The sequence below is a fragment of the Dechloromonas aromatica RCB genome (assembly GCF_000012425.1).
In genome coordinates this window covers 2,724,584-3,182,473 of record NC_007298.1, presented here as the reverse complement: position 1 = coordinate 3,182,473, position 457,890 = coordinate 2,724,584, and the positions used below count along the sequence as shown (strand labels likewise).

Genomic DNA, 457,890 nt, shown 5'->3' with positions numbered 1-457,890 from the left:
AAGCAAAGGTCAATCTGGGTAGTCGACCAGCGGGGCGAACTGCTGGCCGATACACAGGCCTTCATGCGTCCCGGCGAACTCAATATTTACAACTCGCCCGTGCTCAATGCCGTGCTGAAGGACGAGCCCTTGCCAAGCCGCTTCAGCTTCAATGGGCACGACTACTACGTTGGAGGAGCGCGTTCCGAAGCGCTTGGCTGGTCGTTCATCTCGCGCCTGCCGGCGGGATTTGATCACCCGGAAATCCGCATGACGACCCTGATCGTCTGCGGTGGCTTCCTGGCTTCCCTGGTTATCGGTGCCTTGCTCGCAATGTATGGCGCATCCCGTCTCCTCAGGCCGCTTGCCCGGGTCGTCAAGCAAGCGCACGAGGTTGCCAGCGGCCGGCCCGTCCGGCTCTGGCCGCAAGGCCGAATCAAGGAATTCAACGACCTTTCCACCGACATCGGTCAGATGGCATCAGCCATTCTCGAACGCGAACACGAACTGCGTGAACTTAATTCGAAACTCGAAGCGCGCGTCGTGAAACGCACCGAGGAGTTGTCGCGCGCCAAGGAAGTGGCAGAGGAAGCGAACCGGGCAAAATCGACCTTCCTGGCGAACATGAGCCACGAAATACGTACGCCTCTTAACGCCATCGCCGGCATGGCCGCACTGATGCGGCGTGCCGGCCTAGAGCAGGAACAGGAGACTCGCCTGGACAAGCTGGAAGCCGCCGGCGGGCATCTGCTCGAAATCATCAACATGGTGCTAGACCTCTCGAAGATCGAAGCAGGCAAGCTCACCCTGCAAGAGGACGTTTTCCCACTCGGCAGTCTGTTCGAAAACGTTATTTCCATGCTTCACGAACGGGCATTGGAAAAGCACCTGTCTCTAAGCTTCGAACTGCCCGATCTCCCGCCTTTACTGTGCGGTGATCGCATCAGACTGCAGCAGAGCCTGCTCAACTATGCGACCAACGCGGTGAAATTCACCGAACAGGGCAGCGTCTTCATGACGGCGGCCTTGTTGGAAGAAACCGAGGAAGACGTATTGATCCGTTTCGAGGTGCGCGACACCGGTATCGGAATCGCACCCGAGGTACAGAAACGCCTATTCAAGGCTTTCGAACAAGCCGATGGCTCGACAACCCGCCAATATGGCGGAACCGGTCTGGGGCTTGCGATTACCGCCAAGATTGCAGCAGCCATGGGAGGTGAAACTGGCTTGGAGAGCGAAATCGGGAATGGGAGTACTTTCTGGTTCACTGCCCGCTTGCGCAAGGCAATACTGGGCAGCCAGGAGGCGCATCAAGAACCGACCTGCGGTGCTGAGCAAGGTTTGCTCAAGGATTTTGCCGGGATTCGTGTTCTATTGGTCGACGATGAGCCCATTAATCGTGAAATCACGCAAATTCTGCTTGAAGATCTGCATTTTCGGATCGATTCAGCCGAAAACGGCGAAGAAGCGCTTGCCCTCGCTTGTATTTATCCCTATGACCTGATTCTGATGGACATGCAGATGCCGGTGATGGACGGCCTGGAAGCGACCCGGCGCATTCGTGCGCTACCCGATGGTCACCGCTTCCTGATCATTGCCATGACAGCCAATGCTTTTTCCGAAGACCGTGAGCGCTGTCTGGCAGCCGGAATGGACGATTTCACGACCAAGCCTATCGATCCCGAAGCTTTCTTCAGCCTGATTCACCGTCAGCTTAGTGTCCGAAATGATCCGGGGCGGAGGCCAACCGGGCCAGGCCGTGAAAGCGCTTGATGACCCGGCCAGATTGCCAATGGCCGAGCGGTATTCAGAACCGGGCTTTTTTATGGTTTGGCCGAACGGCTGTCCTTGTCTTCTCGCACTGAGCGTGAAGCGGCAACCTTTTCTTTACGTCCGTTGCTCAGGTTCGACGCCAGATTCCAGAGACCCAATAAAAACGCCTCCGTAATGGAGGCGTTTTTATTGGGTTGGGCAGCGACGCTTAGAGGATCATGCCGGCGCCGACCGTGTTGTTGTTGCTTTCGTCGATGATGATGAAAGCGCCGGTGCCGCGATTTTCCAGGTAGGGATCGGCGAACAGCGGCTGGGCCAGCTTGAAGGTGACTTGGGCGATGTCGTTCATGGCCAACTTTTCGGCCGGGACTTTTTCCAGCGTATTCACATCGAGGCGATGGTCGATGGCGGCCAGCTTGGCCTTCGAGTCGCGCGTCGTGTGGCGGATCAGGTAGGTGCGGGCGCGGTCCATCGGTTGTTCGGCCATCCAGCAGACGGTGGCTTCGATCTGCTTGACGGCAGCCGGCACTTCGCTCGACTTGACGATCATGTCGCCACGCGAGGTGTCAATTTCATCGGCCAGCAGCAGGGTGATCGACTGTTCGCAGAAGGCTTCGCCGATATCGACGCCGCCCAGTTGCACGGCTTTGACAGTCGACTCGCGGCCGGAAGGCAAAACGGTGACGGCATCGCCGACCTTGATCGAACCGGCTTCGACGCGACCCATGAAGCCGCGGTAGTCGTGCAGCTCTGGGTTGGCAGAATCCTGCGGGCGGCAGACGTACTGGACCGGGAAACGGAACTTCTCGGTGTGCTCGGTATGGGCGGCCGGGGCGGTTTCGAGCATTTCGAGCAGGGTCGGACCTTCGTACCAGTTCAGCTTGTCGCCACGGTCGACGATCATGTCGCCATTGAGCGCCGAGAGCGGGATGAAGCGGATGTCTTCGATGCCGACCTTGGCGGCGAATTCAAGGTATTCGCCCTTGATGCGCTCGTAGGTTTCCTGCGAATAATCGGCGAGGTCCATCTTGTTGATGGCGACGATCAGGTGCGGGATGCCGACCAGCGAGGCGAGCTTGGAGTGGCGGCGGGTCTGGGTCAGCACACCTTTGCGCGCATCGATCAGGATGATGGCCAGGTTGGCGGTCGAGGCGGCGGTGACCATGTTGCGGGTGTACTGCTCGTGGCCCGGCGCGTCGGCGATGATGTACTTGCGCGTGCCGGTCGAGAAGTAGCGGTAGGCCACGTCGATGGTGATGCCTTGCTCGCGCTCGGCCTGCAGGCCGTCAGTCAGCAGCGAGAGGTCGACCGCGCCCATGCCGCGCTTTTCGGAAGTCTTGGCGATGGCGCTCAGTGTATCGGCGAGGATGGTCTTGGTGTCGAACAGCAGGCGGCCGATCAGGGTGCTCTTGCCGTCATCGACGCTGCCGCAGGTCAGAAAGCGCAGCAGGCCGGCATCTTCGTAAACTCGTTCAACTTGGGCGGTCATCAGAAGTAACCCTCTTTCTTGCGTTGTTCCATGGAGGCGTCGCTGGTCTGGTCGTCCAGGCGGGTAGCGCCGCGCTCGGTGATGGTGGTGGTGGCGGTTTCGAAAACGATCTTGCTGACGTCGTCGGCATCCGATTCGACCGGGGCTGTGCAGGAAATGTCGCCGACGGTGCGGAAACGCACCTGCAGGTCGATGATTTCTTCACCGTCTTTGGCCGGGTTGGCAATGCCGCCGCCGACCAGCGGCACGTTGACCGGCACGATGGAACCCTGGCGCATGACGACCGGACGCTTGTGAGCAAAATAGATGCTTGGCAGTTCGAGTCCTTCGCGCTCGATGTATTGCCAGACGTCCATTTCGGTCCAGTTCGAAATCGGGAAGGCGCGGATGTTTTCGCCCTTGTGGCTGCGGGCGTTGTACAGGCTCCACAGTTCCGGGCGCTGGTTCTTCGGGTCCCACTGGCCGAATTCGTCGCGGAAGCTGAAGATGCGTTCCTTGGCGCGGGCCTTTTCCTCATCGCGACGGGCGCCGCCGATGCAGGCGTCGAAGCCGAATTCCTCGATGGCTTCGAGCAGGGTCACCGACTGGTGCTTGTTGCGCGATTCGCCCTCGTGCTTGAGAACGACCGTGCCGCGCGCCATCGAATCCTCGACCGAGCGCACGATCAGGCGCTCGCCCAGTTCGGCGGCACGCTTGTCGCGGAAGGCGACGACTTCCTTGTAGTTGTGGCCGGTGTCGATGTGCATCAGCGGGAAGGGGAACTTGCCCGGGCGGAAGGCCTTTTCGGCCAGGCGCAGCATGCAGATCGAGTCCTTGCCGCCGGAGAAGAGCAGCACCGGATTGGAACACTGGCCGGCCACTTCGCGCATGATGTGGATGGCTTCGGCTTCGAGCCAGTCGAGATGAGAGAGTGTGTTGCGTTGGGTCATTGCAGGGAAATCCGCGGGGATTGTCGAATGAGCGTCATTGTAGCAAAGGGCTTAATATTGTTTTAAGAACAAGTGCGCATCTTGTTATTTCTGATTGTTATAAAGGGGCGCGCTGTTTTCAGGAACGTTCCCTACCGGTTTGGGTCCATTCAGCAGCCCTTTGGCATTTTTCAAACCGCCTGATCCTTTGAGGAGAACAACATGCTGCGACGTATCGGTTTTGCTTTGAGTGCCTTTTCTGCCATTTTTCTGGGTGCTTGCGCGACCCCGGTCATGGGGCCGTCGGCCGGTGCCGATCTGCAGGCGCGTTCCGGGAGCATGGTGAGCGGGAAAGTCAGCTTTTCCGAAACGGGTGGTCGCCTGCGGGTCGAGGCGATGGTTTCCGGGCTGACGCCGGGTGAACATGGCTTCCATGTCCATGAGGCGGGCGATTGCAGCGCGCCGGATGCGAGCAGCGCCAAGGGGCATTTCAATCCGGTCAGCAAGTCGCATGGCCATTACGCCAGTGAGGAACACCACGGCGGCGACATGCCCAATCTGGTCGCCAATGCTCAGGGCGAAGCAAAGTACAGTGCCGAACTCAAGGGGCTGACCCTGAATGGGCCGAACGGTGTCGTTGGCCGCAGCGTCGTGATCCATGCCGATCCGGACGACTACAAGTCGCAGCCGGCCGGCAATTCCGGCAAGCGCGTTGCCTGCGGCGTGATTGCGGCGCGCTGAGCGCCTGACTCGGCCGAAATTTCATTTTCGGCGGTTTACGTTCCGCAGCAAACGGCAGGCCTTCGGATACATCCAGGCCTGCCGAAATTTTTAGGTGAGCACTGATTAAAACCGGTTGCTCATTCCGTACCCTAAGGCTCCTTAGCCAGTGAGGCATCGGGATGACTGATTGAACAGTGTGCCCTAGCAGCCGATGACCTTGAACTCGACCCGGCGATCGAGTGCATCGCTGGCGTCGTCGCGCCCGGTACCGACCAGTGTTTGCCTTGACCCGACGCCGTTGGCGATCATCCGTTTGGCGAGCGAGGGCGACATCCCCGCCAGGCGTTCCTTGACGTATTCCGCCCGCAGCAGTGACAGGCGTTCGTTCAGGGGTTCCGGGCCGGTCGGGCTGGTGTGGCCGGTCACTTCCAGACAATTGGCGCTTCCGCCGGAGCGCTGCGCGATTGTTTTCAGCCAGAGCGGATACGGGCCGCTCAGCTTGGCGTCCTGCACGAAAGCGGTCGAGCCGGGCCGGAACAGGAACTTGACGGCCAGGCGACGGTGCTCGAGGCCATAGTCGACGATTTTCCCGAATGCCGCGGCCGCCTGTTGCCGGTGTCCCAGTTTCCAGTGGGCGAGGTAGATGCCGTTATGGACACGAAACTGATTGCCCGCCGGCGTGGCCAGCGCGCTGCCGTACAGTTCGAGCGCGTTCTGGTAGTGGCCGGCATCGTAGGCGTCGATGGCTTCGGCGACCAGGGAGGCGGCGAGGATGCGGTCCAGGTAGAGCGGATTGATCGGATCGCCGGCCTTGGTGCCCTGGCAGGTCTTGATGTAGCCCTCGGTTGCCGGGTCTTCCGACCAGGCCGGGGCGTCCCGGAAGAAAGCCAGCGGCGTCGGATCGACGCCATCGGGCAGGGCGAAGGCCAGCCCCTTGCTGACCAGCTTGCCGCTGCGCAGGTCGGCGAGGGCCAGGCAAATCCGGTAAGCCTCGCGCGTTCCGGTCGTCTTGCGTTCGGCGTTGACGCCGGTGAAGGTGCCGATCAGCACCAGCGGGCTCTTGGCCACATTCGCTGCGGAAAAGGCTTTCACGTCGAATTGCGGATAGTGTTCGCGCATCAGGTTGGCCAGGCGGACGCCCATCGCCTGGGTGGCGACCGATTGTGTCCCGGTCATGCCATCGATCAGCGGGTCGATGACCACTGCGTATTTGGCCTGTGCCAGCATGCCCTCGGCAGGCAGTTTGGCATTTTTGAACAAGGCGGTGGCCGCAGTGAGTACGGCCTTGTCGTAGGCTTGCGTCGGCGGTAGCGTGGTAGGGGCCGGTGCAGCGGGGGGCTGGGTGCCGGAGCTGGCGGCGGGGGCGGCCGGTATTGCCATTTTCTCGCGCAGGCTGTCGCAGCCCGAGGCGAGCACGGCAATACAGAGCGAAGTGATCCACAACCGGATACCCCACTTCTGGCGGAGGACGATGGTCATTGCTGGCACTCCTTCTGGAAGACGGCTTGCGCTTCGTAGGAAAGCGATTCACCCAACTGAATCCGGGCGAGAAGATCGGTGCAGCGCGCACTGGCCGTTCGCGTCGTTTCGCTGCGCTTGGCCGGTGTTCGTGCCTGGGGCGTGACTTTCGCAACCGGGGCGCTTTCTGTTTCGTGAGTGGTTGGCGCCAACATCGCTGCTCCGGGCAACGTGCCAGGGTGAGTTTCATGGCGTTCCGGGTTGCGCACCGGAGGGGCAACAAGCGTCGGCTCTCGCGCTGGCCAGGCGAGGTAGATAGCCCCCGCCACCAGCAGCGTGCCTGCTGCCGCCATGGCCGCCAGGCGGTGTTTTTGCCACCAGGGCCTCACGATCACGCCGCCCGCCAGATCGGCCGGGTCGTAAGGCAGGTCCGAACTGCCTCCCCCGCCATCGATGGCGGGCTGCCGATTGCCTGGTGCTGCTGAGGGCTTGCCGAGCAGGTTTTCAAGGTCGGCGAGCAGCATGCGCAGGCCTTCGAATTCGCGCGTGCCGTCCCAGTCGCTCAGGTCGGCGGCCTGTATTTCGCGAAAACCGGCCGGTGGGCGCACGGCCTCGATCAGTACCGGGACCAGTTTGCCCAGCCGGCGCCCCTCGGTGGCTTCCTCGTACACCCACTCGCTTTCGATCGAGCGGGCCGACCACAGCACAATCATGCAGCGCATGTCTTCCAGTGCCTTCTCCAGCACGGTGCGCCAGGTTTCGCCGGCCGGAATCCGGCGGTCCCACCAGACCGTCCAGCCGCCCGACTCCAGCATCGCCGCAACCCGGCGCGCCTGCTCCCTGTCCTTTTCGGTGTAGCTCAGGAAGATATCGGTCATGCCTTCCTCCAGACGGCGTGAAAATCGAACCTACAAGGTCTTCAGGTACTCGACCAGAGCCTCTTTCTCTGGTGTCGACAAGGTCGTTCCGAATTCGTGCCCCTGGTTGCCGCCGCCTTTGCTCGCGGTGTCCAATCGGGTACCGACGCGTTTGGCTTCGGGGGAGTCGCTGACGAAACCCAGCTTCTTCTGGTCATAGACGTCATAGCCGCGCCAGAAAACCTTGGGCCGCTTGGCGGCTGGTTCGAGCAGGTCGCGCAGGGTGGGGACCGAGCCGTTGTGCAGGTAAGGACCGCGCAGCCAGATGCCGTCGAGGAAGGGCGCGATATAGCCGATCAGGTCTTCTTCGACCAGGCCTTTGCGTTCCAGCCCCATGTCCTTGACGACCTGGTTGGCTTTGATCGCGGCCCCCTTGTTCCATGAGTCGAGCCGGCCGCGGTCGGTGCCGACGGCGGCCAGCGGCAGCGGGGTTCCGGTCTTGGCGCTGGCATGGCAGCTGGCGCAGTGGGCGTCGAACAGCGGCAGGCCGGCGGCTGCCTTGGCGGCGTTGATCGGGAACGGGTATTTGGGCGCTGGCAATGCCGACAGGTAGTCGTGCAGCCACTTCACCTGGCCCAGGAAATCCGCCTTGTTGGCCGGCGGGGCGCCGAGCACGCCGAGGGCGGAATCCATGATCACCGAGTAGGGGTCGTTGCTGTCGCCGGCGTAGTTCATCCGATGGCCCTTGTCCCAGACGTATTTTTTCAGGTTCCACACCGAAGGCATATCGGTCGGGCCGAAGGTGTCGTCCATCGGCGCCTTGATCATGAAGTACTTGGTCAGGTTCATCGCGTCGTCGCGGCCGCGGCCCCAGTCCGGGAAGTCCTTGCGGTACACCCAGGCGAACTGGGCTTCGCGTTCGAGCAGGCGTTTCTTGGTGATCGGGATGATCAGGAAGCGGTAGAGCAGCCGGTCGATCCAGTCGAGGTGGGTCACCCGGTCGATTTCGGCCATCAGGATGTCGGCGTTGAAGCGCGGGTCCTTGGCGCAGTCGATCAGGTAGCGGAAAAAGCCCTCGACATTGGTGGTGTGGGCCGGGCCGCCGACCACGAAAACCGGGTTGGAATCGATGCGCTCGCGATAGCTGGTGGTGTGGCAGACGGCGCAATTGTTGGCGACGCGGGGGAAACCGATGGTCTTCTTGGTGAAGCCGATGGGCAGCTCCTGTCCCAGTTCCCAGGACACGCCGAGGGAGGCGTAGCCGCCGGGAGTGACTAGGCCGTCCTGGGTCAGTTTCTCCGGGAAGATGCGTGGCAGCACGTAGAAGATCCAGTACGGCACGCCGGCGTCGTTCTCGGCACCGATGGAACCGTACTTGAAGCGCATTTCCGGCGTCGCGGTCACCCAGTCGGGTTGCGGATACTGGCGGAAGCCGCGGTCGTAGCCGATCATGGCGCCGATGACGGCGACGGTGGCGAGGCCGAGTGCGGCGTATTTCAGCCAGGTCTTGCACGAGCAGGAGGTCGTCATGATGTCATCCCCTCTCAGAATGTCTTCAGGAACTCGAGCAGCGCCGATTTTTCAGCGCTGCTCAGTTCGGTGCCGTAGGCCTTGCCTTCGTGGCCGCCGTTGCCATTGCCGGGCACAGTGGTGTCGAGGCGGAAGAATTTCTTGCCGCCGGCTTCGGTCACGTTCGAGACGAAGCCGACCTTGATCGGGTCATAGACGTCGTTGCCGCGATAGAAGGCCTTCGGGCGTTTGGCCGCCGGTTCGAGCAGGTCGCGCAGGCTGGGCACCGAACCGTTGTGCAGGTAGGGGGCGCGCAGCCACAGGCCGTCGAGCGGCATGTTGGCGTAGCCGTGGGTCTTCTGGAAATGCGTGAAGCGCCACGGGTAGCCGGAGTACAGCGTCGCCTGGTTGACGGCCAGCGTGTAGGTGTAGGAGTCCAGCCGGCGGCGGTCGGTGCCTATCCTGGCCAGCGGCTCGACGGTGCCGACGTACTCGCCGCTGAAGTCGCTGCCCGAGGCACCGTGGCAGGCCGCGCAGTAGTGCTGGTAGATCGGGGCGCCCTGGGCGGCCAGCTGGCGGTCTATCGGGAAAAAGTCGGCAAAGGCAGGGGGGGCGGCATCCATGATCCACGCCTCGACGCGCTTGATGCGCTGAATGTCGATAGTTGGCGGGGTGGTACCGGTACCGAAGGCGGCGCTCTTGTTGCGCTCCTCGACGGTGGTGTTGTTGCCGTCCCAGTGCAGTTGCATCTCCTTCGGCTCCTTGCGCTGGCGCTGCCGCCAGATCGACGGGAAATCGGCCGGGGCATCGAATTCCTTCGGGTCGAGATGGCTCATCGGGAAATTGAAGATGACCTTGGCCGAGTTGAAGGTGTCCACCCGGCCCGGCCCCCATTCGTGCTGCTTGAAGACCCAGTCGAAACGCCCGGCCAGGGCCAGCACCCGGTCGCGCATGATGGCGATGGCGACGGGGTAGACGAGGTAGCGGTCGAGCAGGTCGAGGTTGGCGCCCTGGCGTTCGATCTCGGGCAGGATGTATTCCTTCGAGAATTTCGGGTCAGCGGCACAGCGGAAGAAGAACTCCTCGAAGCCCTTCATGTTGAACGTGGCGGCCGGCATGCCGAGGACGATGCTGGCGGGCTTGTCGGCGGCGGTGCGCACGGTGCTGACGTGGCAGACGGCGCAATTGACGAAGACCCGGTCGATACCCTGGAAGCGGCGCTGCGAGGTGCCGACCGGCAGGTCGCGGTCGCTGCCGTCGGGCTTCTTTTCGTAAACCATGCCGAGCGACTGGTAGCCCTTGCCCGGCAGGTATTGCGGGCAGACTTCGGGCAGTGCCTTCCAGATCCAGTAGGGGAAGCCCATCTCGTGCTCGCCGCCGGTCGAGCCGTATTTGAAATGCTCGGTCGGACTGGCGTAATCGACCGGGGTGTCCTCGCCGAAGCGCTTGAGGAGCAGCAGGCCGATGAAGCCGGGAATGACGATGGTGAGCGTGAAGAGAATCAGGAAGCGGCGCTTCCAGGGGCTGGGGCTCAATTTGAATTCTTCGTTCATGGTGCTCCCCTTGGTGGGTTGGTGCTACGGCGTCGGCAGGCAGGAGCGCAGGGCTTCATAGCCGCCGGCCAGCAGTTCTGTGAGGTTGGGCGGGCGGCCGCTTTCGGCGCGTAGCCAGTCGCCGACCTGGGTCAGGAGGGCGGCACGGGCCGGGCTATTTTTCCAGCCGGCGGCATCGCTGGCAAAGGCCGGCAGCATGCTTTCCGGCGGCATCGGCGTCTTGTCGCGCTGCTCCGGCGCCAGGTCGGCCATGGCCAGCCGCACGTAGAGGCGCGGGGCGCACTGGCGAAGGCGGGCGGCGACCTGGGCATCGTTTCCGGTCAGGAAATTGGGCGGGAAGGTCTCGGCCGACTGGTGGCAGGTGGCGCAGTAGGGAAAGAAGCGTTGAACGGCGGGCTCCATCGGTGCGCTGGCGCTGCCGCCGGGAATGGCTGCGACGACTTCCAGCCGGGGCAGCGGCAGCGCATCGGCGGCCTGGCAGCAGGGCGCTGAGGGCGCCCCGCCGAGACGGGACAGCAGTGCCGCGAACAAGGCTGTGCGGGGAATGGCTGTCGCTCCGAATAGCGCCTCGCCCGGCGGCGATTCGAGCAGGCTCGAAACGGCCTGTTCGAGCGCGGCGAAGTCGTCGCGGATATTCAGAGTTACCACGCCGGCGTCGGGATCGCCCGCAGCTGGCCGCAAGCTCAAGCGCGTCAACGCCTGGCCGTCGGCGGTGCGCGGCACTCTCCCTTCCCAGCGCAGCGTAAATCCTGAATCGGCGGGGCGGGCGACCAGCTCGATATTGCTCAAGGCCGTGCCGCCGGGCAGTGTCAGCCGGTCGATGCGACCGCCGGTCGGGCGTCCGTTCTTGAGCGACAGGGTGGCGTCGATGCGTGGGCCGGACTGCCCGGCAGCCGGTGCGCAGCGGACCGCCCAGCGCGAGGCTGCCCGTTCCATCCGGCAGGGCGACGTTGTCTGCGTATCGCGCCCGCTGGTCTGTCGCGCCAATGCCTGCTCCAGGGCCTGGCGGTCGGCCGCGGAAACGAATTCGGCCAGGCCGGCAATCGCGGTGCCCATGGCGTCCGGCGTTTGCGGGCGCCAGATGTCGCGGGCCGGGCGAGGCAGCAGGGGATCGAAACGCGCCGCAACGTGGGAGCGGGCGATGCGTGCTGCCGGGTCTTGCGGCCAGTTGCCCATGCCTTCCAGCGGATTGCGGTTGGGCAGGTCCGGGTTGCCAATGGCCAGCCCGCCGGGCCAGCGGCGGCTGGCTTCCTTCTGCAGCGGCTCGGCCACGGTTTGCCGGAAATTTTCATCGGGAATCCAGCGCTGGCCGCCGGATAGCGCATGGCTCAGGGCGGCGACGAACAGGCCGGCCCGACAGCGGCGGGCCGCCAGGTCGGCCTCGCCGCAGCCTTCGCGCCACAGGCGCTGGGTCAGTGCGAAGCCGTTGGCGCGTTCGGTGGCGTTGTCGATGGCGTAGGGGATATCGACACCGCGTCCGGGCGGGATGCCGTAGAAATCGCGGCGGCTGGCCGCGAGCAGGCCAGCGACCTGCGGATTGGCGTTGGTTTCGTCCCACAGGGCGCGGGAGAAGATGGGCGCGCCGTTCTGGTGGCAGGCGAAACACAGGTTGCGGTTGGCGTAATAGACCTGCGGCCTGCCCCCGGCCCGGTAGTCCTTGACCAGCTGGAATTCGAAGCGGCCGGCGCTTTCGTTGTAGCTGATCACTTCCAGCACCGACGACTTTTCCTGGTAGCCGATGTACAGCCGGTCCTTCAGGAAGAATTTCGAAATGGGGCCGGTTTCCGAATCCACCGCCACCACCACCCGCGGGAAGGCGAAATAGTCCGGCGCGGCGGCCGTGCGCTGCAGCGAACGGCCGAGCGGGATCAGGACGCGCTTGGCCGGCGGCAGCGGGCTGGTGGGGTCGCGGGCCAGTTCGCTGTCGAGACGCTGGAGCAGGGCGGCGAACGGGAAGGGAATCTCGATGTGGCTCTGCCCGTTACGTGATACGGCGAACAGCTGGTCGAACAGCGAACGTCCGCTCGGTGGCAGGTTGTCCCCGGCCAGGCTCGGCGTGACGACCCAGGCCGGCTCCGGCGAGCGGATTTCAGCGGCCGCATGCATGCTGGCGCCTAGCCCGCAGGCCAGGGCAAGCAGGCCGGCGTGCAGGGAATTGCGCAATGTCATGACGGGTGTCCATGACCCGGCCATCGTTCACGGTTTGGCGGAAACGGGAATGGCGCGGGCCTGGGTGCCGGGCCAGCAGTCCTGCTGTACCGTGCCGGTCTTGACGAAGTCGTCGCGCGCCTTGTCGTCGCTGGCCTTGTCGTAGAGCGTGAAATTGAGCGCGAAGGCGCGGTCGAGGTAGGCGCGGCCGAGGTAGAGGCCGGGACGGATCATGCGGATTTCGTCGCGCACCTTGAGGCCGCGGCGACCGGCCAGGAAGTCCGGGCTCTCCTGGTAGCCGGGGATTTCGTCGGTGAAGAAATAGTCGATGATGATCGATTCGCGGCGGGCGTCGAGCAGACTTTGCCCGCAGTAGAGCTTGGCCGGGAAGAGCAGCCAGGTTTCCTTGCCGCCATAGCTCATCTTCTTCGGCTCGCCTTCGACCAGCCCGATCTTTTTCAGCACCGACAGGTCTTCGATGCGGTTGCGGAGTACCCGTTCGTCGCGGAAGAAGACCTTGCCGCGCCAAAGCGCCTCGCCGACATCCTCGATCAACAGGCCCTTGAGGTGCAGGCCCATGCCGGTGAAACCGCCGACGATTTCGGATAGCCGGAACTTGCCGCTCTCGCCGCGCGGCAGCAGGATGCGGCCGTCGAAAGCGCCATCCGGGATGGGGCCGGCTGGCAGGCGGGCGTAGATCTGGTCGAGTTGCTCCTGGTCCAGCTTGGCCAGGTAGTCCGGCGTGATCTTCGCCAGTTCGGCCGCCGGGATCGGGTACTTGTACTCGACCTGGGCCAGGCTCATCTTGGTCGAGTAGTCCTTGCCGTAGGGGGCGAAGCCGATGTTCGGCGGCTCCGGCTTGCTGCAGGCGGCCAGCGTCAGGATGGCGAGGGCGCCGAGGGTGGTGAGGGCGATCCGGCCGGTGCGCGGGGTGAAGGTGTGCAGTCCCATGATCTGATCTCCCGTGCCTTAGAGGGTGGCGAGGAAGGCGGTCAGCGCCTTCTTGTCGGCTTCGGAAAGGTCCTCGCCAAAGCGGTGGCCCTCGTTTTCGATCTCCTGGGTGCAGGTCTCGTAGTTCGCGCTGAGAAAATCGCGCTTCTCACGCAGGATCTCGACGAAGCGCGACGGATTTTTCAGAACCTCGTCGGCGATCTCCAGCAGGGTTGGCTGCAGGGCCTTGCGGCCGGCCTTTTCCAGCAGCTCGGGGTGGCGCTTGGCGAGGAAGAGGTCGCCGACCAGTTGCTTGTACTCCAGCCCATTCAGGAAACCGGCGCTGGCGCCGGCCGCAATTTTCACCTGGCCGAATCCGCCGAGCGGCTTTTCGGTCTTGCCGTCGAGCGGGCGGATGCCGACGTCGAGCAGCAGGTCGGCGTTGGTCAGCGTGCGCTTGGCGCCGCGTTCCCTGGGGTGCAGCAGTTCAAACATCGAGCGCTTGTAGAGGTCGAAGCGGCCGTCCACCGTCGGGTCGTAGCGCACGCAGTCGGGCTGTTCGGGCAGCAGTTTCCCATCGGCGCCGACGTAGCGGGCACGGTGGAAATCGTTGTCCTTGTTGGCCGGCTTGCCGCAGATTTCCGGGCCGACGGCGTTGTTGTGCATGAACGGTGCGGTGGCCCAGACATTGACCAGCGAAACGTTGCGCATGTAGCCGCGGCCGCCGTCCTTCAGTTCGGGGCGTTCCGGAATGTCGGCGACCGGCGGCTGCTTGTGCAGCGTGTTGGAGGCGTATTCCATGTAGAGATGGCCCGGCTTGTGGTTGGAGTGCAGCGCCCGGCAGCGGAAGGTGCCGACTTCGGTGACGGCGGTCGGCTGGTCGTTGCCCAGGAAATCGGCGCGCACCTTGCGCGGATGGGCATCGTTGGGCGCCGTGAAGTCGCGGTTCTTGAAGGCGCCGCCGGCGCTTTCCGGGATGCTCGAATGGCAGCGCGCGCAGTTGTCGGCGAAGACCGTCTGGCCGCGTCCGACGGCGCCCTTGCCGAATTCCTTCTCGAGGTCGGCGGCAAGCTCGGCCCGCGTGTAGGTGGCGGCCGGATTTTTCGCCTTGCGCTGGTTGGCGCGGGCTGCGTACAGGTCGCTTTCATCCGATTCGGCCGAGGCGAAGAAATCGAGGATGTTCTGCAGGCGGTCCTCGACGGCACGGAAGTTCGGGCAGTCGCGCCGGCACTGGCCGATGTTGAATGCCGTCTGGCCGTAGCCGCGCTGTTCCGGGTCCAGTTGCCGCATGTCGGTGAAGTTGTTGACCCAGCACTGTTCGGAGCACGAGCCGATATTGAAATAGACGCGCTGGATGGCCTCCAGGGCACCGATCGAATCCTCGCCGCCCTTCAGGATGTGATGCACGCCGGGCAGCACGACCTTCTGGCCGCCGAGGAAGATGGTGGTGGTGTCGTCGTCGCGCGTGCTCTTCTGCCAGCACTTGCCGTTGCGGCCCGGTTCGCACCAGCACTTGTCCTCATCCTTCTCGGTACCGCAGGTGTTGGCCTTGCGCCATTTGGTGACCATTTCGCCCTTGAACACCGGGCGCTGGGCGACGTTGATCAGCGCGTTGATGGTGCCGGGGTTGTTGACCTGATCGTGCGAAATGGCCGAGGTGTCGGTGACGCCCGGGCGGGCGTGGGCGAACATCTGGTATTCCAGGCTGCTCTTCGGCATGCCGGAGGTGAGCAGTTCGGACATCCGGGTGTACTGGTTGCCGATCAGCCCCTTGATGTTGTCCCACTTCGGATGCGCCGGGTCGGCCGGCGGGTTGAGCGGGTCGAAGGCGATGTGGCAGGAGCCGCAGGCGGTACCGATCAGGAAGGGCGGTTCGACCGAGGCATCGGCTAGTTTGCTGACGCGGGCGTCCGACTCGACGCCGGTGGCAGCCGCCTTGGTGGCGTTGAAGCCGGCCCAGCTGGCATTGCCGCCGTTCAGCACTTGCCACCTGGCGGCGTCGAAGCGCGGGTTGGGGAATTTGCGGATACCGAGCGCCCCGGTCGAGGTGCCGAACTTGAGGTCGCAGGCCGAATGGCGCTGATCTACCTTGCCGCCCTGGCTGTGCGGATCGTCCGGGTCGAGCGCGGCGTCCTTGAGGCCGCAGGCCGGGTCGACGTAGCCGGGCTTGCCGACGTACTTGAGCAGCACGTCGTCGCCCGGGCACCAGTCGAAGCCATAGGTCTCCTCGGCCGATTTGGCCGGGCAGTCCGGGTCGCCCGGCTTGCAGCAGGCCGGGTCGTTGATGATGCCCCAAGCCCAGAAACGGTCGTCGCGTTGGTCGGCGCGCAGGATGCGGAACCAGTCGATCAGCACGCCAATGCGCTGCTGGAAGGTGTAGGTGTGGAAACGGTCGTTGCCGGCGGTGGCCTTGAACCAGATCAGGCGGCCGACGCATTCGGACTCGTTCAGCCCCTCGCGGGCGCAGGCCTCGTGATAGGGCACGTCCTGATCAACCGCAGAGATTTCGGGGATGGGTTTTCCGGCGGGCGGCGCCGCAACGCTGACTGGCGCATTCGCGGCCAAGGCGTCGCCGATGCTGTGGTGTTGGTTCTGGAATATTCCGATGCCAGCGGCAAGGGTGACGAATGCCGCGATAGCGGCCAGCAGAGTACGTTTCATACGTGTTCTCCCCATCAACGCCTACGAGTCTCAGGCTGCTGTGATTCCACTCACAGACTTAATGACATTTGAGATGCCAGGAAGTTCAAACAGGGGCTAGCTTGTTTGTACAGATTTCGAAAATGACGGTATTGGTGTTCCGTAGCCAGCCCGGTTGATCGTTGCCATCGCCCTTTCTGGGACGCCGCTGATCAATTTGTCGCTCCCGCGCCAACAGGAATCCATGGCTTCAAGACACTGAATCCCGCCGGCGGAGCCTCTGGGATGAAGAATTGACTGCTAAGGCTTTAGGGCCTTCCCGGATGAATCATGTCGGCCGGCACGACCCAGCGGTCGTAGTCCGTTGCCGAGACATGACCGAGGGCCAGTGCTGCCTGCTTCAGTGTCATTCCCTGACGGTGTGCCAGTTTGGCGATTTCAGCCGCATTGTCGTAGCCGATGTGCGGGGTCAGCGCGGTGACCAGCATCAGTGAGCCTTCCATCAGATCGGCAATGCGTTCCTTGTTGGCTGTGATGCCGCGCAGGCAGTGGCGTTCGAAACTGAGCATGCCGTCAGCCAGCAGGCGTACGCTCTGCAGGAAATTGTGGGCAATCACCGGTTTGTAGACGTTCAGTTCGAAATTGCCGGAGGCGCCGGCGATGCCGATCGTCACATCGTTGCCCATCACCTGGCAGCAGAGCATGGTCAGCGCCTCGCACTGGGTCGGGTTGACCTTGCCTGGCATGATGGAGCTACCCGGTTCGTTTTCCGGCAGCCTGATTTCGCCCAAGCCCGAGCGGGGGCCTGAACCTAGCCAGCGAATGTCATTGGCCATTTTGATCAGGGCCACGGCCAGGGTTTTCAGGGCACCGTGGGCGGCCACCAGGGCATCATGCGCGGCCAGCGCGGCGAACTTGTTGGCGGCGCTGGTGAAAGGCTGGCCGGTGCGGATGGCAAGCTCGGCGGCGACTCGACTGCCGAATTCACGATGCGTGTTCAAGCCGGTGCCGACGGCCGTTCCTCCCACGGCCAGCGGAAAGAGCGAACACAGGCTGGCGCTGATCAAGGTTTCGGCATGCTGCAGTTGGGCTACATACGCCGAAAATTCCTGGCCCAGCGATAGCGGAGTGGCGTCTTGCAGATGGGTGCGACCGATCTTGATGATGTCAGCGAATTCGGCTGTTTTTTCTTCCAGCGTTGCAGTCAGTTGCTGGATGGCCGGCAACAGTTGTCTGGTGATGGCGGTAGCCGCTGCGACATGCATGGCCGTCGGAAAAATGTCGTTGGATGACTGGCCGAGATTGACCTCGTCGTTGGGGTGAACGAGGCGGGCGTTGCCGCGCGGGCCATTGAGCAGTTCTGATGCGCGGTTGGCCAGCACCTCGTTCATGTTCATGTTGGTTTGCGTGCCGGAACCGGTCTGCCAAACCGGCAGCACGAATTCGTCGTCATGGCGGCCGCTGGCGACTTCGTTGGCCGCAATGACAATGGCTGCCGCTAGGGCTGGCTTCATCAGGCCGAGTTCCCGATTGACGCTGGCGCAGGCGGCCTTGATCGTGGCTAGGGCATGGATCAGTTCGCTCGGCATGCGCTCTGACGAAATCGCAAAATTTTCCAGCGCCCGTTGCGTTTGCGCACCCCAGAGCCGTTCGGCGGCGACCTTGATGCTGCCGAATGAGTCGTTTTCCAAGCGGGTCCGAGCACCAGCTTCCATTACGTGCTCCTCGTCGGTTTGCCGACATGTTTGATTGAGCTTACTGATTTGAACTCAGGCGAAGCAGTTAGTTCGCTGACATGGCGGATACGCTTGCCTTGCTCATGCTTTTGACTACCGGAGCGGAGCATCATTAACGATAGTTTTTGCTTCCGGCCTTGCTGCATCGCTAGAATCACCAAAAAAAGAGCTATTTCCTTATTCCTACCGGAGCTGCGGATAGATGTCGATGCTTGTCGAGTGCTGCGGTTGGCTGCCATTCCGGCCCCAGGAAGGCGTTGTGGCCACACTTTGGATTGGCGAGCGATGAGGCGCGGCGTCTTTAATACGGTCATGGCCTTGCTGGTCTGCGGAATGGCTTTGGCGGCCTATGTCGGCGAGCGAATCAACGATGAGCGTTATATCGGCGCTGTCCGCGGCGAAGTTCAGCAGAATCTGATCCGGACCCGGGACCGATTGGACAGCAATCTCAACAGCGATATCCAGCTGGTTCGAGGTCTGGTCGGGGTCATCGCTCTGGAGCCGGATCTGGTTCAGGCTCGTTTTGAACGGGCAGTCCAGCCGTTGTTTGCCGGCCGCACGCAGTTGCGCAGTATTGCCGTCGCCCCCGACATGATGATTCGCCTGATTTACCCCACGCAGGGCAACCAGAAGGCCATTGGTTTCGACTACCGGAAAAGCCCTGGACAGTTCGAGGCAGCGGATCGGGCAAGGCTGACTCGTCAGATCGTCCTGGCTGGCCCGTTGAGTCTGGTTCAGGGCGGCGTCGGCATCGTGGCACGCTTGCCGGTTTTTCTGCCGGATGGTGAGGGGCAGGAGCGTTTCTGGGGGATTGTCAGCGCGGTTGTCGATGCAGAATTGCTGTACCGGAATAGCGGTTTGCGGGATGATAACTCGCCGATCGAGATCGCAATCCGCGGCACCGATGGGAAAGGGAGCGAAGGGGGCGTCTTCTTCGGTCGCCCTGCATTGTTTGCCGAGTCGCCGGTGCTGGCCGAAATCAATCTACCCAGCGGTACATGGCAACTGGCCGCGCTGCCGCGAGGCGGCTGGCCGACCAGGGCGGACAATGTCTGGCTGTTACGTCTGGGCATGGCTGTCGTAGCGTTGCTGGTGCTGGGGGCTTTTCTGGTGCTCTGGCGGGCCTTGAACCAGGCCTCGCAGGCTTGGGCACGCGCCGAATCTTCCGGGCGGCAACTTTCGGCGACGTTGGAGAATACGCCGGATGTGGCTGTCCAGTGGTACGACTTGCAGGGCCGGGTGATCTATTGGAATCATGCCTCGGAGCAACTTTATGGCTGGTCTGCCGAGGAGGCGATTGGCCAGCGACTGGATCGGCTGATTTTTGACCGGGAGCAGACTGACAATTTCACGCGCCTGCTGGACGAGGTGGCTGCGAGCGGAAAGCCCATCGGTCCGGCAGAATATTCAATCCGGACCCGTGATGACGAACTGCGCTGGGTCGAGGCGACGATGTTTTCCATCCCCGGGGAAAGCCCTGAAAAACCGATCCTCGTCTGCATGGATGTCGACATTACCGACCGCAAGCAGGCTGAGAAGGAGCTGGCGGATTTCAACCGGGACTTCGAGGCATTCCTGAATCAGACCACAGATTTTGTGTATTTCAAGGATGCCAAGGGCTGTTTCCGTTTTTGCAGCCAGGCCATGGCCGAGATTTCCGGACATGCCAGCTGGCGCGAAATGATCGGCAAGCACGACCGGGAAATTTTTCCGCCGGATACGGCACGGGTCTATCAGGAGGAGGAATACCGGGTCCTCACTGAAGGCCGCCCCTTGCTGAACAAGATCGAGCCGTACTACGACGCCGACGGTCAGCGCGGCTATGTGCAGACTTACAAGTGGCCATTATTTGACGAGCAAAAACGGGTCGTCGGACTTTTCGGCGTCAGCCGGGATATTTCCGAGCAGGTTCGCAACGAAGAAGAACTGGCGCAGCACCGCCTGCATCTGGAAGAACTCGTTGCCGAGCGCACCGAGGAGCTGGCTGTCGCGAAAGAGTCTGCCGAGGCTGCCAACGTGGCGAAGAGTGAATTTCTGGCCAACATGTCACACGAGATACGTACCCCGCTCAATGCGATTTCTGGCATGGCGCATCTGATCAGGCGTGGTGGCCTGGCGCCCGAACAGATGGAACGGCTCGACCGGTTGGAACTGGCCAGCGAGCATCTGCTGGAAACCATCAACGCCATTCTCGACCTGTCCAAGATCGAGGCCGGAAAGTTCTCGCTTGAGGAGGCGCCACTGCGGGTGGCGGGCATTCTTGATAACGTCACAGCCATTCTCCAGGATCGCGCCCAGGCAAAGCATCTGCAACTTTCGGTCGAGAGCGACCCAACGCTACCCCCTTTGCTCGGAGACCCGGTTCATTTGCAGCAAGCCTTGCTGAACTACATGTCCAATGCCATCAAGTTCACCGAATCCGGCCGTATTACCTTGCGGGCCAGGCGAGTCGATGAGGATGCCGACAGCCTGCTCCTGCGCTTCGAGGTTGAGGATACGGGAATCGGCATTGCTCCCGAGCACTTGCCCAGGCTTTTCTCTGCCTTCGAGCAGGCCGACAACTCGATCACCCGCCGCTATGGCGGCACAGGCCTGGGGCTGGCGATTACCCGGAAGATCGCCCGTTTGGTTGGGGGGGATGCCGGTGCCAGCAGCGTGCTGGGGCAGGGGAGTACTTTCTGGCTGACCGCCCGCTTGAAGAAAGGGGCAGCGGGCGATGCGGCGGCAGGCATTGAATTGCTCGATGGTGCCGGTGAAGTTCTGAGAGGAGATTATCGGGGCTGCCGCATCCTGCTGGTCGAGGATGAGCCGATTAATCAGGAGATCGCGCTGGCCATGCTGGACGATGTCGGCCTGATCGCCGATGTGGCGGAAGATGGTGTCGTGGCCATCGCAATGCTTGACCGGAATGACTATGACCTGATCCTGATGGATATGCAGATGCCGAGAATGGATGGCCTGACGGCAACCCGGAAGATTCGCGAGCAGGCTGGCAAGGCCGGGATTGTCATTCTGGCCATGACGGCAAATGCCTTTGCCGAGGATAAAGTGCGCTGCCTTGAGGTAGGCATGAACGATTTCATCGCCAAGCCGGTCGATCCCGGCCATCTGTACGCGATGCTGGTCAAGTGGCTGAGCAAGTCGCCCGCCTGAAATAGTGTCGCGGCCCGGACACCGGTACCCAAGTTCGAATTCTTGAGCGGAAACATTCTGGCAGCGGCCGGTGAGTGGTTTTTGTCGTGCCTTGCGCCCGCCTGCGGAGGGCTTTGCGACCACGATCTGCCAGTTTCAGCGATTTATTTTTCGAAAGTGACAAAAGTAAATTGATACCTCTTTTTTGATTGTGTATAAGAAAAACACAATGTTGTTGAATTCTGTTTTTCTTTTTCTAGGGGGGGTCGATGTTCAGTCGCCTAACAATAAAAGTCCGCTTGATATTTGCATTCACCGCTTTGATCATCCTGCTGTTGGTCAGCAACATCCTGGCATTGCAGCGCTTGGCCGAATCGATGCAGGACATGGATACCTTGGTTAAAGACCGGGTGTTCAAGCTCAATACATCCTACAAACTTGTCGAGAGCGTGCTCAAAAACGGAGGCATGTTGCGCGCCATCCTGCTGGTTGATAGCAATGAAGAACGGGCTGCATTGGAAGCCAAAATCAGTGCCAACCGGAAGCTGAACAGCGAACTGATCGAAAAACTGGATCCGCTGGTGCGCACGGAGCGGGGAAGGAAAATCCTCGATCACATCAAGGAAACGCGTGCGGCGCAAAGCAGCTTGTACGGCAAGTATTTTGAAGCACTTGATCGGAGTCCTGCCGAAGCCAGATTGCTTCTGAGCAAGGAGTTCGCCCCGAAGAACGATGCGCTGATCAGCGCCGTGAAGGAAATGGCCAGCCTGCAGGATGAGAACATGCAGAGTGATGTCGCCCGCAATCGTGCAGAGTACGAAAGCGCAAGAAACCGTGCCATTGGCGGTTTGATTGTCGGTGTCTTGCTCGCGTTCGGTGCAGCTGTCTGGATCATCCGCTCGATTACCGGTCCGCTGAGTTCGGTGCGCGACGTCATCACGCTGGTGTGTGACAAAAATGACTTCACGGCTACTGTGCGTGTCGATTCCGAAGATGAAGTCGGGCAGGCGGCGAAAGCTTTCAACGAACTGCTGGCGACCTTGCGCAAGACGCTGGACGAACTGAAACGCTCAATCGGAGAGGTGGACGTTTCGGCTCACTCCCTGTCCTCTGCCGCCAGCCAGTCGGCCCAGGCCTCGGCGATGTCCAGCGAGTCGGCTGCGGCAATGGCGGCTTCCGTCGAACAGGTTTCAGTCAGCATCAACCAGGTTTCCGACAATGCGCATACGGCCTCGGATTTGGCTCGCCAAGCCGGGAGTTTGTCCGACGAGGGCGGTCGTGTCATCGGCGATGCGGTGACCAAGATCAGGCACATTGCCGACGCGATCGATCGTGTGGCCAGCATGATCGGGGCCTTGGGCGAGCAGTCGAAGGAAATTTCCAGCATCGTCCAGGTCATCAAGGACGTGGCTGATCAGACCAATCTGCTGGCGCTCAATGCCGCGATCGAGGCAGCGCGGGCCGGTGAGGCCGGGCGTGGTTTTGCCGTGGTTGCTGACGAAGTGCGCAAGCTGGCCGAGCGGACGACCAAGGCCACCGGCGAAATCTCGACGATGATCGAGACGATCCAGTCCAGTTCGCTCTCGGCTGTTGATGCAATGCATGAGACGGTGCAGGAGGTGCGTACCGGCACCGAACTGGCCGAGCAGGCCGGACAATCCATCGTCGATATCCGCCGGGCAGCGGGTGAGGTCGTTTCCGTGGTGGCGGATATTGCCGGGTCGATTGCCGAGCAATCTTCGGCCACTCAATCGCTGGCGCAGCAACTGGAGATGGTCGCGCAGTCAGCGGAAGAAAACAACGCGGCGGCGGATGAAACCGCCTCGTCGGCCCATCGACTGGGCGAACTGGCGCACACGATGCGCTTGAATACCGACCGCTTCAAAATCTAGGCGGAAAGCTCACGCCGAGGGCATCGCGTGGCGACGCCCTTTTTTTCGCTTATTTTCAGCCGTGTACCGCAGCCGGGTGGGCTTTGGCGTATTCAGCCAGCAGCCGCTGGTGTAATTCACAACCGGTCAGCTCGAGTCCCGGTGAAACCAGTCCGAAGAAACGGATTTCGCCATCGATCAGGTCGGTCGCCATGTCCAGTGTGTCCTCACCGTAGAGGCTGACCAGCGCGTCCTCGAAGATGTTCGGGTCTTCCATTTCGAGCAGTGTCGCGATGCACTGATAAACGCGGCGGCGGCCGGCGTCGAGTTGTTCGAACTGGCGCACCCATTCGCAACCTTCGAGCGTTGCATCGGTATCGCCGACGGCCAGCGCCAGCATGGTCTTCAGTTCGCCGATGCGCAGATCGGCCCACAGCGAACCGGCATCCGGAGCAAGGCCGATCAACGCGGCAACCGGGCGTTCGTCGGCGATGTTCAGTTCGTTCAGCAGGTCGAGCAGCTGTCCGCACTGATCGTCGTCCAGTTCGGCCAGATTGAGGATGGCCGGGCGGACGGCGGCGCCGTTGCTGTTGTTTTCCCACTCCAGGTCGTCGATCGGGTAGATCTCGGACATGCCGGGGACCAGGATGCGGCAGGCGTAGACCCCGAGATGGTCAAAGTCGGCGACGTAGATGTCGTGGCCATCATCGTGAATGCGCTCGGCCAGCCAGGTGTAGTCGTCGGCAGTCTTGCCGTTTTCCAGATCGTTGAAGTTCCAGTCGGCGAAGTCGAAGTCCGGGGTATCGCCAAAGAAATTCCAATGCACGATGCCGCTGGAGTCGACGAAATGGATTTCGATGTTCGGTGCGCTGGCCACTTCGTCGAGGTCGAAGCCGGGGGGCGGGAAGCCGTCCAGCGCTTCGAGGGCACGGCCCTGCAGCAATTCGGTCAGGGCGCGTTCGAGGGCGATTTCAAAGCGCGGGTGGGCGCCGAAGCTGGCGAAGACGCCCTGGTCCTTCGGGTTGAGCATGGTCACGCACATGACCGGGTACTTGCCACCGAGCGAGGCGTCCTTGACCAGAATGCCGAAGCCGGCGTCGCGCAGGCCCTGGATGCCGGCGGCGATGGTCGGGTAGCGGGCAATGACGGCTTCCGGCACGTCGGGCAGGCAAATTCCTTCGGCGATGACCTTGAACTTGACATGGCGCTCGAGGATTTCCGACAGCGCCTGGGCGCGCGCCTCGGCCTGCGTGTTGCCGGCCGACATGCCGTTGCTGACATAAAGGTTGCTGATGATGTTGACCGGCACGAAGACCTCGGCGCCGTCACGCTGGCGCACGTAGGGAATGGCGCAGATGCCGCGCTCGAAGTTGCCGGTATTGACGTCGATCAGCGCTTCGGCCGGGATGTTGCCTTCCGGGTTGTAGAAGGCCTGCAGTTCCGGCGTCAGCAGTTCGCTCGGCCAGTCGGAGCCGGTGACCGGGAACCAGCGTTCGCGCGGGTAATGGGCGAATTCGCCGTTGGCCACGGCGTCGCCAAGGTAATAATGATTCCAGAAGTAGTTGCACGACAGGCGCTCGAAATATTCGCCCAGCGCGCTGGCCTGGGCGGCCAGCCTGGTGGCGCCCTTGCCGTTGGTGAACATCAGGTGGCAGGCGCGATTGCGCACATGCACGGACCAGACGTTATCGACCGGGTTCAGCCAGGAACATTCCTCGATATCGAAGCCGCGGGCCAGCAGCTTGGCCTGCATCGTGGCGATGGAGTGTTCGAGCGAGGCATCTTTGCCCGGAATGAAGTGTTCTTGTTGCATCGGGCGTCCTGTCGAAAGAGTAAGGGGCGCAGTCTAAGCGATGGTGCGGAAAAGCTTCGGAGGAATCGTCGCACTGCCGCAAAAAAATGGACGGCCTGGCGTTGCTTTCGTAAGCTGAACGGATATTTCAAATAGACCTAACGTCCAGCTTTCCGGAGAAACCACATGAATCGCGACGAACAGTTCAAACAAGGCTTGCAGATGCGCCAACAAGTGATGGGCGAGGCTTTCGTCGACAAGGCCTTCGCCAATGTCGATGCCTTTACCGCGCCGTTGCAGGAGTTCGTGACCCGCAACGCCTGGGGAACGACCTGGTGTCGTGAAGGACTCGACCTGAAAACCCGTAGCCTGCTCACCCTCTCGATGCTCACTGCCCTCGGTCGTGCTACCGAAATCAAGGGCCACGTGCGCGGGGCCATCAACAATGGGGCGACGATGCGGGAAATTCAGGAAACCCTGCTCCACGCTGCCGTTTACTGCGGTTTTCCACTGGCTATCGATGCCTTTCGTTCAGCGCAGGAGGTGCTGAAGGAGATGGGGGTCATTGAGGGGTGATTATTCAGGGGGAAGGGCGAATTGATGCGGGTTTGGGCAGCCTTGGCGATAGAGATGGTCACGCAATTACAATCTGTGACTGAAAAAATTGAGCGGTGGCGTTAGTATTTCCCGTTTTTCGTGACCGGCGCGCTGTTTTGCCCCCGTTTTGGCTTGGCGCGCAAACTCCACATAATCGGAATTTGTCGATGAAATCCCTGTCCCTGCTTCTCGCTGCACTGCTGGCCGCTCCCCTTCACGCCTTTGCCGTAGATGCCGTCAAAATCGATGTCTACCTGGCTGGCACCCTGGAGCAGTCTGTCTCGCTGGTTGGGCCAAACTCCACCGTGAAATTTTCGCCAAGAGACACGCCAAGCACGACGTGCGAACTGCGCTTGATTGCCCCGGAGCCGGTCATCGTTGAAATGAAAGAAACATCAACCGATGGCAGTAAAGAGGTTGCCGGGCGGGCGAAACTGTTATCGTCAGGAAGTTCGTTCGCTGTCTCAGAGATCAAAGGGGCAAAGTTTCGCAGTCCCTATGTCCTGGTCAGGCGCGACTGAAACAGGCCAACCTGGCCGCCAGGGCCGCAGGCCCGATTTCTACTACTCAGGAATGGCTCATGATCCGTTCTGCTAGACGACTGCTTGGCTCAAGGCCTGTCTGGGTTAAGCAGTTGTTTCTCGGAATGATGATTGTTCTGGGTATTGGTGCCATTGGCACGCTGGTCATCAAGCAGGGTTTGGTCCGCTGGCCGCTGAAAGTGGCGACTGGACCCGCCATGATTGGCGGTGCGGACTTCCTGAATACGATCACAAAGGTATTCGCTGAAGAACGTCCGATCATTCATCTGAAGCGCATCAAGAAAGAGAGTTTCGCTGCCAGCGCCAAGGCCCTGGAAAACGGGGAAGCCGATCTTGCTATCGTCCGCAGCGATATCGCGATGCCGAGCAACGGACTGACGATTGCAGTTCTCCGTCGTGACAATCTGGTGCTGATCGTGCCGGGAAACGCTAGCCTGAGCAGTTTTCAGGGGCTGTCAGGCCAGAAAATCGGCTTGCTCAAGTCGGATTCAGCGGAGCGCAATGAAAGTCTGGTGCGGCTGCTGAATGGCGTTCTGAATTTTTATAATATCAACCCCGAAACGGTTCATCAGGAATTACTGACGCTGGATGAAATTGGTCCGGCCATCGCAAAAAAACAAGTGGCCGGCATTCTTGCGCTTGGTCCATCGGGCACCGGCCCGGTTAGCAAGGCCATCGCCGCAATCGGCAGTGCATCCAAAACCTCACCAAAGTTGATTGGCGAAAAACAGGCGGCTGCCATTGCCAAAACAATCCAGGGTACAGAGGCCAACGAAATCGAAGAGGGCGATTTTGGCGGAGCGAAACCGAAGCCGGAGGAGGCGCTGGAGACCTTGGCCGTCACCTTTCGCCTGGTTGGACGGCACTCGCTGCCCGACTTTGCCACGGGTGAAATTGCACGCCTGCTCACCCTGACCAAGGCACGCCTGATCTCAACCTCTCCTCTGGCCCGGAACATCGAGGCTCCGGATAGCGACGATGGCTCCGGCTTGCCTATCCATCCCGGGGCTGCCGCGTATTTCGAGGGGGAGCAAAACTCACTGGTCGACAGCGCCGTGAGCATCTTCTATTTGATATCGATTATTCTGGGTATTCTTGGCTCGTGCATCGTCTGGTTGTTCAGTGCAAGAAAGTCCGACTCAGCGACAGGCGGTGGCATTGATATCGAGCGACTGGTGAGCATCATGCGCAACGCTCGAAATGCCAATTTGACACTTCTTGATCGGCTGGACGATGAGCTATCCGACCTTGTTATCCGATCGTTTGATCAAGGCAAGGTACCCGATGCGGAGCAGATCGGCATCATCGCAATCGTCACCCGACAACTCGACCTGAGACGCCAAAGACTTCAGGCTCATCCACCCGTTTGAAGCTTCCCGCTGGATCAGTTCCTGGTCTTTGGGAGGCGGAGTGGTTCACGCCCTGAGCTTCACCTTGTCGCCAATGGTTGTTTGGTGCGGCACATTGAACTCAGTTCGTTGAATTCGTGGATCGCGGTTTCCACCCTTTCCGGTGAAGGAGTTTCAAAAATCGTTAACTTTCCATGTGAACCCGGTGTTCTAAGCGAGTAACCGAGCCCCTTGGCATATTCGAATATTTCGAAGTCTGTATTCGATAAGTCGATATTGGCCTGACTGAACCGACTTCCATTCAGCAATTTGGTGATGAGGAGCTGGCATCCGCCAATCAACTCATAGCGATAGGTTGTATTGCGATGATCGCTTGCAGTCAGTCTGCTGATGTTTTCTACAATCTGCATTCTCTCTGGAAAATCAGAATGCTTCGATGTGCCTTGTTTTTCCGAATCACATCCGAACGCGACCAGCGCTGCACAGGTCAGCAGAACCCAGGTGACGTTGCCGGAATTCATTGTTCGGTGACCGTTTCCTGAGGTGCCATGCTCTGATCGGCATGCTTTGGCTCAAGCGTCGCTACGGCTTCCCCGGATTTTGAGCGAGCTTTCCAGGTGGCAAGCGCTTTCATCTTGTCCTGGACCGGTTTTGTTTTGAATGCTTTGTAGTTGCTTCTGGCGATATTTTTCTGGACGCTGGTGACTTCGCTCCATCTCACTAAACGCCGATGGAATCTATCTTTTTGTCTTTGAGAAAGGTGACTGAATTTTCTGGCGGTCGAGCGCCATTTGTCCCGTTGCAAGCTATTCAAAGATGCCCATTTCTCTGCCAGTGGGGCGAGCGCCAACTGCTCCTCCGGGCTTAATCTCTGCCAATCCGAACCTTGGGTAATCAATTCGCTGGCAGCTTCGGGAGGGATTAGTGCAAACGCAATACTGCCAATGCCTCCGCCGATCAGGAACAGCAAAATGAGCTTGATTGCCCAGGATGTCGCTCTCTGAATGACTTGAAAGGATTGGTTTTGAAACACGCTCAGTCTTTCCAGTCGATCTCTACTATCTGGTAACCATTGCTGCATTCTTGCGTCGGGCAAAACTTTTTCTGGAAGCGCTGCCCCATTAGCACTTGTCGAATTCTGGTTTTCTGAATTCCGGATTCCTGCAGTGCGCCAGAGACTGCGCGCAGCTGATTTTCCAGGGCGGCCAATGTGTAGGCGCGACTGCCGGCACCATAGGAAAAAGCCTTGATGACAACCACGGTTTTGGGCCGATTTTTTAGTTCTTGGGCATAGCCGTGAAGTTTCTTGCGGTTCGCTTCGTCCAGGCTCAGTTCGTTCGGAGCAAACGAGATATATCTTTTGGATAATTTCTTTTCACTACGAATGTGGTCTTGCCTGGAAGTGGCAATGAGTGGAGGGGCTTCCTCTCGGGCAGCATCCGGGGGATTGGGCGGTGCGACTTCGCTTGTCGCGAGATTTTGCGAAGGTGCATTTGTTGCTGCCGGCGGCGTTGTGCCGCAAGCACTCAGAAGCAGAAGGATGGCGATGGGCGTTGACCTGCTATCCAATCTGCTTTTGACCTTGCAAAGACGGTCCTTCAAGGTGATGAGAACCGTCTTCGCTACTGAATGCCTTGCCAAATCATTCCCCAGGATAGGCAATGTCCGCGTGGCGATTTTTTGCCCAGGCTGCTTCGTTATGGCCTTCAGCAGCCGGTTTTTCGCTGCCGTAGCTGACGGTTTCAATCTGGTCGCTGACAACACCGTAGGCGCTCAGTGCCTGTTTGGTGGCATCGGCACGACGTTGTCCCAGCGCCAGGTTGTATTCACGGCTGCCTCGCTCATCGGTGTTGCCGCGCACGGTGACCTTTACCCCGGGTCTATTCGCGAGGAATTTTCCGTGAGCTTCGGCGACAGAACGGTATTCCTGCTTAATGGCACTGCTGTCGAGATCGAAGTAGATGCTGCGTTTTGAAAGCGGGTTGGAAGGATCGCGCAAGGCGGCCAGATCGGCTGCGGAAAGGCCACTCGGCGCTGCGGCGACCGGACGAACGGAATCCGGCGCTTTCTGTGGTGTGGTCGTTTCAGTGGGGGCGGTAGCGGTTGTTGAGCAGGCGGCCAACAGGCAGACCGCAGAGGAAAGGAGGGCTAGTGCAATTTTCTTTGACATGATGAATTCAATCTGGAATGAGGTTTGTGCAGAGAGTCGGAGGTTTGAACAGGATTTGATCCATCGACCGTGGGCATGGACCATTCATTGCTAGCACATGGTGTGCCATCGTGTTCTTTTGTAAGTTGTTGATTCCTAAAGGCGATTGATTCGCGCGGGGGATGGGTTTAAGGTGTAGTTGTTGCAATTTGCAACCATGTCCCGATTGGAAATGCCCAGAATGCGCATAAGTAGATGAATAACAATGAAAAGTATGCATCTGCATACCGTTTCATATTGCAACCGTCGATATTTCAGAATGCAACAAATGAAATTGTTTCGCTCCCTGCACTCTAAAATCCTTTTCGGCTATGCCGTGGTGGGACTCTTGTTCGTTGTTTTCGTCGGAACTTCGATCATCCAGTTTCGCGTCCTGAAAGACGAGTTGAACAGGCGTCAGGGGATCGTGTCGTTTTTTGATTTGCTGAGAGATGCGCGGCGCCTTGAAAAGAACTTCCTGCTTTACAAGAAGGAGGCCGATCTTCATGAGGCCGTCGAGCAGGCCAACAAGGCAACACAACTTCTCGAGGCGCTTTTACGTAAGCAGCCTGAGTTGTCGGCTGAAGAGGTCGGTTCGGTCGCGACATATCGCGACAGATTGCTCGATTTTCAAAGTGCGCTTTCTGCACCAGGGCTGTCCGCCGAAATATTGAAAGAAACCTTCGTCGCAGGAAGCAGCGCTCTGCGCTTGGGCGAACGCCTGGATGACGATGCGCAGAGACGCGTCGATGAAGCCATTCGACATCACGAAATCAACCTTCAGCGCATTATCTGGGTGATGCTGGCCCTGGGGCTGCTGGTCGGAATACTGGTGACGCGCAGCGTGGTTCGGCCACTCCGTGAGTTGGAGCGGAGCCTGCAAAAAATCGCCAAGGGCGAGGCAGGGAGAATCGAAGGCGAAGATTCTGGCGATGAGATGGCCTCACTGACGAGATCCATCAACGATACCTTGCATGAGCTGGAGGCGCGACAAAGCACGATGGCCAGGTCTTCTCGCCTGATGGCGCTGGGAACCATGTTGTCAGGTGTTGCGCATGAGTTGAACAACCCGCTTTCCAATATTTCCTCATCCTGCCAAATTCTTCAGGAGGAGATGAACGAGCTGCCCGATGAGCAGATTCGTACCTTGCTTGGTCAAATTGACGATCAGGTCATGCGCTCACAACGCATTGTTTCGGCATTGCTCAATAATTCGGGGAGTGGAAGCCTGGAGCGGAGGAGCCAGAACGTTCTCCTGCTGCTCGATGAAACCTTGACCTTGCTACGCAACCAGATTCCGGCTTCGATTGTGGTGAAGCTTGAGGTGGCGAAAGATGTCGTGGTCGTGATTGATCGTACCCGTTTCCAGCAGGTCTTGATCAATGTGATCAAGAACGCTGCCGAAGCGATCCATAGCGAGGGAAATATTGTGTTGCGAGCCTGGCGAGAGGAGTTTCCAGAAGGGAGAGGAACAACCTTCGAGATTGAGGATGATGGCGAAGGCATAGCCGGCGAGCCGGCACTACGCATCTTCGATCCTTTCTATACAACCAAGCCAACAGGCAAGGGGATAGGGCTCGGTCTTTTTGTGGCAAGTGAGATTGTTACTCAGCATGGCGGGACGATCGCTGCCGAATCGGTCGTCAGCGGCGGTACACGAATCTGGATTCACGTACCGGATGAAGGTAAAACAAGTGGGGAAAGCGATGTCTGAGACAGGAATCCTGGTTGTCGATGACGAAGAAATTGCCCGCCAGAATCTTGTGCATGTTTTGAAGCGCGAGGGCTGGCACGTAGATGCCGCTGCCGATGGCGAGCAGGCAACGGCCTGTCTGGGCAAGCAAACTTATCAACTGGTGCTGACGGATATTCGCATGCCGGGTATGGATGGTCTGGCGTTGCTCAGGCAGATCAAGGCGCAGGCAGCTGATACCGAGGTGATCGTGATCACCGCGCATGCTAGCGCGGGGTCTGCCGTCGAGGCGATGCGAGCCGGCGCATTCTTCTATGTGGAAAAGCCTTTTCGCATTGCCGAGGTACGAAAGATTGTCCACGAAGCCCTGGAGAAGGTCCGTCTAAAAAGCGAAGTTCTGGCGCTCAAGCAGGAGCTGGCCAAAACCAACATGTCTCGCCGGATCATCGCGAGTTCCGAGGCGATGAAGCGCCTGCTCGATACAGCAAGGCGTGTCGCACCAACTGACTGCACGGTGCTGATCCACGGCGAGACGGGGACCGGGAAAGAGTTGATCGCCCGTTATTTGCACGATTGCAGCGATCGATCCGCATCCCCTTTTGTCGCAATCAACTGCGGTGTGTTGTCCGAGGAATTGTTGGCCAATGAACTGTTCGGCCATGAGCGGGGTGCCTTTACCGGAGCCGCTGGTGTGAAAACCGGACTACTGGAGGCGGCTGAGGGCGGGACCTTGTTTCTCGATGAAGTCACGGAAATGCCGCCTGCCATTCAGGTCAAGCTTTTGCGAGTCTTGCAGGAGCGAGAATTCTTCCGCTTGGGCAGTACGCAAGCAATAAAAATAAATCTCCGGATCTTGGCGGCAACCAATCGTAATCCGGAAGAGTCGGTCGCTGCGGGCATCCTGCGTTCGGACCTTTACTTTCGCCTGAATGTGGTGGCATTGAGTATTCCACCCCTTCGCGAACGAAAGGAAGACATCCCTGTGCTTGCCTCTCACCTGATCGCAACTCACGCCCAGAGAATGGGCAAGGCTTTGCCCAGCCTTTCGCCGCAGGCGCTGTCCGTGCTAATGGCTTATGACTATCCCGGCAATATTCGCGAACTGGAAAATATCATTGAGCGGGCGATCGCTTTATGTTCCACGCAGCTCATTGAGCAGGATCTTTTGCCGGCAAACCTGCTCGAGCAAGCGTCTCCGAGTCCGATCGATTCGGCGAGTGGCGGTTTTCAGACTTTGGAGCAGCTTGAAAAAGAGCACATCCAGAAAGCGCTATTGCACTGCAACGGCAACAAGTTTCAGGCAGCAAAGATGCTGGGTATCGACAGGGTGTCGCTCTGGAGAAAACTCAAGTCGTTTGGCGAGTAGGCTGATCTTTTGATATCAACCCATTGTCGTTGAGTGTGAAGGAAATACTGATGCCATCCTGGCTCATATTCATTTTCATTGGTCTGATCGGCGGTCTGGCGGCAGGTGTTTTTGGTATCGGCGGCGGAGTCATCATCGTGCCCGCACTGGTTTATTGGGCCGGCTTCTCGCAACACATGGCAACCGGTACCACTCTGGCCGTACTGCTTCCACCCATTGGTCTTGCTGCCGCCTATGAGTATTACCGACATGGACATGTCGATATCCGGGCGGCCATCATTCTGGCGGCAACGATGTTTCTCGGGGCGTGGCTGGGGGCATTTCTCGCCAATCGGATGAATGCTGAGTATCTTCATCTGATCTTTGGCCTGTTTGTGTGTGGCCTTGGGCTTTTTCTCGTCCGTGCAGCCTGTAAGCAGCTTGGCTGGCTCTAAACGAACAAGGGGATGACCTGGCGGTCATCCCCTTGTTTTTATCCAGTGACTGGTTGCTTAGTGCCGGTTCTGGATCTCTTCGATATAACCCAGCATGCCGGTCTGGATGTTGCCGGCATTGCCCTCGTCGGTGTCGATGTGCATGGCCAGGCGGAAACCAGGGTTAACGCGGACGACGACGTCGCCGAAAATCAACTGGCGCTCGCCTTCAATGCGGACGCGAACGACGTAGTTGTCACGAACGTGGAAGCGCATGGCGTCTTCCGGCGTCATGTGGATGTGGCGCTGGGCGCAGATCACGCCGCGTTCGATGGTCGTGCTGCCGTACGGGCCTTCCAGCGTCACGCCAGGCGTACCGGTCAGGTCGCCGGACTGGCGGATCGGCGGCTGGACGCCGAGCTTGAACTGCTCGGTCATCGCGATTTCGACCTGGGTTTCCTTGCGTGTCGGGCCGAGGACGCGAACCTTGGCGATCCGGCCCTTGGGGCCGACCAGATGCACTTGTTCCTCGCAGGCGAACTGGCCGGGCTGCGACAGTTCGTGCATCGGCGTCAGCTGGTGGCCGGGGCCAAACAGCTTTTCGACATCGCCTTGCGACAGATGCACGTGGTGGGCGGAGATTTCCACGGGGATTGGCGCATCTTCGGCATTGGCCGCGAGCAGCAGGGCATTACGTTCGATGGCGCGCAGCGTTTCCCAGGCGACCAGGCGCTCGTCGTCATTGGCGACGACCAGAATGGTGACCGGTGAATCGTCGGCGGAAATGACGGCATAGCCATCGATGCGGCCCAGGTTGCGATTCTTTTCCTCGTCGAGCTTGATGCCCATGTAGCCAAGGCCCTGGCAGGCCAGGCTGCGCACGGCGGCACTGGTTTCACCGACATCGCCGGTGAAGGCCAGGACATCGATACCGCCCATGGCCGCAACGTAGGCGCCAATGTTCTTGCGGACCTGATAGCAGTAGGCCTTGTGGGCGAGCAGGGCGCGATGGTGGCCTTCGCTGGCGGCTGTCTCAATGTCGTGGATGTCGCTGGAAATGCCGGAGATGCCCTTCAGGCCGCTTTCACTGTTGATCAGCGTGGACAGCTGATCCGGCGTCATCTTGTGCTGTTCCATCAGGTGGATCATCACTGCCGGGTCAATGCTGCCCGAGCGGCTGGGCATGATCAGGCCATCGCTGGGGGTCATGCCCATGCTGGTGTCGACCGAACGGCCATGGTCGATAGCACACAGCGAGGCGCCAATGCCGAGGTGGCAGGAGACGATTTCCAGCTCACCGAGCGGGCGCTTCAGGACTTCGGCGGCTTTCAGCGATACATAGCGGTGCGAGGTGCCGTGGAAACCGTAGCGGCGAATGCCGTGCTGCTTGTAAAGGTCGTAGGGCAGGCCGTAGAGGTAGGCGTAGGGCGGCAGCGTCTGATGGAAGGCAGTGTCAAACACGGCGACCTGCGGCACGTTCGGGAACTGCTTGATGGCGACACGGATGCCGGCGACGTTGGCCGGGTTGTGCAGCGGTGCGAAGAGCGCCAGTTCCTCGATCTCGGCAATGACGGATGGCGTGATGACGACCGAACTGGAGAACTTGTTGCCACCGTGAACGACCCGGTGGCCGATAGCGGTGACGTCTTCCGGGTGGAAGGTGAAGGCCTCGCCGAGCAGGGCGGTGGCTTCCTGCATCACCTTGAAGAGGTCGGAAAGCTTGAACGGTGCATGCTCAATGGTTTTTTGCTGCGGTCCAACCATGACGCTGATCAGGGTCACCTGCTGGTCGGCGTGGTCGATGATGCCGTGCACGTCGGCACCGCTTTCCTCGGTGTCGTAGATGCCGAAATGAATCTGGCTGATGCCGACATTGATGACGACGACCTTGCCCGGCTGGTTGGTGGTCAGCGACAACGCATAGGGATCCGTCGAGCGGGTGATGGCGTTGGCCTGGGCGGTGACCAGATCGACCGACATGGCGCGGGTGCGCTCGGCGAGCAGGCGGGACAGGTAGCCGACGGCCTTCGGGTTGGTCAGGATGTGGGTGTTGAAGACGTCCTGCGGAATCATCAGCACGAAGCAGCGATTGCCGGCAATGACATCGGCCACGATGCGGTCGCCGGTCAGCAGGGACATCACACCGAAGACATCGCCGGTGCCCAGCTGGGTGATCACGGCTCGGGTGCCGGTGTTGTCGGTCATCGAAATCTCGGCATGGCCGCTGATCATGACGCCGATAAAACGGCCTTCATCGCCGGTTTCGAGGATGGCCTCGTTGCCCTCGTAGGTCGCCAGTCGGGACTTGATGACGATTTCCTCGACCTTGTCGGCCGGGAAGTTCTCGAACAGGCGAACCTGTTCAAGGAAGAAACGTTTCAGATCGATTTCACTCATGCTGTTGCTCGCTTTGATCGCTTTATTTTATGCGTCAAAGACTACCATTTTGTTGCGCCGCAGCAAAGTGTGGTTTTTACGGATTATTGGTGATTTTGGATGTTTCCACGAAAGCGGGAGTCCAGTCGATCGGTCGTCTGGATTCCCGCTTTTCGGGATGGATGGAAGGCGTGGCGGTGTTTTAGCCTTTGCACTTGCCTTCCGCCGCGGGGCGATCGGCAACCAGCGGTCGCAAGACCGGTTCCATTTCCTTGAGAATCTGGACCGGCAACGCCGAGGTGAAGTCGTAGGCGGCCGCTTTGGAGCCGGGCACGAAGGCGGTCACGACACCGTAGAAGCGGTCGCCGATGTAGAAGGCAAAGGTCGCGGCACGATTCATGACCTTGGCGCTACGCACGCCACCGTCGGCACCGATGACCTTGGAGCGGTGGTCGCCGGTGCCGGTCTTGCCACCGACCAGCAACGGTTTTTCCTCGTTGTCGCGGTAGGCGTCCTTGATACGTCGGGCGGTGCCGCTATTGACGACGCGGAGCAAGGCGCGCCGGGTAACCTGGGCAACTTCGACCGGCATGACCCGTTCGCCGGCTTCGGGCTGGCGCTTGAGCCGCGTTTCGAACGGGGTGTTGGCCGCAAACAGCAATTCGTCGATGCGCACCGTCGGGCGCCGGATACCGTCATTGACCACGATGCCCATCAATTCTGCGAGGGCCGCTGGCCGGTCGGCGGAGCTGCCGATCGAGGTGGCCAGCGAGGGCACCAGATGTTCGAAGGGGTAGCCCAGGCGCCGCCACTCGTCGGCGATGCGCTCGAAGGCAGCGACTTCGACAACGATGTCGATACGGACCTGCTGGGCATGCTTGAATCGCGTCGAGAACAGCCACTTCGACGCATCGCGGCGAGCCTCGACGCTGGCCGGCACGATGTCCTTGAGCGTGGCTTTCGGTTGGTCCTGCAGATGGCGGACCAGCCACAGTTCCAGCGGATGCACCCGGGCCAGGTAGCCCTGGTCGGCCAGGTTGTACTGGCGCGTGGCGTGGGTGTCGAACAGGCGGCGCAGGCCGGCGTCGGTACCGGCCTTTTCCCCGAGTTGCTTGCGCATGAAGGCGAGGAAGCTGTTGAAATCGCTCTTCGGCAGGACGCTCAGGTAGGCGGCAGCCTGCGGCACGGGCCGGGCGGGAACCGAGTCGCTGAGGACTTCAAGCCGGTCTTCCGGTGCCACGTCACGGTACTTGTGCCAGTAAGTACGCAGGAAGCCGAGGCCTTCCCGTTCGGCAAAGCGGTTGAGGAAGGCCTGTCGGGTCTCCTCGTCGTCCTTGTCGCGCAGGCCGCGGGCCGGCGCGTCGACCGCCTCGTAGGCGTGGTAGTGCACGACATCGTGCATGATCCGGACGAAAACGAGATTGACCGACTGTTCCAGCGCTTCGGCGACGCTCGGTACCTTGCCATCGTCTTCGTGCTTGAAATTGTTGAAGTGGTGAATGCCGCCGCCGGTGAAGAAGGTTTCACCGGGGCTGGCCGAATAGCGGCGCTCCATGGCCGCTTCGAGCAAAGCCTCCAGCGTCATCTCCGGCTTGGCGCGCAAGGTGTCGATCGCCCAGTTGCTCAGACGGTCGGCCGGGTGGCGGGGCAGCTTGGCCAGTTCTGCCGGAGGCATCTGGCTGTAGCGCTGGTGCAGGTCGGTGACGACCAGCAGGTAGGAAACCAGGGTCCGGAACTTGGCGCTGGAGCCGAGATCAAGCTTGGTGCCGGCGTTGATGTCCAGCGGCTGATCGAGATTGTCGGCCTGGATGCGCAGCACGTTGGCGGTCGGTGTGCGCTCGTACAGGGTCAGGCTGTAGTTGACCTGTTTCGGGTCGCCTCGGTCCAGCAACCGGCCTTCCTTGAGACCGGCGCAGGCCAGGAAAGCCGGGTCGGCGAGACGGTTCAGGATACGCGTCACTGCCTGCTGGCTGGGACCGTCGAGGGTGCTATGGACAGTCAGGTCGTAGCGGTCGAGGGAATAGAGGTTCTCGATGTTGAGGAGATCGCCCAGCGTGCCGCGGATTTCGTTGACCGCCTTGCGTTCGACGAAAGAGACTTCTTCGCCGGGGCGGGCCTGACGTGCCGGGTTGATCTGTGCCTGGAGGGCGGCTTCGCGCAGGTCGGCGGGGATCAGCTGGTCTTCAGCCAGCAGGCGGATATAGCTGTCGGTCAGCGCATTGAGGCGCCCCGTCGTGTCGCCGAGCAGGCCCGATGGCCGGCGCTGGGCAACGAACAGGGAGAGTGCCTGTTTGAAGGCTTTGGCCCGCTCGGTGAGGTCGGCCTTGGGGTCGGTCAGCAGTTGATTGGTGCGGGCGAATTCCTGCCCGTACCAGGCCCACAGGCCATCGCCCAGGCCATTGACCTCGCCGTAGCCCGGAATGCCGCCGAGCGGTACGGAATTGATGAAATCGAGCACGATGCGGCGGCGGGCCGGCAGGTTTTCCTCACCATCCTGATAGGCGCGCAGGGCAGCCGACATCATCTGGTGATATTTGTCGTCGGTATCGCGCGTGCGCCCACCGGGGGAGTGGCGGAATTTCTCGATCTGCGTCGCCAGCGTGCTGCCGCCGGCACGGCCGCCACCCATATTGACGTGGCGCAGTGCCTGACCTGCCGCGACCCGGGCCAACCGGCCCCAATCGACGGCCGGATTGCGCTTCGGGTAAGTGGTGTCAAGCAGGTCGCGGTTTTCGATGAACAGCAGCGCTTCGACCAGGACCGGTGGAATAGCCTCGAAGTCAGCGTACTGGACACGCGGATACTGGCTGTCATAGAGCGGTTGATCGTGACGATCGAGAATGCTCAGGCCCGCTCGGGATTTTTCCCGGTAAATGGGGAAATGGCCAAGACCGACAATGTGGCGGAAACCAGCGGATTGCCGGGCCTGGGTGTCGATGATGAACCCCGAACTGGCCAGGCGCGGCAGGAAATTGCTTAGCTGTGCGTAGCCCAGGCGTTGCTCGTACGGGCCGGCGGCTGGAAACCAGATGTCCTTGTCAGCGCCGGATTCCATGGTCCAGGTGGAGGTTTTCGCTTGTTCGGTGAAATAGCGGGCCTGGAAACTGGATTCCTGCAGTTCGATCCAGCCGGCGGTGGCAACGGCGGTACCCAATACGAGGATGCCGAGGGTGAGGTAAAGCTTCCAGCGGCGTGGCCGGGGGCTGTCTTGAGGGGTGAGGCTGGCCATGAGTTGGGGTCAGGACTTCTGTGAAATGGGTCGGAAAGATTCCGCGGTGCAGGCGCCTGGGGCTTTTTTAGGAATATGAAGCAGCGCGGAATGGGAAAATGCATAAGCATTTTGCATGGTAAATCAGTTTTTGAAAGCAGCCGTTACCGCCAGCTTGTAAAGCCGGTATTCTAATTTGAATAAGCCGATCGTCCATCAAGATCGTTCGGCCGGCCGTCAAACCAGTTTGCTGGTCAGGGCATCCAGAACTTCGAGCTTTCGGTGACCGAGACTTTTTCGTCGGCCACGTCGGTCACGCTGAAAGTGATCGGCGTTGCACCGGATCGGGTGGCACCCGGTTCAGCGCTGACAATGGCGCTCTGACTGCCAATCTCACCGCCGGGTACGGTAATTTCGCTGTCACCCTTCAGGCGGGCGCCTTCGACACCGCCAATGCTGATCCGGAACTTCCGCGTCTGGTCGCCGGTATTCATGATCTGCAGGCGATAGGTGTTCTCGATCGAGCCATCGTCCGCTTCCCGGGACAGCACGTTGCGATCCTTCAGGACATTGACCTTCAGCGGCACGCGGGTGGCCAGCGACCAGGCGGTGGCGCCCGTCAGGGCCAGCAGGATTGCCGTGTAGATGATGACCCGCGGCCGGGCTGCACGTTTGATGATTTCCAGCGTCGTAAAGCGCATTGAAACAGCGTTTTCAGTCGAATAGCGGATCAGGCCGCGCGGGTAATCCATCTTGTCCATGACCTGATCGCAGGCGTCAATGCATGCGGCGCAGCCAATACACTCGTTCTGCAAGCCGTTACGAATGTCGATGCCGGTCGGGCAGACCTGAACGCAGATGCCGCAATCGACGCAATCACCCAGGCCCAGGGCCTTGGGGTCGGCCCCCTTGGCGCGCGGGCCGCGGGCATCGCCACGCGCCGTGTCATAGGCGATGATCAGCGTGTCGGGGTCGAACATCACGAACTGGAAGCGGGCGTAGGGGCAGATCTGGCGGCACATCTGGTCGCGCAGGAAGCCGGCGTTGCCATAGGTGGCGAAGGCATAAAAGACCACCCAGAAGGACGACCAGGCACCGGGCGACAGGGTAATCAGATCATTGACCAGATCGTGGATCGGCATGAAATAACCGACAAAGGTGATCCCGGTCCACAGCGAGAAGAGGATCCACGTCGCGTGCTTGGCGCTCTTGATCGCCAGTTTGCGCGGCGACCACGGGGCGGCATCAAGCTTGATGCGCTGCGGCCGTTCGCCTTCGATGACCTTTTCAAACCACAGGAAGATTTCCGTATAAACGGTTTGCGGGCAGGTATAGCCGCACCACAATCGTCCCGCGACGGCGGTAAATAGGAAGAGGGTGAAGGCCCCGAGAATCATCAGCAGCACGAGATAAATCGTGTCCTGCGGCCAGAGCACCAGGTCGAAGAAATAGAACTTGCGGGTGTCGATGTCGAACAGGATGGCCTGACGACCATGCCAGGGTAGCCAGCACAGGCCATAGAAAACGATCTGGGTCAGCCAGACAAAGACCCAGCGCCAGCGGGTGTAAGGTCCGCTGATTGACCGCGGATAGACCTTAGCATCCGGATCGACGACCTGTTTGATTTCAAAGATCTTTTTTGCGGGCTGCTTGGCCATGACTATTCCGGCGATGACCAGCCGGGCGAATTGCGCCACTGGCTGGCATAAGATATAAATAAAATGAATCTTGATGCTATCAACCAAGATCGCTATAAGCAATATTTTAAATGTATCTTTTGAGCGACCATGCGACTGAGTGCCTTTTCCGACTACAGCCTGCGCGTTCTGATGTACCTCGGCGCGCAAACAGACCGGCTGGCGACGATCGCCGAAATTGCCGCCGCCCACGATATTTCAAAGAGTCACCTGATGAAGGTGGCCTATCAGCTCGGGCGAGGCGGATATATCGAGACCGTACGCGGCAAGGGCGGCGGCCTGCGCTTGGCGCATGAACCGCAGGAAATTGTCGTCGGCGAGGTGATTCGCCAGACCGAAAGCGATTTCACGCTGGCCGAATGTTTTGCTGATAAAAGCACCTGCCGGATTCAGGGCGCCTGCTGCCTGCCTGCGATTCTCAATGAAGCCTTGAAGGCCATGTTCCTCGTCCTGGACGGCTACACCCTGGCCGACCTGCTACGGACGCCAGGTAAGCTGATGCCGCTAGCAGGCTGTGATCTGACTATTGGTCAGGGGAAAAAGGCTGCTCCTACATGTATGCGAAGCTAATCTTGCTTGCTTTCGATAGAGGTCACGTTACGGCCCAATGAGACCGACGTTTGAACGTATCTCCGCAACCTTCCCGTCACGAGGTAGCAGTGCCACTTGCCAGCGCCTGAACACGGGCCGGTCATCAGAGTTTCGAGAGCAGAAAATGAACTCCGTCCTGTCGTGAACGTTGTTTGTCCATCCCCTTGCGACCGACTTGCACTCGAGTCCGACGGCCTTCAGTCGATCCTTTGCGGACTCTATAGATGACCCTATAACGATCTCTCGCTCGACCAGCGCCTGGAACTGACTCCGGTCGGAGGGCAAATCAGCGGCAGACCCAGCGGTGGCTTGACATGCGACGAGAAGGACTCCGAGGTAACTGACCTGCACGGCTTTTTGCGCAGCTCCAGTTGGTCGCCGGGTTGGGCCTACCGTGGATAGCGCCCATATCAGCTACGGAGAAATTCTTTCCGCAATTGCCAGGGCGCGTTTGGCACCACTTTCGGAAAACATTCCTTTGGCAACCCTGTTGCGGATTTCCGTTGCCATTGCTTTATAGGCAACAGTACTCAAGTCGCGGGTCATTTTTGCAAGTGACTGAATACTATCTGTTAGCGCCTTCTGCTTTTCAGCATCCGCCCCAGAGGTTTTGTTGGTTGTGGAAGGCGGCATAGATACATTAGTCATCGCCGAAGCAATAGAGATCACCTCGACCGAGGCTTCAAGGCTGTCCAAAAACTCCTTTTCGTAAGCTCGTGGTTCCTTCTTGAATGCTCCGTCATACCGAGCAGCTAAAGGCTGCAAGAGCTTGGGAACCTCAGGAATCTTCTCGCTGCGCTTCATGGACTCCAAATAGGAGTTCAGTACCGCCTTGACCCGCGTCGGCTCAAGGACTGATTGAAGAAGCGCGCCATTCTCTCCATCGGTATATCGAATTACCTGGTCCGGGTTGCGAGCCTGATGACTTTCGTGAAGATAGAAATCTGATACGTAGTCGTAATAGGCATCGGCCGCGTAGGACTGATGGCAGAGAACTAATAATGAGGTGAATATGAGGATGCGCGTCAGACGCCAAGTCATTGTTCGATAGCTCCTGAGAGAATGGAACGGAAGGCACACTGTTTGAATTCACCAGTCAGCGAGGTATTCCCACAGGTAGGGTGGAATGAGTGGTTAGCGCTCATTGCACAATGAGCTCATATGCGATGTCTTGACGAGTGGGAATGTAGCGGTTGCCAAAAGCAAGACTAATGCGTTGCGAAGCATGAAAACTCCTTGATAAGCGCTAATGTTTGAATTGAGTGGCCTGCGCGGCTTTTTGCGCAGGTTCGCTCGAATGATGGGTTGGGGCGCGGAGGGGATTCAAGTACGGTTTTCTTTTTTGCCTTCGACGTTCGGAGGGATGTACACGTATTGCTCTCCCTCTTGACTCTTCCGATTTCGGCTAGGCCAGTCGCAGCTTCCACAATCGCAACAACTAGCGAAATCGCCCAGCGAAATGCACCCATCAATACTTGGAACATCACAGGGGAAATCACAGCCAACGTCGCAGAATCCTTGCTGTGAGTGAAGGATGCGGTTACGCGGTTTTGTGTAACGCCGATGAACCACTCCGCACAAATAGGTGCGGTGCCTAAGAACCGTGAGGCCAGCGAGAACGCCGTACCTACGCACGGCTCTGAAACCGAGAACCGAGCAACTCTTGTGCCCTGTGTGTGTGCGATACGCGCAGCAGAAACCCTTGTGCGGGGATACGTAGCGTTGGTATACGGTGATTGCTGCAAGGACAAGTTTGCGCATACGAGCTAAGCGCCCCAACGTTATAGGTAAGGGGCACGCGGCTTGCAGCGTTTCCCAGCGACCGAAGGAAGCGCCTTGAGCGTAGGGTTAGGGTTCAATATGGCTGCCATTGCTCCTGTCCTGTAAAGACATACTGCTTGCCAACTGACAACTGACCTTCCCCTCGAATGGAAGGCCAGTCAATTGAAAACTGGTAGATGTATTCGGGTAGCACGAAGTAATACTTCGCTTGCATATCTACTACAACGGTATGTCGCTCGAAGAATTTCGACATCCAGCTAAAGATCGCAAAGCGCGAGCACGCAGAGAACCCGAACAGACAACCCCATGCATGACCGGGAAAAGCAGCGCAGTCAATCTTTACCAAATGATAGGAATCTCCGTGAGGAGGCTCGCCATCATATGTAATCTCGATGGAGTGCCGACCGTCAGGAGATATAAGTTCGTAGTCTCCCATCCCGGCCCATTGAAGGCGATTGTCTTCCGTGAATTGAACGTGCTTAGTCACCAAGCCGCTGACTCCTAACGTGCAAGCTCAGCCGACGGCAGACAGCGTAGCTGGCTGACGGTCGGCTGGAGCGGGATGTTAGAGATGGGTTGGTTCATGGCTGCCAAATTATGCCAATGCAATTGTGATTGCGGTGAAAGGAATTACTGCACCAACCGTTGCAACGAAATATTTGTTGTGTGGAGTTGAAGCTTGAGGAGGGTAGCGCCCAAGCGAAATTGCACGCAGGACAAGCCAACCTGGCCAATAGAAAACACCAACAAGTAGGGTTTCTACGATGATGAAGAAAATGGCGTCCAGCATTCGTTCTCTAACGTGCAAGCTCAGCCGACGGCAGACAGCGTAGCTGGCTGACGGTCGGCTGGAGCGGGATGTTATGCGTTGCCTGCATTTTTGAACGGTTGCATTACTTCTAGCCAGTATGCGTCGAGTGCCCACCAGAGGGTTTCTTCGTATTGCCCATCTTCCCCTTCTGGTGTGCGAGGAAACCAATCGATGAACGAACCCATACCTGCCCGCCTTAGCAAGGCATACTTTTCACAGACGACTGCATCCTTTTTTGCTTCGAGGGCGCCGACGCATTCTTTCAATTGCTCGATCCAAAATGGGGCATGGCCATGTTCTTGGCAGAACCTGAGCAAAGCTTTTGTGGCGCGTACTTGTCCAGGCGTGAACTTGGATTTGGTATGACTCATCAGCGAGTGATCCTAAGACGCATAACGTTCAGTAGACACCTTTGCAGGTGTCTACTTCCTGAAGGGGATGGATGAAAAAACAAAATTTAACTGACAACATATTGATTCCTATTGATTGTCTGGAATTTGTTAAGTTTTTCGATCAGCCTTTTACACCGTGGTGGCCAAACTGTTTCATTAACGGTGGATTGCCATCCCGCCAAGCATTGCAGCATGCCAGCTGAAATGCAATATTCGTTATGGGTAATTTGTTATTGATTTTTCATGCAATTTATTTGGGCCGAGGGCCGCTAGTGATTTTCTGTTGTTAAAGAAAGGCATTGGGTTGGTGCCCATTCCGGCATTTGCCAATAAAAAAACCGGCTTGAGGCCGGTTTTTTTTAAACCTCAGGGCTGGGGTCAGCCCTTGACGTGCAGTCCGCACTCCTTGGACTCAGGATTCTCCCACCACCAGCGGCCAGCCCGGATGTCTTCGCCGGGCGAAATGGCGCGGGTGCAGGGGGCGCAGCCGATGCTGGGGTAGAACTTGTCGTGCAGGGCGTTGTAGGGCACGGCGTTCTGCTTGATGTAGGTCCAGACTTCCTTCTCGGTCCAGTCCGACAGCGGATTGAATTTTTCCAGACCATTGCCTTCATCGTACTCGCGGATGGCGAGGTTCCCGCGAGTCGCCGCCTGCTCGGCGCGCATGCCGGTGATCCAGGCTCGCTTGCCAGCCAGGGCGCGTTTCAGCGGCTCGACCTTGCGGGCGTAACAGCAGGCCTTGCGCAGCGTGACCGATTCGTAGAAGGCGTTGATGCCGTGGTTGCGGACGTAGCTTTCGACTTCTTCGGCCTGCGGGAAATAGAGCTTCAGTTTCAGGCCGTAATGCTTGTCGACCGCGGCGATCAGGTCGTAGGTTTCGAGCGGCAGGCGGCCGGTGTCGAGGCTGAAGATTTCGATCGGCAGCTTGGCCTTGACGATCAGGTCAGTCAGTACCATGTCCTCGGCGCCCAGGCTGTTGGCGAAGGCGGCGCTCGACCAGTTGGTCGCGATGTCGGCGAGCAGTGCTTTGACCGTTTTGGTCTTGACGGCAACGCTGGCGGTCAGTTCTGGCGTGATGTTGAGCAGGCTGGGGGTCATCGCTTCTCTCAGGCGCGGCGGCGGAAGTAGGGTTGCGGTTGGCTGGTTGAAGCCTGGTAGGCATCGCTAAACGGTTTGAAGCCGGCTTCAATGGCGTGGACGAGATTCTTGCCGTCCTTCAGCGCGTAGCTGTCGAAACCGACGCGCTGCATGAAGAACAGCTGGTCGTGCAGCACGTCGCCGACGGCACGCAGTTCGCCCCGATAAGCGTAGCGCTGGCGCAGCAGGCTGGCCGTCGAGTAGCCGCGACCATCGACGAATTTCGGGAAATTGACGGCGATCACGATGAAGTACTCAAGATCGGCGGCGATATCTTCGACGCGCTCATCCGGCTGAATCAGCAGGCCGATACGCTTGTGACAGGAGATGATCTCGGCCTTGCGGGCTTGCCAGACGGCGAGCGGGAAAATGACGTCACCGGCCGGCAGGGCAACGGTTTCCGGCGTTTCACCTTCGCCCAGTACAAGTGTTTGCCAGGTGTCGACCGTGGCGCTGTTGTTCTTGATCAGTTGAGCCATTATGCAGCCTCCTGCTGTGCAGCCTTGGCCTTGCCATGGGCACGGCCTTCGTAAACGCGGTTCTTGAACGGGTCGATGCCGATACGGTCGAGCGTGTCGAGGAAGCGCTCGTCGGCATGACGGTTTTCAATATAGACCTTGATGATCTTGTCGACGACATCCGGCATTTCTTCGGCCGCGAAGGAGGGGCCGATGACCTTGCCGAGCTTGGCATCATTGCCCTGGCGACCGCCCAGCGTGACCTGGTAGAACTCGGAATCGTTCTTGTCGACACCCAGCACGCCGATGTGGCCGACGTGGTGGTGGCCGCAGGCGTTCATGCAGCCGGAAATGTTGAGGTCGATCTCGCCAATGTCGAACAGGTAGTCGAGATCGTCGAAGCGGGCCTGGATGGCGTTGGCGATGGGGATGGACTTGGCGTTGGCTAGGTCGCAGAAATCGCCGCCCGGGCAGCAGATGATGCCGGTCAGCAGGCCGATGTTCGGCGTTGCCAGGCCGGCTGCCTTGGCCTTCTGCCAGACTTCATGCAGGTCGCTCTTCTTGACGTCGGCCAGGATGATGTTCTGCTCATGGCTGATGCGCAGTTCGCCGAAGCTGTACTGGTCGGCGAGATCGGCCACCGCTGCCATCTGTTCGGAAGTGATGTCGCCCGGCGCGATGCCGTGCTTCTTCAGCGACAGCGTGACGGCGGCGTAGCCCGGAACCTTGTGCGGATGCGTATTGCGCTCGACCCACTTGACAAAGGCCTGGTCGGCCGGGAGTGTTACCTCGTCCTGCTTGGCATAGTCCGGTGCGCCGAAGTGGGCGGCGACGCGGTCGAATTCGGCCTGAGTCAGCGTGGCCGGGCCATCCTTCATGTAGGCCCACTCTGCTTCGACTTGCTGGCTGAAGGCTTCAATGCCGGTGGCCTGGACGAGAATCTTGATGCGTGCCTTGTAGGCGTTGTCGCGCCGGCCGGCACGGTTATAGACGCGCAGGATGGCTTCGCAATAGGTCAGGATGTGCTGCCAGGGCAGGAACTCACTGACGACCTGGCCGCGGATCGGCGTCCGGCCAAGGCCGCCACCGACGATGACGCGGAAACCGACTTCGCCGTTCTGCTCCTGCAGATGCAGGCCGATGTCGTGGAACCAGGTGACGGCGCGGTCTTCACGGGTGCCGGAAATGGCGATCTTGAACTTGCGCGGCAGGAAGGCGAATTCGGGGTGAAAGGTCGTCCATTCGCGGAGGATCTCGGCCAGCGGGCGTGGGTCGATCACCTCGTCAGCGGCAACGCCGGCGAACGGGTCGGTGGTGATGTTGCGCAGGCAGTTGCCGGAGGTCTGGATGGCGTGCATTTCGACCTTGGCCAGCTCGGCCATCATGTCAGGCACATCCTCGATCTTCGGCCAGTTCAGTTGCAGATTGTGGCGTGTCGTGAAGTGGCCATAGCCACGGTCATACTTGATGGCAATCTGGCCGAGGGTGCGCAACTGGTCCGAACTCAGCATGCCGTAAGGCACCGCGATACGGAACATCGGCGCATGGCGCTGGATGTAGAGGCCGTTTTGCAGGCGCAGCGGGCGGAATTCGTCGTCGCTCAGTTCGCCGGCTTTCCAGCGGCGGACCTGGTCGCGGAACTGGTCGACACGCTGGTTGATCAGCTGGCGGTCGATGGCATCGTATTTGTACATGAAACGTCCTTGGGGTAAACGTCAGGCAAAGACCAGCTTGGTGCCGATCAGCACCAGCATGGTGGCCAGAAGGCGGCGCAGGATATGCTCCGGCACCTTGGCGGAAATCTGAGTGCCCAGCCAGATACCGGGCAGCGAACCGAGCAGCAAACTGCCGAGCAGCGCCCAGTCTACACCGCCCAACATCCAGTGGCCGAGGCCGGCAACCAGCGTCAGCGGCACGGCATGGGCAACGTCTGATCCGACAATCTTTACTGGCGAAAGTTTTGGGTAGAGGAAAAACAGGGCGGCAACGCCAAGTGCGCCTGCGCCGACGGAAGAAATGGTCACCAGCACGCCAAGGATGGCGCCGACAGCGACCGTGATCTTGCCCAGGCAGCACTGGCGGAGCGGTGAATCGTCATGCTGGGCGGCGTATTCGCGTAGCTTGCGGCCAAAAAGGATCGCAATGGCCGTGAGCAGCAGCGCGAAACCAAGCCCGTTGGAGATCAGTTGGCCGATGACGTTATTGCCTTTCGGCAGCTGTGATAGCACCCAAACCGTGATGGCAGCGGCAGGAATACTGCCCAGCGCCAGCCGGCCGGTGATGCTCCAGTCGATATGCCCTTTCCGGCCATGGGCGACAGTGCCGCCAGCCTTCGTCATCGCGGCATAGAGCAGATCGGTACCGACCGCTGTCGCCGGGTGAACGCCGAAGAGCAGCACGAGCAGCGGTGTCATCAGCGAGCCGCCACCCACACCAGTCAGGCCAACGATGGCGCCGACGGCAAAGCCGGAAAGAGTGTAGAGATAATCCATGGCGTGCATGTTAACAGTGGCCATTTGAAACAAAAAGAATATTGAGTTAGATTGTTATATCGTTCGGTTATTAACTGATGGATGTATGTTGCTGGCTAAGCGCAGAATCCAATTACTCGATCCCAGACCATGAAACTCCAACAACTGCGTTACATCGTCGAAATTCAGCGTCAGGGCTTGAATGTCTCGGAGGCAGCTGAATCGCTTTACACATCCCAGCCGGGGATCTCCAAACAGGTCAAGTTGCTGGAGGATGAGCTCGGTGTTTCGATTTTCGAGCGTAGCGGCAAGCGTTTTACCGGGGTCACCGAACCGGGCAAGGTCGTGCTGGGCATCGCCGAACGCATCCTGCGCGAAGCGGAAAATCTGAAGCGGGCGAGCGGTGAGTTCGCCTCCGGTAACACCGGCCGGCTGGTGTTGGCGGCAACGCATACCCAGGCCCGTTACGCGCTGCCCATCGTGGTCCGCGATTTCATGGCGCAACACCCGGACGTCAAGCTGGAAATGCACCAGGGTAGCCCGACGCAGATTGCCGAGTGGGTTGTCGCTGGCGAGGCAGACATTGGCATTGCCACCGAAGCGCTCGATCAGTATCCACAGTTGATTACCTTGCCGGTTCGCCAGTGGACGCACTGTGTCATTGCTCCCGAGGGGCATCCCATCCTGCAATCAGTGCCGCTGTCGCTGAACGAACTGGCGCGCTGGCCGTTGATCACCTATGACACGGCATTTACCGGTCGCTCGCGGATCAATCGGGCTTTCGAACGCATCAACGTCCAGCCCAATGTTGCATTGACTGCCCTTGATGCCGACGTGATCAAGACCTATGTCAGCCTCGGTCTTGGTCTTGGCATCATTTCAGCCCTGGCGTTCGATGCGCAGCGCGACGCGGGGCTGGTCGCCATAGACGCCGCTCACCTGTTCGAGTCCAACACCACGCGCCTCGCCTTGCGTCGTGGCACCTATCTCAGGCGTTACGACTACGACCTGATCACCCTGTTTGCGCCACAGTTGTCAAAGCATGTGGTCGAAATGGCCATGCAGGGCGGCGGTGACGAATACCAGCTATGACTTTCGTTATATTTTCAGCCGTGGTTTTAGCAGGTAGTCTGCCGCCTTCTGGAGGCTTTTCATGAACGCAGTCGCTGAAGAAGTACAGTTGCAGAGCATGTTGAACGGGGTGGATATCCCCCCTTGTCCCGCAGTGCTGATCGAACTTGATGCAGAACTGAAAAAGGACATGCCTGATCAGCGGGAGATCGCCCGTCTGATCAGCCAGGATGTGGCGCTGGCCGGCCATGTCATGCTGATCGCCAATTCCCCGGCTTTCTCGACTGGTCATAAACTGGCCTCCATTACGCAGGCGATCAATGTGTTGGGGATGCAGCGCATCTTCAGTCTGGTGGTCTCGCAGTTGCTGAAACTGGCGCTGGCCGGCGACCAGGACGCCTCGATGGATCGTTTCTGGGAAACCTCGGCGCAGACGGCGCACGTCTCGGCCGAGCTGGCCAAACGCCTGCGCTGCGTCCGTCCGGATGTGGCTTATACCTTCGGTTTATTCCACGATTGCGGCATTCCACTGCTGATGAAGCGCTTTCCGCAGACCAAGGAAGTGCTGGCAGCGGCCAATGCCGCCGAGGAGCGGGGGTTCACGGACGTCGAAGATGCCATGATGGGAACCAATCATGCGGTGGTCGGCTACTTTCTGGCCAAGCGCTGGCATCTTCCGGGCTTCATCTCCGAAGGGGTGCTCTATCACCATGATTACAGCGTGCTGGCGAAGCCGGGCAGTGTCTCGGAGACTGCCGGTGCCTTGATTGCCATCTGCGTGCTGGCCGAACACATTATCCGTCTGCACGGTAGTGGCAATGGCGAACAGGAATGGGCCAAGGCGGCGCAATATGCCTGCAATTACTTCAATCTGTCGCTGGGCGCCGTTGACGATCTGATTGAGGATATTCTCGACTGGCTGGGCTGAGGGATTGCCAGCCGTCAGGCAGCCCCCGTCTGACGCATTTTTACTGCTGCACTTTCCTCATGCGTGGCGCCGTGTCGCGCAGAATCAGCGATGGTGTCGAGAAGGGGGCCAGGCGTTCAAGAAAATCGAGCAGTTCCAGAACCGGCGAGTTGCGAAAGAAGGTGGCGCTGGGCGTTTCTATCCAGATGCGGTCGGCGTAGGCGTGTAGTTCGTGTGGCTTGTCGCCAAAGCCGTCGCCATCGAGGTCAAAGCCTTCATAGGTATCCCAGTTGTTGCCCCACCACGTGTCGTTCATCGGGTCGCCATCGCCAATGATCGTCACCGGCCACAGGTTGCTCTTGAAGGTGTTGTTGATCGCGATGTGGCCGCCCTTGGCGCCGTAGAAGTAGATGCCGGTAATGTTGTGGGCGATCACATTGTTGATGAAGACGATCCGGTTGATCGCGTCCATTGGCGAATCGGCCATGATGCCGTGAGCGCAGTGGACGATTTCGTTGTCCACAATCAATGCAGCCGACGTTTCCTTCAGTGCGATGCCGGCGCCGGAGGCATCCATGGCATGCAGGATGCGATTTTTTCGAATGAGCAGGCCATCCGAGTTAAGCGCAATGATCCCGGTCGAATTCTTTTCCAGCAGGTTGCGCTCGATCAGGCTGCGATGCGAAAAAAGCAGATTGAACGCGCGGCGGCTGTTTCGGATGGTGTTGCCGGTATAGCGATTGTGCGGTGAATTGCTGATAGTGACGTCGCGAATCTGCGCGATATCGTTGTTTTCTATACGGTTTCCGGTGCTGTACCAGAGGCGCAGACCATCGCCGCGCTCGGCTGAATCGATCGCTCGACTACGGATACGGTTGTTGCGCACGATGCTGTCGGTCGTCCGGTGCAACGAAATGCCGAACAGCACGTCCTCGATGACGTTGTTTTCGATCAGCAGCCCGTTGCCTGCCTCGACCATGATGCCGCCGTCGATCGCGTCGTGAGAATCGCCGCTGCTGCGCAGGGTCAGGCCACGCACCGTTACCCGGTCTGCCTTGATGGTCAGCACGGTCCCCTTGCCGCCGGCGTCGATGATGACCTTGCCGTTGCCTTCCACAGTCAACGGTTTGTTGATCGTCGCCGGGCCGCTGTAATTGCCGGGGGGCAGGCGCAGAACCGTGCCCGGTAGCGCGGTGTCGAGCCAGGCTTGCAGGGATTGGTTGGCGAAGGCCGGGGGCGAAAGGCTCAGGCCGAGCAAGGCGAGGATGAAACGAAAGTTCATTGGGTCGAGATTAAGCCACCAAGGCAGGATTGCTGCCTCGACCTGCATCAAGTTTTTGCTGATGCCCGATCTGGCTACTCCCAATATTCGGTCACTTCGCTTGCCCAGGCGGTGGCAGCCAGCAGGGCCCGGTTAACGCTGTCGGGGTCAATGCCGGCGGAACGGGCCGTGCTTTCCATGCGTGGCGGGTCGAAATCCTCACTCGCTTCGGCGATGGCGAGCAGCGGGGCATAGGGGCCGCTACGCTCAAGCAGCGCCTGCCTGATATCCGTGGAAATGGGGATGTCGTTCAGCGTTTCAGCCAGCGGACGGCGCAACAGACGATCAAGGCAGGAGAAGATGCCGGTCAGGAAGAGCGGGTCATGCGGCTGCCCGGGCATCACCTGTTCGCCAAGAACTTCCATCAGGCGGCCGCGGGTCAGGGCATTTTCGATCATTAGCCAGTCGCCCAGATGGGGATCGCGGACAGAGAAGAGTAGTACCGCTACCCAGCGACTCAGGCGCTGGCGGCCGAGAATAACCAGGGCCTGTTCTAGCGAATCGATCTGGCGGGTCAGGCCCAGCGCCGGGGAATTCAGGTAGCGCAGAATGCGGAAGCTGAGCATCGGGTCCTGTTTCATCGCCGCGGCAATTTCGGCCGTTTCGGCATCGCCCTGGACAAGGCGCAGCAGGTTGAGCAATTGCGCCTTGTGCGGATCGCCACTGCTAACGTTGTCGAGCCTGGGCGCTGATTCGGCAAACTTGCCGTGGAAATTTTCGAAATGCCACTGATGGCAGAAAAGGTGGTCGTCGAAGGTATCGATATTGCAGGCGAAAAGCCGGATTGGGTGTTCGCGCTCGCCGGAACGGATGGCGGCGGAAAAGTCTCGAACCGCATTGGCCTCGTTGCCACCAATATCGATGGCGGCGTAATCCACTCGCTGGATGACCTTGGCAAAAGCGCGGTGTTTCGGCTGGCGGAAAACCCCGACCTGCAAGCCGCGAACATGCAGTTGGTCGATGGCCTCGCAGACCATGTCCGCTTCGGCTTCAGGCGCCAGCTGGATGAGGAGGACGATGTTGGCCTTCTTCAGGCGCTCGACAGCGGGGAGATCAAGACTGGATGAGCTGAGCGGGATGAAGGCGAGGGTGGTGTTCCAGGCATCGCGGCTGGCGTTCAGCGTGTCGAGCAGGGCCTGGTCGAGCTCGCGTTGTTCGGCATCGTCAGCATTCGCAAGTACGGTCGATTGTTGCAGCCGAAAGAGGTGCCCGGAAAGGCGGTTGCTGCGGTCGAAGACAGCCTCGCGGCGAAGGAACGGGGTGTCCCTGGCCAGCCGGCCTGGTTGGCCAGTCGATTCAGGCGGGGCCGGGGTGTCGGGCTTCTTGCCGAACAGTGTTTTCAGGCCGTTGAACACGAATGTCTCCCCCAAAAGAAAAATACCCACCGAAGGGTGGGCATTTTCGCATGCTCGGAGAAGGTTTAGTCGACCTTGGCCTTGCCGCGCAGTTCCTTGACCAGATTCTCGACCTGCTGCTGGCCAGCACGCTGCTGTAGTTGCGGCTTGACCTGGTCGAACGGCGGCGGGGTCATCGGACGGGAGTCGTCGAGCTGGATCACGTGATAGCCGAAGTCGGACTTGACCGGCGTCTTGGTGTATTCGCCCTTCTTCAGCTTGCCCAGCGCTTCGCCGAACGGCTTGACGTAGGCGTTCGGGGAGCTCCAGCCCAGTTCGCCACCTTTGTCCTTGGAGCCCGGATCCTTGGATTGCTTGGCCAGTTCGGAGAACTTTTCGCCTTTGTCCAGCTTGGCAATGATTGCCTTGGCGTCATCTTCCTTTTCGACCAGCACGTGGCGAGCCTTGTATTCGGTGCTGCCCAGGTTGTTCTTGATCAACTCGTATTCGGCCTTGAGTTGGGCGTCGCTGATCGGGTGTGCCTTGACGTAGTCGGACAGGTAGGCGCGGATAAGCACGGCCTGCTTGGCGAGTTCGATCTGACCCTGGACGTTGGGGGCCTTGTCCAGGCCCTTTTTCTTGGCTTCCTGGGCGAGGATTTCGCGGCGGACCAACTCTTCCTTGACGGCACCTTGCAGTTCCGGTGAGTCAGGTGCGCCCTGCGCCTGCTGTTCGGCGATGAAGGCGTTGTAGACGGTTTGCGAAATCGGCTGGCCATTGACGGTGGCGAAAGCCTTGGCCTTGTCGGCAGCGAGGGCCGGAGCGGAAACGATGGCGCCGGCGACAAGCAGGGCGGCCAGGCGGGAGAGTTTGAACATGTATCTATCCTTGGGTGGAGGGAATAACAGGAAAATTATACTTCGCCAGGCACTTCGGCGCGGATGCTGAGCGCATGAATCCGGCCACGCATCAGGTCTCCCGCAGCATCATAAATCATGCGGTGACGGGCTATGGTACTTTTACCGGCAAATGCCTGTGCAACAATTTGTAACTGGTAATGGCCGCCGTCACGGGCGCCGGCGTGGCCGGCGTGGCGGTGCGAGTCGTCAATGATGGTGATCGATTCAGCTTGCAGCACGACCAGACGCTGGCGCAGCAACTCGATGGTTTCTGCACTCACGCCGGCAGTGCCTTCTTGAATGGCTTGATGGTGACTTTCTCGTAAACACCGGCCGCGATATAGGGATCGGCATCGGCCCAGGTTTGGGCCGCAGTCAGCGAGCCGAATTCGGCGATGATGATGCTGCCTGAAAAGCCGGCTGGGCCCGGGTCGGGCGAATCGATGGCCGGACAGGGGCCGGCCAGGATCAGGCGAGCTTCGGATTGCAAGGCCAGCAGGCGCTCCAGGTGGGCAGGACGGGCGGCGAGGCGCTTGTCCAGCGTGCCGGCCTTGTCTTCAGCAATGATCGCATAGAGCATTATTTTTCTTCCTCAACGTATTTGGACAGCAGCATGCCCTGGCCGAGCACGAAGACGAGCATCAAGCCCATGCCGCCGAATAGTTTGAAATTGACCCAGGTATCGGTCGGGAAATTGAAAGCGACGAACAGGTTCAAGGCGCCCATGAACAGGAAGAAACCGATCCACGACAGATTGACCTTGCCCCAGACCGGCTCGGGTAGCGTCAGCTGCTCGCCAAGCATGGCCTTGATCGGGTTTTTTTTCAGGATGAAGGCGCTGAAGATCATGCTGCCGGCGAACACCCAGTAAAGAATGGTCGGTTTCCACTTGATGAAGGCTTCGTTCTGGAAAGCCAGCGTCAGGCCGCCGAAGACGACGACGAGTACCAGGCTGACCCAAAGCATCTTGTCGACCTTGCCGTGACGGAAGTGCACCCAGATGATCTGGGCGACAGTAGCGGCGATGACGACGACGGTGGCGAGCAGGATTGGAGCGAGCTTGATGTCGTCCGGTACGAAACCGAGCAGTGAGCCCATCCAGCTGGCAGCAAGTTCCGGGCTCTTTTCCGCATACTTGAAAGTGGCGAAAAAGAGGATGACAGGGAATAGGTCGAAGAGAAGTTTCATGGCGGAGCATTATATACTGCCGAAAACTACTGAAAAGCAAGCAAGAGAGCTCATGCATTCCGTCCTGATTGTCGATGACAGCGACATTAACTTGACTTTGATCAAGGCGCTGGTTCTAAAGCTGGGCGACTGCAGCCCGATCCTGTTCGATAATCCGCTCTCGGCGCTTGAGTGGTGCCGTGAGAATGTGCCTGATCTGGTCATCGTCGATTACATGATGCCGGATATGGACGGTCTGCGTTTCATCAGCGCCTTCCGTGCCTTGCACGGGCGGGATGAGATTCCGGTGTTGATGATCACGGCAAACGATCAGAAGGATGTTCGTTACGATGCCTTGCTTGGCGGAGCCAATGATTTTCTGACCAAGCCGATCGACCGTATCGAATTCTCGGCTCGTGCCCGCAATATGCTGTCGCTGCGTACCGGGCAAAAATTCTTAGCGGATCGCGCCGAGCATCTCTCGGCACTGGTTGAGGCGAGAACTGCGGAAATCCGCGAGCGCGAAAAAGAGCTGATTTTCCGAATTTCGCGTGCGGCCGAATTTCGCGATCCGGAAACCGGCGCCCACATCCAGCGCATGGCGCACTACTCCCAGATCATTGCCCAAGGTTTGGACCTAAGCCCGAGCACCCAGAAATTGATCCTTGAGGCAGCGCCGATGCATGATGTAGGCAAGATCGGCATTCCGGATTACATCCTGCTCAAGCCCGGCAAGCTGACGCCGGAAGAATTCGAGGTGATGAAAGGACATGCGCGGATTGGCCATGAACTGCTCAAGAACAGTCGATCCGAAATCATGCAGGCCGGCGCCGAAGTCGCTATTTCTCATCACGAAAAATACGATGGGAGCGGTTACCCATTCGGCCTGAAGGGCAACCATATTCCCCTGTTCGGGCGGATTGTCGCCGTGGCTGACGTGTTCGATGCGCTGACTTCCGAGCGCCCGTATAAACGAGCCTGGCCACTGGACGATGCCTGCAAGTTTCTTGAGGACGGGCGTGGCAAGCATTTTGACCCGCTATGCATCGAAGCTTTTCTGGCCGGCTGGGAGCAAGTTCTGGAAATTCGTCAGCGCTTCCGTGACGAAGAAATTCCGCAAATCTGAAGGTGATACCGAGGCGCATTGCCGACGGCTTTGGGCGTTGAATGGAGAAGAGGATGGCAAAAACTTTTATTCTGGATCGCGGATCGATTCTTGAACGCCTGGGGGGCGACGAAGAGATTTATTCGATGATGGTCGATATGTTTCTTCAGGATGTTAATAACAATTGCGCTGCTATTGCCTCGGCATTAGCAGCCGGCGACAGCCAGACCCTGCAGCGCGAGGCCCATACCATCAAGGGATTGCTGGCCACCTTTTCGGATGACGTCGGCGCGGCTGACGCGATGCTGGTCGAGCGGCAGGCAAAGAATGGGGAAATTGATGGTCTTGCCGATGCCGTGGCAGGCTTGCAGCTGCGCTTGCGTGAAGTGGCGGCAGTGCTAAGCGCCGGGTAATTGCAGGAAACCGGCTGCGCCAATGGCGCCGCCCTGTGGCCCGTGCGGCACGACACCGAGCAGCGGTGCGCTGATCAGCCTTTCCAGGGTGACCAGATTTTCATCGAAGCAGGACATTGCCGGATCGATGCGGTTGGCCACCCAGCCGACGAGTTTCAGACCTCGGCTGGCAATGGCTTCTACCGTCAGCAAGGCGTGATTGATGCAGCCCAGCCGCATGCCGATGACCAGGATGACCGGCAGGTCGAGTTCAAGCGCCAGATCGGCCGCGCTGTAGTCCGTGCCCAGCGGTACGCAAAATCCCCCGACGCCTTCGATAATGACCAGATTGGCTTGTTGCCGCGCCTGTTCGCAGGCGGCCTTGATCGGCCCGAACTCAATGCGCACGCCCTCTTTTTCGGCGGCGATGTGTGGGGCAATGGCCGGCTTGAAGCAGTAGGGATTGATGATTTCCCTCGGTAGTTCGACGTTGCTGGCGGCACGGATGGCTTCGACGTCGTCGTTCAGGCCGGCCGCATCGGTGCCGGCCGCAATCGGTTTCAGTCCGACCGCTTTCAGGCCGTCCAGTCCGGCCCGCTGGAGCAGGGCGCAGGTGATGAAGGTCTTGCCGATCTCGGTATCGGTGCCGGTCAGGAAGTAGGCTTGGTTCATTTTCGGGCGTACAGGTAAATCACATCGTAGGTCAGCGGCAAACCGGCCGGGGTGCGGAGTTGTTCGCACGCCGATTCGGCAAGTTGGAAGCTGCTGCGGCTCATCAGGCTGGTCCGTCGCCCATCGCCGAGCTGATTGGCACCGATTGCCTTGACGGCGCGAAGCAGCGTCTTGAAATCGGGGTAATGGGCGATCTCGGTACTTTTTTTGATGTCGATAGCGGCCAGTCCGGCAAGACTGGCCAATTGCCGAATTTCGCCCGGGCTGTGGAAGGCCAATGTGTGGCGGTGGTCGTCGACGTCGGCAAAAGCGTGGCGCAATTCATGAAAGGTGGCCGGGCCGAGGCTGGCCAGGGCAATGACGCCACCCGGCCGCAGGGTACGGTGCGCTTCCCGCAGCGCGACAGCCAGGTCGCACCATTGCACGGCGAGGCTGGACCAGTACAGATCCAGACTACTGTCAGCCAGCGGCAGGTGTTCAAGATCACCGGCCACCCGGCAACAGGGGGTAGCGACACGCTGCAGCATGCCCGGCGAGAGATCGAGGGCGACCCGGTGAGCATCTGGAAAGCGGGTTTGCAGGTTGGCCTGCGCGTAGCCGGTGCCGCAGCCGGCGTCGAGAAGATGGGTCGGGGCAATGTCCGGCAGGCCTTCGGCGAGTCGAATGCAGATACGGCGCTGAATGGCAGCGGCGTCATCGTAGGTTGGGGCAGCGCGTTCGAAGGATTGCCGGATGCGCGCCTTGGAAGGTCTGGTACCAGCCTTTGGTTTTATGGCACTAGTCATTGAGGAAGCGACGTACTGTGGCGAGAAATTCGTCTGGCCGGGAAATGAACGGGGCGTGGGCGCAGTCGGCAAATGCTTCCAGACTGGCGCCAGGAATCAGGGCAGTCAGGGCTTTGGCGGCGCCGAGCGGCATCAGCGGGTCGGCGCCGCCGTGGATGAGCAGGGTCGGTGCCTTGACCTGCGGGGCAATGTCGCGCAGATCGATGTCGCGCAGCCAGTTGAGGCCGGTGGCCAGCACTGCGTCGGAGGGGCGAGGGTCGGCCAGCTTGAGCAATTCGAGCGTCACGGTCTTGGCGCGGGCATCGCCACGATTGAAACCGCCAACAAAGCGCGGCAGCATGGCTTCGACATCCGCGGCAATGCCAGCGGCGAACTCGGTCAGCATGTCGGGGGGCATGGCATTTGGCCAGCCGTCGCGCTGGACGAAGGAAGTGGTGCCAGCGACGAGAATCAGCTTGCCAACCTTGTCCGGGTGACGGGCGGCGACGGCCAGTGCCAGTTGGGCGCCGAGCGACCAGCCGGCCAACGTGGTGCCTGGTTGCAGGCGAGCAGCGATGTCGTCGGCGGCCGCATAAAAATCGGTAATCAGCGGCGCATTGCCATAGCCGGGCAGATCGATGATTTGCCCGTTCAGCGCTTCAACGACCGCCTGCAGCGGGCTGCGGCCGAGGCACCAGCCGGGCAGGAAAACAAGGGGAGCACTCATGCGAGTTCTTTCAAGGCGGCGATCAATTGGGCGATGTCAGCTTCGGTATGGGCTGCAGAGACCGAAATGCGCAGCCGGGCCGTACCTTTGGGGACAGTCGGCGGACGGATCGCCGGCACCCACAGGCCGCGTTCCCACAGCGCTTTTGACAGGGCAACGGCAGCATCGTTGTCGCCAACGATCAGCGGCTGGATGGCGGTCGGTGATGGCAACAGTTTCATTGGCAGACCGGCCAGCCCATCACGCAATTGGCCGATACGGTCCATCAGGTTGGCGCGCAGGGCATCGCCGTCCCTGATCAGTTGCAGACTTTTGGCGAGTGCGCAGGCGATGGCTGGTGGTTGGGCCGTGGTGAAAATGTAGCTGCGGCCCTTCTGCAGCAGGTATTCGATGGCTGTTTCGGACCCGGCGACAAAAGCGCCACCGACACCGGCGGCCTTGCCTAGCGTGCCCATCAGCAGGATGCGCGGCGAGGCGGGCAGGTTGAAATGGCCGAGGCTGCCTTCGCCGTGTGGGCCGAGGACACCGAAACCGTGGGCGTCGTCGATGACCAGCCAGGCGTCGTAGCGCTCGGCCAGCGCGAAGATCAGTGGCAGCGGCGCGAGGTCGCCATCCATGCTGAACACTGCATCGGTGACGATGATCTTGTGCGCTGCGGTGCTGGCAGCCAGCATTTTTTCCAGCGCAGCGACGTCGTTGTGCGGGTAGCGCTGCACCTCGGCGCCATTGGCCTTGGCCAGTTGCATGGCATCGATCAGCGAGGCGTGGTTCAGCTTGTCGGCGAATACCGCATCGCCGCGGCCGGCCAGGGTTGGCGTCACGGCGAGGTTGGCCAGGTAGCCAGTGGAAAAGGTCAGGGTGCGCGGAAAGCCGGTGAATTCGGCGATTTCCTTTTCCAGAAGTTCGTGTGGTCCGAGATGGCCGCTGACCAGATGCGAAGCGCCGCTGCCAGCCCCCCATTGCAGCGCGCCGTCGGCCAGCACCCGGGCGATGTCGGCATTGCCGGCCAGCCCGAGGTAATCGTTGCTGGCGAAATTCAGCAAGTTTGTACCGTCGACCGTGGCCATCCGGCCGCAGGGAGTTTCCAGCACGCGGCGACGGCGAGTCAGTCCGGCGCTGGCGATTTCGGCGAGTTCGGTGTTTAGGTGGTCTTCAATCATGGTTTGTCTGAGAGGGGTGATCAATCAAGTCTTCGCCAAGGAAGCTCGTCAGGCTGGACAGTACTTCATCATCCCAGGACCACATGAATGAGTGGCCCATTGGCAGGATATGCAGGCGCGCGCCAGGGATATTCCGGGCCAGGTATTCGCCATGGGCAAGCGGCAGACAGGTATCGTGCGAGCCATGGATGACCAGCGTCGGTGCGCGGATGGTTTTGACGCTCTCCAGCCGATCCGGCGAGGCGGCGACCGCCAGGGCATGATTAAAGGCGGCCAGTGGATTGTCCGTGCGCCCGGCGGCTTGCCGCAGGGCGACGGTCATCTGGGCGCGCGGAAATTCGCGCTGGCCGGCGTAGGTGATCGCCCAGCCAGTCAGCAGATTTTGTTCGACCTCAGGCAGCGACTGGGGAGGGCGGGCGATCGTCGCCTGGATGTAATCGAGCAGGGCTGGCCCTGGCCCCGGCAGCGTAAGGCCGACGGCCGGCTGCCCCATGGTGGCAGCCATATAGGGGCGCTGGTCGGCCGAGCTGGAAATCAGTACCAGGCGCTCAACGGCCTCGGGATGGTCGATGGCCAGCAACTGGGCGATATAGCCACCCATCGACAGGCCGACCACGGTTGCTTTGGATAAATTGTGACCATGCAGTGCGGCGAGCGCATCCTGCGTCAATTCAGCCAGCCGGTAGGGCTGCGCCTGATAATCGATTTTCGATGACAGGCCGGTATCACGATGATCGTAGCGGACAACGTAGTAGCCCAAACCGGCCAGGCGGGCGCAAAAAGCATCCGGCCAGAAAATACCCTGATTCATCGCGCCCATGATCAGCAGAATCGGGCGATCTCCGGGTTTGCCGAAAGCCTCGGACCACAGGCTCAATCCATCCGTCGTGCGGATCATCTTTTCCATGCGATACCAGCCAGGCAGGGACTGATGCCTATCAATAAGCTGCCGGCCTGCAGCAGGCAATGTAGCCAGCCGATTTTTGTCCGGTTGTCCGTAGACATCGTGGCGTTCACTTTGCCAGAGCCTCTTGCAGCGATCCGGCAATGGACTGCCCAAGATGCGCGATTTCGTCGTCGCTGATGATATACGGCGGCATCAGGTAGACGGTGTTGCCGATCGGACGGATCAGCGCTTCGCGGCCAAGGGTGGCGCGGTAGAAGCGGCGGGAGAAATACGGATCGTCGGTTTCGACGTCAAAGGCGGTGATCATGCCGCGCTGGCGCAGGTGGCGGACTTGCGGATGGTCGGCCAGCGGGGCGAGGGCGGTGCTGATTTTGGCTGATTTCAGGCGGTTGGCGGCCAGAATGTCGTCGGACTCGAAGATGTTGAGCGTCGCTAGCGCGGCGCGGCAGGCCAGCGGGTTGCCGGTGTAGCTGTGCGAGTGCAGGAAGGCGCGGGCGACCGAATCGTCGAGGAAGGCTTCGTAGATCGTGTCGCTGCACAGCACGATGGAGAGCGGCAGGTAGCCGCCGGAGATGCCTTTGGACAGGCACATCAGGTCGGGGCGAATGGGGTTGCCATCATTCGCGGCTTGTTCGTGGGCGAAGAAGGTGCCGGTGCGGCCACAGCCGACGGCGATTTCGTCGCAGATCAGGTGCACTTCGTAGCGGTCGCACAACTGGCGGGCGAGGCGGAGGTATTCCGGGTCGTACATGACCATGCCGGCGGCGCCTTGCACCAGCGGCTCGACGATCAGCGCAGCGATGTTTTCGCCATGCTTTTCGAGGTGGGCTTCGAGTGCTGCGGCAGCGCGGCGGGCGACATCGGCCGGGCTTTCGCCGGCTTCGGCCAGCCGGGAATCGGGCGAGGGAATGACCGTCGCAGCGCGGACCAGCGGCGCGTAGGCGTCCTTGAAGATGGCGACGTCGGTGACAGCCAGCGCACCTACCGTTTCGCCGTGGTAGCTGCCGGCCAGGCAGAGGAATTCGGCTTTCTCCGGTCGGCCAGTGTTGCGCCAGTAGTGAAAGCTCATCTTCAGCGCGATTTCGGTGGCCGAGGCGCCGTCCGAGGCGTAGAAGGCATGGCCGAGGCTGCCGCCAGTCAGGGCCGACAGGCGCTCGGAAAGCTCGACAACCGGCTGGTGCGTGAAGCCGGCCAGCATGACGTGCTCGAGGTTTTCGAGCTGGTCTTTCAGTGCCGCGTTGATGCGCGGGTTGGCGTGGCCGAACAGGTTGGTCCACCACGAGCTGATGCCGTCGAGATAGCGCTTGCCATCAAAGTCGTAGAGCCAGGCGCCGCTGCCACGGGCGATGGGCACCAGCGGCAGGTGGGCGGCAGACGCCGTCTGGGCATGGTGCTGCATTTGCGTGCAGGGGTGCCAGACGGCGGCCTGACTGCGGGCCAGCCAGTCCTGATTCGACGACAGGCTCATCAGTGCAGCACTTGCGAGTTGGCCGCGGGCTGTTCCGGCATTTCGGCGTGCACCAGTTCGGCTTCGCGGTTGGGGAAAAGCGGGGCGCCGCAGTCGTCGCAGAATTCCATCGGGAAGTGGTGGTCGAGGAAGAGCACGTCCTTGACGCCGGCTTCGCGCAGCACAGCCTCGATCTCGCCGGCCGCATCGGTCGCTTCGTCTTCGGCGCCAAGTAGCGGCCAGACGATGCCGTGGTAGATCTCGTCACCAGTGGTTGGGCCGAGGCCAATCCGGTATTCCTCCATGCGGCGGTCGTAGCTGGGGCCGACGACGGCGCGGATGTCAGCCGGCATCAGGCCGAGCATGGTCTGCAGGAAGGCGACAGAGGCCTTCAGCGAATAGGGGCGCGACAGACGGTCGGCATTCCGGCAGGCGGCATGGTAGGAGTCAGCCAGCAGCGGTTGCCAGGCGCAGCCGGTAAGCAGGGGCTCGAGATTCGGGCTGCCCTGCTTGATCCATTCCTTGAGCGAGGCTTCCCGGTTGCCATCCGCCTCGTTCCAGCGGAACAGCGGCTTGCCGCGCGGCACGGCGATGGCGCCGACGATATAGCGGACATCGGACAGGAAACGGTTGGTTTCGGCCATGCCGGCCGTGTCGACGGCCAGATGCTTGCCGGCCAGCGCGGCTTCGCCCAGTTCGCGGGTCAGTTGCCAGGTGTCGCAGAAGCTGCGCGGCAACTGGTCGGGGCTGAACAGGAAATCGGCGATGGCGAGGCGGGCATCACCGCCGAAAACATGGGCGCCGAGTTGCACGGCCAGCGCTTGCAGCGTGGACTTGGGCAGCGGGCAGGCGGGGATGGAAAAGCGTGACCAGGCAAGGACCGGCGCGGCGAACAGCTGGATGTCGAAGGCTTGGCCAAGGGCTTCCAGGCGATTGGTTTCGGCCCGCGATTCCACCATGTCGGCCAGTTCGTCGTGGCCGCGCGGGTTGGCCTCGAACAGGCGATCGAGCGCGGTATTGATGTCATCTTCGGCACCATTTTTCAACAGGCCATCTACGGTCTCGGCCAGTTGCGCTTCCCAGTAGGCGTCTTCCAGCTTGCCGCCGGATTCGGAAAGGCCGGCGGCCAGACGTTGCAGTTCGGCTGCGTCGCGGGAAAGACGGTCGCGTGAGCCAAAGCGGGTGCGTTTCATCGGTGTTCCAGAAAAATCAAAGAGGAGATTTTACCAGCCGGTAAAATGGCGCACAGCACAAACCTTAGTTTCCCAAGAGTGACGATCATGCTTATTTTCCTTTCGCCGGCCAAATCGCTGGATTACAAGACACCGCCGCATGTCGCCACGTTTACGCAGCCGGCTTATCTGAAGCAGTCGGAAACGCTGATCAAGCAATTGCGCAAGCTGTCACCGGCTGATATTGCCAACCTGATGCACCTGTCCGATCCGTTGGCCCTGCTCAATTTCAATCGCTATGCAGAGTGGTCACTACCGTTTACGCCGGAAAATGCCAAACAGGCGGTGCTCGCCTTTGATGGCGACGTTTACGACGGACTGGCTGCGAAAAATCTGACCGCAGATGACCTCGACTTTGCCCAGCAGCAGGTGCGTATCCTGTCCGGGCTGTACGGCATCCTCAAGCCGCTTGACCTTGTGCAGCCTTACCGCCTTGAAATGGGCACCCGATTTGCCAACAAGGCAGGCAAGGATCTCTACGCTTTCTGGGGGGAGCGCCTGCTTGAGGCAATCAACGCCGAACTGGCCGGGATGTCGCGACCCGTCGTGCTTAATCTTGCTTCTGAGGAGTATTTCAAGGCAGCCGTCGGGCGCAAGATCAATGGCGAGGTGATTCAGCCGGTGTTCGAGGATTGGAAGAACGGCAAGTACAAGATCATCAGCTTCTACGCCAAGCGGGCGCGCGGGTTGATGACCCGCTATGCGGTGGTGAATCGCCTGAGCGAGCCGGAAGGATTGAAGGCTTTCGACTACGACGGCTACGCCTTTGTGCCGGAAGTTTCCGACGACAAGAGCTGGGTCTTCCGGCGTCGGGAAAGCTGAGTCACGGGGCACGGCTTTATTCGTATGGCCCTTGATCTGGGTCAGTTGAGCCGAAAGCTCTCCGTATTCAGATGGTCTAGTATTTAGAGATGGTTTTTCCATGTCAGCGGGGGGAACATGAAACTTCGTCTAAATCTGATGTGTTTGGGCCTGATTGCCGTGCTGGTGGCTGTGCCCGGCGAAATCATCTTTGGCGCGGCCTGTGCTGCGGAAGCCCCTGCACTCGACGTCAAGGATGGCTGGTTCGAGTCGGTCGTTGATATTGACTTCGTTGCCCAATATGCCGTTCTGCCCAAGCCGGATGGTGTCCAGATCATTGATGCCCGTGCGACGGAGCGCCGGTTCGACCCGGGTCATATCCCGACCGCAATGAATTTGCCGGAAAGAGATTTCGATAGGCTCGCCAATCAGTTGCCCAGTGACAAAGGGACGTTGCTGATCTTTTATTGCGACGGCTTTGACTGCATGCTTAGTCACAACGCTGCCTTCAAGGCCGAAGCCAGGGGGTACACCAACGTCAAGGTCTATGCCGCCGGCTATCCGGGTTGGATCAAGAGTGGCCACATTGGCGCCGTATCGATCTCGTTCCTGAAGAAAACGCTCGATGAAGGTGCGCCGCTGACGCTGATCGATTCGCGCCCGAAAGAGCACAAATACGACAAGGGTCATATTCCCGGCGCCATCAGCCTGCCGGATTCCGATTTCGAGAAAATGCTCGACCGCCTGCCGAGCGACAAGAACAGCCCTTTGTACTTTTATTGCGACGGTTTTAGCTGCAAGCTGAGTTCCGATTCGGCTGAGAAGGCTGTCAAGCTGGGTTACAAGCAGGTCAAGGTGGTGCCTGAGGGCTATCCTGGTTGGGTCAAGCGCTATGGTCCGGGGTCGATGCTGGCTGCGGCTGCAAAGCCTGCAATCCAGACCACGGCCGACAAGGATGCAATCAGCATCGCTTCGTTCGAGAGGATTCTCAAGGAAGCTCCTGATTCCGTCTTTCTGGTGGACGTACGTGAGCCGGCAGAGTTTGCCAGGGGTAGTTTCAAGGGGGCGGTGAATATCCCGGTCGCCACTGTTGAAAAACGGGTGAGCGAACTGCCGACTGACAAGCCGGTCATCTTCTTCTGCTCGGCCGGTGGGCGCAGCGGTGACGCGTTGGACAGGGCACGCCTGGCGAAACCAAGTATTACCGCGTATTTTCTGGATGCTAATGTCAAGTGGATGCCGGATGGCGCTTACGCAATCACCCCAAACTGAGTATTCGGCCTGGAGTTAGCCTCGCTTCATCCTGCTGTTACGACGGATTTTTCTGATTTGGCAGGGCCTTGGTTCAGGCTTTTATGGATGTCAGCCATTTGAGCAACATCGAAAAGAATACCTCCGGCTCCACGGGCTTGCAGATAAAGTCGTTCATGCCGGCAAGCAGGCATTTGGTGCGGTCTTCGGTGAAGGCGTTGGCGGTCATGGCGATAATCGGGACCTCCGAATAACCGGGAAGCGCACGAATCTGGCGAGTGGCCTGCAGGCCGTCCATGACCGGCATTTGCATATCCATCAGGATGAGGTCAAATGCTCTGCTTTCCGCCAGTTCGAGCGCCTTCCTGCCGTTATTGGCTAGCGTGACATTCAGTCCTGCTCCCTGGAGAAATTCCTTGGCAATGGCCTGATTGACCGGTTCGTCCTCGACGAGCAGGATTTTTGCGCCGGCGTATTCCCGGGACAATATCTGCTCGGGAAGCACTTCTTTTTGGCTGACCGGCAGGGGCGACATTGAGAAATGGGGGGCTAGCGCGGCTTTCAAAATGCTCTGATTGATCGGCTTGACCAGGACGTCGGCAAATCCGGCGGCACGCGCCGAAATGGCGATGCTGCTGTCCCCCGAAGCAGTCACCAGCATGCAGATGGGGGGGCGATTCAGCGATAGCTTCTGAATTTTGGCGAGCGTATCCATGCCACCCTGGCCGGGCATCAGCAGGTCAAGCAGCAGGATGGAAAACGGATCGTTCTCGGCATCGGCCTTCTGGATGGCGGCAATTGCCGCTGGCCCGGAAACGACCGCCTCCGGCGACAATCCCAGTTGGCGGAGCAGGTGGCAGTGGACCATCTGGGTGATTTGCAGATCGTCTGCAACCAGGGCTCGTCGTCCAGCCAATTCGGTGGATAGCGGAATAGCCTCTTGATGGGCTTTGCCCAGCCGGGCAGTGAGCCAGAAGATGCTGCCTTTGCCAGGGGTGCTGCTGGCCCCGGCTTCACCGCCCATCAGCATGGCAATGTGCCTGGAAATGGCCAGGCCGAGGCCAGTGCCACCATAGTGTCGCGAAATTGAAGCGCTTGCCTGTTCAAAAGCGGTAAACAGGTGGGCAAGTTTCTCAGGGCTGATGCCGATGCCCGAGTCTTCTACCTCGAAGCGGACAAGAACATCCTTTTCGGTTTCCTTGAGGACGTTGCCACGCAAGATGATGCTGCCCTTCTCGGTGAATTTCACTGCGTTGCTCAGATAATTCAACAAGGCCTGTCCCAATCGGGTGACATCGCCATTCAGCAGCGCCGGTAATTCCCCCGCGTCGACGACTAGTTCGATGCCTTTGGCCTGCGCCCGGAGCAGCACGATGCTGCAGATTCGTTGCAGCATTTCTTCCGGCGAAAAGTTTTCTGCCTCAAGTTCAACCTTGCCCGCTTCGATCTTGGACAGGTCGAGAATGTCGTTGATTACCGATAGCAGATGATCGGCCGCTCCGGCAATGCGGATCAGTTTCTCGCCCTGGGCCGGTGTCACTTTGTCGCGCCTGAGCATGTGGGTCAGACCGATGATGGCATTCATCGGAGTCCGGATTTCGTGGCTCATGTTAGCCAGGAAATTGCTTTTTGCCTGACTGGCCGCCTTGGCCTGACTGACTTGTTCTGCGAGTTGGTCATTCAGCTTGTCGATCACCCTGGATCGCCGCTGAGCCAGACGAATCAGTATGCTCAGGGCGGCACCGAAAGCCAGCCAACTGATGAAGTAGATCCACGCCTTCCGTTTCCAGCCCTTGAGAAAATCTTCCGGCGCCATGCCGAGGGCAATAATCAAGGGCAAAGTTTCAAGCTGACGATAGTTGTAAAGGCGAGTCACACCATCCGTACGGGAAACCGCTTGATAGGAACCGATACGCTGCCCTTTGTCGAGCCCCGTCTGGATTTCCGTCAGTTCGAAAGGCTTTCCCAGAAGTTCATCGAGGATCGGATAACGGGCGACCAGCCGGAAATCCGAGGAGAACATGGCGATCGAACCGTGTTCCCCGGTGTCAATCGATTTGAACGCGTTCTGAAAATAATCCGCACGCATTGCGGTTTGGACGATGCCGGCAAATCGTCCATCCGGGTGATCAATCCGGCGACTTAAGGTGAACAGCCATTTTCCTGTGAATCTGGAGAGTATCGGTTCGGAAATGACCAAGCCGGCAGCAGGATCGTTCTTCTGTTTCAAAAAATAGGCGCGGTCACCAACGTTGATCTCGGGCAGGTCTGCCGAATCAGACGCGCTGAAGATCACGCGCCCCTTCGCGTCAATCACCCGCAGGCTCTTGTCCTGGGTTTCGGGAACGACTTCCTCGCGTCGCAGCAGATCCTGATTGGCGTTTAGAACACTACGCGAGGCCGCGCCGGTAACGATGGGCGTGTATTCATGGACCGCTTCACGCAGGACGATGTCGATTTTTTCACCGCTTGCCGTGAACTGCCTTTCCAGCACGCCGCTCAGGTTGCCGGAGTCACGCCGGACACTTGCGAATTCACGCTGGTACGACTGGTACAGGTCGTATGCCAACAATACGGTCAGGCTGAAAAAAACCAGTGTTGCAGCAAGCCAGACCGCAGGGATCGCAAGCTGTTTTTTGCTGCTTCGGAGCAATACTGGTTTCTCGGCCATGAAGTATCTGCTGTGTCGAAATCCGGTCGGTGTCTGTTGGCAAAAAGCGACAAATCTGAGCTATTTGTCATGATTTGTCGCCTGCAGGAGACAATAGCATACCTATGGAATTATGCTAGGCGCGTCTTTCAGGGGGGCTGAATGCTTGCCAGTCCCGTCCGCGCGGGCTTGCTCTGTTGACTATCCCGGTGCTGGCAGGAGGGCTGCTAGCCGAGGGCCTGCAAGACTTGGCGGATCTGCGCCAGTTCGGTCAGGAGCAGCTCAACCTCTGGCGCAACATCGCTTGCCGTCGGATCTTTGAGTTTCATTTCCAGATTCAGGGCTCGCTCACCCAGCATGTCAATGCCGAGGCTCAGGGCGATACCCTTTACCGAGTGGGCCAGGCGAATGGCTTCCGGGCGGTTCCCCTCGTCCAGTGCTGCACGAAGGTCAGCCGCCAGGGCGGCGCAATGGGTATCGCGGAACTTCACCAGCATGCGGCAGTAAAAGTCGGCCTTGTTGCGAACTCGCATCAGTCCGGCGGTGACATCGATGCCAGGTAGCTCTGGCAGCTTGGTGGTTTCGGCGTGCGGCGTCGTGGTTACTGAATTCGGGGGCGGCGGAGGCAGCGCTGTTCGCCGCTCAGGCATGGACCCTGCGGTGCCTGGTGAAAGCTGCTCGGCGATGACGCGGAGCAGTTTTTCGAGATTGACCGGCTTGGTGACGTAGGCGTTCATGCCGGCCGCAAGACATTGTTCGCGATCGTGATCCAGGGCCCCGGCGGTCAGGGCAATGATCGGCAGCTCGGCGTATTCCGGTCGAGCCCGGAGTTCGCGGGTTGCGGAGAAGCCGTCCATGACCGGCATCTGGCAGTCCATCAGCACGAGATCAGGTTTCTTTGAGTGGATCGCGGTGATGGCTTCCCTGCCGTTGCAGGCGAGGCGGATATTGAGGCCGGCGGTGGCAAACAGCTCGCGCATCAGGTCACGATTGAGCTCGATATCATCGACGACCAGAATGTCGGTGTTGCTGAGCAGGGCGATGCCGGAGAGATCAAGAGCCGGGACGGCCGGTGCCCGCATGGTGATTTCCGGCAGGTGCAGCGGGCGGGCAAGGGCCGCATATAGGTGGCGCACACTGCATGGCTTGATCAGCAACGCATCGGCCGGCAGGTCGTCGAGAGCGCTTGCCCCGGATGCTTTCTGGGAGCTCAGCAAAATCAGCGGTGGCGCCTGAACACCAAGATTGCTCCTGATTCGTTTCATGGTCTCGACGCCATCCAGGCCGGCTGGCAAATGCCAGTCGATCAGTGCCGCGAGATAGTTGGCACCCGGGTGGTTCAGTGCGGCCAGTGCCGATTCGCCGGATGGGCAGGTTTCGGTTAGCAGCCCGAGTTGCTGGCACTGGGCGGCCAAGGCCTGGGCTGCGAACGGGTTGTCGTCGGTGATCAGGACGGTACGCCCGGCATGTTTGGCCAGATGCTTGCGCAGTTCATCGATGAGCAATGGCACATCGGGGGCATTGTCGAGACGGATGGTGAAGTGGAAGGTGCTGCCGTTTCCCGGCGTGCTTTCCAGCCAGATACGACCGCCCATCAGTTCGACGAGGCGCTTGGATATCACCAGCCCCAGGCCGGATCCGCCGAAGCGTCGGGTGGTCGAGGTATCGGCCTGGCTGAAGGCGGAGAACAGGGCATTCTGCTGTTCCTCTGAAATGCCGATGCCTTCGTCGCTGACAGAGAAGTGCAGCGAGGTGCTGTTGTGGTCGGTGCTGTCGATCCGGCAGCCAAGACGGACGCTGCCCTGGTCGGAAAACTTGATGGCGTTGCCGAGCAGGTTGATGATCACCTGCTTGAGGCGTAGCGGATCGCCGACGAAACTGCGGCTGGCCTCGGCGGCGATGTCGACACAGAGTTCCAGGTTTTTTTCTTCGATACGGCCGATCAGCAGGTCGCTGATCTCTTCCAGCAGCGATGGCAGTTCAAAGATCAGTTTTTCAATACTGAGCTTGCCAGCCTCGATGCGCGAGAAGTCGAGAATGTCGTTGATGATGCCAAGCAGGTGGTCGGCAGCCAGTCGAATTTTGCTCAAATGCTGGTTCTGTTGGGGGTTGAGCGGGGTCTGCAGGCAGAGGTCGGAAAGCCCGAGAATCGCATTGAGCGGAGTGCGGACTTCGTGCGACATGTTGGACAGGAACTCGCTCTTGGCGCGGCTGGCCTCTTCCGCCTGTTCCTTGGCCTGGCGCAGGTCGCGCGTCTGTTCTTCGACCATGGCGGCGAGGTTGTCGCGGTGGTTGCGCAGTTCCTCGGCGGTTTCGTGCAACTGGCGCTCATTGTTGCGCAGGGCTTTTTCGCGGGCCTTGAGCACCGAAATGTTGGTCGAAATGACAATGGCGCCTTCCAGTTTGCCGGCCTGGCTGTGAATCAGGCTGGCGTGTACCAGATAGGGTACGGTGCCTTCGAGATCATGCTCCGATGCTGCATCGGCACGTCGGAAATTGAGCTCGGCGACGAAGTGTCCGCCCGCTGCACGGATGGCATTGAGCAGCAGCGGAGGTTTTGCGCCGGCCGGTAGCAAGGCACGCAGGGCGTTCTGGCCGGCCAGCGGAAGGCAATCTTCAAAATATCCCCCGACCAGGGATTCCGCGGTGTAGCCGAGTTCGATTTCCAGCAGCCGGTTAGTCCGGGTAACTCGTCCGTCCGGCCCTAGCATGACGATGATTTCGGCCATCGTGTCGATGGCGCGATCGACGGTACCTTGCAGCATGGCAAGTTGCCGGGAGCGGTGGCGCAACTCGTCGTTCTGGTTCTCCTGCTCGCTGATCAGCTGGTCGAGTGCCTCGGTGCACTTGGTCAGTTCGGCTTCCAGCGCCCGGTTGGCCTGGCGCAACGTTTCCAGTTCGTTGGCCAGTTCGTCTGGATCATGTCCGGCCATCGCGGCACAGCAGTCTTGTATGAGCTCAATGGCCTCGCTCACAGCGGCAGCGACTTCCAGCGAGAGGCCCGGGGAAAAGCTTTTCACCGCGCCGATTTCGACCGCGATGATCTTGATGACCGGCGGCCTGGCGATCATCTCGCGCACGGCTGCCAGCAGATAGCCCACCCCGGCGCCATGTCCGCCGCTAGCGGTATTTTCAACCGGCACCTGGTGCGGGCTGAGTTCATGCAGCGTGCCTGGCCGCTCTCCGGCCATCGCATCGATGACGATGACGCTGGTGCAGTCTTCGAACAGATGCAAGACATCGAGCCCGCGGGTGCCGCAGTCGACGACCTCGACGCCAGCTGGCAGCACCTTCCGCCGCAATGCCAGGCTGACGGTCGGGCCGAAGCCGTCGTCGCCATGCAATGGATTGCCAAAACAGAGGATGCGCAGCTGCTTTCGTTCAGACATTGAAATGCGTTTTTTTGTGGCTGCCGATGAAATGGACGGTACAGACCAGGCACGGGTCATGGGAACGAACGATATGGCCGATCTCGACCGGGTTTTCCGGGTCGGGTACCGTCAGGCCGATGATGCTGCGCTCCCAATGGCCGTGCTGGCCGCTACTGTCGCGCGGCGAAGCATTCCAGGCCGTGGGGGTGACGATCTGATACTTTTCGATGACGCCGTTCTTGATGCTCAGCCAGTGGCCCAACGCGCCGCGTGCCGCCTCGACCATGCCGTAGCTTTCGCCATTCGGCCAGACATCGATGCCGGGGTCGATGAAGTGCGGTTCGTTGACCAGGGCTTTCAGCGATTTGATTGTCCCGGCCATCGAGTTCAGCAGCCAGCCGGCCCGGCGCAGGCGAGCGAACTGGCGCAGCCAGGTATTGTCCCCCTCGCTGGTCAGCAGATCGGTAATCAATGGGTCGCCGGCAATGCGCAGCTCGGCCAGTGGGCCGGTTTGCACGACCCTGTTGCCGTAGCGTGGGGCCTTGGCCCAGGTATAGCGGTCGGTGCCCGGCTGGTGGTTGGGAATGGTCTCACCTTGCCACGGATGCTTGCCGCCGGGATAGTCGAGGAACCAGCTATGGCGAACATGTTCGTTGATCTGCAGGTGGTCGAGAGGCTCGACTTGCTGGGTGTCGGCATTGAAGAAGCCGGCTGGTAGTTCGCTGCCGCTGCCATCGGGCCGGTGATTGACGCCATAGCTGAGCAGGTGGCCGGTGCCGCTGCCAAGCTGGTGCAGCCCGATGTCGCGGGCAAAGCGGGTGAACAGGCCAGACGCACTGCGGTTGCGGGTCGGGCTGGCGGCGAGCCAGCGGAACAGGGCTGCGCCGCTGTCGAGCGCCAGCCATTCGTCAAGATCGCCACCGATCACGGTTTGTTCGAACCATTCGCGCACGCTGGCCAGCGTATCGCGGGAATCGAGCAATCGACGGTTGTTGGCCGGCTGGGAAATGCCACCTGGCAGCATGTAGGTCGAATGGGGCCATTGCCCGCCGAAAATGGCAACGATGCCGACCAGTTCGCGCGTGCTTTTCAGGCAGCCGCGAACAACACTGCCCTTGAGCGGCGCGAAGGCCTCGCTCAGTTCGGTAGCCAGCGGGTGGCTGCCATAGATGGGATTGCAGAAGTCGGGCGTAAAAAACAGGAAGGTCTGACGCAGATCGCTTTGCAGCGTCTCGGCCATCAGGCACAGGTTGCGGACATGCACGGCATGGGCCGGCGGGGTGATGCCGGCGATCTGTTCCAGTGCCAGGGTCGCCGCGTAGAGATGGGCGGTGCCGCAGATGCCGCAGATCCGTGGCGTGATGACCAGCGAATCGCGCGGCGCGCGGCCGATCATGATCTGCTCGAAGCCGCGATAAAGCGTGCCGATGCAGCGGGCATCGACAACGACGCCGTCTTCGAGGTCGAGCTGAAATTCGAGATCGCCCTCGACGCGGTTGAGATCAATGTCGACGGTAACGCGGCTCATGGTTCCATCTCACGCTTGAGGACCCGCTCCGGCGCGGCGGCGCGGGCCAGATTCTTGTAGGCCATGTATTTGGCGCGGGCAACGCCGAGGGGCAGGAATTTGGGAACGGCGCCAATTTTCGGGGTGACGAACAGATCGCGATCGGACGGAAAATCGGGCGAGGTACAACCGAAGCAGGGGACGCCGGCGCGGGTCTTGCTGCTATGGCCGTTCCACAGTTCCGTGTTGCAGGGTGCTTCGGTCTGCGGGCCGCGGCATCCGAGGCTGAAGAACATGCAGGCGCGGCCGCCGAGCACGTCATCCTCGATGTCGTATTCGTGGTACTCGTTGCGGGTACAGCCCTGATGGACGAGGCTGGCAAAGAAGGCGGATGGGCGATTCAGCGCATCGAGTGGCAAGGGCTCGTTGTCGGCCAGCATGGCCAGCACCTTGGTGATGGTGTTCGGGTGGGCCGGGCAGCCTGCCACGTTGATGACCGGTAGGCCGCTGCGCGAGCGCCAGTCAGGCCCAAGCAGCCCGCCGGGTTCGTTTTTCATGAATTGCAGGCCGGTGCAATCGGTCGGATTCGGGCCGGCGGCATGAACGCCACCGAAGGCCGCGCAGGTACCCATGGCCACCACATGCCGGGCCAGCGGGGCAAGTTGCCGAACGATGTCGATCTTGGCCCGGCCTTTCCAGGTGTCGTAGAGGCCGCTACCGTCCGGGCCGATCATCAGACTGCCTTCGATGCACAGGATGTCGATGGTTTCCCTGCCGCTGAGGACTGTCTCCAGAACGTCGCCGAACCGTCTTTCCGCCGTCAGCGAAGGGTGCCAAAGGAAGTTGACGCTGTACTGCTGGGCGAGGTTCTCGATGCTGGGCCGGTCGGCGCACAGCAAGGCCATCGTATCGCCGCTACAGGCGCCGGTTTGCATCCAGACGATGTTGGGCATCAACTCTCCTAATACCGCTAAGTAGCTAGGGGGTAGCGTAAAAATACGCGTCGACACATAACGGTGTATTTTTCATTGTTGTTAATTTTAGCAAATAACAATTGAGGCCAATAGTGTTTTTTCTTTGGCCTAGAGGTTTTTCTCCCGAATCAACTTTGATGCGACAGCCGGCAGAACAATCTGAAACTCGAGTGTAGTCCTGCCCTTCAACTTTAGTAGCGCTTTGTCCTTGCTGACAAGGACATGCGCCTTGCTGCGGGCGGAAAGCTCGAGAAATTTCTGGTCGTCGCGATCCTTGCAGCGGGGCAGGGGCGGGGCTTCTCCCTCGGGAACGACTTGAATCAGGCTGCTGTAGCGCGCATAGCGTTCGGAGATCATTTCGGGCGTCAGCTTGAGTTGCGGGTAGGTCAGTACCCGCTGTAACTCATCGAGGGTGCGTAGATCGGCAAAGCACTGGATTTGTCCTGCTTCCAGTGCGGCCATGATCGGCACGGCATCGATATTGCCCCAGTGGAAGAGATCGAGGACGACGTTGGTATCAAGAACTAAGCGCAGCATGGGGCAGATTATAATGCGCGCCTCTTCAGCGCACCCTCGAAAGCAACACAATGTCCCGCATTCTTCTCGCCCCGATGGAAGGGCTCGCCGACGATTTGTTGCGCGGCGTGCTGACCGATATCGGCGGTTACGACTGGGGCATTTGCGAATTTGTTCGTGTTTCGAACAGCGTTTTGCCAGCGAAAACCTACGAGCGGATTTGTCCGGAACTGCTGAATGGCAGCAAGACTCGGACGGGTACGCCGATGCGTGTGCAACTGCTCGGCTCCGACCCGCATTTCATGGCGGAAAATGCTCGCCGTCTGGTGGCCCTGAACCCGGCTGGCGTTGATCTTAATTTTGGTTGCCCGGCGCCGACGGTGTTTCGTCATCGCGGTGGTTCGGCGCTGCTCGGTGAGCCGGAACTATTGAACGAAATCACCAGCGCCGTGCGCTCCGTCGTCCCCGCCCACATTCCATTTACCGCCAAGATGCGTCTCGGCATTGACGATACCAGTCGGGCGATTGATTGCGCCCAGGCACTGGAAGCCGCCGGCATCAACGAACTGATCGTCCATGGCCGCACCCGATCCGATGGCTATCGCCCACCGGCGCGCTGGGAGTGGATCGACAAGGTGCGGGACGCCATCCATATTCCACTGATCGCCAATGGCGAGGTCTGGACCGTCGAAGATTTCCGTAACTGCCAGCTGGCGACGGGTTGCGCCGACATCATGGTGGGTCGCGGCGCGGTGGCTGACCCGCTGCTGGCGCGACGGGTGCGCGGCGAGGAAACCGGCGGCTGGGATGAGATCAGGCCCACCGTGGCCACCTACTGGCTGGGCGTGCGCAAGAAAGTGGTGCCGGTGCATGCCGGTGGCCGGGTCAAGCAGTGGCTGGCCATGATGCGGCGAAATTATCCGGAGGCCGAGGTGCTTTACGAACGTTTGCGGCCGATCAAGGGCGCTGCCGACATCGATGCTGCGCTGATTGCCGAAGGCCTCCTGACTCCTGAACAGTTGGCGGCATGATGAGCGACGTGACACCCGGGAACTCCCGCTTTATTTCGAGTGCTCAGGACAGCCCGCACCGTGACCTGGAGGCGCTGGTTCGTCGCCACATGGCGCACCCGTTTCAGAAGCCAATTGCCGATTACAACCGCGAGGCCTTGGCCGTGGCGCTGGCCGCCCGTGATGCCTGGAACCCACAGGCGCCGCTGATTCTCGATGCCGGCTGCGGCGTCGGCTGGAGCACGCAGCGCATCGCGGAAACCTATCCTGATCATTTCGTCTTTGGTGTCGATCAGTCGCTCGATCGCATCAGCCGCGGCAAACCGCTGCCCATGCCGGCCAACGCGCTGCTGGTTCGCGCCGATCTGGTCGATTTCTGGCGCCTGCTGGCTGAAAACCGCATCCGTCTCGCCCGGCATTACAACCTTTACCCGAACCCGTGGCCGAAGATCGGCCATCTCGCCCGGCGCTGGCAGGGCCATGCCGTATTCCCCGTCTGGCAAGCACTGGGCGGCGAACTGGAATGCCGCAGCAACTGGCGCATCTACATCGAGGAAATGGCCTTGGCGCTGAGTCTGCTTACTGGCCAGGTAGTGCTTGCCGAGCCTTACGTCACGGACGACCCGATCACGCCCTTCGAGAAGAAATACCTCGCCTCCGGCCATCAGCTATGGCGCTGCCGAATCGATCTACGATGAGCGTCTGCCAGTCTTGTGGTGCCTGTTGCGCCAGTTTTCGCGTCGATTTTCACCCGGCCGAACTGGCTGGAGGGGCATTTCCTTGGGGGCAGGGCGTTCCTGTTGAAATGACGGTGCCGGTCACGCCGGCCATCGTTCGCCTGCGTGGCACCGATGCCACGTCGCCACGTTGCGTTGCGCTGCGTGGCGAGGTCGGCTGTCAGGTCGAATGCGCGATCTACGACAGCCGCCCATCGCCGTGTCGGGAATTCGATACCGAACATGCTGCCTGCGCCAGGGCGCGTCAGCGGGCGGGGCTTCCGCCCTTGTCGGCCAATGTGGTCTGACTGCCAACGAGCCACGCATTGCGAACGATGAACGGTGCTGGCTGCCAGATCGGCTAGCGGCGGCTGTCCGCCGCCTGCAAACCTTAAACGCGGAAACGGCGCACGCTTTCCTTCAGTCCGTGCGACAGGCTGACCAACAGGTTTGAGCGCCGGCTCGATTCGGTCGATGCTGCATGCGTCTGGTCAATACCCTGGGCAATCAACTCGATGCGTTGTGCAATGTCGGTACTCGCCGCCGTCTGCTCGCGCAGCGCCTCGGTGATTGAATCGATGGCCTTGCCGACACGTACCGAGGCGCCGTCCATCGCCGTTACCGAGTCGTGTAGTTCCGTGGTTCGGCTGGCGCTTTCCTGAGCCCGCTCCTTGGCCCGGCTCATTGTCGTCAGCGCGCTGTCGGTGGTCTGCCGCACGCCGTTGACAATGTTGGAAATCTGCTCAGTTGACTTGGTGGTCAGTTCGGCCAGTTTGCGTACTTCGTCAGCGACGACGGCGAAGCCGCGGCCCGCCTCACCAGCGCGTGCCGCCTCGATCGCGGCGTTGAGCGCCAGCAGATTGGTCTGGTCGGCGATCTCGCGGATGGTCTGGACGATGCCGGTGATGTTGCCGACCTTGGTTGACAGCTCTTCCATCGTTGTCCCGGCATCCGACATGCCGGATGCCACCTGCTGGATCAGCGAAGTGGCTTGAGTGACGAGCATCAGGCTTTCGTGAGCCTGCTTTTCCGATTCCTCGGAGAGGCCGCCGGCCTCGTTGGCGTTCTGCGACATGGCGCTGATGCTGACGGTCAGTTGCTCTACGGCGGCGGCGATGGCGGAGGTCGCAGCACTTTGCTCCTGAGCCGTATGGGCCAGGCGCGTAGCATCGGTGCTCATGGCTTCGCTCTCGGTGACGACCGTATTGGCATTCGATACCGTTTGGGAGATCAATTGGTGGATTTGTGACTGCATGCTGTGCATGGCCGCCAGAATGCTGCTCCGGTCGCCCGGCTGCACTTTTGGCTCTTCGGTCAGGTCGCCCTCGGCAATGCGATGCAGCATGGCAGCCGCATAACTCGGTTCGCCACCAACCTGGTGAAAGATGCCGCGGCCGACCAGCACGGTAATGAAGGCGACCAGCAGCAGGCCAACGATCCCCAGCACAACGGCGGCGGTGCGGCTCTGGTTCAGGCTGAGCAGCAGATCGACACGGTCGCGGCTTGCCGCTTCTTCGGAACTCTTGACCAGTTCAAGCAGGTCGTCGCGCACGGCACGCCAGGCGGGCGTTTCCTTGGCGACCAACAGGGCCTGGGCCTCGTCGCGGTTGCCCGCCTTGATCAACTCGATGACCTGATTTTGCAGCGGCAGCCAGGTTTCGATATTGCCCTTCATCTTGCCGGAACCGCCGGTCGCCAAGAGCAGCTTGGTCAGCTTTTCCGATTCCAGCCTGAAAATCTCATCGGCTTTGGAGAAATTGTCGTAGCCCTTCTTGTTTGCAGGATCGAGCAGGATGTTGCGCAGCGCCTGACCCTTTTGCAGGCCGTTGGCGTAACTCGTCATGGCCGAGTGGCGGATGGAGATCCGCTCGTCGATAAAGTTATGCAACAAATTCTCGCTGCTGAAGGCGAACCAGATCGACGACAGGGCCAGAATGCCAACGGCCAGTGCGCTGACGATGCCAAGCAGCCATAGCCGCCCCTTGAGTGAAACTTGATTGAGCACAGAGATCTCCGCTGAGTTAGGGGGATTTTATGTTTTTGCCAAATGCATATTATAACAAAAGGCATAACCCTATTAGCAATATTGTTATGTTTTTGAACGAAATACGACTGATTTGCGATTAGTGACAATCGTCCTGTTGGTGCCTGCCCGGAAGTGTGCAGTTGTCCCCGTTTTGGTCGGGTAAGTCTGTGGATATGTCCTGAGTAACTTGCGCAATTCATTGAGCCACAATGGTTTTATGGCGGGTGCTTAAATAATGGGCAAGTGCTCGTTCGGCCCCGTTTTGCGCGTTCCAGGTCTAGCCTTTCAGGTGATATAACATATAAAATATATAAGACTCGCAAGTCGCGGCTGGAGGCTATTGTTTTCCGAACCAACAAGCCGCCGCCGTTGTCGTAAAATATTCGTTTCCCAGAGCAACCCTTTACGAAAGGAAGTCGCCGTGCTTGAAGCCTATCGCGCCCACGTTGCAGAGCGTGCAGCCCTCGGTATCCCCCCGCTGCCCCTGTCCAAGCAACAGACCACTGAACTGGTCGCCCTGCTGAAGAACCCGCCGAAGGGCGAAGAAGCCGCTTTGGTCGAGCTGATCACCTACCGCGTTCCGGCCGGTGTCGATGATGCAGCCAAGGTCAAGGCTGAGTTCCTGGCCAAGGTCGCCAAGGGCGAAGAAATCTGCGCGCTGATTTCCAAGGAAAAAGCCACTGAACTGCTGGGCACCATGCTCGGCGGTTACAACGTCAAGCCGCTGATCGATCTGCTTGGCTGCTCCACCTGTGGTGCGGTGGCTGCTGAAGGTCTGAAAAAAACCTTGCTCGTTTTCGACTTCTTCCATGATGTGGCCGAGCTGGCCAAAGGCGGCAACGCCAACGCCAAGGCGGTCATGCAATCCTGGGCTGATGCCGAGTGGTTCACCTCCCGCCCGGCCGTCCCGGCTTCGCAAAAGCTGACCGTCTTCAAGGTCACCGGCGAAACCAATACCGATGATCTGTCGCCGGCACCGGATGCCTGGTCGCGTCCTGACATCCCGCTGCACGCCTTGGCGATGCTGAAGAATGCCCGTCCGGGGATCAACCCTGACGAACCCGGTGCCCGTGGCCCAATCAAGCAACTCGAAGCGCTGGGCGCCAAGGGCAACCTGATCGCCTACGTCGGTGACGTGGTCGGTACCGGTTCTTCCCGCAAGTCCGCCACCAACTCCGTGCTGTGGTTCACCGGCGAAGACATCCCATTCGTCCCGAACAAGCGTTTCGGTGGTGTCTGCCTCGGCTCCAAGATCGCTCCGATCTTCTTCAACACGATGGAAGACGCCGGCGCGCTGCCGATCGAAATCGATGCCGGCCAGATGGACATGGGCGACGAGATCGAACTGAAGGTTGATGCAGCCTCTGGCAAGGTCACCGCCACCAAGAACGGTGCCGTGATCGCCGAGTCGCAACTGAAGACCATGGTCATTCTCGACGAAGTCCGCGCTGGCGGCCGTATTCCGCTGATCATCGGTCGCGGTCTGACCACCAAGGCCCGTGAATTCCTCGGCCTGCCGCAATCGACCCTGTTCCGCCTGCCGCAGAACCCGGCCGACGACGGCAAGGGCTACTCGCTGGCCCAGAAGATGGTCGGCAAGGCCTGTGGCGTGACCGGCATCCTGCCGGGTACCTACTGCGAGCCGAAGATGACCACCGTCGGTTCGCAAGACACCACCGGCCCGATGACCCGCGACGAACTGAAAGACCTGGCCTGCCTCGGCTTCTCCGCCGATCTGGTCATGCAGTCCTTCTGCCACACCGCCGCTTATCCGAAGCTGGTCGACGTCAAGATGCACCGCGAACTGCCGTCCTTCATCTCGACCCGTGGCGGCGTTGCGCTGCGTCCGGGCGACGGCGTCATCCACTCCTGGCTGAACCGCCTGCTGCTGCCGGATACCGTCGGTACCGGTGGTGACTCGCACACCCGTTTCCCGATCGGCATCTCCTTCCCGGCCGGTTCCGGTCTGGTCGCCTTTGCCGCCGCCACCGGCGTCATGCCGCTGGACATGCCGGAATCCGTGCTGGTTCGCTTCAAGGGCAAGATGCAGGAAGGCATCACCCTGCGTGACCTGGTTAACGCCATTCCGCTGTACGCCATCAAGGCTGGCCTGCTGACCGTCGAGAAGAAGGGCAAGAAGAACGTCTTCTCCGGCCGCATCCTGGAAATTGAAGGTCTGCCGGATCTCAAGGTCGAACAGGCTTTCGAGCTGTCCGACGCTGCCGCCGAGCGTTCTGCTGCTGCTTGCGCCATCGCCCTGAACAAGGAACCGATCGTCGAGTACATGCGTTCGAACATCACCCTGATGAAGTGGATGATCGCCGAAGGCTACGCCGATGCTCGCACGCTGAAGCGCCGCATCAAGTCGATGGAAGAGTGGATCGCCAATGGCGAATTGCTCAAGGCTGATGCCAACGCCCAGTACGCTGCGGTTATCGAAATCGATCTGGCCGAAGTCACCGAGCCGATCCTGGCCTGCCCGAACGACCCGGATGATGTGAAGATTCTGTCCGAAGTCGCCGGTGCCAAGATCGACGAAGTCTTCATCGGCTCCTGCATGACCAACATCGGCCACTTCCGTGCCGCCGGCAAGGTCCTCGAAGGCAAGTCCGACATCCCGACCCGTCTGTGGATCGCTCCGCCGACCAAGATGGATGCGCTGATCCTGACCGAAGAAGGCTACTACGGCGTGCTCGGCAAGTCCGGCGCCCGTATGGAAATGCCGGGCTGCTCGCTGTGTATGGGTAACCAGGCCCAGATCCGCAAGGGCTCCACCGCGATCTCCACCTCCACCCGTAACTTCCCGAACCGCCTCGGTATCGACACCCAGGTGTACCTCGGTTCCGCCGAACTGGCCGCCATGTGCGCGCTGGCCGGCCGCATCGTGACCGTTCCGGAATACATGGAGCAGATCAAGCTGGTGAACGCCAAGGCCGGTGAAGTCTATCGCTACATGAACTTCGATCAGATTCCGGAGTTTGTGGAACAGGCTGCGACCGTCGAGATGTAAGTTGCGAAAATCCGCGTTTTTGAAGCGCGGTACGCAATAAAAAGCCCCCGCCGGGAAACCGGCAGGGGCTTTTGTTTTGGCAAGAGCCAAGCTCTGTATTGACTGGTCTCGTGTTGCAGGTAGGGGGTATTTTCTGTTGCTGCGCGACCTATCTGCGCTAGACTTCCCGTCCCGCCGTCCATGAGCGTCCAATGAAGCGTCTTGCTGGTCTCCTTGCGCTGCTGTTATTTGTTTTCCCAAGTCTGGTCTGGGCCATGTCAGTCGCCTTCATCAATCCGGGAAAGTCGGATGAGGCTTACTGGCTCACTGCGACCAAGGCAATGGAAGCGGCAGCGAAAGACCTGGATATACGCTTCGAAGTCTTTTATGCCGAGCGGCAGCATCCCCGGGTGTTCGAGCTCGCCCGTCAGATTGTTGCCCGTCCTGTTGCCGATCGACCGGATTACGTGGTGATCACCAATGATTATGCGACCGGACCGGAGCTGTTACGGCTGTTCGACGCTGCCGGAATCAAGACTTTTCTGGCCTATAGCGGTATTTCAGAGCCGGTAGAGCGGGCTGTGACCGGCCAGCCGCGTGAGCATTTCAAAGGGTGGTTGGGTTCTCTCGAACCGCGGGCCCAGGAGGCAGGTTATCTCACCGCCAAGGCGCTGATCCAGCAGGGGCGTCGGGCTCAAGCTCAGGCAGCCGATGGCCGTTTGCACTTTTTGGCGATCAGTGGCGATCGGTCGACGCCGGCCTCGAATCGGCGGGGCGAGGGAATGCGCCGGGCGGTGGCCGAGGCGGGCGATGTGGTGCTCGAGCAGGAGATTTTCTCCGGCTGGAACAGGGCCAAGGCGGCCGAACAGAGTGAATGGTTGTTTCAGCGCTATCCGCTGGCCAGACTGGTCTGGGCGGGAAATGATCAGATGGCCTTTGGCGCAATGCAGGTCTGGGAGAAACGCGGCGGCAAGCCGGGTAAGGATGCCTGGTTCAGTGCAGTGAATGCTTCCCCCGAGGCGATGGCTGCCCTCAAATCCGGCCGCCTGGCGGCACTGGCTGGCGGCCACTTCATTTGCGGCGCCTGGGCGTTGGTCATGCTCTACGACTACGACCATGGCCGGGATTTTGCAGAGGGAGAGGGCGTAGAGGTGAATCAGTCGATGTTCACGCTGTTTTCGCAGAAAGATGCGGATCGTTTCATGGTGCGCTTTGGTCAACTGCACTTCGATCAGGTGAATTTTCGCCGTTTCAGCAAGGCGCTGAATCCGAAGTTGAAACGCTACGATTTCAATTTCCGGCAGCTACTGGACTAAGGATTGGGATTCGATTGAGCGCCCCTCTGTTTCGACCGATCGCCACGACCCTGATCCGCAGTGTGTTTTTGTGGGCAACGTTATGTGCCTTGGCCATTGGGTCTATCCAGGCGGCTTATTCCTACATTCATGTCCAGGATCGTTTCGAGCTGGCAGTTCGGGAGATCGGCCAGACCAATGTGCCGCTGTTGTCGGTCAGCATCTGGGACATTGAGCCTGAAGCGATTCGAAGACAGCTCGAAGTGATCGCTGCCCGACCGGAGATCGGCTACGTAAGTCTGACGGTAACCACCGGGCAGACTTTTTCGGCGGGAGACAAAGGACTGACTAACGATCGGCCCCGGCGCTTTGATATTCCGCCGCCCGGCCGGCCGGTTGGCGTAATCGGCAATCTGGAGATATTCGAGAACCCCGCTGCGTTTTACCGAGAGCTTATTTACACGCTCGGTATCGCATCGCTAGGGTATGGGGTGCTGACGCTACTTATCTGCATACTGATTGCCTACCTGCTGAAGCGTGATCTGGAACGCCCGCTGCGCCGAGTGGCGCAATTCGCCAGCGAACTGACCCCAAATCGTCTGACGATTCCACTGGAATTGGCGCGTTCGCCTGGACACGGTCGGGACGAAATCGACTTGGTTGTCGAAGGTTTTTCCGTACTGCAGTCCGGGATCAACAGCCACATCGCGAATCTGGACGAGCAGGTCGCACAGCGAACGGCTGAACTGGAGTCAGCGCTGGCGGCTATCCATCGCCTGTCGACTATTGATCCCTTGACCGGTTGCTTCAACCGTCGCCTCTTCAACGAGAGAATCCAGGAGGAGCTTGATCGGGCGATCCGCTATCAGCGCGCTCTGGCAGTGATTTTCTGCGATATCGATCACTTCAAACGGATCAATGACACTTGCGGGCATCTGCTTGGCGATCAGGTCCTTCAGGAGGCCGCCGAGTGCTTCCGTCGGGAATTGCGAGGGCATATCGATTGGGTCGCCCGCTACGGTGGCGAGGAGTTCGTCATCGTTCTGCCCGAGACCTCGCTGCCGGCAGCGATAGCGACTGCCGAGCGCCTGCGTCTGGCGCTGACTGAAAGCATGGTGGCCTTGCTTCCCGGCTTGACGGTGACGGCGAGCTTCGGCGTGACGCAGCATGTGCCTGGTGAAACCGTTCAGGAGCTGCTTCAGCGGGCCGATAACCAGCTCTATGCAGCCAAGGCGGCCGGGCGAAATCAGACCTTGCCGAGGCTATGAGTCGGTGTTTTCGCGTTACCAGGCCAGTGCTTCGTCAATCTCAATTGGCATTATGACCGCCGGGCGGCCGGAAAACTCTCCAGGGATTCAGGCAACCGGTATTTTGGCCAGAAAGCGATCCAGCTGGTTGGCGAAGGCCTGTCGATCGGCCTGGCTGAAGGCATTGGGGCCGCCGGTCTGAACGCCAGCACTGCGCAGGTCTTCCATGAAGTTGCGCATGGTCAGGCGTTCCCGAATGTTGGCGGTGGTGTACATCTCGCCGCGCGGATTCAGTGCATGGGCACCGCGCTCGATGACCAGCGAGGCGAGCGGAATGTCGGCAGTGACGACGAGGTCGCCCGCCACCACTTGATCGACGATGTGTGCGTCGGCCACGTCAAAGCCATGCGCGACCTGGATGGCGCGGATGTATTTCGACGGCGGCGTGCGCAGCATCTGGTTGGCGACCAGCGTGGTCTGGATCTGCCGACGCTCGGCGGCGCGGTAGATGATTTCCTTGATGACGCCGGGGCAGGCGTCGGCATCGACCCAGATCTGCATGTTATTTGGCCAGCGGTGCAAATTCGGCTGGCACCCAGGCGTAGCCCTTTTGCTCCTTGCGGACGTGACCGATGCCTGGGAAGGGCAGATGCATGCCGGCCACCATCAGTCTTTCCTTGGCTGCCAGGCGGAAGATGCGCTTGCGGGCGATGACCGCTTGCTTCGGATCATTGTCGAATTCGATGGCGACATCCGGGTGGGCAAACTGGACGGCATGGTTATGTACCAGATCGCCGAGAATCATCAGGCGCTGGTCGCCACTCTGCACGAGGTAGCTGGCATGACCCGGCGTATGGCCGTGCGTGTCCACGCTGGTGACGCCGGGCAGCAGTTCGCGGTCGCTGTCGAAGGTTTTCCACTTGCCGGCCGCAAGGTAAGGGGCGGCGGCATCACGTGACATCTTGAAGAAGGGCTGGAAATCCTTGGGCGCCTTGGCGGCGATTTCCTCGCTCAGCCAGAAATCGTTGTCGGCCTTGGCGGACCAGATTTCTGCATTGGCGAAAACACGTTGGCCTTCCGACGTAACGAGGCCGTTGACGTGGTCTCCGTGCAGATGGGTCACCAGCACGACATCCACCTGCTCAGGTGCATAGCCGGCCGCTTTCAGGTTATCGACGATATTGCCAAGGCCCGGCCCGAACAGCTTGGCAGCACCGGCGTCGACCAAGATCAATTTGCTGCCGGTGTTGATCAGATAGGCATTCACCGCTGTCTGTACCTTCGGTCCCTTCAGGAACTCGCGAGCCAGCAGGCGCTGGATATCGCGCTGCTGGATATTCTTCAGCAGCTTTTCGTCGAGATCGATGGCACCGTCGTATAACGCGGTGACTTCGAAGTTGCCAAGCATTAGCCGGTAATAGCCCGGGACTTGGGTCTTTTGCTGTGGCGCTTCGGCGTTGGCAAAACTTGAGGCAAATAGAAACAGTGCGGCGAGACAGAGGTGGCGGAGCGAACCGCCGATGAATGAAGAAACGGCACTGGGCATGGTGATCTCCTGGCAGGGAAGAGTGAAAACGAATGCAGATCCGGAGCGGCTTGTCGGGCGCCGCTTTTACCGGAAAGCGAATATTGCCATGGAGTGGCCTGTTGACAAATGCATCCCGGCTGCCGTTTCATGAGGCGAAACCGGTTGCCGCCAATTTTCCATCCGGCGAACGGGCGCCGTGTTTTCCCCATCCGCCAGGAGATGCCCATGATCCAAGAAACTCTCCGTCGCAGCATCCTGCGCGCTGGTATCGTGACTTTCCTTGTCTTTCCGGCCGGATGGGCGGGGGCGCAAATGCCTGACAAGCTACCGCCGGCTCCCGATTATCGTGGCGAAATTCGTCGGACGCCGGACGGGCGCTTGATGGTTATTTCCGAAGAGGCAAAACTGTTACGCGCCGCCGATTTGCCAGCCACCATGAGTGTTGGCCCAGGCGAAAAGATTACGACGCTGACCGAGGCTGCCCGACTGGCCAAGGATGGCGAGGTTATCGAGATTCGGCCCGGTGATTACCGTGGCCAACCGGCGGTCTGGACGCAGAACAACCTGCTTATCCGGGGTGTTGGCCAGCGGCCGGTCATGCTGGCCGAGGGGCAAAGTGCCGAAGGCAAGGCGATCTGGGTGGTGCGTGGTGGCAAGGTGACGATCGAGAACATCGAGTTTCGCGGTGCACGCGTGGCCAGTCTGAACGGGGCTGGCATCCGCTTCGAGAAAGGGAGCCTGACGGTCCGCTCCTGCGCCTTTTTCGACAATGAAATGGGCATCCTGACCGCTAATTTTCCTGAACTCAGTCTTGAGGTCATCGATAGTGAATTCGGCGATGCGCCACGCCACAAAGGCGATCTACATCATTTGCTATATGTCGGCGCTATCGGCAAGTTCGTGTTGCGCGGCAGCCGTTTCTACAACGGTTACCTTGGACATCTGGTCAAGTCGCGGGCACGCGAGAATCACATCCTCTATAACATGCTGGTCGATGGTGCCGGTGGCAGAGCATCCTACGAGCTGGAGTTTCCGAATGGTGGCGTTGCCTACGTGATCGGCAACGCCATCGGCCAGAGTGCCAGTACCGACAATCCGACCCTTGTCTCCTACGGAGCCGAGGGGCCGCGCTGGCCGGACAATGCGCTGTACATGGCCCACAACACGCTGATCAACGATGCGCCGGCCGGCAATTTCGTCAATGTGCGTATCGACAAAATTGCGTCTGACGTCGAGGTCTGGCTGCTCAACAATCTGTTGGTCGGTAGTGGCGATCTGTTCAAGCCGGCTCAGGGGCGTTTCGACGGAAATCGCCTGGTGGCGAGAGGGGAACTGATTGAGTCCGGTGGAATTCCGTTGCGCCTGACCAATCTGTCGCCGCTACGAGGCGCGATCCGGCCACCGGGGCAGGCCAGAGGGGTTGAGTTGTTGCCCAGTGCCGAATTCCATTTTCCGGTTGGTAGCCGGCCGATGCGTCCGGGCAGTGCGCTGGCGCCCGGTGCTTTTCAGTAGCGAGGGTGCGGCAGCTTCAGTTTGCGTTGCTGCCCATCTGTTCGCCCATGCGGATGGCCCGGCTTGGTGACCAATCCGGGTTGAAGGCGAGGGTGTTCTTCGGAAAGAGCATGACGACCGTCGATCCGAGCAGGAAGCGGCCCATTTCCTGGCCTTTTTTCAGCCTGATGTTCTGTTCGTCATAGCGCCATTCGCGGATAACGCCGGGGCGCGGCGGATTGATCGTGCCATGCCAGACGGTAGCCATGCTGCCGACGATGGTGGCGCCGACCAGGGTCAATACGAAACTACCGAATTCGGATTCGAATACGCAGATGACGCGTTCGTTGCGGGCGAACAGACCGGGGACGCCGCGGGCCGTGGTCGGATTAACCGAGAACAGTGCACCGGGTACGTAGATCATCCGGGTCAGCTTGCCGTCGCAGGGCATGTGGATGCGGTGATAGTCGCGCGGGCTGAGATAAAGCGTGGCGAAACTGCCGTTCTCGAATTGCTCGGCCAGTTTGCGATCGCCGCCGACTAGCGCGGTGGTTGAATAGCTGTGACCTTTGGCCTGGAAAATCTGGTCACGATCGATCGTGCCATACTGGCTGATCGCACCATCGACCGGGCACAGAAAGTCGGCGTCGGCGGCCGGGCGGGCGCCATCTTTCAGGGGGCGAGTGAAGAACTCGTTGAAGCTCTTGTAGCTGGCGATGTCCGGATTGGCCGCTTCCGTCATGTTGACGTTGTAGCGACGGACGAACCAGCGGATGACGCTGGTGGTCAGGCCACCGGCTTTGGCCGAGGCCAGCTTGCCGGCCAGTACGGTCAGTGCCTGTTTTGGAATCAGGTATTGGGGCAGGACGGCGAGGCGGTCGGACACAGGCAAATTTCCAGACAGAAAACCGTCAATTATACGGGGTCGGCCGCTGGCGGAGTCGCTTCGGCTGTCAAGGGCGCAGTCTGCTCGGCGAAGGCTGGAACGGCATAGGAGGGCGCGGCAGTCCACCGTTCGCGGCGCCACTTTTCGCGCTCGCCGTTGCCGCAGAAGGTCCAGGCGACCAGGCGGCTTTGCTTTTGGCCTTGCGCCATCGGAATGATGCGCGACTCGACGACCTTGGCCTTCTTCAGTGCAGCTTCAATATGCGGCAGGTTGTCGCCTTGCGAGAGCAGGCTGGTGAACCACATCACCCGCTTCGGGATGTTGCAGCTTTGCTCGATCATCCGTTTGACGAAGGCACGTTCGCCGCCGTTACACCACAGTTCACTACCGCCGCCGCCGAAATTCAGGCGCGGTTCAGCTGCGCCACGTTTGGCACCTGGCTTGTTCAGGTTGTTCCACTTGCGCTGGCTGACCGCGTGGACATCATCCGGGGAATTGTGGAAAGGCGGGTTGCAGATCGACAGGTCGAAGACTTCGCCGGAGCGTAGTAGACCGGTGAAGATGTTGTCCCACACTGGCTGGTGGCGCAGTTCGATGTCGCTGGCCAATTCCGGGTTTTTGCCGATGATGCTCTGGGCGTTGGCCAGTGCCGCTTCGTCGATATCGACACCGAGGAAGGACCAGCCGTATTCGGCATGACCGATCAGCGGATAGACCATGTTGGCACCGACGCCGATGTCGAGCACGCGTACGCCGGGGCCGCTCGGAATGTTCTTCTTGTTGCAGGTCGCCAGCAGGTCGGCGACGCTGTGAATGTAATCAGCACGGCCCGGAATCGGCGGACACAGGTAGCCGGCCGGAATATCCCAGCCCTTGACCCCATAGTGATGCATCAGGATTGCCCGGTTGAGCATCTTGACGGCAGCAGGGTTGGCGAAGTCAATGCTGGCCGTGCCAGCCTGCGTCGTCTTGATGTGCTTGGCCAAGGCGGCCGAGGTGGCGGCTAGCGCGGCAAAATCGTAGCCTTCGGCATTCTTGTTGCGGGGGTGCATGGCTTACTCGGACGGACGGCGGGGGGCGAAGTATCCCACGAATCAATGTTCCCTGCCGTCGATGCGCGGCTGCAGCAGCATCGGGATGGTGCGCCAGGCCAGGATGCCGAAGGCTGCCAGCCAGCAGGTGGCCGACAGATGTATCCAGCCGATATAGGCGGCCGGTGCCAGCTGTGGCAGCAGGACGCGGATGAAAAGGGCAGCAAGCATGATGTAGAGCACCAGCCGGTCGATGCCGTCGAATACCACCTTGCGGCCGGTGTGGCCTTTGGAGATACGGATGATCATGGCCGGGATGACCGTGCCCATGGCGCCGAAGGTGAACAGGTGCACCGACACTGAGCCGACCCAAACGAAATTGACGACGTGGCCGAAGGCCTCGATCAACAGCTGGCCAACGATACACAGGTAACCGACGTACATGATGCCGATGTCGATGCGCGTGAAGGCAAGTCGTGGCTTCCAGTAGAAAAAGCGGATGGTGAGCAACGTGGCCAGCAACAAAGAGATCACTGCGGTCATCGGGCGGGGCAGGACAAATTCGATGACCAGCAGCAGGCCGAGCAGTTTGATTGCCATGTCCAGCTTGGTGTGGCGCAGGATTTGGGCCTGAAAGGCGGCCTTCATGAAGCCGGTGAGCGTGCGCTCCAGCATGACCAGGAAAGCCAGCCGGAAGAGTGCGATGGCCATGCTGTAGCCGGCTGTGAAGTCGCCGCCCGCCAGCATCAGGTACTTGGCAAAGATGAAGGCTGGCAGCATCACCAGGAAAAAGGCATTGTCGCGATAGCTGTCCTTGTCACGGTGACGGATCAGCGTCCACATCAGCATGGCAATGATGCTGCCCAGAAAAAGGTTGTTTACCAGCAGGAAAAGGGGCATTGGCCAGGTGCCACCAAAGCTCATGCCTATCCGTTCGGCAAGCCAGGCGCCAGAAAGCCACATGAGCGCCAGGCCGTGATAGCCGCGAATACTGACCCAGTTCTTGGTTGAGGTGAGCAGGAAGCCACCGAGTACCGCCCAGCCAAAACCGAAGAACATTTCGTGGGCGTGCCATTGCACCGAGGTGAATGGGTTTGAAGGCGCTGCGAGGTGGCCGCTGAAGATCTGCGCCCAGAGCATTGGCAACAACATGCCGGCCAGGCAAGCCAGGGTGAAGAATGGACGGAAGCCGACCAGCCAGAGAGGGTGATTTGAAACGCGCATGGCGAACCTGTTGCCCGATGAAGTATCTAAATCATAAGTTTAGCGACACTTGACGCGGACAAAATTGATTTATCCCTGCCTCGTCAAGCATCGGTCTTAACATTGGCGTAAAATTCCAATCTTGGCCGGGGAAGAGGGGTTGCTGGCCGGTTTCCATAAGGATAATGATGAAGCGTGTGGATGATTTCCGCTTGCGGCTTGGCAAGCATGAACTGGTTCCGATCATGGTCGGTGGCATGGGCGTCGATATTTCGAGCGCCGATCTGGCTGTCGAGGTGGCCCGTTTAGGCGGTGTTGGCCATATTTCCGACGCAATGATCAAGACGGTTTCGGATCGCCGCTACAAGACCAAGTTCGTCAAGGACAAGCTCGCGCTTTACAAGTACAACGTCGAAAACGAAGACAAGTCACCGGTCCAGTTCGACCTCGGCAAGTTGGCAGAAGCCACCCGCCTGCACGTTGAAGAATCCATGTCGCGCAAGAAGGGCGACGGCATGATCTTCATCAACTGCATGGAAAAGCTGACCATGAATGCGCCGAAAGAGACGCTGAAGGTTCGCATGACCGCCGCGATGGATTCCGGTATCGAAGGCATTACGCTGGCTGCCGGCCTGCATCTGGGGTCTTTCGCCCTGATTGAGGACCATCCGCGTTTCCGCGACGTCCAGCTGGGCATCATCGTTTCCTCGGTGCGTGCCCTGCAACTCTTCCTGAAAAAGAATTTCCGTACCGGGCGCCTGCCTGATTACATTGTGGTCGAAGGTCCGCTGGCTGGCGGCCACCTCGGTTTCGGCATGGACTGGGCGCAGTATGATCTGGCCACCATCGTCGCTGAAGTGATGCAGTATCTGAAGAACGAAAAACTGGATATCCCGGTTATTCCGGCCGGTGGCATCTTTACCGGTTCCGATGCGACTGCTTTCCTTGAAGCAGGCGCTGCTGCAGTCCAGGTGGCGACCCGCTTTACCGTCGCTGAAGAATGCGGCTTGCCGGCCAACGTCAAGCAGGAGTACTTCAAGGCCAGCGAAGAGGATATCGAGGTCAACCAGATTTCACCGACCGGTTACCCGATGCGAATGATCAAGGGCAGCCCGGGCATCGGTGCCGGCATTCGCCCGAACTGCGAAGCCTATGGTTACCTGCTTGATGCCAACGGCAAGTGTTCCTATGTGACTGCCTACAATCGAGAAGTGGCGGCTCACCCGGGAGCGCGCAAGGTTTCGGTCATGGACAAGACCTGTCTGTGCACGCATATGCGTAATTTCGATATCTGGACTTGCGGCCATCTGACCTATCGCCTGAAGGACACCACCCGCCGCCTTGAGGATGGCAGCTATCAGATTCTGTCAGCCGAGCATGTCTTCAAGGATTATCAGTTCAGCGTCGAACAGAAGATAGCCTTGCCTGAGCTGTAATCTGACTGATTCAAGGGCACACGATACATTTCGTGTGCCTTTTTTATTTGCGGTTTCTTCGCCGATATCTCGTTCACAACAACCATGCTCGTTGCCAAGATGTTGCGCCTGACAGACGCTCTACGTTTGCTCAAACTATTGGCGGTCAGTTGCGCCTTCGCGCAACTCATCGGCACGCCGGTTTTGGCAGACCAGGAGCAGACGTTTAGCTTGCAGGGTTTTGGCACCTTGGGGATGGCAAGGACAACTTCCAATGATTTGGAGTTTGTTCGCGACTTGTCACAGCCTGGCGGCATCAAGAAAAACTGGGATGGGCGGGGCGACAGTGTGCTGGGCCTGCAGGGTGGCTGGCATATCAACAAGGAGTTTGAGGCGGTTGTTCAGGCAACAACCCGCTACCGCTACGACCGGACATACCACCCGGAAATCAGCTGGGCTTTCGTCAAGTATGATCCAACACCCAATCTGACTTTACGTGCAGGGCGTCTCGGTACGGAATTCTTCATGATGGCCGATTCCCGATGGGTTGGCTATTCCTTCCTAACCGTACGGCCACCCGGTGATTACTTCTGGTATCTGCCGTTTTATAGCATTCATGGGCTGGATGCAGCGTACACCGTACCTCTCGGTGAGCATCTTCTTCGCATCAAGGCTTTCTATGGCCATTCCGACGGCAAGATTCCTCTGGCCGACAGGCAATGGGAAATCAAGGATTCACCGATGCTTGGCGGATTTCTTGAGTACCAAATTGCTTCATGGTTGATCCGGGCGAGTTACGCCAATATCACCTTCAAGAATAATTTGCCGCTCGGCACTTTGTTGCCAGCATCCTCGCTTGAATACCTGGCAACGAAGGACAGGCGCACCGACTATTATTCCCTGGGTGTAGTCTATGATCAGGGGCCGTGGCAGGTGCAATTGATGCTGAATCATATCGAGCAGGGTAATAATGCGCTTGAGGATTCCAATGGGGGGTACTTGCTTGCCGGTTACAGGATTGCTCAGGTTACGCCCTATCTCGGCTATTCGTGGGTGCGATCGGAACGGCATGCTAGTCCTGATCTTTATGCGAGTCGTGTGATCGCTGATTCGCATTCGGATCAAAAAACGAGCATTGTTGGCATGCGCTGGGATGTGGCGCGTAATGTTGCAGTGAAGGCTCAGTGGGATGGCGTTCGTGGTGACCCGACATCAATCTTTCCGTATCGCAATGATCCAGTTAATGGTCGTTGGTCCGGAAAGATGGACATTTACTCCCTGACGGTCGACTTTGTCTTCTAAGCAGATGCCTGTTCGTCGCCTCCTTCTTCTCTGCCTGATCTCCTGGTTGCTGGTGCAGCCGGCGGCAGAGGTTCGCGCCGAGCTTGTCGTTGTCGTCAATGCTCGCTGCGGCGTGGCGGCAATGACGCGCAACGAGGTGGTCAATCTCTTTTTCGGGCGCACCAGGCAGTTCTTCAATGGCGTCGAGGCGCAGCCGGTCGATATGTTGGACTCCCATCCGGATCGGGCGCGTTTCTACAACGCGTTGCTCGGCAAGGATCTCTCGGAAATCAATGCCTACTGGTCAAGGCAGGTGTTTTCCGGGCGCATGCAGCCACCAACCAAGCTTGGCTCACCGGAAGAGGTTCTCAAGTGGGTGGTTTCTCATCCGGGCGGCATCGGCTTTGTCGAACTCTCCAAGGCAGATGCTCGAGTTCGAGTCGTTTACGAACTGGCCCCCTGAAAATATTTGAGTTTCCATTGAACGTTGAGTTGATAGGTGTTGTCATTATTTTCATCGCCATTGCGATTGTCGTCATAAAGGCGGGGTAATCTCTATCGTTGTGACGGTTTCCAATCGCTTGGGAGGCGCGTTACATTTTCATACAACGAAGGAGACAAACATGCCCAGAAGAATGATCAGAAACCTGCTCGATGGTCGGACGCTGGTAACTGCCAGCAAGACAATGAGTGTCCGTTCGGCCTGCCGGCTGATGACCGATAAGAAAATCGGTGCCTTGCTGGTTGTTGAGAATGGCCGGATTGCCGGCATCTTTACGGAACGTGATGCACTGAACAAGATTCTTTCAGCCGCCCTTGATCCAGACGCGACGACACTGGATCAGGTGATGGTCCGGGATCCGCAGACGATAGGTGCTGACAAACCCCTGTCCTACGCGCTCTACATGATGGCCGAGGGCGGCTTCCGCCATGTGCCGGTGGTCGATCCGAGCGGCGCGCCGCTCGGAATGGTTTCCGCCAGGGATGCGCTGGGTCAGGATATGGTTGACCTCGAGCGCGAAATGAAACATCTCGAAGAGCTTGAGGCGTCGATCGGCTACTAGCTGCCAGGCCAGCCAAAACGCGCCAGTGTGGCGGCGAACTCGCCGGACACTGGCGTTTTTATGTCCAGTCGCAGCCCGGTGACAGGGTGGTTGAACGAGAGTCTGATGCAGGCGAGCAGCAAGCGGTGGCAGCCGAGTTGCTCGGCAAAGTAGCGGTTGTGACGCCCTTTGCCATAGGTGGCATCGCCAATGATCGGGTGGGCAAGATGCTTCAAATGGCGCCTGATCTGGTGCCGACGTCCGGTAATCGGCTCCAGTTCCAGAAGTGCATAGCGGCTGCTTGGATAACGGTCGACTTCGACCGGCAGCTCGATCTCGGCCAGCTTCCGGAAGTGCGTCAGTGCTGGCTGAGCCTCGGTGCTGCACTGCTCCCCTTTGAATTCATAAGGGTCGCGCTGGCGGGTCAGCGGATGGTCAATGCTGCCTGACGCTGGCGGATAGCCCCGAACGACAGCCCAGTAGGCTTTTTCGACGGTGCCCTGCTCGAACTGCTTCCCAAGCTGGCTAGCCATGGCGGGATTCAGTCCGAAAAGCAATACGCCAGAGGTGCCACGGTCAAGTCGGTGTGCCGGCCAGACCCGCTGGCCGATCTGATCACGAAGGATCTGAATGGCGAAGCGCGTCTCGTGACGGTCGATTTCTGAGCGATGAACAAGCAAGCCCGACGGCTTGTCGATGACGACGACATGCTCGTCGCGATAGAGAATCGGCAGTTCTTCAGGCAAAGAAACGCTGCTTGGCTATGGCCGGGATGTCCATGCCGGTGACGTGGGCGCGGTCGAGCAATTCCCAGTAATAGCGGTAGGAGGCGCGGTCGTGCAGTTTGCCTTCATGCTGGATCGGGCTCCAGTCCTTATCCTGGGCGGCGATCAGAATCTCGGCTGCTGCCTGAACCTCCGAAAAATCCGGGCGCATCGCTTCGACGATGGGCAGGATCTGGTTCGGGTGGATGCTCCACATGCGCAGGAAGCCGAATTCGCTTCGGGCCCGTAGCGCATCATTGCGGATGTACGCGATGTCTTTCAGTTCGGTCGTCACGTTGTGTGACGGAACAATGCCGTTGGCCAAAGCGGCAGCGCTGATTTCACACTTGGCGCGCGCGACCAGCGGGTGATCGAACTGACCCGGGCTTTTCATCGCGCTGCCGGGGATGGCGCCGTGATGCCCTGAGACAAAGTCCATCAGGCCAAAATCCAGGCTTTCGACTCCGAGCAAGGCCGCGATTTCCCAAACTTCGCGCAGTGCGCCATGGGTTTCGATCAGCACGTGGACGGGAATCCGATGGTCGATGCCAAATTTTTGCTCTATCTCGCGCAGCGCTTCGATCTGTACCTGAACATCACCGGCGCTGCAGGGTTTGGGGAGCGTGATGAAAGGGAGTCGTTTGCCAGCTTGGCTGACCAGGATTTCCATATCCTGTTGCCAGTGGGGATGGGTGACGTCATGAACACGAGCGCCAACGCGATTGAACAGATTGTCCTCACTCATGATTACGCTGGCAGCCATTTCTGCATGCTCTCGTTCGGCCCCTGCGTGGGCGCCATCTTCGCAGTCACAGGTGATGTCGAAGATCGGGCCTAGCTCCTTTTGCAACTGGAGTGCCTTGCGCATCAGTTTTTCCGAGCCGGCGTAATGGTCGACCGCCGGAAGGATGGGGAAGGGCTTTTCGCCGGCAAAAAGAACTGCTTTCGGATGGCGCATGTTTTCTGACCCGTAAATGAAAAAGGCCGCGGCATTTTACCGCGGCCCTTCAATGAAGCTAAGAACTAATGCTGGATTACAGCATGTCCTTGACGGCTTCGGCTTCGTCGGTCAGTTCCTTGAGCGTGAAGTTGATCTTCTCGCGGCTGTACTCGTCGATTTCCAGACCCTGGATGATGCTGAACTTGCCACCCTTGCATTCGCACGGGAAGCCGAACACGATACCAGCCGGGATGCCGTAGGAGCCGTCGGAAGGAACACCCATGGTGACCCATTCGTCGGAGCCGAGAACCCAGTCGCGGACGTGGTCGATGGCGGCGTTGGCGGCAGAAGCAGCCGAGGACAGGCCGCGCGCTTCGATGATGGCGGCGCCGCGCTTGCCAACGGTCGGCAGGAAGACGTCGTTGTTCCAGGCGTGATCGTTCACCAGAGCCTTGACGCTGTCGCCGTTGGAGGTGCAGAAACGGTAGTCGGCGTACATCGTCGGCGAGTGGTTACCCCAGACGACCAGCTTCTTCAGGGAAGAAACGGCACGACCGGTCTTGCCGGCTAGTTGCGACAGGGCGCGGTTGTGGTCCAGACGCAGCATGCCGTGGTAGTTGTTCGGGTTGGTGCGGCCAACCTTCTTGGCGGCAGCAGCAGCGATGAAGGCGTTGGTGTTGCACGGGTTGCCGACGACCAGGACCTTGACGTCTTCCTTGGCGTTTTCGGCGATGGCCTTGCCTTGCACCGTGAAGATGGCGCCGTTGGCGGTCAGCAGGTCGGCACGCTCCATGCCCTTGGTGCGCGGACGGGCACCAACCAGCAGGCAGACGTCGGCGTCCTTGAAGGCAACGTTCGGGTCATCGGTGGCAACCATGCCGGCGAGCAGCGGGAAAGCGCAGTCTTCCAGCTCCATCATGACGCCCTTCACAGCTTGCTGCGCTTGCGGCAGGTCGAGCAACTGAAGGATGACCGGCTGGTCTTTGCCGAGCATTTCGCCGGAGGCGATGCGGAACAGCAGGCTATAACCGATCTGGCCGGCGGCGCCGGTAATAGCTACGCGCATGGGGGCTTTGGACATGTATCGCTCCTGTAATGAAACTGCGTGATTGAATTGTTTGAATTTGCTCGAGTGCCGGCCTTGAATTTATCCCTTGCGTCGGCCGGCGCGAGAGACTCGTGATGTTAGAAGTTCAGCGTTTAAGTGTCAATTCATCATATGTCTTATATAAGACAACTTTTCGTGGACGGTCCGCCTGAAATGTGCTGAAATTTGGTCCTATGACCCGTGACGTCTCCCGTCCTGCCCCCCGTTTGTCCTCGCCGACCTTCAGTCCGCTCTATCGCCAGATAAAGGATTTTCTGATCCGTAGTCTGGAGCAGGGGGAGTGGGGGCCGGGTGATGCCATTCCTAGCGAAGGGGAGTTGGCTGCGCGTTTTAATGTCAGCCAGGGAACTGTGCGCAAGGCGATTGATGAGATGGCCGCCGAGAATCTTCTGGTCAGGCGTCAAGGGAAGGGAACCTTTGTCGCCACGCATAGTGATCCGCGCTCCTTCTATCGCTTTCTGCGCCTTGTGCCCGATGATGGCAAGGCAACGCATGCGGTCAGTGACCCATTTTTTTGCGAAACCATCGCTGCGACGCCTGAGGTGGCCGTGGCGCTGGGTTTGCAGCCGGGTGATAGTGTGCTTCACGTCAAACGCCTGCTGCGTTTCAACGGTGAGCCGGTGGTTTTTGATCAGATTTATCTGGTTGCCGACCTGTTCAACGGCTTGGCGCTGGAGGGCTTGCGCGCTGGTGAGCGTTCCTTGTACAGCCTTTTTGAGGGCGATTTTGGTGTCCGCATGATTCATGCCGAGGAGCATTTGCGGGCGGTTGCTGCTGATCTGCAAAGCGCCGAATTGCTTGGGGTGCAAAAGGGTGAGCCGCTCCTTCTTGTTGAAAGAACGGCCTATACCTATGGAAACAAGCCGGTCGAGTGGCGTCGTGGTCTGTACTGTACGCGGCGGCATTACTATCGGAACGATTTGGGGTGAATGCCCCATGCTTTCGGATTAGGTCGGAAAGCGCCCGGAGTGGCGTGTTCTAGCCGGTTTTGAATGTATAATTACCGTTCTTTTCAAACCACGTACAAGCGGATAACCGCATCTTCACGCGAGGGATGACGTTCATGGCAGAAATGACCATCAAGAAACGTCCAAAAAATTTGGACTTGACTACAATTAGGTTGCCGTTGCCTGGCAAAGTTTCAATTCTGCATCGCGTTAGCGGTGTAGGACTGTTTCTCTGTCTTCCGCTTCTGCTTTGGCTTTTTGGTGCAAGCTTGGCCTCTCCCGAAAGCTTTTCGGGCATCAAGGCAATTGCCGGGATGTTTCTGGTTAAGGTGATTCTGGCGGGCCTGATCTGGGCGTTCATGCATCACTTCTGTGCAGGTATCCGCTTCCTGCTTCTCGATCTGCATGTTGGTATCGAAAAAGAGGCTGCTCGCAAGTCTGCCGGTGTTGTGTTGGCCGTTAGCCTCCCGCTGAGCGCGATCCTGATTTGGGGGGTTCTGCTGTGATCAACCGTATTGTTGTTGGTGCCCATTACGGCCTGAAGGACTGGATTGCCCAGCGTGCTACCGCAGTCATCATGGCCGTCTATTCCGTACTGATTGCCGCTGTGTTGCTGGTGGTTCGGCCGAATACCTTCGAAGCCTGGCAGGGTGTGTTCGCCAATGGCGTCATCAAGTTTTTGACCTTCCTTTTCTTCGTTAGCTTGTTCTATCACGCCTGGATTGGTGTGCGTGATATCTGGATGGATTACGTGAAGCCGACGGGTGTCCGTCTGACGCTGCACGTTGTGACCATTGCCGCGCTGGTGGGTTACACCGCGTGGGCTGCTGCGATTCTCTGGAGGCTGTAAGCGTGAGTATTCCTGTTCTCAAGTTTGATGCGGTGATCGTTGGTGCCGGTGGTGCCGGTCTGCGTTCCGCAATCCAATTGTCCGAAGCTGGCCTGAAAACGGCCGTCTTGTCCAAAGTTTTCCCGACCCGTTCGCACACTGTTGCGGCGCAGGGCGGGGTTGCTGCCTCCCTTGGTAATTCCGAGGAAGATCACTGGACGTGGCACATGTACGATACCGTCAAGGGTTCCGACTGGCTCGGCGACCAGGATGCGATCGAATTTATGTGCAAGAAGGCCAACGAAGTGGTCGTTGAGCTCGAGCACTACGGCATGCCTTTTGACCGTACCGACGACGGCAAGATCTACCAGCGTCCGTTCGGTGGTCACATGTCGAACTTTGGCGAAAAGCCGGTGCGTCGTTCCTGTGCTGCCGCTGACCGTACCGGTCATGCCATGTTGCACGCCATGTACCAGCGCAACGTCAAGGCCAACACCCAGTTCTTCGTTGAATGGATGGCCCTTGACCTGATCCGTGACGAAGAAGGTCACGTCCTCGGCGTTACCGCCATGGAAATGGAAACCGGCCAGATCGTTATCTTCCACGCTCGTGCCACGATTTTCGCCACCGGCGGTGCCGGCCGTATCTTCTACTCGTCGACCAATGCTTTCATCAATACCGGTGACGGCCTTGGTATGGCGGCGCGTGCTGGCATCCCGCTCGAAGACATGGAATTCTGGCAGTTCCACCCGACCGGCGTGGCCGGTGCTGGTGTGCTGATTACCGAAGGTGTGCGCGGCGAAGGCGGCATTCTGCGTAATTCCAGCAAGGAACGCTTCATGGAGCGCTACGCTCCGAACGCCAAGGATCTGGCGTCGCGTGATGTGGTTTCGCGCGCCATGGCGACCGAAATCAAGGAAGGCCGCGGTTGTGGCGTCAACAAGGACTACGTCCTGCTCGACATCACCCATCTCGATCCAGCCACTATCATGAAGCGCCTGCCGGGCATCCACGAAATCGGCCTGCAATTCGCCGGTGTCGATTGCCTGAAGGAACCGCTGCCGGTCGTGCCGACCTGTCACTACCAGATGGGTGGTATCCCAACCCATTACTCTGGCCGTGTCGTCATGCCGAAGAATGGCGACATGAACAGCGTCGTTCCTGGTTTCTATGCCGGTGGCGAGTGTGCCTGTGCTTCGGTGCACGGTGCCAACCGTCTCGGTACCAATTCGCTGCTCGATCTGCTGGTCTTCGGCAAGTCGGCCGGCGACTCCGCGGTCGAAGATCTCAAGGCTGGCCGCGCCCATCGCGAACTGCCGAAGGACGTCGCCGACAAGACTCTGGCTCGCATCAGCGCACTGGACAACCGCAAGGGCGGTGCCAACGTGCACGAAACCCGTCTGGCCATGCAGCGCACCATGCAGGACCACGCCGGTGTGTTCCGTTTTGGCGACATGCTGAAGCAGGGCGTCGAGAAGATCCTCGAAGTCGAAAAGGCAGCTCGCCAGCTCGAGATCAAGGACAAGTCGATGGCCTGGAATACGGCTCGTACCGAAGCGCTCGAAATGGAAAACCTGATCGAAGTCGCCAAGGCCACGATGATTTCCGCCGAAGCCCGCAAGGAATCCCGTGGTGCTCATGTTCGTGACGACGCGCCGGATACCGCCGAGTTCCCGAATGGCCGTAACGACAAGGAATGGCTGAAGCACACGCTGTTCTCGCCGGTTGATAACTCGATCAGCTACAAGCCGGTCAACATGCAACCCCTGACCGTCGAGGCCGTAGCCCTCAAGACGCGCTCGTACTAATCGGAGTCCAGAATGAGCAAACGCATGGTTCAATTCAGTATCTATCGCTACGATCCGGACAAGGACGACGCGCCGTACATGCAGGACATCTCGGTCGAACTCGAACCGACTGATCGTAAGCTGCTGGACGCGCTGACCAAGCTGAAGGCTAAGGACGACGCGATTTCCTATCGACGCTCCTGTCGCGAAGGCGTTTGTGGCTCCGATGCCATGAACATCAACGGCAAGAATGGCCTGGCCTGCCTGACCGATATCGACAGCCTGAAGCAGCCGATCGTGCTGCGTCCGCTGCCCGGTCTGCCTGTCATCCGCGATCTGATCGTCGACATGACCCAGTTCTTCAAGCAGTACCACTCGATCAAGCCATACCTGATCAACAACGATCCGCCGCCGGAACGCGAACGTCTGCAGTCGCCGGAAGATCGCGAAGAGTTGAATGGTCTTTATGAGTGCATCCTGTGTGCCTGCTGCTCGACGTCCTGCCCATCGTTCTGGTGGAACCCGGACAAGTTTGTCGGCCCGGCAGGCCTGCTGGCAGCATACCGTTTCATCGCCGATACGCGCGACCAGGCGACCAATGAGCGTCTCGACAACCTCGAAGACCCGTACCGCTTGTTCCGTTGCCATACCATCATGAATTGTGTTGACGTGTGCCCGAAGGGTTTGAACCCGACTAAGGCCATTGGCAAGATCAAGGACATGATGGTTCGTCGCGCTGTCTGATGGAGCGTAAGGACTACGAACGCCTGCGTTGGCGCTGCATTCGTCGTGCGCTCCTGGAAGTCGATATTACGCTGACGCGTTTTCTCGATGATGGCTTTGACAAGTTGAATGATGACGAGCAGCAGGCGTTTGTAGAACTGGCCGACATGGAGGATTACGATCTCTGGGATCTGCTTACGGGCAAGGCGGAGATCGATGATTCCCGGTTGATGTCAGTTGTGGAAAAGATTCGTAAGAGTTGAGTAAGGTTGACGTTCTAACTTAGGAACGTTAACCACTTTTTTTGGCAGTGCAGTGACAACCAACACCTGTAAAGGGAAGACACTATGACGACCGAACGCAAGGCAACTTTATCAATCGATGGACAGGCTCCCGTCGATTTTTCGATCATGTCACCGACGCATGGCAACGATTGCATCGATATTCGCACACTGGGTGGCAAGACCGGTCTGTTTACCTACGACTCCGGTTTTCTTTCCACCGCCAGTTGCAAGTCCAAGATTACTTTTATTGATGGCGACGTGGGCCAACTGCTGTATCGCGGTTACCCGATCGAGCAACTGGCTGAAAACTGTAACTTCCTCGAAGTTACCTACTTGCTGAAGAACGGCGAGTTGCCGAATGCCAAGCAGAAGGCTGATTTCGAAAGCACCATCAAGAATCACACCATGGTGCATGAGCAGTTGTCCAAGTTCTTCTCTGGTTTCCGCCGTGATGCCCACCCGATGGCTGTGATGACCGGTGTGGTTGGCGCGCTGTCCGCTTTCTACCACGATGCGATGGACTTCTCGGATGCAGAGCATCGTAATGTCAGCTTCAATCGTCTGGTCGCCAAAATGCCGACCATTGTCGCGATGGCCTATAAGTACAACACTGGTGCGCCGTTCATGTATCCGGATAACAGCCTGGATTACACCGCCAACTTCATGCGCATGATGTTCGGCAACCCGTGTGAAAAATATGTGCCGAATCCGGTTCTGGTCCGCGCACTCGACACCATCTTCACACTGCATGCCGACCACGAGCAAAACGCTTCTACGTCGACCGTGCGCCTGGCTGGCTCTTCGGGTGCCAACCCGTTCGCCTGTATCGCTGCCGGTATCGCCTGTCTGTGGGGTCCGGCACACGGTGGTGCCAACGAAGCTTGCTTGCAGATGCTGGAAGAAATCGGTGATGTTTCCCGCGTGCCGGAATACATTGCTCGCGCCAAGGACAAGAACGATTCGTTCAAGTTGATGGGCTTTGGTCACCGCGTTTACAAGAACTTCGACCCGCGCGCCAAGCTGATGCGCCAGGTTTGCAATGAAGTGTTGGCTGAGCTCGGTCTGGAAAATGACCGCCTGTTCAAGCTGGCCATGGAACTTGAGCGCATTGCGCTGGAAGATCCGTACTTCGTCGAGAAGAAGCTTTACCCGAACGTCGACTTCTATTCTGGCATTGTTCAGAAAGCCATCGGCATTCCGACTGAAATGTTCACCTGTATCTTCGCATTGGCCCGTACCGTCGGCTGGATGACCCAGTGGGAAGAAATGATTTCCGATCCGGAATACAAGATCGGTCGTCCGCGTCAACTGTACATGGGTGCAGCAAAGCGCGACGTAGTGCCGCTGGCCCAACGCGGCTAAGAAAAAATTGGGCGGCCGTGTGGCCGCCCTTTTTTTACCCGTGGAGATTTGTGGCTTTGCAAAATGCAGCTGCAGAGGAAAATAACACCCAAGAGGGGATGCCTATGACTACGATGAATCAATTGTTCGACAGCACGATGTTCTTTGGCGGTAATGCGCCGTTCGTGGAAGAGCTGTACGAAAATTACCTGAATGATCCAACCTGCGTGCCGGCTGAATGGCGCGATTATTTTGACCGCTTGGCCCAGATGCCGGGTGCGGTTGCACGTGATGTCGCACATGCGCCGGTTGTTGCCGCTTTTGCCGAACTCGGCAAGGACGGTGGTTTCCGCCCGGCTGCTGTAGCCGCTGGTGGCGACAACAAGAAACAATCCGCAGTCGGCCAACTGGTCACTGCCTATCGTTCGATGGGCACGCGCTGGGCCGAGCTCGATCCGCTCAAGCGTTTGCCGCGTCCGAAAATTGATGAACTGGAGCCGTCCTTTTACGGTTTTACCGATGGCGACCTGAACCAGACTTTTAGCGTTGGTTCCTTGAAAGGCTTGCCGGAATCGGCAACCCTTGGCGATATCCTGCAAACCCTGAAGCAGACTTATTGCGGCACCGTTGGCGTCGAGTACATGTACATGTCCGACTACAACGAAAAGCGTTGGCTGCAGGAGCGCCTGGAAACCATCCGTTCACGTCCGACCTACAGTGCAGAGCAGAAAAAGCGTCTGCTTGAGCGACTGACCGCCGCTGAAACCCTTGAGCGCTACCTGCATACCAAGTACGTTGGCCAGAAGCGTTTCTCTCTGGAAGGTGGCGAATCGCTGATTGTCTCGATGGACGAAGCCATTCGTGCCGGCGGCAAACTCGGGATCGACGAAGTGGTTATCGGTATGGCCCACCGTGGTCGTCTGAACGTGCTGGTCAATACGCTGGGCAAGGCACCGTCCATGCTGTTTGCCGAATTCGAAGGCAAGAAGAAGAGCGATCTTTCCGCCGGCGACGTCAAGTACCACATGGGCTTCTCGTCCGACGTTTCTACTCCTGGAGGTCCATGCCACCTGACGCTGGCATTCAACCCGTCGCACCTCGAAATCGTCAACCCGGTTGTCGAAGGCTCGGTTTACGCCCGTCAGGTGCGTCGTGGAGAAGATGGCAAGTCCAAGGTTCTGCCCGTCGTTGTCCATGGTGACTCGGCCGTGGCTGGCCAGGGCGTCAACCAGGAAATGCTCAACTTCGCTCAGACCCGCGGCTATGGCACGGGTGGCACGCTGCATATCGTGGTGAACAACCAGATTGGCTTCACCACCAGCGATCCGCGCGATTACCGCTCCGGTCATTACTGTACCGACATCTTCAAGATGGCCGACGCACCGATCTTCCACGTCAATGGCGACGATCCGGAAGCAGTGGCGCTGGTCACCCAGCTGGCTATCGAATTCCGTCAGCAGTTCAAGAAGGATGTCGTCATCGACATCATCTGTTTCCGCAAGCTCGGTCACAACGAGCAGGATGAACCGATGGTCACCCAGCCGTTGATGTACAAGATCATCAGCAAGCATCCGGGTACCCGCAAGGTTTATGGCGACAAGCTGATTGCCGAAGGCGTCCTGCCGGCTGACGGTCCGGATCAGATGATCAAGGAATATCGCGAGCATCTGGACAAGGGCGAGTTGCTGTACAACCCGGTTCTGGCCGGCTACAAGCATCCGAATACCATCGACTGGACCCCGTTCCTGACCAAGAACTACATCGAAACCTGCGATACCACGGTGCCGATGAAGGAACTGAAGCGTCTGTCCAAGCGCCTGACCACCTTCCCCGAAGGCTATGTGCTGCATTCTCGCGTCAAGAAAATCGCCGAAGATCGCGCTGCGATGGGTGAAGGCAAGCTGCCGGTCGACTGGGGTATGGCCGAGAATCTGGCCTATGCCTCGCTGCTGGTTTCCGGCTACGGTGTTCGTATTTCCGGTGAGGACGTTGGCCGCGGTACTTTCTTCCACCGCCATGCTGCCTTCCACGATCAGAATCGCACTAGCTGGGATGAGGGTACGTACTACCCGCTGAAGAATCTTCAGGAAAAGCAGGCTGGCTTCCAATGTTTCGATTCCGTGCTGTCCGAAGAGGCTGTGCTGGCCTTCGACTACGGCTATGCATCGGCCAATCCGTACGAGCTGGTTCTCTGGGAAGGTCAGTTTGGCGACTTCGCCAACGGCGCCCAGGTCGTCATCGACCAGTTCATTGCATCCGGTGAAGCCAAGTGGGGCCGTGCCTGCGGCCTGGTCATGCTGTTGCCGCATGGCTACGAAGGTCAGGGTCCGGAACACTCTTCCGCCCGTCTTGAGCGCTACATGCAGGCTTGTGCCGAGATGAACATGGAAGTCTGCGTGCCTACCACGGCAGCCCAGGTTTTCCACATGCTGCGCCGTCAAGGTGTTCGCATGCAGCGCAAGCCGCTGATCGTCATGACACCGAAGTCGCTGCTGCGCCACAAGGATGCAGCTTCATCCATGGAAGAACTGGCCAACGGTGAGTTCAAGCGTGTGATCGGCGAAATCGACGATATCGATGCCAAGAAGGTCAAGCGCGTGGTGCTTTGCTCCGGCAAGGTCTATTACGACCTGCTGGCAGCTCGTCGCGAAAAGAAAATCACCGATATCGCCCTTGTTCGTATCGAGCAGTTGTATCCCTTCCCGAAGGAATCGCTGCACGCCGAGCTGTCCAAGTATCCGAAGGCGACCGAAATTGTCTGGTGTCAGGAAGAGCCACGCAACCAAGGCGCCTGGTACTGGTTTGCTTCCCGTCATCATCTGGACAGCGAGCTGGGTGTCAAGCAGAAGCTGCTGCTGGTTTCCCGTCCGGCATCTTCGTCGCCGGCCGTCGGTTATCTGGCCAAGCACAACGAGCAACAAAAGGCACTGGTCGAGTCCGCACTGGGCAAGATCGAGTACTAATAACTAAAGCAGAGTGGAGTCATTATGAGCATTATTGAAGTCCAAGTTCCCCAGCTTTCCGAGTCCGTTGCCGAAGGCACGCTGGCTTCCTGGAAAAAGAAAATTGGTGAAGCCGTTGCTCGCGACGAGATCCTGATCGACATCGAAACCGACAAGGTCGTTCTTGAAGTTCCGTCGCCGGCTGCTGGCGTTCTGGTTGAAATCATCAAGGCTGATGGCGAAACCGTTGTCTCCGGTGAGCTGATCGCCCGTATCGATACCGAAGCCAAGGCTGGTGTCGCTGCTCCGGCCGCTGAAGCACCGAAGGCTGCCGCCGCTGCTGCTCCGGCCCCGGCTGCCGCCGCACCGGCTGGTACGGCTAGCCCGTCCGCTCGCAAGATTCTTGACGAGAAGGGTGTTGCTGCTGCTGATGTCGCCGGTTCCGGCCGTGGTGGTCGTGTGACCAAGGAAGATGCAGTCGCTGCTGCACCGAAGTCTGGCCCGGTCGCTGCGCCGGCTGCAGCCAAGGTTTCTCTGCCAACCCCGCCGGTCACGGTCGCTCTGGGCGATCGTACCGAACAGCGTGTGCCGATGACCCGTCTGCGCGCTCGTATCGCCGAGCGTCTGTTGCAATCGCAGCAGACCAACGCCATTCTGACCACGTTCAATGAAGTGAACATGGGCCCGATGATGGCGCTGCGCAAGCAGTACGGTGAGAAGTTCGAGAAGACCCACGGCGTTCGCCTGGGCTTCATGGGCTTCTTCGTCAAGGCTGCTTGTGCTGCCCTGCAGAAGTTCCCAGTCCTGAATGCTTCAGTTGATGGCAACGACATCGTCTATCACGGTTATATCGATATCGGTATCGCTGTCGGTTCGCCGCGCGGCCTGGTTGTGCCGATCATCCGCAATGCTGATCAGATGAGCATCGCCGAAATCGAGAAGAAGATTGCCGAATTTGGCGCCAAGGCCAAGGATGGCAAGCTGACCATCGAAGAACTGACCGGTGGTACCTTCTCCATTTCCAACGGCGGCATCTTCGGTTCCATGATGTCCACCCCGATCATCAACCCGCCGCAGTCGGCCATTCTGGGCATTCACGCCACGAAGGACCGTGCCATGGTTGAGAACGGTCAAGTCGTTGTGCGTCCGATGAACTATCTGGCCATGTCCTACGACCACCGCATCATCGATGGCCGCGAAGCCGTCCTTGGTCTGGTGACCATGAAGGAAGCGCTGGAAGATCCGTCGCGCCTGCTGCTCGGCGTCTAATCGACGTTTGCCGGCGCCAGCGTCCCGTTTTGGGCGCTGGCGCTTTTGCACATCTGAATTCTGAAAGGTTGTCACATGTCCAAGCAATTTGACGTGCTCGTTATCGGCGGCGGCCCCGGCGGCTACATCGCTGCCATCCGTGCTTCGCAGCTCGGTTTTTTGGCCGCTTGCGCGGAATCCAATCCTTATGCTGATCCGAAGGGTGAGCCGCGTCTTGGCGGTACCTGCCTGAACGTTGGCTGTATCCCGTCCAAGGCCCTGCTGCATACCTCGCATCTGTTCGAGGAAGCCAATCACAGCTTCGAGGCCCAGGGCATCAAGGTTGGCAAGGCCACCATTGACGTGCCGGTCATGAAGGCACGCAAGGATGGCGTGGTCAATCAGCTGACTTCCGGCATCAAGATGTTGCTGAAGAAGAACAAGGTTAGCTTCCTGGCAGGCCATGGTTCCTTCGTCGGCAAAGAAGGCGATTACTGGAAGGTCAAGGTTGGTGCCGAGGAAGTGCTGACCAAGCAGGTCATCGTCGCCACCGGCTCCAAGGCCCGTCACCTGCCGAACCTGCCGGTCGATCAGAAGATCGTCATGGACAACGAAGGCGCGCTCAACCAGGAGTCCGTGCCGAAGAAGCTGGCCATCATCGGTGCCGGTGTCATCGGTCTGGAAATGGGTTCGGTCTGGCGTCGCGTCGGTTCCGAAGTCACCGTGCTTGAAGCCATGCCGGATTTCCTGGCCGCTGCCGATGTGGACGTGGCCAAGGAAGCGCTCAAGCTGTTCAGCAAGCAGGGCCTGAACATCCAGATGGGTGTCAAGATCGGTGACATCAAGGCGACCAAGAAATCGGTTTCCATTGCTTATACCGACAAGGATGGCAAGGAACAGAAGCTGGATGCCGACCGCCTGATCGTTTCCATCGGCCGTGTCCCGAATACCGATGGTCTGAACGGTGAAGCCGTTGGCCTGAAGCTGGATGCCCGTGGCTTCGTTGAAGTCGATGGCCACTGCAAGACCAATCTGCCGGGTATCTGGGCGATCGGTGACGTGGTTCGTGGTCCGATGCTGGCGCACAAGGCGCATGAAGAAGGTGTCATGGTTGCCGAGTTGATGGCTGGCCAGGCCGGTCATTGCAACTTCGACACCATTCCCTGGGTCATCTACACCTCGCCGGAAATTGCCTGGGTCGGCAAGACCGAACAGCAACTCAAGGCTGAAGGCGTCGAGTACAAGGCAGGCAAGGTGCCGTTCCTGGCCAATGGCCGCGCGCTGGGCATGGGCGATCCGTCCGGCTTCGTCAAGATGCTGGCCTGCAAGAAGACCGATCGCATTCTCGGCGTGCACATCATTGGTGCCAATGCGTCCGAAATCATTGCCGAAGCCGTTGTCGCCATGGAGTTTGGTGGCGCTTCCGAAGATCTGGCCCGCATCTGCCACGCTCACCCGACCCTGTCGGAGACCGTGCATGAAGCGGCGCTGGCCTGCGACAAGCGTACGCTGAACTTCTAAGCGGCAAGTTTGCTGCTCAAAAGGCGGGTTGCGGAAACGCACCCGCCTTTGTTTTTTGGCAAAATATCTTTCTCCCCAAACTAGATTCACCAAGATGCCGCATAAAAAACTGAATGTCGCCGCGCAGGGCATGCTCGACGCCTATAAAGCCTTGCTTGATGCCCGCGGCTATATGGCCGATGCCGCGCAGATGACGGCAGCAAATGCCTTGCAACACCTCTACGGGAATCTGCTCGCGTTCAAGGTTAACCGCAGCAGTACGTTCAAGCGCCTGCTCTCGCCGCCGACGCCACCGAAAGGCGTGTATTTCTGGGGTGGGGTGGGGCGAGGCAAGAGCTTTTTGATGGACTGCTTTTACGAATCTGTCCCTTATCGGCGCAAGCGGCGCATCCACTTCCATGCCTTCATGCAGCAGATTCACCACGATCTGGAAAAGTACAAGGGCGAACCTGATCCCATGCTGAGGCTGGCCGAGGCCATCGCCAAGGAAGTTCGGCTATTGTGTTTCGACGAATTCCACGTTTCTGATATTGCCGATGCGATGATTCTTGGTCGCTTGATGGATGGCTTGCTTGCCCAGGGCGTCATTCTGGTCATGACCTCCAACTATCCGCCGGACATGCTTTATCCGAACGGCCTGCATCGGGAAAGCTTCCTGCCGACCATTGCCCTGTTGAAGAAGCATCTGGATGTTTTCGAGGTTGATGCGGGTGTCGACTATCGCTTGCGGGCACTGGAGCAGGTCGAGATATATCACTATCCGTCTGATGCCGCCGCCGAAAAGAAGATGTTCGATTATTTCAAGATGGTCGCCGGCGAAGAGGGTAAAAAGGGCGGCCATATCGAGGTGCTTGGGCGCAACATTGATACGGTCCGGCGCGGCCACGGCGTGATCTGGTTCGACTTCCGGACGCTGTGCGGTGGCCCGCGGTCGCAGAATGATTATCTGGAGATCGCTCGTGCCTATCACACGGTGCTGCTCTCCCATATTCCCAAAATGACCATGCATCAGGCTTCCGAGGCACGGCGGTTTACCTGGCTGGTGGACGTGTTCTACGATCACCGGGTCAAGTTGATTGCGACTGCTGATTGTGCGGCGGAAGCGCTCTATACTGAGGGCACCCAGGCGAGTGAATTTGCCCGCACCGTCAGCCGTCTGACGGAAATGAATTCCAAGGAATATCTCGCTTTGCCGCATAACGTGGCCTGATAAAAATGACAGAAACGCTCCATCCTGCAGACCTCGCTATCGACCTGAGACAATTGGTGATGACGATCGCCAATACGGTCGATCTGGTCGGCGTCGATGATGTGCTGCATGGCCGCCGGGTGGGTATGCTGGCTCGTGAGATGGCAATCCGCCTGGGGTGGCCCGAGGCCGATCAGCTTGTTCTCTACGATGCCGGCTTGCTGCATGATTGCGGTGTTTCGTCGACCCGGGTTCATCGACGCCTGGTGGTCGATCTTGAATGGGATGGTGCAGAAGAGCATTGCATTCGTGGTTACGAATTGCTGGCTGATTTTCAGCCGCTGGCCCATCTCGCCGCCATCATCCGCTATCACCACAGCCGCTGGGACTGGCTGGCGCAGCAGTCGCTACCGGGCGATACGGCGCGCTTTGCCAATCTGATCTATCTGGCAGACCGTATCGATGTACTGGCTGCCCCGTTTCATGCGGATCAGACGCTCTTGTCGAACACCGACCAGATTCGTGCCCGTTTGGCCGACGAGCGTGGGCACCTGTTTTCTCCAGAACTGCTGGATGCCTTTCTGGCCATCTCCGAAGGCGAGGCTTTCTGGCTGGCGTTGCAGCCGGAGTGGGTACAACAGTATCAGCTCGATATGGAGTCCCATGGCGACTTGCGGATGATCGGCTGGTCGGAGCTCAAGCAGTGTGCCGCCATTTTTTCTCGGATTATCGACGCCAAGTCGCCTTATACCGAGCAGCATTCCCAAGGCGTTTCGCGCCTGTCTCGCCATCTTGCCGAGCGATGCGGGCTGGATCCGATTACTTGCGAGAAAATCGAGGTGGCCGGCTTGCTCCACGATATCGGCAAGTTGCAGATTCCGGATGAAATCATCGAAGGTCATGGTGCCTTGAGCCAGCACGAGTTCGACATCATGAAGAGCCATAGCTACGGCACGCTGCAGGTGTTGAAGCGGCTCCATGCGATCACCGAGATTGCCCGCTGGGCGTCGTTACATCACGAAACACCGGATGGGCATGGCTATCCTTTCCGGCTTGGTGGCTCCGCTTTGCCCATCGAGGCGAGGATCATCAATGTCGCCGATATCTTTCAGGCGCTGGCCCAAGAGCGTCCTTACCGCAAGCCGATGGCGCCCGAGCAGATCATGGCGATTCTTCAGGAGCGCGCCGATTCGGGACGGGCTGATCCAGGCATAGTACGGCTGGTCGCCGATGATCTGTCGGCTTGCCACCGCCTTGCCTTGTGTCAGGAATGAGTCTTAACGCTGCCAAGGGAGGCTATTTGATGGCGCGGATACTGTTGTTGCTTACCTTTTTATTCAGCACTTCGCTCTGGGCTCAGCAGATGGAAATCATCGAGCTGCGCAGCAAGAACGTCGAGGAGGTTTTGCCGGCCCTGCTGCCTCTGGTGGAGCCGGGAGGCACGCTGACCGGCATGAACAACCAGCTATTTCTGAAGGCCTCGCCGCGTAACCGGGCTGACATCAAGCGGGCCTTGGCCAGCATTGATACACCGACGCGCCGGTTGATTATCCGTATTTCCCAGAATCGTCAGGCAGAGGATTCCGCGCGGGGTGGCGAGGCAAGCGGGCAGGTCGTGCTTGGCGGGACGCGTCGCGGCAACGTCGAGGCCAGGGTCTGGGATACAAAAAGCGTGCGTGGCGAAAGTGCCTCGCAGATGGTGCAGACCGTCGAAGGCGGTCGCGCCTTCATACAGGTTGGCCGTTCATTGGCTATCCCGATGCGTCAGATGATTGTCGGACCGGGAGGGGCCTTGGTCAATGAAGGCGTGGTCTATCGGGATATTGGCAGTGGTTTCTACGCCACCCCACGCGTCAATGGCCAGCGTGTCACGCTGGAGATTTCCCAACAGGCTGAAAGTTTTGACCCGGCTTATGGACGTGGCGCGGTCAGTTCGCAGCGACTGGCGACGACCGTCTCTGGCACACTAGGCGAGTGGATCGAACTGGGCGGTAGTGGCAAACAGGCTGCGGGCCAGCAAGGCGGTGCCTTTAGCATTGGTACCAGCGATGCCCGCGACAACCGTTCAATCTGGCTAAAAGTTGAGGAAGCAGAATGATTAGAAAACCGCGTCATATCGGGCACAAGATTGCCCTTGTTTGTTCGGGCCTGTGCACACTGATGATGTTGCCGGCAGCTGGCTTTTTTATCTGGTTCTGGCAAACGCGTGGCCTGGGTGATAGCTGGACGCCCAGCCTCGCCGCTGTTGTTGCCTTTTTTGGTTGTTGCGCCGGGGTGTTGTATGCGACCAGCGTTCCCCAGCCCCTTCTGCCGTCCGAGAACGAGCCACTAAAGTCCTGAATGGCTTAATCGACGAGTTCGCTGAGCTGTTGCGGCGTGGCGATGCCATTGGCGGGCAGGCCCTGGCTGGCCTGAAAACGTTTCAGTAAATTGACGCTGGTCTGGCCGAAGATGCCATCTGCCTTGATGGCGACGCCACGACCGGACATTCCGAGTTGTAGAAGCCGGACATCGAGGCCCCGGGCCAGTGGTGTCTGCAAGGCGATACTGCGCGTCCCCGGTTGGGGTCCGTCGTAGCAGCCGGGAGGCATGGCACGCAGCGTGGCCAGTGAAATTTCCTCTCCGTGGACCACCAGCGGCAACGCCAGACCCCAATAGCCTTGCTCGATCAGCCGCAGGAAAGCATCCATGCGGTAGGTGGTGCCGCGTAAATCGCTACGTGAATGATTGGCCAGCCATGAACGTCTGGTTTCAACATAGGCCTTGATCCAGGCACGTTCACCCAGCGTGGCGATGGGGCCTGACTTCTGATTGGTCATGTCCCGCAAGGTTTTCCATGAGCCATGCACCCAGCTGTCGTAAACCACGGCGACACCAAGCGCCGACTTGATGCCGAAGTTGTCGGCCGCTTTGGCCGCTGGTTGCCAATAGACCTCATCAAAGAAAAGGTCCTGTGTTTCCCGCATGACCGGGTCGTCGGCGGTAGCGCGCAGGAGGTTATGCAGGTGAAGGTCGTCGTCGAGCGAAAGGTCGACCGCTTCGAAGCGCGCTAGCCAGGCGGAAAGCTTGTCGCCAAAGCGGGCACCGTCGTTGCCGCAATAGCGCTGCAGCAGGTCAAGCAGATTCCCTGAGCAGAGCGTGGTTTGCGAGCGGCCGAAGGTGAGGTGGCCGGTGTCTCCGGGAATCACCGTGACGTTGCCGTAATGCCCCAGAACGGCCCCGGTTTCGAACAGGTTGACGATGGATTGGGCGGTTTGTTTCTGGGTTGGAGTCAGCATTTTCCAGCTCCTTCGGGTGGATGGTAGCGAGGGGAAAAACTGCAAGATGTGTGGCTCAGCATAGCACGCTGACATGGCGAGCTTTCGGTTAAAGACGAGCAATAAAAAACCCGGCACGCGGCCGGGTTTAAATTGGGGGCGAAGATGATCAGGCGGCGTTCAGGGCCTGATCGAGGTCGGCGATCAGGTCGTCGACGTGCTCGATACCAACCGACAGGCGGATCATGTCTTCGGAAACGCCGGCCTTGGCCAGTTCTTCCGGCGACAGCTGGCGGTGCGTGGTCGAGGCCGGGTGGCAGGCCAGGGTCTTGCAGTCGCCGATGTTGACCAGACGAGTCACCAGCTTCAGTGCGTCCTGGAACTTGCCACCACCTTCGCGGCCGCCCTTGACACCGAAGTTCAGGATGCCGGAGGCGCGGCCGCCCATGTATTTCTGGACCAGGGCGTGGTCTTTGTGGTCGGGCAGGCCGGCGTAGTTGACCCAGCTGCATTTCGGATGCGACTTAAGGAAGTTGGCGATCTTCAGCGAGTTTTCGCAGATGCGGTCCATGCGCAGGGCCAGGGTTTCGATGCCTTGCAGAATCAGGAAGGCGTTGAACGGGCTGATCGCGGCGCCCATGTTGCGCAGCGGCACGACGCGGGCGCGGCCGATGTAGGCGGCAGGGCCGAGGGCTTCGGTGTAGACGACGCCGTGGTAGGAAACGTCCGGCTCGTTGAGGCGCTTGAACTTGGCCTTGTGCTCGGCCCAAGGGAACTTGCCGCTATCGACGATGATGCCGCCGATGCTATTGCCGTGGCCGCCGAGGTACTTGGTCAGGGCATGGACGACGATGTCGGCACCGTGCTCGAACGGGCGGCACAGGTAGGGCGAGGGCACCGTGTTGTCGACGATGACCGGCACGCCATGCTTGTGGGCGACTTCGGCCAGTTTTTCGAAATCGACGACATTGCCCAGCGGGTTGCCGACGGATTCGCAGAAGACGGCCTTGGTCTTGCCGTCGATCAGCTTCTCGAAGGCCTGCGGATCGCGGTAGTCGGCGAAGCGGACTTCGATACCGTATTGCGGCAGGGTGTGGGCGAACAGGTTGTAGGTGCCGCCGTACAGGGTGCTGGAGGTGACGATGTTGTCACCGGCTTCGGCGATGGTCTGGATTGCGGCGGTGATGGCAGCCATGCCGGAGGCCAGGCACAGTGCGGCGATGCCGCCTTCCATCTCGGCGACGCGCTTTTCCAGCACGTCCTGCGTTGGATTCATGATGCGGGTGTAGATGTTGCCGGCGACCTTCAGGTCGAACAGATCGGCACCATGCTGGGTGCTGTCGAAGGCGTAGGAGGTCGTCTGGTAGATAGGAACAGCGACGGCCTTGGTGGTCGGGTCGGGCGAGTAGCCGCCATGGACGGCAATGGTTTCGATCTTCATGCGTGCGTCTCTCTTGATGTTGTTGTCAAAAAGGAAAGTCGGAAAATAACCTGTCTAGCTTAGCGCGCCCGGCGACGTGCGCCAATAAGCATGTTTTCTAAGCTTATGCATGATTATGCAGCTGGTTCGCTCGTCTCTTCGTCAGAGGGCAATTCTCCGCCAGAGTTGCGCGCCGCTTTGATCAGGAAGCGACCGGGGTCGAGCGCATCGACGAGGTCTCTTTCCAGAGGGAGCGGTTCGCCTTCCAGCTGGCTGACCAGCAGATCGGCCATCAGTGCCGACCAGACGATGCCACGAGCACCAAAACCCTGGACACACCACAGGCCGGGCTGACGGGGAATGTTGTGGAGGCGGGTGTTGGGCGTTGCGGTCATGGTATCCGGCACGGCGCCAACGATCGGCATCCGGTCCGGCGACATCGGGCGGAAGCCGACACGGCCATGCAGGGTGGCCGGGTCGAGGTCGCTCGCAAAATCCGGCAGGGTCAGGCGCAGGCGGGCCAGATTGTCGCGGTGATCTGCCTCGCGTTCGGCGGACTCATCATCTTCGTAAGACAGCGAGGCACCGATTAGTTGTGTGTCGTCAATGGCGGGTATGGTGTAGCCGATCTGGAAGAGCACGGTATTCAGCGGCTTGCCGACACTCGCTGGCAGGTGGCTGACCTGGCCGCGGCCGGAACGCTGGGGTAGCCAGGCAAACTGTTCGAAACGCGGGGCGGCAGCCCCGCTGGCCATGACCAGTACGGGCGCTTCCGCCAGCAAGTTGCCATTGGCGTCGAGGGCCTGCCATTGATCGTTTTGGCGAACGATCCGGGCGACTGCGGCATTGAAGTGCGTCGTGATGCGCTCGGGAAAGGCGGCCAGTGCGGCCCGGCAGACCGAGGGCGGCTGTACCCAGCCACCGTTCGGGAACCACCAGCCGCCGATGGTGACCGGCTGTCCGAGCAGGCGGCTTGCTTCGTCGGACTCGACGAATTGCAGCACTTCGGGCGGGAAGCCAAGCTGCTCGACGGCCCGTCTTTGCTGGCCTTCGTGTTCCGGTTCGCGTGCCAGATGCAGCACGCCGCAGGGCGACCAGCGGGCTTCGGGTAGCGCGGCAAGCAGGGCGCGGGTGGCCAGAAACCCGGCGCGGGTGATGCGGGAAAGGCGGTTGTCGTCGGCGCTGGGCAAGGGGCGCAGCATGCCGGCCAGGTTGCTCGAGGCGCCAGTGGCCGGTGCGGTGGCCTGCTCTAGCACCGTCACCTGCCAGCCAGCGGCAGCCAGTGCATGGGCCGTGCTGCTTCCGGCAATGCCGGCACCGATGACGATGGCCCGGCGATCGGTCGGAGCGACATGGCGATCCGGGCGACGCGAGCGGAAGCGGCCGACCAGCATCTGCCGCTTGCCGATATAGCCGGGACGTTTGGCCACATCGAATTCAGCGTCCTTGAGCGCCTGACGGACGTGGCCAGCGACCGACCAGGTGGCCAGCGTGGCACCCGGTGCTGTCAGGCGGGCGAGGCCTTTGCAGAAATGCGGTGACCACAGTTCGGGGTTCTTGGGCGGAGAGAAGCCATCGAGGAAAAACGCATCGACCGAGGCATCGATTGAGCGCAGTTGCGTTGCCGCATCCCCGAAGGTCAGGGTCAGGATCACCTGTCCGTCGTTGAGATGGAGCCGGTGCATGCCCGGCACCAACGGCGGCCATTTTTGCTGCAGTTCGGCCGCCAGTTCGGCGAATTCCGGCCAGGCTTGCTGGCAGGTGGCGAGGTCCGCCAGCGTGAATGGGTGCTTCTCGAAGGAGATGAAGTGCAGGCGTCGGCAGCGCTGCGGATCATCCCGCCAGGCCTGCCAGGTGGCCAGGAAATTTAGCCCGGTGCCGAAGCCGGTTTCGAGGATGACGAAACGGTACTTATCCTGCCAACGCGCCGGTAGTTCGTTGCCAGCCAGGAAGACATGCCGGGCCTGGGCTGGTCCGCCGAGGGCCGAGTGATAAACGTCGTCAAAGGCCGCCGAGTAGGGTGTGTCGTAGGCGACGAATTCGAGCCTCGCAGGCTGCAGTTTTTCCACTAGTGCAGGCGGGATGGGCGGCTGGTGTTCGGGACGGAAACTGGCTCGGGTGCGGCCGCGTAATCCAGCGCCAGATTCCACTGCGCCTGTTCGGCGCCGGCCCGCAGCATGGCGCACAGCGCCTGCAGCAGATCGGGGGTCAGGCCCAACTGGAAGCTGCGCTCCCGACCTTCACGGAAAGTCAGGCTGAAATTGCCGTCGCTCAGGGTATCGAACTTGATCTCGCTGGTCAGCAAGGGCGACGAGCCCAGCGGGTAGGTGGCGTTGTCGTCGCTGAACGGCTGTTCGAAGCTGGCTTGCTCGGCAACCTCCATCTCGGCCATGGCCGGGGCTGGTGTGGTCAGTTTGCCAAGAAGGGCGGCCAGGTGTGGCCACAGCTCACGCAGGAAACGCCGGGTCAGCCAGATGCGGTATTCCTCGTCAGCCTGCGTGGCAACGCGCAGGACCAGGCGGTCCTGCAGGTGGTCGTTGGCAATCTGCAACTGACGGATTTGCATCTTCAGCAATCTTCAACCGATGCGTGAGCGAGCGCCGCCAAATCAAGGCGCCGGTGGCCGCCGCATAGCAGCGCTATGCAAGGTCTCCGGCAACGCCGAGTTGGCAAGCGCAGCCACGCATCAATCATTCGGGGCGCATGGAGGGGAATAGGATGACATCCCGAATCGCGGCGGCGTCGGTCAGCAGCATGATCAGGCGATCAATGCCGATGCCACAGCCACCGGTCGGCGGCAGGCCATATTCCAGCGCGCGAATGAAATCGGCGTCGTAATACATCGCTTCCTCGTCGCCGGCATCCTTCGCTTTCATCTGTTCCTGGAAGCGCGCTGCCTGATCTTCGGCATCATTCAACTCCGAGAACCCGTTGGCGATTTCACGCCCAACGATGAACAGCTCAAAACGCTCGGTGATTTCCGGGTTGGTGTCCGAGGCACGGGCCAGCGGGGACACTTCGACCGGGTAGTCGATGATGAAAGTCGGCTCCCAGCAGTGGGCTTCGGCGCAGGCTTCGAACAGTTGCAGTTGCAGGCTGCCCAGACCGCCCGGCTTGAGCGGCTCACCGAAGTGTTTGATCTTGGCTTTCAGGAATTCCGGATCGGCCAGCTCGGCATCACTAAATTCCGGATGCTGGCGCTGGATGGCCTGGTTGATGGTAAGGCGATGGAAAGGCTTGGAGAGGTCCAGTTCGCGGCCCTGATAGACGAAGACTTCCTTGCCCAGTGCCTCGCGGGCGGCGTGGCGGAGCAGGCCTTCGGTGAAGTCCATCAGCGTGTGGTAGTTCGCGTAGGCCTCGTAGAACTCCATCATCGTGAATTCGGGGTTGTGGCGCGGCGAGAGACCTTCATTGCGGAAATTGCGGTTGATTTCGAAAACCTTCTCGAAACCGCCGACGACCAGGCGCTTCAGGTACAGCTCCGGCGCGATGCGCAGGAACTGCTGCATGTCGAGCGCGTTGTGGTGCGTGACAAACGGCTTGGCCGAGGCACCGCCCGGGATCGGGTGCATCATCGGCGTTTCGACTTCCATGAAGCCATGGCCGGTCATGTAGTTGCGGATAGAGGCAACGATGGCCGAACGGGCGCGGAAGGTGAAGCGCGTTTCCTCGTTCATGATCAGGTCGACATAGCGCTGGCGATACTTCATTTCCTGATCGGCCAGGCCGTGGAACTTGTCCGGCAGCGGGCGCAGCGACTTGGTCAGCAGGCGGATTTCGGCGGCCTGAATCGACAGCTCGCCGGTCTTGGTCTTCATCAGGCTACCGGTGACGCCAATGATGTCGCCCAAGTCCCAGGTCTTGAAGTCGGCATAGACCTCTTCACCAACGCGGTCCCGGGTGATGTAGATCTGGATACGGCCCGACAGATCCTGAATGGTGGCAAAGGAAGCCTTGCCCATGACGCGCTTGAGCATCAGGCGGCCGGCAACCTTGACTTCAATCGGCAGGCCTTCAAGCTCTTCCGCCGTTTTCTCGCCATAGCCTTCGAGGACCTTGGCAGCGGTGTTCTCACGCTGGAAATCATTCGGGAAAGCCTTCCCGGTCTTGCGCCACTCGGCCAGTTTGGCACGGCGCTCTGCGATGAGTTGGTTTTCGTCTTGCTGGACCGGGGCTTGCTGTTCGGCGTTGGACATGGAGAATCCTTGGATGCGATGAGTAAGCCGACTATGGCTTAGAATTCGTGATTTTCGCCGATTACACCCGGTTGGAACAAGGGCAAAGCGTCCAAAATCCGTCTGGCGTGTGTGCTCGGCGTATCAGGCAACGTCGCCGGTGCATGAATAGAGTTGTGAGGGGCCTATGAACATCCTCGTTGTCGATGCCACGCATCTTTACCGGGACATCCTGCAGCGGGCATTGGGCCATTATGCGGATGTCCGGGTCGAACTCGCCTTGTCGCAACAGGAAGCGCGCGAGATTGTCGCCCGCGAGACCTTTCATTTCTTCATTATTTCCGGGCAACTGCCGGATGGTGATGGCATCGAGCTGGCCAAAGCCTTGCGTGCCGATGGCAGGGCCAAGGCTGAACCGATCGTCTTGCTGACGTCGAGCGCCAGCTCCGGCCTGGCAACACAGGCTGAACAAGCTGGTGTGAGCGAGCTTTTCCGCAAGCAGGATATCGACGAACTGCTTCGTTTCATGCGGCATTACGTTGAGTTGCTGCAGCCGATGCGTTGCCGGATTCTTTATGTTGAGGACAGCAGGGATCAGCGCGCCCTGCTTGAAGCCCAGTTGCGCGACTGGGGCATGACGGTCGATGCGTTTGCCTCGGCTGACGAGGCGTGGCTGGCTTTTGAAGCCAATGATTACGATCTGGTGTTGTGCGATGTCGTCCTGGGTGGGCACATGACCGGCACGCGCTTGATCAACCGGATTCGTCGCTTGCCTTTACCCAAGGGTGAAACGCCGGTTCTGGCGGTGACAGCTTTTGACAATCCGTTGCGGCGAATCGAGTTGTTCCAGCTCGGGGTCGACGATTATGTGCAGAAGCCGATCCTGGCCGAGGAAATCCGTGCCCGGCTTCACAATTTGCTGACCCGCAAGCGTGCCGTCGAGCGCAGCCAGATGTTGCTGGCGGCCACGGCGCTTGGCGTCGTTGTTGTCGGTCAGGACGCAGTGATCGAGTCGATGGACGATAACTCGCTCGACATGTTCCGGCCTGCAACGCAACCGGTGCTCGGTCAGCCCCTGTCGATATTGCTGCCGGAAGAAAAAAATCCGGGCTTGCTCGGTCAGATGATGCAACGCGTCATGGCCGAAGAACGTATTTCCGGCCTCAAGGCGGTGGGGCAACGGGGCGACGGGGAAGATTTTCCGGTTGAATTGACGATCATCGAGATTAATTCCGGTGATGGCGTACGTCATTTTGCCCTGCTGGCGCGTGACATCAGTGAAGAGCAGGCGCTGGCGACTTATCTGACCCGGGCTTCGGAGGCGGCTGAGCGCGCCGAGCAGATGAAGACGGCTTTCCTGGCCAACATGAGCCACGAGATTCGCACACCGCTCAATGCCATTATCGGCATGGCCCATATTCTCTCGCGCACCGAACTGGATACTGCCCAGAAAAAGTATGTTGGTCACATCGATGCGGCAGGCGAGCACCTGCTCGGCTTGATCACCAACGTACTTGATATGTCCAAGATAGAGGCCGGCCGGCTGGAGCTGGAAAATATTCCGCTGGCCGTTGAGAACATCGTTTTCGAAGTTCTTTCGATGGTTGCCGATCAGGCTGCGGAGAAGGGGTTGGACGTGCGGATTGGTGAGTTGGACGCTCCGTCCGGGCTGGTTGGTGATCCGGTCAGGCTCAGGCAGGCCTTGCTCAACTATGTTTCAAATGCCATCAAGTTCACTGCAGATGGCAGCATTGATGTTCGGGTTATTACGCAGGCGGTCAGCGAGGATTCGGTCCTGCTTCGCTTCGAGGTAGCCGATACAGGGATTGGCATCAGTGCGGAAGCCAGGGATGAGATATTTTCGGCCTTTCGCCAGGCCGATAATTCGACCACCCGCCGTTATGGCGGGACCGGCCTCGGCTTGGCAATCACACGCCAGTTGGCTGAGCTGATGGGCGGCGAGGTTGGCGTTTCAAGTACGCCCGGGCAGGGTAGCCTGTTCTGGTTCACTGCTTCTCTGAAACGCGCTTCTGCGCCGCTTGCTCGGCCGGCGATCCCCTTGCTATCAGCGGAGAGCGCGGAAGTTGTCTTGGCCAGGGATTTTGCGGGGTGTCGTTTTTTGCTCGTCGAGGATGAGGTTATCAATCGACATGTGGCCGAGGCCATCCTTTCGCGCCTGAACTGCGAGATCGATACCGCGAAGGATGGCCGTGAGGCCGTCGATCTGGCCAGTCGCAACGACTATGCACTGATCCTGATGGACATGCTGATGCCCAACATGGGGGGGCTGGAGGCCACGCAGTGCATTCGACAACTGCCGGGGGGCGAGAAGGTGCCGATTGTCGCCCTGACGGCCAACGCGTTCGCCTACGAAAAGCAGCGCTGCCTGGATATCGGGATGAATGGTTTTGTGACCAAGCCGATCCGGCCCGAGGTGCTATTCGAGACCATGCTGCGCTGTCTGAACGGCGAAGGGGTTTAACGTCCAGCGCGGTGAATCGCTAGCCAGATGGTGGGCGTATCCGGCGCCGTCCATTCGACACGGTGTCGGCGACCGGCAGCGATGTCGACGAAAGCGCCCGGTTGCAGGCGTCTGGCTTCTGTTTCATCCTCAAAGCGTAAGCGTGCCTCGCCGCTGATCAGCAATACCCATTCGGCGTCGGGCTGGTCATACCAGAATCCATCAGGGCTGGACTGACCGGTCGAGACGATGCGTTGAACGGTCAGTCCCGGTTCGGCCAGCAGGGTGGCAAATGCTTCTTCTTCGGTGCCGAGCGGGGGAAGATTGGCGAACAGGTTGTCGAGCATGGCGGTCGATCAGCGATAGAGCGGAAGGGTGTCGAGGCGGCGTTCGATCTCATGGGCCATTGCCTTGAACTGCGGGCTTTCATGGCTTTCGAAGCGGCGCTTGAATTCGGGTTCGTGCAGGTCTTCCGGAAGATCATTGACGACCGGCAGCAGTTGTTCGTCGGACAACGCCTTCTTTATTGTTTCCAGCAGTCCTTCGGGCTTCCTGAGCAGTGCTTCGCCAAAGCGGGTGCCGGCCCGGTCAGCGGTCAGGTCGATGAAGGAAAAACCGCTGCCGTGGTGGGCGTCTTCCAGTTCCTTGTAGAGGCCGATGGCGTCGGCCACCGGTTCGCCAGCCCAGGCGGCGAGGGCGGCTGAGATGACGAAATGCTGGGCAAGATCGTGGCGGCCGGCCAGGGTGATGTTGACCCAGTGGACGCGTGGCCAGTTTCTGGCCGCGGGAACCAGCGCCGCCAGGTCTTTGTCGGCCAGATAGCTGCTCAGAACCAGCAGACTGGCTCGGCCTTGTTTAATTGGGGCGCCAGAAACGGGAAGTATTGCCATCAGGACTTCCGAAAGTCTGATTCGAGAGCCGGGGGCGCGATGGGCAAAGAGTGCCGCCAGCGCCAGGCGGGCTTCACGAAGGCGGGCGATTTCTTCGGGGGACAAGGCGACCGCACGCGCCCGATCGAGGATGCCCGGTTCCCAGGTGTAGGTGACTGATACCGTCGCCTGATCCTGATTGAAGGAAATGTGCTGAATGGCGTTTTCAGCCAGTCGCCATTCCCGGTCGAAACCCAGCGCGCTCACTGTTCTGGCGATGGCAAATTCGACGAAGGTGGTCGGTACGGGGATGCTGCCGAGCCTGGCGTCGACGATGCGCAGCTTGCCTTCGATGCCATGGGCCAGCGCGCGCAGATTCAGGAAACGCCTTCCTGGCAGCGCAAAGGTGATACGGACTTCGCCGGCATCGTCGGTCAGGGCGAAGGCGCCGCGGGCATGCAAATATCGCCCGGCGACGTAGTTGATGCCTTCGTCAATCAGCGCCGCAGGGACCGCCACGGTGCGAATCTCGCCGGCTTGCTGGCGTCGTGGATCGTTGGCGGCGACAAGGTGCTTGGCCTGGTCGACCGAGGCCGGGGAGATGGCGTCGCCGCGGTCGACCAGTGCTTGCGGGTCGGTGGCAAAAAGGATCAGTGCTGCCGCGATGGTGAGCGGCAGCAGCAGGATGATCGCCAGCCATTTGAGGAAGCGCCTCATCGGCAGGCGATCACTGCCTTAGACGCCTTGCTTCAGGCTGGCTTCGATGAAGGGATCGAGGTCGCCATCAAGCACGGCCTGGGTATTGCCGGTTTCGTGGTTGGTACGCAGATCCTTGATGCGCGACTGGTCGAGCACGTAGGAACGGATCTGATGGCCCCAGCCGATGTCGGACTTGGCGTCTTCCAGCTTCTGCTGTTCGGCCTGCTGCTTGCGCAATTCGAACTCGTAGATGCGGGCACGCAGCATCTGCCAGGCTTCGTCGCGGTTGCGGTGCTGCGAACGGTCGTTCTGGCACTGGACGACGATGCCGGTCGGGACGTGGGTCAGACGGACGGCCGAGTCGGTCTTGTTGATGTGCTGACCGCCGGCGCCGGAGGCGCGGTAGGTGTCGGTGCGCACGTCGGCCGGATTGATGTTGATCTCGATCGAGTCATCGACTTCCGGGAACACGAATACCGAGGTGAAGCTGGTGTGGCGGCGGGCGTTGGAGTCGAACGGCGACTTGCGGACCAGGCGGTGAATGCCGGTTTCGGTGCGCAGCGTGCCGTAGGCGTAGTCGCCGGTGAACTTGACGGTAGCGCTCTTCAGACCGGCGACATCGCCTTCCGATTCTTCCATCACCTCAACGGTGAAACCCTTCTTCTCGCCATACTTCAGGTACATGCGCAGCAGCATCGAGGCCCAGTCCTGGGCTTCGGTGCCGCCGGCGCCAGCCTGGATTTCCAGGAAGCAGGGCATCGGGTCGGACGGGTTGTTGAACATGCGGCGGAATTCGAGGGCCGCAACCTTCTTCTCGAGTTCGGCATTGTCGGCCTCGACGGAGAGCAGGGTGTCTTCGTCGCCGTCTTCCTTGCCCATGTCGAACAGTTCGCGGCCATCGTTGAGCCCGGACTGGACTTCTTCCAGCACCAGCACGATGTTTTCCAGCGATTTCTTCTCGCGACCGAGTTCCTGGGCGCGTTTGGCGTCATCCCAGATCTTCGGGTCTTCCATCTCCTGGTTGAGGAGGGTCAGGCGTTCGCGTTTCTGATCGTAGTCAAAGATACCTCCGCAGCTCGGCGGCGCGCTGCGCCAGATCGTCGAGCTTGTTGGAGATGCTGTTGATGTGTTCGGCTTCCATGGCGTTCGTCTCGTTGCTTGGCAAAACCATAATTATAGCCGCTGTGCCAAGCGGCATCTCGCTGCACTGTCTGGGGGCATTGTTATGCCGGGCGCGGGAAAGGTTGCGCACTTGAATGGTGCGCTGGCCTTTGAACGACTGCTTTAGATCGTCAGGCTGGATTCGTTTTTATTAAATATTTTCGTGAGATTTGTTGTATCAAACTGATTATTAAGAATAAAAATAAATAGGTATCACTTGGCAAGGGATTTGCTTCTTGTTGTGACAATTTTGTAATTATGTGTGTGATATTTATGAAAAGAAATGAATCGGCCCCGGCTTTGCGCGCCAGCCTGCATTCTTTGCGCTGGCAGCAATTCACCGTCTGGGGACTGGCTGCCTGTGGCGCTTGGGCGATGGCATCGGCAGTCTCGAGCACCGGTTCAGTGCTGCTGGCCTGGCTGGGGGCTGGGTTTCTGCTGCTGTCGATCATGTTGGCCTGGCATATCCAGCGTGCTTTGGAAGCGGCCCTCGGCTTGATCGATACCTTTGCTCAGAATCTGGCTGGCGGTTCTCTGATCAGCCGCCTGGATGCCCCGCGTTGCGGCCTCTTGGCTCCTCTGGCCGAACGGCTGAACGGCATGGCGCGTTCCCTGTCCGGCCTGTTTCTGACTTTTGCCCGCATGTCGCAGGAGATTTCCAGCGTGGCCGGCGAGAGCAGCGTCAACGCCAGTGGCGGTAACGATGGCGTGCGCCGCCAGCGCGACATCACCTTGTCGTCCGCGGCGACGCTGGAGCAGTTGACGGTCAGTCTCGGCATGACCAGCGACAGCGCCGGTGGGGCCGCCGAGGTGGCCGAGGCTTCCGGCCAGATGGCGGAGGCCGGGGCGGGGCGGGTGAGCGGGCTGGCGAATAGTCTTGAAAGCTTGGCGGCGACGGTCCGTCATACGTCGGACGGGGCGTGTCGCCTCGGGGTGCGGTCGCAGGAAATCGATGTCATCGTCGAGTTGATTGCCGAGATCGCCGCCCAGACCAATTTACTGGCCTTGAATGCCGCCATTGAGGCGGCGCGGGCCGGTGAACAGGGGCGCGGCTTTGCCGTCGTTGCCGACGAAGTGCGCAAGCTGGCCGAGCGGACGCGCAATGCGACCAGCGACATCGGCGAGCGGATCGGCGGCATGCGCCAGGAGGTCGGCAGCATGATCGACGCCATGGCAGAAACCTCGGTTCGTGCCGCAGCCAGTCTGGCCGATGCGGAACTTGCGGTCGACGACCTGCGGCAGGTCGAAAGCAACGCCAGTCAGACGCTGGCGTTGATTCGCGATATTGCTGCAGCCAGTCGTGAGCAGAGCGAGGCGGGGCAGAGCATTGCCTGCGATATCGAGCAGGTTGCCCAGTTGGCCGACGCCAACGAGCATCTGGTGCGGGAGAACAGCGAGTTGTCACGTTACCTGAGCGATTTGTCCGTTCAGCTCAACGCGACCCTGAAAAAATACCAATATGAGTGAGTTAGCCATGGACTGGATCTTTTTTTTGACAGGCCTGCTGGCCCTGCTGGTCGGTGCCAGTTCTTTCTGGCTCTATCGTCGGCGCAACTGGCAGGATGCCGGTCATTCGCTGCATGAGACCCTGCTTGCCTGCCGCGCCTTGCTGGCGCTGATCAGCAATTTCCAGCAGCACCGCGGTATGAGTTCGGCCTGGCTGGCTGGCGATCAGAATTTCAAGTTGCGCCTGGAAGGCAAGGGGCGGGAAATCGAGGCGGGTATTCCAGCCTTGCGCGATATTGCCAAAAAGGAAGGGGCTAGGGTGCACCCCTGCCTGACCCTGAATGAGCTGGAATTGTTCCATTTCAACTGGGCGAATCTCCACGAGAAATTACCCGGTTTGTCGGTCGAACAGAGTATCGCCCAGCACAGCGTGCTGATTGAGCAGTTGTTGCACTGGCTGGCGGCGCTTGGCGAGTCGCGGGTCGAGTTGTTGCTCGACGGGCCGGGAGCGCGCGGTCTGGTCCGCAATTACGTCAGCCGCCTGCCGGCCCTGACCGAGTGCCTCGGCCAGGCGCGCGCCCTCGGCATGAGCGTCGCGGCAAGGCATGCCTGTTCGGCCGTGGTCCGGGTTCGCCTGATGTTTCTGGTCGCTCGTGCCGAAGTGCTGCTCAAGCAGGCCAGCGAAGCCAGCGGTCAGGGGGCTGTGGCCGAGAAGGCGGCGCGTGGCGTGCAGCAGATGGCACGCGTCATTCGGACCCAGATGTTGCTCAGTTCCGGGGTGACGGTGGATGCCCAAGCGTATTTTGAACTGGCCTCCGGCGCGATCGATCAGGTTTTTGCCTGGATAGGCGACAGCGGCATTCAGGTAAAGCAGACAGGAAACGGCTCCTCACATGTTTCGCAAACACTTCATACCACGCGTGTCTGATGGGTGGAATTTTGTTCAGTCGGGTAGCAGCCACGGCTCCGCCTTGCTGCAGGCGCCAGCCATGGCGACCTTGTTTTCCAAGCTCGATGGCATGCTGTTCCGCTGCCTGCTTGATGAGTACTGGACACTGTTGTCGGTCAGTCCCGGCTGTCATGAACTGACCGGATTTCGGGCCGATGATCTGGTTGGCAAGCAGCAGAATTCGCTTGAGTCACTGGCCCATCCGGAGGACCGGGCGGCGGTTCGCGGCACAATCCTGGCGGCGCTGGAGACTGGCTCGCGCTATAGCATTGAGTACCGCATCGTCTGCCGGGATGGTGAGGAGAAATGGGTACAGGAGCGCGGCGTTGGTTTGCGCGACGAGGCTGGTCGCCAGGTACTGGAAGGCTATCTGGAAGACATTACGGATCGCGTCCAGGCCCAGATCCAGTTAACAGAAACGGAGCTGCGCTATCGCAGCATTTTTGAAAATTCGGTGGTCGGCATGTTTCAGAGCACCGAGAGCGGTCGTTATTTGGCGGCCAATCCGGCCCTGGCCAGGCTTTATGGGTATTCGACGCCGGAGGCGCTGATCAGCAGTCTGGCCGATATTGCCAGTGGGCTGTATGTCGATCCGCAGCGGCGCGAGGATTTCAAGCAGTTGATCCAGCGCGATGGCCGGGTCACCAATTTCGAGTCGGAGATCACCTGTCGCGATGGCAGCCGGATCTGGATCGCCGAGCATGCCCATGCCGTTCGATCGGCCGACGGGTCTTTTCTCTATTACGAGGGAACGGTCGAGGATATTACCGAGCGCCATCGTTACCAGTCGGTGCTGCAGCACCAGGCAACGCATGATCCACTGACCGGGTTGCCCAACCGCAACCTGCTGGAGGACCGCCTGGCCCAGGCAGTGCAACTGGCACGGCGCAAGAGCAGCAAGGTGGCACTGGCCTTTGTCGATCTCGATAACTTCAAGGTGATCAACGACAGCCTCGGTCATGCCGCCGGCGATCAGTTGCTGATTGAAATCTCCAGTCGTTTGCGCGCCGCCTTGCGCGGCCTTGATACCGTGGCCCGCTACGGTGGCGACGAGTTCGTGCTGATCCTCGGCGAACAGACCTCCATGGCCGACACCATGCACCTGCTTGAGCGCGTGCTGGTCAGCATTCAGGCACCGCTGGCGCTGGAAGGGCACGGCCTGCGCATCAACTGCAGCATCGGCGTCAGCGTCTTTCCCGACGATGCGCAGGATCTCGACGGCCTGTTGCGGGTGGCCGATGTCGCGATGTATCACGCCAAGGAAAGTGGCAAGGGGCAGTACTGTTTCTATACCCGCGATCTGAACCAGGCCGCTCAGGATCGGTTTTCGCTGGAAACAGCGCTCGGCAGCGCCATCGAAAACAATGAACTGACTGTCGTCTACCAGCCGAAGGTGGATGGCGAGGGCATGGTCCGCGGTTTTGAGGCGCTGGTCCGCTGGAATAGCGCCGGCCGGGGGCTGGTCACACCCGACCGCTTCATTCCGCTGGCTGAGGAAACCGGGCAGATTCTGGCGATCGGTGAGCAGGTGCTGTATGCCGCCTGCCGGACGGCCGCCAACTGGCCGCTAATCGATGGCCAGGCCTTGAGTGTGGCCGTTAACCTCTCGGCACGACAGTTGCGCGAACCCGGTTTGCCGGGGTTGGTGGCCGATGCACTGGCGGTTTCCGGCCTGCCGCCGGAATGCCTGGAACTTGAAGTCACCGAGAGCATGATCATGGGCGACATGGAGCACAACATCCGGGTGCTCAAGTCGATCAAGGCGCTCGGCGTGCGCATCGCGGTCGATGACTTCGGCACCGGCTATTCGTCGCTGGCCTATCTGCAGCGGCTGCCGATCGATACGCTGAAGATCGACCGTTCCTTCGTTTCCGGCTGCAACCGTGGTGGCAAGGCGATGGCAATCCCGCATGCCATCATTTTCCTCGGCAAGACGCTGGATCTGCATATTGTCGCCGAAGGGGTCGAAACCGACGAGGAACGGGCGATTCTGGCAGTTTGCGGCTGCAACGAGTTCCAGGGCTACCTGTTTTCCCGGCCGCTGCAGAGTGCGGCAGTCGATACCTATTTGCAGGCAAAAATCGGCTGACTTCCCGGTAGCGATTTTCGCCTGTTTTTAGATGGCATATTTTTGCCGAAAACGGGCGTAGAATGAACTTGTTGCGTTGCAGCAAGTCGGCGGCGCCGGCCAGCCCGGCTCGCTTTCACCCTGCGAGCCATCGAGTTCGCAGCGGGTATCGCCAGGAACTGTCATGAACAATAAGATGCTGACCATCGACGGTAACGAAGCCGTCGCCAACGTGGCCTACCGCGTTTCTGAAGTGATCGCCATTTACCCGATCACCCCATCGTCCGGCATGGGCGAGCTGTCCGATGAATGGGCCGCCCAGGGCAAGACCAACGTCTGGGGTTGCGTGCCCCGCGTTGTCGAGCTGCAGTCCGAAGGCGGTGCTGCCGGCACTGTCCATGGCGCGCTGCAGGCCGGGTCACTGGCAACGACCTTCACGGCCTCGCAGGGCCTGTTGCTGATGATTCCCAACATGTACAAGATCGCCGGCGAACTGACACCGGCCGTCTTTCATGTGGCCGCCCGCACCATCGCGACCCATGCGCTGTCTATTTTCGGCGACCATTCCGATGTGATGGCGACGCGCGGTACCGGCTTCGCGCTGCTCGCCTCCAATTCGGTGCAGGAAGCGCAGGACATGGCGGCCATCGCCTCGGCGGCAACGCTGGCCGGACGCATCCCGGTGCTGCATTTTTTCGACGGGTTCCGCACTTCGCACGAAGTGGCGAAGATTGCCCCGGTCAGTGATGCCGTGCTGCAAAAAATGTTGCCGCAGGCATTGATCGCAGCCCAGCGCCACCGCGCCTTGTCGCCGGAACACCCGGTGCTGCGCGGCAGTTCGCAGAATCCCGATGTCTTCTTCCAGGCTCGCGAAGCCCAGAATCCCTGGTTTGATGCCTTCCCGGGCATCGTCCAGCAGGCCATGGACCAGTTCGGCGCGGCGACTGGCCGCCAATACAGGCTGTTCGATTACGTTGGTGCGCCGGATGCCGAGCGCGTCATCATCCTGATGGGTTCCGGCGCCGAAACCGGGCAGGAAACCGTCGAGCATATGAACCGCCAAGGCGAGAAAGTCGGCCTGCTCAAGGTACGCTTGTACCGGCCGTGGGCGCCGGAGGCGCTGCTGGCAGTGCTGCCGACGACGACCAGGGCGATTGCCGTGCTCGACCGTTGCAAGGAACCCGGCGCCGATGGCGAGCCGCTGTTCAAGGATGTGCTGGTCTCTCTGGCCGAGAATGCGGCGAGTGAAACGCCGCGCTTTGCCACGCTGCCGAAGGTGATCGGCGGGCGTTATGGGCTGGCTTCAAAAGAATTCAATCCGGCCATGGTTTGTGCCGTTTTTGAGGCACTGTCAGCCGCATTGCCCAGACGTCGTTTCACGGTAGGTATCAACGACGACGTGACCCATCTGTCGCTGCCTTATGACGCAGCTTTCCGCACCGATGCCGTGCGTGAAACCTTTGGTGCCGTGTTCTATGGCCTGGGTTCGGATGGCACGGTGTCGGCCAACAAGAATTCGATCAAGATCATCGGCGACGAAACCGAGCTTTTCGCCCAGGGGTATTTCGTCTACGACTCGAAGAAGTCGGGAGCGATGACCGTGTCGCACCTGCGTTTCGGGCCGCAGCCGATTCGTTCGACGTACCTGACCGGCGAGGGCGATGCGAAATTCATCGCCTGCCACCAGCCGCTGTTCCTCGAAACGCATGATTTGCTGGGGCACGCGGCGCCGGGCGCGGTTTTCCTGCTCAATACGCCGGTGCCGGCCAGTACCGTGTGGGCCAGCTTGCCGGCAGCGATGCAGCGGCAGATGGTCGCCAAGCGCATCCGTTTTCACGTGATCGATGCCTATCAGGTGGCGCTCGAAGCCGACATGGGGCGGCGTATCAATACGGTGATGCAGACCTGCTTCTTCGCCATCTCCGGCATCCTGCCGCAGGACGAGGCCATTGCGGCGATCAAGCATGCGGTGGAAAAGACCTATGGCCGCAAGGGGAGGCGGATTGCCGAACTGAATTACCGGGCCATCGACAAGACGCTGGCCTGCCTGCACGAAGTGGCGGTACCGGCCGAGTATGCCGCGTCTGAAATCCGGGTGTCTGAACGTACTGCTCAGGAAGCCTCCGATTTCGTCCGCAAGCTGACGCTGCCGCTGATTGCCGGCAAGGGGGATAGTCTGCCGGTATCGCTTTTCCCAGCCGACGGCACCTTCCCGACCGGCACGGCCAAGTATGAAAAGCGCAATCTGGCCCTGCAGATCCCGGTCCTCGAAACTGATTTGTGTACCCAGTGCGGCAAGTGCGTGTTTGTTTGCCCACACGCCGCCATTCGCGTCAAAGCCTACCCGGCCGAATTGGCTGCCGAGGCGCCGGCTAGCTTCAAGCAGATGGCCATCCGCAGCAAGGATTACCCGGCTGGTTTGAAGATGACTTATCAGGTCGCGCCGGAGGATTGCACGGGTTGTACTTTGTGCGTCGATGTTTGCCCGATTCGCGACAAGTCGAATGTCTCGCGCAAGGCCATCAACATGGCCGACCAGCCACCGCTGCGTGTGCAGGAGGCTGCCAATTGGTCCTTCTTCCAGAAACTCCCTGATTACGACCGGCGCAGCACCAAGCGTAATACCGTGCCCGGCTCGATGCTGTTGCCGCCACTGTTCGAGTTCTCCGGTGCCTGTGTCGGCTGTGGCGAAACGCCGTATATCCGGCTGGCGACGCAACTGTTCGGCGACCGCATGCTGGTCGCCAACGCCACCGGTTGCTCGTCGATTTACGGCGGAAACCTGCCGACGACGCCTTACACCACCGACGCCAACGGCCGCGGCCCGGCCTGGAGCAATTCGCTGTTCGAGGACAACGCCGAGTTCGGTCTCGGCATGCGCCTGGCGACTGACAAGCTGGCCGACGCCGCCCGCGTTCAACTGCGTGCCATGGCGCTGGAAATTGGCGATGCCCAGGTTCAGGCCTTGCTCAATGCCGACCAGAGCAGCGAAGCCGGCATTCACGATCAACGCGAGCGGGTGGCCGAACTGCAGGTGAAACTCGCGCATCTCGCGACGCCGGCGGCCGACCAGCTTGCCGCGGTAGCCGAATACCTGATCCGCCGTAGTGTCTGGATCATTGGTGGCGACGGCTGGGCTTACGACATCGGTTTTGGCGGTCTGGACCACGTGCTGTCGTCCGGTGAGGACGTCAATATCCTTGTGCTGGATACCGAGGTCTATTCCAACACCGGCGGCCAGAACTCGAAGGCCACGCCGCGCGGTGCGGTGGCCAAGTTTGCGGCCGGCGGCAAGCCGAATCGCAAGAAGGATCTGGCCCGCATCGCGATGGATTACGAGAATGTCTATGTCGCGCAGGTGGCTTATGGCGCCAAGGATGTCCATACGCTGAAGGCCTTCCTCGATGCCGAAAGCTATCCCGGTGTCTCGATCATCATCGCCTACAGTCCGTGTATTGCCCACGGTGTCGACATGTCGAACAACCATCGCCAGCAGGATCTGGCCGTGAAGTCCGGTCATTGGCCGCTGTTGCGTTACGACCCGCGTTTGCGTGAGCTGGGCAAGAACCCGCTGTCGGTCGATAGTGCGGCACCGAGCATCCCGTTCAGCGACTTTGCCCGCAACGAAGCGCGTTTCACCGTCCTTGAACGCTTGCGCCCCGATGCCTCTGCCCATTTCATGGCGCAGGCCGGCAAGGATGCACGCCTGCGCCATCAGGAATATGTCGAGCTTTCCGAGCTCTCGCTGCCCGAAGCAGCCATCGACGAAAAGGCTGATACGGCCAACGCGGCCGCCGAAAAGAAGGAGACACCCGATGCCTGATCTGTCCACAACCTATCTCGGCCTGTCGCTGAAAAATCCGCTGGTACCTTCATCGACACCGCTCAGTCATGATCTGGATGCCGTGCTGCATCTCGAAGATGCCGGTGCGGCAGCCATCGTCATGCATTCGCTGTTCGAAGAGGATGTTCGTCACGACGAGCAGATGATCGACCGCTTTCTGGTGCACCCCGACACCTTTGGCGAAGCGACGGGACATCTGCCATTTGGGCATGACTACCAGAGCCGGCTCGACAGCTATCTCGAACAGATTCAACGCCTCAAGTCGCGCCTCGCCATTCCCGTGGTGGCCAGCCTGAATGGTTCATCGCTGAGCGGCTGGGTCGAACTCGGCAAGGAAATGCAGGGGGCGGGGGCCGATGCCCTCGAACTGAACGCTTGGTACATGCCAAGTGACCCAAAAATTTCCTGCGAGGCGATCGAGGATCACCATGTTTCCTTGCTGCAGGAATTGAAGACGGTGGTCAGTATCCCCGTCAGCATGAAACTCTCGCCTTTCTTTTCATCGCTGCCCCATTTTGTGCATCAAATCGAAATGGCCGGCGCGGCGGGTATCTCGCTGTTCAACCGTTTTTTCCAGCCGGACATCGATCTGGAGACATTGAGCGTGGTCGATCGCGTGCAGTTGTCATCCTCGGCCGATACCCTGCTGGCCATGCGCTGGATCGCCATCCTGCGCGGCAGCACCAAGCTGTCGCTGGCGGCGACCGGCGGTGTCCATACGGCGGAAGATGCCCTGAAAATGCTGCTCGCCGGTGCCGACGTCGCGCATATGGCCAGTGCCCTGCTCAAGCGTGGCCCACAGGCGCTGGGCGAGGTGCTTGCCGCGATGACGCACTGGCTGGATGAGCATGAGTACAGCTCGGTGGCCCAGATGAAAGGCTCGATGAGCCAGCAAAACTCGCCCAACCCCAGCGACTTTGCCCGGGCCGCCTATCTACATGCGCTGAGTTCCTTCTCGCCGCCAGCAGGCGTGCGTTACTGATCAGCTAAGGCAGTGATCCGCTACCAGGGGGCGTGCAGCCCCCTTTTTTATTCCAGATGTTCAACCATCAACTGCGGGCTTTCGACGCCCATGTATTCGTTGATGGCCAGCCGATAGGCGACGCGGGTGCGGCTACCCGGCTGGTTGCTGAAGTTGAACTGGATGGCGTCGATACGGGTGTCGCCTTTGCGCAGGCGTAGTTTCAGGTGCTTTTCCTTGAGTACGCGCTGTTGCTCGACGTCGAAATCATCCATGAACAACGGCGCCGGGAAGCCCTGGCCCCAGATTTCGTTTTCCAGCATGCGGGCGGTTTCCAGCGAGATGTAGCCGCCTTCGAGATTGCCGTCGGTTTCCAGCGTACGGGTCAGGTCGGCCGGGGCGAGCAGTTCAGCGGCGACTTCGGCAAAAAGTTGACTGAAGCGCTCGAAGTCTTCTTCCTTGAGCGTTGCACCGGCAGCCATAGCGTGGCCGCCGAAGCGGACGAGCAGGCCAGGGGCACGCTTGGCGACGAGGTCGAGCGCATCGCGCAGATGCAGGCCGGGAATCGAGCGACCGGAGCCCTTGACGATGCCGCCTTCGCCGCGGGCAAAGGCGAAGACCGGGCGATGCAGCTTGTCCTTGATGCGCGAAGCGAGGATGCCGACAACGCCTTCATGCCAGCCGGCATCGAACAGGGCGATACCGGGGGCGGCGTTGGCCACGTCCAGCGATTCGAGCAGGATCAGCGCCTGTTCCTGCATGCCGGCTTCGATTTCACGGCGTTCGCGGTTCAGGCTGTCGAGTTCCTGGGCGATTTGCAGGGCGCGACTGGGGTCATCGGTGAGCAGGCATTCAACACCAAGCCGCATGTCGGCCAACCGGCCGGCCGCATTGAGGCGAGGGCCGAGCAGGAAGCCGAGATCGAAGGCCGTGGCGCGTTTCGGATCGCGGGCGGCGGCCTTGAACAGGGCAGCGATGCCGGGCTGCATCTGGCCAGCGCGCATGCGCTTGAGACCCTGGCTGACCAGAATGCGGTTGTTGCGGTCGAGCTTGACGACGTCGGCCACGGTGCCCAGCGCGACGAGGTCGAGCAGGTTGGCGAAATTGGGTTCCGGGCGATCGCCGCCGTTGGGTGTAAACCAGCCGCGTTCGCGCAATTCGGCGCGCAGGGCAAGCATGACGTAGAACATGACGCCAACGCCGGCAATGCATTTGGACGGGAAATCGCAGCCGGGCTGGTTCGGGTTGACGATACAATCCGCAGCCGGCAGCGTTGCCGCTGGCAGGTGGTGGTCGGTGATCAGCGTTGCGATACCGTGTTGCTGGGCGCGGGCGACACCTTCGAGGCTGGCGATGCCGTTGTCGACGGTGATGATCAGGTCGGGCGACTGCTCGGCGGCGACATCGACGATCTCCGGCGAGAGGCCATAACCGAGCTTGAAGCGATCAGGGAGCAGGAAGTCGACGTCGGCACCAAGCGACTTCAGGGCGCGCATGCCGACGGCTGTGGCGGTGGCGCCGTCGCAGTCGTAGTCGCCGATGATCAGCATCTTCGCTTCGGCTTCGATGGCATCGGCAAGTAATTGCGCGGCGTCAGTGGCGTGGGTCAGGGCGGTGGGCGGAATCAGCGACTTCAGTTCGTAATCGAGTTCGGATTTGTCCTTGATGCCACGGGCGGCGTAAAGACGGGCGAGCAGCGGGTGCAGGCCCTGCTGTTCGAGTTGCCAGACGACGCGGGGCGAGCTGCTGCGGGTAGTGATGTTGGTCACGGCGTTGTTCCTTCGGCCAGATCCTTGGCAAGCGCGGCGAGCGGACGCGGTTTGCGCCAGAATTTCCAGCGGTCCTTGCCGTGCAGCGTCCAGGTCAACTGGCCGTAGATGGTCGGGGCGACGATGGTCAGCGTTTCGACCTGACGGCCGAGTGCGGCACGCAGCGGTACGAACCAGTTGTTGTCCAGCTTTTGCCAGGCATCCCGCCAGCCCGGGCCATCTTCGTAGAGCACGGGGGGTAACAGGCTGTCGAGGACCACAAGCTGGTTTTGCTCGGCGGCGGCTTGTGTCAGGAGGGCGGCGAGTCCGTTCGGGCACGGCTGCGTCGGTGTGCCACTGGCGCTGGCCAGGCCGGTGGCCAGCGGGTTGCTGCTCCAGATGGCGGAGAAATCAGGTTTTGCCAGCGTCGGCAAGCTGCCGCCGCCCCACAGCCACAGACTGTTGACGGCCGGTTTCCCTTCGACTTGCCGGCGTTCGTTGACCGGGTGGCCGTGCAGGTACATCTGGACTTCGTTGAGCCAGCGGGTCAGTACGCCATTCTTGTCGGTCAGTTCGTTGTCCAGACGACGACCGGCAATGGTGGAAATCGGCTCGGCATGGTGATCGACCGGCGTATTCAGACGCAGATACCAGCGCCGGGCCGTGCGGACATGAAACTGACCGATATCGGCAAACTCGGCATTCAGCGAGGCAACGATGGCGTGCGCTTCGTCCTCTTCCAGATCGAAGGCGCCAGCATCGGCCAGAATGATCCGTTCATGATGGAAGCGCAGATGGACCGGGTCGGCGCATAACCAGTGGCCGTCGCTCTTGTCCTGGCCAGCGGCCTCGCCGAGCAGGCGGAGGGCGCCGAAGGGGGCGTTGTCCAGGCCGAACTGGCGGGCGAGGGCGGTTTCAAAAGCGACCCTGGCCTGGCGCTCAAAAGCGGCGCGGGTGGCCAGCCATTCGAATCCCGGGGCCACGAGTTTCCCGAGTGTCAGTTGGTCATTCGGTTCGGGCCAGATCAGTTCTGGGACAAGCAGGGTGAGGCGCACGGGCAGCAGGCAATAGGTTGGCAACCAAAAAGTGTACCATAGCGACTTTAGACGCCCGGTGTTATCCGAATGGCATTGCCTTACGAACTGTTGATCGGCCTGCGCTATACGCGCGCCAAGCGACGCAACCACTTCATTTCATTCATCTCGCTGATCTCGATGCTCGGCATCGGCCTCGGCGTCGCCGCGCTGATCGTCGTGCTGTCGGTGATGAACGGTTTCCAGAAGGAATTGCGGACACGCATTCTTGGGGTGGCTTCGCACATCCAGATTACCGGCATCAGCGGCGAATTGCCCAACTGGCAGGCCGTCGCCGAGCAGGCGATGAAGCATCCGGAAGTCAGGGCGAGCGCGCCTTTCGTGCAGTCGCAGGGGATGTTTACCGTCGATGGCACCGTCAAGGGGACGATTGTCCGCGGCATCCTGCCTGATCAGGAAGATCGGGTCGCTGATTTCCGCAAGACCATCCAGAGTGGCAGCCTCGATGATCTGCGGCCGGGCGAGTTCGGGGTCGTACTTGGGGCCGATCTGGCCCGTTCGCTGCGCGTCTTTACTGGCGACAAGGTGACGCTGATTGCGCCGCAGGGCACAGTGACGCCGGCTGGCGTGGTGCCGCGCCTGAAGTCGTTCAAGGTAGTCGGCATCTTCGAGGTCGGGATGTACGAATACGACTCGGGGCTGGCGCTAATCAATCTTGAAGATGCGCAGAAGCTCTACCAGATGGAAGACCGGGTCAGTGGTGTACGCCTGAAGGTCGACGATCTCTTCCAGGCGCCGCGTATTGCCCGCGAACTGGTTCGTTATATCGATGCCGATGCCTATTTGAATGACTGGACCAAGAGCCATGCCAATTTCTTCCGTGCCGTGCAGATTGAAAAGAACATGATGTTCATCATCCTGTCACTGATCGTCGCCGTTGCTGCCTTCAACCTGGTGTCGACGCTGGTCATGGCGGTCACCGACAAGCAGGCCGACATCGCCATCCTGCGCACGCTGGGGGCGCGGCCACTGTCGATCATGGGAATTTTTGTGATCCAGGGCGCGCTGGTCGGGTTCATCGGGCTGGGCCTGGGGATCGTTGGCGGCGTGCTGCTGGCGCTCAATATCGATGTCGTGGTGCCGTTCATTGAAAAAGTGCTCGGTGTGCATTTCCTGTCGAAAGAGGTCTATTACATCTCCGACCTGCCCTCCGAACTGCAATGGAGCGATGTCTGGGGTGTAACCCTGATTGCCTTTGTGCTGGCCTTGCTGGCCACGCTGTACCCGAGCTGGAAGGCATCACGGGTCAATCCCGCGGAGGCGCTGCGCTATGAGTGAGTCCATTCTGATCGCCCGCGGGGTGTCCAAGGTATTTCGCGGTGGTGGGCTGGAAGTGCCCGTCCTGTCTGGCATCGATCTGGCCGTTCAACCCGGCGAAACGGTGGCCATCATCGGCGCTTCCGGTTCCGGGAAAAGTACGCTGCTACACCTACTGGGCGGCTTGGACACACCATCAGCCGGCAGCGTAACGCTGATGGGGCGCGATTTCTCAGCACTCGGCGAGGTCGATCGCGGTGACTGGCGTAACCGGCACCTCGGCTTCGTCTATCAGTTCCACCATCTGCTGGCCGAATTTTCGGCCCTTGAAAATGTGGCCATGCCCTTGCTGATCAGGCGTACGGAACGTCACGCCGCGCTGGCCAAGGCGGCCGAAATACTGACGGCGGTTGGCTTGGGTCACCGCCTGGAACATCGGCCGGGTGAATTGTCCGGTGGCGAGCGCCAGCGCGCTGCCATCGCTCGCGCCCTGGTCAGCGATCCTTCGTGTCTGCTGGCCGATGAACCTACCGGTAATCTCGATAGTCATACGGCATCAGTCGTCTTCGGATTGCTGATTGAACGTGTTCGTCAGCAGCAGGTCAGCCTCATAGTGGTGACGCACGATCAGCAGTTGGCGGCCAAGGCTGACCGGGTTCTCAATTTGAATGACGGCATTCTTTGCGAATAATTTGATAAGTATTAGATTGAACAAAAGTGTTTTAATTTAATATCTCACATCCCAACTCGCACCTCTCGGTGAGGAGACAATAATATGCAAGCCCTCTTTTCCCCAGCCGTCGTCCTGATGAATCGCCTGCGCTACAACAGCAAGTTCCTGCTGCTTGGCGCGGCGGTCTCGGTGGTCATGTCCGTGTTGCTGTTTTCTGTCTATTCCCATCTGAATCTCGATATCGAGACGGCGCGCCAGGAGTTGGTGGGGCTGCAGATGCTCAAGCCGATGAACCGCATGGCGCAGGTCATGCAGCAACACCGGGGGCTTTCTTCCGGTGTCTTGAATGGCAACGAGGCCATGAAGGAAAAGCGGGCAGCCAAGGAAAAGGACGTAGTGGATGCTGTCGCCGCGACAGAGGCCGCACTTTCGCCGAAACTGCGTGATAGCGCCAGCTGGAAAGCAGTTCGTCAGGATTGGGAGGTCATTCGCAGCGAGGGGCTGACTTGGGCGCCGCCAGAAAACATCAAGCGGCACTCGGTCATGATCGCCAATGTGTTGCAGTTTATGGTCGAGGTCGCCGATGAGACCCAGTTGACGCTTGATCCGGTGATGGATACCTATTACTTCATGGACACCATCGTTACCAAGATGCCGGCCATGCTGGAGCCCCTGGGCATTACCCGGGCGAGGGGAACCGGGGTTTTGACCAAGAAGGAATTGTCGCCGCAAATGCGGATCGATATTGCCTCGCAGATTGCCCAAATGGCGGGCACGCTGCGTGCCCAAAATACCAATCTGGAGAAAGTGATTCGTTTCGTACCGGCCCTCCAGGGATCGCTTGTCGGGCCGACGAAGGAGTTTTCCGACGGCGCTGAAAAAGTCTTCTCCCTGGTGCGTGACGACATTCTTGGTGAAAAGTTTGTGACTGCGCCGCAGGATTATTTCGCCATGACCACCCAGGTCATCGATCTAGGCTACAAGGTCATGTTCGATACCCTGATGCCGCAATTTGAACTGCAGTTGCAGGGGCGTATGAATCAGGCGCGCAAGGTATTGCTGTTCGAAACGGGCTTGTCGATATTCGTCGCTTTGCTGGTCGGGTATCTTGGCCTGGGCACCTATTATTCGGTACTTAACAGCGTCGGGGATTTTTCCCGGGGCGCCCGTCGCCTGGCTGATGGCGATCTGACGGCCGAGTTCGATACGCGGGGTGCCGATGAACTCCATGCTGCAGGCAAGGATTTCAACGGGATGGCCGCTTCATTCCGCAAATTGCTCGGTGGCGTTCAGAACGACGTCCGGCAACTCAATCAGGCCGCCGAACAACTGGCCTCGTCCAGCCAGCAGATTTCCGCCGGCACATCGGCGCAAAGCGATTCGGCTTCGAGTATGGCGGCAGCCGTTGAGCAGATGACCGTCGGCGTCGATCACATTGCCAAGAATGCGCAGGATGCACAGAACTATTCCCGGGAGTCCGACCAGCTGGCAGCGCGTGGCGGTCGTATCGTCGAGGGCGTGGTCAACGAAATTCAGGGCATTGCCCAGACCGTCAATCAGTCGGCGGCAGCGGTAGAGGCGCTAGGCCAGCAATCCGAACAGATTTCGGCGATTGTGGGCACCATCAAGGATATTGCCGACCAGACCAATCTGCTGGCGCTCAACGCGGCCATCGAAGCGGCGCGGGCCGGTGAGTCGGGGCGCGGCTTTGCCGTTGTCGCCGACGAGGTCAGAAAGCTGGCAGAGCGGACTGCGAAGTCGACGCAGGAAATTTCCGCCATGATCCTTGCCGTCCAGACCGGTACGGCGACTGCCGTGTCGAGCATGAAGGAAGGGGTCCAGCGGGTATCTTCCGGCGTCGAACAGGCGCAATTGGCCGGTGAGGCGATCAGTCAGGTGCAGACGCAGTCGCGTCAGGTGCTGGATGCGGTGTCCGAAATCTCCGTCGCCTTGCGCGAACAGGCGGCGGCCAGCACGGAAATCGCACAGAACGTCGAGCGCATTGCGCAGATGGCGGAAGAGAACAGCGCGGCGGCCAGCGGTAACGCAGCCACGGCAGATTCCCTGCGCACGCTGTCCCACGACTTGAGCTCGGCTATTGCCCGCTTCCGGACCTGAGCGTCTTGCGCCGCCGCCAGGCGGTGATCAGGTAGAGTCGCCAAGCCGCCCGGGTCGCTCCGTAGCCCGCTACTGCCAGTCCGCTAGCGAGCAGTAGCAGGCCGATGCCGAGGGGCTTGGCGACGGCCAGCATCCATGTCTGCATGGCGGTCGTCCAGGCCAGCATATCGGTGGGATTGAACGCCGGTGGCGTGATGAAACCGCTGCCATCTCCCAGAAACAGTCGTCCGATCTCGTAGGCCAGCAAATATAGCGGCACGATGGTGAAGGGGTTGGTGTACAGCGTCACCAACATCGATAACGGCAGGTTAACGCGGAAGATCAGGGCGCAGATCGCGGCACCGAGCATTTGCAGCGGACCGGGAATCAGGCCGCAGAACAGTCCTGCAGCGACCGCACCGGCGGCCGAATGACGATTCAAATGCCATAAACGTGGATGCAGTAGCGACGACTCGAACGGCTTCAGCCAAGGGTTTTGGCGTATCGTTTCGTGATCGGGCAGGTATTTTTTCAGGGTCCGGCGCATGCCCTTATTATTGCAGCATGCGCCTGAATATTCTCGCCTTCGCCATCGGTGTGCTCTGCCTGCAGATGCAGCCGGAACTGCCCACTTGGGCAGCCTGGGCCGTGGGCGGGCTTGCTCTAGTGCTGCCAACTTTGCGCTGGCATCACTGGCCGGTACGCCTGCTGGCGCTGGTCGGATGTTTGGCGCTAGGCTTTGCCTGGGCTGGCTGGCGGGCCGATATCCGGTTGGCCGACCAGCTTGGCGCGGCCTGGGAGGGGTGCGATGTCGAGGTGGTCGGCGTTATTGCCGGGCTGCCGCAGGATTTCAGTAACGGTACCCGTTTCGAATTCGACGTATCCAGCGTCTCGACGACCGGTGCCGTCGTGCCGCAAAGGATCATGCTGTCCTGGTATCAGGGCCGGCGCGATGAAGAGCAGTTCGAGCGCCTGCCGGTGCGGCCCGGCGAACAGTGGCGCTTTACGGTGCGTCTGAAGCGGCCGCACGGCAATGCCAACCCCGGTGGCTTCGATTACGAGGCCTGGTTGCTCGAACGTACCATTCGGGCCACTGGCTATATTCGTCCGAACCCGCCGCAGCGCATCAAAGAGATGGTCTGGCAGCCGGATTACGCCGTCGAGCGTTTGCGCTACTCCGTTCGGGCTTCATTTGCCCGAATGCTGCCGGAGGTGAGCTACCCGTGGGCCGGTGTGTTGGTGGCACTGACCATTGGTGACCAGAAGGCGATCAACGGTGAGTTGTGGGCCACCTTCAACCGGACTGGAACGACCCATCTGATGAGCATTTCAGGATTGCACGTGACGATGGTCGCTGCCTTGTTTGGCTGGCTGGTGTCGTTTGGCTGGCGGCGGGTTCCCGCTTTGGCACTGCGCCTGCCGGCCCAAAAGGCGGGTTTGCTCGCAGCCTGCCTTGCCGCGCTAGGATACGCCTTGCTCGCCGGATTTGCCGTGCCGGCCCAGCGGACGCTCTACATGCTGCTGGTCGCTGCCGCGGCCATGTTGTCCGGGCGCATTGTGGCGCCGAGCCGGACGCTGGCGCTGGCCCTGCTGGTGGTGCTGCTGGTCGACCCGTGGGCAGTATTAGCAGCCGGGTTCTGGCTGTCGTTCGGTGCTGTCGGCGCCTTGCTCTATGTAGGATCGGCGCAGGTTGGCGAAGGGCAGGGCTGGCGTGCCCATGTGCGTTCCTGGGGTATTGCCCAGTGGGTGGCGACGCTCGCTTCACTGCCGATATTGCTGCTGGTTTTTCAGCAATTTTCGCTGGTTTCCCCACTGGCCAATGCACTTGCCATTCCGGTCATCAGCTTTGTCGTCACACCACTCGCCCTGCTCGGTGCCGTGGTGCCCTGGTGGCCAATTTTCGGATTGGCGCATCAGGTCATGGCCTGGTTGATGGATTTTCTCGAATGGTGTGCGACCTGGCCGGTCTGGCAAGTGCCGGCCCCGCCCTTGTGGCTCGCTGTGTCGGCCGGGGCTGGCGTGGCGTTCTGTCTATTGCCGCGCGGATTGCCTGGGCGTTGGCTGGGAGCCTTCCTGGTGGTGCCTGTGCTGTTCTGGGCGACGGAAAAACCGGCCGACGGCGAGGTGTGGATCAGCGTCCTCGACGTTGGTCAGGGGTTGGCGAGCGTGCTGCGGACTCGCGAGCATACCCTGATCTACGATCCAGGTCCGCTCTACAGCGCCGAATCGGATGCCGGGCAACGCGTTGTCGTGCCCTATCTGCGCTTTCTGGGTATCGACAAGGTCGACATGTTGATGGTGACGCACCGGGATACCGACCACTCCGGCGGAACAGCCTCGGTCCGGGCGGCGCTGGCGGTTGGCGAGGTACGTTCCTCGGTGGCCGGGCTGGACGGGCAGCGCTGCGTGGCAGGCCAGCGCTGGGTTTGGGATGGTGTTGTGTTCGAGGTGCTGCATCCGACGGCCGATGCATACTCGGGAGATACGAAGTCCAATCATCTGTCCTGCGTGCTGCGCGTCGAAGCCGGTGGCCGGCGGATGTTGCTGACCTCGGATATCGAGGCACCGGACGAGGTGGAACTGCTCAAGCGCTATCCGGGTATGTTGCAGGCCGATGTTCTGCTGATGCCACACCACGGCTCGAAAACCTCGTCGACGCCCGCTTTTCTGCAGGCCGTCGGGGCCAGTGAGTCGATCATTCCGGTCGGCTATCGCAGCCGCTTCGGGCATCCCAAGGCGGAAGTGGTGGCGCGTCACGAGGCGATGGGGAGCCATATCTGGCGTACTGATCGGGATGGCGCCGTGCAGGTGTTTTTAGGCGGGCAGGGCGTGGCCTTGTCGGCTTGGCGGCAAGAGCATCGTCGCTATTGGTACGGCCGGTGATACATTGGCGAAGAGGAGGCACTATGCAATTTAAACAAAATACCGTGCAGTGCATTGGACCATCCGGTTTGCACCGGATGGCCTACACCGAGTGGGGAGCCCGCGATAATCCGCGCGTGCTGGTCTGCGTTCATGGCCTGACTCGCAACGGCCGGGATTTCGATGCACTGGCCGAAGCGATGTCGGCGCATTACCGGGTGATCTGCCCGGATGTGGTGGGGCGCGGCAAGAGCGCCCATCTGCGCGATCCTGCCGCCTATGCCATCCCGCAATACGTGGCCGACATGGTGACCCTGATTGCCCGGCTCAATGTCGACACCGTGCATTGGGTGGGTACTTCGATGGGCGGGCTGATCGGCATGGCGCTGGCGGCGCAGGAGGGAACGCCGATCCGCAAACTGGTGCTCAATGATGTCGGGCCTTTGATTACCGTCGAATCGCTGCACCGCATCGCGACTTATGTCGGTGTCGATCCGGTCTGGCCGACTTTTGACGAGGCTTTGGCTTTCGTCAAACTGGTCAGTGAGCCGTTCGGTCCGCTGACTGAGGCGCAATGGCACCATCTGACCGAGACCAGTGTCACCCAGCGCGCCGATGGCCGCTGGGCCTTTCGTTACGACCCTCGCATCGCCGAGCCGTTCAAGGCGGCGTTCGCCGATCAGGACATTGACCTTTGGCCTCTCTATGGGCAAATTAGCTGCCCGACACTGGTTATTCGCGGCGCCGAGTCCGATCTGCTGACCCGCGACACCTGGCAAAAAATGTCTTCCTGTGGCCCGCGCGCAAAACTGGCGGAAATCGCCGGCGTTGGCCATGCCCCCATGTTCCAGTCGGATGACCAGATTGCCGTCGTCCGCGAATTTCTTTTGAGCGCATGAAACACGTTACTGTCAAAGGCCTGAAACTCGAATATCGCGATTACCCCGCCACTACTGAAGGACGGCCGACCTTGCTGTTGCTGCATGAAGGCCTGGGCAGCGTCACCATGTGGCGCCACTTTCCGGAAAAGCTGGCAGCGGCGACTGGTTGCCGACTGATCGTCTGGTCACGCGCAGGTTATGGTGGTTCGGAACCCTATCCGGAGCCTCGTACGGTACGCTACATGCACCGCGAGGGTGAGGAAATGCTGCCGGCGTTGCTGGAGGCACTGAAGATCGAGCGGCCAATCCTGATCGGGCATAGCGACGGCGGCAGCATTGCACTGATTTTCGCCGGTGCTTTTCCCGAGGAGCCGCTCGGAGTGGCGGTGATGGCGCCGCATGAATTTGTCGAGGCCGAAACGCTGGCCGGAATTCGGGCTGCCCGCCAGCTATGGGACGACACCGACTGGCCACAAAAGCTGGCCCGCTACCATCGCGATGCGCCACGGGTGTTCAGTGACTGGAATGACTGCTGGCTGTCGCCACCGTTCTGCGACTGGAATATCGAGGAATATTTGCCGAAAATCCGCTGCCCGGTGCTGGCCATCCAGGGCGAGGACGACGAGTATGCGACGATGCGCCAGATCGAGGTGATCGCCGAGCAGGTACCGGGAACATCGTTGCTGAAGCTGCCGAAATGCGGCCATTCGCCGCAGCGCGATCAGGAGGCGCTGGTGCTCGACGCGCTGGCAGCTTTTGTCAGCCGGGCCAGCGGGTCCTGCCGGTAGTAGCGGCTGAGCAGTTCGTACAGGGCCGGGTATTCCTCGGCAACGAGGTCCGGGATTTCAAAGAAGCTCTCGGTCAGCACCGCAAAAAATTCGGCCGGGGCTTCGCTGGCATAAGGGTCGATAGCGGTTTCCTCGCCGCTGTCGACGCGCTGGCAAAAATTCTCATAAGCAGCGAAAAAGATTTCCTCCCACTCGGCTTCGGTCATGCCGCTGTGCAGGGCCGGCATGCCGTCGGCGTCGCCGTTCAGCATGTCCAGCTTGTGGGCGAATTCATGGATGACCACGTTGTAACCGTCGCCAGCCATCTGCACGTCGTGCCACGAAACGATCAGCGGACCACCTTCCCAGGCCTCGCCGGAAAGCACGTCGTCGTATTCGTGAACGATGCCGGATTCATCCTCGATGCGGCGCGGCACGACGAACTCGTCGGGATAGACGACGATGCCGATCCAGTCGCGATAGGCGTTGAGGCCGAGCTTGAGGATGGGCAGGCAGCCCTGGGCCGCGATGGAGACGCAGATTTCGTCAGTTAGTTCCAGCCCGCCGGCCGTGCTGAATTCCTTTTCGGCGAGAAAGGCCTCGGCCAGCGTTTTCAGCTGTTTCTGCTCGTCGCTTGCCAGAATGTCGAGAAAAGGCAGGGCAGTGACGGTGACCGCCCACAAGGTGTCGGGGATCAGCGTTGGTTTCTTGCCGCGCAGGCGGTCGAGCAGTTCTCTCATCTCTTTGTGGTCAGCCAGATGCCGGTAAAAATCAGCCCGATGCCCAGGTAGTGGTACCAGAACGGTATTTCGCCGAGGAACAGGAAGGAGAGCAGGGTGCCAAAGACCGGCATCAGATGGATGAACAGGCTGGCCTTGTTCGGGCCGACTTCGGCCACGCCCTTGTTGTAGAAAATGTAGCCGAGGAAACTGGGGAAGATGCCAACGTAGGCCAGTGCCGAGAGCGATCCAAAATGGATGTTCATGACCCGCCCCTGGGCCATTTCCCAGGCATAGGCCGGGGCCAGCGCGCTGAGGCCGATGATGGTCGTGGCGCCGAGCATCAGCATCGGGTGCACCCCCGCCGGGCGCCAGGCGAGGGCGACCGTATAGATCGCCCAGTCGAGCACGGCGACCAGCATCCAGACGTCGCCGACGTTGAGGTTGAGGTGAGCCAATACGGCAATATCGCCACGCGAGATGATGGTCATCGCACCACACAGCGAGACGACGACCCCGATACCCTCGATCCGGCGCAGGTGCTTGCCGAGAAAGGCCCAGGAGATGGCGATGGTGGCGATCGGGATGAAGGAGTTGAGCAGCGCGGCATTGGTCGCCGTGGTGTCCTGCAGGGCCAGATAGGCAAAGGTGTTGTAGCCGCCGACACCGAGCAGGCCGAGCACCAGCAAGGGTTTCCAGCCTTTCTTCAGGAGCGGCCACTGCGTTTTCAGGTGCGGCAGGGCCAGTGGCAGAATCAGGGCGAAGGCAATCACCCAGCGCCAGAAGGCAAAGGTCAGCGGTGGAATGTCGCCGCGCACACCGCGGCCGATGACCATGTTGCCGGACCAGGAAAGGACGGTCAGGGTCAGCAACAGATAGGGGTTGGCGAACAGATTTTTCATGGTCGGGGATTATGCCTGAAGCCGCTCATGGCGCTGTTGGGGTAGACCCGGGGGCCTGAAATTGATGTCGTCGGGATCGGGCAGAGAACGATCAGACTTATAATTGCGACTATGGTTTCCGTTGTCCATTCCGTCGCCGCCACGAGCGACTTCGAACAGTTCCTCGTCACCTTGACTGACGGGGTTCCTCCTGCTGATGCCGAGCGCCTGAAAAAGGCCGTTGAATACGCCTGGGAAGTCTATGGCGACCGGACGCTGGGTAGCGGTGAACGCATCTGGTCGCACGCGCTGGGCATGGCGGTCATCATTGCCGGACTCAAGCTTGATGTCGAGTCGCGCATTGCCGCCGTGCTCTTCGCCATCCCGTCCCATGACGAGCATGGCATTACCAGTATCGAATCGCGTTTCGGCAAGCCGGCTGCCCATCTGGTGCATGGCATTTCCCGACTCAACAGGTTGCGGCCAATTACCAAGGGTTTCGTTGCCATCAACATCGAGGCTGGCGAGATCAATCCGGCGGAGATGAAGGCGCAGGTCGAAGTGTTGCGCAAGATGCTGCTCGCCATGGTCGAGGACATCCGTGTCGTGCTGCTGCGTTTGGCCAGCCGGACGCAGACCTTGCGCTTCTATGCGGCACATCCGGATGAACTGCGGGTGCAGGTGGCACGCGAAACGCTGGAACTGTATTCGCCGCTGGCCAACCGGCTCGGGGTCTGGGAACTTAAGTGGGAACTGGAGGACTTGTCCTTCCGCTTCATCCATCCGGATACCTACAAGAAAATTGCCAAGATGCTGGACGAGAAGCGCAGCGAGCGCGAGAAGTTCATCGTCGATGCGGTGGCGCGAGTCCGTGGCGAACTCGAAGCTGCCGGCGTCAAGGGGGCTGAAGTCTATGGCCGTCCGAAGCATATCTACAGCATCTGGAACAAGATGCGGAAGAAGGACGTCGAGTTTTCCGAGGTCTATGACGTTCGCGCTCTGCGCATCATCGTCGATGACCTGAAGGACTGCTACACCGCGTTGGGTATCGTGCACAACCTGTGGCTGCCGATTCCCAGGGAGTTCGATGATTACATCTCGAACCCCAAGGGCAACTACTACCGTTCGCTGCATACGGCAGTGCGCTGCCCGGATGGCCGCAGTCTGGAAATCCAGATTCGTACCGCCGAGATGCACAAGCATGCCGAACTCGGCGTTGCCGCGCACTGGCGCTACAAGGAAGGCAGCAAACGGACGACCGAGGATGACTACGACGAGAAGATCGCCTGGTTGCGCCAACTGCTGACCTGGAAGGACGAAGTCGCCGACAGCTCGGACTGGGTCAAGCATTACAAGCAGGCGGCGCTCGACGAAACGATTTACGTCATCACGCCGCAGGGCAAGGTCGTCGATTTGCCGGCCGGTTCGACACCGATCGATTTCGCCTATCGCGTCCATACCGATCTTGGCCATCGTTGCCGGGGCGCCAAGGTCGGCGGCCAACTGGTGCCACTCAATACCTCGCTGGAAACCGGGCAGGAAGTCGAGATCGTCACCGCCAAGGTGGGCGGGCCGTCACGCGACTGGCTGAATCCCGGCCTCGGTTATATCCACACCAAGAGCGCCCGGGTCAAGGTGCGGGGCTGGTTCTCCAACCTGGCACTGGAAGAAACCTTGTCCGAGGGGCGCGGCCTGATCGGCAAGGAATTGCAGCGGGCCGGGCAGACCGGGGCGAACATCGAGGAATTGTCCCACAAGCTGGGCTTTGCCAAGGCCGATGACCTGTATATTGCCGCCGCACGCGGCGACCTGAACCAGCGGCAATTCCAGGCCGTGGCCAAGGGCGGCGACCTGCTGGCCGAAACGCAGTTGCCCGATGAGGTGATCGCCAAACCGAGCAAGCCGGTCGCCGGCAATCAGGGCATCCTGATCGTCGGTGTCGACAAGTTGCTGACCCAGTTGGCCCGTTGCTGCAAGCCGGCGCCGCCGGACGAGATCCAGGGGTTCATTACCCGTGGCAAGGGGATTTCGATCCACCGCATGGATTGCCCCAATTTTGCCAATCTGGCCGCCCTGCATCCCGAGCGGGTCATCGAGACGGACTGGGGGCTGCAGACCACCGGTGTTTTTGCCTGCGACATCATTGTCGATGCACATGACCGCCAGGGTTTGCTGCGCGATATTTCCGAGATATTCACCCGGGAGAGGCTCAATGTCGTCGGCGTCAACACCCAGTCCAAGCAGGGCAAGGCGCACATGAGCTTTACCGTCGAAATTACCAATCTGCAGCAATTGCAGCGCACGCTGACGCTGGTCCACGACGTCGAAGGTGTCGTCGGCGTGCGGCGTGCCTGAACATCGGTCCGCTTAGGGAGATGAAATGAAAGGCAATTTCGTATCGATAGCGCTGATCGTGATTGGCGCCCTGGCGCTGGGCGTCAATCTCGACTTGTTCGAACTCGATCTGGTGGCGCTGATCCGGAAGTGGTGGCCGCTGGTGCTGATTGTGCTGGGGGTCGGGCTGTTCTTTACGCCGGACGATTCCGGTCGGCGCAACTGACCTTGTTGCGGCCCGAGTTCTTTGCCGCGTAGAGCGCAGTGTCGGCCTGATGGAGCAGGTTCTCGAGGTCGATCTGCTGGTCTGACTTGGTCGCGAGACCGATCGACAGTGTGCAGTTCAAGGTGCGGCCATCGCCAATGTCGAGCCATGTTTCCGCGACCTGCTTTCTCAGTCGTTCGGCCATGATGCTGGCTTGTTCGAGATCGGTTTCCGGGAGCAGGATGGCAAATTCCTCGCCGCCCATGCGTCCGGCAATATCGCTGTCGCGCAAGGAGTCCCCGATCTGTTTGCCGATATTGGCGAGCACCAGATCCCCGGTTTTATGGCCGTGGCCATCGTTGATCCGCTTGAAGTGATCGATGTCCAGCATCATGACCGACAGCTTGCTTCGATAACGCGAACTGCGGTTCAGTTCATGCTTGGCAAGGCTGAAAAAGTGGCGTCGATTGAACAGATTGGTCAGTTCATCAAATTGTGACAGGCGCTCAAGTTCCTTCTGGTAGTGCTTGATTGGCGTAATGTCGGTGGATATGCCGCAAATGCCGGTAATTTCGTTTGAACTGTTCCGCGTCGGGAACTTGACTGACAGGAAGAAGGCCTCTCCTTGCCCCTTATGTAATTTTTCTTCGGCCTCGACCGTGTGTCCGCTAGCCATTACCTCGAGGTCGACGCGCCGGTAGGCCTCTGCAGCAGCTGCCGGGAATATCTCGGCGTCCGTCTTGCCCAGCACTTGGGCGCGGGACAGACCGGTGACTTCCTCATGCTTGCGGTTAACCAGCAGGTAGCGTCCTTCGCGACTCTTGACGTAAGTCGCCGAAGGGCTGTGCTCAATGACGTCGGCCAGGAAGTTTCGGCTCTCGGCAAGTCGCTTGCGCAGCATTTTTTCACTGCTCAGGTCGCGGATCAATCCGACAAAAAAACGGTCGTCCGGGGTCGCGACGTCGGTAACGCCCAACTGCATCGGGAAGATCTCACCACTCTTGCGCAGTCCGCTAACCTCGCGGCCAGTGCCGATAATCTTGCGTTCGCCGGTCGCCGCGTAGTTGCCCAGATAGTCGTCGTGCTCTTCCCGATATGGCGAAGGCATCAGCATTTTTACGTTGTTGCCCAGCACCTCGCTTGCCGTGTAACCAAAGATATTCTCGGCAGCCTTGTTGAAGGCCGAAATTCGGCCGACCCGATCGATCCGGATGACGCCTTCGAGCATGTTGTCGATCATCGCAGCCGCTGAGCGCTGATCCGCGACAACCCGCATCATGGCCTGGATGCGGATGTCGAGGAGCAGGGGCTGGATCGGCTTGATGATGTAGTCGTCAGCGCCGGCCATGAAACTGCTCAGCAGGTTGGCTTCATCGGTGTGGCTGGTGACGGTGATGATCGGCACCCGGAACGGTGCCGGAATTTTCCGGATCTGCTTGATGGCTTCAAGGCCGCCCATGCCGGGCATTTCGATGTCCATCAGAATCAGTTCGGGCAACGATTCCCGACAGGCGGCAATCGTCTCTTCGCCGCTTTGCACAAACGTGACGATGTGCCCGTTGCTCCGAAGCTGCTCTCCGATAAGTGTGCCTATGGCCACGCTGTCGTCGGCCAAGAGTATTCGTAGGGGATTCATTTATTCTGGTTTGCTGGTTTTGCCAAGAAGTCCAAATATTCCTAAAACTATAACCGGAACATGAGGCCAGCGGGGGAAGGTTCTTCAACCAGAATTGAATTTTCAGGATATTGGTATCGCTTTAGCTGTTCCCTACGTTGACCATCAACTCGCCTTGCGCATTGTGCGGCGTGCTGCGGGTCGAGCGGCGACGCTGGTAGACGCCCTGACCGTTCATTTCCCAGCCTTGCTGGTTATCGGCCAGGTAGAACTTCAACCCTTCGTTAATGACCCGTTTCTTTAGCTTGGGGTCGAGGATGGGGAAGGCCAGTTCGATGCGTTTGAAGAAATTGCGGTCCATCCAGTCGGCGCTCGACAGGTAGACGTTTTCCTTGCCGCCGGCCAGGAAGTAGAAAATGCGATGGTGTTCGAGGAAGCGGCCAATGATCGAGCGGACGCGAATCTTGTCGGACAGGCCGGGGACGCCGGGCCGCAGCGCGCAGACACCGCGCACGATCAGGTCGATCTCGACGCCGGCCTGTGAGGCCTTGTAGAGTGCATCGATCACTTCGGACTCGAGCAGCGAATTCATCTTGGCGACGATGCGCGCCTTGCCGCCCTTGCGGGCAATCTCCGCCTCGGCCTGGATGCCGGCGACGACGTTCTGCTGCAAGGTAAATGGTGCCTGCCACAGGTGCTTCAGGGTCCGTGCCTTGCCCAGACCGGTCAGTTGCTTGAACACTTCGGCAACGTCGTGCGTGACTTCCTCGTTGGCCGTCATCAGGCCAAAGTCGGTGTAGAGACGGGCCGTACGCGGGTGGTAGTTGCCGGTGCCGAGGTGGGCGTAGCGCTTCAGGCCGCCTTCTTCCCGGCGTACGATCAGCAAGGCCTTGGCGTGTGTCTTGTAGCCGACGACGCCATAGACGACATGGGCGCCAACCTGTTCCAGCTTGGTTGCCCAGCTGATGTTGGCTTCCTCGTCAAAACGGGCCATCAATTCGACGACGACGGTGACTTCCTTGCCGTTCTGGGCGGCGCGAATCAGCGACTCCATCAAGACCGAATCGGTGCCGGTCCGGTAGACGGTCATCTTGATCGCGACCACGCTCGGGTCGGTCGCTGCCTGGTTGAGAAACTCGATGACCGGTGCGAAGGACTGGTAGGGATGATGCAGCAGGATATCGTTCTTGCGAATGCTCTCGAAGATGTTGGCCCCCTTGGCCAGTCCTTTCGGGGTGCCGGGTGTGAAGGGGCGGAATTTCATGTCCGGACGGTCGACCCAGTCCGGCACCTGCATCAGACGAACCAGGTTCACCGGGCCATTGACGCGGTAAAGGTCGGTTGGCTTCAGATCGAACTGGGCAAGCAGGAATTCGGTCATTGCCTCCGAGCAATTATTGGCGACTTCGAGGCGGACGGCATTGCCGAAGTGGCGCTGTGGCAATTCGCCCTGCAGCTTGGTGCGCAGGTTGGTGACTTCTTCCTCGTCGACAAACAGGTCGGAGTTGCGCGTGGCGCGGAACTGGTAGCAGCCGAGTACGGTCATGCCGGTGAACAATTCGCCGACGAATTCGTGCAGGATGGAAGACAGGAACACGAAGCCGTATTCACAGCCGGCCAGTTCTTCCGGCAGGCGGATGACGCGCGGTAGCACGCGCGGGGCCTGGACAATGGCGGCGTTGGAGCTGCGGCCGAAGGCATCCTTGCCTTCCAGCTCGATGGCGAAATTCAGGCTCTTGTTGAGCACACGCGGGAAGGGGTGCGAGGGGTCGAGACCGATGGGGGTCAACACCGGAACCATCTCGCGGATGAAGTAATTGCGAATCCACTCGCGCTGTGCTTCGTTCCAGGTCGTGCGGCGCAGGAAGCGGATACTCTGTTCCGCCAGTGCCGGCAGAATGACATCGTTCAGGTGCTGGTACTGCTCGGCGACCATTGCATGCGTCTCGGCCGAGACCAGGCGGTAGGCCTCCTGCGCGGTCTTGCCGTCGGTCGTGACCACCGTGGCGTGTGCCTTGACCTGTTCCTTCAGCCCGGCCATGCGAATCTCGAAGAACTCATCCAGATTGCTGGAAACGATGCACAGGAAGCGCAGGCGTTCGAGCAAGGGTATCCGTTCGTCTTGCGCCTGGGCGAGAACCCGGCGATTGAAAGCCAGCAAGCCAAGTTCGCGGTTGAGATAGTTCTCGGGCGGGAAGCGGGGTTTTAATTGGGGATGGGTCATCGCGCGCGCTCCATGTGATCCTTGAAGTATAGGCTTTAAGACCATCATTTTGTTGCACTAATGTTTCAGCGGGATGACAGGTTGGCGCTGTGCCAGTGCAGTCAAACGGCAAATCAGGCCGGTTTTCAGGCGCTGATACTGTTGCTCGATTTTGCCGCCGATGAAAGTGCGGCGAGCAGGGTACCCAGCTTGGCTTCGGTTTCAGCCAGTTCATGCTGCGGGTCAGAGCCGGCGACGATGCCGGCGCCGGCCTGCAGTTCGGCCATGTTGCCGTCGATCAGGGCGGAGCGCAGGGCAACGGAAAACTCGCCGTCGCCGTCCGGTGTCAGGATGCCAAGGCCGCCGCTGTACCAGCCGCTGCGTGCTTCGCCGTGCGCGGCCAGCCAGCTCTGGGCGGCGGCCGACGGGAAACCGCCGACGGCCGGGGTCGGGTGTAGGGTGCGAACCAGGTCGAACAGGCTGGTTTCGGTGTTAACTTCAGCTGAAATCCGGTTGCGCCAATGGGCCAGTCGGCCAGCCATGTGTTCCTCGATGGGGCCGACGCTTGGTGCGGCGTCGCACAGTGAGGAAAGCGCAGCGCAGATGGCGTGGACGACCAGCGACTGCTCGTGGCGGTTCTTGCTCTCGGACAGGGCGAGCGAGCCTGGCCACGCAGTGCCGGCCAGTGCATCGACATCGACCTTTCTGCCCTGCAGGCGAACCAGCCTTTCCGGCGTGGCACCGAGGAACATTTGCTGGCCGTTGCCATAGGCGTAGATCAGACCAGTCGGTTGTTGTTCGATCAGCTGGGTCAGGATGCCGGCGGGCAAAAATGGCCCACTGGCTTCGAATTTTCGGCTGCGACTGAGCACGATCTTGTCGACGCTACCGGTGCTGATATCGCGCAGGGCGCCGTTGACGCGGGCGATCCAGGCCCGTTCGGCGAGCGGTTCTGGTCGGCTGGGCAACAGACGTGGCGTTTCGCCGGCCAGTGATTGGCTTAGCCAGTGCATCCATTCACTGGCTGCCTGAGAGAGGCGTCCGGCGGCACTCGTCAGCGTCACCGAACAGTTGCCAGCCATGTTTTCGAGCAGGATGGCTGGGATGGACAGCAGGGCGTTGGGCAACGGTGCATTGTTGGCGGTATCAAAGGCGAAACCGGCAAAGGCCAGGGCCGGACCGTTCCGGCGCCAGTGCTGACAGAATCCGCTGAAGGCATTGTCCAGTGCGCCAAAACGGTTGGGGCCGGCGGTGGCCACATGCAGCGCATGACCGATGCCCAGGCGGAATTCCCGGTGGTTCGGGCGGGCCCGGTACCAGCTGGGCAAATGTCCGGGCAAGAGGTGCAGCCAGTCGGTATCGGAACGGCCAAGCTCAAGACGCAGGCTGACCGGTGCCGAGGCGGGGGCACCCTGGGCGAGCGCCTCCAGTCTGGACAGCGTTTCCGGCGAGGCCAGACGGCTGCGCAGCGCGTAGATCATGGTCTGGCCTCGGTGGCGAGCCGGCGCAGCGCAGAACGTTCCAGCTTGCCGGTGGCATTGCGCGGCAGCTGGGCGAGATGGTGAATCCGGCGTGGCAAGGCAGCCGATGGCAGATGCGCACGGGCGTGGGCCAGCAGATTTTCCGGGGCGACCGGGCCAACGACCAGGGCGACGATCAGGTCGCCCCAGACCGGGTCGGGCAGGCCGGTGACCGCGATGTCTTCGACGCCCGGACAGGCGGCGAGGCAGGATTCGATTTCCTGCGGATGAACGTTGCGACCACCGCTGATCAGCATGTCGTCGGCACGGCCGAGCACGGTCAGGTTGCCACCTGAGTCAATTTTGCCGAGGTCGCTGGTGAGCAGCCAGCCGTCCTGGTCCGGTCCGCTGCCATCGAGATAGCCAAGCATCACTTGTGGTCCGCGTATCCTGATCCTGCCATCGTCACCGATGCGGATTTCGTGGCCGGGCATGGGTTTGCCGACCAGTCCTTCATGCCAGTGGCCATCGGCCGGATCAAAGGTGGCGCACTGGGCGGCCGTTTCGCTCATGCCATAGCTGGGGTAGAGCGGCCAGCCGGCGGCCATCGCCTTTTCGTAGAGCGGGCGGGAGAGGGCGGCGCCGCCGATCAGCGTGACGCGCAGCGAAGCCGGCGGCCGGATGCCGAGATCGAGCAGGCGGGCGAGCATGGCCGGAACCAGCGAGATATGGCTGACAGGATGGCTGCTCAGGTCGCTGGCTACCCGGGCCGCATCGAAGCCGTCGTGCAGCAGCACTGCAGCACCGGCGCGGGCACTGCGCCAGAGGATGCTCTGCCCGCCGATGTGGTAGAGCGGCAGGCAGTTCAGCCACAGGTCGCCGGGAGCCAGTGGCAGTAGCGAATTCGAAGCGGCTGCCGCGGCATCCAGTTGGGCCTTGCCAAGCAGCACGGCGCGCGGTTTGCCTTCGCTGCCACTGGTCGAGATGATCAGCGCGATGTCAGCCAGAGAGCAGGCGCTGGCCGATAACGGCGAGGTATTGCCGAGCGTGGCATCGGGTCGGGGCTGGTCGACGGGGAAAAACGGGCGCTTGGCGATACTGCAGGCATAAGCATGTCGTGCCAGTTCCAGGCTGCTGCCGTGCATGATGACAGGGGCGGCGACAGAGGGAAGCATGGTCGCCAGTTGAGCGACATCAGCCAGCAGATCGGCAAATGACCAACGCTGTCCATCGCACAGCAAGGCAGTCGCCGCCGGGGTGTTCCGGGCGGCGAGTTGCAGGTGTTCGGCGAGTGAGACGGCTGTGTTCATCAGCTATCGATTATACGCAGCCTGGCCATTGTTTCCGGGTGATGAAAATCAAGAAAACACGCTGCTGGTGGCGCTTCCGGGGATTGGCCGGGCAAGCTTTTTAGATGACGTTCGCCGCTTTTCTGTTCTGGCGATCAACCCACAGTCCATGCATCCCTGCGCCGGCGAAAATGCTGGCCAGGGCGATCAGCAAATCGCCATTGCCCGCCCCTAATCCCGCCAGTGCCGGGCCCGGGCAAATACCGCAGATGCCCCAGCCCAAGCCGAATAGAACGCCGCCGGCCAAACTCTGCTTGTCGAGCGAGAATGGACGTTGCTGGAAGACGCCGCCGAGCAGTGCCCGTTGGCGGATTTTCGGCAAGACCTGGAAGATCAGCAGGTTGAGGCCAACCGCCGAGCCAAGCACCAGCAACAGGCCGAGATCCTGAAAGGTCAGGAAAGCCAGCACGGACTCGGGGCGAATCATCGTCGACCAGGCCAGCCCGAAACCGAATAACGTGCCGCTTGCCAGCGTGGCGAGGTGATCGAAAAACCCGGCATTCCGGATCATGGCGCGACTCCCAGTGCCGCCAGGCTCATTGCAGTGACGATGGCGGTTCCCAGAAAAGTGAACACCATAAGTAGCGAACCGCCTGACAGCGAGGCCATGCCGCAGATGCCGTGGCCGGAGGTGCAGCCGCCACCGAGGCGGGCGCCGAAACCAATGAGCAGGCCACCGACAAGCAGTTTCCAGATTGGCAAATGACTGCTTTCGAGTGGCAGGCCCAGCAGAAAATACAGGGTGCCGCCAAGCATCAGGCCGAGCGTATAGATCAGGCGCCATTGTCGTGTGTCGCGAAACGCGGCCTGCTGGAAAAACGGTGTTCTGAGCAGCCAGGACCAGGCCGCGCTGAAAAAGGTGCTGACACCGCCTTGGCGACCCGTGCAGAGAAAGAGCAGAGCGACGCCGGCACCGATCAGCAGACCGCCGATCAGGTAGCGTTCCAGTCCGTTGGGAAAGTATTGCGCAATCATTTTCGAGGAAAGTCGTAAGCGATGAACGGGGGCGGATTGTCGCATTTGCGCCGCGTCATGGCTTGTCAATGTTTGGCTTGGCGCGGTATGCGTGCCTTTTAGTGGATTTAATCAGCGCTTCCGTGATGGCGCGAACGCTTCCAGAATCAACAAACGCAATCGATTAAAATGAAACGATTGGCCGCATGAATGATCACAGCCGAACCTCTGGCGTATTTTGCCTGCCGGCGCCATGTGCCTTGACTCCCCATAACCCGCACGCTATTTGTAGAACTTGCTTGATGGAACAGACTCTTCCCGAAGATCATCCCGACATGATCAGGATCGTGCAAGCCGCACACCACGATGTCGTACCGAAGCCGCCCAAGGGGCAGGCAAATTCCCTGGCCAACGCGCTTGCTTCGGCTTTGGGGAGTGCACCGGGCAGTGGAGAAGATCTGGAAAATATCGAGTTCCTGGTCCATGTCCTGTCGGTCAATCGCGCCTCCGGGGCGATCGCTGACGATACCTTCGAGCAGTTGCTTCAAGTCATCAAGACGAAGGATGGGCGGGCCGGTCTGGCGAGTCGATTCGCCGATGAGCTTGAGGTGGAACACGGATACGAAGACGAAGATTGACACATGCGTTCGCTGTCTGGCGTATTGGCGTGGATAAGTCGGTTTTAAGGTCTAAATGCCTTCTTTGCGGTTTTGATCGGATATTCAGCGGTGTAAGGCGCGAACCATGAGCAAACCGAGGCTTGGCGAACTCTTCGCTTATCGGCAGTTCATATTTTTCTGGCTGGCCCGCTTGTCCGCCATGCTGGCCCAGCAAATGTTGATGGTGGCGGTTGCCTGGCAGATGTATGACATCACCGGCAGCGCCTGGGATCTGGGTCTGGTTGGCCTGTTCCAATTCGTGCCGGCGCTACTGCTAACCCTGCCGGCAGGCCATCTCGTCGATAGATTGCGGCGGAGTTGGATATTCTCCGGGTGTGTGCTTGCTCAGGGGGGCGTGGCCCTGCTGCTGCTTCTGGCGACAGAAAATGGCTTCATCTCACGCGAACTGATACTGGGTCTGTCTATCCTGCTCGGGGCCTGTCGTGCCTTCCAGATGCCAGCGCAGCAGGCTTTGGTGCCAATGCTGGTGCCTGCTGCACTGCTCGAACGGGCGGTCACACTATCGACGACCGGCATGCAAGTCGCCGTCATTTGTGGCCCGGCACTGGGTGGCGTGATTTATGTGGCCGGCGCGCAGATGGTCCATGGCACCTGCGCTGGATTGATGCTCCTTGCCTTTGCGTTGATGCAGGGGGTACATGACCAATATCAACCTTCCCAGGAGACCACGACGCTAAGCAGCGTTCTGGCTGGCGTTCATTTCGTCTGGACCAAAAAACTGTTGTTAGGCGCCATTTCGCTTGATCTGTTTGCGGTGCTGCTCGGTGGTGCCACTGCGCTGTTGCCGATCTACGCCCGCGATATTTTGCACACCGGGCCTCAGGGCTTGGGGTTGTTGCGCGCAGCGCCCGCCGCCGGCGCACTGCTGATGTCAATCATGATGCTGCGTTGGCCCATTCGACGTAAGGTCGGGCCATGGCTGATGGGCTCAGTCGCGGCATTTGGGCTGGCGACCGTTGTGTTCGGCCTGTCGGAGCATTTTGGCCTATCGCTGATCGCCCTCGCGATCACTGGCGCTTTTGACAACATCAGCGTGGTCATGCGGCAGACGCTGGTTCAACTCGAAACCCCGAATGAAATTCGTGGCCGCGTCTCGGCGGTGAACTCCATATTCATCGGAGCCTCCAATCAGCTGGGCGAATTTGAATCCGGTGCGACGGCCGCGCTGCTGGGGCCAGTGGGGTCGGTGGTGATGGGCGGGGTCGGCACCTTGTTTGTGGCGCTTGCCTGGACTCGCTTGTTTCCCGGCTTGGCAAGGCGCGATCGAATGCTTGGCTAGCCATCGATTCGATAAGCTGCCAAGACCGGCTGCGTTTTCAGAGGCCCGTGGTCGTTATGCGCGACTGGCGCAGTGCTTGATGGCCGCCGAGCGGTTCAGGCCGGCAGGTAGGATGAGGCTAGTGGTGCCCGGCCAGTGGCCAGGTAATTGGCGCAGCGCTCGATATATTCGCGGGTGCTCTTCGGCATCGCGGTACGGGCTCGGGATATGTAGAAAATCAGGTCGCGGCCCTGACGGATCAGTTGCAGGCCATCGTGAAAATTGTAAGTGAAGGGGAGTGTGTTGGCGCCCTGGCTGGCATGCCATTCGATATCGGCCAGACGCTCACCGGCCGTAACCATACGGGCCCAGACATCGAAGATGTCGGTGTCGGTACGCAGTGTTTCTGTTTTGATCTTGGCGGCGGTGGCGAGGTCGAGGACTGGTCCCTCGATTTCAGCAAAGGCCGGGATGCCGCTGAAGGTGTCGATCATTACCCGGGAAATCTTGTCGATGTCGCGCAGAACCTGACCGATCTTGATATAGCGGCTTTCATAGAAATCTTCGAGCGGGATCGAGAAGGCGCGGAACGGTTCGCCCCACAACTCGTCGATACCTTCCTCGCCGCTACGGTGCAGCACGCAGCGACCGAGTTCCATTGCGTCGAGCAGGCATTTGCCGCATTCGCGCATCAGCGGGTTGTCACTGAGAATTTCGATACCACAGGCCTGCAGTTCGACCAGTTTGCGAAAAATGTCGGCCGCCCGGTTGAACAGCGCGCCGGCCAGCATGGCGCCCTTGACGCGCCGGCGGGCCGGGTCGGTCTCTTTCTCGTAACTTTCGCGGGCTTCGTTGAGCCGGGTGCCGGGAATGTTCAGGCCGTGCTCGGTGTGGTTGAACAGCCGCCGCGTCAGTGCCTCGATCAGTTTCTTCTTGGCTTCCAGGGTGTCGGCCGGGACCGGATAGGTCTTGATCCAGTAGCCGTCATACATGACTCTTTCCAGGCCGTTGATCATCCGGCGCGTGCCTTCCGGCGGAGTGTCCGTGGCAATGGGGGGGGAAGCCAATGTTTGAGCTATGTTCATGTGGTGTTACGCCGATGCTTGAATCAGGGTCGGCCAGTTGCTGCCGATCGCATGCCGCAATGCTATGGTCATGATGTGGTGCGGCGTGCGGCGAATTGTACTCCTACATCTAGGCCTTTGGTAATAGGCGTAGTGTCTAGACATAAGGTTGCGCCATGTAGTTCCGCAATGCGGGCAACAATGGCTAATCCGAGGCCACTACCTGGCTGGCTACCCTGGTTCAGGCGATGGAAGCGGCGAAGGACCGATTCGCGCTCCTCGACCGGGATGCCTGGGCCACTGTCGCTGACGGAGAGGTCGATCGTGTTGCCGTTGTGACGGATGGCGACGCGGACCTGGCCACCTTCCGGGGTATAGCGAACGGCGTTATCGACCAGATTGCGGATAAGCACTCGTAGCCACTCCGCTTGTCCGGTAACTAGCGCCTCAGGGGGGGCTTCGAGGTCGAAGTCAAGATTCTTGGCCAGAATCTGCGGGCCGAGATCGGCGCAGACGGATTCGGCCAGTGTGGCCAGATCGACCGCCTGCGGGTCGGGCAGGCTGGATTCCGGGTCGAGCCGGGCCAGTTGCAGCATCTGGTCGACGAGGTGGACGGCGCGGGTCAGGCCGCTCTGCAACTGGCTCAGTGAGCGGTTGCGCTCATCCTCGTCGCGGGCCCGCTGGGCAACCTGTAACTGGGCATGCAGGGCAGCGAGCGGGGTGCGCAATTCGTGGGCGGCGTCGGCCGTGAAGCGGCGTTCGGATTCCAAAGTGTGCTCGACGCGCTGGAACAGGCCGTTCAGGGATTCGAGCAGGGTGCGGATTTCTTCCGGCGCAGCGGTGGGATGCACTGGTTGCAATTGCTGGGGATCGCGGCTGGCGATCTGGCGGGCAATACCATCCAGCGAGGCAAAGCCGTGCCGGGTAGCGAGCCAGACCCAGAGTCCGATCAGCGGCAGCCCGAACAGGGCCGGAAAAAGCAGGCGCCAGGCGATGTGGCCAATCAATTCGTCGCGGATATGGTGGTTTTCGCTGACTTGCACCTGCAGGCTGTGATCCTCGTTCCACTGGCTGAAGTGGCGCCAGTGGCCTTCCTCGCCGCGAGTTTCAGAAAAGCCGATGGCGGTGGTCAATGGCGTTTGCGGGGCATTGTTGGAACGCATCAGCAATTTGCCGTCGGCGCGCCATATCTGGCAACGCAGGCGACGCTGGTACTTGTGGGCGGCGTCGCCAAGATCCGAGATGTCATCACCTTCGTCGTGCCCGGCCAGGGCGAGCAATGTCTGCGCTGCCTGGGCCAGTTGGGCGTCGAACAGTTCATCGACTTCGTGATGAGCATCGATGTAGCTGAATACCATGGTCACCAGCCAGGCCGCAGCGACTCCGCCAAGTAACAGACCGAGCAGGCGGCGGCGCAGCGAGAACCAGACGGTGGTCACCAGGTTTTGCTCACTTGGGAATGGTGTAGCCGACCCCGCGCAGGGTGCGGATCAATTCGCTGCCCAGCTTCTTGCGCAGGTGGTGGATGTGTACTTCGAGGGCGTTGCTGTCGGGTTCGTCGTGCCAGCCATAGAGCGATTGTTCGAGCTGGGTGCGAGTCAGCACACGGCCAGCACTTTCCAGAAGCATCTGCAACAGCGAGAACTCGCGGCTGGACAGTTCGATTTCCTGCCCGGCCAGGGTGACGCGGTGGGCGGCAAGGTCGATACTCAGCTCGCCATGGGTCAATAGCGGGGCAGCACGGCCGGCGCTGCGCCGGGTCAGGGCGCGGATGCGGGCGGTCAACTCGTCGAGGTCGATCGGTTTGACGAGGTAGTCGTCAGCCCCGGCATCCAGTCCGGAAACCTTGTCGCCGGTAGCGTCGCGGGCGGTCAGAATCAGGATGGGCATGTCCTGACCGCGGCCCCGGGCGCGATTCAGCACTTCCATGCCGGAAAGACGCGGCAGACCGAGATCGAGCACGACGAAGTCGAAGCTCTCACTCTGCAGTGCCTGGTCAGCTGAATTGCCGTCGCGCAGCCAATCGACGGCAAAACCGGCCTGACGCAAGCCGACGGTCAAGCCGTCGCCCAGTTCAGGATCATCTTCGACAAGCAGAATGCGCATGACCGGATTCTATCAGCTAGCCAGCCACCAGCCGGCGGCAGCGACCCAGACAAGCAGAAGGATGGCGGCCAGCGGCATGGCTGACGGGATGGCGTCTTCCAGAGAGCCCTGCTTGTAGCCGGTAATCATGGCGCGGATCAGGTTTTCGCCATGTAGCAGGCTACCGGAGATGACGCCGGCGACGTGGACGATGACCACGGTCAGCATGGTTACCGCCAGCCCTTCATGCAGATCCTCCAGCCATTCGCCGCCGATTTCGTTGTACGTCGCCCAGCCGACGAGGCCAGTTGTGATACCGAGAGCGAGCAACAGCAGGATGGCCCAGCCGCCGGCCGGGTTGTGCCCGGTTTGATGTGCCGGTTGCAGTTTAAGCAGGCTGTGCAGATAGTCGATAACGGAGCTCGGGCCGCGTACAAAGTCGACGAAGCGAGCATAACGCGAGCCGATGAAGCCCCAGGGAATACGAAATAGTGCAACGGCGACGACGACGCTGCCGGAGATCACATGGACCAGCCGGAAGGTTTCGCTTTCCGAGGTCAACCAGGCGAGGATGAAACCGCCGACCATCAGCCAATGGCCGAGGCGAACCGGCCAGTCCCAGACGAGGATTTTTTGCATGGTTTACTCCCGAAGTTCCGGAATGGCGATGTCGTGTTCGCCGTAATTTCCACTGGCCGCGCCGCGATGACAGGCTTCACAGTTGGCCGCCGATTTGACCCGCGGGTCGCGCCAGAACTTGGCCGGAACCTCGCGGTGCTTGCGTACGAAACGCTGGGTCTGGGTGATGCGCGGCGGATTGCCGGCGCTACCCAGGCGGCTGACCTCGCCGGCATTGCGCGTCAGGAAATTGGTGATTTCCAGGTTGGTTTTGCTATCGACCGCCGCATCGCTGCCGAAGTGGTCTTTCAGGCCGGCCATCAGCTTTCGCCAGTCATCGGCGGCGAGCAATGCCGGCTGGTAGGCAATGTGGCAGCTGCTGCATTCCGACTTGAAGCTGGCCGGAGCGTTGCCGGGCATCGGCAGGCGGTCGGCCAGGGCCGGGAACGAGCAGGCCAGCAGGGTGATCAGGATGATCTTCTTCATTTCAGCGTACCTCACTCATGTAAGTGACGAAATCAGCTTTTTCGGCTGGCGTACAGGCGCGACCGACCACTTCCTTGCAGTTGCGGCCAAACCACTTTTCCACCTTGGCCGGGTCGCTGAAGCGCTCAGGATTGGCGGCGACCGCCAGCGGCCGGACGCTCTTGCCGGTCACGGCATGCTGGCCGGCCTGCAATGGATTGTCGGTGTGGCAGCTGGTGCAGCCTGGCATCTTGTCGTTGATGGCAAAGCGCTGGCGGAACAGGGCTTCACCACGTTTGGCGGAAGGCGCGAAGCCGGATTGCTGGCTGAGTGCTTCGGTGACATAAGTCTGGCGAACCTGTTGCGGGGTTTCGGCGTGGCACGTCAGGCTGGCGAGCAGCAGGGCTGCGGCAGTCATTGCTTTCATTGTTGTGCTCCTTGGGGTGTCCATGACGAAGCAGTATAGGGAGCGAGTCTTAAAGGCAGCTTAGGTGAAACTTAAGCGGACATTAAGCAGAAGTCACAGATAGATGCCCATTGCGTGGAGCTTGGAACTATACTTTTCCAATATTTATAAGAGTTATTAATACCGGACAGCGAAAGACTGGCGTGACGTTCGATAACAAATACCCTGCGTTTTCAAGCAGACTTCTGCTGACCGTGGTGCTTTTTCTGGCGCTGCTCATTGCCTTTGGCGCCTACGTCAGAGCCGAAAAGGAAATCGATCGCGCCAACGAATTACGCCATCAATCCTTACAGCTGGCGGCCGAATTAAGGCAGTCGTCGGATGATCTGACCCGGATGGCGCGCACGTACGTGGCGACTGGCCAGCCGGTTTACAAGAAGTATTACCAGGACATCCTCGATATTCGCGATGGCAGGAAGGCCCGCCCGGAAGGGTATCGCGGAGTCTATTGGGATCTGGTGCTGGGCGGACAACGTCAGCCCCCGGCCGACAGCGGGAAGGGCGTCGAACTGCTGGCCTTGATGCGCCAGGCCCAATTTTCTGACGACGAATTTCAGAAGCTTGCGGCAGCCAAGGCTCATTCAGATCGGCTGGCCACCATAGAACTTGAGGCGATGCGCTTGTACGAAGCAGATTCGCCCGACCACCAGGCCAATCAGGAGAAGGCCCGCCTGGTGATGCACGACGATGCCTATCATCGGAGCAAGATGGAAATCATGCAGCCGATTGGTCAGGTCTATGAGCTGGCTGACCAACGTACAGCGCAGGCCGTACGGGCTTCCGAAGAGAATGCTTTTTTCTTGCGCAGCTTGTTCATGGCCTTTGGTCTGGCAGCGATTTTCATGCTCTGGCGGACCTACATGGCACTGCGCAAAACCCTGGGGGGGTCGGCTGACGATGTGCGCTCATTGATTGTCCGCCTGGGGCAGGGCGATTTTTCGATGGATACCGCTCCTGAGGCCGGTACGGAAAACTCCGTGATTGGCTGGTTGAAGGAGACCTCCAGAAAACTGAACGACATGGCGGCGACAACCCAGCAGTCGGAGCAGCAGCTGGCGCAGCGGACGCGCGAGTTAATGCTGAACAACCGGATCTTGAAGCGAATTTCTCAAGGCGGCAGCCTGACCGAGACTCTGGAAAATCTGGCTCGCGATGTCGAAAGCCTGCATCCGGGCATGCTCTGCTCGATCCTGCTGCTTGATGAGGACGGTCTGCACCTGCGCCACGGCGCTGCGCCCAGTCTGGCGGACTTCTATTGCCAGGCGATTGATGGTGTGGCCATCGGCGAAGGGGTTGGCTCATGCGGCACCGCAGCTTTCATCGGCGAACGTGTCATTGTCGAAGACATCCAGCGACATGAATACTGGAGGGACTATGTCGAACTGGCCCGACGGGCCGATCTGGGATCCTGCTGGTCACAGCCATTCAAAAATCGGGAAGGGCGTGTCCTCGGGACGTTTGCCATTTACCACCGACAGCCCACCCAGCCCTCTGCGGCGGAAATCGCCCTGATTGAAGATTACGCCAGCCTGGCCGAGCTGGCTGTCGAGAGCGCCCAGACAGAATCCGCACTGGAAAAAAGTCGGGAGCTTTACCGTTTGATCGTCGATAACAGCAACGACGTGATCTGGCTAATGGCGTTACCGGCCATGAAATTTACCTATGTCAGCCCCTCTGTTCTGCGCATGCGGGGCTGGACGGCCGAAGAAATCATGGCCCAGCCGCTTGAAGCGGCCTCTACACCGGAGTCGACACTGCTCATCAAGGCACAGCTCAAGAAAAATCTTGAACTGCTGAGAGCGGGCGACATGCGCGGTAGATTCGCCACCACCGAAGTGGATCAGCCCTGCAAGGACGGCCGGATAATCCATACCGAGGTGGTCACCACGCTGTTGCTCGATGAAAGCGGCCAACCCTCTCAGATTCTCGGTGTCACGCGAGATGTGACCGAGCGTAAACGCGCTGAGGCGGAACTTGAACAATACCGTCATCATCTGGAAAAAATGGTTGAAGATCGCACGGCAGCGCTGTCCGACGCCAAGGAGGCGGCCGAAGCCGCGAATCGGGCGAAGAGTACTTTCCTGGCCAACATGAGCCATGAATTGCGCACGCCGATGAACGCCATCATGGGCATGACGGATCTGGTTCTAAGGCGATCCACCGACGATCGACAGCGGGAGCAGTTGTCAAAAGTGGTGCAGGCATCCCGCCATTTGATGGCCGTTATCAACGACATTCTCGACCTTTCCAAGATTGAGGCAGAGCGCCTGACGCTGGAAAAGATTCCGTTCCGGCTGACGGAGATTTTCGACAACCTGAAGAACCTGGTCGGCGAGCGGGTGGCTGAAAAGGGGCTGCTGCTGAAAATTTCCAAGGCGCCGGAACTGAGCAATATGGTATTTCGCGGTGATCCGCTACGTTTGGGCCAGATATTGCTCAATCTGACCGGGAATGCCGTGAAATTCACCGCCGAGGGCTCGATTGCCCTGAGCGTCTCGGTTGTCGAAGATCATCCTCACGATGTCGTCTTGCGCTTTGAGGTGTGCGATACCGGCATCGGGATCGCTGCCGTCGATCAGGGGAGATTGTTCACCGCCTTTGAACAGGCGGATGGATCAACGACCAGAGAATATGGCGGTAGCGGTCTGGGCCTGGCGATCAGTCGGCGTTTGGCCAAATTGATGGGCGGCAATATCGGCGTCGAAAGCACGCCGGGCGTCGGCAGCACCTTCTGGTTTACGGCAAGGCTCGACAAGGCCGGGCCGCTGGCCGGCGTGGCTGCCGGGCCATCCCCGGAAATGGCCGAAGCGGCGATCAGGTCTCACCATGCCGGGTCTCGGGTTCTGCTCGTTGAGGACGAGCCGATCAATCAAGAGGTTGCGACCGAAATGTTGAAGGAGATCGGGCTGGTTGTCGATCTGGCCACTGATGGCGAGCAAGCACTCGACATGGTCCAGCGCACCGGCTATGACCTGATACTGATGGACCTGCAGATGCCAAAAATGAACGGGATTGAGGCGACCCAGGCGATTCGCCAACTGCCGGCGGGTGCGGAGGTACCGATCGTGGCCATGACGGCCAACGCCTTTACCGAAGATCGGCAGCGCTGCCTGGATGCAGGAATGAATGACCACATCGGCAAACCGGTGGACCCGGAATTGTTGTTCGAAATCCTGCTCAAGTGGCTGGGTAGGGGACATGGTGACCGGCGCTGAGTGGCGTTCCGCCAGCTGGCTAAGCCGTGCAATAAAAAAGGAGCCTGGGACGCAAGTCCCGGCTCCTGTTCGTGTGAATGGTGAGTCGGATTAAGCGAAAACCGGGTACGGCTGACTCACTGGCCCAGGTGCTGCAAAACGGTATGCAGTCGTTCAGCTGCATAGGCCGCTTCCGGGTCGTTTTCCGTCAATTTCAGAATGTCTGCCCAGCTGATGTAACGATCAAGTCGAGCAAGGGCTTTGGCGCTGACTGAGTCGAGATCGATGCCCAAAACGATAGCATCACCGTTACCGTCAAGCTTGTACTCAAACGAACCTTGCATGTTTCCTTCTCCTGATTGTCGTGGGATAACTGCAGACAGTGTATAGATCAGGCGACGTAATGGAAATGCCGATTTGTCTGTCTGGGCTTGATTCTTCCGGCGTGAACGGAGGTGCCGCTTAATTTGTGCGGCCCGGTTTTGGCTGATCCGGATTCCGCTGGCCAAGTCTACCGGCTTGTCGTTCCGACTTCGGCCATCAACCAGTCACAAAACGCGGCGACCGAAGGGCGTCCGGCAAACACTTTTCGCATGACCAGAAAATAGGCATAGGGCGAGGGGACGCTCAGCTTGAAGGGAATAATCAATCGTCCCGCCGCAACATCGGCCTCGACGAGCGGCAGTAGCGCCAAGGCGACGCCCTGCCCATCCAGTGCCGCCTCGACCGCCAGCACCGCGTTGGAAAAGCGCGGTCCGCGCTCGGCATCAAACCCGCCGACACCCGCCCGGGTCAGCCACTCCAGCCAATTGGGCGGGCGTGGATCGTCATGGATGGTTTCATCGTGAATCAGGACATGGCGAGCCAGATCATCCGGGGTATCCAGTGGTCGCTCCGCAGTCGCCAGGCGGGGTGAGCACACCGGCACCCAGGCCGGGGCAAAAAGTTGCTGAACGTGAAAGCCGGGGTAATCACCGGTGCCGTAGCGAATTGCCAATGAAGTATCGGCTGTCCGTAGATCGTGTGGCTCATCGGTTATCTTCGACTCACCAGGCCGGTCGACTGCATCGTTCTGGCTGGACAGGCGCAATTTGACTTCCGGATGCTCGGCAGCGAAGCGGGGCAGGCGGGGAACCAGCCAGCGCGTCGCGAATGAAGGTGGCGCGATGACCGTCAGTACCCCTTCACCCGGCGGCCGAGTCGTATCCAGTGCGGCGGCCAGACATTCAAAACCCTCGCGCAATTTGGGCAACATCGCCTCGGCCTGTGCCGTCAGCGAAAGCGCCCGGGTCAGGCGATGGAACAAGCTGAATCCGACGTACTCCTCCAGTGCCTTGATCTGCTGGCTGATGGCTGCCGGCGTGACGTGCAACTCTTCCGCCGCTTTCTTGAAGCTGAGATGGCGGCTGGCGGCCTCGAAGGCGCGCAAGGCGGCAAGCGGAGGAAGGCGATAGCTCATTGACGATTAAGTTTTTCTAAACCGCTGGATCATAATTTGTCGTTTGTTTCATCGCAAGCGATTCCCTATCTTTGCCATCCGGCTTATCAACAAGCCATCTCGCAAGTTAGTGAAAGGAAATATCCCAGATGAAACGCTCCCTGCTCGTGGCCGCACTGCTGGCCGTCGCCCTCTCGGCCTGTGCCAAAAAAGAAGAAACCGCCGTGCTGCCGCCGCCGGCAACGCCGCCTAGCCTGCCGGCTGCAGTGCCGCCCGCTCCGACTGACCTCAGCAAACCGGCTGACGCGCCGGCTCCGGCTGCCGAACCGGCTGCTCCTGCCGAATCGAAGCCAGCCAACTGATTTTTGAGCCGAACGCAACGACTTAGTTTTTCTTATTCGTGAAGTAAAAATATCTCGTTCGTTCGGCTTCCGTATTTTCGTTAGATTTGCGCACTGTCTCCTCCAGACCTTCATGCGCTTAGGATCTGGATTTGGCCCGCCACCGTGCGGGCTTTTTTTCGGTCTGGTCGTGGAGACGCACTCTCTTTCAAAACGCTATTCAGGAGCCTTTAGCCATGGGTGGAGCATCCCGCATCCTTAACACCGCTTTGCGCAGCAAGATCATGTCGGCCAGCGAGGCAGCCAGCCTCATTCCCTCGGGGGTCAATGTCGGCATGAGCGGTTTTACCGGTGCCGGTTATCCCAAGGAGGTGCCGACCGAACTGGCCAAGCGCATCATGGATGCCAACCTGCATGGCCGCAAGTTCAAGATCGGCGTGTGGACCGGCGCGTCGACCGCCCCTGAACTGGATGGCGCCCTGGCCATGGTCGATGGCGTCGAAATGCGTCTGCCTTACCAGTCCGATCCGACCTGCCGCAAGCGCATCAACGCCGGTGAGATGGAATACATCGACATCCATCTTTCCCACGTCGCGCAGTTCGTCTGGTTCGGTTTTCTCGGCAAGCTCGATGTCGCCGTGGTCGAAGTCTCCGGCATCCTGGAAGACGGGCGGCTGATTCCGTCGTCGTCCATCGGCAACAACAAGACCTGGCTGGATCAGGCCGACAAGATCATCCTCGAAGTCAATTCGTGGCAGAACCCGCTGCTGGAGGGGATGCACGACATTTACTACGGCACCAACCTGCCGCCCTATCGTCAGCCTATCCCTCTGGTTCGCACCGGCGACCGTATCGGTGAGCCGTATTTGAAGATCGATCCGAACAAGGTCATCGCGGTGGTTGAAACCAACAGCCCGGACCGCAACTCGGCCTTTTCTGCGCCGGACCAGAATTCGCGCAAGATCGCCGGCCACATCCTTGAGTTCCTCGAACATGAGGTCAAGAAGGGGCGCTTGCCCAAAGATCTGCTGCCGCTGCAATCCGGTGTCGGCAACATTGCCAATGCTGTTCTGGCCGGCCTCAACGACGGGCCGTTCGAGAACCTGACCGCCTATACTGAAGTGCTGCAGGACGGCATGCTGGAAATGATCAAGTCCGGCAAGCTCAGCATGGCCTCGGCTACCGCCTTTTCATTGTCGCCGTCGGCACTGACCGAGTTGAATGCCGATCTGGCTCGCTTCAAGGACAGCATCATCCTGCGTCCGCAGGAAATCTCGAACCATCCGGAAGTCATCCGCCGCTTGGGGGTGATCGCCATGAACGGCATGATCGAGGCCGACATCTACGGCAACGTCAATTCGACCCATGTGATGGGCACCCAGATCATGAACGGCATCGGCGGTTCCGGCGACTTTGCCCGCAATGCCTATATTTCGATCTTCATGACACCATCGCAAGCCAAGGGCGGGCAGATTTCCTGCATCGTGCCGATGGCTTCGCACGTTGATCACACCGAACACGACGTTCAGGTGCTGGTCACGGAACAAGGCCTGGCCGACCTGCGCGGCCTGTCACCCAAGCAACGGGCCAAGGTGATTATCGAGAACTGTGCCCATCCGAATTTCAAGCCGTTGCTGATGGATTACTACAAGCGCTCGCTTAACCTGTCACCGGGCAAACAAACGCCCCATCTGCTCGACGAGGCGCTCAGCTGGCACCTGAACTATCTGCGCAAAGGCAGCATGTGAAATAGCCTTGCCGAGATTCCACCACGTCACCCGATGAATGGCGTGGTGGAGTCGAATCTCTGATGAGCGGATTCGATCAGGGGGCGCAGTCATTCAAGAGCGCCCGACTGATCACCCAGCGGTGCTCCACATTGCTTCCGGGCTTGGCTTCAGCAGGACTTATTCCCCGGCACCTTTCTCGAAGAAGGGTAGCAAGGCGACGGCCGCAGCAATTCGTTGATCCGTACTGGCGCTTGGGTCATTCATAACGGCAAGCAAGAAGCTTTTGGGGTTAGCGAAGCCGCTACCAACATTGAGTGCTGCTTCTTTGCCGCTTTGCCGAGACGGGTATGGATCAGCATTTGCTGCCTGGGAACCATGCTCCAAGTCAGTGACCTTGAGGTCAGCGAGCGGCGGCAGGGCGCCTAGTGCCCGCTGAAAATCCTGCGCCTTGATACTCTCTTGCCTGGCTAGCATTCCGGCCTGTTTATCGAGGCTCGGGGGCATTTCCAGCCAGGTTTCTTCGACAAACATGCTTCCCATGCTCGGGTCGATATAGGCCGACCAGCGCTCAGTCTTCTCCAGTCTTGCCGGCACCAAGGGCACAAAGCTAAGTTCCCCCTCGGTGCCCGGACGAAGTTTGAGCTTGTCTGCTTTTATCTCCGCCAAATACTTTCGGCAGAGCCCCGCCATGAAATCCCGGGCCAGTTGCATAGGTACGGGTTCGCTTAGTGAAAACCAGATTTGATAACCCGCTTCACTCGAAACGGAAATGGCCGGTGCCGGCAAATCGAGGTCTTCTTGAACGCCTTGATAAAGTGCGGCAACGTGTTCCCAATTGCCGCCATTTTCGACGCTTACGACGAGACAGCGCACTAATCCCTCGGTCGAGATGAGTTTGATTACTGGCTTGTCAGTATCAGATGCGGGACTTGGCCATTCCTGGCCAGGCAGCAAATAGAGCCGTTTCAGCTCGGATTCCAGCTTATTCATATCCTGCCTTGGTAGTGAGGAATCTCGGACAAAGGGGCCCGGCAAAAACCGTGGTCTGTCCCCTATTGTTCATTGGATGCCCTGATTTGTCTTGTTTCTTCTGCGTGAGCTTATTGGGCTGAGGCGCTCAGGCGAACCGGAACACGTGGCTTTCCGGCATCAGGTCGCGTTGCCAGACCGTCAGGCCGGGCGGTTTCAGCCAGAGCGTCCAGCTGTGCTGGACATTCCGGAAGGCTTCATCGAGGCCCTTGAAGACCTGTGGCGTCAGAATGGCGAGACAGGTGCCTTCGGGGTGGCGAACAGATTGGTAGCGGATCAGTTCGATCCCTGCCTGGCGAGCGGTGCCGGCAATTTTTTGGGTGGCCGTGTAGTCGGCCGGATCGGTCCAACTGGCGCGGTCAGCGGCCAGGGGGAGCTGGGTGAGGTCGAGGGCGTGCTCGGTGGTGCCGTGGAATTCGAACAGCGTAATCGGAATCGAGGTTTCACGGCCGGCCAGGCCTTCGCTGTCCAGCCAGAAATGCAGGCGCCAGTAGCCGCATTCGGCGCAGGCGGTTTTCTCGTCGTCGGCCCCATAGAACACGCCGGGATCGGTCCGCGCTCGAAAGCGCGAGCCGGCGGGCGGTTTTGGCCAGTAGCGGAAGGGGGTCGCGAGCAGCCAGTGCAGGCCATCGGCTTCGCGGGGAAGTGCCGGCTTCGCTTCTTCGAGAATGTCTTCGAGCAGGGATTGATCGCCGAGGTCGCCGTGGACCAGCGTCATCGTCGCCACCCGGTGCTGCGCTTCGACCGCCCGCCAGCCCTTGCCGAGCCAGGGCCGGGCTTCAGACGCGAGCGCGGTGGGCGTCCAGGTATTCACAGACATGCAGCAGACCGTCGACACGCTTGACCACCTCCAGCGGGTGGCGGTTGTCGAAAGCCTGGTTGCCGGATTTCAGCCAGCTACGGGCCAGTTCGTCGTTGCCACCGACCAGCGAGGAGACCGATCGGTAGAGACGGATGAAATGCGCCGAAAGCTCCCAGGTCTTGCTGCCTTCGGGAATGAAGTATTTGCCGTTGAGCAGGCGTGAGGCCGAGGGCTGGCTGGTGCCGATAATGGCATTCAGATCGGTGGAGCCAAGGCCTAGCCGTCTGGCGGCTTCAACCACGGCCGTCGACAGGACGCGGGAGCGGTCGGAGAGCGGATTGGGTTTCAGGGCGATGGACATGGTAGTCTCCAGAGGCTTTTTTCTATTCTATAGAATAAATTGAAATAAATTCAATTTTCAGAATAAAAAGTCCGGCGCTCTGGCCCTTGGCGGTGTGTTTGTCGGCTGTTTAATCCAGATCCCACAAGCGATGCGCATCGAGCAACATCCGGTAGCGCAGTTCGAGTGCATCGAGTTGCATCAGGCGCTGCGAGAGCTGTGCTTCGTTGGCCAGGCGGCGAGCTGTCAGCAGATCGTTGAGGCTGCCTTCGCCGAGCTGGTAGGCGCGGGCAGTCATGTTGGCGGCCTGGCTCAGGCGGTCGGCGGCATTGCGGCTGGCTTGCCAGGTGGCGAAAGCGGCGCTGGCCGATTGGTAAAGCATGGCTGATTCGGCCGTGATCTTCTGGGTTGTCCCGGCTTCACGGCGTCCGGCGACATCGGCCTGGGCCAGCGCAGCGTCGGAACTGGCGCGGCGGGCGCCGCCCGGTAGCGGGATACTGATGTAGGCGCCGACAATCCTGTCCTCCCCGGCCCGTTCGCGGGAAACATGAAGTCCAACGGTCGGATCGGGCAGGCGATCGCGGCCGGCGCGGCCAGCGACGATCTGCGCCCTTTGGGTTTCGCCACGGGCCAGTTCGAGTTCGTGGCTGTGTTCGAGGATCTCATTTATCCACTCGCTCTCACTGCCCTCAATCGGCGTCGGCTCGGAGATGGTCCCGGGAGCGACCAGCGGCAAGCCCGGGTAGCGGCGGCGCAGGTCTTCGCCGGCCGTCTGCTGGCGCACCCGGGCCTGGGCCAGTTGCGCCTGGGCCTGGGCCAGGGCGGCTTCGGCCTGGATGGCTTCGAGGCGGGCGGCATCGCCCAGTTGCTGGCGGCGCTGAATGGCTTTGTTCTGATTTTCCAGCAGTGAAAGCTGCTCGGTCCATTGGCTGGCAGCGGCGTTTTCCTTGAGCCAGACGAACCACGATTTCAGCAGGTTACGGCTGTTTTCGTGCAAGGCATCGCCATGCGCGGTTTCGGCCAGCGCGACACCGGCGGCACCGAGCTGACCGTCGAGCGAGCCCTTGCCGGGCAGGCGGAGCGGGCGTTCGATGGCGGCATTCCATTCGGTGAAACGCTCGTCGGGGCCGGTGATCGGATTGGTCCGGCGCTGCTGGCTGCCGAGCCGGACGTTCCATTCGTACTGGCCGGCTTCGAGGCGATTGCGGTTGGCTTCCTCGACCCGAATCTGGCCGCTGGCGGCTTGTACCATCGGACTGTCACGCAGGACGCGGGCGACGATTTCGGTGGGCGGAAGTTCCGGGGTGGCTTCGGCCGCCAGGGTGTCGAAAGCGCTGAAGGCCAGACCCAGCAGCAAGATCGGGGCAAGTTTCATATATGTTTGGCTTCGATGATTGGGATCAGCCAATAGAAAACGTTGGCATTCGGCATTTCGCGCTTGATCAGTGCCAGCACTTCGCGTTTGGCGGTTTCCGGTCCGACGGTTCGGATGACGGTACGAGGCGCATGGCCGGCCACCAGCTCGGTGTCTTCGACCAGGGGCACGACCGAGCCGTGGCCTTCGGCCGCGCTGACGGTGAAACCGGGCACCAGGTCGGGGCGGGAGAGCAGCAAATCCTCGACATGCTGGGCGATATCGTCGGGCATGATCAGGGTAAGCAGGACATCAGGCATGCTTGTCCTCCGTAATTCTGAGGTTGGGTTCGATGCCGAAGCGGCGGAACAGAATGGGCAGCAGGAGCAGCGTCAGGGCGGTGGAGGTGACCAACCCGCCGATGACGACGATGGCCAGCGGACGTTGAACTTCCGAACCCGGGCCACTGGCAAAGAGCATCGGCAGCAGGCCGAAGGCGGCGATGCTGGCGGTCATCATGACCGGGCGCAGGCGGCGTTTGGCGCCTTCGACGACAACGTCGGCGACTGCCATGCCACGGGCCAGCAACTGATTGAAGTAAGTGACCATGACCACGCCGTTGAGCACCGCGATGCCGAGCAGGGCGATGAAGCCGACCGATGCCGGCACCGACAGGTATTCGCCCGAGAAGAGCAGGCCGAAGACGCCGCCGATCATGGCGAACGGGACGTTGGACAAGACCAGCAGGGCTTGCCGCACCGAGCGGAAAGTCGAGAAGAGCAGGAAGAAGATCAGTGCCAGTGCCACTGGTACGACCACCATCAAGCGTGCCGCTGCCCGCTGCTGGTTCTCGAACTGCCCGCCCCAGGCCAGACGATAGCCTTGCGGCAGCTTGACATCGCGGGCGACAGCCGCCTTGGCATCGTCGACGAAGCCGACCAGGTCACGGTCGCGAACGTTGGACTGGATCACCACGTAGCGTTGGGCATTTTCGCGGTCTACCTTGACCGGGCCGTCGATGCGCTGGATGCGTGCGACGCTGGACAGCGGCACGCTGCCACCGGATGGCAGGGTCAGACGCAGGGCTTCGAAATCGGCCGGCGATGAGCGCAGGCTGTCCGGGCCGCGCAGGACGACCGGCACCCGGCGGTTCTGCTGGATGACGGTGCCGACATTGCGGCCTTCGAGCAGGGCCTTGAGATCGTTCTGGATGTCATCGACGTTGAGCCCGAAGCGGCCGGCAGCCAGGCGGTCGATGACGATCTTCAGGTACTGCACGCCATCGTTCTTCAGCGTGAAGGTGTCTTCGGCACCGGTGACCATCTTGACCGTATTCTCGATATCGACCGCCAGCTTGTTCAGTGTCGGCAAATCCGGCCCGAAGACCTTGATCGCCAGCTCGCCACGCACCCCGGTCAGCATTTCGGAAACACGCATGTCGATCGGTTGCGTGAAGGAGAAGCCAATGCCGGGGAAATCGGCCATCACGCCGCGTAGCTGGTCGGCCAGCCAGGCCGGGTTCGGCTTGCGCCAGGTGTTGCGGGGCTGCAGCACCATGAACGTGTCGGTCTGATTCAGACCCATCGGGTCGAGGCCCAGTTCATCGGCACCGGCCCGGGCGACGATGGCTTTGACTTCCGGCACCTGCGCCAGGATGGCCTTCTGTACCGCGCTGTCGATGGCGATGGTCTGATCGAGGCCGATGGAAGGCAGTTTTTCCAGCTGCATGATGATGTCGCCCTCGTCCATGGTCGGCATGAAGCTCTTGCCGAGCAGCATGAAGGCGCCAGCGGCGGCGGCGAGGGCAATGGTGGCGCCAATCAGGTAAGTCCGGCTGTGGGCCAGGGCCGAGGTGAGGACGCGGTCGTAGATGGCAGCCAGTTTCTTGACCAGCCATGGCTCGTGATGGACGCCGCGCTTGATCAGGTAGGAGGCGAGTACCGGCACCACGGTCAGTGACAGTAGCAGCGACGAGGCCAGCGCGAAGACGATGGTCAGCGCTACCGGTCCGAACATCTTGCCTTCCAGACCCTGCAAGGTGAGCAGCGGCAGGAAAACGATGATGATGATGACGATGCCCGAGGTGACCGGTGAAGCGACCTCGCGGGCGGCACGGAAGATCAGGTGCAGCGTCGGCAGATTGTCGGGGGCTTCGGCGAGCTGGCTTTCGACGTTCTCGACGACCACGACTGCGGCGTCGACCAGCATGCCGATGGCGATGGCCAGGCCGCCCAGGCTCATCAGGTTGGCCGACAGCCCTGCCGAGCGCATCAGGATGAAGGTGGCGAGCGCCGACAGCGGCAGCATCAGGGCGACGACCAGCGCGGCACGCAGGTTGCCGAGGAAGGCCAGGAGCAGCAGCACGACAAGCACGATGGCTTCGAGTAGCGCTTTCGATACCGTGCCGACAGCACGTTCGACCAGATTGCTCCGATCATAGAAGGGTTCGATGGTGACGCCCGGCGGCAGGCTCGGGGCAATTTCGGCCAGTCGCGCCTTGACGCCGTCGACCACGCTTTGCGCGTTGGCACCGCGCAGGCCGAGGACCAGACCCTCGACAGCCTCGCCTTTGCCGCTCTTGGTCACCGCGCCGTAGCGGGTTAGCGCGCCGAGGCCGACCGTGGCGACGTCGGCGATGCGTACCACGTTGCCATCCTTGGTCTGCAGGACGATGGCCTTGACATCGTCGACCGTCGCAATCGCCCCTTCGGCCCGGACCAGCAGCGCTTCTTCGCCGTCGTTGAGGCGGCCGGCGCCGTCGTTGCGGTTATTGGTTTCGAGGACCGCCTGCAAATCCTTCAGGGCCAGGCCACGCGCCGCCAGTAACTGTGGGTTGGGTACCACTTCGAAGGTGCGAACCTCGCCGCCCAGGCTGTTGACGTCGGCGACGCCGGGAATGGTGCGCAATTGCGGACGGATTACCCAGTCGAGCAGGGCGCGCTTGTCGGCCAGCGACAGGTCGCCCTCGATGGTGAACATGAACATTTCGCCGAGCGGCGTGGTGATCGGCGCCATGCCGCCGGTAACGCCCGGGGGCAGGTTGCCCATGGCTGTGGCCAGCCGTTCGCCGACCTGTTGGCGCGCCCAGTAGATGTCGGTGCCATCCTCGAAGTCGAGGGTGATGTCGGTCAATGCGTATTTGGAGGTCGAACGCAGCAGGCGTTGGTGGGGTATGCCGAGCAACTCCTGCTCGACCGGCACGGCCAGCCGGGTTTCGACCTCTTCCGGCGTCATGCCCGGTGCCTTCAGGATGATCTTGACCTGCGTGGTCGAGACATCCGGGAAGGCGTCGATCGGCAGGCCGAGGAAAGCCTGGACGCCAGCACCGATCAGCATGGCCGTCAGGACCAGCAGCAACAGGCGCTGGGTCAGCGAAAAACGGATCAGGGCGGCGAGCATATTTATTTGCCCACGCCCGTCAACATGGCCTTCAGGCCGGAAATGCCCTTGATGGCGATCTTTTCATCGGCCTTGATGCCATCGACGGTGACGCTGTCGCCGCCCTGGCTGATGATGCGGACCGGGCGCACCTCGAAGCTCGTTCCCTTGTCGTCGCTGGCCGTCTGGACGAAAGCGACGGTTGTCCCTTCATTGCGGGCCAACGCCGAGGCGGGCAGGCGTTGCTGCTGGCCGGCTGGCGCGGCGATTTCAACCTCGATGACTTGTCCGGGCCGCAGCATCTCGGCCCCCTTGCCGACTTCGGCCCGCAGCAACACGGTCTGGCTGGCTGCATCGACAGCACGACCAATGGCGATCAGCTTGCCGACCACTTCGCTGCGCGCGATCTTGAGCGTGCTTCCTTCTTTTAGCGTCGCTGCAAGCTCCACCGGCGCCTGGATTTCCAGCCACAGGGGGGAGAGCTTGGCGATCCGGTAGATCAGCGCCGAGGTTTCGACGCGCTGGCCGAGCTGGACACCTTGTTCTAGTACCACGCCATCGATGGCAGCCGTTAGCGCCAGCGGGCCACCCAGCTTGCCCGGGGCAACCCCGGCGAGCGCGAGGCCCTGGCGGCGTTCGCTGGCCTGGGCTGAAGCTTGGGCTGAGGCGGCACGGGTTGCTTGCAGGCGGGATTCGGCAATCAGGCCTTCGGCAAAAAGCTGTTCGTCGCGCTTCAGGCTTTGTTGCAGCAGCGCCGCCTGGCTACCTGACTGCAGCGCGTCGCGTTGCAATTCCAGCGCTTGTGGGCTGGCCAGTCGGGCCACGACCTGGCCGCGCTTGACGGTAGCACCGGGGGCAACGGCCAGCATTTCGACCATGCCTCCGACGGGGGCCGCAACGACCCGCATCTGCTCATTGGGAACCAGCACGCGGGCCGGCAACAGGCCGCCGGCCGAGCCGCCCTGGCTGGCGATGGCAGTCTCGACGCCGAGTGCCTTGATCTGCGCCGCCTGAAGGACGAGCGTTTCACCCGCCGAGGCGCAGCCGATGAAAGCGAAGAGGGGAAGCAGCAAGCAACGATAGGATACTGGCATGACTTTACTCACGATTAACCGAATTTTTAGTTTAGATGGAAATGATTAAGGCAGCCTTAAAGAATCGTTCCGCGACACCGTTGGTTTGAATTAAGCTTTCAGGTGATAGAGGGAAAGACGACAAAAAAGATGAGCAACGCATGAACCCGTTCAACCAACGGACAGCTGTCCGGATTGCTGCAGTCAGCATCCTGCTGGCCGCGCTTGCCAGCCCGATTGCCTGGTTCGTGGCTAGGGAAAACGCTGAGGAGAATACGGTTTCCCTGGCCATGGAAGAGTCGCGGCGCCTGCTGGGTTTTTTCGATGCGTTGGCGCTGGATGATTCAGTTGCCAGGGCACGTGCTGTCGAGGCGGCGCACACGATTGTCGGTGGCTTGTTCGATATCGCTGAAATCTACGACCGGAATGGCGAGAAGCTGACCGAAGCCATGACTGCACAGGGCGAAGCAGTCGAGGCGAAGGTGCCGAGTCACGGGCGCCCGGATTATTCGACGGCTTCCTATCAAAGTCTGAAGCTTCCCGATGGACGTTGGGTGATGCGGGTTTTCGTTCCCTTGAGGACCGAAGCCGACGGGCGCATCAATGGCTATTTTGAAGGGGTTCGCGTCGTTCCCACCTGGCAACTTGAGCAGATCGCGGCAAATGCCCTGTCGGCAGCGCTGATGGTGGTGCTTGCTTCGCTGCTTTGCGGCGCAGCCATTTACCCGGTGGTTGTGCATCTGTCGGTTGTGCATCTGTCGGCGGACAACGAACGCAAGGCCCGCGAAGTCCTCGATTCGCACCTGTCGATGATGGAAGCACTCGGCCGGGCCATCGCCAAACGGGATTCGGATACCGGAACCCACAATTACCGCGTGGCGTGGATTGCCGCCCGGATTGGCGAAAGAATGGGCTTGCGGGGTTACGAAATGCAATCGTTGATCGCCGGCAGCTTCCTGCATGATGTCGGCAAGATCGGCATTTCGGACACCATCCTGCTCAAGCCGGGCAAGCTGGATGACGCTGAGTTTGCCGTCATGCGTACCCATGTCAGTCAGGGAGAGGAAATCGTCAGCGGCATGGGCTGGCTGGACGGTGCCCATGCCGTTGTCGCCGGGCACCACGAAAAATGGAATGGCTCAGGTTATCCGCGGCAGATGGCGGGCGACGATATTCCGTTGTCAGCCCGCATTTTCGCCGTTGCCGATGTGTTCGATGCCCTGTGTTCAAAACGGCCTTACAAGGAAGCAATAGGGTTCGATACAACGATGGCCATCCTCGAAAAGGATACCGGCAGCCATTTCGACCCGAGCGTGATGGCGATCTTCCAACCCATGGCGCGCGAGATTTTTGATCGTCTGGCCGACTGTGACGAAGAGCAGGCACGCATACTTCTACAAGGCCGGGTGCGCCTTCACTTCGGTATGTGACTGCGCAGCAAAACAGCCGGGCGATGGAGGCTGCTTGCTCCAAAAAGAATGCCAAGCAGCTCCGCTTCGCAGTTAACATACTGGCCGCAAGCGATTTGCCCCTGCCACACAGAAAATGTCACTCTCCAGAAAACCGATGAAAGAGTTCGAATGCGTGTCCTGATCGTTGATGACAATGCCTCAATGCGAACTCTGCTGAGCGTGTTGTTAAGCAGTCAGGGCTATGAGGTGGTTGGCACTTTACCGGATGGCAACGGGGTGATGGAGGCTATCCGCAAGATGTCGCCGGATATCGTCTGTCTCGATTATCGTTTGCCGGGCCGGGACGGTCTCGACATCCTGCAAGAGATCAATTCGACGCTCCCGGAGATCGATGTACTGTTCATGACCGCCTCGGAAGGCCCCGGGATCGAGGAACAGGCCGCTGATACCGGCGCTGCGGGCTTTCTGCGCAAACCGTTCAGCCAGAAGCAGGTCATCAACGAATTGCGCCAGGTTTGCCAAACCCGCCGCCAGGCCTCACGAGCAAACCTTCCTGAGGCCGCTCAGAAATCGCCAGATACCGGGCAGGGGGATGCCAAGCCTGCCAAAGATAGCACTGGCCCGCGGCCGACTGTGGTCATTGCCGATGACAACAGTTCGGTCCGGCTGCTGCTCAAGGGGGTGCTCAGCGAACTGGGTCTGCATATCGTCGGTCAGGCCGGCAATGGTGAGGAAGCCATTCGTGCCGCCATGACGCACCAGCCCAACGTACTGTTTCTCGACGTCAACATGCCCATCCTCTCCGGACTGGAGGCACTGCCGCGGATACTCGAAGCCAGCCCCGAGACTGCCGTGGTCATGGTGACTGGCGATACCTCGCGCACCATCGTCCAGCAGGCAGCCGGGCTTGGCGCCCGCGGCTATATCGTCAAGCCGGTTCGCCCGGCCTACGTCGAGAAGTTCCTGAAAGAATTGTTCAAGCGCTGATTGAATCGCGCTTGAATTTCCGGAGCTTGAATTCAATCAAGTTCCCGGTCGAGCCGGCAAGCGTTAAGCGGGTCTTTTAAAAAAACCCGACCGAAAAAGGACGGGGGTTTTCCCGGCAGACGCTTCCGGCGGTGTTGGCTGTCGTCAGGCTCAGGCCTTGATCTTGCGACACCACTGCTCCAGGGCCTGAAGCTGCTGGGCGATCTGGGCGATGATCTTGGGATCGGTCAGGTTGCCATCGGCATCGAAGGCACCGGCAAAGGCATTGGCGAAGACCTCGGGCTTGTTGAGCGGATGCAGGTCAAGAAAGACACAAACCTGGCGCAGATGGTACTGGGCGCGCGAGGTACCCATGCCGCCGCCAGCCCCCATGATGGCAATGGCTTTTCCGGCGAGCAGGGCGTTGTTCGGTTCGCGTGAGGCCCAGTCGAGAATGTTCTTGAGCGCCGGGGCGATGGAATAGTTGTATTCCGGACAGGCCAGGACAAGCGCGTCGGCGGCAGCAATCTGGGCAAGAACGCGAACGACGCTGGCCGGCTTTTCGGCAAGGTCGGCACAGTAGAACGGAATATCGGTGAGGTCGGCAATTTTCATCTGCATGCCGGCTGGCAATTCGGCCAGCGCTGCGCGGAGCAGGCCGCTGTTGCAGGACTGGCGGCGCAGGCTACCAGAAATGCCGAGGACGTTCAGTTGGGTCATGGCGTGCTCCTGATCAGGAATAGATGAAACGGGCAGGGAAAGCGGCGGCCGGGCTGTCGTATGCCGGGCCGCCGCCCGGGATGGAGCTGGCTTATTGTGCGATGGCTTCGAGGGCGATGTCGATGGTCACGTCGTCGCCAACGTAAGGTGCGAACTTGCCCATGTTGAAATCGGTACGCTTGACGGTGACTGTCGCATTGGCACCGATCGCATCCTTTTTCATCATCGGATGCGGCATGGCCTGGAAGCTGGTCACCTTCAGGGTAACCGGCTTGGTCACGCCCTTCAGGGTCAGGTTGCCTTCAACGCTGGTCGGCTTGTCGCCTTCAAACACGACCTTGGTGGACTTGAAGGTGGCGGTCGGGTACTTGGCGGTGTCCAGGAAGTCTTCGCCCTGGATGTGCTCGTTGAACGTCGGGTAGCCGGTATCGACCGATTTGGTATCGATCACGATATCGACCTTGGCCGATTTCGCAGCCTTGTCGAGGATGACGGTGCCGGTCGTCTTGTCGAAGCGGCTGAGCTGGGTGGAGTAGCCGAAGTGGCTGTACGAGAAGCGCGGGAAGCTGTGGGTACCATCCAGCGTGAAGGTTTGCGGAGCGGCCAGGGCCGGAGCGGCTGCAGCAATGGCGAGGACGAGGGTGGCGAGTTGCTTTTTCATGGTGATTCTCCTGTTGTGGGTTGGGGTTTATTTCGTTGAGGCGGTAATGCGGAACTTGATCTGCACGTCGTTGGCGACGATGTCGAACTTGGCCCAGGCGCCTTCGCCGATGGTGAAATCGGCGCGACGAATGGTGAAGCCGCCGTCGAAGACGCCGGTATTGCCCTGGGCGGTGAAGGTGGCGGGAACGATGACATCCTGCGTCTGGCCCTTGATGCTCAGCTTGCCGGCGACTTCGTACTTGTTGCCGCCGAGCGCCTTGACGCTGCCGGAGACAAAACGGGCGGTCGGGAAGGCCTTGGTGTTGAACCACGGCTTGCCGGCCACTTCCTGGTCGCCTTCCGGGGCGCCGGTGTCAACGCTGGCCAGTTCGACATCGAAGGTGGCCTTGGCGGCAGCCGGCTTGGCCGGGTCGAAATTCAGCTGGCTGGAAAACTTCTTGAACTTGCCATCGACGGCGACGCCCATCTGCTTGTAGACGAAGGTCACGGCGCTTTTCTCAGGCTGGACCTGGGTGTATTCAACGGCGTGGGCGGCAGGGATCAGGCTGGCGAAGGCCAGGGCGAGAGCGAGTTTTTTCATGATGTTGGGTTCTCCTAAGGGTCAGTGCTTGGGCAGCATCCGGGTCAGGATGTCGTCCTTGTCGATGAAGTGATGTTTCAGGGCGGCGCCGATGTGACCGGCCAGCACGGCGACGAAGAGCAGGTTCAGGCTCTTGTGCACCAAAGCCAGCAGATCGCCCAGTTCCTTGTTCTTGTCGAGCAGGTCAGGGATGGGCAGCAAGCCGAAATAGACGGTCTGGAAGCCCTTGGCCGAACTCATCAGCCAGCCGGTCAGCGGAATGGCGATCATCAGCCCGTAGAGCATCAGGTGGCCGGCGTGGGCGGCGAACTGCATCAGCTTCGGCATGCTGTCCGGCAGGGCTGGCGGGCGATGCGAGAGGCGCCAGAGCAGGCGGACGGCGAGCAGCAGGAAGGCCGTGACGCCGGCCCACTTGTGCCAGGAGTAGAGCTTCAGCTTGTCCGGCGACAGCGGCAGGTCATGCATGTAGAAACCGAGGGCCAACAGCCCGAAGAGCAGGATGGCCATCAGCCAGTGCAGGGCCTTGGCGGTCTTGGTGTAGGTCATGATCGGGTTCCTTTATTGGGCCTGGAAGGTGTAGGCGTCCATGGCGATTACATAATTGTCGATGCCGGCATGAAAGCGGTCGGCCTTGGCGTTTTCACCAGCGGCACCGAGTGCGACATACAGCGGCAGCAAATGTTCATCGCTCGGGTGGGCTTGCACGCCGCCGGGGGCCTGGCGACGATAGTCGAGCAGGGCATCAATGTCGCTGGCAGCGAGCCGCTCAGCCAGCCAGTCAGTGAATTGGCGGACATAAGCCGGGGTCTGGCCGCCGCGCATGGCTGCCATCTGGTAATCGCGCAGGTTGTGGGTGACGTTGCCGGAGGCAATGATCAGGAAGCCCTTGGCGGTTAGCGGAGCCAGTGCCTGGCCGAGCTGGTAGGCCTGTTCAGGGCCGCCACGGCTTTGGATGGAAACCGGGATGACCGGGACTTCGGCATCGGGGAACATCAGGCGCAGCGGCACCCAGGCGCCGTGGTCGAGGCCGCGGCTGGGATCGGTGGCGACCGGCAGGCCGGCGGCTTGCAGGGTGGCGACGACTTCCTCGGAGGCTTCACGGCAACCGGTGGCCGGGTAGCGCAGGGCGTACAGTTCTTCCGGGAATCCCCAGAAGTCGTGGATCGTTTCAGGACGTTCGGCGAAGCCGACGGTCGGCACGGCGGTATCCCAATGGGCGCTGACGATGACGATGGCGCGCGGCAGCGGGAGCTTGGCGGCCAGGGCGGATAGCGCGGCGCCGGCTGCACCCGGATTGAGCGCGAAGGTCGGCGCTCCGTGCGGGACGAAAATGGCGGATGGGGTTTGTGTCATTGCTGCAACTCCTGTGTCGATGGACGCACTTTATGCCTGTTATTTGGAACGAAATAGCCGACAATGTGCAAATTACTATTGCGGATATTGCAACAATGGACCGTCTGGACGCGATGCACCTCTTTGTTCGGGTTGCCGAACTCGGCAGTTTTTCGGCGGTGGCGCAGCAACAAGGCGTTGCCCGTTCCGTGGTCACCCGGCAGATCGCCGCGCTGGAGGCGCATCTCGGCGTCAAGCTGATGGCGCGCAGTACTCGCCGCCTGACGCTGACCTCGGGCGGCACGGCCTATCTGGAAAAGTGCCGGGTCATCCTCAATCTGGTTGAGGCGGCTGAAACCGGCGTCGCCGAAGAGCGTCTGACCCCGCGTGGCAATATCCGGATCAGCCTGCCGCTGAGCTACGGCCTGAAAAAACTGGCTCCCGTGCTGCTCGACTTCTCGCAGCGTTATCCGGAAGTCGTGCTGGATATGGATTACAGCGATCGCCGGGTCAATCTGATCGAAGAAGGCATTGATCTGTCGATCCGCATTACTCGCCGGCTGGAATCAGGTGATGTGGCCCGCAAGATCGGGAGCGGCCGGATGCTGGTCGTGGCCGCCCCGGACTATCTGGCTCGTCATGGCCGGCCCCTGCATCCTGCCGAGCTGGTGCATCACGTCTGTCTTGGCTATACCTACGCCGGGAGCAGCCAGGTCTGGCAGTTCATGGTCGAAGGCCAATTGGAAAGTTTCCATGTGCGCAGCCGCCTCAATGCCAATAACGGCGACGTATTGACCGAAGCGGCGGCGCAGGGGCTGGGCATCACCTGCCAGCCGGATTTCATTGTCGATACCTTTCTGGCGGCTGGGCGGGTCGAGGAAATCCTGGCCGATTTCCCGATTCCCGAACTCGGCATCTATGCCATGCTGCCGAGCAATCGACATGTCCCGCATCGAGTCAGAGTGCTGATGGATACCCTTGCGGCGCGCCTGTCGATGGTGTGACGCCCGCTGTCGGTCGGGCAGTCCGGCCAACAAATCTTTACCGTTCGGTGCCAAGTGTTGTCATGCCATGGCGTTAATATCAGCAGGCAACCGAGGGTTGTCTGCCGGCCAGCGGATTTCTTTGGTCAGGCTTCTGCTTAAGGGAATAAAGGAGATTTTTCTATGGGAATCGTGTGGACCATCGTCGTCGGCTTCATCGTTGGCGTCATCGCCAAGTGGCTGCATCCGGGCAAGGAAAACATGGGCTTCATCGTCACCGTGCTGCTCGGCATCGGCGGCTCGTTCCTGGCCGGCATGCTCGGGCAGGCGATGGGCTGGTATCAGGCCGGCGAGGGCGCCGGTTTCATCGCCTCAATCGTTGTCGCCATTGTGTTGCTGGTCATCTACGGCCGCTTGCAGGATAAGGGGCCGCAATGAGCCGGCTCGTGACCGCCTTGCTGGCGGGGTGTTTCGCCGCTGCCAGCGCCCAGGCCGGCGCGCTGGTCGACCTTTCCGCCGAGGCCAGCCGACTGGCGGCGAACGACATGGTGCGGGCCAGCGTGTTCAGCGAAGTCAGCGGCAATAACCCAGCCGAACTGGCGCGCCGCGTCAATGCCGATATAGCCGAGGCCCTGAAGCTCATTCGGGCGAAAGCTGGCGTTACCGTCAAGAGCGGTAATCAATCGACTTACCCGGTCTACGGGCCGGCCCAGAAAATCGATGGCTGGCGCATGCGCAGCGAGCTGCTGATCGAATCGAAAGACCTGGGGGCGGTATCGGAACTGCTCGGCAAGCTGCAGCAGATGCGTTTGGCGGTCGGTGCGGTCAATCAACTGCCATCGCCGGAAACGCGACGTCAGGTCGAAGACGAAACGACGCGCGAAGCGATTCGCGCCTTCCAGAGCCGTGCCGCCGTGGTCGGTGAGCAACTGGGCAAGACCTGGAAGATCAAGCAGCTCAACATCCAGCAGGGCGGTGGCATGCCGGTGCCGATGATGCGCGCCAGCCGGGGCGTGATGTTGGCCGCCGATGCGGCCCCGGCCCCGCTGGAGGCCGGGGAAAGCCTGCTGACGACCAATATCAGCGGGCAGATCGAACTGGCCGACTGAGGGCCGGACGGGCGTCCTAGAAGTGCAGTGTGGTACTGAGCAGCGCAGTGCGTCCGAGTTGCGGCATCTGCCAGCGACGAACGCCCATGACACTGTCGAGTGCGACCGGGTCGTTGTAGCGGTGGTCGAACAGGTTGTAGATGCCGAGCGCGACTTCCCAACGCTTGCCGCTGGGGGCGTAGCTCAGATTCAGATTGGCCAGCGTATAGGACGGAATCCGCTCGGTGCCGAGACAGGCCAGCCGGGCGCTGATCCATTGGGCTTCGAGGCCGGCCATCAGGTGGGTGATGCCGGTCGGTACGGCAACATTCAGCTTGGCCATGTGATGCGGCGAATTGTCAAAGCCGTGGTTCGTTTCGGCTGCATGCTGCACCGTATAGCCGGTGCGCAGCCGACTGCCGTTACTCCAGCGCTGCTCGTATTCGATTTCCAGGCCACTGGCATTGGTATGCGCGCTGTTTTCTGCGACACCAGCTTCGTCGGTGGTCACCATCTTGTCGATGTGGAGGTGGTAGGCCGTGGCCGTGAACCGGGAAAACTGGCTGAAGCGTTTCTCCCATGAAAGCTCCAGCGAACGCATCTTTTCCGGCCTCAGGCTGGGGTTGCCGTAGGCCAGGGCGGGCGTGGCGTAGGCCCGCTCATAAACCGTAGGCACGCGGAATGCGGTGCCGTACAGCACCTTGAACAGCCCGGCCTGGCCGGCATCATGCACGACGCCCAGACGCGGGCTCCAGAACGAGCCCAGGCTGCCCAGGTTGTTGTAGCTCAGGCCCAATGTCAGCAGGTTGGCCGTGCCCAACTGAATCTCGTCCTGGGTCATCAGCGTGAGCTGCCGGCTGTGCTGGCGATCGTCCAGGCATGGAGTGGGGCTGATGCTCATGTCGGCATTGATGCAACCGTAGCCGCGGTCGAAATTGCTCTGGTTCTGGCGCCAGTTGCCTTTGTATTCAAGGCCCACGGTCAGGCGATGGCCGGACCAGCCGGTGTTGACCAGACGATTCTCGATGCCCCACCAGCTACCACGGGCCTTGTCGACGTTCATGGCGTGCGGATCGCCGAGGTCGGCCGAGTAATCGTAGGGGAATGCCCCGTCGTAGCCGTAGTCACCGAAATAGAGGCGCTGGTGCAGCTCGTTGGTGGCATTCAGCTTCCAGCGCTTGCTCAGGTCGAGCAGCGTGTAACGATCCGATTCGACATGGCCGCGGTCGTCGACAATCGTATCGTAGCTGGCAGTCGGCACAATGCGGTCGCGCTTGGCATGGATGAAGCTGAAGTGCCAGTCATCGCCGCGTACCTTGACGAACAGCTGTCCGCCGTCTTCGCCGCCGAGGCGGTGCAGGTCGCGGGAACTGCCGTCGCCATTGACGTCGCTGAAGGCCAGCGTATTGCCATTCACATTGAAGCCGGTGGCTGAAATCAGCACCTCGTTGCCGCCGACCTGGCCGCCCCAACTGGCGCGCAGCCGGCGATTGGCGCCACTGCCCAGACCCAGGCTGGCTTCGGTGCCGACGCTCTGCCCGCTACGGGTGACCACGTTGATCACACCGAACATCGCATCGCCGCCATAGACCGAGGCGCTTGGGCCACGAATGACTTCGATGCGTTCGACCAGGCCGATATCGAGCGGGAATGCCGAATCGACCGGGGCGCTGGCGTAGATGTTTTCGTTGACCGACATGCCGTCGATCAGGATCTGCATGCGAGGACGGTAATCGCCGGGTTGCGAGATGCCACGCACGCCGGCATAGGCGTAGGTATGGTCATCGGTCACGTTGAAGCCCTGCAGCGTGCGCAGGGCATCACCGAGGGTTCGCCAGCCATAGAGGCGAATGTCTTCGTTGGTCAGGATCGAGACGACGGAGGGAATCTGGTCCGGATTTTCGGCAAATTTCGGGGCCGAGACGATATTGACCTTGAGCAGATCCTCCAGCGACAGATCGATGGCATCGATGGCGGCCGAGCAGGGGGCGACCAGACCGAGCAGCAGGGTGAGCAATAGCCCGCTGCCGAATGGCTTCCCGAGGCGTGTGGCGCGTGGTGTCATGGAGTCGGATCCGGGGTTATTCCGGATTCAATGGCCGGCAACTGGAAAGCGATGAATTCGTCAGCCGGCATCGGCCGGGCAAAAAAGAAACCCTGGAAGATGTCGCAGCCCATCGCTCGCAACAGGTCGGCCTGCTGTCGGGTTTCGACACCCTCGGCGACGACCTTCAGGCCGAGGGCGGTGCCCAGCGTGATGATGGCCTGGACCAGCGCCCGTTTCTTGCCCTGTTCCTCGAGGTCGATGACGAAGGAGCGGTCGATCTTGATTTCGTCGATGCTGAAGCGGTTGAGGTAGCCGAGCGACGAGAAGCCGGTACCAAAATCGTCGAGTGAGATGCGGATCCCGCGTTGGCGTAGTTCGTTGATCACCTGGTGCGCGGTATCGGCATTCTGCATCAGCACACTTTCGGTCAGTTCGATGATCAGTTGGCTGGCTGGAACGCCGGTTCGGTTGAGCACTTCATCGATGAACTGGATCAGCGAATGCTGGAAGAAACTCTCGGCCGACAGGTTGATGCTGATCGTGCCGACCTTCTGCCGCATACCCAGCCAGTCGGCGATCAGTTCGCAGACTTGGCTGATCAGCCATTCGCTGATCGGGTGAATGAGGCCAACTTCTTCCGCCAGCGGGATGAAGCGGTCTGGCGTGATGAAGCCGAGCAAGGGGTGTTGCCAGCGCAGCAGGACTTCGGCGCCAATGATTTCGCCGGTGGCCGCGGAAATTTTTGGCTGGAAATAGGGGCGTAGCTGGCCGCCCTGATCGAGCGCCGCACGCAGACCACGTTCCAGAACGAGTCGCTGGGCGGCTTCGTGGTCATGTTTCTGGTCGAAGAAGCTGACTACGGTGCCATTATTGCTGGCGGCACGCAGGGCAACCAGCATGGCGCGCCGGAACAGCTCTGCCGTGTCCGAGGCATCTTCCGGGTAATAGGCAATCCCGATGAAGGGCGTAATCAGCACTTCGTCGCCGAGCAGCAACATCGGCTGGCTTATGGTTTCGTTCACTGCATTGGCGTAGCAGTAGATCTCTTCCCGGTCCAGCACACCAGGCAGCGCCAGCACGAAGGATTGCTCGTCATAACGGGCAAGCTTCGCATCCTGCATGTACTCTCGGTCAGCCGGGCAGTTGCATTGCGGCGGCGTTTTCAGCAAGCCCTTGATGCGGCTGGCAAGGGTACGAATGGCGGCATCCGAGGTCTCTTGTCCGAGGACGGTCGCGACGTCGCGCAGGTTGCTCAGATGAATGTAGAGAATGACCACGCCGGTCTTGTTGTCGTCGGCTTGGAGATCGCGCTCAAGCAGTTCGATCAGGCGATCGCGGTTGTTCAGGCCGGTGACAGGATCGTGCCAGGCCAGCTGGCGGATTTTTTCTTCTTGGGAGACCCGCTCCGAGATGTCTTGGGTGAAGCCGCTGGCACCCTGATAATGATTTTTCTCGTCGAATATGGGAAAGCCGCGTTCGTGAACGTGGTGCCAGAGATTTTCGTTGGCCAGACTGCGTAGCCGATAGTCGATCTGGTATGGACGGCCGGCACGCAATTCTGCCCAGCAGCGCATCAATGCGCTGCGATCTTCGCGATGGACGCGGGCGAGCAGGCGTTTTTCGGAAACCGGTAATTGTGCGGCGGCGATGATGTCCAGGTATTGCCGCGAGGCAGCGCTGATATTGCCCTCGTGGTCCATGGTCCAGTTGCCAAGATGGGCGATCTGCTGGGTATGGATCAGGGTGAGCTGGCTATCGACCAGATCCTTGAAGGCAATCGAGGAGCGCAGCAGGTAGCGTACCCGGTGCGGCAGCAGCGGGATATTGAGTGGCTTGGTAATGAAGTCGGTTGCGCCGCAGCGGTAGGCTTCGTCGATCGATGCCTGATCGTCCAGTGCAGTCAGCATGATGATCGGCAGGTGCTCAAGGCGCTCAATGCGGCGCAGAATCCGGCAGGCCTCGAAACCGTTGATGCCCGGCATCAGCACATCGAGCAGCAGCAAGTCGGGGATATGGCCTTGGGTGATCTGCGAAATGGCTTCCTCGGCCGAGGCAACGGTGGTTACGTCAAATTCATGCTGGGCCAACACCGATTCGGTGATGGTGCGCATCACCGGCTCGTCGTCGACAATCAGGAGCTTGGGCTTGTCGGTCCTGCTCATGATTTGTCTCTGGCCATTTCGGCGAGCGTCGTTTCAGCGGTCAGACGGACTTCTTCAAAGGCCTTGACGATACGGGGCAGCAATGCCTTGCCTGTTTCGATCTGGCTGCCCCGCAGCAGTTTTTCCGCTTCCTTGCACAGTTCAGAAAATTGCTTGATGCCCAGCGCGGCGCTCGAACTCTTCAGGTTGTGCACGATCCGAGTGACATGTTCGAGATTGAATTCCCGGTCCGCGGCCTTCAGCACCTCAACGTGTCTTTCACCTTCGCTCAGGTAAGACTTGATGACCGCCGGGATGATCTGGTGGGCTTGCTCGCCCAGGCTGGCTCGCAGGTCGCTCAGATCGATGACGGTCATGGTCGCGGCATTGTCCCGTTTGCCTGAAAGGGCGGCAAGCGCCTGAGGTTCAGCGGGCGAGGATGGCAGCCAGCGCTGGAACGCCTTGCTGAGCCCCCCAATGGTGACTGGCTTGGTCACATAATCGTCCATGCCGGCTTGCAGACACATCTCACGGTCCCCCGCCAGGGCGTTGGCGGTCAGCGCAATAATCAACTGGCGAGGCTGGTGACGCTCCTTTTCCGCTTCCCGTATCCGGCGTGTCGCCGTCAGGCCGTCCATGATCGGCATCTGGACATCCATCAGCACGAGGTCGAATGGCTCGACTTCGAGGGCTGCCAGGGCTGCCTGGCCGTTGTTGGCATGCCGTACAGTGCAGCCCAGCGTGCTCAGGATCTGTTCAAGGATCAGGCGGTTGGTGTCATTGTCTTCCACCATCAGGACATGAGCGTTGAAATGCAGGTTGCCGGATGCTTCGGGTTCCTTCAAGGTTTCAGTGACCAAGCCCCAGAGTTTGGCCAGTTCAGTCCACAGGGTGAGGTCACCAAACGGTGTGTGTAGTTGGCCCGTGATCCATTCGGGTAGCTCTACTGTCTGCTCGCTCGGCGTTTCCAGATTAAAGACAAACAGGACCGGGAAGGGGGGGGCGGAGTCCGATTGTTCAAGTCTGCTGCGGAAGCTTGGGCTATCTTCGACGATGATTGCGTCAGGCTTGGCTGATTCCAGTATGGTCTGAGCCTCGTTCCAGCATGGCGCCGAGAGGGTGTCGATACCAGCCCAGCGCAACATGGCTTGCCAGTGATTGCTGCGCGCTTCGTTGGCAGAGATGACCAGCACCTGGCGGCCACGCAATTTTGGCATCCAGTCCGGCAAATTGCGGCCAAAACTGTGAGCACATTCGAGCGGCAAGTCGATACTGAACGTCGAGCCCCTTCCGGGGGTGCTTTTCGCGGTAATTTCACCCTCCATCAGGGCGACCAGGTCGTGCACGATGGCGAGGCCGAGGCCGCTGCCGCCGAAACGCCGGCTCATGCTGTTATCGGCCTGGCGGAACGGAGAGAAGATGTCGGCGAGTGCCTGGGCGATGATGCCAATGCCGGTGTCCGTGATTTCGATCAGCAGACGGTTCTGGCCATTCTTGTCCTGTTGCGAACGGCAGGAAATGCGCACGCTGCCGGATTCGGTGAATTTCAGGGCATTGTTCAGCAGATTGGTAATGACCTGGCCTAATCGATACCTGTCGCCAACAATATAGTCCGGCAGTGAAGGTTCGATGTCGAACCACAGATCGAGGTGTCTTTTGCGGGCGGTCGGCGAAAAGACCGAGATGACCTGCTCTATGGTTTCGCGGATGCTGAAGGGCAGTTTTTCCAGCTGGAGCCCGCCGGCTTCGATGCGCGAGAAATCGAGAATGTCGTTCAGCAGGTAAAGCAGGGTATCGGCCGAACTGCGCAGCGTGGTTAACTGGTTCTGCTGGTGCGCGTTCAGAGAGCCGGCCGCGAGCAGATCGGCGACCCCGATGATGCCGTTCATCGGGGTGCGGATTTCATGGCTCATGTTGGCCAGGAAGGCACTCTTGGCGCGGTTGGCTTGTTCTGCGTTGTCCTTGGCTAGGCGGAGTTCCTGAGTGCGCAACTGAACGACATCTTCGAGGTGATCGCGGTACTCGGTCAGTTCATGGTCACGATCGGCGATTTCGATCAGCATCGTATTGAACGCATCGGCGAGCTGGCCGATTTCGTCGTTCGAATACTTGCTGGCCCGCTCCGTGAAGTCTTTCGATTCGGCCACGCGATTTGCCGTGCTGGTCAGCGCGCCAAGTGCCTTTAGCAACGAGTGCTGCATGCGCTGGGCAATGAGCAGTGCGAGGGCGAAGGCGACCAGTGAGGCGACGATGAAGGTCATGAAATCGCTGAGTGCATCGCGCCAGACTTTCTCCAGGCTGGCGGTCATGGCGACCGAACCGATCACATCGCTCCTGATCCGGATCGGGACAATGGTCGTGACATGCGTCCAGTCGACAATGCTGCTGGCTTGGAAAACAATCGCCGGGCCAACATGTTTGGCGTCGGGCTGCAGCGAGTCGGGGCGTTGATAGCGAAAGTTGAAACCGTTGTCCGTGCCCCGCATGCGAGCCAGGACAAGATCGGGGTGCTGGGCAAGGGAACTGAATAGGCGCTCGGCTCCGGCGATATCCTGGAACTCGACCACGGCTGTCGCGTTGAAGGCGATCACTTCGGCCATTGAGCGCAGTTCGGTTAATTTTGCGTCGCGTCGATGGTCGATCTGGCGGATGGCGAAAAACAGCGAGGTCAGCAACAGGCTGATACCCAGCGAGACCGCGATAATCATCGCAAGCCGCCGGCGGATGGGCAGGTTGTCAATGTTCATCGGACGCTTCCTATCACCTGCCGGGCGAGACGCAACATTTGCGAACTGGCCTTCAGGTTGGCCCGGTTTAGGGCATCTGCATTGATGTCAAACTGCAGGCGACCTTCGGTGCGGATCAGGGCAATCGCCCCGCCGTCGCGGGCGAAGGTTTCCGCGTCGCTGACGGTCAGGATGGCCTGTTTGTCTACCCAGCGCAGGACGGCGCCGGCCCGTGCTTCTTCGGTCTCGGGAATGAACAGTTCCTGGCAGTCAGCCAGCTGCTCCGGGCTGTTGACCTTGCGGATGCGCAACTCGCGGCCGCCAACCTGCCGGCCTTCATAGCTGGCCAGATAAGGGCCGAGGCTGTCGCGGCCGAACAGGCAGATATTGACCGTGGTGCGCGTACCCGGCCATTCGATATATTTCAGGAAGTTGACCAGATAGGCAGCCTTCAGCTGTCCTTCCGACGCGACTTCGCCGTAGGTGGTCGGCACAGCCAACAGCAATCCCAGTGAGCATGTCAGCAGGGCTGCAAGTCGGCGGAGCTTGCCGTGGCTCATGGTCGAATCAGAACTTCCAGCGAGTGGTAAACATGACTGATGGCTTGATTTCGTTGGCGATCGTCGGAATGTAGTCGGACAGATATTCGAAACGACGGGCGCCGATCAGGTTGCGGCCGATCACGGCGACTTCCAGGTCTTTGTTGATGCGGTAACCGTAGCGCAGGTCAAGCGTGACATAGCCGGGAATGCGTACATAATTCGGTTCGCTTGAGGCGCTTGGTGTCGCATCGGTAATGTTCACCCGTTCGTAACTGGACATGGCGCGCAACCAGAGATCGAGTTGCTGGCTGGTGGTCATGTTCCACTGCGAACGCAGTGAAGCACTCTCCCGCGGCTTGGCGCGTTGGGTCATCTCAGCATCGGCGTTGGAAATCTGGTCTTTGCCTTCGTCCATGTTGAGCTTGCTCCAGCTATAGGACAACTGCAGTCGCCAGTTTGGTGTCACCAGCCAATCTGCCGCCAGTTCCAAGCCAGTACTCCAGCCGGCGAGTCCGTTGACTGCCTGAATTTCCTGCAGCAGAACCATCTGGCCGGAGAGAATGCCTGGGCAGCGGGCTGGATCAACCTGCATTCCGGGAATGGGAACAAAGAGAAAGGCATTGTTGCAACCAATCAAGCCCGACTGGCTGCCGCTGCGCAGTTTGGTGTAGCGGTAGCGATAGGCCGTCATGTCTGCACTGACGGTGTTTGAAAATTGCTTGCGATAGCCGAGTTCGAGACCCTCGGCTTTTTCCGCATTCAGGCCCTGAGCACTAGGGCGTGCATATTGAACGATAGGCAGATTGCCGAACTGCGTCTGTTGAACGGTTAATCCAGCCAGGATGGAGACGTCTTGTTCCGCACGTGCAGCGGTACGTGGTGCGCGGGCGTATTTCAGCCAGACGCTATCCATCTGCGACGGCGTCCACAGCAAGGTGGCATGGGGCGAATAACTACTGTCGTTGCGCGTGGCTTTGTCCCAGCGCATGCCGAGTCCGAGCTTGAGGGATTCAGGAATCAGCGTCCAATCGTCCTGCACGAAAATGCCGCTGGTGCGATGGATGAAGCTGGGATTCTGGATCTGGAGGTAACTCCCGGTGGCGGAGACGTCGTCAGATGAATTTCTGAGACCAAGGCCCCACTGAACGTCATGAGTGCCAATGGCGTAGCGCCCAAGATAGTCGAGGTCGAAGGTGGTGCGTGATTCGTCGATGAAGTCGGTGATTTCTATCCCAGACCTGCTGCCGGAAAGCTGCAGCGAAGATTCGATGCCGATGTCGCTGAGCCAGCGGTAGCGACCGACCAGTGTTTCGCTATGCAAGCGTTGCATGAAACTCATTGGGCTAAGTGCAATGCTCCCGCCGATATTTTCAGGCTTGATCTGCCACAGGTCACCCAGCGACGAGCGGGAGGCATTGGCCCAGATGGCCAGATCGCTGCCCGCCCCAAGGTCGCGGTCGAAACGGAAATCGACAACGCCATTCTTCAGTCGATCCTCGGCATCGTCGCGGCTGTCGAATTGCTTCGAAGGCTCGGCGTAGCGGCCTTGAACGGAAAGCTTGAAACTCGTTTTTACGTCGAGCGACTGGCCGATACGGGCGTAGACATTGCCGTAGCCCTGCGAGCCGACGGTCACATTGGCCGCGCCTCCGGTCTGGTTCCGGCTGTGCTTGCTGATGATGTTGATCACGCCGTTAACTGCATTGGCCCCCCACATCACGGCACCGGCACCGCGAATGATTTCGATACGTTCGATGTCTTCGAGCGGGATGGGATCGAGTTCCCACAGGACCCCCGAGAACATCGGGTGATAGATGCTGCGGCCGTCGATCAGTACTTGCAGTTTGTTGGCAAAGCGACCGTTGAAGCCGCGAGCGGTTACGGCATAGCGCCCGTTGTCGATCTGGGCCACTTCGATGCCAGGTGCCATGCGCAACACGTCAGGCAGGGCCTGAGCGCCGGAGCGACGAATGTCTTCGGAGGATATGACGAAAGCTGCGGCAGCGACATCGCTCAGGCTCTGGCTCTTGCGTGACACAGAGGTCACCTCGGTCTTGACGAGGTCTTCCAGACCCAGTTCGTCGAGACTATCCCCTGTCGCATGACTGCTGGGGCTGAAGGCCGCCAGCATGGCGATCCACAAAGTCGCTCGCTTCATTTTTCTTTCCTGCCAACCGAACGGCTGATAAATATATTGATTTTGACAAAAATGGGCGGTTCGGTAGCCATTTTCCCTTACTGTTTTTTGGAATGCAAGTGTAATTATTGCTTAAGTGTTAGATATGTCACTTGGTCAATGGAGCAGCTGTTGGTGCATTGCGGGGAGGCTGTTCTGGTACTGGATTAGGCCTGTCGAGGCCTTCCGGTGATCTTTCCTGGCCCGGGACGAGGCTCCCCGTTACTCAATATCAATGCCAAAAGTGATCAAAATGATGTGGCGGCATGTCGAGCCGAGGGGGGGGCGAACCCTCGTCCTGGAAATGGATGTGGGGCTCAGGCGAGCAAAGCAACGGCCTTGATCTGGGCTCGCAGCGCCAGACCGGGGCGGATCTCCAGTTTTTCGGCCGAGCGGCGGGTAATGCGGGCGAGCAGTGGTTCGCCGGTAACATCAAGCTTGACCAGCACATGGCCCGGTGTATCGGTCGGGGCCAGGTCGACGACGCTGGCGCTGACGCAATTCAGGATGCTGCTTTGCATCTGTGGGAGCAGCGTCAGGCTGACGTCGCGGGCATGGATGCGGCAGCGCAACGGGGTGCCGACCGGTTCGTGGCGGCGCGAGACATAGATTGCTCCGCCGGGAAACTCAAGGCGTGTCAGGTCGTCGACTTCATGTTCGGCCACCGTCGCCTCGATGACCACGCCAGCGTCGTCGGCAAAGGCGGCGGGGAGGTCTATCCGGCTGAGGACCTGATTCAGCGCGCCGCTGGCGACAACCCTGCCGGCATCGAGCAGAACCAGATGATCGGCCAGCCGCGCCACTTCATCCGGTGCATGGCTGACGTAAATGATCGGGATCGCCAGTTCACTATGCAAGCGCTCCAGATAAGGCAGGATTTCCAGCTTGCGCTTGAGGTCGAGCGCGGCCAGCGGCTCGTCCATCAGCAGAATTTTTGGCGCAGCGAGCAGGGCCCTGGCGATGGCTACGCGCTGGCGCTCGCCGCCAGATAATTGATCAGGGGGGCGGTTGAGCAGATGCGCGATGCCGAGCAACTCGGCGATTTCCGGCAAGCTAAAGCGGGTAGTTCCGGTGGTCTTTCTTTTCAGGCCGAACTCCATGTTGCCACGTACCGACAGGTGGGGGAACAGGCTGGCTTCCTGAAAGACGACGCCGAGGGCGCGGCGGTGTACCGGTATGAAGTGGCCACGCGATTCGTCCTGCCAGACCTCATCGCCAAGTGCGAAATATCCCGCGGAGGCCCGCTCCAGTCCGGCCATTGCCCGCAGGCAGGTGGTCTTGCCCGAGCCGGAGTGGCCGAACAGTGCGGTGATGCCGCGACCCGGCAGGCTCAGGTCGACATCGAGTGTGAAATCGCTGCGGTCAACGCGGAATCTGGCCTTGATCTCGGTATTCATGTGTTTTTCCGCCGGGCGGGATTGAAGGTGTACAACCCGAGCAATACCGCAAAGCTGAACACCACCATGCCGCCAGCCAGCCAGTGAGCCTGCGCGTATTCCAGCGCTTCGACATGATCGTAGATCTGGACCGAAACCACACGCGTCTTGTCCGGGATGTTGCCACCGATCATCAAGACAATGCCGAATTCGCCCACGGTGTGGGCAAAGCCGAGAATGGCCCCGCTCAGGAAGCCTGGTTTTGCCAACGGTACGGCGACCGACCAGAAGGCATCCCAGGGAGTGGCGCGCAGTGTTGCGGCGACTTCCAGCGGTCGCTCGCCGATGGCCTCGAAGGCGTTCTGGATCGGCTGAACGACGAAGGGAAGCGAGTAGAACACTGAGGCGATGACCAGCCCGGGGAAAGTGAAGGGCAGCAGGCCAAGACCCAGCGATTGGGTCAGTTGCCCGACAGCGCCGTGCGGACCCATGGCGATCAGCAGGTAGAAGCCGAGGACAGTTGGTGGCAGGACCAGCGGCAATGCGACGACGGCGCCAACCATGCCTTTGAAGGCCGAGCTCGTCCGAGCCAGCCACCAGGCGATCGGGGTGCCGATCACGAGCAGCAGCGCCGTGACCACGGTAGCGAGCTTCAGGGTCAGCCAGATGGCAGAGAGGTCGGCAGAGTACGCGGCAGTTTCCATGATTGAGGACAAGCGAACAGTGCGTGCAGTTTACACAGGGTGGTCGTGATGTCGACGTGCGAGGTGCTCAAGGCCTCAGCGCCCAGGGGCAGAAAACGGCAATGTTGATGCTTGATGCCCGCAATGGGGCCGCAGTGCGCATTGCCACATTGCGCCGCGAGATCGATGCGGGACTAATGTCGCCAGCGTGCAGGCCCAGGCCTGGTGTGCTTGTTTGTCGGATCGGGATGCATTTCTTGCCTGAAAACTCATGCAGGAAAACCGGCCGATGTATTCATGATGCGTACCGTGAATTTGATCACGCAGGCTTTTTGCCGGGTCGGGCAAAATGAAATCACTGAATAACGAGAGCAATAAAAAATGTCTGCATTGACCTCCCAGCTTTCCCACTCGCAGGCCAGCGGATCAAACGTAGGCAGGGGTGAGAACCAGGCGGCCGAGCGCGATCTTGGCCAGTTCAGTCTGCGTGATACCTTGAACGGAATTTCGGTTCGTGAGGCGAATTTCGCTGAATTCCTGGCTGCACTCAAGCAGAGTGGCCTCCAGCCGGTCAAATAAGCAGACTCGGCGCCGCGTCGCGGCAAAAAAGGCGTGGTGCCCATGGGCAGGATCGAACTGCCGACCTCTCCCTTACCAAGGGAGTGCTCTACCACTGAGCCACATGGGCAACCTGGTGCTCCTGACGGGGGCAATGTAATCGCTGTCTAAGCCGGGTTTACGTTGTTTTGTCTGGTTCGATCTTTTGGACGCTGCCAGAACTACCATCATTTGCAATGCGCTTGAGGATTATTGCTGCAACACTCCTCAGATCGTGATTGGTGGTCTCGACTCAAAGCGGGGCGCATTGTACCAGCGTATTTCTTTTTTTGAGCTCCATTTGCTGGATATGTTGGTTTTTATTCAGATTTGTTTTTGTCTGGAGCGGATCGTTTCGGAGGGCAATACGCCAAAATTCGATTTGTAGAGCTCGGAAAAACGACCGAGATGCGTGAATCCGTATTCGAGCGCAACGGCCGTCACGTTGGCCACATGACTGGTGGGATTGATCAGGGTGCTGTAGACCTGTTCGAGTTTCTTTTGCCTGATGAAGTTCTTGGGCGTGGTCTTGGCGTTCTTCTCGAATAGCAGGTACAGCGAGCGCAGGCTGAGATGCGAGTATTGAGCGAGCTCTTCGGCCGTAATGTCGCGCTTGATATTGTTTTCGATGTATTTGACCAGGCGGTCGAAGGATACCGATTGCAGGCTCGGGGGCGTCAGGCTGACGTTGTGCTTGAGCATGGTCATCAGCTTGCCAGTGACCACGCGGTTGTAGTGCTGGAGCATTTGCGGGGTTGCCATGCTTGATTCGGCTTCCTGGCAGAGCAGGCCAAGGAGCTGGATCAGGCTGTCAAGTTCTTCGAACTTGTAGGGAACCTGGTTGAACTTGATGCATTCGTTTGGCTTGAACCAGCTGTGTTCGATACAGGCTTCGCTGAACAGACTGCTTGGAATGCGGACGATGAATTTCTCGCAATCCTCGGAGTAGGTCAGGTCGATCGGCTCTTCCGGGTTGATCAGCAGCACATGGCCGGCCGAAAGGCTCAGGGATTCCCGATAGAGTTCGTAGCGGCAATGACCGCGCAGAATGAACTGGACGTGATAAATGTCGGGCAGCCCTTCCGAGACGATGCGGGCCTGGGCGCCGTAGCTCAGGCGGCAGAGATCGAGACTGCCGGCCTTGCGGTGATTCAGGGAGGCAGCGGCACCGGTGCTGTTGGAGAGGCGTAGGCCGTGCGATCCGACATGCTGGTTGACGTAATCGGAAACCTCGAAGGGGTTGGCGCCCGAAAAGACATTGCTCTGGCCATTCAGAAAACTGAGGTTCATGGTGATGCCCCCCGTCCGCGGCATGGCCTCGGCGGTTTTCTCAATTGTGCGTGCGTCATGAACCTTCCTCCGATTCCTGTCGTGGGCCCTGCCTGATTTTCGTACTTGACTTCTAGCGGTCAAATTATCGATATAAACAATAATCTCGAGTTTATGTCAAAATGAACTGATTGGCTAATGTTTAATTATAGTTCTAGCCAAAAAAATGCCGCAGCATCGGATGATGCGGCGGCATATCAAGGGCCGTCAGGGAACGGCTAGAGGAGGGGAAATCAGCCGAGGTCGCCGCCACCGACCGGCAAGACTGATCCGGTCATGTAGGCGGATTCGTCGGAGGCCAGGAAAAGAATCGGATCGGCTTGTTCGTCGAGCGTGCCATAGCGCTTCATCACGCTGCTATCGAGGGACTGGGTGTAGATCTGCTTGTACCAGGCCTGCTCCTGCTCGCTCTGTTTGGCCGTATTGCGGGGGATGATGCGTGGCGGGGCTTCGGTGGCGCCGGGCGCGGTGGCGTTCACTCGAATACCGCGTTCGCCGTTTTCAAATGCCAGGCAGGCGGTCAGCGCATTGACCCCGCCCTTGGCGGCGCCGTAGGGCACGCGATTGACCCCACGGGTGGCGATCGACGAGACGTTGACGATGGATCCTTTGCCCTTTTCGAGCATGTAGGGCAGGGCGGCCCGGCAGCACCAGAGCGTCGGGAACAGGGAACGGCGCACCTCGGCCTCGATTTCGTTTTCGGCGTAGTGCTCGTAAGGCTTGGTCCAGATCGTGCCGCCGACGTTGTTGATCAGGATGTCGATGCGGCCGAAACGCTCGACGGCGGCGGCCATGACGCGCTCGCATTCGGAAAATTTCTCGAGGTCGGCGGTCAGGCTGATCACCTCGTTCTTGGCGCTGAGCGATTTGGCGACGTCGTGGACGATCTCGGCCCGGTCGACGAGCACCAGGATGCCTTTTTCCGCGGCCATGCGTTCGGCGACGCGTTTGCCGATGCCTTGGGCGGCGCCGGTGATGACGGCAACTTTGTTCTTGAATCGATTGTTCATGATGTTTTCCCGAGAATGGATCAAACGCTGGCGGCGAATTTTTCGTAATGGAAGCTGGCCGGCTGGATGGCGCGCTCACGCAGGTTTTGGGCGACTGCCTCGACCATCGGCGGTGGACCGCAGAGATAGATGTCGACATCGCCATCGTTCAGCTGGGCCGGCTCAATGTGCTGGGTAACGTAGCCCTTTTTCGGTTGGGCGCTGTCGGCGGCGACGACGACCAGGGCGTAGGTGAAGTTGGGCAGCGTGGCGGCGAAGGCGGCGAGTTTGTCGAGTTCGACCAGGTCGGTGTCGGTGTTGACGCCGTAGATCAAGTGGATGGCGTGGGCGCTACCGCCGTCGGCCACCACCTTGTCGAGCATGGCGAGGAAGGGGGCGAGGCCGGTGCCACCGGCCAGCATGAGGACCGGGCGCTTGATTTCGCGCAGGTAGAAGCTGCCCAGGGGACCGGCCATCGTGATGCTGTCGCCGGCCTTGGCCTGTTCGCGCAGGTAGCCGCTCATCAGGCCGCCCGGTACATTGCGGATCAGGAAGGAAACGCTGCCCTCCTTCGGCATCGAACTGTACGAGTAGGCGCGGTGCTGCGGGGTGCCGGGTACCGCCAGGTTGGCGTACTGGCCGGGCAGGAAGGCCAGCTTGTTGAGTGCTTCGCCGGACAGGGTCAGGCTGATCGTGCTGTCGGAGAGCTGGCGCAGGTCGGAAATCGTGGCGTTGAAGCTGGCCTGCTTGGTCTTGCAGACATCGGAAGAGGCGGGAACGCGAACGACACAGTCACCTTGCGGGTACATCTGGCAGGTGAGGACCATGCCTTGGGCGGCTTCGTCGGCGCTCAGGGCATCGTCGATATATTCGCCGAGGCGGAAGCTGCCGGATTCGCAGGAGCACTTGCAGGCACCGCAGGCGCCGTCGCGGCAATCGATGGGAACATTGATACTTTGGCGGTAGGCGGCATCGGCCACGGTTTCAGTGGGCTTGCAGTCGATGAAGCGGGTGACGCCATCTTCGAAATTCAGGGCGATTCGGTAGGTCATGGTTGTCTCCGTTTGGGGCGGTCGATGCCGCTTTCCGGGCAGGCTGTCTGTGGCAGCCCGCCCGGACTTCCCTTTTGTTAGATGTGGTAAACGTCGATCACGTGACGGATGTAATCCGTCTTCAGGACGATCTTCTTGTCCTTGATGATCGGGCTCGCGCCGGAGGTGTCGAGGGTGTAGAAGCTGGTGCCGCAGAAGTGGTCGGTGTGGTTGTAACGGACGCTCATCGTGTGCCAGTTGAAGCGCAGCTTGATGACGCCGTTACCCTGTTCGAGGATTTCAACGTTGGTAATGTTGTGCGAGGTGCGGGTATCCGGAATCGTCGCGCTGGAGCGCTCGGTACGGATGCGGAAGATGCGGTCTTCCAGGCCGGCCCGGCGGCCGTACCAGATCAGCGAAATTTCGCTCTGCGGATCTTCGGTCAGGTTGCCGTCGTCGTCCCAGGCCGGCATCCAGAAGGTGCAGTTCTCGTCATACAGGGCCAGCCAGCTGTCCCAATCGCTTTCATCGAGCAGGCGCGCTTCGCGGTAGAGGAAGGCGCAAACGTTTTCATAAGACATGGTCATGCTGTCATCTCCTTTTATGCTTTTGCTTCTTCGGCGGCGTGGGCGCGGTGCATCTGTTCCAGCCAGTAGGTGTGCTGGGCGACGTAGAGGCCTTCGTCTTCGGTCTTGACGCCGGACAGGATGGGCTTCAGTCCGATCTTGTCGGCTTCGGCATCGGGGCCTTCGACCCAGTGCTCGGCGCCGCGCGACATGTCGTTCCATTCCAGATAAGCGCCATTGAAACCTTCCTGGCAGGCGCGGAACTCTTCCAGATCGTCCGGCGTGGCCATGCCGGAGGCGTTGAAGAAGTCCTCGTACTGGCGGATGCGTTTGGCACGGGCTTCCGGCGATTCACCCTTGGGGGCGATGCAGTAGATGGTGACTTCGGTGCGGTCAGGCGCCAGCGGGCGGAAGACGCGGATCTGGGAGCTGAACTGGTCCATCAGGAAAACGTTCGGGTACAGGCAGAGGTTGCGCGAGTTCTTGATCATCCAGTCGGCCTTGGCTTCGCCGAATTCGCCGACCAGGCGGTCGCGCTGTTCCATTAGCGGACGGTCTTCCGGGTTGTCCCAGCGCGTCCACAGCAGCAGGTGGCCATTCTCGAAGGAATAGGAACCGCCGCCATTCTTGGCCCAGCCGCCGGCGCTCATGGCATTGATGTCATCGCCGGCGTCACGGCTCTTGCGCTGGGCCTGGGTGGCCGCATAGTTCCAGTGGGTGGCGGTTACGTGGTAACCGTCGGCGCCGTTTTCGGCCTGCAGCTTCCAGTTGCCTTCGTAGACATAGGTCGATGCGCCGCGCAGTACTTCCAGACCATCCGCCGACTGGTCGACGATCATGTCGATGATTTTCTTCGATTCGCCGAGATACTCTTCCAGCGGCAGGACATCGGCATTCAGGCTGCCGAACAGGAAGCCCTTGTAGGACTCGAAGCGGGCAATCTTCTTCAGGTCGTGCGAGCCGTCGCAATTGAAGGTGGCCGGGTAGCCCGTGCCTTCCGGGTCCTTGATCTTGAGCAGCTTGCCGGAGTTGTTGAAGGTCCAGCCGTGGAACGGGCAGGTGTAAGTGCCCTTGTTGCCGTGCTTGAAGCGGGCCAGCGTGGCGCCGCGGTGAGCACAGGCGTTGATGAAGCAATTGAGCTGGTTGTCCTTGTTGCGGGTGATGAACACCGGCTGACGACCCATCTTGGTCGTGTAGTAATCGTTGATCTTGCCGACCTGGCTTTCATGCGCCAGGTAAATCCAGTTGCCTTCGAACAGGTATTTCATCTCCAGATCGAACAGTTCCTGGCTGGTGAACATTTCGCGCTTGCAGCGAAACAGGCCCTTCTCTTTGTCTTTCTGGATCAGTGAATCCAGATATTCCTTGGTGATCATGTGCGGAGTCTCCAGTGTTATTTGCTCGGAGATGCCATGGTAGGGATGCGTCCGCAGTCGAAATATCCAGTTTTTGCAGTATCGATATCCGAATTCTGCATTGTTTAACGAATTGCATTTTTTGGACAAAAGTCCTGCAGAAACTGGATATTGCCGAAATCGACAGCCCCCTAATCTACGCTCCAGATCGCTTCCGGAAGGCGCCCGCCAGATCCGGAAGCAGACAAAACAAACCAACGGAGACAAGCGGGTATGGCTGCAGCAAATGAATCGTCGAAGCAAAAAATCGTCAATGCCTTCACCCAGGAATCAGGTGACATCCATCTGGGCGGTATCGACGCGCTGGTTCGCCTGACGCTGGATCAGGTCCGTACCGACGCCCGGCGTGGCCTGAAGACCGGCATGTTCGTCTCAGGCTACCGCGGCTCGCCGGTTGGCATGCTGGATGCAGCGCTGATCAAGCAGCAGAAGACCCTGCTCCAGAACAATATTCACTTCGTCGACGGCATCAACGAAGACCTCGCCGCCACCGCCGTGTGGGGCACCCAGATGCTGCACACCGTCGGCCAGCAGAAATTCGATGGGGTCACCGGCCTGTGGTACGGCAAGGCCCCTGGAGTTGATCGCTCCGGCGATGCGCTGAAGCACGCCAACTACACCGGCATCGGCAAGAACGGTGGCGTCCTGGCCATCGCCGGCGACGACCCGAGCTGCAAGAGCTCGTCCCTGTGCTCGCAATCCGAACCCATGCTCTACCACGTCGGGATGCCTTCGCTCTATCCGGCCAACGTCCAGGAAATCCTTGACCTCGGCCTGCACGGCTACAACATGTCTCGCCTGGCCGGCCTGTGGGTTGGCATGAAGATCGTCACCAACGTCGCCGACGGCACCGGCACCGCCAACATCTCGCCCGAGCGCCTGGATTTCGTCACGCCCGATTTGACCTTCGACGGCAAGCCCTTCACCCCGAACATGAACCTCGGCATGAACGTGCGCGTCGAGGCGCTGGAGATGGAGCAGTCGCTTTACACCCGCCGGCACGAGATCGCCAGGCGCTACGCCCGGGCCAACAACCTCAACAACGTCGTTTTTCCGAACCCGGATGCCTGGCTCGGCATCATCACGGCCGGCAAGACCTACAACGACCTTAACCAGGCCTTCCTGGAAATGGGGCTGGATGACGCTGCGCTCAAGCACTACGGCATCCGCATCCTGAAGATGGGCATGCTGTTCCCGATGGAGCCGACCGTTGTCCGCGAGTTCGCTCAGGGTCTGGAAGAAATTTTCGTCATCGAGGAAAAGCGCCCCTTCCTCGAAATGTTCGCCAAGGAAGTCCTCTACGGTACGGCTAACGCGCCACGCATCGTTGGCAAGTTCGACGATGAGGGCAAGGAACTGCTGCCGCATTACGGCGAATTCGAATCCGACCTCATCGTTCGCGCCCTGTTGAAGCGCCTGTCGCGCAAGACCCGCATCGAATCGGCCGAGAACTGGCTGAAACGCCTCGACGAAGTGCATTCGCGCAACAAACTGCCGACCTCGGTGCGCACCGCCTGGTATTGCTCCGGCTGCCCGCACAACAGTTCCACCGTTGCACCGGACGGCAGCCTCGTTTCGGCCGGCATCGGCTGTCACACCATGGCCATGTGGATGGGCCGCAATGTCGTGATGGGCACCCACATGGGCGCCGAAGGCACGCAGTGGATCGGCATGGCGCCTTTTACCGAAGCGCAGCACATCTTCCAGAACATGGGGGATGGCACCTACGCCCACTCCGGCAGCCTGGCCATCCGCTACGCCGCTTCGACCGGCGTCAACATCACCTTCAAGCTGCTGCGCAATGCCCATACCTCGATGACCGGCGGTCAGGCCATCCAGGGCGAAGTGCCAGTCCAGAACATGGTCGCCGACCTGCTGGCCAACGGCGTCAAGAAGATCATCGTCACGACCGACGACCCGGCTCGTTTCGCTGCCGTCAATCTGCCCGGCAATACCGAAGTCTGGCATCGCGACCGCCTTGACGAAGCCCAGCGCGAACTCGCTGCGACACCCGGTACCACCGTTCTGCTCCATGACCAGGAATGCGCCGCCGAACTGCGCCGCGCCCGCAGTCGGGGCAAGGCCGAGGAACCGGCTGAAGTCATCGTGATCAATGAACGCGTCTGCGAAGGCTGCGGCGATTGCGGCGAAAAATCCAACTGCATGAGCGTTGAACCGGTGGCCACCGAGTTCGGCCGCAAGACGCGCATTCACCAGTCGTCGTGCAACAAGGACTTCAGCTGCGTCAAGGGCTTCTGCCCATCATTCCTGACCGTCACGCCGAATCCGGCACCAGCGACCGATGGCAAGAAACCAAAGAAGGGCCGCATCCCGGCGCTCGAGCGCGAACTGCCGACCCCGGTCAACAAAATCGATGATTCCATAGGCGTCGGTATCCACGTCATGGGTATCGGTGGCACCGGTTCGGTCACCGTCGTCGCTACCTTGGCCAACGCCGCTCGCCTCGAAGGCAAGCATGTCATCGGCCTCGACCAGACCGGCCTGGCCCAGAAGGGTGGGGCGGTGATCTCCGATATCAAGATCACCCACGCACCGTTCAAAGGCTCGAACAAGATTTCCGACGGCCGGGCCGACCTCTATCTGGGCTTCGACATCCTGAATGCGACGGACCCGAAGAACCTCGACAAGTGCGGCAAGGAACGCACCATCGCCGTCGTGTCCACGACCCAGACGCCGACCGGCCAGATGGTGACCAATCGCCACAATCAGTTCCCGGCCATCAACGGCTTGGTTGCCGGCATCAACCGGGTCAGCCGCGAGGAACACAACGTCTTCCTCGACGGACAGGCGATGGCCGAAGGGCTGTTCGGCGATGCCATGGCAACCAACAACTTCATGGTCGGTGTCGCTTTCCAGGCCGGCACCATTCCGCTCAAGGCCGAGTCGATCGAACAAGCCATCAAGAACTCTGGTGTGGCGGTCGACATGAGCCTGGCGGCTTTCCGCTGGGGACGCATGGTCGTTGTCGACCGTAGCTTCGTCGAAGCCGAGATCGCCAGGCACAAGGCCGGCGGCACCGTCATCGCGCTGCACCAGGCGCCGAAGCTGACCGCGGCAGCCCGCGCCATCGTCGATCCCATCGGTGCCACGGGGGAAACGAAGCGTCTGGCCGAGATTCGGGTGCCGGAACTGATCGCCTTCCAGGACGAAGCTTATGCCCAGCGCTACGCCGACGTACTCCAGCGGGTCGTCGCTGCCGAGCAGCGTGTCGGCACCGATGGTCAGTTGGCGGCCGCTGCCGCCCGCTACCTGTACAAGCTGATGGCCTACAAGGACGAATACGAAGTCGCCCGCCTGCATACCGATCCGGCTTTCCTGGCCGAACTCGATGCGCAGTTCCCGCATGGCTACTCGGTGAAATACAACCTGGCGCCGCCGTTGCTGGCTGAGCGTGACCCGCAGACCGGGCATCTCCAGAAGAAGCAGTACGGTCCGTGGATGACCAAGGCGTTCAGGAAGCTGGCCGGTTTCAAGGGGCTGCGCGGCGGTTCGCTCGACCTGTTTGGCAAGAGCGAGGAGCGCCGGGTCGAACGTCAGTTGATCGACGAATACATCGCCCAGCTCGACGAGATCGTCGCCCAGTTGACTTCGGCCAACCACGAAGCGGCCATCGCCCTGGCCAGCGTGCCCGACGAGATTCGCGGTTACGGGCATGTCAAGGAAAAGAGCCTGGCGGCTGCGAAAGCCTTGCAGGCGGAACGTCTGCAGGCCTTCCTGACGGCCAGACCGGTCATCGAAATCAAGACCGCTTAACGAATTTTTATAACAAACACCCCCAACAACGAGGAGCAAAGACATGGCAACAACCGGTGTAATGCGTCCCGGCCACGTTCAGGTACGTGTGCTGGATATGGAAGAGAGCATCCATTTCTACAAGAACGTGCTCGGCCTGGTCGAAACCGGCCGCGATGCCACTGGCCGCGTCTATTTCAAGGCCTGGGACGAGCATGACCACAATAGCGTGATCCTGCGCCAGGCCGATTCGGCCGGCATGGATTTCATGGGCTTCAAGGTTCGCGACCAGGCGACGCTGGCCAAGCTCGATGCCGATCTGCAGGCCTACGGCGTCAAGACCGAGCGGATCCCGGCCGGCGACCTGCTGGAAACCGGCGAGCGCGTGCGTTTCGTCATTCCGAGCGGCCACACCATGGAGCTGTATGCCGAGAAGACCTGTGTCGGCAACAGCCAGGACAATCTCAATCCCGATCCTTGGACGCCGGAATCCGAGCACGGTATCGCGCCGACCCGTTTCGACCACGCGCTGCTCTACGGGCCGGATATCGAGAAGAACCTCGCCTTGTTCACCGAAGTCCTCGGCTTCTACCTCGTCGAGCAGGTCATGCTGCCGGACGGCAAGGATCAGCTGGCGATCTTCATCTCCTGCGGCCACAAGGCGCACGATCTGGCCTTCGTCCGTCACCCGGAGCCGAACAAGCTGCACCACATTTCCTTCCTGCTGCCGACCTGGGAAAAGGTGCTGCGTGCCGCCGACCTGATGTCGATGAACCGTGTGTCGATCGACATCGGCCCGACCCGCCACGGCATCACCCGCGGCCAGACGATCTATGCCTTCGACCCGTCCGGCAACCGCTTCGAGACTTTTGCCCAGGGCTACGAAACCTACCCTGACTATCCGGTCAAGACGTGGTCATTCGAGGAAGTCGGCACCGGCATCTTCTATCACGACCGCGTGCTCAACGAGCGCTTCCTGAGCGTTGTGACCTGATTCCGGGCCTTGCTCCGACCACCATCAGGAAAACAGCCCCCCCGACAAAGGACCAAAAATGCTCCAGGACAAAATTCTCAATTTCATCAACGGCGAATTCGTGGCGACCAACAAATGGTTCGAGAACCGTACGCCGATTTCCAATGCCGTGATCGGCCAGGTCGCTGAAGCCGGCAAGGCTGAAGTCGATGCCGCCGTCGCCGCTGCCCAGGCCGCCCTCAAGGGGCCGTGGGGCAAGATGACCCTGGCCAAGCGCGTCGAACTGCTCGAAGCCCTGGTCGCCGAAATCAACAACCGCTTCGACGAATTCCTCGAAGCTGAATGTGCGGACACCGGCAAGCCAAAGAGCCTCGCTTCGCACATCGACATCCCGCGCGGCGCGGCCAACTTCAAGGTGTTCGCCGACGTGATCAAGAACGTGCCCGGCGAATTCTTCGACATGGCCACCCCGGATGGCGGCACCGCCATCAACTACACCTTCCGTTCGCCGGTCGGTGTGGTCGGCGTGATCTGTCCGTGGAACCTGCCGCTGCTGCTCATGACCTGGAAGGTCGGCCCGGCGCTGGCCTGCGGCAACACCGTGGTCGTCAAGCCGTCCGAGGAAACGCCGCGCACCGCTGCGCTGCTCGGCGAGGTCATGAACAAGGTCGGCATCCCGAAGGGCGTCTATAACGTCGTCCATGGCTTCGGCCCGAATTCGGCCGGCGAATTCCTGACCACGCACCCGGACGTCGATGCCATCACCTTCACCGGCGAAACCCGCACCGGCGAAATCATCAATCGCGCCGCGTCGGTCGGTTCGCGTCCGGTGTCGCTGGAAATGGGTGGCAAGAACGCCGCCATCGTCTTCGCCGACTGCGATTTCGACGCCGCGATCGAAGGCACGTTGCGTTCGGCCTTCGCCAACTGCGGCCAGGTCTGCCTGGGCACCGAGCGGGTCTATGTCGAGCGGCCTATTTTCGAGAAGTTCGTCGCCGCCATGAAGGCCGGCGCCGAGAAGCTCAAGATCGGTGTGCCGGAAGACCCGGCCACCGGCATGGGGCCGCTGATCAGCAAGGAGCATCAGAACAAGGTGCTGTCCTACTTCCAGATCGCCAAGGAAGCCGGCGCCACGATTGTGACCGGCGGCGGCGTGCCCGACATGCCGGGCGAGCTGAAGGATGGTTGCTGGGTGCAGCCGACCATCTGGACTGGCCTGCCGGAGACCGCCCGCGTCATCAAGGAAGAAATCTTCGGGCCGTGCTGCCACATCGCCCCGTTCGATACCGAGGAAGAAGTGCTGGAGAAGGCCAACGACAACATCTACGGCCTGGCCACCGCGATCTGGACCAAGGACGTGTCGCGTGCCAACCGCGTCGCTCAGCAGATGGAAGTCGGCATCGCCTGGGTCAATAGCTGGTTCCTGCGCGACCTGCGCACGGCTTTCGGCGGTGCCAAGCAGTCCGGTATTGGCCGTGAAGGCGGGGTGCATTCGCTCGAGTTCTATACCGAGCTGAAGAATATCTGCATCAAGTTGTAAGCCGTCAGCCCTTCAACCACGACAGGAAAACAATAATGGATCAACCCACAATAGAGAAACTGGGCGACACGCTGTACGAGGCGCTGCTTGCCCGCCAGCCGGTGGCGCCGCTGACGGCCAGCCACCCGGACATGACCATCGAGGACGCCTATCACGTCCAGCAGCGCATGATTTCGCGCCGCCTGGCCAACGGTGAGCGGGTCATCGGCAAGAAGATCGGCGTCACCAGCAAGCCGGTCATGAACCTGCTCGGTGTGCATCAGCCGGACTTTGGCTACCTGCTCGACGGCATGGTCTACAACGAAGGCGAATCCATCGCGATGGATGACCTGATTCAGCCCAAGGCGGAAGGCGAAATCGCCTTCCTGCTCAAGAAAGATCTCATGGGTCCGGGCGTCACGGCGGCCGATGTGCTGGCCGCCACCGAAGGCGTGATGGCCTGTTTCGAGATCGTCGATTCCCGCATCCAGGACTGGAAGATCAAGATCCAGGACACCGTTTCGGACAATGCTTCCTGCGGCGTTTTCGTACTCGGTGACCAGCTGGTCGATATCGCCAACCTCGATCTTGCGCTGTGCGGCATGGTTCTCGAGAAGAACGGCGAGATTGTCGTCACCTGTGCCGGCGCCGCGAGCATGGGGCACCCGGTCAATGCCATGGTCTGGTTGGCCAACACGCTGGGCAAGCTCGGCATTGCCCTGAAGGCCGGCGACATCGTGCTGTCCGGCGCGATGGGCGCCATGGTCCCGGTCGTCAAGGGCGACAACCTGCGCATGAGCATCGGCGGCCTCGGCGGCTGTTCGGCCCGCTTCGTTTAATCACAAGGATTTCCAGCATGAACCTCAATCAACAAACCATAGCCCAACTGGCCGAGCACCTCGAAAACGCCGAGTTGCAGGCCCACGAAGTGATCAAGATCACCGAAGCGCATCCCGACATGGACTGGGATGATGCCTACGCCATCCAGTACGAAATCCTGCGCCGCAAGCTGGCCCGCGGCGCCAAGGTCGTCGGCCTGAAAGCCGGCCTGACCTCGCACGGCAAGATGAAGCAGATGGGGGTCAGCACCCCGGTTTTCGGCTGGCTGGTCGATTATTTCTCGGTGCCGGATGGTGGCGAGATCAAGCACAGCGAGCTGATCCATCCCAAGGTCGAGCCGGAAATCGTCTTCGTGACCAAGAAGGCGCTCAAGGGGCCGGGCTGCCATATCGGCGGCGTGTTGGCCGCGACCGACTTCGTGATGCCCGGCATCGAGATCATCGACTCCCGCTACAAGGACTTCAAGTTCGACCTGAAGAGCGTGATCGCCGATAACTGCTCGTCGACCCGCTTCGTGCTGGGCGGCCAGGCCACCCCGGTGGCCGGCCTCGACCTGCGCACGTTGGGCGTGGTCATGGAAAAGAACGGCGAGCCGGTCGCCATCGGTGCCGGTGCTGCGGTGCTCGGTCACCCGGCGGCGGCCATCGCGGCGCTGGCCAACCACCTCGGCGCGCGCGGCGAGGAAATTCCGGCCGGCACGATGATCCTCTCCGGCGGCGTCACCGAAGCCATCGCCGTCGCTCCTGGCGACCACGTGACGCTGCGCATCCAGTCGCTGGGAACCGTCAGCACCCGTTTCATCTAGGCAAGGCAGGGTTGGCGAGGATTCCACGACTCACCGGAATTTTCGCCAGATTTTAAAAAGCACGTGATTTCAAAAACGACGTTCAACGCTTTCATACCCAATAAGGAAGAGACAAAATGACAACCACGTTCAAGCACATCCGCAACATTGCACTTGCCACCGCCTTTGCCGCCGCCGGTCTGTCCGGCGCGCAGGCGGCCGACAAGGTCAAGGTCGGCTTCATGCTGCCTTACACCGGCACCTACGCCTCGCTGGGCAACGCCATCACCAACGGTTTCAAGCAGTATGTCGCCGAAAACGGCGGCAAGCTGGGCGGCCGCGAGATCGAGTACTACACCGTCGATGACGAATCCGATCCGGCCAAGGCGACTGAAAACGCCAACAAGCTGGTCAAGCGCGACAAGGTCGATCTGCTGGTTGGCACCGTGCACTCCGGCGTCGCCCTGGCCATGGCCAAGGTCGCCCGCGAGAACAAGACCCTGTTGATCGTGCCGAATGCCGGCGCTGATGAAATCACTGGCCCGCTCTGCGCCCCGAACGTCTTCCGTTCCTCCTTCTCGGCCTGGCAACCGTCCTACGCCATGGGCGAAGTGATGGCCAAGAAGGGGTTGAAGAAGGTCGTCACCGTGACCTGGAAATACTCCTTTGGCCTGCAGTCGGTCGAAGGCTTCAAGGAAGCCTTCGTGAAGGCCGGTGGCAAGGTTGAAAAGGACATGACGCTGCCCTTCCCGAACGTCGAGTTCCAGCCCTTCCTGACCGAAATCGCTTCGATCAAGCCCGACGCCGTCTTCGTTTTCTTCGCCGGCGCCGGTGCTGCCAAGTTCGTCAAGGATTACGCCGCGGCCGGTCTGAACAAGACCATCCCGCTGTACGGCCCGGGCTTCCTGACTGATGGCAACCTCGATGCGATGGGCGATGCCGGCAAGGGCCTGCAGACTACCCTGCATTACGCCGACGGCCTGGATAACAAGAAGGATGCCGCTTTCCGCCTCGGTTACGTCAAGGCTTACAAGATGCAGCCGGACGTGTACGCCGTACAGGGCTATGACGCCGCCCAGCTTTACCAGGCCGGCCTCAACGCGGCCGGTGGCGATGCTGCCAAGCAGGATGCCGTGATCAAGGGGATGGAAGCCGCCCGGATCGACAGCCCGCGTGGCGCCTTCACGCTGTCCAAGGCCCACAACCCGGTGCAGGACATCTACCTGCGTGAAGTGCAGGGGGGGCAGAACAAGGTGATCAGCACGGCCGTCAAGAGCCTGGCAGACCCCGCCCGCGGCTGCAAGATGTAATTGGCGCGGTGGCGCTGCACCGATGCTTTGTCGACTGCGCCTCGCCGTGCAGTAGCACTGTCTTCGGCTTGTCTTCGCGCCTCGGTATTGCGCCGCCACGCCAATTTCTCCCTCTGAATAATTTTTTGGTCTGACGGGCTCACCCGTCCGACCGGGGACTCACATGGATTTCGCTTCTTTCCTGATCCAGACGTTGAACTCGCTGCAGTACGGTTTGCTCCTCTTTCTGGTGGCAAGCGGTCTGACGCTGGTGTTCGGCATCATGGGCATCATCAATCTGGCGCACGGCAGTTTTTACATGATCGGCGCCTATCTGGCCTTCGTGCTGACCAGCACCACCGGCAGCCTGTTTATGGCCATTCTGCTCGGCGTGCCGCTGGCCCTGATCTTCGGGGCCTTCCTCGAGTGGGCGCTGTTTTCCCATCTCTACAAGCGTGACCACCTTGAGCAGGTGTTGCTGACCTACGGCCTGATTCTCGTTTTCGAGGAGTTGCGCAGCTTGCTGGTCGGCGACGAGGTCCATGGCATCGACATTCCTGCCATGTTCAATGGCTCGATCCAGCTCTCCGAGGTGCTGAGCTACCCGGTCTACCGGCTGGTCATCTCGGCCGTCTGCGTCGTGCTCGCCGTGGCGCTGTATTTCGTCATCCAGCGTACCCGTCTGGGCATGATGATCCGCGCCGGCAACCACGACCGGACCATGGTCGAAGCCCTGGGCATCAACATCAACATGATCTACCGCGTCGTCTTCGCCCTCGGTGTCGCGCTGGCCGCGCTGGCCGGCATGCTCGCCTCGCCGATCTCGTCGGTGTTCCCGAACATGGGCTCGCAGGTGCTGATCATCTCCTTCGTGATTGTCGTCATCGGCGGCATCGGCTCGGTCTGGGGGGCGCTCGCCGCTGCGCTGATCGTCGGTTTCGCCGACACCTTCGGCAAGGTGCTGCTGCCTGAGCTGTCCGGCATGGTGGTCTATATCGTGATGGCCGGTGTGCTCCTGTGGCGCCCCGAAGGCATCTTCAAGAAAGGTTGAGACCATGAACGCACAACTCCTGCTCAAACTGCTCGGGCTGGCGATCCTGCTCTGCGTGCCGCTGACCGGCGAATCGTTCTACACCGAGCTGATCGCCAAGACGCTGGTGCTGGCCATCTTTGCCATGAGCCTCGATCTGCTGGTCGGCTTCACCGGACTGGTCAGCTTTGGCCACGCCGCCTACTTTGGCGTCGCGGCCTACGCGGTGGCCCAGCTCAGCCCGAAATACGAAGCGGCCAGCCTGTGGTTCGTGATGCCGGCCGCGGTCGGCATCTCGGCCCTGGTTGCCCTGTTCGTCGGCCTCTTCGTGCTGCGCACCAAGGGCATCTACTTCATCATGGTGACCCTGGCTTTCGCCCAGCTGGCCTTCTTCGTCTTCCACGACACGCCACTCGGCGGTGGTTCGGACGGCATCTACCTGAACGTCAAGCCGACGGCGTCCATCGCCGGCTGGATGCCGTTCGACCTCGATAACCAGACCCACCTCTACTACTTCATCCTGGCCATGCTGGTCCTGGTCTACCTGTTCCTCGGCCGCATCCTGCAGTCGCCGTTCGGCCGCGTGCTGGTCGGCATCAAGAGCAACGAGCATCGCATGCAGTCGATGGGCTACCTGACCTTCCGCTACAAGCTGGCCGCCTTTGCGCTGGCCGGCGGCCTGGGCGGCATTGCCGGCTTCCTGTACGCCGTGGTCTTCGGCTTCGTGACGCCGGAACTGCTCTCCTGGCACCAGTCGGGCAATGTGCTGCTGATGGTCATCCTCGGCGGCATGGGCAACCTGGTCGGCGCCATTGCAGGGGCTTTCGTGTTCACCGGCATGCAGGAAGTCTTCGGCACCTGGAGCAAGCACTGGCAGTTGATCATGGGGGGCGTCATCGTCGCTGCCGTTCTCTTCCTGCCCGGTGGCCTGGCGGCCATTCCGGGCCGCATCAAGCGTTCGCTGCAAGGCGGAGGTTCCAATGAGTGACAACCATAACGAGGCGCTGCTGGTCGCCAACAAGATCACGCGCCGCTTCGGCGGCCTGGTCGCCAACCAGGATGTCTGCGTCGACCTGATCCGCGGCAAGGTGCATGTCCTGCTTGGCCCGAACGGGGCCGGCAAGTCGACCTGCATCAACATGCTGTCCGGTGATCTGCCGCCGAGCGATGGCCAGATTCTGTTCATGGGCAAGGACATCACCGGCCTGACGGCCGCCCAGCGTTCGCTGGTCGGGATTGGCCGCAGCTATCAGCGAACCAACATCTTCCCGAAATTCACGGTGCTGGAAAGCGTCCGGCTGGCGGCGCAATCGCGCAACCAGCAGCCGTGGCGCATCTTCAGCAAGGCACAGGAGCAGAAATGGGCCCTCGACAAGGCCCGGGCCTGCATCGAGGAGGCCGGACTGGGCAAGAAGGTCGACTGGGTGTCCGGCGTGCTCAGCCATGGCGAGCAGCGCCAGCTCGAAATCGCCATGGTGCTCGCCACCGACGCTCAGGTCATGCTGCTCGACGAGCCGCTGGCCGGCATGGGCTCGGACGAGTCGGCCAAGATGGTCGAGGTTTTGAAACGCCTCAAGCCGACGCGCGCCATCCTGCTCGTCGAACACGACATGGACGCCGTGTTTGCGGTGGCCGACACCATTACCGTGATGGTCAACGGCCAGGTCCTGGAATCCGGGCCACCCGCCCAGATCAAGGCCAGCGTGGCCGTCCAGCAAGCCTATTTGGGATCGGAGGACAGCTTCCATGTCTAACATGCTGCTCGAAGCCAAGGAGCTTCACACTTACTACGGTGCCAGCCACATCCTGCACGGCATCGATTTCAACATCCGCCAGGGCGAGGGCATCGCGCTGATGGGCCGCAACGGCATGGGCAAATCGACGCTGATCAAGTCCATGCTCGGCATCGTCCGTCCCAAGCACGGCCGCGTGCTCGTGCGCGGCGACGACTTCAGCAAGGCGCCGACCTATCGCACCGCCCAGCGCGGCATCGCCTACGTGCCGGAAGGGCGGGGCATCTTCCCCAACCTGTCCGTTCGCGAGAACCTGCAGATGTCGGCCCGCTGCGGTGTCGACGGCCAGCGCAACTGGACCTTCGACCGCGTGATGGCCACCTTCCCGCGTCTCGGTGAGCGGATCAACAATGGCGGCTGGCAATTGTCCGGCGGTGAGCAGCAGATGCTGACCATCGGCCGCGCCCTGATGACCAACCCGGACCTGCTGATCCTCGACGAGGCAACCGAAGGCCTGGCACCGCTGATCGCCATGGAAATCTGGCGCATCGTCAAGGAAATCCGCAAGACCGGCATCGCCACGGTGATCGTGGACAAGAACCACGGGGCGGTGACCTCGATCTGCGACCGGGCGATGATCCTGGTCAAGGGCGAAGTGGTCTTCGATGGCAGCAGCGACGAGGTGCGGGCCGATCCGGAATTGATCCAGAAACACCTGGGCGTTTGATCGCCCGGGGTTTTTTGCAAGGAAAAATCATGAATAAATCTCTCGACATCATCCACGATGAACACCGGGCCCTGGCGGCCATGCTCAGCGGCCTGCGTACCCTGGTCGCCGAAATCGAAGCCGGTCGTCAGCAGCCGGATTTCGATCTGCTCGCTTCGATGATCCGCTACGTCGACGAGGTGCCGGAAAAGGTGCACCACCCGAAGGAGGATCAATATCTCTTCGCCAAACTGCGCCTGCGCAGCCCGGAAGCCTTGCCCGTCATCGAGCAACTGGAAGCCGACCATCTGCAGGGCGAGGCGAGGATCAGCGCGCTGCGTGCCGCGCTGGCCGCCTATCGTCAGCAAGGGGCGGCCGGATTGGCCAGTTTCAAGCTGGCCCTGACCATCTACCTCGAGCAGGAATGGCATCACATGAATACCGAGGAGCACAAACTCTTTCCGCTGGCCAAGGCGCATCTGACCGCCGAGGACTGGGCGGAGATCGACGCGGCCTTCCTGGCCAACGGCAATCCCTGGGAGGGGTCTGCCGGCGAGTACGCCGCGCTGTTCTCGAAAATAGTCAATATGGTGCCGGCACCGGTCGGTCTCGGCGGTTGATCGCGCCCCGTTCCCGATCCCCGCATGTCGATGCCTTCCCGTGATCTGCTGGCGACGCTCGCCCCCGGACTGTTCGTCTTCCTGTGGAGCACCGGTTTCATCGGTGCCAAGTTCGGGCTGCCCTATGCTGAACCGCTGACCTTCATGGTCATCCGCTTTGCCGTGGTGATCGTCATGATGCTGTTCCTGGCATGGTCGATGCGGGCACCCTGGCCGCGAGACGGTAGCCAGTGGCTGCGTATCGGTGTCTCCGGTCTGCTGGTGCATGCCACCTACTTGGGCGGGGTCTACGAAGCGATCGTCCAGGGGCTGCCGGTGGGCGTCATCAGCCTGGTGGTGGGCTTGCAACCCTTGCTGACGGCAGTGGGTGCAGCCTTGTTGCTCGGTGAAAGCATCAGCCGGCGCCAGTGGATGGGTTTCGCCCTCGGCCTGGGCGGCATCGCCCTGGTGCTGTCCGGGCGAATCCAGGGCGGCTTCGGCATCGCCGGGTTGCCGGCGGCGGTCACCGCGCTCTTTGGCATCACCGCCGGCACGCTTTACCAGAAACGCTTCTGTCCACACTTCGATTACCGCAGCGGCGCCGTCCTGCAGTTTGTGCCGGCGGCCCTGATTACCCTGCTCGGTGTCGTCGCCTTCGAGGATTTTCGGGTGGAATGGAACCCGTCCTTCCTCTTCGCCCTGGGCTGGCTGACCCTGGTCCTTTCCCTCGGCGCGGTGAGCCTGCTGAATTACCTGATTCGATCGGGAACGGCCACCAATATGGCCAGCCTGTTCTACATGGTGCCGCCATGTACTGCCCTGATTGCCTGGCTGATATTCGATGAAAGACTCAGCGGCGCCGCGCTGATCGGCATGCCGCTGGTTGTCGGTGGCGTCTATCTGGTCCGGAAATAGAGCGCCATGCGAAGCCTGTTTTTTTTGCCAATCCGGATGCGGATCGCCAACGCGGGCGGCGACTGCGGTTGTGGCGAGCAAGTGAATGTCAAACGCAACGTTGTATTCAAGGAAAACCTCGTGAGGCCATCTCTTAGCCGTATTGTTCCTTTTCTGTTCCTGTTCCTGGCTTTGACCAGCCGGTCAGGGTGGGTTGTCGCCGACCTGGGCATCGCGCACGTCGCTCCTTTGACCGGGCCAGTGGCCATTGAAGCGAAGGAGTACAACCTCGGCATCCGACTGGCAATTGCCGCCGCCAATGCCTCGGGTGGCGTTAATGGTCAAAAACTTAGCCTGAAAACGGAAGACGACGAATATACCCCGGAGAAGACGGTGGCCGCCCTGAACCGGGTCGGTGCCAGCGAGGTGCTTGCAGTCCTTTTGCCCATCGGCTCGCCGTCGATGAGCCGGGTGCTGGATGACAGAATTCTTGAGCAGAACAGGCTGCCCATGGTCGGTGTCATTCCCGGAGCCGAACTGTTTCGAGCCAAGACCAATCCCTACCTTTATCACGTCAGGGCCGGCGATCATGAGCAATACCGAAAGCTGGTCGAACACGCCTTGACGCTGGGCCTGAAGCGCATTGCCGTGGTCTATGCCGACATTCCCTTTGGCCGGGACGGCCTGGCAGCGGTCGACAGCTTTTTGCGAGAAAGGCAGCAGCCACTGGTTCTGGAAAAATCCATCCCCGTGAAAGGGGCGATCGATTTTTCAAACGTGCTGGGGGGATTGGAGAAAGTGAGCCCCGACGTTGTCATCGTCATCACGCCGGCCAAGCTGGCTGGCGAGTTCGTGCAGGCCTATCGCGGACGCGGACTGCCAGGCACGATTGCCATGCCTTCTTACGGCAATGCGCCAAGTATTTGCCAAATTGCTGGTGACGCCAATGCCCGCGGCGTGGTCCTGGCGCAGGTATTTCCGAACATCCGGAATACCTCGCTGCCGATTGTCCGGCAGTACCAGGATGCGTTGCGCTTGCACGGTGAGAAAGAGCAGAAGGCCAGCCTTTTTCAGCTTGAAGCATTTATCGCGACCCGCGTGCTGATCGAGGGAATCCGGCGTGCCGGCAGCGATGTGACACGAGAAAAGCTCATTGCAGCGCTAAATGCCATGAGCAAATTTGATCTCGGCAGCTTTGTGGTGTCTTTTTCAGGCGCCAGGCACACAGGGTCAAATTTTGTCGAGATCAGCATGATAGGCAGGGACTGCCAGTTGGTTTACTGAATCTCCTGCCAGGAACTTTGGCCGTCATTTCAGCTGACAAGGAATTGCTTTGCTAACGCTTTATTTGACATCGCGATGGAAGATAAAAATGAAAAATAGATACTGGGTGGCAGGGGTATTGGTGGCCGCATCCCTGACGATATTGGGCCTGGTTTTCCCCGGTTGGCTCAGCGCATATTTTGTTGTCCTGGGCAGCGTCGGGGCGGCAGGGCTGGCAACGGCATACTGGTTCATGGCGACACAGCGCTTACGTCGTCGTATTGAAGGGCTCGAGGCCGAACTGCTGGTGCGATCCGAACGGGAAGCCGATCTGCTCGCCACGCATGAGGCGCATGCCAGCCATTTGGTGGGGGCTGAGGAGGCGCGCCAGGGATTTGTCGAACGGCTCGCTTCGATCCGCCAAACGCTCCAGTCCACGATGTCCTTGAGTGATGAACTGATTCGCGTGGTCGATCAGGCGCTGAACGATATGGGCACTGCCAATGGCTTTGCCCGGGCCAGCGGGGCGAAGGTCGTCGAAGGCTATGAGCTGATGCAACAGGCCAATCGTGAGATCACCCGGCTGGGAAGCAGCCTGCAGCGGGCCCAGGGTGATCTCGATCTGCTGTCGAGCCAGTCGGCAAAAATCAACGGCCTGGTTGCCTCGATTACGCAGATTTCCGAGCAAACCAATCTCCTGGCGCTGAATGCCGCGATCGAAGCGGCTCGTGCCGGCGATGCCGGACGGGGTTTCGCCGTCGTGGCCGACGAAGTTCGCAAGCTGGCGGAGCAGGCCCGGACGGCAAGCGAGCAGATTGGCGGCATCGCCGCGCAATTGACGGCGACATCCCGCGATGCCGCGATCGCCATGCGTGAAACCGATGGCGTCGTGGCCTCCGGACTGGCGGTGGCCTCCAGCGCCCAGGCGGCCATGGAGGAAATTCAGAAGGGCGCACATAAACGGGTCGAGATCGTTGGACAGATCACTGCCGCGATTCAGAAGAAAAGAGAGATCGGAACACAGGTTGCATCATTGCTCGATCAGACCCGTGAAATATGTATGGTGGATGCCTGATGGCCCTGCCGCAGAGAACATCGGGCCTTGTTTACGGAACGAACAGATCAGTACAGGAAAGAAATAAATGCTAACGCTGGATATCGACCTGCTTATTCATTTGGGCAAAGAAAACCCTGCCGATTTTGAATCCATGAAATTTCTTCTGATTCAGAAGGCGATTCAGTCCTGCGCCAAACCGGAACTTGCTCATAAATTGCAATCGGCCATTTCCACCCTCCAGGGTGATCCGAAAGGTCGTGGGGCAACTAATCTGCGGCAAACGATCGAGGAAATGAATGTCGATCTGCGCCTGCTCAAGTATCAGGGTAGTGTTTCCGGAAATTAGTCAGGAAAGGATGATTCATGGACGAACAACAAGGTTTTGCATGGGACGACCGCTATCTCCTCGGGCATTCGGCGATGGACGACACGCACCGCGAGTTCGTGGCATTGGTGGATGCCTTGCTGACGGTTGAAGCCGATGGCCTTGAAGCGGCACTTGCCGATTTTGCACGCCACGCCGAAGCGCATTTCGATCAGGAAAATCGCTGGATGGAACTGGATGGATTCCCGGCGCGGGACTGTCATGTCGATGAACACAACAAGGTGCTTGCCTCGGTGCGCGAAGTGCAGCTCGAACTGGCGGAAGGCAATGTCCAGTTGGTTCGCGAATTGGCCGTGGCGCTGATGGATTGGTTTCCTGCCCATGCCGACTACATGGACTCGGCGCTGTCGACATGGTTGGTCAAGCGCAGCCACGGCGGCCGGCCGCTGGTGTTTCGACGAACCGGCAGCAAGGCCTAGGTCTGGCCTGTATTGAACGTCTCTACCCGAAACTGTGGTTGGTCGTGGTTGCTTTCCGGATTTTCCTACGGTTTGTCCGGAAAGGGTTTCGGGTTTTTTGGCTCGCTTCGGCGAGCCAGTTTTTTTCGAATTGACGGGAATTCCTGACGTGTCAGCAGCATCAATACCAACGGATTCCCAAAAAAGCGTGATCGCCATTGGTGTCCTGCGTGCTGCCGCTGTGCTAGGCACTCCTCAAGCCGGGCGAGGTGATCGCGGCCAAGGATTTGTCGCTTGAAGTTTGCCCAGCAAATATTGACCCCGGAAGTTTTGACTGGATTGGAGCAGAGATGGATTACGTACAGTTTGGCTCGACCGGCCTGAAGGTCTCACGCCTTGCCCTTGGTTGCATGACTTACGGGACGCCCGACTGGCGGCCATGGGTGCTCGATGAAGCGACGAGCCGGCCGTTCATTCGTCAGGCGCTCGATCTTGGGATCAATTTCTTCGATACGGCAGACATGTATTCGCTTGGCGTTGGTGAATCGGTGGTTGGTCTAGCCTTGAAGGATTTTGCGCGGCGAGAGGATGTGGTCATTGCGACCAAGGTTTTCTACCCGATGAGCGACAAGCCCAATGATCGCGGCTTGTCGCGAAAGCATATTCTGGCCAGCATCGATGCCTCGCTGAAACGCCTTGGCACTGATTATGTCGATCTGTACATCATCCACCGCTTCGACCCGCTGACCCCGATCGACGAAACCCTGGCCGCACTCGATACCGTCGTGCGCTCGGGCAAAGCCCGCTATATCGGTGCCTCGTCAATGTTCGCCTGGCAGTTCATGGCCATGCTGGCGCGACAACGCGAGCTGGGTTTGAGTTGTTTTGTCTCGATGCAGAATCATTTCAACCTGATCTATCGCGAGGAAGAACGGGAGATGCTGCCCCTTTGCCGCCATGAAGGCATTGCTGTTACCCCGTGGTCGCCGCTGGCCCGCGGCCGGCTTGCCGGTGCGCAGCAGGCACAGACCAGGCGCGCGATGACCGACAATTTGGCGCATCAATGGTATGACCAGCAGGCCATGGAAGATGCCATCGTCGCGGCGGTGAATAAGGTCGCGCAGGCCCGTGGCGTACCACCGGCCCAGATCGCCATCGCCTGGGTTAATAGCCAGCCGGGGATTACAGCGCCGATCATTGGCGCTTCGAAGGAGCACCATCTGCCCGATGCCATCGCCGGCAGCCAACTCAGGTTGAGTGCTGAGGAGCGGGCCATTCTCGAGGCGCCTTACCATCCACGTCCCGTCGTTGGACACGACTGAGGCGGAGTCTGATGTTTTCTCATCTTGAGCGCCCTGTTGCGAAGCTTTCCGGCCCGAGGCAGGTCTTTGCCGATTCTGGCCTGGGGTATATCGCCAACGGCCTGATCGGTTTCATCTTTTCAGCCACCGGTCCGGTCGCCATCATTCTTTCCGTCGGGACTGGCGGCGGCCTGAGTCAGGCTGAGCTGGCGTCGTGGATCTTTGGCGTTTTCTTCATCAACGGCCTGATCACCATTGCGATGAGCTGGCGTTACAAGATGCCGCTTGGCTTCGCCTGGACGATTCCCGGAACGGTCCTGATCGGTCCGGCGCTGCAACACCTGAGTTTTGCGGAAGTGATCGGCGCCTATTATGTGACCGGTTTTTTGGTGGTCATGCTGGGGGCCAGTGGCTGGGTCAAACGACTGATGTCAGCCTTGCCCATGCCCATCGTGATGGGCATGGTGGCCGGGGTTTTTCTCCGATTCGGTCTGGACCTGGTTCGGGCACTGCATAGCGACGTGGCGATCGCTGCGCCGATGGTTATTGCATTCCTGTTCCTGTCGGCCGTTCCTGCCTGGGGCAAGCGTCTGCCACCAGTGATTGGCGCGTTGCTGGTTGGTGCGATAGCCATCGTTATTCTTGGTCGCATCGGACTATCCACGTTAGAGGGAGTCACGCTGGCTCACCCCGTTATTCAGATGCCAGTCTGGACTCCGGGAGCCCTGGTTGAACTGGTCGTGCCGCTTGCCATCACGGTCCTGGTGGTTCAGAACGGGCAGGGCGTTGCCGTATTGAAGTCGGCGCGCCACGATCCGCCGGTCAACACCATCGCCTTTGTTTCCGGTCTTGGCGGACTGCTCAGTGCGGCTGTCGGCGCGGTCAGCTCATGTCTGACCGGTCCGACCAATGCCTTGCTTACCTCATCCGGCGAACTGGATCGGCAATATACCGCCGCCCTGTCTTTTGGCGTTTTCGGTGTGTTGTTCGGCTTGCTGGCGCCAAGTTTTACCGGCCTGGCGCTTGCTGCGCCAAAGGAGTACATCATGGTGCTTGGCGGACTGGCCATGCTGAGGGTTTTACAAGGCGCCTTCATCGCCTCTTTCGGTGGCGGGAAATTTACCCTTGGCGCCTTGATCAGCCTGCTGGTCACTGTGGCTGACATCGGCATCCTCAATATCGGTGCGGCCTTCTGGTCTTTGGTCGCAGGCTTTCTCGTCTCCTGGCTGATGGAGAAGCGCGACTTCATCGCACTGGCCAACGCGATCGATGCGCCCTGATTGGCTTCTGTCGATAACGCGGCTGATGGTTACGTTCAAGCAGAGCGCTTTTTAGCAGCGCAACAGCCGTTGCTGGGTGAATTCAGTGCTTGTTCAGAGGACTGGCGGTATACAAAAGCCGAGCTTGGCCACGGCCATTCATGGTGGCCGGTGATTTCTACCGCTGCATTGTTGGTATCTGGTTCAGGTCAGAGGCGCACAGCCCGGCCAATTCACCGACAACACGGTTGATCTGCTGCCCAAGCAGCCACCAGCCGCCTGCATATGGGCGGACAGTAACGCCATGGCTGGCGCAAAGCTGCAGCGCTTTCTCTCTCAGTTGCTCAATCATTGCTTTGCCCCGAACGTGAGCCGTTCTGATCTGCTGGAAGACCGAGATAGGCGGCGCTGATGCTCAGGAATTTGGTCGTGGTGTGATTTTGCATGTTGTCTCTCCTGTTTTTGTTTGGTGCGCGGGATTATGGCAGTCAGATGTTAAGGAGATATTTCCGCCAATAAAAAGCCGGGAGTTACCCCGGCCTGATTGTTGAGTTGTTTGGCTAGGCGCGAGGCCGTGCGCAGCCGTGTTGGTTTGATCTTGCTGGAACGGGCGCTCGACTATTGCTGGCACTGACCTGATCCGGAAGGCAACGGAAATCAAGCTTCATCTATCACGCTCGGCGGTCGGTTCCAGCTCGGGGCGTTCTTCGGCGGTCAGTGCCTCTGATCTCCCTTACGCCACGACCACGCAGAATTAGAGCCGGCACCATGATCAGGATGAACAGCACGATGATGGAGAGCAGCAAGTGGTTGTCGAGAATGACCTGAAGCACTGATTTCTCCTGCTACGGTTGCATACTTCATATTAGTCCAAAATTCTCGTGGGACTCAAACCACCTGTCCGAGAACTTTGGAGAACAGGGAGCAGGGCGGGGCAAAGCCCAATTGCCGCGGCTTCACTGCTGCTTCGCCTGCTCGACAAGTTCCCGTCAGGAATTTGCAAGGATGAAAGGCGCCTAATCGCCGCAAGATCAGGGATGTGTTCTCAAGCGCGCGAAGTTTTGAATTGACTTCGATGGGCACGAGCGACCCGGAGCGATCTTTCCACAAAAGTAAGCTCCTCCGTATGGCGGCCGATAGGAGTTCAAAATGTTCAATACACAGCAGGCTTACGTAAATACTTGCCGAGATACTGTGCTCTCAAGTACATCAAAAAGAATGCTTGTCGAAATAGATGAGTGCAAGCCGCATGTCGGTCTTCCGTCACCTGAAAAGAAACGTCTTCACTCACTGGCAGAGCTACTGGTCACTTGCATCGTGCCCAGTCTCAATGAACATGACAACCTGAAAGCGCTCCTGCCTCAATTGGCCGATCTATTGACGGGCATTGGGGTGAACTGGGAGGTCATTGTTGTTGATGATGGGAGTAGCGATGCCACCCCCTTGCTGATGACGGAGTGGGTTAAGAAACCAGGATTCAGTTACCTGCAGCTGTCACGTAACTTTGGGAAAGAAGCGGCTCTGACAGCGGGTCTGGAGGCGGCCAAAGGGCATGCCGTCGTGTTGTTGGACGCAGACTTGCAGCACCCGGTTTCCCTTATCCCGGTCATGATTAAAAAATGGTTATCCGGTATCGACAATATCTACGCGGTTCGCAAAACACGGGAAGACGAGAGCTGGATTAAACGAGTCGGATCACAGCTGTTTTACAAATTATTAAGTACATCTCGTCGTGTCGAAGTACCTGCTCATGCCGGGGATTTTCGTCTGATGGATCGACGGGTAGTTGAAGCCTTGTTGCAACTACCCGAGAGAACACGCTTCATGAAGGGGTTGTACGCCTGGGTCGGTTTCCAATCAGAGGCCATAGAGTACGTACCGAGTGATCGTCTGTATGGAAGTAGTCGATTCGACATCGTTAAGCTTTTGGGCCTTGCCCTGGCCGGGGTAACCGCTTTTACGACCTGGCCGTTACGCTTGGTCAGTGGAATTGGCATCTTTGTCGCGATACCTTCCTTTTTCTATGGCCTCTACCTGGTCGTGGACTACCTGCTGCACGGCCATCAAATCTCTGGTTGGACGACCATCGTGACACTCCAACTCTTCTCTTCCGGGATCGTGTTGTTGTCGATCGGTATTGTTGGAGAATATCTCGCACAAGTATTTGAAGAAGTAAAAGGACGCCCGTTGTATTTGATTCGCCAACGTCTTGGCTCAGGCTCTTTCTACTCGAGCTAATTCCGTGACCAACTGGCTATTGGATTTGCATAATCTGCCGTTGCTGCCTGAGAAAAAGCGGTGGCTTCTCATCTTTCTCATCTGCACACTGTGGCTCGGAATAACAGCCGGGCTCCGGCCGTTGATGATTCCCGACGAGGGGCGATATGTGGGCGTCGCATGGGAAATGTTGCAGTCGGGTAGCCTGGCAACGCCATTGCTTGACGGAATGCCATATTTCCACAAGCCGCCGCTGTTCTATTGGCTGACTCTCTTCAGCATAAAAATATTTGGTGCGAATGTTTGGAGTGCCCGGTTTGCCTCTATTTTGGCGGCAAGTGGCGCTGCGACTGGTTTGTTTGTCTTCGTCCGCCGATACGTGAACGAACGTACGGCTGCATTCACCCTTGTCGTACTCCTGACCCAGCCTTTTTTCTTCGCTGGCGCACAGTTTGCCAATCTTGACATGCTGGTCGCCGCAATGATCTCCCTGTGCATTCTGTCGGCGGCGGATGTCGTTTTTCGGGCCGAAGCAGGAGAGAAATACCGGGGGCGCTTGTCAGTCGCTTATGCCTTTGCTGCCCTTGGTCTTTTGGCCAAAGGGCTTATCGGCATTGTTCTGCCCGGTGCCGTACTTTTTGTGTGGATTCTGCTCACCCGGAGATTCAAAAGCATCCGGGTTCTATTGTCTCCAGTCGGGATTGGCCTTTTCGGATTGATTGGATTGCCTTGGTTCATGCTGATGCAACAGCATTTCCACGGTTTTTTTGACTACTTTGTGATTTACCACCATTTTCAGAGATTTTCCGAAACTGGATTCAATAATCGACAGCCTCTCTGGTTCTATGTTCCGACCTTGTTTGCCCTGACCTTGCCGTGGTCGCCTTGGTTGTGGCAGGCCGTGCGTACGTTTAATACCCCACGCGAATCCAGACACCGCGACATTCAATGGTTGATGCTGTGCTGGGTCATTCTTATCCTGGTGTTCTTTTCGATACCGGTTTCCAAACCAGTCGGCTACATCATGCCGGCGCTTCCCGCCTTGGCGTTCCTGATCGCAGCCCCATTTGCACGTCAATTGGAGCCCCAACGATTGCTCAAGGCACAGCGATATTTGAGCTTGAACACGATCGCGGGGGCCGGGGTTTGTGTTGCCGTTCTCATCGGTGTCGCCAACCACGATTATGTCGCTTCGGCAAACCAGCTTGCTCCAAAGATTCGTGAGGTCTTTTCTGAGCATGACCGTGTCGCCATGATTGAACGCTATCAATATGACTTGCCGTTTTATCTTCGGCTGGATAGGCCTGCATGGGTTATCAGCAACTGGGACGATCCATCCATTTCAGCGCATGACAATTGGCGTAAGGAACTCTACGACGCCAAACAATTCGATCACGCTGCCGGTATCGATACTTTGCTGACTTACGCTCAATTCAGTCAGCGTATCTGTAACGTACGCGAGGTCGAATCGATATGGGTTTGGGGTACAGAAGCAGACCGGCAACGATTAGACATTCTCGCCAATCTCACCCCGTATGCCAGCCACAACGAACAAAGAGTTTGGCGGCTGACGCCGGAGATCAGGCTGAATTATTGCGAAAGGCCCACGAACGGCTCAGCACAAACGTAAGTGCCGCGACAGCGACCAGGACGCAGAAAAGCAGTATTTCGTAACTGACCTCTGTGTTCTTTAGCAAGAAAGCATATGCGCTTTCATTGACCAAGAATCCTAGTGCTGACACGATGAAAAATCGCCATGCCGCTGGCCATATTTCACCTACCTGATGACGAAACGTAAGTCGATAATGCCCAGCAAACGACACCGTAACAGCGGTGAGCCAACCGATCAGATTGGCTATCAGAGGTGCAACATGAAGACTTTCGACACAGCCGACCGCAACCAACCAATGCGTTGCTGCAGCCATGCAGCCTACCAAAATAAACCAACTTACAGTCTTAACTGCGTGGGGCATAAGTGTGTTTGAACGTCATGAAGAACGACACAAGGAGCAGACTGTTTCAAGCGTAAGGTCTATCGTCATCTGTGCCGACGATTTTGGGCAGTCTGAGCCTATTAACGATGGGATTCACCAACTTGTTTCGGCAGGACGTTTATCAGCCGTCAGTTGCCTGAGCGATGGTCCGTGTTTTCCATCAGGGATTTCCAGTCTATCCGGGGCTGGCGTCGATGTTGGACTGCATCTCAATTTTACCGATGCCATGGGGCAGTTGGGCTCCTATTTTCCGCTTAAACAGTTAATCGTCCGGAGCTATCTTGGAGCCCTGGATGCTCGCGAGATTGAGAGGCAGATTACTCGTCAGCTGGATGCGTTTGAAAAACATGCCAATCAAGCGCCGGACTTTGTCGATGGGCACCAACATGTGCATCAGTTACCGCTCATTCGTCAAAAACTATTTTCTATATTGAACAAGCGCTATTCAAAGCATCGGCCCTGGATTCGATCTACCAAACCCCGCCTTTCTGTCGGCTTGCCGCTAAAACAGCAGTTCAAAGCATCCCTGATTGGCATTCTGGGAGGGGGAGCGCTTGTTCATGAGGCGATATCGCAACACTATCAATGCAATCGTCGTTTTCTTGGTGTTTATGATTTTTCTCGAACTGGATCTGAGTATTTCGAATTGCTCAAGCGATGGTTCGACCTAGCAGAAACGGGGGATCTTCTGATGTGCCACCCGGCGAGCGGTGCCAGTGCCGGAGATCCATTGGGCCAACAACGAGTGCGGGAATTTAATGTCCTAAAAAGCCAAGCGTTCCCAACATTGCTCAATGAGCAGCGAATCCAGCCTGCCAGACTAACTTTAGCAAGAACGCCCAGCGCCGCCTCTGAATAACCACTTTGGCTCGTCGCGGCGTAAAAAGCTCTCAACAGTACTGCACAATCAGGAAGCTCATGCGGTCACAGGCTTCCTGCTTGAAGCCGTCATACCCTGGTTCAAGTTGCTAATGGCCAGTCTGTACTTGGCGCCGGAGATTTTTTCATTGCGGGCGCCACCGAGCGCTTTGTGCCCTGAGATGGTCGTCAAGCAGTTTTAGATCAGGTTTCAAAACGTGGTGACTCGCGCTGCTTGAGAGCGTTCAGCTATGCAGTTCGGTTCAGCCAGCCCCCGTACAGGATTCTCACCCACTTGACGGCCAAAGCCCGGGTAGCGGCCTGTATGCGCAACCTCTTGCCCGTTGTTGGCGACCGTAGCGTGCCACCCGTCTGCCACGGAAGCGCCGTCTTAGTGAGCTAGCCCATTCGGTGATGTCTTTGGGGGGGTGCGGCCTGGCCGCAAATTCACCCGGATTGCTCTCGGCCGGCTGAAATCAACTATCGTTTTTATGGATCATTCCGCTGCGCCACCCAGCATCCTGAGCTCGTATTGCGGCACGGCCAGGGCAATGTTGCGTGCTGCGAACAGCTCAAGGATCGCCTTATTGACCTCGCTGATTGCGTCATCGTAGTCCGGCACCTTGACCCAGGGGCCAATACCGATGGTGATGCTGGATTCGGATAGTCGACTTACCCCGACGGTTGGCGCGGGATCCTTCAGGATACGGTGATTGGTGCTCAAAATATCGGCAATCAGGTTTAGGGCGGTATCGACATCGGTGCGATAGGAAATGCCTACCGAAATATTGGGTCGCCGGATTTTTCCGTAATTGTGAAGAATCTCGCCAACGATCTTGCGGTTGGGAATCACCACCCGTGAAAGATCCGTATGGCCCAGTGTGGTGGTGAAAAGGCTGATGTCGAGGACTTCACCCTCTTCCTTGGCGATGGAGATGTAGTCGCCGACGTGAAAAGGTCGCGTAAAAATGATGCTCAGACCGGCCACGATGTTGCCGAGTATCCCCTGCATCGCCAGCGCGACACCTGCCCCCGCGACGCCCAGCCCGGCAATTAAGGGCAGTAATTCGATTCCCAGGTTTTGCAGCGCCATGATGGCGAAGATGGCGAGAACACAAATCTGGGCGATGCGAACGAGCAGGGAACGCACAGGTGCCTCCAGATTCAGGCGGACCAGCAGACGCTCCAGAACACGTCCTAGCCAGCGCCCAACCATGTACCCCGCACATAGAATAAGGATGGCCACCACCATTTTTGGACCAAACCGAACCGCCATATCGAGGGCGGAAGCCCTGACTTGATCGAGCGACTGAAATGAAGTGTCCATAGCACGCTTCCTTTGTAGATGAGGAGTTTGAGTGACGGATCGCTAACGATGGCTACATTACCGCACGGATGTTCAAAATTCGAGCCCCATGTTCACGAGTCATGTCTGGGTGTGGTCTGGTGGGGCTGAGGGAGGGGAGCAGGGGGCGTCAGTAGTCTCGGTTCGGACAGGAACGGCCTGTGCGTAAGGACCGGCATCGGACAACCCTGGCCGTCAGTCCTCAGAGATACCGTCAAAAGTGTCGGTATTTCAAAGGGAGACTCTAGAACGTATAAAACAAGCGGGCATTAAAAAACCCCGCACTGGCGGGGTTTTTTGGACTACCGTGGATCACGATAGATAAGAATTTGGTGCGTCCTGACGGGCTCGAACCGCCGACATTCTGCGTGTAAGGCAGACGCTCTACCAACTGAGCTAAGAACGCTGGAGGGCGCGCATTATAACCAATATCTAGGTTTTGGCGTGCATTTCTTCTTTTTTTGCTGGTGATTGAATTTTTTCGAAGCCTATTCTTCGGGGCGGCAGGCCGGGCAGTCAATCAGCCAGCTAATGTCGTTGCATCGTTCAGCAGGTTTTTGGCTCGGGTTTGCCGGAAATTCGGGAGGGAGTAAATCCCACATGCTTTATCAGGTTATACTTAAGTAATATATCGAATTAAAAAAATGTCGTTTTTGTCAAAGATGGCCTCCCCGTCGTCAGCCCTGAGTTTCCGCAAGCAGATCATCCGGCCAGTGCTGGTCTCCACCATTGCGCTGGCCATCCTGATATTGCTTAGCTTCGCGGCCTATCTGGATTGGCGCGAAAGGGAGCGCACCGCGCTCGCAACCCAGCAGGTCGAGCGCATCTGGCAGGGTATGGTCGATAATAATGGCCGCTACTTGCGCTGGATGGCGACACAGGTCGCCAATGACCACCGGTTTGTCGAAGCAATGCAGCGGGGCGATCGGGACGCTTTGCTGGCCTTGGCAGGACCCAGGTACCGCGAATTGCATGCCCAGTTTGACCTTAGTCACTGGTATTTCATTACGCCAGACCGCAAGGTGCTTCTCCGTGTCCATGATCCTGAGCGGAGTGGGGACGAGGTGCGCCGCAAAGGCTTGCTGGATGCCGAGGCGAGCGGCCAGATGACGACCGGCCTCGAACTTGGCACAACTTCCGTTTTTACGCTCAGGCAGGTCATGCCGTGGCGTGTCAATGGCAATGTGATCGGCTATGTCGAGATGGGCATGGAGGTTGAATCCTTTGCCCGCGAGATCAAGCGCCTGACCGGTCTGGATGTGCTGACGGCGGTGCATAAGGCCTATTCATCAGCCGAAGCTTTCGCTAATGGCAAGAAGGCCTTTGGCCTATCGGGAAACTGGGGTGACCATGCCGAGATTGCCCTGCTCAGCCAGTCATTCCCTGGGGTTCCGGCATCGCTGATCGCCTCTTGGCAGGGGTTTGTCCGGGGTAGTGACCCAGGCGTCTTCGACGTGATCAAGGGCGAGCGTATCTGGTCGGCAAAACTGATTGCCTTGCTGGATAACGATCAGCATCCGGTCGCCTCAATGGCCATTTTGCGGGATATCGCGGCTGATCGGGTATCGCGTACCCAGTTGCTCTTTTTTGTTGGCACGGGGTCCGCGCTTTTCATCGTGCTGCTGATGCTTGCCCTCCACCGTCGCGTTGGGAGCGTCGAGCAACATGTCATCCAGGCCAATGACGCACTTGCGGCATCCAATCAACGCTTCCGCGATTTCTCGGAGAGCTCGGCTGACTGGCTCTGGGAAACGGACGCCAATCTTCGTTTCTCTTATTTTTCAGAAAACCTGCAGCGCATTTGCGGTATCGACCCCCAAAAGGTCTTGGGCAAGGCCCGAAGCGAGTTGTGGCTTAACGATGAGATCAATAAACCGGACGCGCTGGCGGGGCACCTGGCTGTTCTTGAAAACCGGGAAGCGTTTCGTGATTTTGAATACTGTCTCCTGAATGACCGGGGGGAACACCTGTGGCTTCTCGCCAGCGGTATTCCGTACTTCGACAAGGAGGGGCACTTTGCGGGCTATCGAGGTATCGGACAAAACATCACGGTTCGGAAAGATCTGGAATTGGCCGCTGAGAAATCGGCCAAGCTGCTGCGGGAGGCCGTTGAGAACGTCTCGGTCGGCTTCACGATCTACGATGAAGAAGACCGGCTGGTTATTTGCAACGAAACCTATCTGGATATTTATTCCGACAGCAGCGACCTGATCGTGCCTGGCATGCACTTCGCGGACATCATTCGCAAAGGTGCCGAGCGCGGCCAGTATCCTGAAGCTCAAGGCGACATCGACGGCTGGGTCTGCAGTCGTGTGGCACAGCACCAGCATCCGGACGGGCTGGCCATTGAGCAGGAGCTGAATGATGGGCGCTGGCTGCTGATTATCGAAAATCGCACCCCCAGTGGCTACATCGTCGGCAACCGGATCGACATTACTGCCCGCAAGCAGGCTGAAAGGCAGTTGCTTTTGTTGTCCATGGCGGTCGAGCAGAGTACCGAGGGCATTCTTATCACCGATGTCGATGCCAATATCGAGTATGTCAATGAGGCTTTCGTCCGTATCTCGGGCTTCAGTCGCGAAGAGGCGATTGGGCAGACGCCGCGCATCCTGGATTCCGGTCTGACGCCGAGAGAAACCTATGCCGAAATGTGGGCGGTGCTGTCGCGTGGCCAGCTTTGGCAGGGCGAGCTGATCAACAAGCGCAAGAGCGGTGAAATCTACACCGAACGCCTGACGATCATGCCCATGCGGCAGGATGGTCGAGTCACCCACTACGTTGCAGTCAAGGAAGACGTCACCGAAAAGCGCCGCAACGCCGATGAACTCGAACGCCACCGCCATCATCTGGAGGAACTGGTCGCCGAGCGCACTGCTGAGCTGGCCGTGGCGCATGAGGCAGCCGAAGCTGCCTCGCGGGCCAAGAGCGCATTCCTGGCCAACATGAGCCATGAAATCCGGACGCCGATGAATGCCATCGTCGGCCTGACTTACATGTTGCGGCGAACGATTACCGACTCGGGCCAAGCGGACAAGCTGGGCAAGATTGCCGCCAGTGCCGATCACTTGCTTGGCGTGATCAACGACATCCTTGATATTTCCAAGATTGAAGCGAACAAGCTGGCGTTGGACCAGTCGGAGTTCAATCTGGAGGAACTCCTGTCGCGCGTCACGTCAATGGTGATTGACCGGGTTCGCGAGAAAAGGCTGGAGCTGATTATCGATACCGATGCCAGCCTGGGTTTCCTGATGGGCGATGCGACACGTCTTGGCCAGTCGCTGATCAACTACCTCGGCAATGCAGTCAAGTTCACCGATTACGGCAGCATCGTCTTGCGTGCCCGCCTGGTCGAGGAAAGCAGCAACGATGTGTTGATCCGGTTTGAAGTCGAGGATACCGGGATCGGCGTTGCCCCGGAAAACCTGCCCCGCCTGTTCCAGGTGTTCGAGCAGGGGGATAGCACAACAACGCGCCGCTACGGCGGTACCGGCCTTGGCCTGGCCATCACGCGCCGCTTGGCCCAGTTGATGGGCGGTGAGGCCGGGGTCGAGAGCACTTTGGGGGTTGGCAGTACTTTCTGGCTGACGGCTCGACTGGGCCGGGTCCGGGCAGCGACCGGACGCCATCGCATTCCCAGCCTGCGTGGCAAGCGGGCGCTGGTCATTGATGACATGCCGGTGACGCGTCTGGTCCAGTCCCAGTTATTGCGGATGATCGGTCTGGAAGGTGAAGGTGCTGCGGGGGGGGCGGTGGCATTACAGGAAATCGAGGCGGCCGAGCGGGAAGGAAAACCCTACGATCTCGTTCTGGTTGATCTGCTGATGCCCGGCATGGACGGTTTCGAAACCTTGGCCAGATTGCGCGCCCTGCCTTTGCGGCAGCAGCCGCTGGCCATCCTGGTGACCGCATCCAGCGATCCCGAGATCATTGAAGATGCCACCCGGATGGGTTTTGCCGAAGCGCTGCTCAAGCCCTTGTCGCCTAGTATGCTCAACGACTGCCTGGTCCGGCATCTCGCCGATATCCCGGGGCAAACCGGTGGCATGCCGCTTGCCGATAAACCTGCCGGATCGGATGCCGAATCAATTCTGAAAGCCGATTTCAGCAGTGCGCGGATTCTTCTGGTCGAGGATGAGCCGATCAACCAGGATGTCGCGCTGGCCATTCTTGAAGAAATTGGCTGGAAGATCGACGTGGCGGCGAACGGCAGGGAGTCGCTGGCTTTGGTTGAGGCGAACGATTATCAGGTCGTGTTGATGGACATGCAGATGCCGGTCATGGACGGTTTGGCCGCGACTCGCCAGATCCGCCGGCTCCCTGGCCACGAGACGCTACCGATCATTGCCATGACGGCCAATGCATTCAGCGAGGATCGTGACCGATGTGTTGAGGCGGGCATGAACGATTTTCTGTCCAAGCCGGTGGAGCCTGAGGTTCTTTACGCGATGTTGCTGAAATGGCTCAGGCACTGAGCCGGAGCGGAATATCGTGAGCCTGGGTTGCGGCTTTCCCTAATCGACAAGCCATCAGTCAGCCGCTATTCTCCGGCGCATTGGAGCCAGAGATGATTTTCGCCAGGTGCTAGCGGGATTGCCTTGTCAAAGCTCTGTGACGTGTTGTTTACGCTAATTGTCCGCGTCCCTTTTTTCGCTAATTTTGAAAAATGACCCCATGAAATACGGAAAAATTGCCGGTCTCTTTGTCCTGGCCTTCGTGTTGAACCACATTGCGCCGGAGATACTGGCGCGCCTGGCTATGCTTGAAGGAACCGAAGCCGCCATCGCCAATGCCCTCTGGTGCATGGGGCTGTTCCTGGTCTTTGGCTGGGCCTGCAGCAAAGCCGCCGAAGGCACGGTGTTCCCCAACTTTACCCTGCAACTGCTGGTCGGTATCGTGCTGCATGATGCCCTGGCCCCGATTGCCCCGCAGATCATGATCCCGGTCGTCGTGTGTACGGCACTCGCTGCCATCATCCTGAAAGGTGGCGGCGATGAGGTGGACCGCTTCGATTTCCTCAAGATCGCCTTTCCGACCTTGATGATCGCTGTTGTCGGTTATCTCGTTACGTTCTTCGTGATGTTCCCGATCCTGATGGCCTTTGGACTGGATGGAAAAACCGCCGCCTTGCTTTCGGCCATTCTCGGCTCCACCGATCCGGCCGCACTGATCCCGACCTTGAAAAAGATCGTCTTCAAGGAAGAATACAAGCGTCTCAACGATATTGCCGTTGCCGAAAGTGCCCTCAACGACGCCGTTGGGGCCATCTTCACGGCCGCAGTCGCCGCCATGATCCTGGCCGGCACCGCGGTCGACTCGCTGACAGCCCTGGCTGCCGGGCTGTTCAGCGCAGAAAACATGCTGCTGCTCGGCAAGCAGTTCCTGTTTGGCTCCATCGCCGGGGTTATCGGCTGGGGCGCCATGTACAGCTACGAAGTGTACAAGTCCAGGGACCACGTCCGTGATGTCGGCGAAACCAGCTACGACTTCGCCATCGTGCTCGCCGTCCCGCTGGTCACCTTCCTGCTGGCCCAGGTCATCCATGGCAATGGCTTCCTGGCCGCCTTTGTCGCTGGTCTGCTGGCCAATTACAACCACGGCAAGACGTATTTCCACAAAACGCTGCACACCATGGAAATCAAGATCGAAAGCATCGCCAAGCCGACGATCTTCATGATGGTCGGTCCGTTCGTCGCCCTCGGTGACCTGTGGGAAAGCGCGCTCCTTGGCCTGGTCGTGTCGCTCGCGTTCATCCTGATCGCCCGGCCCGTGGCTGTCATGCTGTCGCTGCTGCCGACCGACCTGAACATGAAAGACAAGCTGTTCATGAGCATCGTCCGGGAAACCGGGGTTATCCCGGTCGTGCTGGCCGTGATCACCGTCGCCCAGTTTCCGGAACTGAAGCTGCTGATGCCACTGACGGCCTGGGTGGTGATCTGGACGCTGACCTTGCTGCCGGCAATTACGCCGTGGTGGACCCGAAAGCTCGGGATCGCGCAATAGTTGAGTCTGGCCGGGCGGGCTGGTGGTGGCGTCGTGCTCCCAGGTCATTGTGAAAACGGAGAACTTTGGCCTTCGTGGCTAATCTATGACCAATGCCCAATAACTCGCCCTCCCGGTTTACGTTGCCCGCCCTGGCAGGCCTGAAGCTCTCCGAACTGATCTCGGCGCTCAGTCACGCGCTGGATATCACCGAGGGGCAGCCGGAAGGCCATTGCGTGCGCTGCTGCTGGATCGGCATGCATGTCGGCCGCCAACTCGGGCTGGATGACGGCGAGTTGTGGAATCTCTATTACACGTTGCTGCTGAAAGATCTTGGTTGCAGCAGCAACGCGGCGCGTATCTGTGAGCTCTACCTGACCGACGACCTGAGTTTCAAGCGCGATTTCAAGACCGTCGGCGACAGCCTGCCCAAGGTGCTGCAGTTCGTGCTCAGTCATACCGGCCTGAAAGCCGGGTTGGCAGAACGTTTCCGCAGCGTGTTGACGATCATGCGCGATGGCGAGCAGATCGCCACCGAACTGATCGCCACCCGCTGCCAGCGTGGTGCCGAAATTGCCCGTTTGCTGCGTTTTCCGGAAAGCGTCTCGGTCGGTATCTACAGCCTGGACGAGCATTTCAACGGTGAGGGCAAACCCGCGCGGTTGGCCGGTGAGGCGATTCCGCTTTATTCGCGGATCTCGTTGCTGGCCCAGGTGATCGACGTTTTTCACACGGCCGGTGGGCCACAGGCGGCACTCGACGAAATCCGCCTGCGGGCCGGACGCTGGTTCGATCCGGCGCTGGTCGACGTGGTCGAGGCGGTAGCCGACGAGACCTTCTGGGCGACGCTGGCGGCCCCCGATGTCATGGCGGCGGTGCTGGCGCTGGAGCCGGCTTCGCATGTCGTGGCGCTCGACGACGATTATCTCGACGACATCGCCGCTGCCTTCGGTCAGGTAGTCGACTCGAAAAGTCCCTACACCAGCGGCCACAGTGCGCGCGTCGCGCTCTACACCGACCTGATCGCCGAGGCGCTTGGCCTGTCGCCGGAACGTCGCCGTTGGCTGAAGCGTGGCGCGCTGCTGCACGATGTCGGCAAGCTCGGCGTCAGCAACAGCGTGCTCGACAAACCGGGCAAGCTCGACGCCGAGGAGTGGGCGGCCGTGCAGGCGCATGCAGCCTACACCGAGGCCATCCTGTCGCGTATCGATGCCTTTTCGGAGCTGGCCAGGGTGTCGGCCGCGCACCACGAGCGTCTGGATGGCAAGGGCTACCCGCGCGGTGTGAGCGCCGACGATATCTGCCTCGAAACGCGGATCATCACGACGGCCGATATCTTTGACGCAATCACCGCCGAACGCCCCTATCGTGGCGCGGTGCCGATTCCGAAGACCCTGGAAATGATGACCGAAAACGTCGGTACGGCCATCGACGCGCAATGTTTTGATGCACTGAAACAGGCACTTGCCCGCCTGCCAAGCTGAATCCCCCGTAAAATACCCCCTTTGTTCGCCGGCCTGTCCGGATAAGGTTCCATTCGCATGACTATTCAACAAAAAGTGCCGACCGTCGGCTTCGTTTCTCTCGGTTGCCCCAAGGCTAGCAGTGACGCCGAGCGTATCCTGACCAAGCTGCGCGCCGAAGGCTACGAGATTTCGCCGAGTTACGACAATTCCGATCTGGTGATCGTCAATACTTGCGGCTTCATCGATGCTGCAGTCGAAGAGTCGCTCGACGCCATCGGCGAGGCACTCAACGAGAACGGCAAGGTGATCGTCACCGGCTGTCTCGGCGCCAAGGGCGACATCGTCCAGACGACGCATCCGGCCGTGCTCGCCGTCACCGGCCCGCATGCCGCCGACGAGGTCATGGGGATCGTCCACACCCATCTGCCCAAGCCGCACGACCCGTATTCCGATCTGGTGCCACCGCAGGGTGTTCGCCTGACCCCGGACCACTTTGCCTATCTGAAGATTTCTGAAGGCTGCAACCACAGCTGCACCTTCTGCATCATCCCGTCGCTGCGCGGCCCGCTGGTCTCAAGGCCGGTTGGCGATGTGCTGGCCGAAGCCGAGAATCTGGCCCGCGCCGGGGTCAAGGAAATTCTGGTCATTTCGCAGGACACCAGCGCCTACGGCGTCGATCTCAAGTACCGCACCGCCTTCTGGGGCGGCAAGCCGGTCAAGTCGCGCCTGAAGGAATTGTGCGAGGCGCTGGCCAGTTTAGGCATCTGGGTCCGCCTGCATTACGTTTACCCGTACCCGTCGGTCGATGACGTCATTCCGCTGATGGCCGAGGGCAAGATCCTGCCTTACCTCGACGTACCTTTCCAGCACGCCAGCCCGAAGATCCTGAAGGCGATGAAGCGCCCAGCCTCGGCCGAGAACACGCTGGAACGCATCGCCAAGTGGCGCGAAATCTGCCCGGAAATCGTCATCCGCTCGACCTTCATCACCGGCTTCCCCGGCGAGACGGAAGAGGACTTCGACCAGCTGATCCAGTTCCTGGAAGATGCCAAGCTCGACCGCGTCGGTGCTTTTGCTTACTCGCCGGTCGACGGTGCCAAGGCCAACGAACTCGGTGAGCTGCTGCCGGAAGACGTGCGCGAGGATCGCCGTCGCTGGCTGATGCAGGTCCAGGAAGACATTTCCGCCGACAAGCTGGCGGCCAAGATCGACACGGTCATTCAGGTGCTGGTCGACGAGGTCGATGAAGAAGGCACCATCGCCCGTTCCAAGGCCGATGCGCCGGAAATCGACGGACTGGTTTACCTGGATGGTCATTTCGATGCCCAGCCGGGCGACTTCCTGCAGGTCAAGGTCATTGATGCCGACCACCATGACCTCTACGCCCAAGTCGTCTGATCTGAAATCAATCCTGGCCGGGATCGTCGGTACCGCTCAGGTGCTGACTGACCCGGTCGAGTTGGCGCCGTTTCTGACAGACTGGCGCGGTCGTTATCGCGGAGTGGCGCAATGCGTCGTCCGCCCAGGTAATACGGCCGAGGTGGCTGCGGTGGTCAAAGCCTGTGTCGATGCCGGCATCCCCATCGTGCCGCAGGGCGGCAACACCAGCCTGTGTGGTGCGGCGACCCCGGACCAAGCGGGCTGGGCGGTGGTCATCAGTTTGAGCCGCCTGAACCGGATTGCTGCGGTCGACGCGAAAAACAACACAATTTCAGTGCAAGCCGGTTGCACGCTAGGTGCGGTGCAGGAAGCGGCGCGTGCCGCCGACCGCCTGTTCCCGCTGGCGCTGGCTTCCGAGGGGACATGCCAGATCGGTGGCAACCTGTCGACGAATGCCGGCGGTGTGCAGGTGCTGCGCTACGGCAACACCCGCGAACTGACGCTCGGCCTCGAAGTCGTCCTGCCCAGCGGCGAAATCTGGAACGGCCTGCGTGGCCTGCGCAAGGACAATACCGGCTACGATCTGAAGCAGCTATTTATCGGTGCCGAAGGTACGCTTGGCATCATCACGGGCGCCGTTCTGAAGCTCTTTCCGCTACCGAAAACGCAGGTTACCTGCTGGCTGAATGTGGCTTCACCAAATGCTGCGGTCGACCTGCTGAATTCGGCAAAATCTGCTTTTGATGCGCAACTGACGGCTTTCGAGCTGGTTTCCGAAACTTCGCTCGGGCTGGTCCTGAAGCATATTCCCGCTACCCAGCGGCCGACCACAACCAGCCCCTGGTATGTGCTGGCCGAGTTCTCGGCGGCCGAACCGGCTGCCATCGAAGCCTGGCTGGCCGAGCGGCTGGAAGCGGGTGAGGTGAGTGACGGTGTCGTGGCGCAATCCGAAATCCAGGCAAAAAGACTGTGGGCCTTGCGCGAGAATATTTCCGAGGCTCAGAAGATCGAAGGCATCAGCATCAAGCACGATATCTCGGTGCCGGTTTCCAGTATTCCGGCATTCCTGATGACCGCCGATGCGGCCTTGGCCAAAGCCTTTCCCGGCATCCGTGTTGTTGCTTTCGGTCATGTCGGTGATGGCAACCTGCATTACAACCTGTCGAAAGCCGATGCCCACGACAACGCGGCGTTTATCGCCAGCCAGCCGGAGGTCAATCGACTCGTCCATGACACGGTCCACGCGTTGAACGGCTCGATTTCGGCCGAGCACGGTATCGGCCAGTTGAAGCGCGACGAAATCCGGCGCTACAAGAGTTCGGTCGAAATGGCGCTGATGCGTTCGATCAAGCAGGCGCTTGATCCGCAGGGACTGATGAATCCCGGCAAGGTGATTTAGGCCGGAGGCTGACTGGCGTCAGTGGCTGCCTGCAACCGGGGCCGCTTCAAGCGCGAAGGGCAGCGTAAAACAGAAATTGCTGCCGACACCGACTTCGCTGGCGATGCTTATTTCGCCGCCCATCAGTTCGACCAGCTTGCGGGAAATCGGTAGCCCGATACCGATGCCGCTATGGCGGCGGATCAAGGAGCTGTCGCCAGGGGCGAAGAGGCCTTTGATTACCTGCAGTTTTTCTTCCGAGATGCCGGGGCCGGTATCGCGGATGCTGAACGCGATACGTGCGTGCTGATTCTGCTTTTCGAGCAGCTTGGCCGTGATGCTGATGGTGCCGTGTTCGGTAAATTTGATGGCATTGCCGACCAGATGGTCAAAAATCTCACGGAGCCGCTCCAGATCACCGATCAGGACCAATGGCAGATCCGGGTCGGCCTGTTTTTCCAGCTTGAGGCCTTTTTCATTGGCCGAGCGAAGTTGCGAGGAAACCAGCCCCTCCAGCAGGTCAGCCACGGCAAACGGTGCCGGCTTGATGACGACATGGCCGGCTTCAAGCGCCGACAGTTCGATCAGAAGATCGATCTGGCGCATCAAGCCATCGGCGGTATCCCGTAGCAGAGAGAGGAGTTCCGCCTGGTCCGGCGTTAGCGGATCGCTGCTGAGCAACTCCGATAAGCCGAGAATCCCGTTCATCGGTGTGCGCAACTCGTGGCTGACGTTGGCCAGGAACTGGGTTTTGGCGAGATCGGACTTCTCGGCGGTCTGGCGGGCCTGGTCGACCGTGCTCAGCAAGCGGGTCTTTTCTCGCTCAAGCTCGAAGGTTTCATTGAGCATTCGGTGGAAGGCGTCGGCACTGCGCGTGAAAATGATCAGGGCGAGGGTGGCGAGCGCACTGAAGGCGGCATGCATGTGATCGGTAGCGAAGACGCTGAAAATCACGGTCAGGATGATCGGCCAGGCAAACAGCCGATAGGCCCAGCGGTCGGCACCAAGGACCGGCAGGGCACCGGCGGAAATACCGGCCATCGCGAAAGCGGTAAACAGTTGCATCGGAAGGTTGCCACCACTCATCATGAGCATTGTTCCTACCGACCAGATCAGGCCGCTGCCCAGCGCACCTAGCCGGATTTTCCGGTGCCAAGCCAGGATGTTTTCTGCTCGTTCCTCAACTGGCGATTGAGCGTATTTCCTGGCCAGTGCCAGGCGCAGCAGGGCCATGCCTATGGCAGCAAGCCCCCAGAGGCCGACAAGGTAGGGAACAACCCCTTCCTGATAACCGACCCAGCACAGGCTGGAGGCGATCATGATCGTGACGATCTGACCGAGCGTCTGGTTCCGGTTGATCAGCTCGACCTGGCGGCCGAGGATGAAGAGTTTGTCCGGTGCGTTCAATGCAGGGCTTTGCCTTCGCTGACGGCAAAAATTGCGGCGACGTCCTCGGCGGTGAAACGATATTCGCGGTTGCAGATATCGTCCTTGATCATGATTTCACCATGCTCGGCCAGGATGGTTTCGGCATCGTGGCGGCCGATGCCGCGGATCATGTCCCTTACCTTGTCCCTGTCTTCCGGGCAGTGATAGGCGACGGGCAGCGGGTCGTAGACACGAATGCCATGCTCGGCCATGTCTTCGTGGAAGAGGCGGGTGAGCAGGCTTTCGGCATCCAGTTCGAGCAGTTCTGCCGGCTTAACCGTGCTGGCCAGTTGCGTGATGCGGTGCCAGCCATCCGGGTCGCGCTGGTCGGCATCCGGCATTTTCTGCAGGAAAAGGCAGGTCGCGGCCTTCGGGCCAGCCATGGCGAACAGGCGTGAAGGCTGCTGTTCGGATTGTTCCAGATAATGCTCGAAGATGGCGGCGATGCTGTCGCCGACCATCGGCACGTAGCTCTGGTAGGGCAGACGGGCATCCGGCATGTCCAGGCTCATCATCAGCTGCCCACCCAGATGGGCGCCGAGCAGCTCCTGAACCGGGGCCGGCAGGACCACCGGATTGCTGCGGGCCATGCCGCGCATCTGCAATTTTTCATTGCAATCCATGACCAGCAACTGGATCGGGCCACTACCGCGTAACTGCAGGGTCAGGCGCCCGGGTTGCTTGAGTTGGGCGGCGATCAGCGCAGTGACGGCAGCGGTTTCGCCAAGCAGTTGGGCGACGGTGGGCTGGTAGTTGCGGTCGTGCTGCATATGCTGCCAGGCGTCGCCCAGATGGACGATGGCGCCGCGAATGTTGAGGCCTTCGAACAGGAAGCGGCGGACGAAGCTATCGCTCATTTCAGTTCCGCCGCGTAGGTTTCCGGGCTGAAGCCAACCAGCAGCTTGCTGCCGGTGTCGAGCACCGGCCGCTTGATCAGGGACGGGTATTGGGCCATCAGCCTGAGCGCCTTTGACTGGTCAACCGCAGACCGTTCTTCGTCTGTCAGCTTCTTCCACATCAGGCCGCGCGTATTGAGCAGCTTTTCCCAGCCGGCGCGGGCGCTCCAGTCCGGCAGATTGGCTTCGGCCACGCCGGCTTTCTTGTAGTCGATGAATTCGTAAGCGAACCCGTTTTCGGTCAGCCAGTTCATGGCTTTCTTCATGGTGTCGCAGTTCTTGATGCCATAGCACGACAGGATATGTTTTTCCTTTGTGCTGAGTGGTGATTCTTGCATATGCGCTAAATCCGGGTTGATGCGCCTGAACAGGCCAAAGGCAACAGTTTAAGGTGTCAGGTTGAACTACGCGAAAAATATCAATCCTCAGCCAACGGATGAGAGAGGTCACGCGGCTTGGTGCTGGATATGTACAAAGACCATGCCTGAATCTGCGCTCCAGCTGGCGCGGCTGGTTAAGTATGGCATGTCGTTGTTTGGGCATGCCGGTGATGTCGGAAATTCTTACATTTGTCTTTCAAATTAATGGGAATGGCAGCAAGTTGTCGCTGATCAATTTTCGGTGTGTTTTGTTTTTATAAAGATAAACAATATCTTGTGATTGTTTTTTGGGGCGGTGTTAAGTGTGTGGTCTGTTTTATGCGTCAGTTTGGTCGGGAAGCGTGACAAGACAAGTGTTGTTGGAAGGAGTTCAAAATGAAACAACTTTTCAAACAGACGATTATTCATAGTGCAGTTACTGCATCGGCCCTGATGCTAAGCATTGTCTCGGGCTCGGCACAGGCCGCCCCGGTTAGCGAATGGAGTTATTCAACCGATTCAACGTTTTCTAATGCTACATGGTCAGGAGGAGCGGGGCTATCTGGTTTGGAAACCACCAGCCCATACGAATTATCCTGGGGGTATAGCGGCGGCAACTTTCAGGTCAATTCGGGAAACTCGGACTTAAATCGCAGCGCCTTGACCATTGGAAATGCCGTCACGGGTAATTTGACAGGGGGCACTCCGGCAACCGGGAATGTCTTCACCACGATTGGTGGCACGCCAGATCCTAATGCTGGCCAGATCGGTACCGGTATTTCGATTACCCACTGGAACAACCCGTTGACTAGCACCTATGGCACTTTGACTGGGGCAACCATTACCGATACGTTAACGCTGAACCCGATATTGCCCAGCTATTACATACCTGGTTTGGTAACGGCGCCTACGCTGACGTTCAACTTCAAGTTTCAGGAAACACCAAATGCTGGGGAGTTCGGTTTAGGCGGCTTTGGTCATGATGGCAGCGGCTTCTGTGCTGACGGTAAGACAGCAGCCAGCTATGGACCGAACGGTTGTCCGGATTTGTTCGGTTTCAGCAATACGCTGACCTTGAACAACGCATTCCAGTATCTTGACTCAGGCCTTGACGGCATTCTCGGTAATTCTGACGATTTCCTGCGCACCTATTACGCTAGCGTGTTCGTTCTGGATACCGCCAATCAGGCCTTCCCGCTAAGCCAATTGACGGCGGGCGAATGCGGCGTACTGGGGCTGGGTACCAGTTGCTACGGTTTCAGGACTGCGGAAGCCGACGACACGACTGCGAAGTTTGCCTTTGCGATTACGACCGATCGATTCTCTGTTCCGGAACCAGGTTCCCTTGCGCTGCTTGGTTTGGCGTTTGCAGGACTCGGTGCGATACGCCAGCGTAAGGCTCGCTAATCTAGCAAATCCAACATGGTTTGGTCGTCAAGCTCAAGCATTAGCAGCGCGTTAAAAAGCACAGCTTCAAAGCTGTGCTTTTTCATTGCATATCGTGACTCAGATTGAAGTCAAAAACCTTGCTGGTTAAAGTCCAATCGCGGCTCGGTATTTTCCAAAGTATTGCTTTGGTTTTTATCTGAATTCGAAAACTTCACGATGAAAGGCGGTTTTGGGTAGGCCCAGGCTGATTAGTTTGTCCGCCAGAGAAACTCCCCAGGCCGCTGGGCCGCAGAACCAGACGCTGCTGCCAGGTTTCAGGCAAGCCTGGATTTCGGCGGGGTCAAGTTTTCCGTCGCGATCGGTCAAACGTCGATGCAGGCGGACGCCGGCTTGGCGGCAGCGTGCTTCGAGTTGATCGGGATAATCAGCATCTTTTGCCGTGCAATAGAAGAAGTCAGTATTGGCCTGAGCGGGCGGATTGGTGGTTCGTTCATCAAGCCTGGCCAGAAAGGGAGTAACGCCAATGCCGCCTGCGATCCAGACTTGGGGGGCTTCATGCGTCGCTATCTTGCCCAAAAAGTCAAACTTTCCGTAAGGTCCTTCCAACGTCAGCGTCTGACCGGCTTGCAGCAGTTCTGGCAGTTTGGCAGTGAAGTCGCCGAGTGCCTTGATGGCCAGGGTCAGCGTGCCATGCTGTGGCTGCCAGGCCGTGGCGATGGTAAAGGGGTGGGCGCCTTCGGCGGTTTGGCCAAAGTTGGCGAACAGGAATTGCCCGGCCTTATGGCCCGGCCAGCCGGATTGTGGCCGACAGACGATTTCCAGAACATCGCCATCGTGACGGCGAATGGTTTCAATCCGCGCCGGATATTGGCGCTGGCGGCCGATCCGGTTGCTCAGCGAGAACAGGGCGGCAATGATGCCCGCCGCAGCAACGGCGGCGGTCAGCCAAGCCAGTGGTTGATTCCAGAAGTTTTTGGGCATCAGCATCAGGCCATGAAATGCCCCGCCGATGAAAATCAGGCCGAAAGCCTTGTGTACCAGCCTGAACCAGCGATAGGGAATGCGCTTGAGCAGCGCGATGACGACCAGCGCCAGCAGGATATAGCCGGCCCACTCGCCGACATCCTTGGCCAGGTCCATCCACAGGTCCGGTTCGCCGCGCGGACCGCGTGGGCGGTTGGCGCGTTCGATCCAGCCCAGCTTGGCCAGATTCTTCGGCAGCCATTCCATCATCCAGTGCGTGAAGACGAGGATACCAGCGCCGATGCCGATGTCTTTGTGCAGGCGATAAAGCTTGTCTAGTCCGCCAAAGCGTTGCTCCAGCCAGACTGGCCGGGTGGCCAGCAGCATGCCGGCGCTCATCCACCACAGGGCAAGGATGCCGGACAGGATGATCAGGGCACGGCGCCAATCCCAGAACCCCTGGGCGGTGGAGAGCAGATCGGGGAAAACAAAAAATGCCCAGAGTCCCAAGGGGAGCAGGGCAAGCAGTAGCAGTGGGCGTTTCATGGCGTTGGATGCTTCGGACAGTTGATGCTGGAAGTCTACGCCCGGCGAAGGTAAAAGGATGTTCGCCAGTTGTCGCGAGATGTAAGCAAATGCAACCCCTCCGCCGCCGGCGGACGGGTCTTTGCGTTCAGGTTCAGCGCTTCAGCTTGGCGAAGGCGCTGGCCATGGCGTTGCCGGCCGGTGCCGCTCCGCTGCTACGCTGTGCTGGCCGACTCTGGTTGTTGCCGCGATTGGCCGGAGCGTTGTCGTGGCGCTTGCCTTGCGTTGGTTCGTCACCCATCCGCATGGTCAGCGCGATGCGCTGGCGCTGCAGGTCGACTTCCAGCACCTTGACCTTGACCACCTGACCAGCCTTGACCACATCGTGCGGGTCCTTGACGAAGGTATTGGACAGCGCCGAGACATGGACCAGACCATCTTGATGCACACCGATATCGACGAAAGCACCAAAGGCGGCGACGTTGGTCACGACGCCTTCGAGGATCATGCCCGGACGTAGGTCGGAAACTTTTTCGACGCCATCGGTGAAGGTGGCCGTCTTGAACTCGGGGCGCGGGTCGCGGCCGGGTTTTTCCAGTTCCTTGAAGATGTCCTGGACGGTCGGCAGGCCGAAGCGCTCATCAGTGTATTTCGACGGATTCAGACCTTTCAGGGCGCGACTGTCGCCAAGGATTTCCTTGATCGGCTTGTTCAGGTCGACAATGATCTTTTCGACCACCGGGTAGGCTTCCGGGTGCACAGAGGAGCTGTCGAGCGGGTTGTCGCCGTTCGGTACGCGCAGGAAGCCGGCCGCCTGCTCGAAAGTCTTGTCGCCAAGGCGGGGTACCTTCTTCAGGGCGTCGCGCGAGCGGAAGGCGCCATTGGCGTCGCGGTAGCTGACGATGTTGGCGGCCAGGCCGGCATTGAGGCCGGAGATGCGGGTCAGCAGCGGCACCGAGGCGGTATTAACGTCGACGCCGACGGCATTGACGCAGTCTTCGACGACCGCATCGAGGTTGCGCGCCAGCTTGGTCTGCGACACGTCGTGCTGGTACTGACCGACGCCAATCGACTTCGGGTCGATCTTGACCAGCTCGGCCAGAGGGTCCTGCAGGCGGCGGGCGATCGAGACGGCACCGCGGATCGAAACGTCGAGATCCGGGAATTCCTTGGCCGCCAGTTCGGAAGCGGAATAGACTGAGGCGCCGGCTTCAGAAACGACGATTTTCTGCAGGCGGGCTTCCGGGTAGCGCTTCATCACGTCCTGCACCAGCTTGTCGGTTTCGCGGCTGGCCGTGCCATTGCCGATGGCGACCAGGCTGACCTGGTGCTTCGATGCCAGGCGGGCGATGGTCGACATCGAGCCATCCCAGTCGCAGCGCGGCTCGTGCGGGTAGATGGTGGCGGTGTCGAGCAGCTTGCCGGTGGCATCGACAACGGCGATCTTGCAGCCGGTGCGGATGCCGGGGTCGATGCCCATGGTCACGTGCTGGCCGGCCGGAGCGGCGAGCAGCAGGTCCTTCAGGTTCTTGCCGAAGATGCGGATGGCCTCTTCCTCGGCGCGTTCACGCAACTCGTTCATCAGTTCGAGTTCGAGGTGGGTATAAACCTTGACCTTCCATGTCCAGCGGACGGTATCGCTCAGCCATTTGTCGGCCGGGCGATTCTGCGGCTTGATGCCGAAGCGGACGGCGATGCGCTGCTCGCATGGATTCGGGCCGGGCTTGAGGTTTTCTTCGTCGAGTTCGGAGTCGAGGACCAGCGCCACCTGCAGCATGCCTTCATTGCGACCGCGGAGCAAAGCAAGCGCGCGGTGCGAGGGCATCGTGGCCACCGGCTCGGCGAAGTCGAACCAGTCGCGGAACTTGGCGCCTTCGGTTTCCTTGCCTTCGACCACGGTCGACCGGACATGGCCGTGTTCGTTGAGGTATTCGCGCAATTGGCCGAGCAGTTCGGCGTCTTCGGCGAATTTTTCCATCAGGATCTGGCGGGCGCCGTCGAGCACCGCCTTGGCGTCGGCAAAGCCGGCATCGACGTTGATGTACTTCTCGGCTTCATCTTCCGGCGTCAGTTCCGGATTTTCCAGCAGGCCGATGGCCAGCGGCTCGATGCCGGCTTCGCGGGCAATCTGGGCCTTGGTGCGGCGCTTCTGCTTGTAGGGAAGGTACAAGTCCTCCAGGCGCTGCTTGGTTTCCGCATCGCTGATCTCGGCCTTCAGCTCCGGCGTCAGCTTGCCCTGTTCTTCGATGCTGGCGAGGATTGCCGTGCGGCGCTCCTCGAGGTCGCGCAGGTAGGTCAGGCGTTCTTCCAGATTGCGCAGCTGGGTATCATCGAGGCCGTCAGTGGCTTCCTTGCGGTAACGTGAGATGAAGGGCACGGTTGCCCCTTCGTCGAGCAGGGCGATGGCGGCGTTGACCTGGGCCGGGCGGACGCCCAGCTCAATGGCGATGCGGTGTTCAATGGGTGGCAGCATGGGTGAGGCAGTACAGCAAAAAGGGGGGTGCACTATGCGCAATCCGGCTGGAAAATACAACCGCACCGAGTTGGTGTAGCATGGCTGTCAATGCAATTACAATCGCATGGAGGAGCAAAGGCATGAAAGTAGAAACCTATTTGTTTGGCGCCGTTGATGTCAGCCCGGAAAAAGTCATTACCTTCCCGAACGGCCTGGTCGGTTTTGAACAGAGCAAGCGCTACATGCTGGTCCACGAGGAGGGCCCGGCTGAGCCCAGCAGCTTTACCTTGCAATCGCTGGACGATCCAATGCTGGCATTTCAGATTGTCGATCCGGTGATGCTCGGATTCAACTATGAATTGGCCTTGTCCGATGCTGAAAATGCCTTGCTGCAGTCGCCTTCTCCAGAGGATGTTGCGGTGATGCAGGTTCTGTTCCGGAAAGAACAAGACGACAAGGGTTCGATTACGCCGAATCTTCGGGCGCCGCTGGTCATCAATACCAAATCGCGCGTCGGGTTGCAGAAGGTCATGGAGACCATGCGGCCGAACATCACGTTATCCAATCTGTCCAGTTCCATATAGGGCTGAACTCACTGCTGTGGGCAGCGGAAAAGCCATCGTCGCTTCGACGATGGCTTTTTTGTTGTGTATTACAGGTGTTTCGACGCCTCCCTGAACGACAGGCCGGATAAATTTTTACCGTGGGTCGCCAGGAAGCTACGTACTGCTTCCGGGTTGGTTCGGGCATATTGGCGCAATGCCCAGCCGATGGCCTTGCGAATGAAAAAGTCTTTTTCATTGGCACATTGTCGGCAGTAGTCGAATAGCCGCGCTTGATCGGTGCGTTCTTTCCATTCCAGTTGATGCAACAGCGCTACACGGCGCAACCACAGGTCGGGTGAGGTGATCAGAATATCCATTCGGCAGGCCAGTTCCGGCTGACGGAAAACGATGCCGCCGATGGTGACGGCCAATCCGTCGACAGTGTCCCACCATGAGTTGCAGCGGACCAGTTCTTCAAGTGCCGGGAGCTGTTCGCTGCCAAGGCTCTTGCTGTGATGGCGGAGCAGGTCAATGGCAACGTATTGGTACTCGCGTTGCGGTAGCGCCCACAACGCCTGCGCAGCCTCGATCAGATTTCCGTGAAAGGCACGGATCAACGGCAGGGTAGCCTGCCGCCGCGGTGGTGTCTGAATGCCGAGAAAAGCAAATTTCCCCTTCATGTAGGCGGCCATCCTGCAGGCTTTGCCGGGATCGGCCAAGGGCTCTAGTAGCAGTTCAACCTGATGGGCAAAATCGTTCATGGCTAATGTTCCGGAAAAGGCTGTCAGCGCAGGCGCTTCCTGATCTCGCCATCACATGAATTGGTGACCCGCTCGTATTCCTCAGGGGTGTCGATCAAGGCCTGTGCCGCTTCGACCTTCTGGATTTCCCGCTGGACGTAGGGCAGCCAGCGCTCATCCAGTTCCCTCTGGAGTTGTGCGGCCGTCTGGCCGGCCGGGCCACGCCAGACCTTGGCGGTGACGAATCGATTGGCCAGCGTGTCGTTCAGCGTTTTTTCGATGCCGGCCATATGATCCTGATAGGTCTTGAAGTGTCGCATTTCGTGCTCGTGGATTTCCTTGTAGGCGCAACTGCCCTGCGGGAACTCCCTGGCGACGTAGACGGTCACCGGCGTGAAGCCGAAAGTCAGGGTGATTTGGGGGCTGGCACATTCCCAACGGCCGCTTGGGTCAATAAGCGAAGCGGTATTGGTGGTGAATTTCGCGATGGCATTGCCGCGGGTCAACCCGAGTACCTGCTTGCCAGGACGGGCCAGGGTCGCCCCCAGGTTGGTCAGCGAGCGGTAGCCGTAAGTGGTGTTGTAAGTGATGCGCTCTTCCAGTCGTTTGACCGTGACCGATGGTTTCGGCAATTCGTCGCACGGGTCTACCGCCCAGCATGAGTTGGACAGGGCGAGTAGTGGTAGCAGGGTGAGCGCGCGCATCGAGTCGATATTTAGAGCGGCGACAGCGTGTCGCGGTAACGCCGGGCGTTGTCGACATAGTGTTCGGCTGACTTCTTCAGCTTGGCGACATCTTCATCACTCAGTTCGCGCACCACCTTGCCCGGTGAGCCGACGATCAACGAGCGGTCGGGGAAAACCTTGCCTTCGGGAATCAGCGTATTGGCACCGACAATGCAGCCCTTGCCGATCACGGCGTGATTGAGGATCACCGAACCGATGCCGATCAGGCTGCCGTCGCCGACCGTGCAGCCGTGCAGCATGACCAGATGGCCGACGGTGACGTCATTGCCGATATGCATCGGTACGCCTTCGTCGGTGTGCAGCACCGAACCATCCTGGATATTGGTGTTGTCACCGATGTGGATCGGATCGTTGTCGCCGCGCAGCGTGGCATTCCACCAGATCGAGGCGTTGCTGCCCAGACGTACGTCGCCAATCACGGTGGCGTTGGGTGCGACCCATGCGTTGTCGCCGAGTTGTGGTTGTTTGTCACCGAGTTTGAAGAGGGGCATCGCGTCTCCTTAAGGTTTCAAAATACGTCAATTTTTCAGGCTGGTTGTCGCCAAGTACTAATGTTACGCTGAGCGCTGGCTGGGGGCAGCAAGTGCGGGAAATTGGCAGTACGGAGAGCATCAAAATGAATTTTCGACACATCAAGTCTTGGCAGTGGGCGCTGCTCGTCATAACCCTGTTGCTCACCCTGGACTGGGTCATCCAGCGCCCGGATTCCCGAACGCGGGCGCTGAACGACATCATCGCGACGCAGGGCAGCCAGAAATTGAAGGAATATCCGTACAAGTTCCACGTCCTGCGTGTTGAAGGCAGCACGGCCGTGATGGCGACGCCGCGCAATTTTGATTCGCCAGCCTTCCGGATGCTTGGCGTTCTCTACCCGGATATCAACGTCAAGGATGCCAACAATCCCGCCTTCATCACCGTCGAGCGCCTGCTCGGACAGGTGCAGGATGAAGTCAGGGACATCGTTCTTGCTCAACCAGGCATCAGTGAGGTGCGCTGGGAACTGGACAAGAACTGGCTGCGCCGGCAGGGTATCGAGGTGCCGGACAAATAGGCCTCAGGCTACTTTCGACTGGCCGGCAATCTTCTGGACAATCAAGCTGCCGACCATGTCGCCCTCGACATTGACGGCGGTGCGCACGGTGTCGAGGATGCGATCGATCGGCAGCAGGATGGCGATCGCCTCGGTCGGCAGGCCGACCGATTCGAGGACCAGCACCATCGACAGCATGCCGACGCTGGGAATGCCCGGCGCCCCGACGGCGCCGAGCATGGCGACGAAGAAGATGATCAGCTGGCTGGCAATGTCGAGCTCGATGCCGGCCAGTCGGGCGACGAACAGCGCCGCCGCCGCTTCGTAAAGCGCCGTGCCGTCCATGTTGACCGTCGCGCCGAGTGGCACGACAAAGCTGGCGATGTCCTTCTTGACGTGCAGATGCTGCTCGGTACAACGCAGCGTGATGGGCAGCGTGGCATTGCTTGAACTGGTGATGAAGGCGGTAAGCAATGCCTCGCGGGCCCCCTTGAAGAAACGCAGCGGCGAGACGCCGGTCATCAGCCAGAGTACGCCGGGCAGCACGATGATGCCGTGAAATAGCGTCGAGCCGATGACGACGGCGATGAAATGGCCGAGACTCCCGAGCAGCGCCGCGTCCTGCGTGGCGACCAGTTGCAGTAGCAGGGCGGCGAGGCCGAACGGGGCGAGACGCATGATCCAGCCGACGATCATCAGGCAGAGTTCCTGCAGCTCGGTCATCAGGTTACGGATATTGCGGTAGCGCTCGCCACCGATGACCAGCGCAATGCCGAGGAAAAGGGCGATGATCACAATGGCCAGAATGTCGCCGTTGGCCAGCGCCTTGAACGGATTCTGGAACAGGCCGCGCATGAACTGGGCGATGTAGTCGGGCAGCGCCATCTGCCGTGCCTGGTAGTTGCGTGTTGCCTCGGCGAACATCTCCAGATGCAGACCCTCACCGGGCCGGAAGATGTGGGCGGCACCAAAGCCGATGACGATGGCTACCGCCATGGTGAACAGGAAGAAGATCAGCGTCGTTGTCCATACCCGGTGCATCTGATCGTGAGCGCGCAGGTTGGCGACGCCGGTGACGATGGAGGCGAAGACCAGCGGCACCAGCACCATGCGCAGCAGGTCAAGGAAGAGGTTGCCGACCAGCTTGGCGCCGTACAGGGTGTCCTGGGTCAATGGCGTCGCGCCCTGGGCGGAAAGCAAGCTGCCAGCGGCGACGCCGAGCAGGCAGCCGATCAGGATCTGGGTATTCAGTGACGGAAGTTTCATCGTGGGGTCTGGGCTGAGAATGCAGTCATTCTAGTGGGCTGTGGCATCATCGGGCCATCATCACTGGCAGATTTCAAAATGAGCGATTTTTCCGCGTTGACCGCCGCCTTGCTGGCCTTTCGTGACGCTCGCGACTGGCGACAGTTTCATTCGCTGCGTAACCTGATTACCTCGCTCAATCTCGAAGCGGCGGAATTGCTCGAATTGACGCAATGGAAAACCGATGCCGAAATCGATGCCCTGCCGGCTGATCCGAAAGCCGGCGAAGCCCTGAGCGACGAATGCGCCGATATCCTGCTCTATTTGCTGCTGATTGCCGATACGGCTGGTATTGACCTTGCCGCCGCGGCCCGCGCCAAACTCGTCAAGAATGCCGAGAAATACCCGGTAGACAAAGCTTTTGGCTCGCGGGCCAAATATACTGAGCTAGGTTGATTCGCTTTCCAGCGTGTACTTGGCCCCGTCGCCCTGGGAAAGTAGTTCGGTCAGCTTGGGCAGCGTTTCATGCAGCTTTTTCTCCAGCGTCCACGGCGGGTTGATGATGAACATGCCGCTACCGTTCATGCCGAAGCCGTCTTTCGCCGGTGCCTTGATTTCCAGTGTGGCGTGCAGCCAGTTGCTGGCACCCAGGCGCTTCAGTTTGTCCGGCAACTGGCGGGACTCCAGCTTGGAAAGCATCGGATACCACAGCGCGTAGGTGCCGGTCGGGAAGCGCTTCAGCGACTCCTGCAGCGCCTTGACCACGGCTGTGTAGTCGCTCTTGGTCTCGTAGGAGGGGTCGATCAGGACCAACGCCCGGCGCGGCGGCGGCGGCAAGATGGCCTTGAGACCGATGAAGCCGTCGCCGTCAGTGATCGCCACTTCGCGGCCGGTGCCCTTGAAACATTCGAGCAGCAACTTGGCATCGGTGGTGTGCATTTCATACAAACGTAGCCGGTCGCTGTCGCGCAACATCTGCCGGGCCAGCCAGGGCGAGCCCGGGTAATGTTTCAGTTTGCCGTCCGGATTGAGCTGGCGAACCATGTCCACGTAGTCTTTTGCCGCCGGGGGCAAGCCCTTGGCCTCCCACAGGCGGCCGATGCCGTCGCGGTATTCGCCAAGTTTGGTGGCATGGGCCGATTCCAGCGCGTAACGCCCGGCACCCGCATGGGTGTCGATGATCCAGAACGGGGCGGGCTTTTCGCCCATGTATTCGGCGATCTGGAGCAGGATGAGGTGTTTCAGCACGTCGGCGTGGTTGCCGGCGTGAAAGGCGTGGCGGTAGCTGAGCATTAAGTGGGATTAGTCCGGAAGCAGGTCGAGGGCAAAGAATTCTAGCCCTTCGTTGGCTTCCATGCATGTCCCTATTTGTCGGTGCAGTGAACGCCCCGGCAATTTGATCATGATTTTCTGTGCTTGGCAGTAGGTGCCCGGTGCAGCGATCAGCCCGGAGAACTTGCCATAGGCGGGCAGACTGTGCAGGAAGATCGCCCGTTGTTCAGGCTGCTCTTCCGTGACAACGTCGACCACGCTGACTTGTGGTGACATCAGCTGGAGACCCACTTCGAGGCGGACTTGGGACGAGGAGATGCGGCGGACCAGACAGACGTGGATCTTGCTCGACTCACGCGGTTGCAGTGCCACGATGTCGCCGGAACCCAGCGTGCTCTTTTCGCCCTTGATAAAGCGCAAGAGAAACCCGTCCGGGCTTTCGTCGATCAGGGACCATTCGCTGGATGAAAAATCTCTGCCGTCGTAACGGTGGGAAGCGTCTACGGAGCGGCGCGAAAATGCGTTCCCATCAAGAAAGCTGAGGACCTGATTAAAGCCGGCGACCACGTCGCCCCGGGGGCGAAAGCGCGTCCGGCTGAAACGTCGGGCGCTCTTGCCGCCGATGGCGACGCGCAGGCACTGAAGCAGGGCTGGGGGCGCATCAAGATCAGGTTCAACGTTCTTGCCCGGGCGACGGGTAATGTTGCGATCAAGGGCGGCAAGCACCTGGGTGCAGTCGATCAGAAGGCTGCCGAAAACGGAGGTGCCCGAAGGCAGGCGTGTCAAGGGGTATCCCGGGGAGCCTTCATCCGGGTGAACGAGAAAACACGAATCCGTCGTTTTGCTGGAGCCTGTCTCGGGAGGTACTTCTCCCACGGTTGCATAGGCGGCCAGTTGTCGTGAGCAGGTATTGATCGTTTCGAGTTCGGCCCGGGGAAACTTGCTGGGTTCCAGGTAGGCAAAAAGTAGCGCGCCGAGGTATTCGTGCTCGATGGGGGCTGTCTCGCCATTGAGCGGCTTGCTCTGAGGGCCGCGAACCATCTGGTAAAGTTCGTGCAGGGTCTGCCAGGAGGTGGCGGAGGGGGTGGCATAGGCGCGATAAGCCAATAGTTGGCGGCGGGCGATCATGGCCATCGCACGCTGGACGCTGCGGTGGTATAAGTGACTGAGGCCGCTGTGGTGTTGGCTTTTGTTGATGCTCCGGGCGATCCCGCCGTAGGCAATAGCCAGGCCCTTCAGCAGGTTGTCGGCATGCAGCGCAGCGGTTGTTGCGTCAAGTGGTAGCGGCAAAACGGCCTGGGCAATGCTTGCCTCCATGGTGGGCAGCGCCTGTTCCGTTTCATGGCGAATGTCTTCCAGCAATTTGAAGCGCATATGCAAATTGCTCTGCTGGTTGACGCTAGGCAGTACGCTGGCCGCCAGTTTGGCCACAGTTTCCTGCGGCGACAAGCCGGCAATCGTATCCAGCAACCCACGAACTGCGGCAGCACTTTTCTGGTCAGCACTTAACTGACCGAACGGAAGCAGTTCGCGAAAAAGTTGCAGGGGCGAGTCCATGTTTCTTGGATAAAGTTTGACATGCCAATTATCAGGCAATTTGCTTAATTTTCTGTGGTGTATTTCCGCTTTACGTATACTTGGCCGATGAGCGTGTATGAATTACTGTTTCTCTGCCTGACGGCATTTGTCATCTGGTTCTGGTTCGATAGCCTGAAAGCACGGGAGCTTGGCGTGCGCGCTGCCCGTGATGCCTGTCAGGAAGAAGGCCTTCAGTTTCTCGATGAAACCGTTGTTGGGACTGCGTTACGGCTGGCGCGCGATGACAATGGTCTACTCAGGCTGCGTCGTGTCTATACTTTCGAATACAGCGATACAGGCGATAACCGCTGCTTCGGCAGCGTGACCCTGCTCGGGCATGAAGTCGAAATTCTGCATGTCCGCCCCCACCTTTACGTGATATCAAATTCCCATGAAACCCTCCATTGAAGATATCGAATTTCACGGCATCGAAGCCCTGCGCCTGAACGGACCACGCGGGGTCAGTGCCATCGTCAGCAAACAGGGGGCGCAGTTGCTGTCCTGGGTGAGTGCGGATGGCCGCGAACGCCTGTTCCTTTCCGATAAGGCGGTGTTCGACGGCAGCGTCGCCATTCGCGGCGGGGTTCCTGTCTGTTTCCCGCAATTTTCCAGTCTGGGCGACCTGCCCAAGCATGGTTTTTTGCGGACTCGCTCGTGGTCAGTCAGCACCCGGCGTACCGGCGACGATTACGCGCTGGTGACGCTCGAATGCGCTGACGATGAATCGACGCGCAGCCTCTGGCCGCATTCCTTTCTGGCGGAATTGACGGTCATGCTTGAGGCGGATCGGATTGATCTGGAACTGGCGGTGACCAATACCGGCAGTGCACCATTCGACTTTACCGGTGCGTTGCACTCCTACTTGCGCGTTGTGCAAGTCGAGGATGTCACGCTCGAAGGGTTGCACGGTCATGATTACCAGGATGCCGTGGAAGGCGATCGGGTCGTTCGCGAAACCGGCACCGAGTTGATCATCGAAAAGGAAGTGGATCGCGCCTATCGCGACGTGCGCCGGCCGCAGCATCTGAAGGCCGGTAATCTGAGTCTCGGTATCCAGGCCCAGGGCTTTCCGGATGTCGTGGTCTGGAACCCATGGGCGGATCGTTGTGCCGAATTGAAGGACATGCCGACCGATGGCTGGCGCCATATGCTCTGCGTCGAGGCGGCGGCGACCCGTCCGGTCAGCCTGCCGGCGGGCGAGGAGTGGTATGGGCGGCAGACCTTGGTGGTGGTCTGATTGATTGACGCAGACGAGCTTCCGGCAGCACGTGCTTTTGCGGGAGCATCATCCGATTTCCTTCCCGACCGGCCGATGAGTTCAAGCACGCTGGATGGGGGGAAGTCGTGATTCTGAAGAAAACGGAGCATCTGCCAGCCACCGACAAGGGAACGCGTGTTGCGCTGATCTTTGCGTTGGTGGCCGAACGGCTCTCTGCCTTCTATGAGCATGACCAGTGGCTGACCATTGCACAGGGCGCGACGCTCTGTGCCGATTGGCTGTCCCGCTCGAAACGTAGCTTGCCGATGAATGAACGCAAAGTGCTGTCAGAACTGGCCTTCGGATTGGCGCAACAAATCGAGGCCAGCCTGTCGCGTGAGGCCGGGTTGTTCACCGCACATGAGCTGATGGAATCGCTGGACAGCAATTACCAGTCGGAAGTCGGTTTTTCAATCATGGCAGAGTGTGAGCGACTGCTTGATTCTTTGATCTGAATCGGAGCGAGGGGTATGCAAAGGGTTTAGGCTGAACGGCCTATTCCTTGCCGGCTTGTTTCCCATATGCACATCCCAGCGCTCAGCCTGAGTTCCATCCAGCGTGCCCTCGCCGAAGGGTGGCGAATCTTCAGTGCGACGCGCAGCATCAGCGTTATTTATTCGCTGATTTTTGCCTTGGGGGGGCTGGTCATCATGGGGGGCTTGCTGGCTCAGGGGTGGACGCCCTTTATCATCGCTGCGGCTGGTGCTTTCATGTTGATCGGACCGGCCATCCTAGCCGGATACTTCGGCATTGCCGCTGCCTGTGAGGCCGGCGATGCGCCAGCATTGAGCAACGTCAGTCGCGGTTTTTCCCGCGCTTCACGAGCACTGTGGGCCTTGTCGCTGGTCTGTGCCTTGCTGTTCATGATTTTCGTCACCGATGCGGCGATTCTCTACGCTTACATGGTTGGTGCGAGCCCGGTCTGGTTGGGCAATTTGTTGCCCGGCAACGCCAATGTGCTTTCCTTTGTCCGCTGGGCCGGTGTTTCCGGCATGGTCGTCGCCTTTCTACTCTTCTGCATTGCTGCGTTTTCAGTGCCGTTACTGTGCGAGCGGCGCGCCGCCCTGGTCGAGGCGGTGGTGCTCAGTGTGCGGGTTGTCTTCGGCAATTTCGTGACGGCGATACTGTGGGCAGTTTTGCTATCGGTGACCGTGATCGGTAGCGTCTTGCTGCTCCCTTTGCTGCCGGTCAGCCTGCCGTGGATGGCCTATGCCAGCCGGGCACTCTACCGCGAAGCACTGCCGCTCGCCTGAACGCCGGTGCTTGCCTAGCGGCAAAGGTATAATTGCTGCCTTTCCGCATTTCCAAGCCCTGCCGTGACTCCCCTCGACAACGAAATCTCCCGCCGTCGCACTTTCGCGATCATTTCCCACCCCGACGCCGGTAAAACGACGCTGACCGAAAAGCTGCTGTGGTTCGGCGGCGCCATTCAGGTGGCCGGCGAAGTTCGCGCCCGCAAGGCATCCCGCCACGCGACCTCGGACTGGATGGAGCTGGAAAAGCAGCGCGGCATTTCGGTGACTTCGTCGGTGATGCAGTTCCCCTACCGCGAATGCATGATCAACCTGCTCGACACGCCGGGCCACGAGGACTTCTCGGAAGATACCTACCGCACGCTGACCGCCGTCGACTCGGCCGTCATGGTCATCGACTCGGTCAACGGTGTCGAGGCGCAGACGATCAAGCTGCTGAACGTCTGCCGCATGCGCGACACACCGATCCTGACCTTCATCAACAAGCTCGACCGCGAAGGCAAGGAGCCGATCGACCTGCTCGACGAAATCGAGTCGGTGCTCGGCATCCAGTGCGCGCCGATGACCTGGCCAATCGGCATGGGCAAGCGTTTCCGCGGCGTCTATCACCTCTACGACGATGCCATTGCCTTCTTTGATCCGCAGGCCGAGAAGGGTACGGCCGAGATCATCCAGGGCCTCGACAATCCGCGCCTCGATGAGTTGATTGGAACGCAGGCCGACGAGTTGCGCATGGATATCGAACTGGTCCGCGGCGCTTCGCACGCGTTCGATGCCGAAGCCTATCTCTCGGGCAAGCAGTCGCCGGTCTTCTTCGGCTCGGCGGTCAACAACTTCGGTGTGCAGAGCCTGCTCGACGCTGTGGTCGACCTGTCGCCGCCGCCGATTGCCCGTCCTTCGGTCAGCCGCGAGGTGTTGCCGAACGAGCCGAAGTTCTCCGGTTTCGTATTCAAGATTCAGGCCAACATGGACCCCAAGCACCGGGACCGTATCGCCTTCCTGCGCGTCTGTTCCGGCCGCTTTGACAGGGGTATGAAGGTCAAGCAGGTGGCTTCCGGCAAGATGCTGTCAATCAACAATGCCATTACCTTCATGGCCCGCGACCGTTCCACGACCGACGAGGCCTGGCCGGGCGACATCATCGGTATTCCGAACCACGGCACGATCCGCCTGGGCGAAACCTTTACCGAAGGCGAAGATCTGCGCTTTACCGGCATCCCGTCCTTCGCGCCCGAGCATTTCCGTCTGGCCCGCATCGCCAACCCGCTGAAGATCAAGCAATTGCAAAAGGGCTTGCAGCAGCTGGCGGAAGAGGGCGCCACCCAGTTGTTCCGGCCGCTGTCCGGTACCGACCTGATCCTTGGGGCGGTCGGTACGCTGCAGTTCGACGTGGTGGCCAGTCGTCTGGAAAATGAATACGGCGTGCAGGTCATCTTCGAGCACTACAACTGCGCGACGGCGCGCTGGATTCACGGTGATGCCGCCGAGTTGCGCCAGTTGTCCGACCGCTACAGTGCCAACGTCGCGTTGGATGGGGCTGACGACCCGGTCTATCTGGCACCGAACAATGTCTATCTGAACATGGTCAAAGAGAAGTACCCCAACCTGCGCTTCCTCGAAGCGCGCGAAGTGGCGTAAGAAGGGGGCTGAGCATGACTGTCCGGGTTCAGGGAGCGGATTTCGATGTTGGTGCCGAACTGGCCGCATTGCGCGCCGGGGATGCCCGCGTCGGGGCGCTGGCCAGCTTTCTTGGCCTCGTCCGCGATCTGAACGATGGGGCCAGCGTTTCGGAAATGACGCTCGAGCACTATCCGGGCATGACCGAAAAGGCGCTTGAGGAGATCGTCGCTGAAGCCCGTGGTCGTTGGGAACTCTACGACGCGCTGGTCATCCATCGTGTCGGGCCGCTCAAGCCCTGCGAGCAGATCGTGCTCGTGGCCGTCACCAGCGCCCATCGCGGCGAAGCTTTCGCCGCCTGCGAGTTCATCATGGATTACCTGAAGACCCGGGCTCCGTTCTGGAAGCGCGAGGCGACGCCGGATGGCGGCCGTTGGGTCGATGCCCGTGAGACCGACGACAGCGCGGCAGCGCGCTGGCAGAAATAATAAAGGGGAGCCGAGGCTCCCCTTGTTGTATCGGCTTTGTTCCGGACTCAGGTCCGGAAGCGGGCCACCGTCTCGTGCAGCGAGGCGGACAGCGATTGCAGATGGCGTGCGGCATCGGCCGTGTGATGAACCGCAATGGCACTCTCTTCCGACATCTGGGCAATGGTTTCCAGCTTTTGTGCGATCTCGGTACTGGCAATGCTCTGCTCGGTAATCGAGTCCGATATGCCATTGACCACAATCGCGACGCGGGACGAGCCATCGCGAATCTGATTGATCGAGGCGCCGGCCTGATTGGCCAGTTCAACCCCATTGCTGACTTGTTCGACCCCGGCCTGCATGCTGTTGACGGCGCTACGCGTACCGTTCTGAATCTTGGAAACCATCCCGGCAATTTCGGTCGTAGACAAACTGGTTCGTTCTGCCAGTTTGCGCACCTCATCAGCCACAACGGCAAAGCCACGACCCTGCTCGCCAGCCCGGGCCGCCTCAATGGCGGCGTTAAGGGCCAGCAGGTTGGTCTGGTCAGCAATTTCCTTGATCGTGTTGACGATCGAGGTGATGTGATCGGACTGGCGCCCCAGTTCTTCGACAATTTTCGACGAAGACTGCACCGCATCGGAGATCTTGTGCATCTCGCTGGCCGCACGATGGATGACGGCAGCACCCTCTTCAGAGAGCGTGCCGGCGGCCTGGGAAATGCCGTGGGCTTCGGCCGCGTTTTCCTTGACCTGGTCGATACTGACGGCCATTTGTTCAACCGAGGCGGCCATCGATGAGGCTGCATCGCTTTGCTGGGTGGCGCGGTCGGCCACTTCTTCGGAGGCACTTAGCAACTGATTGGCGGCGCCGGCGACCTGCTCGGCATTGCTGACGATACTGGCGATCATGCCGCGCAATGTTTCCTGCATGGTGCGGATATTGGCCAGCAGGCTTTCCTTGTCGTTCGGGTCGCATTCCACGGGGGTTGCCAGATCTCCGGCGGCGATGCGCTTGGTGATGGAGGAGGCAAGGCTCGGGTCACCGCCGAGTGTCCTGATGATGTTGTTGGACAGAAGCAGCGACGAAATCGCGATGAAGCCGGCAATGCCAAGACCCCAAAGCAGCAGTTTTATCGCATCGCTTCGGAACTTCGTATCGATATCGTCGATATAGATGCCTGAGCCAATCAGCCAGCCCCAAGGCTCAAAACCCATGACGAAGGAAATTTTTGGAACGCCTTCTTCCGAACCCGGCTTTGGCCAGAGGTAATCGACAAAACCGGAGCCCTGCGATTTGACGATCCGGCTCATCTCCGCGAAGAACAGCTTGCCGTTCTTATCCTTGAGCTGGTCGAGTTTCTTTCCGTCCATATCTGGCTTGATCGGATGCATGATCATGGTGTCCGTCAGATCATTGATCCAGAAATACTCGACTTTGTCATACCGCATCAAGCGAATGGCGGCGGCGGCGGCTTTCTTCGCATCTTCGGTCGTCATGCGACCTTCGCGCGCTTCTTTTTCGAAGAAGACCATTGTGCCATGGGCGACTTCGACCAAATTGCGAACCTTGGCCTGGCGGTCTTCCAGCATCTGGCTCTTGCCGTTGATCAGCAGTACCGTGAAAAGCAGTGCCAATGCAGCGACCGTCATGACCGTCATTGCGAGCAGCTTGCTGCGCAGGGACATTCCTTGATTAGACATGTCTCTATTCCCCCTGTCTTATTATCTGTTGAAAATTTCAAATTCAATAACCAATCTAACACAATCGCGATCTAGATGAGCAAGGCGATAGGATCTTCGATCAAGTTATTGGTGTGCTTGAAATCTACCAATGCGTCCTCATCTAGCAGCCTATAGAAAATCCGACTTTGGAGATCATCGATGCGCCTTGATAAGTTTACGACCAAATTTCAGCAGTCTTTAGCCGATGCCCAAAGTCTGGCCATTGGCGGCGACCAGCAATTCATCGAACCGCAGCACCTGCTGCTCGCCCTGATCAATCAGGATGACGGCGGAACGACCTCGTTGCTGTCGCGCGCCGGTGTTAACGTACCCGGCCTGAAGCGCGATCTTGAACAGGCGCTGACCCGTTTGCCACAAGTCCAGGGCCACGGCGGTGATGTCTCCATTGGCCGCGACCTGAACAACCTGCTCAATCTGACCGACAAGGAAGCTCAGAAGCGTGGCGACCAGTTCATCGCCAGCGAGATGTTCCTGCTCGCCTTGTGCGACGACAAGAACGAAACCGGCCGCATTGCCAAGCAGCATGGCTTTTCCCGCAAGTCCATCGAAGCGGCGATCATGGCCGTGCGTGGTGGACAGGGGGTCGATTCTCAGGAAGCTGAAGGTCAGCGCGAATCGCTGAAGAAATACTGCATCGATCTGACCGAACGCGCCGCTCAGGGGAAACTCGACCCGGTCATCGGTCGCGACGATGAAATCCGCCGCGCTATCCAGATCCTGCAGCGCCGCACCAAGAACAACCCGGTGCTGATCGGCGAGCCGGGTGTTGGCAAGACGGCCATCGTCGAGGGGTTGGCCCAGCGTATCGTCAATGAAGAAGTGCCGGAAACCCTGAAGGGCAAGAAGGTGCTGGTCCTCGATATGGCCGGCCTGCTGGCCGGGGCCAAGTATCGCGGTGAATTCGAGGAGCGCCTGAAAGCCGTGCTCAAGGAAGTGGCGCAGGACGAAGGTCGCATCATCCTGTTCATCGACGAACTGCACACCATGGTCGGCGCCGGTAAGGCTGAAGGTGCCATCGACGCGGGCAACATGCTGAAACCAGCATTGGCGCGTGGCGAACTGCACTGCATCGGTGCGACGACACTGAACGAATACCGCAAATATATCGAGAAGGACGCCGCGCTGGAGCGTCGTTTCCAGAAGGTGCTGGTCGAGGAGCCGAGCGTCGAATCGACCATCGCCATCCTGCGCGGCCTGCAGGAAAAGTACGAGCTGCACCACGGCGTCGATATCACCGACCCGGCCATCGTTGCTGCCGCCGAGTTGTCGCACCGCTACATCACCGACCGCTTCCTGCCGGACAAGGCGATCGACCTGATCGACGAAGCTGCGGCCCGCATCAAGATGGAAATCGATTCCAAGCCGGAAGTGATGGACAAGCTGGATCGTCGCATCATCCAGCTCAAGATCGAGCGCGAGGCGGTCAAGAAAGAAAAGGACGAGGCTTCCAAGAAGCGATTTGGCCTGATCGAAGAGGAAATCGCCAAGCTGACCAAGGAATACTCCGACCTGGAAGAGGTTTGGAAAGCCGAGAAGTCCGCTGTGCTTGGTTCTGCCCAGATCAAGGAAGAAATCGATCATCTGAAGGCTGACATCGCCCGCCTGCAGCGCGAAGGCAAACTAGGCGAAGTGGCCGAACTGCAATACGGCAAGCTGCCACAGCTGGAAGCGCAGTTGAAGGCTGCCGAGAAAGCTGGCGAGGGCGAAGGTCGAAAGAACAAGCTGCTGCGCACGCAGGTTGGCGCCGAGGAAATCGCCGAGGTGGTCTCCCGTGCCACGGGTATTCCGGTCAGCAAGATGATGCAGGGCGAGCGCGAGAAGCTGCTCAACATGGAAGACCGGCTGCACAAGCGCGTCGTCGGTCAGGATGAAGCGGTGCGCCTGGTGGGCGACGCCATTCGTCGTTCGCGGGCCGGTCTGTCCGATCCCAACCGTCCGTACGGATCCTTCCTGTTCCTTGGCCCGACCGGTGTCGGCAAAACCGAGCTGTGCAAGGCGCTGGCCGAGTTCATGTTCGACGCCGAAGACCACCTGATCCGCATCGACATGAGCGAGTTCATGGAGAAGCACTCGGTCGCCCGCCTGATCGGCGCGCCGCCGGGCTACGTTGGCTACGAAGAGGGCGGTTACCTGACCGAAGCCGTGCGTCGCAAGCCGTACAGCGTGATCCTGCTCGATGAGGTCGAGAAGGCCCACCCGGATGTCTTCAACGTGCTGCTGCAGGTGCTCGACGATGGCCGGATGACCGATGGCCAGGGGCGCACGGTGGACTTCAAGAACACCGTGATCGTGATGACCTCCAACCTCGGCAGCCAGATGATCCAGCAGATGTCAGGCGACGACTACGGCGTGATCAAGGTCGCGGTGATGGCCGAGGTCAAGAACTACTTCCGGCCGGAGTTCATCAACCGGATTGACGAAGTGGTGGTCTTCCATGCGCTGGACGAAAAGCATATCGCCGGCATCGCGAAGATTCAGCTAGGCTATCTCGAAAAGCGCCTGGCCCAGCTCGAAATGGGCATCGTGGTTGAAGACAGCGCACTGGCCGAACTGGCGCAGGCCGGGTTCGACCCGGTGTTCGGGGCACGTCCGCTCAAGCGGGCGATCCAGCAGCAGATCGAGAATCCGCTGGCCAAGGCCATCCTGGAAGGGAAGTTTGGCGCCAAGGATACGATCAATGTTAGCTGCGATCCTGCCACCGGCGGCATCATGCGCTTCAGCAAGGCCTGATCGGCGCGGGGCTGCAAACAAAAAGGGCGATGCCGCGGCATCGCCCTTTTTACATTTGGCGCTGCGAGATCAGCAGCGTCCCTTCTTGGCCTGTCCTGGCGGGCAGTGGCCGCCATCCTGATGCGGCACGCCCTGGTTGCCACGACCGGTGTAATACTTCTCGCCGCGGTGGCCGTCATGCCGGCGCCAGTAATCCGGATCACGGTACTCGTAGCCATCCCAGTAGTAGCCACGGGTATCGCGGGTGCCGAAGGTGACGCTGACGCCCGGCGCATCGATGCGGACGCCACCAAGGTTAACGTTGATGTCGGCTGCGCTGGCGAATAGCGGTGCGGCTGCGATCAGCGAAGCGATCAGGATTTTTTTCATGGGGCTCTCCGGTTTATCGTGTCGACCGGCCATCGTTCGGCCAGCCTTGGTTCATCTGTCCGGAAATATTAGCCTACCGTGATGCTTTCGTGAAATGTGATTGGGCGGAGCTATGCAGTCCGCTGCAACACGGCCGTCAGTCGATCCAGATTCTGCTCATTGGCCGGCATCAAAATGTGCTTGATCGCCTGCGCCACCTGCGCATCGTCGAATACCTGCTCCCAGGTCACTTCCGTTCCTCCGGCCACCGGTGTCAGTGTGATCGTCAAGGTGAAGTAAGGCGCACAGTCGTGCCGGATCACCACCTTGCGCCCCGGAACGAGTTCGACAAAGTTGCTTTCGTTCGGGTAATTGGTGCCATCCGGACCATGCATCACGAACTTCCAGCGGCCTCCCGGTTTGAATTCGAATACCTCGAACGTATTGGTAAAACCGGCCGGCCCCCACCAAGTGGCGAGTAGTTCCGCTGATGCAAAAGCTTCAAAAATGGCTTCGGGTGGGAAGGGGAGGGCTCGGCTGTTGCGGAAGATATGATCGGGCATGGTGTGGGGGTTTTTATGAGGAAGTTGGCGGCCTGCGCGGCTTTTCACGCAGGTCTGCTCGACAGTGGGGTTAGGCGCCTATTAGCATCCATGCACTTCTTCCATGAAGCGACGCATGAGCGGTGTTTCGTGCTCGGTAAGTTGCCAGTAGTTCTCGATGGCACGATTTAGAATTTCCACTGCCGCCTCTCTTGGCACAGTGATGGGATGTCCGTCAGTGTAGTGCTTCAATCCGTCCCGGAATTCGTTAGCCATCGAGACGAATACCCTCGGTGACCATTCCTCTCCGTGAATGACTCTTCCGACAGTGACGCAGGCTTTAACAAATGATTTAAGCGAGTGCTCCTTCCCCGATTTCTCCAACAGCTTTCCAAGAATTTCTTCACAAGCGCCGGCAAGAGTGATTGCGCAAACGTAGTCGGTTTCTTCGAGGAATAGGTGCAGAGCGCGTTCAAGTTGATGAGTCGCAACCTCTGCCTTCGTGAAGGTGGGCAGATCATCGAAATTGAGTGTCTCAGCGAAGGGCATAACTAGTAGAAGTCAAAAATGATCGATATTCTGGCGAATGACCAATAAGCTGGTTGCGAGACACTGAAGGTTTTCATGTGGCAAGCGAATCCGACGACAGGTTGAGTATTTCAGGCATGATGGAAACGGCAAACCGGAGAATGCTGGTGGGCTAATCATACAGCGTACTGTACGAGGTAAATATGAACGGCATGAGTGGAATGGAGAACGGTAAGAACCAGGCTTGGCATCGCTGGCGTGAGGCTCGGGAGAAGGAACTTTCCGGGCCGGATAGCTGGATTGGATTGATCGGTCTTGATTGGCTGGAACCCGGCGCGAACCGGGTGGGCGGCGCCGAGGATTGTGTTGTGCGTTTGCCGGGGGGGGAGGCGCATCTGGGCGATCTGCTGTGGTCAGGCGATGTGCTGCATTGGCGGCCGCTCAAGGGCGAGGTTCAGGAATTGGCGACCGACCGCGATGGTGCGCCGACGGTGGTTGATTGCGCGCAGTTCGCGTTCTTCGTGGTCGAGCGGGATGGCCGGTTGGCGGCGCGGGTGCGGAATCGGGAATGGGCGAAGACGCAGCCGTTTGCCGGCTTGCAGTACTTCGACTATGACCCGGCATGGGACATCGAGGCCGACTGGCTGGCGCTGGAGCCGCCGGTGGTGATGGAGGTGCCGAATGTGACGGGCGACCTCAAGCCGGTGACGGTGGCACACAAGGCCGTTTTCGCGGTGGCCGGTGCTCAGGTCGAATTGCTGCCGATGAGCGTCAGCGAGCGGGAGGTGTTTTTCGTGTTCCGCGACCGGACGAGCGGCCGGGAAAGCTATGGCGCGGGGCGCTTCCTGAAAGCCAAGCCGGCACAGGATGGGCGGATTCGGCTGGATTTCAACTTCGCCTTTAGTCCGCCCTGTGCTTTTACGGCCTTTGCGACCTGCCCGCTGCCGCCGCCGGAAAACTGGCTGGCCTTTCCGGTGACGGCGGGCGAGAAGAAGTACGGGTCAGGCCAGCACTGAGTCCAGCGCCTTGGCCAGGTTGGCCAGGGTCAGCTCGGGGTTGTGCAGTTTTTCCAGACCGAACAGGCCGAGGCGGAAGGTGCGGAAATCGGCCGGTTCGTCGCATTGCAGCGGCACGCCGGCTGCTGTCTGCAGGCCTTGGGCGAGGAACTTCTTGCCCGACTGGATATCCGGGTCGGTGGTGTAGCTGACCACGACGCCGGGGGCCTGAAAGCCTTCGGCAGCGACGCTGGGGAAGCCTTTGGCGACCATCAGTTCGCGGATGCGGCGGCCGACTTCGCGTTGTTCGGCGCAGACCTTGTCGAAGCCATAGGCCTCTGTTTCCAGCATGACGTCGCGCAGCGTGGCCAAAGCATCGGTTGGCATTGTCGCGTGGTAGGCATGGCCGCCGTTTTCAAAGGCTTCCATGATCTGCAGCCATTTCTTCAGATCACAGGCGAAGCTGGTGCTGGTCGTGCTGTCGATGTGGGCGCGGGCACGTTCGCCGAGCGCGATCATGGCGCAGCACGGCGAAGCGCTCCAGCCTTTTTGCGGGGCGCTGATCAGCACGTCGACGTTGTTGGCCGCCATATCAACCCAAATGGTGCCGGAAGCGATGCAGTCGAGCACGAACATGCCGCCCACAGCACGCACGGCTTCGCCAACTGCCTTGATGTAGCTGTCGGGCAGGATCATGCCCGACGAAGTTTCAACGTGCGGGGCGAAGACGACCGCGGGTCGGTGCTGATGAATGGCAGCGACGACTTCTTCGATCGGTGCCGGGGCAAAGGGGGCCTGCGAACCGCTGCCAGTTTGCCGCGCCTTGAGCACGATGCTTTCGGAGGGAATCTTGCCCATGTCGAAAATCTGCGTCCAGCGGAAGCTGAACCAGCCGTTACGAATGACCAGCACCTTCTTGTCGGTGGCGAACTGGCGGGCCACCGCTTCCATGCCATAAGTGCCGCTACCTGGCACGATGATCGCGGATTTGGCGTTGTAGACCTGCTTCATCAGGCGCGAGATGTCTTTCATCACGCCCTGGAAGCGTTGCGACATGTGGTTCAGCGCGCGGTCGGTATAGACCACCGAGTATTCGAGCAGGCCATCGGGATCGGGTTGCGGCAGCAGTGCGGGCACAGGGTCTCTCCGGTTGAATGTTGTGGGCAGAGCATACCGCCAAGCCGTGAAGGCGCGCTAGTCAAGTACGCTTTGATGCGCCACACTGAGCGTCATCCAGCCTGCAAGGAGTTGCCATGAATGCCCCGCTGCTGCCTTCTTATATTTCGGCTCAAAACATCGGTCCGTGGCACATCTTCCTGCAGCAAGTCGAGCAGGTCGCACCGCTGCTCGACAAGTCGCTGTGGCCGTGGGTGGAAACCCTGCGTCGACCAAAACGTTCGTTGATCGTCGATGTGCCGATCCGTCTCGATAGCGGTGAAGTGGCGCATTTTGAGGGTTATCGCGTGCATCACAACACCTCACGCGGGCCGGGCAAGGGCGGCGTGCGCTTTCATCAGGATGTCACCTTGTCCGAGGTGATGGCGCTGGCCGGCTGGATGACGATCAAGAACGCGGTAGTCAATGTGCCGTTCGGCGGTGCCAAGGGCGGTGTCCGTGTCGATCCCCGGCAGCTTTCGATTTCGGAACTCGAAGGGCTGACCCGCCGTTACACCAGCGAAATCAGTTCGATGATCGGGCCGGACAAGGATATTCCGGCGCCGGACATGAATACCAATGCCCAGGTCATGGCCTGGATGATGGATACCTATTCCATGGGTGAGGGGCGGACGGTGACTGGCGTCGTGACCGGCAAGCCGCTGTCGCTGGGCGGTTCGCTCGGGCGGCAGGATGCAACCGGGCGGGGCGTTTTTGTCACTGCCCGCGAGGCAGCACGCAAGCTGAATCTGCCGATTGAGGGAGCGCGGGTGGCTGTGCAGGGCTTCGGTAATGTCGGCGAGGCTAGTGCGCGGATCTTTGCGCAGGCCGGCGCCAGGATCGTTGCCGTGCAGGATGTCAGTGCGACGCTTTATTGCGAAGCGGGTCTGGATATCGCGGCCTTGAAGCGGTATTTGGCGGAAAACAAGACATTGCTTGGCGCACCGGGTTGCGAAGTGATTGATAACGCGGCTTTCTGGGCTGTGCCTTGCGACTTCATGGTGCCGGCCGCACTGGAGTCGCAGATCAACCGCTATAACGCCGGCCAGATTACCGCCCGTATTGTCGTCGAAGGTGCCAATGGCCCGACCACCCCTGAGGCCGATGTCATCCTGGCCGAGCGCGGCATCACCGTTGTGCCCGACGTGCTGGCCAATGCCGGGGGCGTCACGGTCAGTTACTTCGAGTGGGTGCAGGATTTTTCCAGCTTCTTCTGGAGTGAGGATGAGATCTACCAGCGCCTTGAACGGATCATGTCCGAGGCCTTCAATGCGATCTGGCAACTGGCAGAGGCCCGCCAGATGTCGCTCCGTTCGGCTGCCTTCGTGATTGGATGCACTCGGGTGCTCGAAGCCCGGGCGACGCGTGGTTTGTATCCCTGATATGGCTGCGGCGAGGCTTTTAGCCTGCGGTTGGACCGCATTCTATGGCGGCGCCTTCGGTATTGGCGGGTACTATCTGCCTTTGCCCATTTAAGAGAAGCAATCCCGGAATGCGAAGTGAAGTAGAAGACAAGACCAGATACGCCGTTGCGGCGGCTGTGCAATTACCGAATGTCAGCGATATCGAGTTCGAGGCCTCATTGACCGAGTTACGCGAACTGGCAAAAACACTGGGCTTCAAGGTGGTCCATACGTTTGTGCAAAAACGCGCCGGGTTCGATACGACGGGCTACCTGGGCATTGGCAAGCGCCAGGAAATACACGATTTCGTCAATCATGGTGTCGAAGGCGAGGGGGCGATCCCGGGGGCGGCCGCTTTTTCCGGCCAGATCGATGCCATCCTTGTCGACCATGAAATTTCACCGTCACAGGCGCGCAACCTCGAAAAAGAGGTTGGCTGCGAGGTGATGGATCGCACCATGGTGATCCTCGAGATTTTTCACAACAACGCCCGTTCCCGGGCTGCCCGGGCTCAGGTGGAGATCGCGCGCCTTGGCTACATGGCGCCGCGCCTGCGCGAGGCGGCAAAGCTGGCCGGGCCGCAGGGGCGCCAGCGCAGCGGTGCCGGTGGTCGAGGGGGCGGTGAGTCGCACACCGAACTGGATCGCCGCAAAATTCGTGACCGCATCGCCGAACTGCAACAGGAAATCGTTGCCATGGATGTCGAACGCAAGACGCAGCGTGCGCGGCGCCAGGAGCGGCAGGGGCTGGCGGGCGTGGCGCTCGTTGGCTACACCAATGCCGGTAAATCCACCTTGATGCGAGCGCTGACCGGTAGTGAGGTGCTCGTCGCCAATAAACTCTTCGCGACGCTCGACACCACCGTCCGCACCCTCCATCCGGAAAGCGTGCCGCGGGTGCTGGTCAGTGACACTGTCGGCTTCATCAAGAATCTGCCGCACGGCCTGGTTGCCTCTTTCAAGTCAACGCTCGAAGAGGCGCTTGATGCCTCACTGCTGCTTCACGTGATCGATGCGAGCGATCCCGGATTCGAGCGTCAGCTTCAGGTGACCGACGACGTGCTGCACGAGATCGGTGCCGATGCCGTGCCGCGCATTCGGGTCTTCAACAAGATTGACCATGTCGGCGACTCAGAGGCGCAAGCCGAATGCGAAGCAGCATTGCGGGAAAAATATCCGGATTGTGTCGTGATGAGTGCCCGTCGCCCGGATGAGGTCGCCAGGTTGCGCCTGACGATCATCTCGTTTTTCCAGCAAGGCCTGGTTGAAGCTGAACTCTTCCTTCCATGGTCGGCGCAGCAACTGCGTGGGGAGCTTTACGCCAGTTGCGAGGTGCTGGAGGAGCGTGCCGATGAAGAGGGGGCTTTCTTCCGTGTTCGCGGTGAACCCGATACCTTGATGATCCTGCGCGAGCAGTTCGCACAGGCTTGACGCCCTGCTTTTTCAGGCAGGGAGGCGGGCCTATGTACGGTTTTTCGACGGCGATTGGCTGCCGTTCCCGGTTCAAGCATCGGTACGCCATGCTAGAATCGCAACATTGTCTTGAATATCTTGAGGAAAGCAGCGAAATGGGTGACGTCAATACCAGCTACGTGTCCGATCACCAGACTTGGATGAACGAACAACTCGCAAAGAATCCGGAGTGGGTCGAAGACCAGAAGGCTGGTCGCGCCCTGTGGTGGGACAAGAAGCAGGACGTTGACACCACGGTTCGCAACGCCGATTCCAAGGTGCCGCAGAAGCCCTATCCATACGACGTGAACTTCTTCGGCGAATAATCGCCAGCGAATGGAAGTCGTAAAAAAGCCGGTCATTGACCGGCTTTTTGTTTGCCTGCGCGCCGGACAAGCCGGCGCGGAGTAGATCAGGGTCTAGCCCGTCAGCGGCTTGACGACGCGCTTGACGGCGGTGTCGTCCGGATGGGGATGGATGGTGAAGCCCAGGCTGGTCATCAGGCGGAACATCTTCGAGTTGGTGGACAACACGTCGCCGACCACAGCACGGTAGCCCTTCATTCGGGCACAGTCGATCAGCGCGGTCATCAGCTTGCGGCCGACACCGCACTTCTGCCAGTCGTCGCCGACGGCCAGAGCGAACTCAACCGACTCGCCGTCCGGATTGACGACGTAGCGGGCAACCCCGATCTGATGTTCGAACGGTTCGACCCCGTCCACGTTGTCTTCGACTTCCTTGGTGATGGTGGCGACCAAGGCCATTTCACGGTCGTAGTCGATCTGCGTGAAGCGGACCAGCATGGTCTGCGTCAATTCGCGCAGCGTGTCCATGAAGCGGTAGTAGCGCGACTCGTCGGACATCGACTTGACGAACTCCTGCTCCATATCGGCATCTTCCGGGCGGATCGGACGGATGGTGACGATCTGGCCGTCGTTCATCTGCCAGTCCTGGATCAGGTGCACCGGGTACGGGTAGATCGCCATGTGGGCGTAGCGATCACCAGAAGCGCTGGCCGCATGGTCGATGACGATACGGGCATCGGCTGCGATGGCGCCGTTTTCGTCGACGATCAGCGGATTCAGGTCAAGTTCCTGAATCCACGGCAATTCGCAGACCATTTCGGAAATACAGAGCAGTACTTCCTTGAGGGCCTCGCGGTCGACCGGCGGCATGTTGTGGAACTGGTCGAGAATCTTCGAGGCGCGGGTCGACTCGATCAAATCCTTGGCCAGGAACTTGTTCAGCGGCGGCAGGGCGACCGAGCGGTCACTGAAAATTTCAACGTCGAAGCCACCGGCGCCAAAGGTGATGACCGGTCCGAAGATCGGGTCGCGGAAGACGCCAATCATCAGTTCTCGGCCATTCGGGCGCGACAGGAAGGGTTCGATCGAAACACCGTTGATCTTGGCATCCGGCCGGCGCTTCTGCACGGTATCGATGATGTCGTGGTAAGCGTTGCGGACAGCGGGAGCATTGCCGATGTTCAGGCGGACACCGCCGGCATCGGACTTGTGCGGCAGATCCGGGGAGTCGACCTTCATGGCGATCGGGAAGCCGATCTGCTCGGCCAGCAGCAGTGCCTCGGTGGCCGTGCGGGCGACCATGGTCTGCGCAACCGGGACGCGGAAGGCGCGCAGGATGGCCTTCGATTCCATTTCGGAAAGCACCTTGCGGCGCTCGGCGAGCAGCGCCTCGATCAGCATCTTGGCGCCTTCGGTTTCAGGACGTCCGTATTGACGCGTTGGTTCTGGCGTCTGTAGCAGCAGCTTCTGGTTGCGGTAATACTTGGAGATGTGATGGAACAACTCGATGGCCGTTTCCGGCATGCGGAAAGCCGGGATGCCGGAATCCTCGAGTAGCTTGCGGCCTTCGCGAACCTGTTCTTCGCCCATCCAGCAGCAGATGATCGAACGATTGAGCTTGTCGGCGACTTCGACGATGGCTTGGGCGACGGCCAGCGGATCAGTCATCGCCTGCGGTGAGAGCATGACCAGCGTGCTGTCCACGTTCGGATCATTCGTGACTGCCATGATCGCTTCACGATAGCGCTCCGGCGTGGCATCGCCACCGATGTCGATCGGGTTGCTATGTGACCAGTTGGTCGGCATCGCCTTGTTGAGCACGGCCATCGTCTCGTTGCTCAGCTCGGCCAGTGGGATACCCATGTCGCCGGCCCGGTCGGCGGCCATGGCGCCCGGCCCGCCACCGTTGGTGATGATGGCAAGGCGGTTGCCCAGCGGACGGAATTTTGAGGCGAGGGCCTTGGCAGCGTAGAACAGCTGGCCGACGTTTTGTACACGGACCACACCGGCGCGGCGAACGGCCGCATCGAAAACGCTATCGGAAACGGCGGCCATGCCCGAGTGGGTTGCCGTAGCCATGGCGCCAGCTTCGTGCCGACCGGCCTTGAGCAGGATGATCGGCTTGATGCGGGCGGCCGAACGCAGGGCGCTCATGAAGCGGCGGGAGTTCCGGATGCCTTCGACGTACATCAGGATGTAGTGCGTGCGGCTGTCGTAGATCAGGTAGTCGAGGATTTCGCCGAAATCGACGTCGGCGGTCATGCCGATCGAGATGACTGACGAGAAACCGACCTGGTTGGACTTTGCCCAGTCGAGTACGGCGGAGCACATGGCGCCGGACTGCGAGACGAGGGCGAGGTTGCCGGGGGCAGCGGTAGTCTTGGAGAAGGTGGCGTTGAGGCCGAGGTCGGGGCGGATGATGCCCAGGCAGTTGGGGCCGAGGATGCGCACATTGTAGGAACGGGCAATTTCAAGAACCTTGCGCTCCAGCGCAGCACCGATATGGCCAGCTTCCGAAAAGCCGGAAGCGATCACGATAACGTTGCGAACCCCGCTACGACCACATTGTTCGATCAGTTGCGGCACTGTCTGCGGACGGGTGGCGATAACCGCCATCTCGACTCGGGCGCCGATTTCCTCAATGGATTTGTAGGCCTGCTGGCCCTGAATCGTCTCGTGCTTGGGGTTGATGGCGTAGAGGCGCCCTTTGTACCCCGAGCTGAGGATGTTCTTGAAAATGATATTGCCAACCGAGTTTTCGCGGTCCGAGGCGCCGATTACGGCCACCGATTTCGGCTCGAAAAGCGCCGTTAGATAGTGCTGTTCCAACATGGCAAGCCCCTTGTTAGGCTGTTATTGTGCAGTGCGGAATTCTGGCACATTGACGACCTAATGTCATTGGCCTTATAGGGTTATTCCTAGGGGGAAAGGGCGCAGTCGAGCAAGATCGATTGGGAAAGGGCGCGGTGTACCGGGCATTTATTGGCAATCTCCAGCAAGCGTTGCCGTTGTTCATCGGTCAGCTCGCCTTCAAGGACGATATCGCGGTGGATGCGGTCACGTGTCGCGCCGTCGACTTCAACTTTTTCGTGGCTGAGCGTGACGCTGATCTTGGTAAGCGCGAGGCCCTTGCGCTCGGCGTACATGCGCAAGGTCATCGAGGTGCAGGCACCGAGTCCGGACATCAGGAAATCGAACGGGGCAGGGCCGGCATCGGCGCCACCCATGCTGACCGGTTCATCGGCAAGCAATTGATGCTGGCCGATGGTCACGCCCTGCTGGTATCTTCCCTTTCCATTTTCTGCGACGACTACGACTCCCGACATGTCAGCCTCCTTGAATGAAATGCCTTCGATCATACCGCCTTCCCCGTGGGTGGCGCGCTATTGCGAGCGGATTCCTGTATCAGGTGAAGTCCTTGATCTGGCCTGTGGTAGCGGGCGTCACGCCCGGCTGCTGGCCGGCCTGGGTCACTCGGTTTTCGCGGTGGACCGTGACTTGGCCGCTATCTCGGCGTTTCAAGGTGTGGCCGGGATCCGGACGGCACAACTTGATCTGGAGGGGGGCGAATGGCCGTTGGCCGGGCAATCATTCAGCGGCATCGTCGTCACCAACTACCTGTGGCGGCCGCGCCTGACCGATCTTCTGCTCATGCTGGCGCCTGGCGGTGTGCTGATCTACGAAACCTTCATGCTCGGCAACGAAGTCTATGGCAAGCCCTCGAACCCGGACTTCCTGCTCCGGCCGGGCGAGTTGCGGGAAGTCGTGCAGACCGCGGGGCTACGTGAAATTGCCTTCGAGGAAGGCTACACGGCCAGCCCGAAGCCGGCCATGCGTCAGGCGATCTGCGCCGTCTGCGACTGAACGATGGCGGCGGCCAGTCGCTTGATGCCGTCTTCGGACAGATCGTCGGTCGAGAAACTGCCCGGATTCTGCATGCCCGTGTAGTTGCGATCCTGCGAGCGCTGGTAGAGCGGGTCGTAATGCTGTTCGAGCAGTTCGCCTACCAGTGTCGGCCAATTGCCTTCGTGGATCAGCTGTTGCCAGCGATTCAGCGTTTCCCGGCTTTGCAGCGTGCGTAGTGCCTCCAGGCGGCCGCACAGGAAGTCCGGCCGGGTCAGGAAATAATCATAATCCTTGAGCAGGAAAGCGACCCGGGCGTCGAGCGTGGCATCGACGGCGACAAACTCGCCGCTGCGGATGCGTTCGATCATCGCTTCAGGAACATGCAGGTTGCCGATCTTGCGGCTTTCCGCCTCGACATAGACCGGGCGAGTCGGATCGAGTACGGCCATGGCCTGAAGCAAAGCGGTTTCAAAACCTTTTTGCGAAGGTTGCGGCGAATCTGGCAAGACCCCAAGCACCGAGCCCTTGTGATTGGCCAGGTTTTCCAGATCGAGCACCTGTTCACCGAGTTCGCCGATGGCCTGCAGGATGCGCGTCTTGGCGCTGCCGGTCGCGCCACCGATGACGATAAAGCGGTAGTGCTGCGGCAATTCCACCAGCTGGGCAATGACATGGCTGCGCCACGCCTTGTAGCCGCCGTCCAGTTGCCCAGCGTGCCAGCCGATAGCTTTGAAGATGGTGGTCATCGAACCGCTGCGGTCACCGCCGCGCCAGCAGTAGATCAGTGGTTTCCAGCTTTTCGGGCGATCGAGAAAGCGTTCCTTGAGGTGTTTGGCAATGTTTTCGGAAACCAGCGCCGCACCGATTTTCTTGGCCTCGAACGGTGAAACCTGTTTGTAGAGCGTGCCAACCTGGATACGCTGTGCATCGTCGAGGACCGGGCAATTGATGGCGCCGGGGATATGGTCTTCAGCAAATTCGGCCGGGGAGCGGACGTCGATGATTTCGTCGTAGCTCGCGAGATCGGCCACGGTGGGACGGTTGGGTTTCATCGGCCCTATTTTAACAGGGGTGCAAGGGCAGGCCAGAGATGGTCGAGGATCAACGGCTGCGCTTCAGCCAGTGGGTGCAGGTTGTCGGCCTGAAAAAGCTGGGGCTTGGCGGCGACGGGTTCGAGCAGGAAGTCGATCAGCGGCGCTTTTTTGGCTTGGGCGATACTGGTGAAGCTGCTGTGGAAGTCTGCAGCATATGGGCCGTAGTTGGGTGGCAGGCGCATCCCGGCGAGCAAAACCTTGGCGCCGGTGGCTCGGGAGGCATCAATCATGGCGTTCAGATTGTCGCGCATCTGGAGCAGCGGCAGGCCACGCAGGCCGTCGTTGGCGCCCAGGGCAATGACGACCACGGCCGGCTGGTGGGCTTTCAAGGCCGGCCCCAGGCGCGAGCGACCGCCGGCCGTGGTTTCGCCGGAGATTGACAGGTTGGCAACGCTATAATCAAGACGTTTTTCGGCCAGGCGCGTGCCGAGCAGCGAAGGCCAAGCCTGTTCGGGCCGAATGCCGTAGCCAGCCGACAGCGAGTCGCCCATGATCAGGATGGTTTTGGCGGCCAGGGCTGGCGTGGTTGAAACGAGCAGGGCAAACAGGACGAGGATGAACCGCATGGCAGCAGGACCGGTGGTTGACGTATCGGGATTGGGCAAGACCGTCGATAACGGCGGCGAGCCGCTGACAATTTTGCAGGATATTTCCTTTTCGGTCATGCCGGGCGAAACCGTCGCCATTGTCGGCGCCTCCGGTTCTGGCAAATCGACGCTGCTCGGCCTGCTGGCCGGGCTGGATCAAGCAACGGCCGGTGATGTCAGGCTCGACGATGTCTCGCTCAAGGCGCTCGACGAAGATCAGCGGGCAAGGCTACGCGGCCGGCTGCTCGGCTTCGTCTTTCAATCCTTCCAGTTGCTGCCCTCGCTGACTGCGCTGGAGAACGTCATGCTGCCGCTCGAACTGGCCGGCACCGCCTCGGCGGCCAACGCGGCACGCGAATGGCTCGAACGCGTCGGCCTCAGTCACCGCCTGAAGCACTATCCCAAACACCTCTCCGGCGGCGAGCAGCAGCGCGTCGCCCTGGCCCGCGCCTTCGCCCCCAACCCGCAACTGGTGCTGGCCGACGAGCCGACCGGCAACCTTGATGCGGCGACCGGCCAGCAGATTATCGACCTGATGTTCGATCTCAACGCCAAACAGGGAACGACCCTGCTGCTGGTCACCCACGACGAGGCAATTGCCGCCCGTTGCGGGCGGACCCTGCGCATCCAGTCCGGTCAATTGACCGGCTGAACTTTCGGCTTGCGGTGGACGAGGAGGCTGCGCTTTTCGTCATCCGGGTGGGCGAAAGCAACCTGCCCCTGTTTTACCTCACCCATCAGCACCATGTTTTCGCTGATCGCCTCGTGGTCGTCTTTCGAAAACGGCGGTGAGTAAGTCGTGATCACGCCGTAGACAGGCTTTTGCAGGTTTTCCAGCGCGGCGCGAATTTTCGGGCCTTCGGTGCTGCCGGCCTGGCTGATGGCCGCTATCAGTAGCAGAGCCGAGTCGTAACCCTGGGCGGCAGAGACCGCCGAGGGAATGCGTTTGCTGCCATCGGCATGATGGTAGGCGCTGATGAAGGAAGTACGGCGATAGTTGTTCGCTGCCTCGACGAAACTTTGCGGCATGCGCGCGCCTTCCGCATTCTTGCCGGCTGCGTCGATGAAGTTGGGCAGAGACAACGGCCAGCTGCCGATCATCGGCACCTTCCAGCCCATCTTGGCCCGACTGTTGGCAATGACGGCCAGTTCCGGGCCGATGGCATAGGTCAGGATCGCCTCGGCACCGGCCTCGCGGGCTCGCTGCAGGTTGGCGGCAAGATCCCTGGTGCCGGGGGCGAAACTTTCGACTGCCACGGGTTTGAGCTCGAGAGCGGTAAGTTCCCGGGTCAATTGGTCGCGCCCCTGTTCGCCATAGGGCGTGCTGTCGTGGAGGATGGCGAGCTTGGTGTAGCGGCCACGCTTGACCGCTTCGCGCACGATCATTGCAGCCTGGATGTCGTCGCTGGCCGAGTTGCGGAAAACGTAGCTGTCCGGGATGGCGGGGGGGAAAAACTGCCGGGCCACCGAGCTGCCGGTGGCGACATTGACGATGACTGGCACACGGGCGTCCTGATAGTCCTTCAGCGAGGCCAGTGCGACGCCGGTGTTGACCACGCCGAGTCCGGCCACCACCTTGTCCTGGCGAATGGCTGCCTCGACCACCTCCTTGCCGGTTGCCGGATCCCCCTTGTCATCCTTTTCGACCAGGACCAGTTGGCGCCCGAGCAGCCCGCCACCCAGATTCATTTCGCTGATCGCCAGGCGGACACCAGCCAACATGGACTGGCCCATCGGTGATGAGGGACCCGAATAGGGGCCAGTCACGGCGATCCGGATGGGCTCTGCTGCCGGTGCAGTTTGGGTGCAGATGCAGAGTGCGATGCCGCTGATGACGGCTGAAATTTTTTTCATGCTTCCTCCTTGGTGGGAGGCAAGCCTAGTGTTCTTTAAATGCTTGTGGAATTGGGGTTGTCACTAAGCGGGAAAACCCGCGGTTAGGCCTGTTTGTAGGGAGGCCGGCAATTTCCGAAGGCGTTTTCCGGGCCGGCTCTGTTGTTGTTGGCTCGGCTGCCGGCTCGTCTTTGGTGGTCGGGGTGTTTCAATAGAGTCGAATGGCCGAGTCGAAGTGCCAGGTCCGGCGGATTTCGACCACGTCGAAGTCGCGGGCAAGCGCTGGCTGGAACGGTTGATAGGGGGCATGCGCTTCGATGATGCGTCGTACTGCGTCGTCGATGGCCGGCACGCCGCTGGAGCGGACAAAGGTGATCGACTCCACCGAGCCATCCCTTCTAATGGCCACGGTGACCATTGGATCGGTGTGCGTTTGCTTGGCCGCTTCGCGGATCGTTTCGAAGCCCATGTTCATATGAATCTTCCGGGCCCAGGCTTCCGCATACCAGACGAGTTCAGCGTTGGTGTCAGTGCGCCCGAAGAGCCTGGCGCGGCGGAACAAGCTTGACGAAGGTGATCGCTGCCTGGCCTCCTCGGCTGCGGCGCGGCGGGCTGCCTCCTCGTCCAGTTGGCGTCCCATCGCCCGACGCGCGGCATCCCGCCTTGCATCCTGCTCACGTTTTTCCTCGGCCCTCGCTGCCTCCTCTCGCGCTGCGGCTTGCCGGGCACTTTCCTGGTGTTCCGCTTCGCGCCGAGCGGCATCAGCCCTTGCGGCTTCCTCCTTGGCTGCAGCTTGTCGAGCCTTCTCCTGTCGTTCGGCTTCACGCCGGGCGGCGTCAGCGCGAGCGGCTTCCTCTTTGGCGGTAGCCTGTCGGGCTGCCTCCTGACGCTCGGCTTCGCGTCGGGCAGCTTCAGCGCGAGCAGCTTCCTCCTTGGCGGCGGCCTGTCGGGCTGCCTCCTGATGCTCGGCTTCGCGTCGGGCAGCTTCAGCCCGCGCGGCTTCTTCCTTGGCTGCAGCTTGTCGAGCCTTCTCCTGTCGGTCGGTTTCGCGCCGGGCGGCGTCAGCGCGAGCAGCTTCCTCCTTGGTGGCGGCCTGTCGGGCTGCCTCCTGACGCTCGGCTTCGCGCCGAGCAGCTTCAGCCCGTGCGGCATCTTCCTTGGCTGCAGCTTGGCGAGTCTTCTCTTGTCGCTCAGCTTCATGCCGGGAAGCGTCAGCGCGAGCAGCTTCTTCCTTGACTGCGGCTTGTCGCGCCATCTCCTGTCGTTCGGCTTCACGCCGGGCGGCGTCAGCGCGAACTGCCTCCTCCTTGGTAGCGGCCTGTCGCGCCTTCTCCTGTCGCTCAGCTTCGCGTCGGGTAGCTTCAGCCCGTGCGGCTTCTTCCTTGGCGGCAGCTTGTTGCGCCGCCTCCAGGCGTTCTGCTTCCTGCCGGGCAGCTTCAGCTCGCGCGCCTTCCTCTTTAGCCGCTTCCTTTCGCGTCGCTTCAGCCCGTGCGGCTTCTTCCTTGGCGGCAGCTTGTTGCTCCGCCTCCAGGCGTTCTGTTTCCTGCCGGGTAGCTTCAGCTCGCGCGCCTTCCTCTTTAGCCGCTTCCTTTCGCGTCGCTTCAGTCTGCGCGGCTTTCTCGACCTCTTGCTCCGGGGCGGGGGGCTCGTTTCTGGACTGGGCTTCACCGTTGGCACGGGCTGGCGTTGTCGATTGGATCTGTGGAGGCTCCAGGGGAGGCGCGGGCACGACGAAATCGGTATTTTGTGCCTGCTCCATGGCAATCACTGCCGGAAACGGCTTGGGCGGGGGCGGCTCGGCCGGCGATGGCTTTACGGGAGCTTGGTGACTACCCTCGGCTGGCCGTGAACTGGCTTTCGCGGTCGGTGCGCTTCGGGATTCGCTTGTCCGGTCCGGCATTTGCGGGGCGGATTCCGGGAGGGCTTCGGGGGATCTGAACGTCACCGCCAGTTCCCCTGCAGCGGCGGGCTGCTCGTTCAATGCCTCCGGCAAGGGGGGCGGCAGAGGCGCCGGGGGGCTGGCGGGTTCTATGTTGATGAGCGGGGCCGGGGCAAGTACGACTTGCAGGTTGGGGGCTTCGATTCGACGAAGTTGCCAGGGAAAGGTGAGGCCGGGCAAACCGAATTCGTCGCCAAACAGGGTGAGGCTGAGCAGCAGTGCATGGAGCAGCACGGATAGCAGCAGGGCGAGGGTGAGCCGTATGCGCTGGCGGCGTGTCCGGCGAATTGAATGCTGGCGTAAACCGTCAGCAGTCCTCGTCGCTACCGACCACCGTTCGGGGTGCTGTGTTGTGCCGGACTCGGTCGAGTTCAAGAGCGCTCTGCCATTGCTACGCCGCGTTCGAACGGGCGAGAAATACCAAGAGGTTCTGCTGGCGACAGAGGAGCGGGCGGCGAGCAGTGGCCTTGGTTGAACGGATAGTCATGCGGGGATTATGCGGTCACTGACAAGCGGCCTGCAATGAAAGCGTGCCAGCCATGGCCGTGCATCAATTCGGTGCTTGGCCGTTGAATATGTTTTGCAGCAATCCCGGTTAACCGCGAAATGCCCGTTCGAGCCTGACGTTTAGAGAGCCCGAACCGCGTGCATCATGCCCGGATCGTCAGGGTCGCGGCGGACTTCGAAGCCGAGCTGGCGGGCGAACTTGATCATTTTGTCGTTGGCGGCAAGGATGAAGGCTTCCATCGTTTTCATGCCGCGCGTCCGGGCTGCGTCGATCAACGACAACATCAGGATGCCGGCGACGCCGCTGCCTTGCCATTCGTCATCGATGGCGATGGCGAACTCGCATTCGTCGCCACTCGGCCCGGCGACATAGCGGGCAACGCCGATCTCTACATCCTGTCCGTCGCGCTGGATGATCGCCACCAGCGCCAGGTGCCGCACGTAGTCGATTTCAGTCAGGTATTTAAGCTTGCCAGGCGGCAGTTCCTTCAGCGTGGACATGAAGCGCTTGTAGCGAGAATCGGCCGAAAGATGCTGGACGAAATCCTGCTCCAGTAGCGCATCCTCGGCCCGGATCGGGCGGATGGTGACCGGGCTGCCATCGAACAGGATGCGGTTGCGGACGAGTTCGGCTGGGTAGTCGGCCACGATTTACTCCTGTGCAGCGGCGGGGATTTTCTCGGCCAGGTAGGTGACGATGCTATCGAGGGTCTGGACCTTGCCGTAGTCGGTTTCGGGGATGTCGATGCCCAGTTTTTCGTGGATGCTTGCCAGCACATTGAGCCAGTCCATGGAGTCGAGGTCGATCTGGGTGCGCAGCGGCTTGTCGGCGATGATCTTTGCCGGATCGATTTCCGGGGCCAGGCGCTTGACGATGGCGAGCACAGCCGCGCGGATTTGTTCGCTGTTCAGACTCATTGTTCCTCCCGTTACGCCAGCGTTGAATTATCGCCTTCGGGCAGTCCGAGTTCCCTTGTCTTGAGGAGCCGGCGCATGATTTTTCCACTACGAGTATGTGGCAGGGATGGCGCGAATGCAATTTCCTTGGGGGCCACGGCCGCCCCGAGACGCCGCCGGGCGTGGGCCATCAGTTCAAGGCGCAGGTTTTCGTCCGGCGCGATGTCGCTTTTGAGAACGACGAAGGCTTTGATCAACTCGCCGGCCAGCGCATCCGGCTTGCCGATGACGCCGGCCTCGGCGACCGCTGGGTGTTCCATCAACACGCTTTCGACCTCGAACGAGCCGATCAGATGGCCGGAGGACTTGATCACGTCGTCGCTGCGGCCGACGAACCAGTAATAGCCATCAGCGTCGCGGCGGACCAGATCGCCGGTGAGATAAAGATTGCCGGCAAAGCAGTCGCGGTAGCGCACCGGCTGGTCGAGATAGCCGCGAAACATCGATGGCCAGCCGGTTTCCAGCGCCAGCTCGCCCACCGTGTCGGGCGTCCCGATTATCGTGACCGGTGCGCCTGCCTGATTGCGGACGACATGAGCGGCAATGCCTGGCAGCGGGCGGCCCATCGAGCCGGGCTTGATGTCCTGGGCGGCAGTGTTGGCGATCATGATGCCGCCGGTCTCGCTCTGCCACCAGTTGTCGTGGATTGGCTGGCCGAGCACATCCAGTCCCCACCATACCGCTTCCGGATTGAGCGCCTCGCCGACGCTGGCGATGAAGCGCAGGTCGGGGAAACGGTGGTCGGCAAACAATTCCGGCCCGGCCTTCATCAATAGTCGGATTGCTGTCGGTGCGGTGTACCAGACATTGACCCGCTCGCTTTCGAGAATGTGAATCCAGCGCAGTGGGTCGAAATCGACTTCATCTACGATGCTCGTGGCGCCCAGCACCAGCGGCGCAATGATGCCGTACGAGGTGCCGGTCACCCAGCCGGGGTCGGCCGTGCACCAGAACACGTCGTCAGGGTGCAGGTCGAGGGCGGTCCGTGCCGTCGCGTAGTGCGTCAGGACAGCGCTGTGGACGTGGATGGCTCCCTTGGGCTGGCCGGTCGTTCCGCTGGTGAAATGCAGCAACGCAGGATCTTCGGGGGCGGTCGGCACCAGTGCCGGGGTGTCCGGGGCGGCGCGCATCAGGGCTTGCAGATCCAGGGTGTCGGCGATGGCGCCGGTGCCGAGGTCGTCGATCAGCAGGACATGCCTGAGCGAGGGGAGTTCGGGGCGAAGTGCCGCGACTTTGTGCTGATAGGCGCTGGCCGTGGTGACCAGCACTTTGCCGGCCGCCTGGGAAATGCGGCTGCGAATCGGCTCTGGGCCGAAGGACCGAAAAAGTGGCGAGACCACAGCACCGATCTTGAGCGCACCGAGAACTGCCACATAAAGCTCGCAGATACGGCCGCACAGCACGAAAACGCAGTCGCCTTTCTGCACACCCAGCGCCTTGAGGGCGTTGCCGAAAAGATCGGTCAGGCTGCTGAGTTCGCGATAACTGAGGTTGCGTCTGCTGCCACCGGCACCCAGAAAGCGGAAGGCGGTTTTATCGGCATGGGCAGAATGGGCGTGGCGGTCGACGGCCAGATGAGCGATGTTGATGGGGCTGTCGGTGGATAGACCAAGTTCGCGGCTGATCTGTGCCCAGGAGAACGTAGTCCCATTCGCTGCCGAGGGCGAATCAACTGGCGGCTTGCGAATCAGTGGTGGTCTCATCGGCGTATCGATCACGGGAACCATGCCATCGTATTCTCATTCGTGACTTCCCGGTGCGAGTTGATGCTTCTCAAACGGGCAGCGAATACGGATCAGCTAGATCAGGCTTGTGTCGAGACTGCCATCGCCATTTGTGCTGCGCGTCGGCCGCTGCGGACAGCACCTTCGAGCGTGGCCGGGTAATCCGCCCAGGTGTAGTCGCCAGCCAAGAAAATTCGCGGGGCAGTCGTCCGGCAATCGGGGCGATGGATTCCGGGTTGTGCGGAGAGGGTGGCGCGTTTTTCGCGAATGACCTTGTGCCACCCGGTCGGGTTCGTCAGGCCAAGTTCTTGATCGAGGGCGGTAGCCAGAGCGTTGTCATCCAGTTTTTCCCAGTCGCCGTGTCCGCTCAGGACGCATGCCAGAACGCCCTGGCCGCGGTCGACCACCCACTGGCAATGGCCGCCGAGGCGGTTGCTCAGCGGGAAAGCTGATGTCATTCCTGGCTCAAAATTCCGGTAGACCGTGGCAATCGGTTCATAGTCGTAATTCGTTTCTGCGGCCGGCCACAGGGCGCCGACATGCTGCGGTGCGGTGGCGATGATGGCGGCGGCGAAAGTTTCACCGTCGATGGCGATGCCGTTTTCAGCAGCGTTGATCTCCCTGGCGCGGGTACTCAGGCGGATTTCAGCGCCGTGGGACCGTAGCCAGTGTCCGGCCGGCTCGGGCAGCAGTTGGCCGAGATCGACGCGGGGCAGCAACAGGTCGGTGTCCTCGCGGCGCGAACTGCCCAGGCTGTCACGCAGCACGTTGGCGAACAACTGCGCCGAAGCACGTTCGGCCGGCAGGTTCAGCGCGGCGAGGCAGAGCGGCTCCCACAGGTGGCGGCGCAGGGCACCGGTTTGTCCGGCGTCGTCCAGCCATTGGGCAACGGTTGTTTCGTAGGCCAGCTTGAAACCCCGGCGTTTGATGCCGTCCATCCACAGGGCGGTCCGCAGCTTTTCGCCCATGCCGACCCCGCTGGCAGCCAGCAGCCCCCAAGCGACATTGAGCGGGGCGGGCAGGCGGGGCAGGGCGAGGCGAAAGCCGGTGTTGTCGATGACCTGCAGCGGGCGGCGGTCGAACAGTTCGTCGGGATTGGCGCCAACCCGGCGCATCAGCGCCAGCGTGTCACGATAGGCGCCGAGCAGAATGTGTTGGCCGTTGTCGAGCTGACGGCCATCAATCTCGACGCCTCGGGCCCGGCCCCCCAGCACGCGGCCCGCTTCAAACAGCGTTGTTTCAGCGCCGGCAGTGGTCAGTTCGACCGCAGCAGCGAGGCCAGCCCAGCCGCCACCGATGACGGCAACGCGCATGAGGTCAGCCCTTGATCCAGGTCTTGGCAGCCAGCCACAGCTTGCGCGTCGGCGGTAGCGAAATGCGCTGGTGCAGCACCTGGAAATTCTCGCGCTTGATCTCGTCGAGCACGGTGCGATAGATCGCCGCCATGATCAGGCCGGGGCGCTGGTTCTTGCGATCGACGGCCGGCAATTGGGCAAACGCCTGCTCGTAGTACTTCTCAGCGCGCTCATACTGGAACTGCATCAGCGCCGTGAAGTTGTCCGAGTATTTGCCGTTCAGGATGTCGGCAGCTGGCACGTTGAACTGCTTGAGCTCGTCCATCGGGATGTAGATGCGGCCGCGCCGGGCATCTTCGCCGATGTCGCGAATGATGTTGGTGAGCTGGAAAGCCATGCCCAGATCGTGGGCGTATTTCTGTGTCTGGCGATCGGTGTAGCCGAAGATCTCGGCAGCCAGCAGGCCGACGACGCTGGCGACACGGTAGCAGTAGAGCGACAGGCCCTTGAAGTCGAGATAGCGCGACTGCGTGAGGTCCATCTCCATGCCGTCGATGATTTCCAGCAACTGCTCTTTCGGCAGGTTGATGCTCTTGTCGAGCCCCGCCAGCGCTAGGCCGACCGGGTGTTGCGGCTTGCCTTCGGCAACGCGTTCGATCTCTTGGCGCCACCAGGCAAGCTTGGTCGAGGCGATCGAAACGTCGTTGCATTCATCGACGACGTCATCGACTTCGCGGCAGAAGGCGTAGAGCGCCATGATGGCTCGCCGGCGTTGCAAGGGCAGGAACAGGAAGCTGTAGTAGAAGGAGGAGCCGCTTTTTGCGCACTTCTCCTGGCAGTATTGGTCTGGATTCATAGCTTCACATTCTAATGGAACGGCCGGCCAGAACGAGCCAATCCCATTTGCCGAGCTTTGGGCGGCGGGTGAAAACGTCACCGCGCACCTGCCGGATGCGTTCAAGAATGCGCAGGCCACCCTGTATGGTCAGGCGGATTTCCCAGCCGAGGCGGCCGGGCAGAGCGTGGACGAGCGGGGCGCCGCGCTTCATCAGCGCCGTCGCCCGGTCCATTTCGAAGTCCATCAGCGCCGCCCAGTTGGCCGACCAGCGGCTGTGCGCAATATCGTCTTCGCTAAGGCGGAAATGCGGGAAGTCGGTCTGAGGTATGTAAACTCGATCTTTTTGCCAGTCGACCGCCACATCCTGCCAAAAGTTGATCAACTGAAGGGCAGTGCAGATGCAGTCGGATTGTTCCAGGTGTTCCGGCTCTGTGCGACCGAACAGGTGCAGCACCAGCCGCCCGACCGGATTGGCTGAGCGGCGGCAGTAATCGAGCAGTTCCGGGTAGTCGGCATAGCGCTTCTTGACCACATCCTGGGCGAAGGCCTCGAGCAGATCGCGGAATAACTGGATGGGCAGGGCGTGGGCCGAAATTACCTTGGCCAGTTCAACGAACAGCGGCGTCTGCGGCCTTGTGCCAGCGGCGATCCGGTCCAGTTCCGCCTGATAGGTAGCTAGTCCGGCCAGGCGCTCATCGGATGAGGCGTCGCCCTCGTCGGCAATATCGTCGGCGCTGCGGGCAAAGCGGTAAATAACTTCGATTGGCTGGCGCAATGCACGCGGCAATAGCAGTGATGCCACTGGAAAATTTTCGTAATGATCGACAGACATCGTTAGCTTGCTCTGGAGAACGTTGGGTAGTCAGTGCTAGAATTCGCCCCGCCTGCCCAGGTGGCGAAATTGGTAGACGCACCAGATTTAGGTTCTGGCGCCGAAAGGTGTGGGGGTTCGAGTCCCTTCCTGGGCACCAAGTAGTTGTTTTTCATGATTCAGTGCAGTCCATTAAGCCCGCCTAAGTGCGGGTTTTTTATTGGGTTTTTGTCCGGTTGTGTGCAACATGGTCCAACAATATCCAGTCTCCAGTGTGTATAACTCTGTGAGTAACTGGGTGTGAGCCAGAGGGAGTTACACACATGCCGTTGAGTAACACTGCAATCATCAATGCCAAGCCTTCGGACAAGCCCTATGCGCTGACCGACGAACGCGGGCTGTCTATTCAGATTCAACCAACTGGCGGGAAGTGGTGGCGCTTGCGTTATCGCTTCGACGGCAAGGCAAAGATGCTCTCTTTGGGAGTATATCCTGACGTCGGCTTGAAAGAGGCTAGGGAGCGCCGCGAAGAGGCTCGCAAACTACTGGCCACAGGTGTTGATCCCGGAGAGCATCGAAAAGCACACAAGGCTGCAAAGGCAGAACGTTCAGCCAACAGTTTTGAAGTGATTTGCCGTGAATGGCTGGAGCAGCGCAAAGATACAGTCGAGCCAGCACAGACCGCGAAGACCTTGGCCCGGATGGAAAACGATGTTTTCCCTTGGATTGGTGGCAAAGCGATAAGCGAGATCACCGCTCCCGATGTATTGAGTGTGATGCGCCGAATGGATGAGCGGGGCGCCAGATACACCGCCCACAGGGTACGGAGTGAAATCAGCCGGGCATTCCGATATGCAATTGCTACCGGCCGCGCCGAGCGCGATCCTTGTCCTGACCTTCGCGGGGCGATCCCGCCAGCCAAAGAAACACATTTTGCTGCGATTACCGACCCAAAAGAAGTCGGAGGACTTCTAAGGGCGTTTGATGGCTTCAGCGGCACGTTCGTGGTCAAGTCGGCGCTACTCCTTGCACCGTTACTTTTCACTCGCCCTGGTGAGCTACGTAAAGCAGAGTGGGCAAGTTTTGATCTTGAGAAAAGCGACTGGCGCTATTTCATCAACAAGACGAAGACCGAGCACCTAGTGCCACTGGCAACTCAGGCAGTCGTGATCCTCAGAGACTTGCATGCACTGACCGGGCATGGCCGTTATCTGTTTCCGAATGCACGAACCAGTGAAAGACCAATGAGCGAGGCTGCGGTGAATGCGGCGCTACGCCGTATTGGCTATGACACCAAAACAGAAATTTCAGGTCATGGCTTTCGTGCAATGGCTCGGACGATTCTGCATGAAGAACTGCACGTGAAGCCGGAAGTGATCGAACACCAATTGGCACACACCGTACCCGATGCCCTTGGTACTGCCTACAACCGCACCAAGTTTCTCAAGGAGCGCAAGGCGATGATGCAGCTATGGGCGGACTATCTGGATAAGCTGAAAGCAGGGGCGGAAGTCATACCGTTTCATGGCGCGGCCTGAAATAAAAAAGCCGGGAGTTACCCCGGCCAGCCTGTCCTAAATTTTCAGGGTAGTTACTCTTGTGCGTTCATCGCCGCAGCCCATTCAACAATCTGTTGCTCGGTGCGTGCTACATATGGCGTCCATTTCTCGAGATATGGTGTTCCCGTCGTGGCGAGGCAATGAATGTATTCGGCCAGCGTTCTGAACGCACCTTCCTGTCTTTGTGTTAGTGGCCCGAACTGAGCAACAAGAGCTTCGGCGTCGCTTGACTGAATAGCTGCGAAGACCGCTCCATCATTGGCCGATTCCGGCAGGTTCTCTGCTGACTGTTCGAGCTTTGCGAGAGCAATAACGCATTCCTTAGCGCCAGCAATCCGCTCGGCATCTGGTGTTTCGCATGAGATTGGCGGGTTGATGGTCGACAAATTGTTGGTTTCTGTGGTCATTGTTCGCTCCCTTCTTCACCCTCGAACGATAACGCCCTGCCCATTGTCTGAAGCAGCATATCCAGCCCGTAGGCCATGTTCTCGTCGTAAACTTCGTGGGTGCATCCGACTGCGTAGGACAGGAATTTCAGGCCTTGAGCCACGTTATGGGTGGTGCCATTTATACCGGTCGTGCAAATGAACGCGTTGTGCCGTGCAGCTAATTCGCGAATTTCGTTGCTCATGCTGTCACCTCGCTAATTTTATCCGTTGGAAATATAGCTTCTCGGGCTTCGGCTATTGACTCCATTGCACAGTCAAGTTGGGATGTGAGCGTTCCTTTGCTCAGTGCGTTAAGGCCATCAGTGCAGTTGCACTGGAGCGTATAGAGGGTATCGACTATTCCGTGGGCGCGATCCAGTGCCAGGATTGCTTTGTCTATATCGATGTTGTCTGTAGTGCTCATGCTGCCACCCCATCACTGAGGAACGTTGCGAGTGACTTGGCCAGAGTGAAGACGGGTGCGCCTTCGTCGTTAAAAGCCACATCGATGACTGGCGTTTTGTTCCGGCAATGCTCCATGAAGGCCGCTGCAGCTTCTGGATTGGTGTCGAATGTCTCGACTACGGCGATAAGGTCACGCATTGCGTTTGTTGCTAGGGGTTCTTTCGTCATGGTCGTTCCCTCAAGTTATTACCGCACCTGGGATGGCTTGGTTGGAAATATCGTATATCCTGCGATGTGCGAATGTCAATCTATATCTTAAGATGTGCGATGCGGTGTTATCATCAACTCCTGAACTAATAAAAAGGATTGGTATGGTTCTCTCAAAAACTCAGCAGGCGATGAAACTATTGGCGCAAGGCCTTGCCGTTAAAGTCGCTGCAGAGCAAGCAGGTATCGCCGAAAGTACGCTGCGCATGGCGATGGGGCGAACGAAGGGCAAAGAGCTATGCCCATGCTGTGGCCAGGTAGTGCGGGAAGGGTTTGAGATCAACCGGGATGTATTGAAAGGCGACTAACCATGACTCTTGAAATCATTGAAGCCGCAATTGATCGGCATCTCGACTGGGTTAAGCGATTTAGATCGGCCCTGGCAGGAACCAGTGACAAGGACTTTGACATCGATCTAGTGGATGACGATACGGCATGCGAACTAGGAAAATGGCTTGCCAACCCAGAGACGAAGGTTCTGCTAGGGAATGATTACCTCAACCGCACCACTGCCTTGCACGGAACATTTCACGAGATTGCGGGCGCTGTTGTTGCCAGCATGCAGGCCAATGACCCGGAAGAGGTCACACAGGGCTTGATTGATGCCTTGGTTGATCTATCGAAAAGCCTGATCGAGTTTCTTGAGTTTGCACGCCGGCAATTAAGCGGTGCACCAAGGGAGTGGAAGGTTTAACCCGGTTATGCCGCGCCTAGGGTAGCTCCCGAAAAGCTGGTTCCCTTACCAGCCTGGCGCGGTTTCTGATTAAGGGCAGAGCGTGAAAGGGACGCTATGGATGTTGATAAATTTCAAAGCGAAATTACCAAACTAAACCAAAGATTGAAGGAGCATATTGACATAGGCGGAAAGCCAAGCGACTTCGAGTTTGAATATAGACAGTGCATCGAGATTTTGATTAGCCAAGCATCGAACGGTGAGAACTGGAGCAATGCGGCAAAGCATATCGCCTTCTTGATCTACGCTGGATGTCTTACGGAGATTGCATTTAACCAAACCCGATTAGCCGCTAATGCTAGCGCAGAAAAGGCAAGTGCAGCGTCAATAAAACTAGCAATTGAACAATGCAAAGCACAGCATGTTCTAGCTCGAAACACTGAGCTTAAGCACATGTCTGAATATTTTGAGAGTGCCTTAATTGACGCCCCAAAACGTGCTGCGAGAAAAGCTGTTTCAAACCGAGATGACCAAAAGTTAAAGCTACCGTTTATCGACTTCTGCAATGATATTGTCAAGAAAGGACAACATTCATCAATTCAAAGGCTAGATGACCTTTTGAACGCAGAAGGATATGACCCGGCAGTTACAAAAATTACGCCGCGCACGTTAAAGGCCTGGGCAAAAGAGGCCGGAATTTCATTTAAGGCAGGTGCACCGAAGAAAAAATAATCATGCGCCAACGCGATGAATCATGTTTTGTCGCGATCTGGGGAATTTTTTCATCCGTTTGGACTATCTAGGATTGAGCCATACAACAACGTATGGAGTTAATCCCAAATGAACCAACTTCCAGAAACAGGCCTTCTGCGCTTAAAGCAGATTCTTGGCGATAAAAAGGCAGAACCGCCGATCCCGCCGATCATCCCGATAAGCCGCAGCTCGTGGTTTGCTGGCGTCAAATCGGGCAAGTACCCAAATGGAATAAAGCTTGGCCCGCGCACAACGGCTTGGCGCTGTGAGGATATTCGCGCACTGATTGTCGGAGGTGCAGCATGAACGCCGCTCTCCAACTAACCGAAGCCAAGGGCGAGTATCTAGTTGATAGCCGATTGGTTGCTGATTACCTCGGCCATAAGCACCAGAATATATTCGAGTTGATTAAGGATTGTCGCGCTTCGAATGACACGAAGGACGGTTACGCCAAGGCTGCGCTGCAACCTCTCGAATCACTTACCAACAAAAAATAAACCGCCCGGGTCTTTTCGACGCGGACGGCTGCATTGCTTGTATTTGGTGCCTATATTTTAAGCACTTTCGCTCGAAAAGCAAGGCGGTGTTTTTCTCTAGGAGAACACCGTGCAACACAACAAGACTCTCACTCTCAAGAAGCCTGCCAATCCTCGCCAGGATGATCAGCACAAGCCGAAATCCAAGCCCGAGAACGATCTCGTCGGCAAGGAAGTCGTTCTTCAAACCCGTTCGCCATCCCGTATCACCGGCACTCTAATTTCCCTTGGGGGTTGGGCCGTGATTGAAGGGGCTGAGCAGCGCTGGTTGCCGGATGGTTCCTTGTCTGGCCAAGTTGCATCCGGTCGCTTCTCACTCGATAGGAACGTCATCGCCTACGTACTGGAGGTGCTGTGATGGAGCGCAAACCTCCAATCGTCACTGGCCAATGCGCCGAAGTGTTGAGTCTGATCCGTCAGCATCAACCGATTCTGTCCTTCGTTCTGACTGCAGAGCATGCGATTCCTGAAGCGGCAGCGCGTGTTCATAACCTGCGGGCCAAGGGCTACAACATCGTTACGACGATCCACCAAACAGTAGTGTTTCGTGGTGTCGAACGGCACAACGTAGCCAGTTACTCGCTCGATACACCTGCTTGGCCTCGTCCTGGCTTCTTTGAAAGCGATAGGGAGGACGCAAATGGCTAAACGGCCACAGCAACAACCCTTCCGATTTGTCTGCCAATTACCCGAATTGATCGCCGACACATCGCACTTGGCTGCTGACTCATTCGGCGCCCTGATGCGTTTACGCATGGCCTATTGGCGCAATGGTCCGATCAAGGACGATAACAAGGTATTGGCGCGTATCGTTGGTATGCAACCGGCAGAGTGGGCCAAGACACGACTAGGGCTTGAGTCATTCTTTGAGATTAGCAACACTTGGACATGCTGGACCACCCATCGTGATCTTGAGGAATCGTTCAAAGCTATTGCCGCGAACAAGGCGCGTACCGAAGCGGCTAGGCTGGCGAAGCTTAATCGCCGGATGACCCCTGAAACTGACAAACCTCGTGACAGAGTCTGTGACAAACCTCGTGACAGACCAAGTGACATAGTCTGTGACAGACCAAGTGACATAGTCGGTAACAGTTCCTGTGACAACTCCTTTGACAACGTCCTAATAGGAAGTATACGGAGCGACGCCAATTTTTCTCCTGAAAAACCACCGTTAAAACCTTCCCTAGCCAAGGCAGAGCCTGTTGTTGTCGATGGCGAATTAGGTGCGCTGGTAGCTGCTGCTGAATCGTCTTTTGCGAGGGGCAGCGATGATGTTTAACCTTCGACCGTACCAACAATCCGCCGAACACAAAGCACGCCTTGCCCTGGCTAGGGGTTTGAAAAGGATCGCTCTTTATTTGCCGACAGGTGGTGGAAAGACACTGACCGCGACAAGCATCATCATCAAGGCTGTGGCCAAGGGGAGGAAGGTTGTATTTCTCGCGAACCGGAAACAGTTGGTTAATCAGACCAGCGCCGTCCTGTATCGCTACGGCATTCCTCACGGCATCCTCCAAGCTGAGAACACCGCCCGGATTCATGAGCAGGTTCTGGTGGCTAGTATCGACACGGTTCATGTGCGTGGCCTGCCTGACGATGTTGGTCTGTTGATCATCGATGAGGCCCATGGTGTGGCTGGCAGCGAGAAGTACCGGAAACTGCTGATCACCTACAACAATGTTCCGGCAGTCGGTCTGACCGCTACGCCGTTCGCTGTTGGGATGGGCAAGCACTATGACGAACTTGGCGGCTCCCTGTTTCAAGAGCTTGTTGTTGGCGCCACGATCAAGGAATTGATTGATGCCGAGTATCTGGTCGACGTCGATATTTATGCGCCATCCGAGCCGGACATGAAGGGGGTAAAAAGCACCAAAGGACTTGATGGTCTTCTCGATTACAACCAGTCAGAATTAGAGGACGCAGCCGATAAGCCCGAGTTGATCGGCGACATTGTTGGGCATTGGTTCAAGCTGGCTCGTGGCAAACAGACCGTTTGCTTTGCAACGAGCATTCCGCACAGCAAGCACATCGTCGAACAGTTTCAGGCCGCCGGCGTCGCTGCTGAACATATCGACTATCACGCCGATGATGATGAACGTGCCGCCATCCTGGGGCGATTCGCACACGGTGAAACCATGGTGCTGTCGAACGTGGCCTTGCTTGCTGAAGGATGGGATTGCCCAGCTACCGAGGTGATGATTCTGGCTCGCCCGACGCGTTCGCTGATCCGCTTTATCCAGATGGTCGGTCGAATCCTGCGACCGGCAGATGGAAAGATCAAAGCGTTGTTGCTCGACCATTCTGGCAGCACTGCTCGGTTGGGGCATCCCTGTGATGATCTCCCGCTTGAGTTGGATGATGGAAAGCCGAAAGCATCTTCCACGGAGAAAAAGGAGCGTGCCGAATCGCTGCCGAAAGCGTGCCCGTTCTGCAAGTTCATGCGTCCTGCTGGCGTCCATGCTTGCCCCGCCTGTGGCAAAGCGCCTGAGCGTCAATCTGATGTTGTGGTGGGTGATGGCGACTTGGTGAAGATGGATCGAAAGAAGCCAATCAAGCGGGAAACCGGACAGTGGATATACAGCCAATTGCTCGGCTACGCTAAATCCAAGGGCTACAAATCCGGATGGGCATTCCACAAGTATTTCGAATTCACCGGCAAGGAAGCCCGTGGTCTACGTCAGGTCATCGCTGTGCCAACTGCCGAAATCCTCGGGTGGATCAAGTCTCGCCAGATTGCCGCAGCCAAGGCTAAGGAGAAGCAAGGAGGGCATCATGCGACCTAATGTCCGCGAGATTGCCACCGGGAAATGGCGAGGCCTTCTGCTCGGCTTTGGTTTGACTGAGCGCCAGCTTTCCGGAAAACATTGTTCTTGTCCGATCTGTGGTGGCAACGATCGATTCAGGTTCGATGACAAAGAGGGGCGAGGCACGTATTACTGCCGTTGTGGCGCAGGTGATGGCATCAAGCTGGTGATGGCGGTCAAAGGCTGGGATTTTAAAACCGCAGCACGTGAAATCGAGCAGGCCGCAGGCGTCGTTCAGGCTGGCCCGATTCATAGCCCACAGGGCGAGGCCGAAAAGGTAGAGAAACTGCGCCGCATCTGGTCTGAGTCGAAGCCGCTGCAGGTTGGTGATGAGGCAATGCGCTATCTGGCTGGGCGTGGCCTGAGTTTGCCGGTAATTCCTGGAAGTCTGCGCCTCCATCCAAATCTTGCTTACTACGACGGTGAAACCTTCGCTGGAAAATTTCCGGCGATGGTCGCTCGCGTTGTGGGTGTTGATGGCTCTGGCCTGACGTTGCACCGCACCTATTTGCAGGATGGGCGCAAGGCTCCGGTCGATGAGGTTAAGAAGTTGATGTCCGGCAAGTCTATTTCCGGGGGCGCGATTCGATTAGCGCCGGCCAGTCGGTGCCTTGGTATTGCCGAGGGGATTGAAACGTCGCTGGCGGCTTCGGCTCTGTTTGGACTTCCGGTCTGGTCTTGCATCAGTGCCCATGGCATTGAGACCTTCGTTCCGCCTGAGGCGGTTGAGCAACTGATCATCTTCGCCGACAACGATGCTTCATTCACCGGACAGCGTGCCGCGTATGCCACCGCATTCCGTCTCAAACAGCAGGGCATCGAGGTCGATGTGAGGATTCCAGACGTGCCCGGCGATTGGCTTGATGTCTTGAATGCGACTAGGAAAGCTGCAGCATGAATATGGCGAAAACGAAGAACCAGTCAGCGTTTACATCATTTATCTGATTGCCAATATCAGTCCTTGAAATGCTGGCTTTTTGGCTATTGTGTTTCGCATGGAAGAAACAAATAACGCCCTTCGTTCAGACAAATTCGCCCCTTCAGGTCCGGCCCAGCGTACCCGTCGAGGTCGCCCGTACTCTCCGCTGACCCAATGGCTACGGCCACAGATCGCCCGATTTCAAGCGCAAGGCTGTTCCTGCCGGAACGTCTTTCTGGTGATTGCCGCCTACGAAGACGAGGCGAGCGCAGAGTCATTTGTTATCTCTCCGGCAACCTCTGATCTGTATCGCCATGAGCTTGGCGACGTAGCAGGGCTGCGCATCACCTGGGGCCATTTTCGCCAGCTTTGGCAGCGAATCAGGAAAACCACTCACGAATTTAGCGAGGTGCCAGATGGCCGCTAAGAAACTCAGAATCAAGACTCAGCCCCGAAATTTCTCCTTGGGTGGTGCCATTGGCGCTCCGGCTATTGACCCCAACGGTAGCGACTACGATGCCATCAATGCCGAGAAAACGGCGCGCTGGGCAGCAGAAGATGCAGCAAAAGCGGCCAAATACGGCATCAAATCCGATGTGACTCCACTGGCTGAGCGTCCGACCAGTCCTGTGTCCACTTCTCTAGCTTCCATGGCCATGCAGCAGCCCGGCCAGACGACTTGGCAGCAGGACATGGATGCTCGTCAAAATCGGATCGCTGGCTACACCGACAAGCTCCGCGGGATGGAGCAAGCAGGGCGCGCCAATAGTCTGATGGGCTCTAGTTCAAGCATTTCAACCGGCTATGAGAATGGCGGAAAGATTGATGCCGAAGAACTGATGCGTCAGATGACCGCTAAGTATGGCGCACCAGCCGCTGGCCCCTCTACCCAGCCCCCAGTTCAGCAAGTACCGCAACAACCGAAACAACAACCGCCAGTTCAACCCCAGCCCCAAGGCATTGTTGGCATCATCAAGAATCGTGGCGTGCAGATCGACAAGGCAGTGAATGGTTACGCCCGAGGTGGCAAGCCCCGAGGTATTGCCATGGAAGCCCTTGGTGATCGATTAGGTGAGGGCGCCAGTGAGATCAAAGGCCCTGGCACGGCAAGCTCTGACAGCATCCCGGCAGTGGTTGGCGGAACAGGGGAACCAATCAGGGTAGCGAACGGCGAGCGCATCGTCAGTGTTGCGCAAGATCGATTCCTTGAGCGATACGCCCGTGCCAAAGGCTTTGAGAGCCTGGATGCCATGCTCGAAGAAGGCACCGGCAAACCCGTTGGCCCGACCATCAAAGCCGGGAAACGCGCTGCGGCTGATGGCATGCAGCCTGCCAACTACCGGCCAGAAATCAATGGTCTGACTTGGGACGACAAGCGCTTTGATCCGACCAAGGAGCAGATGGCTCAGGGAACCGGCGCTATCGCTATCAAGACCGGCCCGAACGCCGGCAAAAACATCGCTATCGGCCCGCAGAACTACACGGCTGCAGATGGATCATCGACTAGCGACTGGAGCAAAACCGCGCAATACGCTCAAGGCTTGGCCCAAGCCCAGAAGGATCGCGACACGCTGGCAACAATGCAGCGTGATCGCCTGGAACGCGATGCCTACGATCCCTCGATTACCGATCCAAATGTGCAGTCAAACGCTCGTGCGCAGATCGTTGAACAGGATGCCAAAGCCGCCAAGTTTGGCGAGGCTCAGGGCCGTATGCTGGATAACCAGCTCAAGCACACAAAGCTTGCGAGTGAGGGCGCAATGGCAGGGCTTCAAGCGCAATACCTTGCTGAAACTGATCCGACCCGGCGAAGCCAACTTGCCGAACAGATCAGGGGCATTAATGGTAAGGGGGACGGTGCCCAGCAGTGGCAGCACGTCGAGACCGAGCGCGGCATGATGGCCTTTAACCCGAAAACCCTCCGCATGGAACCGATTAGCGGGCCTGACGGCGCACCAGTGATGGGTAACAAGCCCCTGACCGAGTTTCAGGGCAAATCAACCGGGTTTGGCATGCGCGCTGAGAACGCCAGCGGGATCATCGATCAAGTCGGCAAGAACGGCGCGGTTCAGCCTAGCCTCTTGAAACGTGCCGTTGAGGATGTGCCGCTAGTAGGCGGTGGCCTCGGGATGCTTGCCAACAAAACCCAGTCACCGGAGCAGCAACAGATCGAACAGGCGCAGCGCGATTTTGTGAATGCGGTACTTCGTCAGGAGTCCGGTGCAGCGATTAGCAAGAGCGAATTCGATAACGCCAAGCTCCAGTATTTCCCGCAGCCCGGAGATAGCCCGAAAGTCATTGCGCAGAAGAAAGCCAACCGCGAAATGGCGGTCAATGGCTTCCGCATCTCTGCAGGGCCTGGGGCAAAGAACTTCGGCGGAGCGCCAGCGCAACCCCAACAACCAGGAGCGCCCAAGGTGGGCATGGTTGAGGGTGGCCATGTCTATCTCGGTGGCAATCCAGCCGACCCGGCAAGCTGGAAGGCGGTGCAGTGATGGCCGGCCCATGGGAAAAGTATGCTTCACCGGATCAGCCCTCATCACCAACGGCAGCACCATCGGCAGATGGTCCGTGGTCAAAGTATTCGTCAGGATCACCGGAACCGGTTCAAACACCTGCTCAATCGCTGGGTGAGTCTCAGCCGGGCATCGTCAAAGGCTTGATTTCCACCCTGCAAGGCCCTGCCATGGGTTTTGCCGACGAGCTAGCGGGGGTGGGTGGTGCAGTTACCGGGGCAATTGCCAATCTGACGCCTTGGGGCGATGGCAAGGGTTTCGCCGAGAACTATCGCGACACCCGCGATGCCGCCAGGGCTGCTTCTGATTCGCACATGAAGGAAAACCCGATTCTCGGGCATGTCGAGCGGATTGGCGCTTCGCTGCCGGTGGTGGCTGCTACACCTCTGGTCAGTGCCGCGCAGAAAGCGTCAGGTCCATTGTCTGCTGCCGCCAATTTACTCCCGGAGTCAGTCAAGGCCGGGGTCAAGTTCGGTGCACTCTCTGGCTTGGGCGATTCGACTGCACAGGATGTCCGGGGATTGGCTGGCGATGCCGCGATGTCTGCCGGCATATCCGGGGTGCTTGGCCCTTCACTGAGCGGGATTGCTCGCGCCGGTGGTGCAGTTGCCAACAACATAGGGCAACAGATTGCCAGCACGCCGACCGGGCGAAACATGCTCAACACCATCGCCGACATGGGCACACGTAGCGGAATTTCTGCTTCAGCTCTTCCAAGCGCAGATGGCGGGGCACGCAAGTACGCAGCTCAGAAAGTTGCCGAGGCTATCGAGCGTGATAAGCCTGGCCTTTCGAATCCGCTGAACATCATTTCAACCAGGATCAACAAGCTGGGTGATGAAGCGACCGTGGCTGACTCCGCCGGCCAGAACACCAAGCAATTGCTCGATACCTTGGCAACGCTGCCGGGTGAAACCAAGAACGCTGCCGAACGCCTGATTCGTGGTCGCCAAGCAGGTCGTGCAGATCGTCTGATCGGCGCAGCCGAGGCTGGGCTTAATCCGACTGGCGCAAGGTTGCCACAGACCCTTGATGCCTTGGACGAGGCTCGCCGCGTCGCATCGGCACCGCTGTACGACCGTGTTCGCAACACCAGCATCCCCATCGATAACGACATGAATGCCATTCTCGGGCGGGCGCGAAGTGCTTTCAGTCACGCCAAGGAACTGGCTCGCGTCAATGGTCAGGCATTCGACTTGGATCAGGCCGCCCCAGAACTGAATACGCTGATGAACAGCCGGACTCCAAAGGAAATTCCGCTGTCGCAACTGGATACCTTGAAGCGCACCCTGTACGACATTGAGCAGGGGCATATCAACCCAGAGACAGGTCGGCTTAACGAGATCGGCAACGCCTACAAGAATCTGCGCCGTGAGTTGATTGGGAAGATCGACAACATGACTACGGACCCGGCAACCGGCCAATCGTTCTACAAGCAGGCGCGGGATGCTTACGCAGGCCCCAGCGAATTGCGATCAGCGGCCAATCTGGGCAATCAGGCCATGAGCAAGGATGCCTGGAAGATCGGCCAGATGACCGACGGCATGTCGGACTCTGAGCTTCAGGCTTTCCGCATCGGCGCTTTCGAGTCGCTTCGCAAGAAGTTCGGCACGGAAGGCGGGCAGACCCAGATCATGAAGATGTGGAAAGAGCCGGCGACAGCGGAGAAGCTGAAAGAGCTATTCGCCAATGAAGGTTCATTCCGCCGATTCGCGGCAGACGTCGCCAAGGAGTCACGCCTGAAGGGATTGGAAAGCGTCGGGCGTGGCTCTCAGACAGCGACCAGAGCTTCCGGAATGGGTGACTTGGACATGTCAGCGGTGGCTGATGCCGGAAACGTTGCAAGGTCAGCCGCGACCGGGAGCATCACCGGCATTGCGAGTGCGGCATCCAACCTCTGGAACCGGGTCAAGACGCCTGAATCCGTCCGTAACGAGATGGGCGACATCCTCATGTCGAAGGGCGTGAAGGGCGCCCAGAACATCAACGAGATTAAATCCATCGTCCAGCAAATCCGCGAAGAGAAGGCGCGCAAGGCGGCGCAAGCCGGAACGCTGGCAGGGCTGTTGTGATGGAAACGAACATTCAGCCAGCAACGCAAATCAACCAATCCAGTAATAGGAAATTTAAGGAGAAATACAGCATGAATACTGCCGGTGAAGCCAAGACTGAAGCCGCCCCCATTGAGGTGAAGGATACTGAGAGCGCCGCTGTGAAGCCGGTATCTAAGGCTGCAGCCAAAACAATCGAGAAAGCTGCGTATGACGTAGAAAGCATTCATGCCGATTTTGTTACCAACGCAGACAAGATTCATTTGCTGAAGGAAGAGCTAAAGAAACTTGAGGCACGGCAGGCGCTATACCGCAGAGTCATCGCGGGTCCAGCCCAACGCCTTATCTACGCATGGACTCAAGACTTTAATAATCAAGAGAAGCGCTTTATCAGGTTGCTGACTGAGCAGTACGAAGACAAGAAAGCGCAGTACATCGATCTTTCGTCACTCGGCGCTCTCTGGCACTTCAACAAGGATGCGATCAGCGATCAGCTTCCGGCCCTTGCGTTCGCTGTCGCAGGCCCTTCCGCGATGCACGAAAGCTGCCGTGATGCCGGTGGTTATTACCCTGTCGTGCCCCGAATTATCGAAATACGTGCCGAGCTTGAAGAGTTGGGTGTCGTTGATAAAACAAACTGACATAGCGCCAAACCACACACGAAGGAAGCATGATGGCAGATATCAATTACCCCGCTGAGTACGACACCCGTAGCGAATCCCAACGAGCCGACGCATTACCGCCGACATTCGGTCACGACGATCCTGAAGTCATCCGCTTGGTGAGGATTCGTGATGAGGTTCAAGAGCAATCGAAGGGGATTACAACGCGCTTTCAGCAGTTTGATGAATGGCGCTGCGGCTTCTATGCCAATCTGGAAAAGATCAGTTGCGAGATCGTAGAGATCGACCGGCGTCGCCCACAGCTTCTTGCTGACCTGTTTATTGCCGGTGAAGGGTTTGAACGGGATGACGAACAGCAACAACGTCGTGCTGATCTTCAGAAAGAAGTAGAGCGCCACAAACTGGCGGGGCCGCTACTCTCCAACTCTCGGCAATCGCTTGAACAGCAGAGTCAGGAAGGGCACCGCAAATACTCCAAGGCCTGCCAGGACGTAGATGCAAAGCTCGCCGAAATCCGCATGGCGCACATCGTTTCGCAGCGCCGCTGACACTCGACTAGTAGGGGTGACATGGAAGCGAAAGAGCAGGGCGGTGCCGCACGAATAAAGCGTTACCGGAAACGGCGCACAAGGATTGATTACTTCCCCAGTGAGATAGCCCTTGCAGTTATCGAGAAGTACAAGGCAGCAGGCTTGGACAACTGTCTGCAAGGAGTTATTGACCAGTTGGTCGTCGCCGGTAGCAAGGTGCTCAATCCTAAAAGACCCTAATCCTCGGCGGCAGTGATGTTAATAGATGTCAAGGTTTTGCCGGCGCTTGAATGTCCAAAGATGTCTATTTCCTACGCGCTAGTTTCTACGTAATCGGCGAGCAATCAGCCCAACAATCAGCCAGGTTAGTGCGATGGTTAGCGCGCAATCGGCAGATTGTTGAAAGATCTCAAGGTCTCGTCACTGATTGACAAAAGACACGCCCAAGTCTGCACAGACAATTCAAATGGCAATTGAGCAAGCCTTGGATATTGCCACTGGCAAAGCCTGTAAATACTGGCTACCCAGCCAAACTTGCGACATCTCTCTTGTACGGGGCTAGCTATGTCACATCAGGCAATCATCAGAAACGATGTCACCTTTGACCGTCCGCAAGCGCGGATTACCACCGACCAAATCCACGACCTAGCCAAGACGATAGACGGATCATTCACAACTTGCGATCTGTCTGACCTCCTTGTGGAGTCGGGCAAGTGTCGCGGCATGTCGTATGCGCAGATTGAACGGGCGGTACGTGGCGCGATGTCCTGGCTGGTCCTCCGTGAGATTGCCTACGTCGACGGGCAAATCAAGAAAATTACCGATGCCGGCGTTATCTCTAAACCATTTGTATATCGGCTGTACCTAGGCAGAACATGGGACAAGGATCGGCGTGAGGCAGTCCGCAGCAGTGCAGGTCTGAACTTGCTGGAACGGGCGCTCGGCTATTGCTGACACTAACCTGATTAGGTGGTCTACGGAGATCAAGGCCAGAACCCAGTGCAGTCGCAAACATGACTCCGAAACTGTTGGAAATCGCCAGGTGATCATATACTGTGATTTCATACAGTAAATTGGTCGTGAGATGCTTGTTGAAGTTCGCCTGATGCGTTGCCGTGGTCGTCGCCTATCCTGGCGAGATATAGACCATGGAAAGGTCTATCGCGGAGAACTACGCACTGTTTGTGCCGTTGGTGGTGGTGATCGTCCAACTGCTGCCAAGCTTTTGCGGCTTGACGGATTGGCCGGCAATCTAATCCCTGACCTTCACGAGCCGGCATTAACTGGATTTGGTACGGAGGTGTTTAACCTCAGAGGGATTGAGCGACTGGAGTTAGATGATGGTGTCTATGGAGTCGTTCAGGAGTGGCGTTGTACGCCGGTAATTCGCTAGGGGAAAAAGCAAACCCCGCCACTCGGGCGGGGCCATGTTGAGCGTTGATTGCTCAGGAGGTCTTGCGACGACGAGACGCGCTGAGTCCTGCTAGGCCAATGCCAAGGAGAGCTAGCGAAGCTGGTTCAGGGACCGTAGTGGAACAAACACCTGTACCAACTGCAATGCATGCACCATTAACGCTTACATCCAAGAGCGCTCCATTTGCACCAACAAATTTTCGCTCCGTACTCGGGTCAAGCCCCAAATCGAAACTACTGACGCCATTGGTATCGCCAGCATACGTAAATCTCGCCAACAGAAAACTATCAGCCTGATCGATTGCAATCGATGCCTCGTCAGCCTGGATGCTAGCTTGTATTCCCCAGTTACCGTCAGCAACGGTGTCAAAGTTGAAGTTTGGGTTGAATCCAAATGCGGCACCTAATTGTTCGAAGAGGGAAGTTGCATTCACACTGCGACTGGAGCCCATAACAGCGCCGTTATACAAAAAGTTTAAATCGACTGCAGTCAGATATTGGGAACCAAGTCCTGCAATACTCACATCAACGGTGGCGATATCACCAATATTGACGTGCTGTGATGATGGGGTGAATGTAACGACGATGGAGGCTGATGCAGGAGTTGCCGATATAAGCGTACCAACCACCAGCGCAATCGAAGCAAGTAGTTTTTTCATACGACCTCCCTACGGGTGCTTGTTAAACACTGAACTTCCAAAAATGGATAAGCATATTACGATCCATGAAAAATAAACCAATTAAATTCAATCGATTATGATTTATTGATCAACAGCATATTGATGGTGTGTAAAGTATTCCGACGCAACAAAATGACCTGACTGCTTATGTGCGGACGCTACGCCCTCTCAGCCACTGCCGGCCAATTGATCGAACACTTTCAGCTGCTCTCATGCCCTGATTATGAGGTGCGCTACAACATCGCGCCGACCAGCATCATCCCGGTGATTCGCTACAAACCTGACGCTGGCAGGGTTGGCCAACTGGTTAAATGGGGCCTGGTGCCATCATGGGCAAAGGATGCGAGTATCGGCGCCAAGCTGAATAACGCACGCGGCGAGACGGTAGCCGAGAAGCCATCCTTCCGGACAAGTTTCGCCAAGCATCGCTGCCTGATCCCGGCTAGTGGGTTCTATGAGTGGAAAACGGTCGAAGGAAAGAAACAACCGTATTACATCTATCCGACTGACGGTCTCTTTGCCTTTGCCGGGCTGCTCGCCGCGTGGAAAGCCCCAGACGGACAGACGCTCGTTACGACCTGCATCATTACCACCGAGCCAAATGAAGTGATGGTGCCGATCCACGACCGCATGCCGGTAATTTTGGGGGCGGATCAGTACGACGCTTGGCTTGATCCGCTAAATCACGATGTTGAAGCTCTGAAGCAGATGATCAGGCCATGTAGTGCCGAGAGGATGACTGCTTATCCGGTGAGTCCGCTAATTAACAATGGCCGAGCTGAAGGGGGGGGTATCGCTGAAATTGATGAATGAAAAAAGCCGGGAAACCCCGGCTTATCTTCAACTCAGACTCGATCAACTTTTCTTTAGGCGAGCGTAACCGAAAGCAGCTAAGGCAAGTCCAACCAAAGCAATAGATGTCGGCTCAGGCACGTTGTTCTGACCCCCTCCAGGGGTGAATGGTTGAACGTTGGTCATGCCGTTTGCGCCAACAGTGATGAAACCTGTTAAGAGGTTTTGGAAGGATTGATTCCTCAGCGAGAAACTCCCGCCTTGGACGCTTAGCTCTAGAGGCGTGCTGTTTGGGGAGTCGAATGTTTCGTCAAAGAAAATGCCGTTATAAACACCATTGTTGTATTGAATGGCGGGGCCGCCTTGAATGCCTGGGTCGCCGAAGCGGAATGTCAGGCTGCCAATATTCAATTCAAAAATGGCGCTGTTTGCTACGGTCGGAATTGCACCGATAGAAAAAACATTTGCGAAACCTGAGCTAGGAACAGGTACCGAACTATCAAAGATGAAATGGCCAGAAACGAGTGCAGGAGTAGCGCAGGTGTAACAGGATGTAGAACTAAATCCACTAATACCTGCAGCATTTAGTCTGCTGACAAAAGAGGATGTGACACTAAATAACCCACCACCAAAGTCGGCGCTCTCATAGACAGGGGCAGCCAAGGCGTTTGCGGTTCCTAGAAATAGAAACGCTATCCCTGCGATCAGCTTCGATAATTTCGTATTCACTGGAACCTCCTATGGCTTCAAGTAGAGAGCAATATGCCTCGACTCGACTGATGGTGTTGATTGTTCGTGGATCATCGATGCAACATCCGGGCCACGCCACTGGCTTTGTTGAGAAATCGAAATAGATTAATGGGTTATACGATCTAAAGTCAGGCAATGGCATTCCCAGTAGAGGTGAGTGTAAATATTCCCGACAGAATTAATCGGGTTTTCCACTGTTCTCTGTTGCTTGGCCTTCTGGCGTTTATTAATCGCCAATATCCATGTTCCACGGTCATATTGACCCGGCTCAGGATTCAAGGCGTCACGGTCAGTGATCGTTTATGCCCGATGTCCAATGTACGGCTTCAGCTGAAGATCAAACTCAACGACATGATGATTCACATAGGACGCCACACGCTTGATGATCTCTTCGAACGGCACCCCAAGGCCATGCATCGTCTCGAAATGAATCTCTGTCAGGTCTTCAATGATCTGCGTGTGTGCTAGTACATGTTCAGCCAACTCAGCGGCCGGCATATGAAGCCCAGCCATGTAGTGCTCTTCAGTCTTGAAGTGCTGATGAATCTGGATCGTCAGGCGGGAAAGCGCCTCGGAAAATGATTCATCACCAGAGTTGATCGATAGCAGGTGCTGGAAGGATCGGAATAGCTCTCGATGCTGATGGTCGATATTTGGTACGCCAAGTAGCAAGTTCTTGTTCATGCTATTCCTTGCGCTTCGTCACGGTGGAGATCGCCAGAAGGGCGCAAATAACCACTGCAAGCGGTAATACAAGGTAGAGCGCAACGTCCGCGAGCATGGTCTTTTAGTTACATGTGTTATTTGTATTAGATTTTGCTCCTTTTGTTATCTCTTTGGAATATCACTTATGTCATAGTCCGTGGGGTGTGGAGTATGGAATGAAATAACTCTGTCGGTTAGTATCGATATTCCATTTGATTGACTTGTCCATGCGAAAACTACTGTTAATCGCACTCACGCTGAGTGCTGCTTCTTCTGCCTTCGCCCAATATCGCTGTGTCGAGAACGGGAAAACCACATTCACCGACAAGCCGTGCGCCAGTGATGCAACACCAGCTATCCCCAAGGGGAATACCCCCAAAGTAATCGGCGATTCGGGCAATAGCGCCTATACGACGTGCTTTGGAGATTGGCGTGGACAAGTTCAGTATCAAGCCAGCTTTAAGGGGCAGCCGATTTCGGAAGCACACGCCGTGGTTCAGACGACCATATCGATAGACGCGCAAGGAAAAATCACCGGTTCCTCTCCGGAGAACGGCTGCAAGATGAAGGGGCTCGCCATGCCAGGCATGACGCCGATGGTATTAAGTCTCGACGTCACGCTTTCAGGATGTAGCTACCCAAAACTCAATCGCCGCCTGTTTGGCACGCTTGCTCTCAACGCAGCGGAGAAGCAGGTTCAATTCTGGATATACGCTCACCCTGTTGACTTGCTAAACCCCGGCTGGAGCTATGACGTCAAAGGGACGATGCGCCGATGAGGTACATCTTTGCCGCACTCCTCACTATGGTTAGTCCTTAACCGAAATCTAATGCCAAGGGGGATTTAGGTGAAAAACGATGATTGGCGTTTGGATTGGGTAAAGCAAAAATGCACCTTGGCTCTACACATTGGTTCCAGCTTTCCAGAAGCAGGATATGGCGAAGCGGCATTGATCATTTGTGCTGTGCTCAGCGCTATGTCTGCAGAATTGTGGCCAGGTAATGACCGCATAGATCGCAGCAGGTTTTGTGAGCTTCTAATTAGGTACTCAGACCGCATCTACGGTGCAGATACGATCAGCGTTCCGCTTCTGATTCAGTTTCTGAATAACAACGAGCGTGCTGGCGAGGCTACGAAGCTTGAGCAACTGATCAAACATCGAGAATCGCCTCTTGTTGTAACTGGCGACGAAGTGGACGTGAGTGAGGCGCAGGTAATTGAAGTGTGCCCAGCACTGCGTATAGAAGAGGCGAGGAGATTCAGTTATGCAAACCTCCTCTATCGCGAAGTCAGATCAAGCTATGCGCACGAATATTGGCCGGGCACCAGTTCATGTCAGTGGCCGATGACCTCAAAACAGGGTGCCCATGTCAGCTATGTGAATCGGCTTGTAGATGAAAAAGAGCGATTGACTCAGATCAGGCTGATTCACTTTCACATTGAATGGCTGGCAGCTCTTGCCATATCTATTGCTGAAAACCTTAGCGGGAAGCCGACTCCAGTCAGTCGACCTAATCAGTGGTGGATCGCAGGTGGTGGTTGATCCGACCTGCACGGATTTGCAATCCGTTGGATAACCGCTTTGCTATCTCTCATCCGTAGGCTCGGCAACCGGAATCACAATCCGGGACTCTTACGACAGGAACCCGGAGGGACTCGAACCCCCGATCAACTGCTAAATCAGGTGCCTCTGCTACTTGATTTCAGATGGCAGCGTTGATTCTGTGTGTGTAACTTTGTGTGTAACTTCGATGATTGAAAGATAACGACCGTTGTGCTGCAATTGACTCGGCTATTTATTCGAGTCCCTTCCTGGCGCCAAGTAGTTGTTTTTCATGCTTCAAGCAAGTCCATTAAACCCGCGTAACTGCGGGTTTTTTTATTGGGTTTTCGTCCATTGGCAACCATCAACGCCACGCCTGCGGATAACTCCGAGGTGCTAAGCAAGCCTTTGGATGGCCTGTCTGCTCATTCATTGCTGGAATGCACTGGTGACTGCGGTATCACTTTATCGGCAAGCCAAAAATGCGATCGCGGAGTATATCCCGACCTCACGCTAAGCGAGGCGATAAGCCAGTGCAGCGGTTTTGCTGGCCTCAATAGCCCATCGGCTCATCAGATACTGAAATCTTGAATGTTCGGGGTTCAGCGTCTATCTTGAAAGTTCGCCTTCACACCAAAAGGTGGCCGATCATGAGTGACCGCAGAGCGCAGGCCGATAGAAGATTGATCGATATAGGCCCGCCGAGCGGGTTTAGCGACCGGCGTTGCCATGAGGAAATCCCGCCGCCGGAGATCGAAATTCTGGTTGCTGACATGACCACCTTCACCATCAGGCGGCTACAGTATTTGGCGGCGACCGATCTCCATAAAGGTGTAAAACACCACTCATGAAGCGGATTTGGAATGCTGCTCTATTTGCATATTTGCCAGCTGAAATTGCGGCAACAAAAAGCCGGGTTTCCCCGGCTCCGTTTCTGACGACTTTCTTGACTCTTAGCGAGCCATCTCCGGCAGCGGTGTGAGGTCGGAGGCACAAAGGCCAGCCAATTCACCGACGACGCGATTGATTTTTTTACCCATCAGCCACCATCCGCCCGCGTAGGGTTGAACGGTAATTCCGTGGTCCGCGCAAAGCTTCAAGGCTTTGTCTCTTAGTTGTTGCATATTGCTTTTACACTTTCAATAAATTGCGCTTTTTGCGCCATCGTCAAAATGCCACGCGGCACAATGACTTTGTCGGATTGAATCAAAGCGATCCCCTGCCCGACGAACAACAGACACGATTATCCACCATTTGTTCATTATTGTTCTCGCAACAATATGTTGCATCTGTATTTCAGTGGCTTTCCATGGGCGACCTATACTGAAAAGCGGAGCCAATTGGTTCGGCGAAGTTTGGAGGCGATCATGTGTAAACTCATTACGGCTGCGATTGTTGCGCTCTCCTTGCTGGCAACGCCAGCGCATGCAGATCGTGGTTATGGCCATCGGGGGTATAGCCAGCACGGAGGGGGCGGCTCCGGATGGGCGGGGCTGGCAATCTTTGGGGCGCTGACCGGCTTGGCCATCATGGCAGATCGCACTCGACCGGTTTATGTCGATCCCTATTATGTCGGACCGGTTTATCCGCAGCAGCCGGTCTACGTCGAGCAACCACCCGCTCCTGCGCCAGCAAATTCGGGTGCTGTATGGTACTACTGTGGTTCGAGCGCCATGTATTATCCCTACACTCAGGCCTGCCCTGAGGGGTGGCAGGCTGTTCCCGCTCGGCCGTATTGAGTATGTTGCTGCGTTGGCAAATGCGAGAGGTGCCGTGCGTCAAGCCCGGCATCCTTAGTTTGAACTGGGCGCTATGACCAATACTTCGCTGAAAAACTGATTGGCAGGCATTCGGAACCCTGCGGCATTCGGGTGGCCACCTCCGCCGTAACGAGTGGCGATCCGTGATACGTCGAGCGTGTTTCCTTTCGAGCGAAGCGATGCCTTGATTTCTCCATCGCCAGAAAACTGCCAGATCAGCCCGTAGCTGCCGCTCTGTTCAGCCAATGAGTTGCCAAGTTCAGAGGCAAACAAGGCATTGGCATTGATGGCGATGCCGTGGATGGCCAGCCAGGCCAGATCGTCATCGGTTACCACTTCTTGTCCATGGCGTAGCGCCTGCAAGGTGTCTACGGGTTCGCCACGAATCCGGGCCGGTGTACGCAGGCTGCTTTGGGCTAGCCGTTCTATTTCGCGCTGGAAAAACTGCTCGATGGCTGTACCTTGAACAATGACTTCGGTGTAGCGCAGTGAGGTGTCGTCAGGTGTTTCGATGACCAGTTTGTGCCAGAGGTGCAGATCGAAAGGCAGGAGGCGCAGGGCCCGGCAGAATGGGCGGGTGCCAGGTAGCACAAAGCGCCACATGTCCTGCTCCTCGATGTGCAGGATGGTCAGCGGTGGCGGGGTGTCGGGATGGAAATTCTCCCAGGCCAGGCGGGCGCCGGATTTTTCCAGATCGAAAATGACATGCAGGGGGAGTGTCGGATGCTGATAGCTGCGCCGGCCTTTTCCGGTGCTGGCCGGTAATCGGTCGGCCCAAGCATTGAGCGCCGAGGCGTGGTGGTCAATCTGAACGACCGATTTTGCGAGAGTCGCCATCTTTTCCAGAACTTCAGGCGGGAAAGAAAAGTCCAGAATAAACACTGCATGCCCGGCGATATCCGCCATTTCCCAGACTTCGCCGTGATGCATCGGGCGATAAGTGGCGGTGTCACCAAAATGGCGCCAGGCAGCATAGGCCGCGCCGAAACCATCCAGGCAATCAGCATGATAGAGAACGGTAACCGGGGGCTGAGGCCACATGCTAGTAATGTGGTGGAATCTCATCACGCAGGCTGAAGGTCTGCTCCGGCTGTGATGTGTTTCGTGCATGATCACGCAGTGCGCGGATTTCAGCGGCCAGCAGGTCGATTTGCTGTTGCTGGCGATAAACAAGGCGATTCAGTTCATCGACCAGGTCTTCCGTATAGCTGATCTTGATTTCGAGTTCGGTGATACGTGATTCCACGAGATGTCCTTATTTTTCGCGGCGCCAGTCGCGCAGGGTTTCCTTGGGAGGCGGAGGTGGTACATCGTTGCGCGGCCTGATCAGGGGCAGGGCGCCACCGACGACTAAGATCAGGCAGATGCCAAGAATTATCCAGCCTTCGTTCATGTATGACTCCATGGTTTGTTGAGCCGAGTTTACTGTGCTTCGAAAAAAATCGCGAAGGGCTGTTGACATCGGCTTCTACGTCTATATAATGCGCGCTTCCTTAGGCGGTTAGCTCAGTTGGTTAGAGCGCCACGTTGACATCGTGGAGGTCGTTGGTTCGATTCCAATACCGCCTACCAAATTCCTAACGGAGTTGATTTGATCTCTTTCCGAACTTGCGGCGCAGTTCAGAAACTCTAGTCGAGTCAGCTCTCGTTTATTAAAAAAGTGCGGCTCACCCCGCACTTTTTTTTCGTCCAGATTTTTTCCAGAGAATCCGCCATGCCCGATATCAAACTGCCTGATGGTTCCATCCGCTCCTATGAGCAAGCGGTCACCGTTGCCGAAGTCGCCGCCAGTATTGGTGCTGGCTTGGCCCGTGCTGCGCTGGCTGGCAAGATTGGTGGCCAGTTGGTCGATACTTCCTATTTGATTGAGCAAAACGCCGATCTGGCCATCATCACTGAGCGCGATGCCGAGGGTTTGGAATTGATCCGCCATTCGACTGCGCACCTGTTGGCCTATGCCGTCAAGGAGCTCTTCCCGGAGGCGCAGGTTACGATCGGCCCGGTCATCGAGAATGGCTTCTACTACGACTTTGCCTACAAGCGTCCGTTTACCCCGGAAGATCTGGTCGCCATCGAGAAGCGCATGGCCGAACTGGCCAAAAAGGACATTCCGGTCAGCCGCGAAGTCTGGGCGCGCGACGATGCGGTCAAGTTCTTCCTTGATCTCGGCGAGAAATACAAAGCTGAACTGATCGGCGCTATTCCGGCTGATCAGCAGGTATCGCTGTATCGTGAAGGTGATTTCATTGACCTCTGCCGCGGTCCGCACGTGCCGACTACGGCCAAACTCAAGGTCTTCAAGTTGATGAAGGTGGCTGGTGCCTACTGGCGCGGCGATCATCGTAACGAGCAGTTGCAGCGCATCTACGGTACGGCCTGGGCCAAGAAGGAAGATCTCGACGCCTACCTGCACATGCTAGAAGAAGCCGAGAAGCGCGATCACCGGCGTCTGGGTAAGCAATATGACCTGTTTCACATGCAGGACGAAGCGCCGGGTCTGGTTTTCTGGCACCCGAAAGGCTGGGCAATCTGGCAGGAAATTGAAGGCTACATGCGCGCGGTTTACCGCAACAACGGCTACCAGGAAGTGCGTTGCCCGCAGATTCTCGACAAGTCGCTGTGGGAAAAGTCTGGCCACTGGGAGCACTACAAGGACAACATGTTCACGACCTCGTCGGAAAATCGCGACTACGCGGTCAAGCCGATGAACTGCCCGGGCCACGTGCAGGTCTTCAATGCCGGCCTGCGCTCTTATCGCGAACTGCCGCTGCGTTACGGCGAGTTCGGCTCCTGCCATCGCAACGAACCGGCTGGCGCCTTGCATGGCCTGATGCGTGTCCGAGGATTCGTGCAGGATGATGGACATATCTTCTGTACCGAAGATCAGATCGAGTCCGAAGTCACCGCCTTCAATGCGCTGGTCAAGAAGGTTTATGCTGATTTTGGGTTCAACGATGTTGCGGTCAAGCTCGCGCTGCGTCCGGATAGCCGGGTTGGTGCCGATGATGTCTGGGATAGGGCAGAGGATGCGCTGCGTCAGGGGTTGCGCGCTTCCGGGCTGGAGTGGACGGAACTGCCGGGCGAGGGCGCCTTCTACGGCCCGAAGATCGAATTCCATATCAGGGATGCCATCGGCCGTTCCTGGCAGTGTGGCACCATGCAGGTCGACTTCTCTATGCCGGGGCGTTTGGGTGCCGAGTATGTCGGTGCGGACGATACGCGCAAGGTGCCGGTCATGCTGCATCGGGCCATTCTTGGTTCGCTGGAGCGTTTCATCGGCATCCTGATCGAAAACTTCGCCGGTGCCTTGCCGTTGTGGTTGGCGCCTGTGCAGGTGGTGGTGCTGAATATCTCCGAAAAGCAGGCCGATTACGCGGCTGAAGTCGCACAAAAGCTACACTCGGCGGGCTTTCGGGCTGAGGCGGATTTGCGTAACGAGAAAATTACCTATAAAATCCGGGAACATAGCTTGAACCGGCTGCCTTATCAGCTCGTTGTGGGCGATAAGGAAAAAGCGGACGGACTGGTAGCCGTGCGTACTCGCGGTGGTCAGGACCTCGGACAGATGCCCGTAGATGTCTTGATCAAGCGACTTCAAGAAGAAGTCGTGGCGCGTAGTGGCACGGCTTAATTATTGTTGTTTTCGGGGGTTTTACCATAGCTCAGAACAAGGCGCATCGCCTCAACGAAGAAATCACGGTTCCTGAGATTCGTCTCCAGGGTGCAGAAGGTGAACAGCTAGGCATCGTCAACATTCGTGCCGCGCTGCAAATGGCTGAAGAAGCCGGTGTCGATCTGGTTGAGATTGCACCGACTGCAAAGCCGCCGGTCTGCCGCATCATGGACTACGGCAAGTTCAAGTATCAGGAACAAAAGCGTGCGCATGAGGCCAAGCTGAAGCAGAAACAGGTGCAGGTTAAGGAAATCAAACTGCGCCCGGGTACCGACGAAAACGATTACCAGATCAAGCTCAGGAATATGACGCGTTTCCTGGAAGAGGGCGACAAGGTCAAAGTGACTCTGCGCTTCCGGGGGCGTGAAATGGCGCATCAGGAATTCGGCATGCGCCAGTTGGAACGAATCAAGGCAGACCTCGACGCCGTTGGTGCGGTTGAGCAGATGCCGAAGATGGAAGGTCGTCAGATGATCATGATCATCGGGCCGGCCAAGAAGAAGCAAGCGTAGTAAATCAGTTGTTATTAGTGCTTTCGGGTAGTAAAAGCGTTCCCGCCGGGAATCACCTGACGGCATGTCATTAAGGAGCATCTAAATGCCCAAAATGAAGACCAAGAGCAGCGCCAAGAAGCGTTTCTCGATCCGCGCCGGTGGCAGCATCAAGCGCGGTCAAGCCTTCAAGCGTCACATTCTGACCAAGAAGACCACCAAGGTTAAGCGTCACCTGCGCGGTGCTACTGCTGTTCACGAGCGCGACGCAGCTTCTGTCCGCGCCATGATGCCCTACGCGTAAGGAGATAGAAGATGCCTAGAGTTAAACGTGGTGTAACGGCGCGCGCGCGTCACAAGAAGGTTCTCGTTCAGGCCAAGGGTTACCGCGGTCGTCGCAAGAACGTATATCGCATTGCCAAGCAGGCGGTGATGAAGGCCGGTCAATATCAGTACCGTGACCGTCGTCAACGCAAGCGCCAGTTCCGTTCCTTGTGGATCGCCCGTATCAATGCCGCAGCTCGTGAGCTGGGCATGAAGTACAGCACCTTCATGAACGGTCTGAAGAAGGCCAATATCGAAGTTGACCGCAAGGTTCTGGCCGATCTGGCCGTCTTCGATCAGCCGGCTTTTGCCGCTCTGGCCGCCCAGGCCAAGGCACAGCTCGGCGCCTGAGCGAAAGCTTGATGAAAAAAAGGAGGCGCGAGCCTCCTTTTTTGTTTGTGGTTTTGTCGCAGTTTGCAGGTATTGAAGTCCATGGAAAATCTCGATCAGATCGTTAGCGAAGCACAAGTTGCATTTGCTGCCATTTCCGACCCGGATGCGCTGGAACAGGTCAAGGCCCGTTTCCTCGGCAAGAGCGGTCAGATTACCGAACTCCTTAAGGGCTTGGGCAAGCTGCCGCCCGAGGAGAAGAAAACCGCCGGTGCAGCGATCAACGTCGCCAAGACTGCTGTTGAAACCGCGCTTAATGAGCGGCGCGAGGCGATCCGCAAGGCTGCGCTGGATGCCCGTTTGGCTGAAGAGGCGTTGGATGTGACGCTGCCCGGTCGCGCTGAAGCGCGCGGTGGCCTTCACCCGGTGACACGTACGCTGGAGCGTATCGAATCTTTGTTCGCCTCGATCGGCTTTGAGGTCGCTGACGGCCCGGAAATCGAAGAGGATTTCTACAATTTTACGGCCATGAACACGCCCGAGGATCATCCTGCACGTTCGATGCACGATACCTTTTACCTGCAGAACTCGGACGGTACTTTGGCCGACAAGGTGCTGCTGCGCACTCATACCAGCCCGATCCAGGCCCGATACATGCAAGCGCATGTAAAGCGCTACGGCCAGCTGGGAAAAATGCCTGAAATCCGCATCATCGCGCCGGGGCGCGTCTATCGCGTCGATTCCGATGCGACCCATTCGCCAATGTTTCATCAGGTCGAAGGCCTGTGGGTTGGTGAAGGTGTTTCCTTCGCCGACCTGAAGGGCGTCATTGCCAATTTTCTGAAAAGCTTCTTTGAGACGGACGACCTGACGGTGCGTTTCCGTCCATCCTTCTTCCCGTTTACCGAGCCATCGGCTGAAATTGACGTCGCCTTCATGAGCGGTGCGCTGAAGGGCCGATGGCTGGAAATCGCCGGTTGCGGCATGGTCCATCCTAACGTGCTGCGCATTGCCGGCATTGATCCGGAAAAGTACACCGGCTTTGCCTTTGGCTTCGGTCAGGATCGCCTGACCATGCTGCGCTACGGCATCAATGATCTTCGCCTGTTCTTTGAAGGCGACCTGCGTTTCCTGCGTCAGTTCAACTGACCTACAATTCGAGTCACGCCAATGAAATTCTCCGAATCCTGGCTGCGTACCCTCGTCGATCCCAAATTGTCGAGCGAGGAACTCTCCCATCTGTTGACTATGGCCGGCCTCGAGGTCGAGGAGCTTGACCCGGTCGCTCCGGCTTTTGATAATGTCGTTGTTGCCCACGTGCTGGACGTGGTCAAGCACCCTGATGCTGATCGTCTGAACGTCTGCCAGGTTGATACTGGCAGTGGAGCACCGACGACCATCGTCTGCGGTGCGCCGAATGTTGCCGTTGGTCTCAAGGTGCCGTGCGCGCTGCCAGGTGCGAAGCTGCCTGGCGATTTCACCATCAAGATTGCCAAGGTGCGCGGCATTGAATCCTCTGGCATGCTGTGCTCCGCCAAGGAACTGGGCATTGCCGAAGAGGCCTCGGGTCTGCTTGTTCTGCCGTCCGATGCGCCAGTCGGCCAGGCTATCCGACAGTATCTCGATCTCGACGACAACCTGTTCGAACTGAAGCTGACGCCGAACCGTGCCGACTGTCTGTCGCTGCTCGGCATTGCCCGCGAAGTCGGTGCCATTACCGGTGCCGCGACCAGCCTGCCGGTCGTGCCGGAAGTGGTGGCCAGTATTGCAGATAGTCGCGCCGTCGTGCTCGACGCGCCGGAAGCCTGTCCGTTGTACTGCGGCCGCGTCCTCAAGGGCGTCAATGCCAAGGCGCCGACGCCGGAGTGGATGAAGCGCCGCCTCGAACGTAGCGGCATTCGAGCCATTTCAGCGCTGGTCGACGTCACCAATTACGTGATGCTCGAACTTGGGCAACCATTGCATGCTTTCGATAACACCAGGCTGGAAGGCGCTGTGCATGCTCGCCTGGCGAAGCCGGAAGAAAAACTGCTGCTGTTGAACGAGCAGACTATTGCGGTTGATGCCGATGTCCTGGTGATCGCCGATGACGTGAAGCCCTTGGCCATGGCTGGCATCATGGGTGGCGAGGAAAGTGGCATTACGCTGGAAACCAGCGAACTCTTCCTGGAGTCAGCCTTCTTCGCGCCCAAGGCCATTGCCGGCCGGGCTCGTCGCTATGGCTTCGGCTCCGATGCCTCGCATCGCTTCGAGCGCGGAGTCGATTTTGGCGGCGCGCGGCGGGCTATCGAGCGCGCCACGCAATTGATTCTCGAAATCTGCGGCGGCCAGGCTGGCCCGGTCGTTGAGGCCAAGGCTGTTTTGCCGGTCCGCAAGCCGGTTCTCCTGCGTACCGCTCGTGCCGAAATGGTGCTTGGTCTGCCGCTCGGTGCCGAACGCATTGCCGGTCTGTTTGCCGGTCTTGATCTCTCTTTTGTGTGCGAAGGCGATAATTTCCAGGTGACGCCGCCATCCTGGCGCTTTGACATGGAAGTCGAAGAAGATCTGATCGAGGAAATTGCACGCCTGTACGGCTACGACAACATTCCGTCAGTTTCGCCACGCGGTGCGCTGAAAATGCAGGTCCAGCCGGAAGCGCGACGGCCGGCCTATCGGCTTCGCCAGATGCTGGCCGACCGTGGTTATCAGGAGGTTGTTAATTTCGCCTTCGTCGAGGCAGCATGGGAGGCCGATTTTGCCGAAAATGTGGCAGAAGCCGAGCTGATTCGCCTAGCCAATCCGATTGCCAGCCAGATGGCGGTGATGCGCTCGACACTGTTCGGTGGTCTGATTTCGAACCTGATTACCAACCTGAAACGTAAGCAGACCCGTGTCCGCTTGTTCGAAGTCGGTCGTACCTTTCATCGTGCAGCCGATGCTGTGCCGGTCAATGGCTTTCATCAGCCATGGAAACTGGCAGGACTGGCTTTCGGCGGCGCCTTGCCGGAAGGTTGGGGTAGCGGGGCGCGTAAGGTAGATTTCTACGACGTCAAAGGTGATATTGAAGCGCTTCTGGCACCGGCTGTTTTGCGTTTCGAAAAGCTGGCGCATCCGGCGCTGCATCCAGGGCGTGCTGCCCGCATTCTGTTCGACGGTCGCGACATTGGTTGTATCGGTGAAGTGCATCCGGAGTGGGTCCAGAAGTACGATCTGCCGCAGGCGCCCGTGGTTTTCGAACTGGATTTTGACGCGGTCAAGGCTGCAAATGTTCCGGCCTATGCCGAGGTCTCCAAGTTCCCGCCGGTGATTCGCGACCTGGCTATTGTAGTCGATCAAAATGTGGTTTTGCAGACCTTGCTCGATGGACTCAAAGGGCAGGTTTCTGACCTCATTCAGGACATTCAGTTGTTCGATGTTTACGTCGGAAAGGGTGTCCCGGAAAACAAGAAAAGTCTTGCTTTCCGGATAGTTATGCAAGATACTCAACGCACTTTGCAAGATTCAGAAGTTGATGCTGCAATGCAGCAACTGGTGTCCTGTTTCGAACAGGCATTCGGTGCTCAACTGCGTGCCTGACGGAAACAATAACGATGACGCTAACCAAAGCTGAGCTCGCTGACCTGCTTTTCGAAAAAGTTGGCCTTAACAAGCGTGAGGCCAAAGATATGGTCGAGGCTTTTTTCGAAGAAATACGTAATGCACTGGAAGTCGGAGATGGCGTCAAGCTGTCCGGTTTTGGTAATTTCCAGTTGCGAGACAAACCACAGCGTCCTGGTCGCAACCCTAAAACCGGGCAGGAAATCCCAATTACGGCGCGTCGTGTTGTAACTTTTCACGCCAGCCAAAAACTGAAGTCAGACGTCGAGCTAGCTTTTGATGGAACCGCGGCATAAGACTACGGGCGGGGAAGAACTACCGCCCATTCCGGCCAAGCGCTACTTCACCATTGGTGAAGTCAGTGAATTGTGCGGTGTGAAGCCGCATGTGCTTCGTTATTGGGAGCAGGAGTTTAATCAACTCAAGCCGGTAAAGCGTCGGGGTAATCGTCGCTATTACCAGCACCATGAAGTCTTGCTGGTTCGCCGGATTCGAGAGCTTCTTTACAATCAGGGCTTTACCATAAGCGGTGCTCGTAATCGCCTCGATGAAGGTGGCGCTGTCGAGGTTGCTTCGGTTGCTCATCCGGAAATGGAAAAAATCCCGGGCGGCCTGCGCGGTGAATTGAAATCAATTATCGAGATGCTGCAGCTTTGAATCCCGGTGTTTTCAGGTATAATGTTTGGCTTGTCGGGGCGTAGCGCAGCCTGGTAGCGCACTTGCATGGGGTGCAAGGGGTCGCGAGTTCGAATCCCGCCGCCCCGACCAAGAGAATCAAGCACTTAGGCCAATCTTCGGATTGGCTTTTTTGCTTTTTAGGCGCTAAATTTGAAAATTCCCCCCACATTTCCCCCCACAGATTCGTGGGCTCGTATGGGACTACTTTTTTAGCTTCCGTACCCGCCAATCCAGTGTGCCACATACGCCAGCATCTAATTTATACGGCCTTCCAGTAAGCTTGGTCGGTTTCGGTGGGACAGGATTAACGATGGGATTGGTGGGAGTTTATTCGGTTAATATAATGAAAAACGAGTAAATATGGGGGCCGCCTTGGGCGAGAGTAAAAGCATGTCAATCGAACTATACGACCACGGCACAGCGGGTGGTTATCCTCCTCATCCGACGGACCTCTGATGTTTACTACCAAATTTGGTCCGTTCGATGGTGGCACGTGGGAAGAACTTTGCCAGCAGGTATTTAAGCGCAAGTACCAGACTGAGGATTACCAGCAAATGCCGGCCTCTCCTGGCGACTATGGGCTGGAGGGGTTTACTCTCAATAGTGGCTGGGGATTCCAGTGCTACTGCCCAAGCAAGCACTACAACCGCAAAGAGCTGTACGAAAAGCAGCGAGATAAGGTTACCGAGGACCTTGGGAAACTAAAAACCTACAAAGACGATATTCAGAAACGGCTTGGGGCGACCAAGCTAAGTCGCTGGATATTTGTAACTCCAGAGTTCGACAAAAACGACCTGTTGGCTCATGCGCGAGTCAAAGAAGTTGAAGTTCGAAGTTGGAGCTTGCCTTTCCTGACTGAGGATTTCACGGTATTGCTTTACGACGGCGATAGCTTTCTCGTTGAAATTAACGAGATTCGTTCTGCTGCAGGCGAGGCGCTGATATTTGATGATGCAGCGCCTGTGCTCGCGGAGCTAATAGGTGACCAAGAAACCTACGAGCAAAACGTTCAGCGTAAAACCGAGACCCGCCTCGGAGAGAAGCGAGATTCAGAAAATTTCACGTACAAGGTTCAACAGTTGAAGCAACGAACCTTGGAGAGTTTCTTGGAGTCCGAGGGTTTTTTTCGCAGGATTGCTGACTCAGCACCAGTTTCCTATGTTCGGTTGGTCCGCTTGATTAACGAATACGAAAATCACGTTGCAGATGTGTCGATGACTTGGTCGGGCACACCAGAGGATTTGACGACGCAGGTTCGAGAAGGACTCGAGCGCCGCATCAACAGCGAGCTGTCCCCCGAGTTCGATGAAACGAATGCTAGCAAGGTGGCGCGCCTGATGATTGCCCGGTGGCTGGCCATTTGTGAGCTGGACTATGACTGAGCCGATGTCTGGTCTCCTCTTTGAGCGCAAACCATCTCCTGTACTGGCAGAGCATCGGCCGCTGTATAAAATAGGCCAAGTTTTACTCATATTGCATCTTGCATCTCGTGCGGGTCGTTCGAGGCTTCTGCGCCTTCATTTGTTCAACTGGGCCCTGAAGTCTGTAGACCGACAAAAATTGCTTATCCATGCTTCAACTGCCAAGGAGTTGAAGGTCTCAGCTTGGGGATTTGACCCAGCATTAGCTATCGCTGTTCGCTTCGCTATTGCAGAGGGCCTTGTCCGGGAGCAATCACCCGGCTATGAGATAACAGACGAGGGTGTGTCCTTTGCAAAGGAAATCCTTAAAGACCCAGAACTGTTTTCAACAGACGCGGCTTTTTTGCATCAAGTTGGCAAGGGAATAACGGAAGCCATGGTTGATGCAGTTGCAAATGGCTGGGAGGCCCAATGATTATTCGAGGCATTAAGCTCAGAGCCGTAACTGAGAATGGAGATTTCGGATTCGATTTCAGGTTTGCCAGAAACCTGACCATCATTCGTGCAAAGAACTCTAGTGGCAAGAGCACGTTGTTTAACAGTTTGCTATACGGGCTCGGTATGGAGGAACTTGTCGGCGGAAAAGGTGAGCGCATTCTTCCATACGCAGTGAAGGATTATTTTGAATATGATGGCCAAAGAGTCTTGGTAACGGCCTCTGAAGTCATTCTTGAGATTGAAAATAAGTCAGGTCGGGTGATTACACTTCGACGTGCCATTCGAGACACAGTCAAAGACTCCAAGCTCATCGAGGTATTCGAATGTGCTCATTTAACAGCAGGAGATGAGCTTGTTAATGCCTCTCCGACATATGTGCACGACGCCGGTGGCGCTCAGAAAAATGAAGGATTTCATCGCTTCCTCGAGTCTTTCTTAGAGCTAAGCTTGCCGCGAGTCGCCACAACTAGTGGTGGTGAGGCAAAACTTTATCTTCAGACGATTTTCGCAGCTCTGGCCGTCGAGCAAAAGCGCGGGTGGACTGACTATATTGCCAACATTCCCTTCTACGGCATTCGCGATGCGCGAGCTCGGGTAGTCGATTTTCTACTTGGATTGGGGGTCTTTGAAACCAACGCCGCCAGAAATAGGCTTAATTCTGAGTCCGTTGAAATCGACAATGATTGGCGCCGCACGCTAGGTGAGTTTCAGCGCGAGGCAAGTTCACTTGGGGTTGTGATTGAAGGTGTGCCTGCTGGCCCTTCAGCACTATTTACTCAGAACTCCGGGAGTATTCAGCGTTTATACGAGGGCGCCACAGTTCCTCTGGGTGATTACATATCCCAGCTCAGGAGCGAGTACTCCGCATTGACTGCAAGAAGTGAGCAGTTTAGCCGGGTTACTGGCGAAGATGCACTAAAGGAGATGGCAGCGGTTACAGCCGAGCTACAACACCTGAGTGTTGTCCATGAACGAGCCACGACGTCGCTAGGCGACCTAAAGGCATCCCTCATGGAATATGAGACTCTTTTAAGAGAGGCATCTGAGGATTTGGACCGCAATAAGACGGCGGCAAAGCTTAGAGACCTGGGGGCGAAATACGACATTGAGCTATCTTCTGGCCGCTGTCCCACTTGCCATCAGGTGGTTGAAGATACATTGCTCGTCGGAGCAGTAACCGGGCCGCAGATGGACTTAGCTGCCAATATTGCTTACCTGGATAGTCAGTGCCGGATGTTGCGTCGTCAAGTTTCTGGGGTCCGGGAAAGCATTCGTGCAACGGAAACGAGGAGCGCTGAACTCGCGGCTCGACTAGCGGCCAAGCGCGACCAGTTGGTTGCTATGCGTGGAGATGTTAGCTCCGGCGCTAGTGAGTCCAAGGCTATCGTAAGGCGTCAGGTCCAGATTGAAGTTGAGGTAGAGGCGCTTGAACGCCTGGCTGCTCAATCCACAGATGTCTTTGGCCGTTTGTTTTCAGTTGCTCAGCGGCTAAAGAATAATCAAGCTGCTCGAGCATTGCTTCCCAAGAACGCATACACCTCTGATGACGAGACTCGCATCTCTGTGTTTCAGAAACAATTCAGGGCCAATGCAGGTTCTTTCGGTTACGAAAGTGCCAGAATTCAGGATATTGAAATCAGTAGGGATGCACTTGTTCCATGCTTGGCTCAGCTCGAATTGCGCGAAATTAGGACTGACATTAAGTCGGATTCCAGTGCCAGTGATTTTGTACGACTCATTTGGAGTTATCTCCTCGCATTGCATCAGACCTCTGTGTTTCCCACTACACCAGGCCATCACCCTAATTTCTTGATGCTTGACGAGCCTGGTCAACATTCGATGGCCGTTGATAGCCAGCACGCTCTGCTCAAGCAGTTGGCTAGCGAAATAAAGCTTCAGAGCATAGTGGCTGCATCATTCGATGAGACTGAGGAGGTGTTCCTTCAGGCAACTGCAGGGATCGACTTCAGGCTGATTGAGTGGAGCGGAAAGCTTTTGCGACCGCTCTAAGGTCTGCTTGAGTTATACGGTGATGCAATTGCTCGCAACCCTTTGGCGGATGACCTTAAGAAAATCCGTACCAAGGATGGTTAGATTAAAGAAATCTTCAGTATGTGAAAAATTTCCGTTGTTCGACGCTTCGCCATAGCCTTTGGTGAAAACGAGTAAAAAATCTTGACGGATTGGCAAATAAATAAAAAAATCCATGGTCAGTTAAAATTTTCCGTGCAGGAGTGCAATCATGGACGCCATCGGATACGAATACCTCCGGACCCAACTCGGGCTCTCGGTGTTTCCCGTCGCTCATCCCGCCAGTATCCGTCCGGTGAGCCGGATACTGGACGTCCAGGACGAACTACAGGTACCCAAGGGGGTCGCCCCGAAATCTGGCCACCCCATTGAACACTTGCTGTTTGCCCTCCGCTATGAGGGAATCAATCTGCAAATACTCGCCGAAACCATGCCGAAAATTGCCGGGGAGGATCTCATCGCCCGTTTGCGGGAATCGCCCTCCGGCTTGTTCATCCGGAAAGCGTGTTATCTCTGGGAGTGGTTCGCCAACGGCGAACTTTCCAACCTGCCAGCCATTGCCGGGCCGTACGGTGATCTGTTCGACCCCGCGGATTACGTCACCGGAATCGTGCGCAAGGATGCCAAGTGGCGAATCAACTTCAACGGCCTCGGCTCTGCCGAGTACTGTCCGGTAGTCCGCCTTACCCAACTGGTCAAGGATGGGATCGCAAGCGACGTCCTTGGACGGACGAAGGCATTTCTGGAATCCTTGGGTCCGACCAATGCGGACCGGACCCTCTCCTGGGCGTACCTCAGCGAGACCGATAGTTCTTTCGCCATTGAGCGGGAAGCGCCGAGCCAGAGCAAGGCAGAGACCTTTGTCGCCCTTCTCCAGCAGGCCCACGAAAAAATTGAATTGACCGAGGAATACCTGGCCGACTTGCAATCCGCGACAATCAGCAACCCCTATGAAAAAGCGGCCTGTTTTCGCCATGAACAAAACTGGCTGCGAGGGGGGGGGCTCAGGGGGGCGGGCAGTGTGACCTACATTCCGCCTTCGCCGGAATTGCTTTCCAAACTTATGCCTGCGTTCATGGACATGGCCAACTCCCTCCCACGTCAGAGCGACCCGGTCGTAGCCGCCTCCGTGGCTTCGTTCGGGTTCGTCTACCTGCACCCATTCATGGATGGGAACGGACGTCTGTCGCGCTTCCTATTCCACCATGCCCTATGCCAATCAGGAAGGCTTGATCAAGGCCTGCTGTTGCCCGTATCAGTCGCGATGAAACGCCATGAAACGGAATACCTGGAGGCGCTCCAATCGTTCTCGAAGCCCGCACGGAAGCTGTGGGATGTCTACTGGGCCGACGAGGACCTGTTTGATTTCAAATTCAAAGGCGCCGATTCTATCTACCGTTTTTGGGATGCGACAAAGTGCGTCGAATTCGGTTACCGAATGGCGGAGCAGGCGCTGGGCGTCGATCTCCGTCAGGAAACCGAATTCTTGGCGAGCTTTGACCGGATCAGTAAAGCCGTCAACGACGAGTTCGATATCCGCGGAAACGATCTGCACCTCCTCATTGTTTCCGCGCTACAGAACGGAGGCAGGGTATCCAACAACCGCCGGAAAAAACTGGCAGGCAGGGTGCCAGAGGAAGCGTTTGATTTTGTCGAACGCTTGGCCAAGACCGAATTGACTGAACTCAACGACGTCGAATGATTTGCTGCTTTTCATTCCGCACATGAAAGACCAGCTAGGGCGGCAGGCCTTGGTAGTGGAAATGTTGGCTGGATAGTTCGCGATAGGCTTGCAACCTGCGCCATCGGAGGTAGGCTGAATCCAGGAGGTCGAAATGAGAAAACTCATCTTCGTGGGATTCATTGCAGTGGGCGCCCTGATCGGTTGGATTTCCGTTATGCATGGCGACTGGGGAACCCGCCTTGTGATGATGGGCGTTGGCGCACTTTTTATGGCGCCCATTGGCGGGTCTCTGGCCGGCATCGGAAAGAAGAGGCGATCCCTTGCGTGGAGTGATAGTCGCTTACCAAGCGATGGAACTTCATCGAAAGACATGGCGGCAAACTACTGGCGTGATGAAGGGCATCCACCGTTTGCGAAACCAGGAACCAGCGAGGGCGAAATGCATCGGTGGGATCGAGGCTCCGCCGGCTGATGATGACTTACTTATTTTTTCTTAAGCAAGTCGTTCACCGCCTCTTTGGCATTGTCGAATGTCGCTCCTGCGTCTCTGCCTACCTGTTTGCCCGATTGCACAAGCAGCGATTTCTTCGATGCGAGCGTTCCGTTATCCGTCTTGATGATCTCAGCCTTGACGTCGAAGTCAGCGCGGTGCGATACAGCGTCTGAGCGAATTTGATTGCCGCGGGCATGTACTTCCTCTCGGATTGGTGGTGCCGCGGGTACGCTCCCTCGGGATGGGGCGGCATTCTTAAAGTGTGAGATTTGATCCCGATTGGATTGATGCTGACCGATGATGTCGGGTGTCAGCGCAGTATTGCCCTGCTGCTGTATATGTTGATCCCGAATGTTCCCAAAAGAGGCAGGCAGTGCCGTCCCGTCAGAAAACACCCGGTTCGGGCGTAGAGATTGGCGTGCCAATTCCGATTCCATCAAGGCATGAGCCGCTGCGCTGTCCCCGCCGTATTCCTCGGCGTAGCGCATAAACATCTCAAGATTGTGGGGGTCCTGTGCAATGTCGATGGAAATGGACTCGCCTTTTTCATAGGCCGAGGATACTCGCTCCGCAAAGCTGGTGCGTTCGGCAAGGCTTGCTTCGGCTCGTTCGGAGCGCGCGACAGTTGATCCGAGTCGGGACGATATTTCATGGGCGTCGCGGGAGTCGCTGGAGAGTGCATTCAAGAAACTGCTATCTCGGGATAACCGATCGCCAAATTGCTTGAATGCTACCAACTGCTCTCCGCTCATGCTGGCCAGCGCTTTCTGTTCCTGTGACGATAAACTCGACAAATAGGATTTCTCCGCACTTGCCCTCAACTGGCCTCCAGCGAAACCTGCGTTGACGCCGACATGCCCGGCTGCACCGAAAGCGATGCGTGCGACCTGTGCTTGGCTCAGTCCTGTATTTTCCGCGACACTCTTGGTAATTTGATTCATCTCGTTCAACGTTTCTCCCATTTGCTCGAAACTGCTGGACGTAGAGCCGCTGCTACTACGCGATGAGCGCAATTTGCTCAATCCTCGCGAGAATGCCTCTGACAGAATGGCTGAGCGTTCGGTATTGGCTGCGACACTCTCGTTTTGAGCTGCATCGACCTGCTTGCTGGCTTGGGCCACATCCTGCTCAGACACTCGCATCGAAACCATCCGGGAAGCAAACCCCTGATTGCGCAGTAGGCTGACGGCCGTACGCCCGGTCAGCGCATTCGACGAGAAAGTGTTTCCGGAGAGGTCGTTCTGCCAACTGCCCATGAACGCCGACGTACGGTTGGGTGCCAGTTGCATCTGGTCCATGCCGACGTTCCCCATCGAGACGTTACCAACGGTGGCGGCTGAGGTGCCGCCCGAGATCATCCCTTGTAGCCCCGACAAGCCACCGACCAATGCAGTCCCGAAGTTTTCCATGCGCTTCAGGGCGGCCCAGGCAATGAAAGGAATGCTGATGGCGAGGTAACCGACGACGGCCTCCCCCGAGATTGCCCGCGAATAGATCGTGGACGCAGTTTGCAGTGCCAGCGATTTGCCCCCCGTTCCGAGGTCGGCCGCTGCGGCAAGGTCGTAGGCCGCATAGATCGAGGCCATGTAGTTCAGGATTGCATAGAGCGGCGGCCACAATTGAATCCAGATCAACACGGCCGCATAGCCCTTGAAGGCGAGCATTGTCTCCCGTCCGCTGGTGAGCAGCAGGAGCATCACGAAGAGCGGGAACATCGCGTAGGTTACCGCCTCGACCACGTTTCTAAAAACAGGCAAGGCTTGCTCTGCAACCTTGCCGTAGTTGAGCCAGGAAGCGTTCTGCTGGGCCACCGCCTGGGCGCGGCCGACCGCCAGCACCATCGCCGCCGGGTCGTTAACCTTCTGACCGACGATCTTGCTGGTGTCCTCAAGCGCGTTGAGCATGGCGTTCTGCCGGATGATGTCGGCCGCCGTCGCCGCCGCGCTGGCAATGCTGTTCTTTAGATAGGCCTGCTGAATCTGTCCGGCGATGGCCGCCGCAGCAGCGGCACCGGGCAAGGTCGGGTTGAGTTGAAAAGCCAGGCGCCCCTGGATGCGGCTGATCTGGGCCGGCAAGCGGCCATTGAGGCTCAGATAAACATTGGGGCAGGTATCGACGCCGACACTACCGCCAGCGCCAGTCAGCGTGCTGAAGCGCGCCGGATTGGGGGAGGCCATCAGCGGCCAGACATCGTCCGATGCAGAAAAGACTGCCGGATCGAGCGTGCCGTCGATCAGGTCGTAAGTCGTGCAGTTGTGGATGAAGTTGATCAGATCGGTGCGGAAAGCCGGATCCTGGAAAACCACATTGCCGGTCTCGCGGATCAGCCGGTTGCCGAACATCAGGCCGTTCTGCTGGTAGCTCAATTCGACCGGAAGGGCTCCGACGCCCGGGATAACCTGGAATGCCGTTTCGAACAGACTGGTCAGCGTGTTGCCGATCGTGCTGGTGATGCCGCCCAGCGCGGCCACCCCGAAAGGCACATTGCCGACGATCTTGACGGCCGAACCGCCGGTCTTATCCACAATGCCCACCGTGACCTTGGGCACGATCAACACCGAGAAAACCAGCACAACAGTGCCCAACCACTTCCAGCCCTGCAACTTCTCGGGGGCAAAAGCGTAGGCAATCAGGGCCGCAACAAAGCCGCAGAAGGCCACAGCCGCCAGGGCAGCGGCGTAGTCGCCCGAGGCGTGGATCGCCGCCGCGGCATTGAAGACGCCGAACAAACTGTCGGCGTTCTGGTAAGCGTATATTTCCCACATGGTGCTTTCTCCTGTCGCGCTATTGCATCGTCCCTATTGCGACAGATAGGCGGCCTGCTGGCCGAGCATGTCCATCACGTGTTGCGGCATGCTGGAGCGCAGTTGGCGTTCGAGTTGCTCCAGGTGGTTCGATACCGCCCGGAAGGAGCCGACCTTCTGGTAGAGCAGGTTCTTTTCCTGGGAGAGTTGCGTGAGCATGGCCTGCGCCCGCTGGCGGACCTGGTTGGCCTGCTCCCGTTGCGACTGCTGCAAGGTGTAGTTCTTGTCCAGCGCAGCCATGCCCAGACGCAGATTGCGTTCAAGAAAAACATAGGCGTAGTCGGCGGCAATCACATCGCGGTACTGGGCGATCAGGCTGTCGGCCAAGCCCGATCCCGGGATGCTGGTACCGATGGACAACATCTTGTAGACCGGTTCGGTGGTCTGATTCACGAAGCCGACCTCGGTCGAGTTATTGGGAATGGCGGTGCGCGTCGTGATTTTCTCGGCAATGGAGCGCATGATCGCTTCGACCTTGGCGGTAAAGGGCGTATGGGTGTACGTGGTGTTCAAGGTGACTACGTCACAGTTTGTGTAGTCGTTGCACTTCAAGACATGCTGCACGACATCCGTACCAGCGGCCGCACCCTGGCCGTAGAGCAACTGGCTGATCGAGGTCAGCGTCGGGGCAATCGGCTCGGGGTCACGGGCCGATTCTTCCGGGTAATAGATGACCGTGCCGACCAGGCTCATGATCAATTCACGCTCCGGGTCATCCAGATAAGCACCGGTGTACTGCAAGGCTTTCCAGGTCAGGTTGCCGACGAAAGGTGCCTTGTTTTTCACCTTCGGGTCGGCCGAGGAGCGTGCTGAAGACAAAATGCTCGGCCGATCCGTCGCACAGCGCCGACGCGCCGCATCACGGTCGCTTTCCATCCCCATTTCGATGGCCAGATCGGCGCAGGTTTCCTGCGAACTGTAGCCAATCGATTCGGCCGCCGTGCTGACAATGGCCTTGGCGGTTTCGCAGGAATTGATGCGGGCATTGTTGATCCAGGTCTCCAGCCCCTTGGCCCACTTGGTCAGTCCGCCGAGCAGGGGCGAGACCGCCTCCAGAGCGAGCTGAAAAGCGATCCCCGGCAGGGCGGCCGTGATGTTCTTCAGCATGTTCTTGAACTCGGTTGCCGAAATGTGCGAGAAGGAGCCGCCAAAGACATCGATGCCACCACAGCCGGCCTTGGCGCTGGGGAACTGGATGGCGGCCAGCTGATAAACCTTGTTCGGCGAACGCATCATCAGGCTGCCGCCGGTGTAGGTATTGAAGGTCTGGCCACGGAAGGCACCGGGGGCGGTGTAGTTGCCGATGGCGCCCAGATTGTTGAACATGTTGTTCACCTCGCTGTTGAGGTCGCCGGCCTGTAGTTGGAAGGACGGGATCGCCAGCAGCAGCGCCAGGAAGGTGGCAGCGCTACGCCGCAAATGAGGATGGTCGTAATGGTTCATGGCGCCTCCAGGGGTAGGGCGAGACCTTGCGTGGTTGTAGGCAGCATGACCTCGGCTTGCGGAGCGGACACAGTGGCAATGCGTTCGAGTAACTGAGATTCCGAGAGCACCCCGAAGCCAATGGGAGAGATCTTTCCGGTGAAGGGCTGGGCCAGAAAAACAGCGGGCACCTGGCTGACCTTCAGGGTGGTGGCAATGCCGTTGTCCGGGCGGGCATTGGGGAAACTTGGCAACGGACCCCCATCCACGCTGATAGCGACAACCTGGATACCGTGACGGGCCTGGAAAGCCGCCAGCGTCGGCGCGAAGGCATGGCAATACGGGCAGTCCGAGCGGTAGAAAAAGAACAGCACGTGATCCTTGCCCAGATCGGCAATGGCGCGCGAACGATCCACCAACTCGGCCTGGTCGAAGACTTCCAGTGCCTTGGCATTGACCGGGCGGCCCTGCAGGGTCGGGTCGAGTTGGGGCGTGGCCCAGGCAACGCGCTGCGCGACGTCAGCGAAATAGGAAGCGCGGGCGACGACCAGGGACTCCAGTTCCATGTAGCGCCGGACATTGGCTTCGCTCGGGCGCATGATGGCAATGTTGCGCGTCTCTTCCAGCGTTTTCTGGAGGCGTTCGAATTCAACCAGTTCAGGTGCCCGCGATGGTTGAGCGGGCGGTGCAGTTGCTGTGGCCTTGCCCGGCAGTAATGGATGTTCGATCTCTTCTGGTGCCGGTGCTTCATAGAAATGCCAGCCGCGCCAACTGTCGGACCAGTAGCGGGAGGCTGCATCCTGGGCTGCTGCGCTATTGATTCCGAGGATCACGGTGAAGGTCAGCAGCAGCAGCGGGAGGGCGGGGCGGTTACGGATCGTCATGCGTGGCCCTACTTCAGCGATTGCGGTGGGCGGCCATCGAGGCAGTAGTTGATGCCGAAATCGATCGTCTGGCGGCGCGGGCTTGAGGCGCCGGGCAGTAGAACCCCGTCCTGCCAGAACCTGACATTCAAGCGAGCACAACCGGCCTGGGCGTAGCGTTTCTCGGTCGTGACATCGATGTAGATCGGCGAGGTGGCAGCAAAGCGCTGGGTGAGCGCGTCGGCAATTTCTCCACTGAGGATGCCGTGGGCCTCGCCATCGACTGACTGGAGAGCGGCCAACATGAGCGGTCGCGGATCCGAAACCGAGGCTCTGGGCACCTCGTCGGCGAGGACGAGCGATACGAATCCGGCGAGCAATGCCGCGGCGTAGGCGATCTTCATTGGCACTTCCCCTGTCCGTAGTAGCAGGTTGTCAGGCGCGCGGCATTGCTGCCCTGAATTGCGCTGGCATTGGGCAGCGTCGGAACGATGGAAGCGTAGAACTCGGTCAGGTCCATGGCCGCAAAATTGAGGCTCTGGAGTTGTGCGATGGTGAACCCTGAGCAGTCGGGACTTTCGCCTGAGCCCCAGCCCTTGCCGACTTGCACGCGGCCCTGCTCATTGACGATGCGGGCCAGTTTGCTGTTGAAGCAACACTTACCGGTACTGTGTTCGAGGCAGGAGACGCAATTGCCGAAGACGCGGAAGCAGGAGGAGCACCAGGTGCCGACGGTATGGCACAGGCCGGCCCCTTCCTTCATGGCGAGTTTGCCTTCTTCTTCGTTGCAGGAGGACATCGACATGATGATGTAGATCACCACCGCAATGACCAGCGACCAGGGGTCGAAGGCAATCACCAGGTTTTCGCCGGAGTAGAGCACGGCCGAACTGGCCGGTAGTGCCGTCCCGTTGACAGCGACTGTGATGCCATAGGTCGTGAAGCTTCCGCTAAAACCGCCACCCAGCAGTAAGGCCTGCATGCCCTGGTAAAGAAACTCACGGTTCTGGGAATTCATCAGCACGTCGTAGACCAAACTTGAGCCGGTGCCGAACAGGCTCTGATTGGTCATGCCGGCGCCAGCCGAATCTGAACTGCAACAGTTCTTCAGCAGGCGGTGGCGGCAGCGGTTGCCTTCGCCCTTGAAGACCTGCATTTTGCTGGTGTCGAGATACACGCCAGCTTCGCGTCCAGCTTCCATCAGCGACATCGAACGGGCAAAGTCGGCATCGTTGGTGTAACTGGTGTTGAAGCAGTTCGCACCCAGGCAATAGACGTTGGCCGGGCAGTTCGAAACGGTGGTTGCGGTCTGCGCTGCAACCGGGCAGGTATAGGTGTCCTGGGTGATCTCACACAGCCCGCTGCCGACATTCATCTGCTTGCAGGTGCTGCTGGCTGGCGTGCAGCCGCTGCTGGCCAGCGGCGCGCACTCGTCGACCGGTGCGCCCGAAGTGCAGGTCAGGGTGCGCTCATAGGACCAGCAGGCGCGGGTCACGGGGCGGCCTTCGATGGTCTTGGTGGCCGGGCCGTCGACACAGGTGTCGGCGGTGCTGATGGTGCACCGTCCGTCAGCATTCAGCACGGCACTCTTGTCGACCCAGACATCGGTCTCGTGTTGCACCATGGCGGGTTGGACGAAGGACAAGGGCAAGTTCCACTTCACAAGCCCGCCAAATCCACTGAACTGAAATATGTAGTTGCAGGTCCCGGCGGTGCAGCCTGAACCCGGCATCATGGTGACCGTGAACGGGCTCCAGCAATGGCCCTCCCAATGGGGGGATAGATTGGTGACATAGGTGGCCTGGGTCGCCGGTGCGGTCGGCAGGTCCACGGTCTGCCAGCCGATGCAGGCCCCTTGCCCACCGGCCGCATAAAAACGAAAACGTTGCAGCCCATCGCTGCGCAGTTGGCATTGCGCTTCCGCGACCATGTAGTCGGCGCCGTTGCGATTGACCTGACCATGAGCCAACCAGGTGCCTTCAGTACAACTAAGCTGGAGATTTATCTCAACCGTCAGATCGCGCCGTGTCGTGTAGTTGCCGACACCGCTGTAGCGGTTGCAGACCTTGGTCGTGGTGCCTGCCGCAGTGTTGGCCTCGGCGGTCGTGCAGCCGGAGTAATAATCGGCCAGGCTGCCCAAGGCGCTCGACGGATTGCGGGCGATGCCGCGGGCCGCAGTGACTGCCGGATCGTAGGCGGAGATCGCCGGGCGGGGCGTGTTGGCCGAGCTCAGCGCCCCGTCCTGGGCCTGGCAGACTGGATCGTTGGCGCTGGCCGCGCAGGTACTGAGACGGACATTGGCTGCGCCCGACAGGTTGGGCTGGCCGTAATACGCCGTTTCCGGTGGCGTCGTGGTGTATTCCGGTACGGCACTTGAGGCGCTGGGCATGTTCACCGTGCCGCGAATGACCGGGTTGGCCACCTGGCCGGCGGCGGTGCCCTCTTCAAACGGCCCGGCGATAGCGGCGCTCTGCGTCGTGACGAAGCAGAACAGCGTGATCCAGATGATCAGGCGGCGCATGGCGATCACCTATCCTCTGAGGCGTTTCAGGAAGAGTTCGGCGGCAGGAGCAAAGGCAGGCGCCGAGCGCTGCATGTGCTCCAGCGCGTAATCCAGGCTGACGTCACCGGTTGACCGCAGGAAACTGTCGGCAGGCGCGCAACTACCGCTGGCACAGGCAACGGGACGCGTGCCGTCGCGCACCAGGACGAAGCTGGGTACCTTGCTGATGGCGAAGCGGTCGAAGGCCAGCGGATCGATCTGGATTGCTACCTGCTGTTTGCCAATCAAGCCCTGGACCTGAGTAACTGTGGCGCGCAAGGAACCGTTGGCGAAGCCGCGGATGACGATGGCGGCCTTGGCGCGAGCCGCCTGGTTGACCAGACCTTGCAGCGTGGCGCGGGGCATGGACAGGCTGACGAAGATAAAAAGTCCTGGCCCGGCAGTCAGCCCTTGTGCCTGAACCATCGCATCGGATTGCCCGGCATAGCCGCGAGCCAGCGCTTCCAGGTCGACCGGCACGGGCGTCGCCGGTTGGGGTAGCGCCTCAATATTCGGGCTGTTCAGCGGGGCGGGTCGGTGTCCGGCCTCGCTCGGCAGGGCGTACTTCTGTCGCGCCAACTCGATATCTTGCTCGGTGACGGAGGGGGTCTCACGCCGGGCTTGTTCGATGTCCGCCTCGGTGACGATCGGCGTTGTCTGCGCCAGGGCCGAACTGCCGGCAACGAGTGCGGCGCTGAGCCCGAGGATCAAGGAGGCGAGGGTTCGATGGGGGTCAGTAGCCGACACAGCAATTCCTTTTGCGAAACAACATGAAGGCGAAGTCCTCGCCGCGTACCGGATATTCCTTGCCGGCCCCCCAGAGCACGGTGGTCCGCCCGAAGGGCTGGCAGCAGCGGCCGCCGTCCTTGTCGGTGTTGGGAATGGGGTAGGTGAGTTGGGTTTTGTAGGCGGTCTTGTCCATCACCGGCTCGAAGTACGGCCCGCACAGGCCGTCTTTGCCATGCCAGCCCCAGGCCACCAACTCACGGTGCATCTTGGCGCTCAAGCGCTGGGCCATCAGCGCGGCCGTACGGACGCCACCCAGGTGGTAGGGGACGTGCCCATTGAGCGGATAGATGCCGCCTTGGCAACCAGCGCACCAGAACATCTCGCGTATGCCGAAGCCAACCGAGGCTGCGACGCAATCGGCGGCGCAGGCGGCAATGGCGACTGGATTGGCGAACAGCACGGCATCGGGATTGAGGATCAGGGTGAGTTCGTCGTCGGCCCACAAGGGATCGACCTCGGTCATGTAGGCCAGATCGAAGGATGCCTTCTCCAGGCAGGGAAAATCGGTGACCACGTCTAGCCAGTACATCACCGGGTTCAGGTAGTAATGCGCCTGATAGAAACCGCCACCATCGCCATCGCCTTCCGGCCGGGTAAAGCGGGCCGCCTCGGGAGCCGGGATGCCTGGATCAAGGTCTACGCCGCCGAGCGAGACGAGGCAGAAGGGTTTGCGCACCACTTCGACATGGCGCGCCGGCTCCCAGAAACCGATGGACAGACCGATGATCGGATTGACCAGGCAACTGCACACGGGACTGGGTGGATTGTCGGTATCCTCCTGGTCGCCGAAGTTGGCGATGTGCGCACTGCCAATGCTGATCGGCAGGATGCAGGACCAGCAGATATCGGTGATCGGATTCGGAAACTTGCCGGTGCAGGTGGCCGTGCCGGCGGCCAAGGCCGGTAGGGTGGAGAGGCCGAGAAGCAGCGCCAGAAGGGTAGAGAGTCTGGCTACGAAGCAGCGTTGGCTCATGGCGCGATCTCCAACTCGTCGATGCGCAGGCGCAGCCCTTCCTGCGATACCAGGGCAGGCACCTGAGTGATGCCGAGGCGGCGGGTGAGCAGACCCTGCTGATCGAAATAGACCGGCATGCGCCATGACTTCATCAACTCGAGGTAGGAGCCGCCGACTAGGATCGGCTTGACCCGCCCCTGGTAGAAGGCGATCAACTGCCGGGCACGGCCGACCTGGCGTGCGTCGCGCCCATCGAAAAAGAGCAGGTGCCGGGACAGCGACACTACTTCCAGCGGGTTCTTGCGGGTGCCGGCGGCAAACAGCAACTCGCCCCGGGGGCCGAGAATGTTGCGATCGAGCGTGAAGCTCGGGTCGAAGTAGAAGGTCCTGGCTGTCTCGGTCGAGTGCAGGCCGGCGACCGGCGGTGGGTGCTTTACGGTTGCGATGCCCCGTTCCCGGGCCTGTTCTTCGAGGCGCTTGAGTTCGCCGCTGCGCTCTTTGTCGCGCAATCGTTGCTCGATCATTTGCAGCAGATGCGGTTCGCTGATCTCATAGCTCGGCCCGATGACGCCCAGATCAAGGGCTCGCGCGCCCGGTGCGACCAACAGGGCGAAGAGCAGGGACGGGATGGCGATCAGGCGTTTCATCGTGCGGCCTTGCCCGGGCAGCGAATTTGTCCTGCGAGTTGTTGGCGCCCGGCGGTATCGCCCAGGTGGTTCGCCCGGATCAATGCCATCAGTGCAGGATCGCCGTCACCGTCGGCCATTGCCCGGCGCAATTCGGCTGGCGTCAGGGGGCGGCCGCAGCGCTGCGCGAAAGCGGCGAGGTAATCCCGTGCGCCGGCTTCGGCGGCTGGGGCGATTTGCCGGAGCAGGGCGAGATAGTCGGCCAGTGGCACGTTGTCAGAGGGCTGAACGCCTCGCGGCACGGGCGTGCCGGCTTGGTGGCTTGGCAATGGTGTCGCGGCCTGAGGGTTCTGGGCCCAGGCGCCGGAATATGCCAGAAGACCGAACAGGGTGAGGGTAAGGAGGGGGCGGGGCATGGCCGGAGTCTCAGAACAGCGGGACCACGACGCCGATCACCTGCTCCTCCCGGACCAGGCCACTTTCCTGGTAGCGCGAGTCGAAGGAGTCGGGGCTGGTGCCCTGCACGTAGTAGTAGCGAGGCGGGATTACGGTCGGCGCAATCGGTGCGAGTGGCCTGCGGTCATAGGCCTTTGTCTTGGCCACACCGACGTCCTGGCCGTTGATGGCGACCTGCCGGCCGGTGACGGTTACGGTATCGCCCGGCAAACCGCGCACGATCTTGAAGAAAGGCTGACCGAGTAATCCCGGATAACGGCGCTGCGCCTCGCCGGCAAAGGCGTAGACGATGAAGTCGCCGCGCTGCAGTGGGTGCAGACCACGCTGCAGCCAGGCAACGCGATAAGGCAGGCTCGGTGTCCAGTTGAAAAGAACCGGTACTCGCGGTGTCGCGTCGACGAAGAGGCGGACATAGGCCAGGCTCCAGATGGCGACGATCGGCAGGTAGAGGTACCAGCGCTGGCGGGCGTGGCACAGGAAGTCGCCCACCCACCCGAGGATTCGACGCCCATGTCTGGGGTTTGCTGCGGGGCGGGCGGCCTGAAGAGGATCGCTGTTCATGGTGCAGTCACCTTTCTGCGCAGTGCGGCCGTCAGATCGACGGTATTCGGGGTCGCTCCGGCCACGGCCGCCTTGAGGACGACCAGGCAGTTGCATTCGCGTGGCAGTTCCTCAAGGGCGACCGGCAGGCGCTGGGCAAAGCTTCGCGCCATGAACAGGGCTTTTTGCCGGTCTTCCTCGGAACTGGCCTTGGTCAGAATCTGGGTGAATTCGGCTTCCTTGGCGCGGTACACCTCGGCCACGTCGACCACACCGATGACCAGCGCGGGGCGCAGGACGAGACGGTCGTAGGCGGTTAGGGCGGCGCTCACCACGAATAGCGTCAGCAAGCCCTGGCCCAATAACTGGGATGTGTTCGGTTTCATACCGTATGCCCCCGATGGCGCAGTAATTCACTGATCGCCTCGTCGATGGATAGGCCCTGGGCGCGCAATTCGTCGATCGGGGCGTTGTCTTCCAACTTGTTGGAGAACAACAGGTGGGTGGCCGGATCGAGGATGTTACGGGCGACGCCTTCGCCGACCGGCGACGAGATGTACAACTCGGAGAAGACGCCGGCCTCGGTACGCAGGGAGTTCAACAGCCGCTTCTTCGGTTCGTCCATGGTCAGCCGGCCCTTGCGGTCGAGCATTTCGATGGACTCCGGCTTCTGGCGCAGCAGGAAAACCCAGTCCGAGCAGTTGAAGGCTGCTTCCATCTGGGTCGAGCCGTAGAAGTCGTCGGCGCTCTGGGTTGCGGTGCCAAGCGCACCGCCGTACTTGCGGGCGCGCCGGGCCGCTTCCTCAATGACGGCGGCCTTGACCGGATCGTCGGCACCGATATCACCCAACTGCTGCTTCAGTTCGTCGACGAAGAGCACCTTGCGCCGGTTACGGGTGAGGTACATCTCGCCGGTGATCCGATGCAGCAGCAGAATATTGACCACCGCATGCAGGTCGGGCCGGCGTTTCAGTTCCTCGTTCTCGATGACGATGAAGTCATTGGAAAAGTCAATGTTGTTGCGGCCTTCGAAGAAGCGCTCGTATTGCCCGCCACGCGAATAGGGATTAAGCATGATGGCGAGGTCCTTGATGCGCTGGTCGCCAACGACACCCAGTTCTTCGATGCTGCCGCTCTTGAAGGCGTCGCGCAGGCCAGTAATGCGCAGCTCATTGCCGTATTCGCGCCAGAGCTTGAGGACCATGGCTGAGATGGCCTTGTACTGGACCTCTTCCAGGGTGTGCTGCATCGAGCACATCTTGGCGATGCCGGGCACCAGCATGTCGATGTCTTCATTGATATCGACGATGTGGGTGAACGGGTCCAGACAGATATTCACGTCGGGCCGGAACTCGATATAGGTGCCCTTGGCCTTGCGGCACAGTTTCTCGAAACTGCGACCGAGATCGAGCATCCAGACCTTGGCGCCGATGGCGCGGTAGGACCAGGCCATTTCGTTCATCAGAACCGACTTGCCCGAGCCCGGTGCACCGATGATGGCAAAGTTGTAGTTGCCGAGATCGTTGTCGAAGATATCGAGCGTCATCAACTGGCCGCGGCGACCCCCGAACACCAGGGCCGGCGTGCGCGTGCCGCGCCACTCGGCAATCAGCGGTGCCATGTGGATGGCATTGGCCATGGTCTTGCGCGTGACCCGGCGCATTTTGACCAAGTCTTTGTGAAATTTCTCGGTCAGCGTCATCGGCAGGCTGGCGAGCAAGGCCTGGCGGTGCATGTAAGCGTCGGCATTGAGCTGGAAGCCGCGGCCGCGCCAGATCGCATTGGCGGCTTCATGGGCGGCAACCGATTTGTTGGGTGCGGTGAATATCGCCAACTGGTGGTAGAGGCTGACCAGATTACCGCCGGTGTCGATGGCATCGGCCGCCGCCGTCCAGTCCTGCAGTTTCTTGTTAACGTCCGGCATGACGTCGGCCATCTTCGATTTGGCATTCTGCGTCGCCCGCACATGGTTGGCAGTGACCACCGACTTGGTGAGGTTGGGGTCGAGGACCTGGACGCCGAGGGTCAGCAGAAACGGTGCGCTGTACTGCAAGGCCGGCTGCATCAGGTCGCCGATCAGCGACCCCATCTGCCACAGCGCGAAGCGTTCCGGAAAACTTTTGATCGAGTAGAAGCGCGCCTCCAGTACGTCGGGACTGGCTTCCTTCCACAAGGTCAGGCCGCTCGGATGCGGGTCCTGGATGGTGTCGAAGTCCACGATCTGGTCGCGCAGTTCCCGGCCGTCATCGTAATTGAGGTCCGGCGCATCGGTCTGCGAGATGCGATCGGGATTGGTGAATAGCGCACACCAGTTGATCAGATCGGCGGCATCGCAAACGCGATTGGGCAGCGAGGCCGAGCGCAGGCTGGACGACATCGAATCGCGCAGGGCGAGCAGTTCGTCGCGCTTGTTGAGGTCTTCCGGATTGCCCGGAAAGGCAACGCTCAGCATTAGCCGAAAATCCCGGATCGTGTAGTGGAAGCCGGCAGTCAGCGACTTCTGTGCTCCCTGCAACAGGTGGTCCACGCGCTGGCGAGCCAGTTTGCGGAACAGATTGCCGTTGCGGGCCGGGCGGCCCCATTGTTTGGCCTGCTCGGCCTGATCCTCATCCTCGACCCGCAGATTGGCGTACTGGCGCAACTGGCTGCGCACCTGCGGCGAGGCGAACAAATGGAACTGGATGCCGGTGCCAGGTGGGCAATTGGCGTAGAGCGAGATCAGTACTTCCGCCATCCGCTCGTCGGCCCCCGACTGCGGCATCAGCTCGAGCATGACGCCCATGCTGTCGCGGTTCACAAAAATCTTCTCGGCGGCAAGATAGCCAGAGTAGGGCAGCCAGTTGGCGAACTGTTCGGCCGGTGTGTCCGCCGGTTCGCCGAAGGGAAAGCGCGGCGCATGGGCGTGGTCGCGCTGGCGGGCAAAGTGCGGATCGCTGTGGGCGGTATTCATCTTGACCTCACTGCGCAGGGTTGGCGCCGGCCCCGGACAGCGGTGGGCGTTGCAACATCGGTAGGGGCGACGACGTACTGGCGCCGAGTTCGGTGGTCGTCTCAGCGGCCGGCTTGGGTGGCAGCTTCAGCGGTGCATAGCGATCACGGATCTGGTGTTGCACGTGGTCGATCTGCCACTGGCCGTTGTCCACCTGGACATAGACGTAGCCCTGATCGTAGAGATCGCCGTCTGCGTCTTCCCAGGGTTTGATCCACAGCCGCAGGATGCGGGCCTGGGTGCGCAAGGGACTGGGCGTTATGGCCATCCCGGAAAGGTTGGCTGTTGCCAAGGAAATAGGACGTCCAGCCGTGGGGGAGGCGTTCTCTTCAGATGTCTCTTTCTGCCGGCGAGCGGAGCGTTGGGCCTGCTGGCTGGGTAGATTGTTGTGAAGGGCGTTGGCGTAGGTGCCGGACACCGAGTCGCAGGCAACGCCATCGGGGGCCTTGCAGGCGTACTTCGAGTCGCCGCCCAGGCCGGACATGTTCATGCAGGCGCCCAAGGGGAGCAGTAGGCAGGCGGCACCGAGTTGCAAGATCAGCGTCTTCATGGCTGTTTCTCCGGTGCAACTTGCGATGTAGTCACTGCGAGCTGTGCTTCGATCACGGCCCGTCCGACGAACCCTTCGCTACGAGTGCCATCCGCCCAGATCAATGTGGGTGTGCCTTGCACACCGAGTTGGCGGGCCAGTGCCAGGTTGCGACCGATCGGGTGGTCGCAGGCAGTGGCGGTATTGAGCAGGCTGTCGTCGCTGTTGAGCATCAGGCGCCGCCAGGCAGCCGCACGATCCGTCGCACACCAGACAGCGATCGGTTTAGTTTCGCCCAGGAATGGCAGCAGGAAGGTGTAGATGGTGAGGTTGTCGAGGCTGGCCAGTTCCGCCTCCAACTGTTTGCAGTAAGGGCAGTTGGGGTCGCTGAAAACGGCTACCCGGCGCTGACCCGTGCCGTGCACGGTCTTGATCGCGTCGCTCAGAGGCAACTGTTCGAAGCGGATCGGTGATGCTGTGGTTGGCTGGTATTTCTGAGGGGTTTTATCGGCGCTTTTTGCCTTGCCGGCCTGCGCCAGTTTCGGGCCGGTCAGGTCGCTCATGCTCTTGGTATCGAACAGATGACCAAAGAGAAAGTAGCGCGGCTGCCTGGCCGACACATAGGCCACGTTGCCGTTCATCCAGACCTCGTAGAGGCCAGTGACGGGCGTGCGGGCGATACTGGAGAACCGCGTCCCCGGATGAGCTTTCTGCAAGGCCGTCAGCAACTGCGTCTCGTCGAGCGTGGCCGCATTGGCGGCGAAGCAGTTGCCTAAAAGGATCGTGCTCAAGGCTGCGACGAGTGCTCGCCGGCGCATGGGTTTAGTAGTTGCCATCGTCCGAGGTCTCCAGGTAACGAGTTTCAGGGGAATTGGCGAAGCGGGCGGAAGACGGTTCGCCGCTTGTCATCGGCACATCGATGCGCACGCCCTTGGTGATCACAACGTCGACCTCGCGGCCGGCGTCCACTTCGATGACCGGGAAGGTGTTCTCGGCGAGCTTGATGTAGTACTGGGCCAGCCGGTCGAGGGCCTTGCCGACACCGGAGCCGAGGCCGGCGCGATAGGCTTCGGAACCGGTGGCGCTGGCGACTGTGCCGAGGGCCGAGGTGCTGTACTCGGTCGACGAGGTCGCCAGGCCTTGGCCGATACCGCTGACCACGCCGGCCAGCAGGGCGTTGGCGAGCATCTGGCCCTGCTTGGTGACCAGCCGCCCGCGCATGCCGACCTTGCCATCCTCGCCGTAGATCGAGCCCTGAATCTTGACTTCCAGCGTCGCGCCGTCGGTTCGTACGCAAGACAGACTCTCGGTGCGCAGGTAAGCACGCTCGGAACTGATGTCGCCATAGCCGGCGGCCACCACAAAGCACTCCCGGTATTCGGCGCGGAAGCGGTTGGGCAGGAACGAGTTGTCTGAAAGACGGATCAGGACTGGGTGCGGATTGGATTGCGATTGACCGCCGGTCGGCGCATCCAGGCCACCCAGCAGCGTGCCACGGGTGAAACTGACGGGCAGGAAGGTGGCGACGGTCCGGGTGGATGCTTGCGATCCGGCCCCTGCGGCGCGCTCTGCTTTCTCTCCCGTGCTGGCGAGCAGGGAGCGCTCGGCAACGCTAATCCGGGTAATCGCTGGCGTTGGTGCAATAAGGGGGCTCGGAGGCAGCAGTTCGCCGGGCATGCCGCTTGGCATTGCTCCGGCGGACAAGCCCTTGGAAGGCGGTGGAGCAGGGGGCAGGCTCGCCGCCGGCGGCATGGTCGGGACTGGCGTGGGTGGCGGGGGCGTAGAGGCCGCCTGCTGGGTCGAAGTCAGTCGCTGTTCCAGTTCGGCAAAGCGCTGCATCGTTTTCGCTTCGAAGGTCTGGCGATCCTTGTTGAGTCGTCCCTGTTCTTCGCGTTCGTTCTCGTACTGGGCAAGCTTGCGCCCGGCCGTGCCGACCCATTGGTCGACCGGATTGACCTGAGCGCCGGGTGACATCACGCCAATGTTGGTGACCGAACTGGCCGGCCCGGCGGCGGGTTGCGTGCTGCTCGTCGGCGGACTGCTTGCCGTGAATGCGAAAATCGACCAGAGCAGCCCGACGCCGCCGGCCAGCAACGCGCCGAGCATGGCGTACTGGCGTTGCCGCGGGGAGAGGTGCTGTAGCAATTGCTGCGGTAAGCCCCGCAGCGTGTGCATCCACTGACGTGGCGTCGTCATGGCGTCTCTCCGCGGCGGATTACATAGACGCTGGTGCTTTCGCCGGGGCGAAGGTTGTGGTGCTCGATGGCAATGCCGACGACGCTGCCCTGTTCACGGTCGAACTCCGGTTCGGCCAAGACCATGGGGGCATCGCTGATGTTCTGCAGCAGGTATTTCTCGCCGACCAGGCCGCGCCCCTCGTACTGGCGCACCCGCGAAAACCGCGCCTCGTTCCATAACGGGAGCGTGCCGCGGGTCTCTTCGACCCGGATATCCGGTGGTACCCGATCTGAAGTCATGGCTACCAGGAGCGCCTTCATCGCCCGTACCTGGTTGGGAGACTGGCCGGCCGGAATCTGAGCCGATGACGCATGCTTCAATGCCTTCGGCGTCCTGTCACGGATGACGATCGTATCGGCCGGGGTATCCGAACGGCGCAGCAGCAGCGTGTAGGTGGCGTTGGCCGATGCGACGAAGAGATTGATCGGTTTGGCCGAATCACCGACAGGACGGACATAGATTTCGCCCTTGTCGCGATCACAGGTCAGCGCGATCTCGCCGGCCGGATTGATCGGCGATGAACCGGCACCGGCGGGCGCCATGCCCGGGGTGGCGGGAAGGGCTGCCGCCATGCCGCATTGGCTCGAATGGATATTGCCGAAGACGTCGGTGATCGACGCCCCTTCGATGCGGATGCGGGTCGGTTCCCGGATCGACAGGATGGCTTCGACTGCCGCGCCGTCGCTGGCCTCGACGAGTTGCAGTGCCTGGGCGGGCAGCGCCGTGATGGCGGCGATACCGGCGACGGCTAACGTAGAGCTCATTGCCCATCTGCGCCGAGGCGTTGGCATTGGAACCGGTCGGGATAGGGGCTGTTGGGTATCAGTTGCCGACATTGGCTACCTCCTTGAAACTTTTCAGATGCATGCGCGCGCCGGCGTAGCTGAACTCGACGCGATAGGCCTTGAGGTCGTTGGCTGTCTCGAAGCCATTGACCAGGGTGCGTAGCCGTCCGCGAATGACGACGCTCTGGCCTTCTTCGCTGGGAACCAGTTGCTGGGGTGCGAACACGGTGGCGGCATTGATGCGTTTCAGGCGTTCGGCTTCCACTTCCTGCCGGGTCTTCAGCGGGCCGTACTGTTCCGGTTCGACGTAGCCAAGCAGGATGTCCTTCTTCCAGTCGATTGAGGCCGGCGTCACGTCGAGGACCAGCCAGGCAATGAAACTGCCCATCTGCTCCAGGTACTCGCTGCTGGCCTTGTCACGGGTGACCCAGAAGGTCTTGTCGATTGAGGGCGGCACGACGATGGTGCGTACCGTACCGAGCAGGTTGAGGATGACGATCAGGGCGAGAATCTGGCCGGCCGCCAGGACGCCGACGGTGAGACTCAGCCCCCGGTTGCGGCGGCGCATTTCCTTGATGTCGCCGTTGAGTCGTTCGAAGTCCATGGGTTTTTCTCCTGGGCTCAGCCGACCATGCGGCGGATGTGGGACGGTGGCGTGGCACGCATCGTGGTCAGCGGACTGGCCGGCAGGTGCCAGTACAGCCAGTGGATGGCGAAGGCCGGATGCTTGTCCGCCTTGATGCGCGATATCCAGCGCGAGACGAAGATGCCCGCCGCCATGCAGACGGCGAACGAGGTCTTGCTGCCGGACATGTAGCCGACGAAAAACATGAACAGGATCGGCGCGGCGACATCGACATCCCAGAAGCCGATTTTCCATTGGTCATCGAGACGCCGTGGGATATAGGTGTCTGCTTGCATGTCGGACTCCTGGGGTCGATGCCGGCGTTTCAGATCACTGCGCCCATGATCGCGCCGGCGATCACGAGACCCACGGCGGCAAAAATGGCGAGGCCCACGTAAAACAGGACCGGACCGAAGTTGCGTAGTGCAGAGAGCGAGATGAGCGCGACCACGAACCCGACGAAGCCGACCAGGGCCTTGATGCCGGGGCCGAGCGCGGCGATCTGGGTCAGGGCTGAAGTGAGCGGCCCGGTGATGCCGGTGAAGGCCACCAGGTCCAAGGCGTAACCGGGAAAGGTGGCGCCGAGACCAAGGACGATCATCGCCAGCAGCACGGTAACGTTCATCGGCTTACGGGTAGAAAGGTGAGGGAAAGAAACAGGGGCTGTAGCGTTCATGAAAACCTCCGAACAAAAGTGGGATGACGAATGGGGGTAGGAAGGCGGGTGGGCGCATAGACATGCCGGCGGGTGAGAGCGCATGCGCTCGGCGGGTAATGGTGTTGGCGGTCAGCCAGCGGAAACTGCGAGGTCATGGCTGCACCTTGTCGCGCAGATCAAAGACCAACTCGACCCGCCGGTTTTGCGTACGGCCGGCCAGGGTGTCGTTCGCGGCAATGAAACAGCAGGCACCGCGCGCCTTGACGCTCAGCGTTGGCATCAGCCTCGGGTATTTTTTGATAAGGTGGTCGCGAACCGCCAGAGCGCGAGCGAGGGCCAGTGATTCATTGAAGGCCAACGGCCCTGTGTTGTCCGTACGGCCGATGATCGTGATCTGGCGCGCCGAGAGCAGGGCAGTCATTACCTCATTCAGGCTGGTATGGGCAGCGGGGCTTAGCTTTGCGCTGCCGAGGCCGAACTGGATAGTGATCGTCCGTGAAGTGTCGGTCTTTGGTGTTGGGAGAGGGGTGGTCGGTTCAGAGGCGATGGGATGGGCCGGGGAGGATGACGTTGCCCGGTCGACTGTCCGGACTGAGGAATCCGAGGCGAGGGTTTTGGGCGTGCGGATTGGGCAGGCCGGCGGTACGCAGTGTCCGAAAGTTGCTTGGCGGCCGAAATCGAGTTGAGCCAGTTGCCCGGGAGCAGCGTCACCCGTGTTCTTTGGGTGATCCTTCTGCGCCGCGTTATGAAACAGACTGCACGATGTAGCGAGGAGAGCGCAGCAGCCAATGAGGCCGAACCTGTGGTAGTTCAAAAAGGTGGCCTTCATGGCGCCACCCTTACCGACATCAGGGCGAATGTTTCGCCTCGGGGCGTCTGTTTGCCCCTCTTTATTTCCCCGGAGAGTTGGCTGCCATGTTGCGCGGGCAACTGGCGATACACCCGCCAGGCGTATTGGGCGCGGGCTTTGGAGCAGGCTTCACCCTTGAGTTGTGAGCAGGCGGCATTGTAGGCACCGACCGTATCCCAGGTCGCGCCCTGCCGGGAGAACAGGTCGGACAACAACCAGGCACCGACCTGAATGTTGGTGCATGGTACGAAGAGATCTGCTTCCTTGATGCCGTGGCGTGACAGGGTTGAAAGATGGCCACTGTTGATCTGCATGAGTCCGATATCGTAGGAGCCGGTGCGCTGTATATGCGTGCGGTTGACCGCGTTCGGATTCAGGTTCGATTCGACACGGGCGATGGCGTAGAGCAACTCGGCTGATATGCCGTAGCGTTGAGCTGCTTCTTCCCAGCAGGCTAGGGCCCAGGTGGGCTTGGTTGCCAGAATGGCAAGGGCAGCAAATGGGGCAACAGCCAGCAGACGCATGAGTCAACTCTCCAACGGAACCGAAATAGACCGCCTGGGGACAGGCATGGAGGTCTGGACCGTCGGCTCTTGCAGACGGTCATGGTCGGGTTCGGGTCAGTCCGGTGGCTAGCCGGGCAAGATGATGAAGAGTGGGCGCTCTGAAACGGGTGGGGTGCGGGTGGATGCAGTTTGCAGCGGCGCAGGACTCAGCGCGGATGCGCTTTACCCCGCTGATGGGCGCGTGCTGCCATGTTTTGGCGTGCCTGCCGCAGGATGGTGGCGCCCGATTCATCCCATGTCTTGCACAGAGCGACGCAGGCCGTCGTCAACTGGTCGAGTTGGAACTTGGGATTAGGATGGCGGTTGGCCGGCGAAAGCTGCAGATCCAGTAGCAACTGGAATTGCTTTCGCCACATTGATTCACGGCGGCGCGGGGTTTGGGGCGGGCGAAGAACCAATTCACTCCCGAGGAACTGAAAGATCTGTGCGGAGGCATCCTGATGTGAGAAGACCAGAGAAATGCAGGCACTGATCAGATCGGGGAAACGGAAAGTCGGCGACACGTTGTCTTCGCTGTGCAGAAGACTGTAGAGCCAGTCATGTTCATCAAGCCACAGGCGCGTCTCAATGACATCCTGTGAGGCGCTCACCTTTGAGGGAGGCGCAGTATTTTCCGGGTGTGGTATCGGTGTGGCGGTAAGCATGCGGCTAACCTCAATTCAGTGGCGACGTAGTGCTCTATGTGAATGCATGAGCAGAGAGTAGGCCGTCGGGGCTGTGGCGTCGCCCGGGAATGAGGGGCATATTTAGGGGGTTTCGCTACCAGCGAAGAGGTTGGTAGAGTGCTAAAAACATATTCGTTAGGGATTTTCATGGAGCGTAGTCGACTCAACTCAATTTCGCTACGGGCTTGGCTGCTCTTTCGGCCAAGCCCGTTTGGTACATCTGTTCAGGCTTATTTGGTGTGCTTCACACCTATCCACTGGGCATTCTTCTTGTCGGCAGTCGCTTCGCAAACCAGAGGTACTCCGGAAATCGTTGCCTTCTCGCCGACTTTGTAGAACTTCCCATCATCCCCGTTGTAACACTGGGGGGCCTGAGTTGCCTGATCCTGCGTGGTTGATGGCGTGGCATCGGCGGCAAATGCGTTGATGGAAATTGCAGCCAGAAGAATAAATAGAATGCGCATAGCTACTCCTTGATTAACACTCCCTGAAATTGAGCCGGGGTCGCTCACGACAGCACTTAACTCTTGTAACAAAACTGTCGTTGAGCGATTTATACAATTCTATTATTATAGAAATATGACTATCAAAGAAGCCGTCGCCGCGCTGGGTGCGCTGGCGCAAGAAACGCGTTTGCAAATATTCCGCTTGCTCGTTCAAGCGGGGGCCGAGGGGCTTTCCGTGGGGGCTATTGCTGAACGCCTTGGCACTGAGGCCAACGGACGCCTTTCCTTTCATTTGAAGGAGTTGGCCATTGCCGGTTTGGTGCACTCCAGCCAGTCCGGGCGTTTTGTCTACTACTCGGCCAATTATCCGGCGATGAATGACCTCTTGGCCTACCTGACTGAGCACTGCTGTAGCGGTACCTCCTGCGGGATCGAAGTTGTTCCCTGCGATCCTGAAAAGACTCCTAAATAACTCGGATATCGATAAATCCCATGTCCAAAACAACCTACAACGTACTTGTCCTCTGTACCGGGAATTCAGCACGGTCCATTCTTGGCGAAGCATTATTCAACCACCTTGGGCAAGGTCGGATTCGTGCTTACTCGGCGGGTAGCCAACCGTCGGGGAAAGTGAATCCGGTCGCCCTGGAAACGCTTGAAAAGCATGGCGTTCCCTTGCCGGAAGCGCGGAGCAAGTCGTGGGATGAATTTGCCGCCCCGGGTGCTCCCGAGATTGACTACATCTTTACGGTCTGTGCGAGCGCCGCTGGCGAAACCTGTCCGGTCTGGATTGGGCATCCGACTACCGCACACTGGGGTATTCCTGATCCCGCTCATGTCGAGCCGATGTCGGCTCGTGTTGAAGCTTTTGAAGTTGCCTATCAGCGGTTGGAACGCCGCATCAAGGCCTTCCTTGCGTTGCCGCTTGAGACAATGTCTGCGGCAGACATCAAGGCAGTTGCCAAGCGGATTCACGAGGAAGCAACTGCTCAGGAATAAGGGCATGTGTCGTGGATTTCATTGCCTTGAAGGGTGTAGCAGGTGACCAGTGAGCCCATTGCCGTGAGCGTGTTGTTCGTTGATTGGTGCAACTCCTGTCGGTCCATCATGGCGGAGGCAATATTCAACCATTTGGCGCCGCAGGGCTGGCTTGCTTCCAGTGCCGGATACCAGCCAGCGAAAGACGTTCATCTACGGGTAATTTCATTGCTGAGCCGGTATGCAATTCCGACGCATCTGCTCAAACCCAAGCCGATTGAGCACGTATTTATCAAGCCGCAAAAAATCATAACGTTTTGTGAAGATTCAGCACTGCTCAATAGTGTCCGATCGATCAATGGGCAAGATGCAGTGTGCTGGCCAGTTTCTGACCCGGAGGAGGCAACGGGCACACATGACGAACTGGATCTGGCATTTTTAAAGTCCTTCCGCCAGTTGGAGTTTGCGATCGGAGAGTTGATCGACAGTTTGAGGCTGGAGTCTCAAGCCGCTAGGTGAAACGGAATTTTTAGGGCTGGCGCATTCAATAGTGCCGGTAGATTGGGCATACCTTTTGAAGGAGTAATCTCATGTCAGTGATTCAAATTTTCGATCCCGCCTTGTGCTGCAGCACTGGCGTTTGTGGCGTTGATGTCGACCAGCAACTGGTTAGCTTTTCTGCCGACGTCGATTGGGCAAAGCAGCAAGGGGCACAAGTTGAACGCTTCAACCTTGCCCAGCAGCCCATGGCCTTCGCTGAAAACGCCGTCGTCAAAGGCTTCCTTGAGCGTTCGGGTCAAGAGGCATTGCCGCTGATCCTGGTCGATGGCGAATTTGCCCTAGCTGGTCGTTATCCGAACCGTGCCGAGTTGGCGCGCTGGGCAAAAATGGAAGCTGCAGCGGTCGACGCAGTATCGCCGGCCAAAAGCTGTTGCAGCGGTTCCAAGTGCTGCTAACCAAATAAGGGTCGCCATGAAATTCCTTGAACAGCCGCCGCGCTATCTGTTTTTCACCGGCAAAGGCGGGGTGGGTAAAACCTCGATCGCTTGCGCCACCGCAATCCAGTTGGCCGAAGCCGGACAGCGCGTTCTGCTGGTCAGCACCGATCCGGCTTCCAATGTTGGCCAGGTGTTTGGCGTGGACATCGGTAACCGAATTGTCGGTATCGAGGCTGTTCCGGGTTTGTTCGCGCTTGAAATCGACCCGCAGGCAGCGGCCCAGGCCTATCGGGACCGGATTGTCGGTCCGGTGCGTGGCGTATTGCCGGAAGCCGTTGTGAAGGGGATTGAGGAACAACTGTCGGGCGCATGCACGACGGAAATTGCCGCATTCGACGAGTTCACCGCGCTGCTGACCGATTCAGCGCTGGTTGCCGGCTACGATCACATCATTTTCGATACCGCGCCGACCGGCCATACCATTCGCCTGCTGCAATTGCCCGGGGCATGGACTGGCTTCCTTGAAGAGGGCAAAGGCGATGCTTCCTGTCTGGGGCCTTTGGCTGGTCTGGAAAAGCAACGTACCCAGTACAAGTCTGCGGTAGAAGCGTTGGCCGATCCCGTACGGACACGGCTGATCCTGGTTGCCCGCGCCCAGGCCGCGACCTTGCGCGAGGTTTCCCGGACACATGAAGAACTGGCCGGCATCGGTCTCAAGCAGCAGTATCTGGTGATCAATGGTGTCCTGCCTGAGTCTGCCGTGGGCAGCGATCTGCTGGCCAAAGCCATCTACAACCGTGAGCAGGCTGCCTTGCTTGAGATCCCGGCGGTTCTGAAAGCCTTGCCCATCGACCAGGTCGGTTTGAAGCCGTTCAACCTGGTCGGTCTGGATGCGCTTCGGAAGTTGCTGGTCGCCAGTGTTTTTGATGCGGCATCGGATATTCCTGCTGCGACGGTGCTCCCTGAAGTTCCAAGCCTGGCCGTGCTGGTAGACGGTATTGCTGCCGATGGTCATGGACTGGTCATGCTGATGGGCAAGGGCGGGGTTGGCAAAACGACGCTGGCTGCAGCCGTCGCCGTCGAACTGGCCAGCCGTGGTTTGCCGGTTCATCTGACGACCTCAGATCCGGCCGCGCATTTGTCGGAAACCCTGGCCGGCAGTCTTGAGCATCTGACCGTCAGCCGTATCGACCCGCAGGCCGAAACCGAGCGTTATCGTCAGCATGTTTTGGAGAGCAAAGGAGCGACGCTGGATGCCCAGGGCAGGGCGCTGCTGGAGGAAGATCTGCGCTCGCCCTGTACCGAGGAAATTGCCGTCTTCCAGGCTTTCTCCCGAGTCATCCGCGAAGCCGGCAAGAAATTCGTCGTCATGGATACGGCGCCCACCGGCCACACCTTGTTGCTGCTTGATGCGACCGGTGCCTATCACCGCGAAATCGCCCGTCAGATGAGCGGCAAGGACATGCACTACACCACGCCGATGATGCAGTTGCAGGACGCCAAACAGACCAAGGTGCTGATTGCGACGCTGGCCGAAACGACGCCGGTGCTTGAAGCCGCCAACCTGCAATCGGATTTGCGCCGGGCCGGCATCGAGCCCTGGGCCTGGGTCATCAATAACAGCGTCGCGGCAGTGCAGTCGTCCTCTCCGTTACTGCGCCAACGCGCCGTCAATGAACTGGCCCAGATCGACCTGGTGGCGCATACCCATGCTGTACGTTACGCAGTTGTTCCGCTGATCCAGGATGAGCCGGTTGGCGTCGAGCGTTTGCGCGCTCTGGCCAATTGCCATCCTGTGACAGCCTGATCGAGATAAATCATGAGTGAAGTTACCAAAAAACTATCCTTCCTCGACCGTTACCTGACGGTCTGGATTTTCGCCGCCATGGCGCTGGGTATCGGTCTTGGCTATTTTGTGCCGGGTACCGAGGCCTTCATCAACCGCTTCCAGGTTGGGACGACCAACATCCCGATTGCGCTTGGCCTGATCCTGATGATGTACCCGCCCTTCGCCAAGGTGCGTTATGAGGAATTGCCTGACGTCTTCAAAGACAAGAAGGTACTCGGCCTGTCGTTGGTGCAGAACTGGATACTCGGGCCGATCCTGATGTTCGCGTTGGCCATCATCTTCCTGCCGGACAAGCCCGAATACATGGTCGGTTTGATCCTCATTGGGCTGGCCCGCTGCGTCGCCATGGTCATTGTCTGGAACGAGATCGCCAAAGGCTCAACCGAGTACGCCGCTGGCCTGGTCGCCTTCAACTCGATCTTCCAGGTGCTGTTTTTCAGCGTCTATGCCTGGTTCTTCGTCACCGTCTTACCACCCATGTTTGGGCTGAGTGGCATGGCGGTGGATATTTCGATTGGCCAGATCGCCGAGAGCGTCTTCATCTACCTCGGCATTCCCTGCGTTGCCGGTATCCTGACCCGCGTCATCATGCTGCGCTACGTGACCAAGGAGTGGTATCACACGCACTTCGTGCCGAAGATCGGTCCGATTACCCTGGTTGCGCTGCTCTTCACCATTGTCGTCATGTTCAGCCTGAAGGGGCAGTTGATCGTCAGCATTCCCCTCGACGTCGTGCGCATTGCCATCCCGCTGCTGATCTACTTCGTGGTCATGTTCTTGTTCTCGTTCTACATGAGCAAGAAAGTCGGAGTGAACTACAAAAAGTGCACCACGCTGTCGTTCACCGCTGCCAGCAATAACTTCGAACTGGCCATTGCAGTAGCCATCGCCGTCTATGGCATCAACTCCGGCGCGGCTTTTGCTGCGGTGATTGGTCCGTTGGTCGAAGTGCCGGTCATGATTGCGCTGGTCAGCCTTTCGCTGTGGTTCAAGAAACGCTTTTTCCCAACCGAAACTGCTTGATAATCGACGCGTCCTTCCAATCGACCAGGGTTTGATCATGCTTGAGTACGAAGTCTTCGCCCAGCGGCTATCAGCACAAGGCAGCGTGGCGACCACCAAGTGCGCCGAAGTGGCGCTCGATACCAATCTCGACGGTCGGGAGGATGCGTTCAATCCGGCGGAATTGCTGCTCGCTGCGCTATCGGCCTGCATGCTGAAGGGTATCGAGCGCGTTACGCCGATGCTCAAGTTCGAATTCCGGGGTGTGGCAGTACGTATTCATGGCTGGCGGCAGGATGCGCCGCCGAAGATGGCGCGTATCGAATACACGGTTTGGGTCGATACCGATGAACCTGATCGACGGCTTGAGTTATTGCATGAGAACCTCAAGAAATACGGGACGGTTTTCAATACGGTTTCGGCCGGCTGTGATCTGACCGGCACCCTGCGCCGTGGGCCGCCCGACTAGCATGGGCGTGCCCTGCCTGCTCACTGCCTGGGCGGCCCATGAGGCTGAATTGCGCGGCTTTTTGCGCCACCGCTCCGGTTTGCTCGAAGAAGCTGATGACCTGTTGCAGGAAGTCTTCATCCGGGCACTGCGTCAGGACACGCAGTTCTGCATCATCGAAAACCCCAGGGCATGGCTCTACCAGGTCGCCCGCAATATTCTGGCCGATCGGTTCCGACATGCCCACGAGCATGTGCCGCTGCCCGATGACGTTCCCGAGGTGTTGCTCGATGAAGCACCCACGGTCGACGCTTTGAGCCAATGCCTGCCGAGGGTGCTCACCGAACTGTCGGCTGATGACCGACTGGCGATCACTTTCTGCGACATCGAAGGAAATTCGCAGCAGGCCCTGGCTGAACATCTCGGCATTTCCCTGCCGGGAGCAAAATCCAGAATCCAGCGGGCCCGGCAGCGATTGCGTGAGCAGTTGGTCTGTGCCTGCCAGGTCACCTTCGACGACAACGGGGATGTCTGCTGCTTCGTTCCACGGCCACCGCTAACGGACTCGCCGGACAAGTAACGCTGGCGCAACTCGATTTTTTACCCAAAATCGCAGTTGACCGTAGCAATCGTCATCTCCGGCAGTGTCAAATCGACAGCGATTCTGCAATGAGTTGTGAGTCAAACGACAACGCTATGGTGCAGTACGATCTGGATCTGCTGGGTGGCACGCTGCCGTCTCGGTTCCCAGGAATTAGTCATCTGGTTTCTGTCTTGGTCGGACCCTGATAGGGGACATCACAGAAAACGGAATAAATCGTACGCTAAGCTAATGCCATCAAACTTGGTTGCCTTGATTACCTTTCGCCAAGCTGCGGTTTGCGCCATGCCGATGCGTTCCCTGAACATGGGATGCCGTCTTGCCGCCAGGTACAAACGCTTGAGACAAGCCGTCAAGAATGCCGCAGTGGGCAGCCTCCCGCGCCTCGCCACACCGCTCACGCAGGTCTTTTAGTTGCCTCTCCAGTTCCTGGAGTTCTTGCATCCGTTGGGCGACGTGCCCAATGTGCCGATCAAGCAGACGATTCACATCCGCGCAGTTTTCCTGGGGTGACTCCTTGAAGTGCAGCAATACCCGGATTTCATCAAGCGTCATGTCCAGACCGCGACAACGCCGAATAAAGAACAGTCGCTGGACATGGGGTTCGCCATATATGCGGTAATTGCCTTCACTGCGGGCAGGCACTGGCAGCAGCCCATCACGCTCGTAATAGCGGATTGTTTCCACATTCGTCCCGGCAAGGCGGGCCAGTTCGCCGATTTTCATCTTCGCCTCCTGACGTTCAAACGGACCGGGCCGGTTGGAGCATGATGATCGCCATACCGGCCAGCGAGACCGCACTGCCAACAAGATCCCATCGGGTCGGCACAACGCCATCAATCCGCCATAGCCAGATCAAGGCAATCGCCACGTAGACACCCCCGTAGGCGGCGTAGATTCGGCCGGCGGCACCGGGGTGCAGGGTCAGTAGCCAGGCAAACAGCCCCAAGGAGACGGCGGCGGGGATCAAGAGCCAAACTGGACGCTGCTGGGTCAGCACCAGCCATGGCAGGTAGCAGCCGATAATCTCGGCCAGCGCCGTTATGGCGAACAATCCCAGAACTTTGACTAACTCAAGCATTGCTTCGGCTCCGACTATTTTCCTTTATTGTAATCACTTGACTCTGTAGCCACTCAAGGGTTCCTAATGCAGGAAACAAGGAGAACGCCATGAGTCTTGATCCCCACCCGAAACCTCTTCAAGAAACTGCCCATAGCGGCTGTGCGGGTGGCTGTTCCGCAGAAATGACCACCGCCACAGAAATCCCGGCAGCTTCCGATCTCGCCCAAAGCGATGGCATACCCGTTTTCGTCATTCCAACCATGGACTGCCCGAACGAGGAGAATGACATCCGTCGGGCGGTGGCCGGTATCGATGGCATCCGTTCCCTGCGTTTCCAACTGTCTGCACGCACAATTTCGATAGATGCGACGACAGATGCCCTCGATGCAGCCTTGGCCGCCATCCGCAAGGCGGGGTTCAGCCCCAAAGCGGTGTCGGCAGATCAGGCGGAAACGAAAAACGTCGGCGTCAGTGAGCTATGGCGAAGTGTTCTGGCGTTGGGCCTGGCCGTCGGCGCTGAAGCCCTGGATTTCTTCGCGCCCGACACATTGCCTTTCAAGGGTTTCGGTATGGCATTAGCCGTCGCCGCCATCTGGCTGTCCGGCATTTCTACCTATAGCAAAGGCGTGGCGGCATTGCGGCGCGGGCAGTTGAACATGAACGCGCTGATGGGTGTGGCGGTGACCGGGGCCTTCCTCATAGGACAGTGGCCCGAGGCGGCGATGGTCATGGCCTTGTATGCCATTGCCGAACTGATCGAAGCCCGCTCCGTGGATCGGGCGCGTAACGCCATCAAGGGCCTGCTCGACCTGACGCCAGAGACGGCGGAAGTTCGGCAGGCTGATGGAACGTGGCTGGACGTTCCGGCCGCAGCGGTAACGCTGGAGTCCTGCGTGCGGGTCAAACCCGGCGCCAGGATACCGCTCGATGGTCAGGTGACGGCAGGAAGCAGTGCGGTCAATCAGGCGCCGGTCACCGGCGAAAGTATCCCGATTGACAAGGTGGTAGGCGACCCGGTATTTGCCGGCACGATCAACGAAACCGGCATCCTGGAGTTCCGTGTGACGGCTGCTGCCGACAACACCACGCTGGCCCGCATCATTCACGCGGTCGAACAGGCGCAGGGGACGCAAGCGCCAACCCAACGCTTCGTGGATCGGTTTGCCGCAATCTACACCCCGGCCGTGTTCGGCATCGCGGTTGCCGTGGCCGTTCTGACACCCTGGCTCCTCGGCTGGACCTGGACGCAGGCGATCTACAAGGCCCTGGTGCTGCTGGTCATCGCTTGCCCCTGCGCGTTGGTGCTCGCCACGCCGGTGACGGTGGTCAGCGGGCTGGCGGCAGCGGCCCGACGCGGCATCCTGATCAAGGGCGGTGTCTATCTTGAAGAGGCCCGAAAACTGCGGGTCATTGCCCTCGACAAGACCGGTACCATTACCGAAGGCAAACCCCGTCTGGTCGCCACGGAAATACTTCCCTCGGCGGTCCCCGAATCGCAAGTGCTTGCCTGGGCGGCCAGCCTGGCCGGACACTCGGACCATCCGGTCTCAAAAGCGATTGCGACCGGTCTCAAGGTTCCAGAGAACGGCTTGACCGATTTTGTCGCACTCGCCGGACGAGGTATTGAAGCTCGCACGGATGGCCAACGCCTCTTTCTCGGCAACCATCGACTGGTTGAGGAGCGCAACTTGTGCAGCGCCGAAATCGAGGCTCGCCTTCAGGCGCACGAGATGCAAGGCCGGACGGTCACCATGCTGGCATCGGCAAAGCAGGTGCTGGCGATTTTTGCGGTGGCGGACACCATCAAGGAAAGTTCGCGGGAGGCGGTGGCCGATCTGCACCGTCTCGGTGTCGTCTCGGTCATGTTGACCGGCGACAATGTGGCGACGGCCGCGAGCATCGCAAAGGAGGCCGGCATCGACGACGCTCGGGGCAATCTTCTCCCAGAGGAGAAACTGGCGGCCATCGAAGATTTGCAGCGTCGCTATGGCCCGACCGCGATGACCGGCGACGGCATCAACGACGCGCCAGCCCTGGCGCGTGCCGACATCGGCGTGGCGATGGGCGCGGCTGGCACGGACACGGCGATGGAAGCGGCCGACGTGGTGATCATGAACGACGACCTGCGGCGTATTCCTGAGACCATTCGCCTCTCTCGGCGCACCCATGCGGTACTCTGGCAAAACATCGGGCTGGCCCTGGGCATCAAAGCGATCTTTCTCGGACTCGCCATTTTTGGCAATGCAACCATGTGGATGGCGGTATTCGCCGACATGGGCGCAAGTCTGCTGGTGGTGGGAAACGGCGTGCGGCTGTTGCGCAAATGATCACGGATAAGCCCATGAGGGTCCGGTACCGCTGGCTGGGGTTGGCCATCGGTGTGGCCTTGGCGGACCAAGGGGCCAAGCATTGGATCGCGGGGACCTTCCCCTTGGGCGCAGGCGAAACGGTGTTACCGTTTTTCAATCTTGTCCACATCCTGAATAGCGGCGCAGCCTTCAGTTTTCTCGCGAATGCCGGCGGTTGGCAACGCTATGTCTTCATTGCCCTCGCCTTGGTCGTCTCGGTGGGGCTGACCGTCATGTTGCTCAAAGGCGTGGCGAACCGGTGGCAAGGGTGGGGGTATAGCCTGCTCCTCGGCGGTGCCGTCGGCAACCTGGTAGATCGCTTGGTCCAGGGAGCGGTCGTGGATTATCTGGACTTCCATGCCGGCGGCTGGCACTGGCCAGCCTTCAATCTCGCCGATACGGCGCTTTGTCTGAGCGCCTTGATTCTTCTTTGGGGGACCTTGCTGTCGTCAGCTCAAAGCAAGGCGACCCCTTAGCAAGGGCGCAGGAAATCTCGATGCAAATCCTGGCTATAAACCAAAACGAGGAACACAAATTGGCTCAACGATCCTTCTCCCTATTTGACCGTCGCACGTTGTCTGCCTTGATGCTCCTGGGCGCGGTCCATTGCACTTCGGCAACCGAGGAACCCTTGCCTCCTGATCAGGCGTTTCGGCTCAAGGCGTCCCTGAAGGGTAGCGATACGGTGGTGGCTGAAATCATTCCTGCACTTGTTCCTTGCATTACTTGACCAGTTGAGACCAATTCTCGATAATCGATAGCCATGTTCCGTCGTTTCTGCTTCCGCTCCCGCTCGCTTGTCGCGATGCTGCTGGCCTTGTGTCTGGTCAGCGCGTCGCTATGGGGCTATAGCGCGGAAGCGATGGCGGATGCCTTGTCCGACGAGACCAGTATCGCCGTTTCGGGTGGCGGCTCCGGCGATCACACCTCGACTGAGAAGTTGTGCAATCATGGATGTCATGCCCAGACCCATCTGACGGGCCTCGAATCCAGCGCGCAGACTTTTGTCCTACCGTCCGCTGATGTTGTTTTTAATAGCGAGGGGGGAATCGACCTACCCACTCAATCCGGCGACAGTCTGTTCCGTCCGCCCCGAAGCGCCTTTCAAGCCTAGACCGACCTAGTTCCTCAGCGGATGCCGTAGCGCATTCTGCTTCTTCATCGCTTGAAAGGTTTCTCCCATGTTGTTCGACACCCCTGCCGGGGAGCGCGCTTGGTCGCGTCGTCTCGGCATTCTGGCGGGCCTTGTCCTTGCCACTGGCAGCGCCTTTGCGGCTGCTCCATTGACGCTGGACGAGGCTTGGCGCTTGGCAGAGAGCGCCAATCCGACGCTACGCGCCGCTCGTGCCAATCTCGACGCCGCCGAAGGCCAACTGCGGGACAGCTCCGGCCTGCTCTACAACAATCCGCAGCTCTCGACAGACCAGACCCGCCGTCGCGTTCCACAAGCGGGCCAGTCGGATAACCGTTTCCATGAACAGACGGTCGGTATCTCGCAGACCTTCGAGATCGCCGGTCAGGCCGGTTACCGGCGCGAAGCTGCCGTCCGCGAGCTCGCCGCCGTCACGGAAAGCATCGACGAAGTCCGCCGCCAGGTACGCGCCGAAGTCGAGCAGCGTTTCTACCGGGTACTGATCCTGCAACGGCGCATCGAGACCGAGCGTGAGGCTCTGAGCGCCGTCAACGACGCCGCTTCGGCGGTCAAGAAACGGGTGGCGGCGGGCGAGGATAGCCGCCTCGACGGCAACCTGGCGGCGGTGGAAGCCGAGCGCGGCCACAACCAGCTTGCCGTGCTCGACGAACAACTCCTGCAGGCCCGCGCTGAGCTGGCGACGGCGCTGCAACTACCCGCCACTACCTTGCCGGAAACAGTTGGTGAATTGCGGGCGATGCCGATGGCTGCCACCCTGGAAACATTGCAGGCAGCAGCCCGCGAACGGCCCCTGCTGCGTTCATTGGAACACCGGGAACTGGCTGCCCGCAATCGACTCGGCCTGGAACGCTCGGCCGCCTATCCCGATATCACGGTGGGCCTGAGCACGGGCCGGGAAGGCCCCTACGACACCCGCGAACAGTTCACCCGTCTGACGCTCTCCGTTCCATTGCCGCTGTTCCGCCGCAATGGCGCCGGAATTGGCAAGGCGATGACAGAACTGACCCAGGCGGAAATTGAGCGACAAAGCACCGAGCGAGAAGTCACGGCCCAGGTGAATGCCCTCTGGCAACGGCTGAGCAGCCTGCAAGGCCGCGTCAAACGGCTGGGCGAGTCCGTCTTGCCGGCCCTCGACGAGAACCGGCACCTGTCGTCTACCGCCTATCGGGCAGGCGAAATCGGCCTGCTGCAACTGCTGCTGGTCAATCGTCAGTTGCTGGACGCCCGTCGCGACTATCTTGATGCCCTCGGCGACTTCATCCAGACCCGCATTGCCCTGGAACAGACCGCCGGCTGGCCCAACTTTGCCCACGAGAAGAACAAATGATGACCCGTACCCTGACCGCCGCCGCCCTGGTGCTTTTGCTGACGCTGGCCGCCTGCGGCCGCAATGCCCCCGAGGCCAAGCCGGCAACCGAAAGCCAAACCGTCGCCCCGGAAAAGACCGCTGCCAACGACAAGGAAGCAGCCAGCGAAGCGCCGGAAGCCGGTCAAATCCATCTGACCGAGGCGGACATCAAGGCGGCCGGCATCCGCACCGAGGAAGCCAACGAAGCCGAAGTCCATGAGCGCATCGCCGTCACGGCCACCATTCAGGCCAACCAGGACCGGCTGGCGCATGTCGTCCCACGGGTGCCGGGCCGCCTCGTCGGCATCACGGCCAAACTGGGCGACCGGGTCAAGGCCGGGCAGACCCTGGCCAGCCTGGACAGTATCGAGATCGGTGAAGCTCATTCCGCTTATCTTCAGGCCGACAGCCAGTTCCGGCTGGCCCAAGCCGATTTCGAGCGCGCCGAAAAGCTCCATGCGGAGCAGATCGTGCCGGAAAAGGACTATCTGCGCAGCCGTTCTGAACTGGAAAAAGCCCGCGCCAACCTGCGGGCGGCCACCGACAAGCTGCGTCTGATGGGTGTGCCGCCGGCCCGCTCGGAATCGGCCGTCTCGGTCTTCCCGGTTAGCGCGCCCTTTGCCGGCACGGTGATCGAGAAGACGGCGGTGCTGGGTGAGCTTGCCCAGCCGGACAAGTCCCTGTTCACCGTGGCCGATCTGTCTGTCGTCTGGATCGAGGCCAATCTGTTCGAGAAAGACCTCGGCAAGATCAAGGTCGGCGCCACGGTCGGCGTATCGGTTGCCGCCTATCCCGACGAGTTGTTCAAGGGGCGCCTGACCTACATCAGCAGCGTCATGGATAAGGAAAGCCGGACGATCAAGGCTCGCGTCGAAGTTGCCAATGCCGACGGCCGCCTGAAGCCCGACATGTTCGCCAACGCCGCCATCGACACCGCCACGGCGGGCAAGGCGCTGACCGTGCCGACGAGCGCCGTGCTCCTGCTGGAGGGAAAGAAGACCGTCTTCGTTCGTGAGAAGGAAGGGTTCGAGAAACGGGAAGTCGAGTTGGGCGACAACCTCGGTGGCCGTTTCGTGGTCAAGGAAGGCATCGAGGCCGGTGAGGCGGTCGTGGTCGAAGGCGCCTATGCGCTCAAGGCGCGGCTGCTGAAATCCAAAATCGGCGATCACGACTAAGGGACAGCCATGCTCAACAAGATCGTCGATATTTCCCTACGCTACAAGCTCCTGGTTCTGGTGGCGCTGGCGCTGATCGTGCTCCTCGGGGCGCGGGCCTGGCAGCGGCTGCCCCTGGATGCCTTCCCCGATGTGACGCCGGTCCAGGTCAACATCTATACCGAATCGCCGGGCCTGGCGGCCGAGGACATCGAAAAGCTGGTGACCTTCCCGGTCGAATCGGTCCTCGCCGGCCTGCCCAAGGTCGAGGAAATCCGCTCCACGTCCATCTTCGGCCTGTCTTTCGTCAGCGTCTATTTCAAGGACGACATGGACATCTATTTCGCCCGCCGCCTGGTAGGCGAGAAGCTGATCGAGGCCAAGTCGCGCATCCCCGAAGGCTATGGCGAACCCGTCCTCGGCCCGAACGCCGCCGGGCTGGGCCAGGTCTTCTGGTACACGCTGGAGACGATGGACGACAAGCTCTCCGGCATGGACCTGCGCACCGCCCAGGACTGGGGTGTACGCATGATCCTGCGCACGGCACCGGGTGTGGACGACGTGACCTCCTGGGGCGGCGATGAAAAGCAGTTCCAGGTGCTGATCGACCCGCGCCGGCTGATCAAGTACGGCCTGGGCTACAAGGAGGTGATGACCGCCATCGCCGCCAATAACCGGCAGGTCGGCGGCCAGTACATCAATATCCAGCGCGAGCAGTACCTGGTGCGTGGACTGGGGCTGGTGGCCAATGTGGAAGACATTGGCGGCATTCTGGTGGCTGAGCGCCAAGGCACCCCGATCTATGTCCGGGATGTGGCGGATATCCGCCCGGCGCCGGCATTGCGCACCGGCGCGGTGACCAAGGACGGCAAGGAGGTGGTGCTTGGCATGGCGCTCGCCCGTACTGGCGAGAACGCCCAGCAGGTGGTCGAAGCCGTTCGCCAAAAGGTGGCTACCGCCCTCAAAACTCTGCCCGAGAACATCAAGTTTGATGTCGCCTACGACCGTACCGAGTTGATCGGCAAGGCTATCGGCATGGCTGACCGTGCCATGCTGGAAGGCGCTGCGCTGGTGGTCCTGGTTCTGTTCCTGTTCCTGGGAGATGTGCGTTCGGCCTTGATTGTGGTGGTCGCTATTCCCATGGCACGGCTAATCGCCTTCCTCTTCATGGACGGGGTGGGGATGTCGGCCAATCTCATGTCCCTGGGTGGGCTGATCATCGGCTTGGGTATGACCATCGATGGGCCTGTGGTCTTGGTGGAAAACGCTTTCCGGCAGCTCTCTCACCATGCCGGCAAGCCGGTCAACCGGACGGCGGTCGTGCTCAAGGCGGCCCGCGAGGTGATGAATCCGGTCGCCTTCGGCGTCCTCATTATCATCGTGGTTTTCCTGCCACTCTTTGCCCTGACCGGGTTGGAGGGCAAGCTGTTCAAGCCCCTGGCCATCAACATGACTTTCGCCATGGTTGGCTCACTGATCCTGACCGTCACCCTGATGCCGGTGCTATGCGCCCTGGCATTGCGCCCAAAGCAGGAAAAAGATCCGCGCCTGGTGTGCTGGCTCAAGCAGCGCTTCGAACCGCTGCTACTAAGGACGCTGGCGAACAAACGACGGGTCATGCTGGCCACCGGCGCCCTGTTCATCGCTTCGCTGGCGCTCTTCCCCTTCCTCGGCAAGGAGTTCATGCCCACCCTGGGAGAACAGGAGATCATGTTCCGGGTGACCAGCATTCCGTCCACCTCGCTGGAGGAGTCCATTGCCGTTTCGCAGCGCATCGACGAAGCCCTCAAGTCCTTTCCCCAGGTCAAGCATTCGCTGGCCATGATCGGCCGCGCCGAGAAAGGCGAAACGGCGGATGTCAACTACATGGAAATCCTGGTCGACCTCCAGCCGCACGAATCCTGGCCTGAACGGATAAGCTACCGCGAACTGTCCGCCCAGTTGCAGGAACGCCTGGAAAAGGAAATCCCCACGGCCGTTCTGGCGGCGACCCAGCCCATCCAGATGCGAGTCGAGGAACTGATCTCCGGGGTGCGGGCGACGCTGGCGCTGAAGCTGTACGGCGAAGACTTGGCCACCCTCGACAGGCTGGCGGCTGAGGCCAAGGAGATTGTCGAAAAAGTGCCGGGGGCCACCGACGTGGCGCTGGAAGCCAATCAGGGCAAACCGCAGATGGTCATCAAGGTGAATCGTCCGGAAGCGGCCCGCTACGGGATCAATGCCGACGACGTGCTCGACGTGGTGCAGGCGGGCATTGGCGGCAAGGCGGTCAGCACCTTGATCGACGGCGTGCGCCGTTACGAGATTCAAGTCTGGCTGCCGCCCGAGTTCCGCAACAGCAGCGAGGCAGTGAGTGCCATCCCGATCCGTACGGTCGGCGGCGCCCTGGTGCCCCTGTCGCGGGTGGCGACCGTGGAACTGACCGAAGGCTATTCCTTCGTTCGCCGCGAGCAATTGCAGCGTTATGCGGTGCTGCAACTGGACGTCAAGGGGCGCGACGTGGATGGCTTCGTCAAAGAGGCAGAAGCGCGGCTCAAGACGCAGTTGAAGCTCCCCGCCGGCTACTGGCAGGAATGGGGCGGCGCCTTCGAGAACCAGCAACGGGCCATGGCCAAGCTGGCGGTCATCGTACCGCTGACCATCGGCCTCATCTTCATCCTGCTCTATACCGCCTTCAACTCGGTGCGCTACGCCACGCTGATCATCGCCAACGTGCCCTTCGCCGCCATCGGCGGGATCATTTCGCTGTTCGTCAGCGGCCAGTATCTGTCGGTGCCGGCGGCGGTCGGCTTCATCGCGGTCTTCGGCGTCGCCATGCTGAACGGCATCGTGCTGATCTCGTTTCTCAATGGTCTGCGCGAACAGGGGCTGAGCATCCGGGAAACCGTGGTGCAGGGTGCAGTGCTGCGCTTGCGGCCGGTGCTGATGACGGCTTTGGTAGAGATTCTCGGGCTGCTGCCGTTCCTGCTGGCTACTGGTGTTGGCTCGGAGGTGCTACGCCCGCTGGCGACCGTCGTGGTGGGCGGTCTCGTCTCATCCACCGCACTCACCCTGTTCATCCTGCCGCTGGTCTATGAGTGGATGGAGCAGCGCAGGCAATCACCGACTCTGGAAGGAGCAAGCCAATGAAGGAAATCAAGGCATTCATTCATCCCCACCGCACGGCGGCGGTCATCCAGGCGCTGAGGGAGTCCGGGGCGTGCGATGCGCAGGCGGGTTCGGCATGCTTCCATATCGCCATTTCGCAAGTGCAATGCGTGCATGCGACCAGCGACAGCACGCAGCAGCACTATTCTGTCGAACTGGGAGAGCCGGTCGTCCTGCAAACCAAACTTGAATTGGTTTGTGAGGACGACGCTGCCGATGCGCTGGTCGAGTTGATCGTTCGCTATGGCCATGCCGGACAGCCTTGTTCGGGATGGGTGCATGTTTCCACGCTGGAAAGGCGGGTACCCATCCTCTGATATAGCCCCATGGGGATGCCATTAGCCTTGGCCGTCTCGGTGGGGTTGGCCGTCATGTTGCTGAAAGGCGTGGCGAACCGGTGGCAAGGGTGGGAGTATAGCCTGCTCCTCGGCGGTGCCGTCGGCAACCTGGTAGATCGCTTGGTCCAGGGAGCGGTCGTGGATTATCTGGACTTCCATGCCGGCGGCTGGCACTGGTCAGCCTTCAATCTCGCCGATACGGCGCTTTGTCTGAGCGCCTTGATTCTTCTCTGGGGAACCTTGCTGTCGTCAGCTCAAAGCAAGGCGCCCCCTTCCCTTAGCAAGGGCGCAGGAAATCTCGATGCAAATTCTGGCTATAAACCAAAACGAGGAACACAAAATGGCTCAACGATCCTTCTCACTATTTGATCGTCGCACGCTGTCTGCCTTGATCCTCCTGGGCCTGGTCCATTGCGCTTCGGCAGCCGAGGAACCCTTGCCTCCTGATCAGGCGTTTCGGCTCAAGGCGTCCCTGAAGGGTAGCGATACGGTGGTGGCTGAAATCATTCCTGCCAAGAAGCACTACCTCTACAAAAACAAGGTCCGCTTCGCCTTGAAGAACGCCAGCGGCTTCCGGATCAAGGAGGTCAAACTACCTTCCGGCGAGATGAAGAACGATCCCTATTTTGGGCTGATTGAAGTCTACAAATCGCCCGTCGTCGCGGAAATCGTTCTGGAACGCGCTCCCAAGTCTAAAGCCTTCACTCTGTATGCGTCTTATCAGGGGTGCAATGAGAAACTCGGCATCTGTTATCCGCCGATTGAGAAAACCATTGATATGAAGTTCGATTGACGCCGGTTATCACATTTTCCCATTTCTGGCGTTTAGCCCATCTGCCATCTCTTGAAAGGTTTATTTTCATGTTAAAAAAGCTCATTGCCTGCCTGTTAGCGACCACCGCACTACAGAGTGCCCTTGCGGCACAACTGCCCGAAGTGACCGTCTATAAAGATCCCGATTGCGGTTGCTGCACCGAGTGGGTCAAGCACATGCAAGAGTCCGGTTTCAAGGTCAAGCAAGTCAATACCCGAGCCATGGACGAGGAGCGGCAACGGTTTGGGGTACCCCCGCAGTTGGCTAGTTGCCATACGGCGAAAGTTGGCGGCTACACCGTGGAAGGCCATGTGCCCGCCTCCGCAGTCAAGAAAATGCTGGCCGAAAAGCCGTCGGTACGGGGCCTGACCATTCCAGGCATGCCGGCCAATGCCCCAGGCATGGGGCCGCACATCGTGGGAACGCTCAAGGTATATACCTTGCCCAAAGCGGGTGAGTCGTCGCGCCTCTACTCGGTCGAATAGCGCCGATTCCCGAAAGTGCGGATGGGGGAATTTTGGCAATGCACCCATGTGAATGGCCGTATTCGCCGACATGGGTGCCATGTCTGCTGGTGGTGGGTAACGGCGTGCGCATCCTGCGGTGGACTTCCGGTAAAGACTTTCGCTGATACAATCCCGCCCATGCGCCGCTGGCTCTCTATCCTTCTTCTCGTATTTCTGCCGTTCCAGTTCTCCTGGGCGGCGGTGGCCGGCTATTGCCAGCACGAGACCGGAGCGGCAGCACAGCACTTCGGTCATCATGACCACCAGCATCAGGCCGCTGCCGATCAGGATGGCACGCCGGATGCCAAAACCTTGGGTGGTGGCATCGACGGCGATTGCGTCGCCTGTCATGCGAGTTGTGCTGCGGCGATTTTCAGCATGGCTTCCTTGCCGGCTTCAAGCAGCGCGTCCTTTGCGATTCCCTGGCTACCGGGAAATCTGACCGCGCCGCCTCTCGCTCACCCCGAACGCCCCAACTGGTCCGTCCTCGCCTAATCGGCGGGGTGGATAGCACTTTTCTGCGCTTCTCCCTTGCGGCTGTGGTGGACTGATCCGCCCTGACGCATTGCGACGCTTCCCGGTCGCACCTCGCCGATTCCCCGTGTGTCTTTTCATCACTGGAGAATTGGATGTCTCGAAGCAAATCGGTTTCACGAACCACCTTTTTACCGGCCCGCCTACTCGTGGCCGGGCTGTGCTCGCTCGCTGCGCTAGCGACCGGCGACTTATGGGCGCAATCGACGCCAGCCCCCGCTGGTGCCTTGATTACCCTGTCGCAAGCCTTTGAGGCTGCTTGGGCACGGCAACCCGAAGCGCAATCCCTCGATCTGCGGCGCGATGCTGCCGAAGCGCGTCGGCGAGTTGCCGGTAGTTGGACGGCCCAACCGCCTTCGCTGGATTTGTCTGGCAAGACCGACCAACTGAGCAAGAATCAAGGTAGCCGTGAATACATGGCCGGCGTCGCCTTACCCCTGTGGCTGCCGGGCGAACGCTCTCGTCAGGGCGCCTTGGCCGATGCTGAATCCAAAGCTCTGGATAGCCGGGTGACGGCCGCCCAACTGCGCACTGCCGCCGCCGTGCGTGATGCCTGGTGGAACTGGCAGCGGGCCCGTGGGGAACAGTCGCTGGCCCGCGAACGCATGGTCAGCGCGCAAAAACTGGCAGAAGATGTCCGCCGCCGAACCAAGGCCGGTGACCTGGCCCGCTCGGACCAGCATCAGGCCGATGGCGCGGCGGCCAGCGCCGAGGTAACGCTGGCGGAAAGCGCCAGCCTGCTGGCCGCCAGCACTCAGCAACTGCGCGCCTTGATTGGCAAGCTACCGGACGAGAATGCAGCCGACGGACCGGAAACCCCGCCGGCGGTGCCTGCCGACTTCACCTCCTTGGATGCGACCCACCCGGCGGTCGTCGAACTGTTCGACCGGGCCGAAGTCGCCCGCCGCAGCGCCGATCTGGCCAGCGTGCAGACTAGGAACAATCCCGAACTGTTGTTGGCCACTACCCGCGAGCGGGGCGCTTTCGGCGACGACTATCAGCAGACCGTCACGCTCGGCGTACGCATCCCGTTTGGTTCGGATAGCCGCAATCGCGCCAAACTCGGCTTGGCCCGCGCCGAAGCCCTCGAAACCGAGGGGCAACTTCGCCTCGAACGCGAGCGCCTGGCGGCTGATCTGGAAGCGGCCCGGGTGCGCGTCGAATCGGGTCGCACCCAACTGGCGGCAGCCGAGAAACGCGCCCAACTGGCACGTGAGTCGCGGGGTTTCTTCGACAAGTCCTTCCGCTTGGGGGAGAGCGACCTGCCGACCCGCCTGCGCATCGAACTTGAATCCGTCGAAGCCGAACGGCAAAACGCTCGCACCCGAATTGACCTAGCCGCTGGGATCTCCGCCCTGCGCCAGGCCCTGGGCCTGCTCCCCGAACAAAAATGAGGAACCCGAACATGAGAACAACAAACACACTGGCCACTTTGGGATGGGCCGCCTGGATCGCCCTGGCCGCGCCACTGGCCTGGGCCGGTGACGGGCACGACCATGGCGAGGCGCCTGCTTCATCCGCCGGTCCAGCCGCGCCGCGTTTTGCGGCAACGTCCGAAACCTTTGAACTGGTCGGCGTCGTCAATGGCAAGCAACTGACGCTCTATCTCGACCGCTATGCCGACGGCAGTCCGGTCAAGGATGCCAAGCTCGAACTGGAACTCGGTGGCGTCAAAGTACCCGTCGAACCGCATGCCGAGGGGGAGTTCGAGGCGACGCTGGCGCAGGAACTCAAGCCGGGGGTCGTGTCGGTCGCGGCGACCGTCATCGCCGGCGAGGAAACCGACTTGCTGGCTGGCGAACTCGACGTCCACGAAGAGGCACATGCCGAAACAACCGCCCACACCCATGGCTGGAAGGAATACGCCCTATGGGCCGGTATCGCTGGCGGGACCCTCTTTGTTCTTGCCACTTTGTTGCGCCGCCTGCGCGCTTCCCGTAAACCGCATTTCGGAGGTGCCGCATGAAGCCCCGGCTGTTATTGACCGCCCTTTGTCTCTCCCTGTCGCTTTCTGCAATGCCGGCAGTGGCCGGCGACGGCCATGACCACGGAGATGCCCCGCCCGCTGCCAGCGGCAGTGGCCCCAAGCGCCAGCCAGACGGCAGTGTCTTCCTGCCCAAACCGGCGCAACGCCAGATTGGTGTTCGTACCCTGCTGGTAGAGCTAGGCGAACTGCCCCGTACCCATGAACTGGCTGGCAAGGTGGTTATGGACCCGAACGCCGGCGGCAAAGTGCAGGCCATCGTCGCCGGTCGTGTCACACCGGGACCACGAGGTCTGCCGCTGCCCGGCCAAGCAGTCAAGAAGGGCGAGGTGCTCGCCTACGTCACGCCGGAGGTCGGCGGCAACAGCCGTTCCCTGGCCGAAAGCCGCCTGCGCCGCCTACGCGAACTCTCCGACACTGTGCCGCGCAAGGTCATCGAGGAAGCAGAAGCCGCCGTGGCCAACGAGCAACTGGTGGCGCCGGTCAGCGGCGTTATCGCCTCGGCCAACGTCGTCTCCGGTCAGGTGCTCGAAGCCCGCGAAACCCTGTTCGAGATCGTCAATCCGGAACGCATGCTGATCGAGGCGCTGGCTTTCGACATGGCCGTCGCCAGCGATGTGGCCGGGGCCTTTGTCGCCGTCGGTGAGCAGAAGCTGCCGCTGCGCCTGGTTGGCGTCGCCCGCAGCCTGCGCGAGCAAGCACTGCCGCTGACCTTCCGGGGTGAAGGCGGCGCTTTGGCGGCGTTGGCCGTCGGCCAGCCGGTTCGGGTCTTCGTGCAGACGCGCAGCACGGTGCCGGGCATCCGCGTGCCGATGGCGGCGCTGATGAAGAACCCTGCGAACCAGAGCATCGTCTGGATCAAGACGGCGCCGGAACGCTTTGAGCCGCGCACAGTAACCGCCGAGCCGCTGGACGGCACCCACGTGGCGGTGACCAGCGGTCTGAAAGCCGGGGATCGGGTTGCCGTCCGCGCGGCCACTCTGATTAACCAGATACGCTGAGCGGAGCCAATCATGTTCAAGTGGCTTCTCGACAACAGCCTTGCCAACCGCCTGCTGGTCATCATCGCCAGCTTGGTGCTGATGGCTTATGGGGCATTCACGCTCTCCCGCACACCGGTGGATGTGTTTCCGGACCTCAACAAACCGACGGTCACCATCATGACCGAGTCCGGCGGTATGGCCGCCGAGGAAGTGGAGCAACTGATCACCTTCCCGCTGGAAACGACCATGAACGGTCTGCCCGGTGTGGAAAGCGTGCGCTCGGTGTCCAGTGCAGGCCTCTCTTTCATTTATGTGACCTTCAACTGGAAAACAGAGATTTTTCGGGCCAGGCAGATGGTGTCTGAACGTCTTTCCTCGATGGAGGAAGGTTTGCCAGCGGGCGTCACGCCGCGCATGGGGCCAATCAGTTCGATCATGGGCGAAATCATGCAGATCGCCATTCCCATCGACACCGCGAAGATTTCGCCGATGCAGGTGCGCGAATACGCCGACTGGGTGCTGCGGCCGCGTCTGATGGCAATTGCCGGTGTGGCGCAGGTCATTCCCATCGGCGGCGAGGTGCGGCAGTTCCAGGTGCAGCCGAACACGACCCGCATGGCGGAACTGGGCATCTCGCACGAGCAGTTGACCGGGGCGCTCAAGGGCTACTCGGCCAACACCTCCGGCGGCTTCCTCGAACTCAATGGCCGCGAATACCTGATTCGCCATCTCGGCCGCACGTCGCGTCTGGACGACCTGAAGAACCTGGCGCTGACGGCCCGCCACGGTCAACCTGTTTTATTGCGGCAAATCGCCGACGTGACCTTCGCACCGGCCATCAAGCGGGGCGATGCCGGTTTCGAGGGCAAACCGGCGGTCATTCTCGGCATCCAGAAGCAGCCGACGGCGGACACAATCCATCTGACCCGAAGCATCGAGGCCGCAGTGGAGGATCTGAAGAAATCGCTGCCGGCGGGTATGGAGGCGCCCAAGGTGACCTTCCGCCAGGCCAGTTTCATCGAGTCGTCGATCAGCACGCTGCAAGGCAAGCTGATCGGGGCATCGGTCTTCGTCGCAGTCATCCTGTTCTTCTTTCTGGGCACCTTGCGCCCGACGGTGATCGCCCTAACCGCTATCCCGGTGTCGATTTTCATGACGGCGCTGGTCTTCGACTATTTCGGCCTGTCGATCAACACCATGACGCTGGGTGGTCTGGCCATCGCCATTGGCGGCCTGGTCGATGACGCCGTGGTCGGCGTCGAGAACGTGCTGCGACGGCTGAAGGAAGACCGGGCCAAGCACCACGATCACCGGATGCATCCGATTGAGCTGGTCGCCCATGCGACGATGGAGGTGCGTTCGGCCATCCTCTACGCAACGATCATCATCGTGCTGGTTTTTCTGCCGCTCTTCGCGCTGCCCGGTATGGAAGGGCGCTTGTTCGTGCCGCTCGGCATCGCCTTCATCGTTTCGACGTTGGCCTCGCTGGTGGTGTCGGTGACAGTGACGCCGGTGCTCTCCTTCTATCTGTTGCCACGCATGAAGTCACTCGATCATGGCGATACGAAACTGCTGGCCTGGCTGAAAGCCAGCTATGGGCGCAGTTTGCAGACGGTACTCAACCGTCCCAAAGCGGCGTTGGCGGCCGGTGCCGTCGCCATTCTGGTGGCAGCAGTCGCGGTGCCGTTCTTCCCCAAGACCTTCCTGCCGCCCTTCAATGAAGGAACGCTGCTGATTGGCATGCGCCTCAACCCCGGCGTCACGCTGGCCGAGTCGTCGGCCTTGGCGCAACAGGCCGAGGTGCTGGTCAAAGCGGTGCCGGAAGTGGTGCACGTCGGGCGACGCAGCGGCCGGGCTGAACTCGACGAGCATGCGGAAGGCGTCCATGTCAGCGAACTGGATGTCGGCCTGAAGCCAGCATCCGAAATGACGCGCTCAATGGGCGAAATTTCGGCCGACATTCGCGCCCGCCTGATCAACCTGCCGGCGGCGATTGCCATCGGCCAGCCTATCTCGCACCGTATCGACCACATGCTGTCCGGCGTGCGTTCGCAGATCGCCATCAAGATTTTTGGCGACGACCTCGACACGCTACGCGGTCAGGCCGATGCGCTGCGCGGCAGGCTGGCCGGTATTCCCGGTATCGCAGATCTGGAAATCGAGAAGCAGGTGCTGGCGCCGCAGATCAAGGTCAGCGTCAATTATGCGACGGCCGCGCAATACGGCGTGCCGACGCCGCAGATTCTGGCGACGCTGCAAAGCCTGGTCGAAGGCGAAAAGGTAACCCAGGTCGTCGAGGGCGGCCGGCGCTTCGCGCTGGTCGTGCGCTTGCCCGAATCATCCCGCTCGTTGCAAGGACTGGGGCAGATTTTGCTGGAGACGCCGGGCGGCCCGATTCCCTTGTCAAAAATTGCCACCATCGAGGATGGCGACGGGCCGAATCAGGTCAGCCGCGATGACGGCAAGCGGCGCATCGTGCTTTCAGCCAACGCGCAAGGACGGGCGTTGTCCGAGATTGTCGAGGACATCCGCAAGGTCGTCGGCGACAGCAAGCTGCCGGAAGGCTACTTCATCACCCTGGGCGGACAATTTCAGGCGCAGGAAGAGGCTTCGCGGCTGGTTGGCCTGCTCTCCATCGTCTCGCTGGTGCTGATGTTCGTGGTGCTGTTCAGTCGCTACAAGTCGGTCGTGCTGTCGGCGCTGATTATGGCCAACATTCCGCTGGCGCTGGTTGGCGCAGTGCTCGGCTTGTGGATTTCCGGGCAGCCGCTGTCGGTCGCCGCGCTGGTCGGTTTCATTACGCTGGCCGGCATTTCGGTGCGCAACGGGATTCTAAAAGTCAGCCACTACATCAACCTGATGCGCATGGAAGGCGAGAACTTCGACCACAAGATGATTCTGCGCGGCTCGCTGGAACGTCTCGCACCGGTCTTGATGACGGCGCTGGTCACCGCCTTCGCACTGGCGCCGTTGTTGTTCGAGGCCGAGCGGCCGGGCACGGAAATCCTGCATCCGGTGGCGGTGGTCATCTTCTCGGGCCTGATCAGCTCAACCCTGCTCGATACCTTCCTAACACCCGCCATGTTCTGGCTGTTTGGCCGCAAGGATGTGGAACGTCTGATGGCCGACCGCGATGCCGGTGCGCTTTGAATATTTCTCAACGAAAGGAAAACCCATGAAACCGATTCATCTTCTCGCCGCCTTTACATTCTCCATGTCGGGCCTTGCCTTTGCCGCCGGTGGTCACGACCATGGGCACGAACACAAGCCGCTCCACGGTGGCGTCGTCAGCGAGGTCAAGGACATGGATTACGAACTGGTAGTCAAGCCGGATTTGATCCAGTTGCATTTGCGCGATCATGGCAAGCCGGTGGATGTTGCCAAGGCCAGCGCCAAACTAACCATCCTCGTCGGGGCCGACAAGCAGGAAGTCGAGTTGAAGCCGGCCGGCCAGCAACTGGAGGCCGCAGGAAGTTTCAAGCTTGCCAACAGCAAGATTGTGGCCTTGGTATCCGTCCCTGGCAAAGCCCCGGCAACCGTTCGCTTCGTTTTGAAGTAGAAGGGAGGTCGCATGTCTGCGATCACAAAAATTCTCGCAACTTGTTTTCTGGGCGTGACGATTTCCGGATGTGCCGGGCATACCCATAAACTGGTATCAGAGAACGACTCGCCTCCCGTCACGGGCTCCTTCAGCCACGAGGGCACGCAACCGCCGGTCATGGTTCTGGAACTCGAAGGAGCGCGGTATGAGGGGCGAGAATTTGTGATCCAGCATCATCAAGACCTCGCAAAACTGCGTCAATTATTTGGCCCCGGCAAACATTACGACCAAATTTCCAGCGGCATGGATAGAGATCACATAAGGAGTTCGGCATCGCCGGTACTGCGTACCCAAAATGGGGAAACGATTCGATGCCTGCTGGCTTGGCGTTCGGGCCAAGCTCCATCGGGATTTTGCACCAAACCTGATGGAAAGCAGATTGATGTTCGCTTCGACTGATTCCGGGTAAGTCGGTTTCGGGAAGCATATAAAGGGGTCGTCTCAGAAAACGGAAAATAAAGCACGCTAAGCTCTCGCCGCAAATTCACAACTGCGTAAGTTTTGGAATTAAGCGCACATAGATCAACTCACTGATTAACTCGACAAGTGTTTGTGTAACGACGATCGCCGGCAGCACGGGAATTGCTCCTGGCACTGCAAGCGCGAGCGGCAACACCACGAGCGAATTTCGCGTGCTTGCACTGAATGCAATAGCACGGCCAGCCGGTACGTCGAGGCGGAACAGCCGACCCACCAGCCACCCTAGGAAGGGAGCGAGCGCTGCAAAGGCAATATAGATTGGGACCACCTGCAAGACCACATCGGTCGCAGGCCCGAGCTGCGGTACTACGGCCGCGATGACCACGAACAGGACAAGCGCCGTCGCTGGCACAGGCAGCAATCCTAGCCTGGTAAATACCCACTCGCCCGTTCGGGACCGAGCTGCCCAAAATTGGACAACCCCGGCAAGTAAGAGCGGAATCGCAATCAGCCAAATGAACGCGTGAACGAACGGACCGAGCTGAACAAGGTGGGTTGCATCGTTCCCAAGGAACAGGCCGAGATAGACCGGCAGCAACAGCATTTGCACGATCAAGAGCGCCGGAGTTGCCGCCAGCAGCAGGCGCGCATCGGCGCGGCCAAGGTGCGAAAAGGTCACCACGTAGTCAATGCACGGTGTAAGCAGCACCAATAGCACGCCAAGCAACACCATCGGATCGTGTGGCAGAAACTGCACCAAGACGGCCACGAGCAAGGGCACCATAACGAAGTTTGCGGTGAGCAAGGCTGCAAAAAATCGCACCTGGATGAAAGCTCGCCCAAGGTCGGCAAGTGGCACTTGCAGGAACGTCACGAACAACATCAATGCGAGTGCTGGATTAACGCCAGCCTCAAGAACAGTTGTGCCAGGCACGAACATGGCAATGACCGCGGCCAAGGTTGCCGTGGCAAAGTAAACGCTGATTTGCCTATTTTCCAAGAACTCCCTGAGTTTTTGCATACTCTCAATCTCGCTTAAGTGCCAAGTTAGACTATGCCCTTGAAAGCGTCAGGTTCTATCGCTCGTGTTTCCAGAACCGGCTCCATGCCCAGTGGAAGCAATGCTTCTTGTAGTTTTGGCATGGCCAGTTCGATGGCAGCTTGTGTGCCACCACAGCGCTCGCATGTCTCGCCCTCGCGGGTGAGGAGCCGTTGCCATAGGATATTCAGTGCTTTCACTGGAAGGTTCCTTTCGGTTGATTAAAGGCAAGGCATGAGCGTATCCGAGGTTTTGTGTTTTCGAATGACGGCTTACCTAGCCTCCCGTCGAAGACATTACACGAATGATTTTCTCCGGGCGTTCGCTGAATTCGTGGCGCTCCGGCTTGTGATCGATAGCCGCCTGAATGGCGGCCAGGATGCTTTCATCGCTTTCCCCGCTGCGTATCAATGAGCGCAAGTCGAGGCGGTCTTCTTGGCCAAGGCAGAGGTGGAGTATGCCGTCGACGGTCAGGCGGACGCGGTTGCAGGTGGCGCAGAAATGCTGCGACATCGGGGTAATGAAGCCGAGGCTGAACTGCTCATCCGGGCTGACCAGATAGCGCGCCGGGCCACCGCCGGGGATCAGGCCGTCGATCAGGCCGAACTTGGCTTTCAGTGAAGCGATCAGCGGTTGCAGGCTGGCATATTGCGATTGGCGCCCGGTTTCGCCCATCGGCATGGTTTCGATCAGGCGCAAGATGAATTTTCCCTGGCGGCAAAAGTCGACCATCGCTTCCAGTTCGTCGTCGTTGACGCCGGCCAGCCAGACCATGTTGATCTTGATCGGCGCAAAGCCGATTTCCCGCGCCGTGGCCAGACCCGCCAGGACATCGGCCAGGGCGTCGCGCCGGGTGATTTCGGCAAAGCGGGCCGGCTGCAGTGTATCGAGGCTGACATTCAGGCGATCGACACCAGCATCGCGTAGTGCCTGCCCATGCTTTCTGAGCTGCGTGCCGTTGGTGCTCAGCGAAAGGTCTTCGACGCCCGGAATGGCCTTGATGCGGCGGGCCAGACCGGCCAGGCCCTTGCGCATCAGCGGTTCGCCGCCGGTCAACCGGACGCGGCGCAGGCCAAAGCGGGCGAACAGACCGACCAGGCGTTCGATTTCGTCGAAGCTTAGCCAGTGCTCGGGCTCCTCGTAGCCGCTGAAATCGCTGGGCATGCAATAGGCGCAGCGCAGGTCGCAGCGGTCGGTGACCGATAGACGCAGGTATTCAATGCGGCGACCGAATCGATCTGTGAGGGGCTTCTGTTCCATGGGCTGTTTATTACGCTGCCAGCGGCGCCGCGGCAAGTTTGGCGTGCCAGGCGGCAGTGTCTTCGATTGCCTGTTCCAGCACCATGCCGGATTCGATGCGGTCCATGATCAGGCGTTGCAGGATGGCACCGAGCATTTCCACGTTGGTCGCCATCATTGGCTCGACTTCACGCAGGAACTGGACAGTGGGCGGGTCGTAGGCATAGGCGCCGAGATGGGCGTCGAGTTCTTTGCTCGTGGCCAGCGCGTAGCACAGGTCGTAGATCAGGTTGTAGCTGCGTTGCTCCTGCAGTTCGTCGGCCGGCGGCAGATTCATCCGCACCTCTTCGGCCAGATCGCGACGAAAATCCGCCAAACCGTAATCGGCCCGGGCCTTGACGACATCTTCCGGCGAAAAATCCCATTGCATCGTTTGTCTCCTGGTGTTCAGCCAAATATGGCGGCAAAAGCGTCTTCGTCATCGCGGCAGACCGGGCAGGTCTTTTCCGGTACGGCGGAGACGAAATGACGGTCGCAACGCGAACAGCGCTGCTTGTTCAAGGACATCAGTACCCGTACCGGTTGCTCGGCGCGGGCGTCAAAGCTGGCATCTGCATCCAGCACCCGCGGCTGACAGACTTCGAGGCAGGCCTGACAGGCGACGCAGCGGTCGAAGCGGAACTGCAAGGCCCAGGCATCCGGGTTCTCCTCAATTTGGATCGCACCGGTCGGGCAAACGCGGAAGCAGGCTTCGCAGACCGTGCAACCTGGCTGCAGCGTCAATTGCATCAGCGGCAGACCATCATGAAGCTGAACCGGGAAGGCTTGCCCATCTTTCTGCTGGGTAACGATTTGCAGTAGTTCGCGGCGTTCGGTGATCGAGTAAGGGCCTGGGCGGATGGCTTTTTCCGGGGCCGGCTGGTTGTCGGCTTGCGGCGTGGCAAGGATGACTTCATCGATACCGCGGCCAATCAGGCGGCGAAATAGCTGGCGGCGGGCCGGGGCAAACTCGGCTGCCGGCTTTTTGTCCTGACTGCGATTCAGCGCCCTGGTTGGCTGGGCCAGTTGCGGCAGCATCCAGTTGATCGGCGCTTCCGGATTATTCGAACCATCCCGAGCGCCTTGATGCAGGACATCAACGGCTTCGAGACTCAACGCCAGTTGGGCGGCGCCAGTCTTGCCATGCGGACAGTCGCCACAATGCCACTGGCCGCGCAGCGTAACCGGGATGCCGCGCTTCGCCAGGTAGCCCAGCGTCACGCCGTCGACCGCGCCGAGGCAGGGCACGATGGCATCGGCTGTCTCGCCCGACGGGGCGCAGGCGACACTCCAGGTCGGTTGCTTGATCGCCTGGCGGAGCAGGTCGATTACCTTGAAATTGTCGCTGGCCCAGGCGCCGGTCGGGCAGGCGCTGATACATAACGCGCAATTTTGGCAATTTTTCGGGTTGACCGTAGCACCCTCGTCATTCAGCGCAATGGCCTCATGCGGGCAGGCATCGGCGCAGCGCTGGCAGGCGCTGTAGCGATAGCGGTAACGGGTGCATTGGCTGACGCGAATGCTCGGCGTGGCCATACTCATTTTTTCTTGCTTTGCAGCTTTTGCAGTGGTTCGCCCGTCTCGCAGGTGTTGTGCGGAATGACGAACTGCAGGGTGGCGCCGGGAGCGCCGTCGCTGGCCGGCGCGCTGCTCTGGCTGGCGGTCGCAGCCAGCCAGGTTTTCAGTCCGCCCTTGACAGCGAGAATGGGCTTCCCCGGATGTTGTTTTTCGAAGATGCCGGCGATGCGCAGTGCTTCGCTGTCGGCGTCGGCCAGCACGATGACGGTGGCCGTTGGCTTGATGCGCAGGCCAGGGCGGTACGGTAAGGCTTCGGGCAGTGGCGTCTTGATGCGATTGACTTCCTTGCGGCCGTCAACGACGCAGCAGGGTGGGCTGTCTTTCAGGGCCAGGCTCAATTCCTTGCCGTCGAGCAAGGCTACGTCGGCGAGGGTTGCGCTACTGACGAGCAGGCTGCTCAGCAGGCATAGCGTTGGGAGGGTTTTCACGAGGCTTCCCCGATGAGGTCGTCGGCATTGGCCGGGCATTGCCATGTCTCGCGTTGTTGATAGAGATCGGGCCGCAGCGCGAACTGGCGGACCTGCCCGAAGGCGATCCAGTCGGCGAGCGGCGGGGCTTCGATGGTGCGGGGTGCGACCCACAATTGCGTGCCCAGTTTTTCGACCAGGCCGGCGCACAGGTTGAGATCGCTGTCGTTCTCGATATCGGCGAGGAGCAGCACGGTGTGTGCCCCCTGCTCGACCATCTGGCCTATCCACCATTCGGCGTGAGTCCCGGTGCCAGAACCGTCGGCGCGCAACACTTCCCAGGTTGGCTCGCAAATTGACGGCGTAACCACTTTGAAATCGGCGTTGGAAACCGTCTCAAAAGCCCAGTCAACCGCAAGATTACGTACTGGCACGGCGAGACCGATCCGTTCCTTGCCGTATTTGGCGACCAGCCGTTCGATGATGCCGCTGTCGAGCAGGGCCGCTTCGCCGATCAAGACCTGTCGTGCCCCGGCTGCCAGCAAGACCTCAGCCCGTGTTTCGTCGCCAGCGGGCAGGATAACGGCGGCGCATTGCCCAACGCAGCCTTCGACGCCCGGGTTATCGACAAGATATTGCGCTTCCCGCGCCGGATCGAAGGTTTCGGCGAGGCAGCAGAAGCTGATGCTCATGGTGTGCTGTGGAAATACTGGAATTTCGGATAGGCAAAAGGATACAGCGGACAGGGATCGTCTGCCGCCAGACCGCAAAGCAGGGGCCGCAATTCCTGCAGCGTCCCGACGATAGGGTCGATGGCGACGCCGAGATAACTCGGCCGATACTTGTTGAGGGCAATGATCGCGTCATCGGCCATCAGCAGTGCACCTTCCTGGTTTCGGTTCTGGGTGAAAAACAAGGCAAGGACGGCGAAGGCGAGGGCCTGCAAAAACTCGGCCTCGGGGTCCTTCTGGCCGAGCACGCTGTCGCGGATTAGTCGCGACCAGCGTTCGTTCAGCCAGTCGTGCAATTGGCCGAGTTGGTTGTTGTCCCACATGGCGGCAACTTCGCTCCAGTCGAGTTCGGAGAGCACCTGGCGGTCGGGTTTTGAGAAGGGGCGGGAGTGTAAATCGAGCAACATGGTATTTCCTCAAAAGCGCAGGTCGTGCAGTTTGTGGACATTGCCAGTGCCGCCGATTGGCTTGTCGGATGATGGCGGGCAGCCGCCGCAGACCGGTTCATCGGGATTGAACTCAACCTGGATTTCGCTCTTGGGGACGACGACGCGGCCCATGTCGAGATCTTCCAGGCGTTTCAGACCCATCGCCGCAATTTCCTCCTCGGCGAAGCCGCCCAGAAACTTGGCCATCTCCCGGAAGAAGGAATGGTTCGAGGCGCGGCCAATCAGCCGGCAGTATCCGCGCACCCAGAGGCCGAGGTGCTGCGTCCAGAAGCGCTTGATGTCCTTTTCGAGCCGCCGGTAGTCGGCTGGCTGGTCGGTCCCCAGGGCGGCCGCGCAACGCTCCAGCAACTCGGCGACGAACAACAGCTCGACGCCCAACTGGTCGGCAAAAACCTCGAAACGACCTTTGCCCAAGGCAAAGCCCGCCGCCTGATAAATCTGCGTCACTTTGAAATTGGGGTCCTGCTTGAAGCGGCCGGTCAGGCGTACCGATTCAATCGGCGGAAAGCCGCCGGAGGAGGCGAACAGCGTGGCGTATTCGCAAGCTAGCGTCTCGGCTAGTTCGTCCAGTTCAGTGGCAAGGAAGTCGGGCGCAAAGCGCACGCCAGCTTCGGCCAATTGGCCGAGCAGCGCTTCATCGCGCAAAGCAGCAAGAAATTCGCGGCTCGGCTCCTCGACGAAAACACCGGCCAGTAGCCGGTAAATACTCGCTCGCGCCAGGCACTCCTCGCGCAATTCGTCGGTGCCGATCTCGGCAGGAAATACGTGCGATTCGTCGGCACGTTCAATGGCAAATACGGTATCCAGCATCACTACTCCCGAAAAAAACGGCCCACCAGCACGAATGCCGGCGGGCCGAACCTCGTTACAACCGAACTGCAGAGCGGATCCGGGCCGCGTGTAGGGCACGCACGGCCCGGCTTTGGGATGCAGCGCCAGGCGCCGGGCGCGCGGTGCAGTCATCTGCACAAGCGACTGGCAACGCCGCGATGCGCCCAAAGCCGGGCCGCCCGAAGGGTTGGGTCAGCGGCGGGCGATCGCCGCGTTGCCCTGCTTGGCCAGGGATGACCCTGGCCAGTGCCGAGCGCCTTGCGCTCATCCCGCCGCTGACCCAATGCGAGCCCTCCACGCGACCCGAATCCGCTCTAATCAATGCCCGCCGCCAGCCTTGTGCTTGACGCTATCCGGGCCAGCCCAGGCGGCCATTTCCGGATGCATCTTGCGGTGCAGGTCGCCGGTGTAGGCATAGCGCATGGTCTCTTTGTAAGCTGCCACGTGCTTTTCCCAGTTGCCCTCGCTATCGCCATACTTGTCGTTGGGGCCGGCCTTGGTCACTTTGACCACGGTGTCGTACCAGCCTTGGGAGCCACCGATCGGGTCAGCCACGACCGGGATGATGTTGTTTGGATGGACACCCTTGTCATCCCACCAGACGTTGTTAAGGTCCGGATCGTCAGCACCATGGCTATACTCGCCCTTCTTGTCCTTCAGCTTGAGCGTTGCCAGACGGCCGTATTCCCAGTGGCCGAAGCCGGTCGGGATGGACACCACCTTGGGATGGATGCCTTCAGTGACATAAGCCTTGGTCACCAGATGGCCAACCGCGCTTTCGACGCGGACCAGATCGCCGGTCTTGACGCCCAACTTGGCGGCGGTTTCCGGATTCATCCAGGCCGGGTTGCTGTGGGCGATCTCGGCCAGCCATTTGACGGCGGCGGTACGCGATTGCTTGTGCACATTGAGCTTGAAGGTGGAAAGGATCAGGTCATCGTCCTTCATTGCCTCATGCCAGGGAATGCGCTTGAAGGTCGGCATCGGGTTGAAGCCATACTCGGCCCACTGGTCGACACGGACGTTGATCAGCCGGTTGCCGGTCGGGAACCCAACGCAGTTCTTGCCGTTGCGCCGGACGCCGATGGCCTTGCCGTTCTTGCTGATGATGCCCTTGCTGTCGACCGTGGCACCGGTCATGTCGGCGGTCGACAGTTCCTTCAGGTAGAGCCCGTAGTCGGCCTTGATCTCGCGGCCCGTCTTGTCGGATATCTTGCCGGTCTTCGGATCGAGCTTGCCGTAAATCGGCCAGACGCCGTGCTTTTTCAGGAAATCGAGACCGCCGGCTTCCTTGAGGCCGGGCACGTTGTCGAAGTGATGGCGCATATAGTCCTCGCCATCCTTGAAGTCCCAGAACTGCTTCATGCCGCGTTTGCCGTCCGGGTCCAGCTTGTGAATGATGTCGCGCAGCAGCACACGGTTTTCGCGCGATTCGCCGAGCGACTTGTGCACCGGCTGGCGAATGCCCAGCCACGGCCACAACGAGTTGGGCATTGATTCCGGTTCCCAGCGCTCCAGATACGGGCAGTCCGGTAGGATCAGGTCAGCCAGCGCCGTTTCCTCGCCCATGAATGGGCTCATCGAGACGAGGTAGGGAATCAGCTTTTCGTCCTTGAACAACTTGCCCCAGACCGCCATTGAACCAGGGTTGGTATAAACCGGGTTGTCCTGGTAGGTGAAGTACACGTTGATCTTCTGACGACCTTCGGCGATCCAGAAAGGAACCAGGTGGCTGACCTTGTGGGCAGCCAGCGGATACTCCGGCGGATGGGCGAGTACCGAGTCATGCGTCGGCTTGCCCGGTTCCGGCATCGGCTGGGGCCAGCCCATGCCGCGCGGCAGGCAGTAGCCGCCTTTTTTCTCGACGTTGCCGGTCATGATCGGCAGCATCATGCAGGCCTTCTCGTTGTACGAGCCGTAGAGATGCTTGGCCGGACCACGATAGGTAAATAGCGTTGCCGGCTTGGTAGTTGCGAACTCGCGGGCAATACGCTCGATGGTCTCAACCGGTACGCCAGAAATCTTCGAAGCCCATTCCGGCGTGTATTGCTTGTAATGCGCTTTCAGTTCATCGACTGTGACATTGGTCCAGTTGGTGATGAAATCCGAATCCTGCAGATCCTCGCGCAGGATGACATGGCCGATGGCCAGCGCCACGGCGCCGTCGGTGGCCGGAAAGACAGGAATCCACTCGTCCGAGAAGCCTGCGGTATTGGACAGCCGGACGTCGAAGGTGACGATCTTCATCTGGTTGTCGACGCGGCCTTCGGTCACCCGTTGCGACAGCGGGTTGTGGAAGTAGGACGCTTCCAGCACGTTGGATCCGAAGTTCAGCACGTACTTGGCGTTGGCGAAGTCCGGCGTTTCAATATCCGGGCCCCAGGTCGGTTCCATGCCGACTTTCTTCGACGATTCGCAGACCGAGGTGTGGTTGACCACCGTCGCCGAGCCCAGGGTCTTCATGAAACGGTCGATGCTGCCGCCGGTCCGGTTGCGACCGTACTTGAGCATGATGGTGTTGGGATCTTCCTTGAGCGCCGCGTCGAGCTTCTCAGTCAGTTCGGCCAGCGCCTCATCCCAGGTGATGCGCTTCCACTTGCCCTCACCACGGGCACCGACCCGTTTCAAGGGGTAGAGGATGCGATCCGGATCGTAGCTGTACCACATGCCCGAATTGCCCTTGGCGCAGAGGCGGCCACGGGTCGAGACATGTTCGGGATTACCTTCGAGTTTGACCACCCGGTCGTTTTCGACATAGGCGATGGCGCCGTCCTGGATGTTGCAGACGTGGCAGTTAACCGGGATGGCCTTGCGCTCGGCACCGCTGACCGGACCGAAATCCTTGCCGCCGAGATCGTTTTCCATCGCCGACAGCAGACGGGGGGCAGCGGCTGCAGCAGCCCCGGAACCGGCACTGACCTTGAGGAAGGTACGACGTGTGACTTTGGGCATTTCCATTTTCTTTATCTCCTCGCGACCTGGATCAATACAGGGTCTGTAGTTGTTGCGGGGCCATCAGCAGGACATAGCGCAAGGCTGCACTACCGGCCAGAATGAGCAGGGCAGAAACCAGCACCACCCCTTGGCTTTTGCCCATCGGTGCGAACAGCATCAGCGCTGGCGCAACGCTGCCACCGAGAAAGCCGACGCCGATAAAGAGCAGTCCCATCGTCCCCGTGGTCATGATCATGAAGGTCAGTTCGGCGGCCGAGCCACCGTAATTGGTCGTGCCCATGATCGAAACCAGCATGACGGCGACTGCGCCGGCTGACCAAAGCATGTATTCGCGCAGAACCTTTTGTGCTTCGGCGTTGCCAGCGGCAAGCAAGGCGCCAACCGCCGAACCCGAGGCAATGGCCAAGGCAACGAAGAGCACCGGCATGATCGGCGTGTTCCAGACCGGCCGCGACTGATGCACCGTCAGGTCGAAGCCGGTGTAGATGGGCAGACCGAGAGCGAGCAGGGCGGTGATCAGGGCCAGCAATTGACCGTTCTTTTCATCGCCTTTGCGCAGCGCCAGGATATAGACGATGGACGCGATGCTGAAGGCGACGATATTGAGAGCTCCCCAGGCCAGCGGCGACGTGAAGTTCAGGTACGCCGGATTGAGGATGTTGAGGAAGCGCATCGGCTGCGACAGATCGGCAATCAGCAGCATGCCGCCCAGGCCAAGCAGGACGAAGGAGGCATAGGCTGTCTTTTCCCGCAGAGGACGTAGCGCCGGTGTGCGCCACGAGCCGTAGGAAATGAAAGAGAGGCCGGCAAGTATGCCAATCACGAAGAAATAGACGGCATAACTCGCATGCCAAGACACATCATGGAACCAGACGTAATCACCCATGATTCTCCCCTTAGATCTTGAAGTGGTTCTTGAAGGCGGAGCGTTCCGGCTCCATCACTTCGCGCTTTTGGTAGGCGTCGCGACCGAACTCGGTGGCGTTGCGGTCTGCCCCGATGTAGAACACGTGCGGCTTGGTGCCTTCTTCCGGGCGCAGTACCTGGGTCGCGTTCTTTGCCACCAGGTAGGAAACCTCGCTGTTCGGATCGTTGAGATCGCCGAAGACGCGGGAGCGGCCGATGCAGGTCTGGACGCAGGCGGGCACCAGATTCTGGGTGACGCGGTGGAAACAGAAGGTGCACTTGTCGACGACGTTGGTGATCGGCGTGTAGGTCCGATGTGACGGCAGCATGAAACGGGCGTTGTACGGGCAGGCTGCCATGCAGCTACGGCACCCTATGCAACGCTCGTAGCGCTGAAGAACAAAGCCGCCATCCTCAACCACAAAGGTGGCCTCGACCGGGCAATTGCGCACGCACGGAGGATCCTCGCAGTGGTTGCACAAACGGGGCAGGAACTGCTTTTTGACGTTGGGGTACTTGCCGACCACCTTGTACGGCACCCAGGTCCGATTGACACCCAGCGGGGTGTCGTACTCCGCCTTGCAGGCGACCTGACAAGCCATGCAACCGATGCAGCGGCGGGTATCGACCACCATCGCATAGCGCTTCTTGCCCCCACCTGTTGAAACTTTTGATCCTTCACTCATCTGCTTGCCTCCTCTGGTTGCAGTGGTGTGTTGCTGAACATGCTGACCTCGTCGTGGCGTGGCCAATAGCGGTGTCTTTAACGCAACAAGCAGGCCATGGCTCAGGGTTAAGTCTTCAAAGGCTTGCCGGCTGGTGATCCTGAAGGATTTACCAATGTTGAATCAATTGCCCAATTGTTACGGTGGCGTAACACTCGGGTCAATTGCTGCGGCGCAAGGTGCTACGCCAGCGTAACGACGCAAAAAATCGACTGGATGGATTGACTGGCCGACGCTTATCATCACCTTCATGTCTGCGTCAGATCGACCTCTTTTGCGCGCCACCCGGCGCCGCCTGCTGCTTGCCCTGGCTGCTCTGCCAGCTTGGCCGGCGACGGCTGCCAACGGTGATGGTGCGATTGTCCGTATCGGCCTGACACCGGTCTTTCTCGACGACCAGGTGAGCTTTCTCGGTAAATGGAGATCCTGGCTGGAACAGAAACTGGGCCGCTCTGTGGCCTTTGTCCAGCGCGGCAATTATCGTGAGATCATTGATTTGTTGCGTTCCGGGAAGATCGATTTTGCCTGGTTGTGCGGCTACCCGTACATACGCCATCGCCATGAGTTTCGCCTGGTCGCAGTGCCTTTGTGGCGCAACCAGCCGCTCTACCAGTCCTACCTCATCGTGCCGTCTGACGACCAACGCACGAAGACCATTGCCGACCTGCGCGGCAAGGTCTTCGCTTATTCCGATCCGGATTCCAATTCCGGGTATCTCTATCCGCAATACGCATTGACGATGCTGGGAGAAAAGCCGTCGACTTTCTTTTCGCGCACTTTTTTCACCTGGGCTCACCGCAAGGTTGTCGAGGCTGTTGGTGTCGGGCTGGCTGACGGTGGCGCGGTCGATGGCTACGTTTGGGATACGCTGGCCGAAGTGCGCCCTGATCTGACGGCGGCGACCCGAATCATCGATCGTTCGCCACTGCTTGGCTACCCGCCGTTTGTTGCGCGCAGTGATATTCCCGCCAAAGAAATGGAACAGTTCCGGCAGGTTTTGCTTGGTATGGCGGGCGACCCGCAGGGGGGCGAATTGCTGGGCCGCTTGCGACTGGATGGCTTCGTGAGCGGATCGCCAGCCTTGTTCGATGGCATTGCCCAGATGGCAGCCAAGGTCGGCCGGAAATGATCTTTCGCCGTAACCTTTCGTTGCGCTGGAAAATCCCGCTACGGGTGATGGCGGCAGTGCTGGGCACGGCAATTACCGTAACGGCGGCACTGGTTGTCTGGGAATACGACGAGATGCGGCAAAACCTGGAAGGCCATGCCAAGAGTCTCGGGCGGGTATTGGCCAATACCCTGGTCGCGCCGGTGCTCCATGACGACATCTGGCGAGCCTACGAAATTCTGCAGTCAGCGCGTGAAACCTATCCGGCCGCTCCCGAGTTGCAAGCCGAGGTGGTCCTTATCACCGACGCCGATTACAAGGTTTTCGTATCGACGAAGCCTCGCGAATTTCCGATCGGCAGCAGTCCAGCCACTCGCGGCGGCGCCTATGCGCAGTTGCGTACCGGCATGGTCAGCGGTGACGGGATGGCGCAGCGTGTCCTCGAACCGGCTGATTCCCCGGTCTACTTCGTGATGTCGCCGCTGGTTGCCGATGGGGTGGCACTCGGTCATGTCATTCTTGGCTACTCCAAGGTTTCTTTCGTGCCGCGCTTCGTCGGCTTGGTCAAGCGGGCGGCGCTGGTCACCGTACTGGTGCTGCTGATCATTGCGCCGATTTCCTGGGTCTGGGCCAGTCGCACCGGGGAGCCGTTGCTTCGTCTGGCTGAAGCTATGCGCCGCGTGCCGGGCGAGCTTGAGGAGTCTCGCCTGACAGACCTACCAAAAAGCGGCGACGAGATTGGCCAACTGGCAGCCGCTTATCAGCGCATGGTCTCTGAGCTAAAAAACAAGCAGGAACTGGAGCGGCAAATGCTCGTCTCCGAACGGCTCGCTGCCGTCGGCCGCCTGACGGCCGGCATCGCCCACGAAATCAACAATCCGCTGGGCGGCATGCTGACCGCCATCAACACCTACCAGCGGCACGGCAGCGGTAACGATCCGCTTGCTCTGAGCACGCTGTCGCTGCTCGAACGCGGCCTGACGCAGATTCGCCATACGGTGGGAGCACTGCTCGTCGAAAGCAAGGCCAAGGATCGCCCCTTCGCTTCCGAGGATGTGGATGATCTGCTGATCCTGGCCGAGTCCGAAGCACATGGGCGTGGTATCGGCGTCGTCGTCGAAAGCAATCTCGATGGCGCATTGCCTCTGCCGGCAACCCTGATGCGCCAGATTCTACTTAACCTGCTACTCAATGCCTTGGCTGCAGCCGAGGAGGGTGGCGGCGTGCGTTTGATCGTCGAGTCAGCCGAAAAGCAATTGCACCTGGCTGTGACCAACGATGGTGACTACATTCCGCAGGAACGCATGGATACCCTGTTCGAGCCTTTCGTTACGACCAGCGAGCGCGGCAATGGCCTGGGTTTGTGGATCGTTTATCAGATCGTTCAGCAACTGGGTGGCGAAATCGAGGTCGAGAGCCTGCCCGGCTACACTACTTTCAAGGTTGATATTCCTTATGGCAACACCGTCTGAAATCCGCCCACATCTTTGCCTGATCGAGGACGACGAGATCATGGGCGAGTCGCTTTCCCAGCGCTTCCAGTTAGAAGGCTTCGATGTCGATTGGTGGCGGACGGCTCGCGAAGCATCGGCAGCGTTGGAAAGTCGGCGCTATGGCGTCGTCGTCAGCGATATCCGCCTGCCTGACCGTAACGGCGGAGAACTTTTTCTCGATCTGACCAAACGCCTGCCGATGTTGCCGCCTTTTTTGTTCATGACCGGTTACGGGAGCATTGATCGAGCCGTCGAATTGCTCAAGGCAGGCGCTGCCGACTACATTACCAAGCCATTCGATACCGATGCCCTTGTTGAAAAAGTATGCGGTCTCGCCGAATGCTATGGCGCCCGCGGTACGAATGAGGGAGATGCACTGGGCGTTTCTCCTGTCATGCAGCGTATTGCGGAGAGCTTGCCCCGGTTGGCTCGCCACGCGTCGGCGCTATTGATCACTGGCGAGTCAGGTGTTGGCAAGGAGCACGTAGCCAAGGAATTCCACCGCCATGCCGTCGGCAATTCAGCCCCTTTTGTTGCGGTGAACTGCGCTGCGATACCGGACTCATTACTGGAAGCAGAGCTTTTCGGCTACGAAAAAGGTGCTTTCACCGGGGCAGTTAAAGCCAAGCGTGGATATTTCGAGTTAGCCAACAATGGCACGCTTTTTCTCGACGAAATCGGTGAGATGCCACCGTCGATGCAGGCCAAACTGCTGCGCGTAATCCAGGAGCGTACTTTGGTACGGTTAGGGGGGGAGTCAGTTGTTGCCGTCAATTTTCGGCTGGTCTGTGCTACCCATCAGGACTTGAAGGCAATGGTCGAGATGGGCGACTTTCGAGAGGATTTGTACTACCGGATCAACGTTATTCAATTGCGCATTCCACCCCTTCGAGAGCGTCAGGACGATATACGCTGGTTCGTACGGCACTACGTGGAAATCTTCAATCGAGCCAACCCATCGGAATCCCGTCGGCTTGATCCGCGAACCGAGCAGGTTCTCACCAGTTATCTCTGGCCAGGCAATGTCCGTGAGTTGAAGCACGCTGTAGAACGGGCTTGCATCCTCTCCCCCGGGCCCCTATTGGGGGCTGAGGCCTTTTTTGGAGACAGTCTGGAATGTGGCGAATCGGCGGGGGAGATTTCCCCATCGCTAGCCGACTACCTGATGGCTTGCGAGCGTGACTATCTTCAGGTCGCGCTGGACAAACATGGCTGGCACATGACCCAGACAGCCGAAGCCCTTGGCATTTCCAGAAAGACGCTCTGGGAAAAGTTGCGGAGGATGGGAATACACGCAGAGGAGGGATAATTTGCGGTTTCAAGAGTTTCGGTATCGTCCCCTGTACTCAGGTCAATATGGGTGTTGACAGCCCATTCGCGGGCGATTCGTCATCCGCGTAGATGAAAACACCCCAGTGCCCGGCTGACCAGCACACCAACCACCAGTGGCGCGCAGGGCAGCAGTAGCGGATGCAGCCTCATCGGCAATACAAAGCCAATGACGGTTGCGCAGAGTACGGCAATGCCGAGGCTGGCATACAACGCAAACATCTCCGGATCGTGCTGCCGGAACTCTTTGGCCTTGATGAACCGTGCGAACCAGCCATCGGCAATCGCCGCCATAACGAATGCGGTCAATAGGGGTAGCCATTCGAGCAAGGTCGACAAGCGATAGCTTGCGAGCAAGAGCAGCGCATCGACGGAGCGGAAGTAGGGGTTGTTGAAGAGCCGTTGGTTGACCGAGGTCATTTCAAGCAACACTGCGCCATTCACCGCAGATGTCGAAGGCGCATCCTTTGTAGCAGGGATTGGGGTGACATTGGCGGTCGCTTCCTGCATCCGCACAGCCCGATCCAGCATACGCTCGGCGGGCTGTGGACTCCAGTACTCAACAGCTATCCGATGTTCGTCGCGCAACAGTGCAAGGAATCGTTCTGGCGGATGGGCCGAGGGTACGTACAGCACCAGAATCAACAGAATGAGCAGCGATAGTATGGCCACTGCGCGGATCATGCGGCCACCTTCGTGGGCGTTTGTGGCGTATCCGCATCGGGATCGATGATCGGAAACCGCCCCTTGATGATCCGGCCGCCGGAAACCGAGGCGAAGTACTGGAGATTGGGCAATTTGCCCAAGATATCGGCAGGGACCATCTCCTCAAAACTTTCGGAGAGTTGAGTCGAGTAACTCGATGAGAAGTCCCCCAGATGGGCATCTGAGCCATGACTCAGACCTACCCGCACCGTATGAATCGCGGTCTTGCCGAAGGTTTCGACGACGAAGTCCTGGGTCGGCCGGTCCTTGGTGCGCAGGGCGATCAGGTTGTTGAGGTTGCCCAAGGCCATGCGGGCTGCATCCTCGCTCCCCAGCCGCTTGGCCAGGTCGGCCAGGGTCTGCATGGCGCAGGTCGTGAAGATACCGCCCTCGGCGCCCTTGTTGAGAATCTCGATCAACGGCTGGTTGATGACATTGGCCACTTCATCGACGAACAGCGCAATGCGCCGGTAAATGCCCAAGTTGTAGCGCATGCCGGCCCGAGCCGCCTGGTCGGCCAGGGCCAGGGCGCCAATGGCCGAGGCGACCGACGGATCGGGCAGGGAATCCAGGCACATGTAGAGCACATGGCCGGCGCGTTCGATCTTCTCGAAATTCATGATCGGACGGGTGTCGTCGGCATCGAACGGGTCTGGCGAGAGGCTGCGCCCCAGGTCTCCCGAGGTCAGCATTGACAGGATGGGTAGCACGTTGGCAGTGATCTTCTGGTAGTGCTCCCGGTTATGGCGGAAGGTGCGCACCTGCGCGTCAATCACCTTGTTGCGCTGGTTTTGGGCGATGTGGTGCTCGTAGTAGGCGACGAAAGCCATCAAGTCGGCGCTGGCCGCTTCCGACGGCCGCTTCAGGTTGCCACGCTGAGCATCGTTGAGCAGCTTTTTCATCGCCGGCAGATCGTGCCAGCCGGCGCCCAGGGTCTGGTCGTAGTAGCGGCGCAGCGATCCTTCCAGCACCGGTTCGATGCCGCCCTCGATGTACTTGGTGAGTTTCATCAGGTTGGGCCGCTCTTCGATTTCGACCAGGCCTTGCACCACGACGTTGACCGCGTCCCAGCCGAAGGCCGAGAAGGCGCCCGCCGTGTCAGGCGGCATGATGGACTGGATGCGCGAGGCGATTTCGGTGGGTTTCTGCCAGTTGAAGGTGAAATCCAGCCGTACGCCGCGCTCCGGGAAAGCCGGGTGGAATTCCAGGAAGGTGTCCTGATCCCGGTAGTCTGCGCAGGCGCGCTCGACCACACGCTTCAGCCGACGGCTGTTCTTCGGGTCGATGACAATCACGACATCGCCGCGCCGGATCGCCTGGGTGATCAGGTTGGCCAAGGCGACGCCCTTGCCGGACTGGGTGGTGCCGACCAGCAGCGTGCCGCCCTCGAAGTTCTGCAGCGGCCGGTACAAGGGGACTTCCTGTGGCTCGACACCGTGGATGTAGGGCAGGCCGATCTCGGCGTCCGGCTGGGGCTTGGGGCCGTAACCGAGCAACTGCAGCCAGCGCGGCGACAGCGCGAACTCCCGGTAGTCGATCTTGGCCAGTTCATAGAGTCGCTGCGAATGCACGGGCTGCCATTCGAAGCCGAAGCCCAGGAACACCGAGGCCGGCTCGGGGCAGTAGAGGGCAAGAGCGTCGGTGCCGATGACCTCAACAGCGCGTCCGCATAGGGCGGCGCGCAGGATCAATATGTGCAGCGCCTGGGCCACCCGCCATACGCCCATGGCGAAACAGGCTATAGAGAGTGGCAGTGCCAACTGTCGCGGAAGGGTTCCGGTGACGCCGATTACCACGAAATAGAGGAGTGCCAGCCCCCAGGCGATGGCGGCATAGGCTTCGTAGGCCCGGCGCCAAGGCATCTCGTAGCGGCGGACCAGCATCTCAGTTGTTCTCTTCGGTTGAAGCGGCAAAGGCGGCCGGATCGAGTCCGCTCACGTAGCGCGGGTCGAGTACGATGCCGATGGTCTGGTGGCCGTTGAACTCGCGGGAGTGTGTCGGTGGACCGTCGGGGGCTTGCTTCACCAACATGCTGGTCTCGCTGAGGGCGCGCATGGCTAGGGACGGTTGAACACCGCGGCGCACGAATTCATCGAGCGGCACGAACAGCCCTTCGGCGACGGTACACACGATGGGCGACCCCATGCCTTCGTTCAGCGTCCGAACGGCATTCGCCAAGGCGTCCCGCACCAGGGGATTTAGGCGCAGGGGGGCTTGCAAGGCGAACGTGCTCTGCGTAGACGCCTGCGAGGATGAGTTGAAGCCTTCTTCAACCGGCGCTGGATTGGCGTCATCGCCGCCGGGCGAGGGAATCAGCGGTAACTGGGGATTTTCCGGTGCGGGCATTGGGGCGGGTTGGGGTGTTGGCGGTCCAGCCGAAGCAGGCGCCGGTGGCGGTTTGAATTCCAGTGCTTGCGGCAAGATTTCCGGTGGCGGATCGATCCCGGAGAGGACGATGGCTGAGGCCGAGAACTTGGCGGCTTCCAGTGGCGCCTTGCTGCCCGGCGGGAGGATGGACCAAGTTGAGCGGTCAGCGCCGGCCGCTTCGAAGACGCCGGCCGCCAGCAGGAGTTCCAACATGGTTTCCGGCGCCTTTGGAATGCCCGCTAACTGGTCGGATTCGAGCAACTGACAGACATCCTCGGCGCCGCCGGGCCAGACCAGGAAGAGTCCGTCCTGGCCTAGCCACAGGCGCGACTTCTCCCGATTGGGGGTCCAGGCCGGATTCCTGCTGGCGAGCCGCCGCAAGGCGTCGACCAGATAGCGCTCCAAGTGGGAGCCGTACTGCGGCGACCCGTAGCGGTCGGCGCTGGCCGCGAGGTTGCGGTCGATGACCAAGGCCAGCGAGCGGCGGACGAGTTCGTCGAGAATGTTGTGCTCACGATAGACCGGGATGCCGCTGATACTGGCCAGCAGATGCGGCACGATAATGCTGTTGCCTTCGGAAAGATCGGCCATGACGGCCGGAGCTACGACCTGTGGAAGCGCGAACAGGCCCAGGCCGCGGGCCTCGATCGCCTGCGGTCGCCAGCGCAGGAAATAGCGCTCGGCGCGATGGGCGGCCAACCAGTCGGCCAGCGGCATCAGGAAAACCGGCCACGCCTCGCCGACGGTATCGGTGACGATCACATGGCTCATCAAACGATGCAATTCACAGCACAGGCCAGCAATGAATGTCGCATGGCGCCAGCGCGGTTCCAGTTGGCGGCGTGCCGAGATGCTCATCCGTCCCGAAAAGATATGGGCGTCGGTCCCTTGCAGACTGAAAAAGGCGGTTTCCAGACCAAGCCGAAGGAGCCCGCCCGGCTTGCTGAAGTAGTTGTCGGCGGTCGCCGGCAGCAGGTGCACGCAGGCGGCATAACGCCGGACCAGCGTCAGTACTTCGCGCTCGAAGCACTCCCGGTCGGTGCCGTAGCATAGCTTGATGCGCGCGATCAGGTCCGCTTCGCTGGCCAGCAGTTCATCGACCGACAGGGCGGCAAAGCCCGGGTCGGAGGCGGGGTAGGGACTGACGGGAGTTGGTGTTACGGCCATGGCTGCACAGCGCTGTTCGCACGGGAGGTCAAGCGCCCCATTCTTCGGTCAACGACTTTGTCTGTCGCGGCAAAACGGCGCTTATTCAGCGGGGTTATCGCCTTCGGCACAGGGGCTTAGCTTGTGAAAGAGAGCGAGCATGCCCAGTTGGCGCGCGGTCATGTCGATGGCTGGGCGGGCCGGATAAGATGCCTGGATACGGTGGTCGACGTGAAAGCGCTCAAGCAGTTTACAGAAGGGGCAGGCCTCGCCGGGGTGGATGATGGTGCCGACTGCCGCGATGAACTCGCAGCCGCAACCCGGACAAGTCAGGATGGTCAGCGTTGGTGCACTGGCCAACCAGATGCCGTCGACGTAGGAGATAAGGTTGAAGGCCCGGTCCAGGCTGATCCGGTAAGGCGGTTGGGTGACCGACTGATAGGCACGATACGCCAGGATCAAGGCTTCCGCGGCGGTGAGGCCATGGCTGCGCAATTGGTGGTACTTGGCGCCAATGAGGCAGGCATCGGTGCGCAATATGAGGTTGGCGCCGTGGTACCACTCGGCCGAGTCCGGGGCTCGACCACGGGGAATCGTGTGTGCGTCGGGGAAGAAAAGACTTTGCACCTGGCGCGGTGGCATGCCGGTCATGATGTGAATCGTTTTCAAGCGGGCGCCGAGTGCAGCCAGTTGCTTTGCTTGTTGCATCGCGTGCAAGTGCCGGTCACCTCGGGTCGGCATGCCTGGTCTTCCTAGCGCCGGATTTTCATTGGTATGGGGGGATGAATGATGGCCATGGGGCCTGCCAGGGCTCGCGGCGCACTTAGCAGTGTCGCCAGATCGGCACGCGGCGGGAACAGGGTCGTGTCGCCGACATGGAGCACCAGGGACCACAGTTCATCGAGGCTTAAGCCCTTGAGGTAATCGGCCAGTTTTGTGTCGAGTGCGAATTTGCAACAGGTTGAAGCCCGATCATGTTGTAGACCGGCGCGAATGACGGCAAGCACATTCAGGTTGATCCATTCGACATCGGTGAGCGTCACGTGACTCATGATCCTGTTCTCCGGTTGGCCCTGTTGGGATGGGAGCATCAGACACTGGAGACGGAAACCTTCGTGAGCGATCCGGCGCGCCAGCCTGGTCAGAGCAAGGGGCAGTCTATTTAGAATGGATAGGTAATGGCAATAGCATTTGCGGAAAAGCTTGAGGGGTAATGTTCTTGCCATACGCAAGGGGCGATTGATGCTGTCGCTTGGGGAGTGGCGCATGCGCCGGGTGAACTATCGCGTCATGCTGGAGCGACCCAGGAAAACACTAGACTACGCAACACCCGCTGAACGATTTCACCAAACCGTTGCATCGACCGGTTGAATCCAAGGGCCGACTTCTGCCTTCTGCCATGAGAGAAAAATCTAGGAGCGGGAGTGACCTCTTGGCTGCCTACTTGGAAAACGGGCTGAGCACCACTGCGACTCGCAAGGCACTCTACCTCCGTCACCTCCCATCTCTGTTCCTGGGCTGTACCGTAGAAAGTAAGTGGCTTCCTCGCACGACGTCATCTGGCGGCAATAGCGTCGGCTGTCGCAAAAATACTCTCCGGACATCTCTGCCGCAGTGGACGGTGAAGTTGTCCCATTGAATCGGGGCATCAGCGCTTGGTAGCCTGAAAAAGATGAGCACACCAATGAAAGCTATGCAGGCCACAGTCCCTACGAACGAACCACCTCGACGCACTAGCGAATTTTGTCGGCGTGGCGATGCGGAGTTTTCGTGCTGTTGCCCAGGCCGCTGAACATTCACCGCCTTTTTCTTCTGGTCCGCATTCAAGGTTACTTCGAAGGAAAGTGCTTCGCCTACCACGGGTTTTCCACCACGACGGGGATAGCTTGAAATGTGGACGAACATTACGAAATACTGGGGCCGGCTCTCTGGCTGGTAGTCGCTCAGAACGTAGTTGGTTTTCAAAGTAATTGGAGCCTGCCGCAAATAATGAGCGGGAATGCGGTACAGGCCCCAACTTCACGCATTTATTTCTTCATTTCGTCCTTGCCCATGGCGTCTTTGGCCATTGGGTCCTTCGCCATGCCATCTTTCTTCATGGCGTCCTTCTTCATCCCATCCTTGGTCATCGCATCTTTTTTCATACCGTCCTTGGCCATATGGTCCTTGGACATCGTTTCTTTCTTCATGCCATCCTTGGCCATGCCGTCGTTGCTCATTGCATCTTTCTTCATCATGTCGTCGGCAAAAGCGGAACTGCCGACAAGCATCAAACAGGCGGCGAAAATGCTGGAAGTGATCGTTTTCATGGTGGACTCCGTTGTGGTTGGTAAGTGAGCGGCAGAAATGCCGGGTATTCAGGACAGTTGTGCGGTATTGCTCAACTGCCGCCGAACCAGTTGTACCCCTGGTCTTCCCAATAGCCCCCGGGGTAGGTGTTGGTGACAAAAATGGCCTGGATGTGTTTCGGGTTCTTGTAGCCGAGCTTGGTCGGCATGCGCAGCTTCATCGGGAAGCCGTAACGCGGCGGTAGCGGCTGGCTGTCGTAAGTCAGCGTCAGCAGGGTTTGCGGATGCAGGGCTGTCGGCATGTCGATGCTGGTGTAGTAGTCATCGGCGCATTTGAAGCCGACATACTTGGCGCTCAGATCGGCACCGACCTTGCGCAGGAAACTGGCGAACGGCACGCCGCCCCATTTGCCGATGGCACTCCAGCCCTCGACGCAAATATGTCGAGTAATCTGGTCGGTCTGCGGCATGGCACGCAACTCGGCGAGAGTCCAGGCATGTTTGTCGGCCACCATGCCGGTCACTTCCAGGCGGTAGCTTTCCTCCTCCACTTCCCGGATCTCGTCCTCGCCGTAGTAGGCGTTGAAGGGAAAGGGGCGAGTGATCATCGAATCCGGATAGGTCGGAGCCAGACGTTTCGGGTCGAACAGCCAGGCCTGGACCCTGTCGTTGAAGCGGGAGACGGTCATCAGGGCGTTCTCGACACCGCTTTCATCGACCATGGCGCAACCGCTGAGCAGCGACAGTCCGCCGAGGCTCAAGGATCGCTGTAGAAATGCGCGACGTGTCGGCTGGTCGAGGTGACGAGCGATATCCTTCATCGCGTCCTTGAGTACAAGGTCGCCATCAATCGAAAGCTGCCGGGAAGGTTTCTTGATCATGTCTGTTACTCCTTAACGGCCGCGGATCATGGCCAGCAGCGTGCGGGGAACCAGCGCCACCATGAGAAGATGAATGCCGGCGAAGGCCACCAGCGCTGCCATGGCCAGGAAATGCTCGCGCCGCGCCGCTTCGTAGCCGCCGAGCAGTTCGCGCAGCATGGGGAACTGCACCGATTTCCAGAGCACGAGGCCGGTCAGTACAAGTAGGACCGAATCGACCATCACGAATAGATAGGCGGCGCGTTGCACCATGTTGTAGTGACTCAGATCGGCGTGCGACAGCTTGCCCTTGAAGGCGGCCAGCACATCGGCCAGGAAGGCGCGGGGCGACCACGGGAAGAACTTGTGCCACAGGCGTCCGCTGACGACATTGCACGCCAGGTAGATCAGGCCATTGCCGACCAGTAGCCACATTGCCGCGAAATGCCACTGAATCGCGCCACCCAGCCATCCACCCAAGGTAATCTGCCCGGGAATGACGAAGGGGAAGACGGGTGAGGCGTTATAGATGCGCCAGCCGCTCATGACCATAATGACGACCGCGATCGCATTGACCCAATGGGTGATGCGCACCCAGAGCGGGTGGATGAGCGTCGTGTTGTTGGCCATAGCAACCCTTTCAACGGTTTTGTCCGTTTGATATCGTGTCTGAAAGGTAGTTCGGCCGAAGATGGCGAATGGTTACAAGCTCAGGCAAAATTTGTTTCCCCCACGACAGCGGCAAGTATTTTTTTCAATTGCTGTAACCAAAGGCGTCGATGCTACGAATTGATAGAGAAGCTGGGTTTCGTGCCAGGGAAGATCGCCTAAAGGATCTTCTGGTACGAAGTCTTGCCGGCGATAACGCCGCCTATCAGGTGTTTTTGACAGAACTGAGTGCGCATCTGCGCGCCTTCTTGCGACGACGCCTTGTCCGCTTGCCAGATGAAATCGAGGATCTCGTGCAGGAATCGCTCCTTGCCGTGCATAACCAGCGCCATACCTACGACTCCGCTCAGCCTTTGTCGGCATGGGTGCAGGCCATCGCCCGCTACAAGCTGGTTGATCTGCTCCGGCGGCGGGCGGCGTATGACCTGTTGAACGATCCACTGGATGAGGAAATGGAACTCTTCACCACCGCCGATTCGGATGCCGCCGAGGCGCGTCGGGATTTGAACAAACTGTTGGCCGACTTGCCCGATCAGCTCCGCCTGCCGATTGTGCACACCAAGCTGGAAGGCTTGTCAGTCAAGGAGGCGGCTGATCTGATCGGGATGTCGGAATCGGCCATCAAGGTTGGCGTCCATCGCGGCTTGAAAGCCCTCGCCGCCAAGATACGAGGTGCACTATGAAGACGGAAGACCTGATCACCATGTTGGCCACCGGGGCCGGTGCCATCGAGACACCCGCTGCCGCGCAACGCTACGCGATGGCCATCGGCTGGGGCGCAGCGGGCGCCGCCGTACTGATGTTCGCGCTCTTGCAGGTCCGCCATGATCTCGGCCAGGCAGTGTTGCTGCCGATGTTTTGGGCCAAGATCGGATTTGTCGCCTGGCTTGCCGCTGGGAGCCTGTTCGCGGCGCTCCGCCTGTCGCGGCCGGGCGCGGAAATCAGGTGGATACCGGTTGTGCTCGGGCTCCCTGTCCTTGCAATCTGGGCCATTGCTGCCTACGCGCTGATCGAGGTCGAGCCGACCGAGCGCGCTAAGCTTTTCTATGGCGATACCTGGAAATCCTGCCCGTTATTGATCGCCGTGCTCTCGGTGCCGGTGTTCGCCACCGTGCTGCACATCATGAAGGACCTAGCACCGACTCGGCCGCGGCTGGCCGGTTTCGCCGCCGGCTTGCTTTCCGGCTCCGTTGCAGCCGTCGTTTATTGCCTGCATTGCCCGGAAATGGGCGCGCCGTTCATTGGTTTCTGGTACTTGTTGGGGATGCTAATTCCGGCAGGTGCTGGAGTTTGGGTGGGAAATTCATTGCTGCGCTGGTAGCCTTTTAGAAGCAATGGATTCCGATTTAAACGTGATACTTACGTTACCGTCCGACGAAACCCTCCAAAATTTGCTACTTTGTTAAAGGAATCTAACGTGCCCCTTAAACGCATCTTTCAATCTTCTGATTTTGTGCAACCCACGATGGATGAAGAACCTAAGCGATCGATCATTACCGAATCCGCTGACGCTGTCGTTGTTATGTGGCACCTGCTTCCGGGGCAGCGCATTCGACCTCACGTTCATCCTGACGGACAGGACACATGGATTGTTATTTCTGGTAGCGGAGAATATTCATTCGACGAGGGAAAAGCGACCACGCCAATAGCCTGTGGACAAATTGTGGTGGCGCACTTAGGGCAGGTGCACGGTGTCCTCAATAACACCAACGAGCCACTTCAAATTCTTTCGGTTGTTTCTCCGGCGGATGCAGGTTATTTTTTGGTCTGAGGTGCGGCTAGCATGAATTTAACTTGTGAAGCCAAAATTCCAATCTATGTTGTTCGGTTTTGATTGAACACAGAAAATAGAATATGAAAATAGATCGGCCCGCCCTGCAAATTGCCGGAATATATGCCCTGATTGGAATCAGTTGGACTATCTTTTCAGATCAAGTCCTTCTCGCAATGACTCCGGATTTGCTTGTTTTCTCGTGGATAGGCACTTGGAAAGGTGTTGCGTTTATTTTTGCCACCGCGTGCACTATTTATTTGATTTCAAAGCCACGAGTGCGTATTGAAAATCGAGCCTCATGGAATGGCATCAGTGAGCCAGGAACAGGCTCGCTAGTTCTTGTTTTTGCGGTCTTGGCCGGAGTAATTTTGCTCGCGGGTTTTGTGCTAGTGGCTCAAATGACTGCGAAACAAAGGAATAGTGAGATTGAACGTCTGCAAGCTATTGCCGATCTCAAGGTCGGTCAAATTTTAGCTTGGCTTACGGAACGTGATGCGGATGCCAAAATGATTCTCAGCGACGATTCTCTGGTCAATTTGTATCTGGATTGGAGACAGTCCGAGTCAACTTTAGCCCGACGCCGTCTTATAGAGCGACTCCACTCTTATAAGACATCTAAAGATTATATTGAGGTTGTTTTGCTCGGGATCGATGGTGATCAATACTCGACTAGTGCAAATTCTGAAATATTGACCAAACTTCCTGCTGTGCAGGCAGCAGTGAAAGAAGCACACACAACAGGACAGTTGTTGAATACGGATATCTATCGAGACGAAGAAGGAAAACTGGGGCGAGTGCATCTGGATTTCGTGGTGCCGTTACGCTCGGGGAGCATTAAACAAGAACTGACGGTGGTGATACGTACCGACCCCAATCGGTTTTTATTTCCATTTATCCAGTCCTGGCCCATACCAAGTGCGAGTGCTGAAACGCTGTTATTTCGCCGTGAGGGTAACAACGTTTTGTTTCTGAATGAGTTGCGACACCGTTCGGATACATCTGTGCGCTTGCAGGTTCCCGTGGATGAAAAAAATTTGCTGGCATCTCAAGTTCTTCGCGGAGATGCACTTCCAGATCAGGCAGTTGAAGGTATGGACTACCGAGACATTCCTGTATTGGGCGTTGTGAAAGCCATTCCCGGAACCCCTTGGTTTCTCGTTGCAAAACTCGATAAAGGCGAACTCTATGCCGGGGCAAAGCGCGATGCCGGCTGGATTGCCTTGGCTGACATCCTGGCATTGATCGTAGCCGCAGTAGCCACTATTTTCATACGTCAGCGTGACGAACTTCGACACGCTGCAATCCAGCGTAAGGATCAGGTGGAAAAACTTCAAGCTTTGCAGTTGCTTGAAGCGATTGCCGAAGGCTCAAGTGATGCGATATATGCAAAAGATTTCGATGGGCGCTATCTCTTACTTAATCGTGAGCTTTGCCGTTTTCTGGGTAAGAGTCGGCAAGAATTATTGGGGCGAGATGATCGCGAAGTCTTCCCCTCCGAAGATGCTCAAAGAATCAGGAGCGACGATCAGAAAACCATGCAAAACGGGCTCATCGAGAGTGCCGAGGAATCATTGCCGACAACAGGAGGTCGTCGTACTTTTCTTACAACCCGAGGTCCATTGCGCGATCAGGAAGGAAGGGTAATCGGTGTCTTTGGCATAGCGCGCGACATCACCGAAAGAAATTTCCAGGAGCGAGAAATTAGAGCAGGACAGTCTCGTTTTCAGGCCATCTTCGATGGAGTGAACGATGGAATCGTTCTCCACGACTTCAGCAATGGCATGATCCTGGAAGGCAATGTCAAGGTTACTGAAATGTTCGGTTATGGTCGTCAAGAAATTAGACACCTCACCATTGTCGATTTAAGTTCAGACACGACTCCATTTACGCGAGACGTGCTTTCCAAATGGCTTGAGCGGGTTAATCAAGGAGAATCACCCGTTTTCGAATGGATGGCCAAGCACAAGGACGGACATCTCTTTTACGTTCAGATTAGTATGCGAATGGCTGAAGTATCAGGTAGATCGTGCGTGCTAGTGCTGATAAGCAAACTGCGCGATCGGGAAGAAATTAACCAAATACCTATTCTCCTGTAATTGGATAAGTCAACAACCCATGTCGCCCAAGGTGGTGAATTTAGCTAAGTTCTGCACTTTCGGGGGAGTCATCCGGCCCTTCTTGGGTTAGGGGGAGAACGACAACAACTGTAGTTCCGTGGTCTCGTTCCGAATCCAGATATACCTGCCCTCCGTGTTGAGCGACGATACGCTGCACTATTGCCAGTCCCAATCCAGTTCCTCTGGAGCTAGTAGTGAAGAAAGGATCAAATACCTTGTCAGCAATTTGGGGGGAAATACCCGGACCATCATCTTCAAAGCGTATTTCTACAGATGGCTGTGATTCATGTAGGAGGCAGCGAGTCCGAATTATTATGAGCCCCCACTCAGGTACGGCATAAATAGCGTTCCCGAGTACATTCTGAAACAGCTGTAATAATTTATTTCGGTCAGCCATGATCGTGGGCAGTTTTTCTTCCCCTTCCATACGGACTTCTACGGATTTCCGCGTTATTTCTGGCAAGAGGGATACCGACGCTGCCCTGAGCGTATCTCCCAGATCTACCCAGTCGAATTCTGCAGTACCTGGGCGCGCATAAGTCAGCATGTCATTCAGAATTGTCTCCATGTAACGAACCTGCCCGAGGGCGATCTCACAATTTTCTATTTGCATATCTCCCTCCTTGCGATGGTGTTCGTCGAGTATCTGCAGATTCATTTTTACCGATGACAGCGCGTTACGTAGGTCATGAGCAATCATTGAGGCCATTTGTCCCATGGCGCTTTGCTCGGAGTTTTTTCCGGCTAGGCGCAATTGTTCGGCCATCCGCATCATTGCCCGACTGAGCGTCCCGATTTCATCATTGTTGTTCGTCGGGATCACAATATTCTGGTCACCTGAGGCAATGCGGTTAGCCGCCTTGGTTAGAACATCAATGGGCCTCAGGAGCCGACCTGTAGAGACAAACAGCGTCAATACCATCAGGAGTCCGATGCTCGCAACCGCAATAGCAAGTTGCCTTTGAAGCGCAGCGGCTTTGATCTCCAGTTCAACTAGAGATATCACCCCTCCTACCACCAATACATTCTCAATTTCATTCCCTTCACCAACATTCAAAGTCGCACGACGAATTCCCAACATCGTTGTAATCGCGGGAAATTCCATGATTAGCTGAGGCTGAGCCCCAGACAAAACGTGATCCCAGGTATGACTCAACTTGAAATCGCGGATTGCATTTGCAGCCTTTTGAGGAGAACTGCCCGACGCCTCCGGACGGGACTGGTAAAGGTATTGACCAGCACTATCAGCAATCCAGTAAGCAATTCCATCATGGGTTTTACCCAGTGTTCTAAACACTTGATCGATGGCAACAACCACAGCAATTGCGCCGATCACATTGCGATCCTTGCCTCGTACCGGGATGCTGGCAAACAGCACCCTTTCTCCACTTGTTTCATCGCTCAGGTTTCGGGTTTGTTCATTGAAATTTCTTAGCCCCTGCTTTTCTGCCAACAATGACTCAAAATTCCAATTTGCAACTGGCGGATCCACCATGGTGTGAACTACGTTATCGTTCCGCAAACTAACCAGTACGCGATGCGCTCCTGTGGCAGAGTCCAATAGCATCTTCACTTGTCTATAGGCGTGCCGTTCCCGCATCATAATGTCGAACTGTTCAGCAACTTTTTGAAGGCCGTCAACACTAGGTTCGGCATTCTCCTCAATCATGTATCGCGCACTTCCATCTGCGAGCATCGATAAATCGCTCTTCACCATGTTGATGGTGCTCTGGAGTATTCTTGCCTCCCGCTCCAAGCTATCAGTTACGCGCTTGCCCTCTAATCCGTGAAGCGCATCGGTGGCAGCGCTCCAGGTCAGAACAATAGTGATTACCACAGAGAGTGCGGTGACCAATAGCGTGATGAAAAGAAGCTTTTTTGTAATACTCATGGCGAAGAAGGCAGCAACAGAAAATTGAGATACATCAATCTAGCCCATAGAAAATTAGTTCTACCCATCCAGTGGTTCGAGCAACGCTCCGTCCCGATGGGTGTTCTCTTAAGGGTTTGAAGGATGTCGGGGGTAAAAATGGTTGGAGATCGTGAATTGGCACACATACTTATTGTCGATGATGACTTGGCGATATGCCAGACACTGAAATCTCATTTTCAAAAAAACGCTTTTCAAGTGTCGCTGGCTAATACGGCGGAAGCAGGAATTACTATCGCTCTTTCAAGCAATATTGACGCCATCATCTCGGACATTCGCCTGCCTGCAAAAGGAGGCCTTGACCTTTTGCGCGAGGTCAAAGCGCTAAAGCCAGAACTACCGATCATTATGATTACAGCGTTCCATAATATGGAGATGACGGTGGCGGCGATGCAATGCGGGGCTATGGACTACGTTCCAAAGCCCATCGACCTCCCGGAATTGGACGCAGCGGTTAATAGAGCTCTCTTTGCTTCCAGTCGTTCAGACCATGTGACAGGAGAACCGCTGATCATTGGAGCGACAGATGTAAGCCCAACACAAATTGTGGGTCAATCATTTGCCATGAAAGAGGTCTACAAAAGCATCGCACTTGTGGCGCAGAGCAGGGTGACGGCCTTGATTCTCGGAGAGTCTGGCACGGGGAAAGAGTTGGTTGCCCGTGCAATACACAACGCAAGTGCCGAACGGGATATGCCTTTTATTGCGGTCAACTGTGCCGCTTTGGTTGACTCTCTCCTTGAGAGTGAACTGTTCGGCCATGAGCGAGGTGCTTTCACTGGCGCCGTCAATGCGCACAAAGGAAAAGTCGAGCAAGTAGGGGAGGGGACGTTGTTCTTGGACGAGGTCGCCGAGTTGACCCCCCTTATCCAAGGCAAACTACTGCGTATCCTAGAGGCACGAGAATATAGTCCAGTAGGCAGTGCACAAGTTAAAAAAAGCAAGGCCAGATTCATAGCGGCAACAAACGTAGACTTGCAAGCAAGGGTTGCCTCCGGCGAGTTTCGCGAAGATCTTTTTTACCGCCTCAACGTTGCTTCCATCAACCTACCGCCTTTGCGAGAACGGCAAGGAGACATGCCAAGATTGATCGATTTCCTTCTTCGGAAGATCAATCGTGACCTACGTAAAAACATACGTAGAGTGTCTGGTGAAGCTATGGCTTGCCTCAATGCCTTCGCATGGCCTGGCAATGTTCGGCAACTTGACAATGTACTCATGAAAGCTGCGGTAATGGAACGCGGCGACACTCTCACCATTGACCGTCTTCCGCCTGAAATAAAATGCTCACGAATGCCAGCATCAGCATTAGAGATCGATACTTCCATGCCGAAAGACCTTCTTTCACTTCGGGAGTTAGAAAAAAATCACATCGTGCGCGTGCTGCAAAGAACCGGTTGGCATAAAGGACAGGCCTGTGAAATTCTTGATATTTCTCGTCCTAAGCTTGAGCGACGTATCCATGAATTTAATCTCAGCCCTCCTGATCGTCCTAGCGACGATTGAGTGACTTGCATATTCCGCAGAGTTTCTGGTCGAAATTCTCAAGTTCTTCGTCGCTGGCGACGTGAGCGACTGGCTCTGCACTAGCAACTGGTCAAGCCGTGTCTGGTCAGAGTCCTTGTGCGTACGGCGATTGGCGAGTAGCAGCCACAGGCTCCGCTTGATGGTCTGCTGACCAGAAAGATCATTGAATTTTTCGCCCTACTTGAACTGCGTCAGCCAACTATCGCGGATCGCCTTGCTTAACAACTACACCTGGAAGCGGTTGAAGACGATGGCAGCCGATGGCAAGCATGTTGATAGCATAGCGCCCAAATAGGCATTCGGTTTCAGGGATATCAGTCATCTTTTTATATCGTCGTCAAACGACGAAGAGCCCATTTTCAACGGGTGCCCAGGCAGGCAAGGGATTTAACGAAACGTTAAATCTCATTTCGTTAAATTTAACGAAATGAACCCCCTGAATTTATTTGAACTTGATGCCCTTTCAGATGCTTAGTTGACCTAGATCAATAAACCATCATTTTAATGTGGGTTTTGACGTGATCTTCGAGCTACCAACCATTGGCATGCTCATTGCTGTTATCCCTTCGAAGTTGCATACGACCGTATACCAAATCTCAGGGGGTTTCTGAGCGCCGCGCAAGCGAAGTACGGTTTCGGCACTCGGTCAAACAGTAGATAAGGAGATGACAATGGTTCAAATGACACGAAGAGGCTTCTTGCTAGCCTCTGGCGCTACGCTCTTGGGAAGTTCTCTCAGTTTTAGAACCTTAGCCGCCGCTGCAGATCTTAGTGGGGCTTTCGAGTACTCAGGATGGGAAAACTTTCATCGAGCCCAGTGGTCTTGGGACAAGAAAACCCGTGGTGCTCACTTGATCAACTGCACAGGCGCATGCCCGCACTTTGTTTACTCAAAAGAAGGAGTGGTGATCCGCGAAGAACAGTCAAAGGATATTGCTCCGATGACGGGCATCCCCGAGTACAACCCTCGGGGGTGCAACAAAGGTGAGTGTGCCCACGACTACATGTATGGCCCTCATCGGCTGAAATATCCCTTGATTCGTGTTGGCGAACGCGGCGAAGGCAAGTGGCGGCGCGCATCATGGGATGAGGCGCTTGACATGATTGCGGACAAGGTTGTTGACACAATCAAGAACCATGCACCCGACTGCATCAGCGTTTACTCCCCGGTGCCAGCGGTAGCGCCTGTCTCCTTCTCGGCAGGGCATAGGTTTGCGCATTACATTGGCGCCCACACCCATACTTTTTTCGACTGGTATGGCGATCACCCGACAGGTCAGACTCAAACCTGCGGTGTTCAGGGAGATACAGCGGAAACCGCAGACTGGTTTAATTCCAAGTACATCATTCTTTGGGGAGCAAACCCGACTCAAACACGAATTCCTGATGCGCATTTCCTATCCGAAGCGCAACTCAACGGCACGAAGATCGTAAGCATCGCACCAGATTTCAACTCATCAGCAATCAAAGTCGACAAATGGATCCATCCGCAACCTGGTACCGATGGTGCGCTCGCATTGTCCATGGCCCATGTAATTATCAAAGAAAAGCTTTATGACGCCCACAATCTGAAGGAGCAGACTGATCTTTCTTACTTGGTGCGAAGCGATACCAAGCGCTTTCTGCGAGAAGCGGATGTGGTTGCGGGTGGCTCTAAGGACAAGTTCTATTTGTGGGATGTAAGAACAGGCAAGCCGGTGATTCCGAAGGGGTGCTGGGGTGACCAACCAGAACAGAAAGCCCCCCCCGTGGCATTCATGGGACGCAATACCAATACGTTCCCAAAAGGCTACATCGATCTTGGAGATATTGATCCCGCACTTGAAGGGAAATTTAAGATTCAATTGCTGGATGGAAAGAGTATTGAGGTCCGACCTGTTTTTGAAATTCTGAAGTCTCGGATCATGGCAGACAATACGCCAGAAAAAGCAGCAAAAATAACTGGTGTGCCAGCCAAGTCTATTACCGAGCTAGCTCGGGAATATGCCACCGCCAAACCATCGATGATCATTTGTGGCGGCGGAACTCAACACTGGTATTACAGCGACGTGCTATTGCGCGCAATGCATCTACTTACAGCATTGACAGGTAGCGAGGGGAAAAATGGAGGGGGGCTAAATCACTACATCGGACAGTGGAAACCCACATTCCTTCCTGGGCTCGTTGCGCTCGCCTTCCCCGAAGGACCGGCAAAGCAGCGCTTTTGCCAAACCACTATCTGGACCTACATCCATGCTGAGGTCAACGATCAGATTTTGAACTCTGATGTCGATACGGAGAAATACCTCCGCGAGGCATTTGCCTCCCGCCAGATGCCAAATTTGCCACGTGATGGCCGTGATCCAAAGGTCTTCATAATCTATCGTGGCAATTGGCTGAATCAAGCCAAAGGTCAAAAATACGTTCTCCGTAATTTGTGGCCAAAGCTCGAACTGGTTGTCGACATCAACATCCGGATGGATTCGACGGCTCTATATTCTGATGTGGTTCTGCCTTCGGCTCACTGGTATGAAAAGCTCGATCTCAATGTGACCGAAGAGCACACATTTATCAATATGACCGAGCCGGCGATCAAGCCGATGTGGGAATCGAAAACTGACTGGCAAATTTTCCTCGCCTTGTCGAAGAGGGTTGAGATGGCCGCCAATCGGAAGGGCTATCAGAAATTTAATGACGAGCAGTTCAAATGGGTACGCAATCTTTCCAATCTGTGGAACCAGATGACGATGGACGGAAAACTCGCCGAGGACGCTGCGGCAGCCCAATACATTCTGGACAATGCCCCGCATTCAAAGGGCATAACACTCGACATGCTGCGTGAAAAGCCGCAACGCTTCAAAGCGAACTGGACCTCAAGTATGAAAGAGGGTGTGCCTTACACGCCATTTCAGAATTTTGTTGTTGATAAAAAGCCATGGCCAACCCTGACCGGACGCCAACAGTTCTATTTGGATCACGAGACGTTCTTCGATATGGGAGTTGAATTGCCGGTATATAAGGCGCCCATCGATGCAGACAAATATCCATTCCGCTTTAATTCCCCTCATAGCAGGCATTCGATTCACTCAACATTTAAAGACAGTGTGTTGATGCTCCGTTTGCAGCGCGGGGGACCATCGATTGATATCTCGTCAATCGATGCAAAAACTCTAGGTATCAAGGACAACGATTGGGTCGAGGTCTGGAATGACCATGGGAAAGTCATTTGTCGGGTCAAGATCCGCAGTGGTGAGCAGCGAGGACGTGTATCCATGTGGCACACCCCGGAGTTGTATATGGACCTCATTGAGGGGGGGTCGCAAAGCGTATGCCCGGTGCGGATCACGCCAACCCATCTTGTCGGCAACTATGGCCACCTTGTGTTTCGTCCCAATTACTACGGCCCCGGCGGAACACAGCGCGACGTGCGCGTGAACATGAAGAGATACATCGGCGCAACGCCCATGAGTTTCTAGTCAGAAACCCCGAACCAGAAAATAGGAAATTAAACCATGGCTAATGTGATGAAGGCGCCTAAGCGCCAATTGACATACGTTACCGACTTGAACAAGTGCATCGGTTGCCAGACCTGTACCGTGGCATGCAAGAAATTGTGGACTACAGGCCCAGGTCAAGACTTCATGTACTGGCGAAATGTCGAAACAACGCCGGGTCTAGGCTACCCGAGAAATTGGCAGACCAAGGGTGGTGGCTACAAAAATGGCGAACTGCAAAAGGGCAAGATTCCACCGATGATCGACTATGGAATCCCATTTGAGTTTGACTATGCCGGACGTCTTTTCGAAGGCAAGAAGGAGCGTGTGCGTCCTAGTCCCACTCCCCGTTCGGCCCCCAACTGGGATGAAGACCAGGGGGCTGGAGAGTATCCCAACAACTCCTTTTTCTACCTGCCACGTATGTGCAACCACTGCACTAAGCCAGCATGCCTAGAAGCATGCCCGAATGAGGCGATCTATAAACGTGAGCAAGACGGAATAGTCGTAATTCATCAGGACAAGTGCAAAGGCGCTCAAGCGTGTGTGCAGTCCTGCCCATATGCCAAACCGTACTTCAATCCAGTAGCTAACAAAGCCAATAAATGTATTGGCTGCTTCCCGCGGATAGAACAAGGTGTGGCCCCCGGCTGCGTTGCTCAATGTGTTGGCCGTGCCATGCACGTGGGATTTATTGACGACACCAATAGCTCTGTACATAAACTAATACGCTTGTATAAGGTCGCCCTGCCTTTACATCCCGAGTTTGGTACTGAACCAAATGTGTTCTATGTCCCTCCTGTGCTTGGGCCGCGCATGGAACTTCCAAATGGGGAACTGTCGACTGACCCGAAGATTCCTCTGGCTCAACTGGAGGGTCTGTTTGGCAAACAGGTGCGTGATGTGTTGGCGATCCTTCAAACTGAGCGCGAGAAAAAAATGAAGGGACTGGCCTCGGATTTAATGGATGTGTTGATCGGTCGTCGCAGCGCCGACATGATGATTTCTCCTTTGACCTGATGTTGCAGTGAAGCGGCCGCACGGGCCGCTTTTTCCTACCAGTCGTTTCTATCGAGATTGCTCGCCATGATAAAAATTCTTGCTCTCGCCACCCTACTTATTTCTGGTTTTCTTCCCGGTGTGACCGTGGCGCAACAAGCGGAATACCTCGGTTTTCGCGCATGCACCAAATGTCACGACTCCCAGGGTGAGACGTGGCGCGCTTCGGCCCATGCGAAAGCCTTCGATTCGCTGAAGCCGAACGCAAAATCAGAGGCGAAAACCAAAGCAAAACTGGATCCCAAAAAGGACTACACGCAGGACAAAAACTGCGTGGGTTGCCACGTAACAGGTTACGGCGAACCGGGTGGATTTGTCTCAGGGGCTTCTCTGGACGACATGAAGACACTAGTGGGCGTGACCTGCGAATCCTGCCACGGAGCAGGTGGAAAGTTCCGCAATCTCCATGGGGAAGCCAGCGACAGGCTCAAGAACCAAGGCGAAACCAGCGAGCGGAAACAACTTGTGACCGCCGGGCAGAACTTCGATATGGAAAAGGCATGTGCTCGTTGCCATCTCAATTTTGAAGGCTCTACGAAGCATGACGCGAAGGCACCGTTCACACCATTTTCTCCATCCGTCGGGTCCAAGTATCAGTTCGATTTTCAGAAGTCAGTTATGACAACAGGTGCAGGCAATCCCATTCATACGCATTTCAAGCTGCGCGGCGTATTCAAAGGCGATCCAGTGCCTGCTGTTCGCGCAAAACTTCAGGAAGATGCACCCGAGCCAGAATAGCGATTAAAGGCACACGAGGACGTTTGAACAGTCTGGATGCCGATCAAGAAATGAGGAATCAAATGAATACCCTTAATGACGAAGCAGTTGTTGAAAGAATCGACAAGTCATTGGCACGCAGCCGCGTATATAGCCTGCTTGCTATTGGATTGGGATTTCCTGATGTCGAAAGTCATGCCGGCTTTTCAGACGGACGGCTAATGATTGAGATGCATCAGGCACTAGAGGTCTGCATGCCCGGTCTGGCCGAATATTTCAGCGAACAGATCGCACCTCGCCTTAAGTTGACATGCTCCTTCGAAGATTTCGAAGCATTGTTCCTTACTGCTTTCGAGACAAACATGCCGGTACCAAGCGCAGCCTTGTATGAGGGTGTGCATGTTCAGCAGAGTAACCGACCGGGATTGATTCTTGAACTAAAAGGCTTTTATCGGAATTTTGGACTAACGATGGACGCCCAAGGAAATGAACTCGAAGACACGCTTACAGCTGAGCTTGAATTTATGCATTTTCTTACGGCAAAACAGGCACAGGCAGAAATGGAAAGCCTATCACCAAATGCGTACCAACGGGCTCAACGAGACTTTTTGGAGCGCCACTTGGTGGTCTGGCTACCTCTTGTGCGTGCAGAGGTAAACGCAAAGGTAGCAACCCAGTTTTTTGTTGCTTTGATAGATCTGGCTGAACGATTTGTAGACGCTCACCTAGAAGAGATGCTGTTCGAACTCAATTCATAGATTCGACCGGACAAGGGGTTCAAGTATGCAGACTCCGAAGTTTATAGGTTGTTAGATTTCATTTATTCATTTCACACAAGGGGATATCCATGACAAACCTGTCAATTCACAATTTCAAATTGAGCCTCGTTGCCGCTGTTATCGGCTCAGCGATGGTGATGACTTCGTCACCTGTTGCGGCGCAGCAGGCAATGCAACCCATGCAGTCAATGAAAATTGAGCGCGGTACTATCCTGACCCAACCAGGGGTCTTTGGCGTTTTTACGATGTTCAAATTACGCCCTGATTGGAACAAGGTTCCGGTGGCGGAACGCAAGGGTGCAGCAGAAGAGGTGAAGAAACTAATTGAGAAGCATAAGGATAACGTCCTGGTTGATCTCTACCTGACACGTGGCCTGGAAACCAATTCTGACTTTTTCTTCCGTATCAACGCCTACGACTTGGCAAAAGCCCAGACCTTCATGCGCGAATTCCGCTCGACAACTGTCGGGAAGAATGCCGATGTTTTTGAAACGCTCGTCGGTGTAACAAAGCCCTTGAACTACATCAGCAAAGACAAGTCTCCCGGGCTGAATGCGGGACTTAGTTCTGCCACTTATAGCGGGCCAGCACCGCGCTACGTTATCGTAATCCCAGTCAAGAAAAACGCGGAATGGTGGAACATGTCGCCGGAAGAGCGTTTAAAGGAAATGGAAGTTCACACGACACCTACCCTAGCCTATCTTGTGAACGTCAAGCGCAAGTTGTACCACTCAACTGGCCTGGATGACACCGATTTCATCACGTACTTTGAGACCGATGATCTGACTGCATTCAATAATCTAATGCTCTCTCTGGCGCAGGTCAAAGAGAATAAATTCCACGTTCGCTGGGGCAGTCCGACAACGCTCGGAACCATTCACTCCCCGGAAGACGTGATCAAGGCGCTTGCCGATTAACCGGTGGCTATAAAAGGCTGTTCCTCTCATGAGTGTCTGGAGCAGCCTTGTCTCGCTATCTTTGAGTAAGGTCCCAGGGAGTCGCCATATGCCTCGGTATTTGCGCATTTGAGAATCTGAAACTCACCTTGCTCGTTTCAGATCGCCGAGTAACCGAATCGCAATTAAGCATGCTAATCAATGAAAAACATTCTCAGATCGCTACGCCAACCAAGCACTAAATATTCACTTTTGGGCTTGCTCTCTATAGGCTTTATCGCAGGCATCTTCTTTTGGGGGGGCTTTAATACCGTAATGGAAGCCACCAACACACTTGAATTCTGTATTTCATGTCATGAAATGCGTGACAACGTATATCAGGAATACAAGGAAACCATTCACTTTACCAATCGCACTGGCGTTCGCGCCGTTTGCTCGGACTGCCATGTACCCAAGGACTGGGGCCACAAGATGATGCGCAAGATCCAAGCGAGTGGCGAAGTCTACGGCAAACTCATGGGAACCATTGATACCAAGGAAAAGTTTGAAGCCAAGCGCCTCGAACTAGCCGAACACGAATGGGCACGAATGAAAGCCAGCGATTCGCGCGAATGCCGCAACTGTCACAGTTTTGAAGGCATGAACACGGAAAAGCAAAAATTACGCGGTGCCAAAATGCACAAAATCGCTCAGGACGATAAAAAGACCTGTATCGATTGCCACAAAGGTATCGCCCACCGCAAACCGAAAGGTATGAAAGAGGAAGATGACGAGTGATCGTCGCCTATCGGTGACACCAATCATCGACAACCGTCTGGAGAAATTAAATGAAAAAAAGTGCCATGTCAGTCGCCATTCTTGGTGCCGTATTTTCCCTTGGGTCTCAACTTGCTCACGCCGTTCCGGACTGGAGCAAGGTTCCCAAGAGAGATATTCAAGTGTTCCATCCTGGTGTAACTCCGATCGAATGGATTACTAAGAAATCTGATCACAGTGGCAGGACGGGACTGGTTAAAGGAGAAAGCTGTGTTGGCTGCCACGAAGAAAAGGGTGGGCTTAATTTTGACATGAAGCGCTTGGCGGGGAAGGATCTGGAGCCGCTCGGCGCTCCAAAAACGATGAACTTCCCGGTCTCGGTGCAAGTTGCATACGACAAGGAATATGCCTATATCCGCCTAACCTTCAAGGCGCCTGCCGGAGCAGCCAATGCTGCCGACAAGGAGAATGATGTCAAGGTCGCTGTCATGTTTGCCAACGACAAAGTTGCGGCAGCCTCCGGTGACAAAACGATTCCGGGCGACCAGGTTGGTTGTTGGGCGACCTGCCACGCCGATGCGCGCACGATGCCCGGGGCCGACGACAAAAAGACGAAGTACGTAAAGGATGGCGCCTATGAATTGATGCAGTGGAAGAGTTCTAAGGGTGCCAAGGTCGTTGATGGTTCTGTGAGCGACAAGCGCAACATGGAAGGCGGCATGGCCGGTGCAAAGGCTGAAGGTACCAAGGCGGGTGACATATATACCGTCACCTTTACGCGCAAGCTTTCGGGCGCCTTGGCTGATGGCAAAGTAGTGCCATTTGGCGTTGCGGTTCATGCCGATCATTCAACGGGTCGCTTCCACCACGTTTCGCTTGGTTACAAACTTGGCTTTGGCGCTGATGGCGATATCAAAGCCGTCAAACAGTAAGCTTGATCGCGTCAGCAGTATTTAGGATGAAATTAAGATAAAAATTTTATGACCAATAGAAGGGAACTCTTAACATTTGGCATTGGTTGCTCGTTCTGGTCATCATTCTGCTAAGTTTTGGAACTAAAAAGCTGCCCAGTATTGACCTTGGATCTAGGTGGTGCGGTGAGGGGGTTCAAGGTGGGCGAAAATAAGGCGGACTCCCACGATGGAAACAAAGCTTGAGACGCGCTGCTTAACCGGCGTGTCCCACTGGGCGATGTCTAGCCAATTTGCAACGGTGTGATGCAACCCGCCCATTCCACACAAGAGTCTGTCAGCATTTCCGTTGGCAATAAGATGCAACATTGTCTTTTTGCATTTTTTTGGTCGTTGGCGCGTAAAAGTTCGCGCCTATTTTGGTGAAGTCATGGTTCGATGTTAATTGATGGTTGTGGTCGTCGGATAGATTATCTCCGATTGTCGGTGACTGATCGTTGCGACTTGCGATGCGCTTACTGCATGCCGCCGGAGTTTAACGATTATGAAATTCCCAATCATTGGTTAATGTTCAGTGAGATCGTGAGGGTTTGCAGGATATTCATTGATCTTGGGGTTTCCAGAGTGCGTCTCACTGGCGGCGAACCCTTGGTAAGATCCAGAATCGGCGATCTAGTCCAAGAAATCGGACAACTTCCCGGACTGAACGATCTTTCCCTCAGCACCAATGGCACACGATTGAAGCAATTTGCACCTAAACTTCTTGCTTCCGGTGTTACGCGACTAAATGTTAGCCTTGATACGTTGTCGCCAAGTCGATTTCTGACATTGACTCGGCGTGACGCTCTGCACGATGTCCTCGCAGGACTCGATGTGGCGAGAAAGTGTGGATTTCGCCTGATAAAGATCAATATGGTTTGGTTGCCCGAATTCAACGGTAACGAACTAGACGCAATGATCGACTACTGCATGGAACGCAGTTTTGTGTTGCGCTTGATCGAGAACATGCCAATGGGGGATACTGCACGTCAACTTGGCACCTCATCCCTCCAGCCCCTAATCGGCCACCTTAGAGAGCGCTTCCATCTGGTCGATCACATCGTTGCTGGCGGAGGTCCTGCTCGCTACCTTGCGACTCCGGATCGGTCCTTCTCTGTCGGTTTTATTACCCCTATGTCCCAACACTTTTGCGAGGCATGCAACCGTGTCAGGCTTTCGGTAACCGGCACGTTACACTTATGTCTTGGTCAGAATGACCACCTCGAACTATTGCCAATGTTGCGTGGAGGATCGACCGATGAGGAAATCGCCGATCAAATTCGCGCAGCAGTTATGCAAAAGCCATTCAGCCACGAATTCCAAACAAATCCCAAGAAGATCGTTCGTATCATGGCATCGACTGGTGGATAATTAGCGCTACGGCATCTATAAATGTGCTGCTTCATGCTTGGGAATGAGCAGCGGTTGAAAGCATGCCACATGCCATTTCCATGACAACTGCCGATGTGGCAGACCGTGTTGAAACTGCCGTACCGTCGTTGCCAGTTCAATCGTCCGGTGTAGGCGCAAAGCGTGAATAGAAGGATTCGATAACCTGCCGCTCGGATTCCTCGGAATAGGATGTTTTTCACCAATTGGCTGAATGGCTTCAACGCGAACTTGGATTCAACCGGTCGACGCAACACTGTAGAGCCTGAGTAGGCAGAAGGAGTGTTGCAGATGAAGCAAAGACCGAGGATCTATTACACGGAAAGTCAGAAAGCCCTTGATGTTGGAGCGTTGGAGGAAAGGGGAGTCCCTTCAACAGTAAGTCCCCGGTGAATTCAGGTCAGGCGAGGATTTTAGGCTGCCAGCGATGCGGCAGCAGTTCGCCGATACGGCTTACCGGTTGGATCGGCAGGCGAGTCAGGACATCCTTCAGATAGGCCAACGGTTCATGGCCATTGATCTTTGCGGACTGGACGAGGCTCATGATGCCGGCAGCGCGTTTGCCGGCGCGCAGGCTGCCCGCAAATAGCCAGTTCTTGCGATTCTCGAAGTATTTCGATAACCGCAAGCATTTCTTGTTTGCCGGTTCAGATGCGGACAGTGATCGGACCGCCGCGATTTATAGCCTGGTTGGCTAAGCGAAACTCGACGGCCTCGACCCGGAAGCTTATCTGCGCATCATCATTGAACAGATTGCCGACTACCGAATCAGCGAACTCGACGACCTCCTGCCTTGGAATGTCGCGGACCAGATCACCAAGACCGCTGAACTCGCTGCTGCAGCCTGATTCCGATTAGTTCGGAAAGACGTTGGTGACCGGACGGTTACGTTGAATGCCGAACCGGAACAAATGTCCCGGCCGGCTTTCAACAGGCTTCTGGATCAGGCCGCTTCGGCCAGTCCTTTCCATTCATGGGCCGACAAGTCGATCAGCCGACCGCCCAAGGCTTCGAACTCCGTCGCGCGGTCATAATCCTCGACCTCCTGACTGTAATGCGTCACCGCATTGACCAGACCGTAACCCGACAACTCGCCCTCAGCGATCAGATGGCGCAGTACGCCGGCCCGTTCGCCTTCGTTCATCAGGTAGCGTTGGGCCAGCACCTCGACCGTCTTCACCGGGTCGCCCACCAGCGGGATGTTGAGCGTCTTCTGCAACTTCTGCGCTGTCTGGCGGAAGGTCGCATCCGATACCGCCGCTTGCACCACATCGCGCACCTTCAGGAAAAAGGCCTTGTCATCGGCACGCAGGGTGTCGTCCTGGTAGACCTGGATGCGTTCATCCTCGCCACCGAGCGCGCGACCGACGTGCATCTTGCGCAATGAGCGATCGGGGACGATCAGGCCATTGCTACAGACCAGCCGGAACAGCAGCGGCTGCACCGACAGCGTGCCCTGGCCAACCTCCGAGTTCGAGATCACGACGCCGGCCTGCACTACGTCGCCGGGTGCCATCTCGTATTTCAGGCGCGGCGTGATGCACTTCAGGTACATCTTGGTCTCGGTCAGTTCGACCGACTCGAAACGTACCTCGGGCAACTGCTGCAGGATGGGCAGCACGCTCTCGGCCAGGTCGAAGTTGTCCAGGCGGCGGTAGCGATCCGACAACACCGCACGTACCTGACCATCCAGGGTGCGCAGCATGCGCCGGTCTTCCTCGCTTTGCAGCCAGGTGTTCACGTTGCGATCAAGCAGGGCCGGCTGGTCTTCACGCATGCGCTCGAAATAGGCATACGGGATCTTCAGCTTGTCCGCCAGTTGGCGGCGCGCCAGAGGCGTGACGCCATAGTGCACCGGGTTGCTGCCTTCCTCGATGACCAGTCGGGTTTCACCCTGTTCGTCGGTGGTATGGCGTATCAGCGCCGAGGGCACGATCAGGTCCTTCTTCGAATCCAGCTGGCGTTCCAGTTCCTGGGCCAGGCTGACGAGAGAACGTCCGTTTTTCATAGCAATCTCCTTGTCGGAAAAGAAAAAGCGGAGACGGCATCGCCCACGGGTGGGGATGCGCATCCCCGCCAGGGTCGATGACGGACCAGCGCATGCCGGTCCTGATAGGGCACGAGGTGAATCGCGCCGGAACTCCAGGGCTGTCTTCGCGATACCGTTGGGTATCACCTGGTGTGACAACTACCAGTCGGGCAAATGACCTTTTCACTGGCGCCGCATGTCACTGCAGCGCCATTGAAAAGGCGGGTGCGCGCGCCTTGCGGCGGCGCACCCCCTGCTTGCTCAAGCTGCCCGTGCGGACAAGGCCTGCACGCGGCGTAGCCACAGATCGCTCCAGTCCACGCTAGCGTCCTTGGGCACAAACACCTGCACCTCGCGGTTACCTGTGCGATGCGTTTCGTGCTTCAGGCGCCGGGCCAGTACGAAGGCACCGGCCTGACCAGCGAAGTCGCCGTCGGCATCGTTGTCGGCGTAGATCCAGACCCGGCGAACCGAGTCGGGAATCCACAGCTTTTCCAGATTGCCTGCGTTCAAGCCGGCCCAAAACGGCCGCCCCGTCGCCAGATACAGCGCGATGCTCTTCTCGATACCTTCGCTGATCCCCAGGTCCTCGGTCGCCTCGAAGAGACGAACCGCGGCCCCGTTGATGCCGGAAGACAGCACCTTCTTCGCATCTGGTACGGCCAGTTTTGCGCCGTCCTGGAGGTAGGTTCGGTGCAAGGTGACCGCATGACCGTCGTCGCCCTGGATGCAGGCCAGCATGGCCGGATACTCGGCGACCTTGTGCGACTTGCCATCGGCATCCTTCTGGTAGTAGCCCAGCGCCGGATGGAAGCGCAGTACCTTCGGATAGACCGGTAGTGCCACGCCCCGGCTTGTCAGGTAGCGATCGACTTCATCGCCCGCCGTGACCGGCTTTGCTTCGTTCCATATCCGTTGCGCCAATTTCTGCATGCGCTCGGCAGAAGGTTCGTTGGCGCGGACTGGCGCCATCACTGGCATCATCCCCAGGCAACACTCGACATCACGCAATGCCGTGTTGAAATCGATGCCTTGTAGCGCCTGCAGCAACTTGAAGCCGCCGCCCGGGCCGCAACTGCGGCAGTGATAGTTCCCTTCGCCGAACTTGTCGGTGTACTGGAAGCGATCCGTGCCACCGCACAAGGGGCACGGCAGATTGCGCCGCTTGAGGATGCGTTCATCGACCCCCAGGCTCGCCAGTATCTCCGTCCATCGGCCATGGGCACGCTGCTTAACCGCTTCGATACGGGCCTCGTACTCACGATTCTGCATGGCATGCTCCTTCTTTGGTGATCAGGGCCACCGAATAGCTGGGGGCTATGCCCACGCCGACGGTGACCTGGAAAGCCTTGCCATGCAGCAGGGGATAGCGGCCCAGCCGCAACGCCTGTAACAGCGAGTCCAATGTCTGCACCGGATCGACCGAACGCAGGCGACGGATCAAATCGGTCAGTGCATCGCGGTCTGCGTCCAAGTCAGCGGCGAGGAACTGATCGTTCTCGTCGATGAAGGACGAGGCCTGTCGCACCGATTCACCGGAGGTCTCGCCGGCCGGGATGTACAGCACGTCTCCGTGACAGACCCCCGCGTCGGTGATTTCGGCCACGTCCTTAGTACTCCGCAGGATCACTGAGTCGCACAGGATGACGTTGGGCCATACCCAGCGTCCTTCCAACTGGACGCGGATCTGCTCGGAGACCGCTTCAACCTGCACCGTTTCCTGGTCCAGAAAACGCACGTAGCGCCATGCCCAGTGATTGGAGCTCAGGCCGATCCAGTCGAAAATTAGATAGCCCTTGGCCCGGGCCAGCATCCAGCGTGCCGCGTTGTCATCGCCCAACCAGTCGAGCGAAACCAGGGTCACGGCGCCGCTCTCGACCGCTTGCCGGGTAGGCGCCACGGCAACTTGCCGGACATAGCTGCGGTCATCATCCTGGATTGGATAGTCGACGATTTCGTCGAACAACTCGACCGGCAGCACATCGAGGTCGTTGAGTAGGTCCAACTGTCCCCAAGCGCGCATCGCCTCATAGTAGATTGCGACAAAACGTTCAGGACAAAGCTGGCTTTTGGCAACTTCCAGCGTCAGCCGCCAGCAGGCGGCCAACTCGGCATTGATGCGCTTACTCTGGACGTCTTCGTCGATCAACTTGTCGCGATCCGGCAGGCGCGCCATGAATTGGCGCGAATCTAGGTGTACGACATTGGCCTCGTCGAACGAGCCGTAGTTGGGTTTCATGACGCAGAAGCCTTGCAGAAAGACCAGGGCGTTGTAACTGAACTTGCCGTCCCGCGTCCCAGTCAGATGAACCGTACCCATCGGGCTCGCCATCGTCGCCAGGTTCGCGACGGCAAAGCGGCGCGTCAGCGGCTTGCCGTTGAACAGCACCTCAACCGGAAAACCCAGGCACAAGGTCTCGATACGGTTGCCCAAATCGGGCAGATCGACCCCGTGCAACTCTATCCAGGTGCCGGTCACTGCCTCGGCCATGGGCTCGACGTCGATGGCCGCCTTGGCCAGCGCTGCCGCGGTGTCGATGTCGACTCGCTGATGGCGGGAGGCGACGATGCAGCGCGTCGCGGCATAGAGGCACTTCGAGAAGCCGACCCCGAAAGGGCGTTCCTCAGCACTGGTGGCATCATCCCAGCCCGACTCGTGGAAACTCAGAAGTTTCTGGAAGTCGTCGAGTCCGCCGCCATCATCCTGGACCACCAGGATCCGTGTGCCAGCATCGTAGTCGACTTCGATATGCGTCGCCCCAGCCCGGCGGGCGTTTTGCAACAACTCGGAGACGAGCGTGAAGCGGTCGGTGAAGGCATAACGCTGGTTGCGCAAGGCGCCTTCCTCGTTAATTCGAACCTGTATCTGCATGATGTTCTCCATGAATGCAGGTGGCACCAGTCCCGGCGGGACTAGCCCACCAAGGCGGAAAAAGACCAGTCAGCCGAGACGGCGGACGGGCGGGGTAAACAGTTGGCCGGCGGCCAGGGCTTCCATCAGGCTGTGCCGGCGGAATTCTTTGGGCAGCAGGTGGCGGACGCTCAGAATCTGGCCGGCAGCGTCGAGACGCTCGACCTTCAGACCGATCGGGTGCCAGTGCACCCGGTAGGCCAGCCAGTCGGCACTGGCGATGACAAAAGTACGACCTGCCCGGCCGGTGAGAACTTCGCTTTCCTTGACGAGAAACTCGATGTCTTCGGGGGCCTGAACGGTCAGCAGGGCCGTTGAGCGTCCGGCGCGATGCGTTGCGGTATACATACGCTTTCCTTAAAGCACGGACGGGGAGCAGGGCAGGCCATCGGCAGACAGTCCGGCATCCATCTCCTTGCTCGCCGGATCGAGGCGTTGGTCGTTGATCCGTGCCAGGGCATCGTGGTCCGCCGGCGGGTCCATCAGGCAAGCGGCATGCAGCCGTTCCTGGCGGATCTGTTCCAGCCCGACTGCGTCTTCATAGTCCAGACGTCCGGCGATGCCGTAGAGGACGAAGATCGCCAGCAGGCAGAGGACATCCTTGAAAGTGCTCATGACGATTCCTTCGAAAGGGGGGGGCTTGCACGTTGGCAGCAAGCCTGAAAAGTTGGACGGGATTAAGCGAACAAATCGCCTTGCACGGACATTCGCTTGATCTGTTCGTTGATCCACTGGGGGTTCTTGGAAAGTCGTGCTTCGATCCAGGCGGGTTTATGGACGACGGCGTCGCGCACCCAACTGGGGTAACGCTCGAGCGAGGCGTTGAACCAGGCTTTAAGGCTGTGGCGGATGTGGTCGCGGATTTCTTCGACGTCGACCAAGCCGCAATAGGCGATGGGTGACAGCGGGCTGCAACCGACCACGCGCAGACAACTGGCGAAGGAGAACGGCAGACCGTCCTTTTCTCGCTCGCTGAACACCCAGCGCAGCGTGTCGAACTTCTCTTCAAGGGGCGTCGCGGGATCAGCCAGGTGGCTGACTTCTTCAAGCAGGCGCCAATGCAGGAAGACGATGTCTTCCTCGCTCCATTCGATCGGTGCGTCCGCATCGTCGAGCATCTGCTCCAGCGCGGCACGATCAGGAATCGCCGCCGGGCGGTGATATGAGATAGCCGGCCAAGAGGAAAAGATGGGCTGGAATACGGGGCCCACGGGCGTGGGATGGGAAACTTTGGGGGATAAGCTCTGATTCAGCATCGTTGGCTCCAGGAAAAAAGGAGGCAACGCGCACCACGGCAGGGGGCAGATGCCCCCGTGGGGTGACGAACGGCCGAGCCGCTAGAGGCGGTACGGGAAGAAGAAACTCCAGGGCTGGCTTGAGCAGGCGGCGTGAACCGCCGTGATCGGTATGCCAGCGACCGATCGAGGAAGGCTTTCGGGGGAGGGGCGTCCGGGATACGGGAACAGAGACGCCGCGCCCCTGCCTCGAAAACTTCCCGCGATGGCATGGGTACGATCGGCAGCGAGATCGCTACCGGGAAGACTGTTGTGCGCAGCACCGGCGAAACTTAATGGTGCGCGACAAACGAATAACTCCAAGGCTTGCCTTGTTTGAATGCAGGGCCAGCTACTGCATGAGGTAAAGGTAGCGGCCAGCATAGCCAGGGTCAATCCCGAAAAACCACCTCGATCGGCCCCGATGCCGAAAGGCCCCTCAAGCGTCGGCCATTTCCGGTGGCGAATGAACTGCACTCTGCGGAAGATTGCTGCGAAAGTGGTATTTCGAGGAGTAAGGCATGTCGGAGATCCAGATCGTCAAGATAGATGAGGGTGGCGTTAACGCACGCATCCTCGCCAAGGAGGCCAAGGCTGATTTTCGGCGCGTCGAAGCCGCCAGCCTGAAAATGCCCACGCGCTTCACTAGCGCCGAGGGCAAGCGTTTCTTCGCGCGGCTGTTCAATACCCTGCAACTCAACACGCACTTCATCTCGGTGATTGCTCGTACCCGCCTGGACCATGAGGACGTGGCCAAGATCGAGGACACCATCCGCACCCAGATGGACACGGTAAGCGAGAACTTGAACAAGGCCATCGATGGCGCCGAAGTTCTCTTCAAGGCCCATGCCATCACCAGCACGGCGACCTACGACACTGTGCCGCTGGATGTCGAAGTTCATGTGCTGTCATCCAGCGGCCGCCGCTTTCTCGAGGTGCTAGGCAAACTCGACCAGTTGATGCCATTGTTGCAGACCCTGGAAATCCACGAAGTGATCACCACCCAGGCGGTGGATATCCAACGTGCCAGCCTCAAACGACAAGTGCGCGATATCGCCAATGGCGCGCGCAATTTCGCCATGGGGTTGCGGCGTCGAATGAATGCCATGGGTGCGCACGCTAGTGAGGTCCGAAGCGCGAATGGCCGGCAAGAGACCGTCGTAGTTGATGGCGCAGAAGAACCCAGAGCGGAAGGTGACGGGGAAGTGGAACCGGTAGTGATGAACTCCGACATGCGATTGCCCGAAGCCTTGGAAAGTGGCCCGCCTTCGGTTGGTGACTAGCATCGATGTTTACTACGCGTTCCTTTTGCCGTTTCCCCTGAACTGTAACCAACAACTATGTAGGTATACATAACAACATAAGACACCCTGTTTCGATGCTTCGGAGACCGTCATTCTTGTTGATTAAGAGGACAACATGATGGCGGTAAAGAAAAAAGACTCCGCTGGTCTGGCGAAGCACCTTGGGGGCAACCTATGTGAGCGGCGCAAACAGTTGGGATGGACACAGGAAATAGTTGCGGAGCGGGTCGGCGTGGATGTCGAAACCGTCTCTCGCATTGAACGCGGAGCACATTTGCCATCGCTGCCTACGCTAGACAGGCTTGCAGTTGCATTGCGCTGTTCTGCTGGCGACTTGTTGTCGAAAGAAGGTCCCGCCGAAGCCAGCGAAGCTGCGACCTTTAGCGCATGGATTTCCGAACTGGGACCTGATGATCGGGCATTCGTTATGTCGGTTGTGCGGAATTGTTGTGAACACTTGGGGCAACGCTCGAAGTAGCAAGTATTCCTGTCGACAGGAGGAATACAAGGATCTCAATGGCGTATGTGACGCACTTTAAGAGGCTCTTGTGAGATGCCGCCAGCACAAATCATGGCCCTTTTCACCAAGGCAAGCTTGATCCTGGCCAGATTTGCCCGCGATCCGGTTTTCCGGCCGCAAGCTTGATCTCGGCGAGCCAGAATGGGTTCTCTACCTGTGCCATCTCCAATCGCTGGCCGGCACGGACTCTTGAGGCGGGCGGGTTCTGGAGCTTCTTGCATCTGCCAACGAGCACTCATATTTTGTAGCCAGGTTCTCCGTCAGCACGACCCGGTGCAACGGGCACCTTTACCGCTTTCGTGGCGGCGTCGCAGTCGATACCTGCCTGTTGTCCGACGATCCGCTGCCGCATGTGCAGCGCGGTGCAGTGCCGGATCAGCTATTTTTTCCCGACCCGTACGCCCTTGGCCATCAAGTGGCGAAATTCAATTTTTTGCTCATCTTTCCATGCTGTGCGACCGGGGCGCCCGCAGCATGCCGTCGAGTTCAGCGTTCCCTATCGGCTCGCGCCATCCTGACCTAGCGCGGCCACTACAGAGCAGGTCATTTCCTTTAACAGCGTCAGCTGCAACGAGGTTCGATCGTGCCAAAAATCCGTTCCAGGGTCTCCGCTACGGCGGCGACTTCCAACCCTCTTTCTACTACACCAGTCATGCCGACTGCGATCCTGAAGCTCCCCGAGACCGGATTCCTGCGTCAGCGGCAGGTCCTGGCTTTCGTTCCTATTTCAAAATCGACCCTCTGGCGGCGCATCCAGGCGCGCACTTTTCCGGGCCCGGTCAAGCTCTCGGAGCGCGTGACCGTCTGGCGTGCCGAAGATATCCGCCGCTGGATCGGGCAGCAAGGGGAACCGGTCTGATTTCCGAATCAAGTATGGGAGATTGGCTCGTAGCGGCGTCGTTTGCGCCGCAACCGGGCCGCTACCGATCCACTGCGCAATGCGTGCATACCGTCTTCGATCAGGGGGGACTCTACCGAGCATCATGGTGCTCTTGATCTGATGACGAAATCCCGCACCTTTCCCGGCGATTTCGCCTGGCAATGGGTGCGTCGACGCTTGAGTATTCGGAAAAATGTCGGTCGACATGTGATGGGAGATGCAGGTCATGCAAGACAGCCAGGAGGTCAGCAAGCACCACGAAAACGCATTGCAATCGGTTGAGATGCTGCGTGCCGTCATCGGCGGTGATACCTACGAGACGGTAGCCGTGCGCTTCGGTATCTCGCGTACGGCAGTTGAGCGGCGCATCAAGTCAGTCGCCATCCAACTCACCCAGGTAGTCGGCGTGGACGGTCTCAAGGAAGAAGGCGCCGCATTTGTGCGCCGGCTGCGCCTGCATCGCGAGGCCATCCTGGTCGCGCTGGCCGGATTCGTGCCGCTGCTGCCGGTTGGTACCCGCCCGGCGCGCGTATTGTCGGCGGCGGAGGTGGCCCAGGGCGCGGTGCGCATCAAGGGCCGCACCAGTCGCACCTGGCACGACCTTGCCCTGTACTACATGCTGTTTGCCACTGGCCTGCGCCCTCTCGAAATCGCTCGGCTCGAGGTCCGCGACTACCTGCATGCCGACGGCAGTGTGTGCCGTGAATCGGAATTACGTGCCGAGGTGGCGATCAATGGCAAATTGAGGCCACTTTATTTCAGTAGTCGCCGGCTCGATGACGCGCTGACGGCCTATTTCCGGGAGCGCTGCGATGGCGGGCACGGCGTCGGGGCGCCAGACTACTACCGAGGATTACGTGCGGACAGCCGCTTGTTTCTGTCGCCTTGTGGCGAACCCTACCGAATCGCTTCAAACAACGGTGAGCCAGGCCAGAATCGCTTTGTTTGCCGGGCACTCCTGGAGATCTATCGCAAGTTGTTCCGCTACGCTGAACTCAAGGGACTGAGCGCCCAGTCGGCACGTCTTACAGTGATGTCGCGGATGTATGAGCGAGGTGCCGACGAGGATCAGGTTGGTGCCATCCTGGGTATCGGCGAGCGCAGCGCGGTGCGGGAACTGCTACCCCGGCCGAAGCCGACACTGGCTGAACTGCTCGACGAACTGGTTTAAGTAAGGTCTGACCGCCATGGACCTCCAGCGCTTTGCCATCAAGGGCCGCGTAATCGGCGCCGATGATTCACAGTTGCAGGAAGCTTTGGCCCAGGTTCATGACACCCTCGAACGGCCACGCTGTTTGTGCATGCCGGGTGGGGTGGAAATGTACGTGGCGCGCCACAGCCTGTTCGTAGTCAAACGCATGCCGGACAGCGGTAGCGCTCACCATCCGGGTTGCCCGTCTTATGAGCCGGAGAGTCAGCAATCGGGCTTGGGCGAACTGCTGGGCGAAGCGGTGCTGGAAGCTGAACCGGGACGGGTCGAACTGCGCGTGGATTTTCCGTGGACGCGGGTAATCGGGCACAGCGTGCCGCGCGGGGAAGCGCAGGAAGTGGCAGAGGTGGACGTGCCGCGTCGGCGCATGTCACTGCGCGCCCTAATGCACTTCCTGTTCGAGCGCGCCGGCTTCAACCGCTGGAGCCCGGCCATGGCCGGCAAGCGCAACCAGGGCGTGCTGCGTAAATACCTGCTGGAGGCGGCCGAGGAAATCACAGTCAAGGGCGTGCCGCTGGTGGAGCGCCTGTATGTCCCCGAGCCCTTCAGCGAATCCGGCAAGGCCGAAGCCGCCCAGCGCCGCCGTGAGAAGTTGGCGGTGCTGGGGCCGCGCGACGGCCAGGCGCCGCTGGCCGTCGTCATCGGCGAATACAAGGCCAGCGAGGCAACAGCCCAGGGGCACCGGGTCTGGATTCGCCACATGCCGGATGCGCCCTTACTGATCGCCGGCCGTACGTGGGAACGCATAGAACGGGTCTTCGCCCCACTGTTCGAGGCCCGCGATGCTGACATTCGCCACTCGGTGAGGCTGGTCATGGCCGCACTGATCTGTGCCCGTCGTGAACACACCTATGAGATTGATTCGGTAAGCCTGATGCTGACCAGCGAGCAGTGGATTCCGATCGAGGGTGTGCATGAACTTCCACTGATTGGTGCCCTGGTCGCGCAGCAGCGTCGCTTCATCAAGCCGCTACGCTACGATGCGCGCAGTGCCGCGCCATTTCCGAACGCGCTACTGCTGGATACCGGGCCATCACCCATGCCGCTGCATGTGCTGAGCGTGTTCATGAACCCCAAGGAGCGGGCGGTGAAGGAGAAAGCAATTGCGAGGGTGGGAGAGATGGCCTGGGTATGGTCGACAGATCAGGTGATGCCATCCTTGAAAAGCATTTCTGATTCACGCTGACGGGTGTCGGCGATTGCGCCATAGGCGGGCTGGTCGATCAGCAAGCGTTGAGGAGAAACTGACGCCATCACTCGTTCACGCAACTCCTTTCCTGCCTTGAAGGCGGGAACCCATTTTGCCGGTACTGCTACTGGCTCACCTGTTTTTGGATTACGTGCCTGGCGGGGTGTGCGGTGGTTCAGGTCGAAAACGCCGAACCCGCGAATCTCAACCCGGTAACCGTGAACCAGCGCCGCATGGATGGCCCCGAGAATCTCTGTTACCGCCATTTCAGCATCCTTCTGCACCAGTTGTGGGAAGCGTTCGGCGAGTAGAGCGATGAGTTCGGAGCGGGTCATGGAGATATTTTAAGACCGAGGTGGCCTTCGGCCAAGGGGGGGCCGTGAGTGATTCCGTCGGGGTTGAAACGGAGGCAGGTCGCGAGAGCATGAATTGTCGAAATATCCCAACTTTCATGGAGGAGCGCCGTCATGGTCCATCTCAACCCACATCCAGCGGTTGCCGTACCGGGTGGCGGCATCACACCAACCCTGCTCGGGCAAAGCCCCGCCCGTATTCCGACCGGCGGCAAAATCCGCGCCGGTATCAAGGTGCTGACGAAGAAAGCTGCTGAGCAGTCCAAGGCCAAGGCAATCTACGAGCAGGGCGTAGCTGCTGGCCAGTCCTTCGAGCAGATCGAACGCGCTCTTGCCGAAGCACTGCCTAATCTCAAGACACCCTTGGTGCCGCGCAACGTGCCGTGGTTCACCGTGCGTGGCCAGGATTTCCCCAATCCCGAGGTCGCTGCACAGATTCTGGCGGCCTACGCAGAGGAGCGGGGCGAGGGGCGGCACCTGTATCGCTTCCCGGTGGTATTTCCTTCCGACTACTGGCAGACCGTGATGCCGCACGAACTGGCGGCCTGGGGAATGCACGACAAGCATTACTGGTCGCAATATTCGGCCGATGGCCGGGTGCGCCATTGCATGTGCCATGCGCCGGTGCCGGTGGACGATACGGGGCGGCGCACGATCCGTCTCTTCGGTGGGCGCAAGACCGTGGTCCGCGAGGAGAATAACGGTCTGTGTGAACCGGAGGCCTGCCGCGAGTACCAATCGCGTCAGTGCAACCTGACCGGGCGATTCCTGTTTTTCATACCTGGCATCCGCTCGATCAGTGCTTTCGAATTGCACACCAACAGTTTCTACGCGATGAATGCGGCGATCCAGAAGTTCGAGACAGTCGGCTTCCTGCGTGGCGGGCGCATCTCCGGTTTCCTTGATCGGCAGCGAACACCGTTCTATCTGACCAAGAGGTTGATGGAGGTTGCCCATATCGATGAGCGGGGCCGGGCCGTGCGCGTGCCGCAGTGGATCATTGATCTTGAGGCACCGGTGGACGTCACTGCCTTGCTGCGCGATAACGAGGACACCGAGACGGCCCTGCTGCAGGCGCAACTAGCGACGCAGGTACTGCAAATCAGTACGGTCGAGGCCTCTGCTGAAATGGCGCAATCTGATGAGGGCGAGGTCCGCTCATCCCCAATGGTCGATGCCTCGCCTGGCGACGAGCCGCCGCTCCAGAACGGGCATCCCAGTTTCGAGCAACTGATGGCACGGGTGCAGGCTTACGGCATCGTGCCTGAACAGTATCGGTCCTACGCCGACCGGCGCTGGGGACCAGGCTGGAAGATCAACCCCCATGGTCGCGCCCAGGCTTGGAATGAACTGGAGCGCTACAGCAACGATCCACAGGGCTACCGTGACAAGATCGAGAGCGAAATGCAGTTGGTGTCGCGGGGGAGAACGGCATGATCCGCATCGCGCATTTCTCCGATCTGCACTACGGCACAAAAAACCGGGTGGAGGCGGATCGCTGTTTCGGCGCCGCCATCGACCGGGCCATTGCCCTGGGGGTAGAAGCAGCCGTGCTGTCGGGGGATGCCACCGACCATGCACTGGACTTGCATGCACCGGCCGCCGAACGACTGTTCGCCCAGGTGCGGCGACTGGCCGAGCATTGTCCGGTGCTGATGCTGCAAGGTACGTTTTCACATGAGCCGCCGGGTACCCTGGCTATTTTCAAGCTGCTGGGCGGTCGCTATCCGGTGCATGTGGCCGAGCGTATTGAACAAGTGGCACTCACCGCCCAGGGGCAATGGCTTGTTTCGACAGGCTGGTGCTTCGACCAACTGCCGGCCGGTGCTCGTGCCTTATTCTCCTGTGTACCCACGGTGAACAAGGCGGTGGTCGCCGCAGCGGTCGGTGCGGCGGATGCAGCACAGGCAGTTGGCGAGCACCTGGCCGTCTTGTTGCGCGGCTTTGTGCCGACCAATCGGGCCGCACAGTTGCAAGGCCTGCCCACCATTGGCATCTCGCACGGCACCGTATTCGGCTGCTTGAGCGAGCACGGCGTGCCAATGGCCGGCTTCGATCATGAATTCACCACCGGGGCGCTGTTCGCAGCCGAGGCGCAGGCCTTCATGCTTGGGCATATCCATCGGCATCAATTCTGGGAACAGGCGGGCAAGGCTGGTCGGCAGTGCATTGCCTATCCCGGTTCCATCGGCCGTTTTCACTACGGCGAAGAAGGTGAGAAGGGGTTTCTGGTGTGGGAAGTCGATTCCGATCAGGCACGCTTTGCACTGGCGCCGACGCCAGCCCGTCGAACGGTCGACGTTGTGTTCGACGGCAAACCAGACCTCGAGGAACTCCGCGCTGCCATCGCCCAACAGGATATCGCCAGTGCCTTCGTGCGGGTGCGCTGGACGGTTGCCGATGAAGATCGTCATCAAGTCGACCGTCGGGCGATTTTGCGCTTGCTGGAGGGGGCGGCGGAAACCAAGTTAGAAGGGCGCATCGTACCGGTGGTACGGACACGGGCAGCCGGTATCTCGCAGTTGGCGCAGATGGAAGACAAGGTGCGAGTATGGGCGCAGGTAACCGAGATCAGAGTGGAGCCACTGCTCGACTGTCTTGAGGCGCTGGCAACCCAGAACCCTGAACAGCTTGCTGATCGTTTGCTTGACGGTGGTCGTTGCGCGCCTCCGCTGCCTGCCTGTGATGAGGCGAGACCTATGCCAAGTATTCCGCTACTGGAACACACACCCAGAGATGGGCACCAGTCGGCAATACTGGAACTATTTTGAAGCGTGAGTATTGCCCAGGCGGTGTTACGTCGTATTCGTGGCGTATTCCAGAAACTCCACGAGAGGAGATCGGGCTTCATCCCAACGGCGCCGATATCCTTCCGGCCTTTCCCGATGATTAGCGACGGTCAGATAGAGCCGGCGTTTGGCTCGTGAAATTCCGACGAAAAATGCCGAGCGCTCATCGGCACGCTTGCCAAAGAAAGTTTGTTCTTCAATGCCCAGCATGATCACGCTATCGAATTCCAGCCCTTTGCTTTTGTGAATGGTCATAATTCGCACAGCGCTATCCTCCGAGAATCGTGACAGGGCCCCCGCTGTATCCGTATCGAGGGCAAGAAGGTCGGTGATCCGATTCAAGGTTTGTGCGATAACTTCATCCAGACGGTTGCCTCGCTCGTAGTCTGCCGATAGTGCTGCTAAGGCTTCCCGTCCCAGAAGTGCGAGGAAACTGTCAGCAAGTTTGAGTAAGGCTGCGGCGTTGTGCGCGACGGGACCCTCTTCGCGAACCTGATTGCGTGCGCCATCGATATGGCGATTCCAGCGTGCTCGCAGTTCGTAGGCGGTGTCCTCGTCCACTCCTGTGGCGAGGAGCACGTCCATCAAGCGACCATAGGCATCCGGCTCTCGCTCGCCCGCCACGACGGACAGGAAGTCGACGATGAGCCGTGCCGCCGGCTCGACGGACAAATCCTGCAGATTTTGTTCGTTACGGAACGGTAGGTGGCGGCTCGCCAACTCCGCCATCAGTCGGTCAGCGTAGAGGTCGGGGAGTTTGGACACCAGCACGGCGATTTCAGAGGGGGGCATGCCTTCGTCGGCGATCCACGCTTGGATCAGGTCGGCCAGCGCCTCGGCTTCCGTTTGGCTATCGGCGAATGCCAGGACATCGACCGAGCCGCCTTTGCCTGCCAACTCGCTATCCGGTACAGCAGCCTTGGGGTCCATTATTTTGACCATCGCATTCTGCATGCGACGCAGACGTGGCTGAGAACGGAAGTTCTGATAAAGGTTGAGGGGGAGGGCCTGAAAGTCTTCGGCGAATGCCTGGAATACGCCTTCGAGCGCGCCAGCCCAGCCCATGATGCGTTGTTTGGTGTCGCCGACAGCAGTCAACGGAATGCCAGTACCGAGAAAGGCGATTCGGATGAGTTGGTATTGCGGATCGGTACAGTCCTGAAATTCGTCGAGGAAGACATGGCTGTAGGTCTGTCGAACGGCATTGCGCGCCACTTCGCTGCTCTGCAGGATTTGCACCGCCAGGGGCACCATGTCCTCGAAGTCGATCTGACGTCCTTGGACTCGTGGTGAGCCGATCGAGTAGTCCGGATCCAGCGCATTCCGACCGGTCAGCACGGGGCGAAAACGATCGATCAGTCGTTTGGCAAATGCGTGAAAAGTATGGCTGTCCAAACGCGCAGCAAGTTCAAAGCCACAGCGCCGACGTACTCGATCCTTGAGATTGCGACTGGCGTCGACCTTGAATGAGATGGCGAGGATGCGCTGCGGATAGCGACAGATGCCGGTACGCAGCAGAAAGTCCGCACGCTGCGCGAGCATCTCGGTCTTGCCGGCCCCGGGGCCGGCCGTCAGTGCCAGGCTGCGCTGGGATTCACGTGCTGCGGCCAGCGCATTGGGTTCCAGTTTCAGGCCGTCAGATGGTTGCCAGCGATCAGCTTTGATCACTCCGGGAGTCCCTTGAGGCGTGCCTCGACCGCATCAATTAGCCGGGCGATCCGTGGCGGCATGTGGTCGACCAAGTCTTTGTCACTGAGTTCGGCCATGGCCGCGAGGTGTGCAGCCGGCTTGCTGCCAAGTTTGAACCGCTGGTGATAAGCAGCAAAATGCTTCTGGTGTTCAGCGTTGTATTGCTCTACGCCATGGTGTTTCTTGCCCAGCACTGCAGTCAGCGTAGATGTCTCGGGTGCAGCAAGTTCTGCAGCAGCCAACTTGTACGCCGCGCTGTACCGACGCAGCATCGCAAAGTCGAGGTCAAGGGGGGATGAGAAAAAAATTGATTGTGTTTCGAGCCAACTCAACCATTGTTTTCCAGACTCGGATGTCATCACTTGATCGGTGCCGTTCCACTCGGGGAGGGCTTCGATGGTTGTCTTTGATAGGCCTTTGATCGGTTTGCCCAGCGCAAGGATCTGCTTGGCGGCATAGCGCACGCGACCCCATCCGCCCTGATAGCGCCCGAGATCGAGATCCAATAGCGTCACGTAGGGAATGTCCAACCCATCAAGGAGTCGCCAGAAATGGTTAACGTGGCGGCCGCCCAGCGGCGCGACCGAAATCGAAGTGTCGTCATCGGCAAGCCCCTTGGCCCGCAGCATGCGGGGCAGGACGATCTCTTCGCTGTCACCTTCGCCGAGGACGACCAGCCGAGAAAAATACAACTCAGGGAAGGCTTGCACCGCTTCCCGGACAAATTTGTGGGCTTCGTCTGCGGCGTCCGGCATGATGATCGACTTGACTACAGTCTGGCGGTCCCCATTCAGGCGAAGGTAGCGGATGTTCTCCGGCGCAACGCGCTTGAGTAGTGATGGCGCATGAGTGGCGACGACGGCTTGGGCGTCATGATGCTCGGAGAAGGTGGTCAGCGCCTTGATCACCCGGCCCAGATAATGGGGCGACAGACTGTTCTCAGGCTCTTCCATCGCGACTAGGGTGAACACGGCAGGTCTCAGCTTGTCCACATCGAATGCGTCGAGTTTGCCGTCCAGGACTTCGCGACCGATTGCCTGGATGGACAGAACCAGTGACACGTAGAGCAGGGACTGCTGACCGTCGCTCAAGCGCGAGAAGTCGACGATCTGCTCACCATGTCCGGGCGTGAAACCGACTGTCAGGTGACGGAGGAGGTTGTCGATTTCGTTGCGCTCGAACGAAACACTGGGTTTAGTGTAGTAGCTTCCTTTGTGCAAGGTGCTCCAGTGCGCGGACAACTGTGCGCCGATGCCGCCCACCGCTACGTTTTCTGCCAAAGCCTCGCTGATGTTCTGGGTCAGGCCGGCAATTTCGTCGCGTTCGGCCTGCCAATCGGCGGCACGCAAGGCGCGCCCCAGCAAGGAGTTGGCTGCATAGGAAATATGGTCGCTAGGGTCGCGTCGAGCGGGGAGGTAGTGCACCTGGATCGCATTGCGGTCGTGCTTTTGCACCGCCACCATCTTGACCGGCTCTCCGTCGGTGTCGACCTGGATCACATAGTGCAGGGTCTCTTCTATGTCGCCATCATCGTCCAATTCAGCGTTCAGGCGAAACCGTACCCGGGGGACACCGTCGACGGACTCCAACTGCATGTGGGCGAAGTGCCCCGGGATAGTGGCATGTTTGCCTTTGGACTTCTTGAGTTCGGGAAACTCGAATTGTGCTTCGATCCACAGTGTCAGTGGTCCGATATCGCTCTTGGCAAGGTCCGCCGGGGTAACGTGAAAGTCGCTTCTGCGCACCCGCCGCAGTGCCGGATCGAAACCGAATAGACGTGAGAGCGCTTGAAGCACCGCTGTCTTGCCAGTCCCGTTGGGGCCCAGTAGGAAACTCATCGCTGACAAATCAATAATGGTCGAGGTCGGGCCGAAAGATTGAAAATTGTTGATCCGTAGTTGTGTGAGTTTCACGCTGTTCCCAAGTTGAATATTTTGATTGCATTGTAATCAGCGATGGTACAAGGACCAAAGGGGTCTTTGTCGGAACTGGCAGCTGCCATTCGGGGTTGAAGTCGGGTAGCACTGGCGGATATTGGTTACTGTCATCTTCCTGGGAAAAGCCGGCATGCAACCGCTTTCACTTACGCTTAAAGGCTTTCGCGGTATTCGCGCCGGTCTGGGACGCGATGTCCTCTCCCTGAATTTCGAGCAACTGGCCGACGGTGCAGAACTGGTCGCCATTGCCGGTGCTAACGGGCGCGGTAAGACCACGGTGATGGAGAATATGCACCCCTATCTCACCATGCCCTCGCGTGCGGCGACGGCGGGTCCGGGTGGCTTCTCCTATTACGATCACGTCTGCCTCCCGGAAAACGAGAAGGACTTGGTGTGGTCTCACGCTGGCCGAACCTACCGTTCGCAGGTGGTGATCCGCCTCAACGGCCGGCGCAAGACCGAAGCATTCCTGTTTGCACTTTCTGACGGCGGTGCGTGGAAACCCATGGCATTGGAAGATGGGACCGTCGCGGACGGCAAGGTAGAGACCTATACCCGCTGTGTCGAGGCGATCTGCGGCAATGCTGACACCTTCTTCACGTCGGTGTTTTCCGCTCAGGGGAAACGGCAGTTAAGTGCCTACCGCAATGCCGAGATCAAGACCCTGCTGGCTGATCTGTTGGGGCAGGAGGAAATCCGGGCGCTGGGCCTGAAGGCGGCCGAAACGGCACGGCTACTCAAGATTGGTCTGGCGACAATATGGCAGGAGCAGTCCGGCTTGGATGATGATGCGCAACGCATCGCCGGAGATTTGCGACGGCTTGAGGGCGCTACGGGACGCGTCGCCCAGAGTCTGGCGGCACGCCAAGGGGCTCTGGCGACTCTGGAAGCGGCCCGAAGTCAGCATGCGCAATTGGCGGCCGAACGAGAGCAGTCACTGAGTGTTGAGCTGCGTCGGACGCAGCTTCAGGGCGAATGCAGCGCGGTGATTCAGGCTGGTACCGAGGCCATAGAAGCCTTGAAGGGCCAGGAGCAGGGCGAGGCTCAGCGCCTGGAGCGACTGGAGCAGCGTATCGCGCAACGCCTTACCCAGGACCTCAATCGCCGGCAGGCTTTGCACAATCGGCGCCACCAATGCCTCAAGGTGTTGGCCAGTACATCGACCGTGCAGCATGCCAAGGCCCGTCTGCCCATGGCCGAACACGCCCTGTCGCTGCACCGGGCTCAGGTCGCCCACTGGCGCCAGCAGACCCAGCACCTGACCCAGTGCAAAGCTTCCGAGCGCCTGATCCTGCAGAAATTATCAGGGATCGAGCGCGAGGCTGGGCAGGCGGCGCTCAAAGCCGAAGAATTGGCGCGGCGCTTCGGCCTTGCCGGGGTGGTGCCTTGTGCCGGTAGCGACCTACAGGGGCAATGCCAGCTCTTGGCGGATGCGCGGGAAGCACAGGCTCTGATTCCCAGTGCTCAGGCCGCCATCAAGCGCCTGGCAGACCAAAAGGCAGCGGCACAAGGGGAATTGGCGGCGCTTGGCGGGCAGTATGAAGGGATTGCTGCCGCGCCCCAGAAGCTAGCGTGGGCTGAACATCGTGCCGAGGTGGCCGACGTGAGAGGCTCGCGGTATGCGGTACTGGCAGCCATGGCGGGAGAACAGGCCCGGGCGAAGAGCGCACTCGCCGAGATTGAGGCGGAGTTGGCTGCGCAGGACGGCGAAACATCGTTCTGCCAGCAAGAGGCGGAAACACCGGATGAGTTGGCCGAGCGCCAACAAATTGGTGCCGCACGGCAGGCGATTGCAGCCCAACACGAACAACAGGCCAAGCACTACCGCGCCACGCTGGACCGGCTCAAGCAGGTGTTGGCGACCTTGCCTCCATGCTATGACGAGCAGCGTCTGAGCGAGTCGCGCAGGAACATGGAAGAAGCTGCGCAGTTAGTCGCTGCCGCCGAACAGAATTACCTGAGCGCCGTGCGGGACGCCGAAAACTTCGCGGCCTTGGCGCAGCAGGCAGCAGCTTTGGCTACCCGCCGGGCCCAGGTGACGAGCCGTGTCGCCAAGGTCCAATCCGAGTTGGGTAAATGGACCTTGTTTGCCAAGTGCATGAGCAATGATGGCTTGATTGCCCTGGCCATTGATGATGCCGGACCGGCCTTGGCGGGACTGGCCAACGATCTGCTGCTTGCTTCCTACGGTTCCCGTTTCACGCTCTCCATCTTGACGCAGGTGGAGACCGTCAAGGGCGAACAGAAGGAAGGTTTCGATATTCAGGTGCACGACGGCGACACTGGCGAAAGCAAAAGCGTCAGCCTGATGAGCGGTGGCGAACGGGTGTGGATCAATGAGTGCCTGATCCGGGCAGTGGCACTGTATCTCGCCCAGAACACCGGACGCTGTTATGGCACCCTGTTCTCGGACGAAGCCGATGGGCCGCTGGACCCCGAGCACAAGCGAATGTTCATGGCGATGAAGCGGGCGGTGCTTTGTCTGGGGGGCTATCAGCGAGAGTTCTTTGTCTCCCAGACGCCGGAACTGACCGCCATGGCTGATGTCGTGATCAATTTGGAAGTCTGCGCACAGATGCCAGCATGAACAATCCTCTCCGCAGTCCAATTTTATCTGTGTGTTCGTTTTAAGCATTTTATCGGCTGGGTGTTAATTCTTCACCAGAATAATCATCAGTTAATCGAAGTTCTGTGAAAGTCAGGAGATATAAGTGTCAGATTGGATCGGGTAAATGTTGGAAAAAGCAGGGCGTCAGCCTGTCGGCCCAACGCCCCCCAATGGAGCTGCTCGATAGTCGCCTCCTCAGTCGGCTCTCTTCTCATCCGCCGTTTGGTCGACGTGGTGCCCTACTACGATGTTGCCTGCATTGAAACGTTGATCCAAATACACCGCTTCGATCATCTCATTGGGTACACAGATTTCGAGGTTGCCAAGTTTCTCAGTTAGCGTGTCAATGTTTGTCCAGTCGAGGCCTGGCTCATGGAGACTGTCGTAAACAATCTCGTCCTCGCCGGCGAACAAGTTCTCCCGACAGCGAAATACCTGCAGGAATAGTTCGCCTAGGGGCCGGTCATAGCCGGCCACCACCAATACGGCTCGGCCCTCGTGCATGAGCCGGATGTGATGCCGACTCATGAGGCCAGTTCCGGCATTTCGAAAATCGGCAGGCCGTCAATTACGGCTGCTTCGCTGTCGAATTTCAGCCAGACGATGCCGGCCAACTCGGCGACCTCGAAAATCGCGGCCAGGTCGGTTTCGATCGGGATGCTGTGGCGCGGCGCACCGACGTAGAGGATGCCGCCGCAGTCGGTTGGATAGGCGTTGACCGACAGGTCGTTGTCGGCCAGTTTCAGGCGCGTGTTCGAACTCAGATGCAAGAGCGAAATTGCGGCCAGGGGTTCAGCCTGTGTTCTCAGGCATGTCACGGAAGTGTTTTCCATGCGGGTCTCCTCCTTTTTTAGAGCGTGTCGACCTGGTCTTCGAGTGCTGGCCAGTTTGACGGTGGTAAGTCATGCCGCAGTCGCGGCAACGGAACCAACGCAGGTATCCGAGCGTCCCCAGGGGGACGCCATCACCTGCGCAAAGCGGGCAATATGAAGTGGAAGTCATTGATTCTTCCCCTTCACAAAGCAATTATTGAAGTCCGACCCGGTTGCCTCGGAGAAGCACATCCAGATCGGGCTCAGCACGGAAAGCGGGCGACTCATGACGCTAGATCAACCCAAGTTCGGCAAACGAAACGACTTTGTCACCGGCCACGATGAAATGGTCGATGATCCGCACGTCCACCAGGCTCAGTGCCGACTTCAGGGTTTGCGTCAGCAGTTCATCGGCCCGCGAGGGCTCGGCTTCGCCCGAGGGATGATTGTGGGCCAGGGCCAGCGCTGCAGCATTTCGGGTCAGCGCTCCCTTGACCACTTCCCGGGGATAGACGGAGGTCTGGGTCAGGGTTCCCCGGAACAGTTCTTCAGCCTCGATCAGGCGATGGTGGGCATCCAGATAAATCACCAGGAACACCTCATGCTGCAGGCCAGCGCAGTGCAGACGTAACCAGTCGCGCAGAACTTGCGGTGAGGCCATCACCGGGCTGTCGCACATCTGCTCGCGCAAGTCGCGCAACAGCAGTTCGCGCGCCACGTCCAGGCGGTGGGCCAACTCAGTTTCGGGCAGGTTGCCCATGCCCATGTTGGCAACGGCATCGCTGACATGCAAGGGTAGGGCACTCGATGCGCAAACTGTGGGCGCGAGTAATTCGCGGACGAGGTCGGCGCGGGATAGGATAGACATATTCATGGCGTTCTCCTCTACAAATGGGAAAAGCGGGAACGCCGATCCCGACGGGGACGAGGTCCCCGCGTGGGATGATGGTGTGGACTAATGTACAAATGACAGTCGGCAAGACGAATGAGGCAGGTATCGACTGCGACGCCGGCCAAAAACCGGGTGGCATTCCACAATGGAATGTATTTAGGCTTGGCTAGTTTCTCGCATCGGGTTCTGGGCTTCAATGGGCTGGTAGGGACGCCATGCGCAAGCCGGTCGGATTCCGGTCGATTATGTATAGCGTTATCGATGAGGGTGTCGTGCGAAAACTATGCCCCATAGCCTTGCTTTGGCGACGTCAGCGGAAGACGCGCGGCTCGATCGTCGCGCCGCACATGAAGGCGAGGTAGGCGCCGGCCTGGCCGATATCCCGGAAACTGGCGACGACTTCTTCGCGCCGGAGTACGTCCCAGGGACGTTCGGCATTGGCTGATGGCTTGATGCTCAACTCGGCTTCCCGATAAGCGTCATGGCGGTACAGGAAGTTGCCGGATGCCCAGTCAACGATAGCCAGGATGCAAGCACACAGAATGGCGCTGCCGCCCTGTTCGCCAGGCTCAATCAGAAGTGGGACTTTCAGGGGTCCGATCGAGCGGCCAATCCGGCCGACGACATCGTGCTCTTCCAGCCAGGGTTCGCCGGTAAGCGTGTCGCCCAGAATCAGACGGATCTTTCGTTCGTGAGTCCGACAGGACTCGATAACCTTGGCGGCCCGGGCATCGGTGCCTGGATCGAAGTAGGTTGTGCGCGTCAGCGGCGATTCGCTCCAGGCCTGGACGGCATGGCAATACCTCTCGTAGCCAGCGAGGGTGGCATAGTCCTCGTCCGTGAAGGCCAGGTCTGATCGGTTCAGTTTTCTGGCGATCTGATCGGCATGATCGCGGGCGTTGGCAAAGCCGAAGCAGGAGTAGCCCTCGCCGCAATCGATCACATAGAGTTGTTGTTCGGCATTAATGCTGACCTTGTTCATCTCGGGTTCCTTTCAAAAACCCGTGGCGCCCGTTCCCCACAGGGTGTGAGCCCCACGGGGTACTGGGTAGTCGGCTGTCTGTTGAATTGGCAGCCGATACGTTAGCCGCGTCTCAGGCTGCTTGGGCGGCCGGTTGGAAGCGTTCTTCCTGGGCTGCGTCATCGGAAATGACGACCATCTGTTCAGATACCAGACGATCCAACTTCAACAGCAGGGCGTTGGCGTGCTCCTGATCATCAGGGCACAGGGAAGGACGCAGTTGCCGGACTTCTTTTTTCATGCGGAGAAGTTCTTGGGCGATGGCGCATTCGGCATGTGCTTCGATGGCATTCAGGATTTCAGTAATGGTTCTCATCAATGGATTCCTTGCTTAAAAAGGCCGGCATGCAGGGCAAGACGGCGGGCGGGGGGGGAAAGCGTGGCGAGCAGATTTCGCGGCAGGTGCGTTCGTCTTGCCGGTGCTTACGGGCATTTAATGGATAGGGTGGGATCGGGACGAGCGCTGCACGTGCCGCTCGATGAAGCGGGCGTGGGCGTTCGGCGATCAAGATGCGACTGCAACTGCTATCGCGTTGCAGGCCGGGACGATATGGGTCCAGTGCTTCTCGGGTCAGGCAGCCGTGCGCGTTGTTTTTGCGCTGGGCGCAGCCTGAGTTTCAGTGGATGCGGGTACTTGTTCGGCCGCTGATGCAGCCGTCCGTTGGTTGAAGGCTGTGCGCGCCGTTTGGAACTCGGCTTCCCGAGCCAGGCGGCGAACTTGGGCGATGGCCGGTTCTTTGGCTACCCCGGGCAGGCATTCGACGGCGATGTCGCTACCGTGACACCACAACTTCTGCAGACCGCGCAGTGGCTGGATGAACAGCCCGACGCACAGCCAGCGGACGAACTGACCGATCCGTTTGTGGCGCGTTTGGCGGGCCTTGTGCTGGCGCAGGGATTCCCGGCAGCACAGGTAGAGCGCCAGATGGCTGCGCTTCATTTCAGGATCGGACTCCAACTGGGCCAGAACTTCGCTAGCGATGGCCGGATCCCGGCCGACGCGCTGGTAGAAACCAACCCAAGCACGTTCTTCCTCGGATTCGAGGCTGGCGCGCCGCGGATGAGGACGGGACTTCTCGATTGACATGGTGTTATCTCCAAAGGTGAACAGAGGGAACACCTGTCCCCGGTCGGGGAAGCGGTAGACTCCCCGGGGTTGCACGGACATGTGGCGCTGTTAAGCTGAATGCCCACACGAGACAAGAGGTGCCAACACCATGCTGCGTGCAGGCGACGTACTACGGTTCACGCCCGACGAAATCGAGGATTTCCGAAAACTCGGACTCGACTTCGATGGGGCGCGAACACCGGACGACATCGAACAGGCATTGACCCGGTGGGCCGACACGCTGAACGACGAACGTCCGAATCTGCTGGAAAAAATCGCTGCGGAACTGGCTAAGGCCAAAGGCATCCAGTTACCCGCACGCTTGACGCGGGTACGCTGATACGGCCTTGCTGTTCTCCTCGGCAATCTTGATCCAGCGGTCGGCAATCCGGTCCAGATAGACCAGATCGTCGGCTTCGATCTCGCCCGACTCTCGCAAGCGGGCGATGACCTCCTTGACCAGGGATGGATCGTCCTTGGCCAGTTGAATCACGGTGGCGGCAATGCGTCGGCGGTAGAGGCTGATCGGCATGATCAGGCTCCCATCGCATGAGGCTCGGAAGCGCCGCCGGACCGTCCGGGGATGATCGGCAGCGGCTTCAACAACGCCGGGATGGCCGGTGTGCGTATGGCAGGCCGGGCATGCCCGGAACCACCTAACAGCACAGCAACTGGGCGCGACGTTTGGGTCACAGGGGTTGCGAACATGGTGTTCTCCTTCGGGAATGAAAGGGAACACCTGTCCCTGGCGGGGAACTTGGGGTTCCCCGTTCGGGATGCTCCGCCCGGATCGGCAGAGCGGCTCAGGACATGCCTGGTGGCATGTGCAGGATGACGGCCTACGGCTCTTGCGAACAGTGCCTTGGGTCAATGCAGATCAACCCGAAGGTCGAACGGCGGCGAAACACAACATTCGGCCCGAAGGCTGAACATGACTCTCGGCCAAGTAATCGGCCGGTCCCGACGGTAGTCGGGTATTCGGAAGGCAGGTGACGACTGCGACGCCAGCGAGGCCGGACTTCAGGGCAAGCAGAGTTGCCGATGAAGGCTGTGCAGACACGATGTCCGCAGAAAGCCCTTACAGTATTGCGCTGTTTTCGTCCTTGGCTCAAGCCTGCCTAGCCTTTTGCCACCTGCAAGCGCCCGGCGCTGAGATCGCTTTTACTCGGGATTATCGTTTCCGAACCGTCCAGCCATAGGGGAACAGGATGCGTTCATGAGCCTGTTTGTCGAACGAAAGGTAATTGATGGTCAGTAAATGGGAAGGAACCGCCATTTGTTCGGCCAGTCGCGCCTCAAACTTGGCGATGGTCATCTTTTCGGCATTCGGGATTTCCCCCGGTTCGACTGCGTAGTCCTCATCCTCCAACCACATGATGCTAGTACCGCCGCAATGGATTGACTTAAGTCGATACGTATTGGCAGCACTATCGGGAGTCGTCGCGACATCGACCACCACAGGGTGTTTTCTGCCAGGGGTCGAGTAGAAACGGCCGGCCTCGGGAAGCAGACATTCGGTGATAAAGTCAAAGCTGGACGAGAGGTTTTTATGCTGCTGGAGGGCGAATAGATCCTCGAACCTGCGGGTCTTGAAGTCTTTTCGGAGTTTTGCCTTGGGGTCGAAGAAGACCTCGAACAGCATGCCGTCCAGTAGCGCTTTTCGTTTCTCGGGTTTCGCCGCCTGGGTCCGGGCGGCGAAGTCGCTCAGGTAGGCAATGGCACTGTTCGATCCGCCGCATGCCGCCTGATAGATGTTCCGCCCGAGAACGAAGAGAGAGTCCAGCGACGCCTTGTTGGCGATATCGGACAAGAACCCGTCAATAGCCGGATTCTGCACTGGCCAAGTCAGGCTTTTCAGAGCCTTGATAATCCGATGAGATGCTTTGGCTTCGTCGGGCACGAACAGGCCGTCGCTGAGCGCGCTGTCGGAGTAGTCGTCAATGCGAGCCCCAAGGCTCAGGTTGAAGTAGAACTCGCCGGATAGCGAGGTATGCTCCCAAGAAATCTGTTTTCCATGTGTGGCGGCACTGAGCGTGTTGCGGACCCGCTTGAACATGTTCTCGATCGAACAGTCGGGAGTGGCAATATGTTGAAGTAATGCAGCGGTATACGCCCCATTGCGTCCGTGCCCATCGCTGGCGGTTTGGCCTGGCGAAGTGGCATAGGCGATCAAGGTCCCTTTGGGGGCATACACGGGGGCCAGGCCGCGGGTTGCCGCCGAACGATGCCAGGCCCGTTCGAACGGATTGTCGCGACAGGCATCCAGGATGGTGATGCTGGTCGACGTTGCCGCCTTTTCCATGGTTTCGATGACCCGGTTCAAGGGCAGCGAAGAGTATTTGGCCTCAACTTCCCCGGCGGTATCGGTGTCCACCGCCGCCAGATAGTTCTCGCCTTCGATCTGCATGCCATGCCCGGCAAAGAAGAAAAGGCCGACATCGTTGTCTGGCAGTTCTCCCTTGAATCGCTTGAGGGCTCGGTCCATTGCAGCGGCTGTGCAGTCGATTTCTTTGATCACCGAGAAGCCACAAGCCTCGAGCTTTGCGGCAACATCCTCGGCGTCGTTGACGGGGTTTTCGAGTTCGCTGGCATCCTCGTAGGCGCCGTTGCCGATGACGAGGGCGGTTAGCCGCCGACTCATGAGTTCGCAGTCCGAATTTCCGCCAGATCCAGCAATTCACCGACCGAGATGCTTTGGCTGTAAGCGCAGGGGATCACCCAGGTCCCGGCGAGTGGCAGTTCTTGTACCGTGATCTCGTCCGGCGCATGGAAAGCCTGGTTGAGTAACTGCTTGTGAACGTAGTGGTCCCCGTAGTGGCCGCCACATTCACAAACCGTCATGAAATACGAGTCGCCGGCAGTCATGCTGTGACGAATGACAAAATTCGGATGATGCTTGAGGATTTCACCAAGCAATCCCGCTGGCAGTTCCTCCACGTAGCTCAACAGGAACCCATCTTCCTCCTGCTCTTCCTTGGCGGAAAGATTATTGGTGGCCAAGGCGGCGACCATGTTCTCCTTGCCGCAGAGGTTGCATAGCTGCATGGCGCTGATGAGGAAGAGGGGGGCGCTGACTGAGATTCCGTCGATGGTGTCCATGATTCTGGTCGAGCATGAAAGCGCAGAACTATAGCCCAGCGACATCGGTGAGAGCCAGTCCGATTAAGGGAAATCCGGATTTTGTTACTTCAGTTATTTCATTGAGGTAGGGCGACGAATGCACTGAGGTGACTGGGGCTACCGATATGGCCTGAAGATGTCAACGAGAACCTCATTGGTTACGTTAACGTCATTGGCTCAACGGTCATGCAAATTGAGTTATCAGCTTTCTTTTCAAGCCTTGTGGCGCCGGTAAGAGAAAGAAATTGGTCAACAACATATAGGACTTCGGTTTCACCAAATGACGATAAAACAATTGATGCAGCTTTGCTATGCACAGGGATTGGATGGTAAGCAAACGGATATTTGTGTGAAAGGTATTGCAGTAAATCTGCTGTCACCAAAGATGCCTGTGACGGCCATCGACATGGACTCCCCGGAAGATTTGCTGCGGATGATGAAAGGCGCAGACTCAGCGCATATGTTTGTTGAAGGCGGTACTTGTCATTTCAATGCGCTTTATTCGGTCGCCGAGAATTTTCCGACGCCCAGAATTTACTTCATGAAATCGCACCTTCTCGATGAAATTGGTCGGTTGGGCCTCTTCCTTGAGCGCCATGGATTCAAACTACCTGTTGTCAATACAGCAAAATTCTCGGAACTTATCGAAGATAGGGAGTACGCGAGCCGCTACCACCGTTGGCACGAAAGCTGGGAGGCCAAGAGCAAAGCGTTTCGGGGTCTTGTCGCCGGACGGGTCGAAAATACGGGGGTTGAAAAGGGCATGTGGCTTGCTACGGATGGTTGCTTGATATGCGGAGAGGAAACCGACTACATGTCGACGGGGACGCTTATCGGTGCAAGTGGTTTGATAATCGGACTCCGCTTGTGCAAGCAGCACGAGGATGAAGCCCGAGATCACGCATCGCTCATCGAATACATCGCAAAGAGAATGGGCGTTCCCGCCCCGTTCTTCTCTAACATGAAACTCGTCAAACATACGAACGAGACATTGGCCATGTCTTGCCTTGCGGTTCAAAACGAGCTTGAGTGTGACATCGAGAAGGTCGACGAGAAGACAATTACTGCGGTTCGACGAACCGGGTTTCGCATCATTCTCAGACAGGATGCACTGGATGATTATGCCTACATGATTCAAGATCCAAATGGAAAGCCAATCTCGCGGATTGACTCAGCCAATCACCATGCGGTCGAATATGGTCCCGACCATGTTCATCGGAACCTCAGCAAATCGAAAAAGAATCAGGTCGATTCAAGTTTCACTTATGGGTTTGTATTGGCTGACCTCAAAGCGATCAAGACGTTGGTTGAAGAAGCGGAGTCGCTCTCGAAGCCGCATTGATACCCAAAGAAAATCCCCACAGTCTTTCGACCGTGGGGGTAAGGTTAATCAAGCAGTTTGCCGCAGATCTTCGGTGTCGATTTTCCCGATGCCCGCCTCATCTTTGTCCAGGTCGAGTTGCCTGAGCAGTTCGCGCTGCCGAATCAATAGATCGGTCAGGCGGCCTTCATACTCGAAGGGGCGGGTCAGTTCCAACCGAAGATCCTCCAGCCTCTTTTGCCGGGTTGCCAACAGTGTCCCGGCATCGGTGTGGTGCTTGGCTATCGATTCCAAAGCACCAAGCAGGGCGGCGACGAGAGCCGGACCCGTTTGATAGGGATCGGCCTGGTACAGGCAGTGCCCGGACAAGTAGAGATTGGGCACTTCACCGCTCCGGGTGGCTCGCACACCGAGATCGAAGCCGCCGAAGCGGCCGACGACGCGTTCGATCGGGCGGTTTGCCGTCTGCACTTCGTCCTTCGCGGACTTCACCAGGCCGCGCAGCGCCTCGCCCACGGCATCGGCGCCGACAATCCGCCGGCGGCCGAGTTCCAGGGCGAGGCCCTGGAAGGTTGGGGTTTCAACTCGTTCCAAATCCTGTGCATAGAGCGCGATCTTGTTTTCCAGCGCCTCGATCATAATCGGCAACCGGCTCACCTCGCCCTCATTGGCAAAGCGCTGGTTGCGCCACACCGAGAACAGCGTCGAGAACTTGGCTACCTCCGCGTCTACACCGGCTTTCTCGATCACCAATGGATTGCCCGAGGCCAAGGCTTTCACCTCGGCGTAGGACAGGGCCGCCAGTTCTACATCTTCCAGCGAACGGATTCCCTTGTCGCCGGCCATGACTTGAGCGATGAAGCGTGCCTTGGTTTCCAGCGTCTGCCATGAGTAGCTGTCGAAGCTTTGCTGGGTGACGTAGCGGAAGATTTCCACTTCCTCGCTCAGATTGCCCTGGCGCAGGATGCGGCCCTCGCGTTGCTCAACATCGCAGGGACGCCACGGGGCATCCAGGTGATGCAGGGCCACGAGGCGCGTCTGCACGTTGGTGCCCACCCCCATCTTGGCGGTGGAGCCCAACAGCACCCGCACCCGGCCTTCCCGGACCGCCTTGAACAGCGCAGCCTTCTGAGCATCGCTCTCGGCGTCATGGACGAAGGCGATTTCCTTCTCGGGAATGCCCGCTGCCATGAGCCGCGCCCGCAAGTCGTCGTAGACGCTGAACGTCTTGCCGCCCTTGGGGGACGACAAGTCGCAGAATACCAACTGCGCACCGCGGAAATCCATCGTGCGCTGCCAGATGGCATGCACTTCCCGCACGCAGGCAGCCACCTTGCCGTTATCGTCGAAGCGGGCCGTCGGTGCCACCAGCCGGAAGTCCAGCGCGGCCTTGCGGCCGTCGGTGGTCACCGCCAGCATGTTGTCGTCCTTCGGATCGACCTCGCCGTTGCGGATCGCCTCGGCGCGCAACACCAGGGTCTGCACGAAGGCCTTCAACGACGGGCTGGCCGGGCAGGCGACGACTCGCGGCTTGCCGCCACGCAACTTTGGCACCGGCAGGGCCAGCATCTCCGCCGTGCGGATGTCGGCCACTTCGCCGAACACCGCCATCAGCTCGGGCACGTTGATGAACCGGGCGAAGCGCGTGTGCATGCGATAGCCGCTGCCGTCCGGCGCGATTTCCAGCGCCGTCACGCTCTCCCCGAAGGTCGCCGCCCAGGCATCGAACTGTTGTAGCCCAAGTTCCTCCAGCCGCTTGGGCTGCAGGTAGCGCATCATCGTGTGGACTTCGGCCATGGTGTTGGCCACCGGTGTTGCCGTCGCGAACACCACGCCGCGCTGCGCATTGCCGTGGCGCTGCATGGTGTAGCGCGTCTTCAGGAAGAGGTCGAAGGCGCGCTCCGAACTGGTCAGCGGCAGGCCTGCCACCCGGGTCATCTTGGTGAACCGGTAGAGGTTCTTGTGCAAGTGGGCTTCATCGACGAACAGCCAGTCGATGCCCAGTCGCTCCCAGGTCAGCAGATCGTCCTTCTTGCTGTCGGCGGACAGCTTTTCCAGCCGGACCTGCCAGCTTTTCTTCATCGCCTCGAGTTGCTTGACGATCCGGTTCGACCGGTCGTTGCTCTTCTCGGCGCGTACCGCCATTTCTATTTCATGGATGATCTCCTTGATGTAGCCCTCGGTGAATTGCGGCGACAACTTGATGCGCTCGAAGCTCGAGTGGGTTATGACTACCGCATCCCAATCGCCCGTGGCGATGCGTGACACCAACTCGCGCCGGCGATCGCCCTCCAGGTCTTCCTTGCTTGCCATCAACACCGAGGCGTTCGGGTAGAGCCGGACGAACTCCGCGGTGTATTGGGCCAGCATGTGATTGGGCACCACATGGCAAGGCTTGTTGGCGAACCCCAGACGGCGCAGTTCCATGCTGGCAATGACGCAGACCGCCGTCTTGCCGGCACCGACCACGTGAAAGAGGCCGGTATTTCCGGACTGCACGATGCGCCAAACGGCATCCGGTTGGTGCGGATGCAGATCGAAGCAGCGGGAGAAACCCGGCAACTTCAGGTGCGAACCTTCGAAGTGGCGCGGCCGCGTCGCATTGAACAGATCGTTGTAGATGCGGCACAAGCGCTCGCGGCGTTCAGTCTCCGAAAAGGCCCAGGTTGCAAAACGTTCTTTGACCAGGCCCAGTTTTTCCCGGGCGGCCAAGGTTTCGTCGGCATTGACGTAGTACTTGTCGGTCTCCGGGTCGCGGTCGCGCACCGTAGGCACCTGGACGTTCAGCGCGCACTGCACCAGTTCGATGGCGTTCATGCGCGAGGTGCCGAATTCCTGGGTTACCTTGACGTTCTGCCGGGCTTCCCACTCGCCGTACTTCACCGACCAGGCACCAGCCTCGGCCGAGTAGCCCACTTGGCAGTCCTTCAGTTCCAGCACTTCCTGGACGAAAGTCTCGACGTCATGGGCCGGAACCCACACCGCGCCCAGGCGCGGCTCGATGGCCGCCGGCGGCAGATCCTCGGGCTGTACCCGTTCCAGCGCCTCGACATTGCGCCGATACGCCGGTCCCGACAGCGCCGCCTGTTTGAGCTTCGTTTTCACGTTGCCCGACAGGTAGTCGTCGGCGGTCTTCCAGTCCCCATCCATCGGGTCCAGGAAAATGTGGCCGGCGCTGGCAAGCATAGCCATGACTTCGGCTTCCGGTGCTTCCAGCAGCCCGGCCATGTAGGCCGGATCGACCCGGCCTCGCCACTGCACCGAGGCGGCCAGTGCCTCGCTCGGTTCGCCTGCACGATCGGGTTCGACTACGCGGCTCAATGTGCGCTGGGAGAACAGCGCCGCCTTGCGCGCCGTGCCCGATTCCTCATCGTAGTGCTCCAGGGACAGCAGCAGCGGATAGTCCGGGTCGCGCCGAAATGCCAGCGCGTTGGCCCGGGCCGTCAGGCAGCCGTACTTGGCGACGAAGCGGTCGTAGGTGCCGTTGAGCATGGCCCGCTGGTGACCCAGACGACCATTGTTCTCGTCCTCCAGTTGCGCATCGAGCAGGGTCCGGGCATGGTCGCGGATCGCGCACATGCCGGTGATCTGGCCCCGCTGCGTGGCATTGAGTTGGTCATGGACATCGACCAGTTCGCCGCCTTCGACCCGATGCACCCGCCCTTGATGCAGACGGAAGCTACCGGGACGGGCACCGGCTTCGGCCGGCACCACGACACGTAGCGGTGCCGTTGCGTGCTTAACCGGCTCGAAGACGCCGGTGGGCAGCAAGGCGATGCGCTCGCGCAGGGCCGCTTCCAGGTCGCCCTCGAAAACTGCCATCGGGACTTCCTCGTAGCCGTTGCTCTCGCTACGGATGCGACCGATGCAGAACTCGGGGTGCCGCATGTACCATTCGTTGATCGGCAGGTAGCGATTCGGCGGTGCCAAAGGGTGCCTCAATTCGTTCGGCACCGCGGTGATGTCCAGCCACTCGGCTTCGACCGTCTCCGAGCGTTGCCGCTTGCGCAGGAACAGGATGTCGGTCTGCACCTCGGTGGCGGCGATGCCGGCGAAGGCACCTTTCGGTAACCGGATGGCCCCCAGCAGATGGGCCTGGCTGGCGAGATACTGGCGTACCGTCTCTTGCCGGGACTCCATCGTGTGGCTGCTGGTGATTAGGCAGACCAGCCCACCGGGGCGTACCAGGTCGATAGCGCGCCCGAGAAAATAGTTGTGGATGTTGTAGTGGGCATAGGCCCGGTTGCTCTGGTCGGCGACCTGGTACTTGCCGAAAGGAACGTTGCCGATCACCAGATCAAACCAGTTCTCGGGCAGCGGCGTTTTCTCGAAGGGAGCGATCCGCACGTCCGCGCCGCCGGAGGCATAGAGCGCCTGGAGGATGCGACCCGAAAGGCGGTCGATCTCGATGGCGGTGACGGTGCTGCACCCGGCCAAATCCTCCGGCATGGTGCCGATGAAATGGCCGATGCCGGCAGCGGGTTCGAGCACGCGGCCGCCGCTGAAGCCGAATCGATGTATTGCCTGCCACATGGCCTCGATCACGTGAATCTCGGTGTAGTGGCTGTTGTTCACGGAGGCCCGCCCAGAGGCGTAATCCTCGGCTGGCAGCAGGTCCTGCAACCGTCGGGCGCGTTCGGCCCAAGCGGGCTCGTCCGTATCCAGGTTGAAACTCGCCGGCAGACCGCCCCAGCCGGTGTAGCGCAGGAGGGCCTGGCGCTCTTCCGCACTGGGTATGCGGTTCTCGTTCTCCATCCGTTGCAGGGTGTCGATGGCCACCAGATTGGCCTCGAACTTGGCGACGGCGCCGACCGGATAGAGCCGGCCGGCACTGGTGAGGCGCGGCCACAGGATGCGTGGTGCGGCCTCGACGACCTGGCTGGTCGTGCGCCAACTGGCGCGGGCAACTATGGCAGGTTCGGGCGTCTCGATCTGAGTCGCTTCGATGCATTCCGCCAAGGCCGCGTCCACCGTCGGAATGACGATGGGGATTGCCAGTTTCGGCAGGGTAGGGGGCTCGGGCTCGTCCGGATCGAATCCGGGCAGCCACATGGAAGGCGCAGTGGAACGACGGGCCATGGGTGTTCTCCAAAGAAAAATGAGGAACACACCGCTCCCGGGGGAGGTGTGCTCCCCGGCGGGATGGCAAAGGCATGGCGTTGACCGATGGTTTGGTCACGGACAGGCGCGAGGAAACTGCATCGGACTTCAAGGTGAAGTCGACGGCGTGGGCAAATTGGATGTGCCTGGGTTCAGGGAACCGGTCGACGGGCGTCGGCAGGCATGGGTCTCAGTTCGGGATGAAGTGCGGACCCCGGACAGGGCGGCGGTGAATCGTCAAGGCAGGCAGGTAACGACTGCGGCGCCAGCGAGGCTGGCTTCAGGGCGATGGGTTTCGCCGTGAAGGCTGTGCGGACACCATGCCCGCGGATAGCACTTGCAGTTTGGCGGCGAGTAAGTAAGGGCTCAAGAGTGCGGTGAAAGTTGCCAAACTCAAGCGCCTCTAATTGGAGGGGCTTTTCCGTCACAATTCCCGACAAGACAATCCAACAGGGAAATCGGGAGCAACGATGGCGATCGTCAGGGAGCACAATTTCACGCTAGCCACTGCGCGCCACGTCTTTTTGCATCCATCTCGTGGCGTAATTTTTACCGCCGATGGTTTACCGCTGGCCGAGGCCGAAAAAGTAGGATTCTCGCCGTTGATTATGTACGGCGTTTCCTTACCAGGATTGCCGGATATTGCCGTCCGATTTGTGCGCCTCGACGCCCCGCGCCCGATCATCGATGTTCTGACCGAGTTCTGGGATTGCCTGCCGGAACTGCGAGGTAAGCCCGAGCGTTTGCGAATCAGCCGCAACTGCGCGGCCGCCGACCAGGGCTTTATCGAGGTGCTTCAGGGCGCGGGCATCGCGATCGATGTCGCCGCGTCAAACGATAAGTCTCATGCTGCGGTACTGCGAAACGCACAGAAGGACGCCAGGCAACTTCAGTTCTACTTGCCGAAATCGCTAGATGAACTCCACCAAACCGCAGACAAGGCTTTCCGTTTTCGTTGCCAGCATTTCAGCAAGGTCGCCCAGCGCGAACTCGCCAATCAGTGGAAAGTACTTCCGTTCGTTGAGCCAAAGGTCGACGTACCCGACAACATGGACTGGATACCGGGGGATTGGCTCTCTGCTTGGCAAATGAACGTCCCGGCAAACCTCCCGCGCTACCGGGACGCATCGAACGATCCAAAACTGAGAAACTGGCTCTTCTCAGGCGATGCGGATGATGCGATGGCCGATCCGATCAGCGGGGATATCCCTGCTAAGGAGCCTACGGAGTATTTCGATAGCACGGCAAGCAAGGAGGTCAGCAGCATGATCCAATGCTGGCCAGGTGGCAAAAAGGCAATCGCCGATTCGATCGAGGTCACCGTCAAGGAGATCAGTTGGATGATCGCCGGGCAGCAGGCTCTGCCGCCGGAAAAATTCGACCGCTTGCTGGATATCCTGGGTTTCCAAGCCAAGCATGAATATTACGAGCCAAGCAAGCCGTGCATTCTGATTGCCGAGATGGGAAAGCACGCACGAGAAGCCTACCTTGCCTTGACACACGGCGGAGACTTGGCGCTTTCCATCGACGCCGTGCCGGATCGAGGCGTACCGGACCCAAGTTGGCAGTACCTGACTTTTGCTGCCCATGGAAGCCAGCCGAGCGTCATCATGGTCCCGCGAGGGAGCAGGGTCAGTACACAGATGCCTGACTACTTCATGAACTATACCGGGACACAAACAATTCCCGAGAATGTCTACCGGGACATCGTGGCAACATGCGCGGCCATTGGGCGGAAGCCTGCCCAGAACGTCGCGTTGACGAAAGGCCTTTACCAGCGGCATAGCGAAACCTTCGATGGACTTATGCGATCTTCCCGCTACTACTAATCGGGCTCCGTGATTTTCCGATTGATGCGGTCCTCCTGTCACGTACGCCGGGAAAGCCTATCGTTTCTGATTTTTTCCATATCCGATGAGTTGTTCTGATTCAGACTGGGTCTTGTAAATAAACGATCGGATGAGACGCTGGGGGCATGGATACCTCTGCGACTCGTTTGATCGGCCCGCTCTACCACGGCACCCGCGATACTGCCGCCCGCACCATCTTGCGCGAAGGCTTCCGGCGTTCGCGCTCCCGCAGTTACACCGGCACTGGCATCTGCCTGAGCGAGTCACTTTCCATCGCCTACGAATTCGGGATGTATGAGACGGGCGGTTGCGTACTGGAGGTGCGACTGGCGCCGAATGCCCGCTGGACGGATCAACTGGACAGCAAGGCCACAAGCCGGGATGTGTGGGACGAGTTTTTTTCCGAGTCAGGCATGGATGCGGTGCGCAACTTCGGCGGCAATGTCTGGGTGGTGTGGAACCCGACCGTGCTGGTGTCCATCACCCGCTTGAGCTACCGCGAAGCGATCCGGTGCCTGTGCGCCGAGTTCGATGAGGATGGGCCGCAGTGTGGCTACAACGGCGTCGTCTCCGACTACGCGAACCTCTGGTGGAAGCAGGATGCCACCGACCCGAACCTCACGCGGTTTCCCGATCATCGCCAGCAGTTGATGGGGCGCCTGAAACGCTTTGTTGGCCGCACCCACTCGACGAGCGCCTGATATGCCTCTGGAAAAAAACCTGCGCGATCGGATTACCTTGGAGGAGCGCATGGCGCTGATCGAGGTCCGTCACCTGCTCGACAAGGCACAGCAGGCGTGGAATCGGATTGAGAGCGGCAAGCAGTGCGAATTGAACGCCGTGCACCACGATGAAAACTCGCTGGCCCACTGCCTGCAGTGGGGCACGCAGGCGGTGGAAGAAATGATGGAACTGACCAAGGGCGCAGGCAAGCTAGCCAATACTTGACGGGTGCCCCGAGGGGGCGGGGGGCGTTTTTCGGTCCGGGCATGCCCTTGAAGGCCGCCCATCCCGCGAGAGCATGAAGGTATCCCACCGCAGGAGACCCTCATGGAAACACCCGCCACGCCCACTTTGCCGCTGCGCCTCATTGTTCAGGGCAAGAACCCCCGCGAATACTTCGATCCCATCGAAATGGCCGACCTCGAAGCTGGCCTACGCGCCGCCGGTCGCGTCGTCCAGCCCATCATCGTCCGTCCCATCCCCGGCACCGATCTGTTCGAAATCGTGGCCGGCGAGCGCCGCTGGCGGGCCGCGAAGAACGTCTTCGGCGACGACTACGACATGCCGGTGGTGATCGAAGCCCTTAACGACGAGGAGGCCGAGGCCATCGCCGTCATCGAGAACCACCACCGCGCCCCCATGTCCCATGCCGAGGAAGCGCATGCCGCCAAGCGCCAGTTGCTGCGCCACAAGGGCGACAAGGAAGAGGCGGCGGCGAGCCTGGGCTGGAAGCCCGAACTGCTGGAACGTCGACTGGCGCTGCTGACCTGCACGCCAGCCGTGCTCTCTGCGCTCACCTGCCGCCAGATTCAACTCGGCCACGCCGAACTGCTGGCTGGCGTCCCACCCGACAAGCAGGATGCGGTGCTGACCGGCGTCCTTGCGCACAAGGTACCGGTGGGCGTGCTGAAAGAGCAGTTGGGCCGCTTCGCCCGCCAGTTGTCGGCCGCCATCTTCGACACTGCCCCATGTTCGGCCTGCCCGCACAATTCCGCCCGGCAGGCGGGGCTGTTCGATGAATCCCTCGGCGAAGGCTACTGCCAGCACCCCACCCACTATGACGAACTGACCCTGCTAGCCGTCGAGGCCAAGGCCCAAGGCCTGCGCGACCAGTATCCACTGGTCCACATCGTGAAGGCGACCGATGGCAGCGCCTATCTGCCGGTCGCGGTGGACGGCGAATTGGGTGTCGGCGCTGCGCAGTACACCGCCTGCCAAGGCTGCGCCTCGTTCGGTTGCGCGGTGTCGGCGCTGCCTGGCAGCTACGGCGACGTGACCCACGCGCAATGCTTCTACGCGGCCTGCCACACGGCGAAAGTGGCGGCTTGGCGTAAGGCGCAACGCGAGAGCGGGCAAGAAGCCCCTTCAGGAACCGGCAAGACGCCGGCCAAGCGCAAGCCATCCGGCGCGGTGCATCCTGCTGCCACTGTTGCGCCGCCTTCGAACCAGACCCCGCAACGGGTGAAGGACTACCGCGTTGCCCAATGGCGCAAATGGGCGGCGAGAGAACTGATGGCACAACCTGAGCGCAACCGGCGCGTGATGATCGCGCTGGCCCGCGCCGGCCATACCGGCGATGTCCGCACCGCCGAGTTCGGACAGGTCGCCCAGCGGATCGCCGGGCCGTGGGTAGTCGAGCGCCTCGACTTCGCCACCATGCTGCCCGAGGCCGAGGCCATCGACCCGCAGCATCTGGAGCAGTTGATGTTGGCGGTCACCGCCTCGGCGGCCTTCGGCGTCGGTTTGCACGATCTGGAAGCCTTGCTCAACTATATCGAGGTCGACGAGGGGCGCCACTTCAAATGGAGCACAGAGTTCCTCGAACTGTTCACCATCAGCGAGTTGGAATCCCTGGCCAGCGAGGTCGGCCTGAAAGCGAAGATGGGGGCGGCTTTCAAGCTGGCTCGGGCGAAGAAGAAGGGCGATTTCATCAAATCGCTACTGGCCGTGCCGGGATTCGCCTACGAGGGTACCTTGCCCGTCGTCATGCAGTACCCGCGCCGCGCCGTTTCAGCAGCGTCCATCGTTCAGGCAAACGACGACCTCGCGGTTTCAGCGGTCGAGTCTGCCGAAGAAGCCCTTGCTGCCTGAGCGGCTCAGCCACTGGCAAACCCCCAATGCCTTCGTAGCATGGTCTCGAAGGCATTTCTTTTTTGAAGGAGCGTGACATGACGATGTTCAAAGAGCTTTACGAATTGGCGACCAGCGCTGCGCTGACGATGGTCATCAGCGCCGACGAGAAGAGCGGGCGGATGACGATCAACGTGGTCCCGAAGCCCAAGATGGACGTGGACGAGCCGGCCCTGACCAAGGCATTGAGCCTGACGGCCACGCCGGACGAATTCGATGCGGAGTTCGTCGGGGTGTTGAAGGGCTACCGCGAGGTTCGCCAGAGCCTTGTCGAACAGGCCGAAGCGACACAGGAAGTGCTGCAAGCGGCCAAGGCGGCATCGGCTAAGAAGGCGGGCGAGGCAATGACCAAGGCGGTCAAGCCTGCCCCCCAAGCCGCCGCGCCGAAGGCCCCGGTCAAGGCGCAGACCGACACCGCCGATGACTTGGGCGATGACGACGCCGGGGCCGCTGGCCGCGCACCGCAACCGAGCGCTGCAACTACTGCCGACAGTGCTTCTTACGATCTGTTCGGCTGAGGTCCGGCCTTGAAAACGGGCAGGGCGGCGAGAGACTGATCGCAAGGGCCTCCCGGTGGGAGGCGCCAGACGACAGGAGCCAAACCATGACGATTGCAGTCAATGAAATCCGGCGGGTCTTCCGCTACAACGGTGTGCAGTTGCCCGATGTTCCGGGCATGGAGCCAAAGGAGGTCCGCGACCTCTACAGCGCCCAATACCCCGAACTCATCAGCGCCGAAATCGAGGCGGGAGATGTCGTGAATGGGGTGCAGGAATACACCTTCCGCAAAGCGGTCGGGACCAAGGGCCGGACCGGTGGCGAAGGCGAACGGCTTGCCGCCCTCAAGGCCGCTGTCGCGGTCGAGATTGAGGGCCGCACGGACGCCACCGGCAAGCTCGCCCAAGCCCTGACCCGGCGCGGCACGCAGGAGCGCGGTAGCGCTTGGGGCGCCTTCGTTTTGCGCACCCGGCGCGATGGGAACGAACGCCAGACGGCCCGCATCCTGCCGCCCAGCGACATGCTGGCACCGCTGCCATGATGGCTCTCGTTTTGCCGCGCATCGGCCCGCAGGTGCCGCGCAGCATCGCGCCGGGGCCGCTCTTGGCGGCCAACGCCATGGTATCGCGCTTCCTGATCGAGGCCGAGGCCTTCGACGAGGCCGACATTCCGGTGACCTGGAGCGACTCTCTCGACGCCTGCCGGCAGGCGCTCGATGGCTGGCTCAAATGCCAGATCGGCGCGCTGCATTGCCTCACGCCGCGCTTTGCACTGCATATGGTGTCCCGCGATGGCGAGTCCTACCGCTACTACGGCAGCCAGCCGCCCAAGGACTTCGACTTCAATGCGGTGGAAGCATCGTGGTGCGAATACCACGAGCAGGAATGGCCGGTGGGGGCGGGGCTGGAAGCCTTGAGCGCCCGCCTGCACGGCTTGGGCACGGTCGTTCTGCATGTGTTGTGCCGCCAGAGTGCTTTCGTCTATCCGCTGTTTACGCCCGACATCGCCTGTGACGTGGCGACCTATCTCTACTGGTGCGGCGAGGATGATGAGGAAGCCGCCCTCGATATGAACTGCGGTGAGGACGAAGAAGAACGCGAGGCGATGCGGGCCGAGATGGTCACCAAGTCCATGCTGGAGGCGTCTTTTCCCGCATGGACACGGCGCTGGCCGCGTGGGCTGGAACTGGCGCAGTGCGCCCGCTTCCTGCGCCGGGCGACCAACCGTCTGTCCGATCCGGGCGCCAAGGCCACTGCCGAGGATGCGCTGGCGCTGGCTACCTTGGAAATCGACGACAGCTTCCGTCCCGACATGGAGGGTGAGTTCGTTGGTTTCGGCGCGGTGCTGTCATGGCGCGACGGGGACGTGACCACCCGTATCTACGACGATCTTCTCGAACTCGCCCATCAAGGCGAATACTGCGAGCACATGGGCGAGGTCCAAGTGCCGTTGGACGACCCCGCTGCCTTCGGTGCGTGGCAGCAGGCGATGGCCAGCCGCTTCGCGGCCATTCGGCTGATCGACCGCTTGATTCATCACCTTTCGGCAGGAAACTGATCGTGGAGGTAACGACCATGAACCAAGCCGAGTTTTTCATACAGGCCCCGAGTGCCGGCACCGTGCATCTGCGTCGGGCGGTCCTGATCTACGACGGCCAGCAGGGCAGTGCGCTGGCCACCGTGCATGACATTGAAGAGGTCGATGGCGAACCCGTTATCGGTGCCGGGCAGGCAATGACACCGCGTGCGGCGATGGACCTCGCCAAGGCGCTGCTCAAGCGCGCCGCCCACGGTGGTTTCCTGCCGGAGACGGTGCTCTACATGGATGGCGACCTGATCGTCTGGTGGATGCCGCCGGCCCGCCGCCACATCGCCTTTCGCGTCGACGCGGAACAGGCAGAGGCCTTCGGCGGGCAGGAACGCGGGGAGAGCGTGCCACATCCGGGACTAGTCTTTGCAGCATCCAGTCGTGTCTGGCGGGTCTGGGCGGTGAAGGGGGCAGGGCGCCCGACCCCGGCCACGGCCTTGTTCCAAGTGCCGTACTTCAACGTCAACGTGCAGGGCAACATCTGCCACGGCAACGCGCCGGTGCCCGAGGGCACCACGGTCGAGAAGATCGCCGCGTGGAACGATGCCTTCCTGCGCAGCTATTTCACCCACCCCAACGGCCCCGGCAAGCTGATTCGCTATCGCGGTGGCGCTTACACCTTCTGGCGGGACATGCTCGACGGGCGATTCCAGCGCTTTCCCGAGCGAGTGCTGGTCGATGTCAAAACCACGCTGGGCGGGCTACTCGGCCTCACGGAGGAGGCATGATGGATGTGCGCGACCTCGCCTTGCAAGCGGTCTGCCCCGTCATTGCCGCACCGCGCTTCGGCCCGTTGCCCGACATGGCGAACGGCCAGCGCATCATCCTCGCCGCCAACGGTGTCTTCGTGCAGGTCAAGCTCGACTGGCTGGACTGCATCCAGCGGCTCTCGCCCGCGCTGCCGATCACGCTGCCCTACGGCGGCATCGAGGAGCGGCTTGCTTTCACTTTCGGCGTATTGCCCATCCGGGTGATCGAGGCCTTCATCGAAGCCGCTCGCCGGGGCCTGCCCAACGAAGTGGCGGGAGCGCTGATCTACTCCCGGCGCAACCAAAGTCTGCGGCTCGCGCTGTGCGAACCCATCGAGGTATCGCCTCACCAGATCGATTACCGGGTGCCGACGATGGATGCCGACGAAACGCTGGCCGTGGACCTGCATACCCATGGCTACGGCAGCGCGTTCTGGTCGGCCAAGGACGATGGCGACGATCAGGGCATCAAGGTGGCCGGCGTGTTCGGCTGTCTGCACCAGCCCAAGCCGCAAGCCCTGTTTCGGCTGGTGGTCAACGGCAGGTTCCGCCCATTGCCCCATCCGTGGCAGGCCGACACCGACACGGCGTGTGACGTGGCGCCTGACCTTGAGTCCGGCCTGCTGCGCCGGATACTGAATTTCTACCAAGGAAGGAGGTTCGGACCGTGGAACACCTGATCGATCCCGCATTGCTCGACCGTCGCGTCAGTATCCATCTGGTCGGCGTCGGCGGCAACGGTGCCCAGATGGCGGCCTGCCTCGCTCGCCTCGACATCGCCATGAAGGCGTTCGGCCATCCCTACGGCCTGCACGTCACCGCTTTCGACGCCGACCGGGTGAGCGAGGCCAATGTGGGCCGGCAACTCTACAGCCCCGCCGACATCGGTAGGCACAAGGCCATCGTAACCATCCACCGCCTGAATCAGTTCTACGGGCTCGACTGGATCGCCCATCCGACGCGCTACGAAGCCTTCGAGACGAACCGCTATTCGCCGCTGAGCGCCGACATTCTGGTGAGTTGCGTGGACAGCCGCTCGGCGCGGCGGATTCTGCATGAGGCTGTATTCGATGGCGGCGGGCGCTATCGCTATTGGCTAGACCTCGGCAACACCGAGGCGAGCGCTCAGGTGGTGTTGGGGCAGGGGCCGCGCCGGGCAAAGGGCGAGGTAAACCTGCGCCTACCCTGTGTCACCGAACTGTTCCCCGAACTGTTGGACGCCTCGGTTCCGGATGACAACCGGCCATCGTGCTCGGTTCGTGTATCGCTGGTTTCCCAAGGGCTGTTCATCAACGATGTGGCGGTGCGCTTCGCGGCGCAGTTGCTCTATGAACTCTTCTCCAAGGGGCGGCTCGACCAGCATGGCGTGGTGGTCAATCTCGACTCGAAACGGACCGGCCCCATCGAGGTCGATCCGAAGACCTGGGCACGCTTCGGGTGTGTCATGGCGGACGAGCGTCAGGACGAGGAAGAAGCGGTCTGAGTGCAAAGGGTCAGGCATTCAACGATGAATGGACGGGGTGAGGAATTGGTTATAAACTAGTCAGGTGACTAGTTTATTTGGAGGTCGTCATGAATACATGGCCAGTTCAGGATGCAAAAGCGAGATTCAGTGAGTTTCTGGCAGCTTGTTTGTCGGAAGGGCCGCAAATGGTGACCAAACGCGGGACGGAAGCTGCGGTGCTCGTACCGGTTCAGGAATGGAAGCGCCTGCAAGCGGCGGCGCGGCCTAGTTTGAAAGCGCTTTTGCTGTCCGTTCAGCCTCGCGGCGAAATCGGAATACCGCCACGGGGACGAGCCAGGCGTCGCAGCGTTGCCGAGATCGGGTGAGCGGTGTTTCTTCTCGATACCAATGTCGTCTCGGAACTGCGCAAGCCGAAGCCACATGGGGCCGTCGTGGCGTGGCTGGAATCGGTCGACGATGCGCACTTGTTTCTCTCTGCCGTTACCTTGGGTGAAATTCAGGCGGGTATCGAACTGACCCGTGAGCAAGACGCGGCAAAAGCATCGGAAATCGAGGCTTGGCTGGCGCAGGTCGCATCGGCCTACAATATCCTGCCGATGGATGCGGCAGCTTTCCGGTGCTGGGCAAAGCTCATGCACCGCAAATCGGATACGTTGTACGAGGATGCCATGATTGCAGCGACCGCGTTGGTTCATGGCCTTACCGTGGTGACCAGAAATACTGCCGATTACAAGGCGATAGGTATTGAGACCTTCAACCCATTCCAATGTTGGGGGGCTTAGGGTGGCGCGCTGTTTCCTCGATCACATCACCGTTACCGCCTTCTCCCTTGACGCAGGCGCTGCCTTCGTTCTTGAGACCCTTGGTGTTTTCCCGCAGGTCGGCGGCGAGCACCCGCGCATGGCAACCCACAACCTGTTGCTGCGCCTCGGCGACTCCACGTTCCTTGAGGTTATCGCGCCAAATCCTGCGGTCCCTGCGGCTTCGCGGCCTCGCTGGTTTGCCCTTGATAGCATCGGCTCTCAGTCGCCGCCGTCCCTCTCCACGTGGGTGGTTCGCACTTCAGATATCCGTGCCACTGTTGCCGCCTCCTCCGAACCACTTGGAAATGTCGAGCCCATGAGTCGTGGTGCGCTCAACTGGTTCATTACCATTCCCGCTGACGGTTCAGTTCCGCTGGACGGTATTGCGCCGGCGCTAATCGAGTGGCACACCGATGTTCATCCCGCCGCCAAGCTTGAAGATAAGGGGCTCTCTCTTGTCAAACTTGAGATCATGCACCCAAACCCCGACCGTGTCTCTCGGTTGCTTTCATCGCTGGAGCTTGATGCTCCGGTATCCGTGCTGTCGGCGCCGTCTGGTGAATCGGCGCGTTTGGTCGCGCACATCAACACACCCCAGGGGCTTCGTCTCCTGTCTGCCCACCAACCCCTCGTTCCAGGGGACCGCCGGCAAGCTGCGCTTGCCGGTTCGCTCCGGGCTGCGCCCTCCGCCGGCCCCTGAACTCAAACGATGGATGTGCCTTGGGGCAGTTGGGCCTGAATTAAGCAAGCGAGAGGTGATCTGTGATTGACCATCCCATCATCAAGCAGTTTGAAGCGCATGCTGAATTGCTGGACATTAGCGGCAGCGCCGAAGCCATCGACGATGCCGTCGTCCAGTTGGCCATCTGGATGGATACCCTGGAACTTGCCGAGGACGATGAGGCGCTGCTTTGTCGCATCGGGGGAATCCTCTACCGGGAGGGATTGCGGCGCCGCATGGAAAGCTGAAGGAACTCCAAAGGCAGGAAAAGCGGGGGCGGGGAAGTTTCCCAGTTCCCCGTTTCGTTTTGAACGGGCCGCATGGCCCCAGTTCAATGCCCTCCGGGTGATTTTTCCGCATCGGATGTGCAGGGCAGGCTGTCTTTTGCCTGGTCCTTCAACGCCGCTTGTCGTGGCAGTAGCCCACCTAAATAAGCGCCTGCCGCCCTAGCGCGATTGTGTCCGGCCAGCCGGGCGGCCGAGAGTCTTGCCGCCGCGTCCTCCTCGGGAGGCACATCACCGCCGCCTCGGACCGGTGGCGTCCCGCCAGCCTTGGTCGTGTAGTGGTCGATCATCGCTTCATGGCGCAGCCCGTGCGCCGTGGCACCCAGGCCGTCCGCCGTGATGCCGAACTTCGCCATCACATAGTCGAAGCGCCGCAGGTTGTGCTTAAGACTGTGGCGAGGATCGCCCAGATGCGCCTCCTCTCCCGGAACGACTGCCTGGGCGAATTCTAAAGCTGCGATGCGTTGCTCTGAATCCAGTGGCACAAAGCGCCGCCTTCCACCCTTCGCGCCTTCCTTGATTCGCACGTAGTTGTCGGCCTGCCTTTCCCCGGGTGGCAGGCCTGTGGCTTCGAAAGGCACCACGCACAGATGCGGGCGGATCATCACTGATTCCTTGCGGCGCAGGCCGAACGTCCGGATCAATCCCAATGAAGCGCCGACGTAGCGGTCGAACGCAATGACCTGTTCAACCACGGCGTCGATATCGATGCTTGCCGCCGTCCAGCTCTTGTCGCGCTGAGCGTTTTCGTCGCGCTGATATTCATTGGGCGAGAGGCCGTAGTAGGCCGGCGACCGGATGAAGCCAGGTTTTCTCAGCCACAGCGCCAGTCCACGTAGGAAGCTCAGATAAGTCTGGATTGTCGCCGGAGCGAGTCTCTCTTCGCGCCAGACGGCGACGATGGCCCGGATGTGCCGGTCACCGAGATTACGGGGATCGGGTACGGTGGCGAAATTGGCCTTCACCTTGAGGTCTCGGAAGAAACGGCGCAGGAAGTCGGCCCGTTCCTGTCGTGTCTTGTGCGAGACCGTCTTGTCGAGCGCGGTGTGCTGCGTGTTGAACAGTTCCAGCAGGACATCGAGCACCTGTAGCGGATCGGCCTTGCCCGGCCGGTAGCGGCTCAGAATCTCGGTGGGCGTGAGTGAAGCCCACTCCTGACGGCGTGCTGGTTGGTGTTGGGCAGCACGGCCCGAGCCAATGGAACCTTGAGCCCGGCGGCGGGAATGGGAAGCGTTAAAAGTAGACATGGCAAATCTCCGAAGCGAGCCGTGCGCTGTCCCGTCAACCCACAGCAGATGTATTGGGTGGAATCCATCGGTTCGTTGCGGGCGCAGATTCCGTCGCGTCCGCAAAACGTGGTCGAGTGCTTCGGCACGGTGTGCGACCACGAGCACGCCACACCTACCCAGGGATTGCCGGTGTCGCGCCTTATGCACGGCCTCCGGCTCGGTCAGTCTTAAAAATGAAACGGTGATCCGTCCGCTTCCGCATTTCTGCGTTCGACGGGATTGGTGATGCAGCCTCGCCTCGAAGGTGGGGACAACATCGGCGCGAAGGTCTGGCCTTGCGCTACAGGGGGATCAGTCCTCGATTCGTAGCGTCATCCATCTGCATGGGTCCGCCCCTGACCGAAAGTCCAGGGCAGTACAGGCGTACGAGCGGCTTCACACGCGGAGCCCAAGAAGGCTTACACGACGTGTGCTGCGCAATGCGCGTGCTCGAACGATGACGGGGAACAGGGGCGTGGCATCGGGTGCCGGCCGTTTGAACCGAACGCAAGACACGCCCTCAAGGAGCATTCGACAGGGAACTGCCGGCAAGGTCTAGCGTTGCACTACGTTTGGAACAGCTTCGGGCAGGGTCTCAGGGACCGTGCCAACCCGACTCAAGGTCGGGGCTGAAGAGGCGGGTAACGACCGCAACGCCTTTTGCTCCGCGATGGAGCAGGCCAGGAGGCCTCGGGAGCCTGTAGTTCACACCTTGAGCGAGAGTAGGTCAATGGGGGAACCAGGTAACGGCCCCCAGATGCAGGGGCTTGCGGATGGCACTTGAAACCGAAACACAGGGTGCGTTTATTTTTCAGGCGAAGACCGGAGCGAGGCCAAATAAGGGCTTGACGGGCGCTAACTCGGCCTCTGGTTACCACCGTGAGCGTTTCGACTTCTTGCCGCAGTTTTCCCTGGGATAGCCGCTGGAAATGTGGCCTTGACGTACCCCGATCCAGTGAGAGCGTAGTGCGACGCGGAAGGCGCTTGGGCACCCGGCGCAGGAACTTGACTTTCATCGCAACTCAGGTCGACTGGACTTCGAATATGGTCGAGGCTGATTGCGATAGCCGGGGTAAGCAGAGCGGGTTTCGCGTGGACGGACCGTATCGGGATGCCGATGCTGGCCGCTCGCAAATCTATAGAGGAGCCTCACATGGACTATATCGTCAGAGCGGTGGATGTCGGTTTCGGCAACACCAAATACGTTAGTAACGTGGTCGGCAGCGATATTCGCTGTACCAACTTCCCCTCAGTCGCTTACCCAAGCATGCGCGAGCCCTCGGGGCAGCCCGGCTACGAGCGGCGCAAGACGGTCGCGATCCCGGTCAATGGTCTCTTCTACGAGGTCGGCCCAGAGGTAGAACTGGCTGCGGACACGTTCCGCGCAACCCAGATGCATGATCGCTACACCGAGACGCCGGAGTACACGGCGCTACTGAGGGGGGCGTTGGCCTTGATGAAGCAGCCTGAGATCGATCTGCTGGTCGTGGGGCTGCCGGTGGCAGCGCTCACGACCAAGAAGACGGCCCTCGAGAAAGCCGTGACCGGGACGCACGATATCGGCAATGGCAAAAACGTGGTGGTTCGCAAGGCGCTGGCCATTGCCCAGCCCCAAGGGGCATTGGTCGACTTTGTCGAACAGCACGGGAAGACGACCACCATCGAGCGGGAACAAAGCCTGATTCTCGATCCGGGTTCGCGCACTTTCGACTGGTTGGTGGCTAGAGGTATGCGCTTGGTGCAGAACAAGAGCCATTCAGTAAACCGAGGAGTCTTCGACATCCTGCAGGCTATTGCGGCTGAGATCGGGCATGACATCGGTACTCCTTACAACGATATCGAGGCCATCGATCTGGCCTTGCGTACCGGAAAGAACCCGGTGATTTACCAGAAGCCCTACGACATCTCGCGGGCCATGCCCATGGCGCATTCGATCGCCCAGCAGGCCGTGGCCTCGATGATGCGCTGGATCGATGCGAGTTACAGCTTCCAGAACATCATTCTGGTGGGCGGTGGCGCCTATCTCTTCAAGAAGGCGGTGAAAGAGGCGTTTCCCAAGCATCGCATCCTCGAAGTGAAGGACCCGCTACACGCCAACGTCCGGGGCTTCCAGATTGCCGGCATGAATCACGTGGACAAACTCTTCAGCGGTACAGCCACTGCGACCCATGGAGGTGCGTGATGAACGAGAAGAAAACGCTGGAGCACGAGACGATCCGCTTGTTGTTCGAGTTGGACCGGGCTGACGACACGCAACTGTACGATGACCTGATCCGCTTCAAGAAGGGGACGAAGCGGATCAACCGGTTGCGCTTGCTGGCGCGCGAAGGGGTAATTGGTCAATTGAGCCTTGCTGGGGGCGGCATGGTGCCGCGCCTGGTCCAGGTGTCAACTGCGAACAGCACCGCCGCCGAGTTGCCGACGGTGCCAGCGATCGCCATGCCGTTCGCCTCTGAGGTATTCGGCGAACCAATCACCGATCGTTGATCCAGCAGTGCGGATCAGGAGGATATCCATGGATCAGAAAGACTTTCGGGTTATCCACGGCTGGGTGGACGACATAGTGCGCGATCATGCGCGCAGCGGGTATCGGCTGCTAGTTAGGCAGGACGAGTGGCAAGTGGCCGATCTCGCTTTGGATCAGCTGCTTTGTTCGATGAAGCTTGAGGACGAGGTGAGCGTGGTGGTCGCAAGCACGCGACCTGGCCGCGTGTTGGTTCTTGTCGACCGCACGACGGGCGAGGGGGCGAACTTCGTTCGCGAAGGAATACGGCGGTGGCCTGGCGAAGGTGACCTGCTGGTGATCTTGGCGACCGCCGGATACTTCACGATCGCCTTGGGGTGGATGGCCCTGCCAGCCTTGCTGTGCTTCGTGCTGCTTTACTGGCTGGTGACGCACCGAATCCCCGAGGCGAAGCGACGGCGCGCCACGACACGAATTGACTACTTGATCGACCGGGAGTATTGCCGCTGGCACGCGATGCGGACCCGGCAGGGGGGGGCGGTGAGAGCCAATCGCCGGCCACGCTCCGGCCGGCGCGAGCGTGTCAGCGCATCGAAGCTTGCCCAGATGGGTGTCTGTGAGCGTCTGGTGCTATTCGAGTATCGTTATGGTCAGCGGCGCTCCGCCCAACAGCGAAAGGACATGGCTCGAGGGGGCCGAGAGCACCGGTGTTTCTTTCGGGAAGGACAGGTGCAGCCTATCCGCAAGGGGCCGTGCTTTATCGCCACCCTCGTCTATGGCGAGGGGCGTGAGGTCTCGGCACTGCGCTTGTTTCGCGATCGGGTACTGCGTCGCTCGATGCTTGGCCGAGGTGTGATCCTAGCCTACTACCGTGCGGCACCGGCCGTGTGCCGGATACTCGCGGGGCATCCGTGGCTGATTCGGGCGATGCGTGCGCTGCTTCGCCCTGCTATCTGGATGGCGGCAGGGTTGGAGAGGTGGAGGGGAGGGCGATGATTGAGTTGATGATCGCTGGTGCCGTCTTGATCCTCTTGCTCATCTGGGTACTTTGTCGTCTGGAGCGCCAAGGGGATCAAACTTGGTTACCGCGGGAGTTGCGACGGTCGACGCTTGTCTACGCAGAAAAACTATTCCGTGCCCCTGGCCTAATAACCCTGACGGCGAAGGTCGACCGTGGATACCGTGATCCGGCCGGGATCATTATCCTTGTTGAGCTGAAAAATCGGCAGCGTG

The 457,890-nt window shown here is 59.2% G+C and carries 430 protein-coding genes, 5 tRNA genes and 4 pseudogenes (2 of these 439 only partly in view); 220 read left to right on the top strand and 219 right to left on the bottom strand.

What is annotated here, in order from left to right; genetic code table 11:
* Positions 1-1,752 carry the 3' portion of a hybrid sensor histidine kinase/response regulator gene (locus tag DARO_RS21860; RefSeq protein WP_011288674.1) on the top strand. Its footprint begins 582 nt before the window's first position, so 1,752 of the gene's 2,334 nt are visible here — the last part of the coding sequence; its start codon lies beyond the left edge, outside the window; it ends in the stop codon at positions 1,750-1,752.
* Between the two features lie 208 nt (positions 1,753-1,960).
* Here the strand turns inward: DARO_RS21860 and cysN are convergent, their stop codons facing one another.
* Both cysN and cysD read right to left on the bottom strand, forming a co-directional pair.
* Positions 1,961-3,241 (bottom strand): sulfate adenylyltransferase subunit CysN, encoded by a 1,281-nt coding sequence (cysN, locus tag DARO_RS15085; protein ID WP_011288673.1) that lies wholly within the window; start codon positions 3,239-3,241, stop codon positions 1,961-1,963.
* Positions 3,241-4,170 carry a sulfate adenylyltransferase subunit CysD gene (cysD, locus tag DARO_RS15080; protein ID WP_011288672.1) on the bottom strand — a complete coding sequence of 310 codons (930 nt, stop codon included), beginning with the start codon at positions 4,168-4,170 and terminating at the stop codon, positions 3,241-3,243. The genes cysN and cysD overlap by 1 nt, the downstream gene beginning before the upstream one ends.
* Before the next feature lie 201 nt (positions 4,171-4,371).
* Here cysD and DARO_RS15075 point away from each other — a divergent pair, with 201 nt between their 5' ends.
* Positions 4,372-4,890, top strand: coding sequence for a superoxide dismutase family protein (locus tag DARO_RS15075; protein WP_011288671.1), 519 nt, complete (start codon positions 4,372-4,374; stop codon positions 4,888-4,890).
* Between the two features lie 183 nt (positions 4,891-5,073).
* On the opposite strand, the gene DARO_RS15070 is transcribed toward DARO_RS15075, so the two are convergent.
* The 9 genes from DARO_RS15070 to DARO_RS22915 all read right to left on the bottom strand — a co-directional run bounded on the left by DARO_RS15070 (position 5,074) and on the right by DARO_RS22915 (position 17,942).
* Entirely contained in the window at positions 5,074-6,351 is a 1,278-nt protein-coding gene (locus tag DARO_RS15070) for an OmpA family protein (protein WP_011288670.1), read from the bottom strand.
* A complete protein-coding gene (locus DARO_RS21855) occupies positions 6,348-7,208 on the bottom strand; it encodes a toll/interleukin-1 receptor domain-containing protein (RefSeq protein WP_011288669.1) in 861 nt (286 codons plus the stop codon). The genes DARO_RS15070 and DARO_RS21855 overlap by 4 nt, the downstream gene beginning before the upstream one ends.
* 30 nt (positions 7,209-7,238) lie before the next feature.
* Entirely contained in the window at positions 7,239-8,717 is a 1,479-nt protein-coding gene (locus DARO_RS15060; protein WP_011288668.1) for a c-type cytochrome, read from the bottom strand.
* A 14-nt stretch (positions 8,718-8,731) separates the two neighbouring features.
* Positions 8,732-10,249: a c-type cytochrome gene (locus DARO_RS15055; RefSeq protein WP_011288667.1), complete on the bottom strand. Its 1,518-nt coding sequence runs from the start codon at positions 10,247-10,249 to the stop codon at positions 8,732-8,734.
* A gap of 24 nt (positions 10,250-10,273) precedes the next feature.
* On the bottom strand, positions 10,274-12,418 hold the full coding sequence (locus DARO_RS15050) for a hypothetical protein (protein WP_049758725.1): 2,145 nt from the start codon (positions 12,416-12,418) through the stop codon (positions 10,274-10,276).
* Between the two features lie 27 nt (positions 12,419-12,445).
* On the bottom strand, positions 12,446-13,348 hold the full coding sequence (locus DARO_RS15045) for a hypothetical protein (RefSeq protein WP_011288665.1): 903 nt from the start codon (positions 13,346-13,348) through the stop codon (positions 12,446-12,448).
* A gap of 18 nt (positions 13,349-13,366) precedes the next feature.
* On the bottom strand, positions 13,367-15,988 hold the full coding sequence (locus DARO_RS15040) for a hypothetical protein (protein WP_011288664.1): 2,622 nt from the start codon (positions 15,986-15,988) through the stop codon (positions 13,367-13,369).
* Between the two features lie 287 nt (positions 15,989-16,275).
* Positions 16,276-17,682 (bottom strand): class II fumarate hydratase, encoded by a 1,407-nt coding sequence (fumC, locus tag DARO_RS15035; RefSeq protein WP_011288663.1) that lies wholly within the window; start codon positions 17,680-17,682, stop codon positions 16,276-16,278.
* Entirely contained in the window at positions 17,682-17,942 is a 261-nt protein-coding gene (locus tag DARO_RS22915) for a hypothetical protein (protein WP_157037229.1), read from the bottom strand. The genes fumC and DARO_RS22915 overlap by 1 nt, the downstream gene beginning before the upstream one ends.
* 46 nt (positions 17,943-17,988) lie before the next feature.
* Here DARO_RS22915 and DARO_RS21850 point away from each other — a divergent pair, with 46 nt between their 5' ends.
* Positions 17,989-20,856, top strand: a complete 2,868-nt coding sequence (locus tag DARO_RS21850) for a PAS domain S-box protein (RefSeq protein WP_011288662.1) — start codon at positions 17,989-17,991, stop codon at positions 20,854-20,856.
* A gap of 248 nt (positions 20,857-21,104) precedes the next feature.
* On the top strand, positions 21,105-22,727 hold the full coding sequence (locus tag DARO_RS15025; RefSeq protein WP_011288661.1) for a HAMP domain-containing methyl-accepting chemotaxis protein: 1,623 nt from the start codon (positions 21,105-21,107) through the stop codon (positions 22,725-22,727).
* Positions 22,728-22,782: 55 nt separating this feature from the next.
* Here the strand turns inward: DARO_RS15025 and ycaO are convergent, their stop codons facing one another.
* Positions 22,783-24,519, bottom strand: a complete 1,737-nt coding sequence (ycaO, locus tag DARO_RS15020) for a 30S ribosomal protein S12 methylthiotransferase accessory factor YcaO (RefSeq protein ID WP_011288660.1) — start codon at positions 24,517-24,519, stop codon at positions 22,783-22,785.
* A 165-nt stretch (positions 24,520-24,684) separates the two neighbouring features.
* Here ycaO and DARO_RS15015 point away from each other — a divergent pair, with 165 nt between their 5' ends.
* From DARO_RS15015 to DARO_RS15005, 3 genes are all read left to right on the top strand, one after another.
* Entirely contained in the window at positions 24,685-25,074 is a 390-nt protein-coding gene (locus DARO_RS15015) for a carboxymuconolactone decarboxylase family protein (RefSeq protein WP_011288659.1), read from the top strand.
* A gap of 188 nt (positions 25,075-25,262) precedes the next feature.
* A complete protein-coding gene (locus DARO_RS15010) occupies positions 25,263-25,616 on the top strand; it encodes a hypothetical protein (RefSeq protein WP_011288658.1) in 354 nt (117 codons plus the stop codon).
* A 59-nt stretch (positions 25,617-25,675) separates the two neighbouring features.
* Positions 25,676-27,007, top strand: a complete 1,332-nt coding sequence (locus DARO_RS15005) for a TAXI family TRAP transporter solute-binding subunit (protein WP_011288657.1) — start codon at positions 25,676-25,678, stop codon at positions 27,005-27,007.
* A gap of 59 nt (positions 27,008-27,066) precedes the next feature.
* On the opposite strand, the gene DARO_RS15000 is transcribed toward DARO_RS15005, so the two are convergent.
* The 4 genes from DARO_RS15000 to pal are packed head-to-tail and all read right to left on the bottom strand — an operon-like array spanning position 27,067 to position 29,240.
* Positions 27,067-27,507, bottom strand: a complete 441-nt coding sequence (locus tag DARO_RS15000; protein WP_011288656.1) for a hypothetical protein — start codon at positions 27,505-27,507, stop codon at positions 27,067-27,069.
* A complete protein-coding gene (locus DARO_RS14995; RefSeq protein ID WP_041224438.1) occupies positions 27,504-28,019 on the bottom strand; it encodes a DUF3106 domain-containing protein in 516 nt (171 codons plus the stop codon). The genes DARO_RS15000 and DARO_RS14995 overlap by 4 nt, the downstream gene beginning before the upstream one ends.
* A 2-nt stretch (positions 28,020-28,021) precedes the next feature.
* Entirely contained in the window at positions 28,022-28,588 is a 567-nt protein-coding gene (locus DARO_RS22910; protein WP_198134051.1) for an OmpA family protein, read from the bottom strand.
* 40 nt (positions 28,589-28,628) lie between these two features.
* The gene (pal, locus tag DARO_RS14985; RefSeq protein WP_497462983.1) at positions 28,629-29,240 is read right to left on the bottom strand and encodes a peptidoglycan-associated lipoprotein Pal; all 612 of its coding nucleotides are present in this window, start codon (positions 29,238-29,240) and stop codon (positions 28,629-28,631) included.
* A 223-nt stretch (positions 29,241-29,463) separates the two neighbouring features.
* Here pal and DARO_RS14980 point away from each other — a divergent pair, with 223 nt between their 5' ends.
* The 3 genes from DARO_RS14980 to DARO_RS14970 are packed head-to-tail and all read left to right on the top strand — an operon-like array spanning position 29,464 to position 32,667.
* Positions 29,464-30,888 carry a sensor histidine kinase gene (locus DARO_RS14980; RefSeq protein ID WP_041225087.1) on the top strand — a complete coding sequence of 475 codons (1,425 nt, stop codon included), beginning with the start codon at positions 29,464-29,466 and terminating at the stop codon, positions 30,886-30,888.
* Positions 30,881-32,233, top strand: coding sequence for a sigma-54-dependent transcriptional regulator (locus DARO_RS14975; RefSeq protein ID WP_011288651.1), 1,353 nt, complete (start codon positions 30,881-30,883; stop codon positions 32,231-32,233). The genes DARO_RS14980 and DARO_RS14975 overlap by 8 nt, the downstream gene beginning before the upstream one ends.
* Positions 32,234-32,283: 50 nt before the next feature.
* Positions 32,284-32,667, top strand: coding sequence for a sulfite exporter TauE/SafE family protein (locus tag DARO_RS14970; protein WP_011288650.1), 384 nt, complete (start codon positions 32,284-32,286; stop codon positions 32,665-32,667).
* Between the two features lie 57 nt (positions 32,668-32,724).
* Here the strand turns inward: DARO_RS14970 and DARO_RS14965 are convergent, their stop codons facing one another.
* The 3 genes from DARO_RS14965 to ccoG form a co-directional block, all read right to left on the bottom strand.
* Positions 32,725-35,043 carry an acetate/propionate family kinase gene (locus tag DARO_RS14965; protein WP_011288649.1) on the bottom strand — a complete coding sequence of 773 codons (2,319 nt, stop codon included), beginning with the start codon at positions 35,041-35,043 and terminating at the stop codon, positions 32,725-32,727.
* 181 nt (positions 35,044-35,224) lie between these two features.
* Positions 35,225-38,251 carry a transglycosylase domain-containing protein gene (locus tag DARO_RS14960; protein WP_011288648.1) on the bottom strand — a complete coding sequence of 1,009 codons (3,027 nt, stop codon included), beginning with the start codon at positions 38,249-38,251 and terminating at the stop codon, positions 35,225-35,227.
* Between the two features lie 233 nt (positions 38,252-38,484).
* Positions 38,485-39,927, bottom strand: a complete 1,443-nt coding sequence (gene ccoG, locus DARO_RS14955; RefSeq protein ID WP_497462982.1) for a cytochrome c oxidase accessory protein CcoG — start codon at positions 39,925-39,927, stop codon at positions 38,485-38,487.
* Between the two features lie 90 nt (positions 39,928-40,017).
* Here ccoG and DARO_RS14950 point away from each other — a divergent pair, with 90 nt between their 5' ends.
* Positions 40,018-40,497: an Rrf2 family transcriptional regulator gene (locus DARO_RS14950; protein WP_011288646.1), complete on the top strand. Its 480-nt coding sequence runs from the start codon at positions 40,018-40,020 to the stop codon at positions 40,495-40,497.
* A gap of 435 nt (positions 40,498-40,932) precedes the next feature.
* Here the strand turns inward: DARO_RS14950 and DARO_RS14940 are convergent, their stop codons facing one another.
* The 5 genes from DARO_RS14940 to DARO_RS14930 form a co-directional block, all read right to left on the bottom strand.
* The gene (locus DARO_RS14940) at positions 40,933-41,559 is read right to left on the bottom strand and encodes a hypothetical protein (RefSeq protein ID WP_011288645.1); all 627 of its coding nucleotides are present in this window, start codon (positions 41,557-41,559) and stop codon (positions 40,933-40,935) included.
* A 282-nt stretch (positions 41,560-41,841) separates the two neighbouring features.
* Positions 41,842-42,279 carry a membrane protein insertion efficiency factor YidD gene (gene yidD / locus DARO_RS22435; RefSeq protein WP_011288644.1) on the bottom strand — a complete coding sequence of 146 codons (438 nt, stop codon included), beginning with the start codon at positions 42,277-42,279 and terminating at the stop codon, positions 41,842-41,844.
* 94 nt (positions 42,280-42,373) lie between these two features.
* Positions 42,374-42,787, bottom strand: a complete 414-nt coding sequence (locus DARO_RS14935; RefSeq protein WP_198134050.1) for a hypothetical protein — start codon at positions 42,785-42,787, stop codon at positions 42,374-42,376.
* A gap of 108 nt (positions 42,788-42,895) precedes the next feature.
* Entirely contained in the window at positions 42,896-43,090 is a 195-nt protein-coding gene (locus DARO_RS22430) for a hypothetical protein (RefSeq protein WP_083761540.1), read from the bottom strand.
* 71 nt (positions 43,091-43,161) lie between these two features.
* A complete protein-coding gene (locus DARO_RS14930) occupies positions 43,162-43,482 on the bottom strand; it encodes a hypothetical protein (protein WP_011288643.1) in 321 nt (106 codons plus the stop codon).
* Positions 43,483-43,553: 71 nt separating this feature from the next.
* Here DARO_RS14930 and DARO_RS23150 point away from each other — a divergent pair, with 71 nt between their 5' ends.
* Entirely contained in the window at positions 43,554-43,706 is a 153-nt protein-coding gene (locus tag DARO_RS23150) for a hypothetical protein (protein ID WP_198134049.1), read from the top strand.
* Between the two features lie 175 nt (positions 43,707-43,881).
* Here the strand turns inward: DARO_RS23150 and DARO_RS14925 are convergent, their stop codons facing one another.
* From DARO_RS14925 to DARO_RS14910, 4 genes are read right to left on the bottom strand one after another with little or no spacing between them, the layout of a single operon-like run.
* Positions 43,882-44,601: a phosphoadenylyl-sulfate reductase gene (locus DARO_RS14925; protein WP_011288642.1), complete on the bottom strand. Its 720-nt coding sequence runs from the start codon at positions 44,599-44,601 to the stop codon at positions 43,882-43,884.
* Between the two features lie 8 nt (positions 44,602-44,609).
* Positions 44,610-45,119 carry a DUF934 domain-containing protein gene (locus tag DARO_RS14920; protein WP_011288641.1) on the bottom strand — a complete coding sequence of 170 codons (510 nt, stop codon included), beginning with the start codon at positions 45,117-45,119 and terminating at the stop codon, positions 44,610-44,612.
* A complete protein-coding gene (locus DARO_RS14915; protein WP_011288640.1) occupies positions 45,119-46,792 on the bottom strand; it encodes a nitrite/sulfite reductase in 1,674 nt (557 codons plus the stop codon). Before DARO_RS14915 ends, DARO_RS14920 begins: the two co-directional genes overlap by 1 nt.
* Before the next feature lie 21 nt (positions 46,793-46,813).
* Entirely contained in the window at positions 46,814-47,590 is a 777-nt protein-coding gene (locus tag DARO_RS14910; RefSeq protein WP_041224435.1) for a sulfite exporter TauE/SafE family protein, read from the bottom strand.
* Positions 47,591-47,719: 129 nt separating this feature from the next.
* Between DARO_RS14910 and DARO_RS14905 the strand changes: the two genes are divergently transcribed.
* Positions 47,720-48,661 carry a CysB family HTH-type transcriptional regulator gene (locus DARO_RS14905; protein WP_011288638.1) on the top strand — a complete coding sequence of 314 codons (942 nt, stop codon included), beginning with the start codon at positions 47,720-47,722 and terminating at the stop codon, positions 48,659-48,661.
* A gap of 61 nt (positions 48,662-48,722) precedes the next feature.
* On the top strand, positions 48,723-49,568 hold the full coding sequence (locus tag DARO_RS14900; protein ID WP_011288637.1) for an HDOD domain-containing protein: 846 nt from the start codon (positions 48,723-48,725) through the stop codon (positions 49,566-49,568).
* 40 nt (positions 49,569-49,608) lie between these two features.
* Here DARO_RS14900 and nosD read toward each other — a convergent pair whose 3' ends face one another.
* The 6 genes from nosD to DARO_RS14870 all read right to left on the bottom strand — a co-directional run bounded on the left by nosD (position 49,609) and on the right by DARO_RS14870 (position 54,289).
* Positions 49,609-50,829 (bottom strand): nitrous oxide reductase family maturation protein NosD, encoded by a 1,221-nt coding sequence (gene nosD, locus DARO_RS14895; RefSeq protein ID WP_041225085.1) that lies wholly within the window; start codon positions 50,827-50,829, stop codon positions 49,609-49,611.
* A 74-nt stretch (positions 50,830-50,903) separates the two neighbouring features.
* Positions 50,904-52,223, bottom strand: coding sequence for an HDOD domain-containing protein (locus tag DARO_RS14890; RefSeq protein ID WP_011288635.1), 1,320 nt, complete (start codon positions 52,221-52,223; stop codon positions 50,904-50,906).
* A 65-nt stretch (positions 52,224-52,288) separates the two neighbouring features.
* Complete coding sequence (locus DARO_RS14885; RefSeq protein ID WP_011288634.1) at positions 52,289-53,080, bottom strand: peptidyl-prolyl cis-trans isomerase; 792 nt, start codon at positions 53,078-53,080, stop codon at positions 52,289-52,291.
* A 35-nt stretch (positions 53,081-53,115) separates the two neighbouring features.
* Positions 53,116-53,382, bottom strand: coding sequence for a BolA family protein (locus DARO_RS14880; RefSeq protein WP_011288633.1), 267 nt, complete (start codon positions 53,380-53,382; stop codon positions 53,116-53,118).
* On the bottom strand, positions 53,379-53,681 hold the full coding sequence (locus DARO_RS14875) for a YciI family protein (protein ID WP_011288632.1): 303 nt from the start codon (positions 53,679-53,681) through the stop codon (positions 53,379-53,381). The genes DARO_RS14880 and DARO_RS14875 overlap by 4 nt, the downstream gene beginning before the upstream one ends.
* On the bottom strand, positions 53,681-54,289 hold the full coding sequence (locus tag DARO_RS14870; RefSeq protein WP_011288631.1) for a septation protein A: 609 nt from the start codon (positions 54,287-54,289) through the stop codon (positions 53,681-53,683). The genes DARO_RS14875 and DARO_RS14870 overlap by 1 nt, the downstream gene beginning before the upstream one ends.
* 52 nt (positions 54,290-54,341) lie before the next feature.
* Here DARO_RS14870 and DARO_RS14865 point away from each other — a divergent pair, with 52 nt between their 5' ends.
* On the top strand, positions 54,342-55,394 hold the full coding sequence (locus DARO_RS14865) for an HD domain-containing phosphohydrolase (RefSeq protein WP_011288630.1): 1,053 nt from the start codon (positions 54,342-54,344) through the stop codon (positions 55,392-55,394).
* Between the two features lie 41 nt (positions 55,395-55,435).
* Positions 55,436-55,786, top strand: coding sequence for an Hpt domain-containing protein (locus tag DARO_RS23145; protein ID WP_083761539.1), 351 nt, complete (start codon positions 55,436-55,438; stop codon positions 55,784-55,786).
* Here DARO_RS23145 and bioD read toward each other — a convergent pair.
* The 7 genes from bioD to DARO_RS14825 all read right to left on the bottom strand — a co-directional run bounded on the left by bioD (position 55,772) and on the right by DARO_RS14825 (position 62,635).
* Positions 55,772-56,437: a dethiobiotin synthase gene (gene bioD / locus DARO_RS14855; protein ID WP_011288628.1), complete on the bottom strand. Its 666-nt coding sequence runs from the start codon at positions 56,435-56,437 to the stop codon at positions 55,772-55,774. The genes DARO_RS23145 and bioD overlap by 15 nt on opposite strands.
* Entirely contained in the window at positions 56,434-57,222 is a 789-nt protein-coding gene (bioC, locus tag DARO_RS14850; protein WP_011288627.1) for a malonyl-ACP O-methyltransferase BioC, read from the bottom strand. The genes bioD and bioC overlap by 4 nt, the downstream gene beginning before the upstream one ends.
* Positions 57,215-57,928, bottom strand: coding sequence for an alpha/beta fold hydrolase (locus DARO_RS14845; protein WP_011288626.1), 714 nt, complete (start codon positions 57,926-57,928; stop codon positions 57,215-57,217). Before DARO_RS14845 ends, bioC begins: the two co-directional genes overlap by 8 nt.
* A complete protein-coding gene (bioF, locus tag DARO_RS14840; protein ID WP_011288625.1) occupies positions 57,925-59,088 on the bottom strand; it encodes an 8-amino-7-oxononanoate synthase in 1,164 nt (387 codons plus the stop codon). Before bioF ends, DARO_RS14845 begins: the two co-directional genes overlap by 4 nt.
* Complete coding sequence (locus DARO_RS14835) at positions 59,081-59,995, bottom strand: alpha/beta fold hydrolase (protein ID WP_011288624.1); 915 nt, start codon at positions 59,993-59,995, stop codon at positions 59,081-59,083. The genes bioF and DARO_RS14835 overlap by 8 nt, the downstream gene beginning before the upstream one ends.
* Positions 59,996-60,101: 106 nt before the next feature.
* On the bottom strand, positions 60,102-61,463 hold the full coding sequence (gene bioA / locus DARO_RS14830) for an adenosylmethionine--8-amino-7-oxononanoate transaminase (protein WP_011288623.1): 1,362 nt from the start codon (positions 61,461-61,463) through the stop codon (positions 60,102-60,104).
* Positions 61,463-62,635 carry a DUF2863 family protein gene (locus DARO_RS14825; RefSeq protein ID WP_011288622.1) on the bottom strand — a complete coding sequence of 391 codons (1,173 nt, stop codon included), beginning with the start codon at positions 62,633-62,635 and terminating at the stop codon, positions 61,463-61,465. Before DARO_RS14825 ends, bioA begins: the two co-directional genes overlap by 1 nt.
* Before the next feature lie 87 nt (positions 62,636-62,722).
* On the opposite strand from DARO_RS14825, the gene yaaA reads away from it, so the two are divergent.
* Together yaaA and DARO_RS14815 are read left to right on the top strand one after the other, a co-directional pair.
* Positions 62,723-63,496 (top strand): peroxide stress protein YaaA, encoded by a 774-nt coding sequence (yaaA, locus tag DARO_RS14820; RefSeq protein WP_011288621.1) that lies wholly within the window; start codon positions 62,723-62,725, stop codon positions 63,494-63,496.
* Between the two features lie 117 nt (positions 63,497-63,613).
* Positions 63,614-64,747 carry a rhodanese-like domain-containing protein gene (locus DARO_RS14815; protein ID WP_011288620.1) on the top strand — a complete coding sequence of 378 codons (1,134 nt, stop codon included), beginning with the start codon at positions 63,614-63,616 and terminating at the stop codon, positions 64,745-64,747.
* A gap of 73 nt (positions 64,748-64,820) precedes the next feature.
* On the opposite strand, the gene DARO_RS21845 is transcribed toward DARO_RS14815, so the two are convergent.
* The 5 genes from DARO_RS21845 to DARO_RS14790 form a co-directional block, all read right to left on the bottom strand.
* The gene (locus DARO_RS21845; protein WP_011288619.1) at positions 64,821-67,397 is read right to left on the bottom strand and encodes a hybrid sensor histidine kinase/response regulator; all 2,577 of its coding nucleotides are present in this window, start codon (positions 67,395-67,397) and stop codon (positions 64,821-64,823) included.
* Positions 67,398-67,603: 206 nt separating this feature from the next.
* A complete protein-coding gene (locus DARO_RS21840) occupies positions 67,604-70,765 on the bottom strand; it encodes a hydrogenase maturation protease (protein WP_011288618.1) in 3,162 nt (1,053 codons plus the stop codon).
* Positions 70,758-72,275 (bottom strand): nickel-dependent hydrogenase large subunit, encoded by a 1,518-nt coding sequence (locus tag DARO_RS14800; RefSeq protein WP_011288617.1) that lies wholly within the window; start codon positions 72,273-72,275, stop codon positions 70,758-70,760. Before DARO_RS14800 ends, DARO_RS21840 begins: the two co-directional genes overlap by 8 nt.
* Positions 72,272-73,207, bottom strand: coding sequence for an NADH-quinone oxidoreductase subunit B family protein (locus DARO_RS14795; RefSeq protein ID WP_011288616.1), 936 nt, complete (start codon positions 73,205-73,207; stop codon positions 72,272-72,274). Before DARO_RS14795 ends, DARO_RS14800 begins: the two co-directional genes overlap by 4 nt.
* 129 nt (positions 73,208-73,336) lie before the next feature.
* A complete protein-coding gene (locus tag DARO_RS14790; protein WP_011288615.1) occupies positions 73,337-73,765 on the bottom strand; it encodes a putative toxin-antitoxin system toxin component, PIN family in 429 nt (142 codons plus the stop codon).
* Between the two features lie 50 nt (positions 73,766-73,815).
* Here DARO_RS14790 and DARO_RS14785 point away from each other — a divergent pair, with 50 nt between their 5' ends.
* The 3 genes from DARO_RS14785 to DARO_RS14775 are packed head-to-tail and all read left to right on the top strand — an operon-like array spanning position 73,816 to position 75,778.
* Positions 73,816-74,775 carry a tRNA dihydrouridine synthase gene (locus DARO_RS14785; protein ID WP_011288614.1) on the top strand — a complete coding sequence of 320 codons (960 nt, stop codon included), beginning with the start codon at positions 73,816-73,818 and terminating at the stop codon, positions 74,773-74,775.
* A gap of 8 nt (positions 74,776-74,783) precedes the next feature.
* Positions 74,784-75,452 (top strand): tRNA (guanine(46)-N(7))-methyltransferase TrmB, encoded by a 669-nt coding sequence (gene trmB / locus DARO_RS14780; protein WP_497463068.1) that lies wholly within the window; start codon positions 74,784-74,786, stop codon positions 75,450-75,452.
* Positions 75,449-75,778, top strand: coding sequence for a YkgJ family cysteine cluster protein (locus DARO_RS14775; RefSeq protein WP_041224432.1), 330 nt, complete (start codon positions 75,449-75,451; stop codon positions 75,776-75,778). The genes trmB and DARO_RS14775 overlap by 4 nt, the downstream gene beginning before the upstream one ends.
* A gap of 83 nt (positions 75,779-75,861) precedes the next feature.
* Here DARO_RS14775 and DARO_RS14770 read toward each other — a convergent pair whose 3' ends face one another.
* Positions 75,862-77,475 (bottom strand): methyl-accepting chemotaxis protein, encoded by a 1,614-nt coding sequence (locus tag DARO_RS14770; RefSeq protein WP_011288611.1) that lies wholly within the window; start codon positions 77,473-77,475, stop codon positions 75,862-75,864.
* A gap of 442 nt (positions 77,476-77,917) precedes the next feature.
* Between DARO_RS14770 and acnB the strand changes: the two genes are divergently transcribed.
* The 3 genes from acnB to DARO_RS14755 all read left to right on the top strand — a co-directional run bounded on the left by acnB (position 77,918) and on the right by DARO_RS14755 (position 83,048).
* A complete protein-coding gene (gene acnB, locus DARO_RS14765; RefSeq protein WP_011288610.1) occupies positions 77,918-80,506 on the top strand; it encodes a bifunctional aconitate hydratase 2/2-methylisocitrate dehydratase in 2,589 nt (862 codons plus the stop codon).
* Positions 80,507-80,697: 191 nt separating this feature from the next.
* The gene (locus tag DARO_RS14760) at positions 80,698-81,801 is read left to right on the top strand and encodes an ABC transporter substrate-binding protein (protein ID WP_011288609.1); all 1,104 of its coding nucleotides are present in this window, start codon (positions 80,698-80,700) and stop codon (positions 81,799-81,801) included.
* A 14-nt stretch (positions 81,802-81,815) separates the two neighbouring features.
* Positions 81,816-83,048: a diguanylate cyclase gene (locus DARO_RS14755; RefSeq protein WP_011288608.1), complete on the top strand. Its 1,233-nt coding sequence runs from the start codon at positions 81,816-81,818 to the stop codon at positions 83,046-83,048.
* An 87-nt stretch (positions 83,049-83,135) separates the two neighbouring features.
* On the opposite strand, the gene DARO_RS14750 is transcribed toward DARO_RS14755, so the two are convergent.
* Together DARO_RS14750 and DARO_RS14745 are read right to left on the bottom strand one after the other, a co-directional pair.
* Positions 83,136-83,588 carry a YaiI/YqxD family protein gene (locus tag DARO_RS14750; RefSeq protein WP_011288607.1) on the bottom strand — a complete coding sequence of 151 codons (453 nt, stop codon included), beginning with the start codon at positions 83,586-83,588 and terminating at the stop codon, positions 83,136-83,138.
* 1 nt (position 83,589) lies between these two features.
* A complete protein-coding gene (locus DARO_RS14745; RefSeq protein WP_011288606.1) occupies positions 83,590-84,573 on the bottom strand; it encodes an MBL fold metallo-hydrolase in 984 nt (327 codons plus the stop codon).
* A gap of 207 nt (positions 84,574-84,780) precedes the next feature.
* Between DARO_RS14745 and DARO_RS14740 the strand changes: the two genes are divergently transcribed.
* Positions 84,781-86,067: a hypothetical protein gene (locus DARO_RS14740; protein WP_011288605.1), complete on the top strand. Its 1,287-nt coding sequence runs from the start codon at positions 84,781-84,783 to the stop codon at positions 86,065-86,067.
* 16 nt (positions 86,068-86,083) lie between these two features.
* Here the strand turns inward: DARO_RS14740 and asd are convergent, their stop codons facing one another.
* From asd to DARO_RS14725, 3 genes are read right to left on the bottom strand one after another with little or no spacing between them, the layout of a single operon-like run.
* Positions 86,084-86,932: an archaetidylserine decarboxylase gene (asd, locus tag DARO_RS14735; protein WP_011288604.1), complete on the bottom strand. Its 849-nt coding sequence runs from the start codon at positions 86,930-86,932 to the stop codon at positions 86,084-86,086.
* A gap of 29 nt (positions 86,933-86,961) precedes the next feature.
* Positions 86,962-87,984: a 23S rRNA (adenine(1618)-N(6))-methyltransferase RlmF gene (rlmF, locus tag DARO_RS14730; RefSeq protein WP_011288603.1), complete on the bottom strand. Its 1,023-nt coding sequence runs from the start codon at positions 87,982-87,984 to the stop codon at positions 86,962-86,964.
* Positions 87,985-88,026: 42 nt separating this feature from the next.
* A complete protein-coding gene (locus tag DARO_RS14725) occupies positions 88,027-89,187 on the bottom strand; it encodes an NnrS family protein (protein WP_011288602.1) in 1,161 nt (386 codons plus the stop codon).
* 167 nt (positions 89,188-89,354) lie between these two features.
* Here DARO_RS14725 and DARO_RS14720 point away from each other — a divergent pair, with 167 nt between their 5' ends.
* The 4 genes from DARO_RS14720 (at position 89,355) to DARO_RS14705 (ending at position 92,926) form a co-directional block, all read left to right on the top strand.
* Positions 89,355-90,602 carry a nitronate monooxygenase gene (locus DARO_RS14720; RefSeq protein WP_011288601.1) on the top strand — a complete coding sequence of 416 codons (1,248 nt, stop codon included), beginning with the start codon at positions 89,355-89,357 and terminating at the stop codon, positions 90,600-90,602.
* Between the two features lie 84 nt (positions 90,603-90,686).
* The gene (locus tag DARO_RS14715) at positions 90,687-91,883 is read left to right on the top strand and encodes a hypothetical protein (protein WP_011288600.1); all 1,197 of its coding nucleotides are present in this window, start codon (positions 90,687-90,689) and stop codon (positions 91,881-91,883) included.
* Between the two features lie 4 nt (positions 91,884-91,887).
* Positions 91,888-92,325: a hypothetical protein gene (locus DARO_RS14710; protein WP_011288599.1), complete on the top strand. Its 438-nt coding sequence runs from the start codon at positions 91,888-91,890 to the stop codon at positions 92,323-92,325.
* A gap of 160 nt (positions 92,326-92,485) precedes the next feature.
* Positions 92,486-92,926 (top strand): CBS domain-containing protein, encoded by a 441-nt coding sequence (locus tag DARO_RS14705; RefSeq protein WP_011288598.1) that lies wholly within the window; start codon positions 92,486-92,488, stop codon positions 92,924-92,926.
* Here the strand turns inward: DARO_RS14705 and DARO_RS14700 are convergent.
* From DARO_RS14700 to DARO_RS14690, 3 genes are all read right to left on the bottom strand, one after another.
* The gene (locus DARO_RS14700) at positions 92,923-93,651 is read right to left on the bottom strand and encodes a tRNA pseudouridine(65) synthase TruC (RefSeq protein WP_011288597.1); all 729 of its coding nucleotides are present in this window, start codon (positions 93,649-93,651) and stop codon (positions 92,923-92,925) included. The genes DARO_RS14705 and DARO_RS14700 overlap by 4 nt on opposite strands.
* Positions 93,644-94,627, bottom strand: coding sequence for an aldolase/citrate lyase family protein (locus DARO_RS14695; protein ID WP_011288596.1), 984 nt, complete (start codon positions 94,625-94,627; stop codon positions 93,644-93,646). The genes DARO_RS14700 and DARO_RS14695 overlap by 8 nt, the downstream gene beginning before the upstream one ends.
* Before the next feature lie 76 nt (positions 94,628-94,703).
* Positions 94,704-95,690 (bottom strand): malate dehydrogenase, encoded by a 987-nt coding sequence (locus tag DARO_RS14690; RefSeq protein ID WP_011288595.1) that lies wholly within the window; start codon positions 95,688-95,690, stop codon positions 94,704-94,706.
* A 200-nt stretch (positions 95,691-95,890) separates the two neighbouring features.
* Here DARO_RS14690 and DARO_RS14685 point away from each other — a divergent pair, with 200 nt between their 5' ends.
* From DARO_RS14685 to DARO_RS14625, 13 genes are all read left to right on the top strand, one after another.
* Entirely contained in the window at positions 95,891-96,646 is a 756-nt protein-coding gene (locus DARO_RS14685) for a GntR family transcriptional regulator (protein WP_011288594.1), read from the top strand.
* A 134-nt stretch (positions 96,647-96,780) separates the two neighbouring features.
* The gene (sdhC, locus tag DARO_RS14680; RefSeq protein WP_011288593.1) at positions 96,781-97,170 is read left to right on the top strand and encodes a succinate dehydrogenase, cytochrome b556 subunit; all 390 of its coding nucleotides are present in this window, start codon (positions 96,781-96,783) and stop codon (positions 97,168-97,170) included.
* Entirely contained in the window at positions 97,167-97,514 is a 348-nt protein-coding gene (sdhD, locus tag DARO_RS14675) for a succinate dehydrogenase, hydrophobic membrane anchor protein (RefSeq protein WP_011288592.1), read from the top strand. Before sdhC ends, sdhD begins: the two co-directional genes overlap by 4 nt.
* 2 nt (positions 97,515-97,516) lie before the next feature.
* On the top strand, positions 97,517-99,301 hold the full coding sequence (gene sdhA / locus DARO_RS14670; RefSeq protein ID WP_011288591.1) for a succinate dehydrogenase flavoprotein subunit: 1,785 nt from the start codon (positions 97,517-97,519) through the stop codon (positions 99,299-99,301).
* A 12-nt stretch (positions 99,302-99,313) separates the two neighbouring features.
* Positions 99,314-100,024, top strand: a complete 711-nt coding sequence (locus tag DARO_RS14665; RefSeq protein ID WP_011288590.1) for a succinate dehydrogenase iron-sulfur subunit — start codon at positions 99,314-99,316, stop codon at positions 100,022-100,024.
* Positions 100,024-100,266: a succinate dehydrogenase assembly factor 2 gene (locus DARO_RS14660; RefSeq protein WP_011288589.1), complete on the top strand. Its 243-nt coding sequence runs from the start codon at positions 100,024-100,026 to the stop codon at positions 100,264-100,266. The genes DARO_RS14665 and DARO_RS14660 overlap by 1 nt, the downstream gene beginning before the upstream one ends.
* An 84-nt stretch (positions 100,267-100,350) precedes the next feature.
* Positions 100,351-101,649, top strand: coding sequence for a citrate synthase (gltA, locus tag DARO_RS14655; RefSeq protein WP_011288588.1), 1,299 nt, complete (start codon positions 100,351-100,353; stop codon positions 101,647-101,649).
* Between the two features lie 98 nt (positions 101,650-101,747).
* Positions 101,748-104,591 carry a 2-oxoglutarate dehydrogenase E1 component gene (locus DARO_RS14650; protein WP_041224431.1) on the top strand — a complete coding sequence of 948 codons (2,844 nt, stop codon included), beginning with the start codon at positions 101,748-101,750 and terminating at the stop codon, positions 104,589-104,591.
* A gap of 24 nt (positions 104,592-104,615) precedes the next feature.
* On the top strand, positions 104,616-105,839 hold the full coding sequence (odhB, locus tag DARO_RS14645; protein ID WP_011288586.1) for a 2-oxoglutarate dehydrogenase complex dihydrolipoyllysine-residue succinyltransferase: 1,224 nt from the start codon (positions 104,616-104,618) through the stop codon (positions 105,837-105,839).
* Between the two features lie 75 nt (positions 105,840-105,914).
* Entirely contained in the window at positions 105,915-107,339 is a 1,425-nt protein-coding gene (gene lpdA, locus DARO_RS14640) for a dihydrolipoyl dehydrogenase (protein WP_011288585.1), read from the top strand.
* A gap of 94 nt (positions 107,340-107,433) precedes the next feature.
* On the top strand, positions 107,434-108,549 hold the full coding sequence (zapE, locus tag DARO_RS14635) for a cell division protein ZapE (protein WP_011288584.1): 1,116 nt from the start codon (positions 107,434-107,436) through the stop codon (positions 108,547-108,549).
* Between the two features lie 5 nt (positions 108,550-108,554).
* A complete protein-coding gene (locus DARO_RS14630) occupies positions 108,555-109,802 on the top strand; it encodes an HD domain-containing phosphohydrolase (protein ID WP_011288583.1) in 1,248 nt (415 codons plus the stop codon).
* Positions 109,799-110,626, top strand: a complete 828-nt coding sequence (locus tag DARO_RS14625) for a hypothetical protein (protein ID WP_041224430.1) — start codon at positions 109,799-109,801, stop codon at positions 110,624-110,626. Before DARO_RS14630 ends, DARO_RS14625 begins: the two co-directional genes overlap by 4 nt.
* Before the next feature lie 247 nt (positions 110,627-110,873).
* On the opposite strand, the gene DARO_RS14615 is transcribed toward DARO_RS14625, so the two are convergent.
* From DARO_RS14615 to lysS, 5 genes are all read right to left on the bottom strand, one after another.
* Positions 110,874-111,806 (bottom strand): peptidoglycan-binding protein, encoded by a 933-nt coding sequence (locus DARO_RS14615; RefSeq protein WP_041224428.1) that lies wholly within the window; start codon positions 111,804-111,806, stop codon positions 110,874-110,876.
* Positions 111,807-111,954: 148 nt separating this feature from the next.
* Positions 111,955-113,226 (bottom strand): aminotransferase class I/II-fold pyridoxal phosphate-dependent enzyme, encoded by a 1,272-nt coding sequence (locus tag DARO_RS14610; protein WP_011288579.1) that lies wholly within the window; start codon positions 113,224-113,226, stop codon positions 111,955-111,957.
* Between the two features lie 113 nt (positions 113,227-113,339).
* A complete protein-coding gene (gene mnmC / locus DARO_RS14605; RefSeq protein WP_011288578.1) occupies positions 113,340-115,274 on the bottom strand; it encodes a bifunctional tRNA (5-methylaminomethyl-2-thiouridine)(34)-methyltransferase MnmC2/FAD-dependent 5-carboxymethylaminomethyl-2-thiouridine(34) oxidoreductase MnmC1 in 1,935 nt (644 codons plus the stop codon).
* Positions 115,274-115,771, bottom strand: coding sequence for a hypothetical protein (locus tag DARO_RS14600; RefSeq protein ID WP_011288577.1), 498 nt, complete (start codon positions 115,769-115,771; stop codon positions 115,274-115,276). The genes mnmC and DARO_RS14600 overlap by 1 nt, the downstream gene beginning before the upstream one ends.
* Positions 115,772-115,895: 124 nt before the next feature.
* On the bottom strand, positions 115,896-117,401 hold the full coding sequence (lysS, locus tag DARO_RS14595; protein ID WP_011288576.1) for a lysine--tRNA ligase: 1,506 nt from the start codon (positions 117,399-117,401) through the stop codon (positions 115,896-115,898).
* A gap of 166 nt (positions 117,402-117,567) precedes the next feature.
* Between lysS and DARO_RS21835 the strand changes: the two genes are divergently transcribed.
* Positions 117,568-119,862 carry a response regulator gene (locus tag DARO_RS21835; RefSeq protein ID WP_011288575.1) on the top strand — a complete coding sequence of 765 codons (2,295 nt, stop codon included), beginning with the start codon at positions 117,568-117,570 and terminating at the stop codon, positions 119,860-119,862.
* Here the strand turns inward: DARO_RS21835 and DARO_RS14585 are convergent.
* The 4 genes from DARO_RS14585 to DARO_RS23140 form a co-directional block, all read right to left on the bottom strand.
* On the bottom strand, positions 119,859-120,188 hold the full coding sequence (locus DARO_RS14585; RefSeq protein ID WP_011288574.1) for a cupin domain-containing protein: 330 nt from the start codon (positions 120,186-120,188) through the stop codon (positions 119,859-119,861). The genes DARO_RS21835 and DARO_RS14585 overlap by 4 nt on opposite strands.
* A gap of 9 nt (positions 120,189-120,197) precedes the next feature.
* A complete protein-coding gene (locus DARO_RS21830) occupies positions 120,198-121,427 on the bottom strand; it encodes a hypothetical protein (RefSeq protein ID WP_011288573.1) in 1,230 nt (409 codons plus the stop codon).
* An 18-nt stretch (positions 121,428-121,445) separates the two neighbouring features.
* Positions 121,446-122,550 (bottom strand): peptide chain release factor 2 gene (gene prfB / locus DARO_RS14575; protein ID WP_157037227.1). Its coding sequence is split into 2 segments (ribosomal slippage): positions 121,446-122,468 and positions 122,470-122,550, totalling 1,104 coding nucleotides; the frame shifts between segments, so codons are not numbered across the junction.
* On the bottom strand, positions 122,467-122,661 hold the full coding sequence (locus DARO_RS23140) for a hypothetical protein (protein ID WP_198134210.1): 195 nt from the start codon (positions 122,659-122,661) through the stop codon (positions 122,467-122,469). The genes prfB and DARO_RS23140 overlap by 84 nt, the downstream gene beginning before the upstream one ends.
* Positions 122,662-122,843: 182 nt before the next feature.
* Here DARO_RS23140 and DARO_RS14565 point away from each other — a divergent pair, with 182 nt between their 5' ends.
* The 5 genes from DARO_RS14565 to DARO_RS14545 all read left to right on the top strand — a co-directional run bounded on the left by DARO_RS14565 (position 122,844) and on the right by DARO_RS14545 (position 131,859).
* Complete coding sequence (locus DARO_RS14565) at positions 122,844-124,037, top strand: methyl-accepting chemotaxis protein (protein WP_011288571.1); 1,194 nt, start codon at positions 122,844-122,846, stop codon at positions 124,035-124,037.
* A 7-nt stretch (positions 124,038-124,044) separates the two neighbouring features.
* Positions 124,045-124,944, top strand: a complete 900-nt coding sequence (locus tag DARO_RS14560; RefSeq protein ID WP_049758719.1) for a nitrate- and nitrite sensing domain-containing protein — start codon at positions 124,045-124,047, stop codon at positions 124,942-124,944.
* A 61-nt stretch (positions 124,945-125,005) separates the two neighbouring features.
* Positions 125,006-127,054, top strand: a complete 2,049-nt coding sequence (locus DARO_RS14555) for a bifunctional diguanylate cyclase/phosphodiesterase (RefSeq protein WP_198134047.1) — start codon at positions 125,006-125,008, stop codon at positions 127,052-127,054.
* A 163-nt stretch (positions 127,055-127,217) separates the two neighbouring features.
* Complete coding sequence (gene nifJ, locus DARO_RS14550; protein WP_011288568.1) at positions 127,218-130,856, top strand: pyruvate:ferredoxin (flavodoxin) oxidoreductase; 3,639 nt, start codon at positions 127,218-127,220, stop codon at positions 130,854-130,856.
* Positions 130,849-131,859, top strand: coding sequence for a dihydroorotate dehydrogenase-like protein (locus tag DARO_RS14545; RefSeq protein WP_011288567.1), 1,011 nt, complete (start codon positions 130,849-130,851; stop codon positions 131,857-131,859). Before nifJ ends, DARO_RS14545 begins: the two co-directional genes overlap by 8 nt.
* 47 nt (positions 131,860-131,906) lie before the next feature.
* On the opposite strand, the gene recJ is transcribed toward DARO_RS14545, so the two are convergent.
* Entirely contained in the window at positions 131,907-133,607 is a 1,701-nt protein-coding gene (recJ, locus tag DARO_RS14540) for a single-stranded-DNA-specific exonuclease RecJ (protein WP_011288566.1), read from the bottom strand.
* Positions 133,604-134,641 carry a hypothetical protein gene (locus tag DARO_RS14535; RefSeq protein ID WP_011288565.1) on the bottom strand — a complete coding sequence of 346 codons (1,038 nt, stop codon included), beginning with the start codon at positions 134,639-134,641 and terminating at the stop codon, positions 133,604-133,606. Before DARO_RS14535 ends, recJ begins: the two co-directional genes overlap by 4 nt.
* A 69-nt stretch (positions 134,642-134,710) precedes the next feature.
* Here DARO_RS14535 and DARO_RS14530 point away from each other — a divergent pair, with 69 nt between their 5' ends.
* The 3 genes from DARO_RS14530 to DARO_RS14520 all read left to right on the top strand — a co-directional run bounded on the left by DARO_RS14530 (position 134,711) and on the right by DARO_RS14520 (position 138,728).
* Positions 134,711-135,958: a lipoprotein-releasing ABC transporter permease subunit gene (locus DARO_RS14530; protein WP_011288564.1), complete on the top strand. Its 1,248-nt coding sequence runs from the start codon at positions 134,711-134,713 to the stop codon at positions 135,956-135,958.
* Positions 135,951-136,628 (top strand): lipoprotein-releasing ABC transporter ATP-binding protein LolD, encoded by a 678-nt coding sequence (lolD, locus tag DARO_RS14525; protein ID WP_011288563.1) that lies wholly within the window; start codon positions 135,951-135,953, stop codon positions 136,626-136,628. The genes DARO_RS14530 and lolD overlap by 8 nt, the downstream gene beginning before the upstream one ends.
* 84 nt (positions 136,629-136,712) lie before the next feature.
* The gene (locus DARO_RS14520; RefSeq protein ID WP_011288562.1) at positions 136,713-138,728 is read left to right on the top strand and encodes a methyl-accepting chemotaxis protein; all 2,016 of its coding nucleotides are present in this window, start codon (positions 136,713-136,715) and stop codon (positions 138,726-138,728) included.
* On the opposite strand, the gene DARO_RS14515 is transcribed toward DARO_RS14520, so the two are convergent.
* Positions 138,706-139,254 carry a DUF2062 domain-containing protein gene (locus tag DARO_RS14515; RefSeq protein ID WP_011288561.1) on the bottom strand — a complete coding sequence of 183 codons (549 nt, stop codon included), beginning with the start codon at positions 139,252-139,254 and terminating at the stop codon, positions 138,706-138,708. The genes DARO_RS14520 and DARO_RS14515 overlap by 23 nt on opposite strands.
* A 17-nt stretch (positions 139,255-139,271) precedes the next feature.
* Between DARO_RS14515 and DARO_RS14510 the strand changes: the two genes are divergently transcribed.
* The 3 genes from DARO_RS14510 to DARO_RS14500 are packed head-to-tail and all read left to right on the top strand — an operon-like array spanning position 139,272 to position 143,238.
* The gene (locus DARO_RS14510) at positions 139,272-141,590 is read left to right on the top strand and encodes a DNA internalization-related competence protein ComEC/Rec2 (protein WP_011288560.1); all 2,319 of its coding nucleotides are present in this window, start codon (positions 139,272-139,274) and stop codon (positions 141,588-141,590) included.
* Between the two features lie 23 nt (positions 141,591-141,613).
* Positions 141,614-142,468, top strand: coding sequence for an alpha/beta fold hydrolase (locus DARO_RS14505; RefSeq protein WP_011288559.1), 855 nt, complete (start codon positions 141,614-141,616; stop codon positions 142,466-142,468).
* Positions 142,465-143,238 carry an alpha/beta fold hydrolase gene (locus tag DARO_RS14500; protein WP_011288558.1) on the top strand — a complete coding sequence of 258 codons (774 nt, stop codon included), beginning with the start codon at positions 142,465-142,467 and terminating at the stop codon, positions 143,236-143,238. The genes DARO_RS14505 and DARO_RS14500 overlap by 4 nt, the downstream gene beginning before the upstream one ends.
* Here DARO_RS14500 and DARO_RS14495 read toward each other — a convergent pair.
* Complete coding sequence (locus DARO_RS14495) at positions 143,172-143,957, bottom strand: M90 family metallopeptidase (protein WP_011288557.1); 786 nt, start codon at positions 143,955-143,957, stop codon at positions 143,172-143,174. The genes DARO_RS14500 and DARO_RS14495 overlap by 67 nt on opposite strands.
* On the bottom strand, positions 143,954-144,838 hold the full coding sequence (locus DARO_RS14490; RefSeq protein WP_011288556.1) for a DMT family transporter: 885 nt from the start codon (positions 144,836-144,838) through the stop codon (positions 143,954-143,956). The genes DARO_RS14495 and DARO_RS14490 overlap by 4 nt, the downstream gene beginning before the upstream one ends.
* Positions 144,839-144,949: 111 nt before the next feature.
* Between DARO_RS14490 and DARO_RS14485 the strand changes: the two genes are divergently transcribed.
* Together DARO_RS14485 and DARO_RS14480 are read left to right on the top strand one after the other, a co-directional pair.
* Complete coding sequence (locus DARO_RS14485) at positions 144,950-147,172, top strand: RelA/SpoT family protein (RefSeq protein WP_011288555.1); 2,223 nt, start codon at positions 144,950-144,952, stop codon at positions 147,170-147,172.
* 25 nt (positions 147,173-147,197) lie between these two features.
* The gene (locus tag DARO_RS14480; RefSeq protein WP_011288554.1) at positions 147,198-147,377 is read left to right on the top strand and encodes a LiaI-LiaF-like domain-containing protein; all 180 of its coding nucleotides are present in this window, start codon (positions 147,198-147,200) and stop codon (positions 147,375-147,377) included.
* Here DARO_RS14480 and DARO_RS14475 read toward each other — a convergent pair.
* From DARO_RS14475 to DARO_RS14450, 6 genes are all read right to left on the bottom strand, one after another.
* Positions 147,346-148,992, bottom strand: a complete 1,647-nt coding sequence (locus DARO_RS14475) for a GGDEF domain-containing response regulator (protein ID WP_011288553.1) — start codon at positions 148,990-148,992, stop codon at positions 147,346-147,348. The genes DARO_RS14480 and DARO_RS14475 overlap by 32 nt on opposite strands.
* 121 nt (positions 148,993-149,113) lie before the next feature.
* A complete protein-coding gene (ppk1, locus tag DARO_RS14470) occupies positions 149,114-151,195 on the bottom strand; it encodes a polyphosphate kinase 1 (protein ID WP_011288552.1) in 2,082 nt (693 codons plus the stop codon).
* Positions 151,196-151,320: 125 nt separating this feature from the next.
* Positions 151,321-152,655 (bottom strand): chorismate-binding protein, encoded by a 1,335-nt coding sequence (locus DARO_RS21825; protein WP_011288551.1) that lies wholly within the window; start codon positions 152,653-152,655, stop codon positions 151,321-151,323.
* Entirely contained in the window at positions 152,652-153,944 is a 1,293-nt protein-coding gene (locus DARO_RS14460) for an AMP-binding protein (RefSeq protein WP_011288550.1), read from the bottom strand. The genes DARO_RS21825 and DARO_RS14460 overlap by 4 nt, the downstream gene beginning before the upstream one ends.
* A 100-nt stretch (positions 153,945-154,044) precedes the next feature.
* A complete protein-coding gene (locus DARO_RS14455) occupies positions 154,045-154,494 on the bottom strand; it encodes a DUF6691 family protein (RefSeq protein ID WP_011288549.1) in 450 nt (149 codons plus the stop codon).
* Positions 154,491-154,958 carry a YeeE/YedE thiosulfate transporter family protein gene (locus DARO_RS14450; RefSeq protein ID WP_157037225.1) on the bottom strand — a complete coding sequence of 156 codons (468 nt, stop codon included), beginning with the start codon at positions 154,956-154,958 and terminating at the stop codon, positions 154,491-154,493. The genes DARO_RS14455 and DARO_RS14450 overlap by 4 nt, the downstream gene beginning before the upstream one ends.
* A gap of 281 nt (positions 154,959-155,239) precedes the next feature.
* Between DARO_RS14450 and DARO_RS14445 the strand changes: the two genes are divergently transcribed.
* A complete protein-coding gene (locus DARO_RS14445) occupies positions 155,240-155,575 on the top strand; it encodes a hypothetical protein (protein WP_157037224.1) in 336 nt (111 codons plus the stop codon).
* Positions 155,576-155,681: 106 nt separating this feature from the next.
* A complete protein-coding gene (locus DARO_RS14440; protein ID WP_011288546.1) occupies positions 155,682-156,896 on the top strand; it encodes an MFS transporter in 1,215 nt (404 codons plus the stop codon).
* A gap of 95 nt (positions 156,897-156,991) precedes the next feature.
* On the opposite strand, the gene DARO_RS14435 is transcribed toward DARO_RS14440, so the two are convergent.
* The 6 genes from DARO_RS14435 to DARO_RS14410 all read right to left on the bottom strand — a co-directional run bounded on the left by DARO_RS14435 (position 156,992) and on the right by DARO_RS14410 (position 161,534).
* Positions 156,992-157,960, bottom strand: a complete 969-nt coding sequence (locus tag DARO_RS14435; protein WP_011288545.1) for a hypothetical protein — start codon at positions 157,958-157,960, stop codon at positions 156,992-156,994.
* Positions 157,961-158,028: 68 nt separating this feature from the next.
* The gene (locus tag DARO_RS14430) at positions 158,029-159,378 is read right to left on the bottom strand and encodes an ATP-binding protein (protein WP_011288544.1); all 1,350 of its coding nucleotides are present in this window, start codon (positions 159,376-159,378) and stop codon (positions 158,029-158,031) included.
* Positions 159,379-159,388: 10 nt separating this feature from the next.
* Positions 159,389-160,045: a response regulator gene (locus tag DARO_RS14425; protein ID WP_011288543.1), complete on the bottom strand. Its 657-nt coding sequence runs from the start codon at positions 160,043-160,045 to the stop codon at positions 159,389-159,391.
* Between the two features lie 12 nt (positions 160,046-160,057).
* The gene (locus DARO_RS14420; RefSeq protein ID WP_011288542.1) at positions 160,058-160,663 is read right to left on the bottom strand and encodes a cytochrome b/b6 domain-containing protein; all 606 of its coding nucleotides are present in this window, start codon (positions 160,661-160,663) and stop codon (positions 160,058-160,060) included.
* Positions 160,664-160,666: 3 nt separating this feature from the next.
* Positions 160,667-161,128 carry a diheme cytochrome c gene (locus tag DARO_RS14415; protein WP_011288541.1) on the bottom strand — a complete coding sequence of 154 codons (462 nt, stop codon included), beginning with the start codon at positions 161,126-161,128 and terminating at the stop codon, positions 160,667-160,669.
* 1 nt (position 161,129) lies between these two features.
* On the bottom strand, positions 161,130-161,534 hold the full coding sequence (locus DARO_RS14410; RefSeq protein WP_011288540.1) for a DUF1924 domain-containing protein: 405 nt from the start codon (positions 161,532-161,534) through the stop codon (positions 161,130-161,132).
* Between the two features lie 233 nt (positions 161,535-161,767).
* Here DARO_RS14410 and DARO_RS21820 point away from each other — a divergent pair, with 233 nt between their 5' ends.
* Positions 161,768-164,788 carry a response regulator gene (locus DARO_RS21820; RefSeq protein ID WP_049758717.1) on the top strand — a complete coding sequence of 1,007 codons (3,021 nt, stop codon included), beginning with the start codon at positions 161,768-161,770 and terminating at the stop codon, positions 164,786-164,788.
* Positions 164,789-164,904: 116 nt separating this feature from the next.
* On the opposite strand, the gene DARO_RS14400 is transcribed toward DARO_RS21820, so the two are convergent.
* Both DARO_RS14400 and gcvA read right to left on the bottom strand, forming a co-directional pair.
* Positions 164,905-165,111, bottom strand: a complete 207-nt coding sequence (locus DARO_RS14400) for a hypothetical protein (RefSeq protein WP_041224420.1) — start codon at positions 165,109-165,111, stop codon at positions 164,905-164,907.
* Positions 165,112-165,278: 167 nt separating this feature from the next.
* The gene (gene gcvA, locus DARO_RS14395; protein ID WP_011288537.1) at positions 165,279-166,226 is read right to left on the bottom strand and encodes a transcriptional regulator GcvA; all 948 of its coding nucleotides are present in this window, start codon (positions 166,224-166,226) and stop codon (positions 165,279-165,281) included.
* A gap of 128 nt (positions 166,227-166,354) precedes the next feature.
* On the opposite strand from gcvA, the gene DARO_RS14390 reads away from it, so the two are divergent.
* Entirely contained in the window at positions 166,355-166,567 is a 213-nt protein-coding gene (locus DARO_RS14390) for a hypothetical protein (RefSeq protein ID WP_011288536.1), read from the top strand.
* 215 nt (positions 166,568-166,782) lie between these two features.
* A complete protein-coding gene (gene scpC, locus DARO_RS14385; RefSeq protein WP_011288535.1) occupies positions 166,783-168,294 on the top strand; it encodes a succinyl-CoA:acetate CoA-transferase ScpC in 1,512 nt (503 codons plus the stop codon).
* Positions 168,295-168,453: 159 nt separating this feature from the next.
* Here the strand turns inward: scpC and DARO_RS14380 are convergent, their stop codons facing one another.
* The 7 genes from DARO_RS14380 to DARO_RS14350 form a co-directional block, all read right to left on the bottom strand.
* Positions 168,454-169,266, bottom strand: coding sequence for a hypothetical protein (locus DARO_RS14380; protein ID WP_011288534.1), 813 nt, complete (start codon positions 169,264-169,266; stop codon positions 168,454-168,456).
* 127 nt (positions 169,267-169,393) lie between these two features.
* Positions 169,394-170,125, bottom strand: a complete 732-nt coding sequence (locus DARO_RS14375) for an RES family NAD+ phosphorylase (RefSeq protein WP_011288533.1) — start codon at positions 170,123-170,125, stop codon at positions 169,394-169,396.
* Complete coding sequence (locus tag DARO_RS14370) at positions 170,085-170,468, bottom strand: MbcA/ParS/Xre antitoxin family protein (protein WP_011288532.1); 384 nt, start codon at positions 170,466-170,468, stop codon at positions 170,085-170,087. Before DARO_RS14370 ends, DARO_RS14375 begins: the two co-directional genes overlap by 41 nt.
* Positions 170,469-170,577: 109 nt before the next feature.
* On the bottom strand, positions 170,578-171,822 hold the full coding sequence (locus tag DARO_RS14365) for a TolC family protein (protein WP_011288531.1): 1,245 nt from the start codon (positions 171,820-171,822) through the stop codon (positions 170,578-170,580).
* Entirely contained in the window at positions 171,819-172,121 is a 303-nt protein-coding gene (locus DARO_RS21815; protein WP_011288530.1) for a DUF3240 family protein, read from the bottom strand. Before DARO_RS21815 ends, DARO_RS14365 begins: the two co-directional genes overlap by 4 nt.
* Positions 172,114-175,200 carry a CusA/CzcA family heavy metal efflux RND transporter gene (locus tag DARO_RS14355; RefSeq protein WP_011288529.1) on the bottom strand — a complete coding sequence of 1,029 codons (3,087 nt, stop codon included), beginning with the start codon at positions 175,198-175,200 and terminating at the stop codon, positions 172,114-172,116. The genes DARO_RS21815 and DARO_RS14355 overlap by 8 nt, the downstream gene beginning before the upstream one ends.
* 2 nt (positions 175,201-175,202) lie before the next feature.
* Complete coding sequence (locus tag DARO_RS14350; RefSeq protein WP_198134046.1) at positions 175,203-176,252, bottom strand: efflux RND transporter periplasmic adaptor subunit; 1,050 nt, start codon at positions 176,250-176,252, stop codon at positions 175,203-175,205.
* A 161-nt stretch (positions 176,253-176,413) separates the two neighbouring features.
* Here DARO_RS14350 and DARO_RS14345 point away from each other — a divergent pair, with 161 nt between their 5' ends.
* Both DARO_RS14345 and DARO_RS14340 read left to right on the top strand, forming a co-directional pair.
* The gene (locus DARO_RS14345; RefSeq protein ID WP_011288527.1) at positions 176,414-177,682 is read left to right on the top strand and encodes an HD-GYP domain-containing protein; all 1,269 of its coding nucleotides are present in this window, start codon (positions 176,414-176,416) and stop codon (positions 177,680-177,682) included.
* Between the two features lie 150 nt (positions 177,683-177,832).
* Positions 177,833-178,651: a response regulator gene (locus DARO_RS14340; protein WP_041224418.1), complete on the top strand. Its 819-nt coding sequence runs from the start codon at positions 177,833-177,835 to the stop codon at positions 178,649-178,651.
* Between the two features lie 150 nt (positions 178,652-178,801).
* Here DARO_RS14340 and DARO_RS14335 read toward each other — a convergent pair whose 3' ends face one another.
* The 5 genes from DARO_RS14335 to DARO_RS14315 form a co-directional block, all read right to left on the bottom strand.
* Positions 178,802-179,350: an NAD(P)H-dependent oxidoreductase gene (locus DARO_RS14335; protein WP_011288525.1), complete on the bottom strand. Its 549-nt coding sequence runs from the start codon at positions 179,348-179,350 to the stop codon at positions 178,802-178,804.
* Between the two features lie 91 nt (positions 179,351-179,441).
* Entirely contained in the window at positions 179,442-180,011 is a 570-nt protein-coding gene (locus DARO_RS14330) for a YceI family protein (RefSeq protein ID WP_011288524.1), read from the bottom strand.
* Between the two features lie 27 nt (positions 180,012-180,038).
* A complete protein-coding gene (locus DARO_RS14325) occupies positions 180,039-180,593 on the bottom strand; it encodes a YceI family protein (protein ID WP_011288523.1) in 555 nt (184 codons plus the stop codon).
* A gap of 21 nt (positions 180,594-180,614) precedes the next feature.
* A complete protein-coding gene (locus DARO_RS14320) occupies positions 180,615-181,139 on the bottom strand; it encodes a cytochrome b (RefSeq protein ID WP_011288522.1) in 525 nt (174 codons plus the stop codon).
* A 12-nt stretch (positions 181,140-181,151) separates the two neighbouring features.
* Positions 181,152-181,946 (bottom strand): DODA-type extradiol aromatic ring-opening family dioxygenase, encoded by a 795-nt coding sequence (locus DARO_RS14315; protein ID WP_011288521.1) that lies wholly within the window; start codon positions 181,944-181,946, stop codon positions 181,152-181,154.
* A 95-nt stretch (positions 181,947-182,041) separates the two neighbouring features.
* Here DARO_RS14315 and DARO_RS14310 point away from each other — a divergent pair, with 95 nt between their 5' ends.
* The 3 genes from DARO_RS14310 to DARO_RS14300 all read left to right on the top strand — a co-directional run bounded on the left by DARO_RS14310 (position 182,042) and on the right by DARO_RS14300 (position 184,017).
* Complete coding sequence (locus DARO_RS14310; RefSeq protein WP_011288520.1) at positions 182,042-182,929, top strand: LysR family transcriptional regulator; 888 nt, start codon at positions 182,042-182,044, stop codon at positions 182,927-182,929.
* Positions 182,930-183,091: 162 nt separating this feature from the next.
* Positions 183,092-183,346: a GlsB/YeaQ/YmgE family stress response membrane protein gene (locus DARO_RS14305; protein WP_011288519.1), complete on the top strand. Its 255-nt coding sequence runs from the start codon at positions 183,092-183,094 to the stop codon at positions 183,344-183,346.
* Entirely contained in the window at positions 183,343-184,017 is a 675-nt protein-coding gene (locus DARO_RS14300) for an SIMPL domain-containing protein (protein ID WP_011288518.1), read from the top strand. The genes DARO_RS14305 and DARO_RS14300 overlap by 4 nt, the downstream gene beginning before the upstream one ends.
* Before the next feature lie 16 nt (positions 184,018-184,033).
* On the opposite strand, the gene DARO_RS14295 is transcribed toward DARO_RS14300, so the two are convergent.
* The 7 genes from DARO_RS14295 to modB form a co-directional block, all read right to left on the bottom strand.
* The gene (locus DARO_RS14295) at positions 184,034-186,061 is read right to left on the bottom strand and encodes a TonB-dependent receptor domain-containing protein (RefSeq protein ID WP_011288517.1); all 2,028 of its coding nucleotides are present in this window, start codon (positions 186,059-186,061) and stop codon (positions 184,034-184,036) included.
* On the bottom strand, positions 186,058-188,205 hold the full coding sequence (locus tag DARO_RS14290) for an EAL domain-containing protein (protein ID WP_011288516.1): 2,148 nt from the start codon (positions 188,203-188,205) through the stop codon (positions 186,058-186,060). The genes DARO_RS14295 and DARO_RS14290 overlap by 4 nt, the downstream gene beginning before the upstream one ends.
* Positions 188,202-190,931, bottom strand: coding sequence for an ATP-binding protein (locus tag DARO_RS14285; RefSeq protein WP_011288515.1), 2,730 nt, complete (start codon positions 190,929-190,931; stop codon positions 188,202-188,204). The genes DARO_RS14290 and DARO_RS14285 overlap by 4 nt, the downstream gene beginning before the upstream one ends.
* The gene (locus tag DARO_RS14280) at positions 190,928-191,470 is read right to left on the bottom strand and encodes a YfiR family protein (RefSeq protein WP_011288514.1); all 543 of its coding nucleotides are present in this window, start codon (positions 191,468-191,470) and stop codon (positions 190,928-190,930) included. The genes DARO_RS14285 and DARO_RS14280 overlap by 4 nt, the downstream gene beginning before the upstream one ends.
* Before the next feature lie 7 nt (positions 191,471-191,477).
* On the bottom strand, positions 191,478-193,610 hold the full coding sequence (locus tag DARO_RS14275; protein WP_011288513.1) for a TonB-dependent receptor domain-containing protein: 2,133 nt from the start codon (positions 193,608-193,610) through the stop codon (positions 191,478-191,480).
* Between the two features lie 335 nt (positions 193,611-193,945).
* Positions 193,946-195,025 (bottom strand): molybdenum ABC transporter ATP-binding protein, encoded by a 1,080-nt coding sequence (gene modC / locus DARO_RS14270; RefSeq protein WP_011288512.1) that lies wholly within the window; start codon positions 195,023-195,025, stop codon positions 193,946-193,948.
* Entirely contained in the window at positions 195,022-195,708 is a 687-nt protein-coding gene (gene modB / locus DARO_RS14265) for a molybdate ABC transporter permease subunit (protein WP_011288511.1), read from the bottom strand. The genes modC and modB overlap by 4 nt, the downstream gene beginning before the upstream one ends.
* A gap of 360 nt (positions 195,709-196,068) precedes the next feature.
* On the opposite strand from modB, the gene DARO_RS22425 reads away from it, so the two are divergent.
* Complete coding sequence (locus tag DARO_RS22425) at positions 196,069-196,266, top strand: hypothetical protein (RefSeq protein WP_083761535.1); 198 nt, start codon at positions 196,069-196,071, stop codon at positions 196,264-196,266.
* 34 nt (positions 196,267-196,300) lie between these two features.
* Here DARO_RS22425 and DARO_RS14255 read toward each other — a convergent pair.
* From DARO_RS14255 to benA, 6 genes are all read right to left on the bottom strand, one after another.
* Positions 196,301-196,375: transfer RNA gene (locus tag DARO_RS14255), tRNA-Thr, on the bottom strand.
* Between the two features lie 233 nt (positions 196,376-196,608).
* Positions 196,609-197,574, bottom strand: a complete 966-nt coding sequence (locus DARO_RS14250; RefSeq protein ID WP_011288510.1) for an AraC family transcriptional regulator — start codon at positions 197,572-197,574, stop codon at positions 196,609-196,611.
* A gap of 272 nt (positions 197,575-197,846) precedes the next feature.
* Positions 197,847-198,623, bottom strand: a complete 777-nt coding sequence (locus tag DARO_RS14245) for a 1,6-dihydroxycyclohexa-2,4-diene-1-carboxylate dehydrogenase (protein ID WP_011288509.1) — start codon at positions 198,621-198,623, stop codon at positions 197,847-197,849.
* A gap of 20 nt (positions 198,624-198,643) precedes the next feature.
* Positions 198,644-199,654, bottom strand: a complete 1,011-nt coding sequence (benC, locus tag DARO_RS14240; protein WP_011288508.1) for a benzoate 1,2-dioxygenase electron transfer component BenC — start codon at positions 199,652-199,654, stop codon at positions 198,644-198,646.
* Between the two features lie 77 nt (positions 199,655-199,731).
* Positions 199,732-200,220: a benzoate 1,2-dioxygenase small subunit gene (benB, locus tag DARO_RS14235; RefSeq protein ID WP_011288507.1), complete on the bottom strand. Its 489-nt coding sequence runs from the start codon at positions 200,218-200,220 to the stop codon at positions 199,732-199,734.
* 14 nt (positions 200,221-200,234) lie between these two features.
* On the bottom strand, positions 200,235-201,575 hold the full coding sequence (benA, locus tag DARO_RS14230) for a benzoate 1,2-dioxygenase large subunit (protein ID WP_011288506.1): 1,341 nt from the start codon (positions 201,573-201,575) through the stop codon (positions 200,235-200,237).
* Between the two features lie 252 nt (positions 201,576-201,827).
* Between benA and DARO_RS14225 the strand changes: the two genes are divergently transcribed.
* The 18 genes from DARO_RS14225 (at position 201,828) to DARO_RS14140 (ending at position 221,418) form a co-directional block, all read left to right on the top strand.
* Positions 201,828-205,388 carry an indolepyruvate ferredoxin oxidoreductase family protein gene (locus DARO_RS14225; RefSeq protein ID WP_011288505.1) on the top strand — a complete coding sequence of 1,187 codons (3,561 nt, stop codon included), beginning with the start codon at positions 201,828-201,830 and terminating at the stop codon, positions 205,386-205,388.
* A 43-nt stretch (positions 205,389-205,431) separates the two neighbouring features.
* Complete coding sequence (locus DARO_RS14220) at positions 205,432-206,361, top strand: catechol 2,3-dioxygenase (RefSeq protein ID WP_011288504.1); 930 nt, start codon at positions 205,432-205,434, stop codon at positions 206,359-206,361.
* Between the two features lie 58 nt (positions 206,362-206,419).
* The gene (locus tag DARO_RS14215; protein WP_011288503.1) at positions 206,420-207,880 is read left to right on the top strand and encodes a 2-hydroxymuconic semialdehyde dehydrogenase; all 1,461 of its coding nucleotides are present in this window, start codon (positions 206,420-206,422) and stop codon (positions 207,878-207,880) included.
* Positions 207,881-207,915: 35 nt separating this feature from the next.
* Positions 207,916-208,698: a 2-oxopent-4-enoate hydratase gene (dmpE, locus tag DARO_RS14210; RefSeq protein ID WP_011288502.1), complete on the top strand. Its 783-nt coding sequence runs from the start codon at positions 207,916-207,918 to the stop codon at positions 208,696-208,698.
* Positions 208,699-208,715: 17 nt separating this feature from the next.
* Positions 208,716-209,504 carry a 2-oxo-3-hexenedioate decarboxylase gene (dmpH, locus tag DARO_RS14205; protein ID WP_011288501.1) on the top strand — a complete coding sequence of 263 codons (789 nt, stop codon included), beginning with the start codon at positions 208,716-208,718 and terminating at the stop codon, positions 209,502-209,504.
* A 116-nt stretch (positions 209,505-209,620) separates the two neighbouring features.
* Positions 209,621-210,793, top strand: coding sequence for an ABC transporter substrate-binding protein (locus DARO_RS14200; RefSeq protein WP_011288500.1), 1,173 nt, complete (start codon positions 209,621-209,623; stop codon positions 210,791-210,793).
* 163 nt (positions 210,794-210,956) lie between these two features.
* Positions 210,957-211,823, top strand: coding sequence for a branched-chain amino acid ABC transporter permease (locus tag DARO_RS14195; RefSeq protein ID WP_011288499.1), 867 nt, complete (start codon positions 210,957-210,959; stop codon positions 211,821-211,823).
* Between the two features lie 4 nt (positions 211,824-211,827).
* Positions 211,828-212,790 carry a branched-chain amino acid ABC transporter permease gene (locus tag DARO_RS14190; RefSeq protein WP_011288498.1) on the top strand — a complete coding sequence of 321 codons (963 nt, stop codon included), beginning with the start codon at positions 211,828-211,830 and terminating at the stop codon, positions 212,788-212,790.
* Positions 212,783-213,556 (top strand): ABC transporter ATP-binding protein, encoded by a 774-nt coding sequence (locus tag DARO_RS14185; protein ID WP_011288497.1) that lies wholly within the window; start codon positions 212,783-212,785, stop codon positions 213,554-213,556. Before DARO_RS14190 ends, DARO_RS14185 begins: the two co-directional genes overlap by 8 nt.
* Positions 213,549-214,262, top strand: coding sequence for a branched-chain amino acid ABC transporter ATP-binding protein (locus DARO_RS14180; protein ID WP_011288496.1), 714 nt, complete (start codon positions 213,549-213,551; stop codon positions 214,260-214,262). Before DARO_RS14185 ends, DARO_RS14180 begins: the two co-directional genes overlap by 8 nt.
* A gap of 29 nt (positions 214,263-214,291) precedes the next feature.
* Positions 214,292-214,861: a hemerythrin domain-containing protein gene (locus DARO_RS14175; protein ID WP_011288495.1), complete on the top strand. Its 570-nt coding sequence runs from the start codon at positions 214,292-214,294 to the stop codon at positions 214,859-214,861.
* Positions 214,862-214,885: 24 nt separating this feature from the next.
* Positions 214,886-215,755: a DMT family transporter gene (locus DARO_RS14170; protein WP_011288494.1), complete on the top strand. Its 870-nt coding sequence runs from the start codon at positions 214,886-214,888 to the stop codon at positions 215,753-215,755.
* 6 nt (positions 215,756-215,761) lie between these two features.
* The gene (locus DARO_RS14165) at positions 215,762-217,018 is read left to right on the top strand and encodes an ABC transporter substrate-binding protein (protein WP_041224415.1); all 1,257 of its coding nucleotides are present in this window, start codon (positions 215,762-215,764) and stop codon (positions 217,016-217,018) included.
* Between the two features lie 88 nt (positions 217,019-217,106).
* Complete coding sequence (locus tag DARO_RS23360) at positions 217,107-218,072, top strand: methyl-accepting chemotaxis protein (RefSeq protein ID WP_049758716.1); 966 nt, start codon at positions 217,107-217,109, stop codon at positions 218,070-218,072.
* Positions 218,073-218,139: 67 nt separating this feature from the next.
* Positions 218,140-218,400 (top strand): hypothetical protein, encoded by a 261-nt coding sequence (locus DARO_RS14155; protein WP_011288491.1) that lies wholly within the window; start codon positions 218,140-218,142, stop codon positions 218,398-218,400.
* A 17-nt stretch (positions 218,401-218,417) separates the two neighbouring features.
* A complete protein-coding gene (locus tag DARO_RS14150) occupies positions 218,418-218,858 on the top strand; it encodes a hemerythrin domain-containing protein (protein ID WP_011288490.1) in 441 nt (146 codons plus the stop codon).
* Between the two features lie 329 nt (positions 218,859-219,187).
* Positions 219,188-220,159 carry an aldo/keto reductase gene (locus DARO_RS14145; protein ID WP_011288489.1) on the top strand — a complete coding sequence of 324 codons (972 nt, stop codon included), beginning with the start codon at positions 219,188-219,190 and terminating at the stop codon, positions 220,157-220,159.
* Between the two features lie 11 nt (positions 220,160-220,170).
* Positions 220,171-221,418: a benzoate/H(+) symporter BenE family transporter gene (locus tag DARO_RS14140; RefSeq protein ID WP_011288488.1), complete on the top strand. Its 1,248-nt coding sequence runs from the start codon at positions 220,171-220,173 to the stop codon at positions 221,416-221,418.
* Between the two features lie 157 nt (positions 221,419-221,575).
* Here DARO_RS14140 and DARO_RS22905 read toward each other — a convergent pair whose 3' ends face one another.
* Positions 221,576-221,749: a hypothetical protein gene (locus tag DARO_RS22905; protein ID WP_157037223.1), complete on the bottom strand. Its 174-nt coding sequence runs from the start codon at positions 221,747-221,749 to the stop codon at positions 221,576-221,578.
* 797 nt (positions 221,750-222,546) lie between these two features.
* Here DARO_RS22905 and DARO_RS14135 point away from each other — a divergent pair.
* Positions 222,547-223,635 carry a glycosyltransferase family 2 protein gene (locus DARO_RS14135; protein WP_011288487.1) on the top strand — a complete coding sequence of 363 codons (1,089 nt, stop codon included), beginning with the start codon at positions 222,547-222,549 and terminating at the stop codon, positions 223,633-223,635.
* 4 nt (positions 223,636-223,639) lie between these two features.
* The gene (locus DARO_RS14130) at positions 223,640-225,244 is read left to right on the top strand and encodes an ArnT family glycosyltransferase (RefSeq protein ID WP_011288486.1); all 1,605 of its coding nucleotides are present in this window, start codon (positions 223,640-223,642) and stop codon (positions 225,242-225,244) included.
* Here the strand turns inward: DARO_RS14130 and DARO_RS22420 are convergent.
* The gene (locus DARO_RS22420; protein ID WP_198134045.1) at positions 225,195-225,539 is read right to left on the bottom strand and encodes a GtrA family protein; all 345 of its coding nucleotides are present in this window, start codon (positions 225,537-225,539) and stop codon (positions 225,195-225,197) included. The genes DARO_RS14130 and DARO_RS22420 overlap by 50 nt on opposite strands.
* Between DARO_RS22420 and DARO_RS22415 the strand changes: the two genes are divergently transcribed.
* Positions 225,538-226,467, top strand: a complete 930-nt coding sequence (locus DARO_RS22415) for a ChbG/HpnK family deacetylase (protein ID WP_083761534.1) — start codon at positions 225,538-225,540, stop codon at positions 226,465-226,467. The genes DARO_RS22420 and DARO_RS22415 overlap by 2 nt on opposite strands.
* 495 nt (positions 226,468-226,962) lie before the next feature.
* Here the strand turns inward: DARO_RS22415 and DARO_RS14125 are convergent, their stop codons facing one another.
* Both DARO_RS14125 and DARO_RS14120 read right to left on the bottom strand, forming a co-directional pair.
* Complete coding sequence (locus tag DARO_RS14125) at positions 226,963-227,793, bottom strand: mechanosensitive ion channel family protein (protein WP_011288483.1); 831 nt, start codon at positions 227,791-227,793, stop codon at positions 226,963-226,965.
* 348 nt (positions 227,794-228,141) lie between these two features.
* Positions 228,142-228,217: transfer RNA gene (locus DARO_RS14120), tRNA-Val, on the bottom strand.
* 256 nt (positions 228,218-228,473) lie between these two features.
* On the opposite strand from DARO_RS14120, the gene DARO_RS21805 reads away from it, so the two are divergent.
* The 5 genes from DARO_RS21805 (at position 228,474) to DARO_RS14095 (ending at position 238,035) form a co-directional block, all read left to right on the top strand.
* On the top strand, positions 228,474-232,283 hold the full coding sequence (locus tag DARO_RS21805; RefSeq protein WP_198134044.1) for a response regulator: 3,810 nt from the start codon (positions 228,474-228,476) through the stop codon (positions 232,281-232,283).
* A gap of 199 nt (positions 232,284-232,482) precedes the next feature.
* On the top strand, positions 232,483-233,811 hold the full coding sequence (locus DARO_RS14110; protein WP_011288481.1) for a cation:proton antiporter domain-containing protein: 1,329 nt from the start codon (positions 232,483-232,485) through the stop codon (positions 233,809-233,811).
* Positions 233,812-233,933: 122 nt separating this feature from the next.
* On the top strand, positions 233,934-235,274 hold the full coding sequence (locus DARO_RS14105; protein WP_497462981.1) for an HD-GYP domain-containing protein: 1,341 nt from the start codon (positions 233,934-233,936) through the stop codon (positions 235,272-235,274).
* Between the two features lie 57 nt (positions 235,275-235,331).
* Positions 235,332-236,654 carry a 30S ribosomal protein S12 methylthiotransferase RimO gene (rimO, locus tag DARO_RS14100; protein WP_011288479.1) on the top strand — a complete coding sequence of 441 codons (1,323 nt, stop codon included), beginning with the start codon at positions 235,332-235,334 and terminating at the stop codon, positions 236,652-236,654.
* The gene (locus DARO_RS14095) at positions 236,629-238,035 is read left to right on the top strand and encodes an FAD-binding oxidoreductase (RefSeq protein ID WP_011288478.1); all 1,407 of its coding nucleotides are present in this window, start codon (positions 236,629-236,631) and stop codon (positions 238,033-238,035) included. Before rimO ends, DARO_RS14095 begins: the two co-directional genes overlap by 26 nt.
* 18 nt (positions 238,036-238,053) lie before the next feature.
* Here DARO_RS14095 and DARO_RS21800 read toward each other — a convergent pair whose 3' ends face one another.
* Genes DARO_RS21800 through DARO_RS14080 form a run of 3 tightly spaced genes read right to left on the bottom strand, consistent with a single transcriptional unit; the run spans position 238,054 to position 240,676 of the window.
* Positions 238,054-239,421 carry an ATP-binding protein gene (locus DARO_RS21800; protein ID WP_011288477.1) on the bottom strand — a complete coding sequence of 456 codons (1,368 nt, stop codon included), beginning with the start codon at positions 239,419-239,421 and terminating at the stop codon, positions 238,054-238,056.
* On the bottom strand, positions 239,418-240,299 hold the full coding sequence (gene hslO / locus DARO_RS14085) for an Hsp33 family molecular chaperone HslO (RefSeq protein WP_011288476.1): 882 nt from the start codon (positions 240,297-240,299) through the stop codon (positions 239,418-239,420). The genes DARO_RS21800 and hslO overlap by 4 nt, the downstream gene beginning before the upstream one ends.
* Entirely contained in the window at positions 240,296-240,676 is a 381-nt protein-coding gene (locus tag DARO_RS14080; RefSeq protein ID WP_011288475.1) for an arsenate reductase, read from the bottom strand. Before DARO_RS14080 ends, hslO begins: the two co-directional genes overlap by 4 nt.
* A gap of 417 nt (positions 240,677-241,093) precedes the next feature.
* Between DARO_RS14080 and DARO_RS14075 the strand changes: the two genes are divergently transcribed.
* Entirely contained in the window at positions 241,094-242,104 is a 1,011-nt protein-coding gene (locus DARO_RS14075; protein WP_011288474.1) for a PEP-CTERM sorting domain-containing protein, read from the top strand.
* Positions 242,105-242,278: 174 nt separating this feature from the next.
* On the opposite strand, the gene DARO_RS14070 is transcribed toward DARO_RS14075, so the two are convergent.
* Positions 242,279-243,595, bottom strand: a complete 1,317-nt coding sequence (locus DARO_RS14070) for a ferric reductase-like transmembrane domain-containing protein (RefSeq protein WP_011288473.1) — start codon at positions 243,593-243,595, stop codon at positions 242,279-242,281.
* A 133-nt stretch (positions 243,596-243,728) separates the two neighbouring features.
* The gene (locus DARO_RS14065; RefSeq protein ID WP_011288472.1) at positions 243,729-246,047 is read right to left on the bottom strand and encodes a Tex family protein; all 2,319 of its coding nucleotides are present in this window, start codon (positions 246,045-246,047) and stop codon (positions 243,729-243,731) included.
* Between the two features lie 122 nt (positions 246,048-246,169).
* Here DARO_RS14065 and fliW point away from each other — a divergent pair, with 122 nt between their 5' ends.
* A complete protein-coding gene (gene fliW, locus DARO_RS14060) occupies positions 246,170-246,613 on the top strand; it encodes a flagellar assembly protein FliW (protein ID WP_041224414.1) in 444 nt (147 codons plus the stop codon).
* 68 nt (positions 246,614-246,681) lie between these two features.
* On the opposite strand, the gene DARO_RS14055 is transcribed toward fliW, so the two are convergent.
* From DARO_RS14055 to DARO_RS14045, 3 genes are read right to left on the bottom strand one after another with little or no spacing between them, the layout of a single operon-like run.
* Entirely contained in the window at positions 246,682-247,335 is a 654-nt protein-coding gene (locus DARO_RS14055; RefSeq protein ID WP_011288470.1) for a DNA alkylation repair protein, read from the bottom strand.
* 23 nt (positions 247,336-247,358) lie between these two features.
* A complete protein-coding gene (locus tag DARO_RS14050; RefSeq protein WP_011288469.1) occupies positions 247,359-248,018 on the bottom strand; it encodes a hypothetical protein in 660 nt (219 codons plus the stop codon).
* Between the two features lie 11 nt (positions 248,019-248,029).
* Positions 248,030-248,551 (bottom strand): gamma carbonic anhydrase family protein, encoded by a 522-nt coding sequence (locus DARO_RS14045; RefSeq protein ID WP_011288468.1) that lies wholly within the window; start codon positions 248,549-248,551, stop codon positions 248,030-248,032.
* 125 nt (positions 248,552-248,676) lie between these two features.
* Between DARO_RS14045 and DARO_RS14040 the strand changes: the two genes are divergently transcribed.
* The gene (locus tag DARO_RS14040) at positions 248,677-249,111 is read left to right on the top strand and encodes a hypothetical protein (RefSeq protein ID WP_011288467.1); all 435 of its coding nucleotides are present in this window, start codon (positions 248,677-248,679) and stop codon (positions 249,109-249,111) included.
* 3 nt (positions 249,112-249,114) lie between these two features.
* Here DARO_RS14040 and DARO_RS14035 read toward each other — a convergent pair whose 3' ends face one another.
* Positions 249,115-250,356, bottom strand: a complete 1,242-nt coding sequence (locus tag DARO_RS14035; protein ID WP_011288466.1) for a dicarboxylate/amino acid:cation symporter — start codon at positions 250,354-250,356, stop codon at positions 249,115-249,117.
* 78 nt (positions 250,357-250,434) lie between these two features.
* Here DARO_RS14035 and DARO_RS14030 point away from each other — a divergent pair, with 78 nt between their 5' ends.
* Complete coding sequence (locus DARO_RS14030) at positions 250,435-250,791, top strand: nucleotide pyrophosphohydrolase (RefSeq protein ID WP_011288465.1); 357 nt, start codon at positions 250,435-250,437, stop codon at positions 250,789-250,791.
* Here DARO_RS14030 and DARO_RS14025 read toward each other — a convergent pair.
* The gene (locus tag DARO_RS14025) at positions 250,783-251,628 is read right to left on the bottom strand and encodes a 23S rRNA (adenine(2030)-N(6))-methyltransferase RlmJ (RefSeq protein ID WP_011288464.1); all 846 of its coding nucleotides are present in this window, start codon (positions 251,626-251,628) and stop codon (positions 250,783-250,785) included. The two genes, DARO_RS14030 and DARO_RS14025, sit on opposite strands and share 9 nt — an antisense overlap.
* Positions 251,629-251,637: 9 nt before the next feature.
* Positions 251,638-253,164: a cyclic-di-GMP receptor FimW-related protein gene (locus DARO_RS14020; RefSeq protein WP_011288463.1), complete on the bottom strand. Its 1,527-nt coding sequence runs from the start codon at positions 253,162-253,164 to the stop codon at positions 251,638-251,640.
* An 87-nt stretch (positions 253,165-253,251) separates the two neighbouring features.
* On the opposite strand from DARO_RS14020, the gene DARO_RS14015 reads away from it, so the two are divergent.
* From DARO_RS14015 to moaE, 6 genes are all read left to right on the top strand, one after another.
* Positions 253,252-253,593, top strand: a complete 342-nt coding sequence (locus DARO_RS14015) for a DUF3301 domain-containing protein (RefSeq protein WP_011288462.1) — start codon at positions 253,252-253,254, stop codon at positions 253,591-253,593.
* A complete protein-coding gene (locus tag DARO_RS14010; protein ID WP_011288461.1) occupies positions 253,577-254,422 on the top strand; it encodes a D-hexose-6-phosphate mutarotase in 846 nt (281 codons plus the stop codon). The genes DARO_RS14015 and DARO_RS14010 overlap by 17 nt, the downstream gene beginning before the upstream one ends.
* Positions 254,423-254,529: 107 nt before the next feature.
* On the top strand, positions 254,530-254,898 hold the full coding sequence (locus DARO_RS14005; protein ID WP_011288460.1) for a hypothetical protein: 369 nt from the start codon (positions 254,530-254,532) through the stop codon (positions 254,896-254,898).
* A gap of 66 nt (positions 254,899-254,964) precedes the next feature.
* Positions 254,965-255,696 carry a DUF2189 domain-containing protein gene (locus tag DARO_RS14000; RefSeq protein WP_011288459.1) on the top strand — a complete coding sequence of 244 codons (732 nt, stop codon included), beginning with the start codon at positions 254,965-254,967 and terminating at the stop codon, positions 255,694-255,696.
* A gap of 63 nt (positions 255,697-255,759) precedes the next feature.
* Complete coding sequence (locus DARO_RS13995; RefSeq protein ID WP_011288458.1) at positions 255,760-257,334, top strand: peptide chain release factor 3; 1,575 nt, start codon at positions 255,760-255,762, stop codon at positions 257,332-257,334.
* A gap of 14 nt (positions 257,335-257,348) precedes the next feature.
* The gene (moaE, locus tag DARO_RS13990) at positions 257,349-257,801 is read left to right on the top strand and encodes a molybdopterin synthase catalytic subunit MoaE (RefSeq protein ID WP_011288457.1); all 453 of its coding nucleotides are present in this window, start codon (positions 257,349-257,351) and stop codon (positions 257,799-257,801) included.
* Between the two features lie 47 nt (positions 257,802-257,848).
* Here moaE and DARO_RS13985 read toward each other — a convergent pair whose 3' ends face one another.
* Positions 257,849-259,483: a methyl-accepting chemotaxis protein gene (locus DARO_RS13985; protein WP_011288456.1), complete on the bottom strand. Its 1,635-nt coding sequence runs from the start codon at positions 259,481-259,483 to the stop codon at positions 257,849-257,851.
* A gap of 180 nt (positions 259,484-259,663) precedes the next feature.
* On the opposite strand from DARO_RS13985, the gene clpB reads away from it, so the two are divergent.
* The gene (gene clpB / locus DARO_RS13980; protein ID WP_011288455.1) at positions 259,664-262,255 is read left to right on the top strand and encodes an ATP-dependent chaperone ClpB; all 2,592 of its coding nucleotides are present in this window, start codon (positions 259,664-259,666) and stop codon (positions 262,253-262,255) included.
* A gap of 69 nt (positions 262,256-262,324) precedes the next feature.
* Here clpB and DARO_RS13975 read toward each other — a convergent pair whose 3' ends face one another.
* From DARO_RS13975 to DARO_RS13965, 3 genes are all read right to left on the bottom strand, one after another.
* A complete protein-coding gene (locus tag DARO_RS13975; RefSeq protein ID WP_011288454.1) occupies positions 262,325-262,624 on the bottom strand; it encodes a DUF2502 domain-containing protein in 300 nt (99 codons plus the stop codon).
* 110 nt (positions 262,625-262,734) lie between these two features.
* Positions 262,735-263,166 (bottom strand): SRPBCC family protein, encoded by a 432-nt coding sequence (locus DARO_RS13970; RefSeq protein ID WP_011288453.1) that lies wholly within the window; start codon positions 263,164-263,166, stop codon positions 262,735-262,737.
* 81 nt (positions 263,167-263,247) lie between these two features.
* Positions 263,248-263,694, bottom strand: a complete 447-nt coding sequence (locus DARO_RS13965; protein WP_011288452.1) for a hypothetical protein — start codon at positions 263,692-263,694, stop codon at positions 263,248-263,250.
* Positions 263,695-263,894: 200 nt separating this feature from the next.
* On the opposite strand from DARO_RS13965, the gene DARO_RS13960 reads away from it, so the two are divergent.
* On the top strand, positions 263,895-264,689 hold the full coding sequence (locus DARO_RS13960; protein WP_497462980.1) for a DUF1684 domain-containing protein: 795 nt from the start codon (positions 263,895-263,897) through the stop codon (positions 264,687-264,689).
* On the opposite strand, the gene DARO_RS13955 is transcribed toward DARO_RS13960, so the two are convergent.
* Complete coding sequence (locus DARO_RS13955) at positions 264,675-265,805, bottom strand: aminotransferase class V-fold PLP-dependent enzyme (protein WP_011288450.1); 1,131 nt, start codon at positions 265,803-265,805, stop codon at positions 264,675-264,677. The genes DARO_RS13960 and DARO_RS13955 overlap by 15 nt on opposite strands.
* 116 nt (positions 265,806-265,921) lie before the next feature.
* Here DARO_RS13955 and DARO_RS13950 point away from each other — a divergent pair, with 116 nt between their 5' ends.
* From DARO_RS13950 to DARO_RS13940, 3 genes are all read left to right on the top strand, one after another.
* Complete coding sequence (locus tag DARO_RS13950) at positions 265,922-267,205, top strand: Glu/Leu/Phe/Val family dehydrogenase (RefSeq protein ID WP_011288449.1); 1,284 nt, start codon at positions 265,922-265,924, stop codon at positions 267,203-267,205.
* Positions 267,206-267,315: 110 nt separating this feature from the next.
* Positions 267,316-268,656 (top strand): GTPase HflX, encoded by a 1,341-nt coding sequence (hflX, locus tag DARO_RS13945; RefSeq protein WP_041224412.1) that lies wholly within the window; start codon positions 267,316-267,318, stop codon positions 268,654-268,656.
* An 89-nt stretch (positions 268,657-268,745) separates the two neighbouring features.
* Positions 268,746-269,003 (top strand): DUF3460 family protein, encoded by a 258-nt coding sequence (locus DARO_RS13940; RefSeq protein WP_497462979.1) that lies wholly within the window; start codon positions 268,746-268,748, stop codon positions 269,001-269,003.
* A gap of 93 nt (positions 269,004-269,096) precedes the next feature.
* On the opposite strand, the gene DARO_RS13935 is transcribed toward DARO_RS13940, so the two are convergent.
* Positions 269,097-271,814 (bottom strand): bifunctional acetate--CoA ligase family protein/GNAT family N-acetyltransferase, encoded by a 2,718-nt coding sequence (locus tag DARO_RS13935; RefSeq protein ID WP_011288446.1) that lies wholly within the window; start codon positions 271,812-271,814, stop codon positions 269,097-269,099.
* Between the two features lie 86 nt (positions 271,815-271,900).
* Complete coding sequence (locus DARO_RS13930) at positions 271,901-272,308, bottom strand: OsmC family protein (protein WP_011288445.1); 408 nt, start codon at positions 272,306-272,308, stop codon at positions 271,901-271,903.
* Positions 272,309-272,327: 19 nt separating this feature from the next.
* On the opposite strand from DARO_RS13930, the gene DARO_RS13925 reads away from it, so the two are divergent.
* Complete coding sequence (locus DARO_RS13925; RefSeq protein WP_011288444.1) at positions 272,328-272,846, top strand: methyltransferase domain-containing protein; 519 nt, start codon at positions 272,328-272,330, stop codon at positions 272,844-272,846.
* On the opposite strand, the gene mnmH is transcribed toward DARO_RS13925, so the two are convergent.
* Complete coding sequence (mnmH, locus tag DARO_RS13920; RefSeq protein WP_011288443.1) at positions 272,819-273,880, bottom strand: tRNA 2-selenouridine(34) synthase MnmH; 1,062 nt, start codon at positions 273,878-273,880, stop codon at positions 272,819-272,821. The genes DARO_RS13925 and mnmH overlap by 28 nt on opposite strands.
* A gap of 5 nt (positions 273,881-273,885) precedes the next feature.
* Positions 273,886-274,488: an arylesterase gene (locus DARO_RS13915; protein ID WP_011288442.1), complete on the bottom strand. Its 603-nt coding sequence runs from the start codon at positions 274,486-274,488 to the stop codon at positions 273,886-273,888.
* Between DARO_RS13915 and DARO_RS13910 the strand changes: the two genes are divergently transcribed.
* Positions 274,487-275,161 (top strand): ATP-binding cassette domain-containing protein, encoded by a 675-nt coding sequence (locus tag DARO_RS13910; RefSeq protein ID WP_011288441.1) that lies wholly within the window; start codon positions 274,487-274,489, stop codon positions 275,159-275,161. The genes DARO_RS13915 and DARO_RS13910 overlap by 2 nt on opposite strands.
* Here DARO_RS13910 and DARO_RS13905 read toward each other — a convergent pair.
* The 8 genes from DARO_RS13905 to hpnC all read right to left on the bottom strand — a co-directional run bounded on the left by DARO_RS13905 (position 275,146) and on the right by hpnC (position 284,434).
* Complete coding sequence (locus tag DARO_RS13905; RefSeq protein ID WP_011288440.1) at positions 275,146-276,363, bottom strand: ABC transporter substrate-binding protein; 1,218 nt, start codon at positions 276,361-276,363, stop codon at positions 275,146-275,148. The two genes, DARO_RS13910 and DARO_RS13905, sit on opposite strands and share 16 nt — an antisense overlap.
* A 187-nt stretch (positions 276,364-276,550) precedes the next feature.
* Entirely contained in the window at positions 276,551-278,656 is a 2,106-nt protein-coding gene (locus tag DARO_RS21795; RefSeq protein ID WP_157037220.1) for a TonB C-terminal domain-containing protein, read from the bottom strand.
* Between the two features lie 252 nt (positions 278,657-278,908).
* Positions 278,909-279,436 carry a GNAT family N-acetyltransferase gene (locus DARO_RS13895; RefSeq protein WP_011288438.1) on the bottom strand — a complete coding sequence of 176 codons (528 nt, stop codon included), beginning with the start codon at positions 279,434-279,436 and terminating at the stop codon, positions 278,909-278,911.
* A 3-nt stretch (positions 279,437-279,439) separates the two neighbouring features.
* Positions 279,440-279,706: an acyl carrier protein gene (locus DARO_RS13890; protein WP_011288437.1), complete on the bottom strand. Its 267-nt coding sequence runs from the start codon at positions 279,704-279,706 to the stop codon at positions 279,440-279,442.
* 11 nt (positions 279,707-279,717) lie between these two features.
* Positions 279,718-281,472 (bottom strand): acetate--CoA ligase, encoded by a 1,755-nt coding sequence (gene acsA / locus DARO_RS13885; RefSeq protein WP_198134043.1) that lies wholly within the window; start codon positions 281,470-281,472, stop codon positions 279,718-279,720.
* Between the two features lie 77 nt (positions 281,473-281,549).
* Complete coding sequence (gene hpnE / locus DARO_RS13880; protein WP_011288435.1) at positions 281,550-282,782, bottom strand: hydroxysqualene dehydroxylase HpnE; 1,233 nt, start codon at positions 282,780-282,782, stop codon at positions 281,550-281,552.
* A 4-nt stretch (positions 282,783-282,786) separates the two neighbouring features.
* Positions 282,787-283,620, bottom strand: coding sequence for a presqualene diphosphate synthase HpnD (hpnD, locus tag DARO_RS13875; RefSeq protein WP_011288434.1), 834 nt, complete (start codon positions 283,618-283,620; stop codon positions 282,787-282,789).
* Positions 283,621-283,624: 4 nt separating this feature from the next.
* A complete protein-coding gene (hpnC, locus tag DARO_RS13870; RefSeq protein ID WP_011288433.1) occupies positions 283,625-284,434 on the bottom strand; it encodes a squalene synthase HpnC in 810 nt (269 codons plus the stop codon).
* A 54-nt stretch (positions 284,435-284,488) separates the two neighbouring features.
* Between hpnC and DARO_RS13865 the strand changes: the two genes are divergently transcribed.
* Positions 284,489-284,573 (top strand) — tRNA-Leu (locus DARO_RS13865).
* Positions 284,574-284,736: 163 nt separating this feature from the next.
* On the top strand, positions 284,737-285,951 hold the full coding sequence (locus DARO_RS13860) for a phage integrase central domain-containing protein (protein WP_011288432.1): 1,215 nt from the start codon (positions 284,737-284,739) through the stop codon (positions 285,949-285,951).
* Between the two features lie 53 nt (positions 285,952-286,004).
* Here DARO_RS13860 and DARO_RS13855 read toward each other — a convergent pair whose 3' ends face one another.
* The 4 genes from DARO_RS13855 to DARO_RS13840 are packed head-to-tail and all read right to left on the bottom strand — an operon-like array spanning position 286,005 to position 287,033.
* Positions 286,005-286,379: a hypothetical protein gene (locus DARO_RS13855; RefSeq protein WP_011288431.1), complete on the bottom strand. Its 375-nt coding sequence runs from the start codon at positions 286,377-286,379 to the stop codon at positions 286,005-286,007.
* Positions 286,376-286,603, bottom strand: coding sequence for a hypothetical protein (locus tag DARO_RS13850; protein WP_041224410.1), 228 nt, complete (start codon positions 286,601-286,603; stop codon positions 286,376-286,378). The genes DARO_RS13855 and DARO_RS13850 overlap by 4 nt, the downstream gene beginning before the upstream one ends.
* Entirely contained in the window at positions 286,600-286,824 is a 225-nt protein-coding gene (locus DARO_RS23130) for a hypothetical protein (RefSeq protein WP_041224409.1), read from the bottom strand. Before DARO_RS23130 ends, DARO_RS13850 begins: the two co-directional genes overlap by 4 nt.
* On the bottom strand, positions 286,821-287,033 hold the full coding sequence (locus tag DARO_RS13840; protein WP_041224408.1) for a hypothetical protein: 213 nt from the start codon (positions 287,031-287,033) through the stop codon (positions 286,821-286,823). Before DARO_RS13840 ends, DARO_RS23130 begins: the two co-directional genes overlap by 4 nt.
* A 143-nt stretch (positions 287,034-287,176) precedes the next feature.
* Here DARO_RS13840 and DARO_RS13835 point away from each other — a divergent pair, with 143 nt between their 5' ends.
* The 17 genes from DARO_RS13835 (at position 287,177) to DARO_RS13765 (ending at position 299,431) form a co-directional block, all read left to right on the top strand.
* Complete coding sequence (locus tag DARO_RS13835; RefSeq protein WP_041224407.1) at positions 287,177-287,380, top strand: hypothetical protein; 204 nt, start codon at positions 287,177-287,179, stop codon at positions 287,378-287,380.
* Positions 287,381-287,382: 2 nt separating this feature from the next.
* Entirely contained in the window at positions 287,383-287,766 is a 384-nt protein-coding gene (locus DARO_RS13830; RefSeq protein ID WP_011288429.1) for a CZB domain-containing protein, read from the top strand.
* Between the two features lie 96 nt (positions 287,767-287,862).
* Positions 287,863-288,477, top strand: a complete 615-nt coding sequence (locus DARO_RS13825; protein WP_011288428.1) for a hypothetical protein — start codon at positions 287,863-287,865, stop codon at positions 288,475-288,477.
* A 108-nt stretch (positions 288,478-288,585) separates the two neighbouring features.
* Entirely contained in the window at positions 288,586-288,804 is a 219-nt protein-coding gene (locus DARO_RS22410) for an AlpA family phage regulatory protein (RefSeq protein ID WP_011288427.1), read from the top strand.
* Positions 288,801-288,995 carry a hypothetical protein gene (locus DARO_RS13820; protein WP_041224406.1) on the top strand — a complete coding sequence of 65 codons (195 nt, stop codon included), beginning with the start codon at positions 288,801-288,803 and terminating at the stop codon, positions 288,993-288,995. Before DARO_RS22410 ends, DARO_RS13820 begins: the two co-directional genes overlap by 4 nt.
* A gap of 109 nt (positions 288,996-289,104) precedes the next feature.
* Positions 289,105-289,392, top strand: coding sequence for a hypothetical protein (locus tag DARO_RS13815; RefSeq protein ID WP_041224404.1), 288 nt, complete (start codon positions 289,105-289,107; stop codon positions 289,390-289,392).
* Positions 289,392-289,682, top strand: a complete 291-nt coding sequence (locus DARO_RS13810; protein WP_157037219.1) for a helix-turn-helix domain-containing protein — start codon at positions 289,392-289,394, stop codon at positions 289,680-289,682. Before DARO_RS13815 ends, DARO_RS13810 begins: the two co-directional genes overlap by 1 nt.
* A complete protein-coding gene (locus DARO_RS13805; protein WP_011288424.1) occupies positions 289,675-290,313 on the top strand; it encodes a YdaU family protein in 639 nt (212 codons plus the stop codon). Before DARO_RS13810 ends, DARO_RS13805 begins: the two co-directional genes overlap by 8 nt.
* Positions 290,303-291,817 carry a DEAD/DEAH box helicase gene (locus tag DARO_RS13800; protein WP_011288423.1) on the top strand — a complete coding sequence of 505 codons (1,515 nt, stop codon included), beginning with the start codon at positions 290,303-290,305 and terminating at the stop codon, positions 291,815-291,817. Before DARO_RS13805 ends, DARO_RS13800 begins: the two co-directional genes overlap by 11 nt.
* Positions 291,807-292,736: a DUF7146 domain-containing protein gene (locus tag DARO_RS13795; RefSeq protein WP_011288422.1), complete on the top strand. Its 930-nt coding sequence runs from the start codon at positions 291,807-291,809 to the stop codon at positions 292,734-292,736. Before DARO_RS13800 ends, DARO_RS13795 begins: the two co-directional genes overlap by 11 nt.
* A gap of 97 nt (positions 292,737-292,833) precedes the next feature.
* Positions 292,834-293,184, top strand: coding sequence for a hypothetical protein (locus DARO_RS22900; RefSeq protein WP_157037218.1), 351 nt, complete (start codon positions 292,834-292,836; stop codon positions 293,182-293,184).
* Positions 293,174-295,252, top strand: a complete 2,079-nt coding sequence (locus tag DARO_RS13790) for a hypothetical protein (RefSeq protein ID WP_011288420.1) — start codon at positions 293,174-293,176, stop codon at positions 295,250-295,252. Before DARO_RS22900 ends, DARO_RS13790 begins: the two co-directional genes overlap by 11 nt.
* Before the next feature lie 191 nt (positions 295,253-295,443).
* The gene (locus DARO_RS13785) at positions 295,444-297,345 is read left to right on the top strand and encodes a hypothetical protein (protein WP_041224403.1); all 1,902 of its coding nucleotides are present in this window, start codon (positions 295,444-295,446) and stop codon (positions 297,343-297,345) included.
* A 71-nt stretch (positions 297,346-297,416) separates the two neighbouring features.
* Positions 297,417-297,965: a hypothetical protein gene (locus DARO_RS13780; protein ID WP_157037217.1), complete on the top strand. Its 549-nt coding sequence runs from the start codon at positions 297,417-297,419 to the stop codon at positions 297,963-297,965.
* 32 nt (positions 297,966-297,997) lie between these two features.
* Entirely contained in the window at positions 297,998-298,495 is a 498-nt protein-coding gene (locus DARO_RS13775) for a hypothetical protein (protein WP_041224402.1), read from the top strand.
* Positions 298,496-298,516: 21 nt separating this feature from the next.
* Positions 298,517-298,717: a hypothetical protein gene (locus DARO_RS13770; protein WP_041224401.1), complete on the top strand. Its 201-nt coding sequence runs from the start codon at positions 298,517-298,519 to the stop codon at positions 298,715-298,717.
* Between the two features lie 324 nt (positions 298,718-299,041).
* The gene (locus tag DARO_RS13765; RefSeq protein WP_011288416.1) at positions 299,042-299,431 is read left to right on the top strand and encodes a hypothetical protein; all 390 of its coding nucleotides are present in this window, start codon (positions 299,042-299,044) and stop codon (positions 299,429-299,431) included.
* A gap of 491 nt (positions 299,432-299,922) precedes the next feature.
* Here the strand turns inward: DARO_RS13765 and DARO_RS22405 are convergent, their stop codons facing one another.
* Positions 299,923-300,549, bottom strand: coding sequence for a PEP-CTERM sorting domain-containing protein (locus tag DARO_RS22405; RefSeq protein WP_011288414.1), 627 nt, complete (start codon positions 300,547-300,549; stop codon positions 299,923-299,925).
* A gap of 168 nt (positions 300,550-300,717) precedes the next feature.
* Here DARO_RS22405 and DARO_RS13760 point away from each other — a divergent pair, with 168 nt between their 5' ends.
* Positions 300,718-301,383, top strand: a complete 666-nt coding sequence (locus tag DARO_RS13760) for an SOS response-associated peptidase (protein WP_011288413.1) — start codon at positions 300,718-300,720, stop codon at positions 301,381-301,383.
* A gap of 42 nt (positions 301,384-301,425) precedes the next feature.
* Here the strand turns inward: DARO_RS13760 and DARO_RS22400 are convergent, their stop codons facing one another.
* Positions 301,426-302,091 carry a PEP-CTERM sorting domain-containing protein gene (locus DARO_RS22400; RefSeq protein WP_011288412.1) on the bottom strand — a complete coding sequence of 222 codons (666 nt, stop codon included), beginning with the start codon at positions 302,089-302,091 and terminating at the stop codon, positions 301,426-301,428.
* A 321-nt stretch (positions 302,092-302,412) separates the two neighbouring features.
* Positions 302,413-302,796, bottom strand: coding sequence for a hemerythrin family protein (locus DARO_RS13750; protein ID WP_011288411.1), 384 nt, complete (start codon positions 302,794-302,796; stop codon positions 302,413-302,415).
* Between the two features lie 248 nt (positions 302,797-303,044).
* On the opposite strand from DARO_RS13750, the gene DARO_RS13745 reads away from it, so the two are divergent.
* The 4 genes from DARO_RS13745 to DARO_RS22395 all read left to right on the top strand — a co-directional run bounded on the left by DARO_RS13745 (position 303,045) and on the right by DARO_RS22395 (position 306,100).
* A complete protein-coding gene (locus DARO_RS13745; protein WP_157037216.1) occupies positions 303,045-303,596 on the top strand; it encodes a DUF4124 domain-containing protein in 552 nt (183 codons plus the stop codon).
* Between the two features lie 69 nt (positions 303,597-303,665).
* A complete protein-coding gene (locus DARO_RS13740; protein WP_011288409.1) occupies positions 303,666-304,361 on the top strand; it encodes a hypothetical protein in 696 nt (231 codons plus the stop codon).
* 650 nt (positions 304,362-305,011) lie between these two features.
* Positions 305,012-305,212, top strand: coding sequence for a hypothetical protein (locus DARO_RS13735; protein WP_041224398.1), 201 nt, complete (start codon positions 305,012-305,014; stop codon positions 305,210-305,212).
* Positions 305,213-305,728: 516 nt separating this feature from the next.
* On the top strand, positions 305,729-306,100 hold the full coding sequence (locus DARO_RS22395; protein ID WP_083761533.1) for a hypothetical protein: 372 nt from the start codon (positions 305,729-305,731) through the stop codon (positions 306,098-306,100).
* 54 nt (positions 306,101-306,154) lie between these two features.
* Here DARO_RS22395 and DARO_RS13730 read toward each other — a convergent pair whose 3' ends face one another.
* Genes DARO_RS13730 through DARO_RS22895 form a run of 3 tightly spaced genes read right to left on the bottom strand, consistent with a single transcriptional unit; the run spans position 306,155 to position 307,514 of the window.
* Positions 306,155-307,162 carry a DHHA1 domain-containing protein gene (locus DARO_RS13730; RefSeq protein ID WP_011288407.1) on the bottom strand — a complete coding sequence of 336 codons (1,008 nt, stop codon included), beginning with the start codon at positions 307,160-307,162 and terminating at the stop codon, positions 306,155-306,157.
* Position 307,163: 1 nt separating this feature from the next.
* Positions 307,164-307,367, bottom strand: a complete 204-nt coding sequence (locus DARO_RS13725) for a SlyX family protein (RefSeq protein WP_011288406.1) — start codon at positions 307,365-307,367, stop codon at positions 307,164-307,166.
* A 9-nt stretch (positions 307,368-307,376) separates the two neighbouring features.
* A complete protein-coding gene (locus tag DARO_RS22895) occupies positions 307,377-307,514 on the bottom strand; it encodes a hypothetical protein (RefSeq protein WP_157037215.1) in 138 nt (45 codons plus the stop codon).
* Between the two features lie 102 nt (positions 307,515-307,616).
* Here DARO_RS22895 and DARO_RS13720 point away from each other — a divergent pair.
* From DARO_RS13720 to DARO_RS13645, 15 genes are all read left to right on the top strand, one after another.
* Positions 307,617-307,693, top strand: a tRNA-Val gene (locus DARO_RS13720).
* Between the two features lie 142 nt (positions 307,694-307,835).
* Entirely contained in the window at positions 307,836-309,752 is a 1,917-nt protein-coding gene (gene thrS / locus DARO_RS13715) for a threonine--tRNA ligase (RefSeq protein ID WP_011288405.1), read from the top strand.
* Complete coding sequence (gene infC, locus DARO_RS13710; RefSeq protein WP_497463067.1) at positions 309,752-310,306, top strand: translation initiation factor IF-3; 555 nt, start codon at positions 309,752-309,754, stop codon at positions 310,304-310,306. Before thrS ends, infC begins: the two co-directional genes overlap by 1 nt.
* Before the next feature lie 85 nt (positions 310,307-310,391).
* The gene (gene rpmI, locus DARO_RS13705; RefSeq protein ID WP_011288403.1) at positions 310,392-310,589 is read left to right on the top strand and encodes a 50S ribosomal protein L35; all 198 of its coding nucleotides are present in this window, start codon (positions 310,392-310,394) and stop codon (positions 310,587-310,589) included.
* 11 nt (positions 310,590-310,600) lie between these two features.
* Entirely contained in the window at positions 310,601-310,960 is a 360-nt protein-coding gene (rplT, locus tag DARO_RS13700; RefSeq protein ID WP_011288402.1) for a 50S ribosomal protein L20, read from the top strand.
* 81 nt (positions 310,961-311,041) lie between these two features.
* Complete coding sequence (pheS, locus tag DARO_RS13695) at positions 311,042-312,088, top strand: phenylalanine--tRNA ligase subunit alpha (protein WP_011288401.1); 1,047 nt, start codon at positions 311,042-311,044, stop codon at positions 312,086-312,088.
* Between the two features lie 21 nt (positions 312,089-312,109).
* Positions 312,110-314,494, top strand: coding sequence for a phenylalanine--tRNA ligase subunit beta (gene pheT / locus DARO_RS13690; protein WP_011288400.1), 2,385 nt, complete (start codon positions 312,110-312,112; stop codon positions 314,492-314,494).
* 8 nt (positions 314,495-314,502) lie between these two features.
* Positions 314,503-314,811 (top strand): integration host factor subunit alpha, encoded by a 309-nt coding sequence (locus tag DARO_RS13685; protein ID WP_198134186.1) that lies wholly within the window; start codon positions 314,503-314,505, stop codon positions 314,809-314,811.
* Positions 314,795-315,172, top strand: a complete 378-nt coding sequence (locus tag DARO_RS13680; RefSeq protein ID WP_011288398.1) for a MerR family transcriptional regulator — start codon at positions 314,795-314,797, stop codon at positions 315,170-315,172. Before DARO_RS13685 ends, DARO_RS13680 begins: the two co-directional genes overlap by 17 nt.
* 34 nt (positions 315,173-315,206) lie before the next feature.
* A tRNA-Pro gene (locus DARO_RS13675) sits at positions 315,207-315,283 on the top strand.
* A gap of 365 nt (positions 315,284-315,648) precedes the next feature.
* Positions 315,649-316,575, top strand: a complete 927-nt coding sequence (locus tag DARO_RS13670) for a hypothetical protein (RefSeq protein ID WP_011288397.1) — start codon at positions 315,649-315,651, stop codon at positions 316,573-316,575.
* Positions 316,568-317,029: a hypothetical protein gene (locus DARO_RS13665; RefSeq protein ID WP_011288396.1), complete on the top strand. Its 462-nt coding sequence runs from the start codon at positions 316,568-316,570 to the stop codon at positions 317,027-317,029. The genes DARO_RS13670 and DARO_RS13665 overlap by 8 nt, the downstream gene beginning before the upstream one ends.
* Positions 317,026-319,062 carry an AAA family ATPase gene (locus DARO_RS13660; RefSeq protein WP_011288395.1) on the top strand — a complete coding sequence of 679 codons (2,037 nt, stop codon included), beginning with the start codon at positions 317,026-317,028 and terminating at the stop codon, positions 319,060-319,062. Before DARO_RS13665 ends, DARO_RS13660 begins: the two co-directional genes overlap by 4 nt.
* Before the next feature lie 232 nt (positions 319,063-319,294).
* Positions 319,295-320,785 carry a Fic family protein gene (locus tag DARO_RS13650; RefSeq protein ID WP_011288394.1) on the top strand — a complete coding sequence of 497 codons (1,491 nt, stop codon included), beginning with the start codon at positions 319,295-319,297 and terminating at the stop codon, positions 320,783-320,785.
* A 133-nt stretch (positions 320,786-320,918) separates the two neighbouring features.
* Complete coding sequence (locus tag DARO_RS13645; protein WP_011288393.1) at positions 320,919-321,239, top strand: hypothetical protein; 321 nt, start codon at positions 320,919-320,921, stop codon at positions 321,237-321,239.
* A gap of 11 nt (positions 321,240-321,250) precedes the next feature.
* Here the strand turns inward: DARO_RS13645 and DARO_RS13640 are convergent, their stop codons facing one another.
* From DARO_RS13640 to DARO_RS13530, 23 genes are all read right to left on the bottom strand, one after another.
* A complete protein-coding gene (locus DARO_RS13640; RefSeq protein WP_497462978.1) occupies positions 321,251-323,989 on the bottom strand; it encodes a conjugal transfer protein TraG N-terminal domain-containing protein in 2,739 nt (912 codons plus the stop codon).
* Between the two features lie 69 nt (positions 323,990-324,058).
* Positions 324,059-325,507 carry a conjugal transfer protein TraH gene (locus tag DARO_RS13635; protein WP_011288391.1) on the bottom strand — a complete coding sequence of 483 codons (1,449 nt, stop codon included), beginning with the start codon at positions 325,505-325,507 and terminating at the stop codon, positions 324,059-324,061.
* Complete coding sequence (locus DARO_RS13630) at positions 325,504-326,370, bottom strand: thioredoxin family protein (RefSeq protein ID WP_011288390.1); 867 nt, start codon at positions 326,368-326,370, stop codon at positions 325,504-325,506. The genes DARO_RS13635 and DARO_RS13630 overlap by 4 nt, the downstream gene beginning before the upstream one ends.
* Positions 326,371-326,378: 8 nt before the next feature.
* Positions 326,379-326,753: a hypothetical protein gene (locus DARO_RS13625; protein WP_011288389.1), complete on the bottom strand. Its 375-nt coding sequence runs from the start codon at positions 326,751-326,753 to the stop codon at positions 326,379-326,381.
* Entirely contained in the window at positions 326,750-328,870 is a 2,121-nt protein-coding gene (gene traN, locus DARO_RS13620) for a type-F conjugative transfer system mating-pair stabilization protein TraN (protein ID WP_011288388.1), read from the bottom strand. Before traN ends, DARO_RS13625 begins: the two co-directional genes overlap by 4 nt.
* Positions 328,871-328,879: 9 nt before the next feature.
* Positions 328,880-329,638, bottom strand: a complete 759-nt coding sequence (trbC, locus tag DARO_RS13615; protein ID WP_011288387.1) for a type-F conjugative transfer system pilin assembly protein TrbC — start codon at positions 329,636-329,638, stop codon at positions 328,880-328,882.
* Positions 329,625-330,653 (bottom strand): conjugal transfer pilus assembly protein TraU, encoded by a 1,029-nt coding sequence (traU, locus tag DARO_RS13610; RefSeq protein WP_011288386.1) that lies wholly within the window; start codon positions 330,651-330,653, stop codon positions 329,625-329,627. Before traU ends, trbC begins: the two co-directional genes overlap by 14 nt.
* Positions 330,650-331,282 (bottom strand): type-F conjugative transfer system protein TraW, encoded by a 633-nt coding sequence (gene traW, locus DARO_RS13605; protein WP_011288385.1) that lies wholly within the window; start codon positions 331,280-331,282, stop codon positions 330,650-330,652. Before traW ends, traU begins: the two co-directional genes overlap by 4 nt.
* A complete protein-coding gene (locus DARO_RS13600; protein WP_011288384.1) occupies positions 331,279-331,677 on the bottom strand; it encodes a hypothetical protein in 399 nt (132 codons plus the stop codon). The genes traW and DARO_RS13600 overlap by 4 nt, the downstream gene beginning before the upstream one ends.
* A gap of 10 nt (positions 331,678-331,687) precedes the next feature.
* Positions 331,688-332,278 (bottom strand): conjugative transfer signal peptidase TraF, encoded by a 591-nt coding sequence (gene traF, locus DARO_RS13595; RefSeq protein ID WP_011288383.1) that lies wholly within the window; start codon positions 332,276-332,278, stop codon positions 331,688-331,690.
* Positions 332,275-332,643, bottom strand: coding sequence for a hypothetical protein (locus DARO_RS13590; protein WP_011288382.1), 369 nt, complete (start codon positions 332,641-332,643; stop codon positions 332,275-332,277). Before DARO_RS13590 ends, traF begins: the two co-directional genes overlap by 4 nt.
* Positions 332,640-335,207, bottom strand: a complete 2,568-nt coding sequence (gene traC, locus DARO_RS13585; protein ID WP_011288381.1) for a type IV secretion system protein TraC — start codon at positions 335,205-335,207, stop codon at positions 332,640-332,642. The genes DARO_RS13590 and traC overlap by 4 nt, the downstream gene beginning before the upstream one ends.
* 7 nt (positions 335,208-335,214) lie before the next feature.
* Positions 335,215-335,796, bottom strand: a complete 582-nt coding sequence (gene traV / locus DARO_RS13580; protein WP_011288380.1) for a type IV conjugative transfer system lipoprotein TraV — start codon at positions 335,794-335,796, stop codon at positions 335,215-335,217.
* Entirely contained in the window at positions 335,793-336,611 is an 819-nt protein-coding gene (locus tag DARO_RS13575) for a DsbC family protein (protein ID WP_011288379.1), read from the bottom strand. Before DARO_RS13575 ends, traV begins: the two co-directional genes overlap by 4 nt.
* Entirely contained in the window at positions 336,598-337,971 is a 1,374-nt protein-coding gene (locus DARO_RS13570; RefSeq protein WP_011288378.1) for a TraB/VirB10 family protein, read from the bottom strand. Before DARO_RS13570 ends, DARO_RS13575 begins: the two co-directional genes overlap by 14 nt.
* Positions 337,968-338,777 carry a type-F conjugative transfer system secretin TraK gene (locus DARO_RS13565; protein WP_497462977.1) on the bottom strand — a complete coding sequence of 270 codons (810 nt, stop codon included), beginning with the start codon at positions 338,775-338,777 and terminating at the stop codon, positions 337,968-337,970. Before DARO_RS13565 ends, DARO_RS13570 begins: the two co-directional genes overlap by 4 nt.
* Before the next feature lie 58 nt (positions 338,778-338,835).
* Positions 338,836-339,402: a type IV conjugative transfer system protein TraE gene (traE, locus tag DARO_RS13560; protein ID WP_011288376.1), complete on the bottom strand. Its 567-nt coding sequence runs from the start codon at positions 339,400-339,402 to the stop codon at positions 338,836-338,838.
* 17 nt (positions 339,403-339,419) lie between these two features.
* Positions 339,420-339,719 carry a type IV conjugative transfer system protein TraL gene (gene traL / locus DARO_RS13555; RefSeq protein ID WP_011288049.1) on the bottom strand — a complete coding sequence of 100 codons (300 nt, stop codon included), beginning with the start codon at positions 339,717-339,719 and terminating at the stop codon, positions 339,420-339,422.
* A 29-nt stretch (positions 339,720-339,748) separates the two neighbouring features.
* On the bottom strand, positions 339,749-340,099 hold the full coding sequence (locus DARO_RS13550; RefSeq protein ID WP_011288375.1) for a hypothetical protein: 351 nt from the start codon (positions 340,097-340,099) through the stop codon (positions 339,749-339,751).
* Between the two features lie 133 nt (positions 340,100-340,232).
* Positions 340,233-340,910, bottom strand: coding sequence for an OmpA family protein (locus tag DARO_RS13545; protein WP_011288374.1), 678 nt, complete (start codon positions 340,908-340,910; stop codon positions 340,233-340,235).
* Entirely contained in the window at positions 340,907-341,455 is a 549-nt protein-coding gene (locus DARO_RS13540; RefSeq protein WP_011288373.1) for a lytic transglycosylase domain-containing protein, read from the bottom strand. Before DARO_RS13540 ends, DARO_RS13545 begins: the two co-directional genes overlap by 4 nt.
* A 188-nt stretch (positions 341,456-341,643) precedes the next feature.
* On the bottom strand, positions 341,644-342,141 hold the full coding sequence (locus DARO_RS13535; protein ID WP_011288372.1) for a hypothetical protein: 498 nt from the start codon (positions 342,139-342,141) through the stop codon (positions 341,644-341,646).
* Positions 342,142-342,392: 251 nt separating this feature from the next.
* On the bottom strand, positions 342,393-342,626 hold the full coding sequence (locus DARO_RS13530; RefSeq protein ID WP_041224396.1) for a hypothetical protein: 234 nt from the start codon (positions 342,624-342,626) through the stop codon (positions 342,393-342,395).
* 115 nt (positions 342,627-342,741) lie between these two features.
* Here DARO_RS13530 and DARO_RS13525 point away from each other — a divergent pair, with 115 nt between their 5' ends.
* From DARO_RS13525 to DARO_RS13490, 8 genes are all read left to right on the top strand, one after another.
* The gene (locus tag DARO_RS13525) at positions 342,742-343,080 is read left to right on the top strand and encodes a metalloregulator ArsR/SmtB family transcription factor (protein ID WP_011288370.1); all 339 of its coding nucleotides are present in this window, start codon (positions 342,742-342,744) and stop codon (positions 343,078-343,080) included.
* A gap of 20 nt (positions 343,081-343,100) precedes the next feature.
* Positions 343,101-343,607 carry an arsenate reductase ArsC gene (locus tag DARO_RS13520; RefSeq protein ID WP_011288369.1) on the top strand — a complete coding sequence of 169 codons (507 nt, stop codon included), beginning with the start codon at positions 343,101-343,103 and terminating at the stop codon, positions 343,605-343,607.
* A gap of 42 nt (positions 343,608-343,649) precedes the next feature.
* Positions 343,650-344,105 carry a low molecular weight phosphatase family protein gene (locus tag DARO_RS13515; RefSeq protein ID WP_049758702.1) on the top strand — a complete coding sequence of 152 codons (456 nt, stop codon included), beginning with the start codon at positions 343,650-343,652 and terminating at the stop codon, positions 344,103-344,105.
* 71 nt (positions 344,106-344,176) lie between these two features.
* Entirely contained in the window at positions 344,177-344,542 is a 366-nt protein-coding gene (arsD, locus tag DARO_RS13510) for an arsenite efflux transporter metallochaperone ArsD (protein WP_011288367.1), read from the top strand.
* 16 nt (positions 344,543-344,558) lie between these two features.
* On the top strand, positions 344,559-346,331 hold the full coding sequence (gene arsA, locus DARO_RS13505; RefSeq protein WP_011288366.1) for an arsenical pump-driving ATPase: 1,773 nt from the start codon (positions 344,559-344,561) through the stop codon (positions 346,329-346,331).
* Positions 346,332-346,343: 12 nt separating this feature from the next.
* Complete coding sequence (gene arsB / locus DARO_RS13500) at positions 346,344-347,396, top strand: ACR3 family arsenite efflux transporter (protein WP_011288365.1); 1,053 nt, start codon at positions 346,344-346,346, stop codon at positions 347,394-347,396.
* 37 nt (positions 347,397-347,433) lie between these two features.
* Positions 347,434-347,844 (top strand): OsmC family protein, encoded by a 411-nt coding sequence (locus tag DARO_RS13495; protein ID WP_011288364.1) that lies wholly within the window; start codon positions 347,434-347,436, stop codon positions 347,842-347,844.
* The gene (locus DARO_RS13490) at positions 347,828-348,403 is read left to right on the top strand and encodes a sigma-70 family RNA polymerase sigma factor (RefSeq protein ID WP_497462976.1); all 576 of its coding nucleotides are present in this window, start codon (positions 347,828-347,830) and stop codon (positions 348,401-348,403) included. Before DARO_RS13495 ends, DARO_RS13490 begins: the two co-directional genes overlap by 17 nt.
* A 258-nt stretch (positions 348,404-348,661) precedes the next feature.
* Here the strand turns inward: DARO_RS13490 and cadR are convergent, their stop codons facing one another.
* On the bottom strand, positions 348,662-349,150 hold the full coding sequence (cadR, locus tag DARO_RS13485) for a Cd(II)/Pb(II)-responsive transcriptional regulator (protein WP_011288362.1): 489 nt from the start codon (positions 349,148-349,150) through the stop codon (positions 348,662-348,664).
* Between the two features lie 16 nt (positions 349,151-349,166).
* Positions 349,167-349,505 carry a YnfA family protein gene (locus DARO_RS13480; RefSeq protein WP_011288361.1) on the bottom strand — a complete coding sequence of 113 codons (339 nt, stop codon included), beginning with the start codon at positions 349,503-349,505 and terminating at the stop codon, positions 349,167-349,169.
* A gap of 89 nt (positions 349,506-349,594) precedes the next feature.
* Between DARO_RS13480 and DARO_RS13475 the strand changes: the two genes are divergently transcribed.
* The 18 genes from DARO_RS13475 to DARO_RS22385 all read left to right on the top strand — a co-directional run bounded on the left by DARO_RS13475 (position 349,595) and on the right by DARO_RS22385 (position 367,796).
* A complete protein-coding gene (locus tag DARO_RS13475) occupies positions 349,595-351,814 on the top strand; it encodes a heavy metal translocating P-type ATPase (RefSeq protein ID WP_011288360.1) in 2,220 nt (739 codons plus the stop codon).
* Positions 351,815-351,828: 14 nt separating this feature from the next.
* Complete coding sequence (lspA, locus tag DARO_RS13470) at positions 351,829-352,311, top strand: signal peptidase II (RefSeq protein ID WP_497462975.1); 483 nt, start codon at positions 351,829-351,831, stop codon at positions 352,309-352,311.
* A gap of 20 nt (positions 352,312-352,331) precedes the next feature.
* On the top strand, positions 352,332-352,565 hold the full coding sequence (locus tag DARO_RS13465) for a hypothetical protein (RefSeq protein WP_198134041.1): 234 nt from the start codon (positions 352,332-352,334) through the stop codon (positions 352,563-352,565).
* Between the two features lie 33 nt (positions 352,566-352,598).
* Complete coding sequence (locus DARO_RS13460) at positions 352,599-352,949, top strand: hypothetical protein (RefSeq protein WP_011288358.1); 351 nt, start codon at positions 352,599-352,601, stop codon at positions 352,947-352,949.
* 67 nt (positions 352,950-353,016) lie between these two features.
* Positions 353,017-354,315: a TolC family protein gene (locus DARO_RS13455; protein ID WP_011288357.1), complete on the top strand. Its 1,299-nt coding sequence runs from the start codon at positions 353,017-353,019 to the stop codon at positions 354,313-354,315.
* Positions 354,312-355,511: an efflux RND transporter periplasmic adaptor subunit gene (locus DARO_RS13450; protein WP_011288356.1), complete on the top strand. Its 1,200-nt coding sequence runs from the start codon at positions 354,312-354,314 to the stop codon at positions 355,509-355,511. Before DARO_RS13455 ends, DARO_RS13450 begins: the two co-directional genes overlap by 4 nt.
* A gap of 9 nt (positions 355,512-355,520) precedes the next feature.
* Complete coding sequence (locus DARO_RS13445; protein WP_011288355.1) at positions 355,521-358,619, top strand: efflux RND transporter permease subunit; 3,099 nt, start codon at positions 355,521-355,523, stop codon at positions 358,617-358,619.
* A complete protein-coding gene (locus DARO_RS13440; protein ID WP_011288354.1) occupies positions 358,616-358,954 on the top strand; it encodes a P-II family nitrogen regulator in 339 nt (112 codons plus the stop codon). Before DARO_RS13445 ends, DARO_RS13440 begins: the two co-directional genes overlap by 4 nt.
* Before the next feature lie 54 nt (positions 358,955-359,008).
* Complete coding sequence (gene lspA, locus DARO_RS22390) at positions 359,009-359,344, top strand: signal peptidase II (RefSeq protein WP_011288353.1); 336 nt, start codon at positions 359,009-359,011, stop codon at positions 359,342-359,344.
* Positions 359,277-359,768 carry a protein-disulfide reductase DsbD N-terminal domain-containing protein gene (locus tag DARO_RS13435; RefSeq protein WP_157037214.1) on the top strand — a complete coding sequence of 164 codons (492 nt, stop codon included), beginning with the start codon at positions 359,277-359,279 and terminating at the stop codon, positions 359,766-359,768. The genes lspA (DARO_RS22390) and DARO_RS13435 overlap by 68 nt, the downstream gene beginning before the upstream one ends.
* Positions 359,769-359,836: 68 nt before the next feature.
* Positions 359,837-360,274 carry a DUF411 domain-containing protein gene (locus DARO_RS13430; protein ID WP_011288351.1) on the top strand — a complete coding sequence of 146 codons (438 nt, stop codon included), beginning with the start codon at positions 359,837-359,839 and terminating at the stop codon, positions 360,272-360,274.
* Positions 360,275-360,433: 159 nt separating this feature from the next.
* Complete coding sequence (gene czcI, locus DARO_RS13425) at positions 360,434-360,790, top strand: cation efflux protein, CzcI family (protein ID WP_011288350.1); 357 nt, start codon at positions 360,434-360,436, stop codon at positions 360,788-360,790.
* A 134-nt stretch (positions 360,791-360,924) separates the two neighbouring features.
* Positions 360,925-362,223, top strand: a complete 1,299-nt coding sequence (locus tag DARO_RS13420) for a TolC family protein (RefSeq protein WP_011288349.1) — start codon at positions 360,925-360,927, stop codon at positions 362,221-362,223.
* A gap of 11 nt (positions 362,224-362,234) precedes the next feature.
* On the top strand, positions 362,235-362,795 hold the full coding sequence (locus DARO_RS13415) for a hypothetical protein (RefSeq protein ID WP_011288348.1): 561 nt from the start codon (positions 362,235-362,237) through the stop codon (positions 362,793-362,795).
* A complete protein-coding gene (locus tag DARO_RS13410; protein ID WP_011288347.1) occupies positions 362,792-363,814 on the top strand; it encodes an HlyD family secretion protein in 1,023 nt (340 codons plus the stop codon). Before DARO_RS13415 ends, DARO_RS13410 begins: the two co-directional genes overlap by 4 nt.
* A 12-nt stretch (positions 363,815-363,826) precedes the next feature.
* On the top strand, positions 363,827-366,946 hold the full coding sequence (locus DARO_RS13405; protein WP_011288346.1) for an efflux RND transporter permease subunit: 3,120 nt from the start codon (positions 363,827-363,829) through the stop codon (positions 366,944-366,946).
* Positions 366,947-366,971: 25 nt separating this feature from the next.
* Positions 366,972-367,355 carry a hypothetical protein gene (locus DARO_RS13400; protein ID WP_011288345.1) on the top strand — a complete coding sequence of 128 codons (384 nt, stop codon included), beginning with the start codon at positions 366,972-366,974 and terminating at the stop codon, positions 367,353-367,355.
* A gap of 12 nt (positions 367,356-367,367) precedes the next feature.
* A complete protein-coding gene (locus tag DARO_RS22385) occupies positions 367,368-367,796 on the top strand; it encodes a hypothetical protein (protein ID WP_011288344.1) in 429 nt (142 codons plus the stop codon).
* Between the two features lie 85 nt (positions 367,797-367,881).
* Here DARO_RS22385 and DARO_RS13395 read toward each other — a convergent pair whose 3' ends face one another.
* The 12 genes from DARO_RS13395 to DARO_RS13340 form a co-directional block, all read right to left on the bottom strand.
* Positions 367,882-368,838, bottom strand: coding sequence for an arsenic resistance protein (locus tag DARO_RS13395; protein WP_011288343.1), 957 nt, complete (start codon positions 368,836-368,838; stop codon positions 367,882-367,884).
* A gap of 26 nt (positions 368,839-368,864) precedes the next feature.
* Positions 368,865-369,056, bottom strand: coding sequence for a DUF2703 domain-containing protein (locus DARO_RS13390; protein ID WP_011288342.1), 192 nt, complete (start codon positions 369,054-369,056; stop codon positions 368,865-368,867).
* A gap of 76 nt (positions 369,057-369,132) precedes the next feature.
* Positions 369,133-370,116 (bottom strand): GTP 3',8-cyclase MoaA, encoded by a 984-nt coding sequence (gene moaA, locus DARO_RS13385; RefSeq protein ID WP_011288341.1) that lies wholly within the window; start codon positions 370,114-370,116, stop codon positions 369,133-369,135.
* 10 nt (positions 370,117-370,126) lie between these two features.
* Complete coding sequence (locus tag DARO_RS13380; protein ID WP_011288340.1) at positions 370,127-370,525, bottom strand: hypothetical protein; 399 nt, start codon at positions 370,523-370,525, stop codon at positions 370,127-370,129.
* Positions 370,526-370,542: 17 nt separating this feature from the next.
* On the bottom strand, positions 370,543-371,676 hold the full coding sequence (locus tag DARO_RS13375; protein ID WP_011288339.1) for a 4Fe-4S dicluster domain-containing protein: 1,134 nt from the start codon (positions 371,674-371,676) through the stop codon (positions 370,543-370,545).
* Entirely contained in the window at positions 371,673-372,140 is a 468-nt protein-coding gene (locus DARO_RS13370) for a hypothetical protein (RefSeq protein ID WP_011288338.1), read from the bottom strand. Before DARO_RS13370 ends, DARO_RS13375 begins: the two co-directional genes overlap by 4 nt.
* Entirely contained in the window at positions 372,137-372,811 is a 675-nt protein-coding gene (locus tag DARO_RS13365; protein ID WP_011288337.1) for a HisA/HisF-related TIM barrel protein, read from the bottom strand. The genes DARO_RS13370 and DARO_RS13365 overlap by 4 nt, the downstream gene beginning before the upstream one ends.
* A complete protein-coding gene (locus tag DARO_RS13360) occupies positions 372,808-373,257 on the bottom strand; it encodes a hypothetical protein (RefSeq protein WP_011288336.1) in 450 nt (149 codons plus the stop codon). Before DARO_RS13360 ends, DARO_RS13365 begins: the two co-directional genes overlap by 4 nt.
* A gap of 9 nt (positions 373,258-373,266) precedes the next feature.
* The gene (locus tag DARO_RS13355) at positions 373,267-374,109 is read right to left on the bottom strand and encodes a molecular chaperone TorD family protein (protein ID WP_011288335.1); all 843 of its coding nucleotides are present in this window, start codon (positions 374,107-374,109) and stop codon (positions 373,267-373,269) included.
* A gap of 339 nt (positions 374,110-374,448) precedes the next feature.
* Positions 374,449-377,088, bottom strand: coding sequence for a molybdopterin-dependent oxidoreductase (locus DARO_RS13350; RefSeq protein ID WP_011288334.1), 2,640 nt, complete (start codon positions 377,086-377,088; stop codon positions 374,449-374,451).
* Between the two features lie 25 nt (positions 377,089-377,113).
* The gene (gene nrfD, locus DARO_RS13345; protein ID WP_011288333.1) at positions 377,114-377,971 is read right to left on the bottom strand and encodes an NrfD/PsrC family molybdoenzyme membrane anchor subunit; all 858 of its coding nucleotides are present in this window, start codon (positions 377,969-377,971) and stop codon (positions 377,114-377,116) included.
* Positions 377,972-377,981: 10 nt separating this feature from the next.
* Entirely contained in the window at positions 377,982-378,677 is a 696-nt protein-coding gene (locus DARO_RS13340; RefSeq protein WP_011288332.1) for a 4Fe-4S dicluster domain-containing protein, read from the bottom strand.
* Positions 378,678-378,966: 289 nt separating this feature from the next.
* Between DARO_RS13340 and DARO_RS13335 the strand changes: the two genes are divergently transcribed.
* From DARO_RS13335 to DARO_RS13325, 3 genes are read left to right on the top strand one after another with little or no spacing between them, the layout of a single operon-like run.
* Positions 378,967-379,845 carry a substrate-binding domain-containing protein gene (locus DARO_RS13335; RefSeq protein ID WP_011288331.1) on the top strand — a complete coding sequence of 293 codons (879 nt, stop codon included), beginning with the start codon at positions 378,967-378,969 and terminating at the stop codon, positions 379,843-379,845.
* Positions 379,842-381,296 carry a HAMP domain-containing sensor histidine kinase gene (locus DARO_RS13330; RefSeq protein ID WP_011288330.1) on the top strand — a complete coding sequence of 485 codons (1,455 nt, stop codon included), beginning with the start codon at positions 379,842-379,844 and terminating at the stop codon, positions 381,294-381,296. Before DARO_RS13335 ends, DARO_RS13330 begins: the two co-directional genes overlap by 4 nt.
* Positions 381,280-382,626, top strand: a complete 1,347-nt coding sequence (locus DARO_RS13325; RefSeq protein WP_011288329.1) for a sigma-54-dependent transcriptional regulator — start codon at positions 381,280-381,282, stop codon at positions 382,624-382,626. The genes DARO_RS13330 and DARO_RS13325 overlap by 17 nt, the downstream gene beginning before the upstream one ends.
* Before the next feature lie 80 nt (positions 382,627-382,706).
* Here DARO_RS13325 and DARO_RS13320 read toward each other — a convergent pair whose 3' ends face one another.
* The 8 genes from DARO_RS13320 to DARO_RS13285 form a co-directional block, all read right to left on the bottom strand.
* A complete protein-coding gene (locus tag DARO_RS13320) occupies positions 382,707-383,330 on the bottom strand; it encodes a DUF4400 domain-containing protein (RefSeq protein WP_011288328.1) in 624 nt (207 codons plus the stop codon).
* Positions 383,327-385,234 (bottom strand): conjugative transfer system coupling protein TraD, encoded by a 1,908-nt coding sequence (traD, locus tag DARO_RS13315; RefSeq protein WP_011288327.1) that lies wholly within the window; start codon positions 385,232-385,234, stop codon positions 383,327-383,329. The genes DARO_RS13320 and traD overlap by 4 nt, the downstream gene beginning before the upstream one ends.
* Position 385,235: 1 nt before the next feature.
* Positions 385,236-386,885, bottom strand: a complete 1,650-nt coding sequence (mobH, locus tag DARO_RS13310; protein WP_011288326.1) for a MobH family relaxase — start codon at positions 386,883-386,885, stop codon at positions 385,236-385,238.
* 81 nt (positions 386,886-386,966) lie between these two features.
* Entirely contained in the window at positions 386,967-387,605 is a 639-nt protein-coding gene (locus tag DARO_RS13305; protein ID WP_011288325.1) for a FlhC family transcriptional regulator, read from the bottom strand.
* A gap of 11 nt (positions 387,606-387,616) precedes the next feature.
* Entirely contained in the window at positions 387,617-387,916 is a 300-nt protein-coding gene (locus DARO_RS13300) for a hypothetical protein (protein ID WP_011288324.1), read from the bottom strand.
* Positions 387,917-388,891: 975 nt separating this feature from the next.
* Positions 388,892-389,173: a pentapeptide MXKDX repeat protein gene (locus DARO_RS13295; protein ID WP_011288323.1), complete on the bottom strand. Its 282-nt coding sequence runs from the start codon at positions 389,171-389,173 to the stop codon at positions 388,892-388,894.
* Between the two features lie 71 nt (positions 389,174-389,244).
* Positions 389,245-390,033, bottom strand: coding sequence for a molybdopterin-dependent oxidoreductase (locus DARO_RS13290; RefSeq protein ID WP_011288322.1), 789 nt, complete (start codon positions 390,031-390,033; stop codon positions 389,245-389,247).
* A gap of 12 nt (positions 390,034-390,045) precedes the next feature.
* Positions 390,046-390,642, bottom strand: a complete 597-nt coding sequence (locus DARO_RS13285; RefSeq protein ID WP_011288321.1) for a cytochrome b/b6 domain-containing protein — start codon at positions 390,640-390,642, stop codon at positions 390,046-390,048.
* A 149-nt stretch (positions 390,643-390,791) separates the two neighbouring features.
* Here DARO_RS13285 and DARO_RS13280 point away from each other — a divergent pair, with 149 nt between their 5' ends.
* The 4 genes from DARO_RS13280 (at position 390,792) to DARO_RS13270 (ending at position 394,551) form a co-directional block, all read left to right on the top strand.
* Positions 390,792-391,364: a sigma-70 family RNA polymerase sigma factor gene (locus tag DARO_RS13280; protein ID WP_011288320.1), complete on the top strand. Its 573-nt coding sequence runs from the start codon at positions 390,792-390,794 to the stop codon at positions 391,362-391,364.
* Positions 391,361-392,002: a DUF1109 domain-containing protein gene (locus tag DARO_RS13275; protein WP_011288319.1), complete on the top strand. Its 642-nt coding sequence runs from the start codon at positions 391,361-391,363 to the stop codon at positions 392,000-392,002. Before DARO_RS13280 ends, DARO_RS13275 begins: the two co-directional genes overlap by 4 nt.
* Positions 392,003-392,098: 96 nt before the next feature.
* Entirely contained in the window at positions 392,099-392,452 is a 354-nt protein-coding gene (locus DARO_RS22380) for a cupin domain-containing protein (protein WP_198134040.1), read from the top strand.
* 83 nt (positions 392,453-392,535) lie between these two features.
* Positions 392,536-394,551 carry a PAS domain S-box protein gene (locus DARO_RS13270; protein ID WP_011288317.1) on the top strand — a complete coding sequence of 672 codons (2,016 nt, stop codon included), beginning with the start codon at positions 392,536-392,538 and terminating at the stop codon, positions 394,549-394,551.
* Positions 394,552-394,591: 40 nt separating this feature from the next.
* On the opposite strand, the gene DARO_RS13265 is transcribed toward DARO_RS13270, so the two are convergent.
* Entirely contained in the window at positions 394,592-396,463 is a 1,872-nt protein-coding gene (locus tag DARO_RS13265) for an ATP-binding protein (protein ID WP_011288316.1), read from the bottom strand.
* A 138-nt stretch (positions 396,464-396,601) separates the two neighbouring features.
* On the opposite strand from DARO_RS13265, the gene DARO_RS13260 reads away from it, so the two are divergent.
* The 10 genes and pseudogenes from DARO_RS13260 (at position 396,602) to moaA (DARO_RS13215) (ending at position 408,030) form a co-directional block, all read left to right on the top strand.
* A complete protein-coding gene (locus DARO_RS13260) occupies positions 396,602-398,008 on the top strand; it encodes a sigma-54-dependent transcriptional regulator (protein WP_011288315.1) in 1,407 nt (468 codons plus the stop codon).
* Between the two features lie 692 nt (positions 398,009-398,700).
* The gene (locus DARO_RS13255; protein ID WP_011288314.1) at positions 398,701-401,484 is read left to right on the top strand and encodes a molybdopterin-dependent oxidoreductase; all 2,784 of its coding nucleotides are present in this window, start codon (positions 398,701-398,703) and stop codon (positions 401,482-401,484) included.
* Positions 401,485-401,520: 36 nt separating this feature from the next.
* Entirely contained in the window at positions 401,521-402,522 is a 1,002-nt protein-coding gene (locus DARO_RS13250) for a 4Fe-4S dicluster domain-containing protein (RefSeq protein WP_011288313.1), read from the top strand.
* A gap of 66 nt (positions 402,523-402,588) precedes the next feature.
* Complete coding sequence (locus tag DARO_RS13245; protein ID WP_011288312.1) at positions 402,589-403,299, top strand: cytochrome c family protein; 711 nt, start codon at positions 402,589-402,591, stop codon at positions 403,297-403,299.
* 62 nt (positions 403,300-403,361) lie between these two features.
* Positions 403,362-404,036 carry a molecular chaperone TorD family protein gene (locus DARO_RS13240; protein ID WP_049758697.1) on the top strand — a complete coding sequence of 225 codons (675 nt, stop codon included), beginning with the start codon at positions 403,362-403,364 and terminating at the stop codon, positions 404,034-404,036.
* Between the two features lie 89 nt (positions 404,037-404,125).
* Positions 404,126-404,974: a chlorite dismutase family protein gene (locus tag DARO_RS13235; protein ID WP_011288310.1), complete on the top strand. Its 849-nt coding sequence runs from the start codon at positions 404,126-404,128 to the stop codon at positions 404,972-404,974.
* Between the two features lie 180 nt (positions 404,975-405,154).
* Positions 405,155-405,730, top strand: coding sequence for a NapC/NirT family cytochrome c (locus DARO_RS13230; RefSeq protein ID WP_011288309.1), 576 nt, complete (start codon positions 405,155-405,157; stop codon positions 405,728-405,730).
* A 50-nt stretch (positions 405,731-405,780) separates the two neighbouring features.
* On the top strand, positions 405,781-406,641 hold the full coding sequence (locus DARO_RS13225) for an ethylbenzene dehydrogenase-related protein (protein ID WP_011288308.1): 861 nt from the start codon (positions 405,781-405,783) through the stop codon (positions 406,639-406,641).
* A 74-nt stretch (positions 406,642-406,715) separates the two neighbouring features.
* Positions 406,716-406,866: pseudogene (tatA, locus tag DARO_RS22375) on the top strand (twin-arginine translocase TatA/TatE family subunit).
* Positions 406,867-407,058: 192 nt separating this feature from the next.
* Complete coding sequence (moaA, locus tag DARO_RS13215) at positions 407,059-408,030, top strand: GTP 3',8-cyclase MoaA (protein WP_011288307.1); 972 nt, start codon at positions 407,059-407,061, stop codon at positions 408,028-408,030.
* Between the two features lie 418 nt (positions 408,031-408,448).
* Here the strand turns inward: moaA (DARO_RS13215) and DARO_RS13210 are convergent.
* A pseudogene (locus DARO_RS13210) lies at positions 408,449-408,649 on the bottom strand (transposase domain-containing protein); the annotation flags it as partial.
* 22 nt (positions 408,650-408,671) lie between these two features.
* Here DARO_RS13210 and DARO_RS23355 point away from each other — a divergent pair.
* A pseudogene (locus DARO_RS23355) lies at positions 408,672-408,896 on the top strand (transposase domain-containing protein); the annotation flags it as partial.
* Positions 408,897-408,991: 95 nt separating this feature from the next.
* Here the strand turns inward: DARO_RS23355 and DARO_RS13205 are convergent.
* From DARO_RS13205 to DARO_RS13180, 6 genes are all read right to left on the bottom strand, one after another.
* On the bottom strand, positions 408,992-410,056 hold the full coding sequence (locus DARO_RS13205; protein WP_011288306.1) for a DUF932 domain-containing protein: 1,065 nt from the start codon (positions 410,054-410,056) through the stop codon (positions 408,992-408,994).
* A 282-nt stretch (positions 410,057-410,338) separates the two neighbouring features.
* Positions 410,339-411,349, bottom strand: a complete 1,011-nt coding sequence (locus tag DARO_RS13200; protein WP_011288305.1) for a DUF7146 domain-containing protein — start codon at positions 411,347-411,349, stop codon at positions 410,339-410,341.
* The gene (locus tag DARO_RS13195; protein WP_011288304.1) at positions 411,336-412,949 is read right to left on the bottom strand and encodes an ATP-binding protein; all 1,614 of its coding nucleotides are present in this window, start codon (positions 412,947-412,949) and stop codon (positions 411,336-411,338) included. The genes DARO_RS13200 and DARO_RS13195 overlap by 14 nt, the downstream gene beginning before the upstream one ends.
* A 69-nt stretch (positions 412,950-413,018) precedes the next feature.
* Positions 413,019-413,336: a hypothetical protein gene (locus DARO_RS13190; protein ID WP_011288303.1), complete on the bottom strand. Its 318-nt coding sequence runs from the start codon at positions 413,334-413,336 to the stop codon at positions 413,019-413,021.
* 9 nt (positions 413,337-413,345) lie between these two features.
* Positions 413,346-413,603, bottom strand: coding sequence for a hypothetical protein (locus DARO_RS13185; protein WP_011288302.1), 258 nt, complete (start codon positions 413,601-413,603; stop codon positions 413,346-413,348).
* A 62-nt stretch (positions 413,604-413,665) separates the two neighbouring features.
* Positions 413,666-414,199, bottom strand: coding sequence for a hypothetical protein (locus tag DARO_RS13180; protein WP_497462974.1), 534 nt, complete (start codon positions 414,197-414,199; stop codon positions 413,666-413,668).
* A gap of 584 nt (positions 414,200-414,783) precedes the next feature.
* Here DARO_RS13180 and DARO_RS13175 point away from each other — a divergent pair.
* The 5 genes from DARO_RS13175 to DARO_RS13155 all read left to right on the top strand — a co-directional run bounded on the left by DARO_RS13175 (position 414,784) and on the right by DARO_RS13155 (position 419,362).
* Entirely contained in the window at positions 414,784-415,545 is a 762-nt protein-coding gene (locus DARO_RS13175) for an AcaB family transcriptional regulator (protein WP_011288300.1), read from the top strand.
* A 136-nt stretch (positions 415,546-415,681) separates the two neighbouring features.
* Positions 415,682-416,044: a helix-turn-helix domain-containing protein gene (locus DARO_RS21790; RefSeq protein WP_011288299.1), complete on the top strand. Its 363-nt coding sequence runs from the start codon at positions 415,682-415,684 to the stop codon at positions 416,042-416,044.
* A gap of 694 nt (positions 416,045-416,738) precedes the next feature.
* Positions 416,739-416,945 carry an AlpA family phage regulatory protein gene (locus tag DARO_RS13165; protein ID WP_049758694.1) on the top strand — a complete coding sequence of 69 codons (207 nt, stop codon included), beginning with the start codon at positions 416,739-416,741 and terminating at the stop codon, positions 416,943-416,945.
* A 247-nt stretch (positions 416,946-417,192) separates the two neighbouring features.
* On the top strand, positions 417,193-418,137 hold the full coding sequence (locus DARO_RS13160) for a site-specific integrase (RefSeq protein WP_198134039.1): 945 nt from the start codon (positions 417,193-417,195) through the stop codon (positions 418,135-418,137).
* A 16-nt stretch (positions 418,138-418,153) separates the two neighbouring features.
* On the top strand, positions 418,154-419,362 hold the full coding sequence (locus DARO_RS13155; RefSeq protein WP_011288296.1) for a DUF1173 domain-containing protein: 1,209 nt from the start codon (positions 418,154-418,156) through the stop codon (positions 419,360-419,362).
* Between the two features lie 68 nt (positions 419,363-419,430).
* Here the strand turns inward: DARO_RS13155 and DARO_RS13150 are convergent.
* Positions 419,431-419,700: pseudogene (locus DARO_RS13150) on the bottom strand (integration host factor subunit beta); the annotation flags it as partial.
* 132 nt (positions 419,701-419,832) lie between these two features.
* Between DARO_RS13150 and DARO_RS13145 the strand changes: the two are divergent.
* Together DARO_RS13145 and DARO_RS13140 are read left to right on the top strand one after the other, a co-directional pair.
* A complete protein-coding gene (locus DARO_RS13145; RefSeq protein ID WP_011288294.1) occupies positions 419,833-421,155 on the top strand; it encodes a recombination directionality factor in 1,323 nt (440 codons plus the stop codon).
* Positions 421,152-422,489: a metallophosphoesterase family protein gene (locus DARO_RS13140; RefSeq protein ID WP_011288293.1), complete on the top strand. Its 1,338-nt coding sequence runs from the start codon at positions 421,152-421,154 to the stop codon at positions 422,487-422,489. The genes DARO_RS13145 and DARO_RS13140 overlap by 4 nt, the downstream gene beginning before the upstream one ends.
* Positions 422,490-422,513: 24 nt before the next feature.
* On the opposite strand, the gene DARO_RS13135 is transcribed toward DARO_RS13140, so the two are convergent.
* Both DARO_RS13135 and DARO_RS13130 read right to left on the bottom strand, forming a co-directional pair.
* Positions 422,514-424,175 (bottom strand): ATP-dependent helicase, encoded by a 1,662-nt coding sequence (locus tag DARO_RS13135; RefSeq protein ID WP_011288292.1) that lies wholly within the window; start codon positions 424,173-424,175, stop codon positions 422,514-422,516.
* Entirely contained in the window at positions 424,172-426,109 is a 1,938-nt protein-coding gene (locus DARO_RS13130) for an AAA family ATPase (protein WP_011288291.1), read from the bottom strand. The genes DARO_RS13135 and DARO_RS13130 overlap by 4 nt, the downstream gene beginning before the upstream one ends.
* A 154-nt stretch (positions 426,110-426,263) precedes the next feature.
* On the opposite strand from DARO_RS13130, the gene DARO_RS13125 reads away from it, so the two are divergent.
* Complete coding sequence (locus DARO_RS13125; RefSeq protein WP_011288290.1) at positions 426,264-428,720, top strand: DNA repair ATPase; 2,457 nt, start codon at positions 426,264-426,266, stop codon at positions 428,718-428,720.
* A 216-nt stretch (positions 428,721-428,936) separates the two neighbouring features.
* Here DARO_RS13125 and DARO_RS13120 read toward each other — a convergent pair whose 3' ends face one another.
* The 6 genes from DARO_RS13120 to DARO_RS13095 form a co-directional block, all read right to left on the bottom strand.
* The gene (locus DARO_RS13120; RefSeq protein ID WP_011288289.1) at positions 428,937-429,269 is read right to left on the bottom strand and encodes a hypothetical protein; all 333 of its coding nucleotides are present in this window, start codon (positions 429,267-429,269) and stop codon (positions 428,937-428,939) included.
* Positions 429,266-429,574, bottom strand: a complete 309-nt coding sequence (locus DARO_RS13115; protein ID WP_011288288.1) for a DUF5983 family protein — start codon at positions 429,572-429,574, stop codon at positions 429,266-429,268. The genes DARO_RS13120 and DARO_RS13115 overlap by 4 nt, the downstream gene beginning before the upstream one ends.
* A 271-nt stretch (positions 429,575-429,845) precedes the next feature.
* Entirely contained in the window at positions 429,846-430,427 is a 582-nt protein-coding gene (gene radC, locus DARO_RS13110; RefSeq protein WP_011288287.1) for a RadC family protein, read from the bottom strand.
* Positions 430,428-430,755: 328 nt separating this feature from the next.
* Positions 430,756-431,427 (bottom strand): hypothetical protein, encoded by a 672-nt coding sequence (locus DARO_RS13105; RefSeq protein WP_011288286.1) that lies wholly within the window; start codon positions 431,425-431,427, stop codon positions 430,756-430,758.
* Between the two features lie 112 nt (positions 431,428-431,539).
* On the bottom strand, positions 431,540-431,782 hold the full coding sequence (locus DARO_RS13100) for a hypothetical protein (protein ID WP_011288285.1): 243 nt from the start codon (positions 431,780-431,782) through the stop codon (positions 431,540-431,542).
* Positions 431,783-432,037: 255 nt separating this feature from the next.
* Positions 432,038-432,553: a hypothetical protein gene (locus DARO_RS13095; protein WP_041224393.1), complete on the bottom strand. Its 516-nt coding sequence runs from the start codon at positions 432,551-432,553 to the stop codon at positions 432,038-432,040.
* A 130-nt stretch (positions 432,554-432,683) separates the two neighbouring features.
* Here DARO_RS13095 and DARO_RS13090 point away from each other — a divergent pair, with 130 nt between their 5' ends.
* The gene (locus DARO_RS13090; RefSeq protein WP_011288283.1) at positions 432,684-432,914 is read left to right on the top strand and encodes a hypothetical protein; all 231 of its coding nucleotides are present in this window, start codon (positions 432,684-432,686) and stop codon (positions 432,912-432,914) included.
* Here the strand turns inward: DARO_RS13090 and DARO_RS22885 are convergent.
* From DARO_RS22885 to DARO_RS13075, 4 genes are all read right to left on the bottom strand, one after another.
* Positions 432,885-433,106: a hypothetical protein gene (locus DARO_RS22885; protein WP_041224392.1), complete on the bottom strand. Its 222-nt coding sequence runs from the start codon at positions 433,104-433,106 to the stop codon at positions 432,885-432,887. The two genes, DARO_RS13090 and DARO_RS22885, sit on opposite strands and share 30 nt — an antisense overlap.
* Before the next feature lie 2 nt (positions 433,107-433,108).
* Positions 433,109-433,282, bottom strand: a complete 174-nt coding sequence (locus tag DARO_RS23125) for a hypothetical protein (RefSeq protein ID WP_198134038.1) — start codon at positions 433,280-433,282, stop codon at positions 433,109-433,111.
* Positions 433,283-433,745: 463 nt separating this feature from the next.
* The gene (locus DARO_RS13080; protein WP_011288281.1) at positions 433,746-435,215 is read right to left on the bottom strand and encodes a caspase family protein; all 1,470 of its coding nucleotides are present in this window, start codon (positions 435,213-435,215) and stop codon (positions 433,746-433,748) included.
* Positions 435,212-435,673 (bottom strand): hypothetical protein, encoded by a 462-nt coding sequence (locus DARO_RS13075; RefSeq protein WP_157037212.1) that lies wholly within the window; start codon positions 435,671-435,673, stop codon positions 435,212-435,214. Before DARO_RS13075 ends, DARO_RS13080 begins: the two co-directional genes overlap by 4 nt.
* 301 nt (positions 435,674-435,974) lie before the next feature.
* On the opposite strand from DARO_RS13075, the gene DARO_RS13070 reads away from it, so the two are divergent.
* Positions 435,975-437,036: a toxin-antitoxin system TumE family protein gene (locus tag DARO_RS13070; protein WP_011288279.1), complete on the top strand. Its 1,062-nt coding sequence runs from the start codon at positions 435,975-435,977 to the stop codon at positions 437,034-437,036.
* Between the two features lie 48 nt (positions 437,037-437,084).
* Here DARO_RS13070 and DARO_RS13065 read toward each other — a convergent pair whose 3' ends face one another.
* Complete coding sequence (locus DARO_RS13065; RefSeq protein ID WP_011288278.1) at positions 437,085-442,094, bottom strand: helicase-like domain-containing protein; 5,010 nt, start codon at positions 442,092-442,094, stop codon at positions 437,085-437,087.
* 491 nt (positions 442,095-442,585) lie between these two features.
* Here DARO_RS13065 and DARO_RS13060 point away from each other — a divergent pair, with 491 nt between their 5' ends.
* The 14 genes from DARO_RS13060 to DARO_RS12995 all read left to right on the top strand — a co-directional run bounded on the left by DARO_RS13060 (position 442,586) and on the right by DARO_RS12995 (position 452,889).
* Positions 442,586-443,944 carry a hypothetical protein gene (locus DARO_RS13060; protein ID WP_011288277.1) on the top strand — a complete coding sequence of 453 codons (1,359 nt, stop codon included), beginning with the start codon at positions 442,586-442,588 and terminating at the stop codon, positions 443,942-443,944.
* A 146-nt stretch (positions 443,945-444,090) separates the two neighbouring features.
* Complete coding sequence (locus DARO_RS13055; protein WP_011288276.1) at positions 444,091-444,666, top strand: hypothetical protein; 576 nt, start codon at positions 444,091-444,093, stop codon at positions 444,664-444,666.
* Between the two features lies 1 nt (position 444,667).
* Positions 444,668-444,913, top strand: coding sequence for a hypothetical protein (locus DARO_RS13050; RefSeq protein ID WP_011288275.1), 246 nt, complete (start codon positions 444,668-444,670; stop codon positions 444,911-444,913).
* A gap of 102 nt (positions 444,914-445,015) precedes the next feature.
* Entirely contained in the window at positions 445,016-446,779 is a 1,764-nt protein-coding gene (locus tag DARO_RS13045) for a PRTRC system ParB family protein (RefSeq protein WP_011288274.1), read from the top strand.
* A gap of 77 nt (positions 446,780-446,856) precedes the next feature.
* Positions 446,857-447,336, top strand: a complete 480-nt coding sequence (locus DARO_RS13040; RefSeq protein ID WP_011288273.1) for a PRTRC system protein E — start codon at positions 446,857-446,859, stop codon at positions 447,334-447,336.
* Between the two features lie 86 nt (positions 447,337-447,422).
* Positions 447,423-447,857 carry a PRTRC system protein C gene (locus tag DARO_RS13035; RefSeq protein WP_011288272.1) on the top strand — a complete coding sequence of 145 codons (435 nt, stop codon included), beginning with the start codon at positions 447,423-447,425 and terminating at the stop codon, positions 447,855-447,857.
* Positions 447,854-448,873, top strand: a complete 1,020-nt coding sequence (locus DARO_RS13030) for a PRTRC system protein F (protein ID WP_011288271.1) — start codon at positions 447,854-447,856, stop codon at positions 448,871-448,873. The genes DARO_RS13035 and DARO_RS13030 overlap by 4 nt, the downstream gene beginning before the upstream one ends.
* A 17-nt stretch (positions 448,874-448,890) precedes the next feature.
* Entirely contained in the window at positions 448,891-449,631 is a 741-nt protein-coding gene (locus DARO_RS13025; protein ID WP_011288270.1) for a PRTRC system protein B, read from the top strand.
* Positions 449,628-450,332 carry a PRTRC system protein A gene (locus DARO_RS13020; protein ID WP_011288269.1) on the top strand — a complete coding sequence of 235 codons (705 nt, stop codon included), beginning with the start codon at positions 449,628-449,630 and terminating at the stop codon, positions 450,330-450,332. The genes DARO_RS13025 and DARO_RS13020 overlap by 4 nt, the downstream gene beginning before the upstream one ends.
* Positions 450,320-451,135 (top strand): PRTRC system ThiF family protein, encoded by an 816-nt coding sequence (locus DARO_RS13015; RefSeq protein ID WP_011288268.1) that lies wholly within the window; start codon positions 450,320-450,322, stop codon positions 451,133-451,135. The genes DARO_RS13020 and DARO_RS13015 overlap by 13 nt, the downstream gene beginning before the upstream one ends.
* 89 nt (positions 451,136-451,224) lie before the next feature.
* On the top strand, positions 451,225-451,482 hold the full coding sequence (locus tag DARO_RS13010; protein ID WP_011288267.1) for a type II toxin-antitoxin system Phd/YefM family antitoxin: 258 nt from the start codon (positions 451,225-451,227) through the stop codon (positions 451,480-451,482).
* A gap of 3 nt (positions 451,483-451,485) precedes the next feature.
* Positions 451,486-451,899, top strand: coding sequence for a type II toxin-antitoxin system VapC family toxin (locus tag DARO_RS13005; protein WP_011288266.1), 414 nt, complete (start codon positions 451,486-451,488; stop codon positions 451,897-451,899).
* A gap of 1 nt (position 451,900) precedes the next feature.
* Positions 451,901-452,620 (top strand): VOC family protein, encoded by a 720-nt coding sequence (locus DARO_RS13000; RefSeq protein ID WP_011288265.1) that lies wholly within the window; start codon positions 451,901-451,903, stop codon positions 452,618-452,620.
* Between the two features lie 62 nt (positions 452,621-452,682).
* Positions 452,683-452,889 carry a hypothetical protein gene (locus DARO_RS12995; protein WP_011288264.1) on the top strand — a complete coding sequence of 69 codons (207 nt, stop codon included), beginning with the start codon at positions 452,683-452,685 and terminating at the stop codon, positions 452,887-452,889.
* 83 nt (positions 452,890-452,972) lie between these two features.
* Here the strand turns inward: DARO_RS12995 and DARO_RS12990 are convergent, their stop codons facing one another.
* Positions 452,973-454,172: an integrase domain-containing protein gene (locus DARO_RS12990; protein WP_011288263.1), complete on the bottom strand. Its 1,200-nt coding sequence runs from the start codon at positions 454,170-454,172 to the stop codon at positions 452,973-452,975.
* A 1,174-nt stretch (positions 454,173-455,346) separates the two neighbouring features.
* Between DARO_RS12990 and DARO_RS12985 the strand changes: the two genes are divergently transcribed.
* The 3 genes from DARO_RS12985 to DARO_RS21785 are packed head-to-tail and all read left to right on the top strand — an operon-like array spanning position 455,347 to position 457,653.
* Positions 455,347-456,375, top strand: coding sequence for a PRTRC system protein D (locus DARO_RS12985; RefSeq protein ID WP_041224390.1), 1,029 nt, complete (start codon positions 455,347-455,349; stop codon positions 456,373-456,375).
* Positions 456,375-456,680: a hypothetical protein gene (locus DARO_RS12980; protein WP_011288261.1), complete on the top strand. Its 306-nt coding sequence runs from the start codon at positions 456,375-456,377 to the stop codon at positions 456,678-456,680. The genes DARO_RS12985 and DARO_RS12980 overlap by 1 nt, the downstream gene beginning before the upstream one ends.
* Before the next feature lie 28 nt (positions 456,681-456,708).
* Complete coding sequence (locus DARO_RS21785; protein ID WP_049758691.1) at positions 456,709-457,653, top strand: CFI-box-CTERM domain-containing protein; 945 nt, start codon at positions 456,709-456,711, stop codon at positions 457,651-457,653.
* Between the two features lie 149 nt (positions 457,654-457,802).
* On the opposite strand, the gene DARO_RS22880 is transcribed toward DARO_RS21785, so the two are convergent.
* Positions 457,803-457,890, bottom strand: the final stretch of a protein-coding gene (locus DARO_RS22880; protein ID WP_157037211.1) for a hypothetical protein. The gene runs 176 nt beyond the window's last position; 88 of the gene's 264 nt are visible here — the last part of the coding sequence; its start codon lies beyond the right edge, outside the window — the gene reads right to left on this strand; its stop codon occupies positions 457,803-457,805.

Bases quoted from the DNA above. Each gene is read 5' to 3' on its own strand.
- cysN (WP_011288673.1), bottom strand. From the start codon at position 3,241: ATGACCGCCCAAGTTGAACGAGTTTACGAAGATGCCGGCCTGCTGCGC.
- cysD (WP_011288672.1), bottom strand. From the start codon at position 4,170: ATGACCCAACGCAACACACTCTCTCATCTCGACTGGCTCGAAGCCGAA.
- DARO_RS15075 (WP_011288671.1), top strand. From the start codon at position 4,372: ATGCTGCGACGTATCGGTTTTGCTTTGAGTGCCTTTTCTGCCATTTTT.
- DARO_RS15070 (WP_011288670.1), bottom strand. From the start codon at position 6,351: ATGACCATCGTCCTCCGCCAGAAGTGGGGTATCCGGTTGTGGATCACT.
- DARO_RS21855 (WP_011288669.1), bottom strand. From the start codon at position 7,208: ATGACCGATATCTTCCTGAGCTACACCGAAAAGGACAGGGAGCAGGCG.
- DARO_RS15060 (WP_011288668.1), bottom strand. From the start codon at position 8,717: ATGACGACCTCCTGCTCGTGCAAGACCTGGCTGAAATACGCCGCACTC.
- DARO_RS15055 (WP_011288667.1), bottom strand. From the start codon at position 10,249: ATGAACGAAGAATTCAAATTGAGCCCCAGCCCCTGGAAGCGCCGCTTC.
- DARO_RS15050 (WP_049758725.1), bottom strand. From the start codon at position 12,418: ATGACATTGCGCAATTCCCTGCACGCCGGCCTGCTTGCCCTGGCCTGC.
- DARO_RS15045 (WP_011288665.1), bottom strand. From the start codon at position 13,348: ATGGGACTGCACACCTTCACCCCGCGCACCGGCCGGATCGCCCTCACC.
- DARO_RS15040 (WP_011288664.1), bottom strand. From the start codon at position 15,988: ATGAAACGTACTCTGCTGGCCGCTATCGCGGCATTCGTCACCCTTGCC.
- fumC (WP_011288663.1), bottom strand. From the start codon at position 17,682: ATGGAAGCTGGTGCTCGGACCCGCTTGGAAAACGACTCATTCGGCAGC.
- DARO_RS22915 (WP_157037229.1), bottom strand. From the start codon at position 17,942: ATGGCAGCCAACCGCAGCACTCGACAAGCATCGACATCTATCCGCAGC.
- DARO_RS21850 (WP_011288662.1), top strand. From the start codon at position 17,989: ATGAGGCGCGGCGTCTTTAATACGGTCATGGCCTTGCTGGTCTGCGGA.
- DARO_RS15025 (WP_011288661.1), top strand. From the start codon at position 21,105: ATGTTCAGTCGCCTAACAATAAAAGTCCGCTTGATATTTGCATTCACC.
- ycaO (WP_011288660.1), bottom strand. From the start codon at position 24,519: ATGCAACAAGAACACTTCATTCCGGGCAAAGATGCCTCGCTCGAACAC.
- DARO_RS15015 (WP_011288659.1), top strand. From the start codon at position 24,685: ATGAATCGCGACGAACAGTTCAAACAAGGCTTGCAGATGCGCCAACAA.
- DARO_RS15010 (WP_011288658.1), top strand. From the start codon at position 25,263: ATGAAATCCCTGTCCCTGCTTCTCGCTGCACTGCTGGCCGCTCCCCTT.
- DARO_RS15005 (WP_011288657.1), top strand. From the start codon at position 25,676: ATGATCCGTTCTGCTAGACGACTGCTTGGCTCAAGGCCTGTCTGGGTT.
- DARO_RS15000 (WP_011288656.1), bottom strand. From the start codon at position 27,507: ATGAATTCCGGCAACGTCACCTGGGTTCTGCTGACCTGTGCAGCGCTG.
- pal (WP_497462983.1), bottom strand. From the start codon at position 29,240: ATGGTCCATGCCCACGGTCGATGGATCAAATCCTGTTCAAACCTCCGA.
- DARO_RS14980 (WP_041225087.1), top strand. From the start codon at position 29,464: ATGAAATTGTTTCGCTCCCTGCACTCTAAAATCCTTTTCGGCTATGCC.
- DARO_RS14975 (WP_011288651.1), top strand. From the start codon at position 30,881: ATGTCTGAGACAGGAATCCTGGTTGTCGATGACGAAGAAATTGCCCGC.
- DARO_RS14970 (WP_011288650.1), top strand. From the start codon at position 32,284: ATGCCATCCTGGCTCATATTCATTTTCATTGGTCTGATCGGCGGTCTG.
- DARO_RS14965 (WP_011288649.1), bottom strand. From the start codon at position 35,043: ATGAGTGAAATCGATCTGAAACGTTTCTTCCTTGAACAGGTTCGCCTG.
- DARO_RS14960 (WP_011288648.1), bottom strand. From the start codon at position 38,251: ATGGCCAGCCTCACCCCTCAAGACAGCCCCCGGCCACGCCGCTGGAAG.
- DARO_RS14950 (WP_011288646.1), top strand. From the start codon at position 40,018: ATGCGACTGAGTGCCTTTTCCGACTACAGCCTGCGCGTTCTGATGTAC.
- DARO_RS14940 (WP_011288645.1), bottom strand. From the start codon at position 41,559: ATGACTTGGCGTCTGACGCGCATCCTCATATTCACCTCATTATTAGTT.
- yidD (WP_011288644.1), bottom strand. From the start codon at position 42,279: ATGCGCAAACTTGTCCTTGCAGCAATCACCGTATACCAACGCTACGTA.
- DARO_RS22430 (WP_083761540.1), bottom strand. From the start codon at position 43,090: ATGCTGGACGCCATTTTCTTCATCATCGTAGAAACCCTACTTGTTGGT.
- DARO_RS14930 (WP_011288643.1), bottom strand. From the start codon at position 43,482: ATGAGTCATACCAAATCCAAGTTCACGCCTGGACAAGTACGCGCCACA.
- DARO_RS23150 (WP_198134049.1), top strand. From the start codon at position 43,554: ATGAAAAAACAAAATTTAACTGACAACATATTGATTCCTATTGATTGT.
- DARO_RS14925 (WP_011288642.1), bottom strand. From the start codon at position 44,601: ATGACCCCCAGCCTGCTCAACATCACGCCAGAACTGACCGCCAGCGTT.
- DARO_RS14920 (WP_011288641.1), bottom strand. From the start codon at position 45,119: ATGGCTCAACTGATCAAGAACAACAGCGCCACGGTCGACACCTGGCAA.
- DARO_RS14915 (WP_011288640.1), bottom strand. From the start codon at position 46,792: ATGTACAAATACGATGCCATCGACCGCCAGCTGATCAACCAGCGTGTC.
- DARO_RS14910 (WP_041224435.1), bottom strand. From the start codon at position 47,590: ATGGATTATCTCTACACTCTTTCCGGCTTTGCCGTCGGCGCCATCGTT.
- DARO_RS14905 (WP_011288638.1), top strand. From the start codon at position 47,720: ATGAAACTCCAACAACTGCGTTACATCGTCGAAATTCAGCGTCAGGGC.
- DARO_RS14900 (WP_011288637.1), top strand. From the start codon at position 48,723: ATGAACGCAGTCGCTGAAGAAGTACAGTTGCAGAGCATGTTGAACGGG.
- nosD (WP_041225085.1), bottom strand. From the start codon at position 50,829: ATGAACTTTCGTTTCATCCTCGCCTTGCTCGGCCTGAGCCTTTCGCCC.
- DARO_RS14885 (WP_011288634.1), bottom strand. From the start codon at position 53,080: ATGTTCAAACTCTCCCGCCTGGCCGCCCTGCTTGTCGCCGGCGCCATC.
- DARO_RS14875 (WP_011288632.1), bottom strand. From the start codon at position 53,681: ATGCTCTATGCGATCATTGCTGAAGACAAGGCCGGCACGCTGGACAAG.
- DARO_RS14870 (WP_011288631.1), bottom strand. From the start codon at position 54,289: ATGAAACTTCTCTTCGACCTATTCCCTGTCATCCTCTTTTTCGCCACT.
- DARO_RS14865 (WP_011288630.1), top strand. From the start codon at position 54,342: ATGCATTCCGTCCTGATTGTCGATGACAGCGACATTAACTTGACTTTG.
- DARO_RS23145 (WP_083761539.1), top strand. From the start codon at position 55,436: ATGGAGAAGAGGATGGCAAAAACTTTTATTCTGGATCGCGGATCGATT.
- bioD (WP_011288628.1), bottom strand. From the start codon at position 56,437: ATGAACCAAGCCTACTTCCTGACCGGCACCGATACCGAGATCGGCAAG.
- bioC (WP_011288627.1), bottom strand. From the start codon at position 57,222: ATGACTAGTGCCATAAAACCAAAGGCTGGTACCAGACCTTCCAAGGCG.
- DARO_RS14845 (WP_011288626.1), bottom strand. From the start codon at position 57,928: ATGAGTGCTCCCCTTGTTTTCCTGCCCGGCTGGTGCCTCGGCCGCAGC.
- bioF (WP_011288625.1), bottom strand. From the start codon at position 59,088: ATGATTGAAGACCACCTAAACACCGAACTCGCCGAAATCGCCAGCGCC.
- DARO_RS14835 (WP_011288624.1), bottom strand. From the start codon at position 59,995: ATGGAAAAGATGATCCGCACGACGGATGGATTGAGCCTGTGGTCCGAG.
- bioA (WP_011288623.1), bottom strand. From the start codon at position 61,463: ATGAGCCTGTCGTCGAATCAGGACTGGCTGGCCCGCAGTCAGGCCGCC.
- DARO_RS14825 (WP_011288622.1), bottom strand. From the start codon at position 62,635: ATGAAACGCACCCGCTTTGGCTCACGCGACCGTCTTTCCCGCGACGCA.
- yaaA (WP_011288621.1), top strand. From the start codon at position 62,723: ATGCTTATTTTCCTTTCGCCGGCCAAATCGCTGGATTACAAGACACCG.
- DARO_RS14815 (WP_011288620.1), top strand. From the start codon at position 63,614: ATGAAACTTCGTCTAAATCTGATGTGTTTGGGCCTGATTGCCGTGCTG.
- DARO_RS21845 (WP_011288619.1), bottom strand. From the start codon at position 67,397: ATGGCCGAGAAACCAGTATTGCTCCGAAGCAGCAAAAAACAGCTTGCG.
- DARO_RS21840 (WP_011288618.1), bottom strand. From the start codon at position 70,765: ATGTCTGAACGAAAGCAGCTGCGCATCCTCTGTTTTGGCAATCCATTG.
- DARO_RS14800 (WP_011288617.1), bottom strand. From the start codon at position 72,275: ATGAGCCGCGTTACCGTCGACATTGATCTCAACCGCGTCGAGGGCGAT.
- DARO_RS14795 (WP_011288616.1), bottom strand. From the start codon at position 73,207: ATGCCCAACATCGTCTGGATGCAAACCGGCGCCTGTAGCGGCGATACG.
- DARO_RS14790 (WP_011288615.1), bottom strand. From the start codon at position 73,765: ATGCTGCGCTTAGTTCTTGATACCAACGTCGTCCTCGATCTCTTCCAC.
- DARO_RS14785 (WP_011288614.1), top strand. From the start codon at position 73,816: ATGTCCCGCATTCTTCTCGCCCCGATGGAAGGGCTCGCCGACGATTTG.
- DARO_RS14775 (WP_041224432.1), top strand. From the start codon at position 75,449: ATGAGCGTCTGCCAGTCTTGTGGTGCCTGTTGCGCCAGTTTTCGCGTC.
- DARO_RS14760 (WP_011288609.1), top strand. From the start codon at position 80,698: ATGAAGCGTCTTGCTGGTCTCCTTGCGCTGCTGTTATTTGTTTTCCCA.
- DARO_RS14750 (WP_011288607.1), bottom strand. From the start codon at position 83,588: ATGCAGATCTGGGTCGATGCCGACGCCTGCCCCGGCGTCATCAAGGAA.
- DARO_RS14745 (WP_011288606.1), bottom strand. From the start codon at position 84,573: ATGCCCAGTGCCGTTTCTTCATTCATCGGCGGTTCGCTCCGCCACCTC.
- DARO_RS14740 (WP_011288605.1), top strand. From the start codon at position 84,781: ATGATCCAAGAAACTCTCCGTCGCAGCATCCTGCGCGCTGGTATCGTG.
- rlmF (WP_011288603.1), bottom strand. From the start codon at position 87,984: ATGCACCCCCGCAACAAGAATGCCGAAGGCTACGATTTTGCCGCGCTA.
- DARO_RS14725 (WP_011288602.1), bottom strand. From the start codon at position 89,187: ATGCGCGTTTCAAATCACCCTCTCTGGCTGGTCGGCTTCCGTCCATTC.
- DARO_RS14720 (WP_011288601.1), top strand. From the start codon at position 89,355: ATGAAGCGTGTGGATGATTTCCGCTTGCGGCTTGGCAAGCATGAACTG.
- DARO_RS14715 (WP_011288600.1), top strand. From the start codon at position 90,687: ATGCTCGTTGCCAAGATGTTGCGCCTGACAGACGCTCTACGTTTGCTC.
- DARO_RS14710 (WP_011288599.1), top strand. From the start codon at position 91,888: ATGCCTGTTCGTCGCCTCCTTCTTCTCTGCCTGATCTCCTGGTTGCTG.
- DARO_RS14705 (WP_011288598.1), top strand. From the start codon at position 92,486: ATGCCCAGAAGAATGATCAGAAACCTGCTCGATGGTCGGACGCTGGTA.
- DARO_RS14695 (WP_011288596.1), bottom strand. From the start codon at position 94,627: ATGCGCCATCCGAAAGCAGTTCTTTTTGCCGGCGAAAAGCCCTTCCCC.
- DARO_RS14690 (WP_011288595.1), bottom strand. From the start codon at position 95,690: ATGTCCAAAGCCCCCATGCGCGTAGCTATTACCGGCGCCGCCGGCCAG.
- DARO_RS14685 (WP_011288594.1), top strand. From the start codon at position 95,891: ATGACCCGTGACGTCTCCCGTCCTGCCCCCCGTTTGTCCTCGCCGACC.
- sdhC (WP_011288593.1), top strand. From the start codon at position 96,781: ATGGCAGAAATGACCATCAAGAAACGTCCAAAAAATTTGGACTTGACT.
- DARO_RS14665 (WP_011288590.1), top strand. From the start codon at position 99,314: ATGAGCAAACGCATGGTTCAATTCAGTATCTATCGCTACGATCCGGAC.
- DARO_RS14660 (WP_011288589.1), top strand. From the start codon at position 100,024: ATGGAGCGTAAGGACTACGAACGCCTGCGTTGGCGCTGCATTCGTCGT.
- gltA (WP_011288588.1), top strand. From the start codon at position 100,351: ATGACGACCGAACGCAAGGCAACTTTATCAATCGATGGACAGGCTCCC.
- DARO_RS14650 (WP_041224431.1), top strand. From the start codon at position 101,748: ATGCCTATGACTACGATGAATCAATTGTTCGACAGCACGATGTTCTTT.
- odhB (WP_011288586.1), top strand. From the start codon at position 104,616: ATGAGCATTATTGAAGTCCAAGTTCCCCAGCTTTCCGAGTCCGTTGCC.
- lpdA (WP_011288585.1), top strand. From the start codon at position 105,915: ATGTCCAAGCAATTTGACGTGCTCGTTATCGGCGGCGGCCCCGGCGGC.
- zapE (WP_011288584.1), top strand. From the start codon at position 107,434: ATGCCGCATAAAAAACTGAATGTCGCCGCGCAGGGCATGCTCGACGCC.
- DARO_RS14630 (WP_011288583.1), top strand. From the start codon at position 108,555: ATGACAGAAACGCTCCATCCTGCAGACCTCGCTATCGACCTGAGACAA.
- DARO_RS14625 (WP_041224430.1), top strand. From the start codon at position 109,799: ATGAGTCTTAACGCTGCCAAGGGAGGCTATTTGATGGCGCGGATACTG.
- DARO_RS14615 (WP_041224428.1), bottom strand. From the start codon at position 111,806: ATGCTGACTCCAACCCAGAAACAAACCGCCCAATCCATCGTCAACCTG.
- DARO_RS14610 (WP_011288579.1), bottom strand. From the start codon at position 113,226: ATGAAGATCGAAACCATTGCCGTCCATGGCGGCTACTCGCCCGACCCG.
- DARO_RS14600 (WP_011288577.1), bottom strand. From the start codon at position 115,771: ATGCAAATCCGTCAGTTGCAGATTGCCAACGACCACCTGCAGGACCGC.
- lysS (WP_011288576.1), bottom strand. From the start codon at position 117,401: ATGTCCAACGCCGAACAGCAAGCCCCGGTCCAGCAAGACGAAAACCAA.
- DARO_RS21835 (WP_011288575.1), top strand. From the start codon at position 117,568: ATGAACATCCTCGTTGTCGATGCCACGCATCTTTACCGGGACATCCTG.
- DARO_RS14585 (WP_011288574.1), bottom strand. From the start codon at position 120,188: ATGCTCGACAACCTGTTCGCCAATCTTCCCCCGCTCGGCACCGAAGAA.
- DARO_RS21830 (WP_011288573.1), bottom strand. From the start codon at position 121,427: ATGAGGCGCTTCCTCAAATGGCTGGCGATCATCCTGCTGCTGCCGCTC.
- DARO_RS14565 (WP_011288571.1), top strand. From the start codon at position 122,844: ATGAAAAGAAATGAATCGGCCCCGGCTTTGCGCGCCAGCCTGCATTCT.
- DARO_RS14560 (WP_049758719.1), top strand. From the start codon at position 124,045: ATGGACTGGATCTTTTTTTTGACAGGCCTGCTGGCCCTGCTGGTCGGT.
- DARO_RS14555 (WP_198134047.1), top strand. From the start codon at position 125,006: ATGGCGACCTTGTTTTCCAAGCTCGATGGCATGCTGTTCCGCTGCCTG.
- nifJ (WP_011288568.1), top strand. From the start codon at position 127,218: ATGAACAATAAGATGCTGACCATCGACGGTAACGAAGCCGTCGCCAAC.
- DARO_RS14545 (WP_011288567.1), top strand. From the start codon at position 130,849: ATGCCTGATCTGTCCACAACCTATCTCGGCCTGTCGCTGAAAAATCCG.
- DARO_RS14530 (WP_011288564.1), top strand. From the start codon at position 134,711: ATGGCATTGCCTTACGAACTGTTGATCGGCCTGCGCTATACGCGCGCC.
- lolD (WP_011288563.1), top strand. From the start codon at position 135,951: ATGAGTGAGTCCATTCTGATCGCCCGCGGGGTGTCCAAGGTATTTCGC.
- DARO_RS14520 (WP_011288562.1), top strand. From the start codon at position 136,713: ATGCAAGCCCTCTTTTCCCCAGCCGTCGTCCTGATGAATCGCCTGCGC.
- DARO_RS14515 (WP_011288561.1), bottom strand. From the start codon at position 139,254: ATGCGCCGGACCCTGAAAAAATACCTGCCCGATCACGAAACGATACGC.
- DARO_RS14510 (WP_011288560.1), top strand. From the start codon at position 139,272: ATGCGCCTGAATATTCTCGCCTTCGCCATCGGTGTGCTCTGCCTGCAG.
- DARO_RS14505 (WP_011288559.1), top strand. From the start codon at position 141,614: ATGCAATTTAAACAAAATACCGTGCAGTGCATTGGACCATCCGGTTTG.
- DARO_RS14500 (WP_011288558.1), top strand. From the start codon at position 142,465: ATGAAACACGTTACTGTCAAAGGCCTGAAACTCGAATATCGCGATTAC.
- DARO_RS14495 (WP_011288557.1), bottom strand. From the start codon at position 143,957: ATGAGAGAACTGCTCGACCGCCTGCGCGGCAAGAAACCAACGCTGATC.
- DARO_RS14490 (WP_011288556.1), bottom strand. From the start codon at position 144,838: ATGAAAAATCTGTTCGCCAACCCCTATCTGTTGCTGACCCTGACCGTC.
- DARO_RS14485 (WP_011288555.1), top strand. From the start codon at position 144,950: ATGGTTTCCGTTGTCCATTCCGTCGCCGCCACGAGCGACTTCGAACAG.
- DARO_RS14480 (WP_011288554.1), top strand. From the start codon at position 147,198: ATGAAAGGCAATTTCGTATCGATAGCGCTGATCGTGATTGGCGCCCTG.
- DARO_RS14475 (WP_011288553.1), bottom strand. From the start codon at position 148,992: ATGAATCCCCTACGAATACTCTTGGCCGACGACAGCGTGGCCATAGGC.
- ppk1 (WP_011288552.1), bottom strand. From the start codon at position 151,195: ATGACCCATCCCCAATTAAAACCCCGCTTCCCGCCCGAGAACTATCTC.
- DARO_RS21825 (WP_011288551.1), bottom strand. From the start codon at position 152,655: ATGATCTACGCGCTGCGCAGCCGTCTGGCCTCGCCGGAAACGCTGTCC.
- DARO_RS14460 (WP_011288550.1), bottom strand. From the start codon at position 153,944: ATGAACACAGCCGTCTCACTCGCCGAACACCTGCAACTCGCCGCCCGG.
- DARO_RS14455 (WP_011288549.1), bottom strand. From the start codon at position 154,494: ATGATCCGGAATGCCGGGTTTTTCGATCACCTCGCCACGCTGGCAAGC.
- DARO_RS14450 (WP_157037225.1), bottom strand. From the start codon at position 154,958: ATGATTGCGCAATACTTTCCCAACGGACTGGAACGCTACCTGATCGGC.
- DARO_RS14445 (WP_157037224.1), top strand. From the start codon at position 155,240: ATGGAACAGACTCTTCCCGAAGATCATCCCGACATGATCAGGATCGTG.
- DARO_RS14440 (WP_011288546.1), top strand. From the start codon at position 155,682: ATGAGCAAACCGAGGCTTGGCGAACTCTTCGCTTATCGGCAGTTCATA.
- DARO_RS14435 (WP_011288545.1), bottom strand. From the start codon at position 157,960: ATGAACATAGCTCAAACATTGGCTTCCCCCCCCATTGCCACGGACACT.
- DARO_RS14425 (WP_011288543.1), bottom strand. From the start codon at position 160,045: ATGCGCATTCTGCTTGTCGAAGATGATCCTGAACTGGGCGACGGCTTG.
- DARO_RS14420 (WP_011288542.1), bottom strand. From the start codon at position 160,663: ATGCAAAAAATCCTCGTCTGGGACTGGCCGGTTCGCCTCGGCCATTGG.
- DARO_RS14415 (WP_011288541.1), bottom strand. From the start codon at position 161,128: ATGAAGAAGATCATCCTGATCACCCTGCTGGCCTGCTCGTTCCCGGCC.
- DARO_RS14410 (WP_011288540.1), bottom strand. From the start codon at position 161,534: ATGAAAGCAATGACTGCCGCAGCCCTGCTGCTCGCCAGCCTGACGTGC.
- DARO_RS14400 (WP_041224420.1), bottom strand. From the start codon at position 165,111: ATGCAAGGTTCGTTTGAGTACAAGCTTGACGGTAACGGTGATGCTATC.
- gcvA (WP_011288537.1), bottom strand. From the start codon at position 166,226: ATGAGCTATCGCCTTCCTCCGCTTGCCGCCTTGCGCGCCTTCGAGGCC.
- DARO_RS14390 (WP_011288536.1), top strand. From the start codon at position 166,355: ATGAAACGCTCCCTGCTCGTGGCCGCACTGCTGGCCGTCGCCCTCTCG.
- scpC (WP_011288535.1), top strand. From the start codon at position 166,783: ATGGGTGGAGCATCCCGCATCCTTAACACCGCTTTGCGCAGCAAGATC.
- DARO_RS14380 (WP_011288534.1), bottom strand. From the start codon at position 169,266: ATGAATAAGCTGGAATCCGAGCTGAAACGGCTCTATTTGCTGCCTGGC.
- DARO_RS14375 (WP_011288533.1), bottom strand. From the start codon at position 170,125: ATGTCTGTGAATACCTGGACGCCCACCGCGCTCGCGTCTGAAGCCCGG.
- DARO_RS14370 (WP_011288532.1), bottom strand. From the start codon at position 170,468: ATGTCCATCGCCCTGAAACCCAATCCGCTCTCCGACCGCTCCCGCGTC.
- DARO_RS14365 (WP_011288531.1), bottom strand. From the start codon at position 171,822: ATGAAACTTGCCCCGATCTTGCTGCTGGGTCTGGCCTTCAGCGCTTTC.
- DARO_RS21815 (WP_011288530.1), bottom strand. From the start codon at position 172,121: ATGCCTGATGTCCTGCTTACCCTGATCATGCCCGACGATATCGCCCAG.
- DARO_RS14355 (WP_011288529.1), bottom strand. From the start codon at position 175,200: ATGCTCGCCGCCCTGATCCGTTTTTCGCTGACCCAGCGCCTGTTGCTG.
- DARO_RS14345 (WP_011288527.1), top strand. From the start codon at position 176,414: ATGAACCCGTTCAACCAACGGACAGCTGTCCGGATTGCTGCAGTCAGC.
- DARO_RS14340 (WP_041224418.1), top strand. From the start codon at position 177,833: ATGCGTGTCCTGATCGTTGATGACAATGCCTCAATGCGAACTCTGCTG.
- DARO_RS14335 (WP_011288525.1), bottom strand. From the start codon at position 179,350: ATGACCCAACTGAACGTCCTCGGCATTTCTGGTAGCCTGCGCCGCCAG.
- DARO_RS14330 (WP_011288524.1), bottom strand. From the start codon at position 180,011: ATGAAAAAGCAACTCGCCACCCTCGTCCTCGCCATTGCTGCAGCCGCT.
- DARO_RS14325 (WP_011288523.1), bottom strand. From the start codon at position 180,593: ATGAAAAAACTCGCTCTCGCCCTGGCCTTCGCCAGCCTGATCCCTGCC.
- DARO_RS14320 (WP_011288522.1), bottom strand. From the start codon at position 181,139: ATGACCTACACCAAGACCGCCAAGGCCCTGCACTGGCTGATGGCCATC.
- DARO_RS14315 (WP_011288521.1), bottom strand. From the start codon at position 181,946: ATGACACAAACCCCATCCGCCATTTTCGTCCCGCACGGAGCGCCGACC.
- DARO_RS14310 (WP_011288520.1), top strand. From the start codon at position 182,042: ATGGACCGTCTGGACGCGATGCACCTCTTTGTTCGGGTTGCCGAACTC.
- DARO_RS14305 (WP_011288519.1), top strand. From the start codon at position 183,092: ATGGGAATCGTGTGGACCATCGTCGTCGGCTTCATCGTTGGCGTCATC.
- DARO_RS14300 (WP_011288518.1), top strand. From the start codon at position 183,343: ATGAGCCGGCTCGTGACCGCCTTGCTGGCGGGGTGTTTCGCCGCTGCC.
- DARO_RS14295 (WP_011288517.1), bottom strand. From the start codon at position 186,061: ATGACACCACGCGCCACACGCCTCGGGAAGCCATTCGGCAGCGGGCTA.
- DARO_RS14290 (WP_011288516.1), bottom strand. From the start codon at position 188,205: ATGAGCAGGACCGACAAGCCCAAGCTCCTGATTGTCGACGACGAGCCG.
- DARO_RS14285 (WP_011288515.1), bottom strand. From the start codon at position 190,931: ATGAACATTGACAACCTGCCCATCCGCCGGCGGCTTGCGATGATTATC.
- DARO_RS14280 (WP_011288514.1), bottom strand. From the start codon at position 191,470: ATGAGCCACGGCAAGCTCCGCCGACTTGCAGCCCTGCTGACATGCTCA.
- DARO_RS14275 (WP_011288513.1), bottom strand. From the start codon at position 193,610: ATGAAGCGAGCGACTTTGTGGATCGCCATGCTGGCGGCCTTCAGCCCC.
- modC (WP_011288512.1), bottom strand. From the start codon at position 195,025: ATGAATACCGAGATCAAGGCCAGATTCCGCGTTGACCGCAGCGATTTC.
- modB (WP_011288511.1), bottom strand. From the start codon at position 195,708: ATGGAAACTGCCGCGTACTCTGCCGACCTCTCTGCCATCTGGCTGACC.
- DARO_RS22425 (WP_083761535.1), top strand. From the start codon at position 196,069: ATGTCTGCATTGACCTCCCAGCTTTCCCACTCGCAGGCCAGCGGATCA.
- DARO_RS14250 (WP_011288510.1), bottom strand. From the start codon at position 197,574: ATGAACCTCAGTTTTCTGAATGGCCAGAGCAATGTCTTTTCGGGCGCC.
- DARO_RS14245 (WP_011288509.1), bottom strand. From the start codon at position 198,623: ATGAACAATCGATTCAAGAACAAAGTTGCCGTCATCACCGGCGCCGCC.
- benC (WP_011288508.1), bottom strand. From the start codon at position 199,654: ATGACCTACCGAATCGCCCTGAATTTCGAAGATGGCGTCACCCGCTTC.
- benB (WP_011288507.1), bottom strand. From the start codon at position 200,220: ATGACCATGTCTTATGAAAACGTTTGCGCCTTCCTCTACCGCGAAGCG.
- benA (WP_011288506.1), bottom strand. From the start codon at position 201,575: ATGATCACCAAGGAATATCTGGATTCACTGATCCAGAAAGACAAAGAG.
- DARO_RS14225 (WP_011288505.1), top strand. From the start codon at position 201,828: ATGGCTGCAGCAAATGAATCGTCGAAGCAAAAAATCGTCAATGCCTTC.
- DARO_RS14220 (WP_011288504.1), top strand. From the start codon at position 205,432: ATGGCAACAACCGGTGTAATGCGTCCCGGCCACGTTCAGGTACGTGTG.
- DARO_RS14215 (WP_011288503.1), top strand. From the start codon at position 206,420: ATGCTCCAGGACAAAATTCTCAATTTCATCAACGGCGAATTCGTGGCG.
- dmpE (WP_011288502.1), top strand. From the start codon at position 207,916: ATGGATCAACCCACAATAGAGAAACTGGGCGACACGCTGTACGAGGCG.
- dmpH (WP_011288501.1), top strand. From the start codon at position 208,716: ATGAACCTCAATCAACAAACCATAGCCCAACTGGCCGAGCACCTCGAA.
- DARO_RS14200 (WP_011288500.1), top strand. From the start codon at position 209,621: ATGACAACCACGTTCAAGCACATCCGCAACATTGCACTTGCCACCGCC.
- DARO_RS14195 (WP_011288499.1), top strand. From the start codon at position 210,957: ATGGATTTCGCTTCTTTCCTGATCCAGACGTTGAACTCGCTGCAGTAC.
- DARO_RS14190 (WP_011288498.1), top strand. From the start codon at position 211,828: ATGAACGCACAACTCCTGCTCAAACTGCTCGGGCTGGCGATCCTGCTC.
- DARO_RS14185 (WP_011288497.1), top strand. From the start codon at position 212,783: ATGAGTGACAACCATAACGAGGCGCTGCTGGTCGCCAACAAGATCACG.
- DARO_RS14180 (WP_011288496.1), top strand. From the start codon at position 213,549: ATGTCTAACATGCTGCTCGAAGCCAAGGAGCTTCACACTTACTACGGT.
- DARO_RS14175 (WP_011288495.1), top strand. From the start codon at position 214,292: ATGAATAAATCTCTCGACATCATCCACGATGAACACCGGGCCCTGGCG.
- DARO_RS14170 (WP_011288494.1), top strand. From the start codon at position 214,886: ATGTCGATGCCTTCCCGTGATCTGCTGGCGACGCTCGCCCCCGGACTG.
- DARO_RS14165 (WP_041224415.1), top strand. From the start codon at position 215,762: ATGCGAAGCCTGTTTTTTTTGCCAATCCGGATGCGGATCGCCAACGCG.
- DARO_RS23360 (WP_049758716.1), top strand. From the start codon at position 217,107: ATGAAAAATAGATACTGGGTGGCAGGGGTATTGGTGGCCGCATCCCTG.
- DARO_RS14155 (WP_011288491.1), top strand. From the start codon at position 218,140: ATGCTAACGCTGGATATCGACCTGCTTATTCATTTGGGCAAAGAAAAC.
- DARO_RS14150 (WP_011288490.1), top strand. From the start codon at position 218,418: ATGGACGAACAACAAGGTTTTGCATGGGACGACCGCTATCTCCTCGGG.
- DARO_RS14145 (WP_011288489.1), top strand. From the start codon at position 219,188: ATGGATTACGTACAGTTTGGCTCGACCGGCCTGAAGGTCTCACGCCTT.
- DARO_RS14140 (WP_011288488.1), top strand. From the start codon at position 220,171: ATGTTTTCTCATCTTGAGCGCCCTGTTGCGAAGCTTTCCGGCCCGAGG.
- DARO_RS22905 (WP_157037223.1), bottom strand. From the start codon at position 221,749: ATGATTGAGCAACTGAGAGAGAAAGCGCTGCAGCTTTGCGCCAGCCAT.
- DARO_RS14135 (WP_011288487.1), top strand. From the start codon at position 222,547: ATGTTCAATACACAGCAGGCTTACGTAAATACTTGCCGAGATACTGTG.
- DARO_RS22415 (WP_083761534.1), top strand. From the start codon at position 225,538: ATGCAGCCTACCAAAATAAACCAACTTACAGTCTTAACTGCGTGGGGC.
- DARO_RS22420 (WP_198134045.1), bottom strand. From the start codon at position 225,539: ATGGCTGCAGCAACGCATTGGTTGGTTGCGGTCGGCTGTGTCGAAAGT.
- DARO_RS14125 (WP_011288483.1), bottom strand. From the start codon at position 227,793: ATGGACACTTCATTTCAGTCGCTCGATCAAGTCAGGGCTTCCGCCCTC.
- DARO_RS21805 (WP_198134044.1), top strand. From the start codon at position 228,474: ATGGCCTCCCCGTCGTCAGCCCTGAGTTTCCGCAAGCAGATCATCCGG.
- DARO_RS14110 (WP_011288481.1), top strand. From the start codon at position 232,483: ATGAAATACGGAAAAATTGCCGGTCTCTTTGTCCTGGCCTTCGTGTTG.
- rimO (WP_011288479.1), top strand. From the start codon at position 235,332: ATGACTATTCAACAAAAAGTGCCGACCGTCGGCTTCGTTTCTCTCGGT.
- DARO_RS14095 (WP_011288478.1), top strand. From the start codon at position 236,629: ATGACCTCTACGCCCAAGTCGTCTGATCTGAAATCAATCCTGGCCGGG.
- hslO (WP_011288476.1), bottom strand. From the start codon at position 240,299: ATGAGCGATAGCTTCGTCCGCCGCTTCCTGTTCGAAGGCCTCAACATT.
- DARO_RS14080 (WP_011288475.1), bottom strand. From the start codon at position 240,676: ATGCAAGAATCACCACTCAGCACAAAGGAAAAACATATCCTGTCGTGC.
- DARO_RS14075 (WP_011288474.1), top strand. From the start codon at position 241,094: ATGAAACAACTTTTCAAACAGACGATTATTCATAGTGCAGTTACTGCA.
- DARO_RS14070 (WP_011288473.1), bottom strand. From the start codon at position 243,595: ATGAAACGCCCACTGCTACTGCTTGCCCTGCTCCCCTTGGGACTCTGG.
- DARO_RS14065 (WP_011288472.1), bottom strand. From the start codon at position 246,047: ATGCTGCCACCCATTGAACACCGCATCGCCATTGAGCTGGGCGTCCGC.
- fliW (WP_041224414.1), top strand. From the start codon at position 246,170: ATGAAAGTAGAAACCTATTTGTTTGGCGCCGTTGATGTCAGCCCGGAA.
- DARO_RS14055 (WP_011288470.1), bottom strand. From the start codon at position 247,335: ATGAACGATTTTGCCCATCAGGTTGAACTGCTACTAGAGCCCTTGGCC.
- DARO_RS14050 (WP_011288469.1), bottom strand. From the start codon at position 248,018: ATGCGCGCGCTCACCCTGCTACCACTACTCGCCCTGTCCAACTCATGC.
- DARO_RS14045 (WP_011288468.1), bottom strand. From the start codon at position 248,551: ATGCCCCTCTTCAAACTCGGTGACAAACAACCACAACTCGGCGACAAC.
- DARO_RS14040 (WP_011288467.1), top strand. From the start codon at position 248,677: ATGAATTTTCGACACATCAAGTCTTGGCAGTGGGCGCTGCTCGTCATA.
- DARO_RS14035 (WP_011288466.1), bottom strand. From the start codon at position 250,356: ATGAAACTTCCGTCACTGAATACCCAGATCCTGATCGGCTGCCTGCTC.
- DARO_RS14030 (WP_011288465.1), top strand. From the start codon at position 250,435: ATGAGCGATTTTTCCGCGTTGACCGCCGCCTTGCTGGCCTTTCGTGAC.
- DARO_RS14025 (WP_011288464.1), bottom strand. From the start codon at position 251,628: ATGCTCAGCTACCGCCACGCCTTTCACGCCGGCAACCACGCCGACGTG.
- DARO_RS14020 (WP_011288463.1), bottom strand. From the start codon at position 253,164: ATGGACTCGCCCCTGCAACTTTTTCGCGAACTGCTTCCGTTCGGTCAG.
- DARO_RS14015 (WP_011288462.1), top strand. From the start codon at position 253,252: ATGAGCGTGTATGAATTACTGTTTCTCTGCCTGACGGCATTTGTCATC.
- DARO_RS14010 (WP_011288461.1), top strand. From the start codon at position 253,577: ATGAAACCCTCCATTGAAGATATCGAATTTCACGGCATCGAAGCCCTG.
- DARO_RS14000 (WP_011288459.1), top strand. From the start codon at position 254,965: ATGCACATCCCAGCGCTCAGCCTGAGTTCCATCCAGCGTGCCCTCGCC.
- moaE (WP_011288457.1), top strand. From the start codon at position 257,349: ATGACTGTCCGGGTTCAGGGAGCGGATTTCGATGTTGGTGCCGAACTG.
- DARO_RS13985 (WP_011288456.1), bottom strand. From the start codon at position 259,483: ATGTCTAATCAAGGAATGTCCCTGCGCAGCAAGCTGCTCGCAATGACG.
- clpB (WP_011288455.1), top strand. From the start codon at position 259,664: ATGCGCCTTGATAAGTTTACGACCAAATTTCAGCAGTCTTTAGCCGAT.
- DARO_RS13975 (WP_011288454.1), bottom strand. From the start codon at position 262,624: ATGAAAAAAATCCTGATCGCTTCGCTGATCGCAGCCGCACCGCTATTC.
- DARO_RS13970 (WP_011288453.1), bottom strand. From the start codon at position 263,166: ATGCCCGATCATATCTTCCGCAACAGCCGAGCCCTCCCCTTCCCACCC.
- DARO_RS13965 (WP_011288452.1), bottom strand. From the start codon at position 263,694: ATGCCCTTCGCTGAGACACTCAATTTCGATGATCTGCCCACCTTCACG.
- DARO_RS13960 (WP_497462980.1), top strand. From the start codon at position 263,895: ATGGAGAACGGTAAGAACCAGGCTTGGCATCGCTGGCGTGAGGCTCGG.
- DARO_RS13950 (WP_011288449.1), top strand. From the start codon at position 265,922: ATGAATGCCCCGCTGCTGCCTTCTTATATTTCGGCTCAAAACATCGGT.
- hflX (WP_041224412.1), top strand. From the start codon at position 267,316: ATGCGAAGTGAAGTAGAAGACAAGACCAGATACGCCGTTGCGGCGGCT.
- DARO_RS13940 (WP_497462979.1), top strand. From the start codon at position 268,746: ATGCTAGAATCGCAACATTGTCTTGAATATCTTGAGGAAAGCAGCGAA.
- DARO_RS13935 (WP_011288446.1), bottom strand. From the start codon at position 271,814: ATGTTGGAACAGCACTATCTAACGGCGCTTTTCGAGCCGAAATCGGTG.
- DARO_RS13930 (WP_011288445.1), bottom strand. From the start codon at position 272,308: ATGTCGGGAGTCGTAGTCGTCGCAGAAAATGGAAAGGGAAGATACCAG.
- DARO_RS13925 (WP_011288444.1), top strand. From the start codon at position 272,328: ATGCCTTCGATCATACCGCCTTCCCCGTGGGTGGCGCGCTATTGCGAG.
- mnmH (WP_011288443.1), bottom strand. From the start codon at position 273,880: ATGAAACCCAACCGTCCCACCGTGGCCGATCTCGCGAGCTACGACGAA.
- DARO_RS13910 (WP_011288441.1), top strand. From the start codon at position 274,487: ATGGCAGCAGGACCGGTGGTTGACGTATCGGGATTGGGCAAGACCGTC.
- DARO_RS13915 (WP_011288442.1), bottom strand. From the start codon at position 274,488: ATGCGGTTCATCCTCGTCCTGTTTGCCCTGCTCGTTTCAACCACGCCA.
- DARO_RS13905 (WP_011288440.1), bottom strand. From the start codon at position 276,363: ATGAAAAAAATTTCAGCCGTCATCAGCGGCATCGCACTCTGCATCTGC.
- DARO_RS13890 (WP_011288437.1), bottom strand. From the start codon at position 279,706: ATGAGTCTGAACAGCGAACAAATCCGCGCGGCTGTGCTCGCCATCGTC.
- acsA (WP_198134043.1), bottom strand. From the start codon at position 281,472: ATGGTTCCCGTGATCGATACGCCGATGAGACCACCACTGATTCGCAAG.
- hpnE (WP_011288435.1), bottom strand. From the start codon at position 282,782: ATGCGCGTTGCCGTCATCGGTGGCGGCTGGGCTGGCCTCGCTGCTGCG.
- hpnD (WP_011288434.1), bottom strand. From the start codon at position 283,620: ATGAATCCAGACCAATACTGCCAGGAGAAGTGCGCAAAAAGCGGCTCC.
- hpnC (WP_011288433.1), bottom strand. From the start codon at position 284,434: ATGTCTGTCGATCATTACGAAAATTTTCCAGTGGCATCACTGCTATTG.
- DARO_RS13860 (WP_011288432.1), top strand. From the start codon at position 284,737: ATGCCGTTGAGTAACACTGCAATCATCAATGCCAAGCCTTCGGACAAG.
- DARO_RS13855 (WP_011288431.1), bottom strand. From the start codon at position 286,379: ATGACCACAGAAACCAACAATTTGTCGACCATCAACCCGCCAATCTCA.
- DARO_RS13850 (WP_041224410.1), bottom strand. From the start codon at position 286,603: ATGAGCAACGAAATTCGCGAATTAGCTGCACGGCACAACGCGTTCATT.
- DARO_RS23130 (WP_041224409.1), bottom strand. From the start codon at position 286,824: ATGAGCACTACAGACAACATCGATATAGACAAAGCAATCCTGGCACTG.
- DARO_RS13840 (WP_041224408.1), bottom strand. From the start codon at position 287,033: ATGACGAAAGAACCCCTAGCAACAAACGCAATGCGTGACCTTATCGCC.
- DARO_RS13835 (WP_041224407.1), top strand. From the start codon at position 287,177: ATGGTTCTCTCAAAAACTCAGCAGGCGATGAAACTATTGGCGCAAGGC.
- DARO_RS13830 (WP_011288429.1), top strand. From the start codon at position 287,383: ATGACTCTTGAAATCATTGAAGCCGCAATTGATCGGCATCTCGACTGG.
- DARO_RS13825 (WP_011288428.1), top strand. From the start codon at position 287,863: ATGGATGTTGATAAATTTCAAAGCGAAATTACCAAACTAAACCAAAGA.
- DARO_RS22410 (WP_011288427.1), top strand. From the start codon at position 288,586: ATGAACCAACTTCCAGAAACAGGCCTTCTGCGCTTAAAGCAGATTCTT.
- DARO_RS13820 (WP_041224406.1), top strand. From the start codon at position 288,801: ATGAACGCCGCTCTCCAACTAACCGAAGCCAAGGGCGAGTATCTAGTT.
- DARO_RS13810 (WP_157037219.1), top strand. From the start codon at position 289,392: ATGGAGCGCAAACCTCCAATCGTCACTGGCCAATGCGCCGAAGTGTTG.
- DARO_RS13805 (WP_011288424.1), top strand. From the start codon at position 289,675: ATGGCTAAACGGCCACAGCAACAACCCTTCCGATTTGTCTGCCAATTA.
- DARO_RS13800 (WP_011288423.1), top strand. From the start codon at position 290,303: ATGATGTTTAACCTTCGACCGTACCAACAATCCGCCGAACACAAAGCA.
- DARO_RS13795 (WP_011288422.1), top strand. From the start codon at position 291,807: ATGCGACCTAATGTCCGCGAGATTGCCACCGGGAAATGGCGAGGCCTT.
- DARO_RS22900 (WP_157037218.1), top strand. From the start codon at position 292,834: ATGGAAGAAACAAATAACGCCCTTCGTTCAGACAAATTCGCCCCTTCA.
- DARO_RS13790 (WP_011288420.1), top strand. From the start codon at position 293,174: ATGGCCGCTAAGAAACTCAGAATCAAGACTCAGCCCCGAAATTTCTCC.
- DARO_RS13785 (WP_041224403.1), top strand. From the start codon at position 295,444: ATGGGTTTTGCCGACGAGCTAGCGGGGGTGGGTGGTGCAGTTACCGGG.
- DARO_RS13780 (WP_157037217.1), top strand. From the start codon at position 297,417: ATGAATACTGCCGGTGAAGCCAAGACTGAAGCCGCCCCCATTGAGGTG.
- DARO_RS13775 (WP_041224402.1), top strand. From the start codon at position 297,998: ATGGCAGATATCAATTACCCCGCTGAGTACGACACCCGTAGCGAATCC.
- DARO_RS13770 (WP_041224401.1), top strand. From the start codon at position 298,517: ATGGAAGCGAAAGAGCAGGGCGGTGCCGCACGAATAAAGCGTTACCGG.
- DARO_RS13765 (WP_011288416.1), top strand. From the start codon at position 299,042: ATGTCACATCAGGCAATCATCAGAAACGATGTCACCTTTGACCGTCCG.
- DARO_RS22405 (WP_011288414.1), bottom strand. From the start codon at position 300,549: ATGAAAAAACTACTTGCTTCGATTGCGCTGGTGGTTGGTACGCTTATA.
- DARO_RS13760 (WP_011288413.1), top strand. From the start codon at position 300,718: ATGTGCGGACGCTACGCCCTCTCAGCCACTGCCGGCCAATTGATCGAA.
- DARO_RS13750 (WP_011288411.1), bottom strand. From the start codon at position 302,796: ATGAACAAGAACTTGCTACTTGGCGTACCAAATATCGACCATCAGCAT.
- DARO_RS13745 (WP_157037216.1), top strand. From the start codon at position 303,045: ATGCGAAAACTACTGTTAATCGCACTCACGCTGAGTGCTGCTTCTTCT.
- DARO_RS13735 (WP_041224398.1), top strand. From the start codon at position 305,012: ATGAGTGACCGCAGAGCGCAGGCCGATAGAAGATTGATCGATATAGGC.
- DARO_RS22395 (WP_083761533.1), top strand. From the start codon at position 305,729: ATGTGTAAACTCATTACGGCTGCGATTGTTGCGCTCTCCTTGCTGGCA.
- DARO_RS13730 (WP_011288407.1), bottom strand. From the start codon at position 307,162: ATGTGGCCTCAGCCCCCGGTTACCGTTCTCTATCATGCTGATTGCCTG.
- DARO_RS22895 (WP_157037215.1), bottom strand. From the start codon at position 307,514: ATGAACGAAGGCTGGATAATTCTTGGCATCTGCCTGATCTTAGTCGTC.
- thrS (WP_011288405.1), top strand. From the start codon at position 307,836: ATGCCCGATATCAAACTGCCTGATGGTTCCATCCGCTCCTATGAGCAA.
- rpmI (WP_011288403.1), top strand. From the start codon at position 310,392: ATGCCCAAAATGAAGACCAAGAGCAGCGCCAAGAAGCGTTTCTCGATC.
- rplT (WP_011288402.1), top strand. From the start codon at position 310,601: ATGCCTAGAGTTAAACGTGGTGTAACGGCGCGCGCGCGTCACAAGAAG.
- pheS (WP_011288401.1), top strand. From the start codon at position 311,042: ATGGAAAATCTCGATCAGATCGTTAGCGAAGCACAAGTTGCATTTGCT.
- pheT (WP_011288400.1), top strand. From the start codon at position 312,110: ATGAAATTCTCCGAATCCTGGCTGCGTACCCTCGTCGATCCCAAATTG.
- DARO_RS13680 (WP_011288398.1), top strand. From the start codon at position 314,795: ATGGAACCGCGGCATAAGACTACGGGCGGGGAAGAACTACCGCCCATT.
- DARO_RS13670 (WP_011288397.1), top strand. From the start codon at position 315,649: ATGTTTACTACCAAATTTGGTCCGTTCGATGGTGGCACGTGGGAAGAA.
- DARO_RS13665 (WP_011288396.1), top strand. From the start codon at position 316,568: ATGACTGAGCCGATGTCTGGTCTCCTCTTTGAGCGCAAACCATCTCCT.
- DARO_RS13660 (WP_011288395.1), top strand. From the start codon at position 317,026: ATGATTATTCGAGGCATTAAGCTCAGAGCCGTAACTGAGAATGGAGAT.
- DARO_RS13650 (WP_011288394.1), top strand. From the start codon at position 319,295: ATGGACGCCATCGGATACGAATACCTCCGGACCCAACTCGGGCTCTCG.
- DARO_RS13645 (WP_011288393.1), top strand. From the start codon at position 320,919: ATGAGAAAACTCATCTTCGTGGGATTCATTGCAGTGGGCGCCCTGATC.
- DARO_RS13635 (WP_011288391.1), bottom strand. From the start codon at position 325,507: ATGAACCATTACGACCATCCTCATTTGCGGCGTAGCGCTGCCACCTTC.
- DARO_RS13630 (WP_011288390.1), bottom strand. From the start codon at position 326,370: ATGACGATCCGTAACCGCCCCGCCCTCCCGCTGCTGCTGCTGACCTTC.
- DARO_RS13625 (WP_011288389.1), bottom strand. From the start codon at position 326,753: ATGAAGATCGCCTACGCCGCGGCATTGCTCGCCGGATTCGTATCGCTC.
- traN (WP_011288388.1), bottom strand. From the start codon at position 328,870: ATGCGCCGCCTGATCATCTGGATCACGCTGTTCTGCTTCGTCACGACG.
- traU (WP_011288386.1), bottom strand. From the start codon at position 330,653: ATGAGCCAACGCTGCTTCGTAGCCAGACTCTCTACCCTTCTGGCGCTG.
- traW (WP_011288385.1), bottom strand. From the start codon at position 331,282: ATGAAACGCCTGATCGCCATCCCGTCCCTGCTCTTCGCCCTGTTGGTC.
- DARO_RS13600 (WP_011288384.1), bottom strand. From the start codon at position 331,677: ATGCCCCGCCCCCTCCTTACCCTCACCCTGTTCGGTCTTCTGGCATAT.
- traF (WP_011288383.1), bottom strand. From the start codon at position 332,278: ATGAACAGCGATCCTCTTCAGGCCGCCCGCCCCGCAGCAAACCCCAGA.
- DARO_RS13590 (WP_011288382.1), bottom strand. From the start codon at position 332,643: ATGAAACCGAACACATCCCAGTTATTGGGCCAGGGCTTGCTGACGCTA.
- traC (WP_011288381.1), bottom strand. From the start codon at position 335,207: ATGAATACCGCCCACAGCGATCCGCACTTTGCCCGCCAGCGCGACCAC.
- traV (WP_011288380.1), bottom strand. From the start codon at position 335,796: ATGAAGACGCTGATCTTGCAACTCGGTGCCGCCTGCCTACTGCTCCCC.
- DARO_RS13575 (WP_011288379.1), bottom strand. From the start codon at position 336,611: ATGGCAACTACTAAACCCATGCGCCGGCGAGCACTCGTCGCAGCCTTG.
- DARO_RS13570 (WP_011288378.1), bottom strand. From the start codon at position 337,971: ATGACGACGCCACGTCAGTGGATGCACACGCTGCGGGGCTTACCGCAG.
- DARO_RS13565 (WP_497462977.1), bottom strand. From the start codon at position 338,777: ATGAGCTCTACGTTAGCCGTCGCCGGTATCGCCGCCATCACGGCGCTG.
- traE (WP_011288376.1), bottom strand. From the start codon at position 339,402: ATGGACTTCGAACGACTCAACGGCGACATCAAGGAAATGCGCCGCCGC.
- traL (WP_011288049.1), bottom strand. From the start codon at position 339,719: ATGCAAGCAGACACCTATATCCCACGGCGTCTCGATGACCAATGGAAA.
- DARO_RS13550 (WP_011288375.1), bottom strand. From the start codon at position 340,099: ATGAACGCTACAGCCCCTGTTTCTTTCCCTCACCTTTCTACCCGTAAG.
- DARO_RS13545 (WP_011288374.1), bottom strand. From the start codon at position 340,910: ATGAAGGCCACCTTTTTGAACTACCACAGGTTCGGCCTCATTGGCTGC.
- DARO_RS13540 (WP_011288373.1), bottom strand. From the start codon at position 341,455: ATGCGTCTGCTGGCTGTTGCCCCATTTGCTGCCCTTGCCATTCTGGCA.
- DARO_RS13535 (WP_011288372.1), bottom strand. From the start codon at position 342,141: ATGCTTACCGCCACACCGATACCACACCCGGAAAATACTGCGCCTCCC.
- DARO_RS13530 (WP_041224396.1), bottom strand. From the start codon at position 342,626: ATGCGCATTCTATTTATTCTTCTGGCTGCAATTTCCATCAACGCATTT.
- DARO_RS13525 (WP_011288370.1), top strand. From the start codon at position 342,742: ATGACTATCAAAGAAGCCGTCGCCGCGCTGGGTGCGCTGGCGCAAGAA.
- DARO_RS13520 (WP_011288369.1), top strand. From the start codon at position 343,101: ATGTCCAAAACAACCTACAACGTACTTGTCCTCTGTACCGGGAATTCA.
- arsD (WP_011288367.1), top strand. From the start codon at position 344,177: ATGTCAGTGATTCAAATTTTCGATCCCGCCTTGTGCTGCAGCACTGGC.
- arsA (WP_011288366.1), top strand. From the start codon at position 344,559: ATGAAATTCCTTGAACAGCCGCCGCGCTATCTGTTTTTCACCGGCAAA.
- arsB (WP_011288365.1), top strand. From the start codon at position 346,344: ATGAGTGAAGTTACCAAAAAACTATCCTTCCTCGACCGTTACCTGACG.
- DARO_RS13495 (WP_011288364.1), top strand. From the start codon at position 347,434: ATGCTTGAGTACGAAGTCTTCGCCCAGCGGCTATCAGCACAAGGCAGC.
- cadR (WP_011288362.1), bottom strand. From the start codon at position 349,150: ATGAAAATCGGCGAACTGGCCCGCCTTGCCGGGACGAATGTGGAAACA.
- DARO_RS13480 (WP_011288361.1), bottom strand. From the start codon at position 349,505: ATGCTTGAGTTAGTCAAAGTTCTGGGATTGTTCGCCATAACGGCGCTG.
- DARO_RS13475 (WP_011288360.1), top strand. From the start codon at position 349,595: ATGAGTCTTGATCCCCACCCGAAACCTCTTCAAGAAACTGCCCATAGC.
- lspA (WP_497462975.1), top strand. From the start codon at position 351,829: ATGAGGGTCCGGTACCGCTGGCTGGGGTTGGCCATCGGTGTGGCCTTG.
- DARO_RS13465 (WP_198134041.1), top strand. From the start codon at position 352,332: ATGCAAATCCTGGCTATAAACCAAAACGAGGAACACAAATTGGCTCAA.
- DARO_RS13460 (WP_011288358.1), top strand. From the start codon at position 352,599: ATGTTCCGTCGTTTCTGCTTCCGCTCCCGCTCGCTTGTCGCGATGCTG.
- DARO_RS13455 (WP_011288357.1), top strand. From the start codon at position 353,017: ATGTTGTTCGACACCCCTGCCGGGGAGCGCGCTTGGTCGCGTCGTCTC.
- DARO_RS13450 (WP_011288356.1), top strand. From the start codon at position 354,312: ATGATGACCCGTACCCTGACCGCCGCCGCCCTGGTGCTTTTGCTGACG.
- DARO_RS13445 (WP_011288355.1), top strand. From the start codon at position 355,521: ATGCTCAACAAGATCGTCGATATTTCCCTACGCTACAAGCTCCTGGTT.
- DARO_RS13440 (WP_011288354.1), top strand. From the start codon at position 358,616: ATGAAGGAAATCAAGGCATTCATTCATCCCCACCGCACGGCGGCGGTC.
- lspA (WP_011288353.1), top strand. From the start codon at position 359,009: ATGTTGCTGAAAGGCGTGGCGAACCGGTGGCAAGGGTGGGAGTATAGC.
- DARO_RS13435 (WP_157037214.1), top strand. From the start codon at position 359,277: ATGCAAATTCTGGCTATAAACCAAAACGAGGAACACAAAATGGCTCAA.
- DARO_RS13430 (WP_011288351.1), top strand. From the start codon at position 359,837: ATGTTAAAAAAGCTCATTGCCTGCCTGTTAGCGACCACCGCACTACAG.
- czcI (WP_011288350.1), top strand. From the start codon at position 360,434: ATGCGCCGCTGGCTCTCTATCCTTCTTCTCGTATTTCTGCCGTTCCAG.
- DARO_RS13420 (WP_011288349.1), top strand. From the start codon at position 360,925: ATGTCTCGAAGCAAATCGGTTTCACGAACCACCTTTTTACCGGCCCGC.
- DARO_RS13415 (WP_011288348.1), top strand. From the start codon at position 362,235: ATGAGAACAACAAACACACTGGCCACTTTGGGATGGGCCGCCTGGATC.
- DARO_RS13410 (WP_011288347.1), top strand. From the start codon at position 362,792: ATGAAGCCCCGGCTGTTATTGACCGCCCTTTGTCTCTCCCTGTCGCTT.
- DARO_RS13405 (WP_011288346.1), top strand. From the start codon at position 363,827: ATGTTCAAGTGGCTTCTCGACAACAGCCTTGCCAACCGCCTGCTGGTC.
- DARO_RS13400 (WP_011288345.1), top strand. From the start codon at position 366,972: ATGAAACCGATTCATCTTCTCGCCGCCTTTACATTCTCCATGTCGGGC.
- DARO_RS22385 (WP_011288344.1), top strand. From the start codon at position 367,368: ATGTCTGCGATCACAAAAATTCTCGCAACTTGTTTTCTGGGCGTGACG.
- DARO_RS13395 (WP_011288343.1), bottom strand. From the start codon at position 368,838: ATGCAAAAACTCAGGGAGTTCTTGGAAAATAGGCAAATCAGCGTTTAC.
- moaA (WP_011288341.1), bottom strand. From the start codon at position 370,116: ATGGAACAGAAGCCCCTCACAGATCGATTCGGTCGCCGCATTGAATAC.
- DARO_RS13380 (WP_011288340.1), bottom strand. From the start codon at position 370,525: ATGCAATGGGATTTTTCGCCGGAAGATGTCGTCAAGGCCCGGGCCGAT.
- DARO_RS13375 (WP_011288339.1), bottom strand. From the start codon at position 371,676: ATGAGTATGGCCACGCCGAGCATTCGCGTCAGCCAATGCACCCGTTAC.
- DARO_RS13365 (WP_011288337.1), bottom strand. From the start codon at position 372,811: ATGAGCATCAGCTTCTGCTGCCTCGCCGAAACCTTCGATCCGGCGCGG.
- DARO_RS13360 (WP_011288336.1), bottom strand. From the start codon at position 373,257: ATGTTGCTCGATTTACACTCCCGCCCCTTCTCAAAACCCGACCGCCAG.
- DARO_RS13355 (WP_011288335.1), bottom strand. From the start codon at position 374,109: ATGCTGGATACCGTATTTGCCATTGAACGTGCCGACGAATCGCACGTA.
- DARO_RS13350 (WP_011288334.1), bottom strand. From the start codon at position 377,088: ATGGAAATGCCCAAAGTCACACGTCGTACCTTCCTCAAGGTCAGTGCC.
- nrfD (WP_011288333.1), bottom strand. From the start codon at position 377,971: ATGGGTGATTACGTCTGGTTCCATGATGTGTCTTGGCATGCGAGTTAT.
- DARO_RS13340 (WP_011288332.1), bottom strand. From the start codon at position 378,677: ATGAGTGAAGGATCAAAAGTTTCAACAGGTGGGGGCAAGAAGCGCTAT.
- DARO_RS13335 (WP_011288331.1), top strand. From the start codon at position 378,967: ATGTCTGCGTCAGATCGACCTCTTTTGCGCGCCACCCGGCGCCGCCTG.
- DARO_RS13330 (WP_011288330.1), top strand. From the start codon at position 379,842: ATGATCTTTCGCCGTAACCTTTCGTTGCGCTGGAAAATCCCGCTACGG.
- DARO_RS13325 (WP_011288329.1), top strand. From the start codon at position 381,280: ATGGCAACACCGTCTGAAATCCGCCCACATCTTTGCCTGATCGAGGAC.
- DARO_RS13320 (WP_011288328.1), bottom strand. From the start codon at position 383,330: ATGATCCGCGCAGTGGCCATACTATCGCTGCTCATTCTGTTGATTCTG.
- traD (WP_011288327.1), bottom strand. From the start codon at position 385,234: ATGCTGGTCCGCCGCTACGAGATGCCTTGGCGCCGGGCCTACGAAGCC.
- mobH (WP_011288326.1), bottom strand. From the start codon at position 386,885: ATGGCCGTAACACCAACTCCCGTCAGTCCCTACCCCGCCTCCGACCCG.
- DARO_RS13305 (WP_011288325.1), bottom strand. From the start codon at position 387,605: ATGCCGACCCGAGGTGACCGGCACTTGCACGCGATGCAACAAGCAAAG.
- DARO_RS13300 (WP_011288324.1), bottom strand. From the start codon at position 387,916: ATGAGTCACGTGACGCTCACCGATGTCGAATGGATCAACCTGAATGTG.
- DARO_RS13295 (WP_011288323.1), bottom strand. From the start codon at position 389,173: ATGAAAACGATCACTTCCAGCATTTTCGCCGCCTGTTTGATGCTTGTC.
- DARO_RS13290 (WP_011288322.1), bottom strand. From the start codon at position 390,033: ATGATCAAGAAACCTTCCCGGCAGCTTTCGATTGATGGCGACCTTGTA.
- DARO_RS13285 (WP_011288321.1), bottom strand. From the start codon at position 390,642: ATGGCCAACAACACGACGCTCATCCACCCGCTCTGGGTGCGCATCACC.
- DARO_RS13280 (WP_011288320.1), top strand. From the start codon at position 390,792: ATGCTACGAATTGATAGAGAAGCTGGGTTTCGTGCCAGGGAAGATCGC.
- DARO_RS13275 (WP_011288319.1), top strand. From the start codon at position 391,361: ATGAAGACGGAAGACCTGATCACCATGTTGGCCACCGGGGCCGGTGCC.
- DARO_RS13270 (WP_011288317.1), top strand. From the start codon at position 392,536: ATGAAAATAGATCGGCCCGCCCTGCAAATTGCCGGAATATATGCCCTG.
- DARO_RS13265 (WP_011288316.1), bottom strand. From the start codon at position 396,463: ATGAGTATTACAAAAAAGCTTCTTTTCATCACGCTATTGGTCACCGCA.
- DARO_RS13260 (WP_011288315.1), top strand. From the start codon at position 396,602: ATGGTTGGAGATCGTGAATTGGCACACATACTTATTGTCGATGATGAC.
- DARO_RS13255 (WP_011288314.1), top strand. From the start codon at position 398,701: ATGGTTCAAATGACACGAAGAGGCTTCTTGCTAGCCTCTGGCGCTACG.
- DARO_RS13250 (WP_011288313.1), top strand. From the start codon at position 401,521: ATGGCTAATGTGATGAAGGCGCCTAAGCGCCAATTGACATACGTTACC.
- DARO_RS13245 (WP_011288312.1), top strand. From the start codon at position 402,589: ATGATAAAAATTCTTGCTCTCGCCACCCTACTTATTTCTGGTTTTCTT.
- DARO_RS13240 (WP_049758697.1), top strand. From the start codon at position 403,362: ATGAATACCCTTAATGACGAAGCAGTTGTTGAAAGAATCGACAAGTCA.
- DARO_RS13235 (WP_011288310.1), top strand. From the start codon at position 404,126: ATGACAAACCTGTCAATTCACAATTTCAAATTGAGCCTCGTTGCCGCT.
- DARO_RS13230 (WP_011288309.1), top strand. From the start codon at position 405,155: ATGAAAAACATTCTCAGATCGCTACGCCAACCAAGCACTAAATATTCA.
- DARO_RS13225 (WP_011288308.1), top strand. From the start codon at position 405,781: ATGAAAAAAAGTGCCATGTCAGTCGCCATTCTTGGTGCCGTATTTTCC.
- moaA (WP_011288307.1), top strand. From the start codon at position 407,059: ATGTTAATTGATGGTTGTGGTCGTCGGATAGATTATCTCCGATTGTCG.
- DARO_RS13205 (WP_011288306.1), bottom strand. From the start codon at position 410,056: ATGAAAAACGGACGTTCTCTCGTCAGCCTGGCCCAGGAACTGGAACGC.
- DARO_RS13200 (WP_011288305.1), bottom strand. From the start codon at position 411,349: ATGCAGAATCGTGAGTACGAGGCCCGTATCGAAGCGGTTAAGCAGCGT.
- DARO_RS13195 (WP_011288304.1), bottom strand. From the start codon at position 412,949: ATGCAGATACAGGTTCGAATTAACGAGGAAGGCGCCTTGCGCAACCAG.
- DARO_RS13190 (WP_011288303.1), bottom strand. From the start codon at position 413,336: ATGTATACCGCAACGCATCGCGCCGGACGCTCAACGGCCCTGCTGACC.
- DARO_RS13185 (WP_011288302.1), bottom strand. From the start codon at position 413,603: ATGAGCACTTTCAAGGATGTCCTCTGCCTGCTGGCGATCTTCGTCCTC.
- DARO_RS13175 (WP_011288300.1), top strand. From the start codon at position 414,784: ATGTCGGAGATCCAGATCGTCAAGATAGATGAGGGTGGCGTTAACGCA.
- DARO_RS21790 (WP_011288299.1), top strand. From the start codon at position 415,682: ATGATGGCGGTAAAGAAAAAAGACTCCGCTGGTCTGGCGAAGCACCTT.
- DARO_RS13165 (WP_049758694.1), top strand. From the start codon at position 416,739: ATGCCGACTGCGATCCTGAAGCTCCCCGAGACCGGATTCCTGCGTCAG.
- DARO_RS13160 (WP_198134039.1), top strand. From the start codon at position 417,193: ATGCAAGACAGCCAGGAGGTCAGCAAGCACCACGAAAACGCATTGCAA.
- DARO_RS13155 (WP_011288296.1), top strand. From the start codon at position 418,154: ATGGACCTCCAGCGCTTTGCCATCAAGGGCCGCGTAATCGGCGCCGAT.
- DARO_RS13145 (WP_011288294.1), top strand. From the start codon at position 419,833: ATGGTCCATCTCAACCCACATCCAGCGGTTGCCGTACCGGGTGGCGGC.
- DARO_RS13140 (WP_011288293.1), top strand. From the start codon at position 421,152: ATGATCCGCATCGCGCATTTCTCCGATCTGCACTACGGCACAAAAAAC.
- DARO_RS13125 (WP_011288290.1), top strand. From the start codon at position 426,264: ATGCAACCGCTTTCACTTACGCTTAAAGGCTTTCGCGGTATTCGCGCC.
- DARO_RS13120 (WP_011288289.1), bottom strand. From the start codon at position 429,269: ATGAGTCGGCATCACATCCGGCTCATGCACGAGGGCCGAGCCGTATTG.
- DARO_RS13115 (WP_011288288.1), bottom strand. From the start codon at position 429,574: ATGGAAAACACTTCCGTGACATGCCTGAGAACACAGGCTGAACCCCTG.
- radC (WP_011288287.1), bottom strand. From the start codon at position 430,427: ATGAATATGTCTATCCTATCCCGCGCCGACCTCGTCCGCGAATTACTC.
- DARO_RS13105 (WP_011288286.1), bottom strand. From the start codon at position 431,427: ATGAACAAGGTCAGCATTAATGCCGAACAACAACTCTATGTGATCGAT.
- DARO_RS13100 (WP_011288285.1), bottom strand. From the start codon at position 431,782: ATGAGAACCATTACTGAAATCCTGAATGCCATCGAAGCACATGCCGAA.
- DARO_RS13095 (WP_041224393.1), bottom strand. From the start codon at position 432,553: ATGTCAATCGAGAAGTCCCGTCCTCATCCGCGGCGCGCCAGCCTCGAA.
- DARO_RS13090 (WP_011288283.1), top strand. From the start codon at position 432,684: ATGCTGCGTGCAGGCGACGTACTACGGTTCACGCCCGACGAAATCGAG.
- DARO_RS22885 (WP_041224392.1), bottom strand. From the start codon at position 433,106: ATGCCGATCAGCCTCTACCGCCGACGCATTGCCGCCACCGTGATTCAA.
- DARO_RS23125 (WP_198134038.1), bottom strand. From the start codon at position 433,282: ATGTTCGCAACCCCTGTGACCCAAACGTCGCGCCCAGTTGCTGTGCTG.
- DARO_RS13080 (WP_011288281.1), bottom strand. From the start codon at position 435,215: ATGAGTCGGCGGCTAACCGCCCTCGTCATCGGCAACGGCGCCTACGAG.
- DARO_RS13075 (WP_157037212.1), bottom strand. From the start codon at position 435,673: ATGGACACCATCGACGGAATCTCAGTCAGCGCCCCCCTCTTCCTCATC.
- DARO_RS13070 (WP_011288279.1), top strand. From the start codon at position 435,975: ATGACGATAAAACAATTGATGCAGCTTTGCTATGCACAGGGATTGGAT.
- DARO_RS13065 (WP_011288278.1), bottom strand. From the start codon at position 442,094: ATGGCCCGTCGTTCCACTGCGCCTTCCATGTGGCTGCCCGGATTCGAT.
- DARO_RS13060 (WP_011288277.1), top strand. From the start codon at position 442,586: ATGGCGATCGTCAGGGAGCACAATTTCACGCTAGCCACTGCGCGCCAC.
- DARO_RS13055 (WP_011288276.1), top strand. From the start codon at position 444,091: ATGGATACCTCTGCGACTCGTTTGATCGGCCCGCTCTACCACGGCACC.
- DARO_RS13050 (WP_011288275.1), top strand. From the start codon at position 444,668: ATGCCTCTGGAAAAAAACCTGCGCGATCGGATTACCTTGGAGGAGCGC.
- DARO_RS13045 (WP_011288274.1), top strand. From the start codon at position 445,016: ATGGAAACACCCGCCACGCCCACTTTGCCGCTGCGCCTCATTGTTCAG.
- DARO_RS13040 (WP_011288273.1), top strand. From the start codon at position 446,857: ATGACGATGTTCAAAGAGCTTTACGAATTGGCGACCAGCGCTGCGCTG.
- DARO_RS13035 (WP_011288272.1), top strand. From the start codon at position 447,423: ATGACGATTGCAGTCAATGAAATCCGGCGGGTCTTCCGCTACAACGGT.
- DARO_RS13030 (WP_011288271.1), top strand. From the start codon at position 447,854: ATGATGGCTCTCGTTTTGCCGCGCATCGGCCCGCAGGTGCCGCGCAGC.
- DARO_RS13025 (WP_011288270.1), top strand. From the start codon at position 448,891: ATGAACCAAGCCGAGTTTTTCATACAGGCCCCGAGTGCCGGCACCGTG.
- DARO_RS13020 (WP_011288269.1), top strand. From the start codon at position 449,628: ATGATGGATGTGCGCGACCTCGCCTTGCAAGCGGTCTGCCCCGTCATT.
- DARO_RS13010 (WP_011288267.1), top strand. From the start codon at position 451,225: ATGAATACATGGCCAGTTCAGGATGCAAAAGCGAGATTCAGTGAGTTT.
- DARO_RS12990 (WP_011288263.1), bottom strand. From the start codon at position 454,172: ATGTCTACTTTTAACGCTTCCCATTCCCGCCGCCGGGCTCAAGGTTCC.
- DARO_RS12985 (WP_041224390.1), top strand. From the start codon at position 455,347: ATGGACTATATCGTCAGAGCGGTGGATGTCGGTTTCGGCAACACCAAA.
- DARO_RS12980 (WP_011288261.1), top strand. From the start codon at position 456,375: ATGAACGAGAAGAAAACGCTGGAGCACGAGACGATCCGCTTGTTGTTC.
- DARO_RS21785 (WP_049758691.1), top strand. From the start codon at position 456,709: ATGGATCAGAAAGACTTTCGGGTTATCCACGGCTGGGTGGACGACATA.